At 73.5% G+C, this 461,373-nt stretch carries 392 protein-coding genes, 1 tRNA gene, 13 pseudogenes and 2 riboswitches (1 of these 408 only partly in view); of the genes and pseudogenes, 239 read left to right on the top strand and 167 right to left on the bottom strand.

Annotation, left to right across the window (positions count from 1 at the left end; translation table 11 throughout):
- The 3 genes from OG946_RS08585 to OG946_RS08575 all read left to right on the top strand — a co-directional run.
- Positions 1-964, top strand: the 3' portion of a protein-coding gene (locus tag OG946_RS08585; protein ID WP_326795530.1) for an NAD+ synthase. It extends 788 nt beyond the left edge of the window; only the last 964 of its 1,752 coding nucleotides appear in the window; its start codon lies beyond the left edge, outside the window; its stop codon occupies positions 962-964.
- A 315-nt stretch (positions 965-1,279) separates the two neighbouring features.
- A complete protein-coding gene (locus OG946_RS08580) occupies positions 1,280-2,464 on the top strand; it encodes an MFS transporter (protein ID WP_326795529.1) in 1,185 nt (394 codons plus the stop codon).
- Between the two features lie 570 nt (positions 2,465-3,034).
- Complete coding sequence (locus OG946_RS08575; protein ID WP_326795528.1) at positions 3,035-3,346, top strand: helix-turn-helix domain-containing protein; 312 nt, start codon at positions 3,035-3,037, stop codon at positions 3,344-3,346.
- A 122-nt stretch (positions 3,347-3,468) separates the two neighbouring features.
- Here the strand turns inward: OG946_RS08575 and OG946_RS08570 are convergent, their stop codons facing one another.
- The 3 genes from OG946_RS08570 to OG946_RS08560 all read right to left on the bottom strand — a co-directional run bounded on the left by OG946_RS08570 (position 3,469) and on the right by OG946_RS08560 (position 6,982).
- Complete coding sequence (locus OG946_RS08570; protein ID WP_326795527.1) at positions 3,469-4,506, bottom strand: endonuclease/exonuclease/phosphatase family protein; 1,038 nt, start codon at positions 4,504-4,506, stop codon at positions 3,469-3,471.
- Positions 4,507-4,631: 125 nt separating this feature from the next.
- A complete protein-coding gene (locus OG946_RS08565; RefSeq protein WP_326795526.1) occupies positions 4,632-5,387 on the bottom strand; it encodes a TetR/AcrR family transcriptional regulator in 756 nt (251 codons plus the stop codon).
- 29 nt (positions 5,388-5,416) lie between these two features.
- The gene (locus tag OG946_RS08560) at positions 5,417-6,982 is read right to left on the bottom strand and encodes an MFS transporter (RefSeq protein WP_326795525.1); all 1,566 of its coding nucleotides are present in this window, start codon (positions 6,980-6,982) and stop codon (positions 5,417-5,419) included.
- A 228-nt stretch (positions 6,983-7,210) separates the two neighbouring features.
- Here OG946_RS08560 and panB point away from each other — a divergent pair, with 228 nt between their 5' ends.
- Both panB and OG946_RS08550 read left to right on the top strand, forming a co-directional pair.
- Positions 7,211-8,092, top strand: coding sequence for a 3-methyl-2-oxobutanoate hydroxymethyltransferase (gene panB / locus OG946_RS08555; RefSeq protein WP_326795524.1), 882 nt, complete (start codon positions 7,211-7,213; stop codon positions 8,090-8,092).
- A 186-nt stretch (positions 8,093-8,278) separates the two neighbouring features.
- Positions 8,279-8,602 (top strand): hypothetical protein, encoded by a 324-nt coding sequence (locus OG946_RS08550; RefSeq protein WP_101424876.1) that lies wholly within the window; start codon positions 8,279-8,281, stop codon positions 8,600-8,602.
- Between the two features lie 16 nt (positions 8,603-8,618).
- Here the strand turns inward: OG946_RS08550 and OG946_RS08545 are convergent, their stop codons facing one another.
- From OG946_RS08545 to OG946_RS08535, 3 genes are all read right to left on the bottom strand, one after another.
- Positions 8,619-8,870 carry a hypothetical protein gene (locus OG946_RS08545; protein WP_326795523.1) on the bottom strand — a complete coding sequence of 84 codons (252 nt, stop codon included), beginning with the start codon at positions 8,868-8,870 and terminating at the stop codon, positions 8,619-8,621.
- A gap of 129 nt (positions 8,871-8,999) precedes the next feature.
- Positions 9,000-9,704, bottom strand: a complete 705-nt coding sequence (npdG, locus tag OG946_RS08540; RefSeq protein WP_326795522.1) for an NADPH-dependent F420 reductase — start codon at positions 9,702-9,704, stop codon at positions 9,000-9,002.
- 40 nt (positions 9,705-9,744) lie between these two features.
- Positions 9,745-11,793, bottom strand: coding sequence for a hypothetical protein (locus tag OG946_RS08535; protein WP_326795521.1), 2,049 nt, complete (start codon positions 11,791-11,793; stop codon positions 9,745-9,747).
- 240 nt (positions 11,794-12,033) lie between these two features.
- Between OG946_RS08535 and OG946_RS08530 the strand changes: the two genes are divergently transcribed.
- The 5 genes from OG946_RS08530 to OG946_RS08510 all read left to right on the top strand — a co-directional run bounded on the left by OG946_RS08530 (position 12,034) and on the right by OG946_RS08510 (position 17,247).
- Positions 12,034-12,447 (top strand): HIT family protein, encoded by a 414-nt coding sequence (locus tag OG946_RS08530; RefSeq protein WP_326795520.1) that lies wholly within the window; start codon positions 12,034-12,036, stop codon positions 12,445-12,447.
- Between the two features lie 59 nt (positions 12,448-12,506).
- A complete protein-coding gene (locus OG946_RS08525; protein ID WP_326795519.1) occupies positions 12,507-13,379 on the top strand; it encodes a hypothetical protein in 873 nt (290 codons plus the stop codon).
- Positions 13,380-13,755: 376 nt separating this feature from the next.
- Positions 13,756-14,490, top strand: a complete 735-nt coding sequence (locus tag OG946_RS08520; protein ID WP_326795518.1) for a phosphatase PAP2 family protein — start codon at positions 13,756-13,758, stop codon at positions 14,488-14,490.
- On the top strand, positions 14,491-15,117 hold the full coding sequence (locus OG946_RS08515; protein WP_326795517.1) for a TetR/AcrR family transcriptional regulator: 627 nt from the start codon (positions 14,491-14,493) through the stop codon (positions 15,115-15,117).
- 63 nt (positions 15,118-15,180) lie between these two features.
- Positions 15,181-17,247, top strand: coding sequence for a HelD family protein (locus OG946_RS08510; RefSeq protein ID WP_326795516.1), 2,067 nt, complete (start codon positions 15,181-15,183; stop codon positions 17,245-17,247).
- Between the two features lie 57 nt (positions 17,248-17,304).
- On the opposite strand, the gene OG946_RS08505 is transcribed toward OG946_RS08510, so the two are convergent.
- The 9 genes and pseudogenes from OG946_RS08505 to OG946_RS08465 all read right to left on the bottom strand — a co-directional run bounded on the left by OG946_RS08505 (position 17,305) and on the right by OG946_RS08465 (position 32,180).
- A complete protein-coding gene (locus tag OG946_RS08505; protein ID WP_326795515.1) occupies positions 17,305-17,961 on the bottom strand; it encodes a DUF11 domain-containing protein in 657 nt (218 codons plus the stop codon).
- 189 nt (positions 17,962-18,150) lie between these two features.
- Positions 18,151-21,270: a bifunctional [glutamine synthetase] adenylyltransferase/[glutamine synthetase]-adenylyl-L-tyrosine phosphorylase gene (locus OG946_RS08500; protein WP_326795514.1), complete on the bottom strand. Its 3,120-nt coding sequence runs from the start codon at positions 21,268-21,270 to the stop codon at positions 18,151-18,153.
- 121 nt (positions 21,271-21,391) lie between these two features.
- Entirely contained in the window at positions 21,392-22,306 is a 915-nt protein-coding gene (locus tag OG946_RS08495; protein ID WP_326795513.1) for an EamA family transporter, read from the bottom strand.
- Positions 22,299-22,859 carry a MarR family winged helix-turn-helix transcriptional regulator gene (locus OG946_RS08490; protein WP_326795512.1) on the bottom strand — a complete coding sequence of 187 codons (561 nt, stop codon included), beginning with the start codon at positions 22,857-22,859 and terminating at the stop codon, positions 22,299-22,301. Before OG946_RS08490 ends, OG946_RS08495 begins: the two co-directional genes overlap by 8 nt.
- A 96-nt stretch (positions 22,860-22,955) precedes the next feature.
- Positions 22,956-24,317 carry a glutamine synthetase family protein gene (locus OG946_RS08485; RefSeq protein ID WP_326795511.1) on the bottom strand — a complete coding sequence of 454 codons (1,362 nt, stop codon included), beginning with the start codon at positions 24,315-24,317 and terminating at the stop codon, positions 22,956-22,958.
- Positions 24,318-24,590: 273 nt separating this feature from the next.
- Positions 24,591-26,936 carry a hypothetical protein gene (locus tag OG946_RS08480; protein ID WP_326795510.1) on the bottom strand — a complete coding sequence of 782 codons (2,346 nt, stop codon included), beginning with the start codon at positions 26,934-26,936 and terminating at the stop codon, positions 24,591-24,593.
- Between the two features lie 80 nt (positions 26,937-27,016).
- Positions 27,017-30,126: pseudogene (locus OG946_RS08475) on the bottom strand (alpha-N-acetylglucosaminidase).
- 147 nt (positions 30,127-30,273) lie between these two features.
- Complete coding sequence (locus OG946_RS08470; RefSeq protein ID WP_326795509.1) at positions 30,274-30,924, bottom strand: response regulator transcription factor; 651 nt, start codon at positions 30,922-30,924, stop codon at positions 30,274-30,276.
- Complete coding sequence (locus OG946_RS08465) at positions 30,888-32,180, bottom strand: sensor histidine kinase (protein WP_326795508.1); 1,293 nt, start codon at positions 32,178-32,180, stop codon at positions 30,888-30,890. Before OG946_RS08465 ends, OG946_RS08470 begins: the two co-directional genes overlap by 37 nt.
- 307 nt (positions 32,181-32,487) lie before the next feature.
- Here OG946_RS08465 and glnII point away from each other — a divergent pair, with 307 nt between their 5' ends.
- Together glnII and OG946_RS08455 are read left to right on the top strand one after the other, a co-directional pair.
- Positions 32,488-33,507 carry a glutamine synthetase gene (gene glnII / locus OG946_RS08460; RefSeq protein ID WP_326795507.1) on the top strand — a complete coding sequence of 340 codons (1,020 nt, stop codon included), beginning with the start codon at positions 32,488-32,490 and terminating at the stop codon, positions 33,505-33,507.
- Between the two features lie 369 nt (positions 33,508-33,876).
- A complete protein-coding gene (locus OG946_RS08455) occupies positions 33,877-36,588 on the top strand; it encodes a hypothetical protein (RefSeq protein ID WP_326795506.1) in 2,712 nt (903 codons plus the stop codon).
- 25 nt (positions 36,589-36,613) lie between these two features.
- Here OG946_RS08455 and OG946_RS08450 read toward each other — a convergent pair whose 3' ends face one another.
- Entirely contained in the window at positions 36,614-38,338 is a 1,725-nt protein-coding gene (locus OG946_RS08450; protein WP_326795505.1) for an alpha/beta hydrolase, read from the bottom strand.
- A 122-nt stretch (positions 38,339-38,460) separates the two neighbouring features.
- Between OG946_RS08450 and OG946_RS08445 the strand changes: the two genes are divergently transcribed.
- Both OG946_RS08445 and OG946_RS08440 read left to right on the top strand, forming a co-directional pair.
- On the top strand, positions 38,461-39,288 hold the full coding sequence (locus OG946_RS08445) for an ABC transporter ATP-binding protein (RefSeq protein WP_326795504.1): 828 nt from the start codon (positions 38,461-38,463) through the stop codon (positions 39,286-39,288).
- A gap of 188 nt (positions 39,289-39,476) precedes the next feature.
- Positions 39,477-40,127, top strand: coding sequence for an FG-GAP repeat protein (locus OG946_RS08440; RefSeq protein WP_326795503.1), 651 nt, complete (start codon positions 39,477-39,479; stop codon positions 40,125-40,127).
- Positions 40,128-40,162: 35 nt separating this feature from the next.
- Here the strand turns inward: OG946_RS08440 and OG946_RS08435 are convergent, their stop codons facing one another.
- Together OG946_RS08435 and OG946_RS08430 are read right to left on the bottom strand one after the other, a co-directional pair.
- A complete protein-coding gene (locus OG946_RS08435; protein WP_326795502.1) occupies positions 40,163-40,555 on the bottom strand; it encodes an MmcQ/YjbR family DNA-binding protein in 393 nt (130 codons plus the stop codon).
- 69 nt (positions 40,556-40,624) lie between these two features.
- Complete coding sequence (locus OG946_RS08430) at positions 40,625-41,371, bottom strand: uracil-DNA glycosylase (RefSeq protein WP_326795501.1); 747 nt, start codon at positions 41,369-41,371, stop codon at positions 40,625-40,627.
- 170 nt (positions 41,372-41,541) lie between these two features.
- Between OG946_RS08430 and OG946_RS08425 the strand changes: the two genes are divergently transcribed.
- The 3 genes from OG946_RS08425 to OG946_RS08415 all read left to right on the top strand — a co-directional run bounded on the left by OG946_RS08425 (position 41,542) and on the right by OG946_RS08415 (position 44,386).
- The gene (locus tag OG946_RS08425; RefSeq protein WP_047015375.1) at positions 41,542-41,793 is read left to right on the top strand and encodes a hypothetical protein; all 252 of its coding nucleotides are present in this window, start codon (positions 41,542-41,544) and stop codon (positions 41,791-41,793) included.
- Positions 41,794-42,059: 266 nt separating this feature from the next.
- Positions 42,060-43,457: an AAA family ATPase gene (locus tag OG946_RS08420; protein ID WP_326795500.1), complete on the top strand. Its 1,398-nt coding sequence runs from the start codon at positions 42,060-42,062 to the stop codon at positions 43,455-43,457.
- A gap of 89 nt (positions 43,458-43,546) precedes the next feature.
- Positions 43,547-44,386 carry a class I SAM-dependent methyltransferase gene (locus tag OG946_RS08415; RefSeq protein ID WP_326795499.1) on the top strand — a complete coding sequence of 280 codons (840 nt, stop codon included), beginning with the start codon at positions 43,547-43,549 and terminating at the stop codon, positions 44,384-44,386.
- Positions 44,387-44,517: 131 nt separating this feature from the next.
- Here OG946_RS08415 and OG946_RS08410 read toward each other — a convergent pair whose 3' ends face one another.
- On the bottom strand, positions 44,518-45,741 hold the full coding sequence (locus OG946_RS08410; protein WP_326795498.1) for a helix-turn-helix domain-containing protein: 1,224 nt from the start codon (positions 45,739-45,741) through the stop codon (positions 44,518-44,520).
- A 114-nt stretch (positions 45,742-45,855) separates the two neighbouring features.
- Here OG946_RS08410 and OG946_RS08405 point away from each other — a divergent pair, with 114 nt between their 5' ends.
- Positions 45,856-46,758 (top strand): SGNH/GDSL hydrolase family protein, encoded by a 903-nt coding sequence (locus OG946_RS08405; protein WP_326795497.1) that lies wholly within the window; start codon positions 45,856-45,858, stop codon positions 46,756-46,758.
- 141 nt (positions 46,759-46,899) lie between these two features.
- On the opposite strand, the gene OG946_RS08400 is transcribed toward OG946_RS08405, so the two are convergent.
- Complete coding sequence (locus OG946_RS08400; RefSeq protein ID WP_326795496.1) at positions 46,900-47,829, bottom strand: LysR family transcriptional regulator; 930 nt, start codon at positions 47,827-47,829, stop codon at positions 46,900-46,902.
- Between the two features lie 106 nt (positions 47,830-47,935).
- On the opposite strand from OG946_RS08400, the gene OG946_RS08395 reads away from it, so the two are divergent.
- Positions 47,936-49,324, top strand: a complete 1,389-nt coding sequence (locus OG946_RS08395; protein WP_326795495.1) for an LVIVD repeat-containing protein — start codon at positions 47,936-47,938, stop codon at positions 49,322-49,324.
- 58 nt (positions 49,325-49,382) lie between these two features.
- On the opposite strand, the pseudogene OG946_RS08390 reads toward OG946_RS08395, so the two are convergent.
- A pseudogene (locus OG946_RS08390) lies at positions 49,383-49,652 on the bottom strand (aldo/keto reductase); the annotation flags it as partial.
- Between the two features lie 282 nt (positions 49,653-49,934).
- A complete protein-coding gene (locus OG946_RS08385) occupies positions 49,935-50,423 on the bottom strand; it encodes a hypothetical protein (protein ID WP_326795494.1) in 489 nt (162 codons plus the stop codon).
- A gap of 19 nt (positions 50,424-50,442) precedes the next feature.
- Here OG946_RS08385 and OG946_RS36040 point away from each other — a divergent pair.
- Positions 50,443-50,586: pseudogene (locus tag OG946_RS36040) on the top strand (ATP-binding cassette domain-containing protein); the annotation flags it as partial.
- Positions 50,587-51,240: 654 nt separating this feature from the next.
- Here the strand turns inward: OG946_RS36040 and glnA are convergent.
- Positions 51,241-52,656, bottom strand: coding sequence for a type I glutamate--ammonia ligase (gene glnA, locus OG946_RS08380; RefSeq protein ID WP_326795493.1), 1,416 nt, complete (start codon positions 52,654-52,656; stop codon positions 51,241-51,243).
- Positions 52,657-52,929: 273 nt separating this feature from the next.
- Here glnA and OG946_RS08375 point away from each other — a divergent pair, with 273 nt between their 5' ends.
- Complete coding sequence (locus OG946_RS08375) at positions 52,930-53,406, top strand: RDD family protein (RefSeq protein WP_326795492.1); 477 nt, start codon at positions 52,930-52,932, stop codon at positions 53,404-53,406.
- A 174-nt stretch (positions 53,407-53,580) separates the two neighbouring features.
- On the opposite strand, the gene OG946_RS08370 is transcribed toward OG946_RS08375, so the two are convergent.
- The 4 genes from OG946_RS08370 to lipB form a co-directional block, all read right to left on the bottom strand.
- A complete protein-coding gene (locus OG946_RS08370) occupies positions 53,581-54,276 on the bottom strand; it encodes a DUF4191 domain-containing protein (RefSeq protein WP_326795491.1) in 696 nt (231 codons plus the stop codon).
- Positions 54,277-54,369: 93 nt separating this feature from the next.
- Entirely contained in the window at positions 54,370-54,603 is a 234-nt protein-coding gene (locus tag OG946_RS08365; protein ID WP_234380532.1) for a hypothetical protein, read from the bottom strand.
- 145 nt (positions 54,604-54,748) lie between these two features.
- Positions 54,749-55,687: a lipoyl synthase gene (lipA, locus tag OG946_RS08360; protein ID WP_326795490.1), complete on the bottom strand. Its 939-nt coding sequence runs from the start codon at positions 55,685-55,687 to the stop codon at positions 54,749-54,751.
- A gap of 61 nt (positions 55,688-55,748) precedes the next feature.
- On the bottom strand, positions 55,749-56,531 hold the full coding sequence (gene lipB / locus OG946_RS08355; protein WP_145900766.1) for a lipoyl(octanoyl) transferase LipB: 783 nt from the start codon (positions 56,529-56,531) through the stop codon (positions 55,749-55,751).
- 237 nt (positions 56,532-56,768) lie between these two features.
- Here lipB and OG946_RS08350 point away from each other — a divergent pair, with 237 nt between their 5' ends.
- The 4 genes from OG946_RS08350 (at position 56,769) to OG946_RS08335 (ending at position 61,998) form a co-directional block, all read left to right on the top strand.
- Positions 56,769-58,391: a regulator gene (locus tag OG946_RS08350; RefSeq protein ID WP_326795489.1), complete on the top strand. Its 1,623-nt coding sequence runs from the start codon at positions 56,769-56,771 to the stop codon at positions 58,389-58,391.
- A gap of 417 nt (positions 58,392-58,808) precedes the next feature.
- Positions 58,809-60,230: an ATP-binding protein gene (locus OG946_RS08345; protein ID WP_326795488.1), complete on the top strand. Its 1,422-nt coding sequence runs from the start codon at positions 58,809-58,811 to the stop codon at positions 60,228-60,230.
- A gap of 84 nt (positions 60,231-60,314) precedes the next feature.
- Positions 60,315-61,319, top strand: a complete 1,005-nt coding sequence (locus OG946_RS36035) for a protein kinase domain-containing protein (protein ID WP_442814290.1) — start codon at positions 60,315-60,317, stop codon at positions 61,317-61,319.
- A 505-nt stretch (positions 61,320-61,824) separates the two neighbouring features.
- On the top strand, positions 61,825-61,998 hold the full coding sequence (locus tag OG946_RS08335; RefSeq protein ID WP_326795486.1) for a hypothetical protein: 174 nt from the start codon (positions 61,825-61,827) through the stop codon (positions 61,996-61,998).
- Positions 61,999-62,620: 622 nt separating this feature from the next.
- Here the strand turns inward: OG946_RS08335 and OG946_RS08330 are convergent.
- The gene (locus tag OG946_RS08330; RefSeq protein WP_326795485.1) at positions 62,621-64,045 is read right to left on the bottom strand and encodes an NAD(P)/FAD-dependent oxidoreductase; all 1,425 of its coding nucleotides are present in this window, start codon (positions 64,043-64,045) and stop codon (positions 62,621-62,623) included.
- A 276-nt stretch (positions 64,046-64,321) separates the two neighbouring features.
- Positions 64,322-65,215, bottom strand: a complete 894-nt coding sequence (locus OG946_RS08325; RefSeq protein ID WP_326795484.1) for a TIGR01777 family oxidoreductase — start codon at positions 65,213-65,215, stop codon at positions 64,322-64,324.
- A gap of 55 nt (positions 65,216-65,270) precedes the next feature.
- Here OG946_RS08325 and OG946_RS08320 point away from each other — a divergent pair, with 55 nt between their 5' ends.
- From OG946_RS08320 to OG946_RS08310, 3 genes are all read left to right on the top strand, one after another.
- Positions 65,271-65,813 (top strand): GNAT family N-acetyltransferase, encoded by a 543-nt coding sequence (locus OG946_RS08320; protein WP_326795483.1) that lies wholly within the window; start codon positions 65,271-65,273, stop codon positions 65,811-65,813.
- A gap of 99 nt (positions 65,814-65,912) precedes the next feature.
- The gene (locus tag OG946_RS08315) at positions 65,913-66,434 is read left to right on the top strand and encodes a DUF4240 domain-containing protein (RefSeq protein WP_326800186.1); all 522 of its coding nucleotides are present in this window, start codon (positions 65,913-65,915) and stop codon (positions 66,432-66,434) included.
- A gap of 113 nt (positions 66,435-66,547) precedes the next feature.
- A complete protein-coding gene (locus OG946_RS08310; protein WP_326795482.1) occupies positions 66,548-67,513 on the top strand; it encodes an SDR family oxidoreductase in 966 nt (321 codons plus the stop codon).
- On the opposite strand, the gene OG946_RS08305 is transcribed toward OG946_RS08310, so the two are convergent.
- Positions 67,495-68,490, bottom strand: coding sequence for a helix-turn-helix transcriptional regulator (locus OG946_RS08305; RefSeq protein WP_326795481.1), 996 nt, complete (start codon positions 68,488-68,490; stop codon positions 67,495-67,497). The genes OG946_RS08310 and OG946_RS08305 overlap by 19 nt on opposite strands.
- A 66-nt stretch (positions 68,491-68,556) precedes the next feature.
- Here OG946_RS08305 and OG946_RS08300 point away from each other — a divergent pair, with 66 nt between their 5' ends.
- Together OG946_RS08300 and OG946_RS08295 are read left to right on the top strand one after the other, a co-directional pair.
- The gene (locus OG946_RS08300; RefSeq protein ID WP_326795480.1) at positions 68,557-70,104 is read left to right on the top strand and encodes a sodium-dependent transporter; all 1,548 of its coding nucleotides are present in this window, start codon (positions 68,557-68,559) and stop codon (positions 70,102-70,104) included.
- A complete protein-coding gene (locus OG946_RS08295; RefSeq protein ID WP_078563802.1) occupies positions 70,104-70,211 on the top strand; it encodes a methionine/alanine import family NSS transporter small subunit in 108 nt (35 codons plus the stop codon). The genes OG946_RS08300 and OG946_RS08295 overlap by 1 nt, the downstream gene beginning before the upstream one ends.
- A 155-nt stretch (positions 70,212-70,366) precedes the next feature.
- Here the strand turns inward: OG946_RS08295 and aceE are convergent, their stop codons facing one another.
- From aceE to OG946_RS08275, 4 genes are all read right to left on the bottom strand, one after another.
- Positions 70,367-73,060, bottom strand: a complete 2,694-nt coding sequence (aceE, locus tag OG946_RS08290; RefSeq protein ID WP_326795479.1) for a pyruvate dehydrogenase (acetyl-transferring), homodimeric type — start codon at positions 73,058-73,060, stop codon at positions 70,367-70,369.
- A 558-nt stretch (positions 73,061-73,618) separates the two neighbouring features.
- Positions 73,619-74,242, bottom strand: coding sequence for a GntR family transcriptional regulator (locus tag OG946_RS08285; protein WP_125934436.1), 624 nt, complete (start codon positions 74,240-74,242; stop codon positions 73,619-73,621).
- Between the two features lie 135 nt (positions 74,243-74,377).
- Positions 74,378-75,760, bottom strand: a complete 1,383-nt coding sequence (locus OG946_RS08280; RefSeq protein WP_326795478.1) for a copper amine oxidase — start codon at positions 75,758-75,760, stop codon at positions 74,378-74,380.
- Entirely contained in the window at positions 75,753-76,532 is a 780-nt protein-coding gene (locus tag OG946_RS08275) for a hypothetical protein (RefSeq protein WP_326795477.1), read from the bottom strand. The genes OG946_RS08280 and OG946_RS08275 overlap by 8 nt, the downstream gene beginning before the upstream one ends.
- Before the next feature lie 200 nt (positions 76,533-76,732).
- Here OG946_RS08275 and OG946_RS08270 point away from each other — a divergent pair, with 200 nt between their 5' ends.
- Entirely contained in the window at positions 76,733-80,770 is a 4,038-nt protein-coding gene (locus tag OG946_RS08270) for an nSTAND1 domain-containing NTPase (protein ID WP_326795476.1), read from the top strand.
- Between the two features lie 111 nt (positions 80,771-80,881).
- Here OG946_RS08270 and sucB read toward each other — a convergent pair whose 3' ends face one another.
- The 6 genes from sucB to OG946_RS08240 form a co-directional block, all read right to left on the bottom strand.
- Complete coding sequence (gene sucB / locus OG946_RS08265) at positions 80,882-82,732, bottom strand: 2-oxoglutarate dehydrogenase, E2 component, dihydrolipoamide succinyltransferase (protein ID WP_326795475.1); 1,851 nt, start codon at positions 82,730-82,732, stop codon at positions 80,882-80,884.
- Positions 82,733-82,785: 53 nt separating this feature from the next.
- Entirely contained in the window at positions 82,786-84,174 is a 1,389-nt protein-coding gene (gene lpdA, locus OG946_RS08260; protein WP_164715932.1) for a dihydrolipoyl dehydrogenase, read from the bottom strand.
- Between the two features lie 188 nt (positions 84,175-84,362).
- Positions 84,363-85,955 (bottom strand): leucyl aminopeptidase, encoded by a 1,593-nt coding sequence (locus OG946_RS08255; RefSeq protein ID WP_326795474.1) that lies wholly within the window; start codon positions 85,953-85,955, stop codon positions 84,363-84,365.
- Between the two features lie 448 nt (positions 85,956-86,403).
- Positions 86,404-87,258 carry an adenosylcobinamide-GDP ribazoletransferase gene (locus OG946_RS08250; protein ID WP_442814595.1) on the bottom strand — a complete coding sequence of 285 codons (855 nt, stop codon included), beginning with the start codon at positions 87,256-87,258 and terminating at the stop codon, positions 86,404-86,406.
- A 448-nt stretch (positions 87,259-87,706) separates the two neighbouring features.
- Complete coding sequence (locus tag OG946_RS08245) at positions 87,707-88,798, bottom strand: nicotinate-nucleotide--dimethylbenzimidazole phosphoribosyltransferase (protein WP_326795473.1); 1,092 nt, start codon at positions 88,796-88,798, stop codon at positions 87,707-87,709.
- A gap of 228 nt (positions 88,799-89,026) precedes the next feature.
- A complete protein-coding gene (locus tag OG946_RS08240) occupies positions 89,027-90,229 on the bottom strand; it encodes a bifunctional adenosylcobinamide kinase/adenosylcobinamide-phosphate guanylyltransferase (protein ID WP_326795472.1) in 1,203 nt (400 codons plus the stop codon).
- Between the two features lie 105 nt (positions 90,230-90,334).
- Here OG946_RS08240 and OG946_RS08235 point away from each other — a divergent pair, with 105 nt between their 5' ends.
- A complete protein-coding gene (locus OG946_RS08235; RefSeq protein WP_101424948.1) occupies positions 90,335-90,550 on the top strand; it encodes a hypothetical protein in 216 nt (71 codons plus the stop codon).
- An 80-nt stretch (positions 90,551-90,630) separates the two neighbouring features.
- Here the strand turns inward: OG946_RS08235 and OG946_RS08230 are convergent, their stop codons facing one another.
- Entirely contained in the window at positions 90,631-91,182 is a 552-nt protein-coding gene (locus OG946_RS08230) for a DUF3043 domain-containing protein (protein ID WP_326800184.1), read from the bottom strand.
- 318 nt (positions 91,183-91,500) lie between these two features.
- Here OG946_RS08230 and OG946_RS08225 point away from each other — a divergent pair, with 318 nt between their 5' ends.
- The 4 genes from OG946_RS08225 to OG946_RS08210 all read left to right on the top strand — a co-directional run bounded on the left by OG946_RS08225 (position 91,501) and on the right by OG946_RS08210 (position 94,873).
- Positions 91,501-92,310 (top strand): PspA/IM30 family protein, encoded by an 810-nt coding sequence (locus tag OG946_RS08225; protein WP_101424950.1) that lies wholly within the window; start codon positions 91,501-91,503, stop codon positions 92,308-92,310.
- A 37-nt stretch (positions 92,311-92,347) separates the two neighbouring features.
- The gene (pspAA, locus tag OG946_RS08220) at positions 92,348-92,626 is read left to right on the top strand and encodes a PspA-associated protein PspAA (RefSeq protein WP_326795471.1); all 279 of its coding nucleotides are present in this window, start codon (positions 92,348-92,350) and stop codon (positions 92,624-92,626) included.
- Between the two features lie 88 nt (positions 92,627-92,714).
- A complete protein-coding gene (locus OG946_RS08215; protein ID WP_326795470.1) occupies positions 92,715-94,154 on the top strand; it encodes a sensor histidine kinase in 1,440 nt (479 codons plus the stop codon).
- Positions 94,151-94,873: a response regulator transcription factor gene (locus tag OG946_RS08210; protein WP_326795469.1), complete on the top strand. Its 723-nt coding sequence runs from the start codon at positions 94,151-94,153 to the stop codon at positions 94,871-94,873. Before OG946_RS08215 ends, OG946_RS08210 begins: the two co-directional genes overlap by 4 nt.
- Before the next feature lie 12 nt (positions 94,874-94,885).
- Here the strand turns inward: OG946_RS08210 and OG946_RS08205 are convergent, their stop codons facing one another.
- Entirely contained in the window at positions 94,886-95,761 is an 876-nt protein-coding gene (locus OG946_RS08205) for a GNAT family N-acetyltransferase (protein ID WP_326795468.1), read from the bottom strand.
- Between the two features lie 53 nt (positions 95,762-95,814).
- Entirely contained in the window at positions 95,815-96,999 is a 1,185-nt protein-coding gene (nadA, locus tag OG946_RS08200; RefSeq protein ID WP_326795467.1) for a quinolinate synthase NadA, read from the bottom strand.
- Positions 97,000-97,307: 308 nt separating this feature from the next.
- Between nadA and erpA the strand changes: the two genes are divergently transcribed.
- A complete protein-coding gene (gene erpA / locus OG946_RS08195; protein WP_018837629.1) occupies positions 97,308-97,661 on the top strand; it encodes an iron-sulfur cluster insertion protein ErpA in 354 nt (117 codons plus the stop codon).
- Positions 97,662-97,790: 129 nt separating this feature from the next.
- On the opposite strand, the gene OG946_RS08190 is transcribed toward erpA, so the two are convergent.
- Both OG946_RS08190 and OG946_RS08185 read right to left on the bottom strand, forming a co-directional pair.
- Complete coding sequence (locus OG946_RS08190) at positions 97,791-99,527, bottom strand: hypothetical protein (RefSeq protein WP_326795466.1); 1,737 nt, start codon at positions 99,525-99,527, stop codon at positions 97,791-97,793.
- A gap of 86 nt (positions 99,528-99,613) precedes the next feature.
- On the bottom strand, positions 99,614-99,865 hold the full coding sequence (locus OG946_RS08185; RefSeq protein ID WP_326795465.1) for a hypothetical protein: 252 nt from the start codon (positions 99,863-99,865) through the stop codon (positions 99,614-99,616).
- A gap of 146 nt (positions 99,866-100,011) precedes the next feature.
- On the opposite strand from OG946_RS08185, the gene OG946_RS08180 reads away from it, so the two are divergent.
- The gene (locus OG946_RS08180; protein ID WP_326795464.1) at positions 100,012-101,001 is read left to right on the top strand and encodes a carbohydrate kinase family protein; all 990 of its coding nucleotides are present in this window, start codon (positions 100,012-100,014) and stop codon (positions 100,999-101,001) included.
- Positions 101,002-101,104: 103 nt separating this feature from the next.
- Here OG946_RS08180 and OG946_RS08175 read toward each other — a convergent pair whose 3' ends face one another.
- The gene (locus OG946_RS08175) at positions 101,105-102,490 is read right to left on the bottom strand and encodes a cysteine desulfurase/sulfurtransferase TusA family protein (RefSeq protein ID WP_326795463.1); all 1,386 of its coding nucleotides are present in this window, start codon (positions 102,488-102,490) and stop codon (positions 101,105-101,107) included.
- Between the two features lie 249 nt (positions 102,491-102,739).
- Here OG946_RS08175 and ctaC point away from each other — a divergent pair, with 249 nt between their 5' ends.
- The 4 genes from ctaC (at position 102,740) to OG946_RS08155 (ending at position 107,249) form a co-directional block, all read left to right on the top strand.
- The gene (gene ctaC, locus OG946_RS08170) at positions 102,740-103,738 is read left to right on the top strand and encodes an aa3-type cytochrome oxidase subunit II (protein WP_326795462.1); all 999 of its coding nucleotides are present in this window, start codon (positions 102,740-102,742) and stop codon (positions 103,736-103,738) included.
- Positions 103,735-105,486 (top strand): aa3-type cytochrome oxidase subunit I, encoded by a 1,752-nt coding sequence (gene ctaD, locus OG946_RS08165; protein ID WP_101424962.1) that lies wholly within the window; start codon positions 103,735-103,737, stop codon positions 105,484-105,486. The genes ctaC and ctaD overlap by 4 nt, the downstream gene beginning before the upstream one ends.
- On the top strand, positions 105,483-105,881 hold the full coding sequence (locus OG946_RS08160; RefSeq protein WP_047015330.1) for a cytochrome c oxidase subunit 4: 399 nt from the start codon (positions 105,483-105,485) through the stop codon (positions 105,879-105,881). Before ctaD ends, OG946_RS08160 begins: the two co-directional genes overlap by 4 nt.
- A gap of 114 nt (positions 105,882-105,995) precedes the next feature.
- Positions 105,996-107,249: a L,D-transpeptidase gene (locus tag OG946_RS08155; RefSeq protein WP_326795461.1), complete on the top strand. Its 1,254-nt coding sequence runs from the start codon at positions 105,996-105,998 to the stop codon at positions 107,247-107,249.
- 60 nt (positions 107,250-107,309) lie between these two features.
- On the opposite strand, the gene OG946_RS08150 is transcribed toward OG946_RS08155, so the two are convergent.
- Positions 107,310-107,723, bottom strand: a complete 414-nt coding sequence (locus OG946_RS08150) for a hypothetical protein (RefSeq protein ID WP_326795460.1) — start codon at positions 107,721-107,723, stop codon at positions 107,310-107,312.
- Positions 107,724-107,879: 156 nt separating this feature from the next.
- On the opposite strand from OG946_RS08150, the gene ctaE reads away from it, so the two are divergent.
- The 6 genes from ctaE (at position 107,880) to OG946_RS08120 (ending at position 115,075) form a co-directional block, all read left to right on the top strand.
- Complete coding sequence (gene ctaE, locus OG946_RS08145) at positions 107,880-108,503, top strand: aa3-type cytochrome oxidase subunit III (RefSeq protein ID WP_326795459.1); 624 nt, start codon at positions 107,880-107,882, stop codon at positions 108,501-108,503.
- Between the two features lie 63 nt (positions 108,504-108,566).
- Complete coding sequence (qcrC, locus tag OG946_RS08140) at positions 108,567-109,379, top strand: cytochrome bc1 complex diheme cytochrome c subunit (RefSeq protein WP_047015327.1); 813 nt, start codon at positions 108,567-108,569, stop codon at positions 109,377-109,379.
- Positions 109,376-110,449: a cytochrome bc1 complex Rieske iron-sulfur subunit gene (gene qcrA, locus OG946_RS08135; RefSeq protein ID WP_326795458.1), complete on the top strand. Its 1,074-nt coding sequence runs from the start codon at positions 109,376-109,378 to the stop codon at positions 110,447-110,449. Before qcrC ends, qcrA begins: the two co-directional genes overlap by 4 nt.
- Positions 110,446-112,080, top strand: coding sequence for a cytochrome bc1 complex cytochrome b subunit (gene qcrB, locus OG946_RS08130; protein WP_326795457.1), 1,635 nt, complete (start codon positions 110,446-110,448; stop codon positions 112,078-112,080). Before qcrA ends, qcrB begins: the two co-directional genes overlap by 4 nt.
- Before the next feature lie 127 nt (positions 112,081-112,207).
- Positions 112,208-113,275 carry an anthranilate phosphoribosyltransferase gene (gene trpD, locus OG946_RS08125; protein WP_326795456.1) on the top strand — a complete coding sequence of 356 codons (1,068 nt, stop codon included), beginning with the start codon at positions 112,208-112,210 and terminating at the stop codon, positions 113,273-113,275.
- A 113-nt stretch (positions 113,276-113,388) separates the two neighbouring features.
- Positions 113,389-113,506, top strand: a riboswitch (SAM riboswitch).
- 192 nt (positions 113,507-113,698) lie between these two features.
- A complete protein-coding gene (locus OG946_RS08120; RefSeq protein ID WP_326795455.1) occupies positions 113,699-115,075 on the top strand; it encodes an aminotransferase class V-fold PLP-dependent enzyme in 1,377 nt (458 codons plus the stop codon).
- Here the strand turns inward: OG946_RS08120 and OG946_RS08115 are convergent.
- The 6 genes and pseudogenes from OG946_RS08115 to OG946_RS08090 form a co-directional block, all read right to left on the bottom strand.
- Positions 115,018-116,280: pseudogene (locus OG946_RS08115) on the bottom strand (glycerate kinase family protein); the annotation flags it as partial. The gene OG946_RS08120 and the pseudogene OG946_RS08115 overlap by 58 nt on opposite strands.
- 56 nt (positions 116,281-116,336) lie before the next feature.
- The gene (locus OG946_RS08110) at positions 116,337-117,761 is read right to left on the bottom strand and encodes an SLC13 family permease (RefSeq protein WP_326795453.1); all 1,425 of its coding nucleotides are present in this window, start codon (positions 117,759-117,761) and stop codon (positions 116,337-116,339) included.
- A gap of 90 nt (positions 117,762-117,851) precedes the next feature.
- On the bottom strand, positions 117,852-118,544 hold the full coding sequence (locus OG946_RS08105) for a response regulator transcription factor (RefSeq protein WP_326795452.1): 693 nt from the start codon (positions 118,542-118,544) through the stop codon (positions 117,852-117,854).
- Positions 118,544-119,959 (bottom strand): sensor histidine kinase, encoded by a 1,416-nt coding sequence (locus tag OG946_RS08100; protein ID WP_326795451.1) that lies wholly within the window; start codon positions 119,957-119,959, stop codon positions 118,544-118,546. The genes OG946_RS08105 and OG946_RS08100 overlap by 1 nt, the downstream gene beginning before the upstream one ends.
- Before the next feature lie 3 nt (positions 119,960-119,962).
- The gene (locus OG946_RS08095) at positions 119,963-120,280 is read right to left on the bottom strand and encodes a hypothetical protein (RefSeq protein WP_442814594.1); all 318 of its coding nucleotides are present in this window, start codon (positions 120,278-120,280) and stop codon (positions 119,963-119,965) included.
- Positions 120,281-120,384: 104 nt separating this feature from the next.
- Positions 120,385-120,666 carry an Lrp/AsnC family transcriptional regulator gene (locus OG946_RS08090; RefSeq protein ID WP_047015320.1) on the bottom strand — a complete coding sequence of 94 codons (282 nt, stop codon included), beginning with the start codon at positions 120,664-120,666 and terminating at the stop codon, positions 120,385-120,387.
- A 177-nt stretch (positions 120,667-120,843) separates the two neighbouring features.
- Here OG946_RS08090 and OG946_RS08085 point away from each other — a divergent pair, with 177 nt between their 5' ends.
- The 6 genes from OG946_RS08085 to OG946_RS08060 all read left to right on the top strand — a co-directional run bounded on the left by OG946_RS08085 (position 120,844) and on the right by OG946_RS08060 (position 126,962).
- Positions 120,844-122,202 carry an NYN domain-containing protein gene (locus tag OG946_RS08085; protein WP_326795449.1) on the top strand — a complete coding sequence of 453 codons (1,359 nt, stop codon included), beginning with the start codon at positions 120,844-120,846 and terminating at the stop codon, positions 122,200-122,202.
- Between the two features lie 306 nt (positions 122,203-122,508).
- On the top strand, positions 122,509-123,531 hold the full coding sequence (locus tag OG946_RS08080) for a C40 family peptidase (protein WP_326795448.1): 1,023 nt from the start codon (positions 122,509-122,511) through the stop codon (positions 123,529-123,531).
- Between the two features lie 201 nt (positions 123,532-123,732).
- The gene (locus OG946_RS08075; RefSeq protein WP_326795447.1) at positions 123,733-124,770 is read left to right on the top strand and encodes an NlpC/P60 family protein; all 1,038 of its coding nucleotides are present in this window, start codon (positions 123,733-123,735) and stop codon (positions 124,768-124,770) included.
- Between the two features lie 173 nt (positions 124,771-124,943).
- Entirely contained in the window at positions 124,944-126,161 is a 1,218-nt protein-coding gene (locus OG946_RS08070; protein WP_326795446.1) for a hypothetical protein, read from the top strand.
- 65 nt (positions 126,162-126,226) lie between these two features.
- Positions 126,227-126,820 carry a helix-turn-helix domain-containing protein gene (locus tag OG946_RS08065; RefSeq protein ID WP_326795445.1) on the top strand — a complete coding sequence of 198 codons (594 nt, stop codon included), beginning with the start codon at positions 126,227-126,229 and terminating at the stop codon, positions 126,818-126,820.
- Positions 126,821-126,836: 16 nt separating this feature from the next.
- Positions 126,837-126,962 (top strand): DUF6126 family protein, encoded by a 126-nt coding sequence (locus OG946_RS08060; protein ID WP_222439496.1) that lies wholly within the window; start codon positions 126,837-126,839, stop codon positions 126,960-126,962.
- Positions 126,963-126,994: 32 nt separating this feature from the next.
- On the opposite strand, the gene OG946_RS08055 is transcribed toward OG946_RS08060, so the two are convergent.
- Entirely contained in the window at positions 126,995-128,239 is a 1,245-nt protein-coding gene (locus OG946_RS08055; RefSeq protein ID WP_326795444.1) for a glycosyltransferase 87 family protein, read from the bottom strand.
- Positions 128,240-128,360: 121 nt separating this feature from the next.
- On the opposite strand from OG946_RS08055, the gene OG946_RS08050 reads away from it, so the two are divergent.
- On the top strand, positions 128,361-129,554 hold the full coding sequence (locus tag OG946_RS08050) for a glycosyltransferase family 4 protein (RefSeq protein ID WP_326795443.1): 1,194 nt from the start codon (positions 128,361-128,363) through the stop codon (positions 129,552-129,554).
- A 121-nt stretch (positions 129,555-129,675) separates the two neighbouring features.
- Here OG946_RS08050 and OG946_RS08045 read toward each other — a convergent pair whose 3' ends face one another.
- Entirely contained in the window at positions 129,676-131,496 is a 1,821-nt protein-coding gene (locus tag OG946_RS08045; protein ID WP_326795442.1) for an AMP-dependent synthetase/ligase, read from the bottom strand.
- A gap of 143 nt (positions 131,497-131,639) precedes the next feature.
- Here OG946_RS08045 and OG946_RS08040 point away from each other — a divergent pair, with 143 nt between their 5' ends.
- From OG946_RS08040 to OG946_RS08010, 7 genes are all read left to right on the top strand, one after another.
- Positions 131,640-132,401: a metallophosphoesterase family protein gene (locus tag OG946_RS08040; RefSeq protein ID WP_326795441.1), complete on the top strand. Its 762-nt coding sequence runs from the start codon at positions 131,640-131,642 to the stop codon at positions 132,399-132,401.
- A 49-nt stretch (positions 132,402-132,450) separates the two neighbouring features.
- Complete coding sequence (locus tag OG946_RS08035; protein ID WP_047015311.1) at positions 132,451-132,933, top strand: SRPBCC family protein; 483 nt, start codon at positions 132,451-132,453, stop codon at positions 132,931-132,933.
- Between the two features lie 8 nt (positions 132,934-132,941).
- The gene (locus tag OG946_RS08030; protein ID WP_326795440.1) at positions 132,942-134,255 is read left to right on the top strand and encodes an ArsA family ATPase; all 1,314 of its coding nucleotides are present in this window, start codon (positions 132,942-132,944) and stop codon (positions 134,253-134,255) included.
- A 227-nt stretch (positions 134,256-134,482) separates the two neighbouring features.
- Positions 134,483-134,935 carry a DUF5304 family protein gene (locus OG946_RS08025; RefSeq protein ID WP_326795439.1) on the top strand — a complete coding sequence of 151 codons (453 nt, stop codon included), beginning with the start codon at positions 134,483-134,485 and terminating at the stop codon, positions 134,933-134,935.
- Between the two features lie 73 nt (positions 134,936-135,008).
- The gene (locus tag OG946_RS08020) at positions 135,009-135,950 is read left to right on the top strand and encodes an ROK family glucokinase (RefSeq protein ID WP_326795438.1); all 942 of its coding nucleotides are present in this window, start codon (positions 135,009-135,011) and stop codon (positions 135,948-135,950) included.
- Between the two features lie 163 nt (positions 135,951-136,113).
- On the top strand, positions 136,114-136,890 hold the full coding sequence (locus tag OG946_RS08015) for an endonuclease/exonuclease/phosphatase family protein (RefSeq protein WP_326795437.1): 777 nt from the start codon (positions 136,114-136,116) through the stop codon (positions 136,888-136,890).
- 215 nt (positions 136,891-137,105) lie between these two features.
- Positions 137,106-138,437 (top strand): sugar phosphate isomerase/epimerase family protein, encoded by a 1,332-nt coding sequence (locus OG946_RS08010; protein WP_326795436.1) that lies wholly within the window; start codon positions 137,106-137,108, stop codon positions 138,435-138,437.
- Positions 138,438-138,516: 79 nt separating this feature from the next.
- On the opposite strand, the gene OG946_RS08005 is transcribed toward OG946_RS08010, so the two are convergent.
- On the bottom strand, positions 138,517-139,209 hold the full coding sequence (locus OG946_RS08005; protein ID WP_326795435.1) for a hypothetical protein: 693 nt from the start codon (positions 139,207-139,209) through the stop codon (positions 138,517-138,519).
- Complete coding sequence (locus OG946_RS08000) at positions 139,196-139,993, bottom strand: alpha/beta hydrolase (RefSeq protein ID WP_326795434.1); 798 nt, start codon at positions 139,991-139,993, stop codon at positions 139,196-139,198. Before OG946_RS08000 ends, OG946_RS08005 begins: the two co-directional genes overlap by 14 nt.
- 201 nt (positions 139,994-140,194) lie before the next feature.
- On the opposite strand from OG946_RS08000, the gene OG946_RS07995 reads away from it, so the two are divergent.
- The 4 genes from OG946_RS07995 to OG946_RS07980 all read left to right on the top strand — a co-directional run bounded on the left by OG946_RS07995 (position 140,195) and on the right by OG946_RS07980 (position 144,499).
- Positions 140,195-140,950, top strand: coding sequence for a lysophospholipid acyltransferase family protein (locus OG946_RS07995; protein WP_326795433.1), 756 nt, complete (start codon positions 140,195-140,197; stop codon positions 140,948-140,950).
- Positions 140,951-140,986: 36 nt separating this feature from the next.
- A complete protein-coding gene (macS, locus tag OG946_RS07990; protein WP_326795432.1) occupies positions 140,987-142,225 on the top strand; it encodes a MacS family sensor histidine kinase in 1,239 nt (412 codons plus the stop codon).
- A gap of 422 nt (positions 142,226-142,647) precedes the next feature.
- Positions 142,648-143,292: a response regulator transcription factor gene (locus OG946_RS07985; RefSeq protein ID WP_326800183.1), complete on the top strand. Its 645-nt coding sequence runs from the start codon at positions 142,648-142,650 to the stop codon at positions 143,290-143,292.
- A gap of 178 nt (positions 143,293-143,470) precedes the next feature.
- Positions 143,471-144,499 carry a 6-phosphofructokinase gene (locus tag OG946_RS07980; RefSeq protein WP_047015301.1) on the top strand — a complete coding sequence of 343 codons (1,029 nt, stop codon included), beginning with the start codon at positions 143,471-143,473 and terminating at the stop codon, positions 144,497-144,499.
- A 54-nt stretch (positions 144,500-144,553) separates the two neighbouring features.
- Here the strand turns inward: OG946_RS07980 and OG946_RS07975 are convergent, their stop codons facing one another.
- Complete coding sequence (locus OG946_RS07975) at positions 144,554-146,461, bottom strand: anthranilate synthase family protein (RefSeq protein ID WP_326800182.1); 1,908 nt, start codon at positions 146,459-146,461, stop codon at positions 144,554-144,556.
- Between the two features lie 383 nt (positions 146,462-146,844).
- Between OG946_RS07975 and OG946_RS07970 the strand changes: the two genes are divergently transcribed.
- Both OG946_RS07970 and OG946_RS36030 read left to right on the top strand, forming a co-directional pair.
- On the top strand, positions 146,845-148,206 hold the full coding sequence (locus OG946_RS07970; protein ID WP_326795431.1) for a class II 3-deoxy-7-phosphoheptulonate synthase: 1,362 nt from the start codon (positions 146,845-146,847) through the stop codon (positions 148,204-148,206).
- Between the two features lie 108 nt (positions 148,207-148,314).
- Positions 148,315-148,710, top strand: coding sequence for a (2Fe-2S)-binding protein (locus OG946_RS36030; protein ID WP_442814288.1), 396 nt, complete (start codon positions 148,315-148,317; stop codon positions 148,708-148,710).
- Positions 148,711-148,732: 22 nt separating this feature from the next.
- Here OG946_RS36030 and bfr read toward each other — a convergent pair whose 3' ends face one another.
- Positions 148,733-149,209 carry a bacterioferritin gene (bfr, locus tag OG946_RS07960; protein WP_101424999.1) on the bottom strand — a complete coding sequence of 159 codons (477 nt, stop codon included), beginning with the start codon at positions 149,207-149,209 and terminating at the stop codon, positions 148,733-148,735.
- Between the two features lie 158 nt (positions 149,210-149,367).
- On the opposite strand from bfr, the gene OG946_RS07955 reads away from it, so the two are divergent.
- Positions 149,368-149,982, top strand: a complete 615-nt coding sequence (locus OG946_RS07955) for a sulfite oxidase-like oxidoreductase (RefSeq protein WP_326795430.1) — start codon at positions 149,368-149,370, stop codon at positions 149,980-149,982.
- A 14-nt stretch (positions 149,983-149,996) separates the two neighbouring features.
- Here OG946_RS07955 and OG946_RS07950 read toward each other — a convergent pair whose 3' ends face one another.
- The 5 genes from OG946_RS07950 to thiO all read right to left on the bottom strand — a co-directional run bounded on the left by OG946_RS07950 (position 149,997) and on the right by thiO (position 155,428).
- Positions 149,997-150,923: a deoxyribonuclease IV gene (locus OG946_RS07950; protein ID WP_326795429.1), complete on the bottom strand. Its 927-nt coding sequence runs from the start codon at positions 150,921-150,923 to the stop codon at positions 149,997-149,999.
- A 1-nt stretch (position 150,924) separates the two neighbouring features.
- On the bottom strand, positions 150,925-152,841 hold the full coding sequence (gene pknB / locus OG946_RS07945; protein WP_326795428.1) for a Stk1 family PASTA domain-containing Ser/Thr kinase: 1,917 nt from the start codon (positions 152,839-152,841) through the stop codon (positions 150,925-150,927).
- A 144-nt stretch (positions 152,842-152,985) separates the two neighbouring features.
- Positions 152,986-153,858 carry a thiazole synthase gene (locus tag OG946_RS07940; RefSeq protein ID WP_326795427.1) on the bottom strand — a complete coding sequence of 291 codons (873 nt, stop codon included), beginning with the start codon at positions 153,856-153,858 and terminating at the stop codon, positions 152,986-152,988.
- A gap of 5 nt (positions 153,859-153,863) precedes the next feature.
- Positions 153,864-154,124 carry a sulfur carrier protein ThiS gene (gene thiS / locus OG946_RS07935; RefSeq protein ID WP_326795426.1) on the bottom strand — a complete coding sequence of 87 codons (261 nt, stop codon included), beginning with the start codon at positions 154,122-154,124 and terminating at the stop codon, positions 153,864-153,866.
- Positions 154,121-155,428 (bottom strand): glycine oxidase ThiO, encoded by a 1,308-nt coding sequence (thiO, locus tag OG946_RS07930; RefSeq protein ID WP_326795425.1) that lies wholly within the window; start codon positions 155,426-155,428, stop codon positions 154,121-154,123. Before thiO ends, thiS begins: the two co-directional genes overlap by 4 nt.
- A riboswitch (TPP riboswitch) is annotated at positions 155,427-155,537 on the bottom strand. Its footprint overlaps the gene before it by 2 nt.
- A gap of 88 nt (positions 155,538-155,625) precedes the next feature.
- On the opposite strand from thiO, the gene OG946_RS07925 reads away from it, so the two are divergent.
- The 5 genes from OG946_RS07925 (at position 155,626) to OG946_RS07905 (ending at position 160,445) form a co-directional block, all read left to right on the top strand.
- A complete protein-coding gene (locus OG946_RS07925; RefSeq protein WP_326795424.1) occupies positions 155,626-156,936 on the top strand; it encodes an NAD(P)/FAD-dependent oxidoreductase in 1,311 nt (436 codons plus the stop codon).
- A gap of 121 nt (positions 156,937-157,057) precedes the next feature.
- Positions 157,058-157,423 (top strand): Rv2175c family DNA-binding protein, encoded by a 366-nt coding sequence (locus tag OG946_RS07920; protein WP_326795423.1) that lies wholly within the window; start codon positions 157,058-157,060, stop codon positions 157,421-157,423.
- 74 nt (positions 157,424-157,497) lie between these two features.
- Positions 157,498-158,196: a thiamine phosphate synthase gene (gene thiE / locus OG946_RS07915; protein WP_326795422.1), complete on the top strand. Its 699-nt coding sequence runs from the start codon at positions 157,498-157,500 to the stop codon at positions 158,194-158,196.
- Between the two features lie 91 nt (positions 158,197-158,287).
- Complete coding sequence (gene metF / locus OG946_RS07910; RefSeq protein WP_326795421.1) at positions 158,288-159,205, top strand: methylenetetrahydrofolate reductase [NAD(P)H]; 918 nt, start codon at positions 158,288-158,290, stop codon at positions 159,203-159,205.
- Between the two features lie 40 nt (positions 159,206-159,245).
- Positions 159,246-160,445, top strand: a complete 1,200-nt coding sequence (locus OG946_RS07905; protein ID WP_326795420.1) for a hypothetical protein — start codon at positions 159,246-159,248, stop codon at positions 160,443-160,445.
- A 59-nt stretch (positions 160,446-160,504) separates the two neighbouring features.
- Here OG946_RS07905 and OG946_RS07900 read toward each other — a convergent pair whose 3' ends face one another.
- Entirely contained in the window at positions 160,505-162,052 is a 1,548-nt protein-coding gene (locus OG946_RS07900; protein WP_326795419.1) for a phytoene desaturase family protein, read from the bottom strand.
- 501 nt (positions 162,053-162,553) lie between these two features.
- On the opposite strand from OG946_RS07900, the gene OG946_RS07895 reads away from it, so the two are divergent.
- The 3 genes from OG946_RS07895 (at position 162,554) to OG946_RS07885 (ending at position 165,016) form a co-directional block, all read left to right on the top strand.
- A complete protein-coding gene (locus tag OG946_RS07895; RefSeq protein WP_326795418.1) occupies positions 162,554-163,030 on the top strand; it encodes an SAV_6107 family HEPN domain-containing protein in 477 nt (158 codons plus the stop codon).
- Between the two features lie 552 nt (positions 163,031-163,582).
- On the top strand, positions 163,583-164,374 hold the full coding sequence (locus OG946_RS07890) for a methyltransferase (protein WP_326795417.1): 792 nt from the start codon (positions 163,583-163,585) through the stop codon (positions 164,372-164,374).
- Between the two features lie 228 nt (positions 164,375-164,602).
- The gene (locus tag OG946_RS07885; RefSeq protein ID WP_018844112.1) at positions 164,603-165,016 is read left to right on the top strand and encodes a DUF3040 domain-containing protein; all 414 of its coding nucleotides are present in this window, start codon (positions 164,603-164,605) and stop codon (positions 165,014-165,016) included.
- Positions 165,017-165,367: 351 nt separating this feature from the next.
- Here the strand turns inward: OG946_RS07885 and OG946_RS07880 are convergent, their stop codons facing one another.
- The 4 genes from OG946_RS07880 to OG946_RS07865 form a co-directional block, all read right to left on the bottom strand.
- Entirely contained in the window at positions 165,368-167,761 is a 2,394-nt protein-coding gene (locus OG946_RS07880) for a transglutaminase TgpA family protein (protein ID WP_326795416.1), read from the bottom strand.
- A 1-nt stretch (position 167,762) separates the two neighbouring features.
- Positions 167,763-169,142 carry a DUF58 domain-containing protein gene (locus OG946_RS07875; protein ID WP_326795415.1) on the bottom strand — a complete coding sequence of 460 codons (1,380 nt, stop codon included), beginning with the start codon at positions 169,140-169,142 and terminating at the stop codon, positions 167,763-167,765.
- Positions 169,142-170,176 carry an AAA family ATPase gene (locus OG946_RS07870; protein WP_326795414.1) on the bottom strand — a complete coding sequence of 345 codons (1,035 nt, stop codon included), beginning with the start codon at positions 170,174-170,176 and terminating at the stop codon, positions 169,142-169,144. The genes OG946_RS07875 and OG946_RS07870 overlap by 1 nt, the downstream gene beginning before the upstream one ends.
- Before the next feature lie 145 nt (positions 170,177-170,321).
- Positions 170,322-170,882, bottom strand: coding sequence for a beta-class carbonic anhydrase (locus OG946_RS07865; RefSeq protein ID WP_326795413.1), 561 nt, complete (start codon positions 170,880-170,882; stop codon positions 170,322-170,324).
- Positions 170,883-171,176: 294 nt separating this feature from the next.
- Between OG946_RS07865 and rsmH the strand changes: the two genes are divergently transcribed.
- The 16 genes from rsmH (at position 171,177) to OG946_RS07785 (ending at position 189,626) form a co-directional block, all read left to right on the top strand.
- Positions 171,177-172,139 carry a 16S rRNA (cytosine(1402)-N(4))-methyltransferase RsmH gene (rsmH, locus tag OG946_RS07860; RefSeq protein WP_326795412.1) on the top strand — a complete coding sequence of 321 codons (963 nt, stop codon included), beginning with the start codon at positions 171,177-171,179 and terminating at the stop codon, positions 172,137-172,139.
- 22 nt (positions 172,140-172,161) lie between these two features.
- The gene (locus tag OG946_RS07855) at positions 172,162-172,767 is read left to right on the top strand and encodes an FtsB family cell division protein (RefSeq protein WP_326795411.1); all 606 of its coding nucleotides are present in this window, start codon (positions 172,162-172,164) and stop codon (positions 172,765-172,767) included.
- Complete coding sequence (locus OG946_RS07850; protein ID WP_326795410.1) at positions 172,764-174,779, top strand: peptidoglycan D,D-transpeptidase FtsI family protein; 2,016 nt, start codon at positions 172,764-172,766, stop codon at positions 174,777-174,779. The genes OG946_RS07855 and OG946_RS07850 overlap by 4 nt, the downstream gene beginning before the upstream one ends.
- Positions 174,780-174,803: 24 nt before the next feature.
- Complete coding sequence (locus tag OG946_RS07845; RefSeq protein ID WP_326795409.1) at positions 174,804-176,561, top strand: UDP-N-acetylmuramoyl-L-alanyl-D-glutamate--2,6-diaminopimelate ligase; 1,758 nt, start codon at positions 174,804-174,806, stop codon at positions 176,559-176,561.
- The gene (locus tag OG946_RS07840; RefSeq protein WP_326795408.1) at positions 176,558-177,985 is read left to right on the top strand and encodes a UDP-N-acetylmuramoyl-tripeptide--D-alanyl-D-alanine ligase; all 1,428 of its coding nucleotides are present in this window, start codon (positions 176,558-176,560) and stop codon (positions 177,983-177,985) included. The genes OG946_RS07845 and OG946_RS07840 overlap by 4 nt, the downstream gene beginning before the upstream one ends.
- Positions 177,982-179,052 carry a phospho-N-acetylmuramoyl-pentapeptide-transferase gene (gene mraY / locus OG946_RS07835; protein ID WP_326795407.1) on the top strand — a complete coding sequence of 357 codons (1,071 nt, stop codon included), beginning with the start codon at positions 177,982-177,984 and terminating at the stop codon, positions 179,050-179,052. The genes OG946_RS07840 and mraY overlap by 4 nt, the downstream gene beginning before the upstream one ends.
- A 28-nt stretch (positions 179,053-179,080) precedes the next feature.
- Complete coding sequence (gene murD, locus OG946_RS07830; protein ID WP_326795406.1) at positions 179,081-180,523, top strand: UDP-N-acetylmuramoyl-L-alanine--D-glutamate ligase; 1,443 nt, start codon at positions 179,081-179,083, stop codon at positions 180,521-180,523.
- Between the two features lie 448 nt (positions 180,524-180,971).
- Positions 180,972-182,198 (top strand): putative lipid II flippase FtsW, encoded by a 1,227-nt coding sequence (ftsW, locus tag OG946_RS07825; protein WP_442814593.1) that lies wholly within the window; start codon positions 180,972-180,974, stop codon positions 182,196-182,198.
- 43 nt (positions 182,199-182,241) lie between these two features.
- On the top strand, positions 182,242-183,336 hold the full coding sequence (gene murG / locus OG946_RS07820; RefSeq protein WP_326795404.1) for an undecaprenyldiphospho-muramoylpentapeptide beta-N-acetylglucosaminyltransferase: 1,095 nt from the start codon (positions 182,242-182,244) through the stop codon (positions 183,334-183,336).
- 40 nt (positions 183,337-183,376) lie between these two features.
- Entirely contained in the window at positions 183,377-184,201 is an 825-nt protein-coding gene (locus tag OG946_RS07815; RefSeq protein WP_326795403.1) for a cell division protein FtsQ/DivIB, read from the top strand.
- A gap of 241 nt (positions 184,202-184,442) precedes the next feature.
- Positions 184,443-185,657 (top strand): cell division protein FtsZ, encoded by a 1,215-nt coding sequence (ftsZ, locus tag OG946_RS07810; protein WP_326795402.1) that lies wholly within the window; start codon positions 184,443-184,445, stop codon positions 185,655-185,657.
- A gap of 33 nt (positions 185,658-185,690) precedes the next feature.
- Positions 185,691-186,425 carry a peptidoglycan editing factor PgeF gene (gene pgeF / locus OG946_RS07805; RefSeq protein ID WP_442814592.1) on the top strand — a complete coding sequence of 245 codons (735 nt, stop codon included), beginning with the start codon at positions 185,691-185,693 and terminating at the stop codon, positions 186,423-186,425.
- On the top strand, positions 186,425-187,222 hold the full coding sequence (locus tag OG946_RS07800; protein WP_326795400.1) for a YggS family pyridoxal phosphate-dependent enzyme: 798 nt from the start codon (positions 186,425-186,427) through the stop codon (positions 187,220-187,222). Before pgeF ends, OG946_RS07800 begins: the two co-directional genes overlap by 1 nt.
- Before the next feature lie 121 nt (positions 187,223-187,343).
- Positions 187,344-187,979 (top strand): cell division protein SepF, encoded by a 636-nt coding sequence (locus OG946_RS07795; protein WP_101425027.1) that lies wholly within the window; start codon positions 187,344-187,346, stop codon positions 187,977-187,979.
- Between the two features lie 63 nt (positions 187,980-188,042).
- On the top strand, positions 188,043-188,330 hold the full coding sequence (locus OG946_RS07790; protein ID WP_018837714.1) for a YggT family protein: 288 nt from the start codon (positions 188,043-188,045) through the stop codon (positions 188,328-188,330).
- A 63-nt stretch (positions 188,331-188,393) separates the two neighbouring features.
- Positions 188,394-189,626 carry a DivIVA domain-containing protein gene (locus OG946_RS07785; RefSeq protein ID WP_326795399.1) on the top strand — a complete coding sequence of 411 codons (1,233 nt, stop codon included), beginning with the start codon at positions 188,394-188,396 and terminating at the stop codon, positions 189,624-189,626.
- Positions 189,627-189,850: 224 nt separating this feature from the next.
- Here OG946_RS07785 and ileS read toward each other — a convergent pair whose 3' ends face one another.
- On the bottom strand, positions 189,851-193,021 hold the full coding sequence (gene ileS, locus OG946_RS07780) for an isoleucine--tRNA ligase (RefSeq protein ID WP_326795398.1): 3,171 nt from the start codon (positions 193,019-193,021) through the stop codon (positions 189,851-189,853).
- Between the two features lie 424 nt (positions 193,022-193,445).
- Positions 193,446-193,931, bottom strand: coding sequence for a hypothetical protein (locus tag OG946_RS07775; protein ID WP_326795397.1), 486 nt, complete (start codon positions 193,929-193,931; stop codon positions 193,446-193,448).
- 49 nt (positions 193,932-193,980) lie between these two features.
- Between OG946_RS07775 and OG946_RS07770 the strand changes: the two genes are divergently transcribed.
- From OG946_RS07770 to OG946_RS07755, 4 genes are all read left to right on the top strand, one after another.
- Positions 193,981-194,451 carry a TraR/DksA family transcriptional regulator gene (locus OG946_RS07770; RefSeq protein WP_326795396.1) on the top strand — a complete coding sequence of 157 codons (471 nt, stop codon included), beginning with the start codon at positions 193,981-193,983 and terminating at the stop codon, positions 194,449-194,451.
- Between the two features lie 115 nt (positions 194,452-194,566).
- Positions 194,567-195,235, top strand: a complete 669-nt coding sequence (lspA, locus tag OG946_RS07765) for a signal peptidase II (RefSeq protein WP_326795395.1) — start codon at positions 194,567-194,569, stop codon at positions 195,233-195,235.
- Positions 195,236-195,270: 35 nt separating this feature from the next.
- The gene (locus OG946_RS07760; RefSeq protein WP_326795394.1) at positions 195,271-196,212 is read left to right on the top strand and encodes an RluA family pseudouridine synthase; all 942 of its coding nucleotides are present in this window, start codon (positions 195,271-195,273) and stop codon (positions 196,210-196,212) included.
- 22 nt (positions 196,213-196,234) lie between these two features.
- Complete coding sequence (locus OG946_RS07755; RefSeq protein WP_326795393.1) at positions 196,235-197,002, top strand: cation:proton antiporter domain-containing protein; 768 nt, start codon at positions 196,235-196,237, stop codon at positions 197,000-197,002.
- Here the strand turns inward: OG946_RS07755 and OG946_RS07750 are convergent.
- Complete coding sequence (locus OG946_RS07750) at positions 196,961-198,040, bottom strand: mechanosensitive ion channel family protein (protein WP_326795392.1); 1,080 nt, start codon at positions 198,038-198,040, stop codon at positions 196,961-196,963. The genes OG946_RS07755 and OG946_RS07750 overlap by 42 nt on opposite strands.
- 53 nt (positions 198,041-198,093) lie before the next feature.
- Between OG946_RS07750 and OG946_RS07745 the strand changes: the two genes are divergently transcribed.
- Positions 198,094-198,687 (top strand): dienelactone hydrolase family protein, encoded by a 594-nt coding sequence (locus OG946_RS07745; protein ID WP_326795391.1) that lies wholly within the window; start codon positions 198,094-198,096, stop codon positions 198,685-198,687.
- A 9-nt stretch (positions 198,688-198,696) separates the two neighbouring features.
- Here the strand turns inward: OG946_RS07745 and OG946_RS07740 are convergent, their stop codons facing one another.
- Together OG946_RS07740 and OG946_RS07735 are read right to left on the bottom strand one after the other, a co-directional pair.
- Entirely contained in the window at positions 198,697-199,488 is a 792-nt protein-coding gene (locus OG946_RS07740) for a thioredoxin domain-containing protein (RefSeq protein ID WP_326795390.1), read from the bottom strand.
- Positions 199,489-199,550: 62 nt separating this feature from the next.
- Entirely contained in the window at positions 199,551-200,222 is a 672-nt protein-coding gene (locus tag OG946_RS07735; protein WP_326795389.1) for a hypothetical protein, read from the bottom strand.
- A gap of 155 nt (positions 200,223-200,377) precedes the next feature.
- Here OG946_RS07735 and dnaE point away from each other — a divergent pair.
- Positions 200,378-203,919: pseudogene (gene dnaE / locus OG946_RS07730) on the top strand (DNA polymerase III subunit alpha).
- Positions 203,920-204,015: 96 nt separating this feature from the next.
- Here dnaE and OG946_RS07725 read toward each other — a convergent pair.
- Together OG946_RS07725 and OG946_RS07720 are read right to left on the bottom strand one after the other, a co-directional pair.
- Complete coding sequence (locus tag OG946_RS07725) at positions 204,016-204,201, bottom strand: hypothetical protein (RefSeq protein ID WP_326795388.1); 186 nt, start codon at positions 204,199-204,201, stop codon at positions 204,016-204,018.
- A gap of 5 nt (positions 204,202-204,206) precedes the next feature.
- Positions 204,207-204,392 carry a hypothetical protein gene (locus OG946_RS07720; RefSeq protein ID WP_326795387.1) on the bottom strand — a complete coding sequence of 62 codons (186 nt, stop codon included), beginning with the start codon at positions 204,390-204,392 and terminating at the stop codon, positions 204,207-204,209.
- 236 nt (positions 204,393-204,628) lie between these two features.
- On the opposite strand from OG946_RS07720, the gene OG946_RS07715 reads away from it, so the two are divergent.
- Entirely contained in the window at positions 204,629-205,897 is a 1,269-nt protein-coding gene (locus tag OG946_RS07715) for an NYN domain-containing protein (RefSeq protein ID WP_326795386.1), read from the top strand.
- An 81-nt stretch (positions 205,898-205,978) separates the two neighbouring features.
- Here OG946_RS07715 and OG946_RS07710 read toward each other — a convergent pair whose 3' ends face one another.
- Entirely contained in the window at positions 205,979-206,704 is a 726-nt protein-coding gene (locus OG946_RS07710; protein WP_326795385.1) for an SDR family NAD(P)-dependent oxidoreductase, read from the bottom strand.
- Between the two features lie 221 nt (positions 206,705-206,925).
- Here OG946_RS07710 and OG946_RS07705 point away from each other — a divergent pair, with 221 nt between their 5' ends.
- Genes OG946_RS07705 through OG946_RS07680 form a run of 6 tightly spaced genes read left to right on the top strand, consistent with a single transcriptional unit; the run spans position 206,926 to position 213,421 of the window.
- Entirely contained in the window at positions 206,926-208,575 is a 1,650-nt protein-coding gene (locus OG946_RS07705) for an ABC transporter substrate-binding protein (RefSeq protein ID WP_326795384.1), read from the top strand.
- A gap of 3 nt (positions 208,576-208,578) precedes the next feature.
- Positions 208,579-209,508 (top strand): ABC transporter permease, encoded by a 930-nt coding sequence (locus OG946_RS07700; RefSeq protein ID WP_326795383.1) that lies wholly within the window; start codon positions 208,579-208,581, stop codon positions 209,506-209,508.
- A 2-nt stretch (positions 209,509-209,510) separates the two neighbouring features.
- Positions 209,511-210,449, top strand: a complete 939-nt coding sequence (locus OG946_RS07695; RefSeq protein WP_326795382.1) for an ABC transporter permease — start codon at positions 209,511-209,513, stop codon at positions 210,447-210,449.
- Complete coding sequence (locus tag OG946_RS07690; protein ID WP_326795381.1) at positions 210,446-211,336, top strand: ABC transporter ATP-binding protein; 891 nt, start codon at positions 210,446-210,448, stop codon at positions 211,334-211,336. Before OG946_RS07695 ends, OG946_RS07690 begins: the two co-directional genes overlap by 4 nt.
- Positions 211,329-212,183: an ABC transporter ATP-binding protein gene (locus OG946_RS07685; protein WP_326795380.1), complete on the top strand. Its 855-nt coding sequence runs from the start codon at positions 211,329-211,331 to the stop codon at positions 212,181-212,183. The genes OG946_RS07690 and OG946_RS07685 overlap by 8 nt, the downstream gene beginning before the upstream one ends.
- Before the next feature lie 14 nt (positions 212,184-212,197).
- Entirely contained in the window at positions 212,198-213,421 is a 1,224-nt protein-coding gene (locus OG946_RS07680) for a sialidase family protein (RefSeq protein ID WP_326795379.1), read from the top strand.
- Positions 213,422-213,490: 69 nt separating this feature from the next.
- Here the strand turns inward: OG946_RS07680 and OG946_RS07675 are convergent, their stop codons facing one another.
- Together OG946_RS07675 and OG946_RS07670 are read right to left on the bottom strand one after the other, a co-directional pair.
- Positions 213,491-214,273: an HpcH/HpaI aldolase family protein gene (locus OG946_RS07675; RefSeq protein WP_326795378.1), complete on the bottom strand. Its 783-nt coding sequence runs from the start codon at positions 214,271-214,273 to the stop codon at positions 213,491-213,493.
- A gap of 60 nt (positions 214,274-214,333) precedes the next feature.
- The gene (locus tag OG946_RS07670) at positions 214,334-215,350 is read right to left on the bottom strand and encodes an aldo/keto reductase (protein WP_326795377.1); all 1,017 of its coding nucleotides are present in this window, start codon (positions 215,348-215,350) and stop codon (positions 214,334-214,336) included.
- A gap of 224 nt (positions 215,351-215,574) precedes the next feature.
- Here OG946_RS07670 and OG946_RS07665 point away from each other — a divergent pair, with 224 nt between their 5' ends.
- The 3 genes from OG946_RS07665 (at position 215,575) to OG946_RS07655 (ending at position 217,952) form a co-directional block, all read left to right on the top strand.
- On the top strand, positions 215,575-215,829 hold the full coding sequence (locus tag OG946_RS07665) for a hypothetical protein (RefSeq protein ID WP_326795376.1): 255 nt from the start codon (positions 215,575-215,577) through the stop codon (positions 215,827-215,829).
- 48 nt (positions 215,830-215,877) lie between these two features.
- Positions 215,878-216,930 (top strand): 4-hydroxythreonine-4-phosphate dehydrogenase PdxA, encoded by a 1,053-nt coding sequence (gene pdxA / locus OG946_RS07660; protein WP_326795375.1) that lies wholly within the window; start codon positions 215,878-215,880, stop codon positions 216,928-216,930.
- 104 nt (positions 216,931-217,034) lie between these two features.
- The gene (locus OG946_RS07655) at positions 217,035-217,952 is read left to right on the top strand and encodes a DeoR/GlpR family DNA-binding transcription regulator (protein ID WP_326795374.1); all 918 of its coding nucleotides are present in this window, start codon (positions 217,035-217,037) and stop codon (positions 217,950-217,952) included.
- Between the two features lie 108 nt (positions 217,953-218,060).
- Here OG946_RS07655 and OG946_RS07650 read toward each other — a convergent pair whose 3' ends face one another.
- From OG946_RS07650 to OG946_RS07625, 6 genes are all read right to left on the bottom strand, one after another.
- Positions 218,061-218,750, bottom strand: a complete 690-nt coding sequence (locus OG946_RS07650) for a hypothetical protein (protein ID WP_326795373.1) — start codon at positions 218,748-218,750, stop codon at positions 218,061-218,063.
- Between the two features lie 77 nt (positions 218,751-218,827).
- Positions 218,828-219,685, bottom strand: coding sequence for an ABC transporter permease (locus OG946_RS07645; protein ID WP_442814286.1), 858 nt, complete (start codon positions 219,683-219,685; stop codon positions 218,828-218,830).
- 113 nt (positions 219,686-219,798) lie between these two features.
- On the bottom strand, positions 219,799-220,806 hold the full coding sequence (locus OG946_RS07640; RefSeq protein ID WP_326800181.1) for an ABC transporter ATP-binding protein: 1,008 nt from the start codon (positions 220,804-220,806) through the stop codon (positions 219,799-219,801).
- Between the two features lie 312 nt (positions 220,807-221,118).
- Entirely contained in the window at positions 221,119-221,616 is a 498-nt protein-coding gene (gene ybaK / locus OG946_RS07635; RefSeq protein ID WP_101425045.1) for a Cys-tRNA(Pro) deacylase, read from the bottom strand.
- Between the two features lie 17 nt (positions 221,617-221,633).
- Positions 221,634-222,371, bottom strand: a complete 738-nt coding sequence (locus OG946_RS07630) for an LON peptidase substrate-binding domain-containing protein (protein ID WP_326795371.1) — start codon at positions 222,369-222,371, stop codon at positions 221,634-221,636.
- Between the two features lie 30 nt (positions 222,372-222,401).
- Complete coding sequence (locus OG946_RS07625) at positions 222,402-224,003, bottom strand: oxidoreductase (protein ID WP_326795370.1); 1,602 nt, start codon at positions 224,001-224,003, stop codon at positions 222,402-222,404.
- A gap of 161 nt (positions 224,004-224,164) precedes the next feature.
- Between OG946_RS07625 and hisD the strand changes: the two genes are divergently transcribed.
- Genes hisD through hisF form a run of 8 tightly spaced genes read left to right on the top strand, consistent with a single transcriptional unit; the run spans position 224,165 to position 230,022 of the window.
- Complete coding sequence (hisD, locus tag OG946_RS07620) at positions 224,165-225,508, top strand: histidinol dehydrogenase (RefSeq protein WP_326795369.1); 1,344 nt, start codon at positions 224,165-224,167, stop codon at positions 225,506-225,508.
- Positions 225,505-226,611 (top strand): histidinol-phosphate transaminase, encoded by a 1,107-nt coding sequence (locus OG946_RS07615; protein WP_326795368.1) that lies wholly within the window; start codon positions 225,505-225,507, stop codon positions 226,609-226,611. Before hisD ends, OG946_RS07615 begins: the two co-directional genes overlap by 4 nt.
- Positions 226,608-227,201 (top strand): imidazoleglycerol-phosphate dehydratase HisB, encoded by a 594-nt coding sequence (gene hisB / locus OG946_RS07610; RefSeq protein WP_047015249.1) that lies wholly within the window; start codon positions 226,608-226,610, stop codon positions 227,199-227,201. The genes OG946_RS07615 and hisB overlap by 4 nt, the downstream gene beginning before the upstream one ends.
- On the top strand, positions 227,201-227,365 hold the full coding sequence (locus OG946_RS07605; RefSeq protein ID WP_047015248.1) for a hypothetical protein: 165 nt from the start codon (positions 227,201-227,203) through the stop codon (positions 227,363-227,365). The genes hisB and OG946_RS07605 overlap by 1 nt, the downstream gene beginning before the upstream one ends.
- 38 nt (positions 227,366-227,403) lie before the next feature.
- Positions 227,404-228,075 carry an imidazole glycerol phosphate synthase subunit HisH gene (hisH, locus tag OG946_RS07600; protein WP_326800180.1) on the top strand — a complete coding sequence of 224 codons (672 nt, stop codon included), beginning with the start codon at positions 227,404-227,406 and terminating at the stop codon, positions 228,073-228,075.
- Positions 228,075-228,815: a bifunctional 1-(5-phosphoribosyl)-5-((5-phosphoribosylamino)methylideneamino)imidazole-4-carboxamide isomerase/phosphoribosylanthranilate isomerase PriA gene (gene priA, locus OG946_RS07595; RefSeq protein ID WP_326795367.1), complete on the top strand. Its 741-nt coding sequence runs from the start codon at positions 228,075-228,077 to the stop codon at positions 228,813-228,815. The genes hisH and priA overlap by 1 nt, the downstream gene beginning before the upstream one ends.
- The gene (locus tag OG946_RS07590; protein ID WP_326795366.1) at positions 228,815-229,237 is read left to right on the top strand and encodes a RidA family protein; all 423 of its coding nucleotides are present in this window, start codon (positions 228,815-228,817) and stop codon (positions 229,235-229,237) included. Before priA ends, OG946_RS07590 begins: the two co-directional genes overlap by 1 nt.
- A complete protein-coding gene (hisF, locus tag OG946_RS07585) occupies positions 229,234-230,022 on the top strand; it encodes an imidazole glycerol phosphate synthase subunit HisF (RefSeq protein ID WP_326795365.1) in 789 nt (262 codons plus the stop codon). Before OG946_RS07590 ends, hisF begins: the two co-directional genes overlap by 4 nt.
- Before the next feature lie 21 nt (positions 230,023-230,043).
- Here the strand turns inward: hisF and OG946_RS07580 are convergent, their stop codons facing one another.
- On the bottom strand, positions 230,044-231,147 hold the full coding sequence (locus OG946_RS07580) for an ABC transporter substrate-binding protein (protein WP_326795364.1): 1,104 nt from the start codon (positions 231,145-231,147) through the stop codon (positions 230,044-230,046).
- Positions 231,148-231,198: 51 nt separating this feature from the next.
- The gene (locus OG946_RS07575; RefSeq protein ID WP_326795363.1) at positions 231,199-231,828 is read right to left on the bottom strand and encodes a TetR/AcrR family transcriptional regulator; all 630 of its coding nucleotides are present in this window, start codon (positions 231,826-231,828) and stop codon (positions 231,199-231,201) included.
- A gap of 113 nt (positions 231,829-231,941) precedes the next feature.
- Here OG946_RS07575 and OG946_RS07570 point away from each other — a divergent pair, with 113 nt between their 5' ends.
- Positions 231,942-233,114 carry a thiolase family protein gene (locus OG946_RS07570; protein ID WP_326795362.1) on the top strand — a complete coding sequence of 391 codons (1,173 nt, stop codon included), beginning with the start codon at positions 231,942-231,944 and terminating at the stop codon, positions 233,112-233,114.
- A 150-nt stretch (positions 233,115-233,264) separates the two neighbouring features.
- Here the strand turns inward: OG946_RS07570 and OG946_RS07565 are convergent.
- The 10 genes and pseudogenes from OG946_RS07565 to OG946_RS07520 all read right to left on the bottom strand — a co-directional run.
- Positions 233,265-233,615 (bottom strand): annotated as a pseudogene (locus OG946_RS07565) (dihydrofolate reductase family protein); the annotation flags it as partial.
- 119 nt (positions 233,616-233,734) lie between these two features.
- On the bottom strand, positions 233,735-234,145 hold the full coding sequence (locus tag OG946_RS07560; protein WP_326795361.1) for a tetratricopeptide repeat protein: 411 nt from the start codon (positions 234,143-234,145) through the stop codon (positions 233,735-233,737).
- 1 nt (position 234,146) lies between these two features.
- A complete protein-coding gene (locus OG946_RS07555) occupies positions 234,147-234,797 on the bottom strand; it encodes an FMN reductase (RefSeq protein WP_326795360.1) in 651 nt (216 codons plus the stop codon).
- Positions 234,797-235,900, bottom strand: a complete 1,104-nt coding sequence (locus OG946_RS07550) for an LLM class flavin-dependent oxidoreductase (protein ID WP_326795359.1) — start codon at positions 235,898-235,900, stop codon at positions 234,797-234,799. Before OG946_RS07550 ends, OG946_RS07555 begins: the two co-directional genes overlap by 1 nt.
- Before the next feature lie 216 nt (positions 235,901-236,116).
- Positions 236,117-238,150 (bottom strand): glycoside hydrolase family 48 protein, encoded by a 2,034-nt coding sequence (locus OG946_RS07545; RefSeq protein ID WP_326795358.1) that lies wholly within the window; start codon positions 238,148-238,150, stop codon positions 236,117-236,119.
- Positions 238,151-238,433: 283 nt separating this feature from the next.
- Entirely contained in the window at positions 238,434-239,801 is a 1,368-nt protein-coding gene (locus OG946_RS07540; protein WP_326795357.1) for a glycoside hydrolase family 6 protein, read from the bottom strand.
- Positions 239,802-240,055: 254 nt separating this feature from the next.
- Positions 240,056-240,946, bottom strand: a complete 891-nt coding sequence (locus tag OG946_RS07535; protein WP_326800179.1) for a ketopantoate reductase family protein — start codon at positions 240,944-240,946, stop codon at positions 240,056-240,058.
- Between the two features lie 278 nt (positions 240,947-241,224).
- Positions 241,225-241,968 carry a succinate dehydrogenase/fumarate reductase iron-sulfur subunit gene (locus OG946_RS07530; protein ID WP_326795356.1) on the bottom strand — a complete coding sequence of 248 codons (744 nt, stop codon included), beginning with the start codon at positions 241,966-241,968 and terminating at the stop codon, positions 241,225-241,227.
- Positions 241,965-243,914 (bottom strand): fumarate reductase/succinate dehydrogenase flavoprotein subunit, encoded by a 1,950-nt coding sequence (locus OG946_RS07525; RefSeq protein ID WP_326795355.1) that lies wholly within the window; start codon positions 243,912-243,914, stop codon positions 241,965-241,967. Before OG946_RS07525 ends, OG946_RS07530 begins: the two co-directional genes overlap by 4 nt.
- 2 nt (positions 243,915-243,916) lie before the next feature.
- On the bottom strand, positions 243,917-244,672 hold the full coding sequence (locus OG946_RS07520; RefSeq protein WP_326795354.1) for a succinate dehydrogenase: 756 nt from the start codon (positions 244,670-244,672) through the stop codon (positions 243,917-243,919).
- A 94-nt stretch (positions 244,673-244,766) separates the two neighbouring features.
- Between OG946_RS07520 and OG946_RS07515 the strand changes: the two genes are divergently transcribed.
- Positions 244,767-245,675 (top strand): LysR family transcriptional regulator, encoded by a 909-nt coding sequence (locus OG946_RS07515; RefSeq protein WP_326795353.1) that lies wholly within the window; start codon positions 244,767-244,769, stop codon positions 245,673-245,675.
- Between the two features lie 90 nt (positions 245,676-245,765).
- On the opposite strand, the gene OG946_RS07510 is transcribed toward OG946_RS07515, so the two are convergent.
- From OG946_RS07510 to OG946_RS07500, 3 genes are all read right to left on the bottom strand, one after another.
- The gene (locus OG946_RS07510) at positions 245,766-247,616 is read right to left on the bottom strand and encodes a glycoside hydrolase family 3 protein (protein WP_326795352.1); all 1,851 of its coding nucleotides are present in this window, start codon (positions 247,614-247,616) and stop codon (positions 245,766-245,768) included.
- A gap of 209 nt (positions 247,617-247,825) precedes the next feature.
- Positions 247,826-248,890, bottom strand: coding sequence for an endonuclease/exonuclease/phosphatase family protein (locus OG946_RS07505; protein ID WP_326795351.1), 1,065 nt, complete (start codon positions 248,888-248,890; stop codon positions 247,826-247,828).
- 17 nt (positions 248,891-248,907) lie between these two features.
- A complete protein-coding gene (locus tag OG946_RS07500; RefSeq protein ID WP_326800178.1) occupies positions 248,908-249,549 on the bottom strand; it encodes a M15 family metallopeptidase in 642 nt (213 codons plus the stop codon).
- 128 nt (positions 249,550-249,677) lie between these two features.
- Here OG946_RS07500 and OG946_RS07495 point away from each other — a divergent pair, with 128 nt between their 5' ends.
- The 3 genes from OG946_RS07495 to OG946_RS07485 all read left to right on the top strand — a co-directional run bounded on the left by OG946_RS07495 (position 249,678) and on the right by OG946_RS07485 (position 252,365).
- A complete protein-coding gene (locus tag OG946_RS07495) occupies positions 249,678-250,373 on the top strand; it encodes a response regulator transcription factor (protein ID WP_326795350.1) in 696 nt (231 codons plus the stop codon).
- Between the two features lie 64 nt (positions 250,374-250,437).
- On the top strand, positions 250,438-251,031 hold the full coding sequence (locus tag OG946_RS07490) for an ArsR/SmtB family transcription factor (protein ID WP_326795349.1): 594 nt from the start codon (positions 250,438-250,440) through the stop codon (positions 251,029-251,031).
- 17 nt (positions 251,032-251,048) lie between these two features.
- Positions 251,049-252,365 (top strand): MFS transporter, encoded by a 1,317-nt coding sequence (locus OG946_RS07485; RefSeq protein ID WP_326795348.1) that lies wholly within the window; start codon positions 251,049-251,051, stop codon positions 252,363-252,365.
- A gap of 51 nt (positions 252,366-252,416) precedes the next feature.
- On the opposite strand, the gene OG946_RS07480 is transcribed toward OG946_RS07485, so the two are convergent.
- The gene (locus OG946_RS07480; RefSeq protein WP_326795347.1) at positions 252,417-253,049 is read right to left on the bottom strand and encodes a TIGR03085 family metal-binding protein; all 633 of its coding nucleotides are present in this window, start codon (positions 253,047-253,049) and stop codon (positions 252,417-252,419) included.
- 81 nt (positions 253,050-253,130) lie between these two features.
- Positions 253,131-253,778 carry a hypothetical protein gene (locus tag OG946_RS07475; protein ID WP_326795346.1) on the bottom strand — a complete coding sequence of 216 codons (648 nt, stop codon included), beginning with the start codon at positions 253,776-253,778 and terminating at the stop codon, positions 253,131-253,133.
- 115 nt (positions 253,779-253,893) lie between these two features.
- Here OG946_RS07475 and hisI point away from each other — a divergent pair, with 115 nt between their 5' ends.
- From hisI to OG946_RS07380, 19 genes are all read left to right on the top strand, one after another.
- Complete coding sequence (gene hisI / locus OG946_RS07470; protein WP_047015218.1) at positions 253,894-254,271, top strand: phosphoribosyl-AMP cyclohydrolase; 378 nt, start codon at positions 253,894-253,896, stop codon at positions 254,269-254,271.
- Positions 254,268-255,821 carry an anthranilate synthase component I gene (locus tag OG946_RS07465; RefSeq protein ID WP_326795345.1) on the top strand — a complete coding sequence of 518 codons (1,554 nt, stop codon included), beginning with the start codon at positions 254,268-254,270 and terminating at the stop codon, positions 255,819-255,821. The genes hisI and OG946_RS07465 overlap by 4 nt, the downstream gene beginning before the upstream one ends.
- 174 nt (positions 255,822-255,995) lie before the next feature.
- On the top strand, positions 255,996-256,610 hold the full coding sequence (locus OG946_RS07460) for a TIGR02234 family membrane protein (protein WP_326795344.1): 615 nt from the start codon (positions 255,996-255,998) through the stop codon (positions 256,608-256,610).
- 90 nt (positions 256,611-256,700) lie between these two features.
- Complete coding sequence (locus OG946_RS07455; RefSeq protein WP_326795343.1) at positions 256,701-256,925, top strand: HGxxPAAW family protein; 225 nt, start codon at positions 256,701-256,703, stop codon at positions 256,923-256,925.
- Positions 256,926-257,056: 131 nt separating this feature from the next.
- Positions 257,057-257,491: a DUF2752 domain-containing protein gene (locus OG946_RS07450; RefSeq protein ID WP_326795342.1), complete on the top strand. Its 435-nt coding sequence runs from the start codon at positions 257,057-257,059 to the stop codon at positions 257,489-257,491.
- Between the two features lie 159 nt (positions 257,492-257,650).
- Positions 257,651-258,460: an indole-3-glycerol phosphate synthase TrpC gene (trpC, locus tag OG946_RS07445; RefSeq protein WP_101425081.1), complete on the top strand. Its 810-nt coding sequence runs from the start codon at positions 257,651-257,653 to the stop codon at positions 258,458-258,460.
- 13 nt (positions 258,461-258,473) lie between these two features.
- Positions 258,474-258,752 carry a tryptophan biosynthesis modulator TrpM gene (gene trpM / locus OG946_RS07440; protein WP_442814590.1) on the top strand — a complete coding sequence of 93 codons (279 nt, stop codon included), beginning with the start codon at positions 258,474-258,476 and terminating at the stop codon, positions 258,750-258,752.
- Complete coding sequence (trpB, locus tag OG946_RS07435) at positions 258,727-259,968, top strand: tryptophan synthase subunit beta (protein WP_326795341.1); 1,242 nt, start codon at positions 258,727-258,729, stop codon at positions 259,966-259,968. The genes trpM and trpB overlap by 26 nt, the downstream gene beginning before the upstream one ends.
- Positions 259,965-260,798 carry a tryptophan synthase subunit alpha gene (gene trpA, locus OG946_RS07430; RefSeq protein WP_326795340.1) on the top strand — a complete coding sequence of 278 codons (834 nt, stop codon included), beginning with the start codon at positions 259,965-259,967 and terminating at the stop codon, positions 260,796-260,798. The genes trpB and trpA overlap by 4 nt, the downstream gene beginning before the upstream one ends.
- A gap of 92 nt (positions 260,799-260,890) precedes the next feature.
- The gene (locus OG946_RS07425; RefSeq protein ID WP_326795339.1) at positions 260,891-261,214 is read left to right on the top strand and encodes a hypothetical protein; all 324 of its coding nucleotides are present in this window, start codon (positions 260,891-260,893) and stop codon (positions 261,212-261,214) included.
- A 38-nt stretch (positions 261,215-261,252) separates the two neighbouring features.
- Positions 261,253-262,020, top strand: a complete 768-nt coding sequence (locus OG946_RS07420) for a DsbA family protein (RefSeq protein ID WP_326795338.1) — start codon at positions 261,253-261,255, stop codon at positions 262,018-262,020.
- A 105-nt stretch (positions 262,021-262,125) separates the two neighbouring features.
- Positions 262,126-263,166: a prolipoprotein diacylglyceryl transferase gene (gene lgt / locus OG946_RS07415; RefSeq protein ID WP_326795337.1), complete on the top strand. Its 1,041-nt coding sequence runs from the start codon at positions 262,126-262,128 to the stop codon at positions 263,164-263,166.
- Positions 263,167-263,556: 390 nt separating this feature from the next.
- On the top strand, positions 263,557-264,285 hold the full coding sequence (locus OG946_RS07410; RefSeq protein ID WP_326795336.1) for a VIT1/CCC1 transporter family protein: 729 nt from the start codon (positions 263,557-263,559) through the stop codon (positions 264,283-264,285).
- A 323-nt stretch (positions 264,286-264,608) separates the two neighbouring features.
- Positions 264,609-269,195: a glutamate synthase large subunit gene (gene gltB / locus OG946_RS07405; RefSeq protein WP_326795335.1), complete on the top strand. Its 4,587-nt coding sequence runs from the start codon at positions 264,609-264,611 to the stop codon at positions 269,193-269,195.
- A complete protein-coding gene (locus OG946_RS07400) occupies positions 269,188-270,648 on the top strand; it encodes a glutamate synthase subunit beta (protein ID WP_326795334.1) in 1,461 nt (486 codons plus the stop codon). The genes gltB and OG946_RS07400 overlap by 8 nt, the downstream gene beginning before the upstream one ends.
- 248 nt (positions 270,649-270,896) lie before the next feature.
- Positions 270,897-272,444, top strand: coding sequence for a PQQ-dependent sugar dehydrogenase (locus tag OG946_RS07395; RefSeq protein ID WP_326795333.1), 1,548 nt, complete (start codon positions 270,897-270,899; stop codon positions 272,442-272,444).
- A gap of 261 nt (positions 272,445-272,705) precedes the next feature.
- On the top strand, positions 272,706-274,007 hold the full coding sequence (locus tag OG946_RS07390; RefSeq protein WP_326795332.1) for a sugar ABC transporter substrate-binding protein: 1,302 nt from the start codon (positions 272,706-272,708) through the stop codon (positions 274,005-274,007).
- A gap of 34 nt (positions 274,008-274,041) precedes the next feature.
- The gene (locus OG946_RS07385) at positions 274,042-275,034 is read left to right on the top strand and encodes a carbohydrate ABC transporter permease (RefSeq protein WP_326795331.1); all 993 of its coding nucleotides are present in this window, start codon (positions 274,042-274,044) and stop codon (positions 275,032-275,034) included.
- Positions 275,031-275,858, top strand: coding sequence for a carbohydrate ABC transporter permease (locus OG946_RS07380; RefSeq protein ID WP_326795330.1), 828 nt, complete (start codon positions 275,031-275,033; stop codon positions 275,856-275,858). Before OG946_RS07385 ends, OG946_RS07380 begins: the two co-directional genes overlap by 4 nt.
- A gap of 48 nt (positions 275,859-275,906) precedes the next feature.
- Here OG946_RS07380 and OG946_RS07375 read toward each other — a convergent pair whose 3' ends face one another.
- Positions 275,907-276,824, bottom strand: coding sequence for a hypothetical protein (locus OG946_RS07375; RefSeq protein ID WP_326795329.1), 918 nt, complete (start codon positions 276,822-276,824; stop codon positions 275,907-275,909).
- A 79-nt stretch (positions 276,825-276,903) separates the two neighbouring features.
- Here OG946_RS07375 and OG946_RS07370 point away from each other — a divergent pair, with 79 nt between their 5' ends.
- The gene (locus OG946_RS07370; RefSeq protein WP_326795328.1) at positions 276,904-277,374 is read left to right on the top strand and encodes a PPOX class F420-dependent oxidoreductase; all 471 of its coding nucleotides are present in this window, start codon (positions 276,904-276,906) and stop codon (positions 277,372-277,374) included.
- 9 nt (positions 277,375-277,383) lie between these two features.
- Here the strand turns inward: OG946_RS07370 and OG946_RS07365 are convergent.
- Positions 277,384-279,143: pseudogene (locus OG946_RS07365) on the bottom strand (glycoside hydrolase family 35 protein).
- Between the two features lie 147 nt (positions 279,144-279,290).
- On the opposite strand from OG946_RS07365, the gene OG946_RS07360 reads away from it, so the two are divergent.
- Complete coding sequence (locus tag OG946_RS07360; RefSeq protein WP_326795327.1) at positions 279,291-280,196, top strand: helix-turn-helix domain-containing protein; 906 nt, start codon at positions 279,291-279,293, stop codon at positions 280,194-280,196.
- Between the two features lie 14 nt (positions 280,197-280,210).
- On the opposite strand, the pseudogene OG946_RS07355 reads toward OG946_RS07360, so the two are convergent.
- Both OG946_RS07355 and OG946_RS07350 read right to left on the bottom strand, forming a co-directional pair.
- A pseudogene (locus tag OG946_RS07355) lies at positions 280,211-280,426 on the bottom strand (ATP-binding cassette domain-containing protein); the annotation flags it as partial.
- A gap of 140 nt (positions 280,427-280,566) precedes the next feature.
- Positions 280,567-281,532, bottom strand: a complete 966-nt coding sequence (locus tag OG946_RS07350) for a DMT family transporter (protein ID WP_326800177.1) — start codon at positions 281,530-281,532, stop codon at positions 280,567-280,569.
- 93 nt (positions 281,533-281,625) lie between these two features.
- Between OG946_RS07350 and OG946_RS07345 the strand changes: the two genes are divergently transcribed.
- Together OG946_RS07345 and OG946_RS07340 are read left to right on the top strand one after the other, a co-directional pair.
- Positions 281,626-281,985, top strand: coding sequence for a chorismate mutase (locus tag OG946_RS07345; protein ID WP_326795326.1), 360 nt, complete (start codon positions 281,626-281,628; stop codon positions 281,983-281,985).
- Positions 281,986-282,053: 68 nt separating this feature from the next.
- A complete protein-coding gene (locus tag OG946_RS07340; protein ID WP_326795325.1) occupies positions 282,054-284,075 on the top strand; it encodes an ATP-binding protein in 2,022 nt (673 codons plus the stop codon).
- Between the two features lie 31 nt (positions 284,076-284,106).
- On the opposite strand, the gene OG946_RS07335 is transcribed toward OG946_RS07340, so the two are convergent.
- Positions 284,107-285,738: a translation initiation factor 2 gene (locus OG946_RS07335; RefSeq protein ID WP_326800176.1), complete on the bottom strand. Its 1,632-nt coding sequence runs from the start codon at positions 285,736-285,738 to the stop codon at positions 284,107-284,109.
- A gap of 184 nt (positions 285,739-285,922) precedes the next feature.
- Positions 285,923-286,750 (bottom strand): hypothetical protein, encoded by an 828-nt coding sequence (locus OG946_RS07330; RefSeq protein ID WP_326795324.1) that lies wholly within the window; start codon positions 286,748-286,750, stop codon positions 285,923-285,925.
- A gap of 95 nt (positions 286,751-286,845) precedes the next feature.
- Here OG946_RS07330 and pepN point away from each other — a divergent pair, with 95 nt between their 5' ends.
- From pepN to pyk, 5 genes are all read left to right on the top strand, one after another.
- Positions 286,846-289,398: an aminopeptidase N gene (gene pepN / locus OG946_RS07325; RefSeq protein WP_326795323.1), complete on the top strand. Its 2,553-nt coding sequence runs from the start codon at positions 286,846-286,848 to the stop codon at positions 289,396-289,398.
- A gap of 207 nt (positions 289,399-289,605) precedes the next feature.
- The gene (locus OG946_RS07320) at positions 289,606-291,063 is read left to right on the top strand and encodes a pyridoxal phosphate-dependent decarboxylase family protein (RefSeq protein WP_326795322.1); all 1,458 of its coding nucleotides are present in this window, start codon (positions 289,606-289,608) and stop codon (positions 291,061-291,063) included.
- Positions 291,053-292,471, top strand: a complete 1,419-nt coding sequence (locus tag OG946_RS07315; protein WP_326795321.1) for a lysine N(6)-hydroxylase/L-ornithine N(5)-oxygenase family protein — start codon at positions 291,053-291,055, stop codon at positions 292,469-292,471. Before OG946_RS07320 ends, OG946_RS07315 begins: the two co-directional genes overlap by 11 nt.
- Entirely contained in the window at positions 292,468-293,175 is a 708-nt protein-coding gene (locus OG946_RS07310; protein ID WP_326795320.1) for an SIMPL domain-containing protein, read from the top strand. The genes OG946_RS07315 and OG946_RS07310 overlap by 4 nt, the downstream gene beginning before the upstream one ends.
- Positions 293,176-293,309: 134 nt before the next feature.
- Positions 293,310-294,743: a pyruvate kinase gene (gene pyk / locus OG946_RS07305; protein ID WP_326795319.1), complete on the top strand. Its 1,434-nt coding sequence runs from the start codon at positions 293,310-293,312 to the stop codon at positions 294,741-294,743.
- 199 nt (positions 294,744-294,942) lie between these two features.
- Here pyk and polA read toward each other — a convergent pair whose 3' ends face one another.
- Positions 294,943-297,618 carry a DNA polymerase I gene (gene polA / locus OG946_RS07300; RefSeq protein ID WP_326800175.1) on the bottom strand — a complete coding sequence of 892 codons (2,676 nt, stop codon included), beginning with the start codon at positions 297,616-297,618 and terminating at the stop codon, positions 294,943-294,945.
- Positions 297,619-297,765: 147 nt separating this feature from the next.
- On the opposite strand from polA, the gene OG946_RS07295 reads away from it, so the two are divergent.
- On the top strand, positions 297,766-300,096 hold the full coding sequence (locus OG946_RS07295) for an FdhF/YdeP family oxidoreductase (protein ID WP_326795318.1): 2,331 nt from the start codon (positions 297,766-297,768) through the stop codon (positions 300,094-300,096).
- A gap of 19 nt (positions 300,097-300,115) precedes the next feature.
- Entirely contained in the window at positions 300,116-300,565 is a 450-nt protein-coding gene (locus OG946_RS07290; protein ID WP_326795317.1) for a PaaI family thioesterase, read from the top strand.
- A 69-nt stretch (positions 300,566-300,634) separates the two neighbouring features.
- Here OG946_RS07290 and OG946_RS07285 read toward each other — a convergent pair whose 3' ends face one another.
- The gene (locus OG946_RS07285; protein WP_326795316.1) at positions 300,635-300,937 is read right to left on the bottom strand and encodes a hypothetical protein; all 303 of its coding nucleotides are present in this window, start codon (positions 300,935-300,937) and stop codon (positions 300,635-300,637) included.
- A 440-nt stretch (positions 300,938-301,377) separates the two neighbouring features.
- On the opposite strand from OG946_RS07285, the gene OG946_RS07280 reads away from it, so the two are divergent.
- The 11 genes from OG946_RS07280 to OG946_RS07230 all read left to right on the top strand — a co-directional run bounded on the left by OG946_RS07280 (position 301,378) and on the right by OG946_RS07230 (position 313,540).
- On the top strand, positions 301,378-302,736 hold the full coding sequence (locus tag OG946_RS07280; RefSeq protein ID WP_326795315.1) for a sulfotransferase family protein: 1,359 nt from the start codon (positions 301,378-301,380) through the stop codon (positions 302,734-302,736).
- Positions 302,733-303,914 (top strand): glycosyltransferase family 4 protein, encoded by a 1,182-nt coding sequence (locus tag OG946_RS07275; protein WP_326795314.1) that lies wholly within the window; start codon positions 302,733-302,735, stop codon positions 303,912-303,914. Before OG946_RS07280 ends, OG946_RS07275 begins: the two co-directional genes overlap by 4 nt.
- A complete protein-coding gene (gene cysC, locus OG946_RS07270; RefSeq protein ID WP_125934287.1) occupies positions 303,907-304,476 on the top strand; it encodes an adenylyl-sulfate kinase in 570 nt (189 codons plus the stop codon). The genes OG946_RS07275 and cysC overlap by 8 nt, the downstream gene beginning before the upstream one ends.
- Positions 304,473-305,399 (top strand): sulfate adenylyltransferase subunit CysD, encoded by a 927-nt coding sequence (cysD, locus tag OG946_RS07265; protein WP_047015179.1) that lies wholly within the window; start codon positions 304,473-304,475, stop codon positions 305,397-305,399. The genes cysC and cysD overlap by 4 nt, the downstream gene beginning before the upstream one ends.
- 2 nt (positions 305,400-305,401) lie before the next feature.
- Positions 305,402-306,757, top strand: coding sequence for a sulfate adenylyltransferase subunit 1 (locus OG946_RS07260; RefSeq protein ID WP_326795313.1), 1,356 nt, complete (start codon positions 305,402-305,404; stop codon positions 306,755-306,757).
- A 195-nt stretch (positions 306,758-306,952) separates the two neighbouring features.
- Complete coding sequence (locus tag OG946_RS07255) at positions 306,953-307,576, top strand: hypothetical protein (RefSeq protein ID WP_326795312.1); 624 nt, start codon at positions 306,953-306,955, stop codon at positions 307,574-307,576.
- 255 nt (positions 307,577-307,831) lie between these two features.
- The gene (locus OG946_RS07250; RefSeq protein WP_326795311.1) at positions 307,832-309,073 is read left to right on the top strand and encodes a branched-chain amino acid ABC transporter substrate-binding protein; all 1,242 of its coding nucleotides are present in this window, start codon (positions 307,832-307,834) and stop codon (positions 309,071-309,073) included.
- A gap of 108 nt (positions 309,074-309,181) precedes the next feature.
- Positions 309,182-310,111, top strand: a complete 930-nt coding sequence (locus OG946_RS07245) for a branched-chain amino acid ABC transporter permease (RefSeq protein WP_326795310.1) — start codon at positions 309,182-309,184, stop codon at positions 310,109-310,111.
- A gap of 5 nt (positions 310,112-310,116) precedes the next feature.
- Positions 310,117-311,913, top strand: coding sequence for a branched-chain amino acid ABC transporter permease (locus OG946_RS07240; protein WP_326795309.1), 1,797 nt, complete (start codon positions 310,117-310,119; stop codon positions 311,911-311,913).
- Positions 311,914-311,918: 5 nt separating this feature from the next.
- Complete coding sequence (locus OG946_RS07235) at positions 311,919-312,827, top strand: ABC transporter ATP-binding protein (protein WP_326795308.1); 909 nt, start codon at positions 311,919-311,921, stop codon at positions 312,825-312,827.
- Entirely contained in the window at positions 312,824-313,540 is a 717-nt protein-coding gene (locus OG946_RS07230) for an ABC transporter ATP-binding protein (RefSeq protein WP_326795307.1), read from the top strand. The genes OG946_RS07235 and OG946_RS07230 overlap by 4 nt, the downstream gene beginning before the upstream one ends.
- A 103-nt stretch (positions 313,541-313,643) precedes the next feature.
- Here the strand turns inward: OG946_RS07230 and OG946_RS07225 are convergent, their stop codons facing one another.
- Positions 313,644-314,318: an ANTAR domain-containing response regulator gene (locus OG946_RS07225; protein ID WP_326795306.1), complete on the bottom strand. Its 675-nt coding sequence runs from the start codon at positions 314,316-314,318 to the stop codon at positions 313,644-313,646.
- Between the two features lie 91 nt (positions 314,319-314,409).
- Here OG946_RS07225 and OG946_RS07220 point away from each other — a divergent pair.
- The 3 genes from OG946_RS07220 to OG946_RS07210 all read left to right on the top strand — a co-directional run bounded on the left by OG946_RS07220 (position 314,410) and on the right by OG946_RS07210 (position 317,180).
- Positions 314,410-314,484: transfer RNA gene (locus OG946_RS07220), tRNA-Leu, on the top strand.
- Between the two features lie 76 nt (positions 314,485-314,560).
- Positions 314,561-315,343: a transcriptional regulator gene (locus OG946_RS07215; RefSeq protein ID WP_326795305.1), complete on the top strand. Its 783-nt coding sequence runs from the start codon at positions 314,561-314,563 to the stop codon at positions 315,341-315,343.
- 406 nt (positions 315,344-315,749) lie between these two features.
- Positions 315,750-317,180 (top strand): lytic transglycosylase domain-containing protein, encoded by a 1,431-nt coding sequence (locus tag OG946_RS07210; RefSeq protein WP_326800174.1) that lies wholly within the window; start codon positions 315,750-315,752, stop codon positions 317,178-317,180.
- 49 nt (positions 317,181-317,229) lie between these two features.
- Here the strand turns inward: OG946_RS07210 and OG946_RS07205 are convergent, their stop codons facing one another.
- The gene (locus tag OG946_RS07205; RefSeq protein WP_326795304.1) at positions 317,230-319,911 is read right to left on the bottom strand and encodes an ATP-dependent RNA helicase; all 2,682 of its coding nucleotides are present in this window, start codon (positions 319,909-319,911) and stop codon (positions 317,230-317,232) included.
- A 63-nt stretch (positions 319,912-319,974) separates the two neighbouring features.
- Entirely contained in the window at positions 319,975-320,853 is an 879-nt protein-coding gene (locus OG946_RS07200; RefSeq protein ID WP_326795303.1) for a class I SAM-dependent methyltransferase, read from the bottom strand.
- 338 nt (positions 320,854-321,191) lie between these two features.
- On the opposite strand from OG946_RS07200, the gene rpsA reads away from it, so the two are divergent.
- The 4 genes from rpsA to OG946_RS07180 all read left to right on the top strand — a co-directional run bounded on the left by rpsA (position 321,192) and on the right by OG946_RS07180 (position 327,396).
- The gene (rpsA, locus tag OG946_RS07195; protein ID WP_047015166.1) at positions 321,192-322,685 is read left to right on the top strand and encodes a 30S ribosomal protein S1; all 1,494 of its coding nucleotides are present in this window, start codon (positions 321,192-321,194) and stop codon (positions 322,683-322,685) included.
- A gap of 171 nt (positions 322,686-322,856) precedes the next feature.
- Positions 322,857-324,050, top strand: coding sequence for a sensor histidine kinase (locus OG946_RS07190; protein WP_326795302.1), 1,194 nt, complete (start codon positions 322,857-322,859; stop codon positions 324,048-324,050).
- A complete protein-coding gene (locus OG946_RS07185) occupies positions 324,047-324,715 on the top strand; it encodes a response regulator transcription factor (protein ID WP_326795301.1) in 669 nt (222 codons plus the stop codon). The genes OG946_RS07190 and OG946_RS07185 overlap by 4 nt, the downstream gene beginning before the upstream one ends.
- 431 nt (positions 324,716-325,146) lie before the next feature.
- Entirely contained in the window at positions 325,147-327,396 is a 2,250-nt protein-coding gene (locus OG946_RS07180; RefSeq protein WP_442814283.1) for an MMPL family transporter, read from the top strand.
- A 124-nt stretch (positions 327,397-327,520) separates the two neighbouring features.
- Here OG946_RS07180 and OG946_RS07175 read toward each other — a convergent pair whose 3' ends face one another.
- Positions 327,521-328,765, bottom strand: a complete 1,245-nt coding sequence (locus tag OG946_RS07175) for an ABC transporter substrate-binding protein (protein ID WP_326795300.1) — start codon at positions 328,763-328,765, stop codon at positions 327,521-327,523.
- Between the two features lie 298 nt (positions 328,766-329,063).
- On the opposite strand from OG946_RS07175, the gene OG946_RS07170 reads away from it, so the two are divergent.
- The 3 genes from OG946_RS07170 to OG946_RS07160 all read left to right on the top strand — a co-directional run bounded on the left by OG946_RS07170 (position 329,064) and on the right by OG946_RS07160 (position 331,157).
- The gene (locus OG946_RS07170) at positions 329,064-329,984 is read left to right on the top strand and encodes a PAC2 family protein (protein WP_199850678.1); all 921 of its coding nucleotides are present in this window, start codon (positions 329,064-329,066) and stop codon (positions 329,982-329,984) included.
- Between the two features lie 88 nt (positions 329,985-330,072).
- A complete protein-coding gene (gene coaE / locus OG946_RS07165) occupies positions 330,073-330,693 on the top strand; it encodes a dephospho-CoA kinase (RefSeq protein WP_326795299.1) in 621 nt (206 codons plus the stop codon).
- Positions 330,694-330,791: 98 nt separating this feature from the next.
- On the top strand, positions 330,792-331,157 hold the full coding sequence (locus tag OG946_RS07160) for a tetratricopeptide repeat protein (RefSeq protein ID WP_326795298.1): 366 nt from the start codon (positions 330,792-330,794) through the stop codon (positions 331,155-331,157).
- Positions 331,158-331,458: 301 nt separating this feature from the next.
- Here the strand turns inward: OG946_RS07160 and OG946_RS07155 are convergent, their stop codons facing one another.
- The 4 genes from OG946_RS07155 to OG946_RS07140 all read right to left on the bottom strand — a co-directional run bounded on the left by OG946_RS07155 (position 331,459) and on the right by OG946_RS07140 (position 335,075).
- Positions 331,459-332,049 carry a TetR/AcrR family transcriptional regulator gene (locus OG946_RS07155; protein ID WP_326795297.1) on the bottom strand — a complete coding sequence of 197 codons (591 nt, stop codon included), beginning with the start codon at positions 332,047-332,049 and terminating at the stop codon, positions 331,459-331,461.
- Positions 332,050-332,185: 136 nt separating this feature from the next.
- On the bottom strand, positions 332,186-333,199 hold the full coding sequence (locus OG946_RS07150) for an NADP-dependent oxidoreductase (protein ID WP_326795296.1): 1,014 nt from the start codon (positions 333,197-333,199) through the stop codon (positions 332,186-332,188).
- Between the two features lie 74 nt (positions 333,200-333,273).
- Entirely contained in the window at positions 333,274-334,185 is a 912-nt protein-coding gene (locus OG946_RS07145) for an alpha/beta hydrolase (RefSeq protein WP_326795295.1), read from the bottom strand.
- Positions 334,186-334,259: 74 nt separating this feature from the next.
- The gene (locus tag OG946_RS07140) at positions 334,260-335,075 is read right to left on the bottom strand and encodes an oxidoreductase (RefSeq protein WP_326795294.1); all 816 of its coding nucleotides are present in this window, start codon (positions 335,073-335,075) and stop codon (positions 334,260-334,262) included.
- Positions 335,076-335,150: 75 nt separating this feature from the next.
- Between OG946_RS07140 and OG946_RS07135 the strand changes: the two are divergent.
- Positions 335,151-335,255, top strand: a pseudogene (locus tag OG946_RS07135) (nitroreductase family protein); the annotation flags it as partial.
- Positions 335,256-335,540: 285 nt separating this feature from the next.
- On the top strand, positions 335,541-336,419 hold the full coding sequence (locus OG946_RS07130) for a sugar phosphate isomerase/epimerase family protein (protein ID WP_326800172.1): 879 nt from the start codon (positions 335,541-335,543) through the stop codon (positions 336,417-336,419).
- 297 nt (positions 336,420-336,716) lie between these two features.
- On the opposite strand, the gene OG946_RS07125 is transcribed toward OG946_RS07130, so the two are convergent.
- Entirely contained in the window at positions 336,717-338,486 is a 1,770-nt protein-coding gene (locus OG946_RS07125) for a hypothetical protein (RefSeq protein WP_326795293.1), read from the bottom strand.
- 366 nt (positions 338,487-338,852) lie between these two features.
- Here OG946_RS07125 and OG946_RS07120 point away from each other — a divergent pair, with 366 nt between their 5' ends.
- The gene (locus tag OG946_RS07120) at positions 338,853-339,494 is read left to right on the top strand and encodes a uridine kinase (RefSeq protein WP_326795292.1); all 642 of its coding nucleotides are present in this window, start codon (positions 338,853-338,855) and stop codon (positions 339,492-339,494) included.
- An 81-nt stretch (positions 339,495-339,575) separates the two neighbouring features.
- On the opposite strand, the gene OG946_RS07115 is transcribed toward OG946_RS07120, so the two are convergent.
- Both OG946_RS07115 and OG946_RS07110 read right to left on the bottom strand, forming a co-directional pair.
- Entirely contained in the window at positions 339,576-339,935 is a 360-nt protein-coding gene (locus OG946_RS07115) for a DUF6343 family protein (RefSeq protein ID WP_326795291.1), read from the bottom strand.
- Between the two features lie 75 nt (positions 339,936-340,010).
- A complete protein-coding gene (locus tag OG946_RS07110) occupies positions 340,011-340,325 on the bottom strand; it encodes a hypothetical protein (RefSeq protein ID WP_326795290.1) in 315 nt (104 codons plus the stop codon).
- A 195-nt stretch (positions 340,326-340,520) separates the two neighbouring features.
- Between OG946_RS07110 and OG946_RS07105 the strand changes: the two genes are divergently transcribed.
- A complete protein-coding gene (locus OG946_RS07105; RefSeq protein ID WP_326795289.1) occupies positions 340,521-340,979 on the top strand; it encodes a type II toxin-antitoxin system PemK/MazF family toxin in 459 nt (152 codons plus the stop codon).
- 27 nt (positions 340,980-341,006) lie between these two features.
- Here the strand turns inward: OG946_RS07105 and map are convergent, their stop codons facing one another.
- Complete coding sequence (gene map, locus OG946_RS07100; RefSeq protein WP_326795288.1) at positions 341,007-341,774, bottom strand: type I methionyl aminopeptidase; 768 nt, start codon at positions 341,772-341,774, stop codon at positions 341,007-341,009.
- A gap of 54 nt (positions 341,775-341,828) precedes the next feature.
- Between map and OG946_RS07095 the strand changes: the two genes are divergently transcribed.
- On the top strand, positions 341,829-342,113 hold the full coding sequence (locus tag OG946_RS07095; RefSeq protein WP_326795287.1) for a helix-turn-helix domain-containing protein: 285 nt from the start codon (positions 341,829-341,831) through the stop codon (positions 342,111-342,113).
- Positions 342,114-342,210: 97 nt separating this feature from the next.
- Positions 342,211-343,041 carry a hypothetical protein gene (locus OG946_RS07090; protein ID WP_326795286.1) on the top strand — a complete coding sequence of 277 codons (831 nt, stop codon included), beginning with the start codon at positions 342,211-342,213 and terminating at the stop codon, positions 343,039-343,041.
- A 35-nt stretch (positions 343,042-343,076) separates the two neighbouring features.
- On the opposite strand, the gene OG946_RS07085 is transcribed toward OG946_RS07090, so the two are convergent.
- From OG946_RS07085 to OG946_RS07075, 3 genes are read right to left on the bottom strand one after another with little or no spacing between them, the layout of a single operon-like run.
- On the bottom strand, positions 343,077-343,964 hold the full coding sequence (locus OG946_RS07085) for a carbohydrate kinase family protein (RefSeq protein WP_326795285.1): 888 nt from the start codon (positions 343,962-343,964) through the stop codon (positions 343,077-343,079).
- A gap of 43 nt (positions 343,965-344,007) precedes the next feature.
- A complete protein-coding gene (locus OG946_RS07080) occupies positions 344,008-344,907 on the bottom strand; it encodes a pseudouridine-5'-phosphate glycosidase (RefSeq protein ID WP_326795284.1) in 900 nt (299 codons plus the stop codon).
- Positions 344,908-344,948: 41 nt separating this feature from the next.
- Positions 344,949-345,422, bottom strand: a complete 474-nt coding sequence (locus OG946_RS07075; RefSeq protein WP_326795283.1) for a hypothetical protein — start codon at positions 345,420-345,422, stop codon at positions 344,949-344,951.
- 131 nt (positions 345,423-345,553) lie between these two features.
- Between OG946_RS07075 and OG946_RS07070 the strand changes: the two genes are divergently transcribed.
- Positions 345,554-346,111, top strand: a complete 558-nt coding sequence (locus OG946_RS07070) for an HAD domain-containing protein (RefSeq protein WP_326795282.1) — start codon at positions 345,554-345,556, stop codon at positions 346,109-346,111.
- A 39-nt stretch (positions 346,112-346,150) separates the two neighbouring features.
- Here the strand turns inward: OG946_RS07070 and OG946_RS07065 are convergent, their stop codons facing one another.
- Both OG946_RS07065 and OG946_RS07060 read right to left on the bottom strand, forming a co-directional pair.
- Complete coding sequence (locus tag OG946_RS07065) at positions 346,151-346,693, bottom strand: DUF1697 domain-containing protein (RefSeq protein WP_326795281.1); 543 nt, start codon at positions 346,691-346,693, stop codon at positions 346,151-346,153.
- A gap of 76 nt (positions 346,694-346,769) precedes the next feature.
- Positions 346,770-347,297 (bottom strand): methylated-DNA--[protein]-cysteine S-methyltransferase, encoded by a 528-nt coding sequence (locus OG946_RS07060; RefSeq protein ID WP_326795280.1) that lies wholly within the window; start codon positions 347,295-347,297, stop codon positions 346,770-346,772.
- Positions 347,298-347,507: 210 nt separating this feature from the next.
- Here OG946_RS07060 and OG946_RS07055 point away from each other — a divergent pair, with 210 nt between their 5' ends.
- Positions 347,508-348,365 (top strand): MHYT domain-containing protein, encoded by an 858-nt coding sequence (locus tag OG946_RS07055; RefSeq protein ID WP_442814282.1) that lies wholly within the window; start codon positions 347,508-347,510, stop codon positions 348,363-348,365.
- 99 nt (positions 348,366-348,464) lie between these two features.
- Here OG946_RS07055 and OG946_RS07050 read toward each other — a convergent pair whose 3' ends face one another.
- A complete protein-coding gene (locus tag OG946_RS07050) occupies positions 348,465-349,391 on the bottom strand; it encodes a glycerophosphodiester phosphodiesterase (protein ID WP_326795279.1) in 927 nt (308 codons plus the stop codon).
- A 299-nt stretch (positions 349,392-349,690) separates the two neighbouring features.
- On the opposite strand from OG946_RS07050, the gene uvrB reads away from it, so the two are divergent.
- From uvrB to OG946_RS07030, 4 genes are all read left to right on the top strand, one after another.
- Positions 349,691-351,823 (top strand): excinuclease ABC subunit UvrB, encoded by a 2,133-nt coding sequence (uvrB, locus tag OG946_RS07045; RefSeq protein ID WP_326795278.1) that lies wholly within the window; start codon positions 349,691-349,693, stop codon positions 351,821-351,823.
- 160 nt (positions 351,824-351,983) lie between these two features.
- Complete coding sequence (locus OG946_RS07040; RefSeq protein WP_442814281.1) at positions 351,984-352,595, top strand: TerD family protein; 612 nt, start codon at positions 351,984-351,986, stop codon at positions 352,593-352,595.
- Positions 352,596-352,668: 73 nt separating this feature from the next.
- Entirely contained in the window at positions 352,669-354,729 is a 2,061-nt protein-coding gene (locus tag OG946_RS07035; protein WP_326795276.1) for a TerD family protein, read from the top strand.
- Between the two features lie 231 nt (positions 354,730-354,960).
- Entirely contained in the window at positions 354,961-355,980 is a 1,020-nt protein-coding gene (locus OG946_RS07030) for a TerC family protein (RefSeq protein ID WP_326795275.1), read from the top strand.
- A gap of 63 nt (positions 355,981-356,043) precedes the next feature.
- Here OG946_RS07030 and OG946_RS07025 read toward each other — a convergent pair whose 3' ends face one another.
- Both OG946_RS07025 and OG946_RS07020 read right to left on the bottom strand, forming a co-directional pair.
- Entirely contained in the window at positions 356,044-356,265 is a 222-nt protein-coding gene (locus tag OG946_RS07025) for a DUF397 domain-containing protein (protein ID WP_326795274.1), read from the bottom strand.
- Positions 356,262-357,131, bottom strand: a complete 870-nt coding sequence (locus OG946_RS07020; protein WP_326795273.1) for a helix-turn-helix domain-containing protein — start codon at positions 357,129-357,131, stop codon at positions 356,262-356,264. The genes OG946_RS07025 and OG946_RS07020 overlap by 4 nt, the downstream gene beginning before the upstream one ends.
- A gap of 256 nt (positions 357,132-357,387) precedes the next feature.
- Between OG946_RS07020 and OG946_RS07015 the strand changes: the two genes are divergently transcribed.
- Both OG946_RS07015 and OG946_RS07010 read left to right on the top strand, forming a co-directional pair.
- The gene (locus tag OG946_RS07015; RefSeq protein ID WP_326795272.1) at positions 357,388-357,765 is read left to right on the top strand and encodes a hypothetical protein; all 378 of its coding nucleotides are present in this window, start codon (positions 357,388-357,390) and stop codon (positions 357,763-357,765) included.
- Between the two features lie 8 nt (positions 357,766-357,773).
- Positions 357,774-358,892 (top strand): hypothetical protein, encoded by a 1,119-nt coding sequence (locus tag OG946_RS07010; protein ID WP_326795271.1) that lies wholly within the window; start codon positions 357,774-357,776, stop codon positions 358,890-358,892.
- A gap of 13 nt (positions 358,893-358,905) precedes the next feature.
- Here the strand turns inward: OG946_RS07010 and OG946_RS07005 are convergent, their stop codons facing one another.
- Both OG946_RS07005 and OG946_RS07000 read right to left on the bottom strand, forming a co-directional pair.
- Entirely contained in the window at positions 358,906-359,562 is a 657-nt protein-coding gene (locus OG946_RS07005; RefSeq protein WP_326795270.1) for an MBL fold metallo-hydrolase, read from the bottom strand.
- 12 nt (positions 359,563-359,574) lie between these two features.
- Entirely contained in the window at positions 359,575-360,255 is a 681-nt protein-coding gene (locus tag OG946_RS07000) for a maleylpyruvate isomerase family mycothiol-dependent enzyme (protein ID WP_326800170.1), read from the bottom strand.
- Between the two features lie 224 nt (positions 360,256-360,479).
- Between OG946_RS07000 and uvrA the strand changes: the two genes are divergently transcribed.
- Both uvrA and OG946_RS06990 read left to right on the top strand, forming a co-directional pair.
- The gene (uvrA, locus tag OG946_RS06995; protein ID WP_326795269.1) at positions 360,480-363,464 is read left to right on the top strand and encodes an excinuclease ABC subunit UvrA; all 2,985 of its coding nucleotides are present in this window, start codon (positions 360,480-360,482) and stop codon (positions 363,462-363,464) included.
- A 572-nt stretch (positions 363,465-364,036) separates the two neighbouring features.
- Positions 364,037-367,303, top strand: a complete 3,267-nt coding sequence (locus OG946_RS06990) for a phosphodiester glycosidase family protein (protein ID WP_326800169.1) — start codon at positions 364,037-364,039, stop codon at positions 367,301-367,303.
- Positions 367,304-367,356: 53 nt separating this feature from the next.
- Here the strand turns inward: OG946_RS06990 and OG946_RS06985 are convergent, their stop codons facing one another.
- Positions 367,357-368,301: a carbohydrate kinase family protein gene (locus OG946_RS06985; RefSeq protein ID WP_326795268.1), complete on the bottom strand. Its 945-nt coding sequence runs from the start codon at positions 368,299-368,301 to the stop codon at positions 367,357-367,359.
- 153 nt (positions 368,302-368,454) lie between these two features.
- Here OG946_RS06985 and uvrC point away from each other — a divergent pair, with 153 nt between their 5' ends.
- From uvrC to pgi, 12 genes are all read left to right on the top strand, one after another.
- Positions 368,455-370,476, top strand: a complete 2,022-nt coding sequence (gene uvrC, locus OG946_RS06980) for an excinuclease ABC subunit UvrC (RefSeq protein ID WP_326795267.1) — start codon at positions 368,455-368,457, stop codon at positions 370,474-370,476.
- An 18-nt stretch (positions 370,477-370,494) separates the two neighbouring features.
- Complete coding sequence (rapZ, locus tag OG946_RS06975) at positions 370,495-371,451, top strand: RNase adapter RapZ (protein ID WP_326795266.1); 957 nt, start codon at positions 370,495-370,497, stop codon at positions 371,449-371,451.
- Positions 371,448-372,482: a gluconeogenesis factor YvcK family protein gene (locus OG946_RS06970; RefSeq protein WP_326795265.1), complete on the top strand. Its 1,035-nt coding sequence runs from the start codon at positions 371,448-371,450 to the stop codon at positions 372,480-372,482. Before rapZ ends, OG946_RS06970 begins: the two co-directional genes overlap by 4 nt.
- A complete protein-coding gene (gene whiA / locus OG946_RS06965; protein WP_047015130.1) occupies positions 372,473-373,450 on the top strand; it encodes a DNA-binding protein WhiA in 978 nt (325 codons plus the stop codon). The genes OG946_RS06970 and whiA overlap by 10 nt, the downstream gene beginning before the upstream one ends.
- 160 nt (positions 373,451-373,610) lie before the next feature.
- Entirely contained in the window at positions 373,611-373,799 is a 189-nt protein-coding gene (locus tag OG946_RS06960; protein WP_326795264.1) for a hypothetical protein, read from the top strand.
- A gap of 201 nt (positions 373,800-374,000) precedes the next feature.
- Entirely contained in the window at positions 374,001-375,005 is a 1,005-nt protein-coding gene (gap, locus tag OG946_RS06955; RefSeq protein ID WP_326795263.1) for a type I glyceraldehyde-3-phosphate dehydrogenase, read from the top strand.
- A gap of 169 nt (positions 375,006-375,174) precedes the next feature.
- Complete coding sequence (locus OG946_RS06950; RefSeq protein ID WP_326795262.1) at positions 375,175-376,395, top strand: phosphoglycerate kinase; 1,221 nt, start codon at positions 375,175-375,177, stop codon at positions 376,393-376,395.
- 9 nt (positions 376,396-376,404) lie between these two features.
- A complete protein-coding gene (gene tpiA / locus OG946_RS06945; RefSeq protein WP_326795261.1) occupies positions 376,405-377,190 on the top strand; it encodes a triose-phosphate isomerase in 786 nt (261 codons plus the stop codon).
- A gap of 151 nt (positions 377,191-377,341) precedes the next feature.
- Complete coding sequence (gene secG / locus OG946_RS06940) at positions 377,342-377,572, top strand: preprotein translocase subunit SecG (RefSeq protein ID WP_037720488.1); 231 nt, start codon at positions 377,342-377,344, stop codon at positions 377,570-377,572.
- A gap of 92 nt (positions 377,573-377,664) precedes the next feature.
- Positions 377,665-378,000 carry an RNA polymerase-binding protein RbpA gene (locus OG946_RS06935; protein ID WP_326795260.1) on the top strand — a complete coding sequence of 112 codons (336 nt, stop codon included), beginning with the start codon at positions 377,665-377,667 and terminating at the stop codon, positions 377,998-378,000.
- Positions 378,001-378,233: 233 nt separating this feature from the next.
- The gene (locus OG946_RS06930) at positions 378,234-379,460 is read left to right on the top strand and encodes an MFS transporter (RefSeq protein ID WP_326795259.1); all 1,227 of its coding nucleotides are present in this window, start codon (positions 378,234-378,236) and stop codon (positions 379,458-379,460) included.
- 10 nt (positions 379,461-379,470) lie between these two features.
- Positions 379,471-381,123: a glucose-6-phosphate isomerase gene (gene pgi / locus OG946_RS06925; RefSeq protein WP_326795258.1), complete on the top strand. Its 1,653-nt coding sequence runs from the start codon at positions 379,471-379,473 to the stop codon at positions 381,121-381,123.
- A 111-nt stretch (positions 381,124-381,234) separates the two neighbouring features.
- On the opposite strand, the gene OG946_RS06920 is transcribed toward pgi, so the two are convergent.
- Complete coding sequence (locus tag OG946_RS06920) at positions 381,235-381,714, bottom strand: hypothetical protein (RefSeq protein WP_326795257.1); 480 nt, start codon at positions 381,712-381,714, stop codon at positions 381,235-381,237.
- On the opposite strand from OG946_RS06920, the gene OG946_RS06915 reads away from it, so the two are divergent.
- The gene (locus tag OG946_RS06915) at positions 381,611-381,952 is read left to right on the top strand and encodes a SpoIIE family protein phosphatase (protein ID WP_326800168.1); all 342 of its coding nucleotides are present in this window, start codon (positions 381,611-381,613) and stop codon (positions 381,950-381,952) included. The two genes, OG946_RS06920 and OG946_RS06915, sit on opposite strands and share 104 nt — an antisense overlap.
- Here the strand turns inward: OG946_RS06915 and OG946_RS06910 are convergent.
- Positions 381,922-382,683, bottom strand: a complete 762-nt coding sequence (locus tag OG946_RS06910) for an SIS domain-containing protein (protein ID WP_326795256.1) — start codon at positions 382,681-382,683, stop codon at positions 381,922-381,924. The genes OG946_RS06915 and OG946_RS06910 overlap by 31 nt on opposite strands.
- A 110-nt stretch (positions 382,684-382,793) precedes the next feature.
- Here OG946_RS06910 and OG946_RS06905 point away from each other — a divergent pair, with 110 nt between their 5' ends.
- A complete protein-coding gene (locus OG946_RS06905; protein ID WP_326795255.1) occupies positions 382,794-383,879 on the top strand; it encodes a BadF/BadG/BcrA/BcrD ATPase family protein in 1,086 nt (361 codons plus the stop codon).
- Between the two features lie 40 nt (positions 383,880-383,919).
- Here the strand turns inward: OG946_RS06905 and pgl are convergent, their stop codons facing one another.
- The 5 genes from pgl to tkt are packed head-to-tail and all read right to left on the bottom strand — an operon-like array spanning position 383,920 to position 390,557.
- The gene (pgl, locus tag OG946_RS06900; RefSeq protein ID WP_326795254.1) at positions 383,920-384,702 is read right to left on the bottom strand and encodes a 6-phosphogluconolactonase; all 783 of its coding nucleotides are present in this window, start codon (positions 384,700-384,702) and stop codon (positions 383,920-383,922) included.
- Between the two features lie 10 nt (positions 384,703-384,712).
- A complete protein-coding gene (gene opcA / locus OG946_RS06895) occupies positions 384,713-385,768 on the bottom strand; it encodes a glucose-6-phosphate dehydrogenase assembly protein OpcA (RefSeq protein ID WP_326795253.1) in 1,056 nt (351 codons plus the stop codon).
- The gene (gene zwf / locus OG946_RS06890) at positions 385,765-387,294 is read right to left on the bottom strand and encodes a glucose-6-phosphate dehydrogenase (protein ID WP_326795252.1); all 1,530 of its coding nucleotides are present in this window, start codon (positions 387,292-387,294) and stop codon (positions 385,765-385,767) included. The genes opcA and zwf overlap by 4 nt, the downstream gene beginning before the upstream one ends.
- A 6-nt stretch (positions 387,295-387,300) precedes the next feature.
- Positions 387,301-388,419 carry a transaldolase gene (gene tal / locus OG946_RS06885; RefSeq protein ID WP_326795251.1) on the bottom strand — a complete coding sequence of 373 codons (1,119 nt, stop codon included), beginning with the start codon at positions 388,417-388,419 and terminating at the stop codon, positions 387,301-387,303.
- Positions 388,420-388,457: 38 nt separating this feature from the next.
- Positions 388,458-390,557 carry a transketolase gene (gene tkt, locus OG946_RS06880; protein WP_326795250.1) on the bottom strand — a complete coding sequence of 700 codons (2,100 nt, stop codon included), beginning with the start codon at positions 390,555-390,557 and terminating at the stop codon, positions 388,458-388,460.
- 250 nt (positions 390,558-390,807) lie between these two features.
- Between tkt and OG946_RS06875 the strand changes: the two genes are divergently transcribed.
- Both OG946_RS06875 and OG946_RS06870 read left to right on the top strand, forming a co-directional pair.
- Complete coding sequence (locus OG946_RS06875; RefSeq protein ID WP_326795249.1) at positions 390,808-391,749, top strand: heme o synthase; 942 nt, start codon at positions 390,808-390,810, stop codon at positions 391,747-391,749.
- A 42-nt stretch (positions 391,750-391,791) separates the two neighbouring features.
- Positions 391,792-392,289, top strand: a complete 498-nt coding sequence (locus tag OG946_RS06870; protein WP_326795248.1) for a hypothetical protein — start codon at positions 391,792-391,794, stop codon at positions 392,287-392,289.
- A 43-nt stretch (positions 392,290-392,332) separates the two neighbouring features.
- Here the strand turns inward: OG946_RS06870 and OG946_RS06865 are convergent, their stop codons facing one another.
- From OG946_RS06865 to OG946_RS06855, 3 genes are all read right to left on the bottom strand, one after another.
- Positions 392,333-393,316 (bottom strand): COX15/CtaA family protein, encoded by a 984-nt coding sequence (locus tag OG946_RS06865; RefSeq protein ID WP_326795247.1) that lies wholly within the window; start codon positions 393,314-393,316, stop codon positions 392,333-392,335.
- A gap of 88 nt (positions 393,317-393,404) precedes the next feature.
- Positions 393,405-394,196, bottom strand: a complete 792-nt coding sequence (locus tag OG946_RS06860; RefSeq protein ID WP_326795246.1) for an ABC transporter permease — start codon at positions 394,194-394,196, stop codon at positions 393,405-393,407.
- Between the two features lie 129 nt (positions 394,197-394,325).
- The gene (locus tag OG946_RS06855) at positions 394,326-395,261 is read right to left on the bottom strand and encodes an ABC transporter ATP-binding protein (RefSeq protein WP_326795245.1); all 936 of its coding nucleotides are present in this window, start codon (positions 395,259-395,261) and stop codon (positions 394,326-394,328) included.
- Between the two features lie 181 nt (positions 395,262-395,442).
- Here OG946_RS06855 and OG946_RS06850 point away from each other — a divergent pair, with 181 nt between their 5' ends.
- The 12 genes from OG946_RS06850 (at position 395,443) to OG946_RS06795 (ending at position 405,888) form a co-directional block, all read left to right on the top strand.
- Positions 395,443-396,204, top strand: coding sequence for a helix-turn-helix transcriptional regulator (locus OG946_RS06850; protein ID WP_326800167.1), 762 nt, complete (start codon positions 395,443-395,445; stop codon positions 396,202-396,204).
- Positions 396,201-397,631, top strand: a complete 1,431-nt coding sequence (gene sufB, locus OG946_RS06845) for a Fe-S cluster assembly protein SufB (protein WP_326795244.1) — start codon at positions 396,201-396,203, stop codon at positions 397,629-397,631. The genes OG946_RS06850 and sufB overlap by 4 nt, the downstream gene beginning before the upstream one ends.
- Positions 397,632-397,705: 74 nt before the next feature.
- Positions 397,706-398,887 (top strand): Fe-S cluster assembly protein SufD, encoded by a 1,182-nt coding sequence (gene sufD, locus OG946_RS06840; protein WP_125934229.1) that lies wholly within the window; start codon positions 397,706-397,708, stop codon positions 398,885-398,887.
- Positions 398,884-399,219: a non-heme iron oxygenase ferredoxin subunit gene (locus OG946_RS06835; RefSeq protein WP_101425177.1), complete on the top strand. Its 336-nt coding sequence runs from the start codon at positions 398,884-398,886 to the stop codon at positions 399,217-399,219. The genes sufD and OG946_RS06835 overlap by 4 nt, the downstream gene beginning before the upstream one ends.
- Positions 399,220-399,226: 7 nt before the next feature.
- A complete protein-coding gene (gene sufC / locus OG946_RS06830; RefSeq protein ID WP_326795243.1) occupies positions 399,227-399,991 on the top strand; it encodes a Fe-S cluster assembly ATPase SufC in 765 nt (254 codons plus the stop codon).
- Complete coding sequence (locus tag OG946_RS06825) at positions 399,988-401,244, top strand: cysteine desulfurase (RefSeq protein WP_326795242.1); 1,257 nt, start codon at positions 399,988-399,990, stop codon at positions 401,242-401,244. The genes sufC and OG946_RS06825 overlap by 4 nt, the downstream gene beginning before the upstream one ends.
- A gap of 16 nt (positions 401,245-401,260) precedes the next feature.
- On the top strand, positions 401,261-401,713 hold the full coding sequence (gene sufU / locus OG946_RS06820) for a Fe-S cluster assembly sulfur transfer protein SufU (RefSeq protein ID WP_326795241.1): 453 nt from the start codon (positions 401,261-401,263) through the stop codon (positions 401,711-401,713).
- The gene (locus OG946_RS06815; protein WP_027742964.1) at positions 401,710-402,045 is read left to right on the top strand and encodes a metal-sulfur cluster assembly factor; all 336 of its coding nucleotides are present in this window, start codon (positions 401,710-401,712) and stop codon (positions 402,043-402,045) included. The genes sufU and OG946_RS06815 overlap by 4 nt, the downstream gene beginning before the upstream one ends.
- Positions 402,046-402,221: 176 nt before the next feature.
- Positions 402,222-402,833: an RNA polymerase sigma factor gene (locus tag OG946_RS06810; protein WP_326800166.1), complete on the top strand. Its 612-nt coding sequence runs from the start codon at positions 402,222-402,224 to the stop codon at positions 402,831-402,833.
- Positions 402,826-403,818 carry a CU044_5270 family protein gene (locus OG946_RS06805; RefSeq protein WP_326795240.1) on the top strand — a complete coding sequence of 331 codons (993 nt, stop codon included), beginning with the start codon at positions 402,826-402,828 and terminating at the stop codon, positions 403,816-403,818. The genes OG946_RS06810 and OG946_RS06805 overlap by 8 nt, the downstream gene beginning before the upstream one ends.
- 188 nt (positions 403,819-404,006) lie before the next feature.
- Positions 404,007-405,002, top strand: a complete 996-nt coding sequence (gene dapD, locus OG946_RS06800; protein WP_326795239.1) for a 2,3,4,5-tetrahydropyridine-2,6-dicarboxylate N-succinyltransferase — start codon at positions 404,007-404,009, stop codon at positions 405,000-405,002.
- Between the two features lie 94 nt (positions 405,003-405,096).
- The gene (locus OG946_RS06795) at positions 405,097-405,888 is read left to right on the top strand and encodes an EI24 domain-containing protein (protein ID WP_326795238.1); all 792 of its coding nucleotides are present in this window, start codon (positions 405,097-405,099) and stop codon (positions 405,886-405,888) included.
- Here the strand turns inward: OG946_RS06795 and OG946_RS06790 are convergent.
- On the bottom strand, positions 405,878-407,710 hold the full coding sequence (locus OG946_RS06790; protein WP_326795237.1) for an endonuclease/exonuclease/phosphatase family protein: 1,833 nt from the start codon (positions 407,708-407,710) through the stop codon (positions 405,878-405,880). The two genes, OG946_RS06795 and OG946_RS06790, sit on opposite strands and share 11 nt — an antisense overlap.
- A gap of 204 nt (positions 407,711-407,914) precedes the next feature.
- Between OG946_RS06790 and OG946_RS06785 the strand changes: the two genes are divergently transcribed.
- From OG946_RS06785 to OG946_RS06775, 3 genes are all read left to right on the top strand, one after another.
- A complete protein-coding gene (locus OG946_RS06785; protein WP_326795236.1) occupies positions 407,915-409,396 on the top strand; it encodes a hypothetical protein in 1,482 nt (493 codons plus the stop codon).
- 357 nt (positions 409,397-409,753) lie between these two features.
- Complete coding sequence (locus OG946_RS06780) at positions 409,754-412,123, top strand: PQQ-dependent sugar dehydrogenase (RefSeq protein WP_326800165.1); 2,370 nt, start codon at positions 409,754-409,756, stop codon at positions 412,121-412,123.
- A gap of 275 nt (positions 412,124-412,398) precedes the next feature.
- Positions 412,399-413,445, top strand: coding sequence for a 3-keto-disaccharide hydrolase (locus tag OG946_RS06775; RefSeq protein WP_326795235.1), 1,047 nt, complete (start codon positions 412,399-412,401; stop codon positions 413,443-413,445).
- A 71-nt stretch (positions 413,446-413,516) separates the two neighbouring features.
- Here the strand turns inward: OG946_RS06775 and OG946_RS06770 are convergent.
- Positions 413,517-414,888, bottom strand: a pseudogene (locus OG946_RS06770) (TerD family protein).
- 16 nt (positions 414,889-414,904) lie between these two features.
- A complete protein-coding gene (locus OG946_RS06765; RefSeq protein ID WP_326795234.1) occupies positions 414,905-415,861 on the bottom strand; it encodes a DMT family transporter in 957 nt (318 codons plus the stop codon).
- A gap of 89 nt (positions 415,862-415,950) precedes the next feature.
- On the opposite strand from OG946_RS06765, the gene OG946_RS06760 reads away from it, so the two are divergent.
- From OG946_RS06760 to OG946_RS06690, 15 genes and pseudogenes are all read left to right on the top strand, one after another.
- Positions 415,951-416,556 carry a TetR/AcrR family transcriptional regulator gene (locus OG946_RS06760; RefSeq protein WP_326795233.1) on the top strand — a complete coding sequence of 202 codons (606 nt, stop codon included), beginning with the start codon at positions 415,951-415,953 and terminating at the stop codon, positions 416,554-416,556.
- A 195-nt stretch (positions 416,557-416,751) separates the two neighbouring features.
- Entirely contained in the window at positions 416,752-417,384 is a 633-nt protein-coding gene (locus tag OG946_RS06755) for a GntR family transcriptional regulator (protein WP_326795232.1), read from the top strand.
- On the top strand, positions 417,381-418,334 hold the full coding sequence (locus OG946_RS06750; protein WP_326795231.1) for a dihydrodipicolinate synthase family protein: 954 nt from the start codon (positions 417,381-417,383) through the stop codon (positions 418,332-418,334). The genes OG946_RS06755 and OG946_RS06750 overlap by 4 nt, the downstream gene beginning before the upstream one ends.
- On the top strand, positions 418,331-420,070 hold the full coding sequence (gene araD / locus OG946_RS06745) for an L-arabinonate dehydratase (RefSeq protein WP_326795230.1): 1,740 nt from the start codon (positions 418,331-418,333) through the stop codon (positions 420,068-420,070). Before OG946_RS06750 ends, araD begins: the two co-directional genes overlap by 4 nt.
- Positions 420,071-420,169: 99 nt before the next feature.
- Complete coding sequence (locus OG946_RS06740) at positions 420,170-421,135, top strand: carbohydrate ABC transporter permease (protein WP_326795229.1); 966 nt, start codon at positions 420,170-420,172, stop codon at positions 421,133-421,135.
- Positions 421,132-422,040, top strand: a complete 909-nt coding sequence (locus OG946_RS06735; RefSeq protein WP_326795228.1) for a carbohydrate ABC transporter permease — start codon at positions 421,132-421,134, stop codon at positions 422,038-422,040. Before OG946_RS06740 ends, OG946_RS06735 begins: the two co-directional genes overlap by 4 nt.
- Entirely contained in the window at positions 422,037-423,218 is a 1,182-nt protein-coding gene (locus OG946_RS06730) for a Gfo/Idh/MocA family protein (RefSeq protein ID WP_326795227.1), read from the top strand. Before OG946_RS06735 ends, OG946_RS06730 begins: the two co-directional genes overlap by 4 nt.
- Positions 423,215-424,081, top strand: a complete 867-nt coding sequence (locus OG946_RS06725; RefSeq protein WP_326795226.1) for a PmoA family protein — start codon at positions 423,215-423,217, stop codon at positions 424,079-424,081. The genes OG946_RS06730 and OG946_RS06725 overlap by 4 nt, the downstream gene beginning before the upstream one ends.
- Before the next feature lie 87 nt (positions 424,082-424,168).
- Positions 424,169-425,494 carry an ABC transporter substrate-binding protein gene (locus tag OG946_RS06720; protein WP_326795225.1) on the top strand — a complete coding sequence of 442 codons (1,326 nt, stop codon included), beginning with the start codon at positions 424,169-424,171 and terminating at the stop codon, positions 425,492-425,494.
- A gap of 68 nt (positions 425,495-425,562) precedes the next feature.
- Positions 425,563-426,843, top strand: a complete 1,281-nt coding sequence (locus tag OG946_RS06715) for a pectate lyase family protein (protein ID WP_326795224.1) — start codon at positions 425,563-425,565, stop codon at positions 426,841-426,843.
- A gap of 164 nt (positions 426,844-427,007) precedes the next feature.
- Positions 427,008-428,456 carry an NCS2 family permease gene (locus OG946_RS06710; protein WP_326795223.1) on the top strand — a complete coding sequence of 483 codons (1,449 nt, stop codon included), beginning with the start codon at positions 427,008-427,010 and terminating at the stop codon, positions 428,454-428,456.
- A 30-nt stretch (positions 428,457-428,486) separates the two neighbouring features.
- Entirely contained in the window at positions 428,487-428,744 is a 258-nt protein-coding gene (locus OG946_RS06705) for a hypothetical protein (protein WP_326795222.1), read from the top strand.
- 5 nt (positions 428,745-428,749) lie between these two features.
- Positions 428,750-429,586: a hypothetical protein gene (locus tag OG946_RS06700; RefSeq protein ID WP_326795221.1), complete on the top strand. Its 837-nt coding sequence runs from the start codon at positions 428,750-428,752 to the stop codon at positions 429,584-429,586.
- 109 nt (positions 429,587-429,695) lie between these two features.
- Positions 429,696-430,247 (top strand): S1 RNA-binding domain-containing protein, encoded by a 552-nt coding sequence (locus tag OG946_RS06695; protein WP_326795220.1) that lies wholly within the window; start codon positions 429,696-429,698, stop codon positions 430,245-430,247.
- Positions 430,248-430,485: 238 nt separating this feature from the next.
- A pseudogene (locus tag OG946_RS06690) lies at positions 430,486-430,929 on the top strand (zinc-binding dehydrogenase); the annotation flags it as partial.
- 11 nt (positions 430,930-430,940) lie between these two features.
- On the opposite strand, the gene OG946_RS06685 reads toward OG946_RS06690, so the two are convergent.
- The 4 genes from OG946_RS06685 to OG946_RS06670 all read right to left on the bottom strand — a co-directional run bounded on the left by OG946_RS06685 (position 430,941) and on the right by OG946_RS06670 (position 434,930).
- Positions 430,941-431,576 carry a response regulator transcription factor gene (locus OG946_RS06685; RefSeq protein ID WP_326800164.1) on the bottom strand — a complete coding sequence of 212 codons (636 nt, stop codon included), beginning with the start codon at positions 431,574-431,576 and terminating at the stop codon, positions 430,941-430,943.
- A 110-nt stretch (positions 431,577-431,686) separates the two neighbouring features.
- A complete protein-coding gene (locus OG946_RS06680; protein WP_326795219.1) occupies positions 431,687-432,925 on the bottom strand; it encodes a sensor histidine kinase in 1,239 nt (412 codons plus the stop codon).
- A gap of 3 nt (positions 432,926-432,928) precedes the next feature.
- Positions 432,929-434,038: a hypothetical protein gene (locus OG946_RS06675; protein WP_326795218.1), complete on the bottom strand. Its 1,110-nt coding sequence runs from the start codon at positions 434,036-434,038 to the stop codon at positions 432,929-432,931.
- 118 nt (positions 434,039-434,156) lie between these two features.
- Entirely contained in the window at positions 434,157-434,930 is a 774-nt protein-coding gene (locus OG946_RS06670; RefSeq protein ID WP_326795217.1) for an IclR family transcriptional regulator, read from the bottom strand.
- A 137-nt stretch (positions 434,931-435,067) separates the two neighbouring features.
- Here OG946_RS06670 and OG946_RS06665 point away from each other — a divergent pair, with 137 nt between their 5' ends.
- Together OG946_RS06665 and OG946_RS06660 are read left to right on the top strand one after the other, a co-directional pair.
- Positions 435,068-436,606 (top strand): aldehyde dehydrogenase (NADP(+)), encoded by a 1,539-nt coding sequence (locus OG946_RS06665; protein WP_326795216.1) that lies wholly within the window; start codon positions 435,068-435,070, stop codon positions 436,604-436,606.
- Positions 436,607-437,301: 695 nt separating this feature from the next.
- Positions 437,302-438,849 (top strand): hypothetical protein, encoded by a 1,548-nt coding sequence (locus OG946_RS06660; RefSeq protein ID WP_326795215.1) that lies wholly within the window; start codon positions 437,302-437,304, stop codon positions 438,847-438,849.
- 19 nt (positions 438,850-438,868) lie between these two features.
- Here OG946_RS06660 and cobC read toward each other — a convergent pair whose 3' ends face one another.
- The 15 genes and pseudogenes from cobC to OG946_RS06585 form a co-directional block, all read right to left on the bottom strand.
- Positions 438,869-439,954, bottom strand: a complete 1,086-nt coding sequence (gene cobC / locus OG946_RS06655; RefSeq protein WP_326795214.1) for an Rv2231c family pyridoxal phosphate-dependent protein CobC — start codon at positions 439,952-439,954, stop codon at positions 438,869-438,871.
- On the bottom strand, positions 439,944-440,891 hold the full coding sequence (locus OG946_RS06650; protein ID WP_326795213.1) for a sirohydrochlorin chelatase: 948 nt from the start codon (positions 440,889-440,891) through the stop codon (positions 439,944-439,946). The genes cobC and OG946_RS06650 overlap by 11 nt, the downstream gene beginning before the upstream one ends.
- A gap of 161 nt (positions 440,892-441,052) precedes the next feature.
- Positions 441,053-441,640, bottom strand: a pseudogene (locus tag OG946_RS06645) (precorrin-8X methylmutase); the annotation flags it as partial.
- Positions 441,637-441,933 (bottom strand): indolepyruvate ferredoxin oxidoreductase subunit alpha, encoded by a 297-nt coding sequence (locus tag OG946_RS06640; RefSeq protein ID WP_326795211.1) that lies wholly within the window; start codon positions 441,931-441,933, stop codon positions 441,637-441,639. The gene OG946_RS06640 and the pseudogene OG946_RS06645, both read right to left, overlap by 4 nt.
- Entirely contained in the window at positions 441,930-443,642 is a 1,713-nt protein-coding gene (gene cobJ, locus OG946_RS06635) for a precorrin-3B C(17)-methyltransferase (protein WP_326795210.1), read from the bottom strand. The genes OG946_RS06640 and cobJ overlap by 4 nt, the downstream gene beginning before the upstream one ends.
- On the bottom strand, positions 443,639-444,991 hold the full coding sequence (cbiE, locus tag OG946_RS06630) for a precorrin-6y C5,15-methyltransferase (decarboxylating) subunit CbiE (RefSeq protein ID WP_442814589.1): 1,353 nt from the start codon (positions 444,989-444,991) through the stop codon (positions 443,639-443,641). Before cbiE ends, cobJ begins: the two co-directional genes overlap by 4 nt.
- A 311-nt stretch (positions 444,992-445,302) precedes the next feature.
- Positions 445,303-446,547 (bottom strand): cobalt-precorrin-5B (C(1))-methyltransferase, encoded by a 1,245-nt coding sequence (locus OG946_RS06625; protein WP_326795208.1) that lies wholly within the window; start codon positions 446,545-446,547, stop codon positions 445,303-445,305.
- A 40-nt stretch (positions 446,548-446,587) separates the two neighbouring features.
- On the bottom strand, positions 446,588-447,496 hold the full coding sequence (gene cobM / locus OG946_RS06620) for a precorrin-4 C(11)-methyltransferase (RefSeq protein WP_326795207.1): 909 nt from the start codon (positions 447,494-447,496) through the stop codon (positions 446,588-446,590).
- Entirely contained in the window at positions 447,493-448,221 is a 729-nt protein-coding gene (cobI, locus tag OG946_RS06615) for a precorrin-2 C(20)-methyltransferase (protein ID WP_326795206.1), read from the bottom strand. Before cobI ends, cobM begins: the two co-directional genes overlap by 4 nt.
- Positions 448,218-449,762: a cobyrinate a,c-diamide synthase gene (locus OG946_RS06610; RefSeq protein WP_326795205.1), complete on the bottom strand. Its 1,545-nt coding sequence runs from the start codon at positions 449,760-449,762 to the stop codon at positions 448,218-448,220. The genes cobI and OG946_RS06610 overlap by 4 nt, the downstream gene beginning before the upstream one ends.
- 7 nt (positions 449,763-449,769) lie before the next feature.
- Positions 449,770-450,387, bottom strand: coding sequence for a cob(I)yrinic acid a,c-diamide adenosyltransferase (gene cobO / locus OG946_RS06605; protein WP_326795204.1), 618 nt, complete (start codon positions 450,385-450,387; stop codon positions 449,770-449,772).
- The gene (locus OG946_RS06600; protein ID WP_326795203.1) at positions 450,387-452,582 is read right to left on the bottom strand and encodes a putative cobaltochelatase; all 2,196 of its coding nucleotides are present in this window, start codon (positions 452,580-452,582) and stop codon (positions 450,387-450,389) included. The genes cobO and OG946_RS06600 overlap by 1 nt, the downstream gene beginning before the upstream one ends.
- Positions 452,583-452,697: 115 nt before the next feature.
- A complete protein-coding gene (gene cobN, locus OG946_RS06595) occupies positions 452,698-456,363 on the bottom strand; it encodes a cobaltochelatase subunit CobN (RefSeq protein WP_326795202.1) in 3,666 nt (1,221 codons plus the stop codon).
- A complete protein-coding gene (locus tag OG946_RS06590) occupies positions 456,360-457,538 on the bottom strand; it encodes a cobalamin biosynthesis protein (RefSeq protein ID WP_326795201.1) in 1,179 nt (392 codons plus the stop codon). The genes cobN and OG946_RS06590 overlap by 4 nt, the downstream gene beginning before the upstream one ends.
- A gap of 381 nt (positions 457,539-457,919) precedes the next feature.
- Positions 457,920-458,135: pseudogene (locus tag OG946_RS06585) on the bottom strand (CbtB domain-containing protein).
- Positions 458,136-458,399: 264 nt separating this feature from the next.
- Between OG946_RS06585 and OG946_RS06580 the strand changes: the two are divergent.
- Positions 458,400-459,035 (top strand): histidine phosphatase family protein, encoded by a 636-nt coding sequence (locus OG946_RS06580; RefSeq protein ID WP_326800163.1) that lies wholly within the window; start codon positions 458,400-458,402, stop codon positions 459,033-459,035.
- Positions 459,036-459,134: 99 nt separating this feature from the next.
- The gene (locus OG946_RS06575) at positions 459,135-459,842 is read left to right on the top strand and encodes a DsbA family oxidoreductase (protein WP_326795200.1); all 708 of its coding nucleotides are present in this window, start codon (positions 459,135-459,137) and stop codon (positions 459,840-459,842) included.
- Between the two features lie 157 nt (positions 459,843-459,999).
- Here the strand turns inward: OG946_RS06575 and thpD are convergent, their stop codons facing one another.
- A complete protein-coding gene (gene thpD, locus OG946_RS06570; protein WP_326795199.1) occupies positions 460,000-460,893 on the bottom strand; it encodes an ectoine hydroxylase in 894 nt (297 codons plus the stop codon).
- Positions 460,894-460,898: 5 nt separating this feature from the next.
- Positions 460,899-461,297, bottom strand: coding sequence for an ectoine synthase (locus OG946_RS06565; RefSeq protein ID WP_047015067.1), 399 nt, complete (start codon positions 461,295-461,297; stop codon positions 460,899-460,901).
- Positions 461,298-461,373 lie beyond the last annotated feature (76 nt).

The raw sequence follows: 461,373 nt of genomic DNA, 5'->3' as shown, positions 1-461,373 counted from the left end.
GCGGCCGCCGGCCGGGATCGCCGACGACGGGCTGCGCATCGAGCACGTGACGCTGTCGGCGGAGCCCGTCGCGCCGTACCCCCGCCGGTACGCGGGGGTCGTCGCCGACCGCCTCACCGACGAGGAGGAGATGTACACGGCGCTGGTCACGGGGCTGCGCGCGTACGTCGAGAAGAACGGCTTCGGCTCCGTCCTCGTCGGCCTCTCCGGCGGCATCGACTCCTCCCTCGTCGCCGCCGTCGCCTGCGACGCGCTCGGCCCGGACCAGGTGTACGGGATCTCCATGCCGTCGCGGTACTCCTCCCAGCACTCCCGCGACGACGCCGCGGAACTCGCCCGCCGCACCGGGCTGCACCTGCGCAGCGTCCCCATCGGCCCGATGTTCGACGCCTACATGGAGTCCCTGGGGCTGGCCGGGCTGGCCGAGGAGAACCTGCAGTCCCGGCTGCGCGGCACGCTGCTGATGGCCGTCTCCAACCAGGAGGGCCCGCTCGTCCTGGCCCCCGGCAACAAGAGCGAGCTGGCCGTGGGCTACTCGACGCTCTACGGCGACTCGGTCGGCGCGTACGGCCCGATCAAGGACGTCTACAAGTCGGTCGTCTTCCGGCTCGCGAAGTGGCGCAACGCGGCCGCCGCCGAGCGCAACGAGATCCCGCCGATCCCGGAGAACTCCATCTCCAAGCCGCCCAGCGCCGAACTCCGCCCCGACCAGCTCGACACCGACTCGCTCCCGGACTACGACGTGCTCGACGCGATCCTGGAGCTGTACGTCGACCGCGACCACGGCAGCGCGCAGATCGTCGCCCGCGGGTACGACCCGGAGATGGTGGAGCGGGTGTTGCGGATGGTCGACACGGCGGAGTACAAGCGCCGGCAGTACCCGCCGGGCACGAAGATCTCCCCGAAGGGCTTCGGCAAGGACCGCCGGCTGCCGATCACCAACCGCTGGCGGGAGCGCGCCTAGCCGGTCCGCCGGGCGACCGCGTGACGCGGTCCCGCCCTGTCCACGTCAGCGGTCGGCGCTGCCGCGGGCCGAACGGGCAGCAGGCAGACGATCACAGCGGGAGCCCTGCCTCTGTTCGCTTCTGCGCGCCGTTCCTCTAGGCTCAAGGAGGTCATCAACTACCGTATGACATCTGCCCGGTGACGGAGTCGGCGTGGGGTGCGCGTCCCTGCTCCGCGCCACCACTGGACGGCTTCAGGCGCAGCCACGGGTCGGCACATCCGGACGCCGACGGCCTCGATGGCGCGTCCCACCGGGCGGCGAAAGGGATGCGCCGTGCCTTCGGCTTCGGCGAACTACCGCACGCTTTTGCGCACTTCGGGTGCCGCGGCCTTCTTTGTCTCCGCCGCTGCCGGGCGCCTGGGCATTGCCATGACGGGCATCGGCATCGTCTGGCTCGTGCACGCACGCACCGGATCGTACGCCGCCGCGGGCCTCGTCACCGGCGGATTCGCTGTCGCGGACGCGGTCGCCGGGCCCCAGATCGGGCGCCTTGTCGACCGGTTCGGACAGGGGCGAGTGCTTCCGTTCGTGCTGGGCGCACACGCCGGGGCGGTGGCGTTGCTGCTCGCCGGCGCCGTTGCGGACCTCGTCGCCGGAGTGCTCGTCGGGGCAACGCTGCCCCAGCTTGGTGCCCTGTCCGCTGCTCGCTGGTCCGCCCTGTTGTCCGGAGAACGGGCTGCCGCGCTGCCCACCGCCTTCGCCCTGGAGGCCCTTGCCAACGGTGTGTCGTACCTGGCCGGCCCGGCCCTGGTGAGTGTCCTCGGTGCGGCCGGCCGCCCGGGCACCGGGGTGCTGGCGGCTGCTGCGTTCGTCATCGGCGGCGGGCTCGCCCTCGCCGCCCAGCGCCGCACTATGCCGCCCCTCAACGGCCGCGCCGAACACAGGCACGGACGCGGCCTCCTCCGCTCCGCATTCCTGCGGCAGGCTGCGCTCGGTCTGGCACTCGGGGTGTTCTTCGGCGCGATACAGGTGTCCGTCGCTGCGTACGCTGTCGGACGCGGCACGCCGGACGCGGCTGCGCTGCTCTACTTCGCCTCCAACTGCACCAATCTGGTGGGCGGCTGGGCCTACGGCGCATGGCGTCACGGCGGCTCGCCCCGGCGCCACCAGGCCGCAGCCGCCGCCTGCCTCACCTGCGCGAGCCTTCCGCTGACCATCCTCGACGCGCCCCTCGCGGTCGGCGCCACCCTTGCCCTGACCGGACTCGCTGTCCCGGTCCTCCTCATCCTCATCTCAGTCCTCACCGAGTCGTCGGTCCCGCGCGCCGTCCTCACCCAGGCGTTCACCTGGGGAAACTCCGCAAGTGCCGCAGGATCTGCAGCAGCGGCAGCAGTCGCGGGGCGGGTGGTCGACGCGGGCGGTGCACAAGGCGGTTTCGGCATGGCGGCGGGAGCAGCGGTGGCGATGACGGTTCTGACGCTCGGTGGGCTGCGGGACTCGTCTGCCGAGAGACCGTAACGCCCGGAGGTCGGTTATCTGACCGTCCAGGACGCGAAAACCTCTGCCCGCTGGAGTAGACATTGGGTGTCGGTGTGGGTATGGTTTCTCTTGTAGCCAGAGATCAATGAGGCTTGGCAGAGATGAACTGCCGGCCAGCAGGACGGTGCGGTGGTGGAGTTCCGAAGCCAGGGTTGTGGCAGGAAGGCGACGGGACTGACGGCCGGACCGGGCGGCTCGCAATGATCAAGGGCCGCCGTGAGTAGTACCGCAGTACGGAAGTGCAGTTCGCATCACCAGCAGTAAGTAAGTGATTGATCCCAGAGGGAAAGAAACGGAGGAGCCAGACACCATCAGGATCGCCCGGGCACCTGTCTGGGCCCGGGTACCGCAGGACATCGATAGTGAGGTGGTCTCCGGTCAAGCAACCGCGATCCCCGCGCCCCCGGCAGCGTGCTGCCCGGGTCCGCGGAAAGAGAATGCCGGCGCCCTGTCGGGGCCGGCAGATGGTGTAGCAGTTCCTTCGGGGCCCTGGTGCCAGATGGCACCGGGGCCCCTCGACGCATTCCATGTAGGTGACCAAGAGGTGCGATGACAGCAGATGACTCGTTCGGCCGACTCGACGACGACGACTACCCCGCCTACACCATGGGGCGGGCCGCAGAGATACTCGGCACCACCCCAGGCTTCCTCCGAGCCCTCGGCGAGCACCGCCTGATCACCCCTCTGCGGTCCCAAGGCGGCCACCGCCGCTACTCCCGCTACCAACTGCGCATCGCCGCCCGTGCCCGCGAACTCGTCGACGAGGGCACCCCCATCGAGGCTGCCTGCCGCATCGTGATCCTGGAAGACCAACTCGAAGAAGCCCAGCGCATCAATGCCGAACACCATCGCACCGACTGAACGGCACCTCCCACCCGCAGTCCGAGCAGCGGGGAGTCGGCCTGCTCAGGAGCCTGCGGGTCACGTTCATGGGCTCGGCGGGTTTCTCGACCCGGCGGGACGACGGGTACGCGTCCGCGGCGTCACAGGTCCACCGAGGCCCGGACCGGGCGGTGGTCGCTGCCCGTCTCGCCAATCACGTCGGAGCTGACCGGCTGCACGCCGCGCAGCAGGATCTGGTCGATCCGCGCCATCGGGAAGTCCGCCGGCCAACTGAAGCCGAAGCCGCTGCCCGCCGCGCCCTGTGCGGAGCGCAACTGCGAGGTGACGTTCGCCAGCGCCTGGTCGTTCATCGTGCCGTTGAGGTCGCCGAGGAGCAGCACGCGGTCGATCGGCTCGTTCTTGATGGCCTCGCCGAGCGCGTCGGCGCTCGCGTCGCGCTGGTTGGCCGTGAACCCGGCGTCGAGCTTCACCCGCACGGACGGCAGGTGGGCGGTGTAGACCGCGAGCCGGCCGCCGTCGGTGGTGACGGTGGTGCGCAGGGCGCGGGTCCAGCCCATGTGGATGTCCACGGGCCGGGTGTCCGACAGCGGGTACTTGCTCCACACCCCGACCGTGCCCGCCACCTCGTGGTACGGGTACGCCTTCGCCAGGCCGTCCTCGTACGCGGACCTGTTGTCCTGCGTGACCTCCTGGAGGGCGAGGACATCGGCCCCGGACTCGACCAGTTTACGCGCGGTGCCCGCGGCGTCGGTGTTCTCCTCGGCGACGTTGTGGCTGACGACGGTGAGGTCGCCGCCGCCCCCGGACTTGTCGGTGAGCAGCCCGCCGAAGAGGTTGAACCAGACGAACACCGGCAGCACCAGCGCGCACATCGCGGTCAGCGACCGCCGCCACAGCGCACACACCAGCAGCACCGGGACGGCGAGACCGAACCACGGCAGGAACGTCTCGACCAGACTGCCCAGGCTGCCGACCCGGTTGGGGATCGCCGCGTGGCCCATCATCACGATGCCGTCGAGCAGCGCGAGCGCGGCGACCACCAGGCCGCGGCGCCAGGTGCCGGGGCCCAGACCCTCGCGGATCCGGCGGCGCCAGTACACCGCGCGTGACTCCGCGGGGGCGGCCGCTTGCGTGTTGCCCGTGCTGCGTCCGGTCTCCGCCATGTCCACGTGCGTCATGCGCTGTTCCTCACGTCACTGCACTTGCCGGTCTGCCCCCGTTACCCCTTACCTGACGAACGGGACGGCGCCGCGAGTTGCGGACGGGGCGTGCCGGAAGGTCACCGTAGCGAAACCGGGACATTTCATCGGTCAGGTGAACGCACCCCGTCGAGCACGGCGTCGACGATACGCGCGGCGGGCCCCGCGGGCGGCGGCTGCCCCGGGTAGAGCACGGCGCGGGCCAGCACGGGTCCGGTGAACAGGTCGGTCAGCAGCTCCGGGTCGAGGTCGGCGCGGAGTTCGCCGCTCGCGACGCCGCGGCGCAGTACCTCGCGTACCGCGGCCCTGCGGGGCGCGAGGACCGCCTCGCGGTAGCGGCGGGCGAGCGCGGGGTGGGTGCCGGCGTCGGTGAGGGCGAGGTGCAGCAGGGCGGCGGAGCGACGGTCGAGGGCGTGGGTGCGGAGGAAGTCCACGAGCGCGACGAGGTCGTCGCGTACGGACCTGCCGCGCGGGCGCGGCGGCGGCCCCTCCACCGTGGCGAGCACGTCGGCCAGCAGTTCGTCCTTGCCGGGCCAGCGGCGGTAGATCGTGGCCTTGCCGACTCCCGCGGTGCGCGCGATGCGCTCGACGGACATCTCGGCGGGCGAGACGCCCTCGTCGACCAGGTGCAGCACGGCGTCGGCGATGGCGCGTTCGACGGCCTGGCTGCGCGGTCGGCCGCGCCGCGGCCCGGGCGGTCCCGGCGGCCTGCCGGCCTCGTCGGGAGCGGGCGGCTCGTCGGAGGCGGGCGGCTCGTCGTGGGCGGGCGGCTCGTCCCGTACGCCGGTACGCGCGCGGTCCCCGTACGACGCGTCCTGCTGCCGCCCGCTGCCTTCCCCGTGCCGCTCCCTGAGAGCCACCGTGCCGTCCGCCTGCCCTTCGTCCGCCGCTATTTCCGGGTGGAAGGCTCATTCTCCCCGGCCCGCACCGGCCCCTGCGTGCCGCGGTCCTTCGCGGGCATGAACGCCGCGGCCACCACCGCGCCCAGGACCGCCGCGCCCGCCGCCGCCAGCGACGTCACGTGCATTGCGTCGATGAACGCGCTGTCGGCCTCCGAGATCAGCTTCTTCCCGGCGGCGCCGGCCTTCCGGGCGAAGGTGCGGGTGGCCTCGATGGACTCGCCCGCCGCGCTCGGCGCCCCCGCGGGCAGGGTCACCTTGCCGCGGTAGACGGACGACAGCAGAGAGCCGAGCACGGCGACCCCGAGGGCGCCGCCGACCTGCCGGAAGGTGTTGTTGACCGAGGATCCGGCGCCGGCCTTCTCGCGCGGCAGCGACTGCATGATCGCGGTGGTGGCCGGCGGCATGACGTGCGCCATCGCGGTGCCCATGACGAAGAACAGCACCTCCAGGATCCACAGCGGCGACGTCTCGTCCAGCAGCAGGAAGCCGGCGAAGGCGGCGGCGACGCCGAGCATGGCCACCGTGCACACCGCCCGGGCGCCGAACCGGTCGACCACCAGTCGGGACCGCGGCGCGAAGATCAACTGCGCGGCGGCCAGCGGCAGCAGGAGCAGCCCGGAGTCCAGCGGCGACAGGCCGCGCACGCTCTGGATGTAGAAGACCATGAAGAACGTCACGCCCATGAGCGCGAAGAACACCAGGCCGATGACGGCGACCGAGGCGGAGAAGCGCGGGTTGCGGAACCACCCGATGTCGAGCGCCGGGTGCCGGCTGCGGCGCTCGTACCAGACGAAGAGCCCGATGACGACCGCGCCCACCAGGATCGCGCCCCAGACCTCCGGGGCGGTGAAGTCGGCGCGCTGGCCGCCCCGGACCACGCCGTAGACGATCAGCACCAGACCGGCGATGGACAGCAGCACGCCGGTGGGGTCGAGCCGGCCGGGGTTCGGGTCCTTGGAGTCGGGGACCAGCAGCACCATGCCGATCAGCGCGACGCTGATGATCGGCACGTTGACCAGGAAGACCGAGCCCCACCAGAAGTGCTCCAGCAGCAGCCCGCCGGTGATCGGCCCGATGGCGATGGCCAGGCCCACGGACCCGGCCCAGATGCCGATGGCCCGGGGCTGCTCGTCGCGCTCGAAGACGTTCACGATGATCGCCAGCGTGGCGGGCAGGACGAACGCGCCGCCCATCCCCATCAGGGTGCGGAAGCCGATCAGCTCGGCCGGGCTGCCGGAGAACGCGGCGAACACCGAGCCCACGCCGAAGACGACCATCCCCGCCAGCAGCACCCGCTTGCGCCCCAGCCGGTCGCCCAGGACGCCCGCGGTGAAGAGCAGGCCCGCGAAGGCCAGGGTGTACGCGTCGATCGCCCACTCCAGCTCGCTCTGGCTGGCGCCGAGGCCGGTGGGGGCGGGGGTGGCGATCGTCTTCATCGCGACGTTGAGGATGGAGTTGTCGAGGACGACGATGAGCAGGCTGAAGACGAGGACGCCGAGGATGATCCAGCGGCGGCGGTGGACGGCCGGGGGGATCTGGTGCGCGGTGTCCATGAAATCCACGCTAGCCTGCATTCCGAGACGGCGCCGTTCCGTAACACAAAGCCCTCGCAAAGGCGCGGTCAAGAGGGAAAGCGCAGGTCAAAGGCCGGGCATGCGGGCACGTGCGACCTTGCGCACAGGTGGCGGGGCCGGGGTGTCGTTCGCCGTCGCGGCGTGCCAGCATGGAAGTGGTCCGGGGACGCCGTAAGGGCGCCTCGAGATGACGAAGGAGCGTTTGCGATGACGCACGTTTCGCATGCCCGCAAGACGCCCGGCGGGGCCGGTGCCGCCCCGGCGCTGTACGGCGGGGACGGGGGGAGCCGCGGCCGCCGGGTGACGATCCGGGACCTGGCCGCCGCCAAGCGGCGCGGTGAGAAGTGGCCCATGCTGACCGCGTACGACTCGACCACCGCCGGCATCTTCGACGAGGCCGGCATCCCCGTGCTGCTGGTCGGCGACTCCATGGGCAACGTCCACCTCGGCTACGACACGACCGTGCCGGTGACGCTGGACGAGATGACGATGCTCTCCGCCGCCGTGGTCCGCGGCACCCGGCGCGCCCTGGTCGTCGGCGACCTGCCCTTCGGCTCGTACCAGGAAGGCCCGGTCCAGGCGCTCCGCTCGGCGACGCGGCTGGTCAAGGACGCCGGCGTGGGCGCGGTGAAGCTGGAGGGCGGCGAGCGGTCGCTGCGCCAGACCGAGCTGCTGGTGGAGTCCGGCATCCCGGTGATGTCCCACCTCGGGCTCACCCCGCAGTCCGTCAACGCCATGGGCTACCGCGTGCAGGGCCGCTCCGACGAGGACGCGCACCGGCTGGTGCGGGACGCGAAGGCGGCGCAGGAGGCGGGCGCGTTCGCGGTGGTGCTGGAGCTGGTGCCGGCGGAGCTGGCCGCCGAGGTGACGCGCTCCCTGGAGATCCCGACGATCGGCATCGGCGCGGGCCCCGACACCGACGCGCAGGTGCTCGTCTGGACCGACATGGCGGGGCTGACCGGCGGCAAGATGCCGCGCTTCGTCAAGCAGTACGCGCACCTGCGGCAGAGCCTCGGCGACGCGGCCAGGGCCTTCGCCGAGGACGTCGGCGCGGCGGCGTTCCCGGCCGAGGAGCACACCTTCCACTGAGCCCGCGGGGGCGGCGGGCACTCCCGGCGCGGAGGATGCGCCGATGCGGTGATCTTATCAACTGCATGTGAGTGTCCGCCGTCGTGCCGACACGGCAGCGGGCGGGGCCGCGCGGACGCTGACGGAAAGAAACCCCGTCGGCGGTCCCTGTCGGCCCCCGCCGGCCCGTGGAGAGGAACCCCGCCCATGCCCCCCGGACAATCCGGCCGCCGCCTGCTGCTCACCGGTCTCGCCGCGCCGCTGCTCTGGGCGGCCGTCACCGCCCCCGCCGAGGCGGTGGCGCTGCCCGCCGCGCCGCGGGCCGCCGCCTCCGTCCCCGTACAGGAAGACGCGCCGCACACCACCGGCGACGGCAAGAACCCCGGCCGCGCGCCCGCGATGGGCTCCCCGGGCGCCCCGGCCGTGCGCGGCGACGACGCCTGGCCCGCGATCACCGCGAGCGGCGTCTTCGCCGTCTCGCTCGGCGCGGCCGTGTACTTCTTCGGCTGGGGGCGCCGCCGTACGGCCTGACCCGGGCGCCGCCCGGCTAGCTCGCCGGGCCCTCGTTCCGGTCCCGGTCGCCGTCCTGGGCACGGGCCAGCCGTGCACGGCGTACGTAGAACCACGTCATGTTCGACGAGAGCCCGGCCAGCAGCACCCAGACCGCCCCGATCCAGTAGCCCTTCGCGAACGACACCACGGCCGCGGCCACCGACAGCACGCACACGACGGCGGTGAAGACGGCGAGCCGGTCGGCCTGCGCGAGCAACGACGGGGTCTTGCGGGGCTCGGACGGCATGGGGGCGGGCTCCTCGGGGGTATGGCGTGCGGGTCCATTGTGCCCCCACGCCCTACCCGCCCCGCACCGCCCCCGGACGTCGCTCAGGACGCCTGCCGCCCGGCCGTCGGGGCGCCTGCCGACCGACCGTCAGACGTCGGTCAGCCGCACCCCGGCGTGCGCGCGGTAGCGGCGGTTGACCGAGATCAGGTTGGCCACCATCGCCTCGACCTGGTGCGCGTTGCGCAGCCTGCCCGCGTACACGCCGCGCATCCCCGGGATCAGCCCGGCCAGCGCCTGCACGGTGTCCGTGTCCTCCCGGGACTCGCCCAGCACCATCACGTCCGTCTCGATGCGCTCCACCTCCGGGTCCTGGAGCAGCACCGCCGACAGGTGGTGGAACGCCGCCGTCACCCGCGACTCCGGCAGCAGCGCCGCCGCCTGCTCGGCCGCGCTGCCCTCGGCCGGCCGGATCGGGTACGCGCCCTTCTTGTCGAACCCCAGCGGGTTCACGCAGTCCACGACGAGCTTGCCCGCCAGCTCCGCGCGCAGCGCCGTCACCGTCGCCTCGTGCCCCTCCCACGGCACCGCGACGATCACCACGTCGCTGCGCCGCGCGCACTCCGCGTTGTCCGCGCCCTCGACGCCGTTGCCCAGCCCGGCCGCCGCCGCCTCGGCCCGCTCCGCCTTCCGGGAGCCGACGACGACCCGCTGCCCGGCCCGCGCCAGCCGGTAGGCCAGCCCGCGGCCCTGGTCGCCGGTGCCGCCCAGCACGCCGACGACCAGGCCGGAGACGTCGGGCAGCGCCCACGGGTCCTTGCGGGCGGGCGGGGTGTTCTGCTCACTCGAAGTCATACGCCGATCGTACGGTGATCACCCGCGCACCGGCAGCGGCTCACCCCGCGGGAGCGGCCGTGCAGGGCGCGTCGCCGCAGACGTCCACGATCCTGCCGGTGTTCAGGAACTCGGCCATCTGCCGCTGCGCCGCGGGCTCGTCGCGCGGGTCGCTGTGCGGGTCCCGGCCCTCGCTGGGCGGGGTGTTCGTCAGCGGCTGGTACGGGCTGCCGCTGTCCCAGACCAGCATCCCGGAACCGGTGTACGGGTAGCGCAGGTGCCGCAGCCCCCAGTACGGCTCCTCGTCGGGGCTGCGCCCGTCGGCCACGGCGGGTGCGTGGATCCGGGCGCCGACCGTACGGGCCTGCACCTCCGCGGCGGTGGGGGAGACCTGGTGGTCGCCGTACGCGACGTGCATCAGCACCTGGTGACGGGGCGTGCGCGGCAGCGGGTCCGACGTCATGTGCCGGGCGTAGCCGTTGGCCTCGCCGCGGTCCCAGACCATCTGCATGAGCGCGAAGCCGAGTTGCTGCCGCAGCTTGTCGGGGTACGCCTGGTCCAGGATCTGCTGGAACGGCGCGAAGTCGACACTGCGGTTGAGGAGCGTGCTGTAGTTCATCCCCGGCACGCCGAGCACGGAGCGCGTGCTGTCCTGCGCCACGGCGGTGTAGATGCCGCCCATGATGCCGCCCTGGCTGTGGCCGGCGTAGCCGAGCCGGGCGCGGACGTCGATCGCGCTCGCGCCGCCCGCGCCGCGGAAGGCGCCGTCCGCGGCGAGCCCGTCCGCGTGCCGCATGAGGCGGCCGAGCCAGAGGGTGTTGAGCACGCCCTGCTGGAGCCGGTCGGCGACCGCGGGGAAGCGGCTGAGGTCCTGCAGCGTGCTCGCGACGAACGGGATGTCCTCGTCCGCCATGCCCTGCCACTTCGTGGCGCACATGACGAAGTTGCCGCGGACCGCCAGCTCGCGCTGCGTACGGGAGCCGACCTGCGTCTCGTTGCCGAGGAGCCCGTGGCCGTAGAGGACGGGCCGCGCCGCCCTGCCGCGCTCGCCGGGGCCGCCGAGGGCGGCGCGCGGTATCTCGCACTGGAACGGCACCACCTGGTTGTTGCCGGGAAGCCGGGCGGGCAGCGCGTCCTTGCCGCCGCCGGCGCGGTGGAAGCCGGATCCCGGCGGACCGCCAGGGGCGTCGAGGTAGCTGGGGACGTTGTAGACGCCGCGGACCGTACGGGCGACGGGGTCGTCGGCGGGGTGGTCCTTCACCTCGTACACCAGATGCTCCGGTACGCCCTTGCCGAGGCCGGCGAAGGCGTCGTCGCGGATGTGCAGCATCCGCTCGCTCAGGCTGCGTTCGCCGGCGACGGTGAAGTCCCAGGCCAGGTAGAGCCCGCGGGAGGTGACGCCGGCGCGGGCGAGGTCGCGCCGGACCTGGCGGTGGTCGCGCTGGCGCTCGTAGAGCGGGTCGCCCTTGCGCAGCGCGGGTCCGTCGACGCGGCGGAAGGCGTCGGGGGCGGGGAGGGTGCGGCCCTCGGCGTCCTTGAGCCGGCGCAGGGCCACGACGTAGCGGTGGCCCTCCGCGAGGTTGCGCGCGGGGCGGACGACGAGCGCCTGGCGGGCGGGGCCGGTGGCGTTGGCGTCCAGCTCCGCCCAGTACGGGTGGCGCTTGCCGGTATCGGCGTCCAGGAGCACGATCGGCGCGTCGCGGTCGAGGGAGGCGCCGATGTCGGTGAGCGGCGCGGCGCGGGTCTCGCCGAGGTCGACGCCGGGCACGTGGGCGAGGATCATCGAGCCGGGCGAGAAGCCGTCGCTGCGGTTCCACTCGGCGGGGTCGATGCGGGTGCCGGCGGCGTTGGCGGGCATGGCGGAGGGCTCGAACGCGATCCGGCGGCCGGTGTCCGTGCGGCGGTCCTGCTCGGTGTACCAGTCGTTGGGGAACGGCAGCAGGCACTCCGCGGGGCCGATGGGGTCGCACCCGGCGCGGTCGCCGCCGCGGGGCTGCTCGGCCCGTACGGACCGCGGGGACCCGGCGGCCGGCCCGGCGAGGGCGGTGGGGGCGAGCAGGCCAAGCGCGAGCGCCGCGACGGTGGTCAGGACCGTGAGCCGAGCGCGCACCGGGGCCTCCAGCGGGTGGTTACCGAACAGTTAACCGAGGTACTTAGTCAGGGCCGCGGGTGCTGTCAATGGCCGGGGCTTCAGCGATTACGCACGCGGTTCTCACCCAATCCTCATACCGGAAGGGGACATTGGGAGTCATGAACGCGCTTGTGCCCGTCTGTCCGAGCTGCGGCCGCGTGCGCTGCATCTGCCCGCCGTGCGCCCTGCGATCCCCCGGGACCGGTGTTGACTGGAGGGGTGAACTGCACCTTCTGCGCCATCGCGAGCGGTGAACTCCCGAGCCACCGGGTCTTCGCGGACGAGGTGGCGGTCGGCTTCCTCGACGCCCGGCCGCTCTTCCCGGGACACGTCCTGGTGATCCCGCGCCACCACGTGGAGACCCTCACCGACCTGCCCGAGCCCGAGATCGGCCCGTTCTTCGTCCGGGTCCGGCGGCTGACCGGCGCCGTGGAGCGGGGCACGGCGGCGGCCGGGTCGTTCGTCGCGATGAACAACCGGGTCAGCCAGTCCGTACCGCACCTGCACGTCCACGTCGTACCGCGCAACCGCAAGGACGGCCTGCGGGGCTTCTTCTGGCCCCGTACGCGCTACCGGGACGAGGAGCACGCCGTCGAGACGGCCCGGCTGATCCACGCGGCGCTCGACGGCTGAACCGCCGGGCGCGGCGGGCCCCGAGGGAACCCGATCCGGAGCGGCGCCGTCCGAGAGGCATGAACCGAACGACCCCCCTACGCACCTCGGCGGCCACCGCCGCCGCCCTCGCCACCGCCGTGCTGGCCGCCGGCTGCGGCTCAAAGGACGCCTCCGGGTCCGCCGGCGACGGCAGCCGCGGGGACGTCGACCCCAACGCCCGGCTCTACCGCGTCCAGGCCACGGTCCTGGCGAACGGCGAGCACGGCCCGCAGCTCTGCCGCACCCTCGCCGAGTCCATGCCGCCGCAGTGCGGCGGCCCGGACATCGTCGGCTGGGAGTGGGACGACGTACGCGCGCACCGCGCGAGGGACACCACGTACACCGATCCGCTGGACCTCGTCGGCACCTGGGACGGCGAGCGCTTCACCCTGGCCGAGAAGCCGCGGCCCGCCGGCGCGGCCACGGAACCGGGCGCGTCCGAGGCCGCCGCGGACTTCGACACGCCCTGCGCGGACATGAAGGACGGAAAGGACCCGAAGGGCGGGAAGGACGCGGCCGGCTCCGGCGAAGCCGGCCGGCAGCGGGTGCTGGACAAGGCCGGGAAGATGCCCGGCTACGCCGGCTCCTGGCTCGACGGCGACATCGTCAACATCAGGTTCGCCGACGCCGGTGAGGGCGGCGGCCCCGAGACCGCCGAGCGCGAACTGCGCGGCGTGTGGGACGGGCCGCTGTGCGTCGTCGGCGCCGAGCACACGGAAGAGGAGCTGACCCGCGTCCAGCGGCAGGTCGACGAGGACGTCAAGGGGACGCTCAGCTCCGCCGTCGACCCGGTGCGCAACGCCGTCACCCTCGAAGTCGTCGCCGCCACCCCCGAACTGCGGCGCGAACTGGACCGCACGTACGGCGAGAACACGGTGCGGCTGAGCGGCTGGCTGGAGCCCGTCGCCTGACCGCACCGACCCCGTGAACCGGGCCCCGCGCCGTCCTCCCCATCCGGCGCGGGGCCGCCGCGGCCCGCCCCGGACCGCGGCGGACCACGCCGCGGCAGCGCGGCGAACCGTGGCCGCGGCACCGCGGTCTACCGCCCGGGGAGGAGATACCTGCCCTCATGCGGCACAGGGGGATGATCTGACGACCCCTTTCCGTCTGGCAAACTGTCCTCCCATGGGCGCGTCGTATTCCCGGGACCTTGCACCCCGGCCAGCGAAGATTGCGAGGACTCTTCAGGACCGGCGGACCCCCGTCTCCTCGGCCGATACGGAGGCCGACGCGAGACGAAGAGACCCCACCCTCTCCCAGCAGCGCCTGCGCGCCCTCTTCGACCGGATGCGCTCGCCGCGCCCGCCGCGGCTGTGGTTCGAGATCATGCTCGTCGCGCTCGTCTACTGGACGTACTCCCTCATCCGCAACGCCGTGCCCGAGCAGGAGGCGCAGGCGCTGAAGAACGCGGACCGCATCTGGAGCTTCCAGGAGAGCCTGGGGCTGGCCTTCGAACGCTCGCTCAACCACGCGGTCGAGGGCGTCACCTGGCTCGTCGTGTCGATGAACTACTACTACGGCACGCTCCATTACGTCGTCACCCTCGGCGTGCTCGTCTGGCTCTACCGCTGGCAGCCGGGACGCTACGCCGCCGTGCGCCTCGCGCTCGCCATCACCACCTGCTTCGCCCTCGTCGGCTACTACAGCTTCCCGCTGGCGCCGCCCCGGCTGATGGAGGGCATGGACTTCGTCGACACCGTGCGGGTGCACGAGACCTGGGGCTCGATGTCCTCGGGCAACCTCGCCAACGTCTCCAACCAGTACGCCGCCATGCCCTCGATGCACGTGGGCTGGTCGGTGTGGGCGGGCATCACCATCGCCGTACTGGCCAAGCCGCTGTGGGTGAAGCTTTTCGGGGTGCTCTATCCGACGCTGACGCTGCTGGTCATCATGGCGACGGCGAACCACTTCTGGATGGACGCGGTGGGCGGGATCATCTGCCTCACCTTCGGCTTCGCGGTCTCGTACGCCTGGTACGGCACGATCGCCTACCGGCTGCCACAGAAGGTGGCGTCCGCCTAGGTGACCCACCCCGATACTCCCGTCCCCGGTCTGCGCGAACGCAAGAAGCAGCGCACGCGGCGGCTGCTCTCCGAGACCGCGGTCAGGCTCTTCCTGGAGCGGGGGTACGACGCGGTGTCCGTGGCGGAGGTCGCGGCCGCGGCGGACGTGTCGAAGCCGACCCTCTTCCGGTACTTCCCGTCCAAGGAGGACCTGGTTCTGCACCGGTTCGCCGATCACCAGGACGAAGCGGCCCGGGTCGTGACGGCCCGCGAGGAGGGCGAGTCGCCGCTCGCGGCGCTGCGGCGGAACTTCCTGGACGGTCTTGAGCGACGCGACCCGGTGACCGGGCTCTGTGACCACCCGGCGGTGATCGCCTACCAGCGGCTCCTCTACGGGACGCCTTCCCTGGTCGCGCGGCTCGCCGGCTGGCAGGAGCGCTCGGAGCGGGCGCTCGCCGATGCGCTGGGCGGGCCCGCGGTGCGGGCCCGGCTCGCGGCGGGGCAGATCGCGGCGGTGCAGCGGATCCTCGCGGAGGAGAACGCGCGGCGGATCGCGGACGGCGAGAGTGCGGACGCGGTGGCACCGGATGCGAGAGAGGCCGCCGAACTGGCATTCCGGCAGCTTGCAAAGGGGATCGAACCATGACAGCCCCACCCCTCATAACGTGACCGTGTAAAAAATGTTACCGAGTTGCGTTATGTTGGACGGATGGGCATCACGCACACCCTCGCCGCGACCTCCCTCGCCGACGAACGCCGCTATCACGAGACCTGCCGCGCCGCCCTCGACGCGATGCTCGCGGGCGCCGACCGGCAGGTGGTCATCGGCGAGCACGCGTCCGCGTCCGGCGCCGACGCCGAGGTGCTCGGCTACGAGCTGCGCAGCCAGGCCAAGGAGCTGCACGAACTGCCGCCAGGGCCACTGTTCTTCGGCCGCCTCGACTTCGCCGACGACGCCGGGCAGGCGGGCGACCACGCCGGACAGCACTACCACATCGGCCGGATGCGCATCACCGAGAGCCCGTCCGCACCGCCCCTCGTCGTCGACTGGCGCGCACCGGTCTCGCGCGCCTTCTACCAGGCTGGACCGAAGGACCCGCAGGGCGTCGAGATCCGCCGCCGGTTCGGCTGGGCTCCCGGGAGCACCGGCGCCTCCGACGAGCTGACCAGCCTGGAGGACGAACGGCCCGCCGCGGAGGCGACCCGTGGCGGCCGCATCCTGACCGGCGAGATCGAGCGCCCGCGCACCGGCCCGATGCGCGACATCGCCGCCACCATCCAGCCCGACCAGGACGACCTGGTGCGCCGCGAACTCGGCGTCTCCGTCTGTGTGCAGGGCGCCCCGGGCACCGGCAAGACCGCCGTCGGACTGCACCGCGCCGCGTATCTGCTCTACACCTACGCGCGGCAGATCCAGCGCGGCGGTCTGCTCGTCCTCGGCCCGAACCGCACGTTCCTGTCGTACATCTCGGCCGTACTGCCCGCGCTCGGCGAGACCGGGGTGCGGCAGTCGACGGTCGGGGAACTGGTCGCGGGGGAGCGGCAGGTGCGCGCGGAGGACGGTGCGGCGGCCGCCGTGCTGAAGCACGACGTGCGGATGGCCGAGGTGTTGCGGCGGGCGCTCTACGCACGGGTGTCGGCGGACGGGGTCACCGAAGGGGTGGCGATCCGCGACGACTCCGCGCGGTGGCGGGTGCCGCCCGCGGAGCTCGCTGAGATCGTCGCGGGTGTGCGCGACGAGCGGCCGCCGTACGCGATCGGCCGCGAGCGGGTGCGCAGCCGGATCGTGGACCGTATCCAGCGGCAGGCCGAGCGCCGGGCCGTGACCCTCACGGCCGCCTGGACGCAGCGGGTCGGCCGGGCCCGGCCGATCGGCGCCTTCCTGGACGCCACGTGGCCCAAGGTGAAGCCCGCCGAGGTGCTCACCGCGCTGTTCACCGATGCCGGGGAACTGGCCCGCGCCGCCCACGGCATCCTGGACGCCGGCGAACAGCGGGCACTGCTCTGGACGAAGCCGCCGCGGTCCTTCAAGTCGGCGAAGTGGAGCGCCGCCGACCACGTACTCCTCGACGAGCTGTCCGGGCTCCTGGACCGCCCCGAGGGCTACGGTCACATCGTCGTCGACGAGGCGCAGGACCTCTCTCCCATGGAGGCACGGGTGATCGCGCGGCGCGCGGAGTTCGGCTCGCTGACCGTGCTCGGCGATCTGGCCCAGGGCACCACGCCGTGGGCCGCGCGCGACTGGCCCTCGCTCCTTGCCCACCTGGGCCGGCCTGACGCCGAGATCGCGACGCTCACCACCGGCTTCCGGGTACCGGCCGCCGTGGTCGACCTCGCCAACCGCCTGCTCGGCCACCTCGACGTCGACGTCCCCGCTGCCCGCTCCCTGCGCCAGGACGGCGCACTGCGGATACTGCCCACCCCGGATGTCCTCACCACGACCCGGGACGCGGTACGGCAGGCGCTCGACAGCGAGGGCTCGATCGGGGTGATCGCCGCCGCGACCGACGTCGACCGGGTGCGCTCGTTCCTGGAGGAGGCGGGCATCGCGACGGCGGGCCCCGACGACCTCGCCGCCCGCGTCACCGTCCTGCCCGCGACCGCCGCCAAGGGCCTCGAATACGACCATGTCGTCGCGGTCGAACCGGCGGCGATCACCGACGCCGAGGACGGGCCGACCGGGCTGCGCCGCCTGTACGTCGTGCTGACCCGCGCCGTCTCCCGCCTCGATGTGGTGCACAGCCGCCCGCTGCCGTTCCCGGCGAAGGCCGCCTGAGATCAAGTGCCGCCTACGGCCGCCGAACCCCTGGGCAGCGATCACCAGGCCCGCGCGTCACTGCTGGCCGTCGTCCTCCGCGTCCCGGGAGCGGCGGCGGCGCAGGATGATGATGCCCACGGTGCCGACGAGGAGCGCGGCGGCGGCGCTGCCGACGGCGTAGACCTTGTTCGAGGAGACCCAGGGCTCCGGGGACCACTCGTCGTCGGCGCTGGTGCAGGTGAGCCACTCGCCGCGGGTGCCGCCCTGGAAGCAGACCGTGGTGGCGGCCGCGGGCGCGCGGTCATCGGCGCCGGCGTCCCGCGGGGCCCGTACGTCGTCGGCCGCGTTGGCGGCGCGGAGATCCCGGCCGTCCCGCTCGGTGCGGTCCGGGGCGGCGGTCACCTTCAGCACCCGGGTCGTGCCCGCCGGCAGCATGATCTCCCATGTCACCTGCTGCCCGGTCGTCTCGGCCCGGGGGCTCGCGGAGACGTAGTCCAGGGATTCGGGGAGGAGTTGGGTCACCCGGCCGTTCGGCGCGTTCGCCCCCGAGGCGTTGTGCACCGTGATCGCGTACGTCGTGCCGCCGTCCGGCGCGGCCCGGCGCTCCAGGGCGAGCCGGATCGGCGACGTCGGCAGCTCGGCCGGGGGCGCGTCGGGGGAGAGCGGAGGGGAGGGAGCGAGGGACGCCAGCAGTCCGGCGATCATCGCCGCGGAAGCGATCGCCGTACGCATTCCGTGCCACCTCGCTGTCCGTGCTGCCCTACCCGTGCCCGGCCGGTCTACCAGCGGGCCACGAAAAGAAAAAGGGCAAATCGCACGAATAGCGCGCCATGCTACGAACGGACCACCGAACCGTCCCTCGTCCGGACGAACCGGCCGGGCGGGGGATCTGACGGCGGTGAGGCGGTGGGTCGGGCCGTTTCAGTCGCCGTAGAAGAGCCGCTCCACCACCGCGCGCGCCCGCCGCGTCGTCCGCCGGTACTCCTCCGGCAGCTCGCCGGCCTGCCCCGGCCCGTAGCCGAAGTAGCGTGCCACCGCGCCGAGTTCGCGCTCGGCGGCGGGGAAGGTGTCGCCCGGCCGGCCGCGGACCAGCATCACCGCGTTGCGCAGGCGCGTCGCCAGCAGCCAGGCGTCGTCCAGTATCCGCGCGTCCTGTGCGTCCAGCAGCCCCGCCTCCAGGGCCGCGGCCAGCGCAGCGCGGGTGCGGGGCGTACGCAGCGCGGGCACCTCGCGCGCGTGCTGCAACTGCAGCAACTGCACCGTCCATTCCACGTCCGCGAGCCCGCCGCGCCCCAGCTTCGCGTGCAGCGCCGGGTCCGCGCCGCGCGGCAGCCGCTCCGCCTCCATCCGCGCCTTCAGCCGCCGGATCTCGCGTACGGCGTCCTCGTCGAGCCCGCCCGCCGGGTAGCGCAGCGGGTCGATCAGCTCCGTGAACCGCGCGCCGAGGCCCGCGTCGCCCGCGACCGGCTCGGCGCGCAGCAGCGCGTGGCTCTCCCAGGTCAGCGACCAGCGCCGGTAGTACGCGGCGTACGAGGCGAGCGTGCGCACCAGCGGCCCCGACTTGCCCTCGGGCCGCAGATCGGCGTCGACCAGCAGCGGCGGGTCGGCGCTGGGCAGTTGCAGCAGCCGGCGCAGCTCGTTGGCGACGGCGAACGCCGCCGCGCCCGCCTCCTCGTCGGACACGCCTTCGCGCGGCTCGTGCACGAACAGCACGTCGGCGTCCGAGCCGTAGGCCAGCTCGCGGCCGCCGAAGCGGCCCATGCCGATCACCGCGAACCGCGTCGGCAGCGTGTCGCCCCAGCGGGCGGCGGTCGCGGCGCGCAGGGCGCCGGCGATGGTGGCGGCGTTGAGGTCGCTGAGCGCGTCGCCGGTGCGGTCGACGGCGGCGGCGATCCGGGCGTGCTCGTCCCCGTCGTGCTCCCGCCCGCCCCCGGCGTCCTCCTCGTCCTCCTCGCCGGGTGCCGTGTGCGCCCCGTACGCCGTGATGAGGTCCGCCGCCGCGGTACGGAACAGCTCCCGCCGCCGTACCCCGCGGGCCGCCGCCACCGCCGCCTCCGGGTCCGTGTGCCGGCCGACGGCCGCCAGGATCTCCTGCTCCAGGTGCGCCCGCCCGCGCGGCCGCAGCCCCTGCTCGTCGCCGAGCAGCGCCACCGCCTCCGGCGCCCGCAGCAGCAGGTCGGGCGCGAGCCGGCCCGAGGACAGCACTCGCGCCAGGTTCTCCGCCGCCGCGCCCTCGTCGCGCAGCAGCCGCAGGTACCAGGGCGTGCTGCCCAGCGCGTCCGAGACCTTGCGGAAGTTCAGCAGCCCCGCGTCCGGGTCGGCCGAGTCGCCGAACCAGCCCAGCAGCACCGGCAGCAGCGTCCGCTGGATCGCCGCCTTCCGGCTCATCCCCGACGTCAGCGCCTCCAGATGGCGCAGCGCCGCCGCCGGGTCCTCGTACCCGAGGGCCACCAGCCGCTCCCGGGCGGCGTCCGGCGTCAGCCGCACCTCCCCGGGCGCGAGCCGGGCGACCGCGTCGAGCAGCGGGCGGTAGAACAGCTTCTCGTGCAGCCGCCGCACCTCGAAGGAGTGCCGCCGCCACACCTTGCGCAACTGCGACACCGGGTCGCCGCGGCCCTCGTCGGGCAGCAGCCGCGCCAGCGAGCGGCCGAGCGCGCGCAGCTCGTGCTCGCCCTCGGGCACCAGGTGCGTGCGGCGGAGCTTCTGGAGCTGGATGCGGTGTTCGAGGGAGCGCAGGAAGCGGTACGCCTCGTCAAGCGCGACGGCGTCGGCGCGGCCCACGTACCCGCCGGCGGCGAGCGCCTCCAGCGCGTCCAGGGTCGTACCGCTGCGCAGCGAGGCGTCGGCGCGGCCGTGCACGAGCTGCAGCAACTGCACCGCGAACTCCACGTCCCGCAGCCCGCCGGGGCCCAGCTTCAGCTCCCGGTCGAGCTGCGCCGCCGGGATGTTCGCCACCACCCGGCGGCGCATCTGCTGCACGTCGGGGACGAAGTTCTCGCGCTCCGCCGCCTGCCACACCATCGGCGCGATGGCCTCCGCGTACGCCGCGCCCAGCGCCGCGTCGCCCGCGACCGGGCGGGCCTTCAACAGGGCCTGGAACTCCCAGGTCTTGGCCCAGCGCTGGTAGTACGCGAGGTGGGAGGAGAGGGTGCGCACGAGCGGGCCGTTGCGGCCCTCGGGGCGGAGGTTGGCGTCGACGGGCCAGATGGTGCCCTCGGCGGTGGTGTCGGAGCAGACGCGCATGAGGCGGGCGGCGAGCCGGGTCGCAGCCTGCATCGCGGCGCGCTCGTCCGCGGGTTCCGCCCCCTGGCCGCCGCCCGGGCCGTCCTCGCGCGGCTCGGCGACGAAGATGACGTCGACGTCCGAGACGTAGTTCAGCTCCCGGCCGCCGCACTTGCCCATCCCGATCACCGCGAGCCGGCACAGCGCCGCGTCCTCGGGCTGCTCCTCCGCGGCGATCTCCAGCGCCGCCCGCAGCGTCGCCGTCGCCAGGTCCGCCAGCTCCGCCGCGGCCTGCACCACGTCCGTCGTCCCGCACACGTCCCGGGCGGCGATCCCCAGCAGCGCCCGCCGGTACGCGACGCGCAGCGCGTCGGCCCGCGGCAGCTCCGCGCCCCGCGGCCCCCACACGCCCTCCGCGAGCGCCTGCTCGAACTCCGCGGTCATCGGGTGCAGATCGGCCGCCGCCTCGTACGTGACCAGCGACTCCCAGTCGTCCGGGTGCCGCGCCAGATGGTCCCCCAGCGCCTCCGACGCGCCGAGCACCCCCAGCAGCCGGTCGCGCAGCGGCTTGGCCGTCACCAGCGTGTCGAGCAGCGCCTGCCGCCGCCCGGGTCCCAGCGCCTCCGCGAGCCGCACCAGACCGAGCAGCGCCCGGTCCGGGTCCGCGGTGCCGCCCAGCGCGTCGAGCAGCACGGGATCGTCCCGTACGCCGTCGAGCGCCGCGGACTCCAGCAGCCGCCCGGCGTCGGCCGGCTCCCCGAACCCGTACCGCAGCAGCCGGGTGAACGCACTGCTCCTGCGCCCCTGCGGAACCGCCATCGCGCGCCCCGCCTCCCTTCCCGTGATCGCGCCGGGCTACGAGCTTACGACGGCGCACGCGCCGCGGGGACGGCCGCGGGGGCGCACAGCGGAGCGGCGCGGGACCGCGCCGCCCGCGCGCTCACGCCACCGCGATCAGCCCGATCGCCGCCCCCGCGCACACCAGCCCGGCCGACTGCGGCAGCGTCAGCCGCTCCCGCAGCACCAGCAGCGCAAGCAGCACCGGGATCGCCGGGTAGAGGGCGGCGAGCACGGTGGCGACGGCCATCAACTCCGCGCGGGCCGCGTAGAGGTACAGGACGGTGGCGAGGGTGCCGAGCGCCCCGGCGGCGGCCACGTGCGGCGCGCATCGCCGGGGCAGCCGCCACGGCGCCCGGTCGCCCAGCACGGCGACCGCGACGACGGCGACCGACACGACGCGGCTGACGGTGACCGCCCACAGATCGCCCTCGGCGGGCATCCGGGCGACGGCGACGAAGTGCGCGGCGAACCCGGCCCCGGCGATGAGCGCGTCCGCCGACGCGGATCCGCCCGCCCTGCGGGCGGTCGGGGCCGGCTCCCGCTCCTCCCTGCCCCGCACCGGGAGTTCGTGACCCTCCGGGCCCACGGCCCCATCCTGCCGGTCCTGGCCGCGCGAGACCAGCCACAGGGCGGGGAACGCCGCGGCGATGCCCGCGAGGGCGGCCCCGGCCGGGCGTTCGCCGAGGAGGCTGATGCCGAGGACGACCGGAACGGCCACCGCCGTCACGTCGCTGACCGGCACCACGACGCTCATCGCCCCCTTGGCCAGGGCGCGGTAGAGGAACGCCACCCCCACGCCGGTGCCCACACCGGACACCGCACCCCAGCCCAGCCCGGCCGCGTTCAGGGCGCCCGCGCCCGGTACGGCCAGCGCGGCCGTCACGCTCACCGCCGTCCCGCACACCTGCGCGTAGAACGCGACCGTCACCCCCGCCGTGCGCCGGGCGGCGAGCCCGGCGACGAAGTGCGTGAGGCCGAAGCTGACGGCGGACGACAGCGCGAACAGCTCACCCACCGCGCTCACCCCGCTCGGCGCGCGCGGTCTGCTCGGCGCGCGCGGCCTGCCCCACCGGGCACACGTGGCCCGCGGCCAGGCAGGCGCCGCGGTCGCAGAGCCGGCACAGCACGTCCTCCGAGCCGACGTCCCCGTACACCTCGGTGAGCAGCAGCTCCAGCGCCTCCGCCAGCCCGGCGGCCTGCTTCGCGGGGAGCCCCGCGAGCACCCGGCGCAGCCCGTCCCGGCGCGCCGCCTCCGCCCGCGCGGCAGCGGCGGCCCCGGCCTCGGTGAGCCGCACCGCCACCCCCCGCCCGCCGCCCCGCTCGCGCTCGACCAGCCCGCGGCCTTCGAGCTGGTCGAGCATCCGGGCGCACGCGGGCTGGCTCAGCCCGATGCGCCGTCCCAGTTCCGTGACCCCGATGCCCTCCGCGCCCCGCAGCGTGACCAGCGCGGCGGTGCCGCTGACGCTGACGCCGGCCGCTCCCGCGGCCGCCGCCGTCATGCGGTCGGCCACGGCGAGTGCGGCGGCGCCGAGGAGGTTCGCGGTCCGGATCTCGTCGGTTTCATGCATAACTCATGCATAGCTCACCACGCGCACATCCTCAACCGCTGGCGCGCGACCGAAACGGGTCAGCAGGCGTACGGGAACGGTGAGCGGACGGGGGCCTTACAGCACCGGGAGGCTTTTGCGCAGCTCGAAGGCCGTGACCTCGGAGCGGTACTCCTCCCACTCCTGCTTCTTGTTGCGCAGGAAGAAGTCGAAGACGTGCTCGCCGAGCGTCTCCGCGCAGATCTCGCTGCGCTCCATCAGCCCGATCGCCTCGCCGAGGTTCTGCGGCAGCGGCTCGATGCCCATCGCGCGCCGCTCGGCGTCCGTCAGGGCCCACACGTCGTCCTCGGCGCCCGGCGGCAGCTCGTAGCCCTCCTCGATGCCCTTCAGGCCGGCGGCCAGCAGCATCGCGTACGCCAGGTAGGGGTTGCAGCCGGAGTCGAGGGAGCGGACCTCGATGCGGGTGGAGCCGGTCTTGCCGGGCTTGTAGAGGGGGACGCGGACCAGGGCGGAGCGGTTGTTGTGGCCCCAGCAGATGTACGACGGGGCCTCGCCTCCGGCGCCCGCGGTGCGCTGGGAGCCGCCCCAGATGCGCTTGTACGAGTTCACCCACTGGTTCGTCACCGCGGACACCTCCGCGGCGTGCCGCAGCAGCCCGGCGATGAAGGAGCGGCCGACCTTCGAGAGCTGGAACTCCGAGCCCGACTCGTGGAAGGCGTTGCGGTCGCCCTCGAAGAGCGACAGGTGCGTGTGCATCCCGGAGCCCGGGTACTCGGAGAACGGCTTCGGCATGAACGTCGCCTGCACGCCCTGCTCCAGGGCCACCTGCTTCATGATCAGCCGGAACGTCATGATGTTGTCGGCGGTGGCCAGCGCGTCCGCGTAGCGCAGGTCGATCTCCTGCTGGCCCGGCGCGCCCTCGTGGTGCGAGAACTCCACCGAGATGCCCATCGACTCCAGCATCGTGATCGCCTGCCGGCGGAAGTCCATGCCGACGTTCTGCGGGGTGTGGTCGAAGTACCCCGAGTTGTCGGCGGGCACCGGGCGGCTGCCGTCGACCGGCTTCTCCTTGAGGAGGAAGAACTCGATCTCGGGGTGGGTGTAGAAGGTGAAGCCCAGGTCGGAGGTCTTGGCGAGGATCCGCTTCAGCACGTACCGCGGGTCGGCGAAGGACGGCGAGCCGCCGGGCATGAGGATGTCGCAGAACATCCGCGCCGTGCCGGGCGTCTCCGCGCGCCAGGGCAGCACCTGGAACGTGCCGGGGTCGGGCTTGGCGAGCATGTCCGACTCGTGCACCCGGGCGAAGCCCTCGATGGCGGAGCCGTCGAAGCCGATGCCCTCGTCGAACGCCTGCTCAAGCTCGGCGGGGGCGACGGCGACGGACTTCAGGAAGCCCAGCACATCGGTGAACCACAGCCGCACGAACCGGATGTCGCGCTCCTCCAGGGTCCGGAGCACGAACTCCTGCTGCTTCTCCATGGTCCACATCCTCGCAGGTGACTCGGTGGCGCGGGCGCGAGCCCTCAGTATCACGGTAGGGAGTTTCCGCCGCGTTTCGCACCCCTCGGGTTCGCCTGCGGCGGGCGGGGCTGGGTGGCGGGTGTGGAAGGGGTGGGTGCGGGCGCGGGGTGGCGTGCGATCGGTGGCGCGGGCGGGAGTTCTCAGTATCACGGCAGGGGGTGTCCGCCGCGTTTCGCACCCGCGCACCCGGGTGGTGTGGGCTGCGGCGGGCGTCTGCCCCTCGCGTCGTCGCTACGACGGGGGGCGGAGGGTGGTGCCGTCCGGGAGGGTCGCGGTCAGTCTGGCGCGGGCGCCGCGGTCGGCGGCCGTGGTCAGGAACCGGCCCTCCGCCACGCCGCTCACGCCGCCCGAGGCGGTGACCGAGGTGACGTCGCGGCTGCCCGCCGCCAGCACGTACCACCTGCCCGAGCGCGCCTTCCACAGCACGCCCGCCAGCGCGTGCGGCGCCCGTACGCCGCACGCCGTCGTGTCCCGCGCGCGAGCCGCCACCGCGCCCTGCTGCAGCGGGTCGGCCGCCGGCGGCTGGAACTGCGCCAGGGCCACCCCGCCGCCACCGCGCCAGGTCTCGGCGCGGGTGCACACCCAGGCGGCGGTGCCGCCCGCCTCGGGCAGCGGCTGGCCGGCGAACGTCCAGGAGTTCACGGACCGTACGCCGTGGGCGCGGAGCGCGGCGAGGTGGCACGCGGTACGGGACCAGCGGTCGCGGGCCGCGGCGCCGGCGACGTCCGTGGCGGCGGCCGGCGCGCCGTACGTCAGCCTGGCCGGCACCAGCTCGCCGAGGTCGGTCGTGAGCTGGGCGGGCGCGCCGGCGCCCGCGGAGGGGCGGGTGCGCAGCTCCAGGGCGGGCCAGGTGGTGCAGGGCTGCTCGGCGGTGTCCTGGGAGCCGTCGGGGGAGTCGGCGTCCTGGGTGCCGTCGGCCGGGCTTTCCGCGGCGGGTGCGTCGGTCGTCGCCGTGTCGTCCGCCGTCCCGTCCGCCTTCCCGCCGGGCGCCCGCGTGCCCTTCTGGGCGCCGCCCGCGTCCGGCTCGTCGCCGGGGGCGGTGGTGGGGAGCGGAGGGCTGGGGACGGGGGCGGTGACGCCGTCCGTGTCGCGGTCGACCCGCTCTGCCTCCGCCGCCGGGTCCAGCAGCTCGCGCAGCGAGACCCCGGAGACCCACGGCGCGGTCAGGTAGCGGACGTTGCCGTCCGTGCGGCCGACGACGACGGCCAGCGCGCTCGCCGCGTCCGCCGCGTCGGCGCGGGCGAAGTCCAGCACCGCGGCGCCCGGTTCGTCCCGTACCTCCGCGTACCGCACCAGCCGCAGGCCGTCGTGGAAGAGGACGACGGTCGCCCGGTCGACGTCCCCCGCGTAGAGCAGCCGCGGCGGTCCCGCGGGCGGCCCCGCGGCGGTGCCGGGCGTCGCCGAGACCCGTACGGACTCGCCAGGACGGGCCCAGACGGCCAGCGCGCGGCGCAGCAGCGCGGCGTCGCGGGTACGGGCGCCGCGGGCCGGCCAGGCGGCGAAGTCGGCGCGGCCGGCGCGCTGCCAGTCGTCGCGGCCCGCGACGGCGAGCTGCGCCGGGTCGAGGGCCTGTTCCGCGAAGGCGTTGCGGGCGTACGGGGCCGCCGCCGCGTCGTCCGCGTCGCCCCCGGTGCCGGGGACGCCGAGCAGGGCGACGACGGCGACGAGGGCCGCGGCGGCGGCGAGCGCGGCGCGGGTGTGCTGGCGGCGCCGTAGCAGGTCGGTGGGGCGGGCCTGGAGCGCACAGGGGTCGAACTCGGGGGAGAGCAGCAGCCGCCGCTCCGCGCTGCCGGGCGGCTCCGCGACGCGGTCGGCGGCGGCGAGCGCGGCCCCGGGGCCCTCGGCGCCGGCCGCCGCGAGGAGCCGGCGCACGGCGGGGTCGGGCAGCGCTTCGAGGCCGCGCAGCACGTACGCGGCGCGGGCCGGGGCGGGGAGCGCCGCGAGGGCGCGGTCGAGGGCCAGTTCGTCGGAGCCGCCCGGGCGCGGGTGGAGCCGCAGCCCCCAGAGCCGGGGCAGCGGGCGCGGCAGCCCGCCGGGGCGCGGCAGCCGGAGCCGGCCGCGGGGGTGCCCGGCGTCGAGCGCGGCCCGTACGATCCGGAGCCGCACATAGGCGTAGCCGGCCCCGGCGTCCCCGTCGTTCCGCCAGGGCGCGCCGGGGCCGAACCGCACCTCGGCCCCGTGCGCGGCGTCCGCGGAACCGGGGCCCCGACCCGCGCCGCCGCCACCGCCGCCACCGCCGCTCCCGTCCGCCCGCTGGCCCGGCACGGCACCCGGCGGAACCCCGTCGCGCTCGCCCGGCGCCCCTTCGCCCGGCACCCCGTCCTGCACCCCGCCGCCCGGTGCCCCCGGTGCCGTACGCCACCGCGGCAGCGAGCGCTGCACCAGGCCGTGCGCCGCCAGCACCCGCCTGCCGCGGTCCTCCTCCGCCGGCAGCAGCAGATACGCCAGCCGCGTCAGATGCGCGTAGTGCTCGACGACGGCGGCCTCGGCCTGCTCGACGTCGACGGGCGGGGGGACGGTGTCCGCGGGCGGTGGCGGCTTCGCGGCGCCCCGGGCGGTGACGGCCTGCTGATCCACGCTGGGTTGAACGAGTGAATCCTCAGATGGTCACTCCGCCGCGGCGCCGGGACCGGCCGCCCGTCCCGGCGGCCAGGCCCTCACCCGCTCGTCCACCCGCCGAACTCCACGGTCCCCCGCACGCCCGCCGCCGCCGACATGAACAGCCCCGCGTCCTGCGTCCCCGCCGTCCCCGGCACCGTGACCGTCGCCACGGTCCGCCACGTCGCCCCGGAGTCCGTCGAGCACGCGCCCGTGAAGGTGTCGCCCGCCCGCGTCAGCCGCAGCGTGACCGGCGCCGTGACGCCCGTGACCCGGCGGTACGTGTCGAGCGTGCCGTCGCCGTTCGAGTCGTACGACAGCACCACCCCGTTCGCCGGCGTCACCGCCAGGTTGAGGAACCCGGCCGCGCCCGCCGTCCGCAGGTCGTTGCGGGCGACGATGCCCGCCCGCGCCCACGGGCCCGTCGGCGCCTGCGCGTCGACCGTCAGCGTCACCGTGCCGCCGGAGGCCAGCGACCCCGGCCGGAAGACCGCGCCGAACTCGGCCGTCGCCTTCCACATGTCCGCGCCGCCCCCGTCGACCGCCCAGCGCTCGCCGAGCTGCCCGAAGACGGCGGCGTTCGTGGTGACCGTGGCGACGCTGTCGTCCAGCGGCCCGGCGACGAACAGCGTGCCCGGCGTGTGCACCGTCACCGGGTCCTGCCCCGCCATCCCGTAGCCGTGCGCACCTCGTACGCCAGCGGCGTCAGCGGCTTCGCGGGCGGCCCGGCGGGCGCCCGTACCTCCCAGGCGTGCTCCGCCCGCCCCGCCGCCGGCACCGCCGGCAGGGAGACCGCCCCCGGCGGCGCGGCGTCGAGGCCCGTCAGCTCCAGCTCCACGGCGCCCGTGGCGGCCAGCCCGCACAGGTTGCGGAACCCGGCGGTCAGCCGCCCCGTCCCGCCCGGCGCGAGCGCGGGCGGATCCGCCACGGCCGTCACCACGCCCTGGTACGGGGCGGTGGCCAGCACCTCGTGGACGCGGCGCGCGAGAGTGTGCGCGTTGCCGGAGGGGCGCTCGGGGTAGTGGTTGCGCTGCCGCGTCCAGGGGTCCTCGACCGCGTACCAGTCGAAGGGCTCCGGCTCCCGCCCGGCCGCCAGCGCGTCCTGCAACTCCTCCAGGTAGGCGCGCCAGCGCGGCGCGTGGAAGTCGCGGATCAGCCCGGACCAGTCGCGGTTCGCGTAGTCCGCGAGGTGCCCGCCGTCGGCGGTGGGGCGGTCGGCCCAGGTGGTGACGAGGACCCGCGCCGTGCGCTCCAGCAGCGCGGCCTCCGCGTCGTCCGCGGCCATCCGGCGGGCGTCGGCGAGCCACGGGCCGAGGAGGAACGCGCGGTGCGCGCCGGTGGTCTCGTCGCTGAGCGCCATCAGCTTCAGCCACAGGTCGGACAGCGTACGGAAGGTGGTCGCGTCCTCCCGCTCGTACGCCGCCTTGAGCTGCGGCAGCAGCACCCGCGACCGGCTCGCGAGCGCCTGCCGGGCGAGGTCGACGAGGTCGTGCCGGTACGCGTCGGAGTCGCGCAGCGCCGGGGCGACGCCCAGCAGCGCGCCGAACGCCTTGTCGAACTCGGCGAGATCGAAGGCCGGCGTCTTGGTCGCGTAGTACGCCCCGGAGCGGGCGTCCAGCGACGGGCGGGCGGCGAAGATCGAGTCGTGCGGGCGGCCGTCGGCGCTGGAGATCGCGTACGCCGTCTCGCGCAGCGCCGCGAACGCCGCGCGCGCCGCGGGGTCCGCGTCGCCGTAGCGCACGGCCGCGTACTCGTCGAACCACTCCTTCCGGTCCACCGGCTCGTCCCGCCACGCCAGTTCGCTGAAGAGCTCCAGCGCCGCCGGGTCGCGCTCGGCGGCCTCCGGCATGTACGCGGTGCCCACGCACGCGCTGCCCGGCTTGTCCCGCCAGGCGGCGAACCGCTCGGCCCACATGTGGGTCTTCGCGCCGATCGTGGTGCGGCCGCCGAAGTTGGGGATGGTGCCGAAGGCGTACGGCACGCCGCCCCAGTCCGCCTCGCGGTCAGTGACCCGCTCCAGGTCGGACAGGCCGTCGACGACGAGCATCCGGTCGGGGTGGGCGAGTCCTTCGAGGAGTTCGCGCCGGGGGTTCTCCTGCCAGCCGAGGATGACCCACGTCGCGCCGGGGCGGGCGGTCTGCAGCGCGGTCTCGACGGCGCGCGCGGCCTCCGGTACGGGGACGTCGCCGGGGTCGCCGCCCTCGTGCAGCAGGTCCATCTTCAGGTGCCGTACGGGCCCGAAGAGGTCTTCCTGGTGGCGGTAGAACGCGGCGGCGACGTCGCGGAAGACGTCGGTGCGCGGGTCCAGCCAGTCCGGGCGGGGCAGGCCCGACCAGGTGCCCTGGGGGACGGTGCGGGCGCCGGGGTTGCGGTCGGCGAAGCCGCCGGGGACGGTGCCGAAGTAGCCGGGCAGGACGGGGGAGATGCCCAGCTCGCGCATGCGGTCCGTGATGCGGCGGCCGAGTTCCGTGCGCTCGGCCAGCAGCGCGGGGGAGACGGGGCCGCCGTAGTCGCTCATGTTCTGCAGCAGCCACCACGGCTGGTGGCTGGGCGCGGGCAGCCAGGCGCGGGCCTCGGCGTCGGAGTAGCCGAAGTCCTGGAGCAGCCGGTGGTAGACGGCCTCGGTGCCGGGGGTGACGAGGACCTGGTTGCAGCCGTGCAGGGCGAGCACGTCGAGGAACCGCTCCCAGCGCGCCCAGTCGTGGTACGGGCCGGTGTAGCCGTCGTGCGTGTCGTTGAGCGCGAACCGGGCCGGGACGGTGGCGCGGCGCTCCACGGGGGCGGCGGGCGCGGGGAGGCGGCGGGGGAGCCCGGTCTGGCTGCCGGACCAGGAGACGACGGCGCGGCAGGTGTACTTCAGGTACCAGTGCACGCCGGTGAGGAGCACCGCGGGGCTGGTGCCGCCGACCTCGATCCGGCCGGCCCGGCCGCGTACGGTGAACCGCTCCTCGCCGTCGAGGGCGGTGAGCGCGAACTGCCCGGCGTGGTCGGGCAGCAGCCGCGCCAGCGCCTCGCTCGCCGCCGCCACGTCGAACCCCCTGCCCGCGGCCGCCGCCGTGCCGCCTCCGGCCGTCACGCTACGGGCCTGCGCCTGCCCGCCGACGAGTGCCGCGCCGGCGCCGAGCGCGCCGGCCGTGCCCAGGATCGTGCGTCGCGTCATGTCCGTCATCAGCGGACCGTAGCCACGCGCGGGGCGAGGGGGCAACGGGGGGAAACGGGCGAAAGGTGATCGCGTACGGGCCGGTGCCGCAAGCGCTGTCTTCCGGGCCGTACGGGGCGCGGGCCGGAAGCAGGGTGCGGCACCGGCCCGGCTCCGTCAGCCGTGGTCCAGGTACGCCAGCACCGCCAGCACCCGGCGGTTGTCGTCGTCCGACGGCGGCAGCCCCAGCTTGGAGAAGATGTTCGACGTGTGCTTGGCCACCGCCCGCTCCGTGACCACCAGCCGCTCCGCGATCGCCGCGTTGGACCGGCCCTGCGCCATCAGCTCCATCACCTCGCGCTCCCGCGGCGTCAGCGTGTTCACGGGCTGGTCCTGCGCCGCCCGCCGGCTCAGCAACTGGGAGATGACCTGCGGGTCCATCGCCGTACCGCCGCCCGCCACGCGCCGCACCGCGTCGATGAACTGGTCGGCGTCGAACACCCGGTCCTTGAGCAGGTACCCCACCCCGCCGCGCTCGTCGGCCAGCAGCTCGCGCGCGTACAACTGCTCCACGTGCTGCGAGAGCACCAGCACCGGCAGCCCCGGCCGCTTCGCCCGCGCCTGGAGCGCGCACTGCAGGCCCTCGTCCGAGAACGACGGCGGCAGCCGGACGTCGACCACCGCGACGTCCGGCTCCAGCTCGTCCAGCGCCCGCGCCAGCTCCGGGCCGTTGTCCACCGCGGCCAGGATCTCGAAGTCATAGGCTTCGAGCATGCGGACGAGACCGTCCCTCAGAAGGAAGAGGTCTTCGGCGATGACAGCGCGCACGGAATCTCCAGGGTCACCATCGTGGGGCCGCCGACCGGGCTGTTGACGGCCAGTACGCCGTCGAATGTACCGAGCCTGCGCTCCACCCCGGCCAGCCCGGAGCCCTTGTCCAGCGACGCGCCGCCGCGACCGTCGTCCGTGATCGCGATCCGCAGCATGCCTTCGCGGTGTCCCATGTCCAGCCACACGCGCTGCGCCTCCGCGTGCTTGACCGCGTTCGTCAGCACCTCGCTCACCGCGAAGTACGCCGCCGACTCCACCGGCTCCGCCGCCCGCCCCGGCGGCGTACCCAGGTCGATGTCCACCTCGACCGGCACCGGCATGCGCAGCGCCAGCGCCCGCACCGCGTCCGCGAGGCCGCGCTCGGCGAGCACCGGCGGGTGGATGCCCCGTACCAGGTCGCGCAGCTCCGTCAGCGCCTCGGCGGACTCGCCGCGCGCCCGCGACACCAGCTCCTTCGCCTTGGCCGGGTCCTTCTCGATGAGCGCCTCGATGGTGCCCAGGCTCATGCCCATGGCGACCAGCCGGGCCTGCGCGCCGTCGTGCAGGTCGCGCTCGATGCGGCGCAGCTCGGCGGCGGAGTTGTCGACGGCGTCCGAGCGGGTCTCGGTCAGCCGCGCGACCCGCTCGGCCAGCTCGACCTCGCGCGGCGCCAGCACGCCCTTGGTCATCTGGAAGTGCAGGCCGACCAGGCGGTGGCTGGTGAAGAGGCCGACGGCCAGCAGGGCGGTGCCGAGCCCGGCGGCCATGAGCGCGGTGGCCTGCGAGGACACCGGCACGAAGCCGTACCAGTAGGTGGTGTCGCCGCCGCTGGTGATGGGGTCCCAGACGCCGGCGGCGATCACGTACCCCTCCAGCGGGTAGAAGGTCAGCGCGACCGTCACGACGGCGAGGACCGTACCCGCGATCATGTCGGTGAACAGCCAGCGCAGGTCGCGCCAGGTCGCCGGGTCGGTCAGCATGTGGCGGGTGCGCTGCGCCTGGCCGATGAGCCCGCCGTGCAGGTTCGGCGGCCAGGGCCGGTACGTGGCGGGGATGCGCACGTCCGACCACTGCGCGGCGAGCAGCCGGCGCAGGTTGGCCTGCATCCGCACGCCCTCCAGCACCCAGGGCGTGGTGACCAGGCCGATGCCGAGCACGGGGATGAGCACGACGGAGACGAGGGTCAGCACGAAGAGCGTGATCGAGGCCGCGGTGCACAGCACCGTCAGCGCCAGCGCCCGCACCCCGGCGAGCGCCCAGTTCCGGAAGATCATCTCCGTGTCCCCTCTGCTCCCGCTGCTCCCTGCCGGCCCCGTGCCCGTCCTGCGCGGGTCCCGGCTCGCGCGGCCCGCTTCTCCGGCCGCACGTCACAGTCTGCCGCGCGGCCCGGACGGGGGCACGGGTCCGTACCCCCGGGCCGGGGTGTAGCTAGCACCACCACGCCGTACGGGACGAAGGGAGACACCGGGTTTACATCCGGGCAACGGACGGGAAACCGCGGCTTGCGACGCTGCCCGGGGCGGGCGCGCGTGCCCGCCGTACCGCACTGCACCGCACCTGTAGGAACGAAGGACGGCGACCGTGAGCTACAAGGCCGAGTACATCTGGATCGACGGCACCCTGCCCACCGCCAAGCTGCGCTCGAAGACCAAGATCGTCGAGACCGGTGCAGAGCCGCCCCTCTGGGGCTTCGACGGCTCCAGCACCAACCAGGCCGAGGGCAGCTCCTCCGACTGCGTCCTCAAGCCCGTCTTCACCTGCCCTGACCCGCTGCGCGGCGGCGCCGACGTGCTCGTACTCTGCGAGGTCCTCGACACCGACCTCAGCCCGCACGCCTCCAACACCCGCGCCGAGCTGCGCGAGGTCGCCGAGCGCTTCGCCGCCCAGGAGCCGGTCTTCGGCATCGAGCAGGAGTACACCTTCTTCCGCGGCTCGCGCCCCCTCGGCTTCCCCGAGAACGGCTTCCCGGCCCCGCAGGGCGGCTACTACTGCGGCGTCGGCGCCGACGAGATCTTCGGCCGCGAGGTCGTCGAGGCCCACCTCGACAACTGCCTCAAGGCGGGCCTCGGCCTCTCCGGCATCAACGCCGAGGTCATGCCCGGCCAGTGGGAGTTCCAGGTCGGGCCGCTCGGCCCGCTGGAGGTCGCGGACCAGCTCTGGGTCGCGCGCTGGCTCCTCTACCGCACCGCCGAGGACTTCGGCGTCTCCGCCACCCTCGACCCCAAGCCCGCGAAGGGCGACTGGAACGGCGCGGGCGCGCACACCAACTTCTCCACCCGGCGGATGCGCGAGGGCTACGAGGCGATCGTTGCCGCCTGCGAGGCGCTGGGCGAGGGCGACAGGCCGCTCACGCACGTGCGCGCGTACGGCGCGGGCGTGGAGACCCGGCTGACGGGGGCGCACGAGACGGCGCCGTGGGACGAGTACTCGTACGGCGTGTCGGACCGCGGGGCGTCGGTGCGGATCCCGTGGCAGGTGGAGAAGGACGGCAAGGGCTACATCGAGGACCGGCGGCCGAACGCGAACGTGGACCCGTACGTGGTGACGCGGCTGATGGTGGACACGTGCTGCGCGGCCCTGGAGAAGGCGGGCCTGGACTGAGCACGGGCTTCGGCGGCGTACGGGGCCGGGTTCCCGGCGTTCGGCGTGTGCGGACCGGGGCGCGGCGGCCGGCGCGGGCGGCGTAGCCGCTGCGCTCGGAGCGCCTGGCCGTGGCGGGGTTCGCTCTGCCGCGGTCCCGGGGGACGTCGGCCGCTCGGTGCGGGGCGGGAATCCGGGTACCGCGGGCGGCGACGGCGGCACTGAAGCCCCGGGGGCGGCCGGGGCCGGGCGCGGGGTTTGCGGGTCGTACGGGAACGTGACCGGACACCACCCGTGCCGCTCCGCCGGGTTGGTGCAACCGGCTCTTTCGCTCGCCCTATCGGCCGCGTCGAGCTGGCCCGGGGCCGGGGAGATGCCGAGGCTGAATGCATGTCAGGGGCGCGGCGGATCTGGACGGCGGTCGCCGCCGCCCTGCTGAGCGCGCTGACGGTGCTGCTGCTGTGCCGGTACACGGTGGCCGACCCGGCGTACTACACGGGCGCGGTGAGGGAGGCCGACGGCTACCAGCGCGTCTACGACGAGGTGCTGGCGGACCCCGCCGTCCGCCGGGCGCTGCGCACGGGCGCGCTGGGCACCCCGCTGCGCAGCGACGCGGTGGTCGACAACCTGCCGCTGCTGGTCCCGCGCCCCGCACTGGAGCAGGCGGCGGACCGGCAGGCGCGGGCCCTGGTCGCGGCGCTGACCGGCACCGGCAGGGCGGCGGCCGGCGACGACTGGCGCGGGCCGGTGACGGAGAGCGCGACGGCAGCGGGCAGCGAGCAACTGCGCGCGCTGCGCGCCGACGCGGATCCGGCGGCGGCCCGCGGCCTCACCCGCCTCATCACCCGCCTCCGCGAGTACGTCACCCCCAGCCACCAGTCGCCGACCCCGACGTCGGCGCTGCGGGAAGCGGTGGCGGCGTTCGTCCACGACACGTGGCCCCCGAGCACGGCACGCCGCATCATGACGGCGCTGGACGAGGTCCTGCCGGGAGCGGAGGCACCGCAGACACCGAGGGCGGGTGGCGGAGCCGCGGACCGGGAGACGGCTTCGGAGGCGCGGCCGCCGTTGGTGGGGCGGGGGGTTGCGGTGGGGCGGCCGGACCTGTGGTCGGTGACGGTGGGAGGCGGTGCGGCGGGCGCCGGGGAGTCGCGCGGGGAGCCGGCGGTGGGCGGGCAGGAGGCGGAGCTGCGCCCGCCCCTGGCCGGGGATTCGGGTTCTGAAGCATCGGTGGGGCCGGGGGCGGAGCGGCGTGGGCCGAACGCTGCGGGAGCGCGCCCGCCGCTCGCGGCGTCGGGAAGTGCCCCGGGGGACGGGCGGGGAGCGGTCGTCGGTACGGGCGGGGCAGCCCCGGCGGTGGGGGAGGGGCGGGTGCCGTTGGTGGAGGAGGACCGGGCGGGGGGCGGTACGGATCCGGCGTCCGCGGCCTCGTCGAAACTGCCGGGGTGGGGGCCCGAGCGGGGGGCGGTGGTACGGACCGTGCTGGCCGCGTCCGCGTCGTGGTGGGCCGTCGCCGGGGTGGCCGCCGCGGCGGCCGGGGCCGGGGTGCTGGCGCTGCGCGCGGCGGCCCGGGGCGGGCGCCTCCGGGCGCGTACCGCCGCGGCGGCGTGCGCGGGCGCCGCGGTGCTGACCGCCGCCGCGGGGGCGGCGGTGTGGGCGGCGCTGCCGGCGTCCGCGGGGCTGGTGCCGGACGGCCTGCCGCCGAGCGTGGCGGCGCTGGTCACGGACGTGGTGGCGGGCCTCTACCGCGAGGCGGCCGTGGCCTGGGCCGCGGCCCTGCTCACCCTGACCCTCACCGCCACGGGCCTCACCACCTCCCCGACGGCCCGCAAGGCCCTCCACCGCACTCTCACGCGCACCGCGCGTCCTCCGGCGCCTGTCACCGCACCCGCCCCCGTACCGGCGAACGGGCACCGCCCCCCCGACACCGCCGCGCCGACCGCAGCCGACTCCGAGACGGCCACCGACCCGCAGCCCTCCACGACACCGCCCCCACCGGGCCGTACCGCCACCGCCGCACCCAAGACGTCCCACGGCCCGAGCACCGACACCACCCCTCCGCCCTCCGACCCCGCCTCGCCCGCGCCCCTCCACACCCCCGCACCCACCACCCCCCGTCCCCGCTGGGCGCGGCGGCTCGGGCTCGGGGCCGCCGGGTTCGCGGCTTTGGCTCAGGTCTGGATGCTCGTCGGGGTGCCGTCCGGGGATGCGCTTGCCTGCAACGGTGACGTCGCCCTCTGCGGGCGGCCGTACGACCGGGTCGTGCAGGTCGGGGCGCACAACGCCATGGCCACCGTGCCCGACGGGTTCCTCGGCGCGCACCAGGACGTCTCCCTCACCGGGCAGCTCGACCGGGGTGCCCGCGCGCTCCTCCTCGACACCCACTACTGGGAGACCGCCGAGCGGCTCGTGCCGCCCGCCGGCACCGGCGGGCTCGATGCCACCTCCCGGGCGACCCTCGTACGGGCCGTGGACTCCGTCGTGCGCCCGCGACCCGGCACCTGGCTCTGCCACGGCCCGTGCCGGATGGGCGCGACACCCCTCACCGCGCAACTGCGCGAGCTGCACGACTGGCTGGAGGAGCATCCCCGGGACGTGGTGACCCTGATCCTCCAGGACGCCATCACCCCCCGCGACACCGCCCGCGCCTTCCGCGCCGCCGGCCTCGGGCCGTATCTGCACCGCCCCGACCCCGATCCCACCGCGCCCTGGCCGACGCTCGGCGAAATGGCCGACTCCGGGCGGCGGCTCGTGGTCTTCGCCGAGGAGGCCGACGGGCCCGCGCCCTGGTACCGCAACTTCTACGAGTACGCCGTCGAGACCCCGTACCGCGCCCGCGATCCCGGCGACATGAGCTGCGCACCCCACCGCGGCGGCAGCGACCCCCGCAAGCGGCTCTTCCTCCTCAACCACTTCGTCACCCACGGCATGGGCGCCCCCCGCGCCGAGGCCGCCGCCGTCAACGACGCCGACGCCATCGTCCACCGCGCCAGGACGTGCGCGCTGCTGCGCGGCCGGATGCCCACCATCATCGCCGTGAACCACATGACCCTCGGGGACGCCGTCGGTGCCGTACGGCGCCTCAACTCCGAGACGCCCTGAGCCCCGGGCCCCCGGGCCGCCGGCGTCAGTCGCAGCGCGTGCCCTTCTCCGGGCGCTTGCCGTCGAGCAGGAAGTCGTTGACGTTCCCCTCGACGCACGAGTCCCCGGTGATGTAGCCGGTGTGCCCGACGCTCTCGAAGGTCAGCACCACGGAGTCGTTGTCCAGTTCCTTTGCCATGTCCGCCCCGCCCTTGTACGGCGTCGCGGGGTCGCCGGTGGTGGCGACCAGCAGCGCGGCGGGGGCCTTCGTGGCGCGTACCTGGCGCGAGGCGTTGTCACCGGGTACGGGCCAGCCCGTGCAGGTGAGCATCTGGCCGGCCATGAACGTGCCGAAGATCGGGGACGCCTTGGTGAACTCCCCCTTGGCCCGCTCGACATCCGCCGCGGTGTAGCGGTCGCTGGTGTCGCGGCAGGTGACGGCGGTGAAGGCGGCGTCCGCGTTGCCCTCGGCGGCACCCGCGAGGACCCCCGCACCCGGCACGCCGGCACCCGGCACGCCGGCACCCGGCACGCCCGCACCCGGCACGCCCGCACCCGGCACCCCCGCACCCGGCACGCCCCCGCCCCGCACCCCCGCGCCGCCGCTGCCGCCCGCCAGCCGGACCATCGGCGCCCCGTTGCCGTCCCCGAGCGCGCCCAGCGCGTGCCGCAGGTCCGGCCACAGCTTCTCCGAGTACATCGCGTTCTTCAGCGCGTCGACGAACGTCGACTGGTCCAGCTCCCCCGCCGCGGTGTCGATCGCCCGCTTGTCGAGGAGGTTGAACAACTGCCGCGTCTCCTGCCTCGCCTTCGCCGCGTCGCCGCCCAGCGGGCACTCCGACGCCCCGCGCTTCGTGCAGTCCTTCGTGAAGTCGTCCAGCGCGCGCTGGAAGGCGTGTGCGTTGGCGAGGTAGGTCTGCTCGCTGTTCTTCATCGGGTTCTCGACGCCGTCGAGGACGACCCGGCCCGTCTTGCGCGGGAAGAGGTGCAGGTAGTTGGCGCCCAGCTTGGTGCCGTAGGAGAAGCCCATGTACGTGAGCTTGTCCTCGCCCAGCGCCCCCCGCAGCACGTCGAGGTCCCGGGCGGAGTCGACGGTGCCGACCCAGGGCAGGAGCTTCGCGGAGTCCTCCTCGCACAGCTTGCCCTGGAGTTCGCGGTACGCGGCGAGCCGGTCGATCTCCGTGCGGCCGTCGGGGGAGCGGTCCAGGCTCTTGGCCTGCCGCGCGGTCGGGCGCGCGCACCGTACGGGAGGCGTGCTGTCGCCGACGCCGCGCTGGTCGGGGGCGACGATGTCGTAGCGCTCGTTGAGCTTCGTGAACTTCGCGCCGAGGCCGGCGAGGCCCTCGACGCCCGACTCGCCCGGGCCGCCGAAGTTGAGCACGAGGGAGCCGATCCGGTCGCTCTTGCCGCCGGTCGCGGGCAGGCGGGCGACGGCGAGGCGCAGGTCGCCGCGGTCGGTGGCCGCGTAGTCGCGGGGGACCCGGACCCGGCTGCACTGGAGCCGTTTGAGGTAACCGGGGGGCTTGCGGCCGGTCTTCTTCACCGCCTCCGCGACCTTGCGGCCGCAGTCGGTCCAGTCCACGGACTGGTCGTAGTACGAGCCGAGCGCCCCGTCGCCGTCGGCGGCGGGGCGCTTCGAGGGGGCGCCGGCCGGGCTCGCGGCGGTCAGCGCGAGGGCGCCGGCGACCGGCAGGACCGCGACGACCAGGGCGGCGCGGCGGGACGCGGAACGTCGGCGACAGGCGGGGGATATGTGGTATTTCGCTCCCATAGTGCACACGCTACGGTCGGCCCCGTACCTCCGCACCCGCGGCGCGGACCGCCGGGCACCCGGCGGCGTACCGCCACGGCACCGCGGGCAAAAGGGCACGCGCCGCGGGCCCGGCGGCTGCGATGCTCGCCCGCATGGCTGATCACGACCACCGCGGCGCCCCGCGCGTCGTCGCCGCGCTCGACGCCGTCGGCGTCCGCCGCTACACCACCGGGCAGGTCATCCTCGACGACGTCGACTGGACCGTACGGGCCGGGGACCACTGGGCGCTGCTCGGCCCCAACGGCGCGGGCAAGACCACCGTGCTGCGGCTGCTCGGCGCGCTGACGCACCCGACGACCGGCACCGTGGACGTCCTCGGCCACCGCATCGGGCGGGTCGACATGCGGGAGCTGCGCGCCGCGATCGGCCTGGTCTCCGCGGCGCAGAAGGTGCCGCAGGACGCCCCCGGGCACACCGTGGTCCTCACCGGCCACAGCGGCACCGTGCAGCCGCTGTGGCGCACGTACGACGCGGCCGTCCGCGAGCGCGCGTACGAACTGCTGGCGGAGCTGGACTGCAAGGAACTCGCCGACCGCCCGTACGGCGTCTGCTCCGGCGGCCAGCGTGCCCGGCTGCTCATCGCCCGCGCGCTGGTGCCGGACCCGGGGCTGCTGCTGCTCGACGAGCCGTTCAACGCGCTCGACCTGCCCTCCCGCGAGGACCTGGTCGACGCCCTGCAGCGCCTCGCCGAGACCCGCCCCGGGCTGGCCACCGTCATGGTCACCCACCACCTGGAGGAGCTGCCGCCCACGACGAGCCACGCGCTGCTGCTGCGCGACGGCCGCGTGGCGGCGGCGGGCCCGGCGGCGGAGGTGCTCACGGGCGCCCACCTGACGCACTGCTTCGGCCGCCCCATCGAGGTCCACCACCACGAGGGCCGCTGGCAGGCCCGCTCCCCCCGCCCCTAGCCGACCATCCACGCGCGTCCCAACTGCCTTACGGCCGTACAACCTTCACCCCGCCACACAGGTCTTCCCCACACCCGCGGACGTCGTCCGCCGCCGACCGGGAGGCCCCAGGTGACCCATCAGCCCCGCCGCCGCGCTCTCGTGGCGCTCGCCACTCCGTCGCCCTCGCCGGCGGCGGCCTGACGGCGGTGGCCGCGCCACCCGCCGCGGCGGCCCCGAGCGGGCTCAAGGGCGACTTCGACGGCGACGGCTACCGCGACGTCGTGATCGGCAACCCCGCGGCCACCGTGTCCGGCAAGTCCTACGCCGGGGCCGTGGCCGTGCTCTACGGCTCCGAGGCAGGCCCGGACGGGAGCCGGCGCGCGGTGTACCACCAGGGCACCGCGGGCGTCCCGGGCGGCGGAGAGCTGGAAGACCGGTTCGGCGCGTCGGTCGGCGTCGCGGACACGGACGCCGACGGCCGCGCCGAGGTGGCCGTCGGCGTACCCGGCGAGGACTTCGCCGGCAAGGCGTCCGCCGGGACCGTCACGCTGCTGCGGGGCACCGCGAACGGGCTGACCGGTGCCGGAGCCCGGGTGCTCCACCGGAACACCGCGGGGGTACCGGGGACTGCCGCGAAGGGCGATGCGTTCGGCGCCGCGGTCGCGCTCGGCGACCGCAACCGCGACGGCAGGGCCGACCTGACCGTGGGCGCTCCGTGGAAGCCCGCCGGGGGCTTCGTCTGGCACGCCCGGGGCACGGCCGGCGGCATCACGACGACCGGTTCCTTCAACGTCACCGCCGCCCGCGCCGGGTTCGGCGGCGACTTCCCGGGCTTCGGCGAGGTGATCGCCCGGTAGCCGGGCCCCCCGCTGCCGCCCGACGCCCGCCCCGGCTACGCGCCCGGGGGCGGGCGGTGGCGTTCGCCCGGCCAGTCCAGGGTGAGGCGGTGGGCGCGGGGGAGTTTGGCCACCACCAGGTCGTACGAGTCCTCGATCATCTCCAGCACCAGCTCCTCGGGCACGGCGCCGTCGAGGCGGACGGTGTTCCAGTGGCGCTTGTTCAGGTGGTATCCGCCGACGATCTCCGGGTGCGTGGCGCGGAGTTGCACCGCCAGGTCCGGCTCGCACTTCAGGCTCACCGACAGCGGCGTGGCGGCCAACTCGCTGAGCGCGAACATCTTGCCGCCGACCTTGAAGACGGAGATCGCCTGATGCCGGTCGAAGGGCCACTCCTCGACGGCCCCGTTCGGCTCCAGGCAGGCGGCGCGAAGCTGGTCAGGTGTCATGCGCCCAGTATGGGAGCCCCCACTGACACCGCACGGCGAGCGCCCGCGCGCCCCGGCCCTGGTGCCTGCCTACAGCCCCGCCGAGGCCCCCGCCGCCGCCAGCACCTCCCGCAGCATCGCCGGCGTCAGCCGCCCGGTGAAGGTGTTCTGCTGGCTGACGTGGTAGCACCCGTACAGCTCCAGCGGCGCGCCCCCGTCCGGCCGCCGCAGCGTCGTGTGCGCCCCGTGGCCGAACACCGGCCGCGGGCGCGGCACTTCCCAGCCCGCCGCCGCCAGCACCGGCAGCGCCGCCTGCCAGCCGAACGACCCGAGCACCACCGCCGAGCGCAGCGTCGGCCGCAGCAGCTCGATCTCGCGGACGAGCCAGGGGCGGCAGGTGTCGCGCTCGGTGGGCGTCGGCTTGTTCTCGGGCGGGGCGCAGTGGACGGGGGCCGTGATGCGGACGCCGCGCAGGGTCAGGCCGTCGCCCCGGTGGGTGGCGGTGGGCTGGCTGGCGAGGCCGGTGGCGTGCAGGGCGGCGTACAGGACGTCGCCGGAGCGGTCGCCGGTGAACATCCGCCCGGTGCGGTTGGCGCCGTGGGCGGCGGGTGCGAGGCCGATGATCAGCATCGCGGCGTCCACGGGGCCGAAGCCGGGCACGGGGCGGCCCCAGTAGTCCCAGTCCGCGTACGCCTTGCGCTTGGTCGCCGCGACCTCCTCCCGCCAGGCGACGAGCCGCGGGCAGGCGCGGCACTCGCACAGCCGCCCGTCCAGGTCGGCGACGGTACGGGTGCGGGGGGCGGTGACGGCGGGGAGCGGGGGTTCTGTGGTGGTCATCGGTGCCAGCATGCCGCAAGGCGGCGGCCGGTGCCGAACGGGGCCCCAGTGCACCTCTGTGCATTCGAACTGGTATCCCGAAATGACCTTTGACCAGGGGAGTTTGTCAGTCGGAGGCGGTAGAATAGAGGGAGTGAAGACGGGCCAAGACGAGGCCGAGGAGGTCGCCCATGCCAGTGGCGTACGCCCCGACACCCCTGCCCAAGAAGCCGCTTCCGGCAGGTATGCCGCGTGAGTGGTATGTCGCGCACAACCGCATGCTGAAGGCCATGCGCATCGCCATCGCCCTGCTCGACACCGGGGTCTACACCCCGCAGCGCGCCCGCAACGAGGTGATACGCCACACCGCCGAGCGCATCGGCGTCCACCCGCCCTCGCTGACGACCTGCCGGCTGGTGCGCAGCCTGCTCCCGCTCATCTGACCGCGCCCCGAGCGTCCCGACTTCGCGCTGATTCCGCGCTGATTCCGCGCTGACTCCGAGCTGACCCAGCCCCGACCGGGTACCGGGCGCGGGGCACGGCCCGTAGGCGACGAGCCTTCGGACCGTACGCCCCGCGCCCGCGCACGCGTGCCCGGTCACCGGAAAATCGGCTGCGGCGCGTGCCGTCCACCGACCACACTGGAGGTCCCGACACGGCGCACACTCCCTGCGCGCGCCGCCCCCGACCAGAATCAGGAGCCCGCCGCGTGCAGGCAGCCGTCACCGTCACCCCCGCCCGGATCCCCGAACTGCTGCTCGGGCTCGCCACCGTGCGCCCGGTCTTCCTCTGGGGCGCCCCCGGCATCGGAAAGTCGTCGCTGGTACGGAAGTTCGCCGACTCCCTCGGCCTCGACTGCGTCAGCCTCATCGGCACCCAGCTCGCCCCGGAAGACCTCATCGGCGTGCCGCAGATCCGCGACGGGCGCAGCGTCTTCTGCCCGCCGGAGGCCATCGCCCGCGACGAGGCGTACTGCCTCTTCCTCGACGAGCTGAACGCCGCCACCCCCGACGTGCAGAAGGCGTTCTACTCCCTCATCCTCGACCGCCGTATCGGCACCTACGAGCTGCCCGAGGGTAGCATCGTCATCGGCGCGGGCAACCGCGCCACCGACAACGCGCTCGCCCGCCCCATGGCCTCCGCCCTCGTCAACCGCCTCGCCCACGTGCACCTGGAGGCGTCCGCGACCGACTGGCTCGTCTGGGCCGGCGAGCACGGCATCCATTCCTGGGTGACGGACTACCTGACCGACCGCCCCGACCACCTGTGGGCCAAGCCGCCGAAGACCGAGGAGCCGTTCTCCACGCCGCGTTCGTGGCACATGCTCTCCGACGCGCTGCACTCCTTCGGCCCGGCCCTCGACGACGCCACCCTCAAGACCGTCGCGCACGGCACGCTCACGCCCGCGCACGCCGTCTCCTTCTGCGGGTACGTCAAGATCGTCCGGCACGAGTTCTACCGGCGCGGACTGCAGCGCGGCCTCGACCTGCACGAGCGCGACCAGGGGCGCGGGCTGCTGCCGGCCGGGCTGATCGAGGAGATCCGCGCGCTCGCGCAGCCGCCGCTGCCGTGGGACGCGCTGCTGGCCCGCTGGTTCGACGAGTTCGTGCCCCGGGCAGAGCCGGTGCGCACCTTCGCGCGCCCCGCCCGCCGGCAGGCCGCCACCCCCGACATCCCGCGCGCGGGCCGCTACTTCCCGCCCGAGGAGGTCGCCCGCTGCACCTTCGGCGTCGTCCTCGACACCTCCGGCTCCATGAGCCGCACGCTGCTCGGCAAGGCGCTGGGGGCCATCGCGTCGTACGCGGAAGCGCGTGACGTGCCCGCGGCGCGCGTCGTCTTCTGCGACGCCACGCCGTACGACGCGGGCTATCTGCCGCCGACGGAGATCGCCGGCCGGGTGCGGGTCAGGGGCCGCGGCGGGACCGTGCTCCAGCCGGGGCTCGACCTGCTGGAACGGGCGGACGACTTCCCGCGCGCGGCACCGGTGCTGGTGATCACCGACGGCATGTGCGACGTGCTGCGGGTGCGCAGGGAGCACGCGTATCTGATCCCGGCGGGGGCGTCGTTGCCGTTCGTCGCGCGGGGGCCGGTGTTCCGTGTGAGGTGACGGGCCTCGACGGGCTCCGTACGGGCGTACGGTGACCGTCAGCAGCGGCGGCACGGGCGGCACGGGCGGAACGGCGGGAGGCGGCGGACGTGGCGGAGAGCGCGCGGACCCTGGACTGGAACGGGACCAACGGCGACCACTGGGTCGCGTACGAGGAGAAGTACAACGCGGCGCTGTTCCGCTACAGCGAGCGGCTGTTCGCGGGCGCGGACGTGCAGCCGGACGACCGGGTCCTCGACATCGGCTGCGGCTGCGGCCAGACGACCCGGGTGGCCGCGGCGCTCGCCGCCGAGGGCTCGGCGCTGGGCGTCGACCTGTCCGCCGCGATGCTCGCGCAGGCGCGCGCCCGGGCGGCCGAGGAGGGCGTCGGGAACGTGCGCTTCGCGCAGGCCGACGCGCAGGTGCACGACTTCGCCGACGGCGCGTACGACGTGGCGATCAGCCGGCACGGCGTGATGTTCTTCGCGGACCCGGTGGCGGCGTTCGCCAACGTACGGCGCGCGCTGCGGCCGGCGGGGCGGCTGGCGTTCGTGTGCTGGCGGGCGCCGGAGGAGAGCGAGTACTCGGCCGTGCCGCGCGCGGCCCTCGGCCGGTACGTCACGGTGCCGAAGTCCGGCGGTGTGAACGAGCCGGGGCCGAACTCGCTGGCCGACCCCGACCGGGTACGGGAGGTGCTGGGCGGGGCGGGCTTCGTCGACGTACGACTGGAGGCGGAGAACGAGCCGATGGACCTGGGGGCGGGCGTCGAGGAGGCGCTGGACTTCGTCCTCAACCGGCCGCATGTGCAGGGGGCGATGGCGGACCTCGACGGGACGACGACGCCGAAGGCGACCGAGGCCCTGCGCGAGTCCCTGACCCCGTACCTGACCCCGGAGGGAGTCCTGCTCCGGGCCCCGGCCTGGCTGGTGACGGCCCACAACCCGGCGTGAGGGGGCGGGGATTGCGCGCCCAGGCGGGCCCCGGGCTGTGGCCGACGGCAGCCGCGTGCCGCGTGAGTGCGTACAGCCTGACACCCCTTCGGCCGCCGGCACCACGCCCGATCTCCCCCGCCCCCGGGCCGTCAGGCCCGTAACGTGCGGCGGGCCACCAGGGCCGCGCTCAGGCGGCGGGCGTCCGCCGGGGTGGTGGGGGTCAGGCCCGTGAGGAGGGCGATGCGGCGGATGCGGTAGTCGACCGTGTTGGGGTGGACGTGCAGCGCGGCGGCCGTGCCGCGGCGGTCGAGGTCGCGGGCCAGGTACGTCTCCAGGGTGTGCAGCAACTCCGGGCGGCCGGCCAGCGGTTGCAGGAGGTCGGCGAGCCCGGTCAGCGCCTCGCTCGGGCGGCTGAGCTGGTAGTCGAGGAGCACGTCGGCCAGCCGGTACAGGCCCGGCGGCCGGTCCGTACGCCGTACCAGCTCCACGATGTCCGCCGTCTGCGCCACCGCCGCCGGCAGCCCGTCCGGCGCCGCCCCGGCCGCCGCCGCCGTCACCGGCGCCCCGACCGCCGTCTCCGTACGGTCGATCAGCCCGCACAGCGCCGTCCACGGCGGCTCCTCCGCCACCGGCAGCAGCGCGGTGCCGCCGCCCGCGTCGAGCGCGGTGAGCGCCGGTTCGCCGGCGAAGCCGTTCAGCGCCGTCTGCAGCCGGCGGATCTTGCGCCGGGCCGCGATGCGGGACCGCGGCCCGGGGGAGTGCTCGTCGGGGTGCGGGGCGACGTACAGCGTCATCGCGACGTACCGCGGCGCCGGCCGCAGCCACGTGCGGCGGGCGATGCCCTCCAGCGGCTCCCCGGCGAGCAGCGCGGCCAGCAGCGCGTGCCGCGGCGCGTGCTCCTGGACGTCGAGCACCTGCCGCGCCTCCAGATACGCGGCGCTGACCGCCGCCACCAACTGCCGCTGCAGCACGAAGAGATGCCGGAGCACCTCCTGCGCGTCGGCGAAGTCCGCGGGCCGCGCCGCCGCCGAGATCTCCTCCCAGCCCATCGCCGTGCCGATCTGGTACGCGCTGAGGATGGCGTCCAGCGGTACGCCCTCCTCGGCGCGCTGCGCGGCCGACTCCCGCTGCCGTACCAGCTCGTCGTCGCGCGCCGGGCCGCGGCGCTGCAGCACGTCGGCGAAGAGCCGCAGGCTGCGCTGCACGATGTCGGCGATGTCGCCCGCGACCTCCTCGGGCGGCAGGGTGGCGTACACGGGCAGTTCGGTGAGCAGCCGGTCGACGACGCGGTGGGTGAGCGCGGGCACCCGAGCCCGCAGCCGCGCGTCGACCGGGCTGCCGCCGATACACAGCGGTGTGTTGTCACGCGTCACAACGGCTCCCGGAGAAGTCTGCGTTACTGACCAGTTAAGCGCAGCCCGGCCCGTCTGCATCATGTGCACGACACAATTTTCCGCCCCACCCACCCCCACCGCCGGGAGCCGCCGATGAACGTGGTGCCGAAACTCCTCAAGGGCGCGCTGGGCGCCGCCGCGGCGACCGGCCTCGTCGTCGCCGGAGCGGCAGCCCCGGCCGCCGCGGACTCCGCCGCCACCGCGGATGCCGCCGCCGGCGAGGTCTACGTCGCCCTCGGCGACTCGATGGCCTCGGGCCCGCTCATCCCGCTCCCCACAGGACCGCTCGCCTGCGGGCGCTCCACCGAGAACTACGCACACGAACTGGCCGACCGGCTCGACGTCGCCGAACTGCGCGACGTCACGTGCAGCGGCGCCAAGACCGACCACATGACGCAGCCGCAGTCGCTCTCCCTGCTCGACGTGGACATGGGCGAGGCGCCGCCGCAGTTCGACGCGCTGAGCGCGGACACCACCCTGGTCACGCTGACGATCGGCGGCAACGACGCCGGACTCGTCGGCGTCGCCCAGGACTGCATGCAGCTCAACCCGCTCGGCGCCCTGTGCAAGGACGGCTTCACGGAGGGCGGCGCCGACACCGTCGCCCAGCGCATCGAGGCCATGGGCCCCAAGCTCGGCGCCGTCCTCGACGGCATCCACGCCCGCGCCCCGCAGGCCCGCGTCCTGGTCACCGGCTACGGCGACTACATCAAGCCGGGCGGCTGCTGGCCGTACCAGCCGGTGCTCGCCCCCGACGCCGACTGGCTCCAGGGCAGCGTCAACCACATGAACCGCGTCATCGCGGACCGCGCGGCGGCCCACGGCGCCGAGTACGTCGACGTCTTCACGCCGAGCCGCGGCCACGACTCCTGCCAGTCGCCGGACAAGAAGTGGGTCGAGGGCTACGTGCCCACCGCCCCGGCCGCACCGCTGCACCCCAACGCCCGGGGCGAGGAGGCGTACGCGGGCATCATCCACGCCCAACTGACCGGCTGACCCCCGTCCCCGGCCGGTCCGACCGGCCGGGACGGGCCGGCCACCGACGTCCCCCACCCCCGAGGGGACGCACACACGCCGGCCCGGCGCGGACTCTCCGCGCCGGGCCGGCCGTGTCGGTGCGGAGACCAGGCGGCGAGGTCAGCCGTCCGGAGCGGGGACGGGATCCGCCGGCCCTGCGTCCTCGGCGCGGCACACCTCCCGTACGACGCGCAGGAAGGCGTGGAGTACGGGATCGCGGTCCGTACGCCGCCAGATGACCGAGGTGTCGACGGTCAGGCCCGGCCCGGCGAGGGGCCGGTAGACGACGCCGTCGCGGCGCAGGTTCTCCAGCGAGGCGGGCAGCAGGGACGCCCCGAGCCCGGCGGCTACGAGGCCGACGACGGTCTGCTTGGGCGAGGCTTCGCGCAGGGAGGGCGGGGTGTAACCGGCGGCGCGGCACAGGGCGACGATGTCGTCGAAGAGCGGCGGGTTGATCTCCCGCGGAAACTGGATCAGCGGCGTCCCGGCCAGCTCGGCGACGTCGACCCGGGCCCGCGCGGCAAGCGGATGCCCCGCGGGCAGCGCCACCGCCAGCTCCTCCGTGAACACCGTCTCCACCGCCAGCCGCGGATCGGACACCGGCGGGTGGACGAACCCCGCGTGCAGCCGGCCCTCCGCCACCTCGCGGATCTGGTCGGGGATGCGCAGCTCCGTCACGCTCAGCTCGACGCCGGGGCGGACCTGCGAGAACCGGCGCACCACGGGCGGGATGACGCTGTAGATGGCCGCGTCGATGAACGCCACGGCCAGTTGCCCCGTCTCGCCGCGGGCGGCCCGCAGGGTCAGCTCGACCGCGCGGTCCGCCTGCCGGACGGTCGCCCGCGCCTCCGCCAGGAACACCCGCCCGGCGGCGGTCAGCACGACGCTGCGGCGGCTGCGGTCCAGCAGCCGGGCGCCTACGGCCCCCTCCAGGAGGCGGATCTGCCGGCTGAGCGGCGGCTGCGCCATGTGCAGCCGGGCGGCGGCGCGGCCGAAGTGCAACTCCTCGGCGACGGCGATGAAGTACCGCATCTGTCTGAGGTCGACCACGTGTCATATCCGTTCTGTCTCAGAGCCCGTGAAACGGGTATTGGACCCGGCTTGGTTCCGCCCCGGACGCTGGTGCCACCACGCCACCGAGGATGCGGAGGGGCCGATGACGGACGGGCAGGGGATATCGCGCCGGGGGGCGCTGCGGGCGTCACTCGCGGGCGCGGCGGCGGGCGTCGCGGCACCGGGGACGGCGGCGGCCGCCGGGGGTGCGGGGGCGGCCGTGCCGGCCGGCCGGGCACGTCACGTCGAGGCGGTCGGATACAGCGACTTGGAGCACCGGCCCGCGTTCAAGATGGCCGTACGGCAGAAGCGCGGCCGGTGGTACCTCTGCACCGGGCACTTCTGGGACTCCGGCTGGAGCGTCGTCGACGTGACCGACCCCGCGCGACCCGAGGTCGTCGCCTACGTGCCGGGTCCTGAGAACACCTGGACCCTCCAGGTCGACCTGCACGGCGACACCATGGTCACGGCACTGGAGCAGGTCTTCCCCAACTTCGGCGGCGACCCGGCGGCGCCCTTCGAGGAGGGCGTGCTGATCTGGGACATCGCCGATCCCGTACGCCCGCGCCGGCTGAGCCACTACCGCACCGGCGGCACCGGCACGCACCGCAACCTCTACCCGGGCGGCCGCTACGTCCATCTGGCCGCCGGCGCACCGGGCTTCAGCGGCAACATCTACGTCATCCTCGACATCTCCGACCGGTCCCGGCCGCGGGAGGCCGGCCGCTGGTGGGTGCCGGGCCAGCGGGACGACGAACCGGCCCCGGCGGGCTCAGGGCCGGGCGAGGCCGGCGAACAGGCCGGCGCGGGCGGCTTCTGCTGCTCGGCCGGCCACGACGTGTCCCTGCACGGGCCGCCGTATCCGGTGGGGAACCTGGTCTACCTGCCGTACGGCGGCGCGGGCCTGCTGGTGCTCGACATCGCGGACCCCGCCCGGCCCTGGCCGGTGGGACGCCTGCCGTTCAGCCCGCCGTTCCACAGCCGCTTCGGCGTCCACGGTGTCCTGCCGGTCCCGGGCCGGAAGATCGCCTTCGCCAACTCCGAGGACGTCTCGTACGGCACGGGCCCGGCACACCATGCCTCGATAGTCGACATCTCCGACCCGCGGGAGCCCTTCCTGCTCTCCCTGCTCCCCGTGCCGACGCCCCCGCGCGGGGCCGGCTACCCGGACTTCTCCACCCGCGGCGGCTGGAGCGGCCCGCACAACATCAACCACCACCAGCACCACCCCGACGTCCAACGCCACGACGGCCTGCTCTACGTCGCCCACTTCAACGCGGGCCTCCGCATCTACGACGTCTCCAACCCCCGCCTCCCCCACGAAGCCGGCCACTTCATGCCCCCGGAACCGACCCGCCGCTACGGCCCCATGCCGGAAGGCGACCTCGCCCTGCAGACGGAGGACGTGGTGGTGGACCGCCGCGGCTACATCTACATCACCGACAAGAACCAGGGCCTGTGGATCCTTCGCTACACGGGTCCCCGCCCCTGAGCACGTACCGGCAGCGCCCGTAGAGGTCAGGGATCGTCAGCGGCCCCCAGACCGGGGTCGTGGCGAGAACGACCTCGTCCCGGCGGTTCCTGACCGCGCGACCCACCAGTTCCTCGTTGACGTAGGGCCCGTACACCTCGGCGGTGTCCAGATGCGTGACGCCGAGATCCACAGCGCGCTGAATGGTGCGGATCGACTGGGCGTCGTCCCGGCCGGCGCCGGTGTAGAACGCGGCCATGCCCACGGCACCCAGGCCGATACGCGAGACCTCGAGCCCTCCGGGCGACGGCGGCCCCGCGCCTCGATGCGGGGCGGCCGTCGCGGTCATGGAGGTTCCATGCGGGGGGTGCGGTATCTGCGGACAGCGCACAACAGACGACCGTGGGCCGTGCCCTCCTCCTCGACGGGGAGGGACACGGCTCACGGCCCATGTACGGCCCAGAGCGACAAAGACCGCCTCTGACCTGCGTGTTTTCCAGATGTCGAAGTACAGCTATCGGAACCCGCCGATCTGGGCAGAATCTCCCTGCTCGGCAGATGCGGTGCACAACCGGTGCACACCGCGGATGAGGGGGGAGGGTGCACCACTGGTGCGGTGTTCTCGCCGGGGTTATCCGCCTGCAGCGTCGCAGTCGTAGTTGTCCACCGCGTCGAAGGCGGGACTGTTGCGCTCGCCGTACACGGGATCCAGGACATCACGCGTCTCCGCGCCCGATTTCAGATTGCTCGCCGAGGTATCGATCGCCTTCAGTACCGTACTGAACTCCTCGGCGATGTCCGGCGGCGCGCTCGCCTTCATCTCCTCGCCGATGTCGGCGACCAAGTCGGCCTTCCTCCGCAGCTCTTTGAAGTCCAGCGGCTCCCCCTCGATCGCCGCACCCACGTCGCCGCGGTAGGCAATGACGCCCACCTGGAAGGTCGACAGGTCACGGCAGAAAGCCGAGGTTTCCTTGGGGCTCGGGCTTGCGGTCGATGCGCTGGGCGAGGCAGAAACCGATGCCGGGCCTGATGCCGGCGATGCCGCGTCCGGGGAACTGGAGCAGCCCGCCGTCATCAGAAGGGCGGCCATCGTGAAGATCCATCTGCGTGGAGCTTTCATGGGCGAAGAGTAGGCAACGGTGTCAGGGAGGGGTCCCACCAGACTGGACACCTCGAAAGGTTCGAGGGAACGACAGGCCCTGCCGCACGAGTTGTCCGGCGGCATGCAGCAGCGCGTCGCCCTGTGTCGCGCGCTGCTGCACGAGCCGCCGGTGCCGCTGCTCGACGAGCCGTTCGGCGCGCTGGACGCGCCGACGGCGGAGCACCTGAACGTCGGGCTGAACCGCATCTGGCGGGAGACGGGCACGACCATCGTGCTGGTCACCCACTCCATCGCGGAGGCCGTCTGCCTCGGCACCCGGGTCGAGGCGATGAGCGCCCGCCCGGGCCGGATCATCGAGACGATGCCGGTGGACCTGCCGCCGGAGCGCGAGTGCGATCGGCTCCGTCGCCAACGTAACCTCCCCGCTGACGGCACCAACCAGGAGGCCTACAGCTACGATGCGTTCGGCACAGGCGGGGACTCCCTCGGCACCGCCGAAAATTCCGTCAATATCGGTGGTTTGGATTCGGCGGCGAGTATCAGCAGAACGCTGGAGGTGGGGGATACCCACGGGCGAAGTGCCGTCGGCCTGCACGGACTGACGTACATGCAGGACGAGATCGCGGCGTGGGATGCCCAACTCGGTAGCAGTGCGCAGGCGCAGCGTCATCCGAACCGAAGGCCGACGAGGGCCGCAACGCCCACCCGGGGTGGGGTCGCGACCCTCGTCGTCTTTCTGACGTCATGTCAGAGACTGGGCCAGGCGGTGCACACTCGGTGCACACGGAGGCGGACAACCGTGGCTGGTTCCACCCAGGCCGCCCGAGCCTGCTCTTTAGATGTCGAAGTACAGCTCGAACTCGTGCGGGTGCGGGCGGAGCTGGATCGGGGCGATCTCCTGGGTGCGCTTGAAGTCGATCCACGTCTCGATCAGGTCCGCCGTGAAGACGCCGCCCTGGAGCAGGAACTCGTGGTCGGACTCCAGGGAGTCCAGTACCGCCGGGAGGTTCGTCGGGACCTGGGGGACCGCCGCGTGCTCCTCGGGGGCCAGTTCGTAGAGGTCCTTGTCGACCGGCTCGGCGGGCTCGATCTTGTTCTTGATGCCGTCCAGGCCCGCCAGCAGCATCGCGGAGAAGGCCAGGTACGGGTTGCCCGAGGAGTCCGGGGCGCGGAACTCGATGCGCTTGGCCTTCGCGCTGGCGCCGGTGATCGGGATGCGGATCGCCGCCGAGCGGTTGCGCTGGGAGTAGACCAGGTTGACCGGGGCCTCGAAGCCGGGGACCAGGCGGTGGTAGGAGTTCACCGTCGGGTTGGTGAAGGCCAGCAGCGCCGGGGCGTGGCGGAGGATGCCGCCGATGTAGTAGCGGGCGGTGTCCGACAGGCCCGCGTAGCCCTGCTCGTCGTAGAAGAGCGGCTCGCCGCCGGCCCAGAGCGACTGGTGGCAGTGCATGCCGGAGCCGTTGTCGCCGAAGATCGGCTTGGGCATGAAGGTCGCGGTCTTGCCGTTGCGCCAGGCGACGTTCTTCACGATGTACTTGAAGAGCATCAGGTCGTCCGCCGCGGCCAGCAGCGTGTTGAACTTGTAGTTGATCTCCGCCTGGCCCGCGGTGCCCACCTCGTGGTGCTGGCGCTCGACCTTGAGGCCCGACGCGGCGAGTTCGAGGGAGATCTCCGCGCGCAGGTCGGCGAAGTGGTCGACCGGCGGGGCCGGGAAGTAACCGCCCTTGTAACGGACCTTGTAGCCCCGGTTGCCGCCGTCTTCGATGGCCCCGGTGTTCCAGGCGCCGGCCTCGGAGTCGATGTGGTAGTACCCGGCGTTCGCCTTGGTCTCGAAGCGGACGTCGTCGAAGACGTAGAACTCCGCCTCCGGCCCGAAGTACGCGGTGTCGGCGATGCCGGACGAGGCGAGGTACGCCTCGGCCTTTTTGGCCACGTTCCGCGGGTCGCGGCTGTACTGCTCGCCGGTGATCGGGTCGTGGATGAAGAAGTTGATGTTGAGCGTCTTGTCCTTGCGGAACGGGTCGAGGCGGGACGTGGAGAGGTCCGGCACGAGCGCCATGTCGGATTCGTGGATGGCCTGGAAGCCGCGGATCGACGAGCCGTCGAACATGAGCTGGCCGTCGGGCTCGAAGACGTCCACGGGCACCGTGAAGTGCTGCATGATGCCCGGCAGATCGCAGAAACGCACGTCGACGAACTTCACGTCGTTGTCCGCGATGTACTGCTGGACCTCGTCGGCGTTCTGGAACATCCCACTCCTCCTATGTCCCGCCGCGAGGGGACGGGTAAGCCTGCAGAGCCTGCGCGAGGTGCGCCTGCCGGCGTGCCGGCACGCTCGCCCGAGCCTAGGCACCCGGGATTTCTCGGGCATGACCCGTTTGTTTCGCCGATGTTAACCACGGCCCCCGGCCAGGCCGGGGAACGCGGCCCCGGCGGCCCCCCGGGTGGCCGGAATCGTATGCGGTCCCGGGCCGTGGGCAGGGGGCGAGGAGGGGCCGCGCGCGCCGGGCAGTACCGTGGATACGTGGATGACGCGGAGAAGCGGCAAGCAATCGGTTCGTGGCTCTCCGGCCCCCGCTCGGCGGCCGAGGACATGGGCGTCGACTTCGGCTACCGGGGCCAGCGCCTCGGGATGCCCGAGACCGGGCCCGGCTCGGTCGCGCCGGTCGGCCGGCGGATCGCGGCGCTGGTCGTCGACTGGCTGCTGTGCCAGCTCATCGCCTACGGACTGTTCGCCGGCGGCGACAGCCGGTCGCTCGGGCTGTGGACCATGGCCGTCTTCTTCGTGATGACCGTGCTGCTGGTCGGCACCCTCGGCTTCACGCCTGGCAAGCGGATCATGCGCCTCCGTGTCGTCGCCGAGAACGGCGCCCGGCTCGGCTTCGTCGGCACCATCGTGCGCTCCGTGCTGCTCTGCCTGCTGATCCCCGCCGTCGTCTTCGACCGCGACACCCGCGGCCTGCACGACCGGATCGCCCGCGCCGTCGAGGTGCGGTTCTGAGCGGAGGCTGAGCGAGGCCGGGGGCCGGGCCGGCGTCCTTCCGAGTCCGGGCTCCCTCCGAGGCCGGGCTCCTCCCGAGGCCGGGCCTTCGGGCCCCGTGAGCCAGCTTTGCCGCGCCCGGTCTGAAAGGCCCCTTCCGGGGCCCTCCCCGTGCCCGTACGCGATCCGCCGCGCTCAGCGCAGCTTGCCGCCGCCCTTCGGCATCCGCATGCCCTTCGGCATCGGGCCCTTCGGGATCGGCATATTGCTCATCAGGTCGCCCAGCGCCTTCAGCCGGTCGTTGACCTGCGTGACCTGCGGGCCCTGCAGCACCCGCGGCAGCTTCACCAGCGTGGCCCGCAGCTTCTTCAGCGGCACCTGGCCCTCGTCGTTGCCGACGACGATGTCGTGGACCGGCACGTCCGCGACGACCCGGTTCATCTTCTTCTTCTCGGCCGCAAGCAGGCCCTTCAGCCGGTTCGGGTTGCCCTCGCCGACCAGCACGATGCCCGCCTTGCCCACGGCACGGTGCACGACGTCCTGCTGCCGCGTCATCGACACCGCGGGGGTGACGGTCCAGCCCCGCTTCATGTTGTCCAGCACCGCCGCGGCCGCGCCCGGCTGGCCCTCCATCTGCCCGAACGCCGCCGCCTCCGCGCGCCGCCCGAAGACGATCGCCATGCCGAGCAGCGAGAGCAGGAAACCGACGATGCCCAGGTAGATCGGGTGCCCGATGAGGAACCCGATGCCCAGGGCGGCACCGAGGACCAGGATGCCCACGCCCGAGACGATCAGACCGACCTTGGGGTCGGCCCGCCTGGTCATCTTGTACGTGAGGGCGATCTGCTTCAGACGCCCGGTGTTCTCGGGTGTGGGTTCACTGCTGGCCATGCCGCGAATTCTACGGCCAGCCGGGCCCGAGGTCAGACCGGGCCCGGCACCGGATGGCCGGATCGGGGCGGCGCCGGGACGCGGGCGGGGTGGCTATCGGGGCAGAGCGGACGTACCGCCCGCGGGCGGGTCCGCCTGCGACACCGCCGACTCCGACTCCCGGCGGGCGCTGGCCCGGCGGCGGTCCTCCAGGACTGCGTCCCAGGCGTTACGCCGTGCGGTGCGCTGCTCGCCGCGGAGCAGCACTCCCTCGATCGTGCGCAGCAACCCGGCGACGGTGGGCCGGTGCGGCGGCCAGGACGGTAACGACGACGGTGACGACGGCACGACGGCCCCCCTCGGCGGTCGGGAAGTCAAAGCTGGTTTCCATGCTCACCCCGCGGTGTTACCAGCGCGTGGCCCGGCGGTCAAAGCGGGGTGAAGACCGCCGGGGCGCCCCTGGCCGGCGGCGCTGCCGGCCCGGTTCGCGGGCTTACGCCGCGGTCTGCGCGCGCTTCTCCATGGCCTGCTTGTACAGCCGTCCCGCCCGGTACGAGGACCGCACCAGCGGCCCGGACATGACGCCCGCGTAGCCGATCTCCTCGGCCTCCTGCTGCAGCTCCACGAACTCGTGGGGCTTCACCCACCGCTCCACCGGGTGGTGCCGCGGCGACGGCCGCAGGTACTGCGTGATGGTGATCAGCTCGCAGCCCGCCTCGTGCAGGTCCCGCAGCGCCTGGCTGACCTCCGCGCGCTCCTCGCCCATGCCCAGGATGAGGTTCGACTTCGTCACCAGGCCGGCCTCGCGGGCGCGCGTGATGACCTCCAGCGAGCGCTCGTAGCGGAAACCGGGGCGGATGCGCTTGAAGATCCGCGGGACGGTCTCGACGTTGTGCGCGAGCACCTCGGGGCGGGAGGAGAAGACCTCCGCGAGCTGCTCCGGCTCGGCGTTGAAGTCGGGGATCAGCAGCTCCACGCCGGTGCCCGGGGTGGTGGCGTGGATCTGGCGCACGGTCTCCGCGTAGAGCCAGGCGCCGCCGTCCTCCAGGTCGTCGCGGGCGACGCCGGTGATCGTCGCGTACCGCAGCTCCATGCGCTGGACGGACTCGGCGACCCGGCGCGGCTCGTCGCGGTCCAGCTCGGCCGGGCGGCCGGTGTCGATCTGGCAGAAGTCGCACCGCCGGGTGCACTGCTCGCCGCCGATCAGGAACGTCGCCTCGCGGTCCTCCCAGCACTCGAAGATGTTGGGACAGCCGGCTTCCTGGCAGACCGTGTGCAGGCCCTCGTCCTTGACGAGCTTCTGCAGCGCGTTGTACTCGGGCCCCATCTTCGCGCGGGTCTTGATCCACTCGGGCTTGCGCTCGATGGGGGTCTGGCTGTTGCGGACTTCCAGGCGGAGCAGCTTGCGACCGTCGGGTGCGACAGCGGACACGTCCGGGCTCCTAGCTTTCGATTCCTCGGCGTTCTCCAGCGTACGCCTCTGAAATGGGGAGTCAGACCGCGCGGGGGAGCGGCTCGGCCGTCTCCAGGATCTCGCGCAGATGCTTCTCCACGACGGGGAGAACCTCCGACACCGGTACGTCTCTTCCCAGCTCCCCGGAGAGCGAGGCCACACCCGCGTCGCGGATGCCGCACGGCACGATCCGGTCGAACCAGGTGTTGTCCGGGTTGCAGTTCAGCGAGAAGCCGTGCATGGTCACGCCCTTGGCGACGCGGATGCCGATCGCGGCCAGCTTGCGGTCCTCGCGGCGCTGGCCGGCGTTGGACGGCGCGTACTCGGGACCGGCCAGGCGCGGGTCGTACTCCTCGTCCGAGAGGCGGGGGTCGAAGTCGAGCGCAAGCCCGCCCAGCTCCGCGCGCTGCTCGACGGGGTCGCCCAGCACCCAGACGCCGCTGCGGCCCTCGACCCGGGTGGTCTCCAGGCCGAAGTCGGCGCAGGCGCGGATCAGGGCCTCCTCCAGCCGGCGTACGTGCGCGACGACGTCCACGGGGCGCGGCAGCTTCAGGATCGGATAGCCGACGAGCTGGCCGGGACCGTGCCAGGTGATCTTCCCGCCGCGGTCGACGTCCACCACGGGGGTGCCGTCGAGCGGGCGCTCGTCCTCGGCCGTGCGGCGGCCCGCGGTGTAGACCGGCGGGTGCTCCAGCAGCAGACAGGTGTCGGGGATCTCCTCGGCGAAGCGGGCGGCGTGCACGCGCCGTTGCTCCTGCCAAGCCTCCAGGTACTCCACGGCGTTCTCGCCGAACCCCAGGTGAACGAAGCGCAGCTCGCCCACGATGCCCTCCTCGCGCTGTTCGCGCAGTTCGCGCCGGGCGGCAAGTGTGCCTCCGCCCGGCATATGCGGCTGGCGGTATTCCAGCCGACCCTCTGCCACTGTACGGCGGTATACGTTCCCGCCCTGCACCCAGGTCTCCTCACACGATCGAATGAAGCTGGGACGAAAGCGGCGAGTGAGGCTTGTTTCGCCGCTACATTCGCGCCGTTCCCGGAGGCCAGGCAGGAGACCCCACAGGTGACGACGGAACGACCTTCACAGCGGCCCCCCAACCGCCAGCTCGCGGCACTCATCTCCGAGGCCGGGTTCTCCAACGCGGGGCTCGCCCGCAGAGTCGATCAGCTAGGGCTCGAACACGGCCTCGACTTGCGGTACGACAAGACATCGGTGACCCGGTGGCTACGCGGCCAGCAGCCGCGCGGCACGACACCGGCCCTGATCGCCGAGGTGTTCACCCGGCGGCTCGGCCGCCGGCTGACCGCGCAGGACCTCGGGCTCGACGCGTGCGCACCGGTGTACGCCGGACTTGAGTTCGCCTCGACGCCCACCGAGGCGATCGACATCGTGAGCGGGCTGTGGCGCAAGGACACGGGCAGTCAGGCGGAGCTGCGGAAAATCGCGTTCACTCCTGCGGGTCTTGTTGTGCCGAGCAGGGATTGGCTCATCGGCAGGCCGGACGACAAGGTGGCGCGGGAGCTGCAGCAGCGCGGGGCGCCCGGTTCTGCGGTGTCGCCGGGGGCGCCCGGCTCGGTGCGGGTGCCGGCGCAGGGGCGCGGTCCCGGGGTCGGCCTCGGCGGCGGCGGTGTCGCCGTCGGCGTCGGTGCGGGGCCGGGTGCTTCGGGCGGGCCCGTGGGCGTGGTGGGTGTGGGCGGTACCGGGGGTGCCGGCGGTGTGGCCGCCGGGCGCGGCGACCCGGGGCCCGGCTGGGGCGGGCCGGGAGCGCGGGCGCCGGGCCAGCGGGTCACCCAGGGGGACATCGGGGCGATGCGGTCGGTCGCCGAGATGTTCCGGGCGCTGGACAACGCCTACGGCGGCGGGCACGCCCGGCAGGCCCTCGTGCGGTACCTGGAGCACGAGGTCGAGCCGATGCTGCGCGGCACGTACAACGAGGCGACGGGGCGCCGGCTGTTCTCCGCCGCCGCGGACCTGACGCGGCTGGCGGGCTGGACGTCGTACGACATCGCGGCCCACGGGCTGGCCCAGCGGTACTTCGTCCAGGCGCTGCGGCTGGCGCAGGCGTCGGGGGACCGGGCGTACGGCAGCTACGTGCTGGTGACGATGAGCCGCCAGGCGGTCTACCTGGGGCACGGCCGGGAGGCGGTGCAGTTGACCCGGGTCGCGCAGCAGGGCGTCGGCGGGGGCGCGCCGCCGGTGGTGCAGGCGCTGCTGCACGCCGCGGAGGCGCGCGGGCACGGGCTGCTGGGCGAGGTGCGGGCCTGCACGACGTCGCTGGCGCGGGCGGAGCGGGCGCTGGAGTCGGCGCGGCCGGGGGAGGACGCGCCGCACTGGGCGCGCTTCTTCGACGAGGCGCAGCTCGCGGACGAGTTCGGGCACTGCCACCGGGACCTCCAGCAGTACCGGGCGGCGGCGCAGCACGCGGAGCGCTCGCTGCAGCTCAGGGCGGCGGGATTCGCGCGCAGCCGGGTCTTCTGCCGGCTGGTGCTGGCGACGGCGCGGCTGGGTCTGGGCGAGGTGGAGCAGGCGTGTGTGCTGGGCGCGGAGGCGGCACAGCAGGCGGCGGAGATGCGCTCGGCCCGGGCGGCGGAGTACGTCCGCGACTTCGAACGCCGCTTGGAGCCCTACCGCGACGCACCTCCGGTGCGGGCGTACCGGGAGCGGGTCGCGGCCCTGCCGGTGTGAGGGCGCGGGGCCGGGCGGTCGGGGGGGCCGCCGGGCCTTCTCCGCGGGGGCGCCCGCGGAGGAGGGCGGTGCTCTCGGGCGAGCGCGGGGGCGCGCGGCGCCCGCGCTTGAGGGCACCGCTCTCCTCAAGTGGGTGTCGCAGGTTCGATTCCTGCCGGGGCTACCGACTGCATCGCAGGTCAGAGAAGGAAGTGAGCCCCTCGTCCATGCGAACGGGGGGCAATTTTCATGATCGAAGTCTGCATAGAGTCCACACCCCCACGTGACCACGAAGCCAGGACCGTGGGCTCGGAATCGAACAAGCCGCGGCCGCAGCGGCGCCGCACGCGCAGATCATCTGCGGCCATACGGCAACGACAGAGCAATGCTCTCATTCATGCGAGTATCATTGGTGATAGTCTCATGGTGGAGGGTGTTATGAACGGCTTCATCGGACGCCGGACCGAGCTCGACCTCCTGCACGACCTGCTGCGCAAGGTGCAGGCAGGCAGCAGGGGCGGACGACCGGGGCGCGCCGTCCTGATCCGGGGGCGCCGGCGGGTCGGCAAGTCTCGCCTCGTGGAGGAGTTCCTGGAACAAGCGGAGCTCCCGCACGTCTTTTTCACCGCCGTCGGCGGCTCCCGCGAAGAGGACCTGGCGGGCTTCGCCACCGAACTCGCCGCCTCCGCCCTGCCCGATGCCAGCCGGTTCGCGGACTTCGCGGCCCCGCAAAGCTGGGACGCGGCGCTGCACCTGCTCGCCACCGCCCTCCCCACCGATGCACCTAGTGTCGTCGTACTCGACGAGATTCCCTACCTCGTACGCGAGGACCCCAGCTTCGAAGGAGCCTTGCAAAAAGCCTTCGACCGGACCCTGTCCAAGCTGCCGATCCTGCTGATCCTCATCGGCTCGGACATCGCCATGATGGAACAACTCAACACCTACGGACGTCCCTTCTACCAGCGCGGCACCGAGATGGTCGTTCCCCCGCTCAACCCTCGCGACGTCGCAGCCATGCTCGGCCTCAGCGCGGCCGACGCCCTCGACGCCTGCCTCATCACCGGCGGCCTTCCCCTGGTCCTGGAAGAATGGCCCCACGGCGCCGGGCTGTGGGACTACCTCGAACAAGCCCTAGCCCGCCCTACATCCGCGCTGCTCGTCAGCGGCGAACGCACCCTGGCCGCCGAGTTCCCCACCGAAGCACAAGCTCGCACCGTCCTCGGTGCCATCGGCCACGGCGAGCGCACCTTCACCCTCATCGGACGAGCCGCCGGCGGCCTCCACCCTGGCTCTGTGAAGCGCTCCCTCGAACTGCTCACCGGCCGCCGCATGGTCGCCGCCGAGCTCCCCCTGTCCACCAAGCCGAGCCGCGAGTCCCGATATCGCATCGACGACCCCTACCTACGCTTCTGGCTCTCCTTCATCGGCCCCGGTATCCCCGCCGTTGAACGCGGCCGCGGTGATCTCGTTCTCGACACCGTTCGCGCGAGCTGGACTTCCTGGCGCGGGCGCGCCATCGAGCCCGTCATCCGGGAAGCCCTCTGGCGCCTGAGCGACAACCGGCTCCCCGAGAACACCAAAGTGATCGGCGGCTACTGGACCCGCACCAACGATCCGGAGATCGACCTCATCGGGGCCGACCGCACCCCTGTCGCCAAAAAGATCACCTTCGTAGGATCCATCAAATGGCTGGAGAACAAACCCTTCGACCCCCGCGACCTCTCCCGCCTCATCACCCACCGCTCACAACTCCCCGGCGCCGACGGCGACACCCCTCTCCTCGCAGTCGCCCGAAACGGCTGCACAGCAACAGGGGTCACCCACCTCACCCCCGAAGAGCTTCTCGACGCTTGGGGCTGAGTGCAGACAGGCGGTGCATACTACGGCCGGGCATTGGCCCCGCAATCTTGGGCGGGCCCACCATCCGTCGCGTGAGGAGAGCCGATGCAGACCGGGGAACGGATGGCCGGCCGCTACGAACTAGTGCGCAGGATCGGCCGGGGCGGGATGGGCGAGGTCTGGGCCGGCCGCGACCACGACCTGCACCGCGACGTGGCGCTCAAGCTGCTCGTCCTCGACGACGACCCGAGCGGCGACCTGCCTGCGCGGTTCGCGCGCGAGGCGGTCGCCGCCGCGCAGATCAGCCATCCGAATGTGGTGGCGTTGCACGACCGGGGTGTGCACGAGGGCGTGCTCTTCCTCGTGATGGAGCAGGTCGACGGCCCGTCCCTCAGCAAGGTCATCCAGCAGGAGGGCCCGCTGGAGACCGGCCGCGCGTTGGAGCTGGCCGACGGGATCTGCGCCGCGCTGGCGGCCGCCCACGCCGTCGGCGTCATCCACAACGACATCAAGCCGCACAACGTGATGCTCACCTCCGAGGGCCGGGTGAAGGTCGTGGACTTCGGGATCGCGGGGTTCCTGCAGACCGCGTTCTCCCTCGTCCGCTCCACGCACCTTGCTCCGGCCGGCACGCCGGAGTACGCCGCGCCCGAACAGTTCGATGCCGAGCGGGGGGGACGAACGTTCCGATCTGTACGCTCTCGGGGGCGTGTTGTTCGCGATGCTGACCGGCCGGCCGCCGTACACCGGCCACAGCGCGCTCGCCGTGATGGCACGCAAGATCGGCGAGGACGCCCCGCGAGCCGACGCGGTACGCCCTGGCCTGCCCCCGGCGTTGGCCGATCTGGTCGCACGGCTCCTGGAACGCGATCCGGCACGGCGCCCGCGCTCTGCTGCCGAAGCCCGGGCGCTGCTGGCCCAGTTGAGCGGTGCCGCTCCCCCTTCCCGGGATGGCGGCGACGGGGTGACCGGTCCACTCGCACACCTGCCACCGCCACTCGCCCTCGCCGTGCGGCTCGCCCACCGCATAGAGGACCACGAGGAGCGGCGCCACGCCCTGTCGCGCATCACTCCCGCCGTCGTGGCCACCGCCCCCGAGGCGGCCGGTGACGTACTGCGGCCCGTCCCCGCGGCGGATCGCTGCGCCCTCCTCCTGTCTTCGGCCAGGGACACGGACGACCCGGGCGCTGCCCGGCGATTGCTGGACCAGGCGGAAGGGCTGATCCGGCAGCTCCCGCCACCGCGGCATTGGCCGACTCCGGGCTTGCACGGGAGGCAGCCGCGTAAAGCACCGAAGCCAGCCGGGAGAGACACGGCCCGCTCGAACTGGCCACTCTCGCCGAGAACATCGCCGCGGTCGACCCTGTCCAGGCTGAGCGGCTCCTCGGCCTGGCCACCCGTGCCGAGCACCAGCTCGACGACGAGAGCAGGGGGAAGGCCGCCGCCGCCGTCTTCGCCCTCATCGTCGCCGGAGACGCCGGCCATCTGATCCCGCGGCTGCACCAGCTCGTGGGCAGCATCCGCTCGTCCCACCAAGGAGAACGGTGGTGGTCGGACCGGGCGGAAAGCCTCGTGGCCATCGGCCCCCGCGACCCCGGCGCGATTCCGGCGCCTGGTGGAGCTGTACCACGGCCCCTGCCGCGACATCATGCTGCGAGCCGCCGCCCGGGCCCTCCTCCCGGAAGGCGTCGAGCACGCACTTCAGACCGCCGGCCTCATCACCGAACCCCGGGTACGGGACGGCGCGTTCGGCGACATCGCGGTCGCGCTGGCGGACAGCGCCCGCTGAAGCAGCGCCCGGCCATCCATGCACGGGCGCCCCGCGCCGCGTGCCGGATCCGCGCTCGACGCCGCGGATCCGCGCGTTCCGGCCGTCCCGCTCCGGACCTGGGCAGGGGTGGAGGGCGCGAGCCGCCAGACACCCCCAGCGAGGCAATTCCGAGCCCTCCGGCTCGGGTGTTCCCAGAGCACACCGGTCTTCGGTGGGGTCACGTCGAACTGGAGGCCAAGCACCTCAAGGGTTCCGCAAGGCAGCGCCGAAGTCCGTCGAGGGCTCCGCACGGTGCCGCTGACGCCAGAGGCCGAAGAACACCGTGTCCCCCATCGGCGACGGCCGCGACGTGCACCCCGAAGAACCCGTGTTCCGGGCCCCCAGGGCGGTCTGCTGACGCGGCACAACTTCGACGCACGTGGATTCCAGCGAACCAGAGGACTGGCCTGGCGGTGGACACTCGCCGAGACTCCGAAAGCCTCCCAGAGGCTGGGGATCTCCCTGCGCTTTCTCTTCAGCGGGTGTCCCGGTTGGGAGCACGGCTCTCCCGGTGCAGCGCTCGCGGTTCGGTGCGCTGTTCCTGCCGCGGAGCGGTGATCCGGTCGCAGAGCAGTGCTCTCGGTGCGGAGAACCGTTCCTTCTACGCTACCGCCGGCAGGGCCGCCGGGGCCAGGCCGAAGTCGCGGAGGAGGGATCGGGCGGCGCGACGGCCCGAGTGCAGGGCGCCCTGGGGGCTGCTCGTGTCGCGGTGGTCGCCGCAGACGTAGAGGCCGCACAGCACCCGTACCGGCCGGCGCACGTCGTGCGGCGCCGGCATCGCCGGTATCGCCTCCGGGTCGTGGTGCGCCCCCACCAGCTCCCAGTCGAACGCCGACGTCCCGTACAGCTCGCTCAACTGCCGCCGCGCCGACTTGTCCAGCACCCGCGCCGGCCGGCTCGCGTCCTCGCCCAGCACCACCGAGCTGACCAGCGCCCGCCCCCGCGGCGCCCGCGACGCGTCCGCGCCGCTGACCACCGCCGTATGCGACACAGGACCCCGCGCCCCCTCCGCGTCCACCAGCAGCGCCGCCTGTCGCAGGCCGCCCGGGACCTGCCCCCGTACCCCGGTCTGACGCGCCTCGCCGTCACCCGCCGGTACACCGTCCACACCGGCCTCGCCCACCGCCGGCCCGTCCCCGCCCGGCAGCGACTCCAGCGGGGCGCTGTGGTGCAGCACCGTCACCGGGTGGAACCCCGGCAGCCGCAGCCCCGGCAGCAGCCCCGCCGCCGCCCGCGCGCCCGTGGCCACCAGCACCGACCGGCACCGCAGCACCCCGTGCTTCTCCGTCCGCACCGCGGTCGTCGACACCGACACCGCCCGCACCCCCGTCCGCACCGTCCCGCGCGGCAGCGCCGCCGCCAGCTTCCGCGGCACCGTCGCCGCCCCGCCCACCGGCAGGCACAGCCGCCCCCGCGCGAACGTCCGCAGCGCCAGGTCCGCCGAGCGGCTCGACGTGGTCAGCGCCGGGTCGTTGAGCAGCGCCACCAGCAGCGGCCGCAGGAATCCCGCCGCCATCCGCGGCGGCAGCCCGCGCGCCGCCAGCGCGTCCGCGGCCCGGCGCTCCGGCCGGGCCAGCAGCCGCGCCGTGGGTACGGTCGCCAGCCGGGCCAGCGCCGTGGAGAGCCACGCCTGGTCGATGACGGCGCCCCGGGGCGCACGCGCGGCGCTGGCGAACGCGCTCGCCGCCGTGAACGCGCCCCCCGTGCCTCTCGATCCGCCGATACGCTGCCGCCGCCCGCCCCCGCAGACCACCACGTCCCCGTCGAGCGGGCACAGCGGCACCTCCGCGAGCCCCGGCAGGCGACGCAGTTCCGGGTACGAGGTGTTGAGCAAATGCAGCGAGCGGTCCAGCCGGAATCCGTCGACGTGGTCGGTGGTCATCCGCCCGCCGACCTGCTCGTCCGCCTCCAGCACGGTCACGTCGAGGCCCGCTCCGACCAGGTGCTGGGCCGCGGAGAGACCGGCGAGTCCTGCGCCTACGACGACGACGTCGACGGGGTCCGTGCTTCCTGCGGCATGGGGCACGGGTGCCTCCCGGGGTTGTGCGTCCGCGGCCGAGCGCTGTCGCATGCCGCCGGACGCCTGTTTGATGCCCAACTGGGCATGGCGGTATCCGCGTTCCCCCGTGGACGCGTTCCGTTGACGATAGGTCGGATGGTGACGCCGGCCAGGTGCGCACCACAAGGGCACTGACGCACACCCGGCGCAACCAGCCGCGACACCGCCCCCGCCGAGCCCTGCCGAGCCTCCGGCAGAACCCCGCCGAGCACCCGCCGAATCCCCGCAGAGCCCTCCGCCCGCTCAGCCCCGCAGCGCCGCCCGCAGGGCCTCCTCGATCCCCGGGAACGCGAACGCGAACCCCGAGTCGAGCAGCTTCCGCGGCACCACCCGCTGGCTGCCGATCACGTCCTCCGCGAACCCGCCCAGCGCCGCCCGCAGCGCCGCCGCCGGCACCGGGAACGGCGTCGGCCGGTGCAGCACCCGCCCCATCGCCGCCGTCACCTCGCGGTTGGTCAGCGGCTCCGGGCCCGTGAGGTTCACCGGCCCGGCGAGCGACTCCGTGTCGATGAGGTGGCGCAGCGCCGCGATGTGGTCGTGCAGGGAGATGAAGCTCCAGTACTGCCGCCCGTTGCCGAGCCGTCCGCCGAGACCCGCCCGGAAGATCGGGAACAGCCGCCCCCACGCCCCGCCCTTGCGGGAGACCACCAGGCCCGTACGCGCGTGGACGGTACGGACCCCCGCCTCCTCCGCCGCGTTCGTCGCCGCCTCCCACTCCTGGCACAGGTCGGCGAGGAAACCCCGCCCCGGCGGCGCGGTCTCGTCGACGCGGCGGTCGCCGGTGTCGCCGTAGTAGCCGATCGCGCTGCCGCAGACGAAGACGGACGGCGGCCGGTCGAGGGAGGCGACGGCGTCGGCGACGGCCGCGGTGCCGAGCACCCGGCTGTCGCGCAGGACCCGCTTGTAGTTCTCGGTCCAGCGCCGGTCGGCGATGCCCGCGCCGGCGAGGTGCACGACGGCGTCGCAGCCGTCGAGCCGCCCGGCGTCGACGTACCCCTTCCCGGGGTCCCACCGCACCTCGTCCGGTGCGCTCGCCTCCCGCCGCACCAGCCGCAGGACGTCGTGCCGGTCGGCCCGCAGCGAGCCGACGAGGGCGGAGCCGATGAGTCCGGAAGAGCCGGAGACCGCGATGCGCATGAGCCCATCCTGCCCTCATGTGCCGTGCTCCGGCAGCTCGTGCCACAGTGAGCGCATGACTGACGTGCACGCCGGCGGGGCGGTCGGCGGCGGCGAGCTGCGGATACGTCCCGGGTGCGCCGCCGACGGGGAACTGCTCCGCGAGCTGGACGCCGCGACCTGGTCGCATCTGCACGCGGTGACCGCGCCGCCCGACACCGACGTCCCGTTCTTCGACGAGCGCCTCAACCCCGACGACTACCTCGTCGCCGAGCTGCCCGGCGCGACCCGCGCCGCCCCCGCTCGCGTCGTCGGCTACATCTGCGTCGTCGCCCCGACGTCGCTGGCGGTCAACGCGCACGTACGCCAGATCCAGGGCCTCGTCGTCGCCCCCGAGGCCCGCGGCTCCGGCGTCGCGCGGGCCCTGCTGCGGGCGGGTGCGGAGCACGCCCGCGCGGCCGGTGCGCGGCGGCTGACGCTGCGCGTGCTGGGGCACAACGCACCCGCGCGGCGGCTGTACGAGTCGGAGGGGTTCGCGGTGGAGGGGGTGCTGCCGGAGGAGTTCCTGCTGGACGGCACATACGTGGACGACGTCCTCATGGGGCGCACACTCGTCTGACCCGCGTGCCCCCAGCACGATCCGGTACGGGTCCCGGGACATACCGATCCCGCCGCTCCGCGTGCGTGCACGCGGCTGAGGGCAGATGCTGGATCCGTGATGGAGGAGTCGGAGTTCTGGGAGCTGATCCACACCGCCCGCGAGGCCGCCGAGGGCGACCCCGCGGAGCAGGCCGACCTGCTCGTCGACCGGCTGACCGGCCTCGACCCGGACGCCGTGACCGACTTCGCCTGCCACTTCGAGTCGCGGATGAACCGCGCGTACCGCATGGACCTCTGGGGCGCCGCGTGGGTGCTGCTCGACGGGGTCAGCGACGACGCCTTCGACTCCTTCCGCGGCTGGCTCATCGGGCAGGGCCGGACGGTCTTCGAGGGGGCGCTGCACGAGCCGGACGACCTCGCGGACCTGCTGGAGGACTTCGACGAGGAGACGGACGGCGAGGGGGAGGACCTGGCGTACGTGGCGGACGAGGCGTACGAGCGGCTGACGGGGCTGAAGCTGCCGGAGCCGGGGCTGCCCGAGGGGCCGGCGGAGCCGGTGGGAGAGCCGATCGACTTCGAGGACGCGGGGGTGCTGGCGCGGCGGTACCCGAAGCTGTGGGCGCTGTACCGGGAGGACTGACCGGGAGGTCCGACCGGGAGGACTGACCGGAGGACCGCCACGCGGGACCGGCCCCGAGGACCGGCGGGAAAACCAGACAGAAGATGTCCGGTTTCGCTGTCACGGTGGTCCGCATGAGCGAAGAGCAGAACCGAGACAAGCCCGTACCGCACACCGCCGACAAGCCGCTGCGCGGGAAGGTCGCCCTGGTCGCGGGCGCCACACGGGGCGCGGGCCGGGCCATCGCCGTGGCCCTGGGCGCCCTGGGCGCCACCGTCTACGCCACCGGCCGTACGACCCGGCAGCGCGTCAGCGAGGTCGGCCGCAGCACCGAGACCATCGAGGAGACCGGCGAGCTGGTCACCGCGGCCGGCGGCGAGGGCATCGGCCTGCCCGTCGACCACCTTGAAGCCGACCAGGTGCGCGACCTTCTCGCCCGCATCGAGCGCGACCACGGCCGGCTCGACGTGCTGGTCAACGACATCTGGGGCGGGGAGCACCTCGTCGAGTTCGACAAGAGGATGTGGGAGCACGACCTGGACCGCGGCCTGCGCATGCTGGAACTCGGGGCCAAGACCCACATCATCACCAGCCACTGCGCGCTCCCGCTGCTGCTGCGCACCGGCGGCGGGCTCCTGATCGAGATCACCGACGGCACGGCAGAGGCCAACAAGCCGTATCGCGAGGACTTCTTCTACGACCTGACCAAGAACGCCCCGATCCGGATGGCGTTCAACCTGAGCCACGAGCTGAAGGACGCCGGCGCCACCGCGCTCTCCCTCACCCCGGGCTTCCTGCGCTCCGAGCAGATGCTCGACCACTTCGGGGTGACCGAGGACAACTGGCGCGACGCGATCGCCAAGGAGAAGCACTTCGCGCTCTCCGAGAGCCCCGTCCTCGTCGGCCGCGCGGTCGCGGCGCTGGCGGCGGATCCTGACAAGGCGCGGTGGAACGGGGCGTCGCTCTACAGCGGGCAGGTCGCCAAGGAGTACGGGTTCACCGACACCGACGGCACCGTGCCGGACAGTTGGCCGTACTTCCAGCGGGCCATGGCCGGCGAGGACGCCGGCGACCCGGAGAGCTACCGGCTCCGCCCGTAGCGCGCGGCGGTGCGGGCCGCCGCCGCCGCGAACCGCGCGCGCAGCTCCGGCGGCCCCACCACCTCCGCGTCCGGACCGAGGGCGAGGAGCTGGGTGTACGCCACGTCCGCGGACTCCACCCGCAGCCGTACGGCCGTCCAGCCCTCCTCGTCCGGCTCGCCCGCCGCAGCCACGGCGTCCTCGGCGGCGAGCCGGTCCGTGACGTGCGCAAGCCGCCGCAGCCCCTCGGGGGAGAGCCGCAGCGCCACCTCGTCCCGCAGGATCGACCGCGCGAAGGCCGCAGCCCGCTCCGCCCAGAAGCCGGGCAGGTCGAACTCCTCGTCCCGCTCGAAGCCCGCCCCGCCGCCGACGGCCGAGGCCCGCTCGAAGCGCTCCACGCGGTAGACCCGGTAAGCGCCTCCGGCCCCCGGCACCCGCGCGACCAGGTACCAGACGCCGGCCTTCAGCACCAGCCCGTACGGCTCCACCTCCCGCTCCACCGCCTCCGCCGCCGGCCGCCGCCGGTACGTCACCGCCAGCGTCCGGTCCGCCCACACCGCCTCCGCCACCGCCGGCAGCAGCTCCGGCACGTCCGGCTCCCGCCACCACCCCGGGGCGTCGAGGTGGAACCGCTGCGCCGCGCTCTCCGGGGCGCCGCGCAGCTCGGGCAGCAGCGCCGCCGACACCTTCAGCCGCGCCGCGGACGCCGCGTCCGCCAGCCCCATGTCCCGCAGCGCGCCCGGCACCCCGGACAGGAACAGCGCCTCCGCCTCCGTCCGCCCGAGCCCGGTGAGCCGGGTGCGGTAGCCGCCGACGAGCCGGTAGCCGCCGGTCCGCCCGCGGTCGGCGTAGACCGGCACCCCCGCCTCCCCGAGCGCCTGCACGTCCCGGGCGACCGTCCGCTCGGAGACCTCCAGCCGCTCCGCCAGCTCGGCGGCGGTCATGGCGGGGCGGGACTGGAGCAGCAGAACGAGGTGGATGAGGCGGGCGGCGCGCATGCCAGCCATCATGCAGCGCCCTGATACCGTCCTTCGGTACTGCACCAAAGAACATGAGAGTTTTATATGTCCAACGAGCCTCGTGAGCGTTGGGGAAACCGGGCAGGCTTCCTCTTCGCCGCGATCGGATCCGCGGTCGGTCTCGGCAACATCTGGCGCTTTCCTTACATCGCGTACGAAAACGGCGGCGGCGCCTTCCTCCTGCCGTATCTCGTGGCGCTGCTGACGGCGGGACTCCCGCTGCTGATCATGGAATACGTCATCGGCCGCCGCTACCGCTCCTCCCCGCCCGGCGCCTACCGGCAGCTCTCCCGCCCCGCCGAGGCCATCGGCTGGTGGCAGGTGGCGATCTGCTTCGTGATCTCCGCGTACTACGCGGTGATCCTGGCCTGGGCCGTCCGCTACGTCGGCTTCTCGATCGACGAGTCGTGGGGCGACGACCCCAACGCCTTCTTCTCCGAGGACTTCCTCAAGGCCGGCGAGCCGGGCACCGTGTCCACCTTCGTGCCCGGGGTGATGTGGCCGCTCCTCGGAGTGTGGCTGGTCACACTCGTCATCCTCTGGCTCGGCGTGCGCCGCGGCATCGAGTGGGCCAACCGCGTCTTCATCCCGGCGCTGCTGGTCTTCTTCGGCATCCTCGTGGTCCGTGCGGTCACCCTGGACGGCGCGGGCGAGGGCCTGGACGCCCTCTTCAAGCCGGACTGGGGGGCGCTGGGCGAGGGCAGCGTGTGGGTCGCCGCGTACGGGCAGATCTTCTTCTCGCTGTCCATCGGCTTCGGCATCATGATCACGTACGCCTCGTACCTGGGCCGGAAGTCGGACCTGTCCGGCTCGGCGCTCGTCGCCGGCTTCGCCAACAGCTCGTTCGAGATCCTGGCCGGCATCGGCGTGTTCTCGGTGCTCGGCTTCATGGCCGCGCAGCAGGGCGTGGGCGTGAACGAGCTGGCGACCTCGGGCGTCGGGCTGGCGTTCGTGGCGTTCCCGGCGATCATCTCCAGCATGCCGGGGGGCGCGTTCTTCGGCGTGATGTTCTTCCTGTCGCTGGTGATCGCCGGCCTGACCTCGCTGGTGAGCATCGTGCAGGTGCAGGTCGCGGCGGTCGAGGACCGTACGGGCCTGTCCCGCAGGGCGGCCGTCGCGATCGTCGGCGGCGTGCTCACCACGGTGTCCGTGCTGGCGTTCGCCAACGACGGCGGGCTGACGCTGCTCGACGCCGCCGATTACTTCATCAACCAGTACGGCATCGTGCTCGCCGGCCTCGTGTCGGTCGTCGTCGTGGCCTGGGTGCTGCGCCGGCTGCCGCTGCTGCAGCGGGACGCGAACGCCACGTCCGCGGTGCGGATGGGGCGCGTGTGGCTGGTGTGCCTGGGGTTCGTCACGCCGCTGGTGCTCGGCTGGATGATGGTCGACAGCCTGCGCACCGAGCTGGACGAGAACTACGGCGGCTACCCCGGCTCGTTCCTCGGCTGGGCCGGCTGGGGCGTCGCCGCCGGCGCGCTGCTCGTCGGCGTGCTGGCCGCGCTGGTCCCGTGGCGGCACCACGGCGACATCGGCGGCCGGGCGCCGGAGGCAGAGCCCGTGGAGGACCCGGAACCGGCGAAGGAGGGCAACTGATGTCGGCGAGCGCCATCGTCATGCTGGTCGTCGCGATCGTGATCGTCTGGGGCGGCCTGGTCGCGGCGCTGCTGAAGCTGCGCAGCTTCCCGGACCAGCCGGACTAGCCCAGGGGGGTGGCGGCCCGGACGGGGTCCGGGCGGCCGTATCCGGCCGCGGGCCGGTACGGAGCCCCGCGGCCCGGTACGGACCCGCGGCCGGTACGGGCCCGGCCTGCATCCCCGCAGGCCGGGCCCGTACGCCGCAGCGCTCAGGCTCGGCCTCAGGCCAGCCCGTACTTCGCCGCCGCCGCCGCGACCGTCTCCTTCTTCACCTCGCCGCGCCGCGCCAGCCGGTCCAGCACCGCCACGACGATCGACTCCGGGTCGACCCCGAAGTGCCGGCGGGCCGCCTCGCGGGTGTCGGAGAGGCCGAAGCCGTCCGTGCCCAGCGAGGTGTACTCCTGCGGGACCCACTGCGCGATCTGGTCGGGCACCTGCCGCATCCAGTCGCTGACGGCGAGAACCGGGCCCGGTGCGCCTTCCAGAGCACGGGTGACGTAGGGGACCCGGTCCTCGCCGCGAAGCTGCGCCGCGTCACAGGACAGGGCGTCACGGCGCAGCTCGCTCCAGGAGGTGGCGGACCAGACGTCGGCCGCGACACCCCAGTCCTCGGCGAGCAGTCGCTGGGCGTCGAGCGCCCAGTGGATGGCGGTGCCGGAGGCGAGCACCTGGGCGCGGGGGGCGTCCTCGGCGGCGGCCCCGGCGGGGGAGTCGGCGGTCCGGTAGCGGTAGAGGCCGCGGACGATGCCCTCCTCGACGCCCGCGGGCATCGGGGGCTGGACCTTCGGCTCGTTGTAGACGGTGAGGTAGTAGAAGACGTCCGGGTCCTCGCCGGGGGCGGCCTCGCCGTACATGCGGCGGAGCCCGTCCTTGACGATGACCGCCACCTCGTACGCGAACGCCGGGTCGTAGATCAGCGCCGCGGGGTTGGTGGAGGCCAGCAGCGGGGAGTGGCCGTCGGCGTGCTGCAGGCCCTCGCCGGTCATGGTGGTGCGGCCGGCGGTGGCGCCGATGACGAAGCCGCGGCCCAACTGGTCGGCGAGCGCCCAGAACTGGTCGCCGGTGCGCTGGAAGCCGAACATCGCGTAGAAGATGTAGAAGGGGATCATCGGCTCGCCGTGCGTCGCGTACGACGTGGCCGCGGCCGTGAAGGACGCCAGCGAACCGGCCTCCGTGATGCCCTCGTTGAGGATCTGCCCGTTCGCCGCCTCCTTGTAGTACAGGAGCTGGTCGCGGTCGACGGGGTCGTAGTTCTGCCCGCGCGGGGAGTAGATCCCGGCGCTCGGGAAGAGCGACTCCATGCCGAACGTGCGGGCCTCGTCCGGCACCACCGGCACCCAGCGGCGGCCGGTCTCCTTGTCCCGCATGAGGTCCTTGACCAGGCGGACGAACGCCATGGTCGTCGCGATCTCCTGGCTGCCTGAGCCCTTCTTGAGCGCGTCGAACGGCTTCGCCGCCGGCTCCGGCAGCGCCACCGGGTGCACCCGGCGGGCCGGCGCGGGGCCGCCGAGGGCGGCGCGGCGCTCCTGGAGGTAGCGCACCTCGGGGGAGTCGGGGCCGGGGTGCGCGTACGGCACGAGGTCGCCGGCGAGCGCGCTGTCCGGGATGGGCAGCTCCAGCAGGTCCCGCATGTCGCGGAACTCGGTGCCGGTCAGCTTCTTCATCTGGTGGTTGGCGTTGCGCGACTCGAAGCCCTTGCCGAGGGTGTGGCCCTTGACGGTCTGCGCCAGGATCACGGTCGGCGCGCCCTCGTGCGCGACGGCGGCACGGTACGCGGCGTAGACCTTCCGCGGCTCGTGACCGCCGCGGGAGAGGTGGAAGCAGTCGAGGATCTTGTCGTCGCCGATCAGCTTCGCCAGCTCGGCGAGCGCGGGCTCGGCGCCGAAGAAGTGCTCGCGGATGTACGCGGCGTCGCGGGTGGCGTACGTCTGGAACTGCGCGTCCGGCACGGCCCGCAGCCGGCGGACGAGCGCGCCGGTGGTGTCGAGCGCGAGCAGCTCGTCCCAGGCGGAGCCCCACAGCGACTTGACGACGTTCCAGCCGGCGCCGCGGAACTGGGCCTCCAGCTCCTGTACGACCTTGAAGTTGGCGCGTACAGGGCCGTCGAGGCGCTGGAGGTTGCAGTTGATGACGAAGGTGAGGTTGTCGAGCTGCTCGCGGGCGGCGAGGGCGAGGGCGGCGGTCGACTCGGGCTCGTCCATCTCGCCGTCGCCGAGGAAGGCCCACACGTGGCTGGCGGAGGTGTCCTTGATGCCGCGGTGGGCGAGGTAGCGGTTGAACCGCGCCTGGTAGATCGCGGAGATCGGGCCGAGGCCCATGGAGACGGTCGGGAACTCCCACAGCCACGGCAGCCGCCGCGGGTGCGGGTACGAGGGCAGCCCCTCGACGGCGCCGGGCGCGGCCTCCTGGCGGAACCGGTCGAGGTGGGCCTCGGTGAGCCGGCCGTCGAGGAAGGCGCGGGCGTAGATGCCGGGGGAAGCGTGGCCCTGGAGGTAGAGCTGGTCGCCGGAGCCGGGGGCGCGGGGGTCGTCCTTGCCGCGGAAGAAGTGGTTGAAGCCGGTCTCGTAGAGCCAGGCCGCGGAGGCGAAGGTGGCGATGTGCCCCCCGAGCCCGAACCGGGACCCGCGGGTCACCATGGCGGCGGCGTTCCACCGGTTCCACGCCGCGACCCGCCGCTCCAGCTCGGGATCGCCGGGCAGCTCGGGCTCGGCGGCGGTGGGGATGGTGTTGACGTACGGCGTCTCCAGCAACGCGGGCACGTCCAGACCGGCGTCCCCGGCGTGCGCGACGGTACGGCGCAGCACCTGCGCGGCCCGGTCGGGCCCGGCGTGCCGCACCACCGCGTCCAGGGACTCCCGCCACTCGGCGGTCTCCTGCGGGTCGCGGTCGGGGAGCTGGTCGAGCTGACTCTGCATGGCAACTACCTCCTCGACCGAACTGTAAGTCTCCGATCGATGATCGATCAAAGGGTGGACGGCAAAATACTTCCGGAACGCAAAAGTAGGCATGCGGTGCCATCCCCCGCTGCACGCGGTGCCCTGCGGGCGGCGCGGCGGACCACCCGGGCTCGGGGCGCGGGTGGTCCGCCGCGGGACCCGGCTACGGGCGTCGCCGCCTGCGGCGGCGGGGCCGAAGCCGAAGGGGAAGGCGGCGCGCGGCGCGGAGGGCGCGCAGGGTGGGCCCGGCTCGGGACGAGCCTCGTGGGGGCGTGGGGCGAGCCCCGGTCGAGTCTCGGCGTCGCACCGCGAGCGAGTCTCCGGCGCAGGGCTGCGAGGGCAGCGGGGCGGCGACCCGGGCGAGGGCGGTACGGGCGGGGCCCGGGGGCGGAGCCTCCGTCGTGATCGCGGCGCGGCAGCGGGGGCCGGGGCGTAGCCCTGCGGGGGCAGCGGGACGGAGACCCGTGGGGGTCTGGGGGCGGCCCCCCGGGGGCGGGTCCGGGGCGGGGCCCGGTGGAGAGCCGGCCGGGGCCCCGGCTACGCGGGGGCGCAGCCCAGGACGTGGGACTTGACCAGTTCTGCGATGGCCGGGTCGCGGCGGCGGAAGGCTTCGACGATGTCCGCGTGCTCCTCCGCGTACGACTGCTGGCGCGTGCCCAGCCAGCGGATCGCCAGCGACGTGTAGATCTCGATCCCCAGCGACTCCCACGTGTGCAGCAGCACGCTGTTGCCCGACGCCCGCACCAGCTCCCGGTGGAACGCCACGGTGTGCCTGACCTGGGCCCCGCCGTCCCCCTTCGCGTCCGCCTCCCGCAGCGCCGCCACGTGCGGCTCCAGCGCCGAGACGTCCGTCGCCAGCCGCGGCGCCGCCAGCTCCGCCGCGATCTGCTCCAGGCCGGCCCGTACCGGATAGATCTCCTCCAGATCCGCCGCCGTCAGGTCGCGGACCCGTACGCCCTTGTTCGGAGCCGACTCGATCAGCCGCATGCTCTCCAGCTCGCGCAGCGCCTCGCGCACCGGCGTCTGGCTGACCTCCAGCTCGACCGCGATCCGCCGCTCCACGATCCGCTCGCCCGGCTTCCACCGGCCGCTGACGACGCCCTCCACGATGTGCTCGCGGATCTGCTCGCGCAGCGACGGATGGACGACGGTAGGGGGCATCGGCATCTCCTCGGGTGCTCACACGGACGCGCAGGGGGTGCAGACGAGAATACGGCGCCCCCGCCCGGACCGGAGCCGGACGGGGACGCCGCGAAGGTGCGCGTCAGCGTGCGTCAGCGCGCGTGGTGCCCTCGCTCAGTCGAAGGGATCACCGTTGTACTGCGGCTTGCGCAGCCGGTCGGGCGTGAGCGGGCTCATGTCCGTCACGTCGCGCGGCGAGAGCTGGAAGCCCTGCCAGTGCACCGGCATCGGCGTCTGGTCCTCGTCGCGGGCGATGTGGTGGAAGCCCACGTTCACCCAGACGATCGGGTTCTTGAGCTGCTCGCCGTTCGTGGCGGCGACGATGTCCTTCGCGCAGTTGGAGTCCCACCGCCGGTTGTGGTTCGGGAACTTCTCGCACTTCTTGTACTGCGTGAAGTACACGTCCCTGCTGGTGAACTTGCGCCCGGTGTAGCGCGCGCTGTTGCTGTGCACCAGCTCCCAGGACCGCGTGTGCCCGTCGCCGTTCTTGCCCGCCGTGCCGCTCACGCGCCACCAGCGGTGCTGGTCGGAGTTGCCCGACGTCTCCTTGGTGACGTTCTTGCGGGTCGTTTCCTGCGCCGGGTAGCCCCCCTCGCCGGTGCCGGTGCGGTTCGTGTCGTACTGCTGGATCTTGGCCGGGCGGGAGCTGTCCGTCTGGAAGTCCAGCCGCCAGAAGATGTTGTGCTGGTGGCTGGTCGCGCGGTCGCGCGACTCCTTGCCGATCGGCCAGCCCTGCTTGTCCGAGGCGTCGAAGTCACCGGGGGAGAGGTTGCCGGTGGCGCCCTCCTTGGCGGTGATGGTGCCGTCGTCGGAGAAGTTCCACTGGGTGATGTAGTAGTAGTAACCCGCCGAGTGGATCGTGTAGACGACGAGGTCGTCGCCCTGCGCGCTGTCGTTGCGGCCGTTCTCCTCGCCGACGTCGAAACTGTTGCCGAAGTGCGCGAAGCCGCGCGGCTGCTGGGTGACGCACACCGCGTCGTACGTCTCGCCGCCGACCTTCACCGGGCGGCGAGTGCCGCCGGGGCAGTCCTTCTCCTTCAGCGACACGGGCGACGTGCCGAGCGAGATGTCGGTGACGTCGTAGTACTCGATGCCGCCGTCGTCGTACGGCACGTGTATCTGGCCCAGCCGGGCGCTGTTGAGGACCGGGACGGCGCTGCGGGCGCCCTTCGGCTTGTACGAGATGTCCTCCAGGACCAGGCCCGCGTAGTCGTTGTTCCGGTAACACATCTGCCACTCGGTGCCGTTGGGCAGCTTGTGCGTGATCCGGTACTCCTCGCTGCAGTCCGGCGCGGCGGCCTGCGGCGCCTTCGGCGTCGCGGCGCCGGCCGTGGGCAGCGCCGCGGGTCCGGCGGCCGGGAGCAGCAGGACCAGGGCGGCGACGGCGCCCCCGCGCCAGGTCGCGGGGCGGCGCCAGAACGCGCTCCCGCGCCGGCCGGCGGGTGCGCCGGAGCCGGCGTCCGGCGCGTCCGGCCCGTGGGTCGTGGGGTTACGCATGGTGCACCTTCCGCTCGCTCAGGTCGATGACGAAGTCGCGGGTGTCGATCCACGGGCCGTCCTTGACCCGGGTGAAGAGCCGCACGCAGCGGTTCTCGCCGCACTTCTCCAGGCCGCCGGAGTCGCCCGGCCGCGCCGTGTACGTCATCCCCTGGACCTGCAACTGCCCGGCGCCGGTCAGCTCCTCGCCGGTCGCCGCCTTGTAGTCCTGCCGCAGTCCCGCCCCGACGGGGCTGTCCACCAGCAGGTCGGCGGCGGCCTCCGCCTCCGGCGCGGCCGGCGGCGGCTGCGCGCCGGTGGACTCGACGGTGTCCACGACCTCGTTGCTGCTGAGGTTGACGCTCTTCTGGACGAGCGTGTCCCGCGCGTAGTCGTAGAAGTACACCTCGGCGATCCGGTCGTCGCCGGCGCTCGCCGAGGAGTCGGCGAGGTCGGTGTTGACGAGCTGCGGCACGCCTTCGCGGCCCCTGACCCCCTCGCTCTCCGTACGCAGCGGCCGGTCCCCGGCGAGCGCCAGCTCCTCGGCGCGCTGCTCCTCGTCCGGCGTCAGCGGGTCGCTGCCCGTGCCGGTCTTCCCGGTCGGCAGCGGGGCCGTGCCCGGTCCCCCGGTGCCCGGTGTCCCCAGCGCGCCTGGCGCCTGGGACGACGCGGACGCCCCCGGATCCCCGTCCTGTCGGTCGTCGCCCGCCGCGCCGAGCGGCACGGCCACGACGACGGCGGCCGCGGTGCCCGCGACGGCCGTCAACGCCCCCCATACGATGCGCTGTCGCATGCGGCGGCGGCCTCCCCCCGATGTGCTCATCGGAAGTCCCTTCATTTTGTTCGGTCCCGGCCGATTAGATCGGCAGAACCGTTGTTCAGCACCCCGTTTCGGCCCTTCTGAACAATCCCCGAGGGCCGTCGTACGGCGTCGGCAGCGCGGTTTATCGTGGGGAGCGACCTGGGGGAGCAGGGAGCGAGGGGGGTCCGCCCATGGGGCGGCGCGAGAAGCCCGTGGATCCGTCCGCGGGCCCGGTCCAGCGCTTCGCGTACGAGCTGCGCAAGCTGCGGGCCGAAGCAGGGGGACCGACCTACCGGCAGCTCGCCGCGCGCGGGCCGTACTCGGTGACGGCGCTGTCGCAGGCCGCCGCCGGCGACCGGCTGCCGTCGCTGCCGGTGGCGCTGGCGTACGCGGAAGCCTGCGGCGGCGGCCGGGGCGAGTGGGAGTGGCGCTGGCGGCAGGCGACGGCGGAGGACGCGGAGCAGCCGCTGCCGCATGGCGACGCGGCGCCGCCGTACCGGGGCCTGGCGCGCTTCGAACCGGGCGACCACGACCGGTTCTTCGGCCGCGACCGGCTCACGGCGGACCTCGTGGAGCTGGTCCGCGCGCGCCGCTTCGCGGCGGTCTTCGGCGCGTCGGGGAGCGGGAAGTCGTCGCTGCTGCGCGCGGGGCTCGTACCGGCGCTGCAGTCCGGAGGCGTACGGGGACGGGACGGCGAGGAGGCGGAGGGGACCGAGCGGAGCGAGCGCGGGGAGCCGGCGGCGCCCGGGGAGCCGGGCGGGGACGGCCGGGAGCCGGTCTGCCCGCCGCCCGCCGCGCTGCGGATCCTCACGCCAGGCGAGCATCCGGCGCGTACGCACGCCGACGTGCTCGACGCGGCGCCCGGCGAGGGGGACACGTACCTCCTCGTCGACCAGTTCGAGGAGGTCTTCACCCTCTGCCAGGACCCCGGGGAGCGCGCCGCCTTCCTCGACCGCCTCCTCGCCGCCCGCGACCCGGCGCGCCGCCTGCGGGTGGTCATCGCCGTACGGGCCGACTTCTACGGCCGCTGCGCCGAGCACCGCGCGCTCACCGAGGCGCTGCGCGACGCCCAGTTGCTCGTCGGCCCGATGTCGCCCGCGGAGCTGCGCGACGCGGTCGTCAAGCCCGCGGCGGCGGAGGGCCTGATCGTCGAACGGGCCCTGACGGCGCGCATCCTCAAGGACGTCGACGGCGAGCCGGGCGCGCTGCCGCTGATGTCGCACGTGCTGCTGGAGACGTGGCACCGGCGGCGCGGCCGGTCGCTGACGGAGGAGGCGTACGAGGCGGCGGGAGGCGTCCGCGGCGCCATCGCGCGGACGGCGGAGCGGGTCTACGGAGAGCTGACGCCGCCGCAGCAGCGGGTCGCCCGCCGCGCACTGCTCCGCCTGGTCTCGCCGGGCGAGGGCTCCCAGGACACCCGCCGCCCGGCACCGCGGGCGGAGCTGGCGGAGATCGCGGCGCATGCCGGTGCCCCCGGCGGGGCCGGGCGGGATGAGGTGCGTACGGGCGCAGGGGCACGGCGCGCGCGGTGGAGCGGGCGTGGTGGGACGGATGCCGCGGACGGTGCCGGCGTCTCGGAGGCCGCCGGCGGCGCGTGCCTGCGGTGGAGCCGGGAGGGCGGGGGTCCCGGGGGCGGGGCCCCCGAGTCTCGGGAAGGGGCGGGGTCGGGGAAACCCGCCCGGGACGATGCCGCCGCCGATGTCGGGTACGTGCTCGAACGGCTCGTCGAGGCCCGGCTGCTGACCCTCGACGACGATGTCGTCGACCTCGCCCACGAAGCCCTCCTCACCGCCTGGCCCCGCCTGCGCGGCTGGATCGAGGAGGACCGCGAGCGCATGCGCGCCCTGCGGCGGCTCACCGAGGCCGCCCACGGCTGGGAGGAGCTGGACCGCGATCCCGGGGCGCTGTACCGGGGCAGCCGGCTCGCGCAGGCCGAGGAGTTGTTCGCGGACCGGCCGCAGGAGCTGACCGGCGGCGAGGCCGCGTTCCTCGCCGCCAGCCGGGCCGCCCGCGGCCGGGAGCGGCGGCGGTTTCGCGGCCTGCTCACCACGCTGGTCGCGCTGGTCGTCCTCGCCCTGGTCGCCGGCTCGTTCGCCTGGCAGCAGGACCGCGCCGCCGACGCCGAGCACCGCCGCGCCGAGGCCCGCCGCGTCGCCGCCGTCGCCGGGAGCCTGCGGTTCACCGATCCCGTACGGGCCATGCAGCTCAGCGTCGCCGCCTGGCGGCTCGCCGACACCCCGGAGACCCGCGGCGCCCTGCTCGGCGCGCTGCACCAGCGCGAGTCCGACTCGTTCGCGCTCCCCCAGGACGGCGAGCCGCGCGCGCAGCGCTTCCTCAGCGCCGACGGCCGCACCGTCACCAGCGTCGGCAAGGACCGTACCGAGCGCTGGGACGTCGCCACGCACCGCCGGCTCGACTCGGGGCCCGGCCTCGGCGACCCGGTCGACGAGTCCGACTTCGACGTCTCGCCCGACGGCCGCGCCCTGGCCGTCGCCGACGACGACGGCGGCGTGCGGCTGGGCCCCGGCCGCCGCGGTGAAATCCCCGGCTCGACGGGCTGGTTCGGCCCCAGCGGCCGGACGTACGTGTCGAGCACCTGGTCCTTCGACGGCGAGCGGACGCATCTTGCGGTCTACGACGTACGCAGCCGCAAGAGGCTCTTCTCCTACGAGACGGGCACCGGCGACACCGGCTGGTTCAGCCACGTCAGCCCCGACGACCGGCTCGTCGTCGTGTGCCCGGACAGCGGCGTGCCCGAGGTGTGGCACACCGGCGCGCGGCAGCGCATGCTGCGCGCGTACCCCGCCGCCCGCGACGCCTGCGGCGCCGACACGACGGCGCTGGAGTTCACGCCCGACAGCCGCGGGCTCGTCGTGATGAACGACTCCGGCTTCCGCGTGCTGGACGTGACGACGGGGCGGAAGCGGCTGGAGGTGGAGCGCGAGGGGCTGTCGGAGATCGAGTTCAGCCGGGACGGCTCGCTGGTCGCCGCCGTGGGCCCGGACGAGCTGATCGTGTGGCGTACGGCCGACGCCTCGGAGCCGGTGCTGCGCCATCCGCTGGTCAGCGAGTACGCGACGGAGCTGCGGGTGACGCCGGGCAACAGGGAGCTGCGGTATCTCAGCGGCCTGTCCGGGCACGTGGTGCGTACCGTGCGGCTGGACGGCATCGCGGGCTCCGGCTGGCACGAACGGCGGCTGGAGGACGCGGCGTTCAGCCCGGACGGCGGCAAGCTGGTCACGGCCCGCCGCTCGGGGGCGCGCGGGGTCTTCGAGGTGCGCGACATGCGCGGCGGCCGGACGCCGCAGACGCCGCCCCCGCTGCCCTGCCGGGTGCCGGAAGGGCTGGATCCGGTCGAGGACTTCTGCATTCCGCTGATGGCGTTCAGCCCGGACGGCCGGCGGCTGGCGTACGCGCTGCCGAGCGTCATGGGCGAAGAGCCGGAGCGGGTGCACGTGTGGGACACGGGGAAGGGCCGGATCGTACGGACGCTGGTCGTCACCCCCGATCCGGCGCGGGCCAACCCGCTGAACAGCCTGGCGTACGGGGCGGGCGGCAAGCTGATCCTCTCCCGGATACCCGACCGGGAGTCCCTGGAGGTGTGGGACGTCTCGCGCGGCGAGCGCGTGCGGCGGCTGCGCGACACCGGCGGCGATCCGCTGGCCCTGCACCCCGGCGGCAGGCTGCTGGCCACGGGCGACGACCAGCTCGTCGCGCTGCGCGGGGGCCGGGTGACGCCGCGGCCGCTGGCGCAGGACGGGGTGCGCTCCGTGGAGTTCAGCCCGGACGGGCGGTTCCTCGCCGCGGGCGACGACTCCGGCCGCGTCACGCTGTGGGACGGCGAGGGCCGGCGCCGCCTCGGGGTGCTGCCCGGTACGTACCGGGGGATGCAGACGGGCGCGGCGGAGCCGGCGACGGCGCTGGCGTTCTCGCCGGACGGGCGCACGCTGGCGGTCGCGGGGCACTCGGGGACGCTCCGGCTGTGGGACACCGCGTCGAACCAGTCGCTGGGCGGCAATCTGCCGACCGCGGGCGACGAACTGCTGGCGGTCTCCTTCAGCCCCGACGGGAGCGAGATCTACGCGGTCGGCCGGCACACCGCGCCGCGCGCCTACCCGGCGGATCCGGAGCGGGCGCGGCAGGCGGTGTGCGCCCGCGCGGGCGGCGGTCTGTCGCGGGCCGACTGGGAGGCGTACCTGCCGGGGATGCCGTACCGGGACACCTGCTGACCCGGCCCGGCCCCCGCCCTCACCCACCGGGAGCACGACCGCGCCCCCGCCCGAGCTGCTGCTCGGAGCGGGGGCGCGGCCGGTGCGTACGGAACTACCGGAGCGCTCGGCTCACAGGCCGATCTCGCTCTCGAACTCGCCTGCCTCCAGCAGGCCCTTGACCGCCCCCAGGTAGCGGGCGGCGTCGGCGCCGTCCACCAGGCGGTGGTCGTAGGAGAGCGTCAGATACGTCATGTGCCGCACGGCGATCGTCTCGCCCAGCTCCGGGTGGTCGACGACCGTCGGACGCTTGACGGTGGCGCCGAGGCCGAGGATGGCGACCTGGTTCGGCGGCACGATGATCGTGTCGAACAGCGCGCCGCGCGAGCCGGTGTTGCTGATGGTGAAGGTCGCGCCGGACACCTCGTCCGGGGTGATCTTGTTGTTGCGGACCTTGTCCGCCAGCTCCGCCGTCTTCCTGGCGATGCCGGCGATGTTGAGGTCGCCCGCGCCCTTGATGACCGGGGTCATCAGGCCCTTCTCCGTGTCCACCGCGATACCGACGTTCTCGGTGTCGAAGTAGCTGATCGTGCCCTCGTCCTCGTTGATACGGGCGTTGACGACCGGGTGGGCCTTCAGCGCCTGGACGGCGGCCTTCACGAAGAACGGCATCGGCGAGAGCTTCACGCCCTCGCGCTGGGCGAACGCGTCCTTGGCCCGGGCCCGCATCCGCATGATGCGGGTGACGTCCACCTCGACCACGGTGGACAACTGGGCCTGCTCGTGCAGGGCGCGCATCATGTTGTCGCCGATGAGCTTGCGGATGCGCGGCATCTTCACGGTCTGGCCGCGCAGCGGCGACGCCTCCAGCACGGGCGCCGCGGGCCGGCCCGCCGACGGCGCCGCGGTGGCGGCGGCCGGGGCGGAGGCGGCGGCGCGGGCGGCCTGCTCGGCGGCGGCGACGACGTCCTGCTTGCGGATCCGGCCGCCGACGCCGGAGCCCTTGACGGTGGCCAGGTCGACGCCGGACTCGGCGGCGAGCTTGCGCACCAGGGGGGTGACGTACGCGCCCTCGGCGGCGGGCGCGGCCACGGGCACGGGCGCCGGAGCAGCGGCGGCGGGAGCCGGAGCGGCCGGTGCCGGTGCCGGCGCGGCAGCCGGGGCGGGCTGGGCCGGCGGCGCGGGCGGGGCTGGCTGTGCCGGAGCCGGAGCCGGTGCCGGCGGCGGAGCGGCGGGCGCCGCGGCCGGGGCAGGCGCCGCGGCCTCGGGTGCGGGTGCCGGGGCGGCCGGAGCGGCGGGCGCAGCAGCCGCCGGAGCGGCCGCGCCGCTGCCGATGACCGCCAGCTTCGCGCCGACCTCCGCCGTCTCGTCCTCCTGGACCACGATCTCCAGCAGCGTGCCGGACGCCGGGGACGGGATCTCGGTGTCGACCTTGTCGGTGGAGATCTCCAGCAGCGGCTCGTCGGCCTCGACCTGCTCGCCGACCTGCTTCAGCCAGCGGGTCACCGTGCCTTCGGTGACCGACTCGCCCAGCTCGGGCAGCGTGACGTCGGTGCCCTGAGCACCGCCCGCGGCCTGCGCGGGCGCGGGCTGCTGGGGCGCCACGGGCGCGGGCGCGGCCTCGGCCGGCGCCGGAGCCTGGGCCTCGGCCTGCGCCGGGGCCTGGGCGGGCTCCGGAGCCGGTGCGGCCGCGGGCGCCGCGGCCTGCTCTGCGGCCGGCGCGGGCGCCGCCGCGGCACCGCCGGTGCCGTCGTCGATCACGGCCAGTTCTGCGCCGATCTCGACGGTCTCGTCCTCGGCCACCTTGATGGAGGACAGCACTCCGGCGGCGGGGGAGGGGATCTCGGTGTCGACCTTGTCGGTGGAGACCTCGAGCAACGGCTCGTCGGCCTCGACGCTCTCGCCCTCGGCCTTGAGCCAGCGCGTGACGGTGCCCTCGGTGACGCTCTCACCGAGCGCCGGCAGGGTTACGGAAACCGCCATGGTTTCGGTTGCTCCTATCGATCTTTGGGGGATGGTGGGCGTGTGTCCGTGGCTCAGTCGTGAGCGTGGAGCGGCTTGCCGGCCAGCGCCAGATGGGCCTCGCCGAGCGCTTCGTTCTGCGTCGGGTGTGCGTGGACGAGCTGGGCCACCTCGGCCGGCAGCGCCTCCCAGTTGTAGATGAGCTGCGCCTCGCCGACCTGCTCGCCCATGCGGTCGCCGACCATGTGCACGCCGACCACGGGGCCGTCCTTGACCTGGACGAGCTTGATCTCGCCCGAGGTCTTGAGGATCTTGCTCTTGCCGTTGCCCCCCAGGTTGTACTTCAGCGCCACGACCTTGTCGGCACCGTACGTCTCCTTCGCCTTCTCCTCCGTGATGCCGACGGACGCGACCTCCGGGTGGCAGTACGTCACCCGCGGCACGCCGTCGTAGTCGATCGGCACCACGTCGAGCCCGGCCAGCCGCTCCGCGATGAGGATGCCCTCCGCGAAGCCGACGTGCGCGAGCTGGAGGACCGGGGTCAGGTCGCCGACGGCGGAGATCGTGGGCACGTTGGTGCGCTTGTACGCGTCCGTCAGGACGAAGCCGCGGTCCATGGCCACGCCCTGCTCCTCGTAGCCCAGGCCCTGCGACACCGGGCCGCGGCCGACCGCGACCAGCAGCAGCTCGGCCTCGAACTCCTTGCCGTCGGCGAGGGTGACCTTGACGCCGTCCTGGGTGTACTCCGCCTTCTCGAAGAAGGTGCCCAGGTTGAACTTGATGCCGCGCTTGCGGAAGGCCCGCTCCAGCAGCTTGGAGCTGTTCTCGTCCTCGGCCGGGACCAGGTGCTTGAGGCCCTCGATGATCGTCACGTCGGCGCCGAAGGACTTCCACGCGGAGGCGAACTCCACGCCGATGACGCCGCCGCCCAGCACGATCGCCGACTTCGGCACCCGGTCCAGGGTCAGTGCGTGCTCCGAGGCGATGATGCGGTCGCCGTCGATCTCCAGGCCCGGCAGGGACTTCGAGTACGAACCGGTGGCGAGCAGCACGTGCCGCCCGGTGTACCGCTGGCCGTTCACGTCCACCGAGGTCGGCGAGGACAGCCGGCCCTCGCCCTCCACGACGGTGACCTTGCGGGAGGCGATGAGTCCCTGCAGCCCCTTGTAGAGGCCGGCGACCACGCCGTCCTTGTACTTGTGCACGCCGGCCATGTCGATGCCGTCGAGCGAGGTGTTCACTCCGAAGGATGCGCCTTCGCGCGCCTGGTCGGCGAGCTCCCCGGCGTGCAGCAGCGCCTTCGTCGGGATGCATCCTCGGTGCAGGCAGGTGCCGCCCACCTTGTCCTTCTCGATCAGGGCGACGTCAAGACCAAGCTGAGCGCCTCGCAGGGCGGCGGCATAGCCACCGCTGCCGCCTCCGAGGATCACCAGGTCGAAAACGGTGCTGGCGTCGTTCGCCACGTCACGTCCTCCATGCATGTGCGCCGGTGGCCGGCCGTGGTGCGGCCGGGCGGCGGCTCCTTATCGGCCGCTCTACTACTGAGGCCCTGTCCTGCCACCAGCCATCTTCGCACTTGCCGACGGAAGACGGAGACGCGGGCCGCACCCCGCCGGTCCCGGGACCGGTCACCGGCGGGCTGCGGCGCACGTCAGACCAGGTCGCCGTGCGCCGCCTCCTCGGCGATCGCGACCAGCGTGCGGACCGCGGACCCGGTGCCGCCCTTCGGGGTGTAGCCGAAAGGACCCGAGGTGTTGAAGGCCGGGCCGGCGATGTCCAGGTGCGCCCAGGTGATGCCCTCGCCGACGAACTCCTCCAGGAAGAGCCCGGCCACCAGCCCGCCGCCCATCCGCTCGCCCATGTTGGCGATGTCGGCGATCGGGGACTCCATGCCCTTCTTCAGCTCCGGCGGCATCGGCATCGGCCAGGACTGCTCGCCCGCCGCCTCGGCGAGGACGTGGATCCGGGTCCTGAAGGCGTCGTCGTTGGCCATGATCCCGAAGGTGCGGTTGCCCAGGGCCAGCACCATGGCGCCGGTGAGGGTCGCCACGTCGATCATGTAGTCGGGCTTCTCCTCCGACGCCTTCGTCAGCGCGTCGGCGAGGACCAGCCGGCCCTCGGCGTCGGTGTTCAGCACCTCGACGGTCTTGCCGCTGTACATCCGCAGCACGTCGCCCGGGCGGGTGGCGGAGCCGGAGGGCATGTTCTCGGCGAGCGCCAGCCAGCCGGTGACGTTCACCGGCAGCTCCAGCCGGGCGGCGGCGGAGACGGCGGCGAGCACGGCCGCGGCGCCGCTCATGTCGCACTTCATCGTCTCGTTGTGGCCCGCGGGCTTGAGCGAGATGCCGCCCGAGTCGTACGTGATGCCCTTGCCGACCAGCGCGATCGTCTGCTCGGCCTTCGGGTGCCGGTGCTCCAGGCGGACCAGCCGGGGCGGGGTCTGCGAACCCTGGCCGACGCCGAGGAGGCCGCCGTAACCGCCCTTGGCGAGCGCCTTCTCGTCGGTCACCGTGACCTTGAAGCCGTGCTCCTTGCCGGCCTGCTGGGCGACGGCGGCGAAGCCGGTGGGGTCGAGGTCGTTGGAGGGGATGTTGACCAGGTCGCGGGCCCGGTTGACCTCGTCGGCGAGCACCGCGGCGCGCTCGACGGCGGCGCGGTGGGCCTTGTCGCGCTTGCCGCCGAGGAGGGCGATCTCGCCGAGCGCGGCCTTGGCGCCGCCGTTCGCCTTGCCCTTCGCGGCCTTGCCGCCCTTGGTGCCCTTGGCACCCTTGTCGTCCTTGTCACCCTTGTCGTCGGCGGCCGCGCCGCCGCCGCGGTAGGTGTTGAAGGCGTACGCGCCCAGCAGCGCGCCCTCCGCCACGGCGGCGGTGTCGTCGGCGACGTCCAGCGGCAGCGCGAAGGCGGCCTTCTTCGCGCCGGCCAGCGCGCGGGCGGCGCTGCCCGCGGCGCGGCGCAGGGTCTCCGTGTCGTAGCCGGCGCCCTTCTCGGGCACGGCGCCGAGGCCGACGGCGACGACGACGGGCGCCTTGAGGCCGTCGGGGGCGGGGAGCTTCGTGACCTCGCCCTCGCCGCCGGACGCCCCGAGGGCCTCCAGCACGGCGCCCAGCTTCCCGCCGTACGCCTCGTCGACGGCCTCGGCGCCGGGGGCCGGCACGGGCCCCTTGGGGCCCTTGGCCACGCCCACGACGACGGCGTCCGCACGCAGGCCGGTGGCGGACGAGGAACTGAGAGTCAGAGCAGTCACGGTGGTGGTGATCCATTCTCGGTGCGGGTTTCGGGAGGTGTACGCGGCATCGTATGCGGTACGGCGCTCGCGGAGGGCGGCGGGTTGAGGCGGGTTTCCCCGCGTACGGGCAGGTGGCGGGGACCCGCCGCGGGGCGCCTGCGGGCGCCGTGGGGCTCCAGTGGGCTGCGCACCGATTCCCGGGCCGGGCCCGCGCCGTTCGCCCGAAGTGCGGACGGCGGGAGGTTGACGCCGGCTCCGCGCCAGGGCCGGGACGGCGGTGAACGGGGGCGGGCGCGGCGGTCCTGGAGAGCGCGGCAGGTGGCGGGGAGGGGGCGAGGGGTGCCGCGGGCGGTGCTAGTCCCTGTCTGGCAAATCCCGCCTGCGTCTCGGGGTACCGCCCACGCGCGCCTGCGCGCTGTGGGGGAGCCCGCCCAGAGGGCGGACGGCGCTATGTGCCAGACAGGACCTAGGCGGGGCCCAGGACGGCGGCGATCAGGGCCGCGGTCGCGGCGGTCTCGGCGAGCGCGCCGAAGACGTCGCCGGTGACCCCGCCGAGGCGCCGTACGCAGTGGTGCCGCAGCAGTTCGGCGGCGGCCAGTCCCGCGGCGACCGCGAGCGCGGTGTGCAGCGCCGCGTACGGGCCGGAGACGAGCCCGGCCGCCGCGGCGAGGACGGCGGTGGCAACCGCCGCGCAGGCGACGGCCGTACGTGCGGACAGCACCCCCGCCACCGCGGCGCCCAGCCCCTCCGGGCGGGCCGGCGGCACGCCGGTGCGGGCGGCGAGGGTGAGGGCCGCGCGGGCGGCGACGGCGGCGGCGGTGACGGCGACCGCGGCGCGGATCCTGGAGCCGTCGCCGTACAGCTCGGCCACCGCGGCGACCTGCCCGAGCAGCACCAGCAGCAGCGTGATCACCCCGAACGGGCCGATGTCGGACCGCCGCATGACCGCCAGCGCCCCGGCGGCAGGCCGCCCGCTGCCCAGCCCGTCGGCGGTGTCGGCGAGCCCGTCGAGATGCAGCCCGCGCGTCAGCACGGCCGGCACGGCGACGGTGACCACGGCGGCGACGGCCGCCCCGGCCCCCGCGAGCAGCAGCAGCCGGCCGACCCCGGCGGCGAGTGCGCCGAGCACGAGCCCGACGAGGGGCGCGGTGAGCATGCCGCCGCGCGCGGCGGCGCGGTCCCAGCGGTGGACGCGCACGGGCAGGGCGGTGAGGGTCCCGAAGGCAAACCGCAGGTCGTCGAGGGGAGTTGAGCCGCGCGCGTCCGCGGAGGTGCGGCTACCGGACGGGCTCGGGGCGTCGGCGTCCGAGCGGTCGTGGATGGCCGGGTGGGGCGGCGGGGCCGGGTCCGGCGGGCAGGAGGCTTCGAGCGGCCCGGCGGCGTCGCGGCGCTCCGCGCGCTCCGCCGGGGCCGGCCCCCCGTCCCGGCCCGGGGGATCGGTCCGGCCCGCCGCCGGGTCGGGGGTGACCGGCGGCTCGGCGGTGTCCGCCTCGTCCGGGGGCTCGGGCCTGGGTGCGTCCGGGTGTCCGGGCCGACTCGCCTCGGCTGTCGGGCCGGGGCCCTCGGTCCCGTATGACTTGAGCCCGGCCTCGTCCGGGGCGTCCTTGCCCGGGCCGTCGGCCGGGTCTGCGGTCCCGGGCGAGGCCGCGGCCCGCCCCGGTGCGTCCGGGTGTCCGGGCCGGTCCGGCGCGGCTGCCGGGCCGGGCCCGGCGGGCTCGTCCGATGCGTTCGCCCGTCCCGTGCCCCCGGCTCCCGGCGGGTTCGCCGCGTCAGGTGATGTCGTCAACCGCTTCCTCGGCCGCGGTGTCCTGGCCGGGCGTGTGCTCCGGCAGGTCCGCCCACAGTTCCGCCGCCGCCTGGAGGAACGGCAGGGCCAGCAGGGCGCCGGCGCCCTCGCCCGTCGTCACGCCGTGGTCGAGCAGCGGGTCGATCGCGATGCGGTCCAGCGCCTTCTCCTGCGCCGGCTCGCCGCTCGCCTGGCCGGCCAGCCACCAGTCCGGCGCCCGGAACGCCACCCGCTGCGCGACCAGCGCCGCCGCCGCCGAGACCACCCCGTCGAGCACCACCGGCGTGCGGCGTACCGCCGCCTGCAGCAGGAAGCCCGTCATCGCGGTGAGGTCCGCGCCGCCGACCGTGGCGAGCAACTGCAACTGGTCGCCCAGCACCGGCCGGGCGCGGCGCAGCGCGTCGCGGATCGCCGCGCACTTGCGCATCCAGGCCAGGTCGTCGATGCCCGCGCCGCCGCGGCCGGTGACCACCGAGGCGTCGGTGCCGCAGAGGGCCGCGACGATCGCGCCCGCCGCCGTGGTGCCGCCGACGCTGAGGTCGCCGAGGAGCAGCAGGTCCGTACCGGAGTCGGCCTCTTCGTCCGCGACCGCCATGCCGGCCCGGAACGCCTCCTCGGCCTCCTCCGCCGTCAGGGCGTCCTCGACGTCGATACGGCCCGACCCGCGGCGTACGCGATGGCGGGTGACCTCCTTCGGCAGCGACTCCGGGTCGCAGTCGAGCGCCATGTCGACGACCCGCAGCCCGGCGCCGAAGCGGCGGGCGAGGATCGCCGAGGCGCTCCGGCCGTCGAGCGCGGCGCGGGCCAGCGCGTCGGCGGTGCCCGCAGCGCGGCCCGAGACGTCCAGCTCGGCGACGCCGTGGTCGCCGGCGAAGAGCACCAGGCGCGCCGCCGCGACCGGCTTGGCCGGCACGCCGCCCTGCGCCGCCGTCAGCCACTCGCCGAGGTCGTCCAGGCGGCCGAGCGCGCCGGGGCGCGGGCCGTGGGTCGCCCGCCACTCCTCGGCATCCCGGCGGATGGCCGAGTCGGGGCGGTCGATGTCGTTGATGAAGTCGTCCAGATTCAGGCCGCTCACGGGCGCAGATTACCCGCAGGGCGCGCCGCCGACTCCGCTGCCCCCGAGGTTGGCCGCCCGGGAACGGGCCGCCAACCTCGGGGGCAGCGCCGCTCCGGCGCATCTTCGCCGCGGCAGCGCGGACCGGTGCCCGGGCGGTTGGTCCGTATCCGGTCCGGAATCGGAACGGGCGGTGCGGGATGGAGTGGCTGCCCCGGGCCCGCGGGTCCGTCGTACCCGCAGAATCGATTACCCCCGGAGGACCTGCACCTGCCCCGCCACCACCAGCAGCACCTGCTCGCACTCCGCCGCCACCCCCGCGTTCAGCCGGCCCAGCTCGTCGCGGAACAGCCGGCCCGCCGGGGTGGCGGGGACGACGCCCGAGCCGACCTCGTTGCTGACGGCGACGACCGTGCGGCGGGTGGCGCGTACCGCCGCGACCAGCTCGTCGACCCGCGGCCGTACGTCGCCGCCCTCCCACGCCCCCGCCCGGTCCATGGCGTCCGTGAGCCACAGCGACAGGCAGTCGATCAGCAGTGGCGGCGCGCCGTCCGCGGCGAGCAGCGGCACCAGGTCGCAGGTCTCGGTGGTACGCCAGCTCGCCGGCCGGCGCTCGCGGTGGACGGCGACCCGCGCCGCCCACTCGGCGTCCCCGTCGCGGGTGCCGCCGGTGGCCGCGTACTCGACCTCGGGGAACGCCGCGAGCCGCCGCTCCGCCTCCACCGACTTGCCCGATCTGGCGCCGCCGAGGACCAGCGTGCGCCGTGGCACGACGGGGCTGTCCGGGCCGTGTCCCGCGACGAGGCTCACCCCGTCCGGTACGGCCCTGGCCCCCGCGGCGGCGAGCCGGCGGTGCAGCTCGGGCCCCGGCGGCGGGGTCGGCCCTGAGGCGTCGCCCGAGTGGCCGCCGAGGTGGACGGCGACGACGTCGGTGGCTGCGGCGACGGCGCCGTGGGCGCGGAGCCGGGCGAGCGCGTCGGGGCGCCCGCAGACGTCGAGCAGCACCAGGTCGTACGGCTCCACAGCACTTTCGAGGCCCGCCGGCGCAGCCCCCGGCGGCAGATACAGCAGCCGCCGCCCGCCGGGCCCGGTGATCTCGTACCCGGTGCCGGGGCGGTCGACCGCGACGGCCCGCACCCGGTGCCCGCTGATCAGCGTCACCTCCTGCCCCTCCGGCGCCCGCGAGGGCGCCGGCACGCCGGCCGGGGGCGCCAGGGCCGGGCCGTCGTGCGGGTGGCTGAGCAGCACCTGCATGACGCCGGACAGCGTCCGCCCGGCGCGCGCAGCGGCGAGCGCGGCGCCGGGCGTGAGGTCGAGCAGCACGATGCCGTCCACCAGGACGGACGTCGCGGCCCGTGCCTCGGGCCCGACGGCGGCGGCGCACGCCGCGCAGGGGCAGCCGGGGCGCGGCAGCCCGGCGGGCGCGCCGGTGCCGAGGAGGGTGATGTCCACGCCCCGATCGTCTCGCGAGGGGCGGTCCCGCGCCCGGGCGGGGCGGCGCTTCAGCGCTCTCGGTTACGCTGCCAGCGCACTATCCGGCGTGGGACGGAGGCAGTCATGGCAGCGTGGACCTGGCGGTTCGAGAAGGCCGACGGCACGGAGACGACCCCGGCGGTGGAGCCGGAGGACTTCACGACCCAGGGTGACGCCGAGTCGTGGCTCGGCGAGGTCTGGAAGGAGCTGCTGGCGGGCGGCGTCGAGCAGGTCAGGCTGCTGGAGGACGGGGCCGAGGTGTACGGCCCGATGAGCCTGGCGGCGGCCGAGGGCGCGTAGCGGCCGGCCCGGCACCCGGGCGGCGGCGTTCGGCTCGTACGGGCGTACGCGGCGGTCTCCGCCCCGTACGCCCGTCGGCGTCAGGGCCGCTCGCCCCGCTTCACCTGCGGCTTCGGCAGCCGCATCCGGCGAAGCTGCAGCGTGCGCATCAGCGCGTACGCCCGGGCGCCGCGGTGGCTCTCGTCCGGGAAACGCGCCTTGAGCTGCTTCTTCACCTGCACGGAGATCGCGATCGAGTCGAAGACGATCAGCACGATCACGAACAGCCACAGCAGCAGCGAGATGTTCTTCAGCCCCGCCGACGGCGTGATGCTGAGCAGGAGGATGACGATGGCCAGCGGCAGGAAGAACTCCGCCACGCACCACCGCGAGTCCACGTAGTCCCGCACGAACTTGCGCACCGGGCCCTTGTCGCGCGCGGGCAGGTACTTCTCGTTGCCCGAGGCCAGCGCCTCGCGCTGGCGGGCCATGTCGGCCCTGCGCGTCTCCCGCGCGCGCTTCGACGCCTCCTTGCGCGTCACCGGCGTCTTGGCCATGGCGCGGCGCTGCGCCTGCGAATCGCTGCGCTTGGGCGTGGGCCTGCCCTTGGGCGCCTCGGCCGGACGCACATGCTTCGACTCCACCGCGCTCACCTCGGGCTCAGTGGACTGGTCATCCTTGGAACGGCTTCCGAACACAAGCCCAAGAATAGGGGCTCCCGGGTGTACGACCCAGAGCGAGGGGGAACGATCCGGCAACGGCGTGCGTGTCACTACCTGTGGGGGCGCGCGAACCGGGAGCCCCTACGGTCGTCTACTCCCTGGGCGGGAGGGCGGACCCCCCGCGGTTCGTCCCACAGGAGGAGCGCATTGGCGCCCAGGCAGTGCGGTAATAGAAGCGGGGCCCGTACTGTGGGTTCTGCAGAGTATGTGCCGAGGCTGAAGTCCGTCAGAAGGGGGCGCGCGAGGCCCATGAGCGGTGTCATGAAGCGGATGGGGATGATCTTCCGCGCGAAGGCCAACAAGGCCCTGGACCGGGCCGAGGACCCGCGCGAGACCCTCGACTACTCCTACCAGAAACAGCTTGAGCTGCTCCAGAAGGTGCGCCGGGGCGTCGCCGACGTGGCGACGTCGCGCAAGCGCCTGGAGCTCCAGCTCGGCCAGTTGCAGAACCAGTCCGCCAAGCTGGAGGACCAGGGCCGCAAGGCCCTCGCCCTCGGCCGCGAGGACCTGGCGCGCGAGGCGCTGTCCCGCAAGGCGGCGCTGCACCAGCAGGTCACCGACCTGGAGACGCAGCACCAGACGCTCCAGACCGAGGAGGAGAAGCTCACCCTCGCCGCCCAGCGGCTGCAGGCCAAGGTGGACGCCTTCCGGACGAAGAAGGAGACCATCAAGGCCACGTACACCGCGGCGCAGGCGCAGACCCGGATCGGCGAGGCGTTCTCGGGTATCTCCGAGGAGATGGGCGACGTCGGCCTGGCCGTGCAGCGCGCCGAGGACCGTACGGCGCAGATGCAGGCCCGCGCCGGCGCGATCGACGAGCTGCTGGCCTCGGGTGCGCTGGACGACCCGACGGGGATGGCGAAGGACGACATCTCCGCCGAGCTGGACCGCCTCTCCGGCGGCGCGGACGTCGAGCTGGAGCTGCAGCGCATGAAGGCCGAGCTGGCGGGCGGCCCCGCCGAGCAGCAGCAGGCGATCGAGGGCGGCCAGCAGGGCGCCCAGACGCCGCCGCAGCAGCAGGCTCCGCCGCAGGACGCCCCGCGGTTCGACAAGCAGTGACTGCCCCGCGACGGGCTCGGAAGAACGGGAGAAAGCCGTGATCGTACGGATCATGGGGGAGGGTCAGGTGAAGCTGGACGACAGCCACTTCGCCGAGCTCGACAAGCTGGACGACGAACTGCTCGCCGAGATGGAGGGCGGTGACGAGACCGGCTTCCGGCGGACCCTCGGCGCCCTGCTGGACGCCGTGCGCTCGCTGGGCACCCCGCTGCCGGCCGACGCGCTGGAGCCCTCCGAGCTGATCCTCCCGGGGCCCGACGCCTCCCTGGAGGAGGTCAGGGAGATGCTCAGCGACGACGGCCTCATCCCCGGCTGACTCCCGGCACAGCACCACGTACGCCTCGGCCGCTCCCCGCCCCGGTCGTCAGGACCGGGGCCGGCCCTCCTCTGCACCCCATGCTCCCGTGACCCCACTCGCCGCTCTGCCCCGCTGGCTGCGGGCGCACCCCCTCGCGGCCGACGCCCTGCTGGCGGCGGTCGCGCTCGCCGCCATCCTCATCAGCTCCGTGTACCCCGACCGCGGGGCGAACGCGCCGCCGCCCGCCGACCTCGGCCCCGCCGAGGTGGTGCTGGCGACCGCGGCCTGCGCCGTCCTCGTGCTGCGCCGGCGGGCGCCGTGGGCCGTGCTCGCCGCCACGATGACGCTGACCATCGCGCACGTCATCGCCTCCGCGGGCGACCCGCGCTCGCCGATCGCGCTGAGCGTCGTGGTCGCCCTCTACACCGTCGCCGCCCGCACCGACCGGCACACCACCTGGCGCATCGCGCTGCTCACCATCGGGGTGCTGACGTTCGCGATGATGCTCTTCGGCGACCGCCCCTGGTACGCGGACGAGAACCTCGGGGTCTTCGCCTGGACCGGGATGGCCGCGGGCGTCGGCGACGCCGTGCGCAGCCGCCGGGCCGTGGTCGACGCCATCCGCGAGCGCGCCGAGCGGGCCGAGCGGACCCGGGAGGAGGAGGCGCGGCGGCGGGTCGCGGAGGAGAGGGTACGGATCGCGCGCGAGCTGCACGACGTCGTCGCGCACCACATCGCGCTGGTCAACGTCCAGGCGGGGGTGGCCTCGCACGTGATGGAGAGCCGCCCGGACCAGGCCAAGGAGGCGCTGGCGCACGTACGCGACGCCAGCCGCACGGCGCTGGAGGAACTGCGCACCACGGTGGGGCTGCTGCGCCAGTCCGGCGACCCGCACGCGCCCACCGAGCCCGCGCCGGGGCTGGCGATGCTGACGGAGCTGGTGGAGGGGTTCGTCCGGGCGGGCACGCCGGTGTCGGTGGAGGTCGCCTCGGAGCTGGGCCCCCGCAGGACGGCGGTGACGACGCGGGTGGAGCGGGCGGCCGAGGTGATCGGCGGGCTGCCGGCGGCGGTGGACCTGGCCGCGTACCGGGTGCTCCAGGAGGCGCTGACGAACGTGCGCAAGCACGCGGGGGCGGAGGCGCACGCGGTGGTGAGCCTGGCGCGGGAGGCGGACGAGCTGGAGGTCGTGGTCCGCGACGACGGCCCCGGCGCGGCCGGCACCGGACCGGACGGCGGCGGGAAGGACGGCGCCGCGGGGGACGCGGACGGCGGGAGCGCGGGCGGGCTCGGGCTCGTCGGCATGCGCGAGCGCGCCGCCGCGCTGGGCGGCCGGTGCACGGCGGGGGAGCGTACGGACGGCCGGACGGGCTTCGAGGTACGGGTGCGGTTGCCGCTGCGGGTGACCGCGGACGCGGACACGGGCGGCGCCCCCGCCGCCGGCGGCCCGGGCACGGCCCGGGCGCCGCGGGAGCGGGAGGCGAACGGGAGGCGGGCGTCCGGCTGTCTGCGCCGCGCGCCCGGTGAGGCGATGAAGGAGCAGGGGTGAGCGAGGTCCCGCCGCCGCGGACGCGGCCGATCCGGGTGGTGCTTGCGGACGACCACGCGCTGATGCGCAGCGCGTTCCGCGTCCTGGTCGACTCGGAGCCGGACATGGAGGTCGTCGGCGAGGCGGGCGACGGCGCGGAGGCGGTGCGGGTCGTCCGCGAGACGGGCGCGGACCTGGTGCTCATGGACATCCGGATGCCCGGCACCGACGGCCTGACCGCCACCCGCACGATCTCCGAGGACGACGGCCTCGGCCACGTGCGCGTGGTCATCCTCACGACCTTCGAGGTCGACGAGTACGTCATCGAGGCGCTGCGCGCGGGCGCCTCCGGCTTCCTCGGCAAGGGCGCGGAGCCCGGCGAGCTGCTGGCCGCGATCCGGGTGGCCGCGGACGGCGACGCGCTGCTGTCGCCCACGGCGACGAAGGGGCTCATCGCCCGCTTCCTGGCGGGCGGCGACACCCCGCCGGGCGGCACGGCCGACGCCACCGGACGCGCGGAGGCGACGGACCGCCTCGGCGCGCTGACGAGCCGGGAGCGCGAGGTACTGGGGCTCGTCGCCCGCGGCCTGGCCAACGACGAGATCGCCCGCCAGCTTCAGGTCAGCCCGCTGACGGTGAAGACGCACGTCAACCGCACGATGGCCAAACTGGGCGCCCGCGACCGGGCTCAACTGGTGGTCCTGGCCTACGAGTCGGGCCTCGTCCGCCCCGGCAGCTAGGGCCCGTATCCGCTACAGGAGCAGGCCCGACGGGAGGTACGGCGTCGGCGGGCGCATGCCCCGTACGCAGATGTAACCCCGCGTCGTCAGCTGCAGCCCCGCCGCCAGCCCCACGTCGACCGCCCACTCCTGATCGGCCGTCAGGTGCCCGACCTCCGCCGCCGCCCCCGGAGCGAGGCTCAGCAGCGCCGCCGTCAGCAGCCGCGCCGCGATCCGCCGCGACGTGGCCGCCAGCAGCTCCACCCGGCCGTCACGCAGGTACGCGTACCCGCTGCCGGCGAGGTCGTCGGCGACGATGCACTGGAAGTGCCGCAACAACTCGGTGTGGTCCGGGCCGTGGGCGCCGCCGCGCAGCCTGCGGTCCACGGAGTCCATGAGGTCCCGCTGCCCCGGCCCGCCCTCGACGACCGCGCCGGTCGGCGGTTCGAGACCGGCGTGGTCGACGGTGCCGCGCAGCCGCATGGCGGGGTGCAGGGTGAAGCCCGCGCTGCGGTAGGCGCGGGCGGCGTGCGGGTGGCGGGAGCCGCAGATGAGGCCGCGCAGGCAGCCGCGCCCGTACGCGAGCGTGCGCGCCAGCAGCGCCTTGCCGAGCCCCTTGCCCTGCGCCTCCGGCGTGACGACCAGCAGCGAAAGACCCCAGGTGCCCTCGCGTCTGGTGGACAGCGCCGCGCCCAGCGGCCGGCCGGTGTCGTCCATGGCCAGCCAGCAGCCGCTGGGGTCGGTGCGCGCCAGGTGCCGTACGACGCTGCGCAGGAGGATCGCGCTGCTCTCGTCCCGTTCCTCAGCCGGGTCGCCCTTGGCGGCGTGCGAGGCGGCGAACGCGGCGTAGGCGGTGGAGCGTACGGCCTCGGCGTCGTCCTTCGAGTCGCGGACCTGGCGCAGGATCATGAGGTCAATCCTCTGCCCTGCGCCGGGCCCGCGTCACCCCCCGCATCCGGCCGTCAGGGCAGCGCCAGCATCCGCTCCAGCGCGAGCTTGGCGTACTCCTCGGTCTCCTCGTCGACCTCGATGCGGTTGACGAGCTTGCCGTCGGCCAGCGACTCCAGCGCCCAGACCAGGTGGGGCAGGTCGATGCGGTTCATCGTGGAGCAGAAGCAGACGGTGCGGTCGAGGAAGACGATCTCCTTGTCGGGGTGCTGCTTCGCCAGCCGGCGGACGAGGTTCAGCTCCGTGCCCACGGCCCACTTCGAGCCCGCGGGGGCCGCGTCGAGGGCCTTGATGATGTGCTCGGTGGAGCCGACCTGGTCGGCGGCGGCGACCACCTCGTGCTTGCACTCGGGGTGGACCAGCACGTTCACGCCGGGGATGCGCGCGCGTACCTCCTCGACCGAGTCGAGCGAGAAGCGGCCGTGCACGGAGCAGTGCCCGCGCCACAGGATCATCTTCGCGGCGCGCAACTGCTCCGCGGTCAGGCCGCCGTCCGGCCGGTGCGGGTTGTAGACGACGCAGTCGTCGGGGGTCAGGCCCAGGTCGCGTATCGCGGTGTTGCGGCCGAGGTGCTGGTCGGGCAGGAACAGCACCTTGCCCGCGCCGGCGGGGCGCTGGTCGAACGCCCAGTCCAGGGCCCGCTCGGCGTTGGAGGAGGTGCAGATGGTGCCGCCGTGCCGGCCGGTGAACGCCTTGATGTCCGCGGAGGAGTTCATGTACGAGACGGGGACGGTGACGTCCGCCACACCGGCCTCCGTGAGCACGTCCCAGCACTCGGCCACCTGTTCGGCGGTGGCCATGTCGGCCATGGAGCAGCCGGCCGCCAGGTCGGGCAGGACGACCGCCTGGGCGTCGGAGGTGAGGATGTCCGCGGACTCGGCCATGAAGTGCACGCCGCAGAAGACGATGTACTCCGCCTCGGGGCGGGCGGCGGCCTGCTGCGCGAGCTTGAACGAGTCGCCGGTCACGTCGGCGAACTGGATGACCTCGTCGCGCTGGTAGTGGTGGCCGAGAACGAAGACCTTCTCGCCGAGCCGTTCCTTGGCGGCGCGGGCGCGCTCGACCAGCCCGGGGTCCGAGGGGGCGGGCAGATCGCCCGGACAGTCGACGCCGCGCTCGCTGGAGGGGTCCGCCTCCCGCCCGAGCAGCAGCAGGGCGAGGGGCGTGGGGGTCACATCAAGGTCCTGGGCGGTGGTCACAGCGCACTCCACCCTTTCTCTTCGGCTCTCGGCGGGCTGCCGGCGCAATCCATTTTCGTCATATTGACGTTATTAATCATATCCCCTTCGCGTCAGGTTGACGATGGTGCTCGCGTCAATGTGACGAATGCCGCGCGCGGGTCCGGGACCGGTCCGTACGCCCTCCTCCGACCTTGGGCGGATGACCCGAAGTGGTGGCGTATGCGAGCATGAGGGGAGCAAGAAAGCGCGCCCCCGGCCGGAATGAATCGGGAGCGCGGCCGGTTGGACTCGATCGGCAAGCAGTCCACAACCCGGGAGACATGCGAATGACCGTTCAGGGCGAGACCACCGCAGTCGACGGCATCATTCTGTCCGACGCCGCTGCGGCGAAGGTCAAGAGCCTGCTGGAGCAGGAAGGCCAGCCGGATCTCAAGCTCCGCGTCGCCGTTCAGCCGGGTGGCTGCTCGGGCCTGCGCTACCAGCTCTTCTTCGACGACCGCGACCTCGACGGCGACGTCGTCAAGGACTTCGGTGGCGTCTCGGTCGTGACCGACCGGATGAGCGCCCCCTATCTGACCGGCGCGTCCATCGACTTCGTCGACACCATCGAGAAGCAGGGCTTCACGATCGACAACCCGAACGCCACCGGCTCCTGCGCCTGCGGCGACTCCTTCAGCTGAGGAGCCCGCCCGGAGCGCACGACGGGCCGCCGGCGCGTACCGGCATGAGGAAGGCGGCGGAAACCCCCACGGTTCCGCCGCCTTCCGCTTGTGTGGGCGTTGCCGCCCGGCGTGGCACGTTCCTCCTGCCTACTTGGCGGCCACCCGCTCTCCCGTTCGCGCGTCCACGACCTTGCGGCCGTCGAGCGGTGCGGACAGCTCCACCGTCTCCGTGAAGCGCTTCGCGATCTGGATGCAGACCTTGCCCGGCTCGTCCTCGCCGGTGAGCCGCACCGTCACCGCGCCGTCCGACTCGTCGGCGGTCGCCGCGTACTCGGTGCACACACCGCCCCAGTAGTGCAGCTTCAGGGTGCGCCCGGTCACCGAGTACGACTCGATGGCCACGGGGCTCCCCGCCGCACCGCCGCGGCTCTCGGGCTCCTCGGCGGGCGCGGACGACGGCGGCTGCGCGGGCTCGGCGGGCTCCACCTGACCGGGCGAACCCGTCCCCGAGTCGCTGCTCTCCGACGGCGCGGGGCTGCCGGGCCGGCCGGCGGAGCCGCCGCCGGCGGTGGGCTCGGCGCCCGGGGCGGACGTCGGCGGGGCCGGCTCGGGGACCGCCGGCGCGCTCGGTTCCGCGGTGGTGACGTACTCCGGCGCGACGGCCAGTTGCGGCCAGACGACCGTGCCCGGCTTGCCGCCGTGGAACGGGGTCGGCGAGTCGCTCGTCACCTGGAACAGCCAGGACGGCACCAGCACCGGCCGCCCCTCCACCGACTGCGCGGAGAGCCCGAACTCGGCCCCGCGCACCTTGGTCGGCGCCATCTTGCCGAGGCACGGGTCGACCTTGCCGGCCGGCGGCTTGCCGGGTCCCGTGCCCTTCTCGTACGGCACCGCCGAGGCGCATGCCGGAGCGACCGCCGGCTCCTCGCCGCTGCCGCCCGCGGGCTTCTTCAGCTCCTGGAACGCCGCGTCCGCCGTGATCACCGGGTACGTGTCCGCCTCGGCGGGATCGACCAGGTAGCCGTTGCCGCCGGTCACCTGCCCGTCCCCGCCTATCTGCAGCGACGTCTGCCAGCCCGTCGTCGGCAGCCCGCCGACGACCGGCTCGGCCGTCACCGTACGCACCGCGCCGAACGGCTCGGCCGCCGCCACCTCGGCGTCCTCCTGGCCCACCGCCGCGAGCACCGGCTCGGCGGCTTTCTTCGCCGCGGCCGCCGGCGCCGGGTCGCCCTGCGCGTCGCGCGGGGTGACGGGGGCCGCGCACGCGGACGTCACCGCTGCGTCCGGGTCGCCGCCGTCCTGCTCCGCCGGCAGCGGGAGGTCGCAGGCGGTGCCGCCGTACTGCTGGTACGTCCAGGCGCCCGGCGCCTCCGCCTGGACCTGGAGCAGCGGCCCCTGCCCGTCGCGCGAGACGCCGACGCGCCAGCCGCCGCCCTCCTCGCGGGGCTTGCCGTCCATCCCCAGCGCCGCCGCGAGCCGCGCCACGTCGGCGGCCCCGACCCGGCCCGCGGGCTCGAACACCGGCGCCTCGTCCGGCCCTTCCGGCAGCTCGCCGACGAGCCGCAGCGGCGCGCTGCCACCCCTCGCCGCGGCCTCCATGGAGAGCCCGTCGAGCCGGAGCGGCGGCGGCTCGCCGCCGTCGGAGCCGGTGCCGCCGCCGTCGTCCGTCCGGTCCACCAGGTACGCGACCCCGCCGCCGGTGAGCATCACCGCGGCGGCGACGGCCGCGGCCACCAGCACACCGGGGCGGCGCCTGCCGCCGTCCGGGCGGCCGGGCTCGCCGGCGCCGCCCGGGTCTTCGGCGTCCCGGCCGTCAGGACCGGCCGCGCGGGCGTGCGCGGGCTCGGGCTCAGGCACGGGACCTGGGGTGTGCTCGGTGCTCACCGTCCGGCTCCTTCGTCGGGGATGCCGATGGGACGCCGGTCACGCGGATCCGGTTCCCTCCGGGGGGAGCCGACCGGGCGGCGGGGTCAGTCGCCGTACTCGGACATGCCGCGGAGCAGGTCCGCGGAGGCCGACGGCACCATGATCCGTGCCAGACCGCTGATCCGGTTGTCAGGCACGTGCCCCGCGGGGCTGTGCGGGTGGCCCGACCAGTGCGGCGCCATCCGGGCGCAGTCGGTGCGCAGCTCGGCGAGTCCGCCCTCCAGCTCCAGGGGCGCTGCGCTCGGGAAGGCTGACGACGGGAGGGGGGTGGCGGAGGCCCGCGAGTCCTTCTGCATATCTCGACCGTACGCACCCGCGGCGAGGAGTGGTAAGACCTACTATCAGGTAGTTTTGGCCGGGACGAACCCGTCCGGAGGCCGGTGTTCAGCCGGTAGCGTGAGCACTACCCGCGTTACCTGCCCCGCCTACAGGAGCGTACGCCGTGCATATTGCCGTTTCCGGCTCCATCGCGACCGACCATCTCATGACCTTCCCCGGTCGGTTCTCCGATCAGTTGGTCGCCGACCAACTGCACACCGTCTCGCTGTCGTTCCTCGTCGACAAACTGGACGTGCGCCGCGGCGGAGTCGGACCCAACATCTGCTTCGGCATGGGCCAGCTCGGCGCCCGCCCGATCCTCGTCGGCGCGGCCGGCGCCGACTTCGGCGAGTACCGCGACTGGCTGGACCGGCACGGGGTCGACACCGGCTCCGTCCGCATCTCCGAAGTGCTGCACACCGCGCGCTTCGTCGTCACCACCGACGCCGACCACAACCAGATCGGCTCCTTCTACACCGGCGCCATGAGCGAGGCCCGGTTGATCGAGCTGAAGACCGTCGCCGACCGCGTCGGCGGCCTCGACCTCGTCTCCATCGGCGCCGACGACCCCGAGGCGATGCTGCGCCACACCGAGGAGTGCCGCACCCGCGGCATCCCCTTCGCCGCCGACTTCTCGCAGCAGATCGCCCGCATGGAGGGCGACGGCATCCGCACCCTCACCGAGGGCGCGGCATTCCTCTTCTCGAACGAGTACGAGAAGGGGCTGATCGAGACCAAGACCGGCTGGGGCGACGAGGAGATGCTGACGCACGTCGCCACCCGCGTGACCACCCTCGGCGCCCGCGGCGTGCGCATCGACCGCGCCGGCGAGGAGCCGATCCTCGTCGGCTGCCCGGAGGAGGAGCGCAAGGCGGACCCCACGGGCGTCGGCGACGCCTTCCGGGCCGGCTTCCTGTCCGGGCTGAGCTGGGGCGTGAGCATGGAGCGGGCGGCGCAGCTCGGCTGCATGCTGGCGACGCTGGTCATCGAGACCGTGGGCCCGCAGGAGTACGAGCTGCGGCGCAGCAACTTCGTCGCCCGCTTCACCAAGGCGTACGGGCAGGATGCCGCCGCCGAGGTGCAGGAGCACCTGCCGGAGTCGGTGCAGGACTGACGTAGCAGGAGCAGCAGGAGCAGCAGGACCAGCAGTGCGGGCGCCCGGCGGGCAGGACCGGCCGGGCGCCCGCCGCGCGTGTCCCGTACGGACCGGCCGCCGCTCAGCTGCTGCGCCGCACCCGGTAGCCCGTGCCGCCGCCCGCAGCCGGCTCCTCGCCGACGTACTCCTGCCCGCGCATCTCGCACCACGCCGGGATGTCCAGCCGCGCCGCCTCGTCGTCCGACAGCACCAGCGCCGTGCCGCCCACCGGCACCCGGTCGAAGACCTTCGCCAGCTCCATGACGGGGATGGGGCAGCGCCGCCCGCGCGCGTCGACCACCAGCTCCCCGCCCGGCGCCTCCTCCGCCGCACCGCTCACGGGCGCGCCCAGCTCCGCCCGCACCCCGGTGACCGCGTCCTGCAGCGCCCGCAGGAAGCCCTCCACGTCCTCCACCGACGTCCCCTGCGGCAGCGACACGCGCACGTTGCCCTCCGACAACACCCCCATCGCCTTGAGCACATGGCTCGGCGTCAGGGTGCTCGACGTGCACGAAGATCCGGACGAGACCGAGAACCCCGCCCGGTCCAGCGCGTGCAGCAGCGCCTCCCCGTCCACGTACAGGCAGGAGAACGTCACCAGGTGCGGCAGCCGGCGCTCCGGGTCGCCGACCACCTCCACGTCCGCGACCGTCTCCGGCACCCGCGCGCGGATCCGGTCCACCAGCGCCCGCAGCCTCGCGTCCTCGGCCTCCGCCTCCCCGCGTACGGCGCGCAGCGAGGCGGCGGTCGCGACGATCGCCGGGATGTTCTCGAAGCCGGGCGCGCGGCCCGACTCCCGCTCGTCCGCCGGGCCCGCGGGCGCGAAGCGCGTGCCCTTGCGCACCGCGAGCAGCCCCACGCCGGGCGGGCCGCCCCACTTGTGCGCGCTCGCCGCCAGCAGCGACCACGGCCCCGCGGTACGTCCCCAGCCCAGCGACTGCGCCGCGTCCACCAGCAGCGGCACCCCGGCGGCCCGGCACTCCTCGGCCGCCTCGGCGACCGGCTGCTCGGTGCCCACCTCGTGGTTGGCCGACTGCAGACAGGCCAGCGCGGTATCGGGGCGCAGCACCTCGGCGTACGCCCCGGGCGCCACCCGGCCGCCGCGGTCCACCGGCACGTACGTCACGTCCCCGCCCGCCGCCTGGTGGCCCTCCGCCGCATGCAGGACCGCGGAGTGCTCGACCGACGAGACGACGAGGTGCCGCCCGGTGCGGCGGCGGCCCGTCAGCGCCCCGGCGATGCCGTCGTGCAGCGCGCGCGTACCCGAGGACGTGAACACCAGCTCGTCCGGGCGGCAGCCGACGAGGTCCGCGGTGGTCTCGCGCGCGGCGTCCAGCAGCCGGCGCGCCCGGCGGCCCTCCCGGTACAGCCGGGCCGGATCGGCCCAGCCCTCGTCGAGCGCGGCGAGCAGGGCCTGCCGGGCGATCGGGTGAAGGGGCGCGGACGACGCGGCGTCGAAGTACGGCACGCGACCACGCTATCCCCTGGTCCGCGCCGCCGGGCCCGCGACGCCTGCGCCCGGGACGGGCCCCGACGGGGGACCGGCGGGACCGAGTTGACGGCCGCCGCCATGCCATAGGAGTGCCCCCGGCGCGCCAGGGCACCCTCCCCGAGCGACCCCAAATGGCGTCCAGTAGGGTTTGGTCCGCGTAAACATCCAAACCTGCTGCCCGCGCGCCCGAAGGGACCGTGGGCGAGACTCTCGGGAAGGCGCTACGTGAGTCACAACGGCTCCGACCTCCCCCGCGGCCACAAGGCGGCCGCGGGAGGTACCCGCTCGCCGCGGCGCACGATGCGGCGAAGGCTGCCGCAGGCGCTGGCCGCGGGCCTGGTCCTGGTCACCCTCTCCGGCTGTACCTACAAGGACTTCCCCCGCCTGGGCATGCCCACGCCGGCCACCGAGGAGGCGCCGCGGATCCTCTCCCTGTGGCAGGGATCCTGGGCGGCCGCCCTGGCCGTCGGGGTCCTCGTCTGGGGCCTGATCCTGTGGAGCGTCATCTTCCACCGCCGCTCCAGGACCAAGGTCGAGGTCCCGGCCCAGGTCCGGTACAACCTGCCCATCGAGGCGCTGTACACGGTCGTCCCGCTGATCGTCGTGGCGGTGTTCTTCTACTTCACCGCGCGCGACGAGAGCAAGCTGCTGGAGACCTCGGAGAAGCCGGACCACGTGATCAACGTGGTCGGCTACCAGTGGAGCTGGGGCTTCAACTACCTGGAGAACCTGGACGGCGACGCCGCCACGCCGGCGAAGCGGCCCAAGGAGCTCGACGCCATCCCCGACCGGGACTTCAAGGCCGTGCCGAAGGGCGCCGAGGGCGTCTACGACTACGGCGTACCGGCCAGCGAGAACCAGCAGACCGGCAACCCGGGCCCCACGCTGGTCCTCCCCAAGGGTGAGACGGTCCAGTTCGTGCTGACCTCCCGGGACGTCATCCACTCCTTCTGGGTGGTGCCGTTCCTGATGAAGCAGGACGTCATCCCCGGCCACACCAACGTCTTCGAGGTGACCCCCAACAAGGAGGGCACCTTCCTGGGCAAGTGCGCCGAGCTGTGCGGCACGGACCACTCCCGGATGCTCTTCAACGTGAAGGTGGTCTCCCCGGAGAAGTACCAGGAGCACCTGCAGAAGCTGGCCGACAAGGGCCAGACCGGGTACATCCCGGCGGGCATCCCCCAGACCGACGCCGCTAGGAATGCGGAGACCAACTACCAATGAGCATCCTCAACGAACCCCAGGGTGCGGCGGCCGCAGGCGCGGGCGAAGACGCATACGAGGACGAGGTGCCCGCGCGCCGCCGCCAGCCCGGCAACGTCGTGGTCAAGTGGCTGACGACCACCGACCACAAGACGATCGGCACGCTGTACCTGGCGACGTCGTTCTTCTTCTTCATCATCGGCGGCGTCCTGGCGCTGTTCATGCGCGCCGAGCTGGCCCGGCCGGGCACGCAGGTGATGAGCAACGAGCAGTTCAACCAGGCGTTCACGATGCACGGCACGATCATGCTGCTGATGTTCGCGACGCCGCTCTTCGCGGGCTTCGCGAACTGGATCATGCCGCTGCAGATCGGCGCGCCCGACGTGGCGTTCCCGCGGCTGAACATGTTCGCGTACTGGCTGTACCTCTTCGGGTCGCTGATCGCCGTGGCCGGCTTCATCACCCCGCAGGGCGCGGCCGACTTCGGCTGGTTCGCGTACACGCCGCTCTCCGACGCGGTGCGCTCGCCGGGCGTCGGCGCCGACATGTGGATCATGGGTCTGGCGCTCTCCGGCTTCGGCACCATCCTCGGCTCGGTCAACTTCATCACGACCATCATCTGCATGCGGGCGCCCGGCCTGACGATGTTCCGCATGCCGATCTTCACCTGGAACGTGCTGCTCACCGGTGTGCTGGTGCTGCTCGCCTTCCCGGTGCTGGCCGCCGCGCTGCTCGCGCTGGAGGCGGACCGCAAGTTCGGGGCGCACATCTTCGACCCGGCGAACGGCGGTGCGCTGCTCTGGCAGCACCTCTTCTGGTTCTTCGGGCATCCAGAGGTGTACATCATCGCGCTGCCGTTCTTCGGCATCATCTCCGAGGTCATCCCGGTCTTCAGCCGCAAGCCGATGTTCGGCTACATCGGCCTGGTGGCCGCCACGATCTCCATCGCCGGCCTGTCCGTGACCGTGTGGGCGCACCACATGTACGTGACAGGTGGCGTACTCCTACCGTTCTTCGCGTTCATGACGATGCTGATCGCGGTGCCAACAGGAGTGAAGTTCTTCAACTGGATCGGCACGATGTGGAAGGGATCACTGAGTTTCGAAACACCGATGCTCTGGTCCATCGGCTTCCTCGTGACGTTCGCCTTCGGCGGTCTGACCGGTGTCATCCTGGCCTCGCCGCCGCTGGACTTCCACGTCTCCGACTCGTACTTCGTGGTGGCCCACTTCCACTACGTGGTCTTCGGCACCGTCGTCTTCGCGATGTTCGCGGGCTTCCACTTCTGGTGGCCCAAGTTCACCGGCAAGATGCTCGACGAGACGCTCGGGAAGATCACCTTCTGGACGCTGTTCATCGGCTTCCACGGCACGTTCCTGGTGCAGCACTGGCTGGGCGCCGAGGGCATGCCCCGGCGGTACGCGGACTACCTCGCGGCCGACGGCTTCACCGCCCTGAACACCTTCTCGACGATCAGCTCGTTCCTGCTCGGCATGTCGATGCTGCCGTTCTTCTACAACGTGTGGAAGACCGCCAAGTACGGCAAGAAGATCGAGGTCGACGACCCGTGGGGCTACGGCCGCTCGCTGGAGTGGGCCACGTCCTGCCCGCCGCCGCGGCACAACTTCACCTCGCTGCCGCGCATCCGGTCCGAATCGCCGGCCTTCGACCTGCACCATCCCGAGATCGCGGCGGCCCAGGTCGGGCACGGCCACGGCGCCGGTGACAAGACGCTCGTCGGCGGCGGCAGCGAAGGGGAAGCGAAGTGAAGATCCAGGGCCACATGTTCGGCTGGCTCGCCGCCTTCGTCCTGGTCGCGGCGATCGTCTACGGCTACTGGTCGAAGGAGCCGGTCGGCACCACCGCGCTGTTCCTGGCCTTCGGCCTGACCGCGATGATCGGGTACTACCTGGTCTTCACGGCCCGCCGGGTCGACACCGGGGCGCAGGACAACAAGGAGGCGGAGGTCGCCGACGACGCCGGCGAGCTGGGCTTCTTCAGCCCGCACAGCTGGCAGCCGCTGTCGCTGGCCATCGGCGGCGCGCTCGCCTTCCTCGGCATCGTCCTCAACTGGTGGCTGCTGTACTTCTCCATCCCCGTGATCCTGGTCGGCCTCTACGGCTGGGTCTTCGAGTACTACCGCGGGGCGGACCAGAACCAGTAGCGCACTACAGCACAGCTCCACCGACGGGGCCGCGGCACGCCGAACGGGTGCCGCGGCCCCCTCGTATGGCCCACACACCGCGCGTCGCGTGGAGCATCTGCCTAGCGTGTGATCATGAGCCAAACGCCCCATCGCCGCACGGCAGTCAGTTGTTCCCTGCTGTTGGTCGCCCTCGCCCCGGGACTCGCCGCCTGCGGCGCCGGCGGCCATCCGCTGGCCCGCGAACCGGGAGAGCCCGCCGGCCGGATCACGCTGGCCGGCCTCGCCGACGACAGCGGTCTCGCCGACCCCTCGGAGGACCTGGAGGTCACCGCCCAGGGGCAGGCCCGCATCACGGACGTCACGGCCGTGGACGAGAGCGGCCGGTACGTACGCGGCCGGCTGTCCGACGACGGCCACACCTGGCGCAGCACCGTGCCGCTGGCCGCCCGGTCCCGGTACAGCGTCGAGGTGAGCACCGAGAACGACGACGGCACGCCCGGCCGCAAGCGGCTGACGTACCGCACCTCCAAGGTCAAGACGAAGAAGCCGATGAAGGTCGAGCTGGGCCCGGACAAGGGCACGTACGGCGTCGGCCAGCCGCTCACGGTCAAGCTGAACCGGGCCGTGAAGACCCAGGCGGAGCGGGCCGTCGTCGAGCGCGGGCTGAAGGTCAGCTCGACCCCCGTGGCCCAGGGCGCCTGGTACTGGGTCGGCGACAAGGAACTCCACTACCGTCCCAAGGAGTACTGGCCCGCGGGCGCCCGGGTCCGGCTGGAGAGCCGGCTGGAGGGCGTCAAGGTACGCGAGGGCGTCTACGCGAGCGCCGCGAAACCCCTCGAACTGAAGATCGGCGACCGCATCGAGGCGGTCACCGACGCCTCCGCGCACGAGATGACCGTGTACCGCAACGGAAAAGAGATCAACACCATCCCGGTCACCACCGGCAAGGCGGGCTTCGAGACCCGCAACGGCAAGAAGGTGGTGCTGGAGAAGCAGTCGAGCGTCCGGATGACCGGCGCCAGCATCGGCGTCGGCGGCACCGGGGAGGACTACGACCTCCAGGTGTCCTGGGCGACCCGCGTCACCTGGAGCGGCGAGTACGTGCACGCCGCCCCCTGGTCCGTGGGCTCGCAGGGCGCCGCCAACGTCAGCCACGGCTGCACCGGGATGAGCACCGACGACGCCGCCTGGTTCTTCAAGACCGTACGGCCGGGCGACATCGTGGAGGTCGTCAACAGCTACGGCGAGGACATGGCTCCGTTCGGCAACGGCTTCGGGGACTGGAACCTCTCCTGGACCAAGTGGCAGGAGGGCAGTGCCCTGACGCCCGGCGTACGCGGCGGCGGCGGCCCCTCCGAGGCGGGCCGGCTGCGGCCCGGGGTCTGAGCCGCCCGCCGAGCGGTACGGCCCGGCGGGGGAGCGCCGGGTCCTCCGGCGCCGGCCCTCTCAGGCGCGTACGGCCAGCCGCAGCCGCAGCACTTCCGCCAGACCGTCCGCGAGCGCCGCCGGGTCGACCGGGTGGGCCACGGTGGCCTCCGCCCGGCTCCAGGTCGCCAGCCAGGCGTCCTGCGGGCGGCCGATGACCAGCAGGACGGGCGGGCACTGGAAGATCTCGTCCTTGATCTGCCGGCACACGCCCATGCCGCCGGCGGGCACCGCCTCGCCGTCGAGCACGCAGGCGTCGATGCCGCCCCGCTCCAGCTCCGCCAACACGGCCGGGAACGTGGCGCACTCGACGTACTCCACCGGCGGCAGGTCCGCCGCGGGGCGGCGGCCGGCGGCGAGCCGGACCTGCTCGCGCGTGTTCGCGTCGTCGCTGTAGACCAGTACGTTGACCGGTCCTGCGGCCGTCGACTCCATGGTTCCTCCGGTGGTTCTCGGGCACCGCTCTCACCGCGGATGCTACTCCGCCCGGGGTGCGGCGGTGCAGTCCAGGGCCCCTCTACGGCGCCTCTGCGGCGCCCTGACACTCCGAACGGCACCCCCGGAGTGAGGCGGAGATAAGGGACCGACATAATGTCGGACGTGGCGACAGCAACAGCAGCAGTAGAGACCGGGCACGCGCACCCGTCGGTCAACCGGCCGAACCTCACCAGCGTCGGAACCATCATCTGGCTGAGTTCCGAGCTGATGTTCTTCGCGGCCCTCTTCGCGATGTACTTCACCCTGCGTTCGGTGATGGGAGCGGACTACTGGAAGGAACAGTCCGAGGCCCTGAACGTTCCGTTCGCGCTCGGCAACACCACGATCCTGGTGCTCTCCTCCCTCACCTGCCAGCTCGGCGTGTTCGCCGCCGAGCGGGGTGACGTGAAGAAGCTGCGCATGTGGTTCACGGTGACCTTCATCATGGGTGCCGTCTTCATCGCCGGGCAGGTCACCGAGTACGTGGAGCTGGTGAAGCACGAGGGCATCTCGCTCTCCTCCGGCCCGTACGGCTCGGTGTTCTATCTGACCACCGGCTTCCACGGCCTGCATGTGACGGGCGGTCTGATCGCCTTCCTGCTGGTCCTGGGACGCACCTACGCGGCCAGACGGTTCACGCACCAGCAGGCGACCGCCGCGATCGTGGTGTCCTACTACTGGCACTTCGTCGACGTGGTCTGGATCGGCCTCTTCGCCACGATCTACTTGATCAAGTAACCGGCCGGGGAGCCGGCACCGAGAAGCACACCGACGCTGAAGATCCTGATACCGGGGTAATCCGTGAAAAAGCTCTCCGCACGACGGCGCCATCCGCTGGCGGCGCTCGTCGTCCTACTCATCGCGCTGGCGGCCACCGGGGGGCTGTACGCCACATTCGCGCCCACGGGTAAGGCGCAGGCCGACGAGACCAGCGCCCAGTCCCTCGCCGTCGAAGAGGGACAGAAGCTCTTCCGGGTCGGCTGCGCGAGCTGCCACGGCACCGGTGGGCAGGGCTCCAGCGACGGCCCCAGCCTCGTGGGCGTCGGCGCGGCTGCGGTGGACTTCCAGGTCTCCACCGGCCGGATGCCCCTGCAGCAGCAGGGCGCCCAGGCGCCGAAGAAGCCGAGCGTCTACACCCAGAAGGAGATCGACCAGCTCGCCGCGTACGTCGCCTCCCTGGGTCCGGGCCCTGCGGTCCCCGAGGAGAGCCAGTACGACCCGGCGGGCGGCGACGTCGCCCGCGGCGGTGACCTGTTCCGTACCAACTGCGCGCAGTGCCACAACTTCACCGGCAAGGGCGGCGCCCTGACGGACGGCAAGTACGCGCCGAACATCGACGGCGTCGATCCGAAGCACATGTACGAGGCGATGCAGACGGGGCCGCAGAACATGCCGTCCTTCCCCGACAAGCTGCTGACCACCTCGGACAAGCAGGACATCATCGCCTACCTCGACGAGGTCGGCGGCGACGAGGCCGAGTCGCCCGGTGGCTTCAGCCTCGGCGGCCTCGGCCCCGTGAGCGAGGGTCTGTTCGCCTGGGTCTTCGGGCTCGGCTCCCTCGTCATCCTGACGATCTGGATCACCGCCCGCTCTGCAAAGGCCAAGAAGTCATGAGTAGCCAGCCTGGCTCCGAGAACGAGAACAACGGCGAGCACCTGCCGACCGTCCGGGAGGGCGAGGAGAGCGGGGGCGTCGCGGTCGAGGAGCGCGACCCGTTCGCCAACCCCGGCCTGCCGCCGCACGAGCCGCGCAAGCAGGACATCGACGAGCGGGCCGCCAAGCGCTCCGAGCGCACCGTCTCGCTCCTCTTCACGGTGTCGATGCTGGCGACCGTCGGCTTCATCGCCTCGTTCGTCGCGATCGACGTCGACAAGATCGTCTACATCTTCCCGCTCGGCCACATCAGCGCGCTGAACTTCGCCCTCGGCGTCACCCTGGGCCTCGCGCTGTTCTGCATCGGCGCCGGCGCCATCCACTGGTCCCGCACGCTGATGTCGGACGTGGAGGTCATCCAGGAGCGGCACCAGATCGAGTCCTCCGAAGAGACCAAGGCCATCACCAAGGCCCAGTGGCGCCAGGGCACCGAGGAATCGGCGATCGGCAGCCGCAAGATCATCCGCCGCACCATGCTCGGCGCGCTCACGCTGGTGCCGCTCGCCGGCGTCGTGCTGCTGCGCGACCTCGGCCCGCTGCCGGGCACCAAGCTGCGCCACACCCTGTGGGGCAAGGGCAAGCTGCTCATCAACATGAACACCGACGAGCCGCTGCGCCCGGAGGACATCACCGTCGGTTCGCTCTCCTTCGCCAAGCCCGAGGGGCTGAAGGAAGGCGACCACAACTTCAACACCGAGATCGCCAAGGCGGCGCTGATGCTCGTCCGGATCCACCCGGGCGACATCAAGGACCAGAAGTCGGCGGACTGGGGACACGAGGGCATCCTTGCCTACTCCAAGATCTGCACGCACGTCGGTTGTCCCGTCAGCCTGTACGAGCAGCAGACGCACCACGTGCTGTGCCCGTGTCACCAGTCGACGTTCGACCTGTCCGACGGCGCGCGCGTGCTCTTCGGCCCGGCGGGCCACCCCCTGCCGCAGCTTAGGATCACGGTCAATGACGAGGGCTACCTGTACGCGCTCGGCGACTTCGACGAGCCGGTAGGCCCCAGCTTCTGGGAGCGCGGATGAGCACCACCACGACAGATACACGCCGCAAACCGCCCGGCAGAGGTGAGAAGGTCGCCGACTGGGCGGACGCCCGGCTGGGGCTGCACGCCGCCGGCCGCAAGAACATCCGCAAGGTGTTCCCCGACCACTGGTCCTTCCTGCTCGGGGAAGTGGCCATGTACACCTTCCTGATCGTGCTGCTGACCGGCGTGTACCTGACGCTGTTCTTCAAGCCGAGCATGGCGGAGATCACCTACCACGGCTCGTACGCGCCGATGAACGGCGTGCACATGACGGAGGCGTACGCCTCCACGCTGGACATCAGCTTCGACGTCCGCGGCGGGCTGCTCATCCGGCAGATCCACCACTGGGCCGCGCTGATCTTCATCGCCGCCATGGCGACGCACATGATGCGCGTCTTCTTCACCGGCGCGTTCCGCAAGCCGCGCGAGGTCAACTGGCTCTTCGGCTTCACGCTGCTGGTCCTCGGCTGCATCGCCGGCTTCACCGGCTACTCGCTGCCCGACGACCTGCTCTCCGGCACCGGCGTCCGCTTCATGGAGGGCGCGACGCTCGCCACCCCGGTGGTCGGCACCTACCTGGCGTTCTTCCTGTGGGGCGGTGAGTTCCCCGGGACGGACATCATCCCGAGATTCTTCGCCATCCATGTGCTCCTGGTGCCGGGCATCATGCTGGGGCTCTTCGTGCTCCACCTGATCCTGGTCTTCTACCACAAGCACACCCAGTTCGCGGGCTCCGGGAAGACCAACGACAACGTCGTGGGCGCACCCTTCATGCCGATCTACGTCGCGAAGGCGGGCGGGTTCTTCTTCGTCGTCTTCGGCGTGGTCGCCGTGATCGCGGGGATGTTCACCATCAACCCGGTCTGGGATCTCGGACCGTACCGACCGGATCTGGTCTCCACCGGAGCCCAACCGGACTGGTACATGGGCTGGACCGAGGGGCTGATCCGGTTCATGCCCGGCTGGGAATGGAACATTCCCGGCGGATACACGATCAACTTCGGGGTGTTCATCCCGCTGATGATCGTGGGTCTCGTCCCGATCGCGATGGTCGCCTACCCGTTCTTCGAGACCTGGGTCACCGGCGACCACCGCGAGCACCACACCCTGGACCGCCCGCGCAACGTGCCGACCCGCACCGCCTTCGGGGTGGCCTGGCTGACCTGGGTCTTCGTGCTGCTGATGGCCGGCGGCAACGACCTGTGGGCGACGCACTTCCACCTCTCGATCGAGTCGATCACGTGGTTCGTGCGGGTCTCCTTCTTCGTCGCCCCGGTGCTGGCCTTCTGGATCACCCGGCGCATCTGCCTCGGGCTGCAGCGGCGGGACCGCGAGAAGGTCCTGCACGGCCGGGAGACGGGCATCATCAAGCGGCTGCCGCACGGCGAGTTCATCGAGGTGCACGAGTCGCTGTCGCAGGACGAGATGCACAAGCTCACCGCGCACGACCAGTACGCGCCGCTGGAGCTCGGCCCGACGGTCGACGACAACGGCGTGGTGCGCAAGCAGAGCCCGGTGGCGAAGCTGCGGGCCAGGCTGTCGCAGGGCTACTACGGCGAGGCCGGCCAGATCGCGAAGCCGACCCGGCGCGAGTACGAGGAGATCACCAGCGGCCACGGGCACCACTAGGGCCTGTCCGCCGCCGGGCGATCACCGCCGGGGCCTCCGTCCAGCAGTTGGACGGGGGCCCTTCGGCGTACTCTGCGGTCGATAGGCTGACGCCCGACAACTGAGACGACCCCCGGGACGGTGTGCCATGAGCGTGCAGACGGCAGCAGGAGGCGACAGCACGGCGGCGCGTTCCTGGCCGGATGTCATCAGCGCGCTGATCGCCGGGCAGGACCTGAGCGCCGAGGACACCGCCTGGGCCATGGACCAGATCATGTCGGGTACCGCGAGCAACGCGCAGATCGCCGGCTTCGCAGTCGCCCTGCGCGCCAAGGGCGAGACGGTCGCGGAGATCTCCGGGCTCGTGCGCACGATGTACGAGCACGCCAACACCATCGCCGTCCCCGGCCCGACCGTGGACGTCGTCGGCACCGGCGGCGACCGGGCCCGTACGGTCAACATCTCCACCATGTCCGCGATCGTCGTCGCCGGGACCGGCGCGAAGGTCGTCAAGCACGGCAACCGGGCCGCGTCCTCCGCCTCCGGCGCCTCCGACGTGCTGGAGAAGCTGGGGGTCAACCTCGACCTGGCGCCCGAGCGGGTCGCCGAGGTCGCGGAGGAGGCGGGCATCACGTTCTGCTTCGCGGTCAAGTTCCACCCCGCGATGCGGCACGTCGCGCAGACCCGCAAGGAGCTGGGGGTCAGCACCCCGTTCAACTTCCTCGGCCCGCTCACCAACCCGGCGAGGGTCGGCGCGCAGGCCACCGGTGTCGCGGACGCCCGGATGGCACCGATCATGGCGGGGGTGCTGGCCGAGCGCGGCACCTCGGCGCTCGTCTTCCGCGGTGACGACGGGCTGGACGAGCTGACGACGACGGCCACCTCCCAGGTGTGGACCGTGCGCGGCGGCGCGGTGCGGCAGGAGCGCTTCGACCCGCGCGACGTGGGCATCGAGCTGGTGCCGGTGGAGGCGCTGCGGGGCGCGGACGCCTCGTACAACGCCGATGTCGCCCGCCGGCTGCTGGCCGGCGAGACCGGCCCGGTGCGCGACGCGGTGCTGCTGAACGCGGCGGCGGCGCTCACGGCCCTGGACACCGACGCGGACGGCCCGCTGCCGGACCGGATCGCGGCGGGCATCGTACGGGCCGCGGAGTCGATCGACTCGGGCTCCGCGCTGCGGGCGCTGGAGCGCTGGGTCGCGGCCAGCAACCGCTGAGGCGGAGGCGGGGGTTTCCCGGTACGGGCCACCCCCGCCGATATCCGGAGAGTTGCGGACAGTCCGGGCAACCGGGTTGCGCCGCGGCTCTCCGGTGCGCATACTCCTGACCAGGTCACGAGCGACAGCGATCAAGGCCCCGGCCCGCTGTCCGGCAACCCTCCGTCCGTGGCGGGGTGCCCCGGGTGATGACCGGGCCGCAGGCAGCGAGGTCTGCGGCAAGCGCGGACCCCTCGCGAATCCAGGGGTCCTGGTCGGCCGAGGGAGTACCGCCGTGAGCAAGCGAATGCGCTAGGGGCTCTTAGCCCCTCGCCGCCGCGCGCGTCCTTCCGCAGGGTTTCCGCCGAGCGTCGCGCGCGTCCTTTCCGGGCCGTACGGGCCCGTCACCCCGCACATCTCGACGCCTGCTCACGGGAGTTCCGCATGTCCGCGTCCACGCTCACCCCCGCCTGTCTGCCCGTCCTCGGCCGGGACGTCCGCGCCCCGCTCGTCACCGGCGGCGACGCCGAGTACGCCGCCCTGGACTACGCCGCCAGCGCCCCGGCGCTGCAGCGCGTCTGGGACGACGTCGCCGCCTACGCGCCGTACTACGGCAGCGTGCACCGCGGCGCCGGCTACCTCTCGCAACTCTCCACCGAGCTCTTCGAGTCCAGCCGCGCGACGGTCGCCGGGTTCCTCGGCTGCCGCCCCGACGACCAGGTCGTCTTCACCCGCTCCACCACCGACTCGCTCAACCTGCTGGCGACCGCGCTGCCGCCGGGGACCGAGGTCTACGTCTTCGAGACCGAGCACCACGCCGCCCTGCTGCCCTGGCAGCACGACGGGTCCGCGGCCGGCCGGGTCACCGTGCTCGCCGCGCCCGGCAGCCCCGAGCAGGCCGTGGCGGCGCTGGACTCGGCGCTCGCGGCGCGGGTCGGCGACGGTCCGGCGCTGGTGTGCGTGACGGGCGCCTCGAACGTCACCGGAGAGCTGTGGCCCGTACGGGAGCTGACCGCGGCGGCGCACCGGCACGGGGCGCGGCTGGTCCTGGACGCGGCGCAGTTGGCGCCGCACCACCCGGTGGACGTGGCGGATCTGGGCGTGGACTGGGTGGCCTTCTCCGGGCACAAGCTGTACGCGCCCTTCGGCGCCGGCGTCCTCGCGGGGCGGGCGGACTGGCTCCAGGCGGCGCCGCCGTACCTCGCGGGCGGCGGCGCCAGCCGGCGGGTGCTGCGCGCGGCGGACGGGGGAGTGGACGTCGAGTGGCAGACGACGGCGGCGCGGCACGAGGCGGGGTCGCCGAACGTCATCGGCGCGTACGCGATCGCGTCTGCGTGCAAGGCGCTGACGGAGGCCGGGTTCGGCGAGCTGGTGGCGCGGGAGCGGGCACTGGTGGCGCGGATTCTTGAAGGGCTCGCGGAGCTGCAGGGGGTGCGGGTGCTGTCGCTGTTCGGCGCGGACGCGGCGCGGGTCGGGGTGATCTCGTTCGTGGTCGACGGCTGGAGCAGCTCCCATCTGGCGGCGGCGCTGTCGGCGGAGCACGGGATCGGGGTGCGGGACGGGCTGTTCTGCGCGCACCCGCTGGTGCGGGTGCTGCTCGGCGAGGCGGGGGAGTCGGCCGAGTGCGGGGGCGGCGCCGGGGACGGGGAGCGGCCGCTGAACGCGGTGCGGGTGAGCTTCGGGGCGGGCACGCCGGACGAGCACGTGGACCGGTTCCTGGCGGCGCTGGGGTCGCTGGTGCGCGACGGGGCGCGGTGGTCGTACCGCACGGTGGACGGCCGCTGCGTCCCCGCCTCCGGCGCGGCACCGGCGGTGGTCTGAGCCCGGCCGGGAGCCCGCGGCTACCTCGGATTGCCGGTCCCGGCGGGACGCCCGGCCAGCGCGCTGCCGATCAGCACCATGCGCAGCGTCCGTTCGGCCGCGTCCGCCAGGAACTCCCGGGCGCGCAGCAGCGCTTCCGGCAGCGCCATCGGGCCCGGGATGATGGTCCCGTAGGCGTCGACGCCCGTGCCGTGGACCTCCTCCGCGCCCTCGCCGATCGTGCCGGCGAGGGCCAGGACCGGGCGGCCGTGGAGCTTGGCGCGGCGCGCCACCTCCGCGGGCACCTTGCCGCGCGGGGTCTGGTGGTCGAGGGCGCCCTCCGCGGTGATGACGAGGTCGGCGGCGGCCAGCCGGGCGTCGAGGTCGAGGTGGCCGAGGAGCACCTCGAACCGCGGCAGGAGGCGGGCGCCGACCGCCGCGAGGCCCGCGCCGAGGCCGCCGGACGCGCCGGTGCCGGCGCCCAGGCGCAGGTCCGTGCCGGGGACCGGGAGGTCGCGGGTGAGGACGCCGGCCCAGTGGTCGAGGGCGGCGGCCAGCTCCTCGACCTGCCGCGGGGAGGCACCCTTCTGCGGGCCGAAGACCCGGGCGACGCCGCGGGGGCCGCAGAGCACGTTGTACGGGTTGCAGGCCACCAGCAGCTCCGTCCCGGCGAGCCGGGGGTCGAGTCCCGCGGGCTCGATGCGCGCGAGCCGGGCGAGGGCGGCGCCGCCGGGGGCGAGGTCGCGGCCTTCGGCGTCGAGGAGCCGGGCGCCCAGGGCCGTCAGGGCGCCGGCGCCGCCGTCGGAGGTGCCGGAGTCGCCGCAGCCGACGATGATGCGGCGTACGCCGTGGTCGAGCGCGGCGCGGATCAGCTCGCCGACCCCGTACGTCGTGGTGCCGCCCGGGTCGCGCCGCGGGCGCGGCACGAGCGCGAGCCCCGCGACGGCCGCCATTTCGACCACCGCGGTGGTGCCGTCGCCGAGGAGGGCGAAGTGGCTCTCCAGCCGGTCGCCGAGCGGGCCGGTGGCCGGGTACGGGACGAGCCGCCCGCCAGTCGCGGCGGCCAGCGCCTGCGCCGTACCCTCGCCGCCGTCGACGAGCGGGATCAGGTCGACGGCGGCATCGGGCAGCACCCGGCCGACGCCCTCGGCGATGGCCTCGGCGGCGGCCTCGGCGGACAGGGACTCCTTGAAGCCGCTGGGGGCGACGACGACGCGGTCGAGCATGAGGTCTCCTGAGGGTCGGAGGGGTGTACGGAGGTCGGCGGCCGGCTGGCGGCGGTTCAGTCGTCGAGGACGGGCACGCCGAGCAGCGGCCAGACCGCGAGGGCGAAGAGCAGCACCAGCGCCGCCGTCAGCGGGGCCAGTACCGCGGCCGTGCGCAGCAGGTCCCGCGGCGTGTACGTCGCCACGCCCGGTATGTCGGAGAAGAGTGCGACGGGCTTGGCGGACGCCGGCAGCGTCTGGCAGAAGCCGGCCGCCGCGGTGGACGCCAGCGCGGCGGCCACCGGGTTGACCCCGGCGGCCAGCGCCGCGGCGATGACCAGCGGGACGAGCACGCTGGAGCGCGCGGAGCGGGACTGCAGCACGAGGTGCGCGGCGGTGCTCACGGCGACCACCCCGGCGAGGAACGCCCATGCGGGCACGGACGAGCCGCCGGGGAGCCCGGAGACCAGCCACGCGGCGGCCTCCGACTCCGACAGCGCGATGCCCATCGCCATCGTCGCCGCCATGAACAGCAGCAGCGACCACGGCACCGTGCGCAGCGCGTCCTTCAGCCGTACGGTCCCTATCGCCGGCGACGCCGCGACCACCGCGCCGATGAGCGCCACCACCGCCGGCGGCACCCGGTGCAGCGGCTCGCTGCACCACAGCACCACCACCGTGCCGAGCAGCAGCGCGCAGCGCGCCTCGGCCTGCGACAGCGGCCCGGTGACCGGCTGTTCCGTGTGCTCCTGGATCTGCTCGGCGGTCAGGTGCACCGGGCCCTTGCGGTCCGCGCGCTTCGTCATCGTCAGCAGCACCACCTCGGCGGCGAGATGGGCGGTGGCGATCGCCAGCGGCAGTCCGAGCAGCAGCCACTCGGTGAAGCCGATCTGCTCCCCGGTCGCCTCCCACAGCACCGACACCGTGATCAGGTGCGCCCCGGCGCCGATGAGGGTCGCCACCGCGGAGAGCAGGATGACGGTGGGGAAGAGCAGCGCCAGCATCACCACCAGCCGCTTCCGCTCGCCCAGCGCCTTGGCCAGGGCGAGGAACACCGGCAGCGCGAGCGCCGCCCGGCCGGAGGTGGCCGGCACGGCGAAGGCGGTGACGACGAGCGCCGCCGTCGTCAGGTGCACCAACTGCCGTACGGAGCGCGCCCCGGTGACCAGGAACACCGCCGCCCGGCCCGCGAGGCCCGTACCCGCCACCGCGGCGGCGAGCACGAACGCGCAGATCAGCAGCCACACCGTCTCGTCGCCCAGGGTGCCGAACAGCGTCTCGCTGTCCAGCACCCCGGTGACGACGAGCGCGAGCCCCGCGCCCAGCGCGATGAACGTGTCGTCGATCGGCGTGCCGATCCAGGCGCAGGTCGCCAGGGCGAACACCGCGAGGGTCAGGCGCCCGTCGGCCGTCAGCCCCGGGGCGTTGCCCGGGACGGCCAGCAGGGCGCAGATGCTGAGGGCCACGCACAACGTCGCGGTCTGGCGCAGGGAGAGGCTCACGGGAAAGAGCCTCCGCGGCGGCCGTGAGCCTCTGATGAGCCGAAGATTAAGGAGATTTCACCTTTTACCTGGGCGTCACCCGAACGAGTGTCAGCGCGCCGGCTCGGGTTCATCCGGCCGGCGGGCGGGCAGCCGGTAGCCCATGCCGCGTACGGTCTCCACCCGCTCGGCGCCCATCTTCTTGCGCAGCGCGCGCACGTACACGTCCACGATGTTGGAGCCCGGGTCGAAGTCGTAGCCCCACACGTGGGAGAGGATCTGCTCGCGCGAGAGCACCTGCCCGGGGTGGCGCAGGAAGAGTTCGAGGAGCACGAACTCGCGGGCCGTCAGGTCCACCATGCGCCCGCCTGCCTGCGCCCGGCGCGTGCGCAGGTCGAGCGAGAGGTCGCCGCTGCGCAGCACCGTCACCTCCGGCGCCCGCGCGGCGGTACGCAGCCGCAGCCGCACCCGGGCGAGCAGCTCCTCGAACCGGAACGGCTTGGTCATGTAGTCGTCGGCGCCGCCTTCGAGACCCGCGACGGTGTCGGTGACCGACGCCCGCGCGGTGAGCACGATCACCGGCACCGTCGAGCGCGCCTCGCGCAGTTGGCGCAGCACGGTGAAGCCGTCCCGGCCGGGCAGCCCGATGTCGAGGATGACCAGGTCGAAGCCGCCGGTCAGGGCGAACTCGTACGCGGTGTCGCCGTCCGCGGCGACGGTGGTGGTGAAGCCGTTGGCGCGCAGCCCCTTCTCCACGAAGGAGGCGATGCGTTCCTCGTCCTCGGCGATGAGAATCCGGTTCATCACAGACCCTCCTGAAGGATCAGGGTAAAGGTGGCCCCGCCGCCTTCGGTGGGGCTGAGTTCGACGTGGCCGCGGTGGCCCTCCGCGATGGCCTTGACGATGGCCAGGCCCAGGCCCGCGCCGCCGCCGCGGGAGCCGCGGCGCGCGGTGCCGCGGCGGAAGCGTTCGAAGATGAGGTCGGCGTCCTGGGGCGGGATGCCGGGGCCGCTGTCGGCGACGTACAGCTCGACGTGTCCCTCCACGGTCCGCGAGCCGATCCGGATGCGCCCGCCGGGCGCGGTGTGCTGCACCGCGTTCTGGGCGAGCTGCACCATGGCCTGCGTGACACGCTGCGGGTCGAGGCGCCTCTCGCCCTCGGCGACCTCGCTCAGCTCCCAGTCCCGCTCGCCCAGCGTCCTGGCCTTGACGAACACGTCCGCGGTCAGCTCCGCCAACTGCACCGGCTCCGGCTCGACGAAGTCCGGCCGCTCGGCCTTGGCGAGCAGCAGCAGGTCCTCCACGATCCGGGTCATCCGGTCCAGCTCGTCGGTGACCAGCCGCAGCGTCTCCTCGCGCTCCGCCGGGTCCTCGCCCATCAGCTCCAGGTGCCCGCGCACGATGGTGATGGGCGTACGCAGCTCGTGCCCGGCGTCGTCGACGAACTCCCGCTGGGCGGCGAACGCCCGCTCCAGCCGGTCCAGCATGGCGTTGAACGTCGCCGCGAGCGCCGCCGTCTCGTCCCGGTCGGCCCGCCCGCGCACCGGGATCCGCCGGGTCAGGTCCTGCTCCGTCAACTGCGCGGCGGTCTGTCCCACCAGCCGTACGGGCGCCAGGATGCGGCCCGCCACCGCCCAGCCGATGGCGCTGACGACCACCAGCGCCATGGCCGAGATCATCAGCATGATGACGAACACATCGCTCACCTGCTCGCGTTCGCGCTCGGTGTGGATGGCGACGACGAACGCCGCCGCGTCCGGCTCCTCCTTCGCGCCGATGCCGACCTTCGCCCAGCGCACCTCGCCCGAGGGCCGGTCGAGGGAGCCCGTACGGCCGCCGGACTCGAAGATCGCCCGGCGGCCCGCCTCGTCGTTCTCCAGCGGCCGGGACATCGTCAGGTCCCGCGGCTGGACGAGCTGCTTCGGCCCGTCGCCGCGCTGGCGCACCAGGCCCAGCAACTCCTCGTCGGGGTCGGCGTACTGCCGCTCCAGGAAGACCGTCAGCAGCCGTTCCGGGTCGGTGAAGGGGCGGCTCGTCTCGGGGTCGACGCCCCGCTCGTAGAGGCTGGCGAACTCCCGCGTCTCCTGCGCCAGCAGCCGGTCGACCCGGTGCTCCAGGTCCCGCAGCAGGATGGACCGGGTGGTGCCGGCGACGGCGGCGAGGGCTGCCGTCATCACCACCAGCAGCAGCAGGAGAATGCGGGCACGCGCGGAGATCATCGATCAGTCGTCGAACTCATCGTCGTCGTTGCCGCCGCCGGAGTCGTCCCCGGTGTCGTCCGCGTCGTCGTCGCCGCTCGCGCTGCCCGACGGATCGGTGGTGGGCCCGTCGCGCACCGGCGGCGGCGAGACCGTCTCCTTGCCCGTCTCCTCGCCGGGCGACGTGCCTGTCGACGGCGAGGTGGACCCCGGCGGGGAGGACGTGCCGCCCTCCATCTCCACCCGGGCGGGCGGAGTGGGGTCCTCCGGGTCGTCGGTCAGGGCGTAGCTGGTCGCGGCGACGCCCAGCGGGATCGCCACCACGGCTGTCAGTGCGGCCATGCGCTTCGAGAAAGCCATGTGTTTGAGGCTGGGGCCGGCGGATGCCGCGCAGCGTGAAGGACGGATGAGAGATTCTTCATCTACGGCCCCGAGCGCGCACCGCGCTACTCCTCCAGGCCGATGGCGAACGCGGCTTCGAGGTCGTGCTGCGAGTACGTACGGAAGGAGATGTGCGTCTCGGTCCCCGCCACGCCCGGGACCTTGCTGATCCGGCCCGGGATCACGTCGGCCAGATCGTCGTGGCGCGCCACCCGGACGATGGCGATCAGGTCGTGCGCCCCCGTGACCGAGTACACCTCGCTGACCCCGTCGATCGCGGCGATCGACTCCGCGATCTCGGGAATGCGGTCCACGTCGGTGTTGATCAGAACGATCGCAGTGATCATGTGTTCGCTCTCCCTCTCGGACCCGCGTGCGGCGCTCACTCTATCTGTCTGCCTAAGACCTCGCTCCAGGTCGTAGGGTGGGGGCACGGCCTGCGACGACGGTCGGTGCGCCGGGCCGGCCCGGCGCCGGAGGGACCGGCCGAAGCCGCGGGGATCGCTGAAGCGGAAGGGTGACCGGTGGTGGAGCCGAGAGAAGGCTCGGGCGTCTCCTCCGAGGAGGACGCGGCCGAGGTGCTCGACGGCCCGCTGCCCGAAGGGGTCCGCCGCCGGATCGTCACCCTGGCCGACGAGTCCTTCGGTGGCCTGACCGTCGCGGAGCTGCCGCCGCAGTTGCGGCAGTACGCCCGCTTCACCCCCTCCCGCCGCGTCAAGCTCGCCGGCAACGCCATCGCCGCCGCGCTGGAGGCCGACGCCGCCTTCCGCGACCGGATCGCCGGGCGGGCCGCGGAGCTCCAGCCCGAGCTGGCCGCCGCGCTGCGCGGCGGCAGCCCGCCGGCCGCCGCCGAGCCCGTCGACGTCGCGGCCCTCGCGTACCTGCTGCGGCCGCCCGGCTGGGTCAAGCTCATCGCCGCCGCCGGCGAGGAGGAGCAGCGCGCCGGCGCCGAGCGGGCCGGCGAGGAGGCCGCCCGCGAGCTGGCCCGGCTGCGTAGGGAGCTGTCCGAGGCCCGCGCTGCCGCCCGCGGCGAGTCGGAGCGCACCCGGCACGAACTGGAGGCGCTGCGCCGCGAGAACGAGGGCCTGCACCGCCGGCTGCGCAGCGCGCTCAGCGACGTCAAGCGCGGCGAGGCCGCCGTCCGCAAGCTCCAGCAGGAGACCGCCGCGGGACGCGAGGAGGCCGCCGCCCACCTGGCCGCAGCCGAGAGCGAGGCCCGCCGGCTCCGCGCCCGCCTCGGCGAGGCCGAGTCGGGCCTGGAGGCCAGCCGCCGGGCCGCCCGCGAGGGGCGCAGCGTGGAGGACATGCGCGTACGGCTCCTCCTCGACACCGTGCTCGACGCCGCCCAGGGGCTCCGCCGCGAACTCGCCCTGCCGCCCGCCCGGATGACGCCCGCGGACACGGTGGGCGCGGTCGAGCCCGGCACGATCTCGCCGAAGGAGGTGGCCGCCCGCGCCCTGTCCGCCACCGACCCGGCGCTCCTCGACCAACTGCTCGCGCTGCCGCAGGCGCACATGGTCGTCGACGGCTACAACGTGACCAAGACCGGCTATCCCACCCTCCCGTTGGAGAAGCAGCGCCTGCGCCTCCTCGGCGGCCTCGCCGGCCTCGCCGCGCAGACAGGTGCTGAGGTGACGTGTGTGTTCGACGGCGCGGAGCTGGCCGCGCCGGTGCTGCTCGCGCCGCCGCGCGGAGTGCGGGTGCTCTTCAGCAAGCCGGGCGAGACCGCGGACGAGCTGATCCGCCGGCTCGTCCGGGCCGAACCCACCGGCAGACCCGTCGTGGTGGTCTCCGCCGACCGCGAGGTCGCCGACGGCGTCGCCGCCGCGGGCGCCCGGCCCGTATCGTCCGCGCTGCTCCTCAAGCGGCTCGCGCGGAGCTGACAACCCGGGGAAACACGGGCGAGTTCGGACAACCCTTCCGTCCCTCGCGGGTGCGGACAGTTCGCCGCTCCGAGTCCAACTCGTTGTCGAACAGTGACTACTGGCCGTGTGATGTGAGTAAAGAAACGCGCTTCGGGGGGACTTTTTTGCCGGAGGGATTTGAACGGATCACCCCTGCCTCGTTAGTGTCTGGCCCGAACCTTCGTGCTGTCGGTCGCTCAACCGGGGCGATGGCGAAGGTCCCGCCGGTACCGGGGCATCCCCAAAGCCACGGTCGGGCGGCTGGAGGAAGAGGAGCTCGCCTTCGTGGCGTCCCACCGTCGACCGAAGCAGCCGAACCGGGCCAGGGTCACCGTCTTCACCGCGACCGCCGCCGCGGCCGTCGCCCTCTCCACCCAGAGCGCGCAAGCCGCCCCCGACAAGGACGACGTCAAGCGGCAGGTCGACAACCTGTACGAGGACGCCGAGCGCGCCACGGAGAAGTACAACGGCGCCAAGGAGCGGCAGGACAAGCTCGAAGAGGACGTCAAGGAGCTCCAGGACAAGGCCGCCCGCGGCCAGCAGGAGCTCAACGACCTCCGCGACGGCCTCGGTTCGCTGGCCACCGCCCAGTACCGCAGCGGCAGCATCGACCCCTCCGTGCAGCTTTTCCTCTCCGCCGACCCGGACACCTACCTGGACAAGGCGTCCACGATGGACCGGGTCAGCGGCAAGCAGGCCGAGTCGCTGGAACGCATCGCCGACAAGCAGCGCAGCCTCGCGCAGCAGCGCCAGGAGGCGAGCGAGAAGCTCAAGGACCTGGAGGAGACCCGCAAGGAGCTGGGCTCCCAGAAGAAGAAGGTCCAGGACAAGCTGAGCGACGCCCGCGCGCTGCTCAACGAGCTGACCGAGGAGGAGCAGGCCGCGCTCGCGGAAGAGGAGCAGCGCGCCAGCCGCGAGGCGGAGGACCGCGTCGACCTCGGCGACGTCGCCCCCGGCTCCTCCCACGGCGCGGCCGCCCTGTCCGCGGCGCAGAGCAAGCTGGGCGCCCCGTACGTCTACGGCGCCACCGGCCCCAGCTCCTTCGACTGCTCGGGACTCACCGGCTGGGCCTTCTCGCAGGCCGGCGTCGCGCTGCCGCGCATCTCCCAGGACCAGGCCAACGTCGGCACCCGGATATCCTCGGTCAGCCAGCTCCAGCCCGGGGACCTCGTGTTCTTCTACAGCGACCTGCACCACGTGGGCATCTACGCGGGCAACGGCCAGATCATCCACGCCCCGAAGCCGGGCGCGGTCGTCCGCTACGAGGCCGTCGGGAACATGCCGTTCATGTGGGGCGCGCGCGTCTGACGCCGGCCGCGGTGCCCGCCGCGGCCTCTGTTGTGCACGCCGCGGCTTTCGTTACGGCCACCGTGCCGCCCGTTCGGGCGAATTGCCGACACCGCGCGTTTCGAACGTCCCGCGGGTGACCTGCGTCGGCACCCGGGCGCCGACATCGCGCCCGGGGGCGGTTCTTGGTCGGCGCGTAGTCGCGTGGTTACTGTCTGCCGCGTGTCAGCACATCGACGATCCATCCGGCACTGCGGTGCCGGCCGCCTGCGTACCGGCGTCCTCACCGCCGCCGCGGCGGCGGCGCTGTCCGGCTCGCCCGCCGTCTTCTCCGGCCTCTCCGACGCGGCCCTGGCCGCCCCCGACGACCACGCCGAGGCCAGGGAGCGCGTACACGACCTCTACGCCCAGGCAGAACGGGCCACCGAGAAGTACAACGCGGCCAAGGAGCGCACCGAGGAGCTGCGCCGCAAGGCGGCGCTGCTCCAGGACCGCGCCGCCCGCGACCTCGCCCGGATCAACCGGATGCGCACCGAACTCGGTTCGCTCGCCGGTGCGCAGTACCGCTCCGGCGGCATCGACCCGAACCTGACCCTGATCCTCTCGGAGAGCCCCGAGGGCTATCTGGAGAAGGCCGCCACCCTGGAGCGCATCGGCAACCGGCAAAGCGGCCGGCTGCGCCAACTCGTCGGCCTCCAGCGCGGGCTGGAGCAGCAGCGGGTACGGGCCAGGGACACCCTCGCGGACCTGGAGCGCGAACGCGACGCGCTGGCCGGGCACAAGCGCGAGGTCACCGACCGGCTCGCGGAGGCGCGGCGGCTGCTCAACTCGCTGCCGAAGGAGGAGCGCCCCGGCGCCGGCGACCGCGCCTCCCGCTCCGCCCAGGCGCCCGACCTCGCCCCGGTGCCGGCCTCCGGCCGCGGCGCGCTCGCGGTGGCGGCGGCACGGGGCGCGGTCGGCACCCCGTACGTGTGGGGCGGCGCGGCGCCCGGCGGGTTCGACTGCTCGGGCCTGACGCAGTGGGCCTACGGCAAGGCCGGGGTGTCCATCCCGCGCACGTCGCAGGCGCAGCGCTACGCGGGCCGCCAGGTGCCGCTGGGCCAGGCGAAGCCGGGTGACCTGGTGACGTACCGGGCGGACGCGAGCCACGTGGCGATGTACGTGGGCGGCGGCCAGGTCGTCCACGCCCCGTACCCGGGCGCGTCGGTGCGCTATGACCCGGTGGGAATGATGCCGGTCGCCTCGGTGACCCGGCCGTAGGAAGCGGACGGGGGCGCGGCTGCCGGCGCGCCCCCACGTCCCTCACATCCCCGCCGTCCCCATATCCCCTACGTCCCCCGCACTCCCGCCCAAGGGTAGGCCGCCCCTCTGACAACACCGCCCCGGTCACCCGCGCCGCGCCCCGCCCGCCGCAGCGACGTACGCTCGTCGGCGTGGCAGGCGTACGGACCGTGGTGCTGGTGCTCTGTGCCGGGCTGGTCGCCGTGCTGCTCGGCGGGTGCGGCGACGACGGCGAGCCCCGCGACGCCACCCGCGCCATCGCCGACCTGCTACGGCAGCGCTCCGCCGCCGTCCGCGACGGCGACGAGGCCGCGTACCTCCGCACCGTCGACCCGCAATCCGGCCCGTACCGGCAGCAGCAGCGCACCGTCTTCCGCAACCTCGACGCCCTCCCGCTCGCCGCCTGGACCCTGCGCCTCGACGACCCCGCCGGCGCCACCGTGCCCGCCGCCGAGCGCACCACCGCCGACGTCCGCCTGACCTACCGCCTCCGCGGCTACGACACCGGCGACGCGACCGCCGACCAGCGGCTGGAGTTCGTACGCCGCGACAGCCGCTGGTACGTCGCGGGACCCGCGCCCGGCAGCCGCCCGCAGCCGTGGGACCAGGGCCCCCTGACCGTCGTACGCGGTACGCACAGCCTCGTGCTCGGCGCCGGCCACCCCGAGGGCCGCCTGCGCGACATCGCCGCCGTCGCCGACCGCGCGGTGCCCGGCGTCTCCGCCGCCTGGGGCGGCGCGTGGGCGCGCCGCGTCGTGGTGCTGGTGCCCGCCTCGCAGGCGGCGATGGGGGAACTGCTCGGCGCGGGGCCCACGGCCTACGCGGGCGTCGCCGCCGTCACCACCGGCCGGCACCGGGACCGCACGCCCGCCGACCGCGTCGTCGTCAACCCCGAGGCGTACGACACCCTCGGCACCCTGGGGCGCCGCATCGTCCTCACCCACGAGACCGTCCACGTCGCCACCCGCGCCGACACCTCCCCGGCCACGCCCCTCTGGCTCTCGGAGGGCTTCGCGGACTGGGTCGCCTTCCGCGCCACCGGCCGCGACCCCCGCCAGGGCGCACCCGAACTCGCCCGTGCCGTGGCCGCCGGCCGGCTGCCACGGTCCCTCCCCGCCGACGCCGACTTCACCCGTCCCGCGGGCGGCGACGGCGACCGGGTCGCGGAGGCGTACGGCGAAGCGTGGCTGGCGGCCCGGATGGTCGCCGACGAGTGGACCCCGGACCGCCTCGTGGCGCTCTACCGCGCCGTGGGCGGGGCGGAGTCCCGCGAGCAGGCCGTCGGCCCGGCACTGCGGGCGGAGCTGGGTGTCGACCTCGGGGAGTTCACGGCACGGTGGCGGACGTATCTGGAGCGCGAGGTGGGCTGAGGGCGCCCGCGCCACTTTTGCCTGAGAGGCAAGGAGTTTGACTCTGGGGCACGCGCGGTGGCTCAATGGCCGGTATGAGCACCGACCACCCCCAGGCTCCCCACCTGCGTGAGCTGCGCCGGCGGGCCGGGCTGACGCTGGAGGCCGCGGCCGCCAGGGCCGAGCTTTCGCCGGCTCATCTCTCCCGGCTGGAGACCGGGCAGCGGCAGCCCTCGCTGCCGGTGCTGCTGAAGCTGGCCCGGGTCTACGGTACGACGGTCTCCGAGCTGCTCGGCGAGGTGCCCTCGGCGCAGACCTCCGTCGTGCGGGGGGCCGAGGTGCCGGTGCGGGAGGCCGGAGGGTGGTCGTACCGGCAGGCCGGGGGGACGGACCGGGGGATGCAGGCGCTGCGGGTGTTCGTGCCGTACGACGCCGAGCACCGCGATCTCGTACGGGTCCATCCCGGCGAGGAGTGGCTGTACGTGCTCGACGGGCGGATGCGGCTCGTGCTCGGTGACCGCGAGCACCTGCTTGACCCGGGGGACAGCGCCCAGTTCGACTCCCTCACCCCGCACCGCATCGCCGCCGCCGAGCCCGGCGGCCTCGGGCTGCTCTTCGTCCACACGCTGCTGCAGAGCGCCGTCGCCGGGCTGTGCCTCGGTGACGGCACCCGGCACTGACCCCAAGGAGACCGCCGTGTCCAAGCGGATTGAAGAGAGATTCCCCCGCGGCCTGGTGATCCGCCTCATCGTCTACATCTTCGTCGGCCACCTCTTCGCCGCGTTCCTGCTGCTCCTCTTCAAGGCGGGCGGCGGCGCGTAGACCGCGAAGGGGATACACGGGGTACGCGGACCTCACCACGTCAGCAGGTCGTCCTCCCGCGCCGTACGCTGCCGCGGCACCGAAGCCTCCCCGCTCTCCGGCCCGACCGGCGCCCCCGCCGTCGACCGCCACAGCCGCCGGCACGCCACCAGCGTCGCCGCGACCAGCAGCCCGTTCCGCAGCGCCAGCAGCGCGATCCCGAACCCGGTGCTCCCCACGACCTCACCGAACCACACCGGGAACTCCGCCAGCGTCACCCCCGTCGCCGCCAGCACCAGTCCCGCCGGCAGCGCCATCCGCGCCGCCCGCAGCGTCAGGCACACCGCCGCCAGGCCGACGAGCCAGAGCAGGTACTGCGGGCTGATCACCCGGCTCGTGGTCGTGAACAGCAGCGCCCCTGCGAACGCCGCCTCGCACCCCGTCGTCGCCGTGAACTCCCGCGCCCGCAGCCGCCACAGCACCAGCCACCCCATCGCCAGTACCGAGAGCGCCAGCGCCAGATCGCTGACCAGGCCGACGCCGGGACCGAGGAACTCCATGGAGCCGTAGTGCAGTTCCACCGTCCCCTCCCAGCCGTGGTGCCGGCCGATGTGGAAGACCAGTGCCCCCAGCGACTCCACCTCCGTGCCGCGGTCGCGCTGCGCCGTGACGAAGTCGAACGCCCCCGGCATCGCCAAGGACGCCAGCAGCGCCACCCCCGCCGCCGTACCCGCCGCCGCGCCCCACGACAGCCGCGTCGCCCGCCCGCGCGCCGCGCCCAGCAGCACCAGCACCGGCCACACCTTCAGCATCGCGCCGAACCCCGCCAGCGCCCCCGCGACCGCCGGCCGCCGGGCCGCGGCCAGCAGCGCCGCGACGGCGACGGCGGTGACCATCACGTCGTAGCGCGCGTACGCGGTCGGCCCCAGCAGCGGCACCCCCGCCACCCAGAACCACGCCCCCGCCCGCGACCGCCCGGCGCCGCCGCCGGCCCGCAGCAGCAGCGCCAGCACCGCGGCGTCCGCCGCGCAGGCCAGCGCGAAGAAGGCGGACGCGTAGCCGAGGAACGGCAGCAGCCCGGGGGAGAGCACCGGGAGCGCGGCGCCCGGCGGGTACTGCCAGCTCACGTCGTCGACCGGGAACGTGCCGGTGCGCAGCACCTCGTACCAGCCGCGGTAGATCACCTCGACGTCGCTGGTGACGTCGGGCCCGGGCAGCGTGACCACACCCAGCACGAGCAGCAGCAGGCCCGTGCGGGTCAGCGCCCACGCCGCCACCGGCGCCGCGACCCGTGCCATGGTTCGACCTCCGCCCCGCCCCCGTGTGCGTCCGACGACACTGCGAGTCCGACGACACTACGACACGGCTCCGCCCGGCCGCAGGTCCCCGGCACCGCGGGCCCCGGTACTGTCGGCCGCGATGCACAAGCCACCGACCCGCAAGCCGCCGACCCACAGGCCGCCGCGCAAGACGCTCGTCGTCACCAACGACTTCCCGCCCCGCCCCGGCGGGATCCAGAACTTCCTGCACAGCATGTGCCTGCGGCTGGACCCCGAGCAGGTCGTCGTCTACGCCTCCACCTGGAAGCGCGACGCCGAAGGCCGCGCCGCCACCCGGGACTTCGACGCCCGCCAGCCCTTCGAGGTGATCCGCGACCGCACCACGATGCTGCTGCCCACCCCGCGCGTCACCCGCCGCGCGGCCGGGCTGCTGCGCGCGCACGGCTGCCGCTCGGTGTGGTTCGGGGCCGCCGCGCCGCTCGGGCTGATGGCGCCGGCGCTGCGGCGCGCGGGCGCCGAGCGGATCGTGGCCACCACGCACGGGCACGAGGCGGGCTGGGCGCAGTTGCCGGGGGCGCGGCAACTGCTGCGGCGCATCGGCGAGTCGGCGGACACGCTCACGTACCTCGGCGAGTACACCCGCGCCCGGATCGCCCGTGCGCTCACCCCCGAGGCCGCCGCGCGCATGGCGCAGCTGCCGCCGGGCGTCGACGAGACCGCGTTCCACCCGGGCTCCGGCGGCGACGCCGTACGCGCCCGCCTCGGGCTCGCGGACCGGCCGGTCGTCGTCTGCGTCTCCCGGCTCGTCCCCCGCAAGGGCCAGGACACCCTGATCCGCGCGCTGCCCCGGATCAGGGAGTCCTGGCCGGAGGCGGTGCTGCTGATCGTCGGCGGCGGCCCGTACCGCGGTGACCTGGAGAAGCTCGCGGCGGCCACGGGTGTCGCCGGCTCGGTGCGCTTCACGGGCGCGGTGCCGTGGGAGGAGTTGCCGGCGCACTTCGGCGCGGGCGACGTGTTCGCCATGCCGTGCCGCACCCGGCGCGGCGGGCTCGACGTGGAGGGGCTGGGCATCGTGTACCTGGAGGCGTCCGCGACCGGCCTGCCGGTCGTCGCGGGCGACTCGGGCGGGGCCCCGGACGCGGTGCTCGACGGCGAGACCGGGTGGGTGGTGCGCGGCGGCGCGGAGCGGCAGGCGGCGCAGGCGGCGGAGCACATCGTGACGCTGCTGGGCGACGCGGACCTGCGCGCGCGGATGGGCGCGCGGGGGCGGGCGTGGGTGGCGGAGCGGTGGCGCTGGGACCTGCTGGCGGAGCGGCTGACGTCGCTGCTGTGAGGGCGCGGAGCGGCGCGTACGGTACGCGCCGGGGCGGCGGTCGTACGCACCGGCCCCACCGGGCCCGTACGCGACCGGCGTTCGGCGCCCGTACGCGAGCGACCCCGTACGCCCCCGCGCCCTACCGCTCGTACAGCGCCTCGATCTCCTCCGTGAAGTCCTTCGCCACCGCGCCCCGCTTCAGCTTCAGCGACGGCGTGAGATGCCCCGACTCCTCCGTGAACTGCCCCGGCAGGATGCGGAACTTGCGCACCGACTCCGCCCGCGACACCTGCGCGTTCCCGTCGTCCACGGCCAACTGCACCGCCGCAAGCAGTTCCGTGTCGTCCGCCAGCTCCGCCGCCGTCCGGCCCTGCTTGCCGTGCTCCTCCGCCCACCGGGCGAGGAACTCCTCGTCCAGGGTGACCAGCGCCGCGACGAACGGGCGCGCGTCGCCGACGACCATGCACTCCGCCACCAGCGCGTGCGCCCGGATCCGGTCCTCTAGCACCGCGGGGGCGACGTTCTTGCCCGCCGCCGTGACGAGGATCTCCTTCTTCCGCCCGGTGATGGACAGATACCCGTCCTCGTCCAGGCTGCCGAGGTCGCCGGTGCGCAGCCACTCGCCGTCTAGCGCCGCGGCCGTCGCGTCCTCGTTGGCCCAGTACTCCTCGAAGACGTTGCCGCCGCGCACCAGCACCTCGCCGTCGTCGGCGATGCGGATGGTGCAGCCCGGCAGCGGCTGCCCTACGGTCCCGATCTTCGGGCGCTGCACCGGGTTGACGGTGATCGCGGCGGCCGTCTCGGTCAGGCCGTAGCCCTCCAGGACGGTGAAGCCGATGCCGCGGTAGAAGTGCCCGAGCCGCTCGCCGAGCGGGGCGCCGCCGGAGATCGCGTGGGTGGCGCGGCCGCCGAGGACGGCGCGCAGCTTGGCGTAGACGAGTTTGTCGAAGAGCGCGTGCCGCAGCCGCAGCCCGAAGGCGGGGCCGCCGGTGTCCAGGGCGCGGCTGTACGCGATGGCGGTGTGGGCCGCCTTGTCGAAGATCTTCCCCTTGCCGTCGGCCCCGGCCTTGGCGCGGGCGGAGTTGTAGACCTTCTCGAAGACGCGGGGAACGCCGAGCAGCAGCGTCGGCTTGAAGCCGGCGAGGTCGCCGGTGAGGTTCTTCACGTCCGACACGTGGCCGAGCTTCATCGGGGCGACCATCGCCGCGATCTCCACCAGCCGGCCGAAGACGTGGGCGAGCGGCAGGAAGAGGAGGATGGAGCTGTCGCCGGAGCGGAAGAGCGGGCGCAGTTGCTCCACCGCGTTGCCGCACTCGGCGAGGAAGTGGCCGTGGGTGAGGACGCAGCCCTTGGGGCGGCCGGTGGTGCCGGAGGTGTAGACGAGCGTCGCGGGGGAGTCGGCGCCGGCCGCGGAGCGGTGCTCCTCCAGCGCGGCGTCGGACACCCCGGTCCCGGCGGCGGTCAGCTCGGCGACGGCGCCCTTGCCGTCCCCTTCGCCGCCGGACCCGCCGTCGATCTGCCACACCTGGCGCAGCAGCGGCACCCGGCCGCGTACCGACTCGACCGCCGCGGCGTGCTCCGCGGTCTCCACCACGCACGCCACCGCGCCCGAGTCGCTGAGGATCCAGTGGATCTGCTCGGCCGAACTGGTCTCGTACACCGGGACGGTCACGCCGCCCGCGGTCCAGATCGCGAAGTCCAGCAGTGTCCACTCGTACCGCGTACGGGACATCAGCCCGATCCGGTCCCCCGGCCGCAGCCCGGCCGCGACCAGGCCCCTGGCCACCGCCTCCACCTCCGCGAGGAAGTCCGCGGCGGACACGTCCTGCCAGTCGCCCGCCGCGGTCTTGCGGGCGACGACGGCCAGGTCGGGGGTGCGGGCGGCGTTGGTGCGGACGAGGTCCGAAAGGTTGGCGTCCGCCGGGACCTCGTACAGGGCGGGAAGGGCGAACTCTCGCAAGACGCTGCTCCTCGACGTTCCGGTGGGCCACCTGCGACCCTATCCCCACGGGGGCGCCTTGCGGCAGTGGCGCCGCTCACCGCCGTGCGGGTGCCGCACGGGCGCCGTCGGGGCGCCGTGCGCGCCGGAAGTAGGGTGATCGCATGAGGGTCCACGTGGTCAGCGACGTGCACGGCAACAGCGCGGATCTGGCCCGCGCGGGCGACGGCGCGGACGCGCTGGTGTGCCTCGGCGACCTCATCCTCTTCATCGACTACGCCGACCACTCGCGCGGCATCTTCCCCGACCTCTTCGGCGTCGCGAACACCACGCGCAGCGTGGAGCTGCGCACCGCCCGCAGGTTCGACGAGCACCGGGAGTTCGTGCGCTCGCTGTGGGCCGGGATGGACAAGCGCGGGGAGATCGAGAAGGCGGTGCGCAAGCAGTACGCGGAGCTGTTCGCGGCCTTCCCCACGCCGACGTACGCCACCTACGGCAACGTCGACATCCCGCGGCTGTGGCCCGAGTTCGCCCGCGAGGGCACCACGGTCCTCGACGGTGAGCGGGTCGAGATCGGCGGGCTGGTCTTCGGTTTCGTCGGCGGCGGACTGCAGACGCCGATGCGCACGCCGTACGAGATCGACGACGAGACGTACGCCGCGAAGGTCGCCGCCGTCGGCGACGTCGACGTGCTCTGCTCGCACATCCCGCCCCTCGTCCCCGACCTCTGCTACGACACGGTGGCGCGCCGCTTCGAGCGCGGCAGCGAGGCGCTGCTGGAGGCGGTGCACAAGGTGCGGCCGCGGTACGCGCTCTTCGGCCACGTCCACCAGCCGCTGGCGCGGCGGATGCGGATCGGGGCGACGGAGTGCGTGAACGTCGGGCACTTCGCGTCCCGTGGGAAGCCGTGGGTTCTGGAGTGGTGAACCGGGCGCGGTAACCTTCAGCGCGGACGGTTGACGGAGGAGCCAAGGCATGGCAGAGCACACCAGGTCGAGCATCACCATCGACGCCGCGCCGGACGCGGTGATGACGGTGATCGCGGACTTCGACCGCTACCCGGAGTGGACCGGCGAGGTGCGGCGGACCGAGGTGCTCGAAGCGGACGGACAGGGGCGCGCGGTGCGCGTGCTGCTGGTGCTGGACGCGAAGACGATCCGGGACGAACAGACGCTGGCGTACACCTGGGCGGGACCGCACGAGGTGCGCTGGACGCTGGAGAAGTCGCAGATGCTGCGCGCGCTGGACGGGGCGTATCTGCTGCGGCCGCTGGCGGGCGGCGAGCGCACCGAGGTGACGTACGAGCTGACCGTCGACGTCAAGATCCCGATGCTCGGGATGATGAAGCGCAAGATGGAGAAGATCATCATCGAGCGGGCGCTGGACGGGCTGAAGCAGCGCGTCGAGAGCGTGCCGGGCGCTTCCGCCGACTCCGGTTCCGGTTCCGGCACGGACTGACGGGCCGCGTGCGTACTCTCCTCGTCACCGGCGCGGCCGGCGCGGGCCGTACGACGGTCGCGGCGGCGACGGCGCTGCGGGCCGCGCGCGACGGAGCGCGGGTGCTGCTGCTGACGGCGGACCGGGAGGCGGGCGGGCTGCTGACGGGCGCGCGGGAGGCGCAGATCCCGGGGCAGCGGCCGGCCGCGGAGCCGGCGGCCGAGCGGTCGGGGGAGACCCCGCCGTGGACGGATCCCGTCCGGGTCGAGACGGGGCTGTGGGCGGCGCGGCTGCGCGGGGCGGAGTCGGCGACGGAGTCGCTGGCGGTCTGGCAGGAGCGGTACGAGGACACCCTGGAGCTACTCGGCGCGACGCCGCTGGCGGCGGAGGAGCTGACGCCGCTGCCGGGCTCGCGCGAGTTCGCGGTGCTGCGGGCGCTGGTGGCGCTGTACGAGACCGGGGCGGAGGGCGGCGGCGTACCCGCGGCCGGGGACTCCGCTGCGTCCGGGGCGTGGGATCTGGCCGTCGTGGACATGCCCGCCGCGTGGGAGACGCTGCGGGCGCTGGCGCTGCCGGAGCAGTTGGTGCGGTACCTGCGGCGGCTGCTGCCTGCGGAGCGGCAGGCGGCGCGGGGGCTGCGGCCACTGCTGGGGCGGCTGCTCGGGGCGCCGGTGCCGGCGGGGCGGGTGTACGAGGCGGCGGCCCGCTGGGAGCACCGGCTGGAGGCCGTGCGGGAGGCGGCCGAGGCCGCGGGGACGCGGGTGCGGTTCGTACTGGAGGCGACTCCGCGCGGGGCGCGCGAGCTGCGGCGTACGCGCGCGGCGTACGCGCTGCAGGGGTGCGCGGTCGAGGCCGTCGTGGCGAACCGGGTGCTGCCCGGGGGCTCGGACGACGCCTGGTACGCGACGCTGGCGGACGAGCAGCACCGCGTGGCCAAGGAGCTGGGCGCGGAGCTGCGCGACGCGGGCGCCAGGTTCTGCGTGCTGCCGCACCTGGGCCCGGAGCCGAAGGGCCCGGTGGCCCTGGCGGTGCTGGCGGAGGCGGTGGCGCCGCCGGGCGCACGGCCCGCGGCGATCGACCCCGGGGATCCGGCGGAGGTGGACGACCTGCTGGCCGACGAGGGCGTGCTGCTGTACCGCCTGCCGCTGCCGGGCGTCGAACGGGGGGACCTCACCCTCGTACGCCGCGGCGACGAACTCCTGGTCACGGCGGCCGGCCACCGCCGCGCCCTGCCGCTGCCGGCGGCACTACGCCGCTGCACCATCACCCGGGCCGGCCTCCACGAAGCCGAACTCCACATCCGCTTCACCCCGGACCCGGCAGTCTGGCCCCAGCCCCGCTGACGAGCCGAGCCGCCCGGGGCACCCCATGCCGCACCGCCGCCCGCCCGCGCAGCCTCACCGGACTCGTGCCCACCCGCCTCGTCGGCCCCGCCCCGCTCCGTCCGTCGCCCTCCCCACCCACCTCCACACCGGGCGCAACCCCCGCCACCCCCGCCTCCCGCCTCCCCGGGCACACAACCCTCTGCGCGGCAGTGAACGTGAAGTCGGCGGTCGGGTACCGTCGATGTATGAGTGATGCCATCGAGCGCCCTGAACCCGGTGCGGCGTCCACCGTCCCGGACCCGGACGCGTGGGCCCAGGCGTGTGCCGAGGACTTCGCCGCCGAGCAGGCCCGGCGGCGCGCGGTCTACGGGCCCGAGCCCGTCAGCGCCGCGGAGGAGCTGCGCCGCTTCTTCGACTCCCTCTCCGACAAGGTCTCCGAGCTCCGCGCCCCCGGCGCGACCGGCGGCACCGCCGCCGTCGCGCAGACCGCCGCGCAGCAGTTCGCGAAGCAGTTCCTCGCCTCCGTGAAGACCGTCGTCGAGCCCGTCGTGGAGCGCAATCCGCAGGTCTTCGACCACCTCGCCACCGCCGGCACGGAGATCGCCGCCGCCTACCGCGCCGCAGTTCAGCGGCAGGAAGCCGACTGGTCGCGGGACGACGAACCACCCAGCAGCCCCAAGCAGATCGACCTCGACTGACGGCCGGGCCCCGCGCTGCCTCCGGTAATGTGAGGAGGCGCAGCGGGGCTCGAACCGAATAACCGAGGGAGACATGGGACTCACCATCGGCGTCGACATCGGCGGCACCAAGATTGCGGCCGGTGTGGTCGACGAAGAGGGCTCGATCATCCGGACGAGCACGGTACCGACCCCCGACACACCCGAAGGCGTCGTGGACGCCATCTGCGCGGCGGTCCAGGAGGTCACGTCCGCGACCCCGGCCGAGGCCGTCGGCATCGGCGCCGCCGGGTACGTGGACGACAAGCGCGCCACCGTGCTCTTCGCCCCGAACGTCAACTGGCGCCACGAGGCGCTCAAGGACAAGGTCGAGCAGCGCATCGGCCTGCCCGTCGTGGTCGAGAACGACGCCAACGCAGCCGCCTGGGGCGAGTACCGCTTCGGCGCCGGCCAGGGCCACGACGACGTCGTCTGCATCACCCTGGGCACCGGCCTCGGCGGCGGCGTGATCATCGGCGGCCGGCTGCACCGCGGCCGCTTCGGCGTGGCCGCGGAGTTCGGTCATATCCGCGTCGTGCCCGACGGGTTGCTCTGCGGCTGCGGCAGCCAGGGCTGCTGGGAACAGTACGCCTCCGGCCGCGCCCTCGTGCGGTACGCGCGCCAGCGGGCCGCCGCCACCCCCGAGTCCGCCGAGATACTGCTCGCCCTCGGCGACGGTACGCCCGAGGGCGTCCAGGGGCGGCACGTCAGCGAGGCCGCCCGGCGCGGCGACCCGGTGGCGGTCGACTCGTTCCGGGAGCTGGCCCGTTGGGCGGGCGCGGGGCTCGCGGACCTGGCGTCGCTCTTCGACCCGTCGGCGTTCATCGTCGGCGGCGGCGTCTCGGACGAGGGCGACCTCGTCCTCGACCCGATCCGCAAGTCGTTCCGGCGCTGGCTCGTCGGCAGCCAGTGGCGCCCGCACGCGCAGGTGCTCGCCGCCCAACTCGGCGGCCGCGCCGGCCTCGTCGGCGCCGCCGACCTGGCCCGCCAGGGCTGACGCCCGGCCGGCGCGGATGACGTGACGGCCCGCGTGCCGGACGGTGCGAGCACCCGAAGGCACGAGGGCCCACGGCCTCCGGTACGGAACGGCCCCCGGCTTCCGCGACGCCGCGGCCCGCGGCGGCCACCCCCCACCGCCGTACCCCGGTAGTCTCACCCCCGTGCTGCTGCCCGATCTGCCCGCCTCGCGCACCGAGCCGGACGGCTCCGCCGTCGTCCGGCTGCTCAGCTACAACATCCGCTCCATGCGCGACGACACCGCCGCCCTCGCCCGCGTGATCCGCGCCTGCGCCCCCGACGTCGTCTGCATCCAGGAAGCTCCCCGCTTCTTCCGCTGGCGCAAGAAGGCCGCCCGGCTCGCCCGCGCCACCGGCCTGCTGTACGTCACCGGCGGCGCCACCAGCGCCGGGCCCATGCTCCTCGCCGGTCTGCGCGCCCACGTGGAGCGCACCGACGAGACCCTGCTGCCCCGCACCCGCGGCCTGCACCAGCGGGGTCTGGCGACGGCGGTGCTGCGGTTCGGCGATGCCCGGCTGGCCGTCGTCAGCACGCATCTGAGCCTCGCCAAGGCCGAGCGCTACGAGCAGGCCGGGCTGGTGCTCGCGCACGTGCGCGCCCTCGGCGAGCCGCACGTCGCGGTCGCCGGGGACCTCAACGAGCGCCCCAAGGGCCCGGCGTTCCGCCGGCTCGCCGCCGAACTGCAGGACGGCTGGGTCGTCAGCCCCTGGGGCGGGCGGCACACCTCCACCGCGCTCAACCCGCGCAAGCGCATCGACGCCGTGCTCGCGGCCGATGCGGTCGAGGTGCTGGGCTGCGGCGTCCCGGAGGGCCTGCCGGGCCTCTCTTCGGCCGACCTCCGCGTCGCCACCGACCACCTCCCGGTCCTGGCGGTGCTCCGCGTCCCCGCGCCGGACGGGACCGCGGACCCCGGACGCTGAGGTGAGTACCGGATCCGAGGGCCGGACCGTCGTCGGCTCGCGGCCGGTGGAACGCCGGCATCCGGGGCTGTGACACTCCTTGACCGCCGTCACCCGCCGCCGTACTGTCCGTCCCGCAGCGCTTTGGTAAGCGCTTGCCGCACGCTTGCGCGAAGCCGTTGCCGCCCCCCGCAACCCCGGCGTCACGTGTGATGGGGCCAACAGGAGCGTGAATCATGCCCAGCGATCTGGACCGAAGGCACCTGCTCAGACTCACCGCCGGCACCGCGGTGGCGAGCGCCGCGCTCGCCGGGTCCGCCCGCGCCGCGGTCGCCCCGGCGCCGGCGACCGCCGCTCCGGGGCGCCCGGCGGCCCGCTACAGCACCGCGGACTACCCGGTCAGCATGAACCTCTTCTGCTTCAACCAGAACATCCAGTCCTGGATCAAGAACCGCGCCAACGGCGCGCCCCAGCTCAGCACGATGGCGGCCGTCGACTGGGCCGCGCAGGCCGGGTTCGACGCGGTGGACATCACGGCGTACTACATCCCGGGGTACGAGACCCACACCATGCCCTCGCGCCCGGCCGAGGAGATCACCGCCTTCGCGACCGGGCTGCGCGAGCGGTGCGAGCGGCTGGGCCTGCCCATCACCGGGACCGGTGTCTTCAACGACTTCGCCGACCCGTCGCGCCGTGAACTCGACATCCTGCGCACCCGGTTCTGGATCGACGTCGCCCGGGCGATGGGAGCGCCCGCCATCCGCGTGTTCTCCGGCGTCGTGCCCGCGGACCTCGACGCCGCCGGCGGCTGGGAGACGGTCACCCGCGCCCGGATCGTGCCGGCGCTCCGCGAGATCGCGGAGTACGCGGCGCCCAAGGGCGTCAGGATCCTGCTGCAGAACCACGGCGACATGACCGCCACCGCCGAGCAGACCATCCGGACCATCGAGTGGACCGGGCACGAGAATGTCTCCATCATCAACGACACCGGGTACTTCCGGCCGTTCCGCGCGCCGACCGGCGACGGCTACGACTGGTACCGCGACATCGCCGCATGCCTGCCGTACTCGGACAGCATCCAGGTCAAGCGCCTGCCCGCCGGGGCGGACTCCGCCGGCCCGCCGATGGACTACGAGCGGCTGTTCACCGCGCTGCGGCTCAGCGGCTGGGAGCACGCGGTGCCGGTCGAGCGGCTGTGGGCCAAGGACGCGCCGGACAACCCGAGTAAGCAGCCGACGCCGCCGTTCGACCAGGTGGCCGCGCTCCTCGCCGACGTGCGCGCCGGTCTGGCCGCCACGAAGCAATCGCCCTTCCGCGCACTGCGCGAGCACCTGCGCGACCTCCACCGCGAGCGGGCGGTGGGCCTGCGCTCGTGGCTGCGGCTCTCCGGGCTGCTCAAAACGGCCGAGCTGGACTACCTGCAGGGCTCCCCGGCGGACGCGCGGCAGGCACTCGACCAGGCCCTGGGCCTGCTGGCCGCGGCGACCGATGTGGTTCCGGCCGCGCGGGAGTCGCTGGTGCGCGAGGTGGGGGCGCTGCGGACCGTCTGGGGCGACGTGTACGGCTGAACCGGCTACGGCCGCTTCCTGACCTCCTTCACCACGGTGCAGTGGTTCCGTTACGGGGCCGGGGTGTCCCCGGGGCCGGCTAGACGACCGCGCCGCCGCCCGGCGGCTCGTCGTCATCGTCGCCGCCGGGGCGCATCCGCGCGACGAGCGTGGCGAAGCCGCCGAGGAAGCCGCCGATGCCCAGCACCGAGGCCCACCAGGTCATCGGCTGCTGGAAGATGAGCATCCCCAGCAGGAGCAGCGGGCCGCCGAGGACCGCGAGCCAGGCGAACTTGGTCGTCGTGTCGGCCTTCGGCAGCGGCGGCGGCTCGGGCGGGACGAAGTGGCCCTCGTCGGTCTCGTCGAGGTCGTCGTCCGACGCCTCGGCGGCCTCCCAGTCGCGCGGTCCCGTACCGGCGGAGAAGACGATGAAGCTCGCGCCGTCACCGCCCCCGGGGCCGCCGCTCTTGGCGCCGTCCCCGGGGCCGCCGTCCTCGTCCGGGTCCGCCGGGCCCTCCGCGGTGGCGACACCGCCGCCCGCGTCCGCCGGGCCGTCCGCCGGGCCGTCCGCCGCGCCGCCCGCCGGGCCCTCGCCCTCGGCCGCCGCGCGCGCCGCCCGCTCGTGCGGCGGCTCCACGGAGTCCTCGTCGAACGCCGCGACGATCTCCGCCCACGCGGCCTCCTCGTCCAGCGGCGCGCCGCCCGACCCCGTCGGCTCCGCGCCCGCCGGCTCCGTCTCCGCGGGCCCGTCGCCCTGCTGCGGGTCCTCCCGGTCCGGGTTACGCTCCGCCACGGGCCCGGGCCTCCTTCCGCTGCTCGCTGCCGTCGGCCGGCGGGGTGAGCCGGTCGATGAAGTCGTCGGTGGCCGTGAAGATCCGTTCCGCGTCGTGGTCGAGCGTGGCGACGTGGTAGCTGTCCTCCAGCACGGTCTCCGTGACGTCACGGGACGAGACCCGGCCGAGGATACGGGCCGAGTCCACCGGCGAGACGACGTGGTCGACGCGGCTGTGCAGCACCAGCAGCGGCTGCGTCACCTGGGGCAGCTCGCCGTCGACGCGGGCGAGAAGCTGCCGCAGCGAGTGCGCGGCGTGCAGCGGCACGCGGTCGTAGCCGGTCTCGGCGGCGCCCTCCTTGGCGATGTCGTCGATCACGCCCGGCGAGCTCCGTACCAGGAAGCGGGCCGCGGGCAGGGCCTTCGGCAGCACCCCGTGCAGCTTGTTCAGCGGGTTGACCACGACCACGCCGGCGACCGCGTCGCCGTGCAGGGCGGCGAGCCGCAGCATCAGCGTGCCGCCCATGGACAGCCCGCACAGGAAGACGCGCGCGCACTGTTCCGACAGCTCGCGCAGCTCCCGGTCCACCGTCGCGTACCAGTCCTGCCAGCGGGTCACCTGGAGGTCCTGCCAGCGCGTGCCGTGCCCGGGCAGCAGCGGCATGGAGACCGTCAGCCCGCGGGCGGCGAGATGCTCGGCCCATGGCCGTACGGACTGGGGGGAGCCGGTGAAGCCGTGGCAGACCAGCACCCCGGTCTCGCCACCCGGCTGGCGGAACGGCTCGGCTCCGGGAAGGACCGGCATGGCGGGACTCCGATCGTGTCAGGCGGGCGGCGGATACGTGCCTGGCGCTGCCCTTGAGCGTACTGCCCCGTACGGACGGACGGCCCCCCGCGGACACCCGGCGGGCGCTCCGCGCCGCCCGGGGACGGGGCCCGCGCCCCCGGATACCGCTCTCCCACCAGGAGCGCTATGGTCACACGAGCGGATCGCAGGAGGCCCCGGTTGTTCTACAGCGCGATGAAGATGTCTCTCGGCAACAGCCTGAGGCTCGTCTTCCGTCCCTGGGTGGAGGGCATGGAGAACGTGCCCGAGACCGGTGCCGCGATCCTCGCGAGCAACCATCTGTCCTTCTCCGACTCGTTCTTCCTGCCCTCGATGCTGCACCGGAAGGTCACCTTCATCGCGAAGGCGGAGTACTTCACCACCCCGGGCGTGAAGGGCCGGCTGACGGCGGCGTTCTTCAAGGGCGTCGGGCAGTTGCCCGTCGACCGCTCCGGCAGCCGCGGCGCCGGCGAGGCGGCGATCAAGAGCGGCCTTGAGGTCCTGGAGCGCGGCGAGCTGTTCGGCATCTACCCCGAGGGCACGCGCTCGCCCGACGGCCGCCTCTACCGCGGCAAGCCCGGCGGGCTCGGCCGGCTGGCGCTGCTCAGCGGGGCGCCGGTGCTGCCGGTGGCGATGATCGACACGGAGAAGATCCAGCCGCCGGGTCAGGTGGTGCCGAAGGTCATGCGGCCCGGCATCCGGATCGGCAAGCCGCTGGACTTCACGCGCTACCAGGGCATGGAGCACGACAGGTTCATCCTGCGTTCGGTGACCGACGAGGTCATGTACGAGATCATGAAGCTCTCCGGCCAGGAGTACGTGGACGAGTACGCGACGGCGGCCAAGCGGCGGATGGCGGACGAGGCCAAGCGGCGCAAGGCGGAGGAGAAGGCCGACGGCGGCTCCGGTGCCGGCGGGCGGCAGGACGCCGCCTAGCGCGGCGGTCCGCGTGCGGGAGGGAGAGTCGGGGCGATGGCCGGGCAGAGCAAGCGGCGGATGTCGGTGGAGCAGCCGCTGTGGCAGGCGCTGACGTACTTCCGGGTGCTGACGCTCGCGTACGCGGTGGCGCAGTTCGTACCCCGTCACGACGACGTCGCGCGGCCGGCGTTGGGCTGGGCGTACTTCGCGGTCCTCACGCTGTGGACGCTGGTCACCTTCCGCCGGGTCTCGTCGGCGGAGCGCTGCACGTACCCCTTCCTCGCGGCGGACATCACGCTCACGCTGACCGGCATCCTGCTGACGATCCCGGTGGAGACGCCGGCCCGCATCGACGACGGCGCGACCACGCTGCCGTCGATCTGGGCGGCGGGCTCGGTGCTGGGCTTCGCGGTCAAGGGCGGCTGGCGCTGGGGTGCGGCGTCGTCGGCGGCGGTGGGGCTGTCGAACATCGTGCAGCGCGGCGAGGTCGTGCAGGACAACTTCCACAACATCGTGCTGCTGATGGTCGCGTCGACGGCGATCGGCTACATCGTGGAGGTCGCGCGGACCAGTGAGCGGACGCTGGCCCGGGCGCTGCAGATCGAGGCGGCGACGCGGGAGCGGGAGCGGCTGGCGCGCGACATCCACGACAGCGTGCTGCAGGTGCTGGCGCTGGTACAGCGCCGCGGGGCGGCGATCGGCGGCGAGGCGAAGGAACTGGGGCGGCTGGCGGGCGAGCAGGAGGCGGCGCTGCGGACGCTGGTGATGGGCGCGACGCTGCCGGGGCAGCGGACGGCGCCGGCGGCGGAACGTACCGCCGGTCCGGCGGGCGGTGGTCCGGCGGACGGAGGTCCGGAGGGCGACGGTCCGAAGGGGGAGGCGGGGGAGATGTCCCTGCGGCTGCTCCTCCTGTCGCTGGGCGGCCCGAGCGTCTCCGTCGCGGAGCCGGGCACGCCGGTGGCGCTGCCGGCGCACGCGGCCCGGGAGTTGGCGGCGGCGGTGGCGGCGGCGCTGGACAACGTACGGGCGCACGTGGGCCCGGAGGCGCGGGCGTGGGTGCTGCTGGAGGAGGAGCCGGACGGCACGGTGGTGGTGACCGTACGGGACGAGGGCCCCGGCATCCCGCGGGGCCGCCTGGCGGCGGCGGAGGCGGAAGGCCGCCTGGGGGTGGCCCAGTCCATCCGCGGCCGCCTGCGGGACCTGGGAGGCACGGCGGAGTGGGTCTCGACCCCGGGCCAGGGCACGGAAGTAGAACTCCGCCTCCCCCCACACAAGGCCCCCCTCCCCGGATGACCCGAAGGCGGCGAGGGCAGGCGATTCCCACTTTCGAGTACGACCCCGCCCGCCGCCTCTCGCCGCGGGCGAAGCCGCGGCGCGCACCCGACGCCCCCGCCCGGCGCCGCAACAGAACTCGGGCGCACACCTCCGCCCCCTGCCCACCCCGGCTCCCGCCGAAGGCGGTGCCGTACCGGTCCCGCCCGACGCTCCGCCGCACCCTCGTCCGCACGTCCCCGCGGGAGGCGTGACGTGTCCATTCCCGCGCCCGCCCGCACGCCTTCACCTGCTCCGCCGCGCCGTCATCCGTACGTCCCCGCGGGAGGCGATACGTGCCGAGACGAGATACATGCGCCACCATGGTTCCCGGACGGTGTCCGTCCGGTAGTGGCAGGGAGGGAGTCGAGGTGGGCGGAGAAGGCAGCGGTGGGGTCCGGGTGATGGTCGTCGACGACCACCCCATGTGGCGTGATGCCGTGGCCCGGGATCTGGCGGCCGCCGGGTTCGACGTGGTGGCCACCGCCGGGGACGGGCCGCAGGCCGTACGGCGGGCACGGGCCGTCGTACCGGACGTGCTCGTGCTGGACCTCAACCTGCCCGGGCTGCCCGGCGTGCAGGTCTGCCAGGAGGTCCTCGGTGCCCAGCCCGGCGTGCGGGTGCTCGTGCTCTCCGCCAGCGGCGAGCACGCCGACGTCCTCGAAGCCGTCAAGTCCGGCGCCACCGGCTACCTCGTGAAGTCCGCCAGCACCGAGGAGTTGACCGACGCCGTCCACCGGACCGCCCAGGGCGACCCGGTGTTCACCCCCGGCCTCGCCGGCCTCGTGCTCGGCGAGTACCGCCGGCTCGCCGGCGAGCCCGTCGCCGAGAACGCCGACGAGCCCGAGGTGCCCAAGCTCACCGACCGCGAGACCGAGGTGCTGCGCCTCGTCGCCAAGGGGCTCTCGTACAAGCAGATCGCCGAACGCCTCGTCATCTCCCACCGCACGGTCCAGAACCACGTGCAGAACACCCTCGGCAAGCTCCAGCTCCACAACCGCGTCGAGCTCGTCCGCTACGCCATCGAGCGCGGCCTCGACGACGACTGAGACGGCGAGGCGACGACCGAGCCCGCCACCCTCATACCCTCCCGGTCCCCCCTCCGGGTGAAGTCCGCCCCCTAATTGACAGGTTGGTGCGTGAATCCCGCTCGCTCCGTGTCGTGTGAGGTGGATCACCGTTAGCGTTGCTGCAGCGGGGTCACGACCGTCAGAAGGGAAACCTGTGATGCGGGTAGGAGTACTGACCGGTGGCGGTGACTGCCCCGGGCTCAACGCGGTCATCCGGGCCGTCGTCCGCAAGGGTGTCCAGGAGTACGGGTACGAGTTCACCGGCTTCCGGGACGGCTGGCGCGGACCGCTGGAGGCCGACACCGTCACCCTGGACATCCCCGCCGTCCGCGGCATCCTGCCGCGCGGCGGAACGATCCTCGGGTCGTCGCGCACCAACCCCCTGAAGGTCGAGGGGGGCATCAAGCGCATCAAGGAGAACATGGCGAAGCTGGAGGTGGACTCCCTCATCGCCATCGGGGGCGAGGACACCCTCGGCGTCGCCCAGCGGCTCGCCGACGAGTACGGCATCAAGGTCATCGGCGTCCCGAAGACCATCGACAACGACCTCTCCGCCACCGACTACACCTTCGGCTTCGACACCGCGGTCAACATCGCGACCGAGGCCATCGACCGGCTGCACACCACGGCCGAGTCCCACATGCGCGTCCTCGTCGTCGAGGTGATGGGACGGCACGCCGGCTGGATCGCCCTGCACTCCGGGCTCGCCGGCGGCGCGAACGTGATCCTCATCCCCGAGCAGCGCTTCGACGTCGAGAAGGTCTGCGGCTGGGTGACCTCCCGCTTCAAGGCCAGTTACGCGCCGATCGTGTGCGTGGCGGAGGGCGCGATGCCGAAGGACGGCGACATGGTGCTCAAGGACGAGTCCCTGGACGCCTTCGGCCACGTCCGGCTGTCCGGCGTCGGCGAGTGGCTGGCGAAGGAGATCGAGCGGCGCACGGGCAAGGAGGCCCGCACGACGGTCCTGGGGCACGTGCAGCGCGGCGGTACGCCCAGCGCGTACGACCGCTGGCTCGCCAGCCGCTTCGGGCTGCACGCGATCGAGGCCGTGCACGACGAGGACTGGGGCAAGATGGTCGCCCTCCAGGGCACGGACGTGGTGCGGGTGCCGCTCTCCGCCGCCACGGCGCGGATCAAGACCGTGGACCCGAAGCTGTACGAGGAGGTCGGCGTCTTCTTCGGCTGAGCGGCGGTACGGGCCGGCGGCGGCCCGCTCCGCGCACGCCGCCGGCCCGCACCCTCAGCCCCGTACCAGCACCGCCGCCAGCAACTGCCGCACCAGCCGGTCGCCGTCCAGCGTCAGCACCGACTCCGGATGGAACTGCACCCCGGCGAAGCCGGGCCCGCGCAGGGCGTGCACGTCGCCGCTGCGCGGGTCGCGGCTCAGCTCGACGCCGCGCGCCGCCGCCAGCGCGGCCGCGGCGGCGTCGTCGCAGCGCGCGGTGTACGTGCTGTAGAAGCCGGCCGTCTCCGGCCGGCCGAAGAAGTCGATCTCCTCCTGCGCCCCCTGGTACGGCACGTCCTTGCGGACCAGGGGCAACCCCAGCTCGGCGGCGAGGAGTTCGTGGCCCAGGCAGACGCCGAGCAGGCCGTGCCCGTGTCCTGCCAGCAGTTCGCCGGCCAGCCCGCGCAGGAAGCGCATCTTCGGGTCCGCGGTGTCCGCCGGGTCGCCGGGGCCCGGCCCGAGCACGACGGGGCCCTCGTGCGCCAGCGCCGCGTCCCGTACGCCGGGCGCGTCGAAGCGGCGTACGTCCACCTCCGCGCCCGACGCCCGCAGGACGTGGGCGAGCATCGCGGTGAACGTGTCCTCGCCGTCGACCACCAGCACCCGCCCGGGCACCGGTCCCGCCCCTCCCGCGGCCGGCTCCCGCACCCGCTGCATGCGCAGCCAGAACGGCGACAGGTGCGTCCTGCGGGCCGCCAGCGCCGCCTGCACCTCCGGGTCCGCCGCGAAGCGCGGCCCGGCCCCGCCCGCCGGCCGCGGGGGCGCGGGCCGTACGCCGAGCGCGGCGAGCACCCCGGCGGCCTTGGCGTGGGTCTCGGCGACCTCGTCGGCCGGCCGGGAGCCGCGGACCAGCGTGGCGCCCACGGGGACCCGCAGCAGGCCGTCCGCGCCGATGTCGGCGGTGCGGATGAGGATGGGGGAGTCCAGGGTCTGCGCGCCGCCGGCGTCGCGGCCGAGGAGGGCGAGGGCGCCGGCGTAGTAGCCGCGGCCGCCCGCCTCGTAGCGCTCGATGACGCGGCAGGCGTTCTGCACGGGCGAGCCGGTCACGGTCGCGGCGAACATCGTCTCGCGCAGCACGTCGCGCGCGTCGAGCGCGGTGCGCCCGCGCAGCTCGTACTCGGTGTGCGCCAGGTGCGCCATCTCCTTCAGCCGCGGCCCGACGACCACCCCGCCCTCCCGTGCGACCGTGCACATCATCTTCAGCTCCTCGTCGACGACCATGGAGAGCTCCTCGATCTCCTTGGCGTCGTGCAGGAACGCCAGCAGGCCGCTTCTGTCGGGGCCGCCGGGCGGGTAGCGGTACGTGCCGCTGATGGGGTTCATCACGACGGTGCCGCCGGTCATCCGCACGTGCACCTCGGGGCTGGCGCCGACGAGGGTGCGCACGCCCGGGCGGTGCACGACGAAGGTCCAGTACGCGCCCTGCTCGCCGGCCAGCAGCCGGCGGAAGAGGGCGAGGGCGTCGGCGGCGCCGAAGCCGTCGACGCGGCCCTCGTAGGTGCGCCGGATGACGAAGTTGGCGCCCTCGCCGGTGCCGATCTCGTCGGCGAGTACGCGGCCGACGATGCCCGCGTACTCCTCGTCCGGCACGTCGAAGCCGCCGCCCTCGACGCGGACGCCGTGCGCGGGCAGGGCGTCGAGCAGGGCGGCGGCGGGCAGCTCGTGGACCTCGTCGGGGACGAGCACGGCCAGCGGCGTGCCGTCGTCGCGGACGTCGAAGCCGCGCTCGCGGATCTGCCGGTACGGCACGAGCGCGAGCGCCCCGGCGGCACCGGGCGCCGCGCTGCCGGGGATGTCCGCGAGCCGGTCCACCTCGTGGACGGCACCGAGGAGGACCTCGACGGGCGCGTCGGGGCGGCCCGGGGTGCGGCGGCGGAGGACGGCGAACGGCGGGGCGCCGTCGGCCAGCAGCCGGCGGACCAGGGCGGCGGCGTCCGGGGCGGCGTCCGGAGCCGTGTCCTGGGCGGTATCCGGGGCGGCGGCTCCGGGCTCGCCGTCCCCGTCCTCCGGCCGGTCCTGCGGGCGTGACCTGGGGGGATGCTGCACGGGTCGTTCCTTCCTGCGACGGAGGGACCGACCCGCGGAAACACCGAAGGCCGCCCCTCGGGCGGCCTTCGCGGAGTCTTCGTGGGTACGCGCGATCAGGTGGCCGCCGGTCGGACGGGCCACCACCAGGTGCGGACATCGAGCGCGTACATGGCGGAAACCATAGCCCACCGCGGCGCGTCCAACCGCTCACTGTCTGCTCCGTCTCATCTGTCGGTCACCGGCCGGGACCGTGCGGGCGAACCCGTAATCTTGGATCCGTGACTGTCAACGCCGAACCCGCCACGAGCGCCGCCGGTATCCCCCAGACCTGGCGCGACCTGCCCGCGGCGCAGCAGCCCGACTGGCCGGACCCCGCGGCTCTGCGCGACGTGACCGCCGAGCTGCAGTCGTATCCGCCGCTGGTCTTCGCCGGCGAGTGCGACCAACTGCGTGATCAACTGGGCGCCGTCGCCCGGGGCGAGGCTTTCCTGCTCCAGGGCGGTGACTGCGCGGAGGCGTTCGACGCGGTCTCGGCCGAGCACATCAGGAACAAGCTGAAGACGCTGCTCCAGATGAGCGCCGTGCTCACGTACGCCGCGTCCGTCCCGGTCGTCAAGGTCGGCCGGATCGCCGGGCAGTACTCCAAGCCCCGCTCCAAGCCCACCGAGACCCGCGACGGCATCACCCTGCCCGTCTACCGGGGCGACTCCGTCAACGGCTTCGAGTTCACCCCCGAATCCCGCACGCCGGACCCGCAGCGGCTGAAGCGGATGTACCACGCCTCGGCGGCCACGCTGAACCTGGTGCGTGCCTTCACCACCGGCGGCTACGCCCACCTGCGCCAGGTGCACGCCTGGAACCAGGACTTCGTCCGCTCCTCGCCCTCCGGCCAGCGGTACGAGGCGCTGGCGCGCGAGATCGACCGGGCGATGAGCTTCATGCACGCCTGCGGCGTGGACCCGGAGGAGTTCAAGACCGTCGAGTTCTTTTCCTCGCACGAGGCACTGATCCTCGACTACGAGTCGGCGCTGACCCGCACCGATTCGCGCACCGGCGAGCTGTACGACGTCTCGGGGCACATGGTCTGGATCGGCGAGCGCACCCGGCAGCTCGACCACGCGCACATCGAGTTCGCCTCGCGGATCAGCAACCCCATCGGGGTCAAGCTGGGCCCGACGACCACCCCGGAGGAGGCGCTCGCGCTGATCGACCGCCTCGACCCGGAGCGGATCCCGGGCCGGCTGACCTTTGTCACCCGGATGGGCGCCGACAAGGTGCGTGACCGGCTGCCCGCGCTGGTGGAGAAGGTCACGGCGTCAGGCGCCCAGGTCGCGTGGGTCTCCGACCCGATGCACGGCAACACCTTCGAGGCCGCCTCCGGCCACAAGACGCGCCGCTTCGACGACGTGCTGGACGAGGTCAAGGGCTTCTTCGAGGTCCACAAGGCGCTCGGCACCCACCCCGGCGGCATCCACGTGGAGCTGACCGGCGACGACGTGACCGAGTGCGTGGGCGGCGGGGACGAGATCTTCGTGGACGACCTGCACCAGCGCTACGAGACGGCCTGCGACCCGCGGCTCAACCGCAGCCAGTCGCTCGACCTGGCATTCCTGGTCGCCGAGATGTACCGGGACCAGTGAGCGGTCCCGCCGTGACGTAACGCAGGTCACGGCAGGGCGGCTCTTTCACGGCACCCCCGCGCCGGGTAAGGTTAGGGTTACCTAATCGTCCCGGCCCGGGGGTTCCGCGTGTTCGTGTGCTCGTGCTTCGGCATCACCGAGGAGCAGGTGCGCGCGCACGCCTCGGCCGGGCGCTGCACCCCCCGCCAGATCGCCTCGGAGTGCAAGGCGGGCACGGACTGCGGCTCGTGCGTGCGCCGGATCCAGGCGCTGCTCGGCCGCGGCGCGGGCTGCGCCCGCCGGGAGCTGCTGGAGGGCAGGCAGCCGGCCGACGAGAGCGCCGCGCCGGTGGCGGCCGGAAGCCGGATGGCCGCCGGGAGCCAGGTGACCTCGGAGAACGCGGTCACGGCCGACGCCCCGGCCACCGTCGACGCCGAGGTCACCGTCGATGCCGCGGTCGCCCTCGAAGCCGCCGCGGAGGCCGCGGCCGACGCCGGCGCCGCGCTGGTGCGCGAGGCCGCCTGACCCCGGTCCGTACCCGGAGGGCTCAGTCCGGCTGCTCGATCTGCTGCGCGATGTAGAGCGCCTCGCCGAGCTTCTCGATCAGGTCGAGCTGGGTGTCGAGGTAGTCGATGTGGTGCTCCTCGTCCTCCAGGATCGCCTCGAAGATGTTCGCGGACGTGATGTCGCTCTTGGCGCGCATCAGCTCGATCCCGCGGCGCAGCCGGTCGATCGCCTCCACCTCGATCTGCCGGTCGGCCTGGAACATCTCGGTGACCGTCTGCCCGACCCGGACGTGGAAGAGCCGCTGGTAGTTCGGCAGCCCCTCCAGCAGCAGAATGCGGTCCGTCAGGATCTCCGCGTGCTTCATCTCGTCGAACGACTCGGACCGGGTGTACTTCGCCAGCTTCGTCCAGCCGAAGTTCTCCTGCATCTTCGCGTGCAGGAAGTACTGATTGATCGCCGTCAGCTCGGCCGTGAGCTGCTCGTTCAGGAATTCCAGCACCTCGGGGTCGCCCTGCATAACCGGGACTCCTCTCCGCGTGGGTCGGGCAGGTCAGGGCGCATCCTCGCACCCGGGGGCCGGACGATCCAGTAAGTGCAGGCTTATCCGGGTTGCCCTCGTCCTGGCCGGGCCGCCCCCGGTCATGACCATGCGCAAGCGTCTGCCACCATGGGGTCATGGGTCAGTCGGAGCGCCACGAGGGGGACCTGCCTCCTGGCCAGCGGCTGCAGCGCGGCTGGCCCGTGACGCACTACGGCCCGGTGCCGCGGTTCAAGCCCGACCGCTGGGAGTTCCAGGTCTTCGGGGCCACGGCGAACGGCGCGAAGCGCTCCCTCACGCACGACGAGTTCACGGCCCTGCCGTACGCGACCGTGGTCGGCGACCTGCATTGCGTGACGAAGTTCAGCATGCTCGGCGCCGAGTGGGGCGGGGTGCTGGCCCGTACGCTGCTGGCGCTCGCGCCGCCCGCGCCGGAGGTCACGCACGTGATGGTGTGGGCGGAGTACGGCTTCAGCTCCAACCTGCGGCTGGCCGACTTCGCCGACGAGCGGACGATCTTCGCCACGCACAAGGACGGCGAGCCGCTGACCGCCGAGCACGGCTTCCCGGTCCGGCTCGTGGTGCCGCACCTGTACGCGTGGAAGGGCCCCAAGTGGGTGCGTGGCGTCGAGTACATGACGGCCGACCGCCGCGGTTTCTGGGAGGAGCGCGGCTACCACAACGTCGGCGACCCGTGGCGCGAGCAGCGCTATTCGTACCAGGAAGAGCCGGGCGACGGCCCGGACCTCTAGCCCCACGGGCCCCGCTACGGCCCCGCCGGCTCCCGCAGCTCCTTCAGCAGCGCGATGTCCGCCGCCGCCTTCGGCCCCTCCGGGCCGCCGCCCGGAGTCTCGATGATCAGCGGTACGCCGGCTATCGCCGGATGCCGGATCAGCTCGCGGAACGCCTCGGCGCCGATCTGCCCGGCCCCGATGTTCTCGTGCCGGTCCAGGCGCGATCCCACCGCGGCCTTGGAGTCGTTCGCGTGCAGCAACCGCAGCCGCCCCGGGCCCGCCACCTCCACCAGCTCGTCCAGCACCTGCTTCGCGCCGCCGCTCGCCGCCAGGTCGTGGCCCGCGGCGAAGACGTGGCAGGTGTCGAGGCAGACGCCGAGCCGCGGGTGCCGGTCCAGCAGGTCCAGATAGGCGCCCAGCTCCGGCAGCCGGGAGCAGAGCGAGAAGCCCTGCCCCGCGGTCGGCTCCAGCAGCAGCGCGGGCGCGTCGGGGTCGTCGTCCAGCTCGTCGAGGAGCGGCAGGGTCAGCTCCCGTACCTGCGCGAGCGCGGTCTCGCGGGGCCGTCCGCCGGTCGCCGAGCCGGTGTGCACCACGACGCCGCGGGCGCCGATCGCCCGGCCGCGGCGCAGCGAGTGCCGCAGCGAGGCGACGGAGTTCACCGCGGTCGCCGGGGTGTGCGAGCCGAGGTTGATCAGGTACGGGGCGTGCACGTACACCGGGATGCCGTCCTCGGCGCAGCGCCTACGGAACTCCTCGTCCTGCGCCGGGTCGCCGGGCGGCGTGGCCCAGCCACGGGCGTTGGCGACGAAGACCTGGACGGCCTCCGCGCCGATCTTGCGCGCGTGCGCCAGCCCCTTCGCGGCCAGCCCGCCGGCGACGGGCACGTGGCTGCCGACGGGGTTGCGGGCGCGGGCGGCGGGCCGGTCGGAGCGTCGTTCAGGGGGCGTACGGGAGGACACGTCACCTGACCCAGAGGGTGATCTCGCTGCCGCGCGGCGCCTCTTCCCCGTCGTCCGGGGACTGCCGCCAGACGGTGTCGCCGAAGAAGATCTGGTTCACGTCCGCGCTGAAGCCGGCGTCCTCCAGCGTCTGCTCGGCGTCGTCCACGCTCATGTCGACCACGTCCGGGACCTCCAGCACCTCGGGGCCCTTGGAGATCGTCAGCGTGACCTTGTCGCCCTCGCCCAGCTCCGTGCCCGGCTCCGGCGAGGTCTCCGCGACGGTGCCGGCGTCCTCCTCCGAGTACACCGTCTCCGTGGCGACCTCGACCGCCAGGCCCTCCTCGCGCAGCTCCTCAGCCGCGTGGCTCTGGTCGTCGCCGACGACGTCCGGCACCTCTATCGGCGCGCCGCGGCTGATGACCATCGCCACCGCCCGGCCTGCCTTGATCTTCTCGCCGTCCTCCGGGTCCGTGCTGATCACGCGCCCGGCGGGCAGCTCCTCGCTGAACGCCTCCCGCGTCACGCCCGGCTTCAGCCCGGCGTCGCTCAGCTTGTCCTTGGCCTCGTCGAGCGGGACCGCGTACAGCTCGGGGATCTCGACCATCTCCGGACCCTTGGAGAGCACGAGCGTCACGGAGTCGCCCTGGCGGATGCGGTTGCCGCCCTCGGGGTCGGTACGGATGACGAGGCCGGCCTTCACGGTGTCGCTGAAGTCCTCCCTGACGTCCGCGTCCAGGTCCTCGCCGGAGAGCATGCTCCGCGCCTCGGTCTCGGTCTTGCCGAGCACGAAGGGGACCTTGGTGAACTGCCCGGAGTTTATGTACCAGACGCCCGTGCCGACGCCCAGCAAGAGCACCGCCGCCAGCAGCGCCAGCAGCCCGAGCCGCGGCTTGGGGCGGCCCGGCCGGGCCTGGTCAGCGGGCGCGGGCGGGCCCGGCGGCCGGCCGGCGGCGGTGCCCGGGGGTGCCGCGGCGGGCGTCTCCAGCACGCTGGTGACGTTGAGCCGCTCCTGCGCCGGGGTGGCGGCCGAGCTCGGGACCACGGCAGTACGGTCCTCGGAGCCGATCCGCTCCTCGGCGACGGCCTGCGGCGGCACCGCGTCCAGCTCCGCGTCGGTGAGCTGCGCGCGGGCGCTCCGTACGGACGACAGCAGCTCTACGGCGTCCGCGGGGCGCGCCTCGCTGCGGCGCGCGGCGGCGGTGGCGACCAGGTCGTCCAACTGCGCGGGCAGCCCCGGGACGACGGCGGACGGCGGCTCGACGTCCTCGTGCAGGTGCTGGTAGAGCACGTGCGCGGCGTGCTCGCCGGCGTGCGGCTTGGCGCCGGTGAGCATCTCGTAGAGCATGACGCCGCAGGCGTACACGTCGACCCGGGGGTCGGCGGCGCCGCGCTCGATCTGCTCGGGCGCCAGATACGACACGCTGCCGAGCACGGCGCCGGTCGAGGCGGTGGTGTGGGTGTTGACGGCGCGGACGAGCCCGAAGTCGGCGACCTTGACCCGGCCGTCGTCGCCGATGAGGACGTTCTCCGGCTTCATGTCGCGGTGCACGAAACCGGCCCGGTGTGCGGCGCCGAGCGCGGCGAGCACGGGCTCCAGGATGTCCAGCGCGGCCCGCGGCTGGAGCGCGCCGCGGTCGTGCAGCACGTCGCGCAGGGTGCAGCCCGGGACGTACTCCATGGCCAGGAAGACGTGCGGGCCGTCGGTGCCCTGGTCGTAGACGCCCACGACGTTCGGGTGGGCGAGGCCGGCGACCGACTTGGCCTCCAGGATGAACCGCTGGACGAAGGAGGCGTCGGCGGCGAGCGACGGGTGCATGACCTTGACGGCGAGCACCCGGTCGAGCCGGGTGTCCAGCGCGCGGTAGACGGTCGCCATGCCGCCGGCGGCGATGCGTGCGTCGACGCGGTAGCGCCCGTCGAGCATCTGCCCGACCATGGGATCTCCCCACCCTCCCGGCGGATGGGGGGACGGGTCCAGAGTCGTGTCCACGAACCGCAGTCTACGAGGTGAGGGACGCGTTCCCGTCACCATTGTGCTGCAGTACGTTCCCGAAGGCGTGCCGGTACGGGGCCGGGCAGTTCACGCGAACGCGGGCCGCTCCGGGTCCGGCCCGGGCTCCTCGTCCCGGCCGCCCCCGGGGCCCAGCTCCGCGACTCCTGCCCCCGGGGAGGACGCGCGCGCGAAGTGCCGGCGCGGGATGCGCCCGGCGCGCGCCGCGAGCCGGCCCGCGGCGATCGCGTACCGCATCGCCTCCGCCATCAGCACCGGCTCCTGCGCCCGCGTCACCGCGGACGCCAGCATCACCGCGTCGCAGCCCAGCTCCATCGCCAGGGCGGCGTCTGAGGCGGTGCCCGCGCCGGCGTCGAGGATGACGGGCACCCCGGCGGCCTCCGTGATGAGCTGGAAGTTGTGCGGGTTGCGGATGCCGAGACCGGAGCCGATGGGGGAGCCCAGCGGCATCACGGCGGCGCAGCCGGCGTCCTCCAGCTTGCGGGCGAGCACGGGGTCGTCGTTCGTGTACGGGAGCACGGTGAAGCCGTCGTCGACGAGCGTCTCGGCGGCGGCCAGCAGCTCGACCGGGTCGGGCAGCAGGGTCCGCTCGTCGGCGATGACCTCCAGCTTCACCCAGTCCGTGCCGAGCGCCTCGCGGGCCAGCCGGGCGGTGAGGACGGCCTCGCCCGCGGTGTAGCAGCCGGCGGTGTTCGGCAGCACGCGGATGCCGTGGCGGCGCAGCACGTCGAGCACGGAGCCGTGCACGCCGGGGTCGACGCGGCGCATCGCGACGGTGGTCAGCTCGGTGCCGGAGGCGAGGAGGGCGCGCTCCATGACGTCCAGGCTGCTCGCGCCGCCGGTGCCCATGATGAGGCGGGAGGAGAAGCGGACGCCGGCGATGGTGAGCGGGTCGGCGCCGGTGAGGTCTGCGGGGGCGGGGGCGGGGGCGGTGCTGGTCACGGTGGTCAGCCTCCCTGGACCGCGGTGAGGATCTCGACGCGGTCGCCGTCGCCGAGGGTGGTGGTGGGCCAGTCGCCGCGCGGCACGACGTCCTCGTTGACGGCGGCGGCGACGCCGCGGTGCGCGGCGGTGAGGGTGGCGACGAGGGCGTCGAGGGTGAGGTCCGCGGCGATCGGGCGGGGTGCGCCGTTGACGGTGATGGTGGGTGCCTGGGCAGGGGAGTCGGTACGGGCGTCGGTACGGGTCTGCGTGGCGTCCTGGGTCATGCGTGCTGCCGCCCTTCGTGCTGCTGGTGCGTACGGCCGAACCGGGTGGCCGCGAACGGGCGGGCCACTTCGGGGAGTTCGCCGCCGGTGAGGACGGCGGCGAGTGCGTCGCCGGTGACGGGGGTGAGGAGCACCCCGTTGCGGTAGTGGCCGGTGGCCAGGTGCAGCCCCGCCAGGGCGGTGGGGCCCAGCAGCGGCGCGTTGTCGGGGGAGCCGGGGCGCAGCCCGGCGCCGGTCTCCACGAGCGGCAGCTCCGTGAGCCCGGGCAGCAGCTCGTGCGCGTCGCGCAGCAGCTCGTACACGCCGCCCGCGGTGACGGTGGTGTCCCAGCCCAGCTCCTCGCTGGTGGCGCCGACGACCAGCTCGCCGCTCTCCCGCGGCACCAGGTACACGCTGCTGCCGCGTACCACGGCCCGTACCGTACGGGACAGGAACGGCGTCCCGGCGTCGGGCATCCGCAACCGCAGCACCTGCCCCTTCACCGGCCGCACCGGCGGCCGGACCGCCTCCGGCACTCCCGCCAGGCCGCCGCTGCGGCTGCCCGCGGCGAGCACCGTCTGCCCGGCGTCGAGCCGGGTGCCGTCCGCCAGCTCCGCGCCCGCTGCCCGCTCGCCTGCGCCCGCGCCCGCGCCCGCGATCCGCAGCCGTATCGCGAGGCTGCGGTGGAAGGCGACCCCGGCCCGCTCGCAGGCGGTGACGAGCGCCGCGGTCAGCAGCCGCGGGTCGGTCTGGTGGTCGCCGTCGACGCGCAGCCCGCCGCGTACCCCGGGCGCGAGCATCGGCTCCAGCCGGCGGCACTCGCTGCCGCTGAGCCACTGTGCGGAGAGCCCCAGCCGCTGCTGGAAGCCGTGGAGTTCGCGCAGTTGGGCGCGGTCGTCCGCGTCGAGCGCGACGGACAGCGCGCCGCAGCGGCGGTAGCCGATGTCCCGGCCGGACGCCTCCGCCAGCTCGGCGGCGAACGCCGGATAGCGCTCCGCGGCGGCCAGGTTGAGCGCCAGCAGCGCTTCCTCGCCGTAGTGGAGTTCGGTCACGGCGGCGAGCATTCCGGCCGCGACCTGCGCGGCGCCGCCGCCGGGGGCCGGGTCGGCGACAGCGGTGGCCAGCCCGCGGCGGGCCGCCTGCCAGGCGGTGACCAGGCCGATGACGCCGCCGCCGACGACGAGGACGTCGTACGCGGCATCCGCCGTGCGCGGCGCGCCGGTTGCGCCCGCCGCGGGCGCCGCGGGCGGTGCCTGGAGCGGTGCGGCAGGTGGTGCCGCGGGTGTCGTGGTGGGTTCCGTCGGGGGTGTGTCGCGTGGCTGCATGGGCGCGTTCGCCCCTCCCTTCGCCGGCATGACCCGGATCAGGTTCGTACGGTCGGGGGCCGCCAGCCCCCCTCTCAGCCCGGTGCGCCGGGCTCCCGCGAGTCTTCCCGGCCACCCTAACTCCGTACGCCCGGCTGCTGTAAGGGAGCCTCGTTAGCGGGCCGGGCGCGAGCGGGGGCCGACGGGTGCGGCATACAGTGATCGGTGTGACCGACGCCGAACCCGACCGCGCCCCCGCCGACCGGGCCGCCAGCCGCCCCAGCCGCGCCGCGGACCCCGCCGCGGACCCCGCCGCGGGCACCGTCGTCGTCGGCGCCGGCATGGCCGGCGTGCAGACCGCCGTGGCGCTGCGCGAGCAGGGGTACCCGGGCGCCGTCACCCTCGTCGGCGCGGAGCCGCACGACCCGTACGACCGGCCGCCGCTGTCGAAGGCGGTGCTGCTGGGCAAGGCGGAGGGTTCGGCGTTCGAGGTGGACTTCGCGGAGTACGGCATCGGGCTCCGGCTGGGGCTGCACGCCGACCGGTTGGACACCGCGGGGCGGGTGCTGGAGACGGACGCCGGGCCCGTGCCGTACGGGAACCTGGTGCTCGCCACCGGCGCGGCGCCGATCCCGCTGCCCGGCGCCCCGGCCGGCGCCACGCCCGGCGTGCACCTGCTGCGCACGCTCGACGACGCGGCGCGGCTGCGCGCGGTGCTGGTGCGGCGCAGCCGGGTCCTGGTGGTCGGCGCGGGCTGGATCGGCGCGGAGCTGACCACCGCGGCGCGCGAGCAGGGCTGCGAGGTGACGGTCGTGGAGGCCGCCGGGCATCCGCTGGCGGCGGCGCTGCCCGCGGAGGTCGCGGCGCCGATGGCCGCGTGGTACGGGGAGAGCGGTGCCCGGCTGCTGACGGGGCGCCGGGTCGAGCGCGTCGAGAGCGCCGGCGAGGGCGGCCCGGTCGCGGTGGTCCTCGACGACGGCACGGAGCTGACCGCCGACGCCGTGGTCGTCGGCATCGGCGCCCACCCCACCACCGGCTGGCTCGCCGGCTCCGGCGTCGAGCTGGGCGGCGACGGGGCGGTGCGGGCCGACGAGCGGCTGCGTACGAACGTGCCCGGCGTCTGGGCCGTCGGCGACTGCGCGTCGTTCCCCTCCGCGCGCTACGGTGAGCGGCTGCTGATCCACCACTGGGACAACGCGCTGCAGGGCCCGACGACGGTCGCGGCGGACATCGCGGGGGTGCCGGGCGGGGCGTACGACCCGGTGCCGTACTTCTGGTCCGAGCAGTTCGGCCGCTTCGTGCAGTACGTCGGCCACCACACGGACGACGACGAGCTGCTGTGGCGCGGCGACCCGGACGGTTCCTCGTGGTCGGTGTGCTGGCTGCGCGCGGGACGGCTCATCGCGCTGCTGGCCGTGGGCCGGCCCCGGGACCTCACCCAGGGGCGCAAGCTGATCCACGCCGGCGCCGCGCTGGACCGCGAGCGGGCCGCCGACGCGGCCGTACCGCTGAAATCGGCCGCGCTGTGACGCCCGCGGCGCGCCGCGGGCTGCGTCGGCATCCCCGCATCCGGGGGTGCTTCGCGGTGATATGCCTCCCTTTGGCGCTGCCCTGTACCGGCGGGCGGTCCGAGATGGCAGGCTGGGGGGTGTGACCGAGATTGATGCGAAGATCGATGCTCTCGTCCCCTCCTGGCTCACCCTTCCCGACGTCGCGGAGAAGCTCGGCGTCGAGGTGACCCGCGTGCGGCAGTTGGTCAAGGAAGGCCAGTTGATCGCGGTGCGGCGGGGTGAGAACAACACGCTGCAGGTGCCCGCCGAGTTCATCGGCGAGGGGAAGGTCGTCAAGGGCCTCACCGGCACCCTGACGCTGCTCAAGGACGACGGCTTCAGCGACGCGGAGGCGCTGGAGTGGCTGTTCACCCCCGACCCCTCGCTTCCGGGGACTCCCGCGCAGGCGCTGCGTGAGAACCGCGGGACGGAGGTCAAGCGCAGGGCGCAGGCACTGGCTGTGTAACCTCGCGGGGCCGGGCGCGCAGCCGCGGGTCCGGCCCCGCGACCGTACGGGACCGTACGAGGGGGGAGTGCCGCATGACGGCCGGAACCGCCGCCCGCGCCACCGCCGACGCCCGCGCGCGGCTCGGCGCCGCGCAGCTCTATCTGTGCACCGACGCCCGTACGCGCCAGGGCGACCTGCCCGAGTTCCTCGACGCCGTGCTGGCCGCAGGCGTGGACATCGTCCAACTGCGCGAGAAGGGCATGGAGGCGCGCGAGGAGCTGGCGCACCTGGAGGTGTTCGCCGACGCCTGCCGCCGGCACGGCCGGCTGCTCGCCGTCAACGACCGCGCCGACGTGGCGCACGCCGCCGGCGCCGACGTGCTGCACCTGGGCCAGGGCGACCTGCCCGTGCCCGCCGCCCGCGCCATCCTGGGCGCAGGGCCCGAGAACGTGCTGATCGGCCGCTCCACCCACGCCGAGGCGGAGACCCGCGCCGCGGCCGAGGAGCCCGGCGTCGACTACTTCTGCACCGGCCCGTGCTGGCCCACCCCCACCAAGGCCGGGCGCCCCGCGGCCGGCCTCGGCCTCGTCCGGTACGCGGCGGGGCTCGGCACCGACCGCCCGTGGTTCGCCATCGGCGGAATCGACCTCGGAAACCTCGACGAGGTCCTGGCCGCGGGCGCCCGCCGCGTCGTCGTCGTGCGCGCCCTCACGGCCACGGAGGACCCCGGAGCTGCGACGGGCGAGTTCGTACGGCGGCTGTGCGCGGCCCGGAACGGTGACGTCCGGTAGTCGCCGGGGCGGCCCGGGGCGCCGCGTCCCGGCCGGGCAATTGAGCTGGCCGTCTTGGGTCCGGAGGTGACCGGCGGTTAACCTGCCGCGTATGGCCACCGGCATCGCTTCGACCAGGAATGATCGCGCAGTCACTGTTCGTGAACTGCTCGCGTCCGGCAAGCAGTCGTTTTCGTTCGAGTTCGCCGCCCCGAAAACCGACAAGGGCGAGCGGACCCTCTGGAACGCCGTACGGCGCATCGAGGCCGTACAACCGACCTTCGTCTCCGTGACGTACGGCGCCGGCGGCTCGTCCCGCGAGGGCACGGTCCGCGCCACCGAGCGCATCGCCACCGACACCACCCTCACGCCCGTGGCGCACCTCACCGCGGTCGACCACTCCGTCGCCGAACTGCGCAACGTCATCGGCCAGTACGCGGACGCCGGCATCCGCAACATGCTCGCGGTCCGCGGCGACCCCCCGGGGGACCCGATGGGGGAGTGGGTCGCGCACCCGCAGGGGGTGTCGTACGCCGCTGACCTGGTCCGGCTGATCAAGGAGTCGGGCGACTTCTGCGTCGGCGTCGCCGCCTTCCCCGAGCGGCACCCGCGGTCCACGGACTGGGACAGCGACATCCGGCACTTCGTCGACAAGTGCCGCGCGGGCGCGGACTACGCGATCACCCAGATGTTCTTCCACGTCGAGGACTACCTGCGGCTGCGTGACCGGGTGGCCGCCGCCGGCTGTACGACACCGATCATCCCGGAGATCATGCCGGTCACCAACGCCCGGCAGATCCAGCGGTTCGCCGAGCTGAGCGGGGCCACGTTCCCGCCGGAGCTGGCGGATCGGGTTCTCGCGGTCGAGGACGACCGGGCCGCGGTACGCTCCATTGGCATCGAGTACGCCACGGACATGTGCGAGCGGTTGCTGTCCGAGGGAATCCCCGGACTGCACTTCATTACGCTGAACCACTCCACGGCAACGCTGGAGATCTACCAGAACCTCGGACTGCACCGGCGGTCCTGAGGGCAGGCACCACCTAGCGGGGGCGGAAGAGAGGCACGTGATGGGCGACTTGGCCTGGTTGGCCCTCTATGCCATGTTCGGGCTCGTCGCGCTGTGGCTGCTCTGGGAAGTGCTGATGCAGTACAAGGCCCCGCTGCGCTGGCGCGCGCTGGCCTTCGTCGGCTTCCTCTGCGTGGTGCTCGGCGTGCTCATGCCGTCGGTGGTCGTGATCGGTCTCGGCGTGGTGGTGTTCGCGCTCGGCCAGGTCAAGGTCACGCTCTCCTACCGCAGCGGCTACTCCGACGGCTGGGCGGTGAACAGGCGCGGGGAGGACGAGGACTACGGCGGCGGGTACGAGGCGCAGGGGTACGACGCGCAGGGGTACGACGACGGCGCGTACGACGGCCGCCAGGCGCCGCCGCCCCCGGAGCACGCGGCCGCCTACCCCGCGTACGCGCCGGAGAGCGCGCCGCCCGCGGCGCAGGAACAGACCTCGCAGTTCTCGCCCTTCGGCGACGAGCAGGCCCTCGCGGGCGCCGCCCCCGGGCAGCAGACGTACGCGGGCGGCTACGACGCGTACGGCAACGGGAGCAACGGCGCCGGCTACGACTCCGGCAGCTACGCGACCACCTCCGCCTACGACTCCGGCAGCTACGCCACCACCTCCGCCTACGACTCCGGCAGCTACGCCACCACCTCCGCCTACGACTCCGGCAGCTACGCCACCACCTCGGCGTACGACAGCGGCAGCCACGGCACGACCTCCGCCTACGACACCGGCAGCCACGCGACCACCTCCGGCTACGAGGCCGGGGGCTACGCCACCAACGGCGCCGGCACGAACGGCTACGGGGAGGACCAGCAGATATACCCGGACACCGGCGGCTACGGCACGGAGCACCAGTACGCCGGGTACGACGCGGCCGCGCCCGCCCCGGCCGGCTACGCGGACCCCTACAGCGGCACGGAGTACGCCGCCCCGGCCCCGCCGCAGTACTACGACTCCACGCAGGGCGGCGGGCAGCAGTACGACACGGGCGGCGCCGGCTACCCCGGCTACGACCAGCAGCAGTACGGCCAGCAGTACGCCGAGGGCTACGACACCGGCCAGCAGCCCGCGTACGGCCAGGAGAACTACGGGACGGCGGGCGACAGCGTCTGGATGCCGCAGCAGCGCGACGCGGACCCGCTGGGCGCCGAGGACCCGTACGCGCAGCAGCAGGGCTACCCCGGCTACGAGCAGCAGCAGTACCGCTACTGACCCCCGACTGACCGCCCCCGACTGACCGCCCACGCGCCCCGCCCCGCCCACGCGCGCCCTCAGCGGGAGCCGCGGAAGTCCGCGCCCTCCGTGATCAGCCCGGCGACCAGGGCCCCCGACATCCCCGCGTGCGCAAGGCCGCCGCCCGGGTGCGCCCAGCCGCCGACCGCGTAGAGCCCCGGCACCGCCGTGGTGTTCGGCAGCGGCAGATACGCGCCCCCGGCCCCCGCCAGCGCGGGCCCCGGCACCGCGCCGCCCGGGTCGCCCGTCTCGGCGGCGGTGTCCGCGGGCGTACGCACCTCGCGCCACAGCACCCGCTCCGCCAGCCCCGGCACCGCCCGCCCGGCCGCCGCCACCATCCGGTCCGCGAACGCCCCCGCGGCCTTCTCCCCGCCCTCGGCGGCCCACGCCCCGGCCGGGACGACGGCGGTCACCGTCACCGCCTCGTGCTCGGCGTCCGGGCGCTGCGCGGGGTCGTCGGGGCGCAGCACGGTGACGGTGGGCGCCGGGTCGGGCCCGGGCTGCTCACCGTCGAAGATCCAGGCCAGTTCGCGCGCGGGGGCAGAGGAGTGCACGACGGTGCGGTGCACGGCGTCGCCGTCCCGCGCGCCGCGCAGCGCCAGGCAGACGGTCATCCGCGCCGGTACGGACCGCGCCGGCGCCGGGGTCCCGCCGTCTCCGTACGCACCGGGTGCCAGCTCCGCCAGCCGGGCCCGCGGCACCCCGGCGATCACCGCGTCGGCGTCCGCCCGCCCGCCGCCGGCCAGTTCGACGCCCGCGGCCCGGCCGTCCCCGCCCACCCGGACGGCGACCACCTCCGTGCCGAACGCGAACTCGATCTTCCGCTCCAGGCAGCGCTCGTACAGCGCGTCCGCCAGCGCCCGCATGCCGCCCCGCACGTACCAGCCGCCGAAGGTCTCCTGCGCGTACGGCAGCATCGCCGTGCCCGCCGGCGCGCGCCGCGGGTCGAAGCCGTACGCCAGCGCGTGCTGCGCGAGCATCGTCCCCAGCGTGGGGTACGCGCCCAGCTCGCCCGCGCCGACGTCGGCCACCGTGGCGGGCGGGGCGGCCGGGCGGGGGCCGCGCAGGCGGCGCAGCAGCCCGCGTCCTGCGGGCGGCGGGGGCGCGGGGTAGAGGTCGGCTGCCAGCGCGCCCGGTTCTGCGGGCAGGGGCTCCTCGACGAGCGGGCGGCGGGCGGCCTCCCAGACCCGGCGGCCCCGGTCGAGCAGGGCGGTCCACGCCTCGCCCGCGCCAGGCCCCGCGGCGGCGTCGAGGGCCCGTACGACGCCCGCGCGGGAGGCGTTGGGCAGGGTGGCGGCGGTGCCGTCGGGGAAGACGTGCCGCTCGGCCGGGTCCACCGGCACGAGTTCCACGCACTTCTCCAGCTTCCGCCGGCCCGTCTTGAGGAACAGGTCGCGGTAGACCGCGGGGAGGTACAGCACCCCGGGTCCGGTGTCGAAGCCGAAGCCGTCGCGCTCCAGCCGCCGTACGCCGCCGCCGTGGGTGCCGGAGCGCTCGTGGACCGTCACCCGGTGGCCCGCGAGGGCCAGCCGCGCGGAGGCGGCCATGGCGCCCATGCCCGCCCCGACTACCGCGATCTCTGCCATGGCCCGGACTTTATCCCGCTCCCCGCGCGGCCCCGCGGGCGGGAGCGGTGGGGCTGGGGGTGCGTACTCAGTCGTGAGTATGCGTACTCAGATACCTGCTTGAGTATCCGAGCGGATGGGCCCCGACCTGCACAAACGGCAAAGTGAAGGGCGTGGGAAGGACGCAGTACGGGGCCACGGACCGCCGACACGGGGTGGCGGAACGGGACCCCGGTGCCGACCCACGAGGGGGGAACGGGGGAAATGGGGGGAAGCTGCCCCGGTGGTGGAGCGACGGGGGATCGCTTCGCGCCGGGGCAGCGCCCTTTCCACGGGTGCCCGCCCCGGCCGGGGCGCCGCTCCGCCCCGGGGCGGCACCGGTCGGCGCAATTGCCGCGGAGGGTGCGGTCAGGGGCATCGTCGCTGGTAGCTGGGCAGTTCAGGTCGATTGTCAGTGGGGTGCGCCACGATGGGCACAGACGAACGAACGACTGAAGGACTGACGCTGACAGGAGGCAAGCCATGGCAGCCGAGCCGGCTTACGCCCCACCGAGTGATGTCCACCCCGTCCTGCGCCCGGGCAGTGCGCCCAAGGCGGCGCTGGAGCTCCTCGCGCAAGCCCACGCCGGTCTGGCGGAGGCGGCGGAGATGGAGACGGCGAACGAGCGCTACTCACTGGCCCACCTCGCCGCGCTGCGCACTGCCGCGGCGGTCCTGGCGGTCCGCGGGCGGCCGGAGCCGACGCCGCGGCGCAGGCAGCGCATCCGCAGCGCGTGGGAGGTGCTGCCGGAGGTCGCGCCCGAACTCGCCGAGTGGAGCGCGATGTTCGCGGCCGGCGCCCGGCTGCGGGCCCGCGCGGAGGCGGGCATCAGGGATGCGGTCGACGAGCAGGAGGCGGCCGATCTCCTGCGCGCGGCAGGCATGTTCACGCGCATAGTCGAGCGGATGCTCGTCGTCCAGCCGCTGATACGTCCCCAACCGGGCCCGGAGGCGCGCTGAGGCGCTGCGCGCCGGGCGGGGCGGGCCGCGTGGGTCCGGTGGCACGCGTCCGGCGGGCCGGCCCGACCGGCCGGCCCGCGCGCGCAACCGCCGCGGGGAGGCCGGCGCGCACGCCGCGGCGGCGGGGCCGCGCGGGCCGCCCCGCGTGCTCGGGCCTGTCGTTTGGATCTTCGCCGGGCTCGCTGGGGGACCAGCCCACGTGCAAAGCGCTGTGGGGGAGCCTGGCACCGCGTCTCGCGGCGTTCGTCGTCGGTCGACGACGCTCCGCGATGCGCCGCCCAGGCGACAGACCCTAGACGTGCCGGACGCGGCGCCGGGCGCTTCCGCGGTCGCCTGCCGCCGTCGGCCGTGCGCTCGCGGTCCCGGGCGCCGACGGCGATACCGTTCACCTCACCTCACCTCACCTCACCTCGCCGTGCCCGTCGCCCCGTTCGGGCCGCGGGCGTGCGCGGAGACCGTCCCGCCCGGGGGTGCCGGGACCGTCCGCCGGGGCACGGGACGCGGATGCGCAGCCTCTAAGCTGGGCCACGCCCGATCTTCGAGGAGCGCTCCATGCCCCGTACGACACCGCACGACCACCTGCCGCGCGCGTCGCTGCGCGCCGCCGTCGTCTGGGAGGCGCTGGAGGACGCCCTGGCCCGGCACGGAGCCGCCGGGCAGGGCGGCGCGGACGCCGCGGCAGGCGGCCGGGCGCTCGACGTGCTGGACACCGGGGGCGGTACCGGCGGCTTCGCCGTGCCCGCCGCCCTGCTCGGGCACCGGGTGACGGTCGTCGACCCCAGCCCGAACGCGCTCTTCGGGCTGCAGCGCCGCGCCGCGGAGGCCGGCGTCGCCGACCGGGTGCGCGGCGTGCAGGGCGACATCCACGCCCTGTTCGACGTCGCCGAGCCCGGCGCGTACGACGCCGTGCTCTGCCACGGCGTCCTGGAGTACGTCGACGACCCGGCCGCGGGCCTCGCCAACGCCGTCGCCGCGCTGCGGCCCGGCGGCCTCCTCAGCGTGCTGGCGGCGGGCCTCGGCGGCGCCGTGCTGGCCCGCGCGCTCGCCGGGCACTTCTCCTCCGCCCGCCGCGCGCTCACGGGCGGAGACGGCCGCTGGGGCGAGGCGGACCCGGTGCCGCGCCGGTTCACCCCGGAGGAGCTGACCCGGCTCGTCGCCGCCGCCGGCGTGGACGTACGGGCCGTACAGGGCGTACGCACCTTCTCCGACCTGGTGCCCGACGGCCTCGCCGAGTCCGAGCCGGGCGCGCTCGACGCGCTGCTGGAGCTGGAGCGGGCGGCAGCGGAGTCGCCGGCGTTCCAGCCGGTGGCGGCGCAGCTTCATGTTCTGGGCGGCCGGAAGTGATAACCGGTCCGCCCGCGGGCAAAGGTGCAGTAGGCCACAGGCCACCCGTTCGGCCCCGGCGCGCCGTATGATCTGAGTCAAGGCCTGCTGCGGCGGGCAGGCCCAGATCCGCGCCGCGGATCGGCGGATTTGGCGCAGAGGGGCGGGTTTCACGGGGGCGCATACCTGCCTATCCTGGAGGTGCCGCGTCCCGGTCGCCCCCAAGCGACCGACGAGTAGGAGGACTCCGTGCCGCTCTCGGAGCACGAGCAGCGCATGCTCGAGCAGATGGAGCGAGCGCTGTACGCAGAAGATCCCAAGTTTGCGACAGCGCTTGAGGGAAGCAGGCTGCGCACGTACACCCGCCGTCGGGTGTACCAGGCGGTAGCCGGTTTCCTGGTGGGTATCGCGCTCCTGATGGCCGGAATGGTCGCGCAGCAGATCTGGGTCAGCGTGGTGGGCTTCCTCGTCATGCTGGGATGTGCGGTGCTCGCCGTCACCGGTTGGCGCAGGACTGCGAACCCGGGCGAACAGCAACAGCAGCAGCCGGGCGATGCCGCGGCCCCTCAGGGCGGTCAGCAGCGTCGCAGGACCCGGCAGCGCCGTTCCATGATGAACAGGATCGAAGAGCGGTGGCAGCGCCGCCGCGACGAGGGACGCTAGGCCACCAGGTCCCTCCCCGTGCAGAGCTCCCCGGGCCAGGCCCGCGGGAGCTCTCAGCACGCGGTACCCCTTATGGTCCTGCCGGGTGCCCCTAGTCCGGGCACGATCGGCTCCCCGGCGACCGCACCTCGCGGAGTGTGCCATTCCCGTTACGCCCTCCGCGGACGAAGTCCGCGCACGGCCGTCCGTACGAAGTCCGCGTGAGACGTGTCCGTACGAAGACCGCCCGAGACGTGTCCGTACGAAGCCCGCGCGGAACGTGTCCGCACCCGGCCGCAGCCCTCGCGTCACCCGAACGGCCCTGCCGCGCACCCGCGCGGCAGGGCCGTTCCGGTCCGCCTCTCCTGCGTCCTACGCCCGCTGCCGCGACGGCCGCAGCGCCGCGCCCGCGCGCCGCAGCGCCCCGCGCCAGCGCCCCGTCACCGCCGCCCAGCGCGCCGACACCGACCACAGCAGCCGCACCGACGAGCGCGGCGCCACCGCCGCGCGCAGCCGCGCGGCCGCGCCCGCGTCGCGGCCCATGGCCGCCCGCGCTCTCCGTACGTCTTCCGCCAGCCCGTCGACCTGCCGCGGGCGCGGCGCGTAGAGCGTCTGCTCCACCGCCCCGGCCACCCGCAGTGCCGACTGCGCCGCCGCGCCGTCCAGGTTGCCGAACCTGATGAGCGCCGCCGCCGTCGTCCGCGGCGTCTGCGACTCGTCGGGTGGCAGCCCGAAGTCCCAGGCGGAGTCGATCAGTTCGCGCCAGGCCGCCAGCGGCCCCGCGCCCGGGCGGAGCCGCCGGGCCCGTTCCCGTACGCGCCACATGGCCGGCAGCGACGGCAGGAGCAGGAGCAGCAGCACCCCGGCGACACCCGCCGCGATGCCCGCCGCCGGCGGTCCGCTGTCCGTCGGGCCCGCGGCCCCGCCGCCCGCCGCCTCGTCGTCCGCGCAGCCGCCCTCCCGGCGCAGCGCCGCCGGGCAGTCGTCCTCCGACGCCGAGGGGGTCGGGGTCGGGGCCGCCGAGCTGCCGCGGTCCGGCAGCTCGTTCGCGGGGTCGCCGCTGCCGCCGGGGGTGTCCTCCATCGTGTAGTCGGGCAGCGTGCCGCGGGTCGGGGTCGGCTCGAAGCGGGTCCAGCCGGCGCCCTCGAAGTACAGCTCCGGCCAGGCGTGCGCGTCCTGCAGCCCCACCGACATCGACCCGTCGCTCTGCGCGGTGCCGGGCACGAAGCCGACCGCGACCCGGGCGGGGATGCCGAGGGTCCGGGCCATCGCGGCCATCGTGAAGGAGAAGTGGACGCAGAAGCCCTGCTTGTCCTCCAGGAACCGCAGGATCGCCTCGGGGTCGGAGGCGTCGAGGTCGGTCTCCGTGTCGTAGACGAAGTTGGTGGTGAAGTAGTCCTGCAGCGCCAGCGCCCGCTCGTAGTTGTTCGCCGAACCGCGGGTGATCTCCTGTGCCTGCCGGCGGACTTCGTCCGGCAGCGAGTCGGGCACCTGCGTGTACTCCTCGCTCAGCGCCGGGTCCGGCGGCGGCGCGGTGGCCAACTGCCGCGCGGTGGGCGCCATGAGGAGGCTGGTGACCTGGTACTCGGCGCCGCCCGTGGTGGTGCCGCCGTCGCCGACGACGGACCGCCCCTCCGGCTCGTAGCGCCAGTCGCCCCCTATGCGCACCTGGTACGCGGGGTACGGCATCGGCAGCCACTGCTGCCGGAAGTCGTCGTCGGCCCGTACGTTCAGGGTGATGGGCGCGGACGTGATCTGGCTGTTGGAGTAGCCCTGCGGGGTGGGCAGCGGGTCCGGGATGTCCTCGATGCTGCGGCGCGAGGGCTGCCAGGAGGTGCCGTCGAACCGGTCGAGGGCGACGAAGCGCATGTACAGCGCCGAGTTCTGGGCGCCGTCCTCGGCGCGGTAGCGGAACACCTCGCGGTTCTCCGGCTGGTTCAGGCTCTGCTGCAGCCGCACCACGGGGTTGATCGCGGTGACCGTACCGCCGCCGGGACCCTGCCCGGGACCGGTGGTCTTGCCGTCCAGCAGCCCGCCGTCCAGCGACGGCAGCGCCGCCGGTACGACGAGCGCGAAGCCCAGCGCCACGGCGCCGATCCGCCGGCCCGTACGCACCGGGGCCACCGGCCGGCCGCTCCCGGGCTCCGCGGCGCCCGGCGCGCCCACGGACTGCCCGCCGCCGAACATCCGCCCCCACTGCGCCAGCCGGTCCCGCCCCTCGGCGAGCAGCAGCAGCAGATAGCCGGCGCCGGCGAGCAGGAACGTCAGCCAGCTCCCGCCCTGGTTGAGCCCGGCGGCGACGGAGTACAGCGCGAGCAGCGGCAGCCCCGCGGGCGCGGCGCTGCGGAACGTCACCGCCACCGCGTCCACCAGCAGCGCCACCCCGGCGATGCCGGAGAGCAGCATCAGCTCTATGCCGTCGGTGACCGGGGCCGGGATGGAGTAGCGCGAGACGTCGTCGCTGCCCTCCTGGAAGAGCTGCCGGAACTCCTCTATCGCCGCGGGGTTGGGGAGCACCCCGCCCGTCGCCTGGTCGGCGGTGAAGAGCATCGTCAGCAGCACCACCGTGACCGCGGTCTGCGCCAGCACCGTCAGCGGGCGCGCCAGCGGGATGCGGCGCGCGATCATGCCGACGCCGCCGATCACGACGACGACGAAGATCGCCTTGAAGAACCAGGTCATCCTGTCGGTCAGCGGCAGCAGCGCGGTGGCGGCCAGCAGGGATGCCGCCGCCGCGCAGATCGTGAGCCGGGCCCGTCCGCTCATCTCAGCCCTCGCCTCCGCGTGCCGCCGCGGCGAGCTGGCCGGCCTGGTTGCCGGCCTCCCGCCACAGGTCGCCCATCGTCGTTCCGGGCCGTACGGACAGCACCGTCCAGCCCGCCTCGCGGAGCTGCCGCACCCGCTCGGCGCCCTCCGCTGCCGCGCCGTTCGGGCCGCCGGGCGCGCCCGCGCGCGACTCCCAGGCCGCGCGGTCCGTCACGAACGCCACGCCCGCGGCCGTACGCTGCCGCATCCGCGCGGCGAGCGCGGCCTGTTCCTCGTCCAGCTCGCCGAAGAACGCCACGAGCAGCCCCTCGTGCGCGCCGCGCAGCACGTCGTACGCGGCCGAGACCGTGTCCAGCTCGGAATGGTCGATGACGGCGAGGGTGTCCAGGAGTATCCCCGCCGCGTCGGCCGACTCGCCGCCGCGGGAGTTCAGCGCACCGTCGACGCCGGCCCCCAGCTCGCCGCCGTCGGTCAGCAGCCGCACGGTGTAGCCGCGCTCCAGCATGTGCAGCGCGACCGAGGCGGCGCCGGAGACGGCCCACTCGAAGGGCGAGTCGGGTCCCGCGCCGGTGTAGGCGTCGCGCCGGGTGTCCAGCAGCACCGTGCAGCCCGCGCGCTGCGGCTGCTCCTCGCGGCGGACCATCAGCTCGCCGTACTTCGCGGTAGAGCGCCAGTGCACCCGCCGCAGGTCGTCGCCGTGCCGGTAGCCGCGGGGGATGACGTCGTCCTCGCCGGCCAGGGCGAGGGTGCGGTGCCGGCCGTCGCCGTAGCCCGTGGCCTCGCCGGCCAGCCGGACGGGGGCCAGCGCCTCGGTGCGCGGCACGACGGTCAGGGTGTCGTACGCGCTGAAGGAGCGGGTCATCTCGCACATGCCGAACGGGTCGGAGAGCCGCAGTTGCAGCGGGCCCAGCGGATAGCGCCCGCGCAGGTCGGAGCGGACCCGGTAGGTCACCTCGCGCTTGCCGCCCGGCTCCACCCGGTCCAGCACGAAGCGGGGCCGGGGGCCCAGCACGTACGGCAGCCGGTCCTGGAGCATCAGCAGCCCGGTGGGCAGCCGGGAGACGTTCTCCAGCCGCAGGTGCACCCGGGCCTCGGAGCCCGCGGGCACCCGGGCGGGCGACAGCTTGCGGCTGCCGCCGACGCGGTAGCGGGTGCGGTGGAGCACGGCCGCGCACACCAGCGGCAGCGCGGCCAGCAGCAGCCCCACCCGCAGCAGGTCGGGCTGGCCCAGTATGTAGCTGCACGCGCCGGCCGCGAGCCCGGCGGCGAGGAACGAGCGGCCGCGCGTGGTGGTGCCGGCCAGGGCCGTACGCAGCCCGCCCGCCTGGGCGTCCTGGCCGGCGGGCGGCGCGGCGGGGGCGGGCGGGGGCTGGCCGGACATCAGAACCGCCGGCCGTCCGGGCTGTGCGGGCCGCCGTACGCGGGTGGCATCTGCGGCGGCCGCCGCATGTCGGCGGCGGGCACCGGCACCTGCTGGAGGATCTCGGCGACGATCTGCTCGGCCGTACGCCGGTTGAGCTGGGCCTGCGCCGTGGGCAGCAGCCGGTGCGCGAGCACGTGCACGGCCAGCGCCTGCACGTCGTCGGGCAGCGTGAACTCCCGCCCCGCCAGCGCGGCGGCGGCCTTCGCCGCCCGCAGCAGGTGCAGCGTGGCCCGCGGCGAGGCGCCGAGCCGCAACTCCTGGTGCTGCCGGGTGGAGGTCACGAGGTCCACCGCGTAGCGCCGGACGGAGTCCGCGACGTGCACCGTGCGCACCGCGTCGATCAGCTTGACGATGTCGTGTGCGTGCGCGACGGGCTGGAGGTCGCCCAGCGGCGAGACCCCGCCGTGCACGTCCAGCATCTCCAGCTCCGCCTCCGGGCTGGGGTAGCCGATGGACAGCCGGGCCATGAAGCGGTCGCGCTGGGCCTCGGGCAGCGGGTACGTGCCCTCCATCTCGATGGGGTTCTGGGTGGCGACCACCATGAACGGGCTGGGCAGCTCGTACGTCTGCGTGTCGATGGTGACCTGCCGCTCCTCCATCGACTCCAGCAGCGCCGACTGGGTCTTGGGGGAGGCCCGGTTGATCTCGTCGCCGATGACGATCTGGGCGAAGATCGCGCCGGGCTTGAACTCGAAGTCCCGGCTCTGCTGGTCGTAGACGCTCACGCCGGTGATGTCGGAGGGCAGCAGGTCGGGTGTGAACTGGATGCGGCGCACGGAGCAGTCGATGGACTTCGCCAGCGCCTTGGCGAGCATGGTCTTCCCGACGCCCGGCACGTCCTCGATCAACAGGTGGCCTTCGGCGAGCAGGACGGTCAGCGACAGCCTGACCGCCTCGGGCTTGCCCTCGATCACGCTCTCCACCGACCGCCGGACATCGTCCGCGGTACTGGTCAGATCGCTGAGGCTCGCTCGCTCGTCATACGTCGTCACCGGCCCTCCTCGGCCCGTCGCACGGGCCGTGCGCCGCGGTCGCGGTCCGGCCCTCCCCGATACCGTGGTGCCCGTGCGCCGCCGGCCCGGCCGGGGCGTAACGGAGCCACCACACCCGCATTCTTGCTGCCGAATGCCGGTTTCGTCAGTCGCCCGCCGTGATTTGCTCCGCGGACACCTCGCGGAGCAGCCCCGTGCGCACGTCGAACACGAAGCCTCGCACGTCGTCGGTGTGCAGCAGGAACGGGGAGGTCTCCACCCGGCGGATCGACTGGCGCACGTCCTGGTCCAGGTCGCGGAACGACTCCACCGACCAGGCCGGCCGCTGGCCGACCTCGGCCTCCAGCTCGAAGCGGAACTCCTCGGTGATGCGGAGCAGGCCGCAGTCGGTGTGGTGGATCAGGACCACGCTGCGGGTGCCCAGGGCGCGCTGGCTGATGGTCAGCGAGCGGATGGTGTCGTCGGTGACCACGCCGCCGGCGTTGCGGATCGTGTGGCAGTCGCCCAGCTCCAGGCCGAGCGCGGCGTGCAGGTCGAGCCGGGCGTCCATGCAGGCCACCACGGCGACCCGCAGGACGGGCTTGGCGTCCATGCCGGGGTCCTCGAAGCCGCCCGCGTACCCGCGGTTGGCGGAGACGAGCCGGTCGGTGACGGTGGGGGCGGCGACGGCGTTCTCAGCGGACGACGTGCTCTCAGCGGGCGTCATACATACGACGGTATCCGGGCCGGGCGCCCCTGCCCGGCCCGCGTGAGGTAGCCCACAGGGAGCAATCCCGGCGGCACGCGCCCGCCGCCGGGAAGGGGGCGCGCCTTCGGTGCTTGATTGACCGGGGGGTGCAGTGGGCTAAAGTGACGCGAAGTGGGAGCCGTGGCGCCCCCTTTCATGCGGTTCGCCCGTCGCCCGTGCGGCCGGCGGCCCGCTCCGGGCCAGGCCGGCGCCGCCGCGCAGGCGGCTGCGGCCGCTCCCCTTCGGCGATCGGGCGGGACAGGAGGCGGCACCGTGAACGACGCACGCGCCGCTGTCCACGTCCCCGTCATGCTCCGCCGCACCACGGAACTGCTGGCCCCGGCGCTGTCCGCGCCCGGCGCGGTGGCCGTCGACTGCACGCTGGGCCTCGGCGGCCACAGCGAGGCCCTGCTCGCCGCCCACCCCGGGCTGCGGCTCGTCGCGCTGGACCGCGACCCGGCCGCGCTGGAGCTCGCGGGCAGGCGGCTGGCCCCGTACACCGGGCGGGTGACGCTGGTGCACGCGGTCTACGACGAACTGCCCGCCGTGCTCGACAAGCTGGCCGTGGGCCACGTGCAGGGGATCCTCTTCGACCTGGGCGTGTCGTCCATGCAACTGGACGAGGCCGGGCGCGGCTTCGCGTACGCGCAGGACGCGCCGCTCGACATGCGGATGGACCAGACCAGGGGCGTGAGCGCGGCCGAGGTGCTGAACACGTACCCGCCCGGCGAGCTGGTGCGCATCCTGCGCGCGTACGGCGAGGAGAAGCAGGCGCGGCGCATCGTCGAGGCCGTGGTCAGGGAGCGGGAGAAGGAGCCGTTCGCGCGCAGCGCGCGGCTGGTCGAGGTGATCCGCGAGGCGCTGCCGCAGGCCGCCAAGCGCACCGGCGGCAACCCTGCGAAGCGGACGTTCCAGGCGCTGCGCATCGAGGTCAACGGCGAGCTGTCGGTGCTCGAACGGGCCGTGCCCGCGGCCGTCGCGGCGCTGGCCGTCGGCGGCCGGATCGCCGTGCTCGCGTACCAGTCGCTGGAGGACCGGCTTGTCAAACGGGTGCTGGCGGCCGGTGCCGCGAGCACCGCGCCGCCCGGGCTGCCGGTGGTCCCCGAGCACCACCAGCCGCGGCTGCGGCTGCTCACCCGCGGCGCTGAGCTGCCGGCGGAGGAGGAGATCGCGGAGAACCGCAGGGCCGCCCCCGCGCGGCTGCGGGCGGCGGAGCGGATCCGGGAGGACGTGTGAGCCGGAGCGGAGCGGGTGCGCCGTGAAACGGCCGAGGATCGCGTTCCCGCGCGAGGGCGGCGCCCGGCTGCTGGGCGGCAGCTCGGCGGCGCGCACGCCGTTCGTGCTGCTCGTGGTGCTGCTGCTGGGCGCCGGTCTGCTCGCGCTGCTGCTGCTCAACGCGGCGGTCAACCAGGGCTCGTTCCGCGTCGGCAACCTGAAGAAGGAGACGACGCGGCTGACGGACGAGGAGCAGCGGCTGCGCCAGGAGGTGGAGGAGCAGTCGGCGCCTGACGCGCTGGAGGAACGGGCCCGGGAACTGGGCATGGTGCCGGGCGGACCGCCGGTCTTCCTCTCGCCGGTGGGCGGCGTCATGGGCGAGCCGTGGACGGCGACGGGCCCGCCGCCGCCCGCGCCGAGCCCGGCGGACGCCGCGAAGCCCAAGCCGGAGAAGGACGAGGAAGCAGCGGCGGCGGAGGAAGCCGAGACGGACGAGGAAGGCGAGGCGGACGAGGCGGCCGCGGGGGAGCAGGCCGGGGACGCGGAGGGGGCGGAGGAAACCGCCCCGGCGGGGACACCCGCGCCGCCCGCCCCCGGCGCGTCCGCCTCTCCCCCCGCCTCACCGCCCCCCGCCGAGGAGGCACCGTGACGACCCGCGGCACCGGCAGCAGCTCCGGCGACGGCGACCGGCCCCCGCGCCGCCGCGTGCCCCGCCCCGCGGGCGGCGCCGCCGCCCGGCCCCGTACCCGCGCGTCCTCCCGCCCCGCCGCCGCGGGCCCGCGTATCCGCCTTGCCTCGCCGCGCCCCCGGCTGCGCCTCGTCAGCGTCGGCCTGACCCTCCTCCTGCTGGTCTTCACCGCCAGGCTGCTCCAGGTCCAGGCCGTGGACGCCGGTGAGTACGCGGAGAAGGCCCAGGTCAACCGGTACGTGCCGATGACGCTCAGCGCCGAGCGCGGCGTCATCACCGACCGTAACGGCGTCGAGCTGGCCACCACGGTCGACGCGTACGACATCACCGCCGATCCGTACCTCTTCACGCCCGAGCAGGCCGACGTCAAGGATGCGCCCCGGCGGGCCGCCGAGGCGCTGGCGCCCGTGCTGAAGGCGGACGCGAAGGACCTGGAGGCCAAGCTCGCCACGCCCGACTCGCGCTATGTGAAGCTCGCGTCGAAGCAGACGCCGCAGGTCTGGGACGAGATCAAGAAGCTGAAGTCCGAGTCCGCCGAGCGCGAGGCGGCGGGCGGCCGGCAGGACGTGCTCGGCGGGGTGTTCGCGGAGGAGCAGAACAAGCGCGTCTATCCGAACGGCGATCTGGCCGCCGGGATACTGGGCTTCGTCAACGCCGAGGGCGAGGGCGGCGGGGGCGTCGAGCGGCAGCACGACAAGCTGCTCGCCGGCAAGGACGGCAGGCTCGTCTACGCCCAGTCAGCCGGCCGCCGCATCCCCACCGCGGACGCCGAGGAGAACCCCGCCGAGCCCGGCTCCGACGTCGAGCTGACCATCGACCGCGACATCCAGTGGGCCGCCCAGACCGCCATCGACAAGCAGGTCGACGCCTCCGATGCCGACCGCGGCTACGTCATCGTGCAGGACACCCGCACCGGCGAGATCCTGGCCATGGCCAACGCCCCCGGCTTCGACCCCAACGACCTGTCCGGCGCCACCCCCGGCACCCTCGGCAACCCGGCCCTGGAAGACGCGTACGAGCCCGGCAGCGTCAACAAGGTCATCTCCATGGCCGCCGTGCTGGAGGAGGAGGCCGCGACCCCGGACACCCGGGTCACGGTGCCGAACGTGCTGCCGCGCGGCGGCCACGCCTTCCACGACGACGTCGAGCACCCGACCTGGTACCTGACGCTGAACGGCGTGCTCGCCAAGTCCAGCAACATCGGCACCATCCTCGCCGTCGAGCAGTTGGGGAAGAACCAGCGGCAGGCCAACAAGGTCCTCCACTCCTACCTCAGCGACTTCGGCCTCGGCCGGCGCAGCGGCCTCGGCGTCGCGGGCGAGACCCCCGGTCTGCTGAAGCCCGCGGCCGAGTGGGACGCGGCGCAGCAGTACACGATCCCGTTCGGCCAGGGCCTGTCCGTGAACGCCATGCAGGCCGCCTCCGTGTACTCGACCGTCGCCAACGGCGGCGTACGGATCGAGCCCTCCCTCGTCCGCGGCAGCCGCGGCCCCGACGGCCGCTTCGACCCGGCGCCCGAGCCGGAGAAGAACCGCGTCGTCAGCCAGAAGACGGCCAGGACGCTCTCCCGGATGCTGGAGTCCGTCGTCGACGACGAGGAGGGCACCGGCGTGAAGGCCCGGATCCCGGGCTACCGCGCGGCCGGTAAGACCGGCACCTCCAACAGGGTGGATCCGCAGACCGGCCGCTACAGCGGCTACACGGCCTCGTTCGCGGGCTTCGCGCCCGCGGACGCGCCGCGCGTGACCGTGTACTGCGCGATCCAGAACCCCACAGAGGGCAGCTACTTCGGCGGCCAGATCTGCGGCCCCGTCTACAAGAAGGTCATGGAGTTCGCGCTCAAGACGCTCCAGGTGCCGCCCACGGGGGTCGAGGCGCCGCCGATGCCGGTCACGTTCGGCGCCGGCACCGACGGCACGGGCGGGGACGGCGGCGAGGGTACGGACGCCGGCGGCGTGGCCGACGGCGGATAAGAACTGAAAGATCGGACCTGCGCAGTGAGCACAATCACGGACGATCCGGGGAACCGCGAACCGCGCCCCCCCTGGCTTGGCAGTGCGGCAGGCGGGCCCGGTACGCTGCCCGCCGTGCCCCACCCCGATCAGTCCCACCAGGAAGCGTCGGGCGCCCCGGCGAACCATCCGGGGGCGCCCCGCCCCGCCGAGGTCGACCCCGTACCGCTCACGGAGCTGGCCGACCGGCTGGGCACCGGAGTCACCGGCGAGGCCGGGGGCGTCACCGTCACCGGCATCACCCACGACTCCCGCGCCGTACGCCCCGGCGACATCTACGCCGCGCTGCCCGGCGCCCGGCTGCACGGCGCCGACTTCGCCGCCCAGGCCGCCGACCTCGGCGCCGCCGCGGTGCTCACCGACCCGGCCGGCATGGAACGGGCCGCCGGCACCGGGCTGCCGGTGCTGGTCGTCGGCGATCCGCGGGGCCGGATGGGGGAGCTGGCCGCGGCGGTCTACGGCGAGCCGGGCGGGGACCTGCTCCAGCTCGGGGTCACCGGCACGTCGGGCAAGACCACGACCGCGTACCTCGTCGAGGGCGGGCTGCGGGCGGCGGCCGAGAAGGACGGCGCCGGGCTCACCGGGCTCATCGGCACCGTCGAGATGCGCATCGGCGACGAGCGGCTGAAGTCGGAGCGGACCACGCCGGAGGCAACGGACCTCCAGGCGCTGTTCGCCGTCATGCGGCAGCGCGGCGTCGCCTCCGTGGCGATGGAGGTCTCCAGCCACGCGCTGGTGCTCGGCCGGGTCGACGGCGTCCTCTTCGACGTCGCCGTCTTCACCAACCTCAGCCCCGAGCACCTGGACTTCCACACCGACATGGAGGACTACTACCGGGCGAAGGCGCAGCTCTTCACCCCGGCCAGGTCGCGGGCGGGCGTCGTCAACATCGACGACGAGTACGGGATGCGCCTTGCCGAGGAGGCCGCGGCCCCCGAGGGCGGCGGCAGCTACCCCGTGACCACGTACTCCGCCGAGGGCCACCCGGACGCCGACTGGCGCGCCGAGGACGTGGAGATCGGCGTGCTCGGCTCCACCTTCACCGCGGTCGGCCCCGGCGGCATCACGGTCCCCGCCGAGGCCCCGCTGCCCGGCACGTTCAACGTCTCCAACACCCTCGCCGCCATCGCCGCGCTCGTCACCGCCGGCGTCGACCCGGCCACCGCCGCGGGCGGCGTGGCCGCCGTGCCGGGCGTGCCGGGCCGGCTGGAGCGGGTCGACGCGGGCCAGGGCTACCTCGCCGTCGTCGACTACGCGCACAAGCCCGATGCGCTGGAGTCCGTGCTCTGGGCGCTGCGCAAGGTCACCGAGAACAAGCTGCACGTCGTCGTCGGCTGCGGCGGCGACCGCGACCCGCACAAGCGCGGCCCCATGGGCGCCGCCGCCGCCCGGCTCGCCGACACCGCGGTGCTCACCTCCGACAACCCCCGCTCCGAGGACCCCCTCGCGATCCTCGCCGCGATGCTCGCCGGCGCCGCGGAAGTGCCGGTCTACGAGCGCGGCGACGTGCTGGTCGAGGCCGACCGGGCAGGCGCCATCGCCATCGCGGTGGCCCGCGCGGGCGCCGGCGACACGGTGCTGATCGCCGGCAAGGGCCACGAGCAGGGTCAGGACACGGCCGGTGTCGTACGGCCCTTCGACGACCGCGACGAGCTGCGCAGGGCGATCCGCGAGCGGTCCGGCGCCGGCCCCGCGGACCCCGGGCACCCGGATTCCGCCGAACCCGCCGGAGGCGTACGGTGATTCCGCTCAGCCTCGCCGAGGTCGCCGAGCTGACCGGCGGTGAGCTGCACGGTGTGTCCGACCCGCAGGCGCTGGTCACCCGCCCCGTGGTCATCGACTCGCGGCAGGCGGAACCGGGCAGCCTCTTCGCCGCGTTCACCGGCGAGCACGTCGACGGGCACGACTACGCCGCCCTCGCCGTCGCCGCCGGTGCCACCGGCGTCCTGGGCACCCGCCCCGTCGAGGGCGTGCCGACCGTCGTGGTCCGCTCCGTGCCCCCGGCGCTCAGCGCGCTGGCCAAGCACGTCGTCGCCCGCCTCGACGAGACCCTCACCGCGCTCATCGCGCTCACCGGCTCCTCGGGCAAGACGTCCACCAAGGACCTCCTCGCCCAACTGCTGCAGCGCCTCGGCCCGACGGTCTACACCCACGGTTCTTTCAACAACGAGATCGGCCATCCCGTCACGGCCCTCCAGACCGCCCCCGACACCCGGTACCTGCTGCTGGAGATGGGCGCGCGCGGCCTCGGCCACATCCGCGATCTCGCGGAGGTGACGCCGCCGCGCATCGGGCTCGTCCTCAACGTCGGCACCGCGCACATCGGCGAGTTCGGCGGCCGGGAGCAGATCGCCGCGGCCAAGGGCGAGCTGGTCGAGGCGCTGCCGCCGGGGGCGGACGGCGGGGTCGCGGTGCTCAACGCCGACGACCCCCTCGTCCGCGCGATGGCGTCCCGTACCCGGGCGCGCATCATCTACTACGGCGAGGCGCCCGAGGCGGACGTACGGGCCGCCGACGTCCGGCTCACCGAAGACGGGCGGCCGGAATTCACCCTGCACACGCCCGCCGGCAGCGCCGGTGTGATCATGCGGCTGTACGGTGAGCACCACGTGTCGAACGCGCTTGCCGCCGCCGCCGTCGCGTACGAGCTGGGCATGCCCCCGGCGCGGATCGCCGAGGCGCTCTCCGCCGCCGAGGCCCTGTCCGGTCGGCGCATGGAGGTCAGGCGGCGGCCGGACGGCGTGACGGTCGTCAACGACGCGTACAACGCCAACCCCGAGTCCACGCGGGCCGCGCTGCGCGCGCTCGCCGCCATGGGCCGGGGCAGCACGGTGCCGGGGGGCCGGACGTTCGCCGTGCTGGGCGCGATGGCGGAGCTCGGCGACCACGCCATGGTCGAGCACGACGGCGTGGGCCGGCTGGCCGTCCGCCTGGGCATCAGCAAGCTCGTGGCAGTGGGCCGGCAGGAGGCCGCCTGGCTGGACATGGGCGCGAAGAACGAGGGTTCGTGGGGTGAGGAGTCGGTGCACGTGTCCGACGTCGACGCGGCGGTCGACCTGATGCGCGGCGAGCTGCGGCCGGGAGATGTCGTGCTCGTCAAGGCATCCAGATCCGAGGCACTGTGGCGCGTGGCGGAAGCGCTGCTCGAGGAGGGCGCCACCCGATGAGGCAGATCCTCTTCTCCGGGGCCCTCGGGCTCTTCTTCTCCCTCCTCGGCACTCCGCTGCTGATCAAGCTCCTGGCCCGGCGGGGCTACGGGCAGTACATCCGGGACGACGGGCCGCAGGCGCACCACAGCAAGCGCGGCACGCCCAGCATGGGCGGCATCGCGTTCATCCTGGCCACGATCATCGCGTACGCGATCACCAAGGTCGTCACCAGCAGTTCGCCCACGTACTCCGGGCTGCTGGTGCTCTTCCTGATGGCCGGCCTGGGCCTGGTCGGCTTCCTCGACGACTACATCAAGATCATCAAGCAGCGCAGCCTGGGCCTGCGGGCCAAGGCGAAGATGCTCGGCCAGTTCATCGTCGGCATCGCCTTCGCGGTGCTGTCGCTGAACTTCGAGGACGCCCGCGAGCTGACACCGGCGTCCACGAAGCTCTCCTTCACCCAGGACTTCGGCTGGTCGATCGGCCCGGTGCTGTTCGTCATCTGGGCGCTGTTCATGATCCTGGCGATGTCCAACGGCGTGAACCTCACCGACGGCCTGGACGGCCTGGCCACCGGCGCCTCGGTGATGGTCTTCGGCGCGTACGTCTTCATCGGCGTGTGGCAGTACCAGGAGTCCTGCATCAACGCCGACACCCTGACCAACCCGGCCGCCTGTTACGACGTACGCGACCCGCTGGACCTCGCCGTCGTCGCCTCCGCGCTGATGGGCGCGTGCTTCGGCTTCCTGTGGTGGAACACCTCGCCCGCGAAGATCTTCATGGGCGACACCGGCTCGCTGGCCCTCGGCGGCGCGCTCGCGGGCCTGGCCATCGCCTCCCGCACCGAACTGCTCCTCGCCATCCTCGGCGGCCTGTTCGTCCTCATCACGCTCTCCGTGGTGATCCAGGTCGGGTCGTTCCGGATGACCGGGAAACGCGTGTTCAGAATGGCGCCACTACAGCACCACTTCGAGCTGAAAGGCTGGAGTGAAGTGCTCGTGGTGGTCAGATTCTGGATCATCCAGGGCATGTGCGTGATCGTCGGCCTGGGCATCTTCTACGCCGGCTGGGCGGCCAGAAGGTGAGCGGCCGGGGCCCGGACGGGGATCCGGTATGAGCGAGTTCGAGTTCGAGGGCCGGCACGTGACCGTCGCGGGGCTCGGGGTCAGCGGCGGCCCCGCCGCCCGCGCGCTGCACCGGCTCGGCGCGGAGGTCACCGTCGTCGACGGCGCGGACCACGACCGGGCCCGGGCGCAGGCCGCGGAGCTGGCGCCGCTCGGTGTGACCGTACGGCTCGGCGACGGCGACACCCTGCCCGAGGGCACGGAACTGGTCGTCACCACGCCCGGATGGAAGCCCTCCGCCCCGCTGTTCGCCGCCGCCGAGGCGGCCGGGGTGCCGGTCTGGGGCGACGTGGAGCTGGCCTGGCGGCTGCGCGGCACCTCGCCCGAGGGCCGGCCGCCCGCCGACTGGCTGGCGATCACCGGCACCAACGGCAAGACCACCGCGGTGAAGATGCTCGCCGCCATGCTCGCCGCCGCCGGGCTGCGCACCGCCGCCGTGGGCAACATCGGCGTCCCGCTCGTCGACGTCGTCACCGGCCACGGCCCGTACGCGGACCTCGACGTGCTCGCCGTCGAGCTGTCCAGCTACCAGCTCCACTGGGCCACGTCCGTACGCGCCCACTCCGCCGCCGTCCTCAACCTCGCGCCCGACCACCTCGACTGGCACGGCTCCATGGAGGCGTACGCCGCCGACAAGGGCCGCATCTACGAGGGCAACCGGGTGGCGTGCGTCTACAACGCCGCCGACCCGGTCACCGAGGAGCTGGTGCGCAAGGCCGACGTCGAGGAGGGCTGCCGCGCGGTCGGGTTCACCCTCGGCGCGCCCGCCCCCGGGCAGCTCGGGGTGGTCGACGGGCTGCTGGTGGACCGGGCGTTCGTGCCGGACCCGCAGCGCACCGCGCAGGAGCTGGCCGCCGTCGCCGACGTCCGGCCGCCCGCCCCGCACAACGTCGCCAACGCCCTTGCCGCCGCGGCCCTCGCGCGCGCGTACGGCGTCGGGCCCGCGGCCGTACGCGAGGGGCTGCGCGCCTTCCGCCCCGAGCCGCACCGCATCGAACGCGTCGCCGAGATCGGCGGCGTGGCGTACGTGGACGACTCCAAGGCCACCAACACCCACGCCACCGAAGCCTCGCTGGCCGCGTACGACGGCATCGTCTGGATCGCCGGCGGTCTTGCCAAGGGCGCCACCTTCGACGACCTCGTCGCGGGGGCGGCGAAGCGGCTGCGCGGCGCGGTGCTGCTGGGCCGGGACCGGGCGCTGATCGCCGGGGCGCTGGCGCGGCACGCGCCGGACGTGCCGGTGGTGGACATCGAGCGGACGGACTCCGGCGCGATGGCGGCGGCCGTCGCCGAAGCGGCGCGGCTGGCCCGCGAGGGCGACACCGTGCTGCTGGCGCCGGCCTGCGCGTCGATGGACATGTTCACGAACTACAACGTGCGCGGCGAGGTCTTCGCCGCCGCCGTGCACGAACTCGCCGCCGGCGGGGTCTAGGGACTCCGGCGGCGCGGCGGGCGTACATGCCGGGCTCCGCAACCGCGCGCCGCGCGCGCGTGGGCGATCCCGCGTCCGGCACATCTGCTTTCGGCCGAAGGACGGCGCGCCGAGCGCGGGCCGTACCCCGGCCGCGGACGGGAGATCGACGACGGACTCCGGGACCCGGACGACCCGAAGGCGACCGCGCGCCGTCGCGTCGTGGCCCCGGCCGGGGCGTCGGCGTGGCAACCTCGTTGCCCATGGGCGGAGTGCGGTGCCAGCGAGGAGACGGCGGATGAGCAGAGCGGACCAGGAGCGGCGCGCGGGGCGGCCCGCTGCCGCGCGCGGCGCGGCGTCGAAGACCCCGCCGCGGCCCGCCCGCGGCGGGACGCGTTCCGTCCCCGCGGCCCGCCCGGCCCGCCGTGGGGGCGCGGGACCCGTCGGCCTGCGCCGGTTCGCGCGCCGTGTGCGCCGGGCCTGGGACCGGCCGCTCACCGCGTACTACCTGCTGCTCGGCGGCAGTCTGCTGATCACCGTGCTGGGCCTGGTGATGGTCTTCTCCGCCTCCCAGATCGAGGCGCTCAACAGCGGCCTGGCGTCCACGTACTACTTCCGCAAGCAGCTCGTCGCCGCCGCCCTCGGCACCATCCTGCTGCTCGTCGCGGCCCGCATGCCGATCCGGCTGCACCGCGCGCTGGCGTACCCGATCCTGGCGATGTCGCTGTTCCTCATGGCGCTGGTGCAGGTGCCGGGGATAGGGCAGTCGGTCAACGGCAACACCAACTGGCTGAACTTCGGCGGCCCGTTCCAGCTCCAGCCCAGCGAGTTCGGCAAGCTGGCGCTGGTGATGTGGGGCGCCGACCTGCTGGCGCGTAAACAGGACAAGAAGCTGCTCACCCAGTGGAAGCACATGCTGGTGCCGCTGGTGCCCGTCGCGCTGCTGCTGCTCGGCCTCATCATGCTCGGCGGCGACATGGGCACCGCGATGATCCTGGGCGCGATCCTGCTGGGCCTGCTGTGGGTGGCCGGCGCCCCCACCCGGCTGTTCGCCACCGTCATCGCGGTCGGCGCGACGCTGACCGTCGTGCTGTTCACCTCCAGCCCGCACCGGATGGACCGGCTGCGCTGCATCGGCGCCACCGAGCCGGGACCCGGAGACGTCTGCTGGCAGGGCCTGCACGGCATCTACGCCCTGGCGTCCGGCGGCTGGTTCGGCTCGGGACTCGGCGCGAGTATGGAAAAATGGGGCGAACTCCCGGAACCGCACACCGACTTCATCTTCGCCGTGACCGGGGAGGAACTCGGCCTGGCGGGGACGCTGTCGGTGCTGGCACTCTTCGCGGCTCTAGGCTATGCGGGTATCCGCGTGGCCGGACGTACGGAGGACGCCTTCGTAAGGTATGCCGCGGGGGGCGTGACCGCCTGGATCATGGCGCAGGTCGTGATCAACATCGGTGCGGTCCTGGGGTTGCTGCCCATCGCCGGCGTCCCGCTCCCGCTGTTCTCCTACGGAGGCTCCGCCCTGCTGCCGGCGATGTTCGCCGTGGGGTTGCTGATCGCGTTCGCGCGCGAGGAACCGGCGGCGCGGGCGGCGCTCGCCATGCGGCCCGCGGGGGTGCTGCAGTCTGCTAGAAGAGTGCTCGCCGGAAAAAGGCCGGAGAGCACGGCCAGGAGAGCCAGGAAAACAAGGTGACGGACCGCCGGCGGGCGGCCGTCGCGGAGAGCGGTGAAATTCGGTGCATGTCGTACTCGCCGGTGGGGGGACCGCCGGCCACATCGAGCCCGCGCTCGCCCTCGCCGACGCCCTGCGCAGGCGGGACCCGACGGTGGGCATCACGGCGCTCGGTACCGAGCGCGGGCTCGAGACCAGGCTGGTCCCGGAGCGCGGCTACGAACTGGCGCTGATCCCCGCGGTTCCCCTGCCGCGCAAGCCCACGCCGGAGCTGATCACCGTCCCCGGACGGCTACGCGGGACCATCAGGGCCGCCGAGGAGGTGCTGGAGCGCACGAAGGCCGACTGCGTCGTCGGCTTCGGCGGCTATGTCGCCCTGCCCGGCTATCTGGCGGCCAAGCGCCGCGGCGTGCCGATCGTGGTGCACGAGGCCAACGCCCGCCCCGGGCTTGCCAACAAGATCGGCTCGCGCTACACGAAGCTCGTCGCGGTCTCCACGCCCGACAGCAAGCTGCGGCACGCGAACTACATCGGCATCCCGCTGCGCCGCTCCATCGCCACCCTGGACCGCGGCGCCGTGCGCGCCGAGGGGTGCGCCGCGTTCGGGCTCAATCCCAACCTGCCGACGCTGCTGGTCTCCGGCGGCTCGCAGGGCGCCCGGCGGCTGAACGAGGTCGTCGAATCGGTGGCGCCGTACCTCCAGCGCTCCGGCGTGCAGATCCTGCATGTCGTCGGGCCGAAGAACGAGCTGCCGCAGGTCGACAATATGCCCGGCATGCCGCCGTACGTTCCCGTGCCCTACGTGGACCGGATGGATCTCGCCTACGCCGCCGCCGACATGATGCTCTGCCGCGCCGGCGCGATGACGGTCGCCGAACTGTCCGCGGTCGGGCTCCCGGCCGCGTACGTCCCGCTGCCCATCGGCAACGGCGAGCAGCGGCTCAACGCGCAGCCGGTGGTCAAGGCCGGCGGCGGACTGCTGGTCGACGACGCGGAGCTGACGGCGGATTGGGTGCGCCAGGAGGTGCTGCCCGTACTCACCGACCGCCAGCGGCTGCACGAGATGTCCTGGGCCGCCGCGGAGTTCGGCCGGAGGGATGCCGACGAACTCCTCGTCGGCATGGTGTACCAGGCTGTGGACGGCCGGCGGGGATCATAGGGCGCGGCGATCTCACCACACCAGTCAAGGGGGTACGGGGATGGCCGGAGCGGTCCGCGAGAAGGCGGCGGCCGGCCGCGAGGAGCGCGGCGGCGGTGCCGGGCCAGGTGGCCCGCCCGCCGCCCGGCGGCCGGCCGGCCGCCGCGGCCGGCGGCTGCGGCTGCCGAGCCGCCGGGTGCTGATCGCCGTGCTGGTGGCGGTGATCGTGCTCGGCGGGTTCGCCGGCTGGGCCCTGTACGGCTCGAACTGGCTGCGGGTGGAGCGGGTCACGGTCTCCGGCACCGACGTGCTGAGCGCCGACGAGGTGCTGGACGCGGCCCGGATCTCCGAGGACGTGCCGATGGCCACCGTCGACACGAACGCGGTCGAGGCCCGGCTGGCGGCGGAGTTGCCCCGTATCGGCTCCGTGGACGTCGACCGCATCTGGCCGCACCGGATCGCGGTGAAGGTCACCGAGCGGCACCCCGCGGTGCTGTTGCGTAAGGGGAAGTCTTTCGTGGAAGTCGACGACGAGGGTGTGCGGTTCGCCACGGTGCGTACGGCGCCCGAGAACGTGCCGATAGTGGAGATGCAGGTGGCGGACTCACCGAGCCTCGACCGCTTCGGCAGGCAGCGGCTGCGCGAGAGCGCGGTACGGGTCGCGGGCGCGCTCTCCGAGAGCGTGCGCCGTGACACCCGTACTATCCTTGTGCGTTCATATGACTCCGTCACGCTCGAGCTGTCCGGAGGCCGGACCGTGCTGTGGGGCAGCGCGGAGCGCGGCGCGGCGAAGTCGAAGGCGCTCGCGGCGGTCATGAAAGCGGAGCGCGATGCGCGGTACTTCGACGTCAGCGTTCCCAGCGCCCCGGCCGCGTCGGCGAGTTGACGTACATATGCGCAGTTCAGACCCCCCGTGAGGGGCCGCAACGCCTGATCACATAGGGTGAAAAGAAAAACGGGAGGTTCGGCGTGTTCATTGAACGCGGAAGCCTTGTCGACTTAGTGTCTCGTTCCAAGAGTCCAGGTACGGGATGCTGCGGTAACCCTAAACTTCACGCTTAGGGTTCGACCGGCGTTCGGGGACCCCCACAAACGGCAGACGTAACTCGAGGCGAGAGGCCTTCGACGTGGCAGCACCACAGAACTACCTCGCGGTCATCAAGGTCGTCGGTATCGGCGGCGGTGGCGTCAACGCCATCAACAGGATGATCGAGGTCGGTCTCAAGGGCGTCGAGTTCATCGCGATCAACACCGACGCGCAGGCACTGCTGATGAGCGACGCGGACGTCAAGCTCGACGTCGGTCGCGAGCTGACCCGCGGACTCGGCGCGGGCGCGAACCCGGACGTCGGCCGCAAGGCCGCCGAGGACCACCGGGAGGAGATCGAGGAGGTCCTCAAGGGCGCCGACATGGTCTTCGTCACGGCCGGCGAGGGCGGCGGCACCGGCACCGGGGGCGCGCCCGTCGTGGCGAACATCGCCCGCTCGCTGGGCGCGCTCACCATCGGCGTCGTGACCCGCCCGTTCACCTTCGAGGGCCGGCGCCGCGCGAACCAGGCCGAGGACGGCATCGCCGCGCTGCGCGACGAGGTCGACACCCTCATCGTGATCCCCAACGACCGGCTGCTGTCGATCTCCGACCGCCAGGTGAGCGTCCTCGACGCCTTCCGCTCCGCGGACCAGGTGCTGCTCTCCGGTGTCCAGGGCATCACCGACCTCATCACCACCCCGGGCCTGATCAACCTGGACTTCGCGGACGTCAAGTCCGTGATGTCGGAGGCCGGTTCCGCGCTCATGGGCATCGGCTCGGCGCGCGGCGACGACCGCGCGGTGGCCGCGGCCGAGATGGCGATCTCCTCGCCGTTGCTGGAGGCGTCCATCGACGGCGCCCGCGGTGTGCTGCTGTCCATCTCCGGCGGCTCGGACCTCGGGCTCTTCGAGATCAACGAGGCGGCCCAGCTCGTCAGCGAGGCGGCCCACCCGGAGGCGAACATCATCTTCGGCGCCGTGATCGACGACGCCCTCGGCGACGAGGTGCGCGTCACGGTCATCGCCGCCGGCTTCGACGGCGGCCAACTGCCGTCGAAGAACCGGGACAAGGTCCTCGGCTCGTACGGCGGGCGCGACGAGTCCCCGGCCGAGTCGGTCGCGGACCCCGGGCCCGCCCGGTCCACGGAGCCGGAGCGCCCCGCGTTCAGCGGCCTCGGCTCCCTGTCCGGCGACAGCACCGCCGACAGCACCCCGGCGCCCGTCCCGCCGGCCGTCACCCCGCAGGTGCCTGCGGCCCGGCCGTACCAGGACAGCGAGGCCGAGGAGCTGGACGTGCCGGACTTCCTCAAGTAACCGGCGCGTTGATCACGTAACGTACGACCCGTGATAGGGCAGACATACTCGACAGGCGGCGCTCACTTCGCCTTCACCGACCGGTGGGGCGGCGTGAGCGCCGCTCCGTACGCGGAGCTGAACCTCGGCGGCGCGGTCGGCGCCGACGACCCGGCGGCGGTCGCGGTCAACCGCGAGCGCGCCGCCCGCTCGCTCGGGGTCGAGCCCGCGCGCGTCGTGTGGATGCACCAGGTCCACGGGCGGGACGTCGCCGTCGTCGACGGGCCCTGGGGCGACGCGCCCCCGCCCGCCGTGGACGCCGTCGTCACCCGCGCCAGGGACGTGCCGCTCGCCGCCCGCGGCGCCGACTGCGTACCGCTGCTCCTCGCCGACCCCGGCGCGGGGGTGGCGGGCGCCGCGCACGCCGGCCGGCCCGGCATGGTCGCCGGGGTGGCCGGGGCCGCGGTCGAGGCGATGGCGGGGCTGGGCGCCGAGCCGGCGCGGATCGTCGCCCACCTCGGACCGGCCGTCTGCGGGCGCTGCTACGAAGTCCCCGAGGCGCTGCGCGAGGAGGCCGCCGGGCAGGTGCCGGCGGCGCGGGCGACGACGAGTTGGGGGACGCCGGCACTGGACATCCGTGCGGGTGTGGTCGCGCAGTTGGAAGCGCTGGGTGTGGGAATGATCACAGTGTCGGACGTGTGCACGCTGGAGTCCGGGGACCACTTCTCGTACCGGCGCGAGGGCGCCACGGGCAGACACGCCGGGTACGTCTGGCTGGACGGGGAATGATGGCGGACTTCACGGGGGACGGCGAGGTGCAGGAGGCAGCGGACCGGGAGCGCCGCGGCGAGTTGGCGGCGAACCTGGCGGCGGTGGAGGAACGTATCGCCGGCGCGTGCGCCGCGGCGGGCCGCAAGCGCGAGGAAGTCACGCTCGTCGTCGTGACCAAGACCTATCCGGCGAGCGACGTCTTGCTGCTGGCGGACCTGGGTGTACGGCACGTGGCCGAGAACCGCGACCAGGAGGCCGCGGGCAAGGCCGCGTGGTGTGCGGAGCGGGGCGCGGACGCACCGCTCACGTGGCACTTCGTGGGTCAGTTGCAGACCAACAAGGCGCGCTCCGTGGCCCGCTACGCGGACTACGTGCACTCCGTCGACCGCCCCCGGCTGGTCACCGCGCTCGCCGCCGCCGCGGAGCGCGAGGGCCGCGAGCTGGGCTGTCTGCTCCAGGTGGCGCTCGACAAGGACGCGGCGTCCGGCGAGGATTCGGGCGGCGGTGCGACGGCGGACCGCGGCGGCGTCGCGCCCGGTGACGTACCGGCGCTCGCGGACGCGGTGGCGGCGGCCCAAGGGCTGCGGCTGTGCGGGCTGATGACGGTCGCGCCGCTGGCGGGGGCGTATGCGGGGCGGCAACGGGAGGCGTTCGAGCGGCTGATGGAAATCTCATCCGGCCTGCGCGTCGCGCATCCGGCTGCAACCATGGTCTCGGCGGGGATGAGCGGGGACCTGGAGGAGGCAATTGCCGCAGGAGCGACACACGTACGCGTCGGCACCGCGGTACTCGGAGTCCGGCCTCAGCTCCGGTAACGTCGCCAAACGAGTCGGACGACAGTAGAAAATAAGCTTCATTCCCGGTCAATTCAGGCAGGGCAGCGTGGATCACGTCACTGGCGAAGGTCGATCCACCGCAGAGCGGAGGGCGTAGAGCATGGCCGGCGCAATGCGCAAGATGGCGGTCTACCTCGGCCTCGTGGAGGACGATGGGTACGACGGCCCGGGGTATGACCCCGACGACGAGTTCGAGCCGGAGCCCGAGCCCGAGCGGCGCCACCGCCACCAGGCCCCGCAGCCGCCGCAGCAGGAGGAGCCGCCGCGGGCGATCGCTTCGCCGCCGGCGCAGCGGGAGCGGCCCACCGACCGGGAGCCGGCGGGGCGTTCACCCGGACTACTGCCCGAATCGGGGCGTTCGGGGCGAATCGCTCCCGTGTCTTCCATCACACCTGACCGTCCCAGCCTGGAGAAGAGTGCGCCGGTGATCATGCCCAAGGTCGTGTCCGAACGGGAGCCTTACCGGATCACGACGCTCCACCCGCGTACGTACAACGAGGCGCGTACCATCGGGGAACACTTCCGCGAAGGCACGCCTGTGATCATGAACTTGACCGAGATGGACGACACGGACGCGAAGCGACTTGTCGACTTTGCGGCTGGACTCGTCTTCGGGCTGCACGGCAGCATCGAGCGCGTGACTCAGAAGGTGTTCCTGTTGTCGCCTGCTAACGTCGACGTAACAGCGGAGGACAAGGCCCGCATCGCAGAGGGCGGGTTCTTCAACCAAAGCTGAGCCAAGCAACACTGAGCGAGCGGCCGTGGGGCCGGAACGCGAAGGGGAGAGGACCACAGCGAGATGGACGTCGCGCTTCAAGTGATCTACATCGCGCTGTTCGTTTTCCTGATCGTGCTGATCTTCCGGTTGATCATGGACTACGTGTTCATGTTCGCCCGCTCATGGGAGCCGGGCAAAGCCATGGTGGTGTTGCTTGAGGGCGCCTACACGGTCACGGATCCACCACTCAAGCTCCTGCGGCGGTTCATTCCGCCACTGCGTCTAGGGGGCGTGGCGCTGGACCTGTCCTTCTTCGTCCTGATGATCATCGTCTACATCCTGCTCACCGTGGTGGGCGGGGCGAGGTGATGATGAACGGGACGGAGAGTGTCGATATGCCGATGTCGCCGATGACTACGTTGAGGTGAAGAAATGCCGCTGACCCCCGAGGACGTGCGGAACAAGCAGTTCACGACCGTCCGACTCCGAGAGGGCTACGACGAGGACGAAGTCGACGCGTTCCTCGACGAGGTCGAGGCCGAGCTGACCCGGCTGCTCCGCGAGAACGAGGACCTGCGGGCCAAGCTGGCCGCGGCGACCCGGGCCGCGGCCCAGAACAAGGGGACGTCAGGACACGGTGGGCCGGTGCCCCCCGCCATATCGGGCCCGCAGCCGGTGCCGCCGCAGCAGATGGGCCCGCCGCAGGGCGGCCCGCCCCAGTTGCCTTCCGGCGCACCCCAGCTGCCCGCAGGTCCCGGCGGCATGGGCCCCGGCGGTCCGGGTGGTCCCGGCGGCCCCGGTGGCCCCGGTGGTCCCGGTCACGGTCCGCACGGCCCCGGCCCGATGGGTCCCGGTGGCCCCGGCGGTCCCGGTGGCCCCGGTCACGGTCCGCACGGCGGCCCTCCGCAGCAGCACGTGGGCGGCCCTCCGCAGCAGCACGTCGGCGGCCCCCCGCAGCAGCACGGCGGCCCCGGCCCGCAGCAGGGCGGTCCCGTCGGCGGCGACAGCGCCGCCCGGGTGCTGTCGCTGGCCCAGCAGACCGCCGACCAGGCGATTGCCGAGGCCCGCGCCGAGGCCAACAAGATCGTCGGTGAGGCTCGCAGCCGCGCCGAGGGTCTGGAGCGCGACGCGCGTGCCAAGGCCGACGCCCTGGAGCGGGACGCGCAGGAGAAGCACCGCGTGGCGATGGGCTCCCTGGAGTCCGCGCGCGCCACGCTGGAGCGCAAGGTCGAGGACCTGCGCGGCTTCGAGCGCGAGTACCGCACCCGGCTGAAGTCGTACCTGGAGTCCCAGCTCCGCCAGTTGGAGAACCAGGCGGACGACTCGCTCGCCCCGCCCCGTACCCCGGCGGCGGCCTCGCTGCCCGCCGGCGGCGGATCCGCCCCGGCGCCCTCGATGGCCCCGGCCGGTGCCGGCGCCATGAGCGGTCCCCCGAGCATGGGTGGCGGTTCGATGGGTGGAGGTTCGATGGGCGGCGGTTCGATGGGCGGCCAGCAGGGCATGCCGACCCGGCAGGCGCCGGCCGGCGGCCCGTCGTACGGCAGCCAGCAGCAGATGTCCCCGGCCATGACGCAGCCCATGGCGCCGGTGCGCCCCCAGGGCGGTCCGATGCAGCAGCCGCCGTCGCCGATGCGCGGCTTCCTCATCGACGAGGACGACAACTGAGCAGTACGGCCTGACGGCCGTCGGCATATCGCAAAGGGCCGGGTCCCGCGGATCGCTCGCCGCGGGGCCCGGCCCTTTGCATGCCCGTATACGGGCCGGGCGCTGCCCGGGGGCGGGGGGAGTGGACCGGGTACGGCGCCGGGGGCGGGACCGGCCCCCTGACGCGGACGGCGCCCCGCCCCCGCGGGTGCACGGGAACGGGGCGCCGCCGGCGCGCTCCGGGGTCAGGCCCGTACGAGCCGGAAGGTCAGGGACAGCGGCTCGTCGGTGAACGGCTCGCCGTAGCCCTCGGCTTCCGCCGCCTCGCCCGCGGCGAAGTCCGTCGCCAGGACCTCCTCCGCGATCAGCCCGGCGTGGTCCGTGAGCGCCTGGCGGACCTCGGCGTCGGTCGTCGACCAGCGCAGCCGGATCCGGTCCGCGACGTCCAGGCCGGAGTTCTTGCGCGCCTCCTGGACCAGCCGGATCACGTCGCGGGCCAGGCCCGCGCGGCGCAGCTCGGGAGTGATCTCCAGGTCGAGCGCCACCGTGGCGCCCGAGTCGGAGGCCACCGACCAGCCCTCCCGCGGGGTCTCCGTGATGATGACCTCCTCCGCGGAGAGGGTCACCGTCTCGCCGTCGACCTCCACCGTCGCGCTGCCGCCGTCGCGCAGCGCCGCCGACAGCGCCGCCGCGTCCGCCGCCGCGACGGCCTTGGCCACGTCCTGCACCCGCTTGCCGAACCGCTTGCCCAGCGCGCGGAAGTTGGCCTTCGCGGTGGTGTCCACCAGCGAGCGGCCGGCCGCGCCGCCGGTGGCGTCGGACAGCGTCGCGAGCGCGGTGACGTTCAGTTCCTCGGTGATCTGCGCGCGCAGCTCCTCGGGCAGCGCCGCGAAGCCCGTGGCCGCCACCAGCGCCCGCGACAGCGGCTGGCGGGTCTTCACCCCGGACTCCGCCCGCGAGGCCCGGCCCAGCTCCACCAGGCGCCGGACGAGCTGCATCTGCCGCGACAGCTCCGGGTCGTACGCCGTGGCGCCCGAACCGGCCGGCTCCGGCCACGTCGCCAGGTGCACCGAGGCGGGGGCGTCCGGCACCACGGGCACCACCAGGTCCTGCCAGACCCGCTCGGTGATGAACGGCACCACCGGGGCCAGCAGCCGCGTCACGGTCTCCAGTACGTCGTGGAGCGTGCGCAGCGCCGCCGGGTCGCCCTGCCAGAAGCGCCGCCGGGAGCGGCGCACGTACCAGTTGGACAGGTCGTCGACGAAGGCGGACAGCAGCTTGCCGGCGCGCTGGGTGTCGTAGCCGTCGAGGGCCTCGGTCACCCGGGCCGTCAGCGCGTCCAGCTCGCCGAGCAGCCAGCGGTCCAGCAGCGGCCGGTCCGCGGGCGCCGGGTCGGCGGCCGAGGGCGCCCAGCCGGCGGTGCGGGCGTAGAGCGCCTGGAAGGACACCGTGTTCCAGTACGTCAGCAGGGTCTTGCGCACGACCTCCTGGATCGTGCCGTGGCCGACCCGGCGGGCCGCCCAGGGCGAGCCGCCGGCGGCCATGAACCACCGCACGGCGTCGGCGCCGTGCCGGTCCATGAGCGGGATGGGCTCCAGGATGTTGCCCAGGTGCTTGGACATCTTGCGGCCGTCCTCGGCGAGGATGTGGCCGAGGCAGACCACGTTCTCGTACGAGGACTTGTCGAAGACGAGCGTGCCGATGGCCATCAGCGTGTAGAACCAGCCGCGGGTCTGGTCGATGGCCTCGCAGATGAACTGCGCGGGGTAGCGGGTGTCGAAGACGTCCTTGTTCTTGTACGGGTAGCCCCACTGCGCGAAGGGCATCGAGCCCGAGTCGTACCAGGCGTCGATGACCTCCGGCACCCGCTCCGCGCGCAGCGTGCAGCCGGCGGCGGGGCAGGGGAAGGAGACCTCGTCGATGTACGGGCGGTGGGGGTCCAGGGACGACTGGTCGGTGCCGGTCAGCTCGGTCAGCTCGGCCAGGGAGCCGACGCAGGTGAGGTGGTCCTCGGCGCAGCGCCAGATGGGCAGCGGGGTGCCCCAGTAGCGGTTGCGGGACAGGGCCCAGTCGACGTTGTTGTCGAGCCAGTCGCCGTAGCGGCCGTGCTTGACGGAGTCCGGGTGCCAGTTGGTCCGCTCGTTCTCGCGCAGCAGGGCGTCCTTGACGCGGGTGGTGCGGATGTACCAGGAGGGCTGCGGGTAGTAGAGCAGCGGTGTATGGCAGCGCCAGCAGTGCGGGTAGCTGTGCTCGTACGGCTCGTGGCGGAAGAGCAGGCCGCGGGCGTCGAGGTCGCCGACGAGCGTCTCGTCGGCCTTCTTGAAGAACTGCCCGCCGACGAGCGGTAGCTCCTCTCCGAAGGTGCCGTCCGCGCGCACGGGGACGACGACCTCGATGCCGTACCGGCGGGAGACCTTGAAGTCGTCCTCACCGAACGGGGCCTGGTGGACCAGGCCGGTGCCGTCCTCGGTGGTGACGTAGTCGGCGTTGACCACGTAGTGCGCGTCCCGGAGGTCCACCAGGTCGAAGGGGGGCCGGTACGTCCAGCGCTCCATCTCGGCGCCGGTGAACGACTGTCCGGTGGTCTCCCAGCCCTCGCCCAGCGCCTTGCCGACCAATTGCTCGGCGACGACCACCTTCTCGTTGCCGTCGGTGGCGACGACGTAGGTGACCTCCGGGTGGGCCGCGACCGCGAAGTTGGCGGTGAGCGAGAACGGCGTGGTGGTCCAGATGACCAGGGACGCCTCGCCGGCCAGCGGGCCGGAGGTGAGGGGGAAGCGGACGTAGACCGACGGGTCGACGACGGTCTCGTACCCCTGTGCCAGCTCGTGGTCGGACAGGCCGGTGCCGCAGCGCGGGCACCAGGGGGAGACCCGGTAGTCCTGGACGAGCAGGCCCTTGTCGAAGATCTGCTTCAGCGACCACCAGACGGACTCCACGTACTCGGAGTTCATCGTCCAGTACGCGTCGTCCAGGTCGACCCAGTAGCCCATCCGCTCGGTCAGCTCGGCGAAGGCGTCCGTGTGCCGCTGGACCGAGGCGCGGCACTTGTCGTTGAACTCGGCGATGCCGTACGCCTCGATGTCCTGCTTGCCGTTGAAGCCCAGCTCCTTCTCCACGGCCAGCTCCACCGGCAGCCCGTGGCAGTCCCAGCCGGCCTTGCGCGCCACGTGGTAGCCGCGCATCGTGCGGAAGCGCGGGAAGACGTCCTTGAAGACGCGGGCCTCGATGTGGTGGGCGCCCGGCATGCCGTTGGCGGTGGGCGGACCCTCGTAGAAGACCCACTCGGGCCGGCCCTCCGACTGCTCGAGGGAGCGGGCGAAGACCTTTTGCTCGCGCCAGAAGTCGAGCACGGCGTGCTCGAGGGCGGGCAGGTCGACCTGGGCGGGTACCGGGCGGTACAGGGGCGTGGTCATCGGGGACTCTTCCTCCGGCTGGCGTGCTGACGGCCGAACCGGAGGGACGAGAGCCGGGGCTCCCGCGGTACCACCCTCCTTGGCGGCGGAGCGCGCGCGGCGCGCCCACCGCCCCCTCATTGGGGCAGCGGCTGCCGGTTCTACTCGCCCGGGGGCTTTCCTCCGGCGGCTCCGGGGTGATCTTCGCTCCGTGCACGCCGCCCGGGCTCGCACCGTCCCCGGGTCGCTCCTCGGCTGCGTACGGAGGTACTCGTCCCCATCCACGCCTGTCGCTGCCGACAGTGTACGGCCCCCGGGTACGCGCCGCCGACCGGTTTCCGCGGCGGCGGTACTGGGCCGTTCGGCCCAGTACGGGCAAACCGCACGTGCGAGCGGAAGCCCGGGATTACCCGGCGCGGGGCTGGGCACAACGTTTTGAGACCGGTCAGCCATGGCGTGCCCTGTTGCCGCGGACCCAGTGTCGATTTATCGTTCCGGCACCGTTCGCGAACAAGATCACAATATGTGAAGGGGTCCCGGCCATGGTTGCGAAGAAGACCGCGCCGGCGGCGAAGAAGTCCACAGCGAGGAAGGCCACGGCGAAGCAGGCGGCAAAGAAGGCGCCGGCGCAGCAGGCCGCCGCGGGCCGGGCCACGGCCCCGGGGGAGCGGGCGGCGAAGAAGCAGGCCGCGAAGAAGGTCACGAAGAAGGCCGCGAAAAAGGTCACGAAGAAGGCCACGAAGAAGACGGCGGGGAAGAAGACGGCGGCGACCGCGCGGGCGGCCGGTGCGGCCGCCCGCGCGAAGAAGTCGCCGCCCGCGAAGAAGGCCGCGGCCAGGAAGGCGCCGGCCGCAGGGACCGAGCCCGCGAGGAAAACCGCGGCACGGGCCGCCGCTCCGGCGCGTAAGCCGGCGAAGAAGGCGGCGGCCAAGAAGACGTCCGCCAGGACGTCTCCGGGGAAGAAGACGGGAGCCAAGACGGTGGTCGCAAAGAAGACGCAGGTGGTGGAGGCCCCGGTCGCCGAGGCGGCGGGCGGGACGGCAGCCCCGGCCGAGCCGGGGGAGCTGGCCGTGCGTCCGGGGGAGGACCCCTGGACTCCCGAGGAGATCGAGGAGGCCCGCCAGGGCCTGCTGGACGAGGTCGCGAGCCTGCGCTCGGAGATCCGCGCCTCCGAGGAGGCCGTCAGCGGGCTGATGCGCGACTCCGGCGGCGGCGCCGGGGACGACCAGGCCGACACGGGGACGAAGAACATCTCGCGCGAGCACGAGATGGCGCTCGCCGCCGGCGCCAGGGAGCGGCTGGTGCAGACCGAGCGCGCCCTCGTCCGGCTGAAGGACGGCACGTACGGACGCTGCGAGTCCTGCGGCAAGCCGATCGGCAAGGCGCGGATGCAGGCGTTCCCGCGGGCCACCCTGTGCGTGGAGTGCAAGCAGCGGCAGGAGCGCCGCTGAGGGATCGCCGGAGGCGCTGACGGGGCCGGACGGCGGCGGTTACGGGCTGTGGTGCGACGGCTCGTACGAGTGTGTCGTACGCTCGACCCCAGTCAGCGCACCGGAGGGCACACACGTGACAGAGGCGGAGCGGATCAGCGGGGACGCCACGGACCCTCGCGGGGAGGACGAGGCAGCCTCCGCGGCGGGCGAGAAGGCCGTGGCCGACGCCGACACCGCCGACCAGGCCGGGAAGGCGACCGCGGGCGACAAGGCCGCGGAGGCCGGGGACGGCGCGTCGGAGGCGGCGGCCCGCGGGCCCCGCCGCATCGGCGTGCTGCTCGGCGTCGCCGCCCTCGTCTACGCCCTCGACCTCGTCACGAAGCTGATCGTGGTGGCCCAACTGGAGCCGGAGAACCGCTCCGTCGAGGTTGTCGGCGACCTGCTGCGCTTCCAGGTCGTCCGCAACGCAGGCGCGGCGTTCGGCATCGGCGAGTCGATGACCGTGATCTTCACGCTGATCGCGGTCATCGTCATCGGCGTCATCGCCCGGCTGGCGCGCAAGCTCTACAGCCTGCCCTGGGCCATCGCGCTCGGCCTGCTGCTCGGCGGCCCGCTCGGCAACCTGACCGACCGGCTCTTCCGCTCCCCGGGCTTCTTCGAGGGCCACGTGGTGGACTTCATCGCCCCCGAGCACTTCGCGGTCTTCAACCTCGCCGACTCCGCGATCGTCTGCGGCGGCATCCTCATCGTGATCCTGTCCTTCCGCGGCCTCGACCCCGACGGCACGATCCACCGCGGCTGACCGGGACGCCCGTACGCGCCTGCGATACTTCCCGGGTGAGTACCGTGCCCGAGATCCGCACCCTGCCCGTACCCGACGGCCTCGAAGGCGAGCGGCTCGACGCCGCGCTCGCCCGGATGTTCGGGTTTTCCAGGACCAAGGCCGCCGAGCTGGCCGGCGCCGGCAAGGTCCTCGTCGACGGGCGGGAGGCCGGGAAGTCGGACCGGGTCACGGCCGGCGCCTGGCTGGAGGTCGAGATGCCGGCGCCGGCGGCGCCGGTGCGGGTCGTCGCCGAGCCGGTGCCCGGGATGGCCGTCGTGTACGACGACGACCACGTCGTCGTCGTCGACAAGCCCGTCGGCGTCGCCGCCCACCCCAGCCCCGGCTGGAGCGGGACCACCGTCGTCGGCGGCCTGGCCGCCGCGGGGTACGCCATCTCCACCTCCGGCGCCGCCGAGCGGCAGGGCGTGGTGCACCGGCTGGACGTCGGCACCTCGGGGCTGATGGCGGTGGCCAAGTCGGAGCGCGCGTACACGCTGCTCAAGCAGCAGTTCCGGGAGCGTACGGTCGACAAGCGCTACCACGCGCTGGTCCAGGGCCACCCCGACCCGCTCACCGGCACCATCGACGCCCCCGTGGGCCGCCACCCCGTGCACGACTACAAGTGGGCCGTCGTCGCCGACGGCAAGCCCAGCGTCACGCACTACGACCTCGTGGAGGCGTTCCGCGCCGCCAGCCTGCTCGACATCAAGCTGGAGACCGGCCGCACCCACCAGATCCGCGTGCACATGTCCGCCCACCGCCACCCCTGCGTCGGCGACCTCACCTACGGCGCCGACCCGGTGTTCGCCAAGCGGCTCGGCCTGGACCGGCAGTGGCTGCACGCCGTACGGCTCGGCTTCGAGCACCCCGAGGACGGCCGGTGGGTGGAGTTCGAGTCGGACTACCCGGAGGATCTGCGGCAGGCCCTGGACACGGTACGCGCGGACAGCGCCTGACGGCCGCGTCGGCGCGACGCCCATGGAACAGCTCACGCTGCTGCTGGCCCTGGTGCTCGGCGCCCTGATCACCCTCCCCGTCGCCCAGCGGCTCGGGCTGCCGGCGCCGGTGCTGATGACGCTGCTCGGCGGGGTGCTGGCCCTGCTGCCCTTCGTGCCGACTGTCGAGATCCCGCCCGAGTTCATCCTGCCGCTGGTGCTGCCGCCGCTGCTCTACGCGGCCGTGCAGCGCACCTCCTGGCGGCAGTTCGCGCACTACGTACGGCCCGTCCTGCTGCTCGCCGTCGCGCTGGTCTTCGTCACCACCGCCGCCGTCGCGGCCACCGCCTCCGGCGACTTCAACGGGGCGCTGGTCGGCGCGGCCGCCGCCGTCGTCGGCGTGGTCGTGGGCGTACGGCTGCTGTGGCTGCTGCCCGCCGCCGCGCTGGCGCAGCGGCTGCACCAGCGCGGCGGGCACCCGGACGAGGACGAGGAGATCCCCAAGGCGGCGCGGGCGCGGCTGGCGGAGATCGAGCAGGTGCAGGAGCTGCCGGAGGAGATGGCGGAGAAGTTGCAGTGGGCCGCGTACGGCATCGCCACCCGGCTCTACCCGGACCTCGTGGACGAGGACCGCCGCGAGGCGCACGCCCAGCGCCTGGAGCGGCTGCGCACCAGCCGGAAGATCACCGGGGAGCTGCTGTCCGCGGCCCGGCACGAGCTGCTCGCCGCCCGCAGCGAGGGCTACGACCCCGAGATCCTCGACCGCGTCCTAGGGCACCTCGACGTCCGGACCCTTCGGGCCGCCGTCTAGGGGCGCCTGCGCCGTCATCACCTTCGGCAGCGCGTACGGGTGCTTCTCCCGCAGCCAGGCGATCAGTTCCTCGCGCACCATGCACCGCAGGTCCCACAGCGCGTCCGAGTCCCGCGCGGTGGCCAGCGCCCGTACCTGCATCGTGGTCGGCGTGGTGTCCGTGACCACCAGGCTCCAGCCGCGCCCGTCCCAGTGCGCGCAGCCCAGCAGCACCTCGTGCAGCCGCTCGCGCAGCTCGCGCACGGGCGTGGAGTGGTCGAGGTGGAAGAAGACCGTGCCGGTCAGCTCGGGGCCGCCGCGCGACCAGTTCTCGAAGGGCTGGCTGGTGAAGTACGACACGGGGATGGTGATGCGGCGCTCGTCCCAGGTCTTCACCGTCAGGAACGTCAGCGTGATCTCCTCGACCGTCCCCCACTCGCCCTCCACGACGACCGTGTCGCCGATGCGGACCAGGTCCCCGAAGGCGATCTGCAGCCCCGCGAAGAGATTGCCCAGCGTCGACTGGGCGGCGATGCCCGCGATGATGCCGATGACGCCGGCGGACGCGAGCATCGAGGTGCCCACCGCCCGCATCTGCGGGAACGTCAGCAGCATCGAGGCCACCGCGACCGTGCAGATGACGAACACCACCACGCGCTGGATCAGCGTGAGCTGCGTGCGCACCCGTCTGCGGCGGGCGGAGTCGCGGGCCTTGGCCTTGTAGCGGTGGTACGTCAGCTCCACGGCGGCCGCGAGCGCCTTCGTCAGCAGCCACGCCAGGGACGCGATCAGCAGCAGCGTCAGCACGCGGGTGACGATCGTCCGGCTGTCGTCGCTGTGCGCCAGGTCCGCGCGCTTGTACGTGCCCAGCAGGATCGACGTCAGCAGGGCGAACTGCAGCGGCGCCCGGCAGCTTCGCAGCAGGCCCCATATCGGGGTCTCGGGGTGCCGGGCGTCGGCGCGGCGCAGCAGCAGGTCGACCACGACCCCGGCGATCGCGGTGACCGCCACGGCGCCGCCGATGACCAGGACGGGCCGGAGCACATCCTCGGTGGACACGTGAGCCTCCTTCGTACGCGGACCTTCCCGACCGTATCTGCCACGATGGGCGGATGACGATTCTGCTTTTCCACTCCATGTACGGAGTGCGTCCGGCCGTGCGCGAGACCGCGGAGCGCTGGCGCGCCGCCGGGCACGAGGTGATCGTGCCCGACCTCTACGACGGGCGTACCCCGGAAACGGAGGAGGAGGGGCTGGCGGTCAGGGACGAGATCGGCACGGACGAGCTGCTGGCGCGGGCCGTGAAGGCCGCGGCGCCGTACTCGGCGGGCGGGGTGCTGTACGCGGGCTTCTCCCTCGGCGGCGCGCTCGCGCAGAACCTGGCGCTCGCCGACCGGCACGCGCGGGGGCTGCTGCTGATGCACGGCACGTCCGACGTCGCCGACGGGGCCACGGCGGCCTCCGGCGAGCTGCCGGTGCAACTGCACGTGGCCGACCCCGACCCGTACGAGACGCACGACTGGCTCACGGCCTGGTATCTGCGGATGGGCCGGGCCGGCGCCGACGTGGAGGTCTTCCGCTACCCGGGCGCGGGGCACCTGTTCACCGACCCGGGCCTGGCGGACTACGACGCGGAGGCGGCGCAGTCCGCCTGGCCGGTGGCGGACGCGTTCGTGGCGGAGCTGGACGTGCGCTCCGCCACGTGACGCGGGGTCCTACGCGCCGAGCTTGTCCAGCTCGGCCGGGAGCGCGTTGCTCTCGATCGTCTTGCCGTCGATCTTGATGGTCGGCGTGCCCTCGATGCCGGCGTCGTTGAAGCTGTCGATCATCTCCAGGGCCCACTTGTCGAACGTCCCCTTGTTGACGTTCTTCTGGAACTGCTTGTTGCCCTTCAGCTCGTCGACGTTCTTGGCGACGTCCAGCAGGTACTCGTTGTCGGCGAACTTGTCCTCGCTCTCCGCGGGGTGGTGGTCCGCCGAGTAGAGCAGGCCGTGGTACTCCTTGAACGCCTCGGTGCTGACGTCCAGCGCCGCGCCCAGGGCGCTGGCGGCGTTCTTGGAGCCGTTGCCGCCGAAGTTGCCGTCGATGATCGCGCCGAGGTGGACGCGGAGCTGGTACTTGTCGTCCTCGGCGCCCTTCTTGATCCGCTCGCCCAACTGCTGCTCGAACTGCGCGCACGCGGGGCAGCGCAGGTCCTCGTAGACGTCGACGGTCTTCTCGGCGTCCTTGCCGCCGAGCACGACGCTGGTGCCCTTGTCGCCCTCGGCGTTCGCCGGCTGGACGAGCTTGGCGTTCTTCGCCGCGCCCCAGTCCTTGTCGCTGCCGTCGTCGCCGCCGAGCGTGGTCACCGCGAAGGCGACGCCGCCGACGACGGCCAGCAGACCGACGACGGCACCGCCGACGAAGAGCTGCCGGCGCACCTTCTCCTTCTTGGCCTGCTTCTCGCGCTCGATGCGCAGCCGCTCGCGCGCGGCCCGCTTGGCTTCCTGGCTGTTTCGCTTGCTCATGGTGGGAGGTCCCTCTGTGGTGGGTGTGGCTGTGTCCGTGCTTCTTCGGCCTGGCTGCCGGATCAGGCAGCGGCCGGGCACGGCGGGCCACGCCGCAGGACCGAGTGGAGCAGGTGCGGCTGGGGGCGGACGGCGCGGGTACGGTCCGACCGGCGGCCGGGGCGGCCGGTGCTCCGCACCGGGGCGACGGTGACGATCGCGACGGCCAGCAGCAGCGGCCGGAAGGCGATGGCCGCGGCGGCGCGCAGCAGCCCGGCGAGGGCCGCCTCGCCGCGGCGCAGCCAGGCGGCGGCGACCAGGCCGACGCCGACGTGGGCGGCGAGCAGCAGCCAGGGGCTGGCGGCGGTGCCCGCCAGGGCCTCGCCGCGGGCGGTCATCCGGGCCAGCGGGGTGCCGAACTCGCCGGAGCAGAGGAGGTCGAGCCCCAGGGAGCGCATGGAGCCCGCGACGGGGCCGCCGGACTGGCCGTAGCAGGTGTGCTGGCCGGTGGTGAAGACGGTGTCCGCCGCCAGCTCCAGCGGCACGAGCAGGGCTGCGATGCTCCAGTAGCCGCGCTCGCGGCGGCCGGCGAGTAGATAGGCGACGACGAACACGCCGGCGGAGAGCGCGGCCAGCATGCCCAGGGGCAGGGGGTTGGCGGACAGGAGCACGTGGGCGCCCGCGGACAGGCTGATGCACAGCGCGGTGAAGACCGCCGCGCGCACCACCCTGATCGTTACGGCCGCATGTTCCATCGTGCGTGATTCTGCCACGGCGGACCGTAAACCGGTGCTAAAGGGGAGGCCCGGCTTCAGTGCGGCCGGGGGACCGCGGTGTCAGTGCCGCGTCCTAGACTTCCCAGCGTCCTGCCCGAGCCCTCGCGCCCACCGTCTGCTGGAGGTCCTCCGTCGTGGCCAAGCCGCCTTTTACGCATCTGCATGTGCACACGCAGTATTCGCTGCTGGATGGGGCGGCGCGGTTGAAGGATATGTTCGCGGCGTGTCGTGAGATGGGGATGTCGCATATCGCGATGACGGATCATGGGAATCTTCATGGTGCGTATGACTTTTTGCGCAGGCGTCGGCGGCGGGGGTGACGCCGATCATCGGTATCGAGGCGTATGTGGCGCCGGAGTCGCGGCGGAACAAGCGGAAGGTGCAGTGGGGGCAGCCGCATCAGAAGCGTGATGACGTGTCGGGTTCCGGTGGGTATACGCACAAGACGATCTGGGCGTCTTCTCGTACGGGTTTGCATAATTTGTTCCGGTTGTCGTCGGATGCGTACAAGGAGGGGTGGCTGCAGAAGTGGCCGCGGATGGACAAGGAGGTGATCGCGGAGCATGCGGAGGGGTTGATCGCTTCTACGGGGTGTCCTTCGGGTGAGGTGCAGACGCGGTTGCGTCTTGGGCAGTTCGACGAGGCGCTGGCGGCGGCGGCGTGGTATCAGGAGGTGTTCGGGAAGCAGCGGTATTTCCTGGAGTTGATGGATCACGGGATCGAGATCGAGCGGCGGGTGCGGGACGGGCTGCTGGAGATCGGGCGGAAGCTGGGTATTCCGCCGCTGGTGACGAATGATTCGCATTACACGTATGCGCAGGAGGCGGGGGCGCATGATGCGTTGTTGTGTATTCAGACGGGGAAGAATCTTTCTGATCCCGACCGGTTCAGGTTCGACGGGACGGGTTATTACCTGAAGTCGACCGAGGAGATGTATGCGGTCGATTCCTCGGACGCCTGGCAGGAGGGGTGTGCGAACACGCTGCTGGTGGCGGAGCAGATCGACACCGCGGGGTGGTTCGAGAAGCGCGACCTGATGCCCCGCTTCGAGGTCCCCGACGGCTACAGCGAAGTCACCTGGTTCCAGGAGGAGGTCCGCCGCGGCATGGCCCGCCGCTACCCGGGCGGCGTCCCGGAGGACCGCCAGCGCCAGGCCGAGTACGAGATGGACGTCATCATCCAGATGGGGTTCCCGGGGTACTTCCTGGTGGTCGCGGACTTCATCATGTGGGCGAAGAACAACGGGATCGCGGTGGGCCCGGGGCGGGGGTCCGCGGCGGGTTCGATCGTGTCGTACGCGATGGGGATCACGGACCTGGACCCGATCGAGCACGGGCTGATCTTCGAGCGGTTCCTGAATCCGGAGCGGGTGTCGATGCCGGATGTGGACATCGACTTCGACGAGCGCAGGCGGGCGGAGGTGATCCGCTATGTGACGGAGAAGTACGGTGCCGACAAGGTCGCGATGATCGGCACGTACGGCACGATCAAGGCGAAGAACGCGATCAAGGACTCCGCGCGGGTGCTGGGGTATCCGTACGCGATGGGCGACCGCATCACCAAGGCCATGCCCGCCGACGTGCTCGGCAAGGGCATCCCGCTCTCCGGCATCACCGACCCTGACCACCCCCGGTACTCCGAGGCGGGCGAGGTCCGCGGGCTGTACGAGAACGAGCCGGATGTGAAGAAGGTCATCGACACCGCGCGGGGAGTCGAGGGCCTGGTGCGGCAGATGGGCGTGCACGCGGCCGGCGTGATCATGTCCAGCGAGCCGATCGTGGACCACGTCCCGGTCTGGGTGCGCCACACCGACCAGGTGACGATCACGCAGTGGGACTACCCGACCTGTGAGTCGCTCGGCCTGCTGAAGATGGACTTCCTCGGCCTGCGCAACCTCACCATCATGGACGACGCCGTCAAGATGGTGAAGCAGAACAAGGGCCGGGACATCGAGCTGCTGTCGCTGCCGCTCGACGACCCCACGACCTTCGAGCTGCTGGGCCGGGGCGACACCCTCGGCGTCTTCCAGTTCGACGGGGGGCCCATGCGCTCCCTGCTGCGCATGATGAAGCCCGACAACTTCGAGGACATCTCCGCGGTCTCGGCGCTGTACCGGCCGGGTCCCATGGGCATGAACTCGCATATCAACTATGCGCTGCGCAAGAACGGCCAGCAGGAGATCACCCCGATCCACCCGGAGCTCGAGGAACCGCTGAAGGAGGTCCTCGACGTCACCTACGGCCTGATCGTGTATCAGGAGCAGGTGCAGAAAGCCGCGCAGGTGCTCGCCGGCTATTCGCTCGGCCAGGCGGACCTGCTGCGCCGGGCGATGGGCAAGAAGAAGAAGGAAGTACTCGACGCCGAGTTCGTCAACTTCCAGAAGGGCGCCCGCGAGAAGGGCTACAGCGACCAGGCCATCCAGGCCGTCTGGGACGTCCTGGTCCCCTTCGCGGGGTACGCGTTCAACAAGGCGCACTCCTCCGCGTACGGCCTCGTCTCCTATTGGACGGCGTATCTCAAGGCGAACTATCCCGCCGAGTACATGGCCGCGCTGCTGACGTCCGTGCGCGACGACAAGGACAAGTCCGCGGTCTATCTCAACGAGTGCCGGAAGATGGGGATCAAGGTGCTCCCGCCGGATGTCAACGAGTCCGACGCCAACTTCACTCCCCGCGGTGATGACACGATCGTGTTCGGCCTGACCGCCGTGCGCAACGTCGGGCAGAACGTGGTGGAGTCGATCGTTCGCAACCGCAAGGCCAAGGGGCGCTACGCGTCGTTCCCCGACTTCCTCGACAAGGTCGACGCCGTCGTCTGCAACAAGCGCACCGTCGAGTCGCTGATCAAGGCGGGTGCGTTCGACGCCCTCGGGCACACCCGCAAGGGCCTCACCGCGCAGTACGAGCCGATGATCGACAACGTGGTGTCGGTCAAGCGGAAGGAGGCCGAGGGCCAGTTCGACCTCTTCGGCGGCATGGGCGACGAGGCCGCGGCGGACGAGCCGGGCTTCGGGCTCGACGTGCAGTTCACCGACGAGGAGTGGGAGAAGTCCTATCTCCTCGCCCAGGAACGGGAGATGCTCGGCCTCTACGTCTCCGACCACCCGCTCTTCGGCATCGAGCACGTGCTGGGTGACAAGGCCGACGCCTCCATCGCCGCGCTCAACGGCGGCGACCACGCCGACGGGGCCATCGTCACCATCGGCGGCATCATCTCCGGCCTGCAGCGCAAGATGACCAAGCAGGGCAACGCCTGGGCCATCGCGACCGTCGAGGACCTCGGCGGCTCCATCGACTGCATGTTCTTTCCGGCCACGTACCAGTTGGTCTCCACCCAACTCGTCGAGGACGCCATCGTCTTCGTCAAGGGGCGGCTCGACAAGCGCGAGGACGTGCCGCGGCTGGTCGCCATGGAACTCGCCGTCCCCGACCTGTCGGAGGTGTCCGCGAACGCGCCGGTGACGATCACGATCCCCACGGTCAAGGTCACCCCGCCGCTGGTGGAGAAGCTGGGCGAGGTGCTGTCGCAGCACCGCGGCGGCACCGAGGTGCGGGTGAAGCTCCAGGGCTCCCGCACCACCACCGTGCTCCGTCTCGACCGCCACCGGGTGACGTCGGACCCGGCGCTCTTCGGCGACCTGAAGGCGCTCCTCGGGCCGTCCTGTCTGGCAGGCTGACGGGCGCTGGCCGCCGGGCCGGGGACGGCCCGGTCCGGCGGCCACGCACCGGCATGCGCGGGCGCGCCCGCGAGGGGCGCGCCCGCCGGGCCGCGCTCAGTTGTGACCGAAGCGCTTTTCCTTGTGCTTCTGGGTCTTGTGGCTCCCGGAGCCCGGGTTCACGGCCTCGCTGACCTGGTCGGGCGGCGGGCCGCCCGCCGAGGGGGAGTCGGTCTCCATGCCGCGCTCCTCCTGCGGGGCGGCGGCGCGGTCGTTCTGGCGGTTTCTGTTCTTACGGCTCATGGGGCTCACCGCTCCCCGACCCGGGGACGCCGGCCGGCGTCGCCCGCGGGCGCCTGGGCCCGGGTCTCCGGCGGCGGCTCGTCGGGGGACTGCCGCCGGCCGCGGTCGGGTATGCCCGCCGGCGAGCCGGCGTACTTGTCCCGGTGGGAATGCTGTTGCTGCTTTTTCTCGCGGTTCTTGCGCTTACCCATCACTGATCCTTTACAGGCGCGGACCCCCGCGGAGATCACCTTCGCACGGCCTGAGATGCCTCGCATGTCGGATAATTACCGTGCGTAGTACGTGCTGTTCATGGCCGGGCATCGGTGTCCGCCACGCCGATGATCGATGCCCTGCTGTTAACCACCCCTCAGTGGGGCAGACTCGAAGGCAACCCGATGTGAACTCCGCGGCACCGGCCCGGAACCGGCTGAGAAGAGGGTGAATCGTGGACCGCTGCGTCGTCCTGGTGGACGCCGGCTACCTGCTGGGCGCCGCCGCGAGCCTGCTCGCCGGAGAACCCGCCCGCTCCCGGATCACCGTCGACCACCCCGCGCTCATCCAGGGCCTGCGGGACCAGGCCGAAGCCGACACCGGACAGCGGCTGCTGCGCATCTACTGGTTCGACGGCGCCCCCGACCGCGTACCGCAGCCGGAACACCGGCGGCTGCGCGTGATGTCCCGCGTCACCGTCCGCCTCGGCGCGCTCACCCGCAGCGACGGCCGCTGGGCGCAGAAGGGCGTCGACGCCGCGATGCACGCGGAGCTGACCGAGCTGGCCCGCAACCGCGCCTGCGCCGACGTCGTGCTCGTCACCGGCGACGGCGACCTGCTGCCGGGGATGATGTCCGCGAAGGAGCACGGCGTCGCCGTGCACCTGTGGGCGGTCCAGGCCGCCGACGGCGACTACAACCAGTCCGAGGACCTGGTCGCCGAGGCCGACGAGCGGCGCGTGCTCGACCGGGCCTGGATCACCCGTGCCATGCAGGCCAAGGACCTCACCGGCATCTGCGCCCCCAGCCCGGTGCCGCGGCCCGAGATCGCCGCGATCCTCTCCGCCCCGCCCTCGGAGACCTCCGTCGCCGGCAAGCAGACGGCCGTCGCCAACGGCACCGCGCAGGCCACCGCCCCGGTCACGGAGCGCCGCCACGACGACGCGGGCACGGCCCCGGACGCCGTACCCGACGACGAGGACGACCCCGGCGCCAAGGGCGGCGTGCCCACCCCGAAGGACCTCGCGAGCCTGGGCCGCCCCGCCGTGTCCGAGGGCCGCCACGGGCACCCCGTGGGCAACGCCACCCTGCGCTGGTCGTCCGACCGCGGCTGGGTGGAGCGGCCGGGCGCGGAGCCGCCGGATGTCGCCGGGCTGCCCACGCTCGCCCAGCTCACCACCGCGGAGCAGCGCTGGGCGGACCGCGAGGAGGACATCACCGTCATCGGCGGCGATCCGTTCGAGGTGGGGCAGGTCTTCGCCAGGCGCTGGATGGAGCGGCTGGCGGACCAGGCGAAGCTGCGGCTGCTGGCCGGCCAGTACCCGCGTATCCCGCACCGTATCGACGGCGAGCTGCTGCGCTACGCCGCCCGCTTCGGGCTGCTGGCGCACAAGGACGACCAGATCGACGAGCGCGACCGGTACGCGATCCGGGCCGGGTTCTGGCGCGAGGTGGACGTCAGCTCCGCCGCCGAGCACGCCCAGGCCACGGAGCCGGAGGCGTAGGGCCTGTCGTCCTGGATCTTCGCCGGGCGCGCGGCCCGATCCGGCAAGATCCCCACGACAGACCCCGGCCAGGACCGAGGATCACGACGCGAGCGAGGCACCCCCGCACATCACCAGGTGCTGTCCCGTCACCATCCCGCCGTCCGGCCCCAGCAGGAATGCGGTGAGTGCGGCGACCTCTGCCGGGCGGACGAGGCGGCCCAGGGCCGGAGTGCGGGGAGGTGTGGTGGCGCGCGCCGGGTCGCGAAGCATAGGGGTGTCGGTGGGTCCCGGTGCCACGACATTGACGGTGATGGCGCGCGGCGCGAGTTCGGTGGCCCAGGCACGGGCGAGCGCGGGGAGGGCCGCCTTGGTGGCGGCGTACTGGCTCTTGCCGGGAACGCCGGAGGCCGTGCGGCTGCCGAGCAGGACGATGCGGCCGCCGTCGGGGATGCGGTGGAGGAGGGCGTCCATCAGGACGGTGGCGGCGTGGACGTGGACGCGCCACATGCGTTCGCCTGCGGAGGCGTCGAGTGCGCCGAGGGGTGCGGACGCCTGCAGGCCCGCGGCGTGCACGACGGCGTCGAGCGGTGCGTCGCCGGGGAGGGCTGCGCCGATCGCCTGGTCCAGGCCGGTGGGGGCGGCCAGATCGACAGGGTGCCAGGTCAGAGCGGGATGCCGGTTGTCCGGTCGGGTGCGGCTCAGGGCTGTGACGTGCCAGCCGTCGGTCAGGAGGCGGTCGGTGACGGCGGCGCCGATCCCGGAGCTGGCTCCGGTGACGACGGCGTGGGGCGGATGCGGAGAAGACGGCGGAGGGGACGGTGGCAAGGCAGGCTCCCGGGTGGCTGGTTGACCAGGTGCTGCGCGCTTTCCGCGCAGGGGGTGGACCACAGATGATGCCTCTCGTGCGCGATTCACGCGAGACCCCTTGCGCGTATCGCGCAAGCATGCGAGGTTTTCGCACGCGACCAGCGCCGCGCTCGCCACCTCCGCGGGGACGTCCTCGGTGCACCGAGCCGGTCGCCCCTGAGACTGCGGGAAGGCCGACGATGACTTCTGCTGCTGCCCCAGATCCGTACCCAGGCCACCTGGACGCAGGTGCCGAACACCGCGTTCCCCGCCTCCGTACGCCCCGCACATCCGGTATCTCCCGCCGTGGCCTGCTGCGCTGGGGCGTGCTGGGCGGGGGCAGTCTCGCCCTGGGCGGGCCGCTGGCCGGCTGCGCCGGGCCGACCGGGCTGCCGGGCCCCGGCACGCTCACTCTCGGCCTGACCCGGTCCCTGGTCAGCCTCGACAACAAGCTCAACCAGTTCGACGCGGCCGTCACCGTGCAGCGCGCCGTGCGCCAGGCGCTGACCATGCTCGGACCTGGTCTGAAGCCACGCCTCATCCTCGCCGATCGGTTCGAGATGACGGAGCCGACGGCGTGGACGGTCAGGCTGCGCAAGGGCGTTCGTTACGCGGACGGGTCGCCGGTGACCGTCGAGGACGTCGCCACCGCGCTCCGGATGTACGGGAAGGTCAACGGATCCTTCCTGCTCAGTCTCTTCCCCGAGCTGCCGGAGGTCGAGAAGACCGGGGACCCGCGGACCTTCCGGCTGCGCACCGAGCGGCCGGTGCCGATCCTCGACCGGTTGATGGCCAACATTCACATCACCCCGGCCGCCGCCAACGAGCCGGAGGAACTGCAGAGCGGACTCGGCTCCGGGCCCTACCGGGTCGCCCGCGCCAACTCCGGCGCCGGCGAGTACACGCTGGCGCGCAACCCACGCTACTGGGGGCCGAAGCCGCGCCTGGAGACGGTCCGCGTGCGATACGTCCCAGAGGAATCGAGCCGGGTCGTGGCGCTGCGCAGCGGTGAGCTGGACGTGGTCGACACGCTCAGCCCGGATGCCGCCGAGCAGCTCACCGAGCTGCCCGGTGTCGCCCTGGAACGGGGCGAGGGCGCCCGTTTCTGCCAGCTCTTCTACAACTTCCGTAAGCCGAAGGACCATCCGCTCTCCGACCCGCGCGTACGGCAGGGGCTGGCGTACGCCATCGACGGCGAAGCCCTGCTGCGCGATGTGCTCGCCGACTCGGCGAGCCCGGCTCTCGGCGTCGTTCCGACGGCCCTCGACGGTGCCGTCGAGACGGGCTCCTACCCTCACGACCCGGCCCGCGCCCGCGAACTGCTGCGCCGCTACGGCGCGGACGGCCTCAAGCTGGTCTTCATCTGGGAGAGCGGGGAGTTCGCCGGTGACGCCTCCGTGATGGAAGCGGTCGCGGACATGCTCGGTGACGTCGGTGTCGGCGTCACGCTCAAGCAGTTCCAGCCCGGCGGCGACATCCTCAAGTGGCGTCAGGGCAGGGGCGGTGACTGGGATGTCATCGGCAACGGCTTCCCGAGCCCGACCGGTCTCGCACTCACCTGCCTGCAGGGCATGTACGCCGGCACGGAGGAGAAGGAACGGACCCGGGAGGCTTTCATGGGCTATGTCTTCCCGGAGATCGCGGACGCGATCGAGGAAGCGTCCGTCGAGGTCGACCACGCGGAGCGGAACCGGAAACTCGCGGCCGTACAGCAGGCGGTCTGGGACACCTGGCCCGCGCTGTGGGCCTTCGTCCCCAACACGCTGCTGGCCCGCCGCACCCGCGTCCGCGACATCGGCCTGCTGCCGACCAACTCTTACGACATCACCGCCGTGCGCCTGGAGGGCTGAGCCGTGCCGACCTATCTGCTGCGGCGCCTCGGCCAGAGTGCGCTGACCGTCTTCCTCACCCTCACCGCCGTCTTCCTCCTTGTCCGGCTCGCCCCCGGGGACCCGGCCGCCGCCTACGCGGCGCCGACCGCCAGCACCGAGGACCTCGCCCGTATCCGCAGCGAGTTCGGCCTCGACCGGCCCCTGCTCGTCCAGTACGGGATCTACCTGCGCGATCTGGCCGGCGGTGATCTCGGCACCAGTTACTCGTTCCACTCGCCCGCTCTCGACGTCGTCCTGGAGCGGCTGCCGTACACGATCACACTCGCCGTCTCCGCGATCGCGGTGACGGTCCTGGTGGCCGTTCCCCTCGGGGTATGGATGGCGCGGCGCGCGGACACCCGGCGCGAGCTGAGCGCGAACGTCCTCACCATCGTGGGCCAGTCGATGCCGGACTTCTGGACCGGCGTCATGCTGCTGACCGGTTTCGCCGTACTCCTTCCGGTCCTGCCCGCCTCCGGGTTCACGAGCTGGGGCGGGCTGGTCCTGCCGACGATGACCGTGGCCGTGCTGCAGTTCGCGCTGGTCTCCCGGCTGGTACGGCGCGAGATGACGACCGCCCTGGCCGCGCCGTACACGACGGTGGCGCGTTCGCGCGGGGTCGCCGAGCGGGCGCTGGTGTGGCGGTACGCGCTCGGGAACTCGGCGGTGCCGCTGATCACGGCGATCGGTACGCGGTTCGCGGCGCTGCTCAACGGCGTCGTGGTGGTCGAGGTCGTGTTCGCCTGGCCCGGTGTCGGCTCGCTCGTCGTGCGCGCCCTTGAGACGCGGGACTACCCGCTCATCCAGGCCACGGTCCTGATCACCGCGAGTCTGGCCGTTCTCGTCCAGCTCCTCGTCGACCTCCTCTACCCGCTGCTCGACCCGCGGGTCCGACTCGGAAAGGCGGCCTGATCATGACCACCGCCGACATCCCCACCGCCCGGCCCGGCAGCCGCCCGAGCGCCGTCACCGCCCGCGATCTTTCCCGCGCCACCGCGACCCGGCGCCGCTCGGCGAACCGCCTCAAGCTGTGGGCGGGTTCGGTCTGCACGGCCCTCGTCGTGCTGCCGATCGTCCTCGCCCAGTTGCTCCCCCTGCCGGACGCCAACGACCAGGACCTCAGCTCCCGCCGCCTGCCCCCGCTCACCGACGGTCACCTCTTCGGCACCGACCAGCTCGGCCGCGACCTGCTCTCCCGCGTCCTGCACGGCGGCCAGGTCTCGCTGACGGTCGGGCTCCTCGCGGTCGCCGTGTCCGGCCTGATCGGTATCGCGGCCGGTTCCGCCGCCGGGTACTTCGGGGGGTGGCCGGACGCCGTCGTCTCCCGCATCCTGGAGGCCCAGCTCGCGCTGCCGCTGCTGATGATGCTGCTTCTCGTGGTCGCGTTGTTCGGCTCTTCTGTCACCGTCATCACGGCCGTCATCGCCGTCGCCCAGTGGCCGGAAGTGGCCCGGCTGACCAGGTCGTTGGTGCTGGTCGAGCGGGAGAAGCCGTACGTTGCCGCGGCCCGTGTCCTCGGGCTGCGCAGGCTGACGATCCTGGCCCGGCACGTGGTGCCGAACGTGGTCCGGCCGGTGAGCCTGGTCGTCCTGCTGCTGCTCGCCCAGGCTGTGCTCCTTGAGAGTGCGCTGAGCTACCTCGGCGCCGGCCCCGAGCGGCCGTTCGCCACCTGGGGCCGGATCATCTCCGACGGCCAGGACTACCTCACCACCTCCTGGTGGCTCATTACCCTTCCGGGGCTGGTCATCGCCCTGCTGGTGGTCGGGGTGAACCTGCTCGGGGACGCACTGCGGGACGGCGGCGGCCGCGCGTCCCGGACGAAGGCGGCCAAGGCCGAGGGAGGCATGGCATGAAGGACGGTACGAAAGACGGCACGAAGGACGGCACGCCTCTGCTCGACGTACGCGGGCTGCAGGTCGAGCTGGTCACCGAGCGCGGCATCGTACGGGCCGTCGACGGCGTCGACTTCACCGTCGCGCGCGGGGAGACCGTCACCCTCATCGGGGAGTCCGGCTCGGGCAAGTCCACCACCGCCATGGCAGTGCTGCGGCTGCTGCCGGACGGGCTGGCCGTCCTCTCCGGCAGCGCCAGGATCGCCGGCCGCGACACCGTCGCCGACCCGGACGCGGCGCGGGCCGTACGCGGCCGCACCGTCTCGCTCATCCCGCAGGATCCGATGACGGCGCTCAGCCCCGTCCACACGGTCGGGCGCCAGCTCGGCGACGCGATCCGGCTGCGTCACCGCTCACTCGGCCGGGCCGGGGCCAGGACCCGCGGCATCGAGCTGATGCGGCAGGTGCACATCACCGAGCCGGAACGCCGCTGGAAGGCGTACCCGCACGAGTTCTCCGGCGGCATGCTGCAACGTGTCCTGATCGCCATCGCGCTCGCCGCAGAGCCGGAACTGCTCGTCGCGGACGAGCCGACCTCGGCGTTGGACGCCACCGTCCAGGCAGGTGTCCTGGACCTGCTGATGGAACTGCAGGAGCGCACCGGCGTCGCCGTCCTCATGATCACGCATGACCTCGGGGTGGCCCGGATCGTCTCCGACCGTATCCACGTGATGAAGGACGGCCGCTTCGTCGAGTCCGGCACGGCCCAGCAGATCGTCGACGCCCCCGCCGAGTCTTACACGCGCGACCTGCTCGCTGCCGTACCGGCGCTCGGGCCCTGGGACGAGGACGAGCGGACCGTCTCCGAAACCGCTGAGTCCACCCCGAAGGTGATCCCCCATGGCTGAACCGACCGACACACCGCTGCTCGCGGTCGAGGACCTCGTCGTCGAGTTCCCGACCGCGAACGGCCCGTACCGCGCCGTCGACCAGGTCTCCTTCACCGTGCCGCACGGCGGCAGCCTCGCCGTCGTCGGCGAGTCGGGCTCGGGCAAGTCGACGATCGCCCGCGCTCTGGTGCGGCTCCTCACCCCCGCCTCCGGACGGATTGTGCTGGACGGTACGGACATCACCCGGCTTCCGGAACGCCGCCTGCGCCCGCTGCGCCGCCGGGTCCAGATGGTCTTCCAGGACCCGTACGGTTCGCTCGACCCGCACCTGACCGCGGGCGAGATCGTCGCCGAACCCCTGCGGGTCGCGGGCATCCGCGATCGCCGCGAACGCGAACGCCAGGCGGCCGGACTCCTCGACCGCGTCGGCCTGCCCGTCACCGCCGCCACCCGGCGGGCGCCGGAGTTCTCCGGCGGGCAGCGCCAGCGCATCGGCATCGCCCGGGCGCTGGCCTCCCGCCCCGACCTGCTCGTCTGCGACGAAGCCACCTCCGCCCTGGACGTCTCCGTCCAGGCCAAGGTGCTCGAACTGCTGCGGGAGTTGCAGGCCGAGACCGGCGTCGCCTACCTGGTGATCGCGCACAACCTGGGCGTCGTCCGCGACCTCAGCACCGACCTGCTCGTCCTGCGCAACGGCCGGGTCGTCGAGACGGGCCGTACCGCCGACGTCCTCGCCTCTCCCGCCGAGCCGTACACCCGCGCGCTGCGCCGCGCCGCGATCGACCCGCACGCCGTCCGTGGCATCAAGCCGCGCGCGGTGCTGACGGCGGCGACCGCCGCCCTGTCCGCACCGGACCCCTCATGAGGAGCCGTCCTTCCATGGCCAGCACCACGGCACGGTGGAACGCCGTGTCCGACACCGCACCACTGGATCCTCGTCCGTCCCCCGGCCGCCGCGATACGGAGATTCCGTCCCCCGCCGTCCAGGCCCACGCCGCCAGCCTGTGTGTGCTGGCCGACGGCTCGCTCACCTGTGTCTGGTTCGCCGGAACCCAGGAGGGCGTACCGGACATCAGCATCCATTTCTCCCGCTACAACGGCCCCGGCTCCGCACCCGGCGAGGAGTGGACAGTGCCGGTCAAGGTCTCCGAGGATGCCACTCGCTCCGAACAGAACCCGCTCCTCGTCCCCACCCCCGGCGGCGAGCTGTGGCTGCTGCACACCGCCCAGCTCGCCGGTCACCAGGACACCGCCGAGGTCCGCATGCGCGTCAGCCGCGACAACGGCGCCACCTGGGGCCCCACCCGCACCCTCTTCCCGGCGGACGAACGCGGCGGCGTCTTCATCCGCCAGCCCCTCGTCGTCCTGGACTCCGGCCGCTGGCTGCTCCCCGTCTTCCGCTGCACCACGCCGCCCGGCAGGCCGTGGACGGGCGGCGCCGACACCAGCGCCGTCATGGTCAGCGACGACGAGGGCCGCGGCTGGCGCGAGGTGCCGGTCCCCGGGTCGACCGGCCGGGTCCACATGAACATCGAGCAGTTGCCGGACCGTTCGCTTCTCGCCCTCTTCCGCTCACGCTCGGCGGATGCCGTGTACCGCTCGGTGTCGACCGACGACGGCGAGACCTGGACGGCCCCGGAGCCCACCCCGGTACCCAACAACAACTCGTCCGTGCAGTTCCGCGCCCTGGCCGACGGCCGGCTGGCCCTGATACACAATCACGCCTCAGCCGCGGACGCGACCGACCGGCGCACCAACCTCTACGACGAGATCGAGGACGACGCGGAGGCGATGCGGGCCGCGGAGCAGCGCGCCGCCCGAGCGACGGACCGGGAGATCCCCGAGGTCGACGCCTTCTGGGGCGCCCCGCGCGCCCCGCTCACCCTCTCCTTCTCCCACGACACCGGCCTGACCTGGCCGGACCGCCACGACCTGGTCACCGGCGACGGCTACTGCCTGACCAACGACTCCCGCGAGGGCCGCAACCGCGAGCTGTCCTACCCCTCCCTCGCCCAGACCCCCGACGGCGCCCTCCACCTCGCCTACACCCACCACCGGCGGGCGATCCGGCACATCCGGCTGGAGGCGGCGAGGCTTGAGTGAGGCCGGACAGCGTACAGGCCCGGACGCCGAATCCCCGTCCGGGCCTGTAACCGTGCGAGGCGCCGGTCTTCATGCCTCCGCGCGGCCGGCAGCGAGGTGACCGGCAGCCGCCTGCTGGAGGTGGATGACGTCGGAGGCGATGGAGGCGAAGGTGAAGCCCTGCGCGAGGCGGCGGGCGGCACTCGCACCGTCCGGGTTGTGGATGCCGGCGGCGATACCGGCGGTATCGGCGGCTTTGCGGATGCGCTCCAGCGCGGCCTCGAACTCCGCCTTCAGGGACGGGTCGGTGGAGGTCGCGCCGCCGAGGGCGAGGCGCAGGTCGGAAGGGCCGACGTAGATGCCGTCGAGCCCGGGGGTAGCGCAGATCTCCTCGACGTTCGCGAGGCCGTCCGCGGTCTCGATCATGGCGATGACGGCGGTGGCGCCGTGCGTGTCGGCCGGATCCGGGCCGATGCGTAGCTGGGCGCGCATCGGGCCGTAGGAGCGCTTGCCGTGCGGCGCGTAGCGGGCGGCGGCCACCGCCTCGGCGGCATCGGCCGCGGTGTCGACGAGCGGGACGATGACGGCGGTGGCGCCCGCGTCGAGTGCCCGGCCGATGTAGACCGGGTCGTTGGCCTCGACGCGGACCACGCCGACGGCCGTCGAGCCCTTGACGTCGGTGGCGAGAAGGTTGTGCAGCATGCCCTGGTAGCCGAACAGGCCGTGCTGGGCGTCGAAGGCGAGGTAGTCGTAGCCGAGGAGGGCGAGGCGCTCGGCGGCTACCGGGGAATCGAGGAGGGACCAGTAGCCGAGGAGGGTTTCGCGGGCGCGCAGGGCGGCGGTGAACTCGGCGGGGGTGCGACCGGTGGTCATCAGAGGGCTCCAGCGAGATGAGGCGGGTGCGGATGGCGGCGCGTCGGGGCGGCCGGTGTGTCAGCGGTTGTACGCGGGCATCGGGCCGCGCAGCCGGGCGCCGACCTCGTCGCAGGCGGTGAGCAGGTCGGCGGCGAGTGGCCCCGCCTGGGCGGCGGCGATGTTGGCGCGCAGGTGTGCGGCGCGGGAGCCGCCGAGGAGAAGGAAGTCCGTGGAGTCGCGGCCGAGAAGCCAGCGCAGGGCGAGCTCGGTCAGCGGAATGCCGGCGGTGTCGGCAAGAGCCTGCAGGTCGGCGACGGCGCGGAAGAGTTCCTCGTTCCAGTACCGCTGCTTGTACATGGCGGCCAGCCTGGAGTCGCCGAAGCGGCCGGCGGCCGGGTCCTGGCCGAAGCGGTGGCGACCGGTGAGCAGCCCGCCGCCGAGCGGGTTGTAGACCATGGTGCGCACGCCGGAGTACTCCGCGTACGCGGAGTACTCCTCCTCGATCCGGCGGGCGAGCAGGTTGTGCAGTTGCTGGGCGACGACAGGGCGCGGTGCGCCCACCTCGTCCGCGACCCGCGTCACCTCGGCGATCTGCCAGGCCGCGTAGTTGGAGACGCCCAGCGCCCTGGCCTTGCCCTCGCGGACGAACTCGGCAACCGTCTCAAGGGTCTCGGTGAGCGGCGTGCTGCGGTCCGGCTGGTGCAGGTAGAAGAGGTCGACGTGGTCCGTACCGAGGCGCTTGAGGCTGCCTTCGAGTCCGGCGCGCAGCCCGGCGGCGGAGAGTGGGGCGTGCTCGCCCTGGTCGGGGTGGGGGATGCCCACCTTGGTGCCCAGCACGATCCGGTCGCGGCGGCCCCGCAGCAGTTCGGCCAGGATCCGCTCGCTCTCGCCGCCCGCGTAACCGTTGGCGGTGTCGACGCCGGTCACGCCCGCATCCAGCGCGACGTCCAGCATGTCGGCGGCCGTGGCCCTGTCGGCGGTGTCGCCGAACGTCATGGTGCCCAGAACCAGCCGGGACAGCGGGACGGGAATGCCGGGGAGCCGGACGGAGGAGGCCGGGCTGGTGGAGCGAGGGGTGTCGGGGCCGGTGCTCACGGCGGGTCCTTCCGGTGACGGGGCGCTGCGGGCACCGCGGCTGCTCCGGGCGGTGCGCTCGGAACGCTCGCATGGATGCGCGCTACGCGCAAGAGGTATCGCGCGGAACGCGCAACCTGTGCGATGATCTGCCCGGGACGCGCCGGACACGACCGTTCCCCAAGGAGGAAGTTGTGGCCACAGCACCGTGCCCTTCGTGCGGCGTGCGGAGTCTGCCCGATGCTGTGCTCGCTCGACTAGCCGTGGACGGCACCGGCCCCGCACCGGTTCTCACCGTGGTCGGCACCGCGGAACCCACCGCCGCTGCGCAGATCGCGCACCTGCTCCGGGTCGGCGAGATCCACCACGGCACCGTCAACTCCCATGCCCCCGACGGCCGTACGGTCGTCACCCGCCCGGGTAGCTGCGGCGACGAGCACTCCCTGGTCACCATCGCCCGTTCCTTGCGCCCGGCCGGCTACCGACCGGCACCTGCCTGACGACGCTCCGCCGCCCCGCACCTTCACCAACGTCAATGGAGCTTCACCATGACGACCATCCCGACCGCCACCGCCTCCGCCGCTGTCACCGACCGGCGCGAACTTCCCCTCATCGCCGTCACGATGGGTGATGCCGCCGGCGTGGGCCCGGAGGTCATCGTTCCCGCGGTACTGGACAAGGCGACCCTCGGCCGGTGCCGTCCCGTCATCATCGGTGATGCCGGCCGGCTGTACGAGGCCGCCCGCGCCCTCGGCCGCGACACCGGTTGCGAGATCGTCACCGTCGAAGCCCCGGAGGAGGCCGTGTTCACGCCGGGCCGCATCAACGTCATCGATCTCGGGCTCATTCCCGCCGGCCTGCCTTGGGGAGAACGCTCGGCCACCGCGGGCGAGGCCGCCTACCAGTACATCCGCACCGCGGCCGAACTCGCCCTCGCCGAGCGCGTCCAGGGCATCTGCACCGCGCCCCTGAACAAGGAGGCCCTGCACTCCGCGGGGCACGTCTTCCCCGGGCACACCGAACTCCTTGCCCACCTCACCGGCACCGAGGAGGTGTCGATGATGCTCTCGACCGAAAAGGTCAAGGTCATCCACGTCACCACGCACATCGGCCTGATCGACGCCATCAATCTGATCGAGCCAGGTCTGGTCGAGCGCACCGTGCGCCGCGGCCACGAGGCGATGGTCCGGGCCGGCGTTGCGAACCCTGCCATCGGAGTCTGCGGCATCAACCCGCATGCCGGCGAGAACGGCCTGTTCGGCTACGGCGAAGAGGCCGAGAAGATCGATCCCGCCCTGAAGAAGCTCCGCGCCGAGGGCATCGACGCGCGCGGCCCGCTGCCCGCCGACACCGCATTCTTCCTCGCCGCCCGAGGCGACTACGACCTCATCGTCGCCATGTACCACGACCAGGGCCACGGCCCGGTCAAGGTCCTCGGCATCGAGGCGGGCGTCAACCTCACCGTCGGCCTCCCCGTCATCCGCACCTCCGTCGACCACGGGACCGCCTTCGACATCGCAGGCACCGGCCGCGCCGAGCCTGGCAGCATGGTCGAGGCGCTGCGTCAGGCGGCCGAGATGGCGACGGTCACCGTAGGCTGACCCGGCCGCACCGCTTCGAGCCCACCAGCGACGGGAACCGGCTCGGGACACCCTGTCCACTCGCCGGCACCCCTCTCCTCCAGCCAAGGAGTCACCGGCCCACCATGCAGTCCACGCCCGCCATCGGCTCGCGCGAACGCCGCGAACGCATCGAGCATCTGGCCACCACCACCGGCCTGGCCAGCGTCGACGAGCTGTCCAAACTCTTCCGCGTCACGCCCTCCACCATCCGCCGCGACCTGGCACGGCTCACCGCGGAGGGCCGCCTGGCCCGCACATACGGCGGCGTCATGCCGCTCACCGCACACCCCGAGGCTTCCCTGCGCCAGCGCATCGGTGAGGCGTACGAGGCCAAGCAGGCCATCGCGCGGGCGGCTGCCGCACTCGTCGAACCCGGCGAGCACCTGCTCCTGGACGCGGGCTCCACTGTCGGCGCCCTGGCCCACGAACTGCGCACCGCGCAAGACCTGACCGTGGCGACCACCGGCCTGACCGCGCTCAACGAACTCACCGATGCGGAGGGGGTGCGCCTGCGCTGCCTCGGCGGCGATCTGCGCCCGCTGAGCCAGGGATTCGTCGGCCCGTTGGCCGAAGCCGCCCTGGAACGCCTCACCTTCGACCGGGTGTTCCTCGGTACCGACGGCATAGCACCGGGCATCGGCGTCTGCGAAGCCGACCTCGCTCAGACTCGCCTCAAAGAGCTGATGGCCCGCCGCGCCGACCACGTCTACGTCCTCGCCCACGCCGCCAAACTCGGCCGCCGCCCCTTCCACGCCTGGGCTCAGCTCCCGGCAGGCTGGACATTGATCACGGACGCGGAGGCCGAGGAGCGGGACGACGTCGGCAGCACCGTGGACCGGCTGCGCGCGGAGGGTGCCGAGGTCTTGGTCGCTCCGGGTATACGGCGTGAGGGCGAGGACGGGGCATGGCACGGACACCCCGAGGGACAGCAGTCCCGGGAGCGGGCGGATGCAGGGGGAGAAGCGGGTGCACGGCGACGCGACGCGGGCGCCGCCGGGTGAGCGGTCAGGCCGTGAGGGACGAAGAACCTGACGAAGCACTGCCGGCTCGCGGCCGCGGAGCCGGCCGAGTGGCGTCGTAAGCCGTCGTACGAGCACCCCCCACCCACCTCAGGTGGTCGGCGAGCCCCAGCCCTGCCAGCCGCCCGTCGGCGGCGGGGGCGCCTGCGGCTCCGGGTCGCGCGGCCCGAACAGCCCGGTCAGCACCAGGTGCACGGCCATCGCGGCCCCCGGCCAGGCCAGCAGCGCGCCCTTGGCCTTCAGCTCCAGCGGCGCGTCGAAGCGGCTGCCGTCGCTCATCTCCCTGGCCCGCTGCCCCACGTTCCCGGGCGGGCCCAGCCAGATGCCGAACCGCCAGGCCACCACGGCCCCGATCAGCGAGCCCAGCGCCAGCCCCAGCACCAGCGGCAGCCCGCCGCGGCGGCGCCACAGGAACACCGCCAGCGCCGTCACCGCGCCGAAGGCCAGCCCCAGCAGCGCGAAGGTGCCGTCGATGGAGATGGCGTCCTCGCTCTCGCTCTCCTTCAGCCAGGCATCGCCTCCGCGCACCACCAGCGGCACCCGCGGCGCGAACTGCTCCCACAGGAAGCCCAGCAGCAGGCCCAGTGCCGCCACGCCCACCATGAGCAGGAACGCGTGCCACAGCTCCCCGGCGAGATCGGTGTCGTCGTCGGTCCCGGACTGCCGGCCGCCTTTCCCGCCCGTCGGCGTGCCACCGCCGGAGGCGGGCGGGTACTGCCAGGGGTTGTGGCCCGGCTGCTCGTGCGGGGGTTGCTCGTGCGGCGTCAGGGGAGCTGTCACCCCGTCATCGTGCCAGGGCCGGGGGTGCCCGCCGTAGCCAGGACGGTCGTTCGGAATGTCGCCGTGACCGCCGGCCCTCACGAGCGCAGCGCCGCCCGGCGGTACGCCCCCGTCGCCGCCGCCAGCGCGGGCACCCCGACACCGGCGCAAACGCCCAGGTCGACGAGGACCGCGGCCCAGTCGGGGCCGGGCGCGAAGGTCTCCATCAGCGCCTCCACGCCGTACGTGGACGGCAGCAGGTCGCGTGCGAAGGACACCGGCCCCGGCATCCGCTCCGCGGGCAGCACCCCGAGCAGCAGTGCCGCCGACATGCCGAGCTGGCCGCAGAGCGTCGCCAGCTCGGGCCGCGGCGCCAGCAGCCCGAGCACCGCCCCGAGCCCGGCCAGCGCGGCGCCGGACAGCGGTACGACGGCCACGAGGATCCACAGGTGCGTCAGCGGCAGCTCGAAGAGCAGGCTGCCGGTCACGGCCGTGACGACCGTGCCGGGCACGGTGAACGAGGCGTACGCGCCGGCCGCGCCGAGCACCACCGCGGCGGGCGGCACCGGGAGCGTCGCGTAGTGGTCGAGGCCGCCGGTGGCGCGCAGCTGGCCGAAGTACTGGGCGAGCAGGTTCAGCGCCACGAACGCCACGATCAGCACGGTCGACCCGGCGACCACCGCATGGGCCTCGGAGCTGCGTGCCTCCGCGTCGACCACGCCGCGCATCAGGACCATGATCCCGATGGACTGGAAGGTGGCGACGAAGAGCAGCGGCAGCCGGGCGACCTTGGCGCGGGAGAGCTGGGCGCGGTAGACGGCGGCGAGGGCCGGGAGGAGCGGCACGCGGGGCGCGAGCGGGACGGAGGCGGCGGGCCGGGCGGAGCCCTTGCCGGTGCCCACGGCGGCTCCGTCGGCCTCGGCGGCTCCGGTGCCCTCGGCGGTTCCGTCCGGCATGGCGGTCCCCCCTGCGGTCCCGTTCGCGGGGGCGGGCCCGGGAACCGCCGCTCCCGTAGCCGCGGGCCCCGAGCCGTCGGGCGGGGCCTGCGCGAGGCCGAGGTGTCCGTCCGTCATGCCTTCACCAGTCCCTCGTCCCGCCCGCCGAGGGCCAGGTACACGTCCTCCAGGCTCGGCGTCGTCAGCGTGAAGTCGTCCAGCGCGGCGAACGCGGGACCGCCCGTGACCGCCGCGACCGCGGCGCGCGCCGCGTCCTCCGGCAGCCGCAGCGTCCAGCGGCGGCCCGTGCGGCGGGCGGTGCGGGCCAGCTCCGCGATCTGCGGCAGGCCGAGCGGCGGCTCGTCGCGCCAGACCAGGTCCACCCGGACCTCCCCGCCCACCAGGGCCTTCAGCCCGGCGGGGGAGTCGCAGGCGATGACCCGGCCGCGGTCGAGCACCGCGACCCGGTCGAGCACGGTCTCGGCCTCGATGACGTTGTGCGTGACGAGCAGTACGGTCGCGCCCCGCTCGGCCCGGCGCCGGTCGATCGCCGCCCACACCGCGCGGCGGGCCACCGGGTCCATCGCCGTGGTCGGCTCGTCCAGCACCAGCAGCGGGCGCTCGCCGACCAGCGCCGCCGCCACGCACGCCAGCCGCCGCTCGCCGCCGGAGAGCCGGCGCAGCGGGCGGTCGGCGAGGCGGTCGAGGCCGAGTTCGCCGAGCACGGCGTCGCGTTCCGCGCGGGCCGCGGCCGCGGGCAGGCCGCGCAGCCGGGCGGTGGTCTCGGCGGCCAGCGCCACCGTCAGGTCGTCCAGCGCCGTGGACTCCTGGCCGAGGTACGCCAGCAGCCGCGCGGCCAGTTCCGGGCGGCGTACGAGGTCGTGGCCGAACAGCTCGATGCTGCCGGAGTCGGGCCGCAGCAGGCCGGTGAGCTGGCGTACGAGGGTGGACTTGCCGGCGCCGTTGGGGCCGAGGAGGCCGAAGATCTCGCCGGCGTGGATGTCGAGCCCGACGCCGTCGCAGGCCCGTACGGGACCGGCGGGGGAGACGGGGGACGCGGGCCGCTCGGCGTCCCCGTGGGCCGCCCTGCGCCGCCGGCGTCTCTCGCGGGGCGCGGGATAGGTCTTCACGAGCGCGCGCACGGCACACACCACCGCGCCCGGCGGGGTGGCGGTCCCGGCCGCGGCAGGACCCGCCGCTTCGCTGCGCGTACTCACGAACTACGAGGGTACGCGGTGCCGGACGGCCCGCCCGCCGGGGGGAGGGCTGCGCGGAGCCTGGACGGATTCCGTGCACTCCGGTATGACCTGGACATGTCGAAGAAGACGCGCAAGCGCAAGTGGCGTACCCGCAAGGGCAGGGCCAACCACGGCCGCAGGCCCGCCTGACGGGACCCGGCCCGAGCAGCGGAGATCCGGTCCGCCCGGCGGGTATCCGGCTCGCCCGGCGCCGCGTCAGCGGCCGTCGCGCGCGATGGGCGCCACGACCGCGCCCGTCAGCTCCGCCAGCACCGTCGGTGACAGCTCCACCTCAAGGCCGCGCCGGCCCGCGGAGACGCAGACCGTCGGCCGCCCCGCGGCCGAGGAGTCCAGCACCGTCGGCAGCCGCTTGCGCTGGCCCAGCGGGGAGATGCCGCCGCGGACGTAGCCCGTGGTGCGCTCGGCGTGCGCCGGATCCGCCATCACGGCCTTCTTGCCGCCGGCCGCCGCGGCCAGCGCCTTGAGGTCCAGCGCGCCCGAGACCGGCACGATCGCGACGGTCAGCGCGCCGTCGACCTCGGCGACCAGGGTCTTGAAGACCTGGCCCGGATCGACGCCGAGCGCCTCCGCCGCCTCCTCGCCGTACGACGCGGCGGCGGGGTCGTGGGCGTACGCGTGGACGGTGAACTCGGCGCCGGCCTTGGTCAGCGCCACCGTGGCCGGGGTGGATCCGGCCTGCTTCTTCTTGGCCATGGGGAAGGGAACCGGGGTCAGTTGGGGCTCGTCGGGTGCCGCGTCAGGTCGACCGCGGGCAGCGACGGGAGCTTACCCAGCACCGCGCTCTCGCGCCGCAGGATTTTCAGCTCCGCCGACAGCCGCGAGGCGGTGTCCCTGGCCTGGAGGAGCTGCTGCTTCGACGGGGTGTCCAGCACGGCGGCCGCGGCGACGAGATACGACAGCACCGACGGCTCGTCCGGCAGCTCCGTGGCCGCGCCGAGCGAGCGTTCGCGGGCGCCGGCCAGCCTCTTCTGGTACGTCCTGAAGGCCCGTACGACCGCCGCGGACAGCACGCCCGCGCCCTCGCCCGACTGCTCCGGCAGCGCCTCGACCTCACCGGTCAGATACTCGCCCGAGGCGTCCACCGACAGCAGCCGGAACCTGCGGGTGCCGGTGACCAGCACCTCGTACCCGCCGCTGTCCTTCTCCCGGATCGTCGCCGCGTCCGCGACGCAGCCGACGCCGTAGAACGCCTGCATCGGGTCGGCGCCGAAGCCCGCCGCGGGGCCGCGCTCGGGCAGCGCGGTCTGGTCCGGCAGTCCCGGACCCGTGGGCGCGACCTCGCGGCCGTCCCGGATCGCCACCACGCCGAACCGCCGCTCCGCCTCGGGCAGCTTGCGCAGGTCGCGCATCATCGCCCGGTACCGCTCCTCGAACACGTTCAAGGGCATGACGAGGCCCGGGAACAGCACCGCGTTCAGCGGGAAGAGGGGCAGGCGTGCGGTGGTCACAGGCGGATCCTAACGGTCCCGGCCGGTACCTCACTGGCGGCGCAGCGCACGGGAGACGCCGGCCGCCACCGTGGTGGCGAGCACCCATCCGGCGAGCACGAGCACGGTGGCCGTCCACTGGTAATGCCCCGACTGATGCCAGGCGTTGTCCTGGCCCAGGTCTATGACGGGCAGCAGCAGATCGAGCACGTAGAGCGGCGGGCTCCACTCGGGGCCCTCGCCGGGGCGCAGCGCGCGCGGCTCCTGCTGCGCGAAGTACAGCGAGCCGACCGCCCAGATCACCGCCATCCACACCACGGCGCGGGTGGGGCGGTAGCCGTACGCGACCGTCCAGTCCTGCAGCAGGCCCCACGCCTTGCCGGTCACCGGCAGCGTCTCGCGCTGGCGGCGGTGCTTGGCGAGCATGACCTCGCGGGCCTCGTGGTCCTCTCCGGTGTTGCGCAGGACGGCGGCCAGCAGCTCGTACGGCTCGGGGGAGAACTCCGGGGTGGCGGCCTCCACCCACTCCAGCCGGTGCACCAGCGGGAAGGCGCCGACGGGTATGAGGTGCTCGTAGAAGAACCCGGCCATCGCCAGCCGGCCGGGTCCCGGCCAGCTCGTGTACTTGTCGCGGAGGTTGACCACCCGGGCGCCGGAGAGCACCACCCTGCCGCCCTCCGGCTCGCGGCCCATGAAGCGCAGCTCGGGCGTCTGGATCCGGCGCAGGGACATCTCCTGCTCCGGATCCATCACGAAGCGCGCGCCGTCCAGGTCGATGGAGTCGCCGAAGCGGCCGTCGTCCAGGCGCAGCCCGCCGTGGCACTCGAAGCGCTGCATCCGCGTGCCCCGCGGCGGGGTGTGGCCGCTGATGCCGTACGGGGGCGTGGCCCCGCCCGTCGCGGCCTCGGGAACCGCCGCCGGGCCCATGTGCAGCGAGCGCTCGACGGTGAGCTGCGGCGCGTTGAGCGCGCGCTTGCCGTACGGGTTGCGCAGGACGCTGCCGCTCAGGTTCAGCGAGACGCCGACGGTCGCGCCGCGCATCCGCAGCTCGCCGTGCGCCTGCAGCAGGTCGGCCTGGAGGTCCTGGCCGACGGTGATGCCGTCGGCGGCGACGGCCACACCGCGCCGGTCACGGCCGACGGTGAGCTGGCTGAGCAGCAGGTCCGTGCCTATGTGGGCGTCGGTGAGCCGGATGCCGCCGTCCACCGTGCAGCGGGGCATGTGCATGTCGCCGCTGGTGGTCAGCCGGGCGGCCTCCAGCCGCGGGACCGAGCACTCCACCAGGCGCAGCGTGGCGAAGGAGCACTCGGGCAGCAGCATCTCGTTCTCGAAGCGGCAGTTGCGCAGCTCCACGTACGGCTCGACGCTGCCGCCGGAGAGGTCGAGCGTGCCCGTGACGTACGCCCCGGCCAGCTTCAGCGACGAGACGCGGCCGGGACGGGCCGGCGGGCCGTGCAGCAGGAGCCGGGCGAGTAAGGAGGCGCGCACGCTGCGCTCCGGCCCCCAGATGTGCAGCCCCGCCGGGTCGTTCTGCCCGGGATCGCGCGAACGCAGATCGTATGTCGCTCCTTCCTGGAAGGCATCCCACAGCCCCCGCTCCGTCGCCGAAAGGTCCTCGGGCGGCTCCGCCCGGTCGTGCTGTGCAGCGGTCAACGACACGCTCCCCTGGTCTGCCCGCGTCCGTCCCGTACGGCTCTGATTCCCCTCGGGGCGGCACACTGAACGCTAGTACCAGGTACTGACAGTGACGATTTTGCGGTCCAGCCTGTGGACAACCGGGCCGCGGCCCTGGGCCGTCTGAGAGACTTGGACGCGTGATCTCCCGAATTGATCTGCGTGGCTCCGCCGCCGCTTCCGACGCAGGCGGCGGCATCGACCGCGACCTGCTGCCCCGTGCCGAGCTCGACGTCGAGGCCGCCCTGGAGAAGGTGCGCCCGCTGTGCGAGGACGTCCGGCATCGCGGCACCGCGGCGGTGATCGAGATCACAGAGCGTTTCGACGGAGTGACGCTGGAGCGGCTGCGGGTGCCCGCGGAGGCGCTCCGGCGCGCGCTGGCCGAGCTGGACCCGAAGGTGCGCGCCGCGCTGGAGGAGTCGATCCGCCGCGCCCGCATCGTCCACCGCGAGCAGCGCCGCGCCGACACCGCGGTGCGGGTCGTCCCCGGCGGGACGGTCACGGAGCGCTGGCTCCCGGTCGCCCGCGTCGGGCTGTACGTGCCGGGCGGCCAGGCCGTGTATCCGTCCTCCGTCGTCATGAACGTGGTGCCGGCCCAGGAGGCGGGCGTGCCGTCGCTCGCCGTCTCCTCGCCCCCGCAGAAGGACGTGCCGAACTCGTGGGGTGCGGGACTGCCGCACCCGACGATCCTGGCCGCCTGCGCCCTGCTCGGCGTGGACGAGGTGTACGCGGCGGGAGGCGCCCAGGCCGTCGCCATGTTCGCGTACGGCACGGACGAGTGCGCCCCCGTCAACCTGGTCACCGGCCCGGGGAACGTGTATGTGGCCGCCGCCAAGCGCCTGTTGAAGGGCCGTATCGGCATCGACGCCGAGGCCGGCCCCACCGAGATCGCCGTCCTCGCCGACGACACCGCGGACCCCGCGCACGTCGCCGCGGACCTCATCAGCCAGGCCGAGCACGACGAGCTGGCCGCCGCCGTGCTGGTCACGCCCTCGGAGCGGCTGGCAGAGGCGGTCGAGGCCGAGCTGAAGACGCAGGTGGCCGCGACCCGGCACGTCGAGCGGATCACCGCCGCGCTGGGCGGCCGGCAGTCCGGCATCGTGCTCGTGGACGACCTGGAGGCCGGCCTGCGCGTCGTCGACGCCTACGCCGCCGAGCACTTGGAGATCCAGACCGCCGACGCCGCCGCGCTCGCCGCCCGGGTGCGCAACGCCGGCGCGATCTTCGTCGGCCCGTACGCCCCGGTCTCGCTGGGGGACTACTGCGCCGGCTCCAACCACGTGCTGCCCACCGGCGGCTGCGCCTGCCACTCCTCGGGCCTGTCCGTGCAGTCCTTCCTCAAGGGCATCCACGTCGTGGACTACACGCGCGACGCCCTCGCCGAGGTCACCGCGCACGTGGTGAACCTCGCGGAGGCCGAGGACCTGCCCGCCCACGGCGCCGCGCTGAAGGCCCGTTTCGGATGGAAGGTGCCGCAGCCGTGACCGCGATCGACGACCTGCCCGTCCGCGACGAACTGCGCGGCAAGTCCCCGTACGGCGCGCCCCAGCTCGACGTGCCCGTCCGGCTGAACACCAATGAGAACCCCTACCCGCTGCCCGAGCCGCTGGTCAGGCGCATCGCCGAGCGCGTCACGGAGGCCGCCCGCCACCTCAACCGCTACCCCGACCGGGACGCGGTCGAGCTGCGCACCGAGCTGGCGCGCTACCTGTCGCGCACCGCGGGTCACGAGGTGACCACCGCCCAGGTGTGGGCGGCCAACGGGTCCAACGAGGTCATCCAGCAACTGCTGCAGACCTTCGGCGGCCCCGGCCGCACCGCCATCGGCTTCGAGCCGTCGTACTCGATGCACGCGCTCATCTCCCGCGGCACCGGCACCGGTTGGCTCTCGGGCCCGCGGCGCGACGACTTCACCATCGACGCCGACGCCGCCGTGCGCGCCATCGCCGAGCACCGCCCCGACGTGGTGTTCGTCTGCTCGCCGAACAACCCCACCGGCACCGCCGTGGACCGCGAGACCGTCCTGCGGCTGTACGAGGCCGCGCAGGCGGCGGGCCCCTCGATGGTCGTGGTGGACGAGGCGTACGGCGAGTTCAGCCACCGCCCGTCGCTGCTGCCGCTGATCGAGGGCCGCCCGCGGCTGGTCCTCACCCGCACGATGTCCAAGGCGTTCGGCGCCGCCGGCCTGCGGCTGGGCTATCTCGCCGCCGACCCCGCCGTGGTCGACGCGGTCCAGCTCGTCCGGCTGCCGTACCACCTGTCCGCCGTCACCCAGGCCACCGCGCTCGCCGCCCTGGAGCACACCGATACCCTGCTCCAGTACGTCGAACAGCTCAAGCAGGAGCGGGACCGGCTGGTGTCGGAGCTGACCGCGCTCGGCTGCGAGGTCACCGAGTCCGACGCCAACTTCGTCCAGTTCGGCCGCTTCCCGGACGCGCACGCGGCATGGGAGCGGCTGCTGGACGCGGGCGTGCTGGTCCGTGACAACGGCGTGCCCGGCTTCCTGCGCGTCAGCGCAGGCACACCGGAGGAGAACGACGCGTTCCTCGATGCGGTGCGCGCGCTGAAGAAGGAGAGCAACTCATGACCCGCGTGGGCCGCGTCGAGCGCACCACGAAGGAGACCTCGGTCGTCGTCGAGCTGAACCTCGACGGCCGCGGCGAGGTCTCAGTGTCGACGGGCGTCGGCTTCTTCGACCACATGCTCGACCAGTTGGGCCGCCACGGCCTCTTCGACCTCACCGTCAAGACCGACGGCGACCTGCACATCGACAGCCACCACACCATGGAGGACACCGCGCTGGCCCTGGGCGCCGCCTTCCGGCAGGCCCTCGGCGACAAGCGCGGCATCGTGCGGTTCGCCGACGCCTCCGTGCCGCTGGACGAGTCGCTGGCCCAGGTCACCGTCGACCTGTCCGGCCGCCCGTACCTGGTGCACACCGAGCCCGAGGGCATGGCCCCGATGATCGGCGCGGACTACGACACGACGATGACCCGGCACATCCTGGAGTCGTTCGTCGCCCAGGCGCAGATCGCGCTGCACGTCCACGTGCCGTACGGGCGCAACGCGCACCACATCGTCGAGTGCCAGTTCAAGGCGCTCGCCCGCGCCCTGCGCTACGCGGCGGAGATCGATCCGCGGCAGACCGGTATCCCGTCGACCAAGGGCGCGCTGTAATGAACGGCCTGTCGATACTGCTGATCTTCGTGGGGCTCTTCCTGCTCGGCGGCGTCATCTCCTTCGTCAAGCAGGGCCAGTCGAAGAACGTGATCGCCGTGCTCGCCATCGGCGCCGCGATGGCGCTCGCCGCGGGCGTCCTGCGGCTGGGGGTGTGGGGTTGACCGACCGCGCCGCGTCCACCGCTCCCGCCGCCTCCGCCGTGCCCGCCGCGCGCCGCGGGGAGGGCAGCGGCGGCGGACGCAAGAGCGTCGTCGTCTTCGACTACGGCTTCGGGAACGTCCGGTCCGCCGAGCGCGCCGTCGCCCGCGCGGGCGCCGAGGTGGAGATCACCGGCGACTACGACCGGGCGATGGCCGCCGACGGCCTGCTGGTGCCCGGCGTCGGCGCCTTCGCCGCCTGCATGGGCGGACTGAAGGAGGCCCGCGGCGACTGGGTCGTCGAGCGCCGGCTGGCCGGCGGCCGGCCCGTGCTGGGCATCTGCGTCGGCATGCAGATCCTCTTCGAGCAGGGCGTCGAGCACGGCGTACGGACCGACGGCATGGGCGAGTGGCCCGGCACGGTCGAGGCGCTGCAGGCAGACGTCGTGCCGCACATGGGCTGGAACACCGTCGAGGCCGGGGCCGGCTCCCGGATGTTCGCGGGCATCGACGCCGCGGAGCGCTTCTACTTCGTGCACTCCTACGCCGCCCGCCGCTGGGAGCTGGAGGTGCACAACCCGCGCATCTCCGCGCCCGCCGTCACCTGGAGCACCCACGGCGAGCCGTTCGTCGCAGCCGTCGAGAACGGACCCCTGTGGGCCGCCCAGTTCCACCCCGAGAAGTCCGGCGACGCCGGTGCCCTCCTCCTCAAGAACTGGATCGAGACCCTCTGATGACGCCCCGCGAGATGACCACCGCCCTGGAGCTGCTGCCCGCCGTCGACGTCCGCGACGGCCAGGCCGTACGCCTGGTGCACGGCGAGTCCGGCACCGAGACCGGCTACGGGGACCCGCTGGAGGCCGCGCTCACCTGGCAGCGCGCCGGCGCCGAGTGGCTGCACCTGGTCGACCTCGACGCCGCCTTCGGCACCGGCGACAACCGCGCCCGTATCGGCGAGGTGGTCGCGGCGATGGACCTCAAGGTCGAGCTGTCCGGCGGCATCCGCGACGACGCGTCGCTGGCCGCCGCCCTCGCCACCGGCTGCACCCGCGTCAACCTCGGCACGGCCGCTCTGGAGTCCCCCGAGTGGGTCGCCGGGGTCATCGCCGAGCACGGCGACCGCATCGCCGTCGGCCTCGACGTCCGCGGCACCACGCTGCGCGGCCGCGGCTGGACCCGCGACGGCGGCGACCTGTACGAGACGCTGGCCCGGCTCGACGCCGAGGGCTGCGCGCGCTACGTGGTCACCGACATCAACAAGGACGGCACCCTCCAGGGCCCCAACCTGCAACTGCTGCGCGACGTCTGCGCCGCCACCGACCGGCCGGTCGTCGCGTCCGGCGGCGTCTCCTCCCTCGACGACCTGCGGGCTCTCGCCACGCTGGTCCCGGAGGGAGTCGAAGGGGCGATCGTCGGGAAGGCGCTCTACGCGAAGGCGTTCACGATGGAAGAGGCGTTGGAGGCGGTGTCCTGATGGCCGGTGGCGGAGTGCGTCGAATCTCGTCCGGTGCCCCCTGGGAGGAGGAGTTCGGCTACTCGCGCGCGGTGGAGCTGCCCAACGGCCTCGTGCTGGTGGCGGGCTGCACGTCCGTCGTGGACGGCGTGATCGTCGGCGAGGGCGATCCGCACACCCAGGCCATGGCCGCCTTCGGCGTCGCGTTCGAGGCGCTGAAGCGGGTCGGCCTGGAGCGCGAGGACATCGTGCGGACCCGGATGTTCCTCACCCACGCGCGCGACGTGGAGGCGGTCGGCGGGGCGCACAAGGAGCTGTTCGACGCCATCCGCCCCGCCGCGTCGCTGATCATCGTCTCCGGCTTCGTCGACCCCCGGCTGGTCGTCGAGGTCGAGGTCGAGGCGTACCGCCCAGGCGGCTCCCGGGAAGCGGCCGGCGCATGAGCCTGGCGGTGCGGGTCATCCCCTGCCTCGACGTGGACGGCGGCCGGGTCGTCAAGGGCGTCCACTTCCGCAATCTGCGCGACGCCGGCGACCCCGTCGAGATGGCCAGGGTGTACGACGCGGAGGGCGCGGACGAGCTGACGTTCCTCGACATCACCGCGTCCTCCGGCGACCGCGAGACGACGTACGAGATCGTGCGCCGCACCGCGGAGCAGGTCTTCATCCCGCTCACGGTCGGCGGCGGCGTGCGTACGGTCGAGGACGTGGACCGGCTGCTGCGCGCGGGCGCCGACAAGGTCGGCGTCAACACCGCGGCGATCGCCCGCCCGGAGCTGATCCGCGAGATCGCCGAGCGCTTCGGCAGCCAGGTGCTGGTGCTCTCGGCGGACGCGCGGCGCTGCGGCGACGGCGCGGCGACGCCCTCGGGATTCGAGGTGACGACCCACGGCGGGCGGCGCGGCACGGGCCTCGACGCCGTCGAATGGGCCGAGCGGGCCGCCGGGCTGGGGGCGGGCGAGATCCTGCTCAACTCGATGGACGCCGACGGCACCAAGGACGGCTACGACACCGAGATGATCGCCGCCGTCCGCAAGCGCGTGACGGTCCCGGTCATCGCCAGCGGCGGCGCGGGCCGCCTCGACCACTTCCCGCCGGCGATCGACGCGGGCGCGGACGCGGTGCTGGCGGCGTCGGTGTTCCACTTCGGGGACCTGCGGATCGGCGAGGTCAAGGAGACGCTGCGCACCGCGGGCCGTGCCGTACGGGCCACGCCGCCCCGGGGCTGAGCGGGGCCGGCGGCCGCCGGCTCAGCCGGTGTGCAGGACCCGGAAGCGGCCGGGCTCCGCCGGATCCCGGTCGACGACCTGGACCGGCGGCCAGGCCCACTGCCACACGTCGATGCCGGGGACGCGCGAAAACCGTATCGGCCCGCGGGTCCCGTCGACCTCGACGTCCCCCCAGGCGGCGGTACGCGCATCCGCCCCGCCGCGGAGCACGGCGGCGAGGACGGCGAGCGTGTCGTAGCCCTCGAAGGCGACGAACGAGGGTGCCCCGGCGAGCCGTTCGCGCAGCGCCGCCTCGACGTGTACGCCGAGGGGCGTCAGCCGCTCCGGCAGATAGCGCAGGAACGGGACCCCCGCGCCCTCGGCGCCCAGCAGCGCCGCCCACTCGGCGAACTCCGGCTGTCCCGCCGGGGCGCCGAGCAGCAGCCCGGCCAGCCGCGGGTCGCGGCGTACGGACCGGACGAGCGGCACCGCGGGCTCCGGGTGGCCGACGAGCAGCAGGAGGGCCGTCGCGCCGCCGGCGGCGAGCGCGTCGCACAGGGCCTCGGGGGTGAGCGCGCCCACGTCCAGCTCGACCACCGTGCCGCCGTGCGGGGCGAGCCGGTCGCGCAGGATCCCGGTCCCGGACGCCCAGTAGACGCTCGGCTGGGCGGCCACCGCGAGGCGGCGGTGGCCCGCGCCGAGGAGGAAGTCCGCGTACAGCCGCCAGCCGTGGGACTGGGCAGGGGCGATCCGCGCGATGCCGTCCGCCGGCTGCTCGGTCAGCGCGTCCAGGACCGCGGACGAGCACAGGAACGGCACGCCGAGGGCATCGGCCCGGGCGGCGGCGGTACGGGCGACGACGCTGTGGTACTCGCCGGCCAGCGCGGCGACGCCCAGCCCGGCCAGCTCGTCCACCGCCGCCGCGGCGCGCCGCGGATCGGCGGCCGTGTCCCGTACCAGCAGCTCCAGGGGGCGTCCTGCGATCCCGCCGGCGTCGTTGACCTCGCGGGCGGCCAGTTCGAGCCCGGCGACCAGATGCCGGCCCGCCTCGGCCCAGCCGGGCGGGCTGAGCGGGGCGAGGGCGCCGATGCGCACGGGCTCGTCGTGTCGTCGCGGCGGGGGCGCCTGGGTGACCATGGCGGCCATTGCACAGGTCGACGCCCGCGCCGGCAACCGATTATCAGTCCGCGGACCGGCTCACCCGGCGCGGCCGGCGGGCGCGCCCGGCAGCGCCGCCACCAGCCGGTCCACCTGCCGCAGCGACGCCGCCAGCACCGCGTCCGGGTCCGGCGCGTGCGCCACCGCCATCGCGCACTCGCAGAGCGCCCCGAAGACCACCGACGCCATCGCGTCCAACTCCACCGCCGTGACGGCGTCTTCACCGCCGTGCAGGACCGCGCCGACCGCCTGCTCCAGCCCGCGCCGCGTCATCGCCCGGCAGTCCGCCTGCACCTCGCGCATCACGGCCCAGCCGAGCGCCCCCGGGGCGTCGAGCAGCGTGATCCGCTGCGTGCCGGGCTCGATGGAGCCGGTGAGGAACGCGTGCTGGCCCGCGCGCAGGCCGTCCCACGGGTCCCGGCAGGCGCGGAAGGCGTCGGCGATGGCGTCGCGCAGCCGGTGCTGCTCGGCCGCGTAGACGGCGTGGAAGAGGGTCTGCTTGTTACGGAAGTGGTGGTAGAGCGCACCCTTCGTGATGCTCGCCTGGGCGCAGATCGCGTCGAGTGAGGCGGCGGCGTAGCCGTCCCGGGCGAAGTGCGCGCGGGCGGCGCCGACCAGGTCCTTCGTCGTCGCCGCCGTGCGCTCCTGCTGCGTTCTGCGGGTCTTCATGCGGGCATTCTAGGCGGCGTACCCTGTACATACGTACTCCCGGTATGTAACTCTGCGGTAGCCAGGCCAGGCCGAGAACCTGACGCGCAGAGCGAGAGAGGGGCCCGACGCCCATGACCACCACCGCAGTCGTCGTCGACGCCGTCCGCACGGCCTCCGGCAAGGGCAAGCCCGGCGGCGCCCTGTCCGGCGTCCACTCCGTCGACCTGCTGGCCGAGGTGCTGCGCGCACTCGTCGACCGCAACGGGCTCGATCCCGCACGGCTCGACGACGTGATCGCCGGCTGCGTCACGCAGGCCGCCGACCAGTCGTTCAACATCGCCCGCAACGCCGTGCTCGCCGCCGGCTTCCCCGAGTCCGTGCCCGGCACCACCGTCGACCGGCAGTGCGGCTCCTCGCAGCAGGCCGCGCACTTCGCGGCGCAGGGGGTGATGGCCGGGGCGTACGACATCGCCGTGGCCGCCGGCGTCGAGTCGATGAGCCGGGTGCCGATGGGCACCGCCGCCGTGGGCCGCGACCCGTTCGGCGACCGCCTCGCCGCCCGCTACCCCGGCGGGCTGATCGCCCAGGGCCACTCCGCGGAGCTGATCGCGGCGCGCTGGGGGCTGGGGCGTACGGAGCTGGACGCGTTCTCCGAGCGCTCGCACCGGCTGGCGGTACGCGCCTGGGAGCGGGGCGCCTTCGACGCGGACGTCGTGCCCGTGGGGGAGCACCGCAGGGACGAGACCGTACGGCCGTCGACGTCCCTGGAGGGGCTCGCCGCGCTCAAGCCGTCCTTCTACGACCCCGCCATCGCCGAGCGCTTCCCCGAGATCGGCTGGCACATCACGCCCGGCAACTCCTCGCCGCTCACGGACGGCGCCTCCGCCGTGCTGATCACGAGCGAGGAGCGGGCGGCCGAGCTGGGCCTCACGCCGCGGGCACGGTTCCACTCCTTCGCGGTGACGGGCGACGACCCGGTGCTGATGCTGATGGGCGTGGTGCCTGCGACGCGGAAGGTGCTGGCGAAGGCGGGGCTGACGATCGGCGACATCGACGCCTTCGAGGTGAACGAGGCCTTCGCGCCGGTGCCGCTGGCGTGGCAGCGCGACGTGGGAGCGGACCCGGAGCGCGTCAACGTCCACGGTGGCGCGATCGCCCTGGGCCACCCGCTGGGTGCGTCGGGGACGCGGCTGCTGGGCACACTGCTCGGCGCGCTGGACGCGGTGGACGGCCGCTACGGGCTGCAGGTGATGTGCGAGGCGGGCGGCCTGGCGAACGCGACGATCGTGGAACGCCTCGGGTAGCCCTGCGCCCCGGAGTTCCGCCGACGGCCACGGCCGGCGGACCGGGCACGGTGCGACCGCCGGCCCGTTCCGCCGGGACGACGGGGGCCGGCGTCGCCGGGCCGGGCACGGGAGCGTCGTAGCCGTGAAGGAACCGGGCGGGCGGAGACCCTAGCGGCGTACCTTGAACCTCAGGTGCAGCACTCCTTCGCCCTGGATGACGACGTGCGGATCCTCCAGCAGATGCTGCCCGTGGATGCCGCCGAAGTAGCGTCTGCCCGATCCGAACACCACCGGGACCACGTCCATCGCCACCTCGTCCACCAGACCGGCCGCGAGCGCCTGGCCGCCCGCTTCGCCGGCGTTCACCGCGACCACCCGCTCCCCGGCGAGTGCCCGTGCTTTGTCGATCGCGCCCGGCACGCTGTCGACGAAGTGGCAGGACGCCTCGGGATGCCACCCCCGCGGCTTCGGCCGGTGGGAGACCACGACCACGTGATCGCCCGCGGGCGGCCGGCCCTCGCGGCGGAGCGGGCACGCGGCCGACGTATTCCACGGGCCCAGTATGGCCGCCCGACCGCAGGCGGGAGGACGGCGGGCCGGGCCGCGTTGCGGCCCGGCCCGCCGTACGGCGCTCGCCGCTAGGCGCCCAGCGCCTCCGCCGTACGCAGCGCGCCCGCCGCCTCCTCCTCGCGGCCCTGGCGCTGGAGCGTGCGGCCCAGCATCAGGTGGGCGTAGTGCTCGACCGGGTCGCGGTCGAGGACCGCGCGCAGCTCCGTCTCGGCGCGGGTCAACTGCGCGGAGTGGTAGTACGCCCGGGCCAGCAGCAGCCGGGGCGCTACCTGCTCGGGGTACTCCTCGACCACGGCGGTCAGCAGCTTCGCCGCCCCCACGTAGTCCTTCGAGTCGAAGAGGGCCCCGGCCCGCTCCCAGCGGGAGGCCGCGTCCTCCGCCTCGGGCGCCGCGAAGATGTTCAGCGCGTCGCTCCAGCGGCTGGCGGCCGGCTCGCCGTCGGGACCGAAGGCGTTGAAGCCCCGGAACTCCTCGCTCATGTCACTCCTTCCGGATCTCCGGCCGCAGCGCGGCCAGTTGCTGCTCGAACGGGACCACCTGCTCGGGACCGCCGGCCGCCGGGCGCGGCTGGCGGCCGTGCATCAGCTCGGCCAGCTCGCCCGCCGCGCGGGCGATCCGGGTGGGCAGGGTGTCGGTCAGCGGGTCGCCGCTGCCGCCCCAGTCGTCGGCCGCCGCGTACACCGCGGTGGGGACGACGACGGACCGCAGGTAGGCGAAGAGCGGCCGCATCGCGTGCTCCAGCACCAGCGAGTGCCGCGCCGTTCCGCCGGTCGCCGCGACCAGCACCGGCTTCCCGGCCAGCGCACCGTCGTCGGCCGCCCCGATCACGTCGAAGAACGACTTGAACAGTCCGCTGTACGAACCGGAGAAGACCGGCGTCACGGCGATCAGGCCGTCGGCACCCGTCACCGCGTCGATCGCCTTGGCGAGGGCCGCGGACGGGAAGCCGGTGACCGTGTTGTGGGCGATGTCGGCCGCAAGGTCGCGCAACTCGACCACCTGCACCTCGACCTGCCGGCCGTCGTCCGCCGGCTGCCGCCGTACCGCCTCTGCCAGCCGGTCGGCGAGCAGCCGGGTGGACGAGGGCACGCTCAGCCCTGCCGACACCACGGTCAGCTTCAGCGCGGTCACTACGCCACCTCCTCCTTGTCGATCTGTCCGGCGGCGGCCGCCGCCACGCGGGCCGCGTGGGTCGGCGCCTCCGGCACGGACGCCGGGCGGTTCTTCGCGAACTCCGCGCGCAGCACCGGCACGACCTCCTCGCCGAGCAGGTCCAACTGCTCCAGCACGGTCTTCAGCGGCAGGCCCGCGTGGTCGAGCAGGAAGAGCTGCCGCTGGTAGTCCCCGAAGGACTCCCGGAACGTCAGCGTCTTGTCGATGACCTCCTGCGGGCTGCCCACGGTCAGCGGCGTCTGCTCGGTGAAGTCCTCCAGCGAGGGCCCGTGCCCGTACACCGGCGCGTTGTCGAAGTAGGGCCGGAACTCCCGTACCGCGTCCTGCGAGTTCTTCCGCATGAACACCTGCCCGCCGAGGCCGACGATCGCCTGCTCGGGCGTGCCGTGCCCGTAGTGGGCGTAGCGCGTGCGGTACAGCTCGATCAGCCGCTGGAAGTGCTCCTTCGGCCAGAAGATGTTGTTGGCGAAGAAGCCGTCGCCGTAGTACGCGGCCTGCTCGGCGATCTCCGGCGAGCGGATGGAGCCGTGCCAGACGAACGGCGGCACGCCGTCCAGCGGGCGCGGGGTGGAGGTGAAGCCCTGCAGCGGGGTGCGGAAGCGGCCCTCCCAGTCGACGACGTCCTCGCGCCACAGTTGGTGCAGCAGCGCGTAGTTCTCGACGGCCAGCGGGATGCCCTGCCGGATGTCCTGGCCGAACCAGGGGTAGACGGGCCCGGTGTTGCCCCGGCCCATCATCACGTCCACCCGGCCGTCCGCCAGGTGCTGGAGCATCGCGAAGTCCTCGGCGATCTTCACCGGGTCGTTCGTGGTGATCAGCGTGGTGGACGTGGACAGGATCAGCCGTTCCGTGCGCGCCGCGATCCAGCCCAGCATGGTGGTGGGGGACGAGGGGACGAACGGCGGGTTGTGGTGTTCGCCGGTGGCGAAGACGTCGAGACCGACCTCCTCGGCCTTGAGCGCGACGGCGGTCATGGCCTTGATCCGCTCGTGCTCACTCGGCACCCGACCCGTGGTGGGGTCCTGGGTGACGTCGCCGACACTGAAGATCCCGAACTGCACCGGACTCACCCTCTCCGTGGTTGAAAGCTCAATCACACCGAAGAACGTGTGTCTGCGCAACCCTATTCCCCGCCATGTCCCGGCAGGTCGGAGCCCTGCCGGGAGCCCGCGCCGGGGCCGCCGCCCGGGGCGGCAGGGCGCGGCGCGGGACGGCGGCCCCGCGCAGCGAAGCCGGCCGGCCACCCCGCGTGGCGGGGCGCCGGCCGGCTCGCCGCGTCAGGCGGACGGGAACAGCTCGGCGTACACCGCGAAGGCGATCGCCAGCCCCGCCTGCGCCCAGAAGCGGTGGTACGTGAACTCCGGCGCGGGCCCTCCGTCCAGGTGTGCCTGCACCTTCGGCCACTCCGGGTCGTCGCGGTACCACGAGCGCAGCTCGATGAACGTGACGCCCGGCTCGATGGTGTCGCCGTTCGGCATCGTCCCCGACCAGCCGGCCGGGACGTACACCTCGTCGGCGAAGCGCCGGTAGTCGGCCCGCGTCTCCGGCACCGCGATGCCCAGGCCGTCGGCGTTCGCGGCCAGCGCGTCCAGCAGCCGCTTGGCGACGTCGGCCGTCGCGGCGTCGCCGGCCTTGGCCGCGTAGTACGTCAGCGTCTTGGCCAGCGCCGACGCGACGCCCACGTCCGTGCCGTACTCCGCGATCGAGACGTGCAGCCCGGCGTTCGCACCGGGGCTCGCCGGGTTCCAGGTGTCCGGCCGGCCCTGCCAGGACAGCGTCGCCGGGATACGGAAGGTGCCGTCGGCCTCCGCGGTGATCTCCGGCGTGACCCACGCCACCCACTTCTCCAGCAGCGCCCGCGCGGTCGCGTTGCCCGAGGCGTAGTACAGCTCCGCGACCCGTTCCATGCCCCAGCACTGCATGCCGAACCAGTTGTTGCTGGGCGGGTCGTGGTAGACGGGCTGCCAGTCGTAGGCCATGCCGTAGAAGGTCGGCGTGCCCGCGGGCGGGGTGCCGTACTGGCCTTCCCAGCTGTTGGTGCAGCCGCCGGCGAGGGCGCCCTCCGCGGACTGCAGCCAGCGCAGGAACTCCAACTGCCGGGTCAGGCTCGTCGACCAGTCGCTCTTCGCGGTGGGGGACTTGGGGGTCAGCTCCGGGACGGTCGAGAGCGCCCAGGCCGCGAAGGGGTTCTGGTAGCCCTGGTGGGAGGCGCCGTCGCCGATGCGCCAGGCCCAGCCGCCGCCACCGCCCGCGGCGCCGCCCCAGGCGTAGTACCAGGACAGCAGGTAGTGCTGGGAGCTGCGGCCGGAGCCTGCCGGGCAGCCGGTGGGGCTGGTGCAGTCGCCGATCCGCTTGAAGTACTTGTCGAACATCGAGTACCGCAGGTAGTCGCCCATCTTCGCGGCCCGCGCCACCGAGGCGGAGATCTGCCCGGCATTGCCCTGCGCCTTGGCCCAGGTCAGCGCCCAGTATGCGGCCTGCACGGCGCGGGCGTCGGCGTCCGGGGCGTTGGTGTACTTCCACTGCCGGGCGTAGGAGTTGTCGCCCACGAAGAGGTCGAGGTAGCCGTTGGGGCCGCCGTACTCGAAGAGGTCCGTCGTCGGCTGCGGGATGGTCTCCCAGACAGACTCCTCCGAGCCCCGCTGGTAGCTGTTGATGTACGAGGGACCGGGCCCCGGGCCGTTCTGGCCGCCGCTGCCCGGGGTGTTGCCGTAGCCGTAGGTGTTGTCGACGTCGAGCAGCCAGTGCATGCCGTAGATGTCCATCGTCCCGTACGCGGACGCCAGTTCGGCCGCCAGCGGGTCCTGGCCGACGGACACGGACGGGTCGAGCCGGGCGGGGTACTGGGAGACGTCGGAGTGCTCGGGCGCGTAGGTGGCGGGCGCGCCCGGGTTGTACGAACCGTTGGTGGGCTGGTCGGCGCGGGTCGGGATGATGTACTGCTCCGCCGCCTCCCACGCGGCGTTGAACGGGCCCCAGTCGCCGGTGGCCCTGCCGTACGCGGCCTCCAGCCACATCCAGTAGCTGAACGCCTCGGACGTCGTCTCGTGCCCGTGGTCGGGCGCCTCGACGATCAGTGTCTCCACGCTGTGGTAGGGGATGCCGTCCGGGCTGAAGTACCCGTTGGCGGGGTCCTTGATCTTCTCGTACTGGGCGAGGAAGAGGTCGTCGTACGGACCCTGCGGGGCCGCCGCCGTCGTCTCCTCGGGGGCCGTGCCGGCCCGGGCGGCGGTGGGTGCTGCGACGGCAGTCGCGAAGGCGGCGCCGCCGGCCGCGGCGGTGAACCGCCGGCGGGACAGTGACTTGGACATGGGGGGTCTCCTCGGGGAGCCCGCGGGCGCGCGGCCCGGCGGGAGGGGTGGGGGGAGATGCGGGGCTGCGGGGCAGGAGCCAGGCCGATCCCGGGAGCCGGGCGGACCGCGCGGGGTCCGGCGGGGCGCCCTCGCTGCCCGGTGAGGGGGGTGAGCGCCTGGCGCCGTCTGCCCGTGAGGCGCCGTGGGTGCCCGGTGGCGGCCGTCCCGGGGGCCGCCACCGGGCCGCTCCGCCGCCGGGATCCGGCGGCCGGCGGCGGAGGGTGCGGGGAACTCGCGTGCGCTAGTTCACCGGCGGGTTGGCGTTGGCGATCAGTTCCTCGAACTGTGCCTGGAACCAGTGCCCGGAGGTCGGCGCGTCGGGAAGGGCGCCCGACATGTTGTACTGGTTGCGCGCGTTGCCCTCGTACGTCGGGTCGCACATCCGGTCGAAGCCCTTGTCGTCGTCCGGGATCTCTTCGCTGGCGCCGTCCGACTCACCCGGGGGCTTGATCCACGCGTAGGCGTGGATGTTGGCCGCGGGGGATACGGTCGGCCGCTCACCGAGGCCGGCTCCGGACTGGTTGCACCAGTTGCCGAGGTGGATCCGGCGGTCGGTGCGGCTGGCGTCGACGTACTCGTCGGCGGTCCCGCCGGTCGGGCCGGGGCCCGTCGGCCGCTCGGCGCCGCCCCAGCCGTTGCGCGAGGTGTCGATGATCGCGCCCATGCCGGACGGGAACCCGGCGGCAGGGGCGGCCTTCGACGCGAACGCCTGGGCGAAGGACTGCTCGTCGACATAGCGGTTCCAGTCCACCCACTTGCTGCTCTCGCGGATGGGCCGGCCGCCGACCGTGTCGTTGATCGAGAAGTACGGCTCCACGGTCGCGCCGTAGTTCGCGGTGTTGGCGGCGAAGCCGGTGACATCCTCGGGCGAGGCGCCCTCGGCGTTGGCGGCCTGGTAGAGCAGGTTGGCGGTCGGCTGGAAGTTGTCGTCCCAGCCGATCCAGCCGTGGTGGCCGATGTCGATGTAGTTGTAGACGTTGCCGTTGTCGCCGAGCGTGGCGAGGTTGTAGCCCACGCCCTTGACGTAGTTGCCGTTGGCTTTCATCACGTCGCACTCGGGCGTGGCCGTGGGCCGGCCGCTGACGTTGGTGATGAGGTTGGGCAGCGAGTCGATCTCGACGATGTTGATGACCTTGAGGCTCTCGTACGCCGGGTCGTCGAGGATCTCGTCGATCGGATCGATGAACTCGGTCTTGTACCGGTCGATCTCGGTCGGGCCCAACTCGCCCCGGGAGGCGAGTGCGGCGCAGTCACGGCCGGGCAGATTGTACGTGACGATCTGGATGGCGTCGGCGCCCTGCGCCAGCGCCTCGTCCATGTGCTCGCGAAGGCCCATGTTGTTGGAGCCGTCGGAGCCGCTGGTAATCGCCGCGATGCTGTCGAGCCATACGGCGGTGGGGGTGTCGGCGATGGCCGCGCCGCCGCCCTGGGTGGCCGCGGCGGACCAGTCGGGGTTCACGTACAACTGGCTGCCGGCGTAGGGGTTGTCGCCGGGCGCCGCGGTCTCGGCCGCCGCGGGGGGCGCGGACAGCGAGTACGTCAGCAGGGTCCCGGTGGCGGCCAGCGCCGCGGCGCTGACGCCGGTGACACGTCGGCGTGACTTTCTCATGCGGCTCTCCTTCCACGCCCGCGCGGGGCGTTGGAGGTGGGGGGTTGCGGGGGGTGTGCGTGGGGGGTGGTGCAGGAGCGCGATTACTGACGAGTACATGTCAATAATCGATCTTCCTTCTACGCGTCCCGAGCGTGGTGTGTGAAGGGTGGGAGCGCTCCCATATCGCGCTGCGAGGCTAACAGCTCAAAGAAGTGTTGTGAAGAGCCCGCCCACGAAGACGGGCGTCTTCACTGGTCGTAGGGTGCGCCGCGCTACGCGCCCGCCCGCGCCCCGATCTCCGCGACCAGCCGCTCCGCCACCGGCACCGCGATCCCGTGCGCCCGTGCGGCGCGCAGCAGCGCGCCCCCGATGGCGTCGAGTTCGAGGGGGCGGCCCGCCTCCGCGTCGCGGAGCATCGAGGACTTCGTACGGGCCGGGAAGGTGTCGTACATCGACGCGACCGCGTCCGCGTCCACCCGGGCCCCGGACGCGCTCGCCACCGCGGCGGTCTCCGCCAGCAGCGCCAGCATCTCGTCCCGGTGCCCGGTCCTGACGCCGCCGACGGGCACGCCGTGGCGGGTGGTGAGCAGCGCCATCGGCGCGAGGAAGGCCATCTTCGTCCACAGGACGCTCGGCTCGTCGTCCCGCACCTGCACCTCGGCGCCGGCGTCGGTCAGCACCCGGGCCGCCGCCTCCAGCCGGTCAGGCGGCGCGGTGGCGGAGGCGAGCGAGACCTTGGTGAACGGGCTGCCGTGCTCGATGAGCCCGGGGGCGACCCGGGTGGACTCCACGGTGATCGTGCCCGCGGCGACCTGCTCGGGCCGGTAGCGCTCGCGCAGGGCGGCCATGTGGTCGACGCCGTTGAGGAGCGGAACCACGAGCGCGTCGCCGAGCGCCGCGGGGGGCACCCGTTCCAGCGCGGCGTCGAAGGCGGTGGCCTTGACGGCGACGATGCACAGGTCCACGGGGGCACGCAGTTCGGTGTCGCCCGCCACGTGGGTGGCGAAGTCGCCGAACTGCCTGCTGTTGACGGTGATTCCGTCCGCCTGGAGCGCGCCGGCGGTCGCGGCGCCGGCCACACAGGTCACCCGGTGTCCGGCCCGGGCCAGCAGCCCGGCGAGCAGCCCGCCGACCCCGCCGGGGCCGAGAACGGCAGCGTTCATCGTGTCCATGCGGAGCAGTAAAGGCCAGTCGGCGGGGGACGTCCACACCCCGCGCGGCCGGCTCCGCGGCGCCGCCGCGACGAGCAGGGGCGGGGTGCACGGCGGCGTCCCGCAGCGGCTGGACCGGAGGCACCGGAGGCTGGGCGACCGCATCCAGTCCATCGCACGCTCGGGCGCACCGGTGAATCCTTGCGGATCCCCCCCTGCTTCCCCCCTCGCGTCTCCGCCGGCCGCCTGCCGGGCACCGGCGGGGGTCCGGTGCCCGGCAGGGGGTCGTGTTACGCCGACTTGCGGGCCGCGCGGAGGAATTCGCGGTTCAGCGACGAGATCGCCTGCAGCGGGATGCCCTTCGGGCAGGCCACCGCGCACTCGCCGGTGTTCGTGCAGCCGCCGAAGCCCTCGTCGTCCATCCGGCCGACCATGTCCAGCACCCGAGACTCCCGCTCCGGCGCCCCCTGCGGCAGCGCGCCCAGGTGCACGACCTTCGCGGCGGTGAACAGCATCGCCGAGCCGTTGGGGCAGGCCGCCACGCACGCGCCGCAGCCGATGCACTCCGCGTGCTCGAAGGCCGTCTCCGCCGCCCGTTTGGGCACGGGCGTCGCGTGCGCGTCGGGGGCGCTGCCGGTGGGGGCGGTGATGTAGCCGCCGGCGCCGATGATCCGGTCGAACGCCGACCGGTCCACGACCAGATCCTTCACCACCGGGAACGCCGCCGCCCGCCACGGCTCGACGTCGATGACGTCCCCGTCCGTGAACGACCGCATGTGCAACTGGCACGCCGTCGTCCGCTCCGGACCGTGCGCCTGCCCGTTGATGACGACACCGCACGCCCCGCAGATGCCCTCGCGGCAGTCGTGGTCGAAGGCGACGGGCTCGTCGCCGGCGAGGATCAGCCGCTCGTTGAGGGTGTCCAGCACCTCCAGGAACGACATCTCCGGCGTGACGTCCCCGACCTCGTACGAGACCATCTCGCCCGCCGCGTCGGGCCCTGGCTGCCGCCAGACCCGCAGGGTCACCTTCACTGATAGCTCCGTTGCGTGGGAATGACGTATTCGAATTCCAGGTCCTCGCGGTGGAGGACAGGGGCGCTGCCCGTCGCGGTGAACTCCCAGGCCGCCGCGTACGAGAAGTGGTCGTCGTCGCGGGCCGCCTCGCCGTCCGGGGTCTGGCTCTCCTCGCGGAAGTGGCCGCCGCAGGACTCGGCGCGGTGCAGCGCGTCGAGGCACATCAGCTCGGCCAGCTCCAGGTAGTCCGCGATCCGGTTGGCCTTCTCCAGCGACTGGTTCAGCTCCGTGCCGGTGCCCGGCACCTTGATCCGGCGCCAGAACTCCTCGCGGAGCGCCGGGATCCGCTCCAGCGCCTTGCGCAGCCCCGGCTCCGTACGGGCCATGCCGCACTCGTCCCACAGCAGTTCGCCCAGCTCGCGGTGGAAGGAGTCGGGGGTGCGGTCGCCGTCGACGGCGAGGAGGAGGTGCAGGCGGTCCTCGGTGTCCGCGACCGCCTCGGCGACCGCCGGGTGGTCGGGGGAGACCTGCTCGGGGCGCTGCCTGGCGAGGAAGTCGCCGATGGTGGCGGGGAGGATGAAGTAGCCGTCGGCCAGGCCCTGCATGAGCGCGGACGCGCCGAGGCGGTTGGCGCCGTGGTCGGAGAAGTTCGCCTCGCCGATGGCGAAGAGCCCGGGGACGGTGGTCTGCAGGTCGTAGTCGACCCACAGGCCGCCCATCGTGTAGTGGATCGCCGGGTAGATGCGCATGGGCACCTGGTAAGGATCCTCCGCCGTGATCCGCTCGTACATCTCGAAGAGGTTGCCGTACCGCTCCTCGACCGCTGCCCGCCCCAGCCGCCGGATGGCGTCGGCGAAGTCGAGGTACACACCCTGGCCGCCGGGGCCGACGCCGCGGCCCTCGTCGCAGACGTTCTTCGCGGCGCGCGAGGCGATGTCGCGGGGGACGAGGTTGCCGAAGGAGGGGTAGAGGCGCTCCAGGTAGTAGTCGCGCTCGTGCTCCGGGATGGCGTTCGGCGGGCGGGTGTCGCCGTGCGCCTTGGGCACCCAGATACGGCCGTCGTTGCGCAGCGACTCGCTCATCAGCGTCAGCTTCGACTGGTGGTCGCCGGAGCGCGGGATGCAGGTGGGGTGGATCTGGGTGAAGCAGGGGTTGGCGAAGTACGCGCCGCGGCGGTGGGCCCGCCAGATGGCGGTGGCGTTGGAGTTCTTGGCGTTGGTGGAGAGGTAGAAGACGTTGCCGTAGCCGCCGGTGGCGAGCACGACGGCGTCGGCGAGGTGGGTCTCGATCCGGCCGGTGACCAGGTCCCGGGCGACGATGCCGCGGGCCCGGCCGTCGACGACGATCAGGTCGAGCATCTCGGTGCGCGGGTGCATCTCGACGTTGCCGGCCTCGATCTGCCGGGAGAGCGCCTGGTACGCGCCGAGGAGGAGCTGCTGTCCGGTCTGCCCGCGGGCGTAGAAGGTGCGGGAGACCTGGACGCCGCCGAAGGAGCGGGTGTCGAGCAGACCGCCGTACTCGCGGGCGAAGGGCACGCCCTGCGCGACGCACTGGTCGATGATCTCGACCGAGACCTGCGCGAGGCGGCGCACGTTGGACTCGCGCGCGCGGAAGTCGCCGCCCTTGACGGTGTCGTAGAAGAGCCGGTGTACGGAGTCGCCGTCGTTGCGGTAGTTCTTGGCGGCGTTGATGCCGCCCTGGGCGGCGATGGAGTGGGCGCGGCGCGGGGAGTCCTGGTAGCAGAACTGGACGACCTGGTAGCCCTGTTCGGCGAGGGTGGCGCCGGCGGCGCCGCCCGCCAGGCCCGTACCGACGACGATGACGCGGTAGCGGCGCCGGTTGGCGGGGTTGACCAGCCGGGCGGTGAAGCGGCGGCGGTCCCAGCGCTCGGCGATGTCGCCGGGCGGGGCGGCGGCGTCGGCGACGGGGTCGCCCTCGGTGTACTGCGTGTATGCCGGAGACATCCTCAGTTCACGACTCCCGTCATGACGGCCACGGGGAGAGAGATGAAGCCGCAGGTCAGCACCAGTGCAAGGGTGTTGGTGACGGCCTTGAGGGCCCGCTCGCGGGCCGGGCTCGCGACGCCGAGGGTCTGCACGGCGCTCCAGAAGCCGTGCCGCAGGTGCAGACCGAGGGCGAGCATCGCGGTGATGTAGACGACGTTGCCGTACCAGGTGGAGAAGGTGGCGACGGTGTTCTCGTACGGGCGGCCGGTCTGCGCGTTCTCGTTCACCGTCAGCGTCGTCAGGTCGAGGATGTGCCAGACGATGAAGAGGCCGAGGATCACCCCGCCCCAGCGCATGGTGCGGGTGGCGTAGCTGGCGCGCCGGCGCTTGTGGACGTACGCGACCGGGCGCGCGGCGATGTCGCGGCGGCTGAGCTGGTACGCGGTCACGCCGTGCAGCACGACGGCGACCACCAGCACGACCCGGATCATCCACAGGGCCCACTCGTAGTGCAGCACCGGGCCGCCGAGGGTGCGCAGCCAGTGGCCGTAGTCGTTGAACTCCTCGGCACCGTAGAAGATCTTGAGGTTGCCGACCAGATGGGCCACGAGGTAGGCGAGCATGATCAGGCCGGTGACGGCCAGCACCGTCTTCTTGCCGACGGTGGAGCGCCACAGCAGCGCGAGGAGCGACGGCGGGTAGGCCCGCGGGCGGGCCGGCTCCCGGACGGGTCTGCCGGCGGCGGGCTTCGACTCCGGCTTGGTGGTCAGGGCCATGTCTGTGACGGTAGGGAAGCCACCCGGGATCCGTCCAAGACATGAATTCGCTGCTTTCGATAGGCGATGGCTATCGTCGGGCTACGCTGGTTCCATGCACCTGCAGCAGCTTCGCTACTTCGCCGCCGTCGCCGAGACCCGCCACTTCACCCGGGCCGCCGAGCGGGAGCACGTGGCGCAGCCGTCGCTGTCCCAGTCCGTACGGGCGCTGGAGCGGGAGCTTGGCGCCGAGCTGTTCCACCGGGCCCGCGGGCACATCACGCTCACCGACGCCGGCGAGGCGCTGCTGCCGCTGGCGCGGCGGATCCTCGCCGACACCGAGACGGCGCGGCGGGAGGTGCAGGAGGTCGCGCACCTGCGGCGGGGGCGGGTGCGGCTGGGGGCCACGCCGAGCCTGTGCGCGAGCCTGGTGCCGGACGCGCTGCGCACGTTCCACGCCCGCTACCCGGGCATCGAGCTGCACGTCCACGAGGACGGCTCGCAGGATCTCGTACGGACGCTCGCGGCCGGCGAGCTGGACCTCGCCCTGGTCATCACCCCGCTGGCGGGGCAGGCTCCGGCGCTGACGACGACGGAGCTGCTGCGCGAGGAGCTGGTCGTGGTCTCGTCGCCGGACGCGCCGCCGGTCACCCGGGCGGGCGGCGCGGGTCGCGGCATCCGGATCGGGGATCTGCGGGGGCGGCCGTTGGCGATGTTCCGGCACGGGTACGACCTGCGGGAGCTGACGGTCGCGGCGTGCCGGGAGGCGGGCTTCGAGCCGGAGTTCGGGGTGGAGGGCGGGGAGATGGACGCGGTGCTGGGGTTCGTACGGGCCGGGCTCGGGGTGGCGGTGGTGCCGAGCATGGTCGCGGAGCGGTCGGGGCTGCGGACCACGGCGTTCGCGGCGCCGGGGCTGCACCGGACGATCTCAGTGGCGCACCGGGGCGACGTGTCGCCGCCCCGGGCGGCGCGGGAGCTGCGCCGGCTGCTGATCAGCGCGGCGGGCGGCGGATCGGGGACGTGACCGGGGGCCGCGGCCGTACGGGAACGGGGACGCCCGCGCGGCGCGGGGGCGCCGCGGCCGTACGGGAAACGGCCGCGGCACCCCGCCGCCTCAGTACTCCAGCCCGTGCCCCAGCGGGTACAGGTCCGCGCCCGTCGCCCCCAGCTCCGGGATCGCCACCGGCAGCCGCCCCGTCGGCCGCAGGTCGCCGTAGAGCGCGTCGGCCGCCCGCGCCAGCACCCCCGCCCCCGTGCCGTACGTGCACAGGTACACCGGCGCCTCCGGGAACCGCCGCACGTCGTACGGGTTGCGCACCGCCACCACCGCGACCGGCGTCCCCGACGCGAGCAGCGCCCGCACCAGCGCCGCCTGCGCCGCGCCCCGCTGCGCCACCGGCTCGGCCCCGGCCGCCGCGTTGGCGCTGACCAGCACCAGGTCGTGGTCCCGCGCCGCGGCCACCGCGGCGTCGATCACGGCCTGGCCCGGCGTCCCGCCCGTCGCCAGCACCGTCGCGGTCTGCCCGCCGCGCGCCCCGACCCCCTGCGCCAGCCGGTCCAGCGCCGGCGCCGACGACGTCTGCCACCCGGCGACCAGCACCCGCCGCGGCTCCGCGGCCAGCGGCAGCAGCCCGGTGTCGTTCTTCACCAGCGTCACCGCCCGCCCGGTGAGCGCCCGCGCGTCCGCGACGTGCGCGGCGTTCCCGACGATCCGCTCCGCCCGGCGCTCGTCGACGAACGGGCCGGAGTACAGCCCTTCGTCGATCTTGCGCGCCAGGATGCGCACCACCGACTCGTCCAGCCGCCGCGCGCCGATCTCGCCGCCGCGCACGGCCGCGAGCACCGACTCGTACGCGACGTCCATCTGCGGCGGCAGCACCAGCATGTCCGCGCCCGCCGCGAACGCCGCCACCGACGCCCGCTCCGGCGGATACTGGGACGTGGCGCCGCCCATGTCCAGCGCGTCCGTGACGATCAGCCCGTCGAAGCCCAGCTCCTCGCGGAGCAGCCCGGTCAGGATGCGGTGCGACATCGTGGCGGGCACGCCGTCGTCGAGCGCGGGGACGAGGATGTGCGCGGTCATCACCGTGTCCAGGCCCGCGGCGATCGCGGCCCGGAACGGCGGCAGGTCCAGCTCGTGGATCTGCCCCAGGGTGTGCTCGATGCGCGGCAGCAGGAAGTGGCTGTCCTGGCCGGTGTCGCCGTGGCCGGGGAAGTGCTTGGCGGCGGACGCGACGCCGCCGCGGCGCTGGCCGCGTACCGCCGCCGCGACCATGCGCGCGACCTGCTGCGGGTCGGCGCCGTAGGAGCGCAGGCCGATGACGGGGTTGTCGGGGTTGACGTTGACGTCGGCGACGGGCGCGTAGTTCTGGTTGATGCCCAGCGCCGCCAGCTCCCGGCCGGTGATCTCGGCGGCGCGCTGGGCGTCGGCGGTCGCGTAGGTGGCGCCCACGGCCATGCTGCCGGGCAGTTCGGTGGCGGGCGGGGTGGGCAGCCGCTGGACGAGGCCGCTCTCCTGGTCGGTGGAGATGATCAGCGGGACGCCGCGGCGCTGCGCGAGCGAGGCGCGCTGCAGGCCGTTGGAGAGCCGGGCGATCTGGCGGGCGTCGCGGAGGTTGTCGTCGTTGCGGGCGCTGAAGTAGATGACGGCGCCGGGGCGGTACTTGCGTACGACGTCGGCGGGGGTGCGGACGCCGTAGCGCCGCTCGTTGACGGCGGCGGCCGCGTCGGTCACGTCGTCGGCGTCCTGCCCGGCGACCTCGACCACGAAGAGCTGCCCGACCTTCTCCTCCAGGGTCATCCGGCGGGCGAGCGCCCCGGCCAGCAGCCGGGCGTACGAACCGGACCCCGCCGTGCCGCCGGAGCGGGCCGCGGCGGGGCCGGCGGCGGCCGTGCCGGCGCCGAGCGCCGCCGCGGTGCCGAGGAGGCCGGTGACCGCCTGTCTGCGCGTGGTGGTTGACCGCATACGAACACTCCTCAGCGCATCGGGTGTGCTGCTCGGGCATCGGTGGCCGGCCGACGGGGCTGCTCCCCCATGGAGGCCGCCGAGGAGAACTCGGCCGCGGAGTCTGGCAACGGCGCGCGGGCACGTCAATACTCCGGTGCGCGCGGTGTCACTTTCCTGTCAGATCCCGTAAAACCGGGTTATCCGCCGCATGGTGCCCGCACCCGCGCTCACCAGGCGATGCCCGCCGCCACCGGCAGGTGGTCGCTGCCCGTGGCGGGCAGCAGCCAGGCACTCCGCGGCTCCACGCCGCGTACCAGGATCTGGTCGATCCGCGCCACCGGGAAGCCGGCCGGCCAACTGAAGCCGAAGCCGTTCCCCGCCTCCTCCTGGACCGAGCGCATCTGGCCGGTGAGGCCGTCGAACGCCCGGTCGTCCACGGTGCCGTTGAGGTCCCCGAGGAGCATCACGCGCTCGGCCGGCTCGGCGGCGACGGCCGCGGCCAGCGCCTCGGCACCCGCGTCGCGCTGGGCGGTCGACATGCCCGCGCGGGGGTTCACGCGCACGGACCCGAGGTGGGCCACGTACACCGCCATTGGCCCCCGCTCGGTGGCCACGGTGGTGCGCAGCGCGCGGGACGGATACATGGCGATGTCGACGGGCCTGGTGTCCGACAGCGGGAGCTTGCTCCACAGCCCGACGGTGCCGCTCGTGGTGTGGTACGGGTACGTCTTCGCCAGCTCCGCCTCGTACAGCGGCCGGGCGGTGTCGGTCAGCTCCTGGAGCGCCAGCAGGTCAGCGCCGGAGGCGGCCAGGTCGCGGGCGGTGCCGGCGGGGTCGCGGTTGGCGGCGCCGACGTTGTGGCCGGCGACCGTGAGGTCGCTGCCCGGCCGGGACTTGTCGGTGAGCAGCCCGCCGAAGAGGCTCAGCCACACCGTGACCGGCAGCACCAGCGCGACCCCCGCGGACGCCGAACGGCGCCACAGCGCCCCGGCGAGCAGCGGGAGGACCGAGAGGCCGAACCACGGCAGGAAGGTCTCCGTGAGGCTGCCGAGGTTCATGATCCCGCTCGGGATCCGCGCGTGCAGCGCCATCAGCAGGCCGAGCAGCAGCGCCAGCGCCGCGAGCGCGAGGCCGCGCCGCCAGGGCGCGGGGCGGCGGAGGGCGCGGGCCGCGCGGCGGAGGGGCGGGGTGCGGGGCCGGCGGGTGTCCGGGGTGGCCGCGGTATCCGCGGTGTCAGGGGTATCCGCCGTGTCCGGGGTGTCTGCGGTGTCCGCCGGGTCCGGCTGCTTCATCGTAAGAACTCGATCGCTCAACTCTGCATCCTCGGGTCCTGGGTGGGGTCGGCATACATGAGCGGACAGCGGCCGCCGATCGCCTCGGTGTGCAGCTCGTAGTGCCAGGGCTCGTTCCGGTAGACCGGGCACAGCCCGTAGGCGGCGCCGTGCTCGAAGAGCCACATCGTGGCGTCGGATTCCCCGAGGTCGACCGCGTCGCCCGAGACGTGCGGCGAGGTTTCCGCGGTGGCCACCCAGCGGGCGGCTTCTTCTTCCGACCCGTATTTCCCGATCGCCTCACGGAGAAGCCGATCCTGGTATGCCGGAGAACGCCAGCCGCTATTGACCCGGATTTCGACTCCGTACGCCGCGGCATCCGCCGCCGCCTCGCGCAGCGCGGTCCGCAAACCGGCGTCGAGTTCTGCCACCGCCGGAATGCCGTCGTCGAAAACCGTCGTGCCCTCGGGGGCGACGCCGTCGGCCTCGCCGACCGGCCCGGACCGCTTGCGCTGCGGCGATTCCGCCGGCTCGGCCGGCTCCGGCGCCCCCGAGGAAGCCGGGGTGGCGGGGGCGGGCGAGGCGGTGGAGCCGGACGGGGTCTGCATCGACCGGTAGCCGAGCGGCGCGACGATCGCCACGACGAGCGTGATCATGCCGACGCCCAGAAGCGTGCGTATACGCCGGGTTCTTCTGCGCGCCGATCGCCGGGTTCGAGTCATTCCGCAAGTGCACGCGGCGGCCCGTTGCCGGTGCGTATGCGGTTTTCTATACACGGACGATATGCGTGCGCTCGTAGCATCGACTCATGCGCGTGCTGATCGTCGAGGACGAGCCCTTTATGGCGGAGGCGATCCGCGACGGCCTCCGCCTGGAGGCGATCGCGGGCGACATCGCGGGGGACGGGGACACCGCCCTGGAACTGCTGGGTGTGAACTCGTACGACATCGCCGTCCTGGACCGCGACATCCCCGGGCCCTCCGGCGACGAGATCGCCCGGCGGATCGTCGACTCCGGCAGCGGCATGCCGATCCTCATGCTCACCGCGGCCGACCGGCTGGACGACAAGGCCACGGGGTTCGGGCTCGGCGCCGACGACTACCTCACCAAGCCCTTCGACATCCGCGAGCTCGCGCTCCGGCTCCGCGCGCTCGACCGCCGGCGCGCCCACATACGGCCGCCCGTGCGGGAGATCGCGGGGCTGCGGCTCGACCCGTTCCGCCGCGAGGTCTACCGGGACGGCAGGTATGTCGCGCTGACCAGGAAGCAGTTCGCCGTGCTCGACGTCCTCGTCGCCGCGGAGGGTGGCGTGATCAGCGCGGAGGAGCTGCTGGAACGGGCCTGGGACGCCAACGCCGACCCGTTCACCAACGCCGTACGGATCACGGTCTCGGCGCTCCGCAAGCGGCTCGGCGAGCCCTGGCTGATCGCCACGGTCCCCGGCGTCGGCTACCGCATCGACACCGGGTCCGGCGCCGACGGCGACGAGGAGGCGCCCGCGTAGCCCCGGGGATCCGGATTGCGAAAGAAGTATTGCGCAATACTTCCTTCCTATCTACGGTCCCCGCATGGGGCGAGAACCTGAGCGGATCACCGAGCTGGAGCAACTGAAGGCGTTCATCCACCCGTTGCGCATCGAGCTGTACCGGCTGCTCATGGCGGCCCGTACCGCCACCGCGTCGCACCTCGCGGAGCAGGCCGGCGAGGCGGTGTCGCTGGTCAGTTACCACCTGCGCAAGCTGGCCGAGCACGGCTTCATCGAGGAGGCGGCGGAGCAGGGCAGGGACGGGCGGGAGCGCTGGTGGCGGGTCTCGGCGGAGCGGTCGTTCACCTTCAGGTCCGCGGACTTCGACGACACGCCGGAAGGCACGGCGGCGCTGACGGGCGTCACCCGCGAGCTGCTGACCACCCGGACCCGCACCTACCTCAACTACCTGGACCAGCAGGCCGGGTGGGGGCGGGAGTGGACGCGGGCGGCGTTCAGCTCGGAGTACACCGTGCGGCTGACGGCAGGCGAACTGCAGGAGCTGGCGGAGGAGATAGGCGCGTTCGTCCGCAGATGGCGGGAGCGGGCGGAGGCGGCCGAGGCGGGGGAGGAGACAGAGGCCGCCGGGCGCGAGACCGTCGCCCTCCACCTCTACGGCTTCCCCTTCCGCCCCTGAGCCGGGGGCCCGCGCCCGTGCCCACGCACCGCGACACCGGCGTCCCGCGGTGGCTCGTCGCGTACGCCCTCTCCGTGCTCGGCGACGGCGTGTTCTTCCTCGCCCTCGGCTGGGCCGCGCAGCGGGTAGTGGGCCCGGCGGAGACCGGGGTGGTGATGGCGGTCGGCTCGGTGCCGCGCGCGGTGCTGCTGCTCGGCGGGGGAGTGGTCGCCGATCGCTTCGGGCCGCGCAGGGTCGTCATCGGCGCCGACGCGGCGCGCTGCGTCCTCGTCCTGGGGGCCGCCGCGGCGCTGGGGATCGCCGCACCCGGGCTGTGGCTGCTGGTCGCGGTGGCGCTGGCGTTCGGCGTGGTCGACGCGCTGTTCCTGCCCGCGGTCGGCGCCCTCCCGGCGCGGATCGCGCCGCCGGAGGAGCTGGGCCGGATCGCCGGGCTGCGGGCGCTGGCTCTGCGCCTCGGCGGCGCCGCCGCCGCGCCGGTCGGCGGGTACGCCCTGGTACTGGGCGGGCCCGCGGCGGCGTTCGCGGCGGCGGGACTGCTGTTCGCCGCCTCGGTGCCGCTGCTGATGACGCTGCGCCTACGCCCCCTGCCCGACGCGCCCGACGCGCCCGAGATGCCCGCCGGGGAAGCCGCGCCGGCGCATCCGGCGGGCGCCGGGCGGGAGTTGCGCGAGGGGCTGCGGTACGTGCGCGGGCACCCGCTGATCGGGCCGCTCGTCCTCTCCGGCGCCCTCAGCGAGTTCGGCCTGAACGGGCCGCTCAACGTCGGCCTCGTCCTCCTCGCCGCGGAACGCGGCTGGGGCGCCGCCGGACTCGGCTGGCTCGTCGGCGCGTTCGGCCTCGGCGCCGGCGCCGGCGCGCTGCTCCTGGCCGTCACCGGCCGGCTGCCGCGCCCCGGTCTCGTCCACATCGCCACGCTCGTCGCCGCAGGCGCCGCCCTCGGCAGCGTCGCGCTCGCGCCCTCCCACGGGCTCGCGGTCGCCGCCTGCGGACTCGGCGGGCTCGCGGGCGGCGTCTGCGGCGGGCTGGCGTACGCGCTGATCCAGACCTCCGCCGCGCCCGCCTACCTCGGCCGCGTCACCGCCGCCACCAGCCTGACGGGACTGGGGCTCGCGCCGCTGTGCTACCCGCTCGTCGGCGCGGCCATCGGCGCCTGGGGCAGTGCGCCGGTCTTCCTCGCCTGCGGCGCGTTCAGTTGCCTGGGCGCCGTCGTCTGTCTCGCCGCGTCCGCCGTACGCCGGGCGGAACTGCCCCGCGCCCGCGGTCTACGCCGCACGACCGCCGCGGGCCCGCTGCCGGACCCGCTGCCGGACCCGCCGCCCGCCCCGGCCCCGTAGCTGATCCGGCTCACCGCGCGGGCGCGCGGCGCAACCCGCCGCCGTGCGGCGTCAGATGCCGAGCGGCGCCGACCGCGCCTGCGCCACGGCGTCCTCGTCGCCCTCCAGCTCCACCTTCGCCGCCTCCTGCCGCCCGATGACGAACAGCAGCAGCTCCGCCGGCTCCCCGGTCACCGTGACCACCGGCGCGCCCCGGTGGGCCACCGCCGTCTGGCCGTCGGGGCGGCGCAGCACCAGCCCCACGGGCGACTTGCGGCCCATCATCTTCGCGCCGCGCTCCAGCCGGTTCCACAGCGTGTCGGAGAAGACCGGGTCCAGCTCGCGCGGCGCGTAGTCGGGCTGCGCGCGGCGGACGTCCTCGGCGTGCACGTAGAACTCCACGACGTTCACGGCCTCGTCGACCTGCTTGAGCGCGAACGACGAGAACCGCGGCGGCCCGCTGCGGATGAGCTGCACCAGCTCCTCGTACGGCTTCTGCCGGAACTCCGCCTGCACGCGCTCCAGCCGGTTCTGCAGCGGCTTGAAGTGGAGGCCGCCCGCCGCGTCCTGCCGGCGCTCGCGCACCACCACGTGCGCGGCCAGGTCGTACGTTGTCCAGCCCTCGCACAGCGTCGGCGCCTCGGATCCGGCGCCCTCCAGCAGATCGGCGAGGAGGAGCCGCTCCCGCTTCGCATGGGTCGTCATGCCGTCACCCTACGACCGTCCGCGACGCCGGGGCACGCACTGCCGCGCCGGGAGTTGGCGCCCGCACGGTGCGGGCGGGGGTCAGGGCAGCGGCTGGGTCAGCTTCGGGCCGTCGGGCTCGGTGCTGAGGGTCAGCGCGCAGGAGATCTCGTCCTGGCTCTGGTACTCGTACGTCGTCATCGTCGGGTACATCGCGTAGTAGAAGTAGTGCCGCCCGTCCGCCGGCATCGTCTCCAGCTTCTCCTCCGCGGCCCGCTGGCACAGCCCCAGCGCCTGGTCGTCCAGCGCGTCGCCGTCCGGGAAGTCGCCGCTGAGCGTGCGGTTGCCGATGACCTCGCCGTCGTGCGGGCCGGTGCACGGGCGGGTCTCGACCGACTCGACGCCGGTGTCCAGCGACGGGTGGTCGAAGCACTCGCCGGTCCGCAGCACCACGTACGGGATGTGCGACTCGGTCGGCTCCAGGTCCCCCCGCGCGTCCGCGGTGCCCGCCGCCGAGCCCGCGCTCGCGCTCTTCGTCTCCGCGCCGCCCAGGCTGTCCTGACCCGCCGGCCGCTCCGCGCTGCCCTGCGGCCGCGGGCCGCCCGCCTGCGTCCCGCCGTCGTCCCCGCCGCGCAGCGCGAGGAAGGCGGCGACCGCCACGGCGACGAGCAGGGCCGCCGCCATCGCGGCGGTGACGGCGGTCTTCGGCCCGCGGGGTCTTGCGTGCGGATCCGGAGGTGGGTTGGTCATGGGCGAAGCATGCCCTATCGACACGTTCCGATGTACGGCAAGGGGCCGTCCCCGGCCGCGCGCGTCGCGCCCTCTGGGACCGCGGTGTGTCCGTCCCTGTTGGCACAATGGCCCCATGACCGGCAACCGGCCCGCGCGGCCCTCCGACCTCGATCCCGCCGTCGCGGCGCGCCTGAAGCGGAACGCCGACGGCATGCTGCCCGCCGTCGTGCAGCAGTACGACAGCGGCGAAGTGCTCATGCTGGCGTGGATGGACGACGAGGCGCTGCACCGTACGCTCACCACCGGCCGCGGCACGTACTACAGCCGCAGCCGAAAGGAGTACTGGGTCAAGGGTGAGACCTCCGGGCACGTGCAGCACGTGAAGTCGGTCGCGCTCGACTGCGACGCCGACACCGTGCTCGTCCGCGTCGACCAGGTCGGCCCCGCCTGCCACACCGGCAGCCGCACCTGCTTCGACGGCCGCGAGCTGACCGTGGGCGGCGCCGAGTGACCACTCCGGACCGGGAGACGTTCCGCACGCTGGCCAAGGACCGCCGCGTCATCCCCGTCGTGCGCCGGCTGCTCGCCGACGGCGACACCCCGGTGGGGCTGTACCGGAAGCTCGCCGGCGAGCGCCCCGGCACGTTCCTGCTGGAGTCCGCGGAGAACGGCCGCACGTGGTCGCGGTACTCGTTCGTCGGCGTGCGCAGCGCCGCCACCCTCACCGAGCGCGACGGCCGGGCCCACTGGCTCGGCACCCCGCCCGTCGGCCTGCCCACCGGGGGTGACCCGCTGGCCGCCCTGCGCGCCACCGTCGAGGCCCTGCACACCCCGCGCGACCTGCATGAGGGCACCGACGGCCGGGACGCGCTGCCGCCCTTCACCGGCGGCATGGTCGGCTACCTCGGGTACGACGTCGTGCGGCGGCTGGAGCGCATCGGCGACAGCACCGCGGACGACCTGCGGCTGCCGGAGATGACGATGCTGCTCACCTCCGACCTCGCCGTCCTCGACCACTGGGACGGCAGCGTCCTGCTGATCGCCAACGCGATCAACCACAACGACCTCGACACGGGCGTCGACGAGGCGTACGAGGACGCGGTCGCCCGGCTCGACGCGATGACCGCCGACCTCGCCCGCCCCACCGCCGTGAGCGCGGCGCCGCTGCCGCCGTCCGCGCTGCCGGAGTACGGGGAGCTGTGGGGCGGCGCGGAGTTCAGGGCGGCGGTCGCGGACATCAAGGAGCGGATCAGGGCGGGGGAGGCGTTCCAGGTCGTGCCCTCGCAGCGGTTCGAGACGCCGTGCGCCGCGAGCGCCCTCGACGTCTACCGCGTGCTGCGGGCCACCAACCCCAGCCCGTACATGTATCTGATCCGGCTGCCCGACACCGGCGCGGGCGCGGGCGCGTTCGACATCGTCGGCTCCAGCCCGGAGGCGCTGGTCAAGGTCGAGGACGGGCGCGCCCTGCTGCACCCCATCGCGGGCACGCGCCCGCGCGGAGCGACGCCGCAGCAGGACGCGGCGCTGGCCGAGGAGTTGCTCGCCGACGAGAAGGAGCGCGCCGAGCACCTGATGCTCGTCGACCTCGGGCGCAACGACCTCGGCCGGGTCTGCGAGCCCGGCAGCGTCGAGGTCGTGGACTTCATGTCCATCGAGCGCTACAGCCATGTGATGCACATCGTCTCCACGGTCACCGGCCGGCTCGCCCCGGGGCGTACGGCGTTCGACGTGCTCACCGCCTGCTTCCCCGCCGGGACGCTGTCGGGGGCGCCGAAGCCGCGGGCGCTGCAGATCATCGAGGAGCTGGAGCCCACACGGCGCGGGCTGTACGGCGGCTGCGTCGGGTACTTGGACTTCGCCGGGGACGCCGACACCGCCATCGCGATCCGCACCGCCCTGCTGCGCGACGGCACGGCGTACGTGCAGGCGGGCGCCGGGATCGTGGCGGACTCCGACCCGGCGGCGGAGGACGCGGAGTGCCGCAACAAGGCGGCGGCGGTGCTGCGGGCGGTCGCGGCGGCGGGGCACCTGTCGCGGGCCGGCCGGGAGGCGGCGGGGTAGCGGGGCGTACGGGGGCGGCCCGGCAGCGGCGGTGGAACGGGGCGTACGACGGCGCCGGGACCGTACGCGACGGCGTTCGGCCTTCCGTCCCGGTCCGGCGGCTCCGGCTCGTGTGCCCGGACGCCCGCGCCCCCCTGCCGGAACCGGTCCCGACGGGTGCGAGACACTTACCGGGTGACATATCAGTCCGCCTCCCGCGCCCCGCTCGCCGCCGCCCTGCTCTCCGGCGCGCTCGGGGCGGCCGTGGTCCTCGTCGCCGCCGGCCGCACCTGGGCCGAGGGCGAGGCCGCCACCCCCGTCGCGGACGCCGTGCTGCACGTCACCGCCGGCGGCCGGGACGTCACCGGGGTGCCGTCGGCGCTCGCGATCGTCGGGCTCGCCGCCCTCGTCGCCGTCTTCGCCGTCCGCCGCGCCGGCCGCACCGTCGTCGCCGCGCTGCTCACGCTCTGCGGCGTCGGCGTGATCGCCGCCTCCGCCCTCGGCGCCTCCGACACCGCCGCGCTCGACGACCAGGCCGCCGAGGCGGCCGGCCTCACCGACGCGACGGTCACCGCCGTCAGCCACACCGCCTGGGCCTGGGTGAGCCTGGCCGGCGGCGTGCTGCTGCTGTGCGCCGGGCTGCTCGCGCTGCGCTACGGCCCCGGCTGGCCGGCGATGTCCGGGCGCTACGAGCGCCCCGGCGCCGGCGCCGCCGCCCGCCCGCGGCGGGCCGCGCCCGTGGACCCGGAGCGGCCCGAGGAGCTGTGGAAGGCCCTCGACCGCGGCGAGGACCCCACCCGCGAGCGCTGAGCGGCCCCCGTCGTCGGCGGTCCGGACCGGTCGGGGACAATGGCCGCGTCTGGTGATATGAGCGGTTGTATGTTTCAAGGAGTGCAGTAAATGGCGGAGAACCACGACCACGGACACACGCCGGCCGCATGGACCGCGGTGGTCATCATCTTCATCGGGTTCTGCGTTTCGGGCGCTTTGATGGTGATGGACCAGCCCCTGCTGTTCTGGCTGAGCCTGGTCATCATCCCCCTCGGCGGCGTGGTCGGCGCCGTGATGCGCGGCATGGGCATGGGCAAGAAGCCGCTGCCGCCGGTGCGCACCGCCGGCGAGTAGCCCGTACGGTCCCCGCCCCGCCCCCGGCCGGGAGACCCGTGCCGGGGCGCGCGGCGCCGCAAGTGCGCCGCCTTTCCCTGCCGTACGCCGCACCGGATGCGCCCGCACTCCCCCACGGGGACAATCCGGGTGTGTCCGCCCGTACCGCCGCAACCGCCCCGCTACGGCGCCTCGCGCCCCCGCTCGCCGCACTGGCCTGCGCCGCCGCCGGCCTCGCCGCGGTCGGCGCCGCCGACCCGAACGAGCCCGGCCGCTACCCGCCCTGCCCCGTCCTCGCGTACACGGGCCTGGCCTGCCCCGGCTGCGGCGGCCTGCGCTGCGCGTACGCGCTCGCCCACGGCGACCCGGCCGCGGCGCTCGGCGCCAACGCCCTCGCGGCCGCCGGCGCCGCCGTCCTCGCCGTCGCCCTGCTGGGCTGGCTGCTCGCCGCCGTACACCCCCGCCCGCGCGCGCTCCTGCGGATCCGGATCCCGGCGCGACTGCCCGTGGGGTCGGTGCTGTTCGCGCTGGTCGCAGCGTTTACGCTGCTGCGGAACCTGCCGTTCGGGGCGGTGCTGGGTCCGTAGCCGCAGCGCGTCCGGCTGGTGGGACGGAGAAGGTCCGGATTCGGGGCTTCCGCCCGGTGCCGGATACCATCACAGGTACCCGAACAGCCGCCCGCCGGCGGCCGGCGCCAGGCGCCGGCCGGCACCGGCACCGGCGCCAGCAGAAAGGGGTCCGCTCGCGTGAGTGTGCTCGACGAGATCATTGACGGCGTGCGCGAGGACCTCGCCGAGCGGCAGGCCCGGGTCGGCCTCGACGAGCTCAAGGAGCGCGCCGCCAGAGCCCCTCAGGCGCGCGACGGCGTGGCCGCGCTGCGCGGCGACAGTGTCACCGTCGTCTGCGAGGTCAAGCGTTCCAGCCCGTCCAAGGGCGCGCTCGCGGCGATCGCCGACCCGGCCGCGCTCGCCGCGGACTACGAGGCGGGCGGCGCCGCCGTCATCAGCGTCCTGACCGAGCAGCGCCGCTTCGGCGGCTCGCTGGCGGACCTGGAGGCCGTGCGCGCCAAGGTGGACCTGCCGGTGCTGCGCAAGGACTTCGTGGTCACGTCGTACCAGCTCTGGGAGGCGCGGGCGTACGGCGCCGACCTGGTGCTGCTGATCGTCGCCGCGCTGGACCAGGAGGCGCTGGTCTCGCTGGTGGAGCGGGCCGAGTCCATCGGGCTCACGCCGCTGGTCGAGGTGCACGACGAGGAGGAGACCGAGCGGGCGGTGGCCGCCGGGGCGAAGATCATCGGCGTGAACGCGCGGAACCTCAAGACGCTCGAGGTGGACCGCGGCAACTTCGGCCGGGTGGCCCCCGAGATCCCCGACCACATCGTCAAGATCGCCGAGTCCGGCGTGCGCGGCCCGCACGACCTCATCGCATACGCGAACGACGGTGCCGACGCCGTGCTCGTCGGCGAGTCCCTGGTCACCGGCAAGGACCCGCGCGCCGCCGTCGCCGACCTCGTCGCCGCCGGCGCCCACCCCGCGCTGCGCCACGGGCGGGGCTGACGCCCCGGTGACCATGCACGCGGAGCGCCCACACCTGCCGCGGGGCGCGGCGGCCGGTCGCCGCGCCGCGCTCGCCTCCGTCCTCCAGGCGGGAGGCGTCCTCGCCCCCGGGTGCCGGCCGCGTGGCTGCCGGGCTCCCGCGCGGCGCGTGCGCGGGCGGCGGGTGAGGTACCACATCGGTGCCGAGCCCGGCCAGATCAACGGCATGCGATGGCACGCGGCGTGTCCCCACGCCGTCCGTCATCCGTTCCGACCGAGGATCAGTCATGCCCGCAGAATTCTTCATTCCTGACCCAGAGCGTCAGGTGCCGACCGCCGAAGGCTATTTCGGTGCGTACGGCGGCAAATTCATCCCCGAGGCGCTGCGCGCCGCCGTCGACGAGGTCGCCGTCGCGTACGAGAAGGCCAAGGGCGACGAGTCGTTCGTCGCCGAGCTGAACGACCTGCTGGCCAACTACACCGGCCGGCCGAGCCCGCTCACCGAGGTGCCGCGCTTCGCCGCGGAGGCGGGCGGCGCCCGGGTCTTCCTCAAGCGCGAGGACCTCAACCACACCGGCTCGCACAAGATCAACAACGTGCTGGGCCAGGCCCTGCTCACCCGCCGCATGGGCAAGACCCGCGTCATCGCCGAGACCGGCGCGGGCCAGCACGGCGTGGCCACCGCCACCGCCTGCGCCCTCCTCGGCCTGGAGTGCACCGTCTACATGGGCGAGATCGACACCGAGCGGCAGGCGCTCAACGTCGCCCGCATGCGGATCCTCGGCGCCGAGGTCGTCCCGGTGAAGTCCGGCAGCCGCACCCTCAAGGACGCCATCAACGAGGCGTTCCGCGACTGGGTCGCCAACGTCGAGCACACCCACTACCTCTTCGGCACGGTCGCGGGACCGCACCCCTTCCCCGCGCTGGTCCGGGACTTCCACCGGGTCATCGGCATCGAGGCCCGGCAGCAGTTGCTCGACCGTACGGGCCGGATGCCCGACGCGGCCGTCGCCTGCGTCGGCGGCGGCTCCAACGCCATCGGCCTCTTCCACGCCTTCCTGCCCCACCCGGCCGTGCGCCTCGTCGGCTGCGAGCCCGCCGGGCACGGCCTGACCAGCGGCGAGCACGCCGCGACCCTCAGCCTCGGCGACCCCGGGATCCTGCACGGCTCCCGGTCGTACGTGCTCCAGGACGAGGACGGCCAGATCACCGAGCCGTACTCGATCTCCGCCGGCCTCGACTACCCGGGCGTCGGCCCCGAGCACGCCTACCTCAAGGACGCCGGCCGCGCCGAGTACCGGGCCGTGACCGACGACGAGGCGATGCAGGCGCTGCGCCTGCTGTCGCGCAGCGAGGGCATCATCCCGGCCATCGAGAGCGCCCACGCGCTCGCCGGTGCGCTGGAGGTCGGCCGCGAGCTGGGCCCCGACGGCCTGATCGTCGTCAACCTCTCCGGGCGCGGCGACAAGGACATGGACACCGCCGCCCGCTACTTCGGGCTCTACGACGCCGAGGAGGCGGACCGGTGACGGGCAACATCGCGCGGCTCGACGCCGTGCTCGCCGCCGCGAAGGCGGAGGACCGGGCGGCCCTCATCGGCTATCTGCCCGCCGGCTTCCCCGACGTGGACACGGGCGTACGGGCCATGACCGCCATGCTCGAAGGCGGCTGCGACGCCGTCGAGGTCGGCCTGCCGCACAGCGACCCGGTGCTGGACGGACCGGTGATCCAGACCGCCGACGACATCGCGCTGCGCGGCGGGCTGCGCATCAAGGACGTCATCCGCACGGTCGCCGAGGTGCAGTCCGCGACGGACGCCCCGGTGCTCTGCATGACGTACTGGAACCCGGTCGACCGCTACGGCCCCGAGCGCTTCGCCGAGGACCTGGCCGCGGCGGGCGGCGCGGGCTGCATCCTGCCCGACCTGCCCGTCGAGGAGTCGGGGCCGTGGCGGCAGGCGGCCGACAAGCACGGCCTGGCCACGGTCTTCGTGGTCGCCCCCAGCAGCCGCGAGCAGCGACTGTCGGCCATCACGCGAGCCGGCAGCGGCTTCGTCTACGCCGCGTCGCTGATGGGCGTCACCGGCACCCGCGAGTCCGTGGGCCGCGAGGCCCAGGACCTGGTCCGGCGCACCCGCGCCACCGAGGCGGTACGGGACGGCGGCCTGTCGGTCTGCGTCGGCCTCGGCGTCTCGACGGCGGACCAGGCGGCCGAGGTCGCCGCGTTCGCCGACGGCGTGATCGTCGGCTCGGCGTTCGTCAAGCGGCTGCTGGCCGCAGGGGACGACCACGAGGCGGGCCTCGCGGCCGTGCGGGCGCTGGCGGGTGAGCTGGCCGAGGGGGTACGCCGCCGGGGCTGAAGGACCCGGTCGGATATCCACAGGGCCCTCCGCGGTGGGTACGGACGTGCGAAACTTGGAGGAGCAATCCGTGCCGCACAGGGGAGGGCCCGATGGCCGGCAATCAGCCCGGCGCCGACGACGAGCCGCGTCTGCCCGATGACATATGGGAGCGGTTCCAGAGGGATTCCCTGGGCCAGATAGAAGCCACCGCGCCGAAGGAGCGCTCCGCGCGGTGGTACGAGGTGACGGAGCGGCTCGCCGCCGAGGAAGCCCGGCGCGAGGCGGCACCCAAGCAGCGCCGGGTGCGCCGCCCCCGCCCGCGGATTGCCCACGCGCCGGTGCCGCGCGCCCTCACCGTCTGCCTCGTCCTCGTCTCGGTCGTGCTGGTGCTCTCCGCCGCCGCCGCTTACCTGCAGTACGGGCGCGTGTTCTGATCCGTCACCGGGGGGCGGGTCCCTCGTTATAGCCGGGCGTGAGCGAGAACAACCCTCAGGGGAAGCGCACCGCCCGGGACCGGTTGCAGGCCGAGCGCGAGCGGCAGAGGTCCAAGGACAAACGGCGGCGGATGCTGGTCGTCCTCGCCGCGGTGGTCGGGGTGCTCGCCGTGGTCGCGGTGGTCGGCGTCCTCATCGGCCAGAACAGCGGCAGTGACACCAACGACAAGCCCGTCGCGTTCCCGAAGGGCGCCGTCGGCAAGGACCGCCTCGCGCTTCCCGCGGGGAAGGCGGACGCCCCGGCCACCCTCACGGTGTACGAGGACTTCCGCTGTCCGGCCTGCGGCCAGTTCGAGGACCGCTTCAGCAAGACGATCAACGACCTGGAGGACGCCGGGAAGCTGCGCACCGAGTACCGGCTGGTCAAGCTCATCGACGGCAACTTCGGCGGCACCGGCTCGCTGAACGCCGCCAACGCCGCCGCCTGCGCCCAGAACGCCGGCAAGTTCGTCCCGTATCACGACGTGCTCTTCCGCAACCAGCCGCCGGAGAACGACGACGCTTTCGCCGACAAGGGGCACCTCAAGGACCTGGCGGGCAAGGTCGACGGACTGCGCGGCAAGCGCTTCGACTCCTGCGTCGACGACGGCAGGTTCGACGGCTGGGTCGGCGCCTCCGACGAGGCGTTCGGCAAGGCCGGCCACAACTCGACACCCACCGTCCTGCTGGAGGGCAAGAACATCCTCGGGCCGGGCTCGAACCTCACCCCGGAGAGCTTCAAGCAGCTCGTCGAGGACGCCGGCTAGGGGCTGAGCCACCGGTGCGCGGCGGCGATATCGCGGAGAGTTACGGAGCCGTTGTCCCCGCGGGCTCCCCGCGCCGCGCCCCGGCACGGTACCGTCGATGCTGCTATGGATCTCGCATACATCCCCAGCCCTTCCGACGGCGTCTGGCACCTCGGACCGCTCCCGCTGCGCGGTTACGCCCTCGCCATCCTGCTCGGCATCTTCGTGGCCATCTGGCTCGGCGGACGCCGCTGGATCGAGCGCGGCGGCCGGGCGGGGACCGTCGCTGACATCGCCATCTGGGCCGTGCCCTTCGGCCTCGTCGGCGGCCGGCTCTACCACGTCGTCACCACATACGAGCCGTATTTCGGCGAGGGGGGCGACTGGGTCAAGGCCTTCAAGATCTGGGAGGGCGGCCTCGGCATCTGGGGCGCCATCGCGATGGGCGCGCTCGGCGCCTGGATCGGCTGCCGCCGCCGCGGCATCCCGATCCCGGCCTACGCCGACGCCGTCGCGCCCGGTATCGCGCTCGCGCAGGCCCTGGGCCGCTGGGGCAACTGGTTCAACCAGGAGCTGTACGGCAAGCAGACCGACGTCCCCTGGGCCGTCGAGATCGACGCGGAGCACTCCGTCACCGGCACCGCCGAGACCTTCCACCCGACCTTCCTGTACGAGTCGCTGTGGTGCATCGGCGTCGCGCTGCTGGTGATCTGGGCCGACCGGCGCTTCCGCCTCGGCCACGGCCGGGCCTTCGCGCTCTACGTCGCGGCGTACACGGCGGGCCGCGGCTGGATCGAGTACCTGCGCGTGGACGAGGCGCACGACGTCCTCGGGCTGCGGCTCAACGTCTGGACGTCGATCCTGGTCTTCGTCGCCGCGGTGCTCTACATCGTGGTGTCGGCGAAGAAGCGGCCGGGTCGCGAGGAGGTCGTGGAGCCCGCCGCGCTCGACGAGGCCGGCGCCGCCGAGAAGGACACGCCCGGCGCCGCCGGGAAGGCCGAGGCCGGCGCGAAGGACGGCGAGCCCGGCAAGAGCGAAGGACCGGACGGGCCCGGTGACGCTTCCGGAGCCGCCGGCGAGCAGGAGCAGGAGCCCGCGACCGCCGGCGCGGCCGAGGCCAAGACCGCGGGGGACGCCCCCGCGGGGGAGCGCGGCCGGCACACGTAGCCGCCGGGCACACCGCACGCACGGCAGGGCCGTCACCGCACCCGCGGCGACGGCCCCGCCCGTGTCCGGCCCGGTTGCCCGGCCGGATAGTCCCCTAGAGTCTGTCCGGCGAGTCCGGCGACCGAACCCCGGTGACACGGCGGGTAAGGGCCCCCCGCGCGGGAGCCCCCGCCGCGTACCGGAAGCAGCCGTACGGGCCGCAGCACCTCCGACGCCTCAGCCGCTCGCGCCCCCACCGCCCCGCCGCCCCCGGACACACCGGCCCCGGGCACCCCGCAGGCAGCGGCCGTGCGGGCCGCGTCACCCCAGGTGAGTACGGCCTGCCTTGCTGGCGGGCCGCCGGGACCCCGCGTATCGTCGAACTGAAGATCGACGAGGGGAGCGCGATCCATGTCCGCGGGGCTGCAGGCGGGCCAGCCGGCCGAACGGCACGGCCATACCCACCGTGACGTCACCGGCGGCTGGCTGCGGCCCGCCGTCTTCGGCGCGATGGACGGGCTGGTGTCGAACCTCGCGCTGATCACCGGCGTGGCCGGCGGTTCGGTCTCGTCCACGACGATCGTGCTCACCGGCCTCGCCGGGCTGGCGGCCGGCGCGTTCTCGATGGCCGCGGGGGAGTACACCTCCGTCGCCTCCCAGCGCGAGCTGGTCCTCGCCGAGCTGGACGTGGAGCGGCGGGAGCTGAGCCGGCACCCGGAGGACGAGCTGCGCGAGCTGAGCGAGCTGTACGAGTCGCGCGGGGTGGACCCGGAACTGGCCGCCGAGGTGTCCAGGCAGCTCATGCGGGACCCGGAGCAGGCGCTGGAGATCCACGCCCGCGAGGAGCTGGGCGTCGACCCGGGCGACCTGCCGTCGCCGCTGGTGGCGGCGCTGTCGTCGTTCGGCTCCTTCGCCGTCGGCGCGCTGCTGCCGGTGCTGCCGTATCTGCTGGGCGCCACGGCCCTGTGGCCCGCGGTGCTGCTCGCGCTGGCCGGGCTCTTCGCCTGCGGCGCGGCGGTGGCGCGCATCACGGCCCGCACCTGGTGGTACAGCGGGCTGCGGCAACTGTTCCTCGGCGGTGCCGCGGCGGCCGTCACGTACGGCCTGGGCGCCCTCTTCGGGGCCACCGTCGGGGGCTGAGCGCCGGGCCGCGGGCCCGGCCGGATCCCGTATCCTCGAAAGCGACCTGCCCGCACTCCTGATCTATTACCCCCGCGTTTCGAACCGGACCTCCGCGGGCATGTGACGGGAACCGCGGGCAGTGCCGCCCGCGCTTCGTCCTGCACGAACCGTGCAGATCCCCCGCGCGGCGGGGTGCACTCCCCGACCAGGGGTGTCCGGATGCTGATACGCGGTATCCGCTTCCTGAGCTGCAGGTCATCATGTAACCTGCACGAAATTTCGGCCAGGGCCAACGTCGTCCCTCGGCACGCATCACTGCCACGACGACGACGGGAGAGCCGATGCGGCACGCATCCCAGGCGGCCCGCCCTGCAGCGCAGGGGCTGTACGACCCCCGGTACGAGCACGACGCCTGCGGGGTCGGCTTCGTCGCCACGCTGAGCGGGGAGGCCAGCCACGCACTCGTCCAGCAGGCGCTGACGGTGCTGCGCAACCTGGAACACCGCGGTGCCACCGGCTCCGACCCCGACACCGGCGACGGCGCCGGCATCCTGCTGCAGGTCCCGGACGCCTTCCTGCGTGCCGCCGTCAGCTTCCCGCTGCCCGCCGCCGGGTCGTACGCCGTCGGCATGGCCTTCCTGCCCGTGGCCGAGGACGAGGCCGCCGCGGTACGGGAGCGGGTCGAGGCCATCGCCGCCGAGGAGGGCCTGCGGGTCCTCGGCTGGCGCGAGGTGCCCGTCGCGCCCGAGTTGCTCGGTGCCGGCGCCCGCGCGACCATGCCCTCGTTCGCCCAGCTCTTCGTGGAGAGCGCGGACCAGGCGGCCCGCAAGAGCGGCATCGAGCTGGACCGGTCCGCGTTCGTGCTGCGCAAGCGCGCCGAGCGCGAGACCGACGTGTACTTCCCCTCGCTGTCCTCGCGCACCCTCGTCTACAAGGGCATGCTGACCACCGGGCAGCTCGAACCGTTCTTCCCGGACCTGTCGGACCGCCGGCTGACCACCGCCATCGGCGTCGTGCACTCCCGGTTCTCCACCAACACCTTCCCGAGCTGGCCGCTGGCGCACCCGTACCGCTACATCGCGCACAACGGCGAGATCAACACGGTCATGGGCAACCGCAACTGGATGCGCGCGCGCGAGTCCCAGCTCTACTCGGACCTGTTCGGTGAGCACGACCTGGAGCGGGTCTTCCCCATCTGCACCCCCGACGCCTCCGACACCGCCTCCTTCGACGAGGTGCTGGAACTGCTGCACCTGGGCGGCCGGTCGCTGCCGCACGCGATGCTGATGATGATCCCGGAGGCGTGGGAGAACCACGAGTCCATGGACCCGGCCCGGCGGGCGTTCTACCAGTACCACTCCACCGTCATGGAGCCCTGGGACGGCCCGGCCGGCGTCAGCTTCACCGACGGCACCCTCGTCGGCGCCGTCCTGGACCGCAACGGCCTGCGCCCCGGCCGCTACTGGGTCACCGACGACGGCCTGGTCGTGCTGGCCTCCGAGGTCGGCGTGCTCGACTTCGCCCCGGACCGCGTCGTGCGCAAGGGCCGGCTGCAGCCCGGCCGGATGTTCCTGGTCGACACCGCGCAGCACCGCATCGTCGAGGACGACGAGATCAAGGCGGAGCTGGCCGCCGAGCACCCGTACGGGGACTGGCTGGACGCCGGCATCGTCGCGCTGCCGGAGCTGCCCGAGCGGGAGCACATCGTGCACACCCACGCCTCGGTCACCCGCCGCCAGCAGACCTTCGGCTACACCGAGGAGGAGCTGCGCGTCCTGCTCGCGCCCATGGCGCGCACCGGCGCGGAGCCGATCGGCTCCATGGGCTCCGACACCCCGCTCGCAGGGCTCTCGGACCGGCCGCGGCTGATCTTCGACTACTTCACCCAGCTCTTCGCGCAGGTCACCAACCCGCCGCTGGACGCGATCCGCGAGGAGCTGGTCACCTCGCTGCACTCGGCGCTGGGCCCGCAGGGCAACCTGCTGGAGCCCACGCCCGCGTCCTGTCGTACGGTCACGCTGCCCTTCCCCGTCCTCGACAACGACGAGCTGGCCAAGCTCATCCACGTCAACGCGGACGGCGACATGCCCGGCTTCAAGTCCGTGACGCTCTCCGGGCTCTACCGCGTGCAGGGCGGCGGCCAGGCGCTCGCCGACCGGCTCGCGGAGGTCTGCGCCGAGGTCGACGCGGCGATCGACTCCGGCGCCCGGCTCCTGGTCCTCTCCGACCGGCACTCCGACGCCGAGCACGCCCCGATCCCGTCGCTGCTGCTCACCTCCGCCGTCCACCACCACCTGATCCGCACCAAGCAGCGCGCCCAGGTCGGCCTGCTGGTCGAGGCCGGCGACGTGCGCGAGGTGCACCACGTCGCGCTGCTCATCGGGTACGGGGCCGCCGCCGTCAACCCGTACCTGGCGATGGAGTCCGTCGAAGACCTCGTCCGCGCCGGCACGTTCATCGAGGGCGGCCCGGACGGCGACGCGCAGACGGCCATCCGCAACCTGATCAAGGCGCTGGGCAAGGGCGTGCTGAAGGTGATGTCCAAGATGGGCATCTCCACCGTCGCCTCGTACCGCGGTGCGCAGGTCTTCGAGGCCATCGGCCTGGACCAGGAGTTCGTGGACACGTACTTCCACGGCACCACGTCGAAGATCGGCGGCGCGGGACTCGACGTCATCGCCCGGGAGGTCGCCGCAAGGCACGCCAAGGCGTACCCCGCCTCCGGCATCGCCCCGGCCCACCGCAACCTGGAGATCGGCGGCGAGTACCAGTGGCGCCGTGAGGGCGAGCCGCACCTGTTCGACCCGGACACGGTCTTCCGGCTGCAGCACTCGACCCGCACCCGCCGCTACGACATCTTCAAGCAGTACACGCAGCGCGTGGACGAGCAGTCCGAGCGGCTGATGACGCTCCGCGGGCTCTTCCGGCTGGCGTCGGACCGCCCGGCGGTGCCGCTCGACGAGGTCGAGCCCGTCGCCGCGATCGTCAAGCGGTTCTCCACCGGCGCCATGTCGTACGGCTCCATCTCGCGGGAGGCGCACGAGACGCTGGCGATCGCGATGAACCAGCTCGGCGGCAAGTCCAACACCGGCGAGGGCGGCGAGGACGCCGACCGGCTGTACGACCCGAGCCGGCGCTCCGCGATCAAGCAGGTGGCCTCCGGCCGCTTCGGCGTCACCAGCGAGTACCTGGTCAACGCGGACGACATCCAGATCAAGATGGCGCAGGGCGCCAAGCCCGGCGAGGGCGGCCAGTTGCCCGGCCACAAGGTGTACCCGTGGGTGGCCAGGACCCGGCACTCCACGCCCGGCGTCGGCCTCATCTCGCCGCCGCCGCACCACGACATCTACTCGATCGAGGACCTGGCGCAGCTCATCCACGACCTGAAGAACGCCAACCCGCAGGCCCGCATCCACGTGAAGCTGGTCAGCGAGGTCGGCGTCGGCACGGTCGCGGCGGGGGTGTCCAAGGCGCACGCCGACGTGGTGCTGATCTCCGGCCACGACGGCGGCACCGGCGCCTCGCCGCTGACGTCGCTCAAGCACGCCGGCGGCCCGTGGGAGCTGGGCCTCGCCGAGACCCAGCAGACGCTGCTGCTCAACGGGCTGCGCGACCGGATCGTGGTGCAGACCGACGGCCAGCTCAAGACCGGCCGCGACGTGGTCGTCGCCGCGCTGCTCGGCGCCGAGGAGTTCGGCTTCGCGACCGCGCCGCTGGTGGTCTCCGGCTGCGTGATGATGCGCGTGTGCCACCTGGACACCTGCCCGGTCGGCATCGCCACCCAGAACCCGGTGCTGCGCGAGCGCTACACCGGCCAGGCGGAACACGTCGTCAACTTCTTCGAGTTCATAGCCGAGGAGGTCCGCGAGCTCCTGGCCGAGCTGGGCTTCCGCAGCCTGGACGAGGCCGTCGGCCACGCCGAGATGCTCGACATCACCCGCGCCGTCGACCACTGGAAGGCGCAGGGCCTGGACCTGGCGCCGCTTCTGTACGTCCCGGAGCTGCCGGACGGCGCCGCGCGCTACCAGGTCACCGGCCAGGACCACGGCCTGGAGAAGGCGCTCGACAACGAGCTGATCAAGCTCGCCGCCGACGCGCTGGCCGCGCCGTCCGCCGCCGAGGCCCAGCCCGTACGGGCCCGGGTGGCGATCCGCAACATCAACCGCACGGTCGGCACCATGCTCGGCCACGAGGTGACGAAGAAGTTCGGCGGCGAAGGTCTGCCCGACGGCGCGATCGACATCACCTTCACCGGCTCGGCGGGACAGTCGTTCGGCGCCTTCGTGCCGCGCGGCGTCACGCTGCGGCTGGAGGGCGACGCCAACGACTACGTCGGCAAGGGCCTGTCCGGCGGCCGGCTCGTGGTCCGCCCGGACCGCGCCGCGGAGCACCTCGCCGAGTACAGCGTCATCGCGGGCAACACCCTCGCGTACGGCGCCACCGGCGGCGAGATGTTCCTGCGCGGCAAGGTCGGCGAGCGGTTCTGCGTCCGCAACTCCGGCGCGCTCGTCGTCGCCGAGGGCGTCGGCGACCACGGCTGCGAGTACATGACCGGCGGCCAGGCCGTCGTGCTGGGCGAGACCGGGCGCAACTTCGCGGCCGGCATGTCCGGCGGCGTCGCGTACGTCATCGACCTCGACCCGGACAACGTCAACGAGGGCAACCTCGCGGCCGTCGAGAAGCTGGACGACGCCGACCGGGAGTGGCTGCACGACGTGGTGCGCCGCCATCACGAGGAGACCGGCTCGACCGTCGCCGGGAAGCTGCTCGCCGAGTGGGACGCCCCCGACGCGGGCGTCGCCCGGTTCAGCAAGGTCTACCCGTCCACGTACAAGGCAGTGCTCACCGCCAAGGACGCCGCTGAGCGGGCCGGCCTCACCGAGGCCCAGACGCACGAGAAGATGATGGAGGCTGCGCTCCATGGCTGACCCCAAGGGCTTCCTGACCACCGGCCGCGAGGTCGCCGAGACCCGGCCCGTCGCCGAGCGGGTCAAGGACTGGAACGAGGTCTACGTCCCGGGCTCGCTGCTGCCCGTCATCAGCAAGCAGGCGGGCCGCTGCATGGACTGCGGCATCCCCTTCTGCCACAACGGCTGTCCGCTGGGCAACCTCATCCCCGAGTGGAACGACTACGCCTACCGCGAGGACTGGACCGCCGCCAGCGAGCGGCTGCACGCGACCAACAACTTCCCGGAGTTCACCGGGCGGCTGTGCCCGGCGCCGTGCGAGACGGCCTGCGTGCTGGGCATCAACCAGCCGGCGGTGACCATCAAGAACGTCGAGGTCACCATCATCGACCAGGCGTGGGAGGCCGGCGCCGTCACGCCGCAGCCGCCGGAGCGGCTGTCGGGCAAGACGGTCGCCGTCATCGGCTCGGGCCCCGCAGGGCTGGCCGCGGCGCAGCAGTTGACCCGGGCCGGGCACACGGTCGCGGTGTACGAGCGCGCCGACCGGATCGGCGGGCTGCTGCGGTACGGCATCCCCGAGTTCAAGATGGAGAAGCGGCACATCAACCGGCGTGTCGAGCAGATGCGGGCGGAGGGCACCAAGTTCCGTACGGGCGTGGAGATCGGCCGCGACATCGACGCCGCCAAGCTGCGCAAGCGCTACGACGCCGTGGTCGTCGCCGCCGGTGCCACCACCGCCCGCGACCTGCCGGTGCCGGGCCGCGAACTGACCGGCATCTATCAGGCGATGGACTACCTGCCGCTCGCCAACAAGGTCCAGGAAGGCGACTACGTCACCCCGCCGATCTCCGCCGAGGGCAAGCACGTCGTGGTCATCGGCGGCGGCGACACCGGCGCCGACTGCGTCGGCACCGCGCACCGGCAGGGCGCGGCGTCCGTGACCCAACTGGAGATCATGCCGCGGCCGTCGGAGGAGCGCCCCGAGGGCCAGCCGTGGCCGGTCTACCCGATGACGTACAAGGTCACGTCCGCCCACGAGGAGGGCGGGGAGCGCGTCTACTCCGTCTCGACCACCCACTTCGAGGGCGACGAGGACGGCAACGTGGCCTTCCTGCACCTGGTCGAGGTGCGGTTCGAGGACGGCGGGTTCAAGCCGGTGCCGGGCACCGAGCAGAAGATCCCGGCCGAGCTGGTCACCCTCGCGATGGGCTTCACCGGCGTGGACCGGGAGAACGGTCTGGTCGAGCAGTTGGGCCTGGAGCTGGACGCGCGCGGCAACGTCGCCCGCGACGCGGACTACGCGACCAGCGTCCCCGGCGTCTTCGTGGCCGGCGACGCCGGGCGCGGTCAGTCGCTGATCGTCTGGGCGATCGCCGAGGGGCGTTCCGCGGCGCGCGGCGTGGACCGTATGCTGACGGGCGCCAGCGACCTGCCGGCGCCGATCCGGCCGACGGACCGGGCGCTGGTGGTCTGACGTCCGGCCGCACCACAGAGATGTCCTTGGGATGTCCCGTACAACGAGGTACGGAACAGCAAGACCCGCGGCGCCTGCCTCTCCCCGACCGTTGAGGCGGGCGCCTCGGCGCGTCCGGGGGCGCGGTGGGGCCGCGGGGGCGGGCGGGGCGGGCGGGATGGCTGCGGTCTGGTGCGGCCGGGGCGTAGCGGATACCTTCCGGGAAGGTGCGCCGTCATGCAACTCCCGTTCGTATCCCAGGAGTCCACATGCTCAGACGTCGCTCGACGGCACCGCTGTTCCTCGCTTTAGTGCTCGCCCTGTTCGCCCCGCTCACGGCCGCCGCCGCTCCCGAACCGACCGTCACCGGATCGGGCCCGGCCGCCGACGTCCCGCTGGAGGAGCTGGCGGTGACCACCACCCAGGTCGCCTCCGGACTGCGCCGCCCCATCGACATCGCCGCGCCCGACGACGGCAGCGGCCGGCTGTTCATCGCCGAGAAGCGCGGCACCGTCCGCGCCTACCACCCCGACACCGGCCTCGCCCCGGAGCCCGTCGCCGACCTCACCGACGTCGTCGACGAGTCCGGCAACGAGCGCGGGCTGCTCGCCATCGTCCCCGACCCGGCGTTCCCCGAGGTGCAGGACCTGTACGTGGTCTACAGCGCGCTGCCCGACGGGGCGATCACCCTCGCCCGCTACGGCCTCGACGACGGCGGCCTGGAGGTGCTGCTCGCCCAGGAACACGCCGAGTACAGCAACCACAACGGCGGCACGCTCGCCTTCGGCCCCGACGGCTACCTCTACTGGACCATCGGCGACGGCGGCGGCGCCGGCGACCCGTTCGACAGCGGCCAGCGCCTCGACACCCTGCTGGGCAAGCTGCTGCGCATCGACGTCAGCCGGACCTGCGGCGACCTGCCGTACTGCGTGCCGCAGGACAACCCCTTCGTCGGCACCGCGGACGCCCGCCCGGAGATCTGGGCGTACGGGCTGCGCAACCCCTGGCGCTTCTCCTTCGACCCCGCGGACGGCTCGCTGTGGCTCGGCGACGTCGGCCAGGGCCGCTGGGAGGAGATCGACCACGTCGCCCGTCCGGAGCAGCCGGGCGCGAACTTCGGCTGGTCCTGCCGCGAGGGCTTCGAGGTCTTCGACGAGGCCCAGTGCGCCGGGGATGCCGACTACACCGACCCCGTGTTCACCTACTCCCCGCAGACCGGCGGCTGCGCCGTGGTCGGCGGCCGGGTCTACCGCGGCGAGCGGTACGCCGACCTGCTGGGCGGCACGTACATCGGCACCGACTACTGCTCGTCGGCGGTCTGGGCGCTGCGCGCGGACGGCAGGGGCGGCTACCGGCAGGCGGAGATCGGCCGGTTCCCGACCCAGATCACCGATGTGGGCGAGACGGTCGACGGCGAGTTCTACGTCGTCAACGACCTGCCGGGCGGGCTGCACAAGGTGGCCTTCGAGCGGCAGCGGCCGACCTGTGCGCTGGACATCGCCTCGACCACCTGGGGCGGCGGCCTGACCGCCGATCTGACGCTCACCAACACGGGCAGCACGCCGATCGACGGCTGGACGCTGAAGTTCCCGCTGGCGATGGGCCAGACCGTGATCTCGGACTGGAACACCGACCTCTTCCAGGGCAGCGACATGATCACCGCGGCCAACGCCCCGCACAACGCGGTGATCGAGCCGGGGGAGAGCGTCTCGTTGGGCTATCTGGCGAGCCATACGGGTGATGTTTCGCCGCCGAAGCGCGCCACGCTCAACGGAGACGCCTGCACGCTGACCGCTTCCGGTAGGGCCACCGGCTGACGCTTCGCCATGGCAAGCGCTTCCATGCCCGCCTCCGGTCGCGCGCCGGAGGCGGGCGGGAAGAAAATGGCGATGATAGTTTCGGATGCACAGCGCGCAACGCCAATGGTCGGACAATTGTCGGATGGACGCTTCGGCGGCACCTCAGACAACGGTTCGGCATCACCTCGAAACCACCCTTGACCCTGGTTAAACCACTCCATACCGTCCTGCTGGTCTAGACAAGTTCAGGTTCGGCTCACTGGAGAGCGGGAGCGGTTCATGCGGAAGTTCGTCATCGGCGCCGTGAGCGCCGCAATGGTGCTGGGGCTCGCTGCCTGTGGCAGCGACTCCGACGATGGGGACGGCGGCGGCGACGCACTGGACGGCAAGGGCAAGACCCTCGACGTCTGGATCATGAAGGGGACCAACCCCGATGCCGAGCCCTTCTTCGACAAACTGAACAAGGAGTTCGAGAAGAAGACCGGGGCGAAGGTCAACGTCGAGTACCAGCAGTGGGAGAGCGCCCAGCGCAAGTTCACCACTGCGATCGAGGGCGGCCCGGACCAGGTGCCGGACGTCGCCGAGGTCGGCACCACCTGGGTGCCCCAGTTCGCCGAGACCGGCGGCCTGGTGGACGTCACCGACCAGGTGAAGGACGCCGGTCTCGACCAGGACCTGGTCGAAGGGCTGAAGGACGCGGGCACGCTGGAGGGCAAGCAGTACGGCATGCCCTGGTACGCGGGCGTACGCGGACTCGTCTACCGCAAGGACATCTTCGACAAGCACGGCCTGAAGGCTCCGACGACCTGGGAGGAGCTGCGGGACGTCGCGCTCACCCTGAAGAAGGAGGAGCCGGACATGATCTCGTTCCCCGTCGCCGGCGGGGCCGAGATGTTCGCGATGCCCTTCGTCTGGGGCGCGGGCGGCGAGCCCGCCGTGCAGGACGGCGACACCTGGAAGTCGGCCATCAACTCGCCGGAGTCCGTGGAGGGCCTGCAGTTCTACACCGACCTCGCCACGAAGGACAAGCTGTCCCCGGCGAAGGTCACCACCTGGCGCGAGGACGAGGTGGCCCAGGAGTTCACCAAGGGGAACGTCGCCATGACGATCTCCGGCAACTGGACCCCCAAGACCTTCCTCGACGAGGCCCCCGAGCTGGAGGGCAAGATCGCCGCCGCGCCGATCCCCGGCAAGGACGGCGGCATGAGCCCGTCGTTCCTCGGCGGCTCCTACCTGTCGACGTTCGACAGCGACAAGAAGGAACTGGCCTGGGAGTACGTCAAGATGGCCACCACCGGCAAGTTCGCCGCCGAGTGGGCCAAGCAGACGAACTACTTCCCCGGCACCAACACCGAGCTGAAGAAGATCGCCGACGAGGGCGACCCGCTGGTCGAGCCGTTCGCCAAGCAGATGCTGGAGGCCGGCGCGACCGTTCCCAAGACCACCGCCTACGGCGAGATCCAGGCCAGCCAGGTGGTACTGAAGTTGGTCCAGTCCGTGCTCAAGGGCGACCAGAGCGTCCAGGAGGCAGCGGACAAGGCCGCCGGCGAGATGGACGACATCTTCGCCAAGTCCGAGTAGACCCCGGTTTCGGACAAGGACACGGAAAGACACAGTGAAGGATTCGATCGCCGCCGAGGTCGCGCTGGCTCCTCCCACGGAGCCGTCGCGGCCCGGCCGCGCCTCCGCTGACGCCGCCCGCCGCCGCAAGCGGCTGGTGACGGTGACCCGGCCGTGGCTGCTGCTGGCGCCCTCCCTCGTGGTGCTGGCCGGGCTGCTGCTGTGGCCGCTGATCGAGGTCGGCAAGCTGTCGCTGCAGGACTACGAGGTGAAGTTCGGCGGCGGCGTCGGCACCTGGACCGGTTTCGACAACTACACCGCCCTGCTCTCCAACGAGCTGCTGTGGAAGACAGTCCTGCCGAACACGGCGTTCTTCGCGTTCGGCTGCGTGATCCTCACGGTGGCGTTCGGCACCTTCGTCGCGCTGCTGCTCAACCGGCTGGGCACCGTGTGGCGGGTGGTCTGCTCCACCGCGATCATGGCCGCCTGGGCGATGCCGGCGGTCACCGGCACATACGTCTGGGTGTGGCTCTTCGCCGCGGAGGACGGGCTGATGAGCCGGCTGGCCGGCGGCCTCGGCCTCATCGACCCCGAGACCACCAACTGGTTCACCGAGCGGCTCGGCTTCTACGCCATCGCCACCCTGAACGTCGTCCACCACGGCTTTCCCTTCGTCGCCATCACCGTGCTCGCGGGCCTGATGACGGTGCCGAAGGAGCTGTACGAGGCCGGGATGATCGACGGCGCGAGCGCCTGGCAGCGGTTCTGGCGCATCACCGTGCCGGCCCTGCGGCCGATCTTCCTGGTCGTGACCATCCTCTCGACCATCTGGGACTTCAAGGTCTTCACCCAGATCTTCCTCATGCCCGGCGGCAGCGGAAGCAACGAGGACGTCATGAACCTCGGCGTGTACTCGTACATCGAGGCCTTCGCCAAGAACGACTACGGGGCCGGCGCCGCCGCCGCGGTGATGCTCACCCTGCTGCTCATCGCCATCACCCTCGTCTACATCCGCACGCTCTTCCGGCAGGGGGAGGAGGACCTGTGAAACGCACCTCGATCGGCTCGCGCATCGGCCTGCCGGCCGCCGTCGCGGGGCTGCTGATCTTCACCCTCTTCCCCGTCTACTGGATGATGAGCACGGCGCTGGACCCGCGGGCCTCCTCGCGGGGCTCGGACCTGCTGCCCAGCGGCGTCACGTTCGAGCACTTCAGCCGGGTGTGGAACGAGGGCGACTTCGACCGCTACCTGCTGAACTCGGCGATCGTCGGCCTCGGCACCATCCTGGCCGCCGCCGCGCTGTCGCTCTTCGCGGCCGTGGCCGTGGCGCGCTTCCGGTTCACGTTCCGCACCTCCGTGCTGATCATGATCCTGATCGTGCAGATGGTGCCGCTGGAGGCGCTGGTCATCCCGCTCTTCCTGCAGATGCGCGACTACGAGATGCTCAACAGCCTGCTCGGGCTGACGATCGTCTACATCGCGCTGTCGCTGCCGTTCGCGATCTGGACGCTGCGCGGGTTCGTCGCCACCGTGCCGAAGGAGGTCGAGGAGGCGGCGTACATCGACGGCTGCTCCTGGCCGCGGATGTTCTGGTCCGTGCTGCTGCCGCTGGTGGCGCCCGGTCTGGTGGCCACCAGCGTGTTCGCGTTCATCACCGCCTGGAACGAGTTCGTCTTCGCGTACACGTTCATGAAGGACAGCGAGAAGTACACCGCGGCCGTCGGGATCTACCAGTTCTTCGGCGAGAACGACACCGCGTGGGGGCCGGTCATGGCCAGCTCCACGCTGATCACGCTGCCGGTGCTGATCTTCTTCGTGATCGTGCAGCGGCGGCTGGCCTCCGGTCTCGCGGCCGGGGCGATCAAGGGCTGAGGACGCGGCACGTACCGGCTCGCGGGCCCCACGGGTCCCGCGGGCCGGTCACGTGTCGCACTCCAGCACCGCCTTGCACAGCCCGCAGCGCGCCCGTACGAATCCCCGCACCGGCACCCGGATCCGCTGGTGGCAGACGGGGCACGGGAACGACACCCGCATCGGGGGCCCCGCCTCGAAGGCGTAGCCGTTGCCGGGGGCGGCCGTCGTCGTCAGCCCGTCGCCGGCCGCGCCCAGGAAAAGCTCCTGCGCCCGCCTGCGGTCCCGGGTGTACCGGTGCCGGCCCAGCCGGCCGCTCGCCGTGAGCGGCGGGCGGGCGGCGTCCCGGCGGGCCAGGCGCATGCCGGCGGTGTACGCCTCGTATGCCTGCGGGCTCGTGAACCAGACCTCCGGGTTCTCGCCGAAGGCGAGGGCGCGCTTGGCGACGACGTAGCCGAACTCCTCGGGCGTCAGATAGCCGAACCGCTGCGAGGCGCCGCCGCCCTCCCGGAAGGCGTCCAGCAGCAGCCAGCCCGCGCCGAGGTAGGCGGTCGCGGTGTCGGTGAGGATCTCGTTCTCCGCGGTGTCCGGGAAGGACAGGCCGAGGCGGTCCAGATAGACGTGCATCACCTCGTGCGCCAGCGCCCCGCCGATGTCCCTGCGGTGCTCGCGGAAGCGCGGGTTCAGCTCGACGAAGTACTCCGGGCCCGCGGCCAGCTCCACGACCGCGGCCTCCGGCATCTCCCGGAAGCCGACGATCACCCGCGCGTCCGGCAGCCGCAGATGCTGCACCAGCGTGTGCGCCACGCGCTGCACGCCGAGGTGCAGATCCTCGTCTGCGGACAGGGCGACATCGGCCGGGGGGACGCTGACGGCGAAGTCGGTGTGCAGGAGGTCCGCGGTGAGCCGCCGGTAGAGCGCCGTCAGGGCCGACCGCACGGTCCGCAGATGCGGAAAGCCGTGCACGACCTCGCTCGCGCTGTCCACCGGCGACCCCCAGGATCCGACTCCAGCCCACTGTACGGGCCCCGTGCCCCGCGGCCCGGCGCGACGTATCGTGACGCGCATGAGTCCGAACATCGCCACCAACACCCGGGTCGACCTCGCCGGGCTGCTCGACTTCGTACGGGCCAGGCACCGGGCCCTGCTGCTCACCCGGCGGGCCGACAGCTCGCCGCAGGCGTCGCCGCTGACCTGCGGGGTGGACGACGCGGGGCGGATCGTGGTGTCCACGTACCCGGAGCGGGCCAAGACCCGCAACGCGCGCCGCGACCCGCGGGTCGGGATCGTGGTGCTGTCAGACGAGTGGGACGGGCCGTGGGTGCAGGTCGACGGCGCGGCGGAGGTGATCGACGCGACGGCGGACGTGGAGCCGTTCGTGGAGTACTTCCGCAACATCGCGGGGGAGCACCCGGACTGGGACGAGTACCGCGAGGCCATGGTGCGGCAGGGGAAGTCGCTGATCCGGATCACGCCGGAGCGGTGGGGTCCCGTGGCCACCGGGGGCTTCCCGGCGCGGCTGTCGGAGGGGTCGTAGCCCCGCGGGTCAGGACGGCGGCGGGCCGAGCAGCGGCTCGCCGCCGGGTTCGACCAGCTCCAGCAGCAGCACCTCGTTGACGCCCGTGCGGAGCACCGGGCCCGGGACGTACAGCGACTCCTGCGGCCCCGCGGCCCAGTAGCGGCCCAGGCAGAAGCCGTTCACCCACGCCCAGCCCCGGCCCCAGCCGGGCAGCGCAAGCACCGCGTCGCCCGGTTTCGCGATCTGTGCCGACGCCCGGTACAGCCCCGTGCCGCCCGTGTCCGGCGGGGCGTACGGGAGGGCAGCCACCGCCTCCGTGTCGTCGAAGGCGTCGAGGCGCAGCCCCCGGGCCCGTACGCCGTGCACGTACTGGCGCTCGTGCAGCAGCCCGCCGGTGATCCCCTTCGGCTCCCCCAGCCGCGGGCCGTAGTTGACCCGGCCCAGCGACTCCACCCACACCTCGACCTCGGCCGGACCCGCGACGTCCCCGAGCGGCGCCTCCTCCCCGGCCAGCGCGATCCGCCGCTCGCCGGCGGCGTCCCGCACGTACGCAAGCGCCACGTCCCGCAGCCCGGTGACCAGCAGCGGGTGCGGGCGCCTCGGGCCCGGGATGCGGAAGAGGTAGCGGACAAGACCGCGGTCGACGTCCAGCTCCTCGAACGTCGGCGGCACCCCGTGCTCCCGCTCCCCGCCGCCCAGCGGCGCCAGCACCTGTGCCGCCGGGACGTGCCCGTCGACCGGCGCCGGCACGGCCGCGGGCAGGGCCGGGGGCGGGGGCGGCGGCTCGGGGAGGGGGCCCGCCGCGTACCGGGCCAGCACCTCGCGGAACGCCTCGAACTTCGGCGTGGCCCGGCCGTACTCGTCGACCGGCGCGCCGTAGTCGTACGACGTGACGTCCGGCTGCAGCGCCCCGCGGTGCAGGTCGCCCGCGCGGTTCGCGCCCGCCCGGCCGCCGAAGCTGGTGCCGCCGTGCGCCATGTAGAGGTTCACCGACGCGCCGCAGTCGAGGATCTCCGTCAGCGCCGCCGCCGCGTCCGCCGGTTCCCGTACGACGTGCTCCGCACCCCAGTGGTCGAACCAGCCGCACCAGAACTCCGCGCACATCAGCGGCCCGTCAGGACGGTGCCGGCGCAGCGTCGCGAACGCCTCCCGGGCGCCGGAGCCGAAGGTCAGCGTGGCCAGCACGCCGGGCAGCGAGCCGGCGGTGAGCATGTGGTCCTCGGGCCCGTCCGCCGTGAGCAGCGGCACGGTCACGCCGCGGGCCCGCAATCCGTCGGCGAGGTGGCGCAGATAGGCGCGGTCGCTGCCGTACGAGCCGTACTCGTTCTCCACCTGCACCATCAGCACAGGACCGCCCCGCGTCACCTGCCGGGCGGCGACCTGCGGCAGCACGGCGTCGAACCAGTCGTCCACGGCGGCCAGGAACTCCGGGTCGCGGGTCCGCACCCGCGCGCCCAGCGGGCCCGTCAGCCAGTGCGGCAGCCCGCCGTTCTCCCACTCCGCGCAGATGTACGGGCCCGGGCGGACGATCACCCACAGCCCCGCGGCCTGCGCGGCGTCGATGAAGCGGCCGGCCGCCGCCACGTCCTCGTAGCGACCGGGCGCGGCTCGTGGAGGTTCCACGGGACGTACGCCTCGACGCAGTTCAGGCCCATCGCGCGGAGCATCGCGAGGCGGTGGCCCCACTGCGCCTCGTGCACCCGGAAGTAGTGCATGGCCCCGGACAGCAGCCGCACCTCCTGCCCGTTGAGAAGGAAACTGTCGCCTTCCACCGTGAACCCAGGCACCGATTCCCGCCGTTCGTCGCCGATTGCCGGGCAAATACTCTCGCCCCCTGGCCACCCGCCCGTCCATCGACAAAGATCGACGGTGCTTGGACTCGGCGCTTGGACTCGGTGTCCGGACCGGCGGCGGCGATGCAAGGAGGGCGGGCGATGAGCCACCACACGTGGATGCGCTACTTCACCCCCGGCCCGGTGCACCGCAAGCTCGGCCTGGTCTGCCTGGGCGTCGGGCTGCAGTACGGCGACCTGCCGGTCGTCGGGCCGCGCACGCTCGACCACCATGTCGCCGTCGTCATCAGCAGCGGCCGCGGCTGGTTCCGGAACGGCGAAGGACCGGTGCTGGACGTCGCGGCCCCCGCGCTGCTGTGGCTCACCCCGGGCGCCGTCCACCACTACGGGCCCGACCCCGCGACCGGCTGGGACGAGGCGTTCGTCGACTTCACCGGGTCCGCCGTGGCCGCGTACACCGAGCTGGGCTACGTCCAGCCGGAGCGGCCCGTGGTGCCGCTCAGCGACGCCACCGGGCCGCGCACCGTCGTCACCCGCATCGCGCGCGCCGCCCGCCGCGGCAACCCGATGCTGGAGGTCGAGACGTCCGCCGCCGTGCACGACCTGCTCGTGGCGCTGCGCCGGTCGCGCGCGGACATGGCCCCGGACGGCGACCCGGTGCTGCCGGCGCTGGCCCGCGACGCCTTCCTGCCGCTGTCCGTCGCCGAGCACGCGGCGCGGCACGGGATGACGACGGCGGAGCTGCGCTCCGCGGTGCGCCGGGCGGCGGGGTGCAGCCCGAAGGACTACCTGCTGGGGATACGGCTCGGGCGGGCGAAGGAGCTGCTGGCCGCCACGGAGCTGCCGATCGCGGCGGTCGCCCGGCGGGTGGGGTACGACGACCCGGCGTACTTCTCGCGGCTGTTCACCCGCCGGGTGGGGGTGGCGCCGGTGCACTTCCGCGACCAGCAGGGCCGCACGGCACCGGGCGGCTGGAGCGACCGCGCCCCGGACCCGGGGGACCCGCCGGTGGCGGAATGGACCCCGCGGGGGCGGGGCCCCGCGTAGCCGGGCAGCGGCGGCGGCGCAGGATGCCGCGCGTACGGGCGGCCGTTGACGGTGACGGAGCCGCGGGTCGGCGCGTTCAGACCCACGATGAGGCGCATCGTGGTGGACTTGCCGGCGCCGTTGGGTCCGAGGAAGCCCGTCACGGTTCCCGGGCGCACGGTGAAGGTCAGGTCGTCGACGGCGGTCTTCTCGCCGTACCGCTTGGTGAGCCCGCGTACTTCGATCGTCATACCGGCGACGCTAAGCGGCGCGGCCGCGCAGAACGTCCGACCACGGCCCGCAACCGCGCGGGTCCGTAATACCGCGGGAGGACCCCCGCCAGGGCCCCGGGCACACCCCCGCCGCTCAGGGGGCTTCGCCGCCCGTACGCTCAACGCGGCTTCTCCTCCTGGGCAGGCTCCCCAGCCGCCGCTCCGGCCTCCGGTGCCGCACCGGCCGTCGGCGTGCCCGCCGCCGCCGTACCGCCCGAGGCGACGACGCGCGGGTCGCGGCGTACGCCCCGGCGGCGCGAGACCGCCACGCCCGCCAGGCACAGCGCGCCGCCCAGCAGCGTCGGCACCTCCGGCACCTCGCCCAGCGCCGCCCAGGACATCAGCACCACCAGCGCCGGCACCGCGTACGTCGTGGCGCCCATCTTTCCCGCCGTGGTCCGCGCCAGCGCGTACGCCCACGTCGTGAAGGCCAGCGCCGTCGGGAAGATGCCGAGGTACACCACGTTGGCCGTCGCGGAGAGCGGCGCGTCGCCTATCTGCCCCGCCAACTGCCCCGCGAACGGCAGGCACAGCACCGCGCCCGTCATGCAGCCGTAGGCCGTGACCTGGAGCGGCGAGGCATGCGCCAGGGCCGGCTTCTGGCTGACGACCCCGCTCGCGTACGTCGCGGCGGCCAGCAGGCACAGCAGCACCCCGCCGAGCGACGAACTGCCCCCGTCGGACATCGATATCCCCACCACCACGGCGCCCGCGAAGGACACGCCGAGGCCCGCCAGCAGCATCCGCGGGAAGCCCTCCTTCAGCAGCCAGCCGCTGAGCAGCGCCACGAGCATGGGCCCGACGTTCACGACCATCGCGGCCGTGCCCGCATCGACCAACTGCTCGCCCCAGTTGAGCGCCACCATGTACACCCCGAACCAGAGCGTGCCCGACACGGCGATGCCCGGCCACGCCCCCCGCGGCGGCAGCCCCTCGCGGCGCACGAGCAGGAGCAGAGCCAGCGCCGCCGAACCCGCCAGCAGCCGGCCGAGCGCCAGCGCGCCCGGGCTGAAGTGCTCGCCCGTATCCCGGATGGAGACGAACGCCGACGCCCACAGCACCACCGTCACCGCCGCCGCGGCCATCGCCCGCCGGTCCGCCCCCGCCTGCACGTTTGCCATGCCCAGGAAGGTAACAGCCGGCACCGACAACGGACCCGCCCCTGTTACGGTGGCGGCATGACCGACCACTCCACGTCCCCGTCGGCCATGGACGGCCTCTCCGACTCCGATGTACGAGCCGAGCTCGACCGGCTCCGCGACAGCATCGACAACATCGACGCGGCCGTCGTGCACATGCTCGCCGAACGCTTCAAATGCACCCAGCGGGTCGGCCGCCTCAAGGCCGCCCACCACCTGCCCCCCGCCGACCCGGCCCGCGAGGCCCGCCAGATCATCCGCCTCCGCGAGCTTGCGGAGAGCGCCAAGCTGGATCCGGCATTCGCGGAGAAACTTCTCAACTTCATCATCGCCGAGGTCATCCGGCACCACGAGACCATCGCCAACTCCGCCGCCCCGGAATCCCCGTCCGCCCCATAACAGGCGAAACGCGGCTCTAGAGTGTGGTCCTGCGTGCACGCTGGGCTACGGAAGGTGGGAGGAGCCGCGTGAGGGTGGAGCTGCCGCCGGGGCGGGCGACCTTCGTCGACCGCGACGAGCAACAGGACCGCGTGGCACGCGCGGTGGGCGAGCCGGCCGCGCGCTCCCGGCCCCTGGTCGTGGCCGTGAGCGGACCGCCGGGCGTGGGGAAGACCGAGCTGGCCCGGGTGCTCGCGCGGGCGCTGCTCCCCCGGTTCCCCGACGGCGTGCTCTCCGTCGACCTCGACGACTACCGCCTCGGCGGCGCCGTGGACCCCGGCGACGTGCTCGCGGGGCTGCTGAAGTCGCTCGACGTGGAGGCGGACTTCGTCCAGGAGAAGTTCGCCGACCTGTGCAAGCAGTACTGGAACAGGACGGCGTTCTCCCGGCACATCCTCATCGTCGACAACGCCCGGTACGGCTCCGAACTCACCACCCTGCTGCCCGCGTCGGGCGGCAGCCTGGTCATCGTCACCAGCCACGCCCCGCTGCGCGACCTCCAGGACGGCGCCGAGCTGGACCTCGCGCTGCCGCCGCTCGCGGAGCGGGACGCGGCCGAGCTGCTGGAGCTGATCGTCCGCGACCCGCGCCTGGCCGCGGAGCCGGAGGCCGTCCGCACGCTGGTGCGGCTGTGCGAGGGCATGCCGGCGGCCCTGCACGTCGCGGGGGAGTGGGTGCGGGCGCACCGGCTCCGGCCGCTCTCCAGGCTCGTACCGCGACTGCGGCAGCAGTGGAAGGACCGGGGGATTCCCGGCGCGGAGGGAGTGTGGGACACCGTGTACGAGGACCTGTCCCCGGCCGCCGCCCGGCTCTACCGCCTCCTGCCGCACCACCCGGGCGCGACGTTCACCCCGGAGTCGGCGACCGCGCTGCTCGGCCAGGGGCCGGAGGCGGCCGCGGACGCGCTGGAGGAGCTGGACCGCGCCGGATTATCGGACCTCGGTGCGCTCGGCACGGGCGACGGCCGGCTGCGCCTGCCGGGCTCGCTGCGCGGGCACGCCGGGCGGCGCTCAGAGCGGGACGGCGCGCCCGCCGAGGCCGAGGAGGCGCTGACGCGCCTCGTCCGCTGGTACGTCCGCCAGGCGCAGCGCGCCGACCTGTTCGCCGCCGGCAAGCGCCTCACCGTCGCGCCCGAGTTCCCCGAGGTGCCCGGCGCGCCCGACGTGCCGCTGCCGGACCCGGGGCGGGCGGAGCCCACCGGGGCCCGAGCCGAGGCGGCCGACCGCGCCTCCCGCTGGCTGTACGACGAGCGCCACACCCTCTTCGCCTGCATGCGCGCCGCCCACGAGCGCGAGCTGGACGCCGAAGTGGTCGCCCTCTCCGAGCCGGTGTGGACGTACGCCCTGGACCATCCGCACCGCTCCGACGTCATCGACCCCTTCCGACTCGCCGTCTCCGCCGCCGTCCGCGACGGCGCGCACGGCTCCTGGCTGGTGCGGACCCGCTGCCAGCTCGCCCGCCGGCTCTGGGAGAGCGGCCGGCCCGACGAGGCCGCGCAGCAACTCGACGGCGCGGAGGCGGCCCTCGCGCTCCTGGGCGACAGCGACCGGGACCGCAAGCTCGCCGCGTCGGTCGCCGAGTTCCAGGGCATGCTCCACGGCGTACGCGGCGAATGGCGGGCCGCGGTCGCCGGCTTCACCCGCTCCCGCGAGCTGCACCGCGCCATCCCCAACCCGTACGGCGCGATGCTCCAGACCTACCGGCTGGGCGAGGCCGAGGCCGAACTCGGCGAGCTGGAGACGGCGTACGCGCTGCTGGCCGAAGCGCACCGCGAGGCCGGGGAGCTGGGCCGGGAGCGGATGACGCGGCGCACCGGCTTCGCGCTCGCCGGCGTGCTCTGCCGCCTCGGCCGCACCCGCGAGGCCCGGCCGCTGTACGACCAGTCGCTGACGGCGGCCAGGCGCCGGGGCGCCGGCTTCGACGAGGCGCGGGTCCTCGACGCGCTGGCCGCGCTGGCGCGGGCCGAGGGCCGGGCGGCCGAGGCCGTGCGGCACCGCGCGGACGCCGACGAGATCCGGCGGCGCAACGGCCTGGCGCCGGACGGCCGTTGAGGCGGCCGCACCGGCTCGACGGCTGCACCGGCTACACCGGCTGCGCCTCGTCGTCGCCCGTCGCGGGACGCAGCTCGACGCGGAAGGCACGCCCCCCGACCACGCACGTCAGCGGCACGGGATCCGCCTGCTGCCGGCCCCGGGTGCGCAGCCAGGCGTGCACCGCCGAGGCGACGGCGGCCGGGTCGGGACGTACCGTGGCGCCGTCCTCGGCCGCCGGCGCGGCGCGCGCGACGAAGCCCGTGTCCCGGGTCCTGACCAGGCAGCCGCCGGAAGGCAGCACCGCGACCGCCGTACGGCACCCGGGGTACGCCGCCAGGGCGTGCCGCGCCCACCCGTCCGCCGTCCACGACCAGCCCGCCTCCGCGGCCGGCGCCGGCAGCGGACGCCGGTACAGCACCCCGGCGGAGCGGGCCAGCCGCTCGCTCGCCGCGCCGTGCTCCACCGCGAGGTGGTCACCCGGCGCCCCGAGTCCCGCCGGACGGCGGATGACGCGGACGCGCGACCCGGTGACCTCCGCGGCCACGTCGAACGCCGCGGGCGTGCGGTCCGCGGGCCGCGGCGGGGGCAGCAGCCGTAGCGGATTGCCGACCGCGGGCGGCGTCAGCCCCAGGAGCGCGTACAGCTCGGTGCGCAGCCTGCCCAGTGCGCTGCCCCGGTGTGCGAACGCGGCCCTGGCGGCGTCCCGCCCGGTGCCCGGCCGGTACGCGCCGAGCGCGTCGGCCAGGTCCCCGGCACGCCCCAGCCGGGGCACCCGGCTCAGCAGCACGTCCATCGGGCTGCCCGGGATCAGCTCCACCCCGCCCCGGTAGGCGTTCACGACGGGGCGGTCCGCGGCGGCGCAGTAGTACAGGGCGGCGGAGCCGTGGTCGGTGACCAGGGCGTCGGCGGCGACCAGGACGGAGGCCCACTCCTGGTGCGGGTGCGCGAGGACCAGGCCCGCGTCGAGGGCGGGCGCGAGGCGTTCGGCCAGCTCGTACGACCTCAGCAGGCTGTGCTCGTTGGGGTGCACGATGAGCGCCAACTGGTACTCGTCGTACGGGAGCAGCCCGGCCAGCCGGGCGGGCAGGCCGGGGTCGCGCCGCAGCAGCGACTCGGGACCCCAGGTGGAGACGAGTGCCACCAGGCGGCGCGGGCCGGTGCCGAGCGCGGCGCGGTACCGGTCGCGCAGCGAGCCGGAGGCGAGGATGCGCTCCAGCGTGAGGTCGCCGATCACCTTGGCGCGGCGTGCGGCCTGCGGTGCGCTCGCGGCGAGCCGGGCCAACTGGTCGGGGTGCGACACCGCGTGCAGCGCCACGGGCGCTGCGCGGCCGCCGTCGCGGAGCAGGTACGCGGGGTCGAGTCCCGAGGCCGCGCCGGAACCCTCGTACGGGATGGCCTTGTTGTACCCGGCGCCGTGCGGGAGGAGGACGCGCCTGCCGTGCAGCAGGTCCAGGTCGCCCTTGGGGCTGGCGGTGAGGATCAGGTCGTACGAGCGCGTGCACGCCTCGTGCCACGGGACGGTGCGGACGCCGGCGTCCTCGACGGCGGCGAGCACGTCGACGCCGAAGTCGGAGCCGGGTACGAGGGTGAAGAGCCGGGTGACGCGGTCGTCGCCGGCGAGGGCGGGGAGTGCGTCGAGGAGGCGGTACAGGGCCACCGCGGAGCGCGCGGCGAGCAGCACCGTCGACCCGGCCGCCGCCTCGGGGGCGGCGCGCCGGTACGGGCCGTCACCGCAGGTCGGTGCGGGTTCCGGGGGCTCGTCCTGCGACACGGTCCGATCGTACGTCGCCGGCGCCGCAGGACGCGGCCGCGGCGTCGTGAAGGGGACCGCGGGAGTGCCGGCCCCGTCTCCTACGCCCCGTCTCCTACGCCCCGCCGCCCGCGTCGTACGCCGCGAAGGTCCGCTCCGGCAGCAGCCAGCCCTCCTCGTGGAAGATCCGTGTCCCCGCCTCCCGGACCCCGGCGTCGGCGCCCGCGCGGGCGACCCAGTCGCGGGGCGCCGGGCCGAGGAGGTCCCGCAGCCGGGAGGAGGCGGCGAGGAGGCGGGTGAGGAGGGCGGGTTGGTCCGGGGTGTGCGGGAGGGGGCGGCCGTGGCCGTCGGAGAGGACGCCGCGGGCGTTGTAGTAGACGTACGTGTCCGGCAGCCGCCCGCCGCCGGGCAGCCGCACCGGGAATTCCGCGGCCGGCAGCAGGGCGCGCCCGTAGTTCGGCATCTCCGTGCCGTCGACGGCGCGCAGTTGCCCGTCGTCCAGCCACGTCACCCACAGCCGCGCCTCGGTGGCCGCCTCGGCGTACGGGGCGGCCGCGACGTACCCCGCCGCGCTGATGTGCCCCGAGACGCCGACGCCGAGGCCGCCGGCGGTGACCGGGGAGACCGGCACGACGGCGGGCAGCCCCAGGTGCGTGAGCTTGTGCCGCACCTGCCCCGGCGCCGCGTTGGACCCCAGCGCCAGCACCGGGACCCGCGCCGCCACCGGCGCCTGCCCGAGCGCCGCCAGCGCCTCGTCCAGCCCCGTGTCCTTACCGCCGTCCGCGACCCGCCACCGCCCCACCCCGCCCGGCGCGGGCCGCAGCGGCAGCAGCCGGTCGCCGGCGAGCAGCGAGGGACCGGGCACGGGCGGCCCCGGATACGCCAGCGGCTCCAGCAGGGGTACGGTCGCGAGGCCCAGCGCCTCCAGGGTTCTGTCCGGCACGCCGAGCAGCGTAGCCCCGCCGCCCGCGACCGGGCCCAGGCCCGACCCCGCCCGGGTGTCGTCGTACCCGCAGGTCGTGAGGCAGCATAAGGCCCATGCCCGCACTCACCCGCGCCGAGGCGCAGCTCCGCGCCGACCTGCTGGACGTTCGCCACTACGCCGTCGACCTCGACCTGACGCGCGGTGAGGAGGTCTTCGGCTCCAGCACCGTCATCACCTTCACCGCCCGCACGGCGGCGGAGACGTTCGTCGAGATCCGGCCCGCCGAGCTGGTACGTGCCGCGCTCGACGGCCGGGAGCTGGACGCCGGCGCGCTCGACGACAACCGGCTCGCGCTGCAACTCGCCGAGGGCGAGCACGAACTGCGCGTCGAGGCCGTCATGAGCTACTCGCGCACCGGCGAGGGCATGCACCGCTTCACGGACCCCGCCGACGGCGAGACGTACGTCTACAGCCAGCTCTTCCTGGACGACGTGCAGCGTGCCTTCGCCGCGTTCGACCAGCCCGACCTCAAGGCCGTCTTCGACGTCTCCGTCACCGCGCCCGCCGGCTGGACCGTACTGGGCAACGGCACCGCCCACCAGGAAGCGGACGCGGGACCGGGTGCGGATCCCGAAGCCGGCGTGCGCTGGCGGCTGACGACCACCCCGCCGCTGGCCACCTACCTCGTCGCCGTCGCCGCCGGACCCTGGCACTCCGTCCACACCGAGCACGCCGGGCTGCCCTTCGGCCTGCACTGCCGCCGCTCGCTCGCCGCCCACCTCGACGCCGACGCCGAGGAGCTGTTCGACGTCACCCGGCGCTGCTTCGACCGCTACCACGAGCGGTTCGCCGAGCCGTACCCCTTCGACTCCTACGACCAGGCGTTCGTCCCGGAGTTCAACGCCAACGCCATGGAGAACCCGGGCCTGGTCACCTTCCGCGACGAGTTCGTCTACCGCTCCGCCGTCACCGACACCGAGCGCCAGACCCGCGCCATGGTCATCGCGCACGAGATGGCGCACATGTGGTTCGGCGACCTGGTCACGCTGCGCTGGTGGGACGACATCTGGCTGAACGAGTCCTTCGCCGAGTACATGGGCTACCAGATCCTCGCCGAGGCCACCCGCTTCACCGGCACCTGGACCGACTTCGCCATCGCCCGCAAGAGCTGGGGCTACGACGCCGACCAGCGGCCCTCCACGCACCCCGTCGCCCCGCCGCGCGTCCCCGACAGCGCCTCCGCGCTGCAGAACTTCGACGGCATCTCGTACGCGAAAGGCGCCTCCGCGCTGCGCCAACTCGTCGCCTGGATGGGCGAGAAGGACTTCTTCGCCGGGCTCGACGACTACTTCTCCCGGCACCGCTTCGGCAACGCCACCCTCGCCGACTTCATCGAGTCCATGGACCGCGCCTCCGGCCGCGACGTGCCCGAGTGGGCCGACGCCTGGCTGCGCACCACCGGCGTCGACACCTTCCGCCCGGAGACCTGGCAGGGCGAGGACGACGTGTGGGTGCTGGAAGTCGAGCACGCAGGGCGCCGGCCGCACCGGCTGGACGTCGGCCTCTACGACGAGGTCCCCGGCGAGCCGGGCCGGATGGTGCTGCGCGAGAAGGCGGCGCAGGAGTTCGCCGCGGACCTCGGGCTGAAGTCCGCGTCCGCGGAGGGCCGGGCGCCCGACCTCGTGCTCGTCAACGACGGCGACCTCACGTACGCCAAGATCCGGCTGGACGAGGGCTCCTGGGAGACCGCGCTGCGCTGTCTGTCCGGCATCCCCGACCCGCTCAGCCGCGCCGTGCTGTGGAACGCCGCCCGCGACATGGTGCGTGACGCCGAACTCCCGCCCGCCGACTACCTCCGGGCCGCCGCCGCGCACCTGCCGGCGGAGGACGACCTCGCCGTCGTCCAGGGCGTGCTGGGCTTCGCCCGCGGCCCGGTCGCGGGCGCCTACGTCCCCGACGCGGACCGCCCCGCGGCCCGCGCGACGGTCGCGGAGACCTGCCGCGAACTGCTGCGCCGCACCGACGACGACAACGACCCCGGGCTGCGGCTCGCGGCCGTACGCGCCCTCATCGACTGCGCGGACGAGCCCGACGAGGTACGCGACTGGCTCGCCGCCGGCACCGTCCCCGGCGGCCCCGCGCTCGACCCCGACCTGCGCTGGCGCTGCCTCGTCCGGCTCGCCGTCCTCGGCGCCACGACCCCGGAGCGGATCGAGGCGGAGGTCGCGCGCGACCCCGGCGCGTCCGCGCAGGAGGGCGCGGCGCGGTGCCTGGCCGCGCTGCCGGACGCCGGGGCGAAGGCGGCGGCCTGGGAGGCGATGTACGGGGGCGCGGCCGGCGCCGCCGAGCTTTCCAACTACCTGTTCACCGCCACCGCGCTGGGCTTCTGGCAGCCGGAACAGCGCGAGGTGCTGGCGCCGTACGTGCCGCGCTGGTTCGCCGAGACGCCGGCGCTCGCCGAGCGCCGCGGTGCCGCCATCGCCGAGGCGGCGGGGCGCTCCGGGTTCCCGCGCGGGTTCGTGGACGCGGAGACGCTGCGGCTCGGCCGGGAGTGCCTGGAGCGGGACGACCTGGTACCGGCGCTGCGGCGGCGGCTGGCCGACCAACTCGACGACCTGGGCCGGGCGCTGCGCGTACGCGAGGCGGCGGACGCCCGGGCCGAGTAGCGGAACGGGACCGGGCGCGGCTGCCGGAACGGCGTCGCGCCCGGTCCCGTAGCAGATCGTGGAACGCGTCCCTCCGCGTCCTGACGCGTTCCCACGTACGGGCGAACTCCCGGGCAGAACGGTGCGTTTCGGAGAAATGGCGGAAGTAGGTTAGGGCCGCCTCACCTCACCACCGGTCCTCCGGGACCGGCGCCCTCAGGAGACTGCATGCCCGCTGCCGCCGAAGCCGCCCTCGCGGGCGGCACCGCCGGCCCCCGCGCCCTCCGCCCGTACCTCGACACCGTCCTCGCCGCCCTCGGCGACGGCGCCGTCCGCCGCCGGGGGCCGCTGCCCGCCGGCGGCCCGGAGGCCGTCGCCGCGCGGGTGCGCGAAGCCGTCCGCCCCGTGCTGCCCGACACCGGCGTCGGCGCGGACGCGGCCCTCGCCGGCCTCGTCCGCGTCCTCGCCGAAGGCGCCGCCGACCCGGCGGACCCGCACTGCGCCGCCCACCTGCACGCCCCGCCGCTCGCCGTCGCCGCCGCCGCGGACCTCGCGGCCGGCGCGCTCAACCCGTCGCTGGACTCCTGGGACCAGGCCCCGGCCGCCGCCGAGCTGGAGGCCGAGGTGGCCGCCGCCGTCGCCGCCGAGGTCCACCCCGGCGCCGCCCGGCCGGACGCGCTGGTCACCACCGGCGGCACGGAGGCCAACCAGCTCGCGCTGCTGCTCGCCCGCGAACTCCTCGGCCCCGGCGTGCAGGTGGTCGCCGGCGCCAGCGCCCACCACAGCGTGCGGCGCGCCGCGTGGCTGCTGGGCATGCGCGCCCCGCACGTCGTGCCGACGCCGCGCGGCGTCCTGGATCCCGCCGCCGTACGGGACGTGCTCGCGGAGGTCCGCGGCCCCGGCGGCGCCCCGGGCCCGGCGCTGGTCGTCGCCACCGCCGGCACCACCGACGCCGGCGCCGTCGATCCGCTGCCGGGGCTCGCCGACGCCGCCGCGGCGCACGGCGCCCGGCTGCACGTGGACGCCGCGTACGGCGGTCTGCTGCTCCTCGCCCCGGGCCGCGCGCACCTCGTCGCCGGGCTCGACCGGGCCCACACCGTCGCGCTCGACCTGCACAAGCTGGGCTGGCAGCCGATCGCCGCCGGCTTCCTGGCCGTACGCGACGACGCCGACCTGGCGCCGCTCGCGTACACCGCCGACTACCTCAGCGCCGACGACGACACCGATGCCGGACTGCCCGCACTGCTGCACCGCTCGCTGCGCACCACGCGCCGCGCCGACGTGCTCAAGGTCGCCGTCACGCTGCGCGCGCTGGGCCGCGCCGGGATCGCGGAGCTGGTGGAGAGGACGTTCACCGCGGCGGCGCGGCTCGCGGAGCTGGTCGAGGAGGACCCCGAGCTGGAGCTGTACGCGCCGCCCACGCTGACCACGGTCCTCTTCCGGCCCGCCGGCGCCGACGACGCCGCGGTCGCCGCGCTGCGGCGGCGGCTGCTCACCGACGGGCACGCGGTGCTCGGCCGCGCCGAGGCGGGCGGGCGGCGCTGGCTGAAGGCCACCCTGCTCAACCCCCATGCCCAGCACGGCGACCTGCGCAACCTGCTCAAGCTCGTCACCGAGGCCCACCGGGCACCGGCCCCTTCGCCCCGGCAGGAACGCGAGAACGGAACCGTCTCCGATGCCCGCTGAGCACACCGGCCGCCGGCGCCCCCTGGACCTCGCCGGGATCGGCATCGGCCCGTTCAACCTGTCGCTCGCCGCCCTCGCCGCCCGCGTCCGCGGCCTGACCACCGCGTTCTACGAGCGCCGCCCGGAGTTCCGCTGGCACCCCGGGCTGCTCATCGAGGGCACGACCCTCCAAGTGCCCTTTCTCGCCGACCTCGTCACGCTCGCCGACCCCACCAGCCCCTTCAGCTTCCTCAACTACCTGCGGGTACGCGAGCGGCTCTACCCCTTCTACTTCGCCGAGCGCTTCCACGCCCACCGCGCCGAGTACGACGCGTACTGCCGCTGGGTCAGCGGGCAGCTTCCCGGCCTGCACTTCGGCCACCAGGTCGAGGACGTCCGCTGGAACCCGGAAAGCGGCCTCTTCGAGGCCGACTTCGCCCAGCTCGACGCCGCCGGCGAGGCCGCCGCGCTGGGCCGCGCGCACGCCCGGCACCTCGTCGTGGGGGTGGGCACCGAGCCGTACGTGCCGGAGGCGCTGCTCCCGCTCGTCGGCTCGCCCGCGGCCGACGTCGTGCACTCCGCCGACTACCTGCCCCACCGCGCCCGCCTCGCCGCCGCCGGGCACGTGACGGTCGTGGGTGCGGGGCAGTCCGGCGCGGAGGTCTTCCTCGACCTGCTGCGGGCCCGGCCCGCGGGCGCCGAGGGGCTGCACTGGCTGGCCCGCTCCCCGGCCTTCGCGCCCATGGAGTACAGCAAGCTGGGCCTGGAGCAGTTCACGCCCGACTACGCGCGCTACTTCCACGGGCTGCCCGAGGAGGTACGCGACGAACTGCTGCCCCGGCAGTGGCAGTTGTACAAGGGCATCGACGGCGAGACCATCGCCGCCGTGCACGACGAGCTGTACCGCCGCACCCTCGGCGGCGGCTGGCCCGACGTGGTCCTCACCCCGGGCGTCACCGTGCGCACCGCTGGGCGCCTCGGCTCGGACCGCATCGAACTGCACCTGGAGCACGCCGCGCAGGGCGCCCGCGAGACGCTGCGCACCGACGCCGTGGTGCTTGCCACCGGCTACCGCGAGCGTCCGCTCGACGGCCTCCTCGCCCCGCTGGAGCCGCTGCTGCAGCGCGACGCCGCGGGCCGCCCGCAGGTCGACGAGCGGCACCGTCTGGTGCTCGACCCCGAGGTCACGGGCCGGATCTACGTCCAGAACGCCGAGCGGCACACGCACGGCGTCGGCGCCCCCGACCTGGGCCTGGCCGCGCACCGCAGCGCCGTCATCCTCGACGACGTCACCGGCGCGGAGCCGTACCCGCTGCCGAGCCGTACCGCCTTCACCACCTTCGGGCTCCAGCAGAACCGGCGCGCACGGCCCGGAGAACCGGCGCCCCGCATCCCGCGCGCGCCGGACCCTGGCACAGTAAGGGCATGACGAACGTGCCCCCCGCTCCCGCCCCGGCCCCCTACGGCACCCCGGACCAGCCGCGCCTCGCCGTCCGCGGCGAGGCGCGGCTCGAAGTCGACCCGGAGATCGCCCGGATCGCCGTCACCGTCGCCGTCCGCGGCACCGACCGGCGCACCGCGCTGGAGGACCTGACCCGCCGCAACGCCGAGGCGCGCGACCTGATCAGGTCGTACGGCGACGCGGTCGAGAAGCTGGAGACGGGCGCGCTGCTCGTGACCCCGGAACTCGGCCGGCACGGGCGCGGGGAGCGCGTGCGCCGCTACCACGGCCGGGTCCGGCTGGCCGCGACGTTCAGCGACTTCACCGCGCTCGGCGAGCTGAGCACCCGGGCCGCCGACCTCGAACTCACGAGTGTCGAAGGACCGTGGTGGGCGCTGCGCCCGGACTCGCCGGTGCACCGCGAGGCGCGGCAGCAGGCGGTACGGGAGGCGGTGACGCGGGCCCGCGAGTACGCCGAGGCGGTGGGCGCGGAGCTGACGGCCGTGCTGGAGATCGCCGACGAGGGCGCGGAGCGGCAGGAGGCGTGGCTGGCGGCGGAGGCGACCCGCGGCTACGGCGGCCTCGCGGTGCCCGGCGGGGAGGCGGCCCCCGCGCTCGACCTCGAACCTCAGCGACAGACTGTCTACGCACGGGTGAACGCAAGGTTCACCATGACCCGTCCGCAACTCTGAAAGCGCTCATCAGAGCAGCGGCCCGCACGTTTTATTAGTTGTCAGCTCGATCTCAATAGACCTTCGCTCAAATGTCGTTGGGGAATGGCCAATACCCGGTTCCCTACCTGCCGGTAAGTCATAGAGTCGAACGTATGCGCCGAGCGAAGATTGTCTGCACCCTGGGTCCAGCTACCGACACATACGACCAGATCAAGGGCCTGGTCGAGGCGGGAATGGACGTCGCCAGGTTCAATCTCAGCCATGGCACCTACGCTGAGCACGAGGAGCGTTACGCACGGGTGCGCAAGGCCGCGGACGAAACGGGGCGCAGCGTCGGCGTGCTCGCCGACCTTCAGGGTCCGAAGATCCGGCTGAGCACGTTCCGCGAAGGTCCTGTATTTCTCGAACGGGGCGATGAATTCACCATCAGCGTCGATCCGGTCGAAGGCGACCGCCAGTGCTGCGGTACGACGTACGCCGGGCTGGCCGCCGATGTCGGCCGGGGCGAGCGGATCCTCGTCGACGACGGCCGCGTCACGCTGGAGGTGACCGCCGTGGACGGGCCCCGGGTCCGCACGATGGTCATCGAGGGCGGCATGGTCTCCGACCACAAGGGCCTCAACCTGCCCGGCGTCGCCGTCTCCGTCCCGGCGCTCTCCACCAAGGACCGCGAGGACCTGCGCTGGGCGCTGCGCGCCGGCGCGGACATCATCGCGCTGTCCTTCGTCCGCTCCGGGCAGGACGTCCGCGACGTCCACCGGATCATGGACGAGGAGGGCCGGCGGGTCCCCGTGATCGCCAAGGTGGAGAAGCCGCAGGCGGTGGAGAACCTGGAGGGCATCGTCGACGCCTTCGACGGGCTCATGGTGGCCCGCGGCGACCTCGGCGTGGAAATGCCGTTGGAGCAGGTGCCGATGGTGCAGAAGCGGGCGGTCAAGCTGGCCAAGCGGAACGCCAAGCCGGTCATCGTCGCCACGCAGATGCTCGACTCGATGATCGAGGCGTCCCGGCCGACGCGCGCGGAGGCGTCCGACGTGGCCAACGCGGTGATGGACGGCACGGACGCGGTGATGCTGTCCGGCGAGACGAGCGTCGGCAAGTACCCGATCCAGACGGTGCGGACGATGGGCCGGATCGTGCAGGCGGCGGAGGAGGAGATGCTCGCCAAGGGTCTGCCGCCGCTGACCGAGCGCAGCAAGCCGCGCACGCAGGGCGGGGCGGTGGCGCGCGCGGCGGCGGAGATCGGCGACTTCCTCGGGGCGCGCTATCTGGTGGCGTTCACGCAGTCCGGCGACACGGTGCGGCGGCTCTCGCGCTACCGCTCGCCGATCCCGGTGCTGGCCTTCACCCCGGACCCGGCGACGCGCAGCCAGCTCAACCTGACGTGGGGCGTGGAGACGTTCCTCGGCCCGATGGTGCAGACGACCGACGAGATGGTGGCGCAGGTCGACGAGCAGTTGCTGAAGATCGGCCGCTGCCGCAAGGGCGACGTCGTGGTGATCACCGCCGGCAGCCCCCCGGGCATCCCAGGCTCGACCAACCTCGTCCGCGTCCACCACATCGGCGAGGACGACCCGGCGAGCTGACGCACCGCGGGGGTGCGCCTTCGGCGGGGTGGCCGGGTGGGGAACCAGGGCATCGCCGTGCTCGCGGGCTTCCGTGCATGCGGAACGCCGCGCCCGGCCGCCGCGGCTCGCCGCAGGCGGCAGCGGTGAGTCTCGCATCTCCCGCTCCCGCCGGCGGAGCCGCGGACCGGGCTGTTCCTCCGCGCCGGGGGAGAGGCGCTCAGTGCGCCGCCGACTCCCAGTCCGGGCCGACGCCCACCGCGACGTCCAGGGGCGCCCGCAGGGACACCGCGCCGGCCATCTCGCGGCGTACCAGCTCCTCCACCCGCTCGCGCTCGCCCGGCGCCACCTCCAGCACGACTTCGTCGTGCACCTGGAGCAGCAGCCGCGTCTCCAGCGACGCCGCCGTCAGCGCCCGGTCCACCCGCAGCATCGCGAGCTTCACGATGTCCGCCGCCGTGCCCTGGATCGGCGCGTTGAGGGCCATCCGCTCGGCCATCTCGCGCCGCTGGCGGTTGTCGCTGTTGAGGTCGGGCAGATACCGGCGGCGGCCGAACATCGTCTCCGTGTAGCCCGTCGCCCGCGCCTCGTCGACGACGCGGTGCAGATAGTCCCGGACCCCGCCGAAGCGCTCGAAGTAGTTCTCCATCAGCTTGCGGGCCTCGGCCGCCTCGATGCCGAGCTGCTGCGAGAGGCCGAACGCGGACAGCCCGTAGGCCAGCCCGTACGACATCGCCTTGATCTTCCGCCGCATCTCGGCGTCGACCTCGGTGCGCGGCACCGCGAACACCTGTGAGGCGACCGTGTCGTGCAGGTCCTCGCCGGAGGTGAACGCCTCGATCAGGCCCTCGTCCTCCGACAGATGGGCCATCACGCGCAGCTCGATCTGGCTGTAGTCGGCGGTCAGCAGCGACTCGTACCCCTCGCCGACGACGAAGCCGCGCCGGATCGCCCGGCCCTCGTCGGTACGGATGGGCACGTTCTGCAGGTTCGGATCGGTGGAGGACAGCCGGCCGGTGGCGGCGACGGTCTGGCTGAACGTGGTGTGGATCCGGCCGTCCGCCGCGATGGTCTTGATCAGCCCCTCGACCGTGGAGCGCAGCCTGGCCTGCTCGCGGTGGCGCAGCATGATGACCGGCAGCTCGTGGTCGGTCTTGGTGGCGAGCCAGGCCAGCGCGTCGGCGTCCGTCGTGTAGCCCGTCTTGGTCTTCTTCGTCTTCGGCAGGTCCAGCTCGCCGAAGAAGACCTCCTGCAACTGCTTGGGCGAGCCGAGGTTGAACTCGTGCCCCACCGCGTCGTGCGCCTCCCGGACGGCCTGCTGCACCGCGCCGGCGAACTGCTCCTCCATGGCCTCCAGATGGGCCCGGTCGACGGCGACGCCGGCCCGCTCCATCCCCGCCAGCACCGCGGAGACCGGCAGCTCCATGTCGCCCAGCAGCTCCGCCGCACCGACCTGCGCCAGCTTCTCCGACAGCGCCTCGCCGAGGTCCAGGACCGTACGGGCCGTGCGCATCAGCGCGTCCCGCTCGGCCGCCTCCTGGTCGCCCTCCTCGCCGTCGAGGCCCAGCTCCAGTTGCCCGTCGGCCGCCGGGGGCTCCAACTCGCGGCCCAGATAGGCGATCGACAGCGCGTCGAGCGCGAACGTCCGCCGGCCGGGGGTGACCAGATAGGCGGCCAGGGCCGTGTCCATCGCCACGCCCTCGACCGTCCAGCCGTGCTCGGCGAAGACGCGCATCGCGCTCTTCGCGTCGTGCACCGTCTTGGCGCTGCCGGCGTCCGCGAGCCAGCCCGCGAACGCCTGCTCGTCCGCGGCGTCCAGCCGGGCCGGGTCGAACCACGCGGCGGGCCCCTCCGCGGTCGCCAGCGCGACCTCGGAGACGCTGCCGACGCCGAGCTGCCAGGTGCCGACGGTGGCCATGCCGAGGGGCGCCGAGCCGTGCTCGGCGAGCCACGGCGCCAGCTCGCCCGTCGCCAGCACCCGGCCGTCGACCTGCACGCCCGGCTCGGGCTCGACCTCCGCCTCGGCGGCGCCCGGGTCGGCGTTGAACAGCCGCTCGCGGAAGTTGGGGTTGCGGAACTCCAGGGCGTCCATGACGACCTGGAGCGACGTCCGGTCGTACGGCTTGCGCTCCAGCTCCTCGGGCCGGGCGGGCAGCTCGACGGCGCGGTCCAGCTCGGTCAGCCTGCGGTTGAGCTTCACCGCGTCGAGGTGGTCGCGCAGGTTCTGCCCGGCCTTGCCCTTGACCTCCTCGGCCCGCTCGGCCAGCTCCGCGAACGACCCGAACTGCTTGATCCACTTGGCCGCGGTCTTCTCGCCGACGCCCGGGATGCCGGGCAGGTTGTCGGAGGGGTCGCCGCGCAGGGCGGCGAAGTCCGGGTACTGCGCGGGGGTCAGGCCGTACCGCTCCTCGACCTTCTCCGGGGTGAAGCGGGTCAGCTCGGAGACGCCCTTGGTGGGATACAGCACCGTCACATGGTCGGAGACGAGCTGGAAGGAGTCCCGGTCGCCGGTGACGATCAGCACCTCGAACCCGGCCGCCTCGGCCTGCGTGGCGAGTGTGGCGATCACGTCGTCCGCCTCGAAGCCCTCGACGGCGAAGCGCGGCACGTTCATCGCGTCCAGCAGCTCGCCGATCAGCTCGACCTGGCCCTTGAAGTCGTCGGGCGTCGACGACCGGTTCGCCTTGTAGTCCGCGAACTCCGCGGAGCGCCAGGTCTTGCGCGAGACGTCGAAGGCGACGGCCAGGTGCGTCGGCGCCTCGTCACGCAACGTGTTCGACAGCATCGACGTGAAGCCGTAGATCGCATTGGTGACCTGCCCGCTGACGGTGGAGAAGTTCTCCGCGGGTAGCGCGAAGAACGCCCTGTATGCCAGGGAATGTCCGTCCAGCAGCATCAGGCGGGGGCTGCTGGGGTTACGGGGTTTCGATGCGTTCTCAGCCACGGTCCCGATCCTGCCATGCCGCACTGACAACGGAGCCCGTGACGGTGCGGCATGGCAGGATCGGAAACCGTACGCCCCACCGGAGAAAGGGTGACCGCCATGGCCGGCAAACCGCCCGTCGGCGACCCCGTGCAGGACGCCCCCGAGGTCACCACGCCCCAGCAGTCCGCCGTCGGCGCCGCCGCCATCGCGCACGCGCTGCGCACCGGGCAGGAACAGATGGGCGTACGGCGTACGGCCCGCACCCTGCTGCGCGTCAACCAGCGCGACGGCTTCGACTGCCCCGGCTGCGCCTGGCCCGACCCGGACCGGCCGCACACCTTCGAGTTCTGCGAGAACGGCGCCAAGGCCGTCGCCGAGGAGGCGACGCTGCGCCGCGTGACCCCCGAGTTCTTCGCCGCGCACCCCGTCGCGGAACTCGCCGGCCGCAGCGGCTACTGGCTGGGCCAGCAGGGCCGGCTCACCCACCCCGTGTACCTCGCCGAGGGCGCCCAGACGTACGAGCAGGTCTCCTGGGAGCGGGCGTTCGCCATCGTCGCCGAGGAACTGACCGCCCTCGACTCACCCGACGAGGCGGTCTTCTACACTTCCGGGCGCACCGGCAACGAGGCCGCGTTCCTCTACCAGCTCTTCGCCCGCGAGTTCGGCACCAACAACCTGCCGGACTGCTCGAACCTGTGCCACGAGTCGTCCGGCTCCGCGCTCACCGAGACCCTGGGCGTCGGCAAGGGCAGCGTCCTGCTCGACGACCTCCACCAGGCCGACCTGATCATCGTCGCCGGCCAGAACCCGGGCACCAACCACCCGCGCATGCTCACCGCGCTGGAGCGCGCCAAGCGGAACGGTGCCCGCATCATCACCGTCAACCCGCTGCCAGAGCCCGCCATGGTCCGGTTCAAGAACCCCCAGACCGTGCGCGGCCTCGCGCGCGGCGGCACCCCGCTGACCGACCTGTTCCTCCAGGTCCGCACCGGCGGCGACCAGGCGCTCTTCCGCGCCCTGGCCAGGCGGGTCCTCGCCGCGCACGACTCCGGCGCCAAGGCCGTCGACGAGGAGTTCGTCGCGGAGCACACCCACGGCTACGAGGAGTACGCGGCCGCCGCCCGCGGCTACGCCGACGCGGACGCCGAGCGCGCCACCGGCCTGACCGCCGCCGACCTCGACCGCGCCGCGGAACTGGTGCTGGCCGCCGACAAGATCGTCGTCTGCTGGGCGATGGGCCTCACCCAGCACAAGCACGCCGTGCCCACCATCAAGGAGATCGTCAGCTTCCTGCTCCTCGGCGGCCACGTCGGCCGCCCCGGCGCCGGTGTCTGCCCCGTGCGCGGCCACAGCAACGTGCAGGGCGACCGCACCATGGGCATCTTCGAGCGCCCCGCGCCCGCCTTCCTGGACGCGCTGCAGAAGGAGTTCGGCTTCGACCCGCCCCGCCACCACGGCTACGACGTCGTACGCGCCATCCGCGCGCTGCGCGACGGCGCCGCCAAGGTCTTCTTCGCGGTCGGCGGCAACTTCGTCTCCGCCTCGCCCGACACCGAGGTCACCGAGGCCGCGATGCGCCGCGCCCGGCTGACCGTGCAGGTCTCGACCAAGCTCAACCGCAGCCACGTGGTCACCGGCGCCCGCGCGCTCATCCTGCCCACCCTGGGCCGCACCGAGCGCGACCGGCAGCCGGGGCCCGACGGCCGCGGCCACGAGCAGTTCGTGACCGTCGAGGACTCCATGGGCGTCGTGCACGCCTCCCGCGGCCGGCTCGCGCCCGCCGGCGACGCGCTGCTGTCGGAGGTCGCGATCGTCTGCCGGCTGGCCCGCGCGGTGCTGGGGGAGGACAGCGCCACGCCCTGGGAGGAGTTCAGCAGTGACTACGGGCGCATCCGCGACCGCATCGCGCGCGTGGTGCCCGGCTTCGAGGACTTCGACGCCCGCGTCCGCCGCCCCGGCGGCTTCACCCTGCCGCACGCCCCGCGCGACGAGCGGCGCTTCCCCACGAGCACCGGCAAGGCCAACTTCACCGCGGGCCCCGTGACGTACCCCGAGGTGCCCGAGGGGCGGCTGCTGCTGCAGACGCTGCGCAGTCACGACCAGTACAACACCACGATCTACGGCCTGGACGACCGCTACCGCGGCGTGCGCGGCGGGCGGCGCGTCGTCCTCGTCCACCCCGACGACGCCGCGGACCTCGGCCTCGCCGACGGCGCGTACGCGGACATCGTCGGCGAGTGGCACGACGGCGTCGAGCGGCGCGCGGACGGCTTCCGCGTGGTGCACTACCCGACGGCCCGGGGCTGCGCGGCCGCGTACTACCCGGAGACCAACGTGCTGGTGCCGCTGGACTCCACCGCGGACACGAGCAACACCCCCACGAGCAAGTCCCTGGTGGTCAGGCTGGAACCGGCCGCGTCTACGGTGGAGCCCGACACGACGGCGTAAAGGACGGAGCCGGGCGCCCATGGGCGAGCACACCACGAAGTTCCCCCGAGAGATCCTCGACGAGTTCGCCGGCGTCGGCGTCGACCTGGAGAAGCTGTTCTCCGCCGGCGCCCTCGGGCAGCGCATGGGCCTGCGGGTGCTGGAGGCGGCGCCCGAGCGGGTCGTGGGCACGCTGCCGGTGGAGGGCAACACGCAGCCGTACGGGCTGCTGCACGGCGGCGCCTCCGCGGTGCTCGCCGAGACCCTGGGCTCCGTCGGCGCGATGCTGCACGGTGGCCCGGCGAAGGTCGCGGTCGGCGTCGACCTCAACTGCACCCACCACCGGGGCCTGCGCGCCGGCGTGGTCACCGGCGTCGCCACCCCGCTGCACCGCGGCCGGTCCACCGCGACGTACGAGATCGTCGTCAGCGACGAGGAGGACCGCCGGGTGTGCACCGCACGGCTCACCTGCCTGCTGCGCGACGCCTGACCCCGCGGCGGACCGGCGCACGGCGGCGGTCGGAGCGGTCGGAGGACCGCCGACCGCCGCCGGGCGGCGTCAGCGGCGCGGCGCCCTCAGCCCGTCCCTGACGACGACCTTCTTCACCGGCTTGCGGTCCCCGCGGGCGTGCGTCCGCTCGGCCTTCTTGCAATGCCCCCGGGGCACGTCCTTCACGTGCACCCGCTTGCCGGCCTGGCCCGCCGGGCCGGCCGGACCGTGCGAGACGTGCTTGACCTGCGTCGCGCACGGTCGCTGCGGCGCGGCGTGCCCCTCGGCGGCGCTCGCCGCGCCCGCGGTGCCCAGCAGTACCGCCAGCGCCCCGACCGCGGTGACCGCGGCGCGCTTCATCGTGACGTTCATGGTGAGACATCCCTTCCGTGCCGGTCCGTCCGGCACGGGCACCACCTTCGACCGCGCCGCCCGCAGGCCCGCACTCCCGCCGCCCGCCCGCGTGTCCCGCCGCGGGACACCGCCGCGGACCCGGGGATGAGAAGCCCATGAGAATCGCTCACCCGATACGCTCAGACCGGCCGCCCCCGGGGCCGTCCGCTCTCATCCCGCTCTCATGGTTCTCAGCACCCCCTCACCCTGGCGGCGCCGACGTCCCGTGCGGAATTCACCCGTCCGGGCGGTGAGAGGCAGTGCCCGGTACGGGATCCCGCAGGTCTGCCCCGGCGCCCCGAGGTCGCTGTGACCAGCGCCACTCGGCGTGAATCAAACTAGCTATGACCTGCACGTTTAGCGAACATGCCGCGCGGGTACGTTGCCCGTCTCACAAACGCCTTCTAGCCTCGGGGCGCATGAACCTCCTCCGGAAGCTCAATCACAAGCTCGGCGCAACCACGGGTTTCGAGATCCGCAAGGCCGGGCTGCCGTATGCGCCTGCCCCGAAACCCGCCCCGGCCAAGGAGCCCGCGGAGACGAAGCCGGTCGCGCAGGTCGCGTACCGCCCCCCGGAGGATCCCGAAGTCGACCGGCTACTCAGGCGGCCCGTGTTCATCATGTCGCCGGTACGCTCCGGCTCCACCCTGCTGCGCCTGCTCCTCAACGCGCACTCGCGCCTGCACTCCGCGCACGAGCTGCACTTCCGCCGGCTGGAGGTCACCACCAGCACCAAGCTCGCCGAGCGCGCCATGGCCGAGCTGGGTCTGGAGCGCGGCGACCTGGAGCACCTCATCTGGGACCGGGTGCTCCACCGTGAGCTGGTGCGCTCCGGCAAGGACTTCCTGGTGGAGAAGACGCCCAGCAACACCTTCGCGTACAAGCGCATCGCCGCCTGCTGGCCCGACGCCCGGTTCATCTTCCTGCTCCGCCACCCCGCCTCCATCGCCCGCTCCTGGTACGAGGCCGACCCGGAGAAGCGCACCGAGGAGGAGGCCGCCCTCGACGCGCTGCGCTACATGCGCGCCACCGAACGCGCCCGCCAGGCCCTGCCGGGCCACGTGGTGCGCTACGAGGAGCTGACCGACGACCCCGAGTCCGCCATGAAGGGCATCTGCTCCTACCTGGAGATCGACTTCGAGCCCGGCATGCTCGACTACGGCTCCCAGACCCAGACCAGCTACAAGAAGGGTCTCGGCGACTGGAAGGACAAGATCCGCAGCGGCCAGGTGCAGGCCGGCCGCGCGCTGCCGGCCGAGGAGGAGATCCCCGAGCCGCTGCGCGAGATCAGCACCGCCTGGGGCTACCTCGAAGGCGGAGCGGATCAGGACGCCGCGGCCGCCGCCCGCGAGCCGCACGCCGAGATCGCCGAGGTCTGGCCCCGCGACGGCGCCGTACGCCTCACCGGCAGCCTGCACGGCGTCACCGACGACGGCGGCCCCTGGGAGCTGCTCCTCGTCCGGCGCGACCACGAGGACCAGCAGTTGCGCTACCCGGCGGGTCTTGCGGACGGCGGGTTCGACGTCACGGTGCCCGTCGCCGACCTGGCGCCCGCGGGGCTGACCACCCCGGCCCAGTGGGACATCCACCTGGCCGCGGGCGAGGGCGACGCGGAGGTCCGGCTGCGCGCCGGCCGCCACCTCGACGGGATCACCGGCAAGAAGAACATCATGGTCTTCCCCGGCCAGCCCGCCGAGATCGACGGCGCGGACGTCGAGGTCAAGCCGTACTACACCATCAAGGACAACCTCTCCGTCGAGGTACTGCCGGCCTCATGAAGATCCGCTATCTGCTCATGCACGCCTACGGCACGGGCGGGACCATCCGCACCGTGTTCAACCAGGCCGGGTCCATGGCCGCCGCGGGCCACGACGTCGAGATCGCCAGCATGCAGCGCACCCGCGACGAGCCCCACTTCCCCCTCCACCCGAAGGTCACCGTCACCACCCTGGTCGACCAGCGGCCCGGCGCCCGCGAGGCGGAGCTGGCCGCGGCCGGGCCCCGGGCGGCGGAGAAGCGCGTCGAGCGCGAGGGTGAGCCGCCCCGGCACATCCCGTCGGGGGAGTTCGCGTACGAGCGCTACAACCGCCACGTCGAGGACACCGTCATCGGCTGGCTGGAGCGGCAGCACGACGCCGTGATCGTCCCGACGCGCCCCGGGCTGAACTTCCTCACCGCCCGGTTCACCCCGCGCTCCTGCGGCAAGATCGCCCAGGAGCACATGAACCTGGGCACGCACCCCTCGGACATCCGCGCCGCCATCCAGCGCGAGTACCCCCGGTTCGACGCCGTCGCCGTCCTCACCCACGGTGACCGCGAGGACTACCAGGAGCTGCTGCCCGGCACCCGCGTCGTCCGCATCCCCAACGCCGTACACACCGGCGACAAGAAACTGACCACCTACGCGGAACACGTCGCGGTGGCCGCCGGCCGGCTCTTCCCGCAGAAGGGCTTCGACATGCTGATCCCCGCGTGGGCGCAGCTCGTGGAGAAGTTCCCCGACTGGCAATTGCGCATCTTCGGCACCGGCGAGAAGAAGGCCGAGCTGCGCCGGCTGATCAACGAGAACCACCTGTACAACCACGTCTTTCTGATGGGGCACACGCACAAACTGGACGACGAACTTGCGAGAGCATCCTTTTATGTGCTCAGCTCGCGGTTCGAGGGCCTGCCCATGGTGATGATCGAATCGATGACCCACGGACTCCCCGTGGTCAGCTTCGACTGCCCGACGGGCCCCGCCGACGTGCTCACCCACGGGAAGGACGGGCTGCTGGTGCCCCGGAAGGACGTGGACGGGCTCGCCGAGGCCATGGGGCAGCTCATGGACGACGAGGGCCTGCGGGCCGATATGGGAGCGGCGGCACTGCAGACGTCGCGCTCCTACACTCCCGAGGCGGTCCATCCGCAGTGGGAGGCACTTTTCGAGGAGATTCACGGGAGTGGGAGTGCCTGACAACGCACCCGGCGCCGACGGCGTACACGCGCGCGGCGCCACGATCTGGCTCACCGGCCTGCCCAGCGCCGGCAAGACGACGCTGGCGCGCGCCTTCGGCGAGCGGCTCCGGGACGCCGGCCACCGGGTGGAGGTGCTGGACGGCGACGAGATCCGGGAATTCCTCACCGCCGGCCTCGGTTTCTCCCGCGGGGACCGCGACACCAACGTGCAGCGCATCGGCTTCGTCGCCGAACTGCTCGCGTCGCACGGCGTGAAGGTCCTCGTGCCGGTGATCGCCCCGTACGCGGACAGCCGCGAGGCGGTGCGCAAGCGCCACCAGACGGAGGGTACGACGTATGTGGAGGTACACGTGGCCACGCCCGTCGACGTCTGCGCCGAGCGCGACGTGAAGGGCCTCTACGCCAAGCAGGCGGCCGGCGAGATCTCCGGACTCACCGGCGTGGACGACCCGTACGAGCCGCCCGCGGACCCCGATCTGCGCATCCCCACGCACGAGCAGAGTGTCGAACAATCCGCGGCGATGCTTCACGCCGCACTGGTGGAACGAGGTCTCGCATGAGCCGGTTCGAGCAGGCCGCCGCCCAGGACTTCCAGTTGCCGCACCTGGACGTGCTGGAGTCGGAGGCGGTGCACATCTTCCGCGAGGTCGCGGGGGAGTTCGAGCGTCCGGTGATTCTCTTCTCCGGCGGCAAGGACTCCATCGTGATGCTCCACCTGGCGCTGAAGGCGTTCGCGCCGGCCCCGCCGCCGTTCGCGCTGCTGCACGTCGACACGGGGCACAACTTCCCCGAGGTGCTGGAGTACCGCGACCGCGTCGCCGCGCAGCACAACCTGCGGCTGCACGTCGCCTCCGTCCAGGAATTCATCGACCGCGGCGAGCTCAAGGAGCGCGCCGACGGCACCCGCAACCCGCTGCAGACCGTGCCGCTGCTGCGCGCCATCGAGGAGGCCCGCTACGACGCGGTCTTCGGCGGCGGCCGCCGCGACGAGGAGAAGGCACGCGCCAAGGAACGCATCTTCTCCCTGCGCGACGAGTTCGGCGGCTGGGACCCGCGCCGCCAGCGCCCCGAGCTGTGGCAGCTCTACAACGGCAAGCACGCCGTCGGCGAGCACGTCCGGGTCTTCCCGCTGTCCAACTTCACCGAGCTGGACGTCTGGCAGTACATCGCCCGCGAGAAGATCGTGCTCCCGGAGATCTACTACGCGCACCGCCGCGAGGTCTTCCTCCGCAGCGGCATGTGGCTCGCCCCGGGTGAGTGGGGCGGCGCCAAGCAGGGCGAGCGCGTCGAGACCCGCACGGTGCGCTACCGCACCGTCGGCGACATGTCCTGCACCGGTGCCGTCGACTCCGACGCCGACACCATCGAGAAGGTCATCGCCGAGATCGCCGCCACCCGCCTCACCGAGCGCGGCGCCACCAGGGCCGACGACAAGATGTCCGAGGCCGCCATGGAAGACCGCAAGCGCGAAGGCTACTTCTGATCATGACTGTGAACCCACCCGCCCCCGCCACGGAGCCGGCCGCGCTCACCGAGGTCTCCCTGCTGCGCTTCGCCACCGCGGGCAGCGTCGACGACGGCAAGTCGACCCTCGTCGGCCGGCTGCTGCACGACTCCAAGTCGGTCCTGGCCGACCAGTTGGAGGCCGTCGAGCGCGCCTCCGCCAGCCGCGGGCAGGAGGCCCCCGACCTGGCGCTGCTCACCGACGGGCTGCGCGCCGAGCGCGAGCAGGGCATCACCATCGACGTGGCGTACCGCTACTTCGCCACCCCGCGGCGCCGCTTCATCCTCGCCGACACCCCCGGCCACGTGCAGTACACCCGCAACATGGTCACCGGCGCCTCCACCGCCGAGCTGGCGGTCATCCTCGTGGACGCCAGGCACGGCGTCGTCGAGCAGACCCGCAGGCACGCCGCGGTCGCCGCGCTGCTGCGCGTGCCGCACGTGGTCCTGGCCGTCAACAAGATGGACCTCGTCGGCTACGCGGAGGACGTCTTCGCGACCATCGCCGCCGAGTTCACCAAGTACGCCAAGGCCCTCGGCGTGCCCGCCATGACCACCATCCCGATCTCGGCGCTGGAGGGCGACAACGTCGTCACCCCGTCGGCCGTCATGGACTGGTACGCGGGCCCCACGGTGCTGGAGCACCTGGAGACCGTCCAGATCGACCACGACCCGCGCGGCCGCGTGACCCGCTTCCCCGTGCAGTACGTGATCCGCCCGCAGACCGCGGAGCACCGCGACTACCGCGGCTACGCCGGGAAGATCGCCTCCGGCATCTTCCACGTCGGCCAGCCCGTCACCGTGCTGCCCTCGGGCCACACCTCCAGCATCGCCGCCATCGACGTGCTGGGCGAGAGCGTCGACGCCGCGTGGGCGCCGCAGTCGGTCACCATCCGGCTCGCCGACGACATCGACATCTCCCGCGGCGACATGATCGCCCCCAGCGAGCAGGCCCCCGAGGCCACGCAGGACATCCAGGCCACCGTCTGCCACCTGCACGACACCGCGCTCACCCCCGGCGCCCGGGTGCTGCTCAAGCACACCACCCGCACCGTCAAGGCGATCGTCAAGCAGATCCCCGACCGGCTCACGCTCGACGACCTCTCCCACCACCCCGCCCCGGGGTCCCTGGAGGTCAACGACATCGGCCGCGTCGTGCTCCGCACCTCGGAGCCGCTGCCGATGGACGCCTACGGCGACTGCCGGCGCACCGGCTCGTTCCTGCTGATCGACCCCGCCGACGGCTCCACTCTCGCCGCGGGCATGGCGGGTGCCGCATTCGCAGGCGCGGACAGCGAGAAGCGGGCCGAACTCGACGACGCCGAGTGGGACTTCTGACCGCACCCCGCCCGGCCGCCGGCCCGCCGGGACGCTGACGGCGTCCCGCGGACCGGCCGCGGGCCGCGTACGGACGACGGCGGCGGGAGCGGGGCACCGGCCCCGACTCCCGCCGCCGTCGCGTACGTTCGGTAGTCGGACGCGGGTGCGTACGGACCGCTGCGCAGCGGCCCGTACGCCCTTACTCTGTCCGCCATGAGCGCGCCCACCCGGCCCGAGCCCGGCCCAGAGCCGGACCCCGGCCCGCCCGCGGAGGTCCTCGGCGGCGGCTCCGCGGGGCCGCGCCTCGGCGAGCGCTGGACGGCGCTGCCGCCCCGCTCCCGCCGGCTCGCCGCCGTCGGCACCGGACTCGCCGTGCTGGCCGCTGCCGGCGTATACGCCCTGGCCACACGGCCGGAGCCGGAGCCGCCCGCGCCCGTGCCGTACCCGATCCAGTCCACTCACTTCTCCTTTCTCGGGATAGAGACCCCCAAAGCGGGCGATAACGTCTTTGATGCCCGGCTCATGGCCACCTCGGACAGCGGCGCCTCACTGGAGAAGATCACCCAGGGCTACAGCGGCCTGAAGCTGTCCGTCCGGCCCGCGCTGCCGTTGGCCCTCGCCGAGGGCCAACCCACCCGGGTCACCGTCAGGTTCGAGGTCGTCCGGTGCGCGGGGCTCCCCCTCGACGCGCGCCTCCCCTCGCTGCGCGTAACGCTGCGTAACACGCGCGCAATACAGGACTACAGCTCCATCCTCGGCGGGACCTACGCCGCCGAACTGTCCCGGGCACTGCGTACGATATGCGAACCCGCCCCGCGGGCGGCTCCCGGCGCATAGGACACCAGCAGCGGCTTCGCGCCCGTTCGGGCGTCCGGACTCCGCGGATCCGGCACAGACCGCGCCCGCCGACGCGTAAGGTGACTGTAAGGGTCATAACAAGAGAGTCACAGCATTGCCTGCACCTCTGCCCCCTCGACCCGGGGCGGCTTAGAGTCACGCCCAGTCACCGCGCAGCAGGTCACCTTCCGACGCCTGCCGCGTGCACCGGCCCACTCTGCGCAGTCGAGGCCGCGCCAGGGGAAAGGACTGATCGTGCGTCACCGTTCCTTGCTCATACTCACCACTGCGGTCACCGCAGGGGCTCTCACGCTGTCTGCTTGCGGTTCCCGCGACGACGACAGCGAAGGTGGGGGCGGTGGCGACGGAACGACCGTCGTTATCGGCCTCGACGCCCCGCTGACAGGCGACCTCTCGGCCCTGGGCATCGGCATCCAGAACTCCGCCGAGCTCGCCGTGAAGACTGCCAACAAGAACGAGGAGGTCAAGGGCGTCACGTTCGAGCTCGAGCCCCTCGACGACGTGGCACAGGCCCAGCAGGGCCAGCAGAACGCCACCAAGCTCGTCGGCGACGAGGACGTCATGGGCGTCGTCGGCCCGCTGAACTCCGACGTCGGCCAGTCCATGCAGAAGGTCTTCGCCGACGCCGACCTTGTCCAGGTCTCGCCCGCCAACACCAACCCCGCCCTGACCCAGGGCGAGGAGTGGCAGGACGGCGAGAAGGCGCGGCCGTTCGACACGTACTTCCGCGTGTCCACCACCGACGCCATCCAGGGCCCGTACGCGGCGCAGTACCTCTACAACGAGGAGAAGCTGAAGAAGGTCTTCGTCATCGACGACAAGAAGACCTACGGCGCCGGCCTCGCCGGCACCTTCGCCGACGAGTTCGAGAAGCTCGGCGGCAAGGTCGTCGGGACCGACCACGTCAACCCCGACGACAAGGACTTCGCGGCCATCGCCACGAAGGTCAAGAACTCCGGCGCCGATTTCGTCTACTACGGCGGCGAGTACCCGGCCGGTGCCCCGCTGGCCGCCCAGGTCAAGAAGGCCGGGGCCAAGATCCCGACCGTCGGCGGCGACGCGCTGTTCAGCGCCGAGTACGTCTCCCTCGCCAAGGAGAACGCCGAGGGCGACATGGCCAGCTCCGTCGGCGCCCCGCTGACCGAGCTGGACACCGCCAAGGAGTTCATCAAGAACTACGAGGCGGCCGGCTACGAGGACGCCTACGAGGCGTACGGCGGCTACTCCTACGACTCCACCTGGGCCATCATCCAGGCCGTGAAGGCCGTCGTCGACGAGAACGACGGCGAACTGCCCGGTGACGCGGACGAGGCCCGCAAGGCCATCACCGAGGCCATGAAGGACGTTTCCTTCGAGGGCGTGACCGGCAAGGTCGGCTTCGACGAGTTCGGCGACACCACCAACAAGCAGCTGTCGCTGTACCAGGTCAAGGACGGCGAGCACGTGCCGCTGACCAGCGGCGAGTTCGAAGGCTGACCGGGGCGACCACCACCGCCCACTGATCACACAGACCGTAAGCGGCGCGGGGGGCGCACACAGCGCCCCCCCCGCGGCCATATCTGACACCCACTCGGAGGCCCAGCGGTGAACGATCTGCCGCAGCAACTTGCCAACGGCCTGCTACTCGGCGCCTTGTACGGGCTCATAGCCATCGGTTACACGATGGTGTACGGCATTGTTCAGCTCATCAACTTCGCCCACGGCGAGATATTCATGATCGGCGGCTTCGGCGCCCTGACGATGTGGTTGTGGATGCCCGACGGCACCAGCCTGCTCGTCGCCCTGCCGCTGATGATCCTCATGGCCGTCATCTGCTCCGTGCTCGTCGGCGTCGGCGCGGAACGTTTCGCCTACCGCCCCCTGCGCGGCGCACCCCGCCTCGCCCCCCTCATCACCGCGATCGGCCTGTCCATCGCCCTCCAGCAGGCCATCTGGGCCTGGTACCCCGACGCCACGAAGTCGCGGCCCTTCCCGGAGTTCTCCGGCCCGCGCCTCGACTTCGGCGCCTTCACCATCGAACGCGGCGAGCTCTACCTGCTCATCGCCGCCCCCCTCTGCATGATCGCCCTCGGCTTCTTCGTCTCCAAGACCCGCACCGGCCGCGCCATGCAGGCCACGTCGCAGGACCCGGACACGGCCAAGCTCATGGGCATCAACACCGACCGCATCATCGTCATGGCCTTCGCCATCGGCGCCGCCTTCGCGGCCATCGCGGCCATCGCCCACGGCCTGCGCTACGGCGAGGTCAACTTCAAGATGGGCTTCATCGCCGGCCTCAAGGCCTTCACCGCCGCCGTCCTCGGCGGCATCGGCAACATCTACGGCGCCATGATCGGCGGCGTAGTCCTCGGGCTCGCCGAGGCCATGGCCACCGCCTACATCGCCGACATCCCCGGCATGGAGCAGCTCGGCGGCGGTGCGTGGAAGGACGTCTGGGCGTTCGTCCTGCTCATTCTCGTACTGCTCTTGCGGCCCCAGGGCCTCTTGGGCGAACGCGTCGCGGATCGGGCGTGATAGCGATGACCACCTTGGAGAAGAACACCGCATCCGAGGCCGCCCCCGCGGGCGGCGCGCTGCCCCTGGCACCGGGCCCCGCCCGGCTGCTCGCCTACGCCGGCGCCTTCGGCACGTTCGTCTCGACCTTCCTCTCGTGGACCTACACGGAGGAGTTCCCGGGCAACCTCACCGTCTACGGATACCCCGGCGGACTCCAACTCCTGACGCTCACCGGCGCCCTGCTCACCCTGCTGTTCCTGCTCTCCGGCAGCGGCCTGCGCGGACTGCGCTGGCTCACCCCCGGCGGCCCCCACAGCGCGGTACGGCTGCTCGCGCTCGGCACCCTCGGCGTCACCGGCTACACCGTCGGCGCCATCGTCAAGAACCTCGGCGGCCTTATCAACGTCGACCCCGGCGGCTACATCGCCGTAGCGATGGCCCTGATCGCCGCCATCGGCGCCCTCGGGCTGCCGTCGGACGTTCCCGTGGACGCCGAGAACCCGCCCGCCAACCCCTGGGCGCAACTGGTGCACTCGCTGAAGGCGCCCGTCCCGGGGCGGGTGCGGGACCTGCCGGGCTGGGTGGAGATCGTCATCATCTCCGCCGCCTTCGCCCTCGGCCTGTACGTCTTCACGTTCGGCATCGACACCGACTACGCCGAACTCTTCATCGGCTACATGGTGCTCGTCTCCTTCGCGTTCCCCGCCGTGGGCCGCGCGGGCCTCACCCGGCAACTGGGCCAGCTCACCGCCAAGCACCGGAACGTGACCGTGACCGCCGCCTTCGTCGCCGCGTTCGCCTTCCCGTTCACCCAGAGCAACGACGCCTACGCCAGCATCGGCACCAACATCCTCATCTTCGCCACCGTGGCGCTCGGCCTCAACGTCGTCGTCGGCCTCGCCGGCCTGCTCGACCTCGGCTACGTCGCCTTCCTCGGCGTCGGCGCGTACACCGCCGCCCTGGTCTCCGGCGCACCCACCTCCAGCATCGGGGTCACCTTCCCGTTCTGGGCGGCCGTGCTCACCGGCGCCGCGGCGTCGCTCGTCTTCGGCGTGCTCATCGGCGCCCCGACCCTGCGGCTGCGCGGCGACTACCTCGCCATCGTCACCCTCGGGTTCGGCGAGATCTTCCGCATCGGCGTGCAGAACCTCGACGGCGACTCCGGGCCCGACGTCACCAACGGGCCCAACGGCATCCCGAACATCCCGGAGCTGGAGATCTTCGGCTTCAACCTCGGCGAGGAGCACACCATCCTCGGCCAGGAGCTGGGCAGGTTCTCCAACTACTTCCTGCTCATGCTGCTGTTCACCGTCGTGATCGTCACGATCTTCCGGCGTGCGGACCAGTCGCGCATCGGCCGCGCCTGGGTCGCCATCCGCGAGGACGAGACCGCCGCCCGTGCCATGGGCATCAACGCCTTCCGGCTCAAGCTCCTCGCGTTCGCGCTCGGCGCCACCCTGGCCGGCATGGCGGGCACCGTACAGGCGCACGTGACGTACACCGTCACGCCCACCCAGTACAAGTTCGTCGAAGCCGTGCCGCCGAACTCCGCGTTCCTGCTGGCGGCCGTCATCCTCGGCGGCATGGGCACCGTCAGCGGCCCGCTCATCGGCGCGTCGCTGCTCTACCTGATCCCCGCCAAGCTGCAGTTCGTCCAGGAGTACCAGCTCCTGCTCTTCGGCGTGGCGCTGGTCCTGCTCATGCGCTTCCGCCCGGAGGGCCTCATCGCCGACCGCCGGAAGCAGCTCGAGTTCCACGACACCGGCCAGCTCGACGTGCCCAAGGAAGATACCGACCTCGGCAAGAAGGTGGGGGTGTGACACCGATGGCCAGCGACACCATCCCCGCCAGGGGACCGGGCGGCGGGACCGTCCTGGACGCCCGCGGCGTCACCATGCGCTTCGGCGGCCTCACCGCCGTACGCAGCGTCGACCTCACCGTCGGCCACGGCGAGATCGTCGGGCTCATCGGCCCCAACGGCGCCGGCAAGACCACCTTCTTCAACTGCATGACCGGGCTCTACATCCCCACCGAGGGCACGGTCCGCTACAAGGGCACGGTCCTGCCGCACCGCTCCCACCGCGTCACCGAGGCGGGCATCGCCCGTACCTTCCAGAACATCCGTCTCTTCGCCAACATGACGGTTCTGGAAAACGTCCTCGTCGGCCGGCACACCCGCACCAACGAAGGGCTGTGGTCCGCGCTGCTGCGCAACCCCGGCTTCAAGCGGGCGGAGCGGGCGTCCGAAGCGCGCGCCATGGAACTCCTGGAGTTCACCGGGCTGGCCGCCAAGCGCGACCACCTCGCCCGCAACCTCCCCTACGGCGAACAGCGCAAGCTGGAGATCGCCCGGGCGCTGGCGAGCGAGCCCGGACTGCTGCTCCTCGACGAGCCCACCGCGGGCATGAACCCGCAGGAGACCCGGGCCACCCGCGAGCTGGTCTTCGCCATCCGCGAACAGGGCATCTCGGTACTCGTCATCGAGCACGACATGCGCTTCATCTTCGGACTCTGCGACCGCGTCGCCGTCCTCGTCCAGGGCGAAAAACTGGTCGAGGGCACCCCCGACGTCGTCCAGAGCGACGACCGCGTCGTCGCCGCGTACCTCGGCACCCCCTTCGAGGGCGTCCCCGAGGACGAGGCCGTCGCCGAGGTCGCCGCGGCCGAGGACGCGGTCGCCAGGAACACCGGGAGCGGCAGCGCCCCCAAGACGAGCAAGGAGGGCGACGCGTGACCGCGCTACTGCAGGTCGAAGACCTGAAGGTCGCCTACGGCAAGATCGAGGCCGTCAAGGGCATCTCGTTCAGCGTCCAGAGCGGCGAGGTCGTCACGCTCATCGGCACCAACGGCGCCGGCAAGACGACGACCCTGCGCACCCTCTCCGGACTGCTGAAGCCCTCCGGCGGCAAGATCTTCTTCGACGGCACCCCGCTCAACGGCGTCGGCGCCCACAAGATCGTCGCCATGGGCCTCGCCCACTCCCCGGAGGGCCGCCGGCTCTTTCCCCGCCTCACCATCACCGAGAACCTCCAACTCGGCGCCTTCCTCCGGAAGGACGCGGCGGGCATCGAGCAGGACATCAAGATGTGCTACGACCTGTTCCCCATCCTCGGCGAACGGCGCAAGCAGGCAGCCGGCACCCTGTCCGGCGGCGAGCAGCAGATGCTCGCCATGGGCAGGGCCCTGATGTCCCGGCCCAAGCTGCTCATGCTCGACGAGCCCTCCATGGGCCTCTCGCCGATCATGATGCAGAAGATCATGGAGACGATCCGGGAGCTGAAGGCCCAGGGCACCACCATCCTGCTCGTCGAGCAGAACGCCCAGGCCGCCCTCTCCATCGCCGACCACGGCCACGTGATGGAGGTCGGCAAGGTCGTCCTGTCGGGCACCGGAGAGGAACTCCTGCACGACGAATCCGTGCGCAAGGCATACCTCGGCGAAGACTGAGAACCCACCGCACAGCCAGAGCGGCCCGCGCCCCGGGGAGGGGGGCACGGGCCGCTCGCGCGCGTTCGCGGGTCGTACGGAAGCCCCGTAGAGGCTCCGCTGACTAACCCTGCTTCTTCTTCGCCTTCTTCTCCGCGTCGTCCTCGATCACGGCCTCGGCCACCTGCTGCATCGACAGCCGGCGGTCCATCGACGTCTTCTGGATCCACCGGAACGCCGCCGGCTCCGACAGCCCGTACTCGGTCTGCAGGATGCTCTTCGCCCGGTCCACCAGCTTCCGCGTCTCCAGCCGCTGGGTGAGGTCGACGACCTCCTTCTCCAGTGTCTTCAGCTCCGTGTAGCGCGAGACGGCCATCTCGATGGCCGGCACCACGTCACCCTTGCTGAACGGCTTCACCAGATACGCCATGGCCCCGGCGTCCCGCGCCCGCTCCACCAGCTCGCGCTGGGAGAACGCGGTGAGCATCAGCACCGGCGCGATGGAGTCGGCGGCGATCCGCTCGGCGGCGGAGATCCCGTCGAGCACGGGCATCTTCACATCCAGGATCACCAGATCCGGCTGCTGCTCCCGCGCCAACTGCACCGCGGTCTCCCCGTCCCCCGCCTCCCCCACGACGGTGTACCCCTCCTCCTCCAGCATCTCCTTCAGATCGAGCCGGATGAGGGCCTCGTCCTCCGCGATGACGACCCGCGTGGTCAGCGGCGGCACGTGCTCGCCGCCTCCGGCGCTGGCGGCGACGACTTCCTCCGGGGTTTCGGGGGTCTCGGGGGCGCTCACGGTGCTCCTCGGGGTATTGCCTGGCTGCGATAGGGGGGCACCCACGAGGGTACCGACCTCTTGTATGGTGAGTGGCGCCGCCTCACGCGGAGCCCCGGTAGCCCAATCGGTAGCAGGCAATGCTCTCAAACAGCATCCAGTGTGGGTTCGAGTCCCACCCGGGGCACTTGATCTTCATGCGATCCGGTGACCATGTCGCGACTTCTCTCCGCCCCGCTCGTCTCTGAGCCAAGCTCGCTTCTGTGTACGACCTTGATACGCGCAAGCGCGCACTGGCCCTGGTCGCCGAGGGGCGAAGCCTGCACTCGGTCAGCAGGCAGATGGGAGTGTCCCGGGCGGCGATCCGCAGTTGGCTCGTACGCCTCGAACCGCTCCCTTCGGTGACGAGCCGCGGACACTGCGTGCGCTGCCGACCTGAGCCCGGCCTGCCCGCGGCCCCCGAGTCGTACGCCTATCTGCTGGGCCTCTACCTGGGTGACGGGTGCGTCAGCCGTCATGCCCGAGGCAACTACTGCCTGCGCATCGCCTGCGCGGACGCGTGGCCGGGACTCATCGACGCGTGTGCGGACGCGATCCGGGCGGTCCGTCCGGAGAGCAGCGTCTGCCGCGTGCGGGGGAAGGGGTGCGTGTCGGTGACGAGCTGGAGCGTCCACTGGGCATGTTTGTTTCCCCAGCACGGCCCCGGCCCCAAGCACGGGCGGACGATCCGGCTGGCGACCTGGCAAGAGGGCATCGTCGAGGCGTGTCCGTGGCCGTTCATCCGGGGGCTGATCCATTCGGACGGGTGCCGGATCATCAACTGGACCGCCCGCACCACCGGGGGCGTGACGAAGCGATACGAGTACCCCCGCTACTTCTTCACCAACCGCTCCGCCGACATCATCCGTCTGTTCTGCGACACGCTCGACCGCGTCGGGGTCGAGTGGAAGGCCGGTGGACAGCGGACCCGGCCGGCCAAGAACATCTCCGTCGCCAGGCGCGCTTCCGTCGCGCTCATGGACGCGCACGTCGGGGCGAAGTACTGAGCCCGCCCCTGTCTCCGCCTCGGCGGTGTCCCAGGGGTATCCGCCGGGTGTGTGGATGCGGTTACCGTTCATCCACAGGCGGTAGAACGCGGCATCAACTTGACGTATGGTCGCGAGCATTGCTGTGCGGGGGAGCCTGCAGACCTACGGAGGGGACGGGTAGGCGATGTCTGCGCCGACGCGACGACGACTGCGCAAGGGTGCGATGACCGCGGCGGTGGCAGCCGCCGCGATGGCGGCGCTCACGGCCTCACAGGCGCCGGGGCTCTCCGCGGGGCCCGACGTCCCCGGGAAGAGCGCCCCCGACCAGGCGCCGGGGGGCGGGGAGGACTCGATCACGGGTGGGTCCCCTTACTACACCGACCTGCCGCCGCTGGAGAGCGCCAACCCCTCGCCCGGTGACGAGCTGGAGGACGAGGCCGACGACTCCGGTATCCCGGCGACCGTTCTCGACGCGTACAAGCAGGCAGAGAGCCGGCTCGCGAGCACGAACCCCGGGTGCAACCTGGAGTGGGAGCTGCTGGCGGCCATAGGGCGCGTCGAGTCGGGGCACGCCCGCGGCGGTGACGTGAAGGCGGACGGCACGACGCGGAACCCGATCCTCGGTCCCGTGCTCAACGGCAACGGCTTCGCCAACATCACGGACACCGACGGCGGCGAGTACGACGGGGACACCAGCCACGACCGTGCCGTCGGCCCCATGCAGTTCATCCCCTCGACCTGGGCCACCTGGGGCAGCGACGGCAACGATGACGGCGAGCGGAATCCGAACAACGTCTACGACGCGGCCCTGGCCGCCGGGCGCTATCTGTGCGCGGGCGGGCGCGATCTGTCCTCGCAGTCCGATCTGGAAGCCGCCATCCTCGGGTACAACCAGTCGCAGTCGTATCTCCGTACGGTCCTGACCTGGTACGACTTCTACAAGGAGGGCGGCGCCGATTCGGTGCCCGACGGCTCCGGTGCCGACCCGGGCGACCGTAGCGACGGTGTCAACACGCCGACTCCCTCGCCGAGCCCCACGGAGAGCGACAGCCCGGGCAAGGGCGGCAAGGGCGGAGACGACGGCGACGGCGGCGGTGGCAAGGACGACGGCAAGGGCGGCGGCAGCCCCAGCCCCGGCCCCAGCGACCCGCCGCCGCCCGGCGGGGGCAGCGAGGACCCCGAGGAGCCGGCGCCGCCGCCGACCATCGCGGACCTGCGCCTGGCGAGCCCGCAGTCCTCCACCGCGTACACCGGCGCCGACTTCGAGGAGCGCCCGAAGGTGCGGGGCGTGACCTCGCGCGGCACCGGCGTGTCCGGCAAGACGGTCACGTTCACCATCAGCGGCCAGACCGGCGCGGTCTTCGCCGGCGGCGGTAAGACCGCGTCCGTCACCACCAACAGCTCGGGTTACGCGACGGCGCCCGTGGTCAAGGCGGGCAAGCTGACCGGGGAGTTCACGATCCGCGCCACGACGGGCGGCGGCGTGAGCCCGGTGGACTTCGCCGCCGAGGTGGAGGCGTCGTACGGGCTGGCCCGGGTCGGTGACGCGGCGCTGAAGGCGGCGGCGGGCGGCGAGTTCGGCACCGTCGAGGCCAAGGTGACGTACCGGGGCGGTCCTGCCGCGAAGGCGCCGGTGACGGCGGCGATGGTCACGGAGGCGGGCGAGCAGAACGACAAGGGCCCGTTCTTCAAGGACACGGAGGGCAACCCGGTCCGCAAGCTGAACCTGACGACGGAGGACGACGGCACGGTGAAGCTGCCGACGATCCACGCGGGTGACGCGGCCGGCACGTACCTGCTGAGGCTGACCACGAACGAGGGCGTGACGCTGACGCTGGAGCTGACCGTCGAGTAGGGCGGGCAGGGTTTGAGGGCCGCCGGGCCGCGACCCGGCGGCCCGCCGGTCAGCGGCCGGCGTTCGTGCGGCGCGTGGTGTGCCGGGTGGGCGTGGCGGTGGCCGGGTCCTCGGGCCAGGGGTGCTTCGGGTAGCGGCCCCGCAGCTCCGCGCGGACGGCGGGGTAGCCCTGCCGCCAGAAGGACTCCAGGTCCGCGGTGACGGCGGCGGGGCGGCCGGCGGGGGACAGCAGGTGCACCAGGAGCGGTACGCGGCCGTCCGCGATCCGCGGGGTCCGGTCGAGGCCGAAGAGTTCCTGGAGCTTGACGGCGAGCACGGGCTGCTGCGGGTCTTCGTAGTCGACGCGGATGCGGGAGCCGCTGGGCACCTCGATGCGTTCCGGGGCGAGTTCGTCGAGGCGGGCGGCTTCGCCGCGGGCCCAGGGGAGGAGCCCTTGGAGTACGCGGCCGGCGTCGATGCGGCGCGGGTCGTCGTCCAGCCAGTCGCCGGCGCGGGTGAGGAGTGCGTCGTCGGAGACGGCGGGCCAGGGGTCGCCGAGTGCGCCGTGCAGGAACGCCAGCCGGCGGCGCAGCGCGCGGGCGTGCTCGGACCAGCGCAGCAGCGCGGTGCCTTCGCGGCGCAGCCCGTCGAGGCGGGCGGCCCGCAGGCGCGCGGGGTCGGGGCGGGGGAGGGGCCGGGCGCGGAGTTCGACGGCGCCGAGGCGGGTGACGCGGCGGGCGACGGTTTCGTGCCGCTCGGCGGACCAGGTGACCTCGTCCTCGGTGCGGAGCAGGGTTTCCGCGGCCCGTAGCGCGGTGGCCTCGTCGAGGGGGGCGCCGAGCCGCAGCCGGGCGCCGGCGGCGCCGACGGGCCGGTCGGCGACGGCGACGGCGAGCCACGGCTGCCCGCGCAGGGCGGATCCGTCGCCGGCCTCCACGCGGGTGCCGGACGCCATGAGGTACGACCCGTCGCCGCGCCCCCGGGCGACGCGCTCGGGGAAGGCGAGTGCGGCGACGATTCCGGCGACGGCGTCGTCGCCGAGCCCGCCGCCGCCCCCGCGGGCGGGGGCTCGGGACGGGGCGGCGCGTCCGGCCGCGTCGTCGGCGGGTACGGGGGCTTCCGCGGGCGGGGCTGCGCCTTCGCCCGTGGCAAGTGTGCGCGACGGGGCGCCGGTCTCGTCGTCCCGGTGCGCGTTCGCGGGGTTCTGGTCATCCGCCGGTGCCCGCAGCGCGCGCCGCAGGCGCTGTGCTTCGCGGCGCCAGCGGGGGGCGTAGGCGTCGCCGCCGCGGCGGGCGCGGCGCCAGGCGGCGGCGAGGTCGTCGCCGTACGAGCGCGGCGGCTCCTCGCTGAGCAGCGCCACTGCCTCGGCCGCCGCGCCGGGGCCGGCTTCCGCGGCGGCGTCGAGCAGGGCGCGGCCGAGCCGGGGGTGCAGGCCGAGGCCGGCGAGGCGGGTGCCGCGGGGCGTCGGGCGGCCGGCGGCGTCCACGGCGCCGACCGCCCGCAGCACGTCGCGGGCGGCGGCCAGCGCGCCCGGCGGCGGGGCGTCGAGCAGGGCGAGTCCGGTGGCGTCGGGGTCGCCCCAGCAGGCGGCTTGCAGGGCGAAGCCGGCCAGGTCGGCGACGGCGATCTCCGGCGACGGGTAGCGCGGCAGGCGCCCGTCCTCGGCCTCCGACCAGCAGCGCAGCGCCAGTCCTGGGCCTTCGCGCCCGGCCCGGCCCAGCCGCTGGGTGGCGGTGGCGGCGGATACCCGTACGGTCGTGAGCGCCCCGAGCCCGCGGGCGTGGTCCATGCGCGGCTCGCGGGCGAGACCGCCGTCGACGACGATCCGTACGCCCGGCACGGTCAGGCTGGATTCGGCCACCGCGGTCGAGAGGATCACGCGCCGCTCGCCGGGGGCGCTGCCGCGCAGCACGGCGTTCTGCACCTCGGCCGGTGCCTGCCCGTGCAACTGCAGGACGTCCGCGGCCGTGTCCGTCAGCAGTCCGGCGACCCGGGCGATCTCGCCGACGCCCGGCAGGAAGCACAGCAGGTCGCCGTCCGGCCGGCGCAGCCCTTCGCGTACGACGTCGGCGATGTGGGCCAGCAGCGCCGGGTCGACGCGGGTGCCGTGGGCGGGGCGTACGCCGGCGGGCGGGGGGCGGTAGCCGATCGCGACGGCGTGCATCGTGCCTTCGCCGCGTACGACGGGGGCGGGCGCGGCGGCGTCGGGCGCGGTGAGGAGGCGGGCCCAGGCGGCGGTGTCGGAGGTGGCGGAGGCGGCGACGAGCCGCAGTTCGGGGCGGAGGGTGGCGCGTACGTCGACGAGGAAGGCGAGCGCGGTGTCGGCGTCGAGGTGCCGTTCGTGGCACTCGTCGAGGAGTACGGCGTCCACGCCGGCCAACTCGGGGTCGCGCTGGAGGCGTTGCAGGAGGACGCCGGTGGTGACGACCTCGACCCGGGTGCGGGGCCCGGCGCGGCGCTCGCCGCGGACGGTGAACCCGACCCGGTCGCCGGTCTCTTCGCCGAGCAGCCACGCCATGCGGCGGGCGGCGGCCCGCGCGGCCATGCGGCGGGGTTCGGCGACGAGCACCCGGCGGGGCGGGTCGCCGGCGCCGGGGACGAGTCCGGCGAGGGCCAGCGGCACGAGCGTGGTCTTGCCGGTGCCGGGCGGTGCCCCGAGCACGGCGACGCCGGGTCCTTCGAGGGCCGCGCGCAGGGCGGGCAGCGCGTGCCGTACGGGCAGGGCGTCGAGTGCGTCGGAGCGGAGGGCCACGGACGCCAGTGTCCTACGGAACTGCGCCCCGGCGGCGGCGGGGCCGCTGCCGGCCGCAGGCTCTCAGGCCGCTTCGCAGACGAAGATCGCCGTGCCGGGGATCAGGTGCCCGCGCAGCGGCGACCAGCCGCCCCACTCCTGGTCGTGCCACTGCGGCCACTCGGGCTCCACCAGGTCCAGCAGCCGGAACCCGCCCGCCACCACGTCGCGCACCCGGTCGCCGAGCGTCCGGTGGTGCTCGACGTACAGTGCGCGCCCCTCTTCGTCCTGCTCGACGTACGGCGTGCGGTCGAAGTACGACGCGGCGACGGACAGCCCCTCGGGACCCGGTTCGTCCGGGAATGCCCAGCGCACGGGGTGGGTGACGGAGAAGACCCACCGCCCGCCGGGCCGCAGCACGCGCCTGACCTCCCGCATCACCGCGACCGGTGCGGCGACGAACGGCACCGCGCCGTACGCGGAGCACGCCAGGTCGAACGCCCCGTCGCGGAACGGGAGCGCCGTCGCGTCCGCCTGCAGCAGCGGGAACGGCGCGGCCTCTTCCGGCGCTTCGAGGGCCAGGCGGCGCGCGTGCTGCAACTGACGGTGCGAGAGGTCCAGCGCCACGGGCCGCGCCCCCTGCTCCGCGAGCCAGCGCGAGCACTGCGCCGCTCCCGCGCCCACCTCCAGCACCGCCCGTCCGGTCAGCGAGTCCGCGGGACCGAGCAGCCGGGCCTCGGCCTCGTCCAGCCCTTCAGGGCCCCAGATGAAGCGGGCGCCGTCCGCGCCGCCGAGGAAGCCGCCGTGCTCGCGCTGGTAGTCGTCGGCGTTGCGGTCCCACCAACCACGGCTTGCTTGCCGGGTTTCCGGCGCGGGGACGGGCCGTCGGGTAGCCTCTGCCGGAACATTCGCATCAGCGGCCTCGCCGACACCGCCCGTTCCGTTTTCGTACTCGTGGACCATCGGCCGGACCCGTCGTAGTACCTTCCTGCCACGCGCGAGAGTGACGGAGCGCCACTACTGCCGGGTATAGGGCGGCATGCCCCAGGTGCACTCTTCGCGCATTGACCATGCCCGGCTGCCCCCGTATGCTACAAGTTGCGCTGCGGGCCTGCGCGCCTCGGACGGAGCAGGCCGCGCTCGCATCTGTTGTATGTCCCCTCGGTTCACGAGGCGCTGCCGGACTTCCGAGTGGAGTCGGGAAAGCGCCTCTTAGGCTGTCCGGCTTCGGCGGTGCGATCACAGGGCCTCGGCGTGGAGTGACGACGACTCAACTTGCCCGTACCGGAGCCCAATCCCACATGACGAGCAGCACCGAGAACACCGCGGCCGCCACGACGCAGGTCGCGGTCAACGACATCGGTTCCGAGGAAGCCTTCCTCGCCGCGATCGACGAGACGATCAAGTACTTCAACGACGGCGACATCGTCGACGGCGTCATCGTGAAGGTCGACCGGGACGAGGTCCTGCTCGACATCGGCTACAAGACCGAGGGTGTCATCCCTTCCCGGGAACTCTCGATCAAGCACGACGTCGACCCGAACGAGGTCGTCGCCGTCGGCGACGAGATCGAGGCCCTTGTGCTCCAGAAGGAGGACAAGGAAGGCCGGCTGATCCTCTCGAAGAAGCGCGCGCAGTACGAGCGTGCGTGGGGCACCATCGAGAAGATCAAGGAAGAGGACGGCATCGTCACCGGTACCGTCATCGAGGTCGTCAAGGGCGGTCTCATCCTCGACATCGGCCTGCGGGGCTTCCTGCCCGCGTCGCTTGTCGAGATGCGCCGCGTGCGCGACCTTCAGCCCTATGTTGGCAAGGAGCTCGAAGCCAAGATCATCGAGCTGGACAAGAACCGGAACAACGTGGTTCTGTCCCGCCGTGCCTGGCTTGAGCAGACCCAGTCCGAGGTCCGCCAGACCTTCCTCACCACCCTCCAGAAGGGCCAGGTGCGATCGGGTGTGGTCTCCTCGATCGTCAACTTCGGCGCCTTCGTGGACCTGGGCGGCGTGGACGGCCTGGTGCACGTGTCCGAGCTGTCCTGGAAGCACATCGACCACCCGTCCGAGGTCGTCGAGGTCGGCCAGGAGGTCACGGTCGAGGTCCTGGACGTCGACATGGACCGCGAGCGCGTCTCGCTGTCCCTGAAGGCGACCCAGGAAGACCCGTGGCAGCAGTTCGCGCGCACGCACCAGATCGGTCAGGTCGTGCCCGGCAAGGTCACGAAGCTGGTGCCGTTCGGCGCGTTCGTCCGCGTCGACGAGGGCATCGAGGGCCTGGTCCACATCTCCGAGCTCGCCGAGCGGCACGTGGAGATCCCGGAGCAGGTCGTCCAGGTCGGGGACGAGATCTTCGTCAAGGTCATCGACATCGACCTTGAGCGCCGCCGCATCAGCCTCTCGCTGAAGCAGGCGAACGAGACCTTCGGTCCCGACCCGATGGCCGTCGACTTCGACCCGACGCTCTACGGCATGGCGGCGTCGTACGACGACCAGGGCAACTACATCTACCCCGAGGGCTTCGACCCCGAGACCAACGAGTGGCTCGACGGGTACGAGAAGCAGCGCGAGGAGTGGGAGGGCCAGTACGCCGAGGCCCACGCCCGCTTCGAGCAGCACCAGGCGCAGGTCGTCAAGTCCCGCGAGGCCGACGCCCAGGCGGCGGCCGAGGCGGGCGACTCGGCGCCGGCCCCGTCCGGCGGCGGTTCGTACTCCTCCGAGGGTGCGGACGACTCCGGCGCGCTGGCCTCGGACGAGGCGCTGGCGGCCCTCCGCGAGAAGCTGGCCGGCGGCCAGAGCTGATCGCGGGCCGGTCGGCCCGGGTAGTACGCAGCGCGACAGACGGAAGCCCGTCGTCCCCCTGGGGGCGGCGGGCTTCCGCTGTGCGTGCTCTTCGAAGGCTGTACGGCCGGGGGTCACGGGGGTCGGTGCCTTCGCTCCGGGGCGCGGCGCCCGGGCACGTACGCTGGGGTCATGCCCCTGCGCGTACGCCAGCTCCGCCTGCCCCAGGGCCGCGCGGCGGACACCGCCCTCGCGGCCGGGACGGGTGCGCTGGTGGCGCTGGGCACGGTGCAGGCGTTCGTCGGCCAGCGCCGGGAGCCGTGGGCGACGACGGCGCTGGGCTGGGCGCTGATCGTGCTGGCCTGCGGGGCGCTGTACTTCGCCCGCCGCCATCCGGTCGCCGTGGGTGCGTTCGTCATCCCGGTCGTCGGCGTCTACTACGTGAGCAGCGCGTACGACGGTCCGCTCTTCGTCGTGCTCGTCATCGCGCTGTACTGCGTGGCCGCCGCGGGGCGGCTGCGCGCGGCGGCGGCGCTGGGCGCGCTCGTCGTCGCCGGCACCACGGCCGGGACGCTGTCGGGCAACGACGACGTCAACGGCGTCGCGCTGTTCATGCTCACCGGCTGGGTGGTCGCCGTGGTGGCGCTGGGCGCGATGTGGCACGGAAGGCGCGCGCACGTCGAGGGCGAGGCGCGCCGGCGCGCGACCGAGGAACGGCTGCGCATCGCACGCGAGTTGCACGATGTCATCGGGCACAACATCTCGCTGATCAACGTCCAGTCCGGCGCCGCCCTGCACCGGCTGAAGAAGAGCGACGCACCCGACCCGGCCGCCGCCGACGCGCTGGCCACCATCAAGGAGACCAGCCGCGAGACGCTGCGCGAGCTGCGCACCACGCTGGGGGTGCTGCGGCAGGTCGACGACGAGGCGCCGACGGCGCCCGCGCCGGGGCTGGCGCGCCTGGGCGAGCTGACGGAGCGGGCGGCGGACACGGCGGGGCTGCGGGTGAAGACGGTGGTGGCGGGCGCGGAGCGGACGCTGCCCGCGGAACTGGACCTGACCGCGTACCGGGTCGTGCAGGAGTCGCTGACGAACGTCGCGCGGCATGCACGGGGGGCCACGTACGTGACCGTACGGCTGGACTACGGTAAGCGGGAACTGCGGCTGGCGGTGGAGGACGACGGCCGGGGCGCCGGCGCCCGTGCCGGGGGCGGAGCCGGCGCCGGCCCCGGGACCGCCGCGGTCGGCGGCGGCAGCGGTATCGGCGGGATGCGGGAGCGGGCGCGTGCGGTCGGCGGGGAGCTGGCCGCGGGCCCGCGGCCCGGAGGCGCCGGCTTCGCCGTCACCGCCCGGCTGCCCTACGGAACGGAGCACGCCCAGGCATGATCAGGATTCTGCTCGCGGACGACCAGAAGCTGGTGCGCGCCGGCTTCCGCTCGATCCTGGCGGACGAGGACGACCTCGATGTGGTCGGGGAGGCGAGCGACGGCGCCGAGGCGGTGGCCGCGTGCCGCGAACTGCGCCCCGACGTCGTCCTGATGGACATCCGCATGCCGGGCACCGACGGCCTGGAGGCCGCCCGGCGGATCGCCGCGGACGAGCGGCTGGCGGACGTCCGGGTGGTCATCCTGACGACGTTCGACCTCGACGACTACGTGTACGGGGCGTTGCGCGCCGGCGCTGCCGGGTTCCTGGTCAAGGACACCGAGCCGGAGGAGCTGATCCACGCGGTGCGGGTGGCGGCCCGCGGCGACGCGCTGATCAGCCCGTCGGTGACGCGGCGGCTGATCGCCGAGTTCGCCGGCCGGGTGAAGGCGCCGGAGCCGAGCCCGCGGCTCAACGCGCTGACGGAGCGGGAGGCCGAGGTGATGCAACTGGTCGCCGCGGGGCTGACGAACGACGAGATCGCGGCGCGGCTGGTGCTGAGCCCGGCGACGGCGAAGACGCACGTGAGCCGGATCATGACGAAGCTGGGAGTGCGCGACCGGGCGCAGTTGGTGGTGCTGGCGTACGAGTCGGGGATGGTCCGCCCGGGCTGGCTGGCACCCTGACGGCACCGCGCCGCAGGTGCCCGTCCCGACGTCGGACCCGCGATGTCACGCGCCCGGCTCCATGCGCCCGATCTGACGTGTCTGATTCCGTGCGCCCGACCCGACGTACCCGACTCCGCGTGCCCGTCTCGACGCCCCCGGTCTCACTCACCAGCCCCACGTCCCCCACGCACCCGCCCAAGGGTAGGCCGCCCCGCCGACAACGACCCGTCCCCAGACCGGTCACGACCCCGCCGACCTCCACCGCGCTAAGGGCGCCGGTGTCGGGCCGTATGGGGATTCGCCTGCGCCCCCTAGGGGACGCGGCGGCGTGACGGGGCCGGGCGCAACCCGGGTAGTACGGGACCGGCGGCGGGCGCAACCAGCGGGGTAGGGGTGGTGTCCGCGCCCGGCCGACGTGCCCGCCGCAGCCGGCCACCCACGCTGGCACCATGTCCGCACACCGCGCAGCGCCGCCGCCCACCGCCCCCGACACCCGCCCCGGTCTCTTCGCCCGGCTCGCCGACTGGTCGCGCCGCCGCCGACGACTGGCGATCCCCCTCTGGATCGTCGTCCTCCTCGGCGTCACCGCCGCCTCCCAGGGCGCCGGAAGCAACTGGCGCAACGACTTCTCCCTCCCCGGCACCGACTCCCAGGCCGCCACCGACCTGCTGGAGAAGCACGGCTCCGCGCAGGCGGGCGACAGCGTGGAGATCGTGTTCAAGGACGAGCGGGGGCTGCGCGCCGCGGGCGCCGAGCAGGACGTCGAGCGCCTGCTGGAGCAGGTGCGCGGGCTGCCGAGCGTCGTGGACGTGCGCAGCCCGTACGCCGACGGCGGCGCGGCCGTCTCCGAGGGCGGCGACATCGCGTACGCGACCGTCACCCTCGACGGCAAGGCGGAGACCGTGCCGAAGGCGGACGTCGAGAAGATCATCGACACCGCGCAGGACGCACGGACCGACGCGCTCCGGATCGAGCTGGGCGGCGAGGCCGTGCGCGGCGCAGAGGAGGAGGGAGGCGGCGGCGCCGAGGGCGCGGGCATGCTCGCGGCGCTGGTGATCCTCGTGCTGCTCTTCGGCTCGCTGGTGGCCGCCGCGGTGCCGCTGGTCACCGCGCTGTTCGCGGTCGGTACTGCCGTCGGCCTGATCACCCTGGCCGGGCACTTCTTCACCGTCGCCGACTTCACCCCGCCGATCATGATGCTCGTCGGCCTCGGCGTCGGCGTCGACTACGCGCTGCTCATCTTTTACCGGTACCGCCACGAGCTGATCCGCGGCGCCGACCGGGACAGCGCCGCCCGTGTCGCGCTCGACGCCGCCGGCCGCACGGTCTTCTTCGCCGGCTGCACCGTCATCGTCGCCCTCCTCGGCCTCGTCGCCCTCGGCCTCGGCTCCCTGCAGGGCGTGGCGCTGTCGGTGGCGCTGACCGTGCTGGTCACGATGGCCGCGTCGCTGGTGCTGCTGCCCGCGCTGCTCGCCGTGCTCGGCCGGCGCATCCAGCGCCACGTCCTCAGGCGCGCCGAGAAGGCGGCGGCCAAGGGGAAGGTCGAGGGCAGCCGCTGGCGGGCCCTGGCGGGCGCCGTGCAGCGCCGCCCGCTGCCCGCGCTGGTCGCGGCCCTGGTCGGGCTGGTGGCCCTGTCCGCGCCCGTGCTCGGCATGCGGCTCGGCTTCGCCGACGCCGGGAACGACGCTCCCTCCAGCACCAGCAGGAAGGCGTACGACCTGCTCGCCGAGGGCTTCGGGCCCGGCTTCAACGGCCCGCTCGTCGTCGTCGTCGCGCAGGGCGACGCCGGGGCCGGTGCGGCCGGTGCCGCCGAGGCGGGGGAGCAGGCGCAGGCCCGGATCGCGGAGACCGACGGCGTCGCCGCGACGACCCCGCCGCTGCCGTCCGAGGACGGCGAGGTCTCCACCGTCATCGTCTTCCCCGAGTCGGCGCCGCAGGACGAGGCGACCGCGGACCTCGTGCACGACCTGCGCGACGACGTGCTGCCGCCGCTGGCGGCGGAGACCGGCGCGGAGTACCTGGTCGGCGGCGCCACAGCCGGTACGCAGGACTTCTCCGACACCGTCGCCGACCGGATGCCGCTCTTCGTCGCCCTCGTCGTCGGGCTGTCGACGCTGCTGCTGATGGTGGTGTTCCGCTCCCTCTGGATCCCCCTCAAGGCGGCGGTGCTGAACCTGCTGTCCATCGGCGCCGCACTTGGCGTGATCACGCTGGTCTTCCAGGAGGGCTGGTTCGGCGTGGAGCAGGGGCCCATCGAGGCGTTCATCCCCGTGATGATCTTCGCGATCGTCTTCGGGCTCTCCATGGACTACGAGGTCTTCCTCGTCTCCCGGATGCACGAGGAGTGGGAGCGTACGAAGAACGCCGGGCTCGCGGTGCGCGAGGGCCTGGCCGTCACCGGGCAGGTGATCACGGCGGCGGCGCTGATCATGATCGTGGTGTTCGCGGCCTTCATCCTGAGCCCGAGCCGGATGCTCCAGCAGTTCGGCCTGGGGCTCGCGGTGGCGATCCTGCTGGACGCGCTGGTGATCCGCTGCCTGATCGTGCCCGCGGTGATGCAGTTGCTCGGCCGGCACGCCTGGTGGTTGCCAGGACCGCTGGCCAGGAAGCTGCCGCGGGTGGCGCTGGAGCGTCCCGAGGGACCCGTGGGGCACGAGGAGGGGGAGCGGTCCGGGCAGCGGGAGGCGGGGGTCTCGTAGGACACCGGCAACCGCCGAGCGCGCGGCGGCCCGCCCGTACGGCCATGGCTGCGGCCACGGCGGTACGGGCGGGCCCGGGCGCGTACGGCAGGCGCGCGGCCCCGCCCGCACGCGCCCCCGGTGCTCAGCGGCGCATCTCCGCCTCCTGGCGCCACTCGCCGCCCGCCCGGCGGTCGAGCCACACCACCGGGTGCGCCTCGGCCTCCGACAGCTCCTTCCACCAGCCGCCCAGCGTCCCCCGCACCTGCACCGTCGGCAGCGCCTCGGCCAGCGCCGCGCGGGCCATGTCCGGCTCGTTGCTGTTGCGGTCCTCCGCCGAGACGGTGTCCCAGGCGGAGAGCATCGCGCGGGCGGCGTCGTAGGTCTCGACGGCGTACGGGCGGGTGGCCAGGTCGTCGCCGAGGGCCTTGCGGACGGCGGCGCGGCGGTCGGCGTCGGGGTCCAGGCGGACGTCGTAGTGGCCGCGCACGGTCAGCCAGCCCTCCGGTACGGAGAAGTCCGCGTCGGCGGCGGTGTTGCGGCCGGTGCACGTCGGCGCCGTCGGGTCCCACAGCGCCTTCACGCCGGTGAACCCGCTGTTCTCGACCTGCTCCAGCCAGTCCGCCAGGTTCCCCGCCCCGCCCTCCAGGAACACCGCGTCGGGATCGAATTGGCCGATGGCGTCGGGGAGCTGCCCCGCGTCGTCGGTCCGCACCTCGACGCCGTCCGCGCGCAACCGGTCGACCAGAGCCCGGGTGGGTCCCGCGGCGGTGTCGCCGCGGACGTAGACCTTCCGGACCCCGGGCTCGGCGGCGAGGTGGCGGGCCAGGACGACGCCCATGTCCGCGGTGGAGGCGGAGGAGCGCAGCTCGTTGGTGTCGGCGTAACGCGGCTCGGGGCTGAGGCTGGCGCCGTCGTGGCGGCAGGCGCGTACGACGGGGAGGCGGAAGGACGTCAGGCCGCTCTCCGGCAGCTTGAGCGCGGGGTCGCCGCCGACGACCCCGGTCAGGCCCGGCTCCATCTCCAGCCAGCGGGCTATGATCCGGCGGTTCGCGGGCTCGGTGGACTCCTTGTGGGCGGTGAGGTCGGAGACGGCCAGCGGGGGCGTCGCCACGCCGCCGTTGCCGCCGCCGCTGCCGTGGCCGTCCCCGTGGTCGGAGAGCGCCCGGGTCACGCTGCGGTTCAGCACGGTGTCCTGCCCCCCGCCCGGGTCGGCGTCGCCGAGGGCGCCGATGCGGTACACGCCGGTGAAGGCGGCGGCCGTGGTGGCGTCGGGCGACGGCGTCCCCGGCGGTCTCAGCCCGCTGCCGCCGGGCCATGCAGACACGACGATGCTCGCGATCACGAGGACGCAGGCACCGATGGCGGCGAGCGTGAGGGAGCGCGACATGCGGCGCCGCCCCCCTCGGCGGGGCCGTAGCGGCTCCCGCAACCCACCGCGCCCGCCCGGGACTTCTCCTCCCGGCCCCTCCTCAGGCACGACGACCCCCTCCTTCTGCGAAGAAGGACGCTATACGCCGCGGCGAGGTTCCGCCGCCGTACGTCATGATCCAGCCAGTCGACCGGCCGGCTTCCGGGGTGGGGGAGAGGGACTGACCTTGTGGACGACGCCGCGGCGGCGGCCCGCGGAATCCGTCCGCGGCACCGGGAATCACCGCGGCCACGCGGGGTGTTACACCCTCATGAGCATGTACGAATGGGACCCCAGCGGGCTCGCGGCCGTCGACGCGGTGCTGGAGCACGACTCGGCGGGGCTGACCCTGCTCTACCACCTCGAAGGCTTCATGGACGCGGGAGAGACCGGCGCCCAGATCAACGAGCGGCTTCTCGACGACCTTCCGCACGAGGTCGTCGCCCGCTTCGACCACGACCGGCTCGTCGACTACCGCGCGCGCCGGCCCCTCATGACGTTCCGCCGCGACCACTGGGCCGCGTACGAGGTCCCCAAGCTCGAACTGCACCTCGTGCGCGACGCGACCGCCAGCCCGTTCCTGCTGCTGACGGGACCCGAGCCCGACGTGGAGTGGGAGCGCTTCGCCGAGGCCGTCCGCGAGATCGTGGAGCGGCTGAACGTGCGCCTGGCGGTCAACTTCCACGGCGTCCCCATGGGCGTGCCGCACACCCGCCCGGTGGGCCTCACGCCGCACGGCAACCGCATCGACCTGGTGCCGGGCCACCGCGGCGTCTTCGACGAGGCGCAGGTCCCCGGCAGCGCCGACGCGCTGCTGGAGTACCGGCTCGGGGAGGCCGGGCACGACGTCCTGGGCGTCGCGGCGCACGTGCCGCACTACCTGGCCCGCACCCCGTACCCCGACGCGGCGCTGACCGTCCTGGAGTCGATCACCTCCGCGACGGGCCTCGTCCTGCCGGGCGTGGCGCACGCGCTGCGCTCCGAGGCGCTGAAGGTGCAGAACGAGATCGAGCGCCAGGTCGACGAGGGCGACGAGGAACTGGTGGGCATGGTCCGCGGGCTTGAGCACCAGTACGACGCGCTGGCCGGCGGCGACGACCGGGAGAACCTGATGGCGGAGCCCGCCGAGCTGCCCTCGGCGGACGAGCTGGGCAACGCCTTCGAGCGGTTCCTCGCGGAGCGCGAGGAGGGCGACTGAGGCGCGGACCGCGCGGGGGCGGGCGCCGGAGCGCGGGCTGTGCGCTCCGGCGCCCGCCCTCCGCGCGTTCGCGGCCTACGCTGGACCCATGCTGACGGTGGGACTGACCGGCGGGATCGGCGCCGGCAAGAGCGCGGTGTCGCGGCTGCTGGCCTCGTACGGGGCGGTGCTCGTCGACTCCGACAGGATCGCCCGCGAGGTGGTGGAGCCCGGCACTCCGGGTCTGACCGCGGTCGTCGCGGAGTTCGGCGACGGCGTGCTCGCCGCGGACGGCAGCCTGGACCGGGCGAAGCTGGGGAGCATCGTCTTCGCCGACGCCGACCGGCGCCGGGCGCTGAACGCCATCGTCCACCCCTTGGTCCGCGAGCGCTCCGCCGCGCTGCAGGAGGCGGCGGGCCCGGACGCGATCGTCGTGAACGACGTGCCGCTGCTGGCCGAGAACGATCTTGCCGGGCTGTACGACGTCGTCGTAGTCGTCGACGCCTCGCCCGCCACTCAGCTCGACCGGCTGGTGCGGCTGCGCGGCATGGCGGCGGACGAGGCGCGCGCCCGGATGGCGGCGCAGGCCACGCGAGAGCAGCGGCTGGCGATCGCCGACATCGTCGTGGACAACGACGGGACGCCGGAGGAGCTGGCGGAGCGGGTACGGAAGGTCTGGGAGGAACTGGTGGCACGCAAGGGGGTCAGGGGGCGGAATAGCGGGGCATGATCCCGTGTGAGGAGGCGAATCGCCTCCCGGTTGTCTCCTGGCGAGGCAAAGGGAAGGCGGGAGACGGAAAGACGCAGCAGACGAGGAAGGAGTCCGCCGTGGCCGAGCGCAGCCCGGAGACCGACGTCGTCGACTACCGGGCGGCCGAGCAGTTGCTCGCCGCCCGCGATCCGCGCGGCGCGGTCCAACTTCTCGACCCGCTGGTCGAGGCCCATCCCGAGAAGGTCTCGCCGCGGCTGCTGCGCGCCCGCGCGTACTTCATGAGCGCCCGCCTCGGCGCGGCGGAGGCCGACTTCCGCACGGTCATCGACCGCGAGCCGGACAACGCCTACGCGCACTTCGCCCTGGCCCGCACGCTGGAGCGGGCGGGGGGCGACCCGGACGAGGTGCGCCGGCACTTCCGCCTCGCGGCGGCCCTGGACCCGCGGCCGGACTTCATGGACGCGGCGGGCTTCGAGGAGTAGGGAGCTGCGGGCGGGCGGCCGCGGGGGGCGTTCGGCTCGTATCAGGTCTGGGCCACGTTCGCGGGGGCGTGCTCTGCTGGGCGGGTGACGACCTCGCAGCCGTATCCGGCCCAAGCGACCGCCTGGCGGAGGCGGGGGCGAACGAGGCCCGGTACAAAGCGCGCCACCGCACGGTGCTGCGGTCGTCGTACTCCAACCACTGGCGGCGGATGCTCTCGCCGCTGCTGTCGGTGCTGGAGTTGCAGTGCAACCACACCGCCTATCGGCCGGTGATGGACGTCCGGGGCGGGGCTGCTGCGTGTCAGCGGGACTTCTGTGCGCTGAGCAGAGTGAGGGCGTTGCGGATGCCCTCTTCGAGGAGTTCGTCGGAGAGTCGCCGGTCGGCGAGGGCGCGGGAGAGCTGCAGTGTCCCGACCATCATGGCGTAGACGCTGAGGGTCTTCGTGTGCACCGAGCGCGGATCGGCAGGCGCCAGGCGGGCCGCGATACCGTCGATGACGGCGAGCACGCCGTCGGTGTACGCCTGCTTGGTCTCGTCTGTGCAGCGCCCGATCTCATCGAGGAGTGCGGCGGAGGGGCAGCCGTCGTCGGGACTGTCGCGGTGCTGGGGCGACAGATACCACCGTACGATCTGCTCGAGTCCGGCGATGCCGGGGGCCGCCTGCTCGATGACGTCCGCGTACTGGGCGCGCAACTGGTCCGCGACCGCGGTGGCCACAAGGTCGTCCTTGGATGCGAAGTGGGCGTAGAAGGCGCCGTTGGTCAGTCCGGCGTCCGCCATCAGCGTCGATATGCCCGAGCCGTCGATACCGTCCTGCTTGAACCGGCGGCCGGCGGTCTCGATGATCCGCTGCCTGGTCGCCTGCTTGTGCTCTTTCCCGTAACGCGCCACGCGCTCGCTCCTTTGTGCGCCGGAAGGGTCGCCCGCCCTCCGCCGGCTTCATCATCATATTGGATTACGAACGCACTCCAATGGTGTGCCGACGGTGTCTTGGAGCACCGACACGCCTTCTCTGCGGGCGGGCGGTTCAGTCGTTGCCGGGTGCCATCGAGATCACGACCTTTCCGGCCGAGGTACGGCCCTGCTCGACGTACGCCATCGCCTGGAGCGTCTCGTCGAAGGGGAACGTTCGGTCGATGACCGGGCGGAGCCGTCCGTCGTCGTACAGGGCGCCGAGTTCACGGAGCTGGGAGCCGCTGGCCTGCATGAAGAAGAACTGATAGCGCACGCCCAGGGCCTTGGCCCGCTTGCGTACTTTGCGACTGAGCGCGTTCATGACCACGCCCATGAACGCGGGGGCGTCGAGTTGCCTGGCGAACCCGGAGTCCGGTGGGCCGACGACGCCGATGGCCAGGCCGCCCGGCTTCAGTACGGTCAACGACTTCTCGAGGTTTTCCCCGCCAAGGGAGTCCAGCACCAGGTCGTAGCCGGACAGCACCTGCGAGAAGTCCTCCTTGGTGTAGTCGACGACGATGTCGGCGCCGAGGCTCCTGACCAACTCCTCGGTGCGGGAGTTCGTGGTCGTCGCCACCGTGGCACCGAGGTGCTTGGCGAGCTGGATGACCGTCGATCCGAGGCCGCCGGCACCGGCGTGGACCAGCACTTTCTGACCCGGCTTCACGTGGGCGCGGTCGATGAGGATCTGCCAGGCGGCCAGGGCCACCAGCGGCACCGCGGCCGCCTCGCGGAGGGTGAGCGACTCCGGTTTGGGCGAGACGTCGTCCTGGTCGATCGCAAGGAACTCGGCGAAGCCTCCGATCCGCAGGTCGCGGGGACGTGCGTAGACCTCGTCGCCGACGGCCACGTCGCGCACGGCCGACCCGACCTGCGTCACGATGCCGGCGACGTCGTGGCCGAGCACGAACGGAAGCTTGTACTTCAGGAGTCGTTTGAACTCCCCGTTGCGGACCATTCCGTCCAGCGGGTTGATGCTGGCGGCGCTCACCCGGACCAGGACGTCGCCGTCCCCGACTGTGGGCTCGGGAACGTCAGCGGCGCGTAGGCCGTCCTTGCCGTACCTCTCGACGACGAATGCCTTCATGTCGACCATCCCTTTGCGTGATCTTCTCGGTTGCCTACTCGGCGGACGATGCGCATGTCCGGACAGCTTCCACGTCAGCGGCCGAGGTGCCGGCGAAGCCACTGGCCCATCTGCTCGATCGCCCGGTCCACCTCGGGCACGCGGCCCGCGCCGAGGATGAACGAGTGCTGGCCCCCGGGCAGCGGGCGGACCTCGGAGAGGATCTTGAAGTCGGCGAGTCGGCGGCCGAAGTCGGCGCCATCGCCGGCAAGCGTCTCGTACTCGCCGTAGTGGAGGGCCGTAGGCGGCAGCCCGGTCAGGTCGGCGTTCACGATGCTGATCTCGGGGTCGGTGAAGTCCACGCCGGGGTCCTGCAGCCAAGCCGCTCGGAACTGCTCGAGGATGTCCCGGCTGAGCATCTTGTCGAGTTCCTCGTTCTCGTCCACCTTCGGGTTGCTGATGGTGAGGTCGGTCCACGGCGAGATGCTGACGATCGCCCCGGGGGCTGCCTCGCCCTTGGCGAGCAGGCGCAGCGGTAGCGCGACCGCGAGGGTGCCTCCGATGGAGTGGCCGGTGCTGCCGATGTTCCGCGGCTCGTAGCCCTGCGCGAGCAGCCAGCGGTAAGCGGTCTCGGCGTCGTCGATCTGTGCCGGATGGGGGTGCTCGGGCGCCAGGCGGAAACCCACGACGAGGGAGCGGGCTCCGGCCGCCTTGGCGATGTGGCCGGCGGCCTTGCGGTCCGATGTGATCGAGGCGGCGACCGATCCGCCGAAATGGAAGTGGAGCAGCGCCTTGCCGGGGTCGGCGCCCTCAGGGATGACCCACAGGGCGGGGACGCCGTCCGCGTCCACATCGGCGTAGGTGACGCCTTCCGGCTCGGTCGATGCCGAAGCATGTGTGTCGACGATGTCGCGGACGACGGCCAGATCGAGGCCCGGTGTCGACGCCTTCGCGCGCACGCTTTCGAGGAACTGCGCGAACTGCTGTGCTTCCGTGCTGATTCCCATGGTGAAGCTCCTTGTCAGGTCAGAGCTGAACGCGCCTCTCGCGTGCACTGCAGGTCGATGGGCCGGGTACGACGTCAGCCGGGCATCCGGTTGAATCTGCGGATCTGCTTGTCGAAGATCCCGGCGGGGGTGAGGCGTCGCGCGGTGGTGATGCGTGAGGCGAGCGGTCCGGCGGTATAGCGCAGCTTCGGCTTCGGGGCGGTGGCCGCCGTGACGATCACTTTGGCGACGACGGCGGGGTCATCGCCGGTCTTCATCGCCGCGGCGACCACTTCGTCGAAGACACGCCGCCGCTCCGCGTACAGCGGCAGCGGGGTGTCGGGCTGCACGGCATTGGCATCGAAGGCGGTCCGGGTGTAGCCGGGCTCGACGAGCAGGACGCGGACGCCGTACTCGCGGACCTCGTGGTCCAAGGACTCGGAGTAGCCCTCGACGGCGTGCTTCGCGGCGACGTAGAGGGCCATGTAGGGCTGCGGGATGACGCCGAGGACGGACGAGAGGTTCACGATGCGTCCACGGCCCTGAGCGCGCATGTGCGGCAGGACGGCCTTCGTCATGCGGACAAGACCGAAGAAGTTGAGGTTGAAGAGGCTCTGGGCCTGGGTGACGGAGTTCTCCTCAGCGGCGCCGGCCGAGCCCAGACCAGCGTTGTTGACCAGGACGTCGATCCGTCCGAACCGTTCGATCACTTCCCGGACGGCGGCGGTGACGGATTCGTCACTGGTCACGTCGAGGTCGAGGAAGGTCACTCCGGCGGGCGGGGTGAGTCCCGAGGTGTTCCGTCCGGTTCCGATCACCTCGAACCCGGCTGCGACGAAGGCGCGCGCAGTTGTGTTGCCGATCCCCGATGACGCCCCCGTGACGAGTGCTACCGGTCGATGTGTCGCCATACAGACTCCCTGCCTCATTGAATTATGGTCGTTTAGCTTACGAGCGTAATGCTATTGCGGGGCGGGGTGGACGGCAAGGAGCGGGCGGCGTACGTGATCCCGGTCGGCTATCCGGCGGACGGGGCGCGGGTGCCGGACATCCGGCGCAAGGAACTGGACGACGTGCTGATCCGGCTCTGAGGGTGCCGGGGCGCGCCGGGCGCGCCGGCGTGAGGTGCGCGGGTGCGCGCTGAGGCGCGCTGACGTGCGCCTGTTTGGGCCGCGGGTGCCGCAGAAGCTGCCGCCGTGCACCGAACCGTTGACCGCGTGACGTGGGCCGCTTACTCTGATGCGCGCATGCCAGAAAGCGCTTTCTAGGCGGACTCGTCAGACGCGGGAGAGGCGGTTGTGCGCATGAACGGCAGGCACGAAACGGACCAGGGAGCCGACGGGACGGGCAGGTCCCGGCGGCCGGCGAACAGCGGGCTGGGAAGGCGCGCTCTGCTCACCGCGGCGCTCGGCGCCGGTACCGCCGCCGCCCTCGGCGGCGCGGCAGGACCCGCGGCGGCGGCCGAGGCGGACGCGTGCGGCGGCGGCCGGCCGGGCGAGCGGCGTATCCCGCCGGGCGGCATCGGCATGCACCTCTACACCATGCGCGGGCCCCTGGCCACGGACTTCGCCGGGACGCTGCAGCAGTTGTCGGATATCGGCTACGCCACCGTCGGCGTCAGCGGCCGGCACGGCCACAACGCGCAGCAGATCCGCGGCATGATCGACGACGCCGGGCTCTCCGCCGTGCTGGAGCACGTCGGGTGGGACATCGTCTCCGGCAGCGGGCTGCCGAAGGCGATCGAGGACGTCCACACCCTGGGCGGCAAGTGGGTCGTCGTCCCCAGCCTGCCCGGCGCCATGCACACGCCGGCCGGCTTCCGCGAGGCCGCGCGCAAGCTCAACGAGGCGGGCCGCGCCTGCCGCGACGCCGGCCTGCAGCAGGTGCTCTTCCACAACCACGGCAGCGACCACGCCACCGTCGACGGCGAGGTGCTGTTCGACATCCTCGTCAACGAGACCGATCCCCACCTGGTCGCCTTCGAGTTCGACGTGTACTGGGGGGTGCGCGGCGGCGCCGACCCGCTCACGTACTTCCGCCGGCACCCCGGCCGCTTCCCCGCCCTGCACGTCAAGGACATGGCCGCGAACGGCGACTTCGCCGACGTCGGCTCCGGCGTGCTGGACTTCCCGGAGATGTTCCAGGGGGCCAAGAGCGGCGGGGTCAAGCAGTGGCTCGTCGAGCACGACAACCCGTCCGACCCGTTCGCGACGGCGCGCAACAGCTACGAGTACCTGGCGGCGCTGCGCTACTGAGGCGCTGCCGGTCCCGCGCTGCTCAGGGCGCCGACGGCGCATCCGGTGCTTCCGGTGCGTTCCCGGGCGGGGAGCGCACCGGGGCGGACCCGCACCCCGGGCGGGTGTTCGCGGGTCCCGGCGCGGCGGCAGCGGCCCCCTCGGCGGGCTCTTCCTGGCCCCCGTCGACGGCCGCTGCCGCTCGGGCCGCTGCTGCTTGAGCCACTGCTGCCCGGGCCGCGGCCGCTCGTGCCGCATCCGGAGCGGGCGGCCCCGGGCTGCGGACCCGGTGTGTTCCCCCCTGCAACGACCGCCCCGCTACGCCCGGTTCAGCGCCCGCGCGGCGCCGGTGGCCACGGCGGTGGCGAGGATCCACCCGGCGGCGGCGAGCAGATACGCCACCCACTGCGCGCCGTCGCCGGGCGCGAACGCGTTGCCCTGCCCGAAGTCGACGACCGGCAGCAGCGTGTCGAGTGTGTACACGAAGGGGTTGAACTCGATCTCCTTGCCGGGCTCCAACGGCCGCGGCTCCTTCGCCCAGAAGAGCAGCGACCCCAGCGCCAGCAGCCCGGCCAGCCAGGCGACGGCGCGCTCGGGACGGTAGCCGTAGCCGACGACGGCGTCCTGGATGCCGCCCCAGACGCGGGCGTACCAGGGCAGTTGGCCGCGGCGGGCGCGCTGCTTGGCGAGCAGGACGCGGCGGGCGTCGTCCTCGTGCCCGAGGCGGCGGTACACGGCGGCCAACTGCTCGTACGGCTGGGGAACGTAGGCGCTGTCGCCCCTGCTCAGCCAGGGCAGCCGCTCGGCGGCGGAGAGCGGGTCGTGGAGCTGTTCGTACACCGCGCCGTCGAGGCGGACGCGTGGCGGCCAGGTGGCTGCGGCGTCGTGCAGCACGCCGAGTGCCGAGTAGCGCATGTCGAGGGCACTGTCGAGGCGCGTGGTGCGCATGTCGGCCTCGCGGGCGGTGGTGCGGCGCAGGCTGAGCGCGGTGGCGCCGGGGGTGTGGCCGCTGATGCGGCTGCCGTCGGCTTCGATGCGGCCGGTGATCTGCGCGCCCGACAGCCGGACCAGACCGGTGGCCGTCACGTGGTCGAGCACGGCGTCGGCGCCGATCTGGATCCCGTACGCGTCGAGTGCGGCGTCGTCCGCCTCGGCCCGCAGGTGGGCCCCGCTCATCACCAGCCGGCCGCCGACGGTCGCGTCGGCCAGCCGTATCTGGCCGTGGGACCGGAAGTGCTTGTCGAGCACGATGTCGGAGCCGACGTGCATGCCCGGGGCGTCCAGGGTGCGGCCGGCGGGGTTGTCGAGGGCGGCGGAGCGCAGGAAGGTCGCGCCGGCGACGGTGGCGTTCCGGAGGCCGAGCCTGCCGGTGGCCGACAGCCGGTACGCGGAGAAGTCGCCGTCGACCTGTACCCGGGCGGCGTCGAGCGCGGCCTCGCCGGAACCGCCGTCGAGCCGGGCGGTGCGCAGGTCGAGGCTGCCGCCGATGCGGGCGCTGCGCAGTACGACCGTGCCCTGCGCGGAGAAGTCGTCGCGCATGAGGATGTCGTTGTCGACTTGCAGACGGGTGGCGTTGAGCGCCTCGCCATCGGGGTTGTGGAGCCGGGCGCCGTTGAGGATGAGGGTCCCGGCGATGCGGGTGGCGACGAGCCGGATCTTGTCGCTGGTCGTGCAACCGGTGAAGCGGAGATTGCCTTCGGCCCAGAGGTGGGAGGCGAGCAGGCCCGGCAGGTGCGAGCCGTTGAAGCTGAGCTGGCGTGTACGGGCGCCGTAGAGGTCGACGGACTCCTCGAACCAGCAGTCCTGGAGCCGCAGATGGTGCTGTACGTCGGCGTGGTCGAGCGCGAGGCGGCCGGTGATCCGGGCGCCGGTGAGCTGTACCGCGGCGGTGTGCCCGGACTCGCCGTCGCGCGCGCCGAGCAGCAGCGCGGCGACGACCTCGGCGCGCACGACCCGCTCCGGACCCCAGGCGGCGCCCCCGACCGGGTCGTCCGCGGCGGGGTCGCCGGTATGGAGGTCGACGTGCCCGGCGGTGGGGAAGGCGTCCCACAGCCGCCGCTCGGGCGGGCTCAGCTCGTCCGGTCCCACGTGTGTGCCCCCTGCCTGCGGCGTCGACCGCGGTACGCCTGCTCACATCCGCTGCCCGTACTCAACCACCCCCGCCGACCCGCCGGTTGGGCAGCCCGCAGATCACCCGGCCGACCCGCGGCGGGGTGGACCGCAGCGGCGCCGCGCGGACAGCCTCCGGGGGCTCGGGAGCAGCCCGCTCCGAGCCACCGGGCCGCCGCAGCTTGGAGCACGCAGGCGCTGCCGCTCGGCGCCTTGCGGGGTGCGGGCCCCACACCGACGAGCACGGCTTCGGTGACGTGCGCGCACTGGCAGATCCGCACGGCCGCCGCGCGGCCCCCATCCGCGCTCGGACAACCCCCTCTTGCCGCGCGGCATCATAGGAACGTGCAGTTGGAACCGATCTCCTGGGAGCGGCTCACCGAGGCGCTGGCCGAACGCATCGTCGAGACGAAGGCGGCGGACGGCGGCCCGTGGCTGCGTGTCGCCGTGGACGGTGCCCCCGCGGCCGAGCCCGGGGTGCTCGCCGCCCGGGTGGGCGACGCGCTGCGGGTGCGCGGGCGTGAGGCGCTCGTCCTCGACGCGGGCGGGTTCCTGCGGCCCGCCTCGCTGCGCTACGAGTTCGGGCGCGAGGACCCCGACGCGTACTACGACACCTGGCTCGACGCGGGTGCGCTCTGGCGCGAGGTCTTCGGCCCGCTGGAGCCCGGCGGCGACGGCCGCGTCCTGCCCGGCCTCTGGGACCCCGTCACCGACCGCGCCACGCGCAGCCCGTACGTCCAAGTCCCGCCCGGCGCCGTCGTGCTGCTGCACGGGCCGCTGCTGCTCGGCCGCTGGTTCCCCTTCGACTTCGTCGTCCACCTCCGTCTCTCCGCCGCCGCCCTGGCCCGGCGCACACCGGAGCAAGAACGCTGGACACTGCCCGCCTTCGCCCGCTACGAGGAAGAAGCCGGCCCCGCTGCCTCCGCCGACGTGCTGGTACGTCTCGATGACCCGCGCCGTCCGGCCTGGCGCCCCGAGCGGCCGTAAGCGACGACCGCCGAAAGCCGGCCGACCTGCCCACACACCTCATCGCGGCCGGGCCGGCCGTCCCCGGAGACCCCGCCACCGTCAGCGCCGCCGCCTCGGCTCGTGGAGTTCCCTGTCGTCACGTATCGGCTCGTGCGGTTCCCCGGCTCTGCGTATCGGCTCGCGCGGTTCCGCGTCCTCACCCGTCGGATCGTACGGCGGCACGTCCCGGCCCGGCTGGAAACGCGAGCCCTGTCTCATGTGCCGGACCACCACCGCGATGTCGATGGCCGTGATCAGGGCGAGGGCCGCGGTCACCCCGGCCCACACCGGTTGGTCGACGGCGACGAAGAAGACCGTGCCCGCGATCATCCAGAGCGTTCCCCACAGCGCCAGCCAGAAGCGCATCCGGAGCGGAGAGCGGGCGTGCACGGGCTCGTCGCCTGAGCGGATCAGCCTCATGCCTAGCACCTCCTACCTCCAGCATCCGACTGTCCGGGGCCGAGGTCCAACCAGGCACGTTGCGCGTACGACCCCCTACTGCGCGCAGCGCGCCAGGGATATCCGGCGGCCCTGCCGCCAGTCCGCCTCCGGCAGGCCCTCCGCGCGCTCGGCGTCCGCGAGCCCGTCCGCCCTGCGGGCGGACCACACCGCGGCGTCGGCCCCGTCCCACGCCTCCGCGGGCGGGGCGCCGGGCCGCCCCGCCCCGGTGGGTTCCGCACGCTCCGCCAGCTCGGCGGCCATGCCCGCCAGGTCCAGCCCGGCGCCCTCGGTCTCGTCCACGTCGCACGCGGCCAGGCCGAGCTCCTGCTCCGCCGATTCCAGCTCGTCGACAACGTCGTGGTAGTCCATGCCCTGGAAGCTACAGCCCTCCACTGACAACGCCCGCCCCGACCGCCCTCAGCGCCCCATTTCCCCCGGCATATGACCCCCTGCCGCAGACGCCCGCTGCGCCCGCCTGGCGCCCGCCTGCCCCGGCGGCCGCGGCCCGGCGCCCGCCACCACCGCCGCTTCGCCGGCCCGTCCGCGGTTGCTACGGTGCCCACCGTGACCACGCCGACGAACGAGAACGGCCACGCGAGCCTGCCCGGCCAGCACGGCCCCACCGCCACCACCGAGATAGACCCGCGCGCCGCCGGCGTCGTACGCACCTCCTACGCGCCCGACCCCGACGGCGACCCGGACCCCGGCGAGATCGTCTGGACCTGGGTCCCGTACGAGGAGAACGACGGCCGCGGCAAGGACCGCCCCGTCCTCGTCGTCGCCCGCGAGACCGCCGGTACGGTCCTCGCCGTCCAACTGTCCAGCAGGCGCCGCGACGACGACCACGACTGGGTGCGCATCGGCGCCGGTCCCTGGGACCGCGAGGGCCGCGAGTCCTGGGTCGACCTTGACCGCGTGCTGCGCCTCCACGACGGCGGCATGCGCCGCGAGGCGTGCTCGCTCGACCGCCAGCGGTTCCACCTCGTCGAGCACCGCCTGCGCCTGCGCTACGGCTGGCGCTGACCCCCGGCTACGTACGGGACACGGCCCTCACAGCGCCGTCAGCACCCGCGGCCCGTCGTCCGTCACCGCGATCGTGTGCTCGATGTGCGCCGCCCTGCTGCCGTCCGTCGTCCGCAGCGTCCAGCCGTCGCCGTCGACCCCGTAGTCGTCGGAGCCGCCCGACAGCAGCATCGGCTCGATCGCCAGCGTCAGCCCGTGCCGCAGCTTGAAACCGCGCCCTGCCCGCCCGCGGTTGGGCACGTGCGGGTCCTCGTGCATCCGCCGCCCGATACCGTGCCCGCCGAAGTCCGCCGGCATCCCGCAGCCCGCCTCCGCGGCCACGCGCCCCACGGCCGCCGAGATGTCGCCCAGCCGCCCGCCCGCGACCGCGGCCGCGATCCCGGCGTCGATCGCGCGCTGCGTGGCGGCGATCAGCGCGGTGTCCTCGGGGCGCGGCGTGCCCACGGTGAAGCTGATCGCCGCGTCGCCCGTCCAGTCGTCCAGTTCCGCGCCGAAGTCGAGGGACACGAGGTCGCCGTCGCGCAGCCGGTACGCGGTCGGGATGCCGTGCACGATCGCGTCGTTGACGGAGGTGCAGAGGACCGCGGGGAAGGGCGTGGAGGCGAACGACGGCCGGTAGCCGAGGAACGGCGAGCCCGCCCCCGCCTTGTCCAGCACCTCCCGCGCGACCTCGTCCAGCTCCAGCAGGCTGACGCCGACGCCGGCCGCGTCCCGCGCGGCGGCGAGGGCCTGGGCGACGACGCGGCCGGCCTCCCGCATGGCGTCCAGCGCGGCGTCGTTCTTGATTTCGACCATGACGTGGCTCTCCCTCGGCCTCCCAATTACTATACCGGTATTAGTATCACGCTCATGGTTCGTACTCCACTGACCCCCGAGGAGCGCCGCCGCGGCGAGCTCTTCGGCGCCCTGCTGCGCGCCGCCCGAGGCGAGCGCAGCATGACCGACGTCGCCGCGGCGGCCGGCATCTCCGCCGAGACGCTCCGCAAGATCGAGACCGGCCGCGCCCCGACCCCGGCCTTCTTCACGATCGCTGCCCTGGCCTCCGCCCTCGGCGTCTCCCTCGACGCCCTGGCCGACACCTGCGCCGCACCCGATCCCGAAGCCCCCGCGGACAGCGCCGTCCACGCCGCGTAGCGCCCACGGGTCAACTCCCGGCCCCGGGCCCCGCCCGACCCGGTGAGTCCGCCGCCGGAATGCCGTAGCGGGGCGCGGCGGCGGGCATGGCGCACCCATGACGTACGCGAACGGCACCCGTGAGACCTCCGGCGGCTGGGAGGCGCGCTACCGCGCCGCCCTGGAGCGGGGCGCAGGGCGCGGCGAGGCGCTGCTGACGGGGGTGGCGGCGCTGGCGCTGTACGGGTTCCGCAGCGTGCCCGCCGCCGCGGACGTGCGCGTGGTCGACGTGCTCGTACCGCCCCGCCGCCGCTTCACCGCGCCGCCCGGGGTCCGCGTCCACCACGCGCTACGCCGCCTGCCCCCGCCCGTCCGCCTGCCGCCCGGACTCCCCGCCGCCCCGCCGGTCCGCGCCGCCGCCGACGCCCTGCGCGACGTACTCGACCACGACCGGACCGCCGCCCTGTTCCGCGAACTCCTCGACGCCCGCGCCACCCCGCCCGCCGTCGTAGCCACCGCGCTCCGCGCCGCCGGCCTGCACACCCGCCCCGACGTCGCCGCCGTACTCGCCGCCCTCGGGCCCGCCGCCCGGCCACCCGCCGAGACCCGTGCCCGCACCCTGCTCCGCGCCGCGGAACTCCCGCCCCCGCTCTGGCACATCCCCCTGCACCTCGACGGCTACTGGCTCACCACCCCGCACGCCCACTGGCCCCGCACCGGCGTCCTCCTCCACCTCACCGAGCCGCCGTACCGCCACGACGACGGCACCGTGGAACACCACAACGCCCTCGAATCCCTGGGCCTGCACCTCGTCCACACCACACCGCGTCAGTTGTTCCGCGAACCGGACGCCTTCACCGCCGCAGTCCGCGACGCCCTCGCCGCGGGCCCGCACGGCCCGGCGCGGGACCGGCTGCGCGCGCGCCCGCGGCGCAAGCGCGTGACCTGACGCGCGGAGTCCCCCGGACCTGCCACCGCGCGCCGCTACGCCCCTTGCCCCGGCCGTCCGCCCGGTGTGCGGACCGCCGTTGCCGCCGTGGCGCAGCCCGCCGCCGCGGCCGCGCGCGGGCCGCTGCCGGACTGCACGGCCGCCAGAAAGGCGCCCGTGAAGGCGTCGCCCGCGCCCGTGGTGTCGAGGGGGACGACGGGGGTCGCGGGGATGTGTACCGCGGGCGCGCCGGGGGTGGCGAGGTGTGCGCCGTCGGCGGCGGCGGTGACCACGGCGGTGGCGTCGAGGGCGGTGGCCAGTGCCGCCGCCGCGGCGGCGGGGGAGGGGAGGCCGGAGAGCAGCGCGGCCTCCGCGGAGTTGGGGAACAGGGTGTCGGCGTCGGCGATCGCGGCGAGGAAGTCCCGTACCCCCGACTTCGCGAGGAAGCCGGCCGACGCGGGATCCACGCTGACCGTCGCCCCGCGCGCGTGCGCCTCGGCGGTGGCGAGCGCGGCCAGGGCGCGGCCGGGGGCGGTGAAGAAGAGGTAGCCGGAGAGGTGGACGTGGGTGACGCCGGTCAGCAGCCCCGGCGCCCAGTCGTCCGGACCCAGCCGGAACGACGCCCCGTTGTCCGCCAGGAACGACCGCTCGCCGCCGCCGTCGACCAGGGCGACGACCTTGCCGGTGGGCGCCTCGGGGTCGATGCGGACGTGGGCGTCGACCCCGGCGCGTACGAGCGCGGCGCGATGCCAGTCGGCGGAGTCCCGGCCCGCGCGCGCCAGCAGTCGCACCCGCGCGCCACAATGCGCCGCCCACGCGGCGACGTTCGCGCCGGCGCCGCCGGGCAGGATCGCGATGTCGGCCGGTGTGTCGGTGCCGGGGGCGAGCGGGGCGGCGTGGCGGGCGACGACGTCGGTGACGACGTCACCGATCACGAGCAGCACCCCACGACCGTCCGCCCCCGTACCCCCGCTCACACCGGCCCTCTCAGGCTCCGCCCGCCACCGCGATCTCCGCCGCCAGCCGCACGTTCCCCCGTACCGCCGCGAGGTTCGCCTCCAGCGACGCTCCCCGCGTGTGCTCCGTGAGATACCCCAGCAGGAACGGCGTGATCGCCTGCCCGCTCACCCCCCGCCGCCCCGCCTCGCGCAACGCGTCCGCCAGCACCGCGTCGTGCACCGCCGGGTCCAACTGCTCGGCGGCCGGCACCGGGTTGGCCACGATCACCGCCGACGGCGGCAGGTCCAGCTCCCGCTGGACGCGCAGCACGGCCGCGACCTCCGCGGGCGTACGGACCGTCCACTCCACCGGCTCCCCGGACGTCCGCAGGTAGAACCCCGGGAACTCCGCCGTGCCGTAGCCCAGGACCGTCACGCCCAGCGTCTCCAGGCGCTGCAGCGTCGCCGGCACGTCCAGGATCGACTTGACTCCCGCGCACACCACCGCGATCCGCGTCTCCGCCAGCAGCCGCAGGTCGGCCGACTCGTCCTGCGACTGGGTCCACTCCCGGTGCACCCCGCCGAGACCGCCGGTGGCGAAGACGCCGATGCCGGTGCGGGCCGCGAGGAAGGCCGTGGCCGCGACGGTCGTCGCGCCGCTCGCGCCGAGGGCGGCGGCCGGCGCGAGGTCGCGTACGGTCAGCTTGCGCACGGTGTCGTCGGAGGCGATCCGCTCCAACTGGGCCCTGCCGAGCCCGACATGCGGCATGCCGTCCAGGACGGCGATGGTGGCGGGCACCGCGCCCGCCGAGCGGACGATGTCCTCCAGCTCGGCCGCCACCTGCAGATTGCGGGGGCGGGGCAGGCCGTGGGCTATGATCGTCGACTCCAGGGCGACGACCGGCCGCCGGTCCGCGAGTGCGGCGCGTACCTCGTCAGTCAGGTGCATGCGCCCACGGTACGTGCTGTGCGTACCCCGGTGACCAGCCCCTACGTGTCGTACAGGCCGTCCCACGGCTCGTGGAACCCGAGCCGGTCCGGGTACAACTCCGCCCAGTCCGGCTCGTCTTCACCGGCGCCCGCGGCCGGCTCCGCACGCCGCTCCGCGACCAGCCCGAAGCGGATCCCGTCCACCGAGACCTCGAACGGCCTGATCGCGATGTCGCCGAACACCAGCCCCGGCAGCTCGTCGAGCCAGCCCTCCATCTTCGCGTCCATCCGCCCGTCGGCGGGCACGCCGGGGCCCGGGGTCCAGATGTCGGAGCCGGTGTGGTGTCCTTCGGCGTCGAAGCGGTGCAGCACGGCGTACCAGCGGCGGTGCTCCAGCCAGTCGGGGCCCATGCGGTAGTCGGGCGGGTACGCGGCGGTGATCGAGGCGAGGAACTGCCCGTGGTCGTAACGGCCGATGTTCTCGGTGCGGTAGCCGGGCTCGTGACGTATCGGGATGACCTCAGGGATCGCCATGGCCCAGACCTTAAGGGGTGGCCGCGGCGGCCGGCATCCGGGTCCCGGTCGGCGCGCGTGGCGGACGGACCGGGTAAGCAGGCGGACGCGCGGAGGGAGCCGCGGGCGGCGTCTGCCCTTACCGTCGATGGATGGACGACGTTGACCGCGCTGCCGACCCTGGCGCCGCCCCCGACGCCCCCGCCCGTCCGCTCCTCCTGCTCGACGTCGACGGGCCCCTCAACCCGTACGCCGCGCGCGTACAGCCGCCCGGCTACGGCGAGTACGTGGTCACCGGCATGCCCGCGGGGCCCATCCGGCTGTGGCTGCGGCCCGCGCACGGCGAGCGGCTGCTGTCGCTGCCGTACGAACTGGTGTGGGCCACGACGTGGATGCACGAGGCCAACACCGTCATCGGCGACCGGGTGCTGGGGCTGCCGCCGCTGCCGGTCATCGAGTGGCCGTCGATGTTCACCACCGACGATCCGGACGGGCTGTACTGGAAGACGCGGCAGGTCGCCGCCTGGACCGCCGGGCGGACGTTCGCCTGGGTGGACGACGAGATCACGGCGGCGGACACGGCGTGGATCGAGGAGCACCACGCGGGGGAGGCGCTGCTGCGGCGGATCGATCCCACGCGCGGGCTGGTGGAGGAGGACTTCGAGGCGCTGGAGGCGTGGGCCAGGGAACGGGACCAGACCCGCCCGTGACGGGTGCGCCCCCCTCGCGCGCCTGCCCCCTGGCAAGCGTCAACCGTCCGCCATCTCCAGCAGCTTGAGGACCGTGTTCCAGTTGCGCGCCGTCGCCGTCACCGCCAGCCTGCGGCCGGAGAAGTCGGCCGCCAGCTTCGACCGGCCGATCCCGCCGGGGCACCAGACGTAGACGACGCGGTCCCCGATCGCGAACCGGTCGGGCGCGTACGACGCGGGGTCGGCGGTACGGAACCACGCGTCGGCCGGCGCGGGACCCGAGAGGAACACCGCGAGGAAACGGGCCGGTTCCGCGGCGCCCTCCGGCAGCGGGTTGCCGGCGACGACGGCCGCGATCTCGTCCCGGGTGCGCGCGACGACCGGTATCCGCAGGCCGAACTCCTCCGCCACGACCGCCTCGACGGCCGCCGCGGTCTGCTCCGGTGGCGTGCCGGGATCGTCGAAGACGACGTTCCCACTGGCCACGTACGTGGCGACGGCGCCGAAGCCGTGGTCGGTCAGCGCCTTGCGCAGCCCGGCCATGGGGACCTTGTTCTTGCCGCCGACGTTGATGCCGCGCAGCAGGGCGATCTGCTTGCTCACGTCCGGCGCCTCCCTTGCACGTCCGCCCGGCCCGCCCGCGCACCGCGGCCGGGCGCGGGCCTTCCTCCCCGCACCGTCAGAACAGCGGCTCCGGCAGCACGCCCTCCAGCGCCAGCAGGCTCCGCTTCGTGTCGAGCCCGCCGCCGAAGCCGCCCAGGCCGCCGTCGCTCTCGATCACGCGGTGGCAGGGGACCACGATCGGCAGCGGGTTCGACGCCATGGCCCGGCCGACCGCCTGCGCGGCGCCGGGCTCCCCGACCCGGTCGGCGAGGAACTGATAGCTGACCACCGAGCCGAACGGCACCTCGGCCGCCAGCTCCTCCAGCACCCGCCGGTTGAAGCCGTCGGACAGCGACCAGTCCAACTCCAGCCGGAACTCCTTCAGCTCGCCCGCGAAATACTCCCGCAACTGCCGCTCGGCCACCGCTATGTGCGCCGCGGGACCCGCGGGCTCCTCCCGGCCGGACGGGCCCGCGGCGCCCGGCTTGGCGTGGAACCCGACCTTGACCAGCCCCCGGTCCGTGGCGGCGAGGAGCAGCGGGCCGATCGGCGAGTCGACGACCCGGCGGCCCTGCCGGGGTGCGATGGCATCGGTGGCGTCCATGCCGCGAGCGTAGGACACGGCACTGACAACCGCCTGTGCCCGCGCCCCGCCCCGGTGCCGGCCCAACGCGACAAATCGGCCGCGTACCGATTGCGTATCGGCTGCGCCGCGGGCGGTGGAAGCATTTCGGTCACGACTCGCACAGACCTACGATTCCCTCTGGTTGCCCTGTACATCTGTCGACAGCTCTGTAGACCCGGGAGTCACTCCGTGCTTGCTGCCCCCGTGCCCGTCGACGCGTTCACGTATGGCCTGCTCACCCCCGTCACCGCCTTCATCATGGCCGCGGTCGGCAGTGCCCTGGGGCTGCGCTGCACCATGCGCGCGCTGACCGTCGAGCCCGCGCGGCGGGCGGGCTGGCTGCTGCTCGGCGCGGTCGCCGTCGGCACGGGCATCTTCACCATGCACTTCATCGCGATGATGGGCTTCACGGCCGACTCCGTCCACATCAGCTACGACGTGCCGATCACGCTGGCGAGCCTCGGCGTGGCCATCGTCGTCGTCGGCATCGGCGTCTTCATCGTGGGCTACCTCGGCCGGACCGCGTTCGCCCTCACCGCCGGCGGCATCGTCACCGGGCTCGGCGTCGCGGCCATGCACTACCTCGGCATGGCGGGCATGAAGATGGACCGGGGCCGGCTGGTCTACGACGGCTCGGTCGTGGCGCTGTCCGTGCTCATCGCCGTCGTCGCCGCCACCGCCGCGCTGTGGCTGTCGATGACCGTGAAGCGGTTCGGCGTCGCGGTGGGCGCCGCACTGATCATGGGCGTGGCCGTCTCCGGCACGCACTACACCGGGATGGCGGCACTGGAGGTGCACGCCCACGCCGCCAACGCGGTGGCGGACGGCAAGAGCCCGGCGGAGATCCTGGCGCCGATCCTGATCGGACCCGTGCTCCTGCTGGTGTTCGTCGGGCTGTTCGTCGGCATGGACCCGCTGGAGAACGAATGGCGGGTGTCCGTGGCCGGCGAGGGCCTCGTGGGCGGGGACACCGTCGCTCCCGAGCCCGCGGGCTCGGGAGCGACGTCGTACTTCGAACGGGACGGCGGCCGCCCGGGCGGTATCTGACCCCTCGGGCACCGAGGGGGACCGGAACGCTCTACGCGGACCAGGCACGGGCCCACGGCCCGCTGCCCCCGGTCCGTACCGGAAGACCGCCTGCGGCCGCTACTCCGCGGCGACCCCGAACCCGGCGTCCGCCAGCGCCTCGGCGATCAGGTCAGGCTTGTTGGTGATGATGCCGTCCGCGCCCCACTCGGCCAACTGGACGGCCCGCGCCGGGTCGTCGACCGTCCACGTGTAGCTCTCCAACTGCTTGCCGTGTGGCCCCTTCAGGGCGTGCACGGCCGCGTAGTACTCCGCGGACATGGTGCCGTGGTTGGAGTTGATCTGGTCCGAGAAGGTGGCGTACTCGGGCAGGTCCGCCACCGCGGGGGCGCCGAGGAAGCCGGTCTTCACGTCCGGCCGCAGCTCGTGCACGGTCTTGATGGAGTCCGCGCCGAAGCTCTGCACGACCAGTCTGTTCTTGACGTGCTCGCGACTCAGCCAGCCCAGGTTGCGCAACTCGCTGAGGATCTCCTTCTCGATCCCCGGGTACAGCTCCGGCTTCTTGATCTCCAGCACCAGCTTCTGCTGGTTCTGCGTGACCCGCTTCATGTACTGATCCAGAGTCGGCACCCGGGTGCCGGCCCACTCCTCGCCCTTCCAGCTCCCGGCGTCGAGCGTGCGGATCTCCTTCCAGGTGAAGTCGGAGACCTTCCAGGGGGCGCGGTCGGGGAACACCTCCTCCACGTTGGTGGTCCGGGCGAGCGTGTCGTCGTGCATGATGACCAGCTTGCCGTCCTTGCTGCGCTGCACGTCGTTCTCGACCCAGTCGATCCCCATGTCACGGGCCGTGTCGATGGCGGCGAGGGTGTTCTCGGGGGCATCCGCGGAGGCGCCGCGGTGCGCGACGGTCACGATCGGTGCGGCGGAATCGGAGTCGGCTGCGGGCTCGGCAGCGGTCGCGGTGGCGGAGGTGGCGGCCGCGGTGAGCACGAGGCCGGCCAGCGCCGTCAGAGCGCCGGACGCGCGCGTAAGCGTGCGGGAGGGCATGCAGTCTCCTCGACTAGAGGTGATCACTTGTCGCCGCAGGGTCCCAAGGGGAGGCAACAGAGTATGAGGCTGGGGATGGCCAGAGATTGAACGCCGATATCGGCGCGGTGAACTTGGCCGGTTTCCGATCGGTGCAGGTAGGGAGCTTGAGGAAGCGCTTACTGCGCCCATTTTGGCCCCGCCGATCTGGCTGGAAAGGGTCTGGCTGATCGCCTCACTCCTCCGGTATTAGGCTAGGTCAGGAACGTCGCCGGGGCGATTCGATCCGCGTTGTCGGTGGCGGGTCGTACCGTGGGGGCATGCGGCCCGTCACAGACATCGAACGCACCATGGCGCCCTTCGAGGTAGTCAGCCCTTATCAGCCGAACGGCGACCAGCCCGCCGCCATCGACGAACTCGAACGGCGGATCAGGGCGGGCGAGCGGGACGTCGTGCTGCTCGGCGCGACCGGCACGGGCAAGTCGGCCACGACGGCCTGGATGGTCGAGCGCCTGCAGCGCCCCACGCTGGTCCTCGCGCCCAACAAGACGCTGGCCGCCCAGTTGGCGAACGAGTTCCGCGAGCTCCTGCCGAACAACGCGGTGGAGTACTTCGTCTCGTACTACGACTACTACCAGCCCGAGGCGTACGTCCCCCAGACGGACACGTACATCGAGAAGGACTCCTCGATCAACGAGGAGGTGGAGCGCCTGCGCCACTCCGCGACGAACTCGCTGCTCACCCGGCGCGACGTCATCGTGGTCGCCTCCGTCTCCTGCATCTACGGCCTGGGCACGCCGCAGGAGTACGTCGACCGGATGGTGCCGCTGAAGGTCGGCGAGGAGATCGACCGGGACCAGTTGCTGCGCCGCTTCGTCGACATCCAGTACACCCGCAACGACCAGGCGTTCACGCGCGGCACGTTCCGGGTCCGCGGCGACACCATCGAGATCTTCCCGGTCTACGAGGAACTGGCCGTCCGCATCGAGATGTTCGGGGACGAGATCGAGGCCCTGTCCACGCTCCACCCGCTGACCGGCGAGGTCATGAGCGAGGACGACGGCCTGTACGTCTTCCCGGCCTCGCACTACATCGCGGGACCCGAGCGCATGGCCAAGGCCGTCGCCGGCATCGAGACCGAGCTGGACGCGCAGCTCGGGACGCTGGAGAAGCAGGGCAAGCTGCTGGAGGCGCAGCGGCTGCGCATGCGGACGACGTACGACCTGGAGATGCTCCAGCAGATCGGCACCTGCTCAGGTGTCGAGAACTACTCGCTGCACATGGACGGCCGCGAAACCGGTTCCCCGCCGCACACCCTGCTGGACTACTTCCCGGAGGACTTCCTCCTCGTCATCGACGAGTCGCACGTCACCGTCCCGCAGGTCGGCGCCATGTACGAGGGCGACGCCTCCCGCAAGCGCACCCTCGTCGACCACGGCTTCCGGCTGCCGTCCGCGCTGGACAACCGCCCGCTGAAGTGGGAGGAGTTCCTGGAGCGCATCGGCCAGACGGTCTACCTCTCCGCCACCCCCGGGCCGTACGAGCTGTCCCGCGGCGACGGCGTCGTGGAGCAGATCATCCGGCCCACCGGGCTCGTCGACCCCGAGGTCGTCGTCAAGCCGACCGAGGGCCAGATCGACGACCTGGTGCACGAGATCCGCACGCGCGCGGAGAAGGACGAGCGCGTCCTCGTCACCACGCTGACCAAGAAGATGGCCGAGGACCTCACGGACTACTTCCTGGAGCTGGGCATCCAGGTGCGCTATCTGCACAGCGACGTCGACACGCTGCGCCGCGTCGAGCTGCTGCGCGAGCTGCGCGCCGGGGAGTACGACGTCCTCGTGGGCATCAACCTGCTCCGCGAGGGCCTCGACCTGCCCGAGGTCTCCCTCGTCGCGATCCTCGACGCCGACAAGGAGGGCTTCCTCCGCTCCGGCACGTCGCTGATCCAGACCATCGGCCGCGCCGCGCGCAACGTCTCCGGCGAGGTGCACATGTACGCGGACAAGATCACGCCGGGCATGGAGAAGGCGATCGACGAGACCAACCGGCGCCGCGCCAAGCAGATCGCGTACAACGAGGAACACGGGATCGACCCGCAGCCGCTGCGCAAGAAGATCAACGACATCGTCGCGCAGATCGCCCGCGAGGAGGTCGACACCGAGGCGCTGCTCGGCTCGGGCTACCGGTCCACGAAGCCCGACGCCGCGGCGAAGGCGCCGGTGCCGGAGCTGCGGCAGAAGACGAAGCCCGCCCGCCGGGGCGAGGCCGAGGCCGGTGCGGCGCCCACGGAGACGCCCGCCGCCGATCTCGCCGCGCAGATCGAGGACATGACCGCCCGGATGCGGTCCGCCGCCGCGGACCTCCAGTTCGAAGTGGCGGCCCGGCTGCGCGACGAGGTGGCGGAGATGAAGAAGGAGCTCCGGCAGATGAAGGAGGCGGGGCTGTCGTAGGCCCGGGTTGTGCGGGGCGTGGGAGCGCCCCTGGGCGTACGCGGAGCGTGGCCGTCCGGGAGCGCACAACCGGTGGTGTGTAGCAGGAGCGCCACAAATCCTCCTCCGGGGGGAGCACAGGGCCGCTGTCCTGCGTAATGTGCGTGGCAGCGCGCCGGTCATGGCGCGTGACGAGCAGGAGGGGAACGTAAGCGTGTCGATCAACTTGTCCAAGGGTCAGGCCATCAGCCTGCAGAAGTCCGATGGCGGCACCCTCAGCGCGGTCCGCATGGGGCTGGGCTGGCAGGCCGCCGAACGGCGCGGTCTCTTCGGTAAGCGCACGCGCGAGATCGACCTCGACGCCTCCGCCGTGCTCTTCGCCGACAAGGAGCCCGTCGACGTGGTGTTCTTCCAGCACCTCGTGAGCGACGACGGCTCCGTGCGGCACACCGGTGACAACCTCGTCGGCGGCGCGGGCCAGGGCGGTGACGACGAGTCGATCCTGGTCGACCTGCAGCGCGTGCCGGTGCACATCGACCAGATCATCTTCACCGTGAACTCGTTCACCGGCCAGACCTTCGAAGAGGTGCAGAACGCGTTCTGCCGGCTCGTGGACGAGAGCAACGGCCAGGAGCTGGCGCGCTACACGCTCACCGGCGGCGGCACGTACACCGCCCAGATCATGGCGAAGGTGCACCGGACGGGGTCCGGCTGGGGCATGACCGCCCTCGGCTCGCCGGCCAACGGCCGTACGTTCCAGGACCTGATGCCGTCGATCCAGCCGCTTCTCTAGGAGCGCGGGGACGACCAGGTTTCCGAGGCATGACGCGACGTCGACGGCCGCAGCGAGTGCAGGGGAGGGCCGCATGACGGCCGAGTTGGTCCGCGGGCAGAACCATCTGCTGCCGCAGACCCGGGTGGAGATCAGGATTTCGGCGGGGAGCCCGGTGACACCGGGCGCCACGCTGGGGGGAGAGGACGGCAGGGTCAGCGACCCGGGCCGGATCGCGCACCCCGGTGCGCCGCAACTGCCGGGCCTTGAGGTGCCGGGACAGGCGGCGGCGGAGCACCGGCTGGCGGTGGACCTGGACGCGGTGCCGCCGGACGTGGAGCGCGTGCACGTGCTGCTGGCGCTGCCCGCGGGCGTGCCGGGGCCGCGGAGCTTCGGCGCCATCGCGCCGCCGTCGGTGGCCGTCACGGGCCTCGACGGCACGGCGATCGCGCGGTTCGTCATCACGGGCCTGGACAGCGAGTCGGCGGTCACCGCCGTGGAGCTGTACCGGCGGGGCGACGCGTGGAAGATCCGGGCCGTGGGCCAGGGGTACGCGGGCGGTCTCGCCGCCATGCTCGCGGACCAGGGCCTGCCGGAGGCGCAGCAGCTCGCCGCCGACATCGAACGGGCCGTGGCCGAGGGGCTGGCGCGCGCCGTCGCCCCGGCGCCGCCGCCCACCGGCCAGCCGACCGGTCCCGGCGCCAGGCGGCCGCAGCAGGCCGCCGAGGAGCGCCAGGCCCAGGCTGGACCCGTCGACTACCGCCACCCGCGCCGTGCCGCGGCGGCGGGTGCCGCGGGCGCGTCGGGCGGCTCAAGTGGTGGACCGGGTACGCCGGGCGCGTCCCGTGCGCCGCGCGCCCCCGCGTCCGCCGCGGCGCCCCCGCCCCCCGGTGTCGGGGCCGGCGCCGGTGCGGGCGCGCGTCCCGGTGCCCCCGCGGGCGCGGGCAGCGCCGCCGGCGGCGTACCGCCGCAGTCCGACCGCTCGCAGTCGGGCCCCGCGGCGCCGGTCGCGGGCGACGCCCCCGGCTGGAGCATGGAGGAGCGGCTGTACAACCAGGTCTGGGGCATGTTCGAGGACCTGGCCCGTACGGTCGCGGCGTACCGCAGCGCCGTCGAGTTCGCCGACTCCCGGATGGACCGCGAACTCGACCAGCTCCTGGCCGACCCGCGCGCCCGGATGGGCTCCATCGCCGACTCCGCGCGCGCCGAGGTGCTCGCCCGCCACTCCACCCTGGTGGACCGGGCGCGCGAGGTCCTCGACCGCGACCTCGGGCAGCTCGTCGCCGAGGCCGGGGTCGTCGAGCCCGCGCTGCCGCCGGCGTTCGCCTCCTGGGCGAGCCCCGTGTGGCACGAGTACGAGGTGCCCGAGGACGCCCCGATGGCCCTGCGCCTCGGCGACCTCCACCTGCCCGAACACACGGAGCTGCGCGTTCCGCTGCTCGTACGGCTGCCGCTGCAGCGCGGCCTGTGGGTGGACAGCGGCACCTCCTCGCTCGGCCCCGGCGCGCTCGAAGGCGACCATGAGCACGGCTTCCCGGACTCCGCGGAGCGGCGCGCGCTGGCGCTCGACACCGCCGTGGCGCACGCTGCCCGGCTGCTGTCGGTGCACCCGGCGGGCGAGTTCAACGTCCACTTCATCGACCCGGGCGGCACGGCCACCACGGCGCTCACCCCGCTGCTCCACTCCGGCGTCCTCGCCGAGCCGCCGCCGAAGGGCGCCGCGGGCGTCACCGACACCCTCGCCCGGCTGACCCAGCGCATCGACCTCGTCCAGATGGCGCTGCGCAGCGGCGCGGCCGACGCGCTGCCGCCGGACCTGGACCCGGCGCAGCAGCTCCTGGTGGTCAACGACTTCCCGCACGGCTTCGACGACCGCGCCATCAACCAACTGCGGTATCTCGCGGACGAGGGCCCGTCGGTCGGCGTGCACCTGCTGGTCGTCGCCGACCGCGAGGACGCCAAGGGCTACGGCCCGCTGCTGGACCCGTTCTGGCGCGGCATGCTGCGGCTCACGCCCACCCCGGACGACCACCTGGCCGACCCCTGGATCGGCCACGCCTGGACGTACGAGCCGGCGCGCGCGCCGATGGGCAGCCGGGTGCTGGAACAGGTGCTGGCCCAGGTCGCGGCGGCCCGCAGGGCGCTGCGCCGCTGACGGGTCGGTCCCGCGTCACCCACGGCCCGCAGGCACTGCGCCTGCGGGCCGTTTCGCGTACCGCGCGTCCCCGGCCTCTATAGGATCTGACCTGCATACTTGATCGGAACTTTGCCATCGCTTGGCTCGTTCTATACAGTCGACGGTTGGGGGTGAGCTTCCAGTTCCACAAGTGGAAGGCACGCCCGGCAACCATCACGCTGAACATGCCGGACTTGCCGCGGAGGACGAGTGGACGTATCGCTGACCCTGTGGGTGCTCACGATCGTGGGCCTGTGTGCCCTGATCGGCACCGACTTCTTCGTCGGCCGGAAGCCCCATGAGGTGACGCTCAAGGAGGCGGGCACCTGGACGATCATCTGGATCGTCCTCGCCGGGCTCTTCGGCATCGGGCTGTTGATCTGGGGCGACGGCCAGGCGTCCGGTGAGTTCTTCGCCGGCTACGTCACGGAGAAGTCGCTGAGCGTCGACAACCTCTTCATCTTCGTGATCATCATGAGCAAGTTCGCGGTCCCCCTGCAGTACCAGGCCCGGGTGCTCATGGTCGGCGTCCTCATCGCGCTGGTGATGCGCGCGGCCTTCATCGCCGCGGGCGCCGCGCTGATCGCGTCCTTCTCCTGGGTCTTCTACATCTTCGGCGCGTTCCTCATCTACACCGCCTGGAAGCTGGTCCAGGAGGCCAAGGGCGGTGACGAGGAAGAGGAGTGGGAGGAGAACCGGCTGCTCAAGATGGTCGAGCGCCGCTTCGCCGCCACGGACAAGTACCACGGCACGAAGCTGTTCATCACCGAGAACGGCAAGCGGCTGATGACGCCGATGCTGATCGTCATGCTGGCGATCGGCACCACGGACCTGCTCTTCGCGCTGGACTCCATCCCCGCGATCTTCGGCCTCACCCAGGACCCGTACATCGTCTTCACGGCCAACGCCTTCGCGCTGATGGGCCTGCGGCAGCTCTACTTCCTGATCGGCGGCCTGCTCAAGAAGCTGGTCCACCTCTCGTACGGGCTGTCGGCCATCCTCGGCTTCATCGGCGTGAAGCTGGTGCTCCACGCCCTGCACGAGTCCGGGGTGCACGTCCCCGAGATCAGCACCGCGATCTCGCTGAGCGTGATCGGCGGCGTCCTGATCATCACGACGATCACGAGCCTGCGGGCCTCCCGCCGCCTGGAGGCGGAGCAGAAGGACAGGGAAGAGACCAAGGAAGAGGAGCCCGCCGAGGCCCGCCGGCCGGGCGCGGGCGACGACTGACACAGTCCCTCTACGTGTTCGGTCCCGGAGGGCGTCCGGGACCGGGCACGTAGAGCTACACCGTCAGCGGGGCTCTTGGGTTATCGCGAAGGCGACGAACGAGGCCCATGCCTCAGGCGAGACCGTGAGGACGGGGCCGGAGGGGTTCTTGGAGTCGCGCACGTGCACTCGTTCCGCTGCGGCGGCTACCTCAACGCAGTTGCCGCCGCCCGATCCGCTGTAGCTGCTCTTCACCCATGCCAACTCACGTGAACTGCCGACGTCCGCTGCCTGCTCCACGCTCATAGCTCTCCTGCCAGGCGGCCGATGAACTGTGCCGATTCATCGGGGTTCAGTGCCAGTGAGCGCATCTTTCCATACCGGTGAGTGAAGGCGCTGACACGGTCAGCGTCGGAGACGACGAACCCGGCCTCCTGCGACTCCACGTATCCCACCACCTCATGCTCCGCTGTCTCCATCACGACCATGGGTCCGTTGAGACCGGGGTGGAAGCCGCAGGTCCAGGGCATCACCTGGATCTCCATGTGCGGCAGATCCGCATGCTTCCGCAGCGCCTCCAACTGCTCGCGCTGCACCCGCTTCCCGCCCACCGGGTTACGCAGCGCCGCCTCGCCGATGACGAAGCACAGTTCCACCGGCTTCTTCCGGGCGAGCAGCCGCTGCCGCGACAGGCGGGCTTCCACGCTCAGCTCGATCTCGTCCTCGGACAGCGGCGGGCAGTGCGCCGAGAACAGTGCCCGCGCGTAGTCCTCCGTCTGCAACAGCCCCGGCACCAGCAGGGGATCCCAGTCGTAACGGCTCAGCGCCTCTTCTTCCAGAAGCGCGACGTCCCGGAAGAATTCCGGCAGCTTTGCCCGGTCCACTTCATCCTGCAAGACCATCAGCGTCCCCTGAGCGTCGAGTTCCCGCTCAGCGCCCTGAGTGAAGGCCAGCTTCGCCGGGCGCTTGGCCTGCTCGATGGCGGCGACCGTGTCAACGGAATAGCCCACCGCTTCGGCGAGTTCGGGCTGTGTCATGCCTGCACGCTGGCGGTGGAGTTTGACCAGCTTCCCGTACCCGATCCAGATCGGCGGTGCTGAGTCCCTGTCCTTCCTGGCCCTCTTTTCGGGCTTGCGCGGATTCCTCGCCGGCTCACTGCTGTCCGTGCCCATACGCGTCACCCCTTGTCAGACGCCAACGCGATCAGGCTATTCACGTAGTCGGGCGACTACCGTGCGAATTCGAATTTCGCCACCCGTGAGCCACCCCACCCGGCCCGACTTGGGCTTCTGCCATCCGCCTTGCCTGGGCCGATCTCGCCGACGAGATCACCGAGGTGCAAGCGCGAAGCGAGTGACTGGGCGCGACCGGCACCATACACTCGGTTGCTGGGTGTATCCGTGTCGTAGGTGAAGGGCGGGGGCCGCCGTGGACCCAACGAGCTTAGAAACCGTCCAGGCTGCGGTAACGGCGGCTGCCCAGGGCGGCGCATCGGAGGCTGGGCGGCAAGCCTGGACTTCGCTCACCTCCTTGGTGCGCCGGGCCTTCGGCCGGGACGCGGAGGAGCCGGAGGCGCCGGTGCTCCCGCTGGAGCCCCAGGACGAACGCCAGATCCGGTCTCTTTCCGCCTTGATCTATGCCCGAGCACTTCAGGACCAGGGGTTCGCTGCGGCCTTCGCCGAGTGGCAGAGGGAGACTGAGGTGGCGTTGAGGCCCAGGCATGCGACCAACAACATCGTCGGTGGAAATGCTCGGGTCACGAATCTCGTGCAAGGGCAGATCGTGACCTGGAACACGAACACGTAGGGGGCGGCGTGGCGGCCGAGGCCACCGAGGACGTCCGCAACGAGCTGGAGGACGTCCAGGCCCAAACGGTGATCCAGGCTCAGACCGTTGTGATCGAGGGCGGTCTGGGAGGAGTTGAGTACGCTGGAGATCCCCGTTCGAAGCTGCTGAGGTTCACCGTGGCCGATTTCGCCGACCTGGCCCGCCGGGCGTTGAGGGACCGAGGTTACTCGGTACGGGACGCCGCCCACGCGATCGACCAGGACCCCGGGGAGCTCGGCCGCATCCTCGCCGGAGTGCGGGAGCCCTCGGTAGAGATCGCGAACGACCTCGACGATCTGGTCGGGGCCGGGGGAGCACTTGCCGGAACCCTCATGCACCCTGACGATTCCACCCGCGTCGCCTGCATAGCCGGCCGACCGTCCCGCATGGACGCGGGAACGGTGGAGGCCACGGCTGGCGTTCTGGCCGCGTTACGCCGTCTGGACGATTCCGCGAGACCGGAATCCGTGCTCCCGGCGACCCTCGCGCAGATGACCGAGGTCACACGCATGCTCAAAGAGGCGCGTGGACCGCATCGCGATGCCTTCGCCGAGGTGGCTTCGGAGTACATCCAGTTCGGCGGGTGGCTGCTGGCGGAGTTGCGGCGGGACGGCGAGGCTGTGAAGCTCCTGGACCAGGCTGTGGACCTCGCCGACGAGATCGGCAATGGCACGCTCGCGGCGCAGGCGCTCAACTTCAAGGGGTACCTGGCGCGGCAGCAGGGGCGGCAGCAGGCCGTTGCCCGCTGGTTCTCCGCCGCCGCGTACACGCCCGGCGCTCACCCCGCCCAGCGGCTGGGGGATCTGCTGCAGGCAGCCGCAGGACTCGGACACCTGGGTAAGCGGGACGAAGCCCTCCGGATGCTGGACGAGGGCGCCCGGCTGATGGATGAGGCCGACGAACTGCCCCCTCCGGCCACTGCGTACTGGCTCACGCCTGAGTTCAGCAGGCTGTCCTTCGGCCTCTCGGCTCTGGCTCTGGGTCGCTACGACGAAGCAGTCGACCACCTGCGCAGCGGCCTGGCGGGACTGCCGGAGGAACTGCGCGGCGCCGCCTGGAACCGGGAGTACGTGGAGGCCCTCGAGAGGGCTGAGGCAGCGCGGTGAGTCGGCCCCGGCGCTACCAGCCGCGTTCGCGCCACTCCGCCAGGTGCGGGCGTTCCGCGCCCAGGGTGGTGTCGTCGCCGTGGCCCGGGTAGACCCAGGTCTCGTCCGGCAGCTCCGCGAAGATCTTCGTCTCCACGTCGTGCAGCAGTGACGTGAAGCGCTCCGCGTCGCCCCAGGTGTTGCCCACGCCGCCCGGGAAGAGGCAGTCGCCCGTGAAGACGTGGGGATGGCCGTGCGGGTCGTCGTAGACCAGGGCGATGGAGCCCGGGGTGTGGCCGACGAGGTGGCGGGCGGTGAGGGGGATGCGGCCCACCGTGATCGTGTCGCCGTCGTCCACGAGGACGTCCGTGGGGACGTCGATGTCGGCGGCGTCCCTGCGGCCCGCGTAGGTGCGGGCGCCCGTGGCCGCGACGACCGGGGCCAGGGCCTGCCAGTGGTCGCCGTGGCCGTGGGTGGTGACGGCCGAGGTGATGCCGTCGCGGCCGATGAGGGTGAGCAGCGTGTGGGGTTCGTTCGCGGCGTCGATCAGCAACTGCTCGTCCGTCGCGCGGCAGCGCAGCAGATAGGCGTTGTTGTTCATCGGCCCGACGGCGACCTTGGAGATCATCAGGTCCGTCAGCTCGTGTACGTCGGCGGCGCCGCCGACGGTGACCTTGCCCGTGTACGACATGGGGCCAGCCTCTCAGAGCGGGGGCAGGGTCGGCAGCGCGGCGCCGTCCTCCGTGCGTACGCCCGTGCCCGTGGTGCGGCCGGCGAGCCAGCCCATCAGGGCGTACGGGGCGCCGGTGACCCGCACCGGGTCACCGCCCGACGGCGGGGCGCCGGTGGTCCAGGTGCTGCCGTCGGGAGCGGAGAGTGACAGGGGCGTCACCTGCTCGTTGCCCGCGAAGCGGGCGGTGAGGAAGTCGATCTCCCGGGTCACGAACTCCTCCGGGAGCTGGTCCAGGGTGTAGCCCGCGTCCAGGTCCACGTGGTGCAGCTCCACCTCCACCAGCCGCCGGAACGGGATCCGCGCCATGACATCCGTCACGCCGTTGCGCAGCTCGCAGCGGGCCGACCAGCCGTCCGCCGGGATGTCCGCCGCCGTCTGCGCCAGCCGGTCCGCCGTCGCCCGTACGTCGTCGAGCTGCTCGGCCAGCGGGCGGGGGGCGCCTGCCTCGATGTCGGCGTCGCGGACTTCCGCGCTCGCGTACATGGGGCGGCCGGAGAGCACGTTGACCAGGGCGTCGGCGTTGCGGGCGAGGTGGGAGAGCACGTGGCCGCGGGTCCAGCCGGGCAGCGCGCTCGGCGCCCGTACCGCGTCGTCCCCGAGGCGGGCGGCGCTGGCGAGGAGGCTGTCGGTGGCGGCTCGTAGGGTGGCCATGTCGCGTACGGGGTCGTACGTGCGACCTGCGCTTTCTGTCATCGGATCCCCTGGAGGCGAGCGGGTGGGAATGCTGGGCCGGACGTCGTTGTCAGACCCAGACGTTAGCGTGTGGCTCGATGGGAGAAAGCTGCGGACAGCTCCGCCGCCACCCCCATACGCTTGACAAGGGGTGCCGCCCGCCCGGACGGTCCCCGCCGCTCATCAAGAAAGGTCCGACCGGCGTGGCCGACCGTCTCCTCGTCCGTGGCGCTCGCGAGCACAATCTGAAGAACGTCTCGCTCGACCTGCCCCGCGACTCCCTCATCGTCTTCACGGGACTCTCGGGGTCCGGCAAGTCGTCCCTGGCGTTCGACACGATCTTCGCCGAGGGCCAGCGCCGCTACGTCGAGTCGCTGTCCAGCTACGCGCGGCAGTTCCTCGGCCAGATGGACAAGCCGGACGTCGACTTCATCGAGGGCCTGTCGCCGGCCGTCTCGATCGACCAGAAGTCCACGTCGCGCAACCCGCGGTCCACGGTCGGCACGATCACCGAGGTCTACGACTACCTGCGGCTGCTCTTCGCCCGCATCGGCAAGCCGCACTGCCCGGTCTGCGGCCGGCCGATCACCCGGCAGTCGCCGCAGGCGATCGTGGACAAGGTGCTGGCGCTGCCGGAGGGCAGCCGCTTCCAGGTGCTGTCGCCGCTGGTGCGCGAGCGCAAGGGCGAGTTCGTGGACCTCTTCTCCGACCTGCAGTCGAAGGGGTACAGCCGGGCGCGGGTCGACGGGCAGACGTCGTCGCTGACCGACCCGCCCAAGCTGAAGAAGCAGGAGAAGCACACGATCGAGGTGGTCGTCGACCGCCTCACGGTCAAGGAGAGCGCCAAGCGCCGGCTGACCGACTCCGTCGAGACCGCCCTCGGGCTCTCCGGCGGCATGGTCATCCTCGACTTCGTCGACCTGGACGCGGACGACCCGGACCGCGAGCGGATGTACTCCGAGCATCTCTACTGCCCGTACGACGACCTGTCGTTCGAGGAGATGGAGCCGCGCTCCTTCTCGTTCAACTCGCCGTTCGGCGCCTGCCCCGACTGCACGGGCATCGGCAGCCGGATGGAGGTCGACCCGGAGCTGATCGTCCCCGACCCGGACAAGTCGCTGGACGAGGGCGCCATCCACCCGTGGTCGCACGGCCACACCAAGGACTACTTCGCCCGGCTCGTCGGCGCGCTCGCCGACGACCTCGGGTTCCGTACGGACATCCCGTGGGCCGGGCTGCCGCAGCGGGCGCAGAAGGCGCTGCTGCAGGGGCACCGGACGAAGATCGAGGTGCGCTACCGCAACAGGTACGGGCGCGAGAGGTCGTACACCACGTCCTTCGAGGGCGCCGTGCCGTTCGTCAAGCGGCGGCACGCGGAGGCGGAGAGCGACGCCAGCCGCGAGCGCTTCGAGGGGTACATGCGGGAGGTCCCCTGCCCGACCTGCAACGGGACGCGGCTGAAGCCGGTCGTCCTCGCGGTCACCGTGCAGGACAGGTCGATCGCCGACATCTCGGCGATGTCGATCAGCGACTGCGCCGACTTCCTCGGTGCGATGGAGCTGACCGACCGCGAGAAGACCATCGCCGAGCGCGTGCTGAAGGAGGTCAACGAGCGGCTGCGGTTCCTGGTCGACGTGGGCCTGGACTACCTGTCGCTCAACCGCGCGGCGGGCACCCTCTCCGGCGGCGAGGCCCAGCGCATCCGGCTCGCCACGCAGATCGGCTCCGGCCTCGTCGGCGTGCTGTACGTGCTGGACGAGCCGTCCATCGGGCTGCACCAGCGGGACAACCACCGGCTGATCGAGACCCTGGTCCGGCTGCGCGACCTGGGGAACACGCTGATCGTCGTCGAGCACGACGAGGACACCATCAAGACCTCCGACTGGGTCGTCGACATCGGCCCGGGCGCCGGCGAGCACGGCGGCACGGTGGTGCACAGCGGCTCGCTCAAGGAGCTGCTGGACAACGACGCGTCGGTCACCGGGCAGTATCTGTCGGGGAAGAGGGAGATCCCGACGCCGGAGATCCGGCGGCCCGTCGACGGCGGGCGGCAGCTCGTCGTCCGCGGCGCGCGGGAGAACAATCTGCAGGACATCGACGTGGCGTTCCCGCTCGGGGTGCTCACGGCGGTCACGGGTGTCTCGGGGTCCGGGAAGTCGACGCTGGTCAACGACATCTTGTACACGCACCTGGCGCGCGAGCTGAACGGCGCGCGGAGCGTGCCCGGGCGGCACACCCGGGTCGACGGGGACGACCTGGTGGACAAGGTGGTGCACGTCGACCAGTCGCCCATCGGCCGTACGCCGCGCTCCAACCCCGCGACGTACACGGGCGTCTTCGACCACGTCCGCAAGCTGTTCGCGGAGACGACGGAGGCGAAGGTCCGCGGCTACCAGCCGGGCCGGTTCTCCTTCAACGTCAAGGGCGGTCGCTGCGAGAACTGCTCGGGTGACGGCACGATCAAGATCGAGATGAACTTCCTCCCGGACGTCTACGTGCCGTGCGAGGTCTGCCACGGCGCGCGGTACAACCGCGAGACCCTGGACGTGCACTACAAGGGCAAGTCCATCGCCGAGGTGCTGGACATGCCGATCGAGGAGGCGCTGTCCTTCTTCGAGGCGGTGCCGGCGATCGCGCGCCACCTCAGGACGCTCAACGAGGTGGGACTGGGGTATGTGCGGCTGGGCCAGCCGGCGCCGACGCTGTCGGGCGGCGAGGCGCAGCGGGTGAAGCTGTCGAGCGAGCTGCAGAAGCGCTCGACGGGCCGCACGGTGTACGTGCTGGACGAGCCCACGACCGGGCTGCACTTCGAGGACATCAAGAAGCTGATCGGCGTGCTGACCGGCCTGGTCGACAAGGGCAACACGGTGATCGTCATCGAGCACAACCTCGACGTCATCAAGACCGCCGACTGGGTCGTCGACCTCGGCCCCGAGGGCGGCAGCGGCGGCGGCCTGGTGGTCGCGGAGGGCTCGCCGGAGGAGGTGGCGGCCGTGCCGGCCAGCCACACGGGGAAGTTCCTGCGGGAGATCCTGGGCGACCGGGTGAGCGACTCGCCGCCGGCGCGGAAGGGCGCCGCGGCGAAGAAGCCGACCGCGAAGAGGTCGACCGCGAGGTCCACGCCGGCCAAGAAGACGGCGGCGGCCAAGGCGCCCGCCAAGAAGGCGGCGGCGAAGCGGCGCGGCTGAGGGGGGTCTGGAGCCCGGCTGCGACCGAGGGTTCGGCCGGGCGTACGGCTGAGCGCCGCTCGGCTGCGCGGCCGAGGGCGGTCCGGCGTGCGGCCGACTGCCGTCGGCCCGCGTCACCTTGCGCCAGCCGTGATACACGCGCCCGTCGGCCACCGAGTGGTCCACACGGCCGTCTACGGCGTCGGCCACCCGTGCGGACCACGAACCGCGGGTCTGTCATGCCGACACGCCGCGCACCGCGTCCCGCCCGGTACGGACCCTCCTGACACGATCTCAAATGACGGACCGGCGGCGGCAATTGTTCGGGCGGAGTTTGCGCGCGCCCTCTGGTGTAGACCACTCTCCACTGCCAGGCTGTGGCCCGCCGTGCGCAAGAAGCGTGCGTTCCCGTGTCGTTCCAAGGAGAAAACGTGCTCAGAGCGGGAGTACGCAGTAAACCCCTCCGACCCAGGGCCGTCGCGGCAGCGGCGGCTTCCTTGTTGCTCCTCGGCGCCCCCGCGGCCGTCGGTCAGGAGCGGCCCGCCGCCGCGACCGGCGCCGCCGGTGCGGTGTCCGTACCGGCAGGCGAGGGCATGGACATCGCCTCCGTCTCCCGGCCCGTCGCCCCCGGCATGGAACTGACCTCCTTCGAGCGGCTGGAGACCGACAAGTGGCTCAAGGCCGACGCGCTCAGCGTCGACCTGGGAGCCGGCACCCGCGTCGACTACCTCGGCGGCAAGGTCTCCGAGCGCGCCCCCGTCTCCAAGCTCGCCGCCGAGCACGACCCCGGTCCCGGCCGCACCACCGTGGCCGCCATCAACGCCGACTTCTTCGACATCAACGAGACCGGCGCCCCCCTCGGCCCCGGCGTCGAGGAGGGCCGCCCGACGCACTCGCCCGCGCCCGGCGTCTCCGAGGCGGTGGGCGTCGGCCCCGACCAGGCGGGCCGCGTGCTCGACCTCTACTTCGACGGCACCGTCACCCTCCCCGACGGCGCACACCCCCTCGGCGGCCACAACGCCGCCAACGTCCCCGCGGACGGCATCGGCGCGTACAACGCCCAGTGGGGCAAGGCCGACCGCGCCATGACCGTCGACGGCGCCACCGAGGTCACCGAAGTCGCCGTGCGGGACGGCAAGGTCGCCGAGGTGACCAACGGGCCGGGGAAGGGCGCGATAGCCGAAGGCACCACGGTGCTCGTCGGCCGCGACACCGGCGCCAAGATCCTCGCCCAACTGCGGCCGGGCGACGCGGTGCAGGTGGAGTACGACGTCCGCACCGACGACGGCAGCCCCGTGCCCGGTACCGCGGTCGGCGGCCGCGGCGTCCTCGTCGAGGACGGCGTACCGCAGAACTGGGAGGGCCGGCCGAACAACACCGCCGCCCCCCGCACCGCGGTCGGCTTCTCCAAGGACGGCGGCACCATGCACGTGCTGACCGTCGACGGCCGCCAGGCGGACGCCGGCGGCGTCACGCTCACGCAGTTGGCGAAGATGATGGACGCCCTCGGCGCGTACGACGCGCTGAACCTCGACGGCGGCGGCTCCTCCACCCTCGTCGCCCGCGCGCCCGGCTCTGACGAGCGGTTCGTGGAGAACTCCCCGTCCGACGGCGAGGAGCGGGAGGTCCCCAACGGCCTGGCGCTCACCGCCCCCGGCGGCAGCGGCCAGCTCAAGGACTTCCGCGTCACCACCGCCGCGGAGCCCGCGCTCGCGCCCGGCGTCGACCCGGTGCCCGGTGGCCACCCCGACCGCGTCTTCCCGGGCCTGACCCGCGAACTCGACGCCGCCGGCTACGACGAGACGTACGGCCCCGCGCCCGGCCGTCCGTCGTGGTCCAGCAACCGGGACGACGTCGGCAGCGTCGACGGCGACGGTACCTTCACCGCCCGCCGCGGCGGCACCGCGCAGGTCACCGCCTGGCGCGGCGGCGCGTCCGGGAGCGTCGAGCTGACCGTCCTGGACAAGCTGGAGCGGATCACGCCCACCAGCGAGCGCGTCGGCCTGGCCGCCTCCGGTGACGCGGCGGCCTTCGGCATCGTCGGCCGCGACGCCCACGGCGCCAGCGCCCCCGTCGACCCCGCCGACGTACGCCTCGACTACGACCGCGCGCTGTTCGACATCGCCCCGGACGAGCGCAGCGGCGGCTTCACCGTACGGGCCCGCACCACCGAGCCGACGGCCTCCGGCGTGCTCAAGGTGACCGTGCAGGGGAAGGTCACGCACGTCGCGCTGACCGTCGGGCTCACCGAAAGCGTGCTGGCGGACTTCGGGAACGCGGCCGACTGGAAGTTCTCCACGGCGCGCGCCACCGGCTCGCTCGCCCCGGAGCCCGCGGGTCACGCGGGTGCCGGGATGAAGATCACGTACGACTTCTCCCAGTCCACCGCCACCCGCGCCGCGTACGTCACGCCGCCGCAGCGCATCGAGATCCCGGGCCAGCCGCTGAGCTTCGGGCTGTGGATCAAGGGCGACGGCAAGGGCGCCTGGCCGTCGCTCCAGCTCAAGGACGGCGCGGGCGCCGACCTGATACTCCGCGGCGACTACGTCACCTGGCAGGGCTGGAAGCAGGTGGTCTTCCAGGTGCCGGAGGGCACGCAGTACCCGCTGTCGGTCTTCCGCTTCTATCTCGCGGAGGCCAAGCCCGCCAGCCAGTACAGCAGCGAGGTCGTCATCGACGAGCTGACCGCGCAGAGCCCGCCCGAGGTCGACCTGCCGCGCACGGCGGCGCACCGCGACCCGCTGATCGACTCCGGTGCCGGGACGGCGGGCCGGGACTGGCGGTACGCGGTGATGTCCGACGCGCAGTTCGTCGCCCGCGAGCCGGACAGCGCGCTCGTCCGGCAGACCCGGCGCACGCTGCAGGAGATCAGGGCGGCCCGGCCGGACTTCCTCGTCATCAACGGCGACCTGGTCGACGAGGGTTCGCCCGCGGACCTGGCGTTCGCCCGCGGGATACTGGAGGAGGAGCTGGGCGACGCCGTGCCCTGGTACTACGTGCCGGGCAACCACGAGGTGATGGGCGGCTCCGTCGCCAACTTCGTCGCCGAATTCGGCCCCGCGCAGCGGACGTTCGACCACAAGGGCACCCGCTTCCTGACCCTCGACACCTCCTCGCTGACCCTCCGCGGCGGCGGCTACCCGCAGATCGCGGAGCTGAAGCGGCAGTTGGAGGCGGCGGCGGAGGACCCGTCGGTGCGCTCGGTGACCGTGATCCAGCACGTCCCGCCCCGCGACCCGACCGCGCAGCGCGCCAGCCAGCTCAGCGACCGCAAGGAGGCGCGGGTGCTGGAGGACTGGCTGGCGGACTTCCGGGCCCGTACGGGCAAGGGCGCGGCGTTCGTCGGCGGGCACGTCGGCACGTTCCACGCCGAGCACGTCGACGGAGTGCCGTACCTGATCAACGGGAACTCCGGGAAGGCCCCGGCCACCCCGCCCGGCGAGGGCGGCTTCTCCGGCTGGTCGCTGATCGGCGTCGACGAGGTGACGCGCGGCGAGCAGCAGCAGGCGCGGAACGCGCCGTACCGCGGGCTGCCCGACTGGGTGTCCGTGCAGACCCGGCCGCATGTGGACGGGCTGGCGGTGACCGCGCCCGAGGAGGTACGGGTCGGCCGCTCGGCCGCGGCCTCGGCCGCGGTCGCGCAGGGCGCGCGGCAGGTGCCGGTGGCCTGGCCGGTCAGCGCGGACTGGTCCGGTACGGACCGGCTGCACATCGGGCCGCCGCGGGAGGCGGACCGGAGTGACATCGCGGCGTACGACCCGGCCACCGGCGAGGTGACCGGGCTGCGGCCGGGGACGGTCACGCTGACGGTGACGGTCAACGGCGTCACGCAGGGGGACCGGGTCACGGTCACCCGGTAGCGGGGAGGGCGCTCGCGGGGTCCCGCGGGACCCCGCGACCGCACCGCCGCGGTTCAGCCGTCCGCGAAACCCGCCAGCTCCGCCGCGTACGGCGGCTCGGCGCCCGCGCGCGAGCAGGTGATCGCCGCGGCGCGGGCGGCGTGGCCGAGCGCGGCGCGCCAGCCGGCGGGGCCGAGGCCGGCCAGGGCACCGGGGGTGAGGGCATCGTGGGCGCCGAACCAGTGCAGCAGCGCCGCGTTGACGGTGTCGCCGGCGCCGATCGTGTCGACCACGCCGACCGGCGGCGCGGCCACGTCGTACCGCTCCAGGCCCTGCGCGACGACCGCGGTCAGCCCCTCGCCGCCGCGGGTCAGCACCGCCGCCCGCGGCCCGGCCGCCAGCCACTCCGGCAGCGCCTCGGCCCACGGCCGCCCGCCGGCGAGCCACTGCGCGTCCTCCACCGACAGCTTCAGCAGCGCCACGTGCGGCAGCCAGGCCAGGAAGCGGGCGCGGTAGGCACCGGCGTCGTCGATCAGCCCGGCCCTGATGTTCGGGTCGAGGAGGGTGAACAGCCCGTCCGCGGCGGCCCGTTTGAGCAGCGTCTCGTACGCGGTCGCCCCCGGCTCCAGCACCAGCGAGCACGTCCCCACCGCCAGCGCCCGGGCCTCCGGGGGCAGCGCGTCCGGCGCCCGGAACAGCCGGTCGGCGGTGCCCTCGGCGTAGAAGCGAAACCCGGCGGAGCCGTCCGGGCTGACGTCGGCGACGGCCAGCGTCGTGGGCTCCGCACCCCGCTGGACGAGCCCGGTCGCCACCCCCGCCGCGTCGAGCCCGGCCATCAGCGCCGCCCCGAAGGCGTCCGTGGAGACCCGCGAGGCGAACGCGACGTCCGCCCCGAGCCGCCCCAGCGCCACCGCCGTGTTGTACGGCCCGCCGCCCCGCACCGGCTGCAGCGCGGGAAGCACGCCATCGCCCCCGGCCGGCACGAGATCGATCAGAGCCTCACCACCAACCACGATCATGTGCCCAGCGTACGGTCCGACCGCTGCCCACAGGTCCCCGGAAGGCAACACGGGCACGCCCCGGCGACCATACGGTCACCGGACTGTCGCGGGCTCGGTACACGGGTGTGGACGGACGGTTCCGCGTCAGTGGTCGACAGTAGGGTGGGAACCATGGCCGATCCGTCCAGTTACCGTCCCAAGCCCGGGCAGATTCCCGACTCCCCGGGGGTCTACAGGTTCCGGGACGAGCACGGCCGGGTCATCTACGTCGGCAAGGCCAAGAGCCTGCGGCAGCGGCTCTCGTCGTACTTCCAGGACCTCGCCGGGCTGCACCAGCGCACGCGCACGATGGTCACGACCGCCGCGTCCGTGGAGTGGACCGTGGTGGCCACGGAGGTCGAGGCGCTCCAGCTCGAATACACCTGGATCAAGCAGTACGACCCCCGGTTCAACGTCAAGTACCGGGACGACAAGAGCTACCCGTCCCTCGCCGTGACGCTCAACGAGGAGTATCCGCGGGTGCAGGTCATGCGCGGCCCCAAGCGCAAAGGCGTGCGCTACTTCGGGCCGTACGCGCACGCGTGGGCCATCCGCGAGACCGTCGACCTGATGCTGCGCGCCTTCCCCGTGCGGACCTGTTCCGCCGGGGTGTTCAAGCGCAGCGCGCAGATCGGCCGGCCCTGTCTGCTGGGGTACATCGGCAAGTGCTCCGCGCCCTGCGTCGGCCGGGTCACGGCCGCCGAGCACCGGGAGCTGGCCGAGGAGTTCTGCGACTTCATGGCGGGCCGCACGGGCGCGTATCTGAAGCGCCTGGAGCGGCAGATGCACGAGGCCGCCGAGGAGATGGAGTACGAGAAGGCGGCGCGGCTGCGCGACGACATAGGGGCGCTACGGAGCGCCATGGAGAAGAACGCGGTCGTCCTCGCCGACGCCACCGACGCCGACCTGATCGCCCTCGCAGAGGACGAGCTGGAGGCGGCGGTGCAGATCTTCCACGTCCGCGGCGGCCGGGTGCGCGGCCAGCGGGGCTGGGTCACCGACCGGGTGGAGGCCGTCGACACCGCCGGCCTCGTGGAGCACGCGCTCCAGCAGCTCTACGGGGACGAGCAGGCCGAGGCCATCCCGCGCGAGGTGCTGGTCCCGGCGCTGCCGCAGCCCGCGGGGCCCGTACGGGAGTGGCTGACCGAGCGCCGCGGTGCCCGGGTGGACCTGCGGGTGCCGCAGCGCGGCGACAAGAAGGACCTGCTCGCCACGGTCGCGCGGAACGCGCAGCAGGCCCTCGCCCTGCACAAGACCAAGCGCGCCTCCGACCTGACCACCCGCTCCCGGGCGCTGGAGGAGATCGCCGAGGCGCTGGAGCTGGACTCCGCGCCGCTGCGCATCGAGTGCTACGACATCTCGCATCTGCAGGGCGACGACGTCGTCGGCTCCATGGTCGTCTTCGAGGACGGCCTGGTCCGCAAGAGCGAGTACCGCCGCTTCGAGATCAAGGGCTTCACCGGCCAGGACGACGTACGGGCGATGCACGAGGTGATCACCCGCAGGTTCCGGCGGTACGTGCAGGAGAAGCAGAAGACGGGGGAGTGGGGCGACCCGGAGGCCGAGGCGGCGGCCGAGCGCGGCCGTGCCGCCGCCGCCGCCGACGACGCAGCGGCGGAAGGGCCGGCCGGGCGGGATCCCGACACCGGGCGGCCCAGGAAGTTCGCGTACCCGCCCCAGCTCGTGGTCGTCGACGGCGGCCAGCCGCAGGTCGGCGCCGCCAAGCGGGCCCTCGGCGAGCTGGGCGTGGACGACGTGGCCGTGGTCGGCCTGGCCAAGCGCCTCGAAGAGGTCTGGCTGCCGGACAGCGACGACCCCGTCATCCTGCCGCGCAGCAGCGAGGGCCTGTACATGCTGCAGCGCGTACGGGACGAGGCCCACCGCTTCGCGATCGCCTACCAGCGCAAGAAACGGGCCAAGAGCATGAAGGCCGGACCGCTGGACGACGTGCCGGGCCTGGGGGAGAACCGCCGCCGGGCGCTGCTGAAGCACTTCGGTTCGGTGAAACGGCTCAGAGCTGCGACTATTGATCAGATCTGTGAGGTTCCCGGCATCGGCCGCAAGACGGCCGAAAACATCGCCGTGACCCTTGCGCAGGCGGCACCTGCCGCGCCGGCGGTGAACACCGCCACCGGAGAGATCATGGACGAGTGAGGACCGGGGGACAGAGCGATGAACGACAACGGGACAGACGAGACCGACGAGACCACCGTGACCACGGGTGACCCGGCCGCCGGGCCGGGCGAGACGGGTGACTCCGCGCAGGCGGGCATCCCCGAGCTGGTGATCATCTCCGGGATGTCGGGCGCCGGCCGGAGCACGGCCGCGAAGTGCCTGGAGGACCTCGGCTGGTTCGTCGTGGACAACCTGCCGCCCGCACTCATCCCCACCATGGTGGAGCTGGGCGCCCGCTCGCAGGGGAACGTGGCGCGGATCGCGGTCGTCGTGGACGTCCGCGGGCGGCGCTTCTTCGACAATCTGAAGGAGTCCCTGGCCGACCTGAAGGAGAAGGGGGTCCCCCGGCGCATCGTCTTCCTGGAGGCGTCGGACAACTCGCTGGTGGCCCGCTTCGAGTCCGTACGCCGCCCGCACCCGCTGCAGGGCGACGGGACGATCCTCGACGGCATCGCCGCCGAGCGCGACCTGCTGCGCGAGCTGCGCGGCGACGCCGACCTGGTGATCGACACCTCCAGCCTGAACGTGCACGAGCTGCGCGCGAAGATGGACGCCCAGTTCGCCGGCGGCGAGGAGCCCGAGCTGCGCGCCACGGTGATGTCCTTCGGCTACAAGTACGGCCTGCCGGTGGACGCCGACCTGGTGGTGGACTGCCGCTTCCTGCCGAACCCGCACTGGGTCCCCGAGCTGCGCCAGTTCACCGGGCTCAACGAGGACGTCGCGCAGTACGTCTTCAACCAGCCCGGCGCCAAGGAGTTCCTCAACGGATACGCGGAGCTGATGCACCTGGTCACCGAGGGCTACCGGCGCGAGGGCAAGCGGTACGTGACCATCGCCGTCGGCTGTACCGGCGGCAAGCACCGCTCCGTGGCGATGTCCGAGCGGCTGGCCCGCCGGCTCGCCTCGGACGGCATCGAGACCGTCGTCGTCCACCGGGACATGGGGCGCGAGTGAGCCGGATCGCCGGCGGCCGGAACCTCCGGCTGCGCCGCCGGGGCGCCCGCAGACCCGGTTCGCAGCCGAAGGTGGTCGCGCTCGGCGGGGGGATGGGCCTGTCGGCCTCCCTCGCCGCGCTGCGCCGGATCACCGGCGATCTCACCGCCGTCGTCACCGTCGCCGACGACGGCGGCTCGTCCGGGCGGCTCCGCGCCGAGCTTGGCGTGCTGCCGCCGGGCGACCTGCGCAAGGCGCTGGCGGCGCTCTGCGGCGACGACGACTGGGGCCAGACCTGGTCCCGCGTCATCCAGCACCGCTTCACCAGCCAGGGCGAGCTGCACGACCACGCGGTCGGCAATCTGCTGATCGTCGCGCTCTGGGAGCAGCTCGGCGACCACGTCGCGGCCCTCGACCTGGTCGGTACGCTCCTGGGCGCGCACGGCCGGGTGCTGCCCATGTCCGCGGTGCCCCTGGAGCTGCGCGCCGACGTACGCGGCCACGCGCCGGAGCGCCCCGAGCAGGTCACCACCGTGGCCGGCCAGGCCACCGTGGCCCTGACCCCCGGCGAGGTGCAGCAGGTCTACCTGGTGCCCGCCGACCCGCCGGCCGTCCCGGCCGCCGTCGAGGCCGTCCGCGAGGCGGACTGGGTGGTGCTCGGCCCGGGCTCGTGGTTCTCCTCCGTCATCCCGCACCTGCTGGTGCCCGACCTGCGCCAGGCCCTGGTGGAGACCAAGGCCCGCAAGGTCCTCTCCCTGAACCTCGCCCCGCAGCCGGGGGAAACGGACGGATTTTCCCCGCGGCGTCATTTGGAGGTTTTGCGACGACACGCCCCTAAACTCGCCCTCGACGTGGTGCTGGCCGACAAGGATGCAGTGCCCGGTGCGGCAGAGCGCGACGGGTTGCGCGAGGCTGCGAAAGAGCTTGAGGGCTCGGTCGAGCTGGCGCCGGTGGCGCGGACCGACGGGACTCCCCGGCACGATCCGGAGCTGCTGGCCGCCGCGTACGACCGTATTTTTCGGATGCATGGAAGGATCGGGCCATGGCGATGACGGCAGCGGTGAAGGACGAGATCTCGCGGCTCCCCGTGACCCGGACGTGCTGCCGCAAGGCGGAGGTCTCGGCCACGCTCCGGTTCGCCGGCGGGCTGCACCTCGTCAGCGGCCGCATCGTGATCGAGGCCGAGCTGGACACCGGGGTCGCCGCGCGGCGGCTGAAGAAGGACATCCTGGAGATCTTCGGACACGGGTCCGAGATGATCGTCATGGCCCCGGGCGGGCTGCGCCGCAGCAGCCGGTACGTGGTCCGCGTAGTCGCCGGCGGTGAGCAACTGGCCCGGCAGACGGGCCTGGTCGACGGCCGCGGCCGGCCGATCCGCGGGCTGCCCCCGCAGGTCGTCTCCGGCGCCACCTGCGACGCCGAGGCCGCCTGGCGCGGCGCCTTCCTCGCCCACGGCTCGCTGACCGAGCCCGGCCGCTCCTCCTCGCTGGAGGTCACCTGCCCGGGCCCGGAGGCGGCCCTCGCCCTGGTCGGCGCCGCCCGCCGGCTCAGCATCCCGGCCAAGGCCCGCGAGGTGCGCGGCGTGGACCGCGTGGTCGTACGGGACGGGGACGCCATCGGCGCCCTGCTCACCCGGCTCGGCGCGCACGAGTCGGTGCTGGCCTGGGAGGAGCGCCGGATGCGCCGCGAGGTGCGCGCCACGGCCAACCGGCTGGCCAACTTCGACGACGCCAACCTGCGCCGCTCCGCCCGCGCGGCGGTCGCGGCCGGCGCCCGCGTGCAGCGGGCGCTGGAGATCCTCGGCGACGAGGTGCCGGAGCACCTGGCGGCGGCCGGCCGGCTGCGCATGGAGCACAAGCAGGCGTCGCTGGAGGAACTGGGCGCGCTCGCCGACCCGCCGCTGACGAAGGACGCGGTCGCGGGGCGTATCCGCCGGCTGCTCGCCATGGCCGACAAGCGGGCGGGCGACCTGGGCATCCCGGGCACGGAGGCCAACCTCACGGAGGAGATGGTGGGCTGACGCCCGCCCCGCCCGGCGGCGCCCGGCCCTGATCCCGCACAACCCCTCAACCGCGGCCGCACCGCGGCTTCTTCACCCTCCCGGCATCTTGACGTGGACATGAGTGACCCGCAGCCTGACTGCCGTTCGTCCACGAGACAGGCAACTCAAAGAGGGGCACATGGGACGAAGAGCCAGTGCGGTCCTCGCATCAGCCGCCGACTGGGCCCGTAGCGGCAAGCTCTTCGAGAGCTACGCGGCCGTCTCCACCCGCGACACCGTCCTCGTCGGCTTCGGGGTCGAGCACCTCGCCGACAAGCCCGCACGCGCCGCTCTTCTGAGCCGCGCACTGTCCCATCTGAGGCGCTGACACAGGCCCGCTGACCGGCGGCGACGCCGGATCGCGGCGGCGGCCCGTAGCCCTACCGGGGGTTACGGGCCGCCGTCCGCGTCACCGGCGGGGTCCGGGCCGCCGCGCGGGTGCGGAAGCGGTAGGGTCGGCAGTGGTCGGGGATTCCCAGTCAGAGCACCGGTCGATGAAGGACCGGCGTACCAACGAGGAGATCGGTTCGTGACGATCCGCGTAGGCATCAACGGCTTCGGCCGCATCGGCCGCAACTACTTCCGCGCCATCCTGGAGCAGGGTGCGGACATCGAGGTCGTGGCGTTCAACGACCTGGGTGACGCCGCGACCATCGCACACCTGCTGAAGTACGACACCCTGCTCGGCAAGCTCAAGGCCGAGGTGAGCCACACCGCCGACGCCATCACCGTCGACGGCCGCCCCATCAAGATGCTCGCCGAGCGCGACCCGGCGAACCTGCCCTGGGGCGACCTGGGCGTGGACGTGGTGATCGAGTCCACCGGCATCTTCACCAAGTCCGAGGACGCCAAGAAGCACCTGGACGCCGGGGCGAAGAAGGTCATCATCTCCGCGCCCGCCAAGGGCGAGGACATCACCATCGTGATGGGGGTCAACGAGGACTCCTACGACCCGGCCGCCCACAACATCATCTCCAACGCCTCGTGTACGACGAACTGCGTCGCGCCGATGGCGAAGGTGCTGGACGAGAACTTCGGCATCGTGCAGGGCATGATGACCACCGTCCACGCCTACACCAACGACCAGCGCATCCTGGACTTCCCGCACAAGGACCTGCGCCGCGCCCGCGCCGCCGCGGAGAACATCATCCCGACCACCACCGGCGCCGCGAAGGCCACCGCGCTCGTCCTGCCGCAGCTCAAGGGCAAGCTGGACGGCATCGCGATGCGCGTGCCGGTGCCGACCGGCTCCGTCACCGACCTGGTGGTCGAGCTGAGCCGCGAGGTCACCAAGGACGAGGTCAACGCCGCGTACCAGAAGGCCGCCGAGGGCCAGCTCAAGGGCATCCTGGAGTACACCGAGGACCCGATCGTCTCCTCGGACATCGTCAACACCGCGCCGTCCTGCACCTTCGACTCCCTGCTGACGATGGCGCAGGGCAAGCAGGTCAAGATCGTGGGCTGGTACGACAACGAGTGGGGCTACTCCAACCGTCTGGTCGACATCACCACCTTCGTCGGCGAGCGTCTCTGAGGCGACGCGGCCGCCTGGCCGGGGGGCCGCGGCTCCCCGGGCAGCTCATCCGGGCCGGGGCCCGGCCGCCGCACGGCGGCGGGGCCCCGCTCGTTCCGACGACCAGGCCGCCGCGCGCGCCGCTCCGCGGCGGTGTGCGGGCGGTGTCAGCAGTGATGCAGGAGTCTCCATGAAGACGCTCGACGACCTCCTCGGCGAAGGCATCGCCGGCAAGCGGGTCTTCGTCCGCGCGGACCTCAACGTGCCGCTGGACGGCACCACCATCACCGACGACGGGCGTATCCGCGCCGTCGTTCCGACGATCGCCAAGCTGGCCGAGGCCGGCGCCCGGGTGGTCGTCGCCTCCCACCTCGGCCGCCCCAAGGGCGCGCCGGACCCGGCGTTCTCCCTCGCGCCGGTGGCGCGCCGGCTGGGCGAACTGCTCGGGGATTCCGCCAAGAAGACGGCGTTCGCCACGGACACCGTGGGCGAGAGCGCGAAGGCCACCGTCGCCGGGCTCGGCGACGGCGAGGTCACGCTGCTCGAAAACCTGCGGTTCAACCCCGGTGAGACCGCGAAGGACGACGCCGAGCGCGGCGCGTTCGCGGACGAGCTGGCCCAACTGGCCGACGTGTACGTGGGCGACGGCTTCGGCGCCGTCCACCGCAAGCACGCCTCGGTGTACGACCTGCCCGCCCGGCTGCCGCACTACGTCGGCTACCTGATCGCCGCCGAGGTGGACGTCCTGCGCAAGCTCACCGAGGACGTCGCGCGGCCGTACGCGGTCGTGCTCGGCGGCGCCAAGGTCTCCGACAAGCTGGGGGTCATCGACCACCTGCTGGAGAAGGCCGACCGCATCCTCATCGGCGGCGGCATGGCGTACACCTTCCTCAAGGCCAAGGGGTACGAGGTCGGCTCCAGCCTGCTCCAGGAGGAGCAGGTGCCCGCGGTCCGCGAGTACCTGGCGCGGGCCGAGCGGCTCGGCGTGGAGTTCGTGCTCCCGGTCGACGTGGTCGCGGCCCGGGAGTTCCCGGACGTCAAGGCGCAGGCGCCGACCGACCCCGTGACCGTACCGGCGGACGCCATCCCCGCCGACGTGATGGGGCTGGACATCGGCCCGGCGTCCGGGCGGCTCTTCGCCTCGAAGATCGCCGACGCCGCCACGGTCTTCTGGAACGGGCCGATGGGCGTGTTCGAGCACCCCGACTACGCCGACGGCACCCGCGCGGTCGCGCAGGCCCTGGTGGACAGCTCCGCGTTCACCGTCGTCGGCGGCGGTGACAGCGCCGCCGCCGTGCGCATCCTGGGCTTCGACGAGAATGCGTTCGGCCACATCTCGACCGGTGGCGGCGCCAGCCTCGAATACCTCGAGGGCAAGACGCTCCCCGGCCTCGCCGCACTGGAGGACTGACCCGTAACGATGAACGACAAGCCGACCCGTATCCCGTTCATGGCGGGCAACTGGAAGATGAACCTCAACCACCTCGAGGGCATCGCGCACGTCCAGAAGCTCGCCTTCGCGCTCCACGACAAGGACTACGAGGCCGTCGAGGTCGCCGTCCTGCCGCCGTACACCGATCTGCGCTCGGTGCAGACGCTCGTGGACGGCGACAAGCTCAAGATCAAGTACGGCGCCCAGGACATCTCGCCGCACGACGCCGGCGCGTACACGGGCGACGTCTCGGGCCCGATGCTGGCCAAGCTCCACTGCACGTACGCCGTCGTCGGCCACTCCGAGCGGCGGCAGTACCACGGCGAGGACGACGCGCTCGTCAACGCCAAGGTCAAGGCCGCGTTCAAGTACGGCATCACGCCGATCCTCTGCATCGGCGAGGGCCTGGAGGTGCGCAAGGCCGGCGAGCAGGTCGCGTACACCCTGGCGCAGCTCGACGGGGCGCTGAAGGGCGTCAACGCGGCGGACGCGGAGAGCATCGTCGTCGCGTACGAGCCGGTGTGGGCCATCGGCACCGGCGAGGTCGCCACGCCTGACGACGCGCAGGAGGTCTGCGGCGCGATCCGGCAGCGGCTGGCGGAGCTGTACAGCGAGGAGGTGGCGGCCGCGGTGCGCATCCAGTACGGCGGTTCCGTCAAGAGCGGCAACGTCGCGGCGATCATGGCGCAGCCCGACGTGGACGGCGCGCTGATCGGCGGCGCTTCGCTGGACGCCGACGAGTTCGTCAAGATCGTCCGCTTCCGGGACCAGTGAGGTCCGCGGCTCCGGGCCTCTTCCCGCCGACCGGGGAGTAGGCCCGGGCCGCCTGTTCGTCGTAGGCTGTCGGGGGCCGGTCACGCAGGATGACCGCACCGGCCCCGTTCCGTATCCGTCCGTCACCGAGAGAGTTGGAAAAGCCGTGACCGTGGCGTTCTCCATCGCCCTGATCATCTTCAGCGGGCTGCTGATGATGCTCGTCCTCATGCACAAGGGCAAGGGCGGCGGCCTGTCCGACATGTTCGGCGGCGGCATGCAGTCCTCCGTCGGCGGCTCCTCCGTCGCCGAGCGCAACCTGGACCGGATCACCGTGGTCGTCGGCCTGATCTGGTTCGCCATCATCGTCGTGCTGGGCCTGCTGATGAAGTTCGACAGCTGAGCCACCACGGCGACTGGCGGTACGTAGACTAGGGCGCCCGCGGCGGGGTCGCCGACGATGCCTCGCCGCATTTCACGCAGGGAGTTACGACCGTGGCAAGTGGCAACGCGATCCGTGGAAGCCGGGTCGGCGCCGGGCCGATGGGGGAGGCGGAGCGGGGCGAGTCAGCGCCGCGCCTGCGCGTCTCCTTCTGGTGCTCCAACGGGCACGAGACCCGACCCAGCTTCGCCACCGACGCGCAGATCCCGGACAGGTGGGACTGCCCGCGCTGTGGTTTCCCGGCGGGCCAGGACCGGGACAACCCGCCGGACCCGCCGCGCACCGAGCCGTACAAGACGCACCTCGCGTACGTGCGCGAGCGGCGCAGCGACGCCGACGGCGAGGCCATCCTCGCCGAGGCCCTCGCCAAGCTCCGCGGCGAGATCTGACCCCGGGCCGAGCCAGCGGGCGGCCCCCGGCCCTGCCGAGCCGCCCGAGCCGCGCCGGCGGCACTCTCCTTCCTCCCCGGCACCGACACCGGCATCAGTACCGGCACGGGTACCGGCAGCGCGCCGTCGTGCGCGCCGAGCCGTCACGCCGCAGGACCGGCCGCCCCATCTGAGGCGGCGGATAGGGCAACCGCCCGAGGTGCCCCGGGTACCCGCGTACCTACGGTCCCGGCATGCGATCCGAGACCACCCACCCGCGGCAGACCGCCGCACCTGCCTGGCGCGGCGGCTTCGGGCGGCTGTGGTCCGCCGCCGTCGTCTCCCGCTTCGGTGATGCCCTGCGGGGCGCCGCGCTGCCGCTGCTCGCCGTCGAGCTGACCGACTCCGCGCTGCTCGTCGCGCTCGTCACCGCCTGCGGCTTCCTGCCCTGGCTGCTCTTCGGGCTGATCGGCGGCGCCCTCGCCGACCGGGTCGACCAGCGGCGCGCGATGTGGATCACGGACGTGCTGCGCGGACTCCTCATGGCCGCCTTCGCGCTCGCGGTGTGGCAGGACCGGGCCGGCATCGCCCTGCTCCTCGTCCTCGCCTTCGCGCTCACCGCGCTCCAGACGGTCTTCGACAACGCCGCCACCGCGCTGCTGCCCGTCGTCGTGCCCACCGCGGCCCTCGGCACCGCGAACGGGCGGCTCCTGGCCGGCCAGGAGGCCGTGCACCGCTTCGCCGGTACGCCGCTGGTGCCCGTGCTCGTCGGCGCCGGGGCGGCCGTGCCGTACGCCGTGGACGCCGCCTCGTACCTGCTGGCCGCCGCCCTGGTCGCCGGCCTGCCGCACCGGCGGCGGCCCGCCGCCGAGCGGCCCCGGACGCCGCTGCGCCGGGACGTCGCAGACGGGCTGCGCGGCCTGTGGGCAGATCCGGTGCTCCGGGGCGTCTGCGCGGCCACCGTCGTCGCCAACACCGGGTTCGGCGCCCTCGTCGCCACCCTCGTGCTGCACCTGACCGGCTGGCTCGGCGCGGGCACCACCGGCTACGCCCTCGCGCTCACCGCGTACGGCATCGGCAGCGTCACCGGCGGCGTGGCCGCGGGCCGGGTCTCCGCGGCCCTCGGGGCCCCGCGCACCCTGGTCTGGGCGGGCCTCGCCCAGGCGGCGTGCCTGACCGCCTTCGGCACCGTACGCAGCCTCCCCGCGGCCGGCGCCGCGCTCGCCGTCCTCGGCTTCGCCGGGATGCTCTGGACCGCCACCGAGATCACCGTCCTGCAGCGGCGCAGCCCCGCCGGGGCCATCGGCCGGACCAGCGCCGCGTTCCGTACCCTGTCGATCTCCGTGGTGCCGCTCGGGGCGGTGCTCGGCGGGGTGCTCGCCGGTTCCCTGGGGGAGAACACCCCGGCGCTGGCCGCCGCCGTCCTCACCGGCCTCGGGGTGGTCGCGCTCGGACCGGCGGCGCGCTCCGGGATCAATTAGGTTGGACGGCATGGCCGACACCACGTCACGCACCAGGCTCGACCAGACCCCCGAGTGGCACGCACTCGCCAAGCACCGCGAGGAGTTCGGCGCCACCCACCTGCGCGAGCTGTTCGCCGCCGACCCCGAGCGCGGCCGCCGGTACACGCTCCGCGTCGGCGATCTCTACCTGGACTACTCCAAGCACCTCGTCACCGACGAGACCCTGCGCCTGCTGCGCGAACTGGCCGCCGCGACGGGTGTCGCCGAGCTGCGCGACGCCATGTTCCGCGGCGAGAAGATCAACATCACCGAGGACCGCGCCGTGCTGCACACCGCGCTGCGCGCCCCCAGCGCCGAGTCCGTCGAGGTGGACGGGGTGGACGTGGTGCCCGGCGTGCACCACGTGCTGACCCGGATGACCACCTTCGCCGACCGGGTCCGCTCCGGCGAGTGGCGCGGCCACACCGGCAAGCCGGTGCGCGCCGTCGTCAACGTCGGCATCGGCGGCTCCGACCTGGGCCCGGCCATGGCGTACGAGGCGCTGCGCGCGTACACCCAGCGGGATCTGACCGTCCGCTTCGTCTCCAACGTCGACGGCGCCGACCTGCACGAGGCCGTGCGCGACCTCGACCCCGAGACCACGCTGTTCGTCATCGCCTCCAAGACCTTCACCACCATCGAGACGATCACCAACGCCACCGCCGCGAAGCGCTGGCTGCTGGCGGGCCTCGGCGCCGGCGACGAGGCGGTCGCCAAGCACTTCGTCGCCTTGTCGACCAACGCGGCGAAGGTCGCCGAGTTCGGCATCGACACGGACAACATGTTCGAGTTCTGGGACTGGGTCGGCGGGCGCTACTCGTACGACTCGGCCATCGGCCTGTCCCTCATGGTGGCCATCGGCCCGGTCGCCTTCCGCGAGATGCTCGCCGGCTTCCGGCTCGTCGACGAGCACTTCCGCACCGCGCCGCCGGAGGAGAACGCGCCGCTGCTGCTGGGCCTCCTCGGCATCTGGTACGGCAACTTCTTCGACGCGCAGTCGCACGCCGTGCTCCCGTACAGCCACTACCTGTCGAAGTTCACCGCCTATCTCCAGCAGCTCGACATGGAGTCCAACGGCAAGGCCACCGACCGCGACGGCGCGCGCGTCGGCTGGCAGACCGGGCCCGTGGTCTGGGGCACGCCCGGCACCAACGGGCAGCACGCGTACTACCAACTGCTGCACCAGGGCACCAAGATGATCCCCGCCGACCTGATCGGCTTCGCCCGGCCGGTCCCCGAGCTGGGCGAGCTGACCGGGCAGCACGACCTGCTGATGGCCAACCTCTTCGCCCAGGGCCAGGCGCTCGCCTTCGGCAAGACGGCGGCGGAGGTGTCGGCCGAGGGCGTGCCCGAGGCGCAGGTGCCGCACCGGACGTTCCCGGGCAACCACCCGACGACGACGATCCTGGCCGACGGCCTCACGCCCTCGGTGCTGGGGCAGCTCGTCGCGCTCTACGAGCACAAGGTCTTCGTGCAGGGCGCGGTGTGGGACATCGACTCCTTCGACCAGTGGGGCGTCGAGCTGGGCAAGGTGCTGGCCAAGCGGCTGGAGCCGGCGCTGGCGGACGGCACGGAGGTCCCCGGTCTCGACGGCTCGACCCTCGCGCTGGTCGACGCCTACCGGGCGCTGCGCGGGCGCTGACGCACCGAAGGCCGCCGAACGGCGCTGACCTGCGGCGTTCGGCGGCGTTCTGCTGGCGGGGCGGGGTCCCGCGCGGCAGCCTGGAGAGATGCGGTGGCTGCGCGGGACCTCCTACTGGGTCGCGGGGGTTTTCTGGCGGGCGCCACCGCCGTGGACATCGCGGCGGCGCAGGGCCACACGATGGAGGCCCTGTTCGCCGTGGTGCCGGTGTTCGTCGCGGTCAACGGCACCCGCCGGGCGATCCTCGTCGCCGGCGCCGGGGCGCTGATCCTCGGCACCGCGCTGAGCTGGTGGAACTTCAGGCAGCTCGACCTCGGCTTCTGGTCGGGCATCCTCGCCATCGGCTGCGCCACCGTGGTCGGGCTCGTCGTGTACCGCGAGCGCCTCGCCCGCGAGCGGCGGCTCACCGGCGTCATCCGGGTCGCCAACGTCGTGCAGCAGGCCCTGCTGCCCGCGCCGCCCGCCCGCGCGGGGCCGCTGGACGTGGCTGCGCAGCGCCGCGGGCCGCGTACGCGAGACCGACCTGCCCGGCGGCCCGCCGCTGGGCCTCGGCCTGTCGCGGTCCCTGCAGGACGCGGAGGAGATCACCATGGCGCTCGCCGAGGGCGACGAGCTGCTGCTGACCACCGACGGCGTGCTGGAGGCGCGCAGCGCGTCGGGCGAGTTCTTCCCGCTGGCGGAGCGCTACGCCCCCGCGCCGCGCGAGCGCCCGCCCGCGGACGTGCTGGCGGCGCTGCGGCGCGACCTCACGGACCGGGCGCCCGAACTGCACGACGACTCGGCGCTGGTGCTGCTGCGCTACGCCCCGCGGCGGATCCGGCCCGCGTAGCGGGCCTCCAGGGCGGCGTTGTGCGCGTCGCCCTCCGGGATGTTCGCCGACAGGTACACCGGCGGCGTGGCGCCGCGCTCCAGCAGCAGCCGGATCGCCTCGGCGACGACCTGCTGCACGAGCAGGGCCCCGGTGATCGACGACACCGCGCACGCCGTGCCGCCGCCGGGCAGCGTGAGCACGGAGTCGCCGAAGGGGGCGCCGTTGTCGAGCACCACGTCGGCGTGGTCGGTCAGCCGCTTGCCTGAGGGGTGCCGGGACTCGGCGCGGGCGCCGTGGGCCAGCGAGGTGATCGCGACGAGCGGGTGCCCGTGCTCCTTGACGACGGCGGCCATCTCCACGACGCAGCCGTTGATGCCGGAGTTCGAGGCGATGACGAAGGCGTCGGCGGGGTGCGGCGCGGCCAGCTCGTACAGCCGGCGGGCGGTCGCGGGGTCGCGCTCCAGCTTGGCGTCGGAGAGCAGCGCGGGGGGCTCGCCTCCGTAGATCACGAGATCCCGCAGGGCGATCTTGTTCGTCGGTACGAAGCCGCCGGCGCGGCCGGCGATCTCGGTCGCCAGCGATTCGGAGTGCCCGGTGCCGAACGCCTGGATCACGCCGTCGCCGCCCAGCGCGTCCGCGAACACCGTCGCGGCGGCGCCGACCTCGGCGCGCTGCCCCTCGGCCACCCGCCGGAGTGAGGTCAGGGCCGCGGCGGTGAAGGCGGCTGCGCTGATCGGCTTGAGGGTCATCGGTGCTCCCGGGAGTGGTCTGGACAACGTGCCGTACGCGGGGCCAATCTCAGGCAGTCGCGCACGGCGCGTCAAGGGCGCGGTGCGGGGCCGACCACCGGGAGCGGGCAGTGGAGAAGCTGGTCATCGGCATCGACGTGGGCGGGACGAGGATCCGCGCGGCGCTCGCGCGCTCGGCGGGCGGCGGAGTGCTGCGTACGGCGTCGGCGGGGGCGGGGAACCCGCGCTCGGTGCCGCCGGAGGTGCTGACGTCCCGGCTGGCGGCGTGCGTGGCGCCGCTGGCGGAGGCGGCCCAGGCGGCGGGTACGGGGCGGATCGCTGCGGTGGTCGCGGGCGTCGCCGGCGCGGAGCCCCGCAACCCGGACGACGCGGGCACGCGGGTGGCGCACGCGGCCCTGCGCAGGGCGCTGCGCCGGGGCGGGGTCCGGCCGGTGCAGGTGCAGATCCGCGGCGACACGGAGATCGCCTTCGCGGCGGGCCCGGGCGCACCGGCGGCGGGGGTGGTGGCGATCGCCGGCACGGGCGCCTCGGCGGCCCGGATCGCGGCCCGGCGGCAGACGGCCACGATCGACGGCCACGGCTGGCTCCTGGGCGACGAGGGCAGCGGCTTCTGGATCGCCCGGCAGGCGCTGCGAGCGGCGCTGCGGTCCCTGGACGGCAGGGGCCCGGCGACGGCGCTTGTGGGGCTGCTGACGGCGGCGACGGTCGGTGGAGAGCCGGGGGAGCGGGCTCTCGGGGCGCGGGGAGGGGATGCCGAGGCGGCTGCGGCGGACTCGGGAGCGGGGCGCGCAGGGGAGCGGGGCTCGGCCCGGGGGACGCGGGGCGGCGGCGCGGCCGGGCGGACGGCTCGGGGGACCGCGGGGGATCCGGTGGTACGGATCGCGCTGGTGGATGCCGGGTTCGCGGGGGCGCCGGTGGAGATCGCGCGGCTCTGCCCGGTGGTCGTACGGGCCGCGGCGGCCGGTGACGCGGTGGCCGGGGCGATCCTGGACGAGGCCGCCGACCACCTCGCCGAGACGGTCGCCGTGCTCGCCCCCGCGCCCGGCGAGCCCCTGGTCACCACCGGCGCGCTCCTGGCCCCCGCGGGCCCCCTCCTGCCCCGCTTCACGGCCCGCATGCGCCCGTACGACGTGACCCCGGCCCCGGTGCCGGACGGCCTGGCGGGCGCGGTGGCGCTGGCCCGTGCGATGCTCTGACGCGAGCCCGCCCTCCCGCGCACCGCTGCCCGTCCTCCCGCTACGGCGACGCCGGCGGGTACAGCGCCGGGGGGAGCAGGGCCGCGGCGGGGCGGTCCAGGAGCCAGAGGGTGCGGGTCCGGCCGCGGGCGCCCGCCGCGGGAGCCTGGATCTCGCCCGCGCCCGACAGCGCCATCGCCGCCGCCCGCGCCTTGTCCTCGCCCGCCGCCAGCAGCCATACCTCCCGCGCCGCCCTGATCGCCGGCAGCGTCAGCGAGATCCGCGTCGGCGGCGGCTTCGGCGCCCCGTGGACGCCGACGACGGTGCGCTCCGTCTCCCGTACCCCCGGCAGCTCGGGGAAGAGCGACGCGACGTGCGTGTCCGGGCCCACGCCCAGCAGCAGCACGTCGAACGCCGGGACCGGCCCGTGGTCCTCCGGCCGGGCCGCGGCGGCCAGTTCGCGCGCGTACGCCGCCGCCGCCGCGTCCGCGTCGGCGCCGAACTCCGCCTGCGCCGCCGGCATCTCGTGCACCCGCGCGGGGTCGAGCGGCACCCCGTCCAGCAGCGCCTCCCTGGCCTGGGTCGCGTTGCGGTCGGGGTCGCCCGCGGGCAGGAAGCGCTCGTCTCCCCACCACAGGTCCAGCCGCGACCAGTCGACCGCGTCCCGGGCCGGGGCGGCGGCGAGCGCCGCCAGCAGGCCGTTGCCGTTGCGGCCGCCCGTGAGCACGACCGACGCCGCGCCCCGGGCGGACTGCGCGTCCACGACCTTCGTGATCAGCCGGGCGGCGGCCGACTCGGCCATCAGCTCCTTGTCGCGGTGGACGACGATCTGCGGCGTGCTCACGGCGCCCCGTTCACGACGACTTCGCCGAGGACGACTTCGCCGCGGCCTTCTTCGCCGGCTGCTTCTTCTGCGCCGCCTTCTTCGCGGTCCCGGCCCCGGCTTCCGCCTCCGCCTCTGCTACGTCCGCCTCCACCGCCCCCGCGGGCGCCAGCCGCTCGACGCCGTACGCCACCGCGTGCGCGTACGCCTCGTCCGGGTCGAGACGCCGCAGCTCCTCCGCGATCAGCTCCGCCGTCGTGCGCCGCTTGAGCGCCACGTGCCGCTCCGGCTGCCCCGGCACCGCCAGCTCCGCCAGCGCGCCGTTCGGCCGGTCGAGGCAGATCACGCCGTCCGTCGTCAGCAGCCGCACCGCGGTCAGCCCCGGGCCCGGCGAGCCGGTGCGCTCCACCGGCACCCGCAGCCGTTCGGCCAGCCACAGCGCCAGCAGCTCGGTGGAGGGGTTGTACTCCTCGCCCTCCACCACCGCCGACTCGATGGCCGCGTGCCGCTGGTCGAGCGCCGCCGCCAGCATGCTGCGCCACGGCGTGATCCGCGTCCACGCCAGGTCGGTGTCCCCCGGCGCGTACGCCGTGGCCCGCTGCCGCAGCGCGCCGACCGGGTCCTCGCAGGCCGCCGCGTCCGTGATGCGGCGGGTGGCGAGCCGGCCGAGGAGGTCCTCCGCCGGGGTGTCCGGCGCGTCCTCCGGCCACCACACCACCACCGGCGCGTCCGGCAGCAGCAGCGGCAGCACCACGCTCTCCGGGTGCCCCGCCAGCTCGCCGTGCAGCCGCAGCAGCACCGTCTCGCCGGTGTCCGTCTCGTTGCCGACGCGCACCTCCGCGTCCAGCCGCGCCAGCGCGCGCTCGCGCGGGGAGCGCCCCGGCCGCTTGATGACGACCAGGATCCGCGACGGGTGCTCCTTGGACGCCTGGCTGGCGGCCTTGAGCGCGTCGTAGTGGTTGCCCTCGTCGGTGACTATCACCAGCGTGAGCACCATGCCGACCGCCGGCGTGCCGGTGGCCCGCCGGGCGCCCACGAGCGCGGCGTTGATCTGGGCCGAGGTGGTCTCGGTGAGGTCGATGTTCATGGCCGCCGCCAGCTCCGTCCGTCTCGTGCCAGCATCTCGTCCGCCGCCTTCGGCCCCCAGGTGCCCGCGGTGTACGACGCCGGCTTGCCGTGCCTGGCCCAGTGCTCCTCGATCGGGTCGAGGATCTTCCAGGACAGCTCGACCTCCTGGGGGCGCGGGAAGAGGTTCGCGTCGCCGAGGAGTACGTCCAGCAGCAGCCGCTCGTACGCCTCGGGGCTGGACTCGGTGAAGGACTCGCCGTAGGCGAAGTCCATCGTCACGTCCCGCACCTCCATCGACGTGCCCGGGACCTTGGAGCCGAACCGCACGGTGATGCCCTCGTCCGGCTGGACGCGGATCACCAGGGCGTTCTGGCCCAGCTCCATCGTGTCGGTGGTGTCGAACGGCAGGTGCGGCGCCCGCTGGAAGACGACGGCGATCTCCGTCACCCGGCGGCCGAGCCGCTTGCCGGCGCGCAGGTAGAACGGCACGCCCGCCCAGCGGCGGTTGTCGATCTCCAGCTTGATCGCGGCGTAGGTGTCGGTGCCGGAGTGCGCGTCGATGCCCTCTTCCTCCAGGTAGCCGCGCACCTTCTCGCCGCCCTGCCAGCCGGCCGTGTACTGCGCCCGTACCGTGTGCCGGCCCAGGTCCTCCGGCAGCCGCACCGACTCCAGCGCCTTCGTCTTCTCCGCCACCAGCGCCTGCGCGTCGAAGGCCGTGGGCTCCTCCATCGCGGTCAGCGCCAGCAGTTGCAGCAGATGGTTCTGGATGACGTCACGGGCGGCGCCGATGCCGTCGTAGTAGCCGGCCCTGCCGCCGATGCCGATGTCCTCGGCCATGGTGATCTGCACGTGGTCCACGTACGACCGGTTCCAGATCGGCTCGAACATCGTGTTGGCGAAGCGCAGCGCCAGGATGTTCTGGACGGTCTCCTTGCCCAGGTAGTGGTCGATGCGGAAGACCTGGTCGGGCTCGAAGACCTCGTGGACGATCCGGTTGAGCTCCTCGGCGCTCTTCAGGTCGTGCCCGAAGGGCTTCTCGATGACCGCGCGCCGCCAGGAGTCACCGGCCGGGTCGGCCAGCCGGTGCTCCTTGAGCTGCTGGACGACCAGCGGGAAGAACTTCGGCGGCACGGAGAGGTAGAACGCGAAGTTCCCGCCCGTGCCGCGCGCCTTGTCCAGGTCCTCGATGGTGGTGCGCAGCCGCTCGAACGCCTCGTCGTCGTCGAAGTCGCCCTGGACGAACCGGAAGCCCTCGGAGAGCTGCTGCCACACCTCCTCGCGGAACGGCGTGCGCGCGTGCTCCTTGACCGAGTCGTGGACGACCTGCGCGAAGTCCTCGTCCGCCCACTCCCGGCGGGCGAAGCCGACCAGGGAGAAGCCCGGCGGCAGCAGCCCCCGGTTCGCCAGGTCGTACACGGCGGGCATCAGCTTCTTGCGCGACAGGTCGCCGGTGACGCCGAAGATCACCAGGCCCGAGGGACCCGCGATCCGCGGCAGGCGCCGGTCCTGCGGGTCCCGCAGCGGGTTGGTGTCAGAGCCGGTCACCGTCGACTACGCCCCCTTCGGTGCACGGCGGTCGAGCTCTTCCCGGGTGGAGTCGAGCAGATCGGTCCAGGACTTCGCGAACTTCTCCACACCCTCGTCCTCCAGCAGGCCGACCACCTCGTCGTACGAGACGCCCAGCTTCTCCAGGGCGTCGAGGTCGGCGCGGGCCCCGGCGTACGTGCCGCGCACCGCGTCGCCCTCGATCCCGCCGTGGTCGGCGACGGCGTGCAGCGTGGACTCCGGCATCGTGTTGACCGTCCCCGGGGCGACCAGGTCGTCCACGTAGAGCGTGTCCTTGTACGCCTTGTCCTTCACGCCGGTCGACGCCCACAGGGGGCGCTGCTTGTGGGCGCCTGCCTTCTCCAGCGCGAGCCAGCGGTCCGAGGAGAAGACCTCCTCGTACGCCTCGTACGCCAGCCTGGCGTTGGCGACGGCGGCCTTGCCGCGCAGCGCCTTCGCCTCGTCGGTGCCCAGGGCGTCCAGCCGCTTGTCCACCTCGGTGTCCACGCGGGAGACGAAGAACGAGGCGACCGAGCGGATCTCCGCCAGGTCCAGGCCCGCGGCCTTCGCCTGCTCCAGGCCGGCGAGGAAGGCGTCCATCACCTCGCGGTAGCGCTCCAGGGAGAAGATCAGCGTGACGTTGACGCTGATGCCCTTGCCGAGCACCTCCGTGATGGCGGGCAGCCCGGCGCGGGTGGCGGGGATCTTCACGAACAGGTTGGGCCGGTCCACCAGCCAGGCCAGTTGCTTGGCCTCGGCGACGGTGGCGGCCGTGTGGTGGGCGAGCCGCGGGTCGACCTCGATCGAGACCCGGCCGTCCAGGCCCTCGGTGGCGTCGAACACCGGGCGGAGCACGTCGGCGGCGTCGCGGACGTCGGCCGTCGTGATCATGCGGACGGCCTCCTCGACGGTGACGCCGCGGGTGGCGAGGTCCGTGAGCTGGCCGTTGTAGCCGTCGCCCGCCGAGATGGCCTTCTGGAAGATCGTGGGGTTGGTGGTCACGCCCACGACGTGGCTCTCGTCGATCAGTTCGGCGAGGTTGCCGGACGTGATGCGCTTGCGGGACAGGTCGTCGAGCCAGATCGCGACGCCTTCACCGGAGAGGCGCTCGAGTGCGTCGGTCATCGGTATTGCATCTCCTGACATCGTGTCGTCTGTAACCGTCAGCGATTTCCGGCGCGCAGGGATTCCCGGGCGGCGTCGGCGACGGCGTCGGCGGTGAGCCCGTACTCGCGGAACAGGACCTTGTGGTCGGCGGAGGCGCCGAAGTGCTCCAGGGAGACGACACGTCCGGCGTCCCCGACGAAGCGCTGCCACGTCATCCCGACGCCCGCCTCGACCGCCACCCGGGCCTTGACCGCGGGCGGCAGCACCGCGTCGCGGTACTCCTGCGGCTGCTCGTCGAACCACTCCACGGAGGGCATCGAGACCACCCGCACCGGCACGCCCTCGGCCTGCAACTGCTCACGGGCGGCGACCGCGAGCTGCACCTCGGAGCCGGTGCCGATGAGGATGACCTGCGGCTCGGCGTCCTCCCCGCCGGGGCCCTCGGCCTCGAACATCACGTAGCCGCCGCGGGCGGTGTCGTCGTTGGCCTCGTACGTCGGCACGCCCTGCCGGGTCAGTGCCAGGCCGTGCGGGGCGCCGACGCCGTACTCCTTGGTGTAGCGGCGCAGTATCTCGCGCCAGGCGATGACCGTCTCGTTGGCGTCCGCCGGGCGGACCACGTTCAGCCCGGGGATCGCGCGCAGGCTCGTCAGGTGCTCGACCGGCTGGTGGGTCGGGCCGTCCTCGCCGAGGCCGATGGAGTCGTGCGTCCACACGTACGTCACCGGCAGGTGCATCAGCGCCGACAGCCGCACCGCGTTGCGCATGTAGTCGGAGAAGACCAGGAACGTACCGCCGTAGACACGGGTGTTGCCGTGCAGCGTGATGCCGTTCATGGCGGCGGCCATGGCGTGCTCGCGGATCCCGTTGTGGACGGTCCTGCCGTACGGGTCGGCGTCGGTCAGCGGGTTGTCGGCGGGCAGGAACGAGGTCGAGCCGGGGATGGTGGTGTTGTTGGACCCGGCGAGGTCGGCCGAGCCGCCCCACAGTTCCGGCACCACCGGGCCGAGTGCCTTCAGCACCTCGCCCGACGCCTTGCGGGTGGCGACGGCCTTGCCGGCGGGGAACGACGGCAGCTTGTCCGCCCAGCCCGTGGGCAGTTCGCCCGCGCGGATCCGGTCGAACTCCGCGGCGCGCCCGGGGTGGGCCTCCCGCCAGGCGGTGAACCGCTTGTCCCACTTGGCGTGCGCCTCCGCGCCGCGCGCACCCAGCGCGCGGGCGTGCGCGAGCACGCCGGCGTCGACCTCGAAGTCCCGCTCGGGGTCGAAGCCGAGGACCCGCTTGGTCGCGGCGACCTCCTCCGCGCCCAGCGCCGAGCCGTGCGCGGCCTCGGTGTTCTGCGCGTTCGGTGCCGGCCAGGCGATGATCGAGCGGGCCGCGATGAACGACGGCCGGTCGGTGACGGCCTTGGCCTCCTGGAACGCCCGGTACAGCGCCTCGGGGTCGAGGTCGCCGTTCGGCTTCTGCGCGACGCGCTGGACGTGCCAGCCGTACGCCTCGTAGCGCGCGACGGTGTCCTCGGAGACGGCGGCGGCGGTGTCGCCCTCGATGGAGATGTGGTTGTCGTCCCAGAGCAGTATGAGGTTGCCCAGCTTCTGGTGGCCGGCCAGCGAGGACGCCTCGTGCGAGATGCCCTCCTGGAGGCAGCCGTCGCCCGCGACCACCCAGATGTGGTGGTCGAACGGGGAGGTGCCGGCGGGGGCGTCGGGGTCGAAGAGGCCGCGCTCGTAGCGCGCGGACATCGCCATGCCGACGGCGTTCGCGACGCCCTGGCCGAGCGGGCCGGTGGTCGTCTCGACACCGGCGGTGTGGCCGTACTCGGGGTGCCCGGGGGTCTTGGAGCCCCAGGTGCGGAACGCCTCCAGATCGGCCAGCTCAAGGCCGAACCCGCCCAGGTAGAGCTGGGTGTACAGGGTCAGGCTTGAGTGGCCCGCGGAGAGGACGAAGCGGTCCCGGCCGGTCCACTGCGGGTCGGCGGGATCGTGCCGCATCACCTTCTGGAAGAGCGTGTACGCGGCGGGGGCCAGGCTCATCGCCGTGCCGGGGTGGCCGTTGCCGACCTTCTGTACGGCGTCCATTGCCAGAACGCGTGCGGTATCCACCGCGCGGTCGTCCAGTTCGTTCCACTCGAAGTCGGTGGTCGGCTGCGTGCTCACCCTTGTTCAGGGCTCCTCTCTCCACGGTCGGGAACTCCGGCGACCGGAAAGCACCGGGCCCTTCGAGCCTATCCCGCTGAAATCCAGACTGCCGTTGCCGGGCCGGTCGCGCCTGCCGGACGGCTCCGGGCGCCCGCCCCGGGGGCCGGTGCGCACGGCCCCAACACGGGGCACCCCCCGCGCGGGGGGCCGATACGCAGCGTCTACAGTGACGACGTACAGAATCCCTTGACCCCGAGCAGAGGTGTCCGTGACGGCCGTCGAATCCCGACCCGCAGGGGTACTCGGGCAGGGCACTGCGCACCGGCCGACCGGTGCCCGGGTCAAGGCGTTCGTGGCGCTGACCAAGCCGCGCATCATCGAGCTGCTGCTCATCACCACCGTTCCGGTGATGTTCCTGGCCGCCGAGGGCGTGCCCGACCTGTGGCTGGTGCTCGCCACCTGTATCGGCGGCTACCTCTCCGCCGGCGGTGCCAACGCGCTGAACATGTACCTGGACCGGGACATCGACGCGCTGATGCACCGCACCGAGCAGCGGCCGCTGGTGACCGGGATGGTCCGGCCCGCCGAGGGGCTGGCCTTCGGCCTGGCCCTGACGGTGGTCTCGACCGTGTGGTTCGCCACACTCGTCAACCCGCTGTCGGCGGCGCTCGCGCTCGGTGCGAACCTCTTCTACGTCCTCGTCTACACGATGCTGCTGAAGCGGCGCACCTCGCAGAACATCGTCTGGGGCGGCATCGCCGGCTGCATGCCGGTCGCCATCGGCTGGTCCGCGGTGACGAACTCCGTCTCCTGGGCCTCGCTGATCCTCTTCCTGGTGATGTTCTTCTGGACGCCGCCGCACTACTGGCCGCTGTCGATGAAGGTCAGGGACGACTACGCGCGCGTCAAGGTGCCGATGCTGCCGGTGGTGGCGTCGAACAAGGTCGTGGCGCGGCAGATCGTCGCCTACAGCTGGGTGATGGTCGCCGTCTCCCTGCTGCTGTGGCCGCTGGGCTACACCGGCTGGTTCTACCCGGTGGTGGCCGCGGTGCTCGGCGCGGTGTGGCTGCGCGAGGCGCACGGGCTGCTGCGGCGGGCGAAGAGCGGGGTCGTGGGCGCGAAGCTCAAGGAGATGCGGCTCTTCCACTGGTCGATCACCTATGTGTCGCTGCTGTTCATCGCGGTGGCCGTGGACCCGTTCCTGCGCTGAGTCCCTTCCTGCGCCGACTTACCGGCGGGTAGCATCTGCGGCATGAGCGACGACGACCGCAGGACCCGCAAGCTCACCCGGCAGATCGAGTCCTTCGCCGGCCGCCACGGCGGCGCGCGGGGGCAGGTCGCGTACCTCGGCGAGCCGGGCGCCCGGCTGGTGCTGGTCGGGGCGGACGGCACGTGGGGCGACCTGGTGGCGCCGAGCATGCGGAGCGCGACGGCGGCGGCCGAGGCCGCGGGGGTGGCGCTGCAGGAGGACTTCGACGGCGAGCTGGCGGCGGGGGTACGGACCGGCCCGTACGAGTGGACGCGGATGGCCGGAATGCAGATGGGCGGCCACCCGAATCCGGGCGTGGCGCGGAAGAAGCCCGGGACCGGGCCGGAGCCTGAGCCGGAGGCCGCAGACGCCGCCGCGGAGTCCGGTGCGGAGACGGCCGCCGAGGAGGGTTCGGCCGTGGACGCCGACGGCGGGAAGGAAGCGGAGACCGCCGAGAAAGCGGCCTCCGGGAAGCCCGAGGCGGACGAGAAGACCGGCTGACCGAGGAGCGCCCGCTACGGCCGCCCTCGCGGGCCGTGCGCCGCTACGGGGCCGAGGACCCCACCGGCCGTGCCTCCGCCGGCACCGCCGGCGGCGGGACCTCCGCGGGCGTCACCTCCGGCCGGTGCCGCAGCGAGACCACCACCCGCAGCACCGCGATCCACACCAGCGTCGAACCGAACAGGTGGATCATGACCAGGAATTCGGGCACGTCGGTCAGGTACTGCGCGTAGCCGACGACGGCCTGCGACATCAGCACCAGGAACAGGTCCCGGGTGCGGGACAGCGGCCCCGGCGGGCCGTCGACGAGCTTCAGCGTCACCCAGATCGCGATCGTCAGGGCGATCACCGCCCACGCCGTGAACGAGTGCACCTTCGCCGCGTGGTCCCAACTGATCCACCCCATCCGGGGCACGTCGCTGGAGTCGCCCGCGTGCGGCCCGGTGCCGGTCACGACGGTGCCGGCGGCCAGCAGCAGGACGGACATCGCCACCAGCGCCCGGGTCAGCCGGCGCACCACGGCGCCGACGAGCAGGTCGGGCCCGCCGTCGCCCTCGCGGGCGCGGTGCCAGGTGAGGTACGTGATCGTGATCAGCCCGGTGGCGAGCAGGAAGTGCGCGGCGACGGTGTACGGGTTCAGCTCGGTGAGGACCGCGGCGCCGCCGAGGACGGCGTTGCCCATGACCACCCAGAACTGCACCCAGCCCAGCCGCGTCAGCTCGCGGCGCCACGGCTTGGTGGCGCGGGCGGCGACGATGGCCCAGCCGACGGCGGCGCACAGCACGTACGTGAGCAGCCGGTTGCCGAACTCGATGGCGCCGTGCACGCCCATCTCGGAGGTCGCCAGCAGGCTGTCGTTCGAGCACTTGGGCCACGTGTCGCAGCCGAGCCCGGAGCCGGTCAGCCGGACGGCGCCCCCGGTGACGACGATGACGATGCTCATCAGCAGTGCTGAGAGCGTCGCGCGCCGGACCGTCTTCTGCGTCGGGGTCCAGCGGTCGGCGACGTGGGCGAGGGGGTTCTGCACGGCGCCTATCGTATGCCGCTCCTTGTGCGCGGTTTCACGAGGGGTGAGCCGCCCGTTTCCGTACCCGTAAGACGCGGTCGGCGCGGGGTCACTCCCAGCGGAAGAACCGCGCGGCGGCCGCGAGCCCCAGCACCGCCCAGCCGGCCAGCAGCCCCAGGTCGCCCCACGGCATGCCGCCGCCGTCCTGGAGGACGTCCCGCAGCCCGTCCGAGAGGGCCGCGACGGGCAGCACTTCGAGCACCGCGCGGGCGCCGTCGGGGAACTTCTCCAGCGGCACGATGACGCCGCCCGCCACCAGCAGCAGGACGAAGACGAGGTTCGCCGCGGCGAGCGTCGCCTCCGCGCGCAGCGTGCCGGCCATCAGCAGCCCCAGACCGGAGAACGCGGCCGTGCCCAGCGCGACGAGGAGCACCACGGCGAGCGCACCGCCGGCCCCGCCGCGCGGCGACCAGCCGAGCGCCAGCGCGATGGCGGTCAGGAGCACGAGTTGCAGCGCGATCGTGGCGAGCACCGCCGCCGCCTTCGCCGCCATCAGCCCGGTGCGCGGCAGCGGCGAGGCGCCGAGCCGCTTCAGCACGCCGTAGCGGCGGTCGAAGCCGGTGCCGATGGCCTGGCCGGTGAAGGCGGTGGCCAGGACGGCGAGCGCGATGGCGCCGGGGGCGAGGAAGTCGACCCGCTGGCCGGGTCCGGTGTCGACGACGTCGACCGTGCTGAAGAGCAGCAGCAGCACCGCTGGGATGATCATGGTGAGGAGCACCTGTTCGCCGTTGCGCAGGAGCAGCCGGGTCTCCAGCCCTGCCTGCGCGGCGACCATGCGGCGCAGCGGCGCCGCCCCGGGACGAGGCGCGTAGACGCCGGTCCCCGCCTGCCGAGCACTCATCGGCGCGGCTCCTTTCCCAGTTCCGAGGTGCAGTCTCCCGGGATGCGGTTCACGAGCGCAGGTCCTTCCCCGTCAGCTCCAGGCTGCGGTCTCCCGGGGGGCGACCCCCGTACCCCCGGATGGTGCCGTTCACGAGCGCAGGTCCTTCCCCGTCAGCTCCAGGAAGACGTCCTCCAGCGTGCGCCGCTCCACCGTCATCTGCTCCGGCAGCACCCCGTTCTGCGCGCACCAGGTCGTGACCGTGGCCAGCAGCTCCGGGTTGATCTCGCCGGTTATCCGGTACGAGCCCGGGGCCAGCTCCAGCGCCGCGGTCTCCGTCGGCAGCGCCTTCAGCAGCGAGCCGAGGTCGAGCCCCGCGCGGCCGGTGAAGCGCATGGTGTTCTCCGCGCCGCCCCGGCACAGCTCCTCCGGGGTGCCCTCGACCAGCAGCCGGCCGCCGTCGATGATCGCGACCTTGTCGGAGAGCTGTTCCGCCTCGTCCATGTGGTGGGTGGTGAGCACCACGGACACCCCGTCGGCGCGCAGCTCGCGGATCAGCTCCCAGGTGGCGCGGCGGGCCTGCGGATCGAGGCCCGCGGTCGGCTCGTCGAGGAAGACCAGCTCGGGGCGGCCGACGACGGCCATGGCGAGCGCGAGCCGCTGCTGCTGGCCGCCGGAGAGCCGGCGGTAGGGCGTGCGGCCGCAGGAGCCGAGGCCCAGCCGCTCGATCAGCGCGACGACGTCGAGGGGGTGGGCGTGCAGCCGGGCGACGTGCCGCAGCATCTCCTCGGCGCGGGCGGCGGGGTAGACGCCGCCGGACTGCAGCATCACGCCGACCCGGGGGCGCAGCTCCGCGGCGTCGGCGAGGGGGTCGCGGCCGAGGACGCGGACGGTGCCGGCGTCCGGACGGCGGTAGCCCTCGCAGACCTCTACGGTGGTCGTCTTGCCCGCGCCGTTGGGGCCGAGGACGGCGGTGACGTCGCCGCGGGCGGCGGTCAGGTCGAGCCCGGCCACGGCGGTCTTCTCGCCGTACCGCTTGACGAGGCCGGACACCGCGACGGCCGCGTCGGTGGAGGGCTGTTGCATGAGTGCGAGTCTAAAGAGCCCGCGGGCCCGGCCGGCGCCGCCCCGGGAGGGTTCACGCCAGGAGGTGGGCGGATCCCGCGCGGAACTTAGGTAACCCTAAGTGACGCATTCCACCGCACGGTGATCGAGACCCGGCTTGTCGCACCCCGGCGAATTAAGCAACAATGGCGTTGTGAAAAACGTGGACCCGGGTGGGAGCACGGCGAAGGACCAGGCGGCCGGGCCGGCCGCCGGTGCTGCCGTGCCCGCTGACGGGACGCGCAACCGCGTGGCCCGCTCCATCCTCGACCACGGCCCGTCGACCGCCGCCGACCTGGCCCACCGGCTCGAACTCACCCCCGCCGCCGTCCGGCGGCACCTCGACGTGCTCGTCGCCGAGGGCATCGTGGAACCCCGCGACCAGCGGGTCTACGGGACCCGGGGACGCGGCCGGCCGGCCAAGGTCTTCGCCCTGACCGACTGCGGCCGCGACGCCTTCGACCAGGCGTACGACCAGCTCGCCGCCGACGCGCTGCGCTGGATCGCCCAGAGTGCGGGCGGCGGCGTGCGGGGCGAGGCGGCCGTCGCCGCCTTCGCCCGCGACCGGGTCGCCGAGCAGGCCGAGCGGTACGCCGCGGAGCTGGCCGGCATGCCCCCCGAGAGCCGGGTCGAGGCCCTCGCCCGGCTGCTCTCCGAGGACGGGTACGCTGCCACCGCGCGCAGCGCGCCCGGAGCCCCCGGCGAGCAGCTCTGTCAGCACCACTGCCCGGTGGCGCACACCGCCGAGCAATACCCGCAGCTCTGCGAGGCGGAGACCGAGGTCTTCTCCCGCTTGCTCGGCACCCATGTGCAGCGTCTGGCCACCATCGCCCACGGCGACGGGGTGTGTACGACGTTCGTCCCCGAAATCCGCGAGCACCACGCTCGCAGGCAGCCACCGACATCCGGGAGGAACCCCGCATGACTGCGCCCATCGAGACCGCTTCCCCGGAGCATCCCGAGCTCGAAGGCCTGGGACGTTACGAGTACGGCTGGGCCGACTCGGACGCGGCCGGCGCCGCCGCCAAGCGCGGCCTGTCCGAGGACGTCGTCCGGGACATCTCAAGCAAGAAGTCCGAGCCCGACTGGATGCTGAAGACCCGGCTGAAGGGCCTGCGGCTCTTCGGCAAGAAGCCCATGCCCACCTGGGGCTCCGACCTCTCCGGCATCGACTTCGACAACATCAAGTACTTCGTCCGGTCCACCGAGAAGCAGGCCCAGTCCTGGGAGGACCTGCCCGAAGACATCAAGAACACCTACGACAAGCTCGGCATCCCCGAGGCGGAGAAGCAGCGCCTGGTCGCCGGCGTCGCCGCGCAGTACGAGTCGGAGGTCGTCTACCACCAGATCCGCGAGGACCTGGAGGAGCAGGGCGTCGTCTTCCTGGACACCGACACCGCGCTCAAGGAGCACCCGGAGCTGTTCAAGGAGTACTACGGCACGGTCATCCCGCCCGGTGACAACAAGTTCGCCTCCCTCAACACCGCGGTGTGGTCCGGCGGCTCGTTCATCTACGTCCCCAAGGGCGTGCACGTCGAGATCCCGCTGCAGGCCTACTTCCGGATCAACACCGAGAACATGGGCCAGTTCGAGCGGACGCTGATCATCGTCGACGAGGGCGCGTACGTGCACTACGTCGAGGGCTGCACCGCGCCGATCTACCAGTCGGACTCGCTGCACTCGGCGGTCGTCGAGATCATCGTGAAGAAGAACGCCCGCTGCCGGTACACCACGATCCAGAACTGGTCGAACAACGTGTACAACCTGGTCACCAAGCGCGCGGTGGCCTACGAGGGCGCGACCATGGAGTGGGTCGACGGCAACATCGGCTCCAAGGTCACCATGAAGTACCCGGCGATCTACCTGATGGGCGAGCACGCCAAGGGCGAGACGCTGTCCGTCGCCTTCGCCGGCGAGGGCCAGCACCAGGACGCCGGCGCCAAGATGGTGCACATGGCGCCGAACACGTCGTCCAACATCGTCTCCAAGTCGGTGGCGCGGGGCGGCGGGCGGACCTCGTACCGCGGCCTGATCGAGATCGGCGAGGGCGCGGAGAACTCGAAGTCCAACGTCCTCTGCGACGCGCTGCTGGTCGACACGATCTCCCGCTCGGACACCTACCCGTACGTCGACGTCCGCGAGGACGACGTGACGATGGGCCACGAGGCGACCGTCTCCAAGGTCAGCGACGACCAGCTCTTCTACCTGATGCAGCGCGGCCTGTCCGAGGACGAGGCGATGGCGATGATCGTCCGCGGCTTCGTCGAGCCGATCGCCAAGGAGCTGCCGATGGAGTACGCGCTGGAACTCAACCGGCTGATCGAGCTGCAGATGGAGGGCGCGGTCGGCTAGCAGGACGCCGTACGCCCGCACCGGCCGGAACAGCCTTCGAGACGATTCCCGAGAAAGCGAGTACGAGAACAGTCATGGCCGACGCCCAGAAGATCCCGGCCGGCTCCACCGCCGCCGGAAGCATCGCGGTGGCCGCCGAGTCCACCGTCGCCACCAGGATGAGCGCACCGCCGTCCTTCGACGTGGCCGACTTCCCGGTTCCGCACGGCCGGGAGGAGGAGTGGCGCTTCACCCCGCTGGAGCGGACCCGCGGGCTGCACGACGGCAGCGCCACCGCCACCGGCGAGCCCAAGACGGCCATCACCGCGCCCGACGGCGTCACCGTCGAGACCGTCGGCCGCGACGACGCCCGGCTGGGCCGGGCCGGCACCCCGGTGGACCGGATCGCCGCCCAGGCGTACTCCTCGTTCGAGAAGGCCACGGTCGTGACCGTGCCGAAGGACACGCAGCTCACCGAGCCCATCCGGGTCTCGGTGCACGGCGAGGGCGGTGTCTCGTACGGGCACCAGCTCATCGAGCTGGGCGCCTTCGCCGAGGCCGTCGTCGTCATCGACCACACCGGCGACGCGGTGCTCGCCGAGAACACCGAGTACGTGCTCGGCGACGGCGCCAAGCTCACCGTCGTCTCCGTACAGGACTGGGCCGACGGGGCCGTGCACGTCGCGCAGCAGTCCGCGCTCATCGGCCGGGACGCCAGCTTCAAGTCCGTGATCGTCACCTTCGGCGGCGACCTGGTCCGGCTGCACCCCCGGGCGCACTACGCGGGCCCGGGCGCCGAGGCCGAGCTGTACGGGCTGTACTTCACCGACGCGGGACAGCACCAGGAGCACCGCCTGTTCGTCGACCACGACGCCCCGCACTGCCGGAGCAACGTGGCGTACAAGGGCGCGCTCCAGGGCGCCGACGCGCACGCCGTGTGGATCGGCGACGTGCTGATCCGCAAGCGGGCCGAGGGCACCGACACGTACGAGCTGAACCGCAACCTGGTGCTCACCGACGGCGCCCGCGTCGACTCGGTGCCCAACCTGGAGATCGAGACCGGCGAGATCGTCGGCGCGGGCCACGCGTCGGCCACCGGCCGCTTCGAGGACGAGCAGCTCTTCTACCTGATGGCCCGCGGCATCCCGGCCGACGAGGCCCGCAGGCTGGTCGTCCGCGGCTTCTTCGCCGAGCTGGTGCAGCAGATCGGCATCGAGGACGTCGAGCAGCGCCTGATCGAGAAGATCGAGGCCGAGCTGGAGGCGTCCGTGGCATGACCGACACGACCAACGCGACGTACGTACGCGCCTGTGCGCTGAGCGAGCTGGAGGAGGACCTCCCCAAGCGGGTGGACCTCGGCGGCACGCCGGTGTCGGTCGTGCTCACCGGGGACGAGGTGTTCGCGATCTACGACATCTGCTCGCACGCGAACGTCTCGCTCTCCGAAGGCGAGGTGGAGGACTGCCAGATCGAGTGCTGGCTGCACGGCTCCACCTTCGACCTGCGTACCGGCAAGCCCTCCGGGCTGCCCGCGACGCGCCCCGTCCCCGTGTACCCCGTCAAGATCGAAGGGGACGACGTGCTCGTCTCCGTCACCCAGGAGTCCTGAAGGCACCATGGCAACGCTTGAAATCCGCGACCTGCACGTCTCCGTCGAGGCCGACAACGCCACGAAGGAGATCCTCAAGGGCGTCGACCTGACCGTGAAGCAGGGCGAGACTCACGCCATCATGGGCCCCAACGGCTCCGGCAAGTCCACCCTGGCGTACTCCGTCGCCGGCCACCCCAAGTACCAGATCACCTCCGGGACCGTCACCATCGACGGCGAGGACCTGCTGGAGATGAGCGTCGACGAGCGCGCCCGCGCCGGCCTCTTCCTCGCCATGCAGTACCCGGTCGAGGTCCCCGGCGTCACCGTCTCCAACTTCCTGCGCACCTCCGCCACCGCCATCCGCGGCGAGGCCCCCAAGCTCCGCACCTGGGTCAAGGAGGTCAAGGAGGCGATGGAGCGGCTGAACATCGACCCCGCCTTCGCCGAGCGCAACGTCAACGAGGGCTTCTCCGGCGGTGAGAAGAAGCGCCACGAGATCCTCCAGCTCGAACTCCTCAAGCCGAAGATCGCGATCCTCGACGAGACCGACTCGGGCCTGGACGTCGACGCGCTGCGCATCGTCTCCGAGGGCGTCAACCGGATCCGCGAGAGCGGCGAGGTCGGCACCCTGCTGATCACCCATTACACCCGCATCCTGCGCTACATCAAGCCCGACCACGTGCACGTCTTCGCGGGCGGCCGGATCGCCGAGTCCGGCGGCCCGGAGCTGGCGGACAAGCTGGAGGAAGAGGGCTACGCAGCCTACGTGAAGGGCGGCGCATCAGCGTGACCCCACTGCCGGGCCTCCTCGACACCGAGGCGATCCGCAAGGACTTCCCGATCCTGGACCGCGCGGTCCACGACGGGAAGAAGCTCGTGTACCTGGACAACGCGGCGACCTCGCAGAAGCCGCGCCAGGTGCTCGACGCGTTGAACGCGTACTACGAGCGGCACAACGCCAACGTGCACCGCGGTGTGCACGTCCTCGCCGAGGAGGCCACGGCGCTGTACGAGGGCGCCCGTGACAAGGTCGCCGCCTTCGTCAACGCGCCCAGCCGGGACGAGGTGGTCTTCACCAAGAACGCCTCCGAGTCGCTGAACCTCGTGGCCAACATGCTCGGCTTCGCCGACGAGCCGTACCGCGTGGACCGCGACACGGAGATCGTCATCACGGAGATGGAGCACCACTCCAACATCGTCCCGTGGCAACTGCTCGCGCAGCGCACGGGCGCGAAGCTGAAGTGGTTCGGCCTCACCGACGACGGCCGCCTCGACCTGAGCGACCTGGACGAGGTCATCACGGAGAAGACGAAGGTCGTCTCCTTCGTGCTGGTCTCCAACATCCTCGGCACGCACAACCCCGTCGAGGCCATCGTCCGGCGCGCCCAGGAGGTCGGCGCGCTGGTCGTCGTCGACGCCTCCCAGGCCGCGCCGCACATGCCGCTGGACGTGCAGGCGCTCCAGGCCGACTTCGTCGCCTTCACCGGGCACAAGATGGCCGGGCCCACCGGCATCGGGGTGCTCTGGGGCCGCAAGGGGCTGCTGGACGACCTGCCGCCGTTCCTCGGCGGCGGCGAGATGATCGAGACCGTCTCGATGCACTCCTCGACGTACGCCCCGGCGCCGCACAAGTTCGAGGCCGGCACGCCGCCGATCGCCCAGGCCGTCGGCCTCGGCGCCGCGGTGGACTACCTCAGCGGCATCGGCATGGAGCAGATCGAGGCGCACGAGCGCGCCATCACCGAATACGCGCTCGGGCGGCTCCAGGAGGTCCCCGACCTGCGGATCATCGGCCCGACGTCGGCCGAGGACCGCGGCGCCGCGATCTCCTTCACGCTCGGCGACATCCACCCCCACGACGTCGGCCAGGTGCTCGACGAGCAGGGCATCGCGGTCCGGGTCGGCCACCACTGCGCACGGCCGGTCTGCCTGCGGTACGGAATTCCTGCGACCACGCGGGCGTCGTTCTATCTGTACTCCACCCCGGGCGAGGTCGACGCGCTGATCGACGGCCTGGAGTACGTCCGGAACTTCTTCGGCTGAAGGGCGTGGGAACAGCGTGAAGCTCGATTCGATGTACCAGGACGTCATCCTGGACCACTACAAGCACCCGCACGGGCGGGGCTTGCGGGACGGCGACGCCGAGGTGCACCACGTCAACCCGACCTGCGGCGACGAGATCACGCTGCGTGTGAAGCTCGACGGGCGGACCATCGAGGACGTCTCGTACGAGGGCCAGGGCTGCTCCATCAGCCAGGCCAGCGCTTCCGTGCTCAACGAGCTGCTGGTGGGCAAGGAGCTGGCCGAGGCGCAGCGGATCCAGGAGCGGTTCCTGGAGCTGATGCAGTCGCGTGGGAGGATCGAGCCGGACGACGCCATGGAGGAGATGCTGGAGGACGCGGTCGCGTTCGCCGGCGTCTCGAAGTACCCGGCGCGCGTGAAGTGCGCCCTGCTGTCCTGGATGGCGTGGAAAGACGCCACGGCCCAGGCGCTGAAGGAGGCCGCAGCATGACGGATACCGACGTGACGACGAAGCCCGCGGAGGAGGACGAGATCCGCGAGGCGCTGTACGACGTCGTCGACCCCGAGCTGGGCATCGACGTCGTCAACCTCGGCCTCATCTACGGCATCCACGTGGACGAGGGCAATATCGCCACCCTGGACATGACGCTGACCTCGGCGGCCTGTCCGCTGACCGACGTGATCGAGGACCAGGCGAAGGCCGCCACCGAGGGCATCGTCAACGACCTGAAGATCAATTGGGTCTGGATGCCCCCGTGGGGCCCCGACAAGATCACCGACGAGGGCCGCGAGCAACTGCGCGCGCTCGGCTTCAACGTCTGACCGACCCTCGGAAGGCCCGCCCCGGCTTGCTCGGGGCGGGCCTGCGGTGTTTCCCGGGAAAGTACCGAGAACGCGTGTGCGGCCATCGGGCAACAAGAGGTGACAGGCTCCGCCACCACCTTCCGAACGGGGACCGCCCAGTGACCGACCCGCCGCACGACTTCACGGAGAGACGACTGGAGCCACCGCACGACGTCTCCCCCCTCGTCGACGGAGACGCCGCCGTCATCGAGGAGTCGCTGGACCGGCCCGAGGCGTTCGCCGAGTTGTACGACCGGTACGCCCCTGCCATACACCGCTACGCGACCCGCCGGCTCGGCGCCGGCGCGGCCGACGACATCACCGCCGACACCTTCCTGGCCGCGTTCCGCAGCCGGGCCCGCTACGACACCGGCCGGGCCAGCGCCCGGCCCTGGCTCTACGGCATCGCCGCCAACCTCATCGGCCGGCACCGCCGTTCCGAGGTACGGGGGCTGCGCGCCCTGGCCCGTACCGGCGTCGACCCCGTGGCGCACTCCTGGGTGGACGAGGCCGACGACCGGCTCACCGCCCAGGCCGCGCACGCGCCGCTCGCGGGCGCGCTCGCCGGTCTCGCGGCCGGCGACCGGCACGTGCTGCTGCTGGTGGCCTGGGCCGACCTCAGCTACGCGGAGGTCGCCGAGGCGCTGGACATACCCATCGGCACCGTGCGCTCCCGGCTGAGCCGGGCCCGTCGCAAGGTCCGCGCGGCCGTCGGGCCCGATCCCCACTCCACCCACGACGCACCGGAGGCGGCAACCCATGGATGAGATGTCGAAGCTGCGCGAGTGGCGCGCCGACGCGCCGGCCCCCGACCGCGAGCGGCTCGCCCCCGGCCGCCGCCGGCTGCTCGACGCCGCCGGCGCGCGCAAGCGCCGGCGGCTGCCGGTGCTGGGCGACTGGCGCGTGGTGTCGGGCGCGGTGGCCGCGGGCGTCACGGCGGTGGCACTGCTGACGATGTCCGTCGGCGGCGGCCCAGGCGGAGAGGGGGGTTCTCCGGCGGCGGGCAACGGGGAGGTGGCGGCGCAGACGCCGGTCCACGACAGCGCGCCGGAGCTGCTGCGGCGGGCCGCAGACGCGGTGCGGGATGAGCCGGTGCCGAAGCCGGAGGCGGGGGAGTGGGTGTACCTGCAGACGGTCGAGGAGAACGACGGCGTCCTGGGCGCGGACTCTCCGGCCTCGGGGGAGCAGTGGTACAAGTACGCCGACCCCGAGTTCGAGGACTGGAACGAGGGCGACGACCACTCGCCGCGGGAGCGCTTCGAGTACCTCGCCACACTGCCCGAGGACACCGACGAGGTACTGCAGAAGGCCCGCTGGTTCTACCCCGAGAACGGCGGCCGGCCCGACAGCGACAATCCCGGCGCCGGGCGCAGCGACGAGGAGTTGGCCGCCTGGAACTTCGGGTCGCTGCGCGTGCTGCTGGCCTCGGCGCCGATGCACCCCGTCGGGCAGTCCCGCGTTTACGAGGCGATGGCCACGATCCCAGGGCTGCGTGTGGCGGACAGCACCGTCACGGATGCGGCGGGCCGGCCGGCGCTGGCGTTCTACCGCGACGCAGGCGTCGACGACGGGTTCCGCGACGAACTGCTGATCGATCCCCAGACGTACGCCTACCTGGGCCACCGTTGGGTCGCCACCGAAACCTCGGACAGCAGGGGCGACTCGAAGGTGAAGGCGAAGAAGGGCGAGGTCGTGACGGGCTCGGCGGTCATCCGGTCCGCGCTGGTGGACGGCGACGGCGTACGGCCCTGAGGGCCGCCCGGCGGCGTAGGGAGGCGGGGCGCACGGCACACCCGGCGGACCGGACTCGCGTGGGCGACACGGGAACGGCGGGCGGTCCGGGGTGTGCCGGGCCGCCCGCCGGCCGCCGCGCAGCGCCGGGCCGTGTCGCCATGCGGACCGGTTCGCCTCCCGCGCCGGGCGGCGGTTAGCGTTCGGGTATGACCGACGCAGCGACCTCCACCACCCTCCCCACCGGCGCCGCGGCCACCGGCCTGGCCACCGTCACCCCCGACGGCACCGTCCTCGACACCTGGTTCCCCGCCCCCGCGCTCGCCGACGACCCCGGCCCCGCGGGCACCGAGCGGCTGACCGCCGAGCGCGCGGCCGAGCTGCTCGGGGAGCACGCGCGGGCGGCGCTCGGCCCCGACCCGCGGCGCGGGGTGGAGGTCGTCGCGGTGCGCACGGTGATCTCCTCGCTGCAGGAGAAGCCGGCCGACGCCCACGACGTGTACCTGCGGCTGCACCTGCTCAGCCACCGGCTGGTCCGCCCGCACGGGCAGAACCTCGACGGCGTCTTCGGCCTGCTGGCAAACGTCGCCTGGACCTCCCACGGCCCCGTGCCCGCCGACCGGATCGAGGAGGTGCGGCTCGCGGTCCGCGCCGCCGGGCAGCACCTCCAGGTGAGCCACCTCGACAAGTTCCCGCGCATGGTCGACTACGTGCTGCCCTCCGGCGTCCGCATCGGCGACGCCGACCGCGTCCGCCTCGGCGCGCACCTCGCCGCCGGGACCACCGTCATGCACGAGGGGTTCGTCAACTTCAACGCCGGCACCCTCGGCACGTCCATGGTCGAGGGCCGGATCTCCGCGGGCGTCGTCGTCGGCGACGGCTCGGACGTCGGCGGCGGCGCGTCGATCATGGGCACGCTCTCCGGCGGCGGCAAGGACGTCATCTCCCTCGGCGAGCGCTGCCTGCTCGGCGCCCAGGCGGGCATCGGCATCTCGCTCGGCGACGACTGCATCGTCGAGGCCGGTCTCTACGTCACCGCGGGTACGAAGGTCGCGCTGCCGGACGGCGCCGTGGTCAAGGCCCGCGAGCTGTCCGGCGCGAGCAACCTGCTGTTCCTGCGCAACTCCACCACCGGCGCGGTCGAGGCGCGCCAGCGCTCCGGCTCGTGGGGCGGGCTGAACGCCGCGCTCCACGCCAACGACTGACGCCGGGCGCCCGGTTCGTACCCCGGGAGGCGCCTCCCCGGCGCCCCGCGGCCCGAGCCGCCACGCGTGCCCGCGACCCCATAAGGTTGCGGGCATGCGTGACTTCACCACCGGATTCGGCTTCGTCGGCAAGGGGCTGCGCTGGGTCGCGGGGCACGGCCGGTCGTGGGCCCTCGGCCTCGTGCCCGCGCTCATCGCGCTCGTGCTCTACGCCGCCGCGCTCGCCGCCCTCGCGTACTGGGCCGACGACATCGCCGTGTGGGCCACGCCCTTCGCCGACGACTGGGACTCGCCCTGGCAGGGCCTGCTGCGCGGGCTGTTCATGGCCCTGCTGCTGCTCGGCGGCATCGGCCTCGCGCTGCTCACGTTCACGGCCGTCGCGCTGCTGATCGGCGACCCGTTCTACGAGGCGCTGTCGGGGCGCGTCGAGGAGGACGCCGGCTTCTGCCCGCCCGGCCAGGACGAGCCGCTGCTGCCGGGGCTGTGGCGGTCGCTGAAGGAGAGCGTCCATGTGCTGTCGCGGGCGCTGATGTTCACCGTGCCGCTGTTCTTCCTCGGCTTCGTCCCGTTCCTCGGGCAGACGGTCGTGCCCGCGCTCGGCTTCGCCGTCGCCGGCTTCTTCCTCACCGTCGAGCTGACGTCGTTCGCCCTGCAGCGCCGGGGGATAGACGTGCGCGGGCGGCTGGCGCTGCTGCGCAGGCGCAAGATGCTCGCGCTCGGCTTCGGCGTGCCGATCGTGCTGCTGTTCCTGGTGCCGCTGGCGGCGGTGGTGGTGATGCCGGGGGCGGTGGCGGGCGCGACGCTGCTCGCCCGCCACCTCGTCGGCGACGACGTGCCGGACCGCGGCCCGGCACGGGCCCCAGGACCGCCGCCGGTCAGGGCCTGAGCCGGACCACCGAGGGGTCGTGGTCGCTGGCCTGGTCGGCGTACTCGGCGTTGAGGTGCACGATGTCGTACTCCGCGCGGGCGGCGAGCGCCGGGCTGGCCAGGATGTGGTCCAGCACCTGCGAGTTGCCGTTGAAGACGTAGCCGTAGCGCTGGTCGCGCGGCAGTTCGTTCACCAGGTCGACGAGCGCGCGGTCCTCGGTCAGCCGGGCCACGGCGGGGGAGAAGGGGAAGTCGTTGATGTCGCCGGCGACGACGACGCCCGCCTCCCGGTCCACGGCGAGCACGTCCTGAACGAACCCGTTGACCAGCGCGGCCTGCGCGATCCGCTGCTCCTCCGAGCCGCGCGCCGGCGGCTGGAAGCGGCTGTCGAGGCCCTGGTCGCCGCCCTTGGAGTTGAAGTGGTTGGCGACGACGAAGACCGTGCGCCCGCGGAAGGTGAACTCGCCCGCGAGCGGCTTGCGGCTGTCGTTCCAGGCCGCGTCCCCGGGGGCGATACGGCCCGGGGAGGCGGACAGCGCCGGGGTGCCGCCGTCGTCGGTGACCCGCACGGGCGTCGTGGCGTCGCCGCCGGGGCGGTCGGTGAAGGAGACCCGCTCGGGGTCGTAGAGGAACGCGACGCGGATGTTGCCGCCCGGCTGGCCGCCGTCGGCGTCGTCCGCGGGGTCGAGCTGGCGCCACTCGTACGCGGGCCCGCCCGCGGCGGCGATCGCCTCCGTCAGCTTGCGCAGGGTGGCGTCGGCGCTCGTCACGGCGTCGTTGGTGGCGCCGTTGTCGTCCTGCACCTCCTGGAGGGCGACGATGTCGGGGGAGGCGAGGCCGTCCACGAGGGCGCGGGCCAGCCGGTCGAACTTCGCGGCGCCGTCGCGGGCGGAGAGGTTCTCCACGTTGTACGTGGCCACCGCCAGCTCGGCGTCGCGCTGCGGGCGGGTGGACTCAGGGTCCTGGCCGGTCTGCTGCTCGTCGCCGAGGGCGGTGGCCTGCAGCTCGTAGCCGCCGAACTGGTCGTAGTCCAGCGGGCCCGCCGTGGTGCCGCCGAGGCGGTCGCCGACGTCCAGGACGGGGAAGGGGCGCTGGGCGAACGGGATGAGGGAGGCGACCTTGAGCCGCCCGCCGTTGGGGTCGCTGTAGCCGGCGTAGAGCGTGCCGCCGCGGGCGGTGCGGTTGTGCGCGGGCTCCGCGGTCACCCACAGCTCGTTGAACTCGGTGGTGGGCCCGACGACCCGGGCGTCGCGCACCGCGACCCGCATGCCCTCCAGCGACTCGTAGCGGTCGAGCGCGTACGAGCCGGGGCGCAGCCGCAAGTCCTCGATGCTGCCGCCGCCCACGTCGGGCGCGAACCGGGCGGGGACGGTGGCGTCGCGCAGCACGAAGGCGTCGGGCAGCGGGTTGCCGGAGGACAGGACGGTCCACGTGGCGCCGGTCAGCTCGGTGACGGACTGCAGCCCGGCGTTCTTGCCGCCGGGGTAGTACTCGGTGACGGAGCCGGAGACCTCGACCGCGTCGCCGGGCGCGACGCGGGGGGTGGTGGAGCCGGTGAAGACGAAGACGGCCTCGCTGGTGGCGGCGTCGGCGTCGGGCTCCGGGTCCTGGACCCAGAAGCCGCGGGCGGAGCCGAACGCGCGGACGGCGGTGACGACGCCGGGCACGCCGGTCACCTGCTCGCCGGCGAGCGGGGATATCCGGGTGTCGCCCTGGATGTCGCGGATACGTATCTGCCCGTCGTCCGCCCCGGCGCCCGCGGCTTCGGCGGCGGGGGCGGTGAGCAGGGCGGCGGCGAGCGCGGCGGCGACGGCGTAGGGGACGGGATGGGCGCGTGGCATGGTGTCCTCCGGGACAGGGGCAGGACGGGGAGAAGGGGACGTACATCTACGCGCGTCAATCTCGTGTGCAGGCACGGGCGTTGTCAAGGAACGTGAAGTGAACACCGGGCGCACGGCCCGCCGGAACGGCGTCTTCGGCCGCGGCGCCCCGCGGGGGCTACCCTTGGGCAGCGTCCGATTGATCCCCAGTCTTCGGAGTTGTCGATGACCGCAGACCGCACCGTCCTGCCGCCCGTCCGGCTGCCCGCCGAGGCGGAGCTGGCCCGGGAGGCGCTGGCTTCGCCGCTCTTCGCGCGGGCCGTCCGGCTGGCCCGCTGGGCCGGTCCCGGGTTGCGGGTGGGCGCGGGCGGCGAGCTGCCCGACGCCGAGGTGCGCGAGGCCGCGGCGGAGCTGGGCCTGGAGGAGAGCGCGGACGAGGAGGGCGAGGCGCGGGCGGTCGCCGGCGAGGCGTGGCGGATCGCCGTGGACGTCGGCCTGGTCGACGTCACGGCGCCGGAGGAGGGTGACGAGGAGCTGGGCACCGCGGCGCCGAGCGCCGACCTGCGGCTGGTCACCGGCGGCGCGCCCGCCGACGTACTGGAGCTGTGGGCCGCCGCCTGCGAGTGCGTGCTGTCCGACGCCGCGCTGCCGGACATGAGCGCGCTCGTGGAGCAGATCACCGCGGGCGAGGAGCTGGACCTGGACCGTCTTGACTGGGACCCGGAGGCCGACGCGGACTTCCTCGACGGCGCGCTGGCCAACCTCTACCTGCTCACCGCCATGGAGGGCCCCGGCGCCGACGGCGCCGTCCCGCTGCCGGCGCTGGCCGCCTCGCTCGTCGTCCCCGACGACATGGACGAGCCGACCGAGGAGGTGCTTGCGGAGGTCTCCGAGGCGGTGCTGCGGCTCGACGAGCAGTTCCGGATGCTGGAGCCGGTCGGCGTCGTGGCGTACCGCCCGGTGGCCGAGGAGATCCTCCTCGAAGCCGCCGGCACCGCGCCCGCGGCGGACGGGCCCGAGGACGGCGCCGAGGACGAGGACGTGTCCCGCTACGGCGTCGTGCGCCTCACCCCCCTCGGGCTGTACGCGCTGCGCCGGCGGATGCTCGCCGAGGGCCTGGTCGCCCCGCTCGTGGGCGAGTTGGCGGGCGAGGACGCCTACGTCCTCCTCGACGCCCTGCCCCGGCTGCCCGACCAGGTCGCCCACACGGAGGCCGAAGCCTGGCTGGAGGACCGCAAGCCCGCCGAGGCGGCCACCGAACTCCTCGATGCCGCCCGCGGCACCGACGACCGCGCCCCGGCCCGCCGGCTGGCCTGCCAGCAGGCGCTGGCCGTCGCGGGCGGCGAGGCGGAGCCGGCGGTACGGGACGTGCTCCACGACCGCGAACTGGGCGGTCTGGCGCGCGTCTGGCTCACCGAGCGCGGCGTCCCCGGCGTGCCGCAGCCCACCGAGGACATGGTCTTCTGGCTCGCCGTCGACACCGTCGCCGCCCAGTTGGGCGGGCTGCGGGACGACACCCCCGAGCTGCGCGAGCTGGTGGAGCACCTGGTGGGCATGCACCGCGGCTTCTTCGCCGCCGCCTGGCGCGTGGACCACCCGGCCACGCCCGAGGTGCTGGAGGCGATGGGCCGGTTGCACCCGGACCGGCAGGTCGCCAAGGACGCCCGCAAGGCGGCCTTCAAGGCCCGTTCCCGGCCCATGGCGTAACACCGCGCCGCCCAGCGCGTATCCGAGAGCGCCCGGCCCGTACGCGGCCGGGCGCTCTCGTGCGCTCCCAACTGGGCTTTGTCCTTGCCCGGGATGAAGTTGACGCTGGTTACTGCCAAAGCTCTTTTCGGCAGGGACGAAAGCGGTTACGGTCCTGACGGCGGCGCGCGCCTGTCCGCACACCAGTCACATGTCCGCACACCAGTCACGCCACACAAGTCAGGTATGTCGCGAAACGATGCCCCGTACCCGTCACCCACGGGAGGACGCAACGTGTACAAGACCCGACCCAGACTCCGCACCGCCCTGGCGGCCTTCGCGGGCGCCCTGCTCCTCGGCAGCGGCCTCGCCCCCGGCATGGCCGCCACCGGTGCCGCGCACGAGCCGCCGGCGGCGGCCCAGGACGGCCCCGCCGCGCCCGACCTGCAACAGGTCATCCTCGCCAAGGGCGTCGACCAGGTCGGCGAGCCGATGGCGCTCGCCGTGCTCCCCGACGGCGCCGTGCTGCACACCTCGCGCGACGGCACCCTCTGGCACACCGGCGCCGCGGGCGCCACCCGCGTCGCCGCCCAGCTCCCCGTCTACCCGCACGACGAGGACGGCCTCCAAGGCGTCGGCGTGGACCCGGACTTCGAGACCAACCGCGCCGTCTACCTCTACTACGCGCCCGTCATGGACACCCCCCACGGCATCGCGCCCAGCGACGGCACGCCCGCCGAGTTCGAGGCGTACGAGGGCGTCAACCGCCTCTCGCGCTTCACCCTGAACCAGGACGGCACCCTCGACCTGGGCAGCGAGCAGACCGTGCTGGAAGTCGGCACCGACCGCGGCCGGTGCTGCCACAACGGCGGCGACATCGCCTTCGACAGCGAGGGCAACCTGCTGCTGTCCACCGGCGACGACACCGACCCCTTCTCCTCCGACGGCTACACGCCGATCGACGAGCGCGAGACCCGCAACCCGTCCTTCGACGGGCAGCGCTCCGCGGGCAACACCGACGACCTGCGCGGCAAGATCCTCCGCATCAAGGTCGACCCCGCCGACGGCTCGTACACCGTCCCGGACGGCAACCTCTTCGCGCCCGGCACCGAGAAGACCAGGCCCGAGATCTACGCCATGGGCTTCCGCAACCCGTTCCGGATGAGCGTCGACAAGGCGACCGACACCGTCTACGTCGGCGACTACGGCCCCGACTCCGGCGCCGCCGACCCGGCCCGCGGGCCCGGCGGCCAGGTCGAGTTCAACCGGATCACGGAGGCCGGCAACTTCGGCTGGCCGTACTGCCACGGCGCCAACGATGCCTACAACGACTACGACTTCGCCACCGGCGCGTCCGGCGAGGCGTTCGACTGCGCCGCGCCCCGCAACGAGTCGCCGCGCAACACCGGCCTCACCGAGCTGCCGCCGGCCCAGTCCGCCTGGATCGCCTACGACGGCAACTCCATCCCGGAGTTCGGCAGCGGCTCGGAGTCCCCGATGGCCGGCCCGGTCTTCCGCCACGACCCGGACCTCGGCTCCCGGCTCCAGCTCCCCGAGCGCTACGACGAGCTGTTCTTCGCCGGCGAGCAGGGCCGCGAGTGGATCAAGACCATCGGCGTGGGCGAGGACGGCGGCGTCGGCGCCATCGAGGACTTCTCGTCCGGCAGCAAGATCATGGACATGGAGTTCGGTCCTGACGGGGCGCTGTACTTCCTCGACTACGGCACCGGTTTCTTCAACGGCGACCAGAACTCCGCCCTCTACCGGATCCAGAACGCCACCCAGGGCTTCGCGCCCGAGCCCGTCGCCTCCTCCGACGCGACCACCGGGCACGCCCCGCTGAAGGTCGCGTTCTCCTCGGCCGGCACCGCCGACCGGGACAGCGAACAGCTCCGCTACCGCTGGGACTTCGGCGACGGCAAGACCTCCGACAAGCAGAACCCGCAGCACAGCTACAGCCAGGACGGCCAGTACTCCGCCGTCCTCACCGTCACCGACCCCGACGGCAACACCGGCACCTCCGCCGTCCGCGTCGTCGTCGGCAACACCCCGCCCGAGGTCGAGCTGAAGCTGCCGGCCGACGGCACGGTCTTCGAGTACGGCGACGACATCCCGTTCGAGGTGGCCGTCTCCGACGCCGAGGACGGCGAGATCGACTGCTCCCGGGTGCGCGTCGACTACGCGCTCGGCCACGACACCCACGGACACCCGATGACCTTCGAGGAGGGCTGCACCGGCACCATCGAGACCTTCGAGGAGGACCGGCACGACGACAACGCCAACCTCTTCGGCCTCATCCGCGCCCGCTACACCGACGGCGGCGGCGCCACCGCGGGCGTGCCCGCGCTGAACACCAGCGCCGAGCACAAGCTCCAGCCCGCGCACCGCCAGGCCGAGCACTTCGGCACCGCCGAGGGCGCCACGGCCGGTGCCGCGAGCGGCGCCGAGGGCGGCCGGGCCGTCACCGGCGGGGGCGGCGAGTGGATCGCCTTCGAGCCGTACGTGCTCGACGACATCACGCGCCTGTCCGCCCGCGTCGACGCCGCAGGCAGCGCCGACGGGGCCGTGGAGCTGCGCGCCGGCGCGCCCGACGGGCCGGTGCTCGCCACCGCCCCGGTGGGCGGCGAGAGCGGCTGGCACGAGGCGGGCGCCGACGTGACGGACCCGCCCGCCGGGACGACGTCGCTGTATCTGGTGTTCACCGGAGGGGAGTTCAAGCTGGACAGCTTCCACCTCGGCAGCGGCTGACGCCGCACGCCGCCACGCACCACCGCCGGCGCCCCGAGGGGAGCGCCGGCGGGCAGCGGCGGCGGGGAAGGCCGTACGTACGTCCCGGCGGGCGCGGGTGGTACCCCGCGCCCGGCGGGACGCGACCGGCAGCCGCGCGCGGCGCAGGCAGCGCGCGGCGGGCCCGGAGCCGGGTCCGCACCGGCCGGCTCCGGGCACCTTCCGCGCCGTAGCACCGCATCCCCCCACGGCCCCTTGACCCGTACGCCCATCGACACCACCCGAGGAGCCACACCATGCGTCGTACGAGCCTCCCACTCGCCGGCACCGCCCTGGCCGCCGCCACCCTCGCCGCAGGACTGCTCGCCCCGACCGCGACCGCGGCCGGGGAGTCCCCAGCCGGCGCCGCCGCAGGCGACACCACCTGCGCGGCCCCCGACGCCCGCCCGACCGTCCGCTTCCTGGACGACGACAGCGGCGTGCCCAACCGCGCCGCCGGAGGCGGCTGCACGATCAACGACCTCATCGACGACGAGCGCGCCTGGCAGAGCCGGGGCGCGTTCCTGGCGCACACCGAGAAGGTGTCGGGCTCCCTGCTGCGCGCCGACGTGATCGGCCCGGGGGAGTACGCGCGGCTGCTCACGACCGCGGCGCAGTCCGGCATCGGCGGCAAGCACGGGCCCGCGCCGTACGACGTCATCTTCGACGGCAGCAAGGAGTCCTTCGACGACTGGGGTTACGTCGGCGGGCGCGGCTTCGAGCTGAACGACGACGGCTCGATGGCCACGGGCCCGAACCCGCCCACCGGCGGGCTCGGGCTGCTCTGGTACGAGAAGGAGGAGTTCGGCGACTTCTCGCTGCGGCTGCAGTTCCGCGACGAGCGGGCGGACAACGGCCGCTCCAACAGCGGCGTCTTCGTCCGCTTCCCGGGCGTCGACCCGGCGGCGAACCCGGAGTGCCGGACGAACGACCCGGCGTGGGTGTCCGTCAACTGCGGGCACGAGATCCAGATCAACGACTCGGCCGAGACCTCCGGCAACGACCCGCGCAAGACCGGCTCGGTCTACGGTTTCGCCGACCTCGACCTCGCCGCGGCGAAGCCCACGGAGAAGGGCGTGTGGAACGACCTGGAGATCCGGGTGGTCGGCCAGCAGTACACGGTGATCCGCAACGGCGAGGTCATCAACGAGTTCGAGAACAAGCCCGGCATCCCCTTCCCGGGCCGCCCGACCGACCCGGGCACCAGCGGGCGGCAGTTCGCCGAGGGCTACATCGGCCTGCAGAACCACGACACGCAGTCGGTCGTGGAGTTCCGCAACATCCGGGTACGCGACCTGGCGTAGCCGGCGACGCACACGAAAGCGGCGGGGCCCGGTCCGCGACCGGGCCCCGCCGCCTGTGTGCGTACGGGGGGTTACAGCGCCGCCGCGGCGGGCTTGACCATGCCCTTCACGGTGCGCGAGTCGACGAACTCGCCGAGGGCGGTCATCTCCCACTCGCCGCTGAACTGCTTGATGAACTTCGCCATGAGAACACCCGTGCGGGGCTCGGACGAGGTGAGGTCGAAGCGGACCAGCTCCTCGCCGGTCTGGCCGTCGAGCAGGCGGCAGTACGCCTTGGCGACGTCGGTGAACTTCTGGCCGGAGAAGGAGTTGACCGTGAAGACCAGGCCCGTGACCTCCGGCGGCAGGCCGCCGAGGTGGACGGTGATGACCTCGTCGTCGCCCGCGCCCTCGCCGGTGAGGTTGTCACCGGAGTGCTGGATCGCGCCGTTGAGGATCTGGAGCTTGCCGAAGAAGCAGTTGTCGATCTTGTTGCGCTGGGGGCCGTACGCGATGACGGAGGCGTCCAGGTCGATGGACTTGGCGCGACGCCGGCCGCCGCCGTACGCGGGCTCCCAGCCCAGGCCCATCTTCACCGTGGTCAGCAGCGGCTGGCCGCCCTTGACCAGTGAGACCGTCTGGTTCTTCTGGAGGTTGACGCGGCCCTTGTCGAGGTTGACCTTCCCGGGCTGCCCGGCGGCCGGCGGCGGTCCGGGCTGCTGCGGGGCGGCCGGGGGCGGGCCGAAGCCGCCGGGGGCGGGCGGGGCCCCGGGCGCCGGGGGGCGGGCGGCGGGGCCGCGGGGCCGCCCCACTGGCCCGGGGGCGGCGGGGGCATGGAACCCGGCATCGGCGCGGCCGGCGGCATGGGCGCGGCGGGCGGCTGCGGTGCGGCGGGAGCCTGCGGGGCCGCCGGGCCTGCGGCGCGGCCGGGGCGGGCGGCGGCGGGGGTGCGGCGGCGGGCGCGGCCTGGGCGGGCGCGGGCGCCGGCTCGTCGACGCTGACGCCGAAGTCGGTGGCGATGCCGGCGAGCCCGTTCGAGTAACCCTGGCCCACGGCGCGGACCTTCCACGCGCCGTTGCGCCGGTAGACCTCCACCACGACGAGGGCCGTCTCGCTCGACAGCTGCGGCGGCGTGAACGTGGCGATGACCGCGCCGCTCGCGGCGTCCCGCACCGTCGCCGTCGGCTCGGTCCCCGAGAACGTCCCGCTGTCCAGGCTGGCGGTGACCACGACCTTCTCGATGTCCGCGGGCACGCCCGCGGTGTCCACCGTGATGGTGTCGGCGGCGCCCGACTGGTGTGTCACCCCGGGGCCCGAGGGCTGGTTGTAGAAGACGAAGTCGTCGTCGGAGCGCACCTTGCCGGCGGCGGTGAGCAGGAGGCCCGAGACGTCGAGCCGCACCGGCGCGGTGACGTCCACGGCCACCCGGGCGGCGCTGAGCGGTAGGTTCGAGCCAGGGGTCATCGCAGTCATGCACCGGCTAACGAACGGCCCCGGTCCGCGGTTCCGCCCGTGTCCCCCGGACGGGGACCTCCGCTGGACCGTTACGCCCCTGGTCGCCGGCCGGCCGCGCAGCGCCCCCCGTGCCCAGGGTCGCCGCCGCCACGCCCGCCGCCGCGACGGCCATCCCGGCCACCGCCACGGGGCCGGGCGCCTCGCCGAACATCGCGTACGCCCACAGCGCCGTGACCGGCGGCGTCAGGTACATCAGCGCGCTGGTCACGGTGACCCCGCTGCGGTGCAGGCTCAGCCAGTAGAAGCCGTACCCGCCGGCCGTGGACAGCACCACGACCCACGCCACCGCCAGCCAGAAGCCGCCGCCCGCGGGCGGCGCGCCCCGGCCGCCGGCCAGGGCGACCGCGCTGAAGAGGACGGCGCTCACCAGCACGTGCACGGGCACCGCGTCCGCGGGCGGCAGCGGCGAGCGGGCCCTGCGCTCCAGGAAGCTGGCGCCGAGCAGCGCGGCCATGCCGGCGAAGGGCAGCGCGTACGCCCACGGCGGTGCCGCGCCGGCGCCGCCGAGGTCGTCCCGTACGACGAGCGCCACCCCCGCGAGCCCCACCGCCAGCCCGGCCCACTGCCGCCGGCTCACCTTCTCGCCGAGCAGCGGCCCGGCGAGCGCGCCCGCGGCCAGCGGCTGGAGTGCGGCGATCAGCGCCGCGCTGCCGGCGGGGACGCCCAGGCCCACGGCCCAGACGATGGCGCCCAGATAGCCGCCCTGCGACAGGGCGCCGATCACGGCCTGCTCGCCCAGCGCCCGGCGCGGGAGCCGGTGGCGGCGCAGCAGCAGCCAGCCGCCGGCGAAGAGCGCCGCGGCGGCGAGGAAGCGCCACATCAGCAGGGTGTCGGCCGCGGCCTCGCGGGTGCCCAGCTCGGCGCCGATGAAGCCGGAGCTCCAGAAGGTGACGAGACCGGCGGAGACGGCCGTGACACCCATGGTGACCTCCTAGATTAAACCGATCGGTTTACTCGTTCTGGCCAGTGTACTAAACAGGTCGGTATACTCGTCGGCGGAGGTGGTCGCAGATGGCGGCGACGCAGACGGCGGTGCAGCCGCGGCTCACGCCGGCGGCGCGGAAGATCCTGGACGCCGCGGAGACGCTCTTCTACAACCGCGGCATCACCGCCGTGGGCGTGGACCTGATCGCCCGCCGGGCCGGCGTGACCAAGAAGACGATCTACGACCGCTACGGCTCCAAGGACGCCCTTGTCGCTGCCTACCTGCGGCGGCGCGACGAGCGCTGGCGCACCTGGCTGCCCGCCGAGGTCGAGCGCACCGCCGCCGGCGGCACCGCCTGCGACCGGATCCTCGCCACCTTCGACGCGCTCGGCACCTGGATGGGCGGGCAGTCCCCGCGCGGCTGCAGCTTCGTCAACGCCGCCGCCGAGCTGACCGACCCCGGGCACGCGGGCCGCCAGGTCATCGCCGACCAGAAGCACTGGCTGCGCGGCTATCTGCGCGAGCTGTGCGAGCGGGCCGGAGCAGAGGACCCCGGGCTGCTCGCCGACGAGCTGCTGCTGATCCACGAGGGCGCGACCGTGCTCTACGGGCTCTCCGCCGTGCCCGAGCCGGTCACCGTCTCCCGGCGGCTCGCCGAGGCCGCGCTGCTGCGCGCCGGCTGCACCGCCTGAGCCGGACGCGTCGTACCAGGCCGGCGCCGGTACGCCGCCCGCCCTCACCCGCGTACGCCGCCCAACTCCCCCCGGTGGCACGGAAGTCGTGCCGCCGCACCCATTGACGAACCCCCCGGGCCGCCCTACTTTCAGCGCGTCGTACTTCGTACGTCATATATGAGACGCGATACCTGAGATACCCCAAGGGCGGCCATGACTTTCGCTCCAGGCCCGATCCCCTCCCGCACGCAGTACGTGCAGGACGCGATCAAGCACGCCATCCTCACCGGCAAGCTCACCCCCGGGCAGCCGCTCGTCGAGGCCGACCTCGCCGCGCAGTTCGGGGTCTCCAAGACGCCGGTGCGCGAGGCGCTCAAGACGCTGGCCGGCTCCGGGCTCGTGGTGATGAGCCAGTACAAGGGCGTCACCGTGCGCACCGTGGACGCCACCATGGCCCGCGAGGTCTACGACGTCCGGCTGCTGCTCGAACCCGAGGCGCTGCGCCGCACCGTCGCGCTCGACGCGTCGCTGCTCGCCGCCGAAGAGGCCCTGGTACGCGCCGAGTCCGCGCCCGACGCCGCCGACCGCAGCCTCGCCAACCGCGACTTCCACCGCGCCCTGTACCTGCCCTGCGGCAACCCGCTGCTCAGCCGCATGCTCGACGACCTGCGCGACCAGGCGGCGCTGGTCTCCACCGTCGCCTGGTCCGCCAACCCCTCCTGGGAGCGCGAGGCCGGCGAGCACCGGGAGATCCTCCGGCTCGCCGCCGCCGGCGACGCGCGGGCGGCGGGCGCCGCGCTGCACGACCACATCGCGTCGTTCCTCGCCCGGGCGTTCCCCGCATGACCGCCGCCCCGGCCGCAGCCGACGCCGCCGCCCCCGACCGGAAGGCCGGCCCCATGGACCACCTCAGGCCCGCGCTCGCCGAGGCCGTCGCCATCCCCGTCACGCCCTTCGACGCGGCCGGCGGCATCGACGAGGACGCGTACCGCGCGCTGCTGCGCCGCCTCCTCGACGGCGGCGTACGGACCGTCACCCCCAACGGCAACACCGGCGAGTACTACTCCCTCGGCCCCGGCGAGCGCCGCCGCGTCACCGAACTGACCGTCGCCGAAGTCCGCGGTGAGGCCGCCGTCATCGTCGGCGTCGGCCACGACCTGCCCACCGCCGTCGAGGCCGCCAGGCACGCGGGGGAGGCGGGCGCCGAGATGGTGATGGTGCACCAGCCGGTACACCCGTACGTCTCGCAGAGCGGCTGGGTCGACTACCACCGCGCCGTCGCCGAGGCCGTCCCCGGGCTCGGCGTCGTGCCGTACATCCGCAGCGACCGGCTCGACGGCGCCCGGCTGGCGCGGCTCGGCGAGCTGTGCCCCAACGTCGTCGGCGTCAAGTACTCCGTCCCCGACGCCGCCCGCTTCGCCGCCTTCGCGCGCGACGCCGGCCGGGAGCGGTTCGCCTGGGTCGCCGGGCTCGCCGAGCTGTACGCGCCCGCCTACTGGGCCTGCGGCGCCACCGGCTTCACCTCGGGCCTCGTCAACGTCGCGCCGAAGGTCTCCCTCGCGATGCTGGAGGCGCTGCGCGCCGCCGACTACCCCGCGGCCATGCGCGTCTGGGAGCAGATCCGCCCCTTCGAGGAACTGCGCGCCGCCGACGCCTCCGCCGACAACGTCTCCGTCGTCAAGGAGGCCCTGGCCGCCCTCGGCCTGGCCCGCCGTGACGTGCGCCCGCCGGGCCGGCTGCTGCCGGGTCCCGTGCGGGAGCGGGTGGCGGAGATCGTACGGGGGTGGGGGATATGACCGGCGAAGAGCGCGGGCGGGGGCGCGAGTTGCGCAGCCACCGCTGGTACGGGGACGGGGTCGCCGCCGGGCTGCGCTCCTTCAGCCACCGCGCCCGTACCCGGCAACTCGGCTACCTGCCGGAGGAGCACCTCGGCAAGCCGGTCGTCGCCGTTCTCAACACCTGGTCCGACATCAACCCCTGCCACGCCCACCTCCGCGAGCGCGCCCAGGCCGTCAAGCGCGGCGTGTGGCAGGCCGGCGGCTTCCCGCTGGAGTTCCCCGTCGCCACGCTCTCGGAGACCTTCCAGAAGCCCACGCCCATGCTCTACCGCAACCTCCTCGCCATGGAGACCGAGGAGCTGCTGCGCTCGTACCCGGTCGACGGCGCGGTGCTCATGGGCGGCTGCGACAAGACCACGCCCGCGCTGCTCATGGGCGCCGCCAGCGCCGGTCTGCCCGCCGTCTTCGTCCCGTCGGGGCCGATGCTGCCCGGCCGCTGGCGCCGCGAAGTCCTCGGCTCCGGCACGGACATGTGGAAGTACTGGGACGACCACCGCGCCGGGCTCATCGGCGACTGCGAGCTGGCCGAGCTGGAGTGCGGGCTGGCCCGCTCGCCCGGCCACTGCATGACCATGGGCACCGCCTCCACCATGACCGCCGCCGCCGAGGCCCTCGGCATGACCCTGCCCGGCGCCTCCTCGATCCCCGCCGTCGACTCCGGGCACGAGCGGATGGCCGCCGCGGCCGGCGCGCGGATCGTCGGGATGGTGTGGGAGGACCTGACGCCCGCGCGGATCCTCACGCGCGAGGCGTACGAGGACGCCGTCGCCACCGTCCTCGCCCTCGGCGGCTCCACCAACGCCGTCATCCATCTCATCGCCATGGCCGGCCGCTCCGGCGTCGCCCTGGCCCCCGCCGACTTCGACCGGATCGCGCGCACCGTGCCGGTGCTCGCCGACGTGCGCCCCGGCGGCCGGTTCCTGATGGAGGACTTCCACTTCGCCGGCGGGCTGCCCGCGCTGCTCTCCCGCCTCACCGACGTGCTGCACCTGGACCGACCCACCGTCGCCGGGACGGTGCGCGAGCGGCTGGCCGGCGCCCGGGTGCACGACGCGGAGGTGATCCGGCCCCGCGACAACCCCGTCGCCGCCGAGGGCGGCGTGGCCGTGCTGCGCGGCAACCTCTGCCCGGACGGCGCGGTGATCAAGCACGTCGCCGCCGAGCCCCGGCTGCTCGCGCACACCGGCCCCGCCGCCGTCTTCGACGACTACCGCGAACTCCAGCGCACCATCGACGACCCCGCTCTCGCGCTCACCGCGGACCACGTGCTGGTGCTGCGCAACGCGGGCCCGCTCGGCGGCCCCGGCATGCCGGAGTACGGGATGCTGCCGATCCCCGCCTACCTGCTCAAGCAGGGCGTACGCGACATGGTGCGGATCTCCGACGCCCGGATGAGCGGCACGAGTTACGGCGCCTGCGTGCTGCACGTCGCCCCCGAGGCGTACGTCGGCGGGCCGCTGGCGCTCGTCGAGAACGGCGACCTCGTCACCCTCGACGTCCCCTCCCGCACCCTGCGGCTGGAGGTCGGCGACGCCGAACTGGCCCGCCGCCGCGCCGCCTGGACGCCGCCGCCCCCGCGCTACGAGCGCGGCTACGGCGCCCTGTACGCCGACCAGATCACGCAGGCCGACACCGGCTGCGACTTCGCCTTCCTGGCCCGTACGGGCCGGGTGCCCGAGCCCTACGCGGGCTGACCGCCCGGGCGCGCACCACTCCGTTCCACCGCATACCAGCCTGTCCGACTGATCGAACGACGTTCTCGAAGCGCTTCGACGGCACCGATAGGAGCAGACATGGCCCAAGCCGTGGCGCGGCCGCCAGGAACGGCCCGGCGGCGCGCGGAGAGCCGGCGCGGGGGCAGCCGGCGCGGGGGCAGCCGGCGCGGGGGGTCCCGGCGCCTTCCGTACCTGCTGATCGCCCCCGCAGGGCTGCTGATGCTGGGCTTCATCGCGTACCCGATGCTCAGCGTCTTCTACTACAGCCTGCGCCACTACAACGTCACCAAGCCCTGGCGCGACGGCTTCGCGGGCCTGGAGAACTTCACCACGCTGCTCACCGACGACCCGCTGTTCTGGGACTCCCTGGCGTTCAGCGCCAAGTGGGTCGTCGTCGAGGTCGGGCTGCAGCTCGCGTTCGGCCTCGCCCTCGCGCTGATCGTCAACCAGACGTTCCTGGGCCGCGCGTTCGCCCGCGCCCTGGTCTTCTCGCCGTGGGCCGTCTCCGGTGTCCTCACCACGACGATCTGGATGCTGCTCTACAACCCCGCCACCGGCGTCAGCCGCTACCTCGCCGACGCCGGCATCGGCTCGTACGGCACCTCGGTCCTCTCCGACACCGGCACCGTCTTCTGGGCCGCCGTACTCGCCGAACTCTGGCGCGGCGTTCCCTTCTTCGCCATCCTCATCCTCGCCGATCTCCAGTCCGTGCCGAAGGACCTCTACGAGGCCGCGGCGGTCGACGGCGCCGGGCGGCTGCGGCAGTTCGTGCACATCACGCTGCCGCACCTGCGGGATGCCATCATCCTGTCGACGCTGCTGCGGGCCGTGTGGGAGTTCAACAACGTCGATCTCCTCTACACCCTGACCGGCGGCGGCCCCGCGGGCGAGACGACCACCCTCCCGCTGTACGTCGCCAACACCGGCATCCACGGCCACGACTTCGGCTACGCCTCGGCCCTGACCACCGTCGCGTTCGTGATCCTCCTCTTCTGCTCGATCCTCTACCTGCGCCTGAGCAAGTTCGGAGGCGACAACCGATGAGCACCGCTCCGACCGCGCTCGCCGCGCCCCCGCGCGCCCCGGGTGCCGCGCCCGCCCCTCCCGTACGCCGCGGACGCCGCCGCCGGCGGCGGGCGTACGACGAGGTACCGCGCTGGCAGATCTGGCTCCCGCTCGGGCTCTACCTGCTGTTCACGCTCATCCCCTTCTACTGGATGCTGCTCTTCGCGCTGCGCCCCGCCGGCTCCACCTCGCTGGTGCCGTGGCCGATGACGTTCGAGCACTTCGACAAGGTGTGGACCGAGCGCAGCTTCGGGACCTTCTTCCAGAACAGCATGCTCGTCGGCGTCGCCACGCTCGTGATGACGACCGGCGTCGCGCTCGCCGGCGGCTACGCGCTGGCCCGCTTCGACTTCCGGATCAAGAAGGCGTTCCTGCTCGGGCTGCTGTGCTCGCAGTTCATCCCCGGCGCGCTGATGCTCGTCCCGCTCTTCGAGATCTTCCGCAGCCTGCAGATGATCAACTCGCTGGGCAGCGTCGTCATCGCCGAGACGGTCTTCCAGCTCCCGCTGTCGCTGATCCTCATCAGCACGTTCATCAAGAACGTGCCGTACGCGCTGGAAGAGGCCGCCTGGGTCGACGGCTGCGGGCGCTTCCGGGCGTTCTGCGCGGTGGTGCTGCCGCTGCTGCGGCCGGGGCTGATCGCCGTCGGCTCGTTCGCGTTCGTCCACAGCTGGAACCACTTCCTCTTCGCGCTGATGTTCCTCAGCGAGCAGGACAAGCAGACGATCCCCGTCGGCCTCAACACCCTCATCGGCGCCGACAGCGTCGACCTGGGCGCGCTGGCGGCGGGCGGGGTGATCGCGGCGGTGCCGGTGGTGATCGTCTTCGCGTTCATCCAGCGGTGGCTGATCACCGGCTTCAGCGCGGGGGCGGTGAAGGGATGATGGACCGCGACCTCCGTACGCCCGCACCCGTGCCCGTCGTGCTGGCCGGGGCCCGCGGCCACGGGCGGCGGCACCTGGCCAACATCCGCCGGCTGGAGCGCGCGGGCCGGGTCCGGCTGACCGGCGTCTGCGAGACGCGCCCGCTGACCGCGGCGGAGTTCGCCGGCGAACCCGTCCCGCAGGACGCCGACTTCGCCGCGCTGCTGGCCCGTACGGGCGCGCGGCTGGCCGTCGTCTCCACCCCGATCCCCACCCATGCGGACCTCGCCGTGGTGGCCGCCGCGTACGGCGTGCACCTGCTGCTGGAGAAGCCGCCCGCGCCGTCGTTCGCGCTGTACGAGCGCATCGAGGCCGCCTGCCGCTCCGCCGGCGCCGCCTGCCAGATCGGCTTCCAGTCCCTCGGCTCGCACGCCCTGCCCGCCGTCCGCGCGCTCGTCGCCGACGGCGCCATCGGCGCGGTACGGGGCATCGGCGCCGCGGGTGCGTGGGTGCGCGACGAGGCGTACTTCCGGCGCGCGCCCTGGACCGGGCGGCGCCGGCTCGACGGCAACGACGTGGTCGACGGGGTGCTGACCAACCCGCTCGCGCACGCCGTCGCCACCGCGCTCGCGCTGGACGGCACCACGCGGGCCGGCGACGTCACCGGCATCGAGCTGGAGTTATACCGCGCCCACGCCATCGAGGCCGACGACACCTCCTGCCTGCGGCTGACCACCGCCCGCGGCACCGAGGTCGTCGCCGCCGTCACGCTCTGCGCCGAGCGGGCGGCCGACCCGTACGTGATGGTGCACGGTGCCACCGGCCGGATCACCCTCTGGTACAAGGAGGACCGCGTCCTGCTCCAGCGCGCCGGGCACGGCCCGGAGGAGTTCACGTACCGCAGGACCGACCTTCTGGGTAACCTCCTCGACCACCTCGGCGACGGCACCCCGCTGCTCGCCCCCGTCGCGGACGGCGGCGCGTTCATGCGGGTCGTCGAGGCCGTACGCACCGCCCCGGACCCCGTGCCGCTGCCCGCCGCCGCCTGGCGCGCCGCACCCGCGGACGGCGGCGCTCCGGCCGTGCGCCGCGTGGTGCCCGGCATCGACGCGCTCGTCGCCGCCGGCGCCGAGCGGCTGGCCCTCTACTCAGAACTCGGCGCGCCCTGGGCCGCCGGCAGCGAGGTGAGCCACGTATGACCGTCCCCTCCCGCAACCGCACCGGCACCGACGCCGCCACCCTGCTGAGCTGCGCGGGCCGCCGTGTCGGCCGCTACGTCCACCGCCCGCGCCTCGACGCCCGGCTGTCCCCGCGCCCGTACCTCCACCCGCTCACCACCCTGGCCGGGGTGCCGGTCACCGAGCTGATGCCCGGCGACCACCCGCACCACCTCGGCGTCAGCATCGCCGTCCCCGACGTCTCGGGCGGCAACTTCTGGGGCGGGCGCACCTTCGTCCGCGGCCGTGGCCCGGTCGAGCTGGCCGACCACGGCGAGCAGCGGCACGCCGGGTGGCTGCTGCGCGACCCGGACGGTTTCGTCGAGGAACTGGGCTGGTACGCGGACGGCGCCGAGGTGCTGCGCGAGCGCCGGGCGGTCGCGGTCGCCCCGGCGGGCGACGGGGCGTGGGCGCTGGGCGTGTCGTTCGCGCTGACCAACGTCTCGGGCGGGCCGGTCTCGTTCGGCAGCCCCGCCACCAACGGCCGCCCCGGCGCGGGCTACGGCGGCTACTTCTGGCGGGCGCCGCGCACCGAGCGACCGCCGCGGGTGTTCACCGCGACCGCCGAGGGCGAGGAGGCGGTGCACGGGCGGCCCGCGCGCTGGCTGGCGCTCGCCTCGGACGCCTGGACGCTGGTCTTCGCCGGCGCCACCGACGCCACCCGCCGCGACCCCTGGTTCGTACGCGCCCGGGACTACCCGGGTGTCGGCTCCGCGCTGGCCTGGTCCGCGCGGGTGCCGCTGGCGCATGGGGCGAGCCTGACGCGGCGGGTCGTCACGGCGGTGGCCGACGGCCGGCTGGACCGGACGGCCGCGGCGGCGCTGGCACGCAGAGCGGTGGCGTGACGGGCCGCCCGTACGCCGCCGCCGTTCCCCCTCCGACCCCGTACCCCCGACCCGTACCTCCTTCATCCCACCGAAATGAGCCGACACATGACCACGACCACACCACTGAGAGCAGCCGCCGCCGTCTGCCTGGCGGGCGCGCTCACCCTCACCGCGGCCGCCTGCGGCGACGACGGCAGCACCGGCGGCGGCAGCGAGGGGAAGGGCGCGGGCTCGATCACCTTCTGGGACAACAACGGCGGAGTGCGCACGCCGGTGTGGAAGGAGATCATCGCGGACTTCGAGAAGGCGCACCCGGACATCGACGTCGAGTACGTGCCGATCCCGATCAACGACGTGCAGTCCAAGTACGACACCGCCATCGCGGGCGGGGGGCTGCCGGACGTCGGCGGCGTCACCACCTCGTACCTCGCGAACATGGTCGCGCAGGACGCGCTGGAGCCCGTCGGCGGCCGGATCGAGGACGGCGCGCTGAAGGGGGTGCTGGCCGAGAGCATGACCGAGAGCGTCCGGGCCGCGGGCGGGCGCGGCGAGGAGATGTACTCCGTGCCGACCTCCGCCAACAACGGCACGCTGTGGTACCGCACGGACCTCTTCGAGGACGCCGGGCTCGCCCCGCCGACCACCTGGGACGCGTTCTACGCCGCCGCCGGGAAGCTGACCGACAAGGAGAACAACGCCTTCGGCTACACCATCCGCGGCGGCGAGGGCTCCATCGCGCAGGCGCTGGACGCGATGTACGGGCAGTCGGGGATCACCGACTTCTGGGACGGCGACGAGACGACGGTCAACGCGCCGGAGAACGTCGCGGCGCTGGAGAAGTACGTCGGGCTGTACGGGGACGTCACGCCCGAGGCGGACGTGAACAACGACTTCGTGAAGATGGTCGCGCAGTTCGACAACGGCGACATCGGGATGCTGAGCCACAACCTCGGCTCGTACCAGGACCATCTGAAGGCCCTGGGTGAGGGCGGCTTCGCGGGCCTGCCGCAGCCGACGGGGCCCGGCGGGAAGCGGGTGCAGGTCTCCAACCCGGTCGACGGCCTGGGGCTCTTCAAGTCGAGCGACAACAAGGGCGCGGCCTGGAAGTTCATCGAGTTCGCCGCGGCGCACGAGGCCAACAGCACCTGGAACGAGGCGGCGGCGCAGATCCCCGCCAACACCGAGGCGGCCGGGGACCCCTGGATCAAGGAGTCGGCGCGGGACAACGCCGCCTTCGCGTCGCTGACGGACGGCAGCACGGAGATCGTCCAACTGCCGTACTACCTCCCGGACTGGAACGACATCAGCAAGACGGGGAACGAGCCGGCGTTCCAGAAGGTGCTCCTCGGCGAGCTGACCGCGAAGGAGTTCCTGGACGGGATGGCGGACCAGTTGAACGAGGCCCGGGCGGAGTGGCAGGAGCAGCAGTGATCCCCCGCGGGCCGGCGGCCGTGTGCGGCCGCCGGCCCGCCGGCACCGACTCTGTGAAGGAGCCGCACATGCGTCACCTGACACGGCACGCGGCGGGTGTGCTCGCGTGCTGCGCGGCACTGCTGGCCACGGCGGCCACCCCCGCGTACGGGCACGACCCCGCCCGCGGCACCCTCCCGGCGGGCGACGGCTGGGCGTCGGCGGCCGGCGGCACGACGGGCGGCGCCGCGGCGGGCCGGGAGAACGTCCGCACGGTCCGTACCTGGGACGGGTTCCGCGCCGCGCTCGCGGCGGGCGCCGGGGAGCCGCAGATCGTCCGCGTCGCCGGCACGATCGACGCCGGCGCGGCCGGCTGCGCCGCGTACGAGGCCCCCGGCTACGACTTCGACCGCTACCTCGCCGACTACGACCCCGCCGTCTGGGGCTACGACACCCCGGTCAGCGGCCCTCAGGAGGAGGCCCGCGCCGCCTCCGCCGCGAACCAGGCCGCCGCCGTCAAGGCGTACGTGCCCTCGGACACCACCGTCGTCGGCGTCGGCCGCAACGCCGCCATCAGGGGCGCCAGCCTGCAGCTCAAGGACGCCGACAACGTCATCGTCCGCAACCTCACGCTGGAGAGCCCGCTCGACTGCTTCCCCCAGTGGGACCCCACGGACGGCGACCGCGGCGCCTGGAACTCCGAGTACGACGCGGCCGTGGTCCACAACTCCACCCACGTCTGGCTGGACCACAACACCTTCACCGACGGCCGCCACCCCGACAGCTCCCTGCCGCACCACTACGGCGAGCTGTACCAGCGGCACGACGGCGAACTCGACATCGTGCGCGGCGCGGACCTCGTCACGGTCTCCTGGAACGTCTTCGAGGACCACGCCAAGACCCTGATGATCGGCAACAGCGACGGGGCGGGCGGCACGGACCGCGGCAGGCTGCGGGTGACGCTGCACCACAACCTGTTCCGCGAGGTGGGGGAGCGGGCGCCGCGGGTGCGCTTCGGGCAGGTGGACGCGTACAACAACCACTACGTGATCGCGGCGGAGTCGTACTCGTACTCCTTCGGTATCGGCTTCGAGTCGCGGCTGGTGGCGGAGAAGAACTCCTTCCGCCTGCCGCCGGGGACCGGCGCGGGCCGGATCCTGAAGAAGTGGAGCGAGGCACCGCTGACGGCGGCCCACAACACCGTCAACGACGTCCCGACCGACCTCATCGCGGCCCACAACGCGGCCCACCCGGACACCCCGCTCCAGCGGGACGCCGGCTGGACCCCGACGCTGCGCACCCGGGTCGACGATCCGCGGGCGGTGGCGGGCGTGGTGGTGCCGCGGGCGGGAGCGGGCCGGATCGGCTGAGCCGGCCGCGTACCCGGCGGAACGATCCGTGCGCGGGGCGCGTAGCTGTACGGCTCCGCCGCTGAGGTGTAACACAAGCTCAACCTGATCAGGCGGCTCAGCAGGCACAATGCGACCTGCCGTGTGCACGGCAACCGTCCCCGTCGCCGTTCAGGAGCACCCCCGTGTCCGACCAGATTGCCGACAAGTCCCCTTCGTCAGCGCCGAGTTCCGGGGGGCTGGAGAGTTTCTTCCGCATACGTGAGCGCGGGTCCACCGTCGGACGGGAGATACGCGGTGGACTCGCCACGTTCTTCACGATGGCGTACATCCTCGTGCTCAACCCGATCATCCTCAGCGGCGCCGAGGACAAATACGGCAACCAGCTCGACTTCGGTCAGCTCGTCACCGTCACCGCCCTCGTCGCCGCCGTGATGACCGTGCTCATGGGGGTGACCGCCAACCTCCCGCTCGCGCTCGCCGCCGGGCTCGGCATCAACGCCGTCGTCGCGTACCAGATCGCTCCCCTGATGACCTGGCCCGACGCGATGGGGCTCATCGTGCTGGAGGGCATCATCGTCTGCCTCCTCGCCGCCACCGGCGTGCGTGAGGCCGTCATGCACGCCATCCCGCAGCCGCTGAAGGTCGCGATCAGCGTGGGCATCGGCATGTTCATCGCCCTCATCGGCTTCATCGACGCCGGCTTCGCCACCCGCATCCCGGACGTCGCCGACACCACCGTCCCGCTGCAACTCGGCAGCACCGGGTCGCTCAGCGGCTGGCCGGTCCTCGTCTTCTGCGCCGGTGTGCTGCTCACCGTGTCGCTCCTCGCACGGGGCGTGAAGGGCGCCATCCTCATCAGCATCCTGACGATGACCGTCGTCGCCATCGTCATCAACTCCCTCGCCGACATCGCCGACGAGGCATGGGGCCTGACCGTCCCGGACTGGCCCGGCGACGTGGTCGAGGCGCCGGACTTCGGGCTGCTCGGGGAGTTCAGCTTCTTCGGCGCGTTCGACGAGGTCAGCGCGGTGACCGTGGTGCTGCTCGTCTTCACCCTCTTCCTCACCGACTTCTTCGACACCATGGGCACGGCGGTCGGCGTCACCAGCGAGGCCGGCCTCCTCGACGAGCAGGGCCGCGTCCCCCGCCTGGGCCGCCTCCTCTTCGTCGACGGCCTCGCCACCGTCTTCGGCGGCGCCGCCTCCGGCTCCTCCAGCACCAGCTACATCGAGTCCGCCGCAGGCGTCGGCGAAGGCGCCCGCACCGGCCTGGCCAACCTCGTCACCGGCGGACTCTTCGCCCTGGCCCTCCTCTTCACCCCGCTGGCCCTGGTCGTCCCCTCCCAGGCCGCGGCGCCCGCGCTGATCGCGGTCGGCTTCCTGCTGATGACGCAGGTACGCCACGTCGACTGGACCCGCTACGAGATCGCCGTCCCGGCGTTCCTCACGATCGCCGTGATGCCGTTCACGTACTCGATCACCAACGGCCTGGGCGCCGGCTTCATCGCGTACGTGCTCCTCCAGACGGTCATGGGCCGCGCCCGGAAGGTGCACCCGCTGATGTGGGCGGTGTCGGTGCTGTTCGTGATCTACTTCGCGATCGAGCCGATCGAGGACCTGCTCGGGGTGTGATGTCAGACCTGTCCCGTAGCGTCCGTGGGCATGGAGAGCGTCGAACTGAGCGAGTTCGTCTCGGACTTCGAGCCGGCCGTCGGCCGGGTCGCGGAGACGGGCGAGCGGGTGCGGATCACGGACGGCGGCCTCATACGCCGCGCGGAGGAACTGACCCACTGGACCGACCCCGTGGGACTGCTCTTCGCCGGCCTGGAGCGCGCCTTGGGCCTGGCCCTCCCGCGCCAGGACATCACCACCGGCCACGTACTCTGCGCCCGCCTCGCCACCTCTGCTGGAGATGTCTGAAGGCCATGAACGAGATCGTTGTCCCACCCCCTCCGGAGGATTCCTCCGCCTGGCCCTCATACATCGAAGGGCTGCTGGCCTTGACGTTCCCCGACGGCTACCAGGAGGAGTTCGAGGTGTACGAGGCCACGCCGCGGTGCATCCAGATCTTCCTGCGCGTCAGCGAACCCTTCGACGAGAACCCCTCAGACGCGTACCAGGCCCCCATAGAACAGCTTTTCCGGGCCGAGAGGGACGACTTGGCCGCGGCGCTGGACGAGCGCTGGGGCACCCGCTGCGCATCCGACACGGACTCCGCCGACTTCTCCGCCGCGCTGCTGGAATACCTCCAGGCGTGGCCCGTATACGCCTGGGCCCACGGGGACCGGGTCGTGCTCCTCGGCCTCCAGAAGACCGAGAGGGAGCACCCGTTCGAGCTCTGTGTCGCCGTCGCCCGGCGGTGGACCGATTCGGCGCCCGCTGACGAGGCACTGTGGCCGCTGTTCGTCAGGCAGCTCTGCGACCGGTCCCCCGCCACGGCCGACGCTTTCGTGGTCCCCTTGTGGGAGGGCCGTGAGAAACCGGCCTCGCTGCGGGAGAGGGAGTACCTGCGGGAAGACTTCGCCGATCTCCAGCAGAACCTGCGCGCCGAACTGGCAGCCGTCTGGGGACCACCCCTGGCACTCCGCCCCGAAGGGGAGGATCCCGTGACCCCCGCCCTGAACGGACTCGGCATCCCCTCCCGGGAGTCCCCAGACGTATGGCAACGGGGCAACCGCTTCGTCGCGACCGGTGTCACCACGAACCACGACACCTCACTCACCCTCTTCGCCGCCGTCCTGCCCCAGCCGTCAGCCCTCTAGCCTGCCTCCCGACGTTGCGGTAGCAGTTCGGCGATTCCGGCAGTGCGGTCGAGCATGAGCAGCGCCATGGCACGCGTTCGGCAGGCGGCTTGCGTGCCATGATCGGTGCATGAGCGAGTACTCGTGGCCCTCCGAAAACGGCCGGTTCCATGAAGCGGGTACCGCCGCGGAGTGGCTGGAGACGGTTCGCTCTCTGCCTGTCGGTACCCCGATCGCCGGTGAGGTCACCGGTAGGCAGCCCTTCGGCGCCTTCCTCTCCCTTGACGGCCACCCGGAAGCCGTCGGCCTGGCCAGAGTCGACAGGATGCCCAGGTGCATGGAACTGCCGACCGTGGGACAGGTCGTCACCGGTGAGGTGGTCTGGCATGCCGAGCACAATCACCAGGTGGGCGTCGCTCTCCGGGAATGGGCCGAGCACGAGGACCTGCTCCCTCAGTTCGTGGAGCGTGTCGGGCAGGTTGTCACCGGGCGTGTCACGAAGATCGCGCCGATCGGCTTCTTCGTGCGCATCGCCGACTGCGTCGAAGGGCTCGTTCCGCTCGCCGAGCCGGCCGCGGACATGGCGATGAGTGTCCGCGAGGGACAGGACGTATCGGTGCGGATAGTCGCCGTCGACCTGGATCGGACCCGTGTCGTCCTGGCTGCTGAAGGTGTCGCCTAGGAGTGCTCAGGTGCAGCTTGCCGGTGAACCCGCCGCGCAAGCGCGGATCCGGTGTGACGTCGGCGGTGGTCCGCGTGGCTTGCTTCTGACGTTGGCGTGAGGTTTTAGCGTGGGCTTCTCGGCACGTGCCGAGCAGGCAGCCCGCGATCGTACGAGCGGCCGGGTCGGGCCGTGGGGAAGGCAGAACGTCATGCGTGCAGTCCGGTATCACGAGTACGGCGGTGTGGAGACCCTCGTGGTCGAGGTCGAGTTCGCGGTGGCCCAGGGCGCCACCGTCGTCGGGACGGCCGGCGAGCGCAACCACGACTTCCTCACCTCCCTCGGAGCCGTTCCCACCACCTACGGCCCCGGCCTCGCCGAGCGCCTCGCCACCCTCGCTCCCGACGGCGTCGACCTCGCGCTCGACACCGCCGCCTCCGGGTCCCTGGCCGATCTCGTCGCAGTCGTGGGCGACCCCGCCCGCGTGGCCACGGTCGCCGACTACCCCGACGCGCAGCGCCTCGGGGTGCACTGGGCCCACGCGGAGAACGACCCCGCGCTTCTCGCGGAAGCCGCCGAACTCGGCTGGCAGGGCCGCTACACACCGCGCATCGAGCGGACCTACCCGCTCGAAGAGATCGCGGACGCCCACGCCTACGCCGAGCGCGGGCACACGCGGGGGAAGATCGTGGTCCGCCTCTGAGCCCGGCGCACTCAGCCCGGGGTGACGAAGCCCGACTCGTACGCGGCGATCACCGCCTGCGTACGGTCCCGGGCGCCCAACTTGGCGAGCAGCGCGGCGACATGCGACTTCACCGTCGCCGCGCCGATGTCCAGCCGCGCGGCGATCTCCGCGTTCGTCAGCCCCCGCGCCATCAGCCGCAGTACGTCGGCCTCGCGGTCGGTGAGCCGGGCGCGGAGCGCGGTGGTGCGGTGGGTTCTGGCGTGTGCGGCGGCCAGGGCGCGGACGGCGGCGGGGTAGAGGAGGGAGTCGGTGCGGGCCACGAGGCGTACGGCCTGGACCAGGTCGGCGGCGCCCGCGCGCTTGAGGAGGAAGCCTGCGGCGCCGGCACGGAGCGCGTCGTAGACGTACGAGTCGTTCTCGAAGGTCGTGACGACGATGATGCGGGGCGGGACAGACATCGTGCGGAGGAGCTGCTCGGTGGCGCGGATGCCGTCGATCTCCGGCATGCGTACGTCCATCAGCACGACGTCGGGCTCCAGGCGGCGTACGACGGACACCGCCTCGGCGCCGGTGGCGGCTTCGCCGACGACGGTCAGGTCGTCCTCGGCGGAGAGGATGGCGCGGAGCGCGGTACGCACCATGCGCTCGTCGTCCGCGACGACGATGCGGAGCGGCCGCGCGTCCGGCCGCCCGGCCGGCCGCGCGGCGGTGTGCGGCTCGCCGGCCCCGGACTGCGGCGTCCGCGGCGGCTCTTCGGCGTCCTGGCGCGGCTCGTTCACAGCGGGAGCCTCGCCGTCAGCCGCCAGCCCTGCTCGTACGGGCCCGCCTCCGCGGCGCCGCCGAGCAGCCGCGCGCGTTCGGTGATCCCGCGCAGCCCCCGGCCGCCGCGGGCGGCGGGTGCCGCCCCGTGCGCCGTCTCCGGTACGTCGTTCTCCAGCACGATCCCCAACTCTCCGTCCGCCACCGTGATCCGCAGTCGTACCGGCACCGGGCCCGCGTGCCGCAGGACGTTCCCCAGCCCCTCCTGCACGATCCGGTACGCCTCCCGCGACACCGGCCCCGGCAGCGCCGCCGTATCCGCGGCCACGTCCACCCGCACCGTCGCCCCCGCCGCCCGGGTGCGCGCCAGCAGCGTGTCGAGATCGCGGGCCAGGTCCGGCGCCGGCGCGTGGCCGGAGCCGGGGCCGGGGTCTGGACCGGCGGCGGCGTCCTCCTGCCGCAGCAGCCCCAGCACCGTGTCCAGTTCCGCGACCGCCGAGCGGGTCGTGCCCTCGATCGCCGCCAGCGCCTCCCGTACGAACTCCGGCTCCCGGTCGAAGACCCGCCGCGCCGCGCTCGCCTGCAGTGTCACCGCGCTCAGCGCATGGCCTACCGAGTCGTGCAGCTCCCGCGCCAGGCGGTTGCGGCGGGCCAGGTCGGCGGCGCGCTCCTCGGCGGCGGCGAGCCGGTCGGCCGGGGTGGGTCCGAGGAGCGCGGGGGCGGCGCGGGCCAGCAGCAGGCCGGCGGCGGCCGCGGCGGCGGTGAGCGCGGCCAGCAGTGCGAGGCCGAGCGGCGGGGCGAGCCACGCGGGCACCGCGAGCAGTCCCCAGTCCCGCTCGCGCAACTCGCTCCAGAACGGCGTCGCGAGCAGCACCACCGCCATCGGCGGCACCGCCAGCGTCGCCCCGCTGACCAGCGCCCCCAGCCCCACGTGCAGCGTGAACCACCCCGCCGTCCGCCGCCGCGCCGCCCACGACCGGTCCCGCCCGGCACCCGGCAGCCCGCCCAGCACCCGGCACAGCGCCTGCGCGGCGGAGGTCTCCAGCGTCCGCACCATCGGGAATGCCAGCGGCGTCGCCGCCACCAGCGGCAGGGCCAGCAGGTACGCCACCACCTGCCAGCCCAGGCTGCGGAAGGTGTCGGCGTCGTGGTCCGCGACCTGGAGCGCCACGCTGACGAGCAGGAAGTACGGCATGAGCAGCGCCCCGCCGAGCAGCAGATGGGCCCAGCGAAGCCGCACGACCCCCGCGGACACCGATCAGCCCCGCCCGCGCGGCGGCGGGCCCGCGGGTACCGGCCCCCGCGCGGGGCCGGTGGGGGAGGCGGGCACGGCGGGGGGCCGCGGCCCGGCGCCTCCGGCGGACGCCGCGCGGCCGGCGGGCCGCGGGCCGCCCGCGGATACCGCCGCCGCGCGCTCCGCGAGCAGGGTGGCGCCCACCGCGAGGACCAGCAGGCCGGTGATCATGCCGCCAGCGTAGGCGAGGTTCATCGGCTGGGTCGGCTGCCTGTCGCCCCGTACCGGGTTCTCCGTGACCAGCGACGCGAGCAGCATCCAACCGCTCCACGCCGCCAGCGCCGCCCCGCCGGTCCAGCCCAGGGCCACGGCCGTCGCCAGGCGGGTGCGCGGGCGCGGGCGGTGGGCGAGGAGGACGACGCCAGAAGCGGCGGCCAGTGCGAAGGCGACCTGGATCGCCTCGTTCACGCGGAGGTTCGCGGAGCGCTGCCCGATCAGGTGGCCGGACAGGCCCGCCGTCGAACCCAGCGCCCAGCTCAGGTGCAGCCCCGCGACCAGCAGCGCGATGACCGCGGCCTGCGCCGCGAGCACGCGCTGCGCCGGTGCGCTGGGCGACGGGGGCAGGCCGGCGAGCCGGCCGCGGAGCAGGTGGCCCCAGCGGTCGCGTACGTACAGCGCGAACAGCCAGCCCAGCGCCAGCGCCTGCACGCCGAAGCCGGTGTACACGACGGTGAACACCCACTCGTCCAGGAACGGCTCACCGTCGTCCGCCCCGGCGCCATCGCCGCCGAAGAGGCCGATCACCGCCTGCAGCGGGAAGCCCACCACGATCGGCGCGAGCAGCCCGGTGGCGACCCACAGCGGCAGCGCGACCAGCCACGCCGGGATCCGGCGGCCCCACGGCCGCGTCAGCGCGAAGGCCAGCACGATGACGGCCGCGTCCATGAGGACCGTGAGGGAGTTGACGGCGGCCATGGTGCCGCGCTTCTCCAGCAGCTCGCTCCCGGCCGGGATGCCGACGGTGCCGCCGGCGATCCAGGCGGTCTTCAGCGACAGGTACGGCAGGCAGGCGACGGCGGCGACGAGGCGCAGCGTGCGGGCGGTGCGAGAGGGGTGCGGGTCGGTGACGTCCATGCCCTCACGTTCCCGTCCGGCCCCTGTCCCGTACGTCGCCCGCGCCGACGATCCGCCTCCGCCGCGCGGCGGAGACGGCCCCGCCGCCCGGTCGTACGCCCAGGAGCGGCGGGCCGGCTCAGAGGTGCCGCGTCGCCAGCGTCAGCCGGTCGCGGGCGTCGAGCAGCGCGTCGCGGATCCCCTGCTCGTGCGCCGGCGTCAGTCGCGCCACCGGCACCGAGCAACTGATGGCGTCCCGCGCGGGCGTCCGGTACGGGACCGCGACCCCCAGGCAGCGCAGCCCCAGCGTCGACTCCTCCCGGTCCAGGGCGTAGCCGCGTTCGCGTACCCCGTGCAGCTCCTCGATCAGCCGCTCCCGGTCCGTGACCGTGTGCTCGGTCAGCGGCGCCAGCGACTCGGGCAGCAGCTTGCGGATCTCCTCGTCGGAGTACGTCGCGAGCAGCGCCTTGCCCAGCGCCGTCGCGTGCGCAGGAAGCCGGCGGCCGACGCGGGTGAACGGCCGCAGGTAGTGCTGGGACTGGCGGGTGGCGAGGTAGACGATGTTCACGCCGTCCAGCCGCGCCAGGTGGATCGTCTCCGTCGTGTCGTCGGCGAGCCGGTCGAGGGTCGGCCGGGCGGCGGCGACGACCTCGTCGCCGTCGATGTACGCCGTGCCGACGAGCAGCGCCCGCACCCCGATCCCGTACCGTGTGCCGGTCGCGTCGGTCTCCACCCAGTCCAGCTCCGTGAGCGTGCGAAGGAGCATGTAGAGGCTGGACTTGGGGTAGCCGACGGCATGCTGGACGTCACCGAGGCTGTGCATTCCGGGCCTGGCCGCGAAATACTCGAGCAGTTCCACGGTGCGGACGGCAGACTTGACCTGTCCACCCCCACCGGCGTCGGCGACCCCCATGGCGCTTGACCCCTCTGCTGCCGCAGCGATAAAAGTCCTAGAAAAATTCATGTATAGAGACGGCGTTCAGAATACCGAACCAACGGTATCGTCGGTCACCGTCCGCCATGTGTGCAAGAGGAACGGAGATATCTCAGTTGTCCGCACCAGTCTGGAGCGTCGATCCCCGCACCGGTAACCGCCGGGAGCAGGTCGCCACCGAGGCGACCGCCGAGGAGGTCGACGAGACCGTACGCGCCGCGCACGCCGCCGCCCCGGCGCTCGCCGAACGCGCGCAGCGCGCCCGGTTGTTGCGGGCCGCGGCCGACCTCTTCGACCAGCACGTCGACAAGGTCGTCGAGTGCGCCGACGCCGAGACCGCCCTCGGGCCCGGCCGGCTCAGCGGCGAACTCACCCGCACGACCTACCAGTTGCGCGCCTTCGCCGACATCGCCGAGGCCGGCGACTTCCTCGACGTGCGCATCGACCACGCCGACGCCGCCCTCGCCCCGCCGCGGCCCGACCTGCGCCGCTGGAAGGTGCCGCTCGGCGTCGTCGCCGTCTACTCCGCCTCCAACTTCCCGCTCGCCTTCTCCGTCCCCGGCGGCGACACCGCCAGCGCGCTCGCCGCCGGCTGCCCGGTCGTGGTCAAGGCCCACCCCGACCACCCGGGCACCTCCGAGCTGTCCGCGGCGCTGATGCACCGCGCGGCCGAGAAGGCGGGGCTGCCGCAGGAGGTCGTCTCCGTCGTGCACGGCTTCGACGCGGGCGTGGAGCTGGTACGCCATCCCGTCGTCGCCGCCGCCGGGTTCACCGGCTCGGTGCGCGGCGGGCGGGCCCTGTTCGACGCCGCGGCGGCCCGCCCCCGGCCCATCCCGTTCCACGGCGAGCTGGGCAGCCTCAACCCCGTCGTCGTCAGCGGGGCGGCGGCCGCCGAGCGCGCCGAGGAGATCGGCGCGGGGCTCGCGGGGTCGATGACGCTGGGCGTCGGGCAGTTCTGCACGAAGCCGGGCCTGGTGCTGGTGCCGGCGGGCGAGGCCGGCGACCGGCTCGTCACCTCGCTCACCGCGGCGGTCAGCGACACCGAGCCGGGCGTGATGCTCGACCCGCGGATGCGGGAGGCGTTCGTCGCAGGTGTACGGGAACGGGCGGAGCTGCCCGGCGTGGAGAGCCCGGTGACGCCGGGCGCGAACGGCGAGCACACCGTCAGCGGCGGCTTCCTCACCGTCGACGCCGAACGCCTCGCGGGCGGCGGGGAGTACGAGCTGCTGACGGAGGAGTGCTTCGGGCCCGTCACCGTCATCGTCCGGTACGAGGACGTACCGCAGGTCTCCGCGGTGCTGGCCGGGCTGCCGGGCAACCTCACGGCGACCGCGCACCTGGGCACGGCGGAGGCCGGGGACGCGGGCGCCGGCGACGGCGGTGCGGCGCGGCTGCTCGCCGAACTGACGCCGCTCGCCGGGCGGATCCTCGTCGACGGCTGGCCCACGGGCGTCGCCGTCGCCCCCGCGCAGCACCACGGCGGCCCCTACCCGGCGGCGACGTCCACCTCGACGTCCGTCGGCGGCACGGCGATCGAGCGCTGGCTGCGCCCGGTCACGTACCAGAACGCGCCCCAGGCGCTGCTGCCCGCCGAGCTGCGCGAGGACAACCCCGCGGGCGTGCCCCGCACGGTGGACGGCGTCCGGGAGAACTGACGCGCGGGGCGGGCGGCGGCGGTTCGAACGCCGCCCGCCGCCGTCGCCCGTACGGGTGGCGCGAGGCGCCGCGCCCCCGTCCCGTCCCGCAGGATGGCTCCCCGGGAGAGCCCGAAAACGCTCCCGGGGAGGAGCACCATGGTCCGGTCCAGGCGCCTGGCCGCGGCGTGCGCGCTCGCCGCCGCGCTGTCGTTCGCCGCCGTCCCGAACGCCCGTACCGCGGACACGCCGCGCGTGGACCTCCGCGTCCTCGTCGTGGACGACGGCGGGGAGCCGGTCGCGGCGATCGCCGAGCACCTGGCGGCGATCGGCACGCCGGTCACGGCGGTGCGGCTGGGGGAGCGCGGCCGGCCGCGGATCGACGAGGAGTTCCTGGCCGGCGCGGAGAAGGGGCGGCCGCGGGCGCGGTATCAGGCCGTGGTGGTACCGGGCGGCGGTGGCGCGGTGGAGCCGGGTGGCGGTGGCCGGGGGGCGGGTGGCGGTGTCGCCGGTGCCGTTCCCGCCGTGGCCGCGCCGAGACCGCCGCCCTCGCCGCGTACGAGCGGCGCTTCGGCATCCGCCAGGTCGACGCCCACGCCGCCCCAGGACCGCACTCCGCCCTCGGCGCACCCGCGTGGTCCGGTCGGCTCGACGGCCGCACGGCCCGCGTCACCCCCGCCGGGCGGGCCGGGCCCTTCGGCTACCTCGCGGGTTCCGTGCCGTTCGCGGACCTCGATCCGCGGGCGGCCGAGACGTACGGCCATCTCGTACTGCCGGGCCCGGACTTCACGCCGTACGTGGACGCCGCCGTGCCCGGGAAGCCGCGCGCACGGGGCGCGCTCGTCGGCGAGTACGCCGACGACGGGCGGCGAAGGCTCCTCGTCACCTTCGGCGACCCCGGCGACCGGCTCGCCTACCGGCTGCTGGCCCGCGGCATCGTCGACTGGGCCACCGGAGGCGTGCATCTGGGCGCCGCCCGCTACGGGTTCGCCGTCCAGGTCGACGGCGTCCTCGGCCGCGACGCCCGCTGGGACCCGGACGGCGACTGCACCTCCGGCACTACCGGCTGCGCCGACCTGCCGCCGATCCGGATGGACCGCGGCGACGCCGTGTACGCCCGCGACTGGTCGGCCGACCGGGACTTCACCCTCGACCTCGTCTACAGCGGCGGCGCCGCCGAGCGCCACCGCCGGGCGCACGGCGGCGCCGACGCGCTGGCCGACCGGCTGATCACCGACCGCGAGGCGTACCGGTGGATCAACGGCACGTACGATCGCGCGCCGCTGGGCTGCGTCCGCGGCGGCGATGCTGCGGGCTGCGCGCGGGACGCGGCGGGCGAGGTGCGGTGGACGCCGGAGCGGCGCATCGCGCGGCAGATCGAGGAGAACGTCGGCTGGGGGTGGGCACGGAACCTGATCGTGCGCAGGGACGAGCTGGTCACCGCAGGACACACCGGGCTCGCCGCCCCGACGGGGCAGCCGCTCGACAACCCGAACCTCGCGCCCGCCCTGGGCACGACGGGCGTCCGCTGGCTGGCCGCCGACCGGGCCCGGGACCCGCTGGCGCGGCGGGTGGGGACGGCGTCGACGGTGCCGCGGTACCGGCTGGGGCTGTTCGCGGGGGCGGGGAGGGAGCGGGAGCAGATCGACCAGTACGAGTACCGGTACGGGGACGCGGCCGGGAGCCGGGGCGAGGACGGCGTTGCCGGAGACGGGAGGCGGGACGTGGGCGGCGTTGCGGCGGACGGTGGCGGCGGGGAGGGTGGCGGCGGCACCCTTCGGCCCGCCGCCCCGCTCGACCCGGAGTCCGGCTACCGCTCGTACCTCGTCCCCCTCGCCGCCCGCGCCGCCCTCGGCCACGTCCTCGCCGCCGACCCCGCCCCGCACTACCTCCACCAGTCGAACCTCGCCGAGGACCGCATCGCGTACCCCCTCCTCGACCGTGTACTCGCCGACTACCGCCGCCTGTTCACCCCCGGCACCCCGCTCGACAACCCCCGCCAGCGGGCCATCGCCCGCGACCTCCAGCGCCGCTCCGTCTGGGCGGAGGCGGTACGGAACGGGAAGGTCACCGCGTACCGCGTCGGCGGCACCGTGACGGTGCGGGCGCCGGCCGGCGTGGAGGTACCCGTCACCGCCCCGCCCGGCACCCGGCAGCGGTTCAGCCGCGGCGACGCCGAGGTGGGCCGTCCGTACGCCGGGCGGGCCGCCGGCTGGACGCGCGCCGATCCGGTCCGCGAACTGGTCGTTCTCCGGCTGCCGTGACCGCCCCGCGGACGGCTTCTCAACTCAGCGCCCGGGCCAGCGCCTCGGCGAACCGGTCCGTCGTCCGCCGGTCCCGCACCGCGAGCCGCAGCCAGCCGGGGCCGAGGCCGGGGAAGGTGTCGCCGCGGCGTACGGCGAAGCCGAGGCCGCGCAGCCGTTCGCGTACGACGAGACCGGCGGCGGCGCCGCCCGCACCCGCCACATGGACCAGCACGAACGGTGCCGCCGCCGTCCCCGCGGTCGTGACCTCGGCGAACTCCCCGAGCCTGCCCAGCAGATACGCCCGGTCCGCGCCGACCGCCCGCGCCGCCGCCTCCGCCTCCGCGAGCGCCCGCGGCGCGCACACCGCCTCCGCGGCCATCAGGGCGGGTGTCGACACCGGCCACAGCGGCTGGGCCCGCGCCAGCGCGGCGACCGTTCCGGGGTCGCCGAGGACGTAGCCGACGCGCAGGCCCGCGAGCCCCCAGGTCTTCGTCAGGCTGCGCAGGACGACCAGGCCGGGGACGCCGGTGCGCCCGGCCAGCGACTCCCGCTCGCCCGGCACCGCGTCCATGAACGCCTCGTCCACGACGAGGACGCGCCCCGGCCGGGCCAGCGCGGCGAGGGCGGCGGCGGGGTGGAGGACGGACGTCGGGTTGGTGGGGTTGCCGACGACGACGAGGTCGGCATCCTCCGGCACCGCCCGCGGAGGCAGCCCGAAGCCGTCCTCCGCGCGCAGCAGCACCCGGTCCACGGCGTACCCCGCGTCCCGCAACGCCGCCTCCGGCTCCGTGAACTGCGGGTGCACGACCACCGCCCGGCGCACCGCGGGCCGCAGCGCCCTGGCCAGCAGCACGAACGCCTCCGCCGCGCCCGCGGTGAGCAGCACCCGGTCGGCCGGCACCCCGTGGCGGGCGGCGACGGCGGCGCGCGCGGCGCGGCCGTCGGGGTAGGCGGCGAGCCGGTCGAGGGAGGCGGCGAGGCGGGCCTTCAGCCAGGCGGGAGGCGTGCCGGCGCGGACGTTGACGGCGAGGTCGGTGAGGCCGGGGGCGGCGTCGCGGAGTTCGGCGTCGCCGTGGTGGCGGAGGTCGTGCGGGGTGGGCGGCGGGGAGGGTTCAGTGCGCATGGGCGTGGTCGCCGTGGTGGTGGTGACCCGGGCCGGGGCCGTGGGTGCGGGTCTGGCCGTGCCCCGGGCCGTGGTCGTGGTCCGTGCCGTCCTCGTCGGGGTGGAAGTGGGGTTGCTGCGGGGCGCCGACCTTGTCCTCGTAGCCGGGGAGGGCGATGCGGTAGACGCAGGAGTCGCAGTTCATGCGCAGGTCCCCGGCGACGGCCTCTTCGTACCGTTCCGTCACCAGCTCCACCAGTTCCTCCGCCGGGCCGATGACGCCCGCCGTGCGCACGACGACATCGGGGTGCGCCGCCGCCCACTGCCGCGCCTGGTGGGCGACGCGTTCGGGGAGGACCCCGGTGAAGAGGAAGTACGGCAGTACGACGACGTGTTCCGCGCCCAGCCGGCGGCAGCGCTCCAGCCCGGCGGCCACGTCCGGCGCGGCGAGCGACACGAACGCCGTCTCCACGCCCGCGTACCCGCGGCCCTCCCAGAGCAGCCGGGCGGCCTTGTGGACCTCGGCGTTGGCGTCCGGGTCGGTGGAGCCGCGGCCGACGAGGAGGACGGTGGTGCGGGCCCGTTCGGTGCTCTGGGCCTCCGCCACCCGGCGCGCCAGGACGGCGAGGAGCTTCGGGTGCGGGCCGAGGGGGCGGCCGTAGGCGTACGAGAGGCCGGGGTGGCGCTCCTTCTCGCGGGCGAGGGCGGCGGGGATGTCGCCCTTGGCGTGCCCGGCGGAGACCAGCATGAGGGGCACGGCGGCGAAGTGCCGTACCCCGCGCGCCACGAGCTGCGCGACGGCCTCGCCCAGCGGGGGCGGTGACAGCTCGATGAACCCCCCGGCGACGGGCAGCCCGGGGCTGCGCTCGGCGAGCACGCGCACGAACGCGCGGAGCGCCTCGGCACCGGCGGCGTCACGGGTGCCATGACCGGCGATGAGCAGGGCGGGCTTGGTCACTTGCGTCTCCTCGGTGGTACGGGCCCCGGCGGGGCCGGGCGGGTCGGCGCTGGGGGTTGCTACGGGCCGGGGCTGGGCGGGGGCGCGGCGGGGGGCGGGTTGGCGCCGCTGGAGGGCGGGTTCCCGTCGGTGGCCGGGCTCGGGGACCCGGGGTCCGTGCCCGTGCGGTGCGCGGACGCCGGGTGCGGCGCGTAGAGGAGAGCGTTCAGGGCGGCCGCGGCCACCGCGGAACCGCCCTTCTCCGAGACGTTGCTGATCGCCGGCAGCCCCGTGGCCCGTAGCGCCGCCTTGCTCTCCACCGCCCCCACGAAGCCCACCGGCAGCCCGACCACCAGTGCCGGGTCCGCGCCCAGTGCGAGCAGCTCCTCCAGCGCCGTCGGCGCACAGCCGACCACCCACACGGCGCCGTCGCCCACCACCTCGTACGCCAGCCGCACCGCCGCCGCCGAGCGGGTCAGACCGGGCGCGGCCACCGCCTCGCGCAGCCGGCAGACCGCCCTGCGGGCGGTGATGCCCGCCGCGACCATCTCGACGTCGGCGACGACCGGCGCGCCCGCGTGCAGCGCGGCGTGCGCGGCGCGCAGCGACGCCTCGTCACACACCAGGTCGCCGGCGTAGGCGGGATCGGCGGAGGAGTGGACGACCCGCTCGACCACCGCGCGGGTCAGCGGCGGCAGATGAGCGGTGTCGACGCGGGCGCGCAGCCGGCGGTACGACTCCTCCTCGATGGGGTGGACGGTCCTCGTCACGGGCACTCCTCGGGGGCCTCGTCGATGGCGTCGGCTGGGCAGACCTCCACGCACTCCAGACAGCCGGTGCACAGGTCGGCGCGGACGAACAGGGCGCCGCCGCGAGGGCGGACGGCGTGTGCGGGGCAGGTGAGGAGGCAGGCGCCGCAGCCGGTGCAGCGGTCGTTGACGGTGAGGGTGAGGGCCGGGACTCCCGCCGGCCGGGGGGCGGGTTCGCCGTCGGCCGTGGCCGCTCGGGCGGCGGTGTGTTCCGCGGCGGCCGGGGGCGCGGCCGTGCGCGTACGGGCGTTCACGTCTGCCACCGGTAGCCGCGCGGCGTCACCATCCGGCCCGCGATCTCGCGGGTCGCCGAGTTGCCGACCGTCACCACGGTCATCATGTCCACGGTCTCCGGGTCGAGTTCGGCGAGCGTCGTCAGCAGCACGTGTTCGTCCGGGCGGGAGGCGTTCCGTACGACGCCCACCGGCGTCCCCGGCTCACGGTGCTTCGCCAGCAGCGCCAGCGCCTCCGGGAGCTGGCGGCGGCGGGCGCGGCTGCGCGGGTTGTAGAACGTGACCACGAGGTCCGACTCCGCCGCCGCCCGCACCCGGCGCTCGATGACCTCCCACGGGGTGTGCAGGTCGGACAGGCTGACGGAGACGTGGTCGTGCCCCAGCGGGGCGCCCAGCAGCGCCGCGGCGGCCAGCGCCGCCGTCACGCCGGGCACGCCGGCGACGTCGATGTCCGCGCCCGCCTCCGCCAGCGCGGGCGAGGCCATCGCGTACACCCCCGCGTCGCCGCTGCCGACCAGCGCCACCGCGTGCCCGGCGCGGGCCTCGGCGACGGCGGTACGGGCCCGCTCCTCCTCGGCGCCCAGCCCCGATGCGAGGACCCGGGTGCCGGGCCGGAGCAGGTCGCGGATCTGCGCGACGTACTGGTCCAGGCCGACGACCACCGACGCCCGGCGCAACTCGGCGCGGGCGCGCGGCGTCAGCAGGTCGCGGGCGCCGGGCCCGAGGCCGACGACGGCGAGCCGCCCGCGGGGGCGGCGCCGGGCGACGGCGCAGGTGGCCATGGCGGGGCGGTCCGCGGGGGTGGACTTCCGTTTGCGTACGAGGAGTTCGGCGCCCGGGCCCGCGGCCGTGAGCGCCGCGGCCTCCGCGACGCTGGGCGTGCCGACGGCGGCGAGGGGCGCGGCGGACGGCGTGGGCACGTCGACGGCGGCCAGCTCGGCGGCGGGGAAGGTGCGCAGCGGCACCCCGAGGCGCTCGGCGGCGGCGAGCAGGCCCGGTTCTCCGGCCTTGGCGTCGACGGTGGCGAGCGCGGCCACGGAGCGCGGGCTCAACCCGGCCCCGTCGAGGGCGTCCTGGATGAGGCCCAGCACCTCGTCCACCCCGGCGCCGCGGCTGGCCCCCACGCCGACGACGAGGGACGGCGGACGGAGCACCGCCTCGCGGGCCGCGAGCGGCAGGCGGCGGTCGGTGACGTAGAGGCGGACGTCCGTCGCCACGCCGCGCACCCCGACGTGCGGCGGCAGCGCGGGCAGCGGCCACGTCGCGTCGGCCCGCAGCGCGACCGGAGCGCCGTCCAGCACCGCGCGCGTCACGGCGGCGACCGCGCCTTCCGCGGGCCAGCCGACGGAGTCGAGCCCCGGGATGCCGACGGCGTCGGTGGCGGTGGTCACGACCGGCGTGCACCCGTCGCCGAGCAGGTCGGCGACCTCGGCGGCCAGGTCGTTGGCGCCGCCGCCGTGGCCGCCGAGGAGCGCGACGGCGAAGCGGCCCGCCTCGTCGACGCAGACCACGCCGGGGTCGGCGGCCTTGCCGCGGAGCAGGGGGGCGAGGAGGCGGACGGTGGCGCCGGTGGCGAGAAAGCAGACGAGCTGGTCGCAGTCGGCGAAGGCGCGCGCGACGGCGGTACGGACCGGGCCCTCGTCGTAGCGGCGGGTCCGGCCGGGCCAGGCGTCGGCCAGCCGCTGCGCGGCGGCGGAGCCGGCGGCGGTGGCGGCGACGAGGCCGATCACGGGGCGGTCCGGCGGGGCGGGGCGGTCACGGGTTCTCCTGGGGAAGTCGCGGGTGGGGTGTCATGTGTGGGTGAGGGGGCGTCCGGTGGCTGTCCGCTCGTCGGCTCCCGCCGTGCTTCCGTACGTACGTCCCGGCGGCCCCACAGGACGAACACCGGGTTCGTCGCCGCGAGTCGCGTGACCTCGCCGGGCAGCGGCGCGAGCCGGGAGGACTGCAGCAGTACGCCGTCCACCGCGAACCCGGCCGCCGCCAGCGCGGCGCGTACCCCCGGCACCCGGTCGACGGCGGCCAGCGTCACGACCACTGCCCGCCGCGCCCGCCGGGCACACGCCGCGACGACCTCCGCCACGTCGCCGCCCCCGCCGCCGACGAACACCGCGTCGGGGTCGGGGAGTCCGGCCAGCGCGGCGGGGGCCGTACCGTGCACCGCCTGCACGTCGACGCCGTGCGCCGCCGCGTTGGCCCGGATCCGTACGACGCTCTCGGGATCCCGCTCCACGGCGACGGCGGCGGCCCCGAACCGTGCGCACTCCACCGCGACGGACCCGGACCCGGCGCCCACGTCCCACACCAGGTCGCCGAGGCGGGGCGCGAGCCGGGCGAGGGCGAGGGCGCGGACCTCGTACTTGGTGACCATGCCGGCGCGGTGCTCGAAGTCCCCCTCGGGCAGCGCCCAGCCGTCACCGGGTCGGCGGGCGAGGGGATACGGGCCGGGGCCCGCGAGTGCGCGCTGCGCGGGGGCGAGGGTGCGGCCGGGGCGCGGGTCGAGGCAGAGCACGACGTTGACGGACTGCGGCGGCCAGGGGCGGGCGGCGGCGTCGGCGGGGGAGAGGCGCACGATGTCCTCGCCGGCGGAGCCGAGTCCGGTGCCGACGACGAGGGTACGGGGCACGCCGGAGCCGGCGAGCGCGGCGCCGAGTTCGGCGGGGCCGGCACCGGGTCCGGTGAGGACGGCGGCCTTGGGATGGGCGCGGCAGACGTTGACGGCGGTACGGAGGCCGCGCCCGTGGGCGCTGACGACGACGGCGTCGTCCCAGGGAAGCCCGACGCGGGCGAAGGCGACGGCGAGGGAGGGGACGGCGGGGCGGATGTCGAGGAGGCGGGGCCCGAAGCGCTCGGCGAGCACCCGAACAACCCCGAAGAACCCGGGGTCGCCCGAGGCGAGTACGACGACGCGGGTGGGTGGTCGGGGGGTTTTCCCCGTCCCCGCCCCTTCCCGAAACTCAGGGGCTGCGCCCCCGAGCCCCCCGCCGGGGGCTCCGCCCCCGACCCCCACCCGGGACTCCGCCCCGGACCCCACCGGGGGCTGCGCCCCCCGGCCCCCATGGGGCTCCGTCCCGGGCCCCACCCGCGATTCCGCCCCGAGCCGTGCGCGCGCCTCTGCCGCCTCTGCCTGGAGTTCCCCGTCGGAAGCCCCGCGGGAGTCTGCCTCAGCCGCACCCCGCGGCTTCGCCGCGTCGGTCTCGTCCGCCGGCGCCCACGCATCTCGCCCCACGTACGCCGCGATCCGGTCCAGGGCCGGGCCCAGCGGGCCCAGCGTCACGCGTTCCGCACCCCGCGGCAGTTCCGCCTCCGCCAGGTGCCGGGCCGCGCCCACCACCAGCGCGGCGTCCTCGATCCGCGCCGGAGGCGAACCCGTGCCGCAGCCTATGACCGTGATCACCGCAGCAGCTCCCCGTCGCTCCGCGCCACCAGCACCCGCCCCGTGAAGTCCACCATCGCCGCCTCCGCCGCGACCCTCCGCTCCGTGAAGCGCTCCAGCACCTCCGCCACCCGGCCGCACAACTCCCGCCCCGCCGCCGGCAGCAGACCCGCCGCCTCCCACAACTCGTACGCGTGCCGCCCCGTGTTCGCGGCCCCCACCTCCGCCGCCAGGCCCTCCGGACCGCCCGCCGCGCGCGTGATCTCCGCCAGCACCCCCGGGTCCACCTTCGAGCGCGTGTAGTGGGTCATCAGCACCCCCGCCGCCAGCTTCGTCAGCTTCCCGACCATGCCCACGAACACCACCCGCTCCACCCCCTGCGCCACCGCCCGCCGCAGCGCCGCCCCCGTGAAGTCCCCCACCTCCACGAAGCACACCGCCGGCAGCCCCGGCAGCAGCTCCATCGCCCCCCGCTCCGTCCGGCCGCCCGTGCACAGCACCACCGCCGTCTCGCCCTGCGCCGCCGCCACCGACACCGCCTGCTCGACGCTCGCCCGCCACGACGCCGTCGAGAACGGCCGCACGATGCCCGTCGTACCGAGGATGGAGATGCCGCCGAGGATCCCCAGCCGGGCGTTCGTCGTCTTGCGCGCCCGCCGCTCGCCGTCCGGCACGCTGATCGTCACGTCCAGACCCCGCCGTCCCAGGTCCACGACCTCCGCCACCGCCTGCGTGATCATCCGCCGCGGCACGGGGTTGATCGCCGGGCCGCCCAGCTCCAGACCGAGACCCGGCTTCGTCACCACCCCCACGCCCACGCCGCCGTGCAGCTCAAGACCGGGCCGCGCCCGCCAACTGACCGTCGCCGTCAGGTGCGAGCCGTGCGTGACGTCCGGGTCGTCGCCCGCGTCCTTCACCACCACCGCCTCCGTACGCCCCGGCCGCAGCTCCACCGCCCGCTCCACCGCGAACGTCACCCGCCGCCCCGACGGCAGCGCCACCTCCACCCACCGCCGCGCCTCGCCGGTCGCCAGCAGCAGCGCCGCGGCGCGCGCGGCGGCCGACGCGCAGGTGCCGGTGGTCCATCCCGTACGCAACGCCTTCTGCCGCACCTTGGCCGTACGGGGCAGGTCGGGTTCACGGAGGTCGGGACCCGGCTGGTCGGGTACCCGTGGCCCCGGTTCCGGCAAGTTCGCTTCCCGCGCGTGCCGTTCCTGCGCGTCTCGTTCCTGCATGTTCCGTTCCTGCGCGTCCCCGGTCATCCGCTCCCCTCCTCTCCGCCGGCTCGAACCGGACCCTGCCCTACGCCCCGCCCCCGCGCAGCGCCCTCCGCGCCGCCGGGTCCGCCCGGCGGAAGCCGTGGAAGTGGCCCGGGTGGTACAGATGCGACCGTGTCCCCGCCGCCCCCAGCGCCGGGCCGACGAGGAACAGCGTGTGCTTCCACAGCCGGTGCTCCTTCACCGCCGCCTCCAGCGTGCCGACCGTGCAGCGCACCACCAGCTCGTCCGGCCACGTCACCCGGTACGCCACCACCACCGGCGTCTCCGCCGCGTACCCGCCCGCCAGCAGCTCTTCCGCCAGCCGCCCCGAGCGCGCCGCCGACAGGAACACCGCCATCGTCGTGCCGTGCCGCGCGAACTCCCGTACCTCTTCACCGCCCGGCATCGGCGTCTTCCCGCCGCCCAGCCGCGTGAGGATCACCGACTGCGCCACCTCCGGGACCGTCAGCTCCCGCCCCGCCGCGGCCGCCGCCGCCGAGAACGACGACACCCCCGGCACGATCTCCACCTCAAGTCCCAGCGCCGCGCACCGCTCCACCTGCTCCTGCGTGCCGCCCCACAGCGCCGGGTCGCCGGAGTGCACCCGCGCCACCCGCAGCGCTCCGTCGGCCGCCCGTGCGTAGACCGCGACGACCTCCTCCAGGGGCACCGCCGAAGAGTCGACGATCTCCGCGTCCGCGCGGGCGTGTTGGAGTACGTCCTCGTGGACGAGGCTCGCCGCCCAGATCACGACGTCCGCCTCCGCGATGGCGCGCGCGGCCCGGAACGTCAGCAGATCCGCCGCCCCGGGCCCGGCCCCGACGAACGTCACCTTGCCGGGGGCGGGCGGCCGTTTCGCCGGTCCCGCGTCCGGATCCGGGACCGGGTCCGGCTGTGCGTGCGGGCTTCCCTTCGCGTACGGGCGCTGGCGCGGCATCCCCTTCCCGCTCACAGCTTCTCGCCCCGCCCCGTCCGCCGCGCCGGCGAGATCAGCGTCGACAGGTACGGCAGCGGCTCCGCCCCCAGCTCCGCCGCCGGCCGCACCGACTCCTCCGCCATCCCCAGCGACGATCCCCACACCGCCCCCTCCATCCGGCCCGTCTCCGCGAGCGCTCCCGCCACCTCGCCCGCCAGCCGGCCGAACTTGTACGCCACCACCGTTCCCGGCCCCCGCAGCGCCTCCTTCAGCACCGCCGTGCCCGCCGTCACCGGCACCAGCGTCAGCGGCTCCGTGCCCTCCGCGAGCACCGCGCCGCCGCGGGCCGCCAGGTCCTGCATCGCGGTGATGCCGGGCACGCTCTCGATCCGTACGTCCGGGAGCAGCGCGGTGACGGTCGCGGCGAGGTACGTGAACGTGGAGTAGACGTTGGGGTCGCCGAGCGTGGCGAACGCCACCGAGCGGTGCGCGCGCAGCAGTTCCGCGACCCGGGCGCCCGCCGCGTCCCACGCCGCCTCGCGGCGCGCGGCGTCGCTGCGCTCGTTGAGCGCGAAGACGACGCGCACGACCTTCGCCTCGTCGACGTAGTGCAGGACCGTCGCCTCCGCGCGGCCCGTGCCGCCGCCCTCCATCACGGGGACGACGACCACCGCCGCCGTCCGCAGCGCTCCCGCGCCCTTGACCGTGACCAGCTCGGGGTCGCCGGGGCCCACCCCGACGCCGACGAGTCGCATGCTCATGCCGTTTCACACCCTTCGACGAGCCGGCGCGCCATGGCGGGGGCGGCGGCCCAGTGCACGTGCAGGTACGAGGCGTGGACGCCGCCCCGTACGAATCCTTCGACGCGCCGGACCGGCTGCGTCATCCCCCATGCGGGCGTCTCGCCCGCGGGAGGGTCGAGGGCGGTGCGGTGGAACTCGTGGCCGCGTACCCGGGTGCCGGCGGCGGCGAGCGCGCTGTCGGCGACGGCCACGGCGTCGCGGTAGCCGAGGGTGAGTACGTCGGTCATCCGGGCCCGGGCGTCCAGCACGCCGCACATGGGGGCGCCGTCGAGGTCGCGGGCGAGGTAGACCAGGCCGGCGCACTCGGCGGCCACCGGCGCGCGGGCGGCGGCGAGCCGGGCGACGTCGCGGCGCAGCGGCTCGTTGGCGGCCAGTTCGGCGCCGTACACCTCGGGGAAGCCGCCGCCGATGACGAGGGCGCGGGTGCGGGGCGGCAGGGCTTCGTCGTGCAGGGGATCGAAGGGGACGACGTCGGCGCCGGCGGCGGCGAGGAGTTCGGCGTGCTCGGCGTACGAGAACGTGAACGCGGGGCCGGCCGCCATGGCGACCACCGGCCGGTCGGCGGTGCGGGGGGTGTTCCCCGATCCCGCCCCTTCCCGAAACCGGGGGGCGGCCCCCGGGCCCCCGGTGGCGCCCGCGCCTGCGGCGCGCGGCGCGCTTCGGGGGCTCCGCCCCCGGGGCCCCGTTGCGGTTCCGGTCTCGCGGTCGCCCCCTGTGCCGCGCCCACCCGGCAGCTCCGCGCCCGCCACCGCCTCCGCCGCCGACCACGCCTCCGCCGCCAGCTGCGGGGCCGTGCGGGCCAGGCGTAGCAGCTCCGGTACGTCGCACGACTCGCGTACCCGCGCCGCCAGCGCCCGTACCGCCGCCACCGCCGCCGGGCGGCGCTCCGCCGCCGGGACCAGGCCCAGGTGCCGGGCCGGTGCCGCCAGTTCCGGGTGCCGGCGGAGGGCGCCCAGGACCGGGACGCCCGCCGCGTCCAGGGACTCGCGGAGCAGCGACTCGTGGCGGTCGGAGGCGACCTTGTTGAGGACGACGCCCCCGATCCGTACCTCCGGATCCCAGGACGCGAAGCCGTGCACCAGCGCCGCCACCGACCGCGACTGCCCCGAGGCGTCGACCACCAGCACCACCGGCGCCCGCAGCAGCTTCGCCAGCTCCGCCGTCGAGCCCGACTCGCCGGCGCCGGAGGCGCCGTCGTACAGGCCCATCACGCCCTCCACGACGGCCACGTCCGCGCCCGCCGCGCCGTGCGCGAACAGCGGGGCGATCAGGCCGGGGCCGCACATGTGCGCGTCCAGGTTGCGGCCCGGGCGCCCGCCGCCGGGGGAGCCGGCGACGGCGAGCGCGTGGTAGCCGGGGTCGATGTAGTCGGGGCCCGCCTTGTGCGGCGAGACGGTGAGGCCGGCGGCGGCGAACGCCGCCATCAGGCCGGTCGCGACCGTCGTCTTGCCGCTTCCTGAGGCAGGTGCGGCGACGACGAGCCGGGGGATGTCGATCACGGAACTCTCACCATTCGATGCCCCGCTGGCCCTTCTGGCCCGCGTCCATGGGGTGTTTGACCTTGCCCATCTCTGTGACGAGATCGGCGAACTCGACCAGCGGCGCCGGCGCGTTGCGGCCCGTGACGACGACGTGCTGGCTGCCCGGCCGGTCCCGCAGCACCGCGATCACCTCGGCGGTGTCCACCCACCCCCAGCGCATCGGGTACGCGAACTCGTCGAGCACGTACAGCCGGTACGTCTCCGCCGCCAGGTCCCGCTTGACCTGCTCCCAGCCCTCCCGGGCCCGCGCCTCGTTGTCCGGCTCGGCGGCTCCGCCCTCGCGCGCCGGCCGCTGGATCCACGACCAGCCCTCGCCCATCTTGTGCCACGCCACCGTGCCGCCCTCGCCGCTCGCGCCGAGGACCCGCAGCGCCCGCTCCTCGCCGACCCGCCACTTGGCGGACTTCACGAACTGGAACACCCCGATCGGCCACCCCTGGTTCCAGGCCCGCAGCGCCAGCCCGAAGGCCGCCGTGGACTTCCCCTTGCCCGGGCCCGTGTGCACCACGACCAGCGGGCGGTTGCGGCGCTGCCGCGTCGTCAGGCCGTCGTCCGGCACGGCATCCGGCCGTCCCTTCGGCATCAGGCGGCCCTCCTCGAACTCGCCGGTCCACGCCCGGTACCGGGCCCTTCGGGTACGGCAGGCGCGCGCCGGTCCTCCCGGGCCTCCCGTACGAGCCCGCTCACCGCCTCCGCCCGCAGCTCGCCCAGCGCCACCGCCGTGCCCCGCAGCTCGCGGGCCAGCTCGCCCGCGAGCCCCAGCCGCACAGGACCCGACTCGCAGTCGACGACTACCGAAGCGACCCCCTCGGCCGCCAGCAGGCGCGCCGCGCGCGCCGCCCGGCCGACCGGCTCCCGACCGCCCGTCGCCCGGCCGTCCGTGACGACGACCAGCAGCGGGCGGCGCGCCGGGTCCCGCAGCCGCTCGACGCGCAGCGTCTCGCGGGCCCGCAGCAGCCCGGCGGCCAGCGGGGTGCGGCCGCCGGTGGGCAGCCGCTCCAGGCGGACCGCCGCGGCGTCCACCGACGAGGTGGGTGGCAGCGCCAACTCCGCGTCCCGGCCGCGGAAGGTGACCAGGCCGACCTTGTCGCGGCGCTGGTACGCGTCCAGCAGCAGCGACAGCACCGCGCCCTTCACGGCGCCCATGCGCTGCCGCGCGCCCATGGATCCGGAGGCGTCGACGGCGAAGAGCACGAGGTTCGACTCGCGGCCCTCGCGGACGGCCTCGCGCAGGTCGTCGCGGCGGACGACGAGACCGGGGCCGCGGCGGCCGCGGGTGTGCTGGTGCGGGGCGGCGGCCTGGACGGTGGCGGCGAGGTGCAGGGCGCCGAGGGCGCCGCGGGGGCGGCGGGCGCCGGTGGTGCGGCCGTGGGCGGTACGGGCGCGGGAGCGGCGTCCCGCGGCGCCCTCCCCGACGCCGGGGACGTCGAGGCGGCGGGTGCGGAACGGCTCGGCGGGGGCGGCGGGTTGCGCCTCGGACGGGGGTGGCGCGGTCCCGGGCGGGTGGGGCTCCGCGCCGGGTTCCTCCGCCGGGGCACGGGTGGCGGCGGGGGCGGAGCCGGGGGGTTCGGGGGCGTCGTCCGTACCGGAGGGGTCCTGCGGTGCGGGGTTCCGGGGGGTGTCGGCGCCGGGTTGCCGCGGCGCCGGGCCGGCCGGTCCTGTGTCGCCGGGCTGCTCCCGCGGCGCCGCGTCCGGTCCGTCCGCGGCGCCGGGGGGCGCCCCGCCGCCGTCGCCGTCCGGCGGTCCTTCGCCGGGGCCGCCGTGCTCGCGTAGCGTGTCGTCCAGCTTCTCCTCGTCGAGGCCCGGCGCGTCGAACGGGTTGCGCCGCCGCCGGTGCGGCAGCGCCAGCAGCGCCGCCTGCCGTACGTCCTCCGCCGCCACCTCCGTACGCCCCGACCAGGCCGCCAGCGCCGTCGCCGTACGGGCCATGACGATGTCCGCGCGCATCCCGTCCACCTCGAACGCCGCGCACGTCGCCGTGATCTGCCGCAGCGCCGCGTCGCCCAGCACCACCGCGGGCAGCAGCGCCCGCGCCGCCGCGATCCGTGCCCGCAGCGCGTCCTCCTCCGCCGCCCAGCGCGCCGCGAAGCCGGCCGCGTCCGCGTCGTACGCCAGCCGCCGCCGCACCACCTCCGCCCGCTCCGCGGGCTCGCGGGACGCGGCGACCTCCACCGTCAGCCCGAACCGGTCCAGCAACTGCGGGCGCAGCTCGCCCTCCTCCGGGTTCATGGTGCCCACCAGCAGGAAGCGCGCCGCGTGCCGCACGGAGACGCCCTCGCGCTCCACGTAGTTGGCGCCCATGGCCGCCGCATCCAGCAGCAGGTCGACGAGGTGGTCGTGGAGCAGGTTGACCTCGTCCACGTACAGCACGCCGCGGTGCGCCTGCGCCAGCAGCCCGGGCTCGAACGTCTTGCGGCCCTCGGCCAGCGCCCGTTCGATGTCCAGCGCCCCCGCGAGCCGGTCCTCGGAGGCGCCCACGGGCAGCTCCACCATCCGCGCCGCCCGCATAGCGTGCGTGCGCGCGGCCTCGTGCGGCCCGTCAGGGCAGCCGGCGTCCGGCGCGGCCGGGTCGCAGGAGAAGCGGCAGCCGGGCACGACGGCGACCTCGGGGAGCAGCGCGGCGAGGGCTCGTACGGCGGTCGATTTGGCCGTACCCTTCTCGCCGCGCACGAGCACCCCGCCGACCGCCGGGGACACCGCGTTGAGCAGCAGCGCGAGCCGGAGTTCTGCCATGCCGACGACGGCGGTGAACGGATAGTGCGGCGCACCGGTGTTCATGCGCGGGCCCCTCCAACGGGTGATATGGCGGTCAACTGCTGTGATACGCGGAAGAATCGTGCCAGCGTGTACGTGCCGGACGTGGAGCGGACTTGCACGGTCCGCGTCCTGTGGGTCATTCCTCCCCCTCCAGATCGCCCTCGAGTTCGAGGTAGATCTCCCGGAGCCGGGCCAGGGTCCGCTGGTCCGGCTCCGCCCACAATCCCCGCTCGGCCGCCTCCAGCAGCCGTTCGCCGATCCCGCGCAGGGCCCACGGGTTGGCGCGCCGCATGAACTCCTGGTTCTCGGCGTCGAAGACGTACTCGGCGGCGAGCTTCTCGTACATCCAGTCGTCCACCACGCCCGCGGTCGCGTCGTAGCCGAAGAGGTAGTCGACGGTGGCGGCCATCTCGAACGCGCCCTTGTAGCCGTGCCGCCGCATCGCCGCCGTCCAGCGCGGGTTCACCACCCGGGCGCGGAAGACGCGGTGCGTCTCCTCGCCGAGCGTGCGCGTCTTCACCTGCTCGGGCACGGCGCTGTCGCCGATGTACGCCTCCGGCGAACCGCCCGTCAGATGGCGGACCATCGCCACCATGCCGCCGTGGTACTGGAAGTAGTCGTCGGCGTCGGCGATGTCGTGCTCGCGGGTGTCGACGTTCTTCGCCGCCACCTGGATCCGCCGGAACGCCGCCTCCATGTCGCCGCGCGCCGCCCGCCCGTCGAGCCCGCGGCCGTAGGCGTAGCCGCCCCAGACCGCGTAGACCTCCGCGAGGTCCGCGTCCGAGCGCCAGTTGCGGGCGTCGATCAGCGGCAGCAGGCCCGCGCCGTACGCGCCGGGCTTGGAGCCGAAGATGCGGGCGGTGGCGCGGCGGCGGTCGCCGTGGACGGCGGTGTCCTCGTCCGCGTGCGCCCGTACGAAGTTCGCCTCCGGCGGCTCGTCCAGCTCCGCGACCGCGCGCACCGCGTCGTCCAGCAGGCCGACGACGTGCGGGAAGGCGTCGCGGAAGAAGCCGGAGATGCGTACCGTCACGTCGATGCGCGGCCGGCCCAGCTCCGCGGCCGGCACCACCTCGAAGCCCGTCACCCGCCGCGACGCGTCGTCCCACACCGGGCGGCAGCCCAGCAGCGCCAGGATCTCCGCGATGTCGTCGCCCTGGGTGCGCATGCAGGAGGTGCCCCAGACCGTGAGCCCGACGGACTTCGGGTACGCGCCCTGGTCGGCGAGGTGCCGGGCGAGGAGGGAGTCGGCGAGGGCGCTGCCGACGTCCCAGGAGAGCCGGGAGGGGATGGCCTTGGGGTCGACGGAGTAGAAGTTGCGACCGGTCGGCAGCACGTTGACGAGCCCGCGGGTGGGGGATCCTGACGGCCCGGCGGGAACGTAGCCGCCGGCGAGCGCGTGCAGCACGTTGCCGATCTCGTCGCCGGTACGGCGCAGCCGCGGAACGAGTTCCGCGGCTGCGAACTCCAGCACCCGCACCACGTCCGCCGTATCCGCGTCATCGCCCAGCACCCCCGCGACGACCTCCGGCACCGCCGCGCGCGCCCAGCCGCGCTCCTCCAGCCCCTCCGCCAGCCGCCGCGCCAGCGCCTCCAGCAGGTCGACCGCGTCCGACGCCGTACGCGCCGGCCCTTCCGCCCGCTCCGTCAGCGCCGCCGGCACCGCGATCCGCGCGCCCGGGTCCGCCAGCAGTTCCGCCTCGACCAGCCCCGCCCGGGCCGCGAGCGCCGCCCGCAGACCCGGCAGGGCGCCGCCGGCGCCGCCCCACATCTGCGCGGAACGCAGCACCGCCAGCGCGAGGTTCACCCGCGGCTCGCCGACCGGTCCTGCGCCGAGCACGTGCAGCCCGTCCCGTATCTGCACGTCCTTGATCTCGCACAGCCAGCCGTCGACGTGCAGCACGAACTCGTCGAAGTCGGCGTCCTGCGGCTGCTCCGCCACGTGCATGTCGTGGTGCAGCTCCGCGGCCCGCACCAGGGTCCAGATCTGGCTGCGCACCGCGGGCGCCTTCGCCGGATCGAGGTCCGAGACGAGCGCGTACTCGTCCAGCAACTGCTCCAGCTTCGCCAGGTCGCCGTACGAGTCGGCGCGCGCCATCGGCGGCACGAGGTGGTCGACCACCGTCGCGTGCCCGCGGCGCTTGGCCTGGGTGCCCTCGCCGGGGTCGTTGACGATGAACGGATACACCAGCGGCAGGTCCCCCAGCACCGCGTCCGGCGCACAACCCGCCGACAGACCCAGCCCCTTGCCCGGCAGCCACTCCATCGTGCCGTGCTTGCCCATGTGCACGAGCGCGTCGGCGCCGAACGTGCGGTCCAGCCAGCGGTACGCGGCCAGGTAGTGGTGCGACGGCGGCATGTCCGGGTCGTGGTAGATGGCGATGGGGTTCTCGCCGAAGCCGCGCGGTGGCTGGATCATCACCACGACGTTGCCGAAGCGCAGCGACGCCAGCACGATCGCGGGTCCGTCGTCGCCGTCGTCCACGTACAGCTCGCCCGGCGGCTCACCCCAGTGCTCGACCACCGAGGCCCGCAACCCGGGGTCCAGCGCGGCGAACCACCGCTCGTAGTCGCCCAGCGGCACGCGCGCGGGCGCCGCCGCCAACTGCTCCTCCGTCAGCCACTCCACGTCGTGCCCGCCGGCGGCGATCAGCCGGTGGATCAGCTCGTCGCCGTCGTCCGGGTGGCCGTCGACGCCGTACCCCGCGGCCCGTAGCGCGTCGAGCAGCCTGACCGCGGAGGCGGGCGTGTCCAGGCCGACGGCGTTGCCGACCCGGGAGTGCTTGGTGGGGTACGCGGTGAAGACCAGCCCGATCCGCTTCTCGCCGTTCGGCGCGTGCCGCAGCCGCGCGTGCCGCACCGCGATCCCCGCGACCCGCGCGGCCCGCTCCGCGTCCGCGACGTACACCGGCACGCCGTCGGGACCGTCCTCCTTGAACGAGAACGGCACCGTCACCAGCCGCCCGTCGAACTCCGGGATCGCCACCTGCATCGCCGCGTCCATCGGCGACAGCGCCGCGTCCGAGTCCAGCCACGCGGCGCGCGCCGACGTCAGGCACAGCCCCTGGAGCACCGGCACGTCCAGCTCCGCGAGCGCGCCGACGTCCCACGCCTCGTCGTCCCCGCCGGCGGAGGCGCCGCCCGGCCGCGTACCGCCGGAGGCGAGCACGGTGGCGACGAGCGCGTCCGCGCGCCCCAGCAGCTCGAACAGCCCGGGCTCCGCGCCGCGCAGCGAACCGCAGTACACGGGCAGGGCGTTGGCGCCGTGCGCCTCGACGGCCTGGCAGAGGGTGTCGACGAAGGCGGTGTTCCCGGAGAGTTCGTGGGCGCGGTAGAAGAGCACGCCGACGGTGGGCCGGTCGTCCTTCAGCCCGTACGAACCATGCACTCCGTACGCGGGCATCTCCCGCGGCGGGGCGAAGCCCTCGCCGGTGAGCAGCACGGTGTCCGACAGAAACCGGCTCAGCTCGGCGAGGTTCGCGGGCCCGCCCTCCACGAGATACCGCAGCGCCTCGGCGACCACCCCGGCGGGCACGGACGACTCGGCCATCAGCTCGGCGTCCGGCACGGACTCCCCGCCGAGCAGCACGGTGGGCGGCCCGGCGGCCCGGAGGGCTGCGAGCCCGTCCTCCCAGGCGCGCTTGCCGCCGAGGAGCCGGACGACGACGAGGTCGGTGCCGTCGAGGAGCGATGGCAGGTCCTCGGCGCCGGTGCGGGAGGGGTTGGCGATCCGGAAGTCCGCGCCGGAGGCGCGGGCGGCGAGGAGATCGGTGTCGGCGGTGGAGAGGAGGAGGACGGTGGTCATGCGTGACTCGCTTCGGTGGGGAGGAGGGCGGCGAGGGTGGTGGTGAGGAGGGCGAGGAAGGAGACACGGGAGGAGAGGCGGACGGCACGCTCGATGTCGTGTACGCCGGGAGCGCGCCCGGCCGGATTGAGCACGGCCCGGTGCTCGGTCCGCCCGGCATACGACAGCTCCCCACCGAGCCGCAGCCCGAGCGCACCGGCGAACGCTGCTTCCACGGGGCCGGCGTTGGGACTGGGATGCCGCGGCCCGTCCTGGCGCCAGATGCGCCGGGCGGCGCGGGGATCGGGCCCGGCGAGCGTCGCGAGCGCGGCGGTGAGCCGTGCGCCGGGATAGCCGACGAGATCGTCGAGCCGGGCGGCGGCCCAGCCGAAGCGCAGATAGCGGGCGGACTTGTGCCCGACCATGGCGTCGAGGGTGTTGACGGCCCGGAACCCGGCGAGCCCGGGAACGCCACCGACCGCACCGCAGAGGAGGGCGCCGACGACGGCGTCGGAGGTGTTCTCCGCGACGGACTCGACGACGGCCCGGGCGATGTCGGCTTCGCCGAGGTGATGGGGGTCGCGGCCGCAGAGGCGGGGGAGGCGGTGGCGGGCGTCGTCGAGGTCGTGCGCGCGGAGGGCGTGGGCGATGCCGAGGGCTTCGCGGCGGAGGGAGGCCCCGCCGAGAACGGCCCAGGAGACGAGGGCGGTGAGGAGGACGAGGGGGAGGTGCTCCCCGCGGCGCCCCCTCACGGGCCCGGCGAGGGGGTTGTGTTCCCCGACCCCGCCCCTTCCCGAAACTCGGGGGCTGCGCCCCCGAGACCCCGCCGGGGCTACGCCCCTGCCCCCCGCGGGGGTGCGCCCCGCGCCCGGACCCGGGGCTGCGCCCGCCGCCCCCTCGGGGCTCCGCCCCCAACCCGGGCTCGTCTCCCTGCGGGTTGCTGCCGTGGCCAGGGCGGCGGTCGCCACCGTTGCGCCTGCGCAGAGTGCCGTGTGCAAGGCCCCCGCCGCGCGGTTGTCGCGCCAGAGGCGGGATTCGAGTGCTGCGGCGGCGCGGCCGAAGGCTGCTACGGGGTGGGCTCGGCGGGGGTCGCCGAAGAGGTGGTCGGCGGCGTAGCCGAGGGCGGCGCCCACGGCGTACGCCAGCGGGCGGCCACCGATGAGCCGGGCGGGGTGTGACGCGGTGTCGGGTGTCATGGTGCCGTTCGGTGCGGGGCGTGGGCCGGTGGGCTTTCGGTGGTCGGGGGTCCGGGGGCGAAGCCCCCGGGAAAGGGGGCGGGGCGGCAGCCCGGCGATCGGGCGGGCTACGTGGCCGTCTGCGGGCCGGGGGCACAAGCCCCCGCGGAGTTCGGGGCGTAGCCCCGGGCGGGGTCTGGGGCGCAGCCCCGGCGGGGTCTCGGGGGCGCAGCCCCCGAGTTTCGGGAAGGGGCGGGGTCGGGGAACAACCCCCTCAGCCCGCCACCTCCGCTGACCAGCCGCCCAGCCGCGGTACCAGCCGCCGCCCGACCACCCCCGCACCCAGCCCCGCCGGCATCCCGCGCACCAACAGCCCGCGCACCGCCGCAGAGTTCAGTGTGATCACCGAGAGGGGAAGCCCAGCAGGTGCCGGCCGTCGTGCAACCACCCGTGCACGCCCTCGCCCGACACCGGAGACACGGCGCCCTGTTCGGCACCGACGAAATACAGCAGAACGATCATCAGGACCCCGCCGAACAGCGCTCACGGGGCGATGGTCTTCAGCGGGACAGGGGTGAGGAGAGAGTCTGTCGTGGGTGACACGGCTGACTGGGCCATGGCGGAAACCTCCCGGGGATCACGCGTCCCATCCGGTGGAGCTGCTCACGACGGTGCGGGTCTGACTCACCGAACTCCGCCCCGCGCGGGGCGTCGTCCGGCTCACAGTGGCGCGGCCGTGCCGGAATCTCACCGGGCTTCCGTTGCGCCGTCGTCTTCGGTTGACGAGGTGACGATACCGTCGCCTGCGGGCCGGCGACCACATGGCGTCCGTCGGCCGAGATGCGGAAGGGGCAGGTGAGACGGCTGGTGACGGTCCGGGTGATGCTCGTCACGCCGGCGGTCAACGCCGAGCTGCGGCACGCGGTGTTCGGCGCGGACGAGCCGCTGGACGCGGCGGGTCGACGTGCGGCGGAGCGCGCGGGCGCCCACGCGGGGGCCTCGCTGCGTACGCACACGCCGGCGTACGCCGCGCCGTCGGTCCGCTGCCGGCAGACGGCCGACGCGCTGGGGCTCGCGGCGGAGCCGGAGGCGGAGCTGGCGGACTGGGATGTCGGCCGCTGGCGTGGGCGGGGGCTGGAGGAGCTGACGGCGGCGGAGGGCGAGGCGGTACGGGCCTGGCTGACGGATCCGGCGGCGGCGCCGCACGGCGGGGAGTCGCTGCTGCAGTTGCGGGGGCGGGTGGGCGTATGGCTCGACGGCCTGACCGGACCCGCAGGCACGGGAGGAACGGAGAGTACTGACAGCACGAACAACACGGACAGCACCCCCACCCCCACCCACCGCGTCGTTGCCGTCGCCGAGCCCGCCGCCGTGCGTGCCGCCGTCGTGCACGCCCTCGACCTGCCCTCCGCCGCCTTCTGGCGCCTCGACGTACCGCCCCTGACCCGCACCGAGCTGACCGGCCGCGCCGGCCGCTGGAACCTCCGCTGCGGCATCCCCCTGACCCCGGACCCCTGACCCCGGACCCCTGACCCGGACCCCTGACCCGGCCCCCTGACCCGGCCCCCTGACCCGCCCCCGGGAATACCCGCCACCGCCCCATCCGTTTCCGCCGTCATGCGTGTAGAGATCTGGTCCGATGTCATCTGCCCCTGGTGCTACATCGGCAAGGCCCGGTTCGAGAAGGGCCTCGCCGCCTTCGCAGGACGGGACGACGTCGAAGTGGTGCACCGCTCCTTCGAGCTCTCCGCCGGCGCCCAGCGCAACGGCCGGCAGCCCCTCGGGCCCGAGCTGAAGGCCAAGTTCGGCTGGGACGACGCGCAGCTCAAGGCGATGGAGGACCGGGTCGGCGCCGCCGCCGCGGGCGAGGGGCTCGGCATGCGCCACGACCGGTTCGTCACCGGCACCTTCGACCTGCACCGCGTCCTGCACCTCGCCAAGGAGCGCGGCCTTCAGGACCGGGTCCTCGACGCGTTCTACACCGCCAACTTCGCCGAGGCCCGCCCGATCAGCGAGGACGACACGATCATCGACATCGCCGCCGGCGCCGGCCTCGACGCCGACGAGGTGCGCAGGGTGCTCGCGGACGAGGACGCCTACGCCGACGCCGTACGGGCCGACGAGAAGGAAGCCGCCGAGCTGGGCGCCACCGGCGTGCCGTTCTTCGTCATCGACCGCCGCTTCGCCGTCTCCGGCGGGCAGCCGGCGCAGGTCTTCACGCAGGCCCTGGAGCAGGCCGCCGCCGCGGGCGGGCTGCAGACCGTCGCGGGCACGGGCGGCGACGGCGCCGTCTGCGCCGACGACGACGCCTGCGACGTCCCGTAGCGGGCGGGCCCCAAAAGCAGCCCGCCCTCCAAAAAAGCATCCCCCGAAACACCGCCGCGCCCCCCGCCCGGAATCATCCAGGCGAGGGGCGCGGCACCGTCCCGGCGTCACATCCCCGCAGGTCCGCGGACGTACGCCACGGCCCCGGCGCTCCGCGTCACCGCACCGGCGTGAAGTCCCGTGCGCCGATGAAGTCCGGCCGCCGCACCGGTGCCGCGAACGGCTCCACGGCCGCGTTCTCCACGCTGTTGAAGACGAGGAAAACGTTGCTGCGCGGGTACGGCGTGATGTTGTCGCCCGAGCCGTGCATGCAGTTGCAGTCGAACCAGGTCGCACCACCGGCCGCGCCGGTGAACAGCTTGATGCCGTGCGCCTCCGCCATCTCCGTCAGCGCCTCGTCCGACGGCGTGCCGGCGTCCTGCATCTGCAGCGACTTCTTGTAGTTGTCCTTCGGCGTGGCGCCCGCGCAGCCGAGGAACGTCTTGTGCGACCCCGGCATGATCATGAGGCCGCCGTTGGTCTCGTAGTTCTCCGTCAGCGCGATCGAGACCGACACGGTCCGCATGTTCGGCAGGCCGTCCTCGGCGTGCCAGGTCTCGAAGTCGGAGTGCCAGTAGAAGCCGCTGGCGCCGAACCCGGGCTTGATGTTGATCCGGCTCTGGTGGATGTAGACGTCGGAGCCGAGGATCTGCCGCGCCCGGTCCAGGACGCGCTCGTCGCGTACCAGCTTGCCGAAGACATCGCTGATCTTGTGGATCTCGAAGATGGAGCGTACGGCCTGCGTGCCCGCCTCGATGATCGAGCGCTCGTCGGCGCGGACCCGCGGGTCGGCGATGAGCCGGTCCAGCTCGGCCTTGTACGTCTCCACCTCCTCCGGGGTGATCAGTTGGTCGACCGTCAGGTAGCCGTTGCGCTCGTAGCCCTCCAGCTCCCAGGGCGGGATGGGCCCGTCGGCACCCGGTTCCGACCAGACCACCGGGTCCTGACGGGGCGTGCTCACTTCTTTCGCGCCGCGCGTCGGGTAGAGGTCGGTGACAGTCGGGCTGGCCATGGTTCTCAGTCCTCCTCAGTCAGCAGCGGGTACACGCCGTTCTCGTCGTGGTCCTCGCGGCCCGTGACCGGCGGGTTGAAGACGCAGATGCAGCGGAAGTCCTGCTTGATCCGCATCGTGTGCCTCTCGTGCCCGTCCAGCAGGTACATCGTCCCCGGCGTGATGGCGTGCTTCTCGCCGGTCTCGTCGTTGGTGAGTTCGGCTTCGCCCTCGACGCAGACGACGGCCTCTATGTGGTTCGCGTACCACATCGACGTCTCGGTGCCCGCGTAGAGCACGGTCTCGTGGAGGGAGAAGCCGACGCGCTCCTTCGCGAGCACGATGCGCTTGCTCTCCCAGGTGCCCGACGCGGACTTGATGTGCCGGTCGGTGCCCTCAAGCTCCTTGAAGGATCGGACGATCACGGTGCCTTTGTGCCTCTCTCTCGGGATCGGTCGGCGGCTCTGCCGCCTGTCTGCCGGCGTGTACGCACCCGCCCGT

The organism is Streptomyces sp. NBC_01808, from assembly GCF_035917395.1.
Lineage (GTDB): Bacteria > Actinomycetota > Actinomycetes > Streptomycetales > Streptomycetaceae > Streptomyces.
The sequence above is the reverse complement of the archived record's forward strand: the minus strand, read 5'-3'. Positions and strand labels throughout refer to the sequence as shown.

Bases quoted from the DNA above. Each gene is read 5' to 3' on its own strand.
- OG946_RS08575 (WP_326795528.1), top strand. From the start codon at position 3,035: ATGACAGCAGATGACTCGTTCGGCCGACTCGACGACGACGACTACCCC.
- OG946_RS08570 (WP_326795527.1), bottom strand. From the start codon at position 4,506: ATGACGCACGTGGACATGGCGGAGACCGGACGCAGCACGGGCAACACG.
- OG946_RS08560 (WP_326795525.1), bottom strand. From the start codon at position 6,982: ATGGACACCGCGCACCAGATCCCCCCGGCCGTCCACCGCCGCCGCTGG.
- panB (WP_326795524.1), top strand. From the start codon at position 7,211: ATGACGCACGTTTCGCATGCCCGCAAGACGCCCGGCGGGGCCGGTGCC.
- OG946_RS08550 (WP_101424876.1), top strand. From the start codon at position 8,279: ATGCCCCCCGGACAATCCGGCCGCCGCCTGCTGCTCACCGGTCTCGCC.
- OG946_RS08545 (WP_326795523.1), bottom strand. From the start codon at position 8,870: ATGCCGTCCGAGCCCCGCAAGACCCCGTCGTTGCTCGCGCAGGCCGAC.
- npdG (WP_326795522.1), bottom strand. From the start codon at position 9,704: ATGACTTCGAGTGAGCAGAACACCCCGCCCGCCCGCAAGGACCCGTGG.
- OG946_RS08525 (WP_326795519.1), top strand. From the start codon at position 12,507: ATGAACCGAACGACCCCCCTACGCACCTCGGCGGCCACCGCCGCCGCC.
- OG946_RS08520 (WP_326795518.1), top strand. From the start codon at position 13,756: ATGCGCTCGCCGCGCCCGCCGCGGCTGTGGTTCGAGATCATGCTCGTC.
- OG946_RS08510 (WP_326795516.1), top strand. From the start codon at position 15,181: ATGGGCATCACGCACACCCTCGCCGCGACCTCCCTCGCCGACGAACGC.
- OG946_RS08505 (WP_326795515.1), bottom strand. From the start codon at position 17,961: ATGCGTACGGCGATCGCTTCCGCGGCGATGATCGCCGGACTGCTGGCG.
- OG946_RS08500 (WP_326795514.1), bottom strand. From the start codon at position 21,270: ATGGCGGTTCCGCAGGGGCGCAGGAGCAGTGCGTTCACCCGGCTGCTG.
- OG946_RS08490 (WP_326795512.1), bottom strand. From the start codon at position 22,859: ATGCATGAAACCGACGAGATCCGGACCGCGAACCTCCTCGGCGCCGCC.
- OG946_RS08485 (WP_326795511.1), bottom strand. From the start codon at position 24,317: ATGGAGAAGCAGCAGGAGTTCGTGCTCCGGACCCTGGAGGAGCGCGAC.
- OG946_RS08465 (WP_326795508.1), bottom strand. From the start codon at position 32,180: ATGATCTTCCGGAACTGGGCGCTCGCCGGGGTGCGGGCGCTGGCGCTG.
- OG946_RS08455 (WP_326795506.1), top strand. From the start codon at position 33,877: ATGTCAGGGGCGCGGCGGATCTGGACGGCGGTCGCCGCCGCCCTGCTG.
- OG946_RS08450 (WP_326795505.1), bottom strand. From the start codon at position 38,338: ATGGGAGCGAAATACCACATATCCCCCGCCTGTCGCCGACGTTCCGCG.
- OG946_RS08445 (WP_326795504.1), top strand. From the start codon at position 38,461: ATGCTCGCCCGCATGGCTGATCACGACCACCGCGGCGCCCCGCGCGTC.
- OG946_RS08435 (WP_326795502.1), bottom strand. From the start codon at position 40,555: ATGACACCTGACCAGCTTCGCGCCGCCTGCCTGGAGCCGAACGGGGCC.
- OG946_RS08430 (WP_326795501.1), bottom strand. From the start codon at position 41,371: ATGACCACCACAGAACCCCCGCTCCCCGCCGTCACCGCCCCCCGCACC.
- OG946_RS08425 (WP_047015375.1), top strand. From the start codon at position 41,542: ATGCCAGTGGCGTACGCCCCGACACCCCTGCCCAAGAAGCCGCTTCCG.
- OG946_RS08405 (WP_326795497.1), top strand. From the start codon at position 45,856: ATGAACGTGGTGCCGAAACTCCTCAAGGGCGCGCTGGGCGCCGCCGCG.
- OG946_RS08395 (WP_326795495.1), top strand. From the start codon at position 47,936: ATGACGGACGGGCAGGGGATATCGCGCCGGGGGGCGCTGCGGGCGTCA.
- OG946_RS08385 (WP_326795494.1), bottom strand. From the start codon at position 50,423: ATGAAAGCTCCACGCAGATGGATCTTCACGATGGCCGCCCTTCTGATG.
- glnA (WP_326795493.1), bottom strand. From the start codon at position 52,656: ATGTTCCAGAACGCCGACGAGGTCCAGCAGTACATCGCGGACAACGAC.
- OG946_RS08370 (WP_326795491.1), bottom strand. From the start codon at position 54,276: ATGGCCAGCAGTGAACCCACACCCGAGAACACCGGGCGTCTGAAGCAG.
- OG946_RS08345 (WP_326795488.1), top strand. From the start codon at position 58,809: ATGAACGGCTTCATCGGACGCCGGACCGAGCTCGACCTCCTGCACGAC.
- OG946_RS36035 (WP_442814290.1), top strand. From the start codon at position 60,315: ATGCAGACCGGGGAACGGATGGCCGGCCGCTACGAACTAGTGCGCAGG.
- OG946_RS08325 (WP_326795484.1), bottom strand. From the start codon at position 65,215: ATGCGCATCGCGGTCTCCGGCTCTTCCGGACTCATCGGCTCCGCCCTC.
- OG946_RS08320 (WP_326795483.1), top strand. From the start codon at position 65,271: ATGACTGACGTGCACGCCGGCGGGGCGGTCGGCGGCGGCGAGCTGCGG.
- OG946_RS08315 (WP_326800186.1), top strand. From the start codon at position 65,913: ATGGAGGAGTCGGAGTTCTGGGAGCTGATCCACACCGCCCGCGAGGCC.
- OG946_RS08310 (WP_326795482.1), top strand. From the start codon at position 66,548: ATGAGCGAAGAGCAGAACCGAGACAAGCCCGTACCGCACACCGCCGAC.
- OG946_RS08305 (WP_326795481.1), bottom strand. From the start codon at position 68,490: ATGCGCGCCGCCCGCCTCATCCACCTCGTTCTGCTGCTCCAGTCCCGC.
- OG946_RS08300 (WP_326795480.1), top strand. From the start codon at position 68,557: ATGTCCAACGAGCCTCGTGAGCGTTGGGGAAACCGGGCAGGCTTCCTC.
- OG946_RS08295 (WP_078563802.1), top strand. From the start codon at position 70,104: ATGTCGGCGAGCGCCATCGTCATGCTGGTCGTCGCGATCGTGATCGTC.
- aceE (WP_326795479.1), bottom strand. From the start codon at position 73,060: ATGCAGAGTCAGCTCGACCAGCTCCCCGACCGCGACCCGCAGGAGACC.
- OG946_RS08285 (WP_125934436.1), bottom strand. From the start codon at position 74,242: ATGCCCCCTACCGTCGTCCATCCGTCGCTGCGCGAGCAGATCCGCGAG.
- OG946_RS08280 (WP_326795478.1), bottom strand. From the start codon at position 75,760: ATGCGTAACCCCACGACCCACGGGCCGGACGCGCCGGACGCCGGCTCC.
- OG946_RS08275 (WP_326795477.1), bottom strand. From the start codon at position 76,532: ATGCGACAGCGCATCGTATGGGGGGCGTTGACGGCCGTCGCGGGCACC.
- OG946_RS08270 (WP_326795476.1), top strand. From the start codon at position 76,733: ATGGGGCGGCGCGAGAAGCCCGTGGATCCGTCCGCGGGCCCGGTCCAG.
- sucB (WP_326795475.1), bottom strand. From the start codon at position 82,732: ATGGCGGTTTCCGTAACCCTGCCGGCGCTCGGTGAGAGCGTCACCGAG.
- OG946_RS08235 (WP_101424948.1), top strand. From the start codon at position 90,335: ATGGCAGCGTGGACCTGGCGGTTCGAGAAGGCCGACGGCACGGAGACG.
- OG946_RS08225 (WP_101424950.1), top strand. From the start codon at position 91,501: ATGAGCGGTGTCATGAAGCGGATGGGGATGATCTTCCGCGCGAAGGCC.
- OG946_RS08205 (WP_326795468.1), bottom strand. From the start codon at position 95,761: ATGATCCTGCGCCAGGTCCGCGACTCGAAGGACGACGCCGAGGCCGTA.
- erpA (WP_018837629.1), top strand. From the start codon at position 97,308: ATGACCGTTCAGGGCGAGACCACCGCAGTCGACGGCATCATTCTGTCC.
- OG946_RS08185 (WP_326795465.1), bottom strand. From the start codon at position 99,865: ATGCAGAAGGACTCGCGGGCCTCCGCCACCCCCCTCCCGTCGTCAGCC.
- ctaD (WP_101424962.1), top strand. From the start codon at position 103,735: ATGAGCATCCTCAACGAACCCCAGGGTGCGGCGGCCGCAGGCGCGGGC.
- OG946_RS08155 (WP_326795461.1), top strand. From the start codon at position 105,996: ATGAGCCAAACGCCCCATCGCCGCACGGCAGTCAGTTGTTCCCTGCTG.
- OG946_RS08150 (WP_326795460.1), bottom strand. From the start codon at position 107,723: ATGGAGTCGACGGCCGCAGGACCGGTCAACGTACTGGTCTACAGCGAC.
- ctaE (WP_326795459.1), top strand. From the start codon at position 107,880: ATGTCGGACGTGGCGACAGCAACAGCAGCAGTAGAGACCGGGCACGCG.
- qcrA (WP_326795458.1), top strand. From the start codon at position 109,376: ATGAGTAGCCAGCCTGGCTCCGAGAACGAGAACAACGGCGAGCACCTG.
- qcrB (WP_326795457.1), top strand. From the start codon at position 110,446: ATGAGCACCACCACGACAGATACACGCCGCAAACCGCCCGGCAGAGGT.
- trpD (WP_326795456.1), top strand. From the start codon at position 112,208: ATGAGCGTGCAGACGGCAGCAGGAGGCGACAGCACGGCGGCGCGTTCC.
- OG946_RS08120 (WP_326795455.1), top strand. From the start codon at position 113,699: ATGTCCGCGTCCACGCTCACCCCCGCCTGTCTGCCCGTCCTCGGCCGG.
- OG946_RS08105 (WP_326795452.1), bottom strand. From the start codon at position 118,544: ATGAACCGGATTCTCATCGCCGAGGACGAGGAACGCATCGCCTCCTTC.
- OG946_RS08100 (WP_326795451.1), bottom strand. From the start codon at position 119,959: ATGATCTCCGCGCGTGCCCGCATTCTCCTGCTGCTGCTGGTGGTGATG.
- OG946_RS08095 (WP_442814594.1), bottom strand. From the start codon at position 120,280: ATGGCCGCACTGACAGCCGTGGTGGCGATCCCGCTGGGCGTCGCCGCG.
- OG946_RS08090 (WP_047015320.1), bottom strand. From the start codon at position 120,666: ATGATCACTGCGATCGTTCTGATCAACACCGACGTGGACCGCATTCCC.
- OG946_RS08065 (WP_326795445.1), top strand. From the start codon at position 126,227: ATGGCCGGTATGAGCACCGACCACCCCCAGGCTCCCCACCTGCGTGAG.
- OG946_RS08055 (WP_326795444.1), bottom strand. From the start codon at position 128,239: ATGGCACGGGTCGCGGCGCCGGTGGCGGCGTGGGCGCTGACCCGCACG.
- OG946_RS08050 (WP_326795443.1), top strand. From the start codon at position 128,361: ATGCACAAGCCACCGACCCGCAAGCCGCCGACCCACAGGCCGCCGCGC.
- OG946_RS08040 (WP_326795441.1), top strand. From the start codon at position 131,640: ATGAGGGTCCACGTGGTCAGCGACGTGCACGGCAACAGCGCGGATCTG.
- OG946_RS08035 (WP_047015311.1), top strand. From the start codon at position 132,451: ATGGCAGAGCACACCAGGTCGAGCATCACCATCGACGCCGCGCCGGAC.
- OG946_RS08025 (WP_326795439.1), top strand. From the start codon at position 134,483: ATGAGTGATGCCATCGAGCGCCCTGAACCCGGTGCGGCGTCCACCGTC.
- OG946_RS08020 (WP_326795438.1), top strand. From the start codon at position 135,009: ATGGGACTCACCATCGGCGTCGACATCGGCGGCACCAAGATTGCGGCC.
- OG946_RS08010 (WP_326795436.1), top strand. From the start codon at position 137,106: ATGCCCAGCGATCTGGACCGAAGGCACCTGCTCAGACTCACCGCCGGC.
- OG946_RS08000 (WP_326795434.1), bottom strand. From the start codon at position 139,993: ATGCCGGTCCTTCCCGGAGCCGAGCCGTTCCGCCAGCCGGGTGGCGAG.
- macS (WP_326795432.1), top strand. From the start codon at position 140,987: ATGGCCGGGCAGAGCAAGCGGCGGATGTCGGTGGAGCAGCCGCTGTGG.
- OG946_RS07985 (WP_326800183.1), top strand. From the start codon at position 142,648: ATGGTCGTCGACGACCACCCCATGTGGCGTGATGCCGTGGCCCGGGAT.
- OG946_RS07980 (WP_047015301.1), top strand. From the start codon at position 143,471: ATGCGGGTAGGAGTACTGACCGGTGGCGGTGACTGCCCCGGGCTCAAC.
- bfr (WP_101424999.1), bottom strand. From the start codon at position 149,209: ATGCAGGGCGACCCCGAGGTGCTGGAATTCCTGAACGAGCAGCTCACG.
- OG946_RS07955 (WP_326795430.1), top strand. From the start codon at position 149,368: ATGGGTCAGTCGGAGCGCCACGAGGGGGACCTGCCTCCTGGCCAGCGG.
- pknB (WP_326795428.1), bottom strand. From the start codon at position 152,841: ATGGTCGGGCAGATGCTCGACGGGCGCTACCGCGTCGACGCACGCATC.
- thiS (WP_326795426.1), bottom strand. From the start codon at position 154,124: ATGACCCAGGACGCCACGCAGACCCGTACCGACGCCCGTACCGACTCC.
- thiO (WP_326795425.1), bottom strand. From the start codon at position 155,428: ATGCAGCCACGCGACACACCCCCGACGGAACCCACCACGACACCCGCG.
- thiE (WP_326795422.1), top strand. From the start codon at position 157,498: ATGACGGCCGGAACCGCCGCCCGCGCCACCGCCGACGCCCGCGCGCGG.
- metF (WP_326795421.1), top strand. From the start codon at position 158,288: ATGGCCACCGGCATCGCTTCGACCAGGAATGATCGCGCAGTCACTGTT.
- OG946_RS07905 (WP_326795420.1), top strand. From the start codon at position 159,246: ATGGGCGACTTGGCCTGGTTGGCCCTCTATGCCATGTTCGGGCTCGTC.
- OG946_RS07900 (WP_326795419.1), bottom strand. From the start codon at position 162,052: ATGGCAGAGATCGCGGTAGTCGGGGCGGGCATGGGCGCCATGGCCGCC.
- OG946_RS07895 (WP_326795418.1), top strand. From the start codon at position 162,554: ATGGCAGCCGAGCCGGCTTACGCCCCACCGAGTGATGTCCACCCCGTC.
- OG946_RS07890 (WP_326795417.1), top strand. From the start codon at position 163,583: ATGCCCCGTACGACACCGCACGACCACCTGCCGCGCGCGTCGCTGCGC.
- OG946_RS07880 (WP_326795416.1), bottom strand. From the start codon at position 167,761: ATGAGCGGACGGGCCCGGCTCACGATCTGCGCGGCGGCGGCATCCCTG.
- OG946_RS07875 (WP_326795415.1), bottom strand. From the start codon at position 169,142: ATGTCCGGCCAGCCCCCGCCCGCCCCCGCCGCGCCGCCCGCCGGCCAG.
- OG946_RS07865 (WP_326795413.1), bottom strand. From the start codon at position 170,882: ATGACGCCCGCTGAGAGCACGTCGTCCGCTGAGAACGCCGTCGCCGCC.
- mraY (WP_326795407.1), top strand. From the start codon at position 177,982: ATGAGGCAGATCCTCTTCTCCGGGGCCCTCGGGCTCTTCTTCTCCCTC.
- murD (WP_326795406.1), top strand. From the start codon at position 179,081: ATGAGCGAGTTCGAGTTCGAGGGCCGGCACGTGACCGTCGCGGGGCTC.
- OG946_RS07815 (WP_326795403.1), top strand. From the start codon at position 183,377: ATGGCCGGAGCGGTCCGCGAGAAGGCGGCGGCCGGCCGCGAGGAGCGC.
- OG946_RS07800 (WP_326795400.1), top strand. From the start codon at position 186,425: ATGGCGGACTTCACGGGGGACGGCGAGGTGCAGGAGGCAGCGGACCGG.
- OG946_RS07795 (WP_101425027.1), top strand. From the start codon at position 187,344: ATGGCCGGCGCAATGCGCAAGATGGCGGTCTACCTCGGCCTCGTGGAG.
- OG946_RS07790 (WP_018837714.1), top strand. From the start codon at position 188,043: ATGGACGTCGCGCTTCAAGTGATCTACATCGCGCTGTTCGTTTTCCTG.
- OG946_RS07785 (WP_326795399.1), top strand. From the start codon at position 188,394: ATGCCGCTGACCCCCGAGGACGTGCGGAACAAGCAGTTCACGACCGTC.
- ileS (WP_326795398.1), bottom strand. From the start codon at position 193,021: ATGACCACGCCCCTGTACCGCCCGGTACCCGCCCAGGTCGACCTGCCC.
- OG946_RS07755 (WP_326795393.1), top strand. From the start codon at position 196,235: ATGGAACAGCTCACGCTGCTGCTGGCCCTGGTGCTCGGCGCCCTGATC.
- OG946_RS07745 (WP_326795391.1), top strand. From the start codon at position 198,094: ATGACGATTCTGCTTTTCCACTCCATGTACGGAGTGCGTCCGGCCGTG.
- OG946_RS07740 (WP_326795390.1), bottom strand. From the start codon at position 199,488: ATGAGCAAGCGAAACAGCCAGGAAGCCAAGCGGGCCGCGCGCGAGCGG.
- OG946_RS07735 (WP_326795389.1), bottom strand. From the start codon at position 200,222: ATGGAACATGCGGCCGTAACGATCAGGGTGGTGCGCGCGGCGGTCTTC.
- OG946_RS07725 (WP_326795388.1), bottom strand. From the start codon at position 204,201: ATGAGCCGTAAGAACAGAAACCGCCAGAACGACCGCGCCGCCGCCCCG.
- OG946_RS07720 (WP_326795387.1), bottom strand. From the start codon at position 204,392: ATGGGTAAGCGCAAGAACCGCGAGAAAAAGCAGCAACAGCATTCCCAC.
- OG946_RS07705 (WP_326795384.1), top strand. From the start codon at position 206,926: ATGACTTCTGCTGCTGCCCCAGATCCGTACCCAGGCCACCTGGACGCA.
- OG946_RS07695 (WP_326795382.1), top strand. From the start codon at position 209,511: ATGACCACCGCCGACATCCCCACCGCCCGGCCCGGCAGCCGCCCGAGC.
- OG946_RS07690 (WP_326795381.1), top strand. From the start codon at position 210,446: ATGAAGGACGGTACGAAAGACGGCACGAAGGACGGCACGCCTCTGCTC.
- OG946_RS07685 (WP_326795380.1), top strand. From the start codon at position 211,329: ATGGCTGAACCGACCGACACACCGCTGCTCGCGGTCGAGGACCTCGTC.
- OG946_RS07680 (WP_326795379.1), top strand. From the start codon at position 212,198: ATGGCCAGCACCACGGCACGGTGGAACGCCGTGTCCGACACCGCACCA.
- OG946_RS07675 (WP_326795378.1), bottom strand. From the start codon at position 214,273: ATGACCACCGGTCGCACCCCCGCCGAGTTCACCGCCGCCCTGCGCGCC.
- pdxA (WP_326795375.1), top strand. From the start codon at position 215,878: ATGACGACCATCCCGACCGCCACCGCCTCCGCCGCTGTCACCGACCGG.
- OG946_RS07655 (WP_326795374.1), top strand. From the start codon at position 217,035: ATGCAGTCCACGCCCGCCATCGGCTCGCGCGAACGCCGCGAACGCATC.
- OG946_RS07645 (WP_442814286.1), bottom strand. From the start codon at position 219,685: ATGCCGGACGGAACCGCCGAGGGCACCGGAGCCGCCGAGGCCGACGGA.
- ybaK (WP_101425045.1), bottom strand. From the start codon at position 221,616: ATGGCCAAGAAGAAGCAGGCCGGATCCACCCCGGCCACGGTGGCGCTG.
- hisB (WP_047015249.1), top strand. From the start codon at position 226,608: ATGACCCGCGTGGGCCGCGTCGAGCGCACCACGAAGGAGACCTCGGTC.
- OG946_RS07605 (WP_047015248.1), top strand. From the start codon at position 227,201: ATGAACGGCCTGTCGATACTGCTGATCTTCGTGGGGCTCTTCCTGCTC.
- priA (WP_326795367.1), top strand. From the start codon at position 228,075: ATGACGCCCCGCGAGATGACCACCGCCCTGGAGCTGCTGCCCGCCGTC.
- OG946_RS07590 (WP_326795366.1), top strand. From the start codon at position 228,815: ATGGCCGGTGGCGGAGTGCGTCGAATCTCGTCCGGTGCCCCCTGGGAG.
- hisF (WP_326795365.1), top strand. From the start codon at position 229,234: ATGAGCCTGGCGGTGCGGGTCATCCCCTGCCTCGACGTGGACGGCGGC.
- OG946_RS07580 (WP_326795364.1), bottom strand. From the start codon at position 231,147: ATGGCCGCCATGGTCACCCAGGCGCCCCCGCCGCGACGACACGACGAG.
- OG946_RS07575 (WP_326795363.1), bottom strand. From the start codon at position 231,828: ATGAAGACCCGCAGAACGCAGCAGGAGCGCACGGCGGCGACGACGAAG.
- OG946_RS07570 (WP_326795362.1), top strand. From the start codon at position 231,942: ATGACCACCACCGCAGTCGTCGTCGACGCCGTCCGCACGGCCTCCGGC.
- OG946_RS07560 (WP_326795361.1), bottom strand. From the start codon at position 234,145: ATGAGCGAGGAGTTCCGGGGCTTCAACGCCTTCGGTCCCGACGGCGAG.
- OG946_RS07545 (WP_326795358.1), bottom strand. From the start codon at position 238,150: ATGTCCAAGTCACTGTCCCGCCGGCGGTTCACCGCCGCGGCCGGCGGC.
- OG946_RS07540 (WP_326795357.1), bottom strand. From the start codon at position 239,801: ATGAGAAAGTCACGCCGACGTGTCACCGGCGTCAGCGCCGCGGCGCTG.
- OG946_RS07535 (WP_326800179.1), bottom strand. From the start codon at position 240,946: ATGAACGCTGCCGTTCTCGGCCCCGGCGGGGTCGGCGGGCTGCTCGCC.
- OG946_RS07525 (WP_326795355.1), bottom strand. From the start codon at position 243,914: ATGTCTCCGGCATACACGCAGTACACCGAGGGCGACCCCGTCGCCGAC.
- OG946_RS07520 (WP_326795354.1), bottom strand. From the start codon at position 244,672: ATGGCCCTGACCACCAAGCCGGAGTCGAAGCCCGCCGCCGGCAGACCC.
- OG946_RS07515 (WP_326795353.1), top strand. From the start codon at position 244,767: ATGCACCTGCAGCAGCTTCGCTACTTCGCCGCCGTCGCCGAGACCCGC.
- OG946_RS07510 (WP_326795352.1), bottom strand. From the start codon at position 247,616: ATGCGGTCAACCACCACGCGCAGACAGGCGGTCACCGGCCTCCTCGGC.
- OG946_RS07505 (WP_326795351.1), bottom strand. From the start codon at position 248,890: ATGAAGCAGCCGGACCCGGCGGACACCGCAGACACCCCGGACACGGCG.
- OG946_RS07495 (WP_326795350.1), top strand. From the start codon at position 249,678: ATGCGCGTGCTGATCGTCGAGGACGAGCCCTTTATGGCGGAGGCGATC.
- OG946_RS07490 (WP_326795349.1), top strand. From the start codon at position 250,438: ATGGGGCGAGAACCTGAGCGGATCACCGAGCTGGAGCAACTGAAGGCG.
- OG946_RS07480 (WP_326795347.1), bottom strand. From the start codon at position 253,049: ATGACGACCCATGCGAAGCGGGAGCGGCTCCTCCTCGCCGATCTGCTG.
- OG946_RS07475 (WP_326795346.1), bottom strand. From the start codon at position 253,778: ATGACCAACCCACCTCCGGATCCGCACGCAAGACCCCGCGGGCCGAAG.
- hisI (WP_047015218.1), top strand. From the start codon at position 253,894: ATGACCGGCAACCGGCCCGCGCGGCCCTCCGACCTCGATCCCGCCGTC.
- OG946_RS07455 (WP_326795343.1), top strand. From the start codon at position 256,701: ATGGCGGAGAACCACGACCACGGACACACGCCGGCCGCATGGACCGCG.
- trpM (WP_442814590.1), top strand. From the start codon at position 258,474: ATGCACGCGGAGCGCCCACACCTGCCGCGGGGCGCGGCGGCCGGTCGC.
- trpB (WP_326795341.1), top strand. From the start codon at position 258,727: ATGCCCGCAGAATTCTTCATTCCTGACCCAGAGCGTCAGGTGCCGACC.
- OG946_RS07425 (WP_326795339.1), top strand. From the start codon at position 260,891: ATGGCCGGCAATCAGCCCGGCGCCGACGACGAGCCGCGTCTGCCCGAT.
- lgt (WP_326795337.1), top strand. From the start codon at position 262,126: ATGGATCTCGCATACATCCCCAGCCCTTCCGACGGCGTCTGGCACCTC.
- OG946_RS07410 (WP_326795336.1), top strand. From the start codon at position 263,557: ATGTCCGCGGGGCTGCAGGCGGGCCAGCCGGCCGAACGGCACGGCCAT.
- gltB (WP_326795335.1), top strand. From the start codon at position 264,609: ATGCGGCACGCATCCCAGGCGGCCCGCCCTGCAGCGCAGGGGCTGTAC.
- OG946_RS07400 (WP_326795334.1), top strand. From the start codon at position 269,188: ATGGCTGACCCCAAGGGCTTCCTGACCACCGGCCGCGAGGTCGCCGAG.
- OG946_RS07395 (WP_326795333.1), top strand. From the start codon at position 270,897: ATGCTCAGACGTCGCTCGACGGCACCGCTGTTCCTCGCTTTAGTGCTC.
- OG946_RS07390 (WP_326795332.1), top strand. From the start codon at position 272,706: ATGCGGAAGTTCGTCATCGGCGCCGTGAGCGCCGCAATGGTGCTGGGG.
- OG946_RS07370 (WP_326795328.1), top strand. From the start codon at position 276,904: ATGAGTCCGAACATCGCCACCAACACCCGGGTCGACCTCGCCGGGCTG.
- OG946_RS07360 (WP_326795327.1), top strand. From the start codon at position 279,291: ATGAGCCACCACACGTGGATGCGCTACTTCACCCCCGGCCCGGTGCAC.
- OG946_RS07350 (WP_326800177.1), bottom strand. From the start codon at position 281,532: ATGGCCGCGGCGGCGGTGACGGTGGTGCTGTGGGCGTCGGCGTTCGTC.
- OG946_RS07345 (WP_326795326.1), top strand. From the start codon at position 281,626: ATGACCGACCACTCCACGTCCCCGTCGGCCATGGACGGCCTCTCCGAC.
- pepN (WP_326795323.1), top strand. From the start codon at position 286,846: ATGCCCGCACTCACCCGCGCCGAGGCGCAGCTCCGCGCCGACCTGCTG.
- OG946_RS07320 (WP_326795322.1), top strand. From the start codon at position 289,606: ATGCCCGCTGCCGCCGAAGCCGCCCTCGCGGGCGGCACCGCCGGCCCC.
- OG946_RS07315 (WP_326795321.1), top strand. From the start codon at position 291,053: ATGCCCGCTGAGCACACCGGCCGCCGGCGCCCCCTGGACCTCGCCGGG.
- OG946_RS07310 (WP_326795320.1), top strand. From the start codon at position 292,468: ATGACGAACGTGCCCCCCGCTCCCGCCCCGGCCCCCTACGGCACCCCG.
- pyk (WP_326795319.1), top strand. From the start codon at position 293,310: ATGCGCCGAGCGAAGATTGTCTGCACCCTGGGTCCAGCTACCGACACA.
- polA (WP_326800175.1), bottom strand. From the start codon at position 297,618: ATGCTGCTGGACGGACATTCCCTGGCATACAGGGCGTTCTTCGCGCTA.
- OG946_RS07295 (WP_326795318.1), top strand. From the start codon at position 297,766: ATGGCCGGCAAACCGCCCGTCGGCGACCCCGTGCAGGACGCCCCCGAG.
- OG946_RS07290 (WP_326795317.1), top strand. From the start codon at position 300,116: ATGGGCGAGCACACCACGAAGTTCCCCCGAGAGATCCTCGACGAGTTC.
- OG946_RS07285 (WP_326795316.1), bottom strand. From the start codon at position 300,937: ATGAACGTCACGATGAAGCGCGCCGCGGTCACCGCGGTCGGGGCGCTG.
- OG946_RS07280 (WP_326795315.1), top strand. From the start codon at position 301,378: ATGAACCTCCTCCGGAAGCTCAATCACAAGCTCGGCGCAACCACGGGT.
- OG946_RS07275 (WP_326795314.1), top strand. From the start codon at position 302,733: ATGAAGATCCGCTATCTGCTCATGCACGCCTACGGCACGGGCGGGACC.
- cysD (WP_047015179.1), top strand. From the start codon at position 304,473: ATGAGCCGGTTCGAGCAGGCCGCCGCCCAGGACTTCCAGTTGCCGCAC.
- OG946_RS07260 (WP_326795313.1), top strand. From the start codon at position 305,402: ATGACTGTGAACCCACCCGCCCCCGCCACGGAGCCGGCCGCGCTCACC.
- OG946_RS07255 (WP_326795312.1), top strand. From the start codon at position 306,953: ATGAGCGCGCCCACCCGGCCCGAGCCCGGCCCAGAGCCGGACCCCGGC.
- OG946_RS07240 (WP_326795309.1), top strand. From the start codon at position 310,117: ATGACCACCTTGGAGAAGAACACCGCATCCGAGGCCGCCCCCGCGGGC.
- OG946_RS07235 (WP_326795308.1), top strand. From the start codon at position 311,919: ATGGCCAGCGACACCATCCCCGCCAGGGGACCGGGCGGCGGGACCGTC.
- OG946_RS07200 (WP_326795303.1), bottom strand. From the start codon at position 320,853: ATGGTCCACGAGTACGAAAACGGAACGGGCGGTGTCGGCGAGGCCGCT.
- rpsA (WP_047015166.1), top strand. From the start codon at position 321,192: ATGACGAGCAGCACCGAGAACACCGCGGCCGCCACGACGCAGGTCGCG.
- OG946_RS07190 (WP_326795302.1), top strand. From the start codon at position 322,857: ATGCCCCTGCGCGTACGCCAGCTCCGCCTGCCCCAGGGCCGCGCGGCG.
- OG946_RS07185 (WP_326795301.1), top strand. From the start codon at position 324,047: ATGATCAGGATTCTGCTCGCGGACGACCAGAAGCTGGTGCGCGCCGGC.
- OG946_RS07180 (WP_442814283.1), top strand. From the start codon at position 325,147: ATGTCCGCACACCGCGCAGCGCCGCCGCCCACCGCCCCCGACACCCGC.
- OG946_RS07175 (WP_326795300.1), bottom strand. From the start codon at position 328,765: ATGTCGCGCTCCCTCACGCTCGCCGCCATCGGTGCCTGCGTCCTCGTG.
- OG946_RS07170 (WP_199850678.1), top strand. From the start codon at position 329,064: ATGTACGAATGGGACCCCAGCGGGCTCGCGGCCGTCGACGCGGTGCTG.
- coaE (WP_326795299.1), top strand. From the start codon at position 330,073: ATGCTGACGGTGGGACTGACCGGCGGGATCGGCGCCGGCAAGAGCGCG.
- OG946_RS07150 (WP_326795296.1), bottom strand. From the start codon at position 333,199: ATGAAGGCATTCGTCGTCGAGAGGTACGGCAAGGACGGCCTACGCGCC.
- OG946_RS07145 (WP_326795295.1), bottom strand. From the start codon at position 334,185: ATGGGAATCAGCACGGAAGCACAGCAGTTCGCGCAGTTCCTCGAAAGC.
- OG946_RS07140 (WP_326795294.1), bottom strand. From the start codon at position 335,075: ATGGCGACACATCGACCGGTAGCACTCGTCACGGGGGCGTCATCGGGG.
- OG946_RS07115 (WP_326795291.1), bottom strand. From the start codon at position 339,935: ATGAGGCTGATCCGCTCAGGCGACGAGCCCGTGCACGCCCGCTCTCCG.
- OG946_RS07110 (WP_326795290.1), bottom strand. From the start codon at position 340,325: ATGGACTACCACGACGTTGTCGACGAGCTGGAATCGGCGGAGCAGGAG.
- map (WP_326795288.1), bottom strand. From the start codon at position 341,774: ATGGTCGAAATCAAGAACGACGCCGCGCTGGACGCCATGCGGGAGGCC.
- OG946_RS07095 (WP_326795287.1), top strand. From the start codon at position 341,829: ATGGTTCGTACTCCACTGACCCCCGAGGAGCGCCGCCGCGGCGAGCTC.
- OG946_RS07090 (WP_326795286.1), top strand. From the start codon at position 342,211: ATGACGTACGCGAACGGCACCCGTGAGACCTCCGGCGGCTGGGAGGCG.
- OG946_RS07080 (WP_326795284.1), bottom strand. From the start codon at position 344,907: ATGCACCTGACTGACGAGGTACGCGCCGCACTCGCGGACCGGCGGCCG.
- OG946_RS07075 (WP_326795283.1), bottom strand. From the start codon at position 345,422: ATGGCGATCCCTGAGGTCATCCCGATACGTCACGAGCCCGGCTACCGC.
- OG946_RS07070 (WP_326795282.1), top strand. From the start codon at position 345,554: ATGGACGACGTTGACCGCGCTGCCGACCCTGGCGCCGCCCCCGACGCC.
- OG946_RS07060 (WP_326795280.1), bottom strand. From the start codon at position 347,297: ATGGACGCCACCGATGCCATCGCACCCCGGCAGGGCCGCCGGGTCGTC.
- OG946_RS07050 (WP_326795279.1), bottom strand. From the start codon at position 349,391: ATGCCCTCCCGCACGCTTACGCGCGCGTCCGGCGCTCTGACGGCGCTG.
- uvrB (WP_326795278.1), top strand. From the start codon at position 349,691: ATGCGGCCCGTCACAGACATCGAACGCACCATGGCGCCCTTCGAGGTA.
- OG946_RS07040 (WP_442814281.1), top strand. From the start codon at position 351,984: ATGGCGCGTGACGAGCAGGAGGGGAACGTAAGCGTGTCGATCAACTTG.
- OG946_RS07035 (WP_326795276.1), top strand. From the start codon at position 352,669: ATGACGGCCGAGTTGGTCCGCGGGCAGAACCATCTGCTGCCGCAGACC.
- OG946_RS07025 (WP_326795274.1), bottom strand. From the start codon at position 356,265: ATGAGCGTGGAGCAGGCAGCGGACGTCGGCAGTTCACGTGAGTTGGCA.
- OG946_RS07020 (WP_326795273.1), bottom strand. From the start codon at position 357,131: ATGGGCACGGACAGCAGTGAGCCGGCGAGGAATCCGCGCAAGCCCGAA.
- OG946_RS07005 (WP_326795270.1), bottom strand. From the start codon at position 359,562: ATGTCGTACACGGGCAAGGTCACCGTCGGCGGCGCCGCCGACGTACAC.
- OG946_RS07000 (WP_326800170.1), bottom strand. From the start codon at position 360,255: ATGGCCACCCTACGAGCCGCCACCGACAGCCTCCTCGCCAGCGCCGCC.
- OG946_RS06990 (WP_326800169.1), top strand. From the start codon at position 364,037: ATGGACATCGCCTCCGTCTCCCGGCCCGTCGCCCCCGGCATGGAACTG.
- OG946_RS06985 (WP_326795268.1), bottom strand. From the start codon at position 368,301: ATGATCGTGGTTGGTGGTGAGGCTCTGATCGATCTCGTGCCGGCCGGG.
- uvrC (WP_326795267.1), top strand. From the start codon at position 368,455: ATGGCCGATCCGTCCAGTTACCGTCCCAAGCCCGGGCAGATTCCCGAC.
- rapZ (WP_326795266.1), top strand. From the start codon at position 370,495: ATGAACGACAACGGGACAGACGAGACCGACGAGACCACCGTGACCACG.
- whiA (WP_047015130.1), top strand. From the start codon at position 372,473: ATGGCGATGACGGCAGCGGTGAAGGACGAGATCTCGCGGCTCCCCGTG.
- OG946_RS06960 (WP_326795264.1), top strand. From the start codon at position 373,611: ATGGGACGAAGAGCCAGTGCGGTCCTCGCATCAGCCGCCGACTGGGCC.
- OG946_RS06950 (WP_326795262.1), top strand. From the start codon at position 375,175: ATGAAGACGCTCGACGACCTCCTCGGCGAAGGCATCGCCGGCAAGCGG.
- tpiA (WP_326795261.1), top strand. From the start codon at position 376,405: ATGAACGACAAGCCGACCCGTATCCCGTTCATGGCGGGCAACTGGAAG.
- OG946_RS06930 (WP_326795259.1), top strand. From the start codon at position 378,234: ATGCGATCCGAGACCACCCACCCGCGGCAGACCGCCGCACCTGCCTGG.
- pgi (WP_326795258.1), top strand. From the start codon at position 379,471: ATGGCCGACACCACGTCACGCACCAGGCTCGACCAGACCCCCGAGTGG.
- OG946_RS06920 (WP_326795257.1), bottom strand. From the start codon at position 381,714: ATGGTGATCTCCTCCGCGTCCTGCAGGGACCGCGACAGGCCGAGGCCC.
- OG946_RS06910 (WP_326795256.1), bottom strand. From the start codon at position 382,683: ATGACCCTCAAGCCGATCAGCGCAGCCGCCTTCACCGCCGCGGCCCTG.
- opcA (WP_326795253.1), bottom strand. From the start codon at position 385,768: ATGAACATCGACCTCACCGAGACCACCTCGGCCCAGATCAACGCCGCG.
- tal (WP_326795251.1), bottom strand. From the start codon at position 388,419: ATGACCGACGCACTCGAGCGCCTCTCCGGTGAAGGCGTCGCGATCTGG.
- OG946_RS06870 (WP_326795248.1), top strand. From the start codon at position 391,792: ATGAGCGACGACGACCGCAGGACCCGCAAGCTCACCCGGCAGATCGAG.
- OG946_RS06860 (WP_326795246.1), bottom strand. From the start codon at position 394,196: ATGAGTGCTCGGCAGGCGGGGACCGGCGTCTACGCGCCTCGTCCCGGG.
- OG946_RS06855 (WP_326795245.1), bottom strand. From the start codon at position 395,261: ATGCAACAGCCCTCCACCGACGCGGCCGTCGCGGTGTCCGGCCTCGTC.
- sufB (WP_326795244.1), top strand. From the start codon at position 396,201: ATGACTGCGCCCATCGAGACCGCTTCCCCGGAGCATCCCGAGCTCGAA.
- sufD (WP_125934229.1), top strand. From the start codon at position 397,706: ATGGCCGACGCCCAGAAGATCCCGGCCGGCTCCACCGCCGCCGGAAGC.
- OG946_RS06835 (WP_101425177.1), top strand. From the start codon at position 398,884: ATGACCGACACGACCAACGCGACGTACGTACGCGCCTGTGCGCTGAGC.
- sufC (WP_326795243.1), top strand. From the start codon at position 399,227: ATGGCAACGCTTGAAATCCGCGACCTGCACGTCTCCGTCGAGGCCGAC.
- OG946_RS06815 (WP_027742964.1), top strand. From the start codon at position 401,710: ATGACGGATACCGACGTGACGACGAAGCCCGCGGAGGAGGACGAGATC.
- OG946_RS06805 (WP_326795240.1), top strand. From the start codon at position 402,826: ATGGATGAGATGTCGAAGCTGCGCGAGTGGCGCGCCGACGCGCCGGCC.
- dapD (WP_326795239.1), top strand. From the start codon at position 404,007: ATGACCGACGCAGCGACCTCCACCACCCTCCCCACCGGCGCCGCGGCC.
- OG946_RS06795 (WP_326795238.1), top strand. From the start codon at position 405,097: ATGCGTGACTTCACCACCGGATTCGGCTTCGTCGGCAAGGGGCTGCGC.
- OG946_RS06790 (WP_326795237.1), bottom strand. From the start codon at position 407,710: ATGCCACGCGCCCATCCCGTCCCCTACGCCGTCGCCGCCGCGCTCGCC.
- OG946_RS06785 (WP_326795236.1), top strand. From the start codon at position 407,915: ATGACCGCAGACCGCACCGTCCTGCCGCCCGTCCGGCTGCCCGCCGAG.
- OG946_RS06780 (WP_326800165.1), top strand. From the start codon at position 409,754: ATGGCCGCCACCGGTGCCGCGCACGAGCCGCCGGCGGCGGCCCAGGAC.
- OG946_RS06775 (WP_326795235.1), top strand. From the start codon at position 412,399: ATGCGTCGTACGAGCCTCCCACTCGCCGGCACCGCCCTGGCCGCCGCC.
- OG946_RS06765 (WP_326795234.1), bottom strand. From the start codon at position 415,861: ATGGGTGTCACGGCCGTCTCCGCCGGTCTCGTCACCTTCTGGAGCTCC.
- OG946_RS06760 (WP_326795233.1), top strand. From the start codon at position 415,951: ATGGCGGCGACGCAGACGGCGGTGCAGCCGCGGCTCACGCCGGCGGCG.
- OG946_RS06755 (WP_326795232.1), top strand. From the start codon at position 416,752: ATGACTTTCGCTCCAGGCCCGATCCCCTCCCGCACGCAGTACGTGCAG.
- OG946_RS06750 (WP_326795231.1), top strand. From the start codon at position 417,381: ATGACCGCCGCCCCGGCCGCAGCCGACGCCGCCGCCCCCGACCGGAAG.
- araD (WP_326795230.1), top strand. From the start codon at position 418,331: ATGACCGGCGAAGAGCGCGGGCGGGGGCGCGAGTTGCGCAGCCACCGC.
- OG946_RS06740 (WP_326795229.1), top strand. From the start codon at position 420,170: ATGGCCCAAGCCGTGGCGCGGCCGCCAGGAACGGCCCGGCGGCGCGCG.
- OG946_RS06735 (WP_326795228.1), top strand. From the start codon at position 421,132: ATGAGCACCGCTCCGACCGCGCTCGCCGCGCCCCCGCGCGCCCCGGGT.
- OG946_RS06730 (WP_326795227.1), top strand. From the start codon at position 422,037: ATGATGGACCGCGACCTCCGTACGCCCGCACCCGTGCCCGTCGTGCTG.
- OG946_RS06725 (WP_326795226.1), top strand. From the start codon at position 423,215: ATGACCGTCCCCTCCCGCAACCGCACCGGCACCGACGCCGCCACCCTG.
- OG946_RS06720 (WP_326795225.1), top strand. From the start codon at position 424,169: ATGACCACGACCACACCACTGAGAGCAGCCGCCGCCGTCTGCCTGGCG.
- OG946_RS06715 (WP_326795224.1), top strand. From the start codon at position 425,563: ATGCGTCACCTGACACGGCACGCGGCGGGTGTGCTCGCGTGCTGCGCG.
- OG946_RS06705 (WP_326795222.1), top strand. From the start codon at position 428,487: ATGGAGAGCGTCGAACTGAGCGAGTTCGTCTCGGACTTCGAGCCGGCC.
- OG946_RS06700 (WP_326795221.1), top strand. From the start codon at position 428,750: ATGAACGAGATCGTTGTCCCACCCCCTCCGGAGGATTCCTCCGCCTGG.
- OG946_RS06695 (WP_326795220.1), top strand. From the start codon at position 429,696: ATGAGCGAGTACTCGTGGCCCTCCGAAAACGGCCGGTTCCATGAAGCG.
- OG946_RS06675 (WP_326795218.1), bottom strand. From the start codon at position 434,038: ATGGACGTCACCGACCCGCACCCCTCTCGCACCGCCCGCACGCTGCGC.
- OG946_RS06670 (WP_326795217.1), bottom strand. From the start codon at position 434,930: ATGGGGGTCGCCGACGCCGGTGGGGGTGGACAGGTCAAGTCTGCCGTC.
- cobC (WP_326795214.1), bottom strand. From the start codon at position 439,954: ATGCGCACTGAACCCTCCCCGCCGCCCACCCCGCACGACCTCCGCCAC.
- OG946_RS06625 (WP_326795208.1), bottom strand. From the start codon at position 446,547: ATGACCGGGGACGCGCAGGAACGGAACATGCAGGAACGAGACGCGCAG.
- cobI (WP_326795206.1), bottom strand. From the start codon at position 448,221: ATGAGCATGCGACTCGTCGGCGTCGGGGTGGGCCCCGGCGACCCCGAG.
- cobO (WP_326795204.1), bottom strand. From the start codon at position 450,387: ATGCCGAAGGGACGGCCGGATGCCGTGCCGGACGACGGCCTGACGACG.
- OG946_RS06600 (WP_326795203.1), bottom strand. From the start codon at position 452,582: ATGAACACCGGTGCGCCGCACTATCCGTTCACCGCCGTCGTCGGCATG.
- cobN (WP_326795202.1), bottom strand. From the start codon at position 456,363: ATGACCACCGTCCTCCTCCTCTCCACCGCCGACACCGATCTCCTCGCC.
- OG946_RS06590 (WP_326795201.1), bottom strand. From the start codon at position 457,538: ATGACACCCGACACCGCGTCACACCCCGCCCGGCTCATCGGTGGCCGC.
- OG946_RS06580 (WP_326800163.1), top strand. From the start codon at position 458,400: ATGCTCGTCACGCCGGCGGTCAACGCCGAGCTGCGGCACGCGGTGTTC.
- OG946_RS06575 (WP_326795200.1), top strand. From the start codon at position 459,135: ATGCGTGTAGAGATCTGGTCCGATGTCATCTGCCCCTGGTGCTACATC.
- thpD (WP_326795199.1), bottom strand. From the start codon at position 460,893: ATGGCCAGCCCGACTGTCACCGACCTCTACCCGACGCGCGGCGCGAAA.